Origin of the sequence: Ferrimonas sp. YFM, assembly GCF_030296015.1 — a bacterium.
Lineage (GTDB): Bacteria > Pseudomonadota > Gammaproteobacteria > Enterobacterales > Shewanellaceae > Ferrimonas.
Window position 1 is genome coordinate 1596535 of the sequence record NZ_AP027368.1, and the last position, 456635, is coordinate 2053169.

Annotated in this window: 418 protein-coding genes, 2 tRNA genes, 1 pseudogene and 3 riboswitches (2 of these 424 only partly in view); of the genes and pseudogenes, 254 read left to right on the forward strand and 167 right to left on the reverse strand. The window is 58.1% G+C overall.

Annotated features, from left to right (window positions below; genetic code table 11):
* Both QUE41_RS07475 and QUE41_RS07480 read right to left on the reverse strand, forming a co-directional pair.
* Positions 1 to 289 carry the beginning of an alpha/beta hydrolase gene (locus QUE41_RS07475; RefSeq protein WP_286342248.1) on the reverse strand. It extends 587 nt beyond the left edge of the window, so the window shows 289 of its 876 coding nt (coding positions 1–289); its start codon is at positions 287 to 289; the stop codon falls past the left edge of the window.
* A gap of 66 nt (positions 290 to 355) precedes the next feature.
* On the reverse strand, positions 356 to 895 hold the full coding sequence (locus QUE41_RS07480; RefSeq protein WP_286342249.1) for a 4'-phosphopantetheinyl transferase family protein: 540 nt from the start codon (positions 893 to 895) through the stop codon (positions 356 to 358).
* A 211-nt stretch (positions 896 to 1106) separates the two neighbouring features.
* Here QUE41_RS07480 and QUE41_RS07485 point away from each other — a divergent pair, with 211 nt between their 5' ends.
* The 20 genes from QUE41_RS07485 to QUE41_RS07580 all read left to right on the forward strand — a co-directional run bounded on the left by QUE41_RS07485 (position 1107) and on the right by QUE41_RS07580 (position 19338).
* The gene (locus tag QUE41_RS07485; protein ID WP_286342250.1) at positions 1107 to 1745 is read left to right on the forward strand and encodes a beta-ketoacyl synthase chain length factor; all 639 of its coding nucleotides are present in this window, start codon (positions 1107 to 1109) and stop codon (positions 1743 to 1745) included.
* The gene (locus QUE41_RS07490; protein WP_286342251.1) at positions 1745 to 2560 is read left to right on the forward strand and encodes a lysophospholipid acyltransferase family protein; all 816 of its coding nucleotides are present in this window, start codon (positions 1745 to 1747) and stop codon (positions 2558 to 2560) included. Before QUE41_RS07485 ends, QUE41_RS07490 begins: the two co-directional genes overlap by 1 nt.
* Positions 2505 to 2774 carry a phosphopantetheine-binding protein gene (locus tag QUE41_RS07495; RefSeq protein ID WP_286342252.1) on the forward strand — a complete coding sequence of 90 codons (270 nt, stop codon included), beginning with the start codon at positions 2505 to 2507 and terminating at the stop codon, positions 2772 to 2774. Before QUE41_RS07490 ends, QUE41_RS07495 begins: the two co-directional genes overlap by 56 nt.
* Positions 2774 to 3022 (forward strand): acyl carrier protein, encoded by a 249-nt coding sequence (locus QUE41_RS07500; protein WP_286342253.1) that lies wholly within the window; start codon positions 2774 to 2776, stop codon positions 3020 to 3022. Before QUE41_RS07495 ends, QUE41_RS07500 begins: the two co-directional genes overlap by 1 nt.
* Positions 3022 to 3558, forward strand: a complete 537-nt coding sequence (locus QUE41_RS07505) for a COG4648 family protein (RefSeq protein WP_286342254.1) — start codon at positions 3022 to 3024, stop codon at positions 3556 to 3558. The genes QUE41_RS07500 and QUE41_RS07505 overlap by 1 nt, the downstream gene beginning before the upstream one ends.
* The gene (locus QUE41_RS07510) at positions 3558 to 4865 is read left to right on the forward strand and encodes an AMP-binding protein (protein ID WP_286342255.1); all 1308 of its coding nucleotides are present in this window, start codon (positions 3558 to 3560) and stop codon (positions 4863 to 4865) included. The genes QUE41_RS07505 and QUE41_RS07510 overlap by 1 nt, the downstream gene beginning before the upstream one ends.
* Complete coding sequence (locus QUE41_RS07515; protein WP_286342256.1) at positions 4849 to 5205, forward strand: ApeI family dehydratase; 357 nt, start codon at positions 4849 to 4851, stop codon at positions 5203 to 5205. Before QUE41_RS07510 ends, QUE41_RS07515 begins: the two co-directional genes overlap by 17 nt.
* Positions 5202 to 6866: a glycosyltransferase family 2 protein gene (locus QUE41_RS07520; RefSeq protein ID WP_286342257.1), complete on the forward strand. Its 1665-nt coding sequence runs from the start codon at positions 5202 to 5204 to the stop codon at positions 6864 to 6866. Before QUE41_RS07515 ends, QUE41_RS07520 begins: the two co-directional genes overlap by 4 nt.
* A 2-nt stretch (positions 6867 to 6868) precedes the next feature.
* Positions 6869 to 8422, forward strand: a complete 1554-nt coding sequence (locus tag QUE41_RS07525; RefSeq protein WP_286342258.1) for an HAL/PAL/TAL family ammonia-lyase — start codon at positions 6869 to 6871, stop codon at positions 8420 to 8422.
* Positions 8422 to 8844: an acyl-CoA thioesterase gene (locus QUE41_RS07530; RefSeq protein ID WP_286342259.1), complete on the forward strand. Its 423-nt coding sequence runs from the start codon at positions 8422 to 8424 to the stop codon at positions 8842 to 8844. Before QUE41_RS07525 ends, QUE41_RS07530 begins: the two co-directional genes overlap by 1 nt.
* Positions 8829 to 9392 carry a LolA family protein gene (locus tag QUE41_RS07535; protein ID WP_286342260.1) on the forward strand — a complete coding sequence of 188 codons (564 nt, stop codon included), beginning with the start codon at positions 8829 to 8831 and terminating at the stop codon, positions 9390 to 9392. The genes QUE41_RS07530 and QUE41_RS07535 overlap by 16 nt, the downstream gene beginning before the upstream one ends.
* The gene (locus tag QUE41_RS07540) at positions 9379 to 11691 is read left to right on the forward strand and encodes an MMPL family transporter (RefSeq protein WP_286342261.1); all 2313 of its coding nucleotides are present in this window, start codon (positions 9379 to 9381) and stop codon (positions 11689 to 11691) included. The genes QUE41_RS07535 and QUE41_RS07540 overlap by 14 nt, the downstream gene beginning before the upstream one ends.
* A gap of 2 nt (positions 11692 to 11693) precedes the next feature.
* The gene (locus QUE41_RS07545) at positions 11694 to 12911 is read left to right on the forward strand and encodes an NAD(P)/FAD-dependent oxidoreductase (protein WP_286342262.1); all 1218 of its coding nucleotides are present in this window, start codon (positions 11694 to 11696) and stop codon (positions 12909 to 12911) included.
* Positions 12908 to 13465: a DUF3261 domain-containing protein gene (locus QUE41_RS07550; RefSeq protein ID WP_286342263.1), complete on the forward strand. Its 558-nt coding sequence runs from the start codon at positions 12908 to 12910 to the stop codon at positions 13463 to 13465. Before QUE41_RS07545 ends, QUE41_RS07550 begins: the two co-directional genes overlap by 4 nt.
* On the forward strand, positions 13462 to 14643 hold the full coding sequence (locus QUE41_RS07555) for a beta-ketoacyl-ACP synthase (protein ID WP_286342264.1): 1182 nt from the start codon (positions 13462 to 13464) through the stop codon (positions 14641 to 14643). The genes QUE41_RS07550 and QUE41_RS07555 overlap by 4 nt, the downstream gene beginning before the upstream one ends.
* A gap of 2 nt (positions 14644 to 14645) precedes the next feature.
* Complete coding sequence (locus QUE41_RS07560) at positions 14646 to 15098, forward strand: hotdog family protein (RefSeq protein WP_286342265.1); 453 nt, start codon at positions 14646 to 14648, stop codon at positions 15096 to 15098.
* Entirely contained in the window at positions 15095 to 15820 is a 726-nt protein-coding gene (gene fabG, locus QUE41_RS07565; RefSeq protein ID WP_286342266.1) for a 3-oxoacyl-ACP reductase FabG, read from the forward strand. Before QUE41_RS07560 ends, fabG begins: the two co-directional genes overlap by 4 nt.
* Positions 15817 to 17037 (forward strand): beta-ketoacyl-ACP synthase, encoded by a 1221-nt coding sequence (locus QUE41_RS07570; RefSeq protein ID WP_286342267.1) that lies wholly within the window; start codon positions 15817 to 15819, stop codon positions 17035 to 17037. Before fabG ends, QUE41_RS07570 begins: the two co-directional genes overlap by 4 nt.
* Positions 17038 to 17091: 54 nt before the next feature.
* Complete coding sequence (locus QUE41_RS07575) at positions 17092 to 18441, forward strand: lipid biosynthesis B12-binding/radical SAM protein (RefSeq protein WP_286342268.1); 1350 nt, start codon at positions 17092 to 17094, stop codon at positions 18439 to 18441.
* Positions 18442 to 18594: 153 nt separating this feature from the next.
* Positions 18595 to 19338, forward strand: coding sequence for a hypothetical protein (locus tag QUE41_RS07580; RefSeq protein WP_286342269.1), 744 nt, complete (start codon positions 18595 to 18597; stop codon positions 19336 to 19338).
* A 55-nt stretch (positions 19339 to 19393) separates the two neighbouring features.
* Here the strand turns inward: QUE41_RS07580 and QUE41_RS07585 are convergent, their stop codons facing one another.
* From QUE41_RS07585 to QUE41_RS07595, 3 genes are all read right to left on the reverse strand, one after another.
* On the reverse strand, positions 19394 to 20038 hold the full coding sequence (locus QUE41_RS07585) for a nitroreductase family protein (RefSeq protein ID WP_286342270.1): 645 nt from the start codon (positions 20036 to 20038) through the stop codon (positions 19394 to 19396).
* A 175-nt stretch (positions 20039 to 20213) separates the two neighbouring features.
* The gene (locus QUE41_RS07590; protein ID WP_286342271.1) at positions 20214 to 22361 is read right to left on the reverse strand and encodes a M3 family metallopeptidase; all 2148 of its coding nucleotides are present in this window, start codon (positions 22359 to 22361) and stop codon (positions 20214 to 20216) included.
* Positions 22362 to 22544: 183 nt separating this feature from the next.
* Entirely contained in the window at positions 22545 to 23423 is an 879-nt protein-coding gene (locus QUE41_RS07595; RefSeq protein ID WP_286342272.1) for a LysR substrate-binding domain-containing protein, read from the reverse strand.
* A gap of 104 nt (positions 23424 to 23527) precedes the next feature.
* Here QUE41_RS07595 and QUE41_RS07600 point away from each other — a divergent pair, with 104 nt between their 5' ends.
* The 3 genes from QUE41_RS07600 (at position 23528) to QUE41_RS07610 (ending at position 26118) form a co-directional block, all read left to right on the forward strand.
* Complete coding sequence (locus tag QUE41_RS07600) at positions 23528 to 23827, forward strand: putative quinol monooxygenase (protein ID WP_286342273.1); 300 nt, start codon at positions 23528 to 23530, stop codon at positions 23825 to 23827.
* Between the two features lie 3 nt (positions 23828 to 23830).
* On the forward strand, positions 23831 to 24826 hold the full coding sequence (locus QUE41_RS07605) for a Gfo/Idh/MocA family protein (RefSeq protein ID WP_286342274.1): 996 nt from the start codon (positions 23831 to 23833) through the stop codon (positions 24824 to 24826).
* A gap of 122 nt (positions 24827 to 24948) precedes the next feature.
* The gene (locus tag QUE41_RS07610) at positions 24949 to 26118 is read left to right on the forward strand and encodes an AAA family ATPase (RefSeq protein ID WP_286342275.1); all 1170 of its coding nucleotides are present in this window, start codon (positions 24949 to 24951) and stop codon (positions 26116 to 26118) included.
* Positions 26119 to 26210: 92 nt separating this feature from the next.
* Here QUE41_RS07610 and QUE41_RS07615 read toward each other — a convergent pair whose 3' ends face one another.
* Both QUE41_RS07615 and QUE41_RS07620 read right to left on the reverse strand, forming a co-directional pair.
* The gene (locus tag QUE41_RS07615) at positions 26211 to 26567 is read right to left on the reverse strand and encodes a cupredoxin domain-containing protein (protein ID WP_286342276.1); all 357 of its coding nucleotides are present in this window, start codon (positions 26565 to 26567) and stop codon (positions 26211 to 26213) included.
* Positions 26568 to 26585: 18 nt separating this feature from the next.
* Positions 26586 to 28799 carry a heavy metal translocating P-type ATPase gene (locus QUE41_RS07620; protein WP_286342923.1) on the reverse strand — a complete coding sequence of 738 codons (2214 nt, stop codon included), beginning with the start codon at positions 28797 to 28799 and terminating at the stop codon, positions 26586 to 26588.
* A gap of 455 nt (positions 28800 to 29254) precedes the next feature.
* On the opposite strand from QUE41_RS07620, the gene QUE41_RS07625 reads away from it, so the two are divergent.
* Positions 29255 to 29491 (forward strand): hypothetical protein, encoded by a 237-nt coding sequence (locus QUE41_RS07625; protein ID WP_286342277.1) that lies wholly within the window; start codon positions 29255 to 29257, stop codon positions 29489 to 29491.
* Positions 29492 to 29511: 20 nt separating this feature from the next.
* On the opposite strand, the gene QUE41_RS07630 is transcribed toward QUE41_RS07625, so the two are convergent.
* On the reverse strand, positions 29512 to 30438 hold the full coding sequence (locus QUE41_RS07630; protein ID WP_286342278.1) for a DUF6607 family protein: 927 nt from the start codon (positions 30436 to 30438) through the stop codon (positions 29512 to 29514).
* A 696-nt stretch (positions 30439 to 31134) separates the two neighbouring features.
* Between QUE41_RS07630 and QUE41_RS07635 the strand changes: the two genes are divergently transcribed.
* Positions 31135 to 31473 (forward strand): P-II family nitrogen regulator, encoded by a 339-nt coding sequence (locus QUE41_RS07635; protein ID WP_286342279.1) that lies wholly within the window; start codon positions 31135 to 31137, stop codon positions 31471 to 31473.
* Positions 31474 to 31536: 63 nt separating this feature from the next.
* Positions 31537 to 32760: an ammonium transporter gene (locus QUE41_RS07640; RefSeq protein WP_286342924.1), complete on the forward strand. Its 1224-nt coding sequence runs from the start codon at positions 31537 to 31539 to the stop codon at positions 32758 to 32760.
* 72 nt (positions 32761 to 32832) lie between these two features.
* Here QUE41_RS07640 and asnS read toward each other — a convergent pair whose 3' ends face one another.
* The 7 genes from asnS to QUE41_RS07675 all read right to left on the reverse strand — a co-directional run bounded on the left by asnS (position 32833) and on the right by QUE41_RS07675 (position 39452).
* On the reverse strand, positions 32833 to 34233 hold the full coding sequence (gene asnS / locus QUE41_RS07645) for an asparagine--tRNA ligase (protein ID WP_286342280.1): 1401 nt from the start codon (positions 34231 to 34233) through the stop codon (positions 32833 to 32835).
* A gap of 234 nt (positions 34234 to 34467) precedes the next feature.
* Positions 34468 to 35064, reverse strand: coding sequence for a CoA pyrophosphatase (locus tag QUE41_RS07650; protein ID WP_286342281.1), 597 nt, complete (start codon positions 35062 to 35064; stop codon positions 34468 to 34470).
* A gap of 72 nt (positions 35065 to 35136) precedes the next feature.
* On the reverse strand, positions 35137 to 36519 hold the full coding sequence (pabB, locus tag QUE41_RS07655) for an aminodeoxychorismate synthase component I (protein WP_286342282.1): 1383 nt from the start codon (positions 36517 to 36519) through the stop codon (positions 35137 to 35139).
* A 56-nt stretch (positions 36520 to 36575) separates the two neighbouring features.
* Positions 36576 to 37490, reverse strand: coding sequence for an FAD:protein FMN transferase (locus tag QUE41_RS07660; RefSeq protein ID WP_286342283.1), 915 nt, complete (start codon positions 37488 to 37490; stop codon positions 36576 to 36578).
* Positions 37490 to 38764 (reverse strand): DUF3570 domain-containing protein, encoded by a 1275-nt coding sequence (locus QUE41_RS07665; protein ID WP_286342284.1) that lies wholly within the window; start codon positions 38762 to 38764, stop codon positions 37490 to 37492. Before QUE41_RS07665 ends, QUE41_RS07660 begins: the two co-directional genes overlap by 1 nt.
* Positions 38755 to 38967 carry a DUF4266 domain-containing protein gene (locus QUE41_RS07670; protein ID WP_286342285.1) on the reverse strand — a complete coding sequence of 71 codons (213 nt, stop codon included), beginning with the start codon at positions 38965 to 38967 and terminating at the stop codon, positions 38755 to 38757. The genes QUE41_RS07665 and QUE41_RS07670 overlap by 10 nt, the downstream gene beginning before the upstream one ends.
* Positions 38964 to 39452, reverse strand: a complete 489-nt coding sequence (locus QUE41_RS07675; RefSeq protein ID WP_286342286.1) for a TlpA family protein disulfide reductase — start codon at positions 39450 to 39452, stop codon at positions 38964 to 38966. The genes QUE41_RS07670 and QUE41_RS07675 overlap by 4 nt, the downstream gene beginning before the upstream one ends.
* A gap of 160 nt (positions 39453 to 39612) precedes the next feature.
* Here QUE41_RS07675 and QUE41_RS07680 point away from each other — a divergent pair, with 160 nt between their 5' ends.
* The 11 genes from QUE41_RS07680 to QUE41_RS07730 all read left to right on the forward strand — a co-directional run bounded on the left by QUE41_RS07680 (position 39613) and on the right by QUE41_RS07730 (position 52587).
* Positions 39613 to 40473 (forward strand): sulfurtransferase, encoded by an 861-nt coding sequence (locus tag QUE41_RS07680; protein WP_286342287.1) that lies wholly within the window; start codon positions 39613 to 39615, stop codon positions 40471 to 40473.
* Complete coding sequence (locus tag QUE41_RS07685; protein ID WP_286342288.1) at positions 40470 to 42326, forward strand: ATP-binding protein; 1857 nt, start codon at positions 40470 to 40472, stop codon at positions 42324 to 42326. The genes QUE41_RS07680 and QUE41_RS07685 overlap by 4 nt, the downstream gene beginning before the upstream one ends.
* 168 nt (positions 42327 to 42494) lie before the next feature.
* Positions 42495 to 44021, forward strand: coding sequence for a fumarate hydratase (locus QUE41_RS07690; protein WP_286342289.1), 1527 nt, complete (start codon positions 42495 to 42497; stop codon positions 44019 to 44021).
* A gap of 79 nt (positions 44022 to 44100) precedes the next feature.
* A complete protein-coding gene (locus tag QUE41_RS07695) occupies positions 44101 to 46197 on the forward strand; it encodes a S9 family peptidase (protein ID WP_286342290.1) in 2097 nt (698 codons plus the stop codon).
* A 221-nt stretch (positions 46198 to 46418) separates the two neighbouring features.
* A complete protein-coding gene (locus tag QUE41_RS07700; RefSeq protein ID WP_286342291.1) occupies positions 46419 to 47234 on the forward strand; it encodes a flagellin N-terminal helical domain-containing protein in 816 nt (271 codons plus the stop codon).
* 112 nt (positions 47235 to 47346) lie between these two features.
* The gene (gene fliB, locus QUE41_RS07705) at positions 47347 to 48660 is read left to right on the forward strand and encodes a flagellin lysine-N-methylase (RefSeq protein WP_286342292.1); all 1314 of its coding nucleotides are present in this window, start codon (positions 47347 to 47349) and stop codon (positions 48658 to 48660) included.
* Positions 48661 to 48725: 65 nt separating this feature from the next.
* Positions 48726 to 49748, forward strand: coding sequence for a helix-turn-helix domain-containing protein (locus QUE41_RS07710; RefSeq protein ID WP_286342293.1), 1023 nt, complete (start codon positions 48726 to 48728; stop codon positions 49746 to 49748).
* A 192-nt stretch (positions 49749 to 49940) separates the two neighbouring features.
* On the forward strand, positions 49941 to 50966 hold the full coding sequence (locus QUE41_RS07715) for an AraC family transcriptional regulator (protein ID WP_286342294.1): 1026 nt from the start codon (positions 49941 to 49943) through the stop codon (positions 50964 to 50966).
* Positions 50967 to 51089: 123 nt separating this feature from the next.
* The gene (locus tag QUE41_RS07720) at positions 51090 to 51626 is read left to right on the forward strand and encodes a hypothetical protein (RefSeq protein ID WP_286342295.1); all 537 of its coding nucleotides are present in this window, start codon (positions 51090 to 51092) and stop codon (positions 51624 to 51626) included.
* A 157-nt stretch (positions 51627 to 51783) separates the two neighbouring features.
* On the forward strand, positions 51784 to 52173 hold the full coding sequence (locus QUE41_RS07725) for a hypothetical protein (protein WP_286342296.1): 390 nt from the start codon (positions 51784 to 51786) through the stop codon (positions 52171 to 52173).
* Between the two features lie 21 nt (positions 52174 to 52194).
* Complete coding sequence (locus tag QUE41_RS07730) at positions 52195 to 52587, forward strand: MAPEG family protein (RefSeq protein ID WP_286342297.1); 393 nt, start codon at positions 52195 to 52197, stop codon at positions 52585 to 52587.
* On the opposite strand, the gene QUE41_RS07735 is transcribed toward QUE41_RS07730, so the two are convergent.
* Positions 52579 to 53640, reverse strand: coding sequence for an NUDIX domain-containing protein (locus QUE41_RS07735; RefSeq protein WP_286342298.1), 1062 nt, complete (start codon positions 53638 to 53640; stop codon positions 52579 to 52581). The genes QUE41_RS07730 and QUE41_RS07735 overlap by 9 nt on opposite strands.
* A gap of 20 nt (positions 53641 to 53660) precedes the next feature.
* Positions 53661 to 54131: a GNAT family N-acetyltransferase gene (locus QUE41_RS07740; RefSeq protein WP_286342299.1), complete on the reverse strand. Its 471-nt coding sequence runs from the start codon at positions 54129 to 54131 to the stop codon at positions 53661 to 53663.
* Positions 54132 to 54311: 180 nt separating this feature from the next.
* Here QUE41_RS07740 and QUE41_RS07745 point away from each other — a divergent pair, with 180 nt between their 5' ends.
* Positions 54312 to 54626, forward strand: coding sequence for an MFS transporter (locus tag QUE41_RS07745; protein WP_286342300.1), 315 nt, complete (start codon positions 54312 to 54314; stop codon positions 54624 to 54626).
* Entirely contained in the window at positions 54619 to 55842 is a 1224-nt protein-coding gene (locus tag QUE41_RS07750; protein WP_286342301.1) for an HlyD family secretion protein, read from the forward strand. Before QUE41_RS07745 ends, QUE41_RS07750 begins: the two co-directional genes overlap by 8 nt.
* Before the next feature lie 41 nt (positions 55843 to 55883).
* On the opposite strand, the gene QUE41_RS07755 is transcribed toward QUE41_RS07750, so the two are convergent.
* The 4 genes from QUE41_RS07755 to QUE41_RS07770 form a co-directional block, all read right to left on the reverse strand.
* Complete coding sequence (locus tag QUE41_RS07755) at positions 55884 to 56993, reverse strand: ABC transporter ATP-binding protein (RefSeq protein ID WP_286342302.1); 1110 nt, start codon at positions 56991 to 56993, stop codon at positions 55884 to 55886.
* 1 nt (position 56994) lies between these two features.
* Positions 56995 to 58635 carry an ABC transporter permease gene (locus tag QUE41_RS07760; RefSeq protein WP_286342303.1) on the reverse strand — a complete coding sequence of 547 codons (1641 nt, stop codon included), beginning with the start codon at positions 58633 to 58635 and terminating at the stop codon, positions 56995 to 56997.
* Positions 58636 to 58643: 8 nt separating this feature from the next.
* The gene (locus QUE41_RS07765) at positions 58644 to 59660 is read right to left on the reverse strand and encodes a Fe(3+) ABC transporter substrate-binding protein (protein WP_286342304.1); all 1017 of its coding nucleotides are present in this window, start codon (positions 59658 to 59660) and stop codon (positions 58644 to 58646) included.
* Positions 59661 to 59810: 150 nt separating this feature from the next.
* Entirely contained in the window at positions 59811 to 60236 is a 426-nt protein-coding gene (locus QUE41_RS07770; RefSeq protein ID WP_286342305.1) for a hypothetical protein, read from the reverse strand.
* A gap of 151 nt (positions 60237 to 60387) precedes the next feature.
* Between QUE41_RS07770 and QUE41_RS07775 the strand changes: the two genes are divergently transcribed.
* Positions 60388 to 62262: a putative nucleotidyltransferase substrate binding domain-containing protein gene (locus tag QUE41_RS07775; RefSeq protein ID WP_286342306.1), complete on the forward strand. Its 1875-nt coding sequence runs from the start codon at positions 60388 to 60390 to the stop codon at positions 62260 to 62262.
* A gap of 9 nt (positions 62263 to 62271) precedes the next feature.
* Positions 62272 to 62994, forward strand: coding sequence for a 3'-5' exonuclease (locus tag QUE41_RS07780; protein WP_286342307.1), 723 nt, complete (start codon positions 62272 to 62274; stop codon positions 62992 to 62994).
* Between the two features lie 65 nt (positions 62995 to 63059).
* Here the strand turns inward: QUE41_RS07780 and QUE41_RS07785 are convergent, their stop codons facing one another.
* The gene (locus QUE41_RS07785) at positions 63060 to 64637 is read right to left on the reverse strand and encodes a BCCT family transporter (protein ID WP_286342308.1); all 1578 of its coding nucleotides are present in this window, start codon (positions 64635 to 64637) and stop codon (positions 63060 to 63062) included.
* A 202-nt stretch (positions 64638 to 64839) separates the two neighbouring features.
* On the opposite strand from QUE41_RS07785, the gene QUE41_RS07790 reads away from it, so the two are divergent.
* Positions 64840 to 65448 carry an NAD(P)H-dependent oxidoreductase gene (locus QUE41_RS07790; protein ID WP_286342309.1) on the forward strand — a complete coding sequence of 203 codons (609 nt, stop codon included), beginning with the start codon at positions 64840 to 64842 and terminating at the stop codon, positions 65446 to 65448.
* Complete coding sequence (locus tag QUE41_RS07795) at positions 65445 to 67352, forward strand: monovalent cation:proton antiporter-2 (CPA2) family protein (RefSeq protein WP_286342310.1); 1908 nt, start codon at positions 65445 to 65447, stop codon at positions 67350 to 67352. The genes QUE41_RS07790 and QUE41_RS07795 overlap by 4 nt, the downstream gene beginning before the upstream one ends.
* Before the next feature lie 9 nt (positions 67353 to 67361).
* Here the strand turns inward: QUE41_RS07795 and QUE41_RS07800 are convergent, their stop codons facing one another.
* The 3 genes from QUE41_RS07800 to QUE41_RS07810 all read right to left on the reverse strand — a co-directional run bounded on the left by QUE41_RS07800 (position 67362) and on the right by QUE41_RS07810 (position 70644).
* Positions 67362 to 68309: a LysR substrate-binding domain-containing protein gene (locus QUE41_RS07800; protein WP_286342311.1), complete on the reverse strand. Its 948-nt coding sequence runs from the start codon at positions 68307 to 68309 to the stop codon at positions 67362 to 67364.
* Positions 68310 to 68431: 122 nt separating this feature from the next.
* Positions 68432 to 69610 (reverse strand): hypothetical protein, encoded by a 1179-nt coding sequence (locus QUE41_RS07805; protein ID WP_286342312.1) that lies wholly within the window; start codon positions 69608 to 69610, stop codon positions 68432 to 68434.
* Positions 69611 to 69627: 17 nt separating this feature from the next.
* Positions 69628 to 70644 (reverse strand): FAD:protein FMN transferase, encoded by a 1017-nt coding sequence (locus QUE41_RS07810; protein WP_286342313.1) that lies wholly within the window; start codon positions 70642 to 70644, stop codon positions 69628 to 69630.
* Between the two features lie 389 nt (positions 70645 to 71033).
* On the opposite strand from QUE41_RS07810, the gene QUE41_RS07815 reads away from it, so the two are divergent.
* From QUE41_RS07815 to QUE41_RS07830, 4 genes are all read left to right on the forward strand, one after another.
* Positions 71034 to 71279 carry a hypothetical protein gene (locus QUE41_RS07815; protein ID WP_286342314.1) on the forward strand — a complete coding sequence of 82 codons (246 nt, stop codon included), beginning with the start codon at positions 71034 to 71036 and terminating at the stop codon, positions 71277 to 71279.
* Positions 71266 to 71607 (forward strand): nuclear transport factor 2 family protein, encoded by a 342-nt coding sequence (locus tag QUE41_RS07820; protein WP_286342315.1) that lies wholly within the window; start codon positions 71266 to 71268, stop codon positions 71605 to 71607. Before QUE41_RS07815 ends, QUE41_RS07820 begins: the two co-directional genes overlap by 14 nt.
* Positions 71608 to 71698: 91 nt before the next feature.
* On the forward strand, positions 71699 to 72391 hold the full coding sequence (locus tag QUE41_RS07825; RefSeq protein ID WP_286342316.1) for an SDR family NAD(P)-dependent oxidoreductase: 693 nt from the start codon (positions 71699 to 71701) through the stop codon (positions 72389 to 72391).
* Positions 72392 to 72480: 89 nt separating this feature from the next.
* Positions 72481 to 73662: an iron-containing alcohol dehydrogenase gene (locus QUE41_RS07830; protein WP_286342317.1), complete on the forward strand. Its 1182-nt coding sequence runs from the start codon at positions 72481 to 72483 to the stop codon at positions 73660 to 73662.
* A gap of 43 nt (positions 73663 to 73705) precedes the next feature.
* On the opposite strand, the gene nfsB is transcribed toward QUE41_RS07830, so the two are convergent.
* Positions 73706 to 74362, reverse strand: coding sequence for an oxygen-insensitive NAD(P)H nitroreductase (gene nfsB / locus QUE41_RS07835; RefSeq protein ID WP_286342318.1), 657 nt, complete (start codon positions 74360 to 74362; stop codon positions 73706 to 73708).
* Between the two features lie 99 nt (positions 74363 to 74461).
* Between nfsB and QUE41_RS07840 the strand changes: the two genes are divergently transcribed.
* Positions 74462 to 74842, forward strand: coding sequence for a winged helix-turn-helix transcriptional regulator (locus QUE41_RS07840; RefSeq protein WP_286342319.1), 381 nt, complete (start codon positions 74462 to 74464; stop codon positions 74840 to 74842).
* 57 nt (positions 74843 to 74899) lie between these two features.
* Here QUE41_RS07840 and QUE41_RS07845 read toward each other — a convergent pair whose 3' ends face one another.
* From QUE41_RS07845 to QUE41_RS07880, 8 genes are all read right to left on the reverse strand, one after another.
* Positions 74900 to 77224, reverse strand: coding sequence for an OmcA/MtrC family decaheme c-type cytochrome (locus QUE41_RS07845; RefSeq protein ID WP_286342320.1), 2325 nt, complete (start codon positions 77222 to 77224; stop codon positions 74900 to 74902).
* Between the two features lie 36 nt (positions 77225 to 77260).
* Positions 77261 to 77875, reverse strand: a complete 615-nt coding sequence (locus tag QUE41_RS07850; protein ID WP_286342321.1) for an NAD(P)H-dependent oxidoreductase — start codon at positions 77873 to 77875, stop codon at positions 77261 to 77263.
* A 64-nt stretch (positions 77876 to 77939) separates the two neighbouring features.
* Positions 77940 to 78485 (reverse strand): Crp/Fnr family transcriptional regulator, encoded by a 546-nt coding sequence (locus QUE41_RS07855; RefSeq protein ID WP_286342322.1) that lies wholly within the window; start codon positions 78483 to 78485, stop codon positions 77940 to 77942.
* A gap of 234 nt (positions 78486 to 78719) precedes the next feature.
* On the reverse strand, positions 78720 to 78932 hold the full coding sequence (cspE, locus tag QUE41_RS07860; RefSeq protein WP_286342323.1) for a transcription antiterminator/RNA stability regulator CspE: 213 nt from the start codon (positions 78930 to 78932) through the stop codon (positions 78720 to 78722).
* Positions 78933 to 79328: 396 nt separating this feature from the next.
* Positions 79329 to 80315 (reverse strand): HTH-type transcriptional regulator YidZ, encoded by a 987-nt coding sequence (gene yidZ, locus QUE41_RS07865; RefSeq protein WP_286342324.1) that lies wholly within the window; start codon positions 80313 to 80315, stop codon positions 79329 to 79331.
* Positions 80316 to 81473, reverse strand: coding sequence for an MdtL family multidrug efflux MFS transporter (locus QUE41_RS07870; RefSeq protein WP_286342325.1), 1158 nt, complete (start codon positions 81471 to 81473; stop codon positions 80316 to 80318). It lies immediately after the preceding gene.
* A 176-nt stretch (positions 81474 to 81649) separates the two neighbouring features.
* Positions 81650 to 83932, reverse strand: a complete 2283-nt coding sequence (gene pflB, locus QUE41_RS07875; protein ID WP_286342326.1) for a formate C-acetyltransferase — start codon at positions 83930 to 83932, stop codon at positions 81650 to 81652.
* 743 nt (positions 83933 to 84675) lie between these two features.
* Entirely contained in the window at positions 84676 to 85200 is a 525-nt protein-coding gene (locus QUE41_RS07880) for an oxidoreductase (protein WP_286342327.1), read from the reverse strand.
* 423 nt (positions 85201 to 85623) lie between these two features.
* Between QUE41_RS07880 and QUE41_RS07885 the strand changes: the two genes are divergently transcribed.
* Positions 85624 to 86199 (forward strand): TetR/AcrR family transcriptional regulator, encoded by a 576-nt coding sequence (locus QUE41_RS07885; protein ID WP_286342328.1) that lies wholly within the window; start codon positions 85624 to 85626, stop codon positions 86197 to 86199.
* Between the two features lie 6 nt (positions 86200 to 86205).
* Here QUE41_RS07885 and QUE41_RS07890 read toward each other — a convergent pair whose 3' ends face one another.
* The gene (locus QUE41_RS07890; protein ID WP_286339588.1) at positions 86206 to 87240 is read right to left on the reverse strand and encodes an IS630 family transposase; all 1035 of its coding nucleotides are present in this window, start codon (positions 87238 to 87240) and stop codon (positions 86206 to 86208) included.
* Positions 87241 to 88123: 883 nt separating this feature from the next.
* Here QUE41_RS07890 and QUE41_RS07895 point away from each other — a divergent pair.
* The 24 genes from QUE41_RS07895 to QUE41_RS08005 all read left to right on the forward strand — a co-directional run bounded on the left by QUE41_RS07895 (position 88124) and on the right by QUE41_RS08005 (position 104244).
* Positions 88124 to 88393, forward strand: a complete 270-nt coding sequence (locus QUE41_RS07895; protein ID WP_286342329.1) for a hypothetical protein — start codon at positions 88124 to 88126, stop codon at positions 88391 to 88393.
* Positions 88394 to 88529: 136 nt separating this feature from the next.
* On the forward strand, positions 88530 to 88907 hold the full coding sequence (locus QUE41_RS07900) for a hypothetical protein (protein ID WP_286342330.1): 378 nt from the start codon (positions 88530 to 88532) through the stop codon (positions 88905 to 88907).
* 1497 nt (positions 88908 to 90404) lie between these two features.
* Positions 90405 to 91178 carry a hypothetical protein gene (locus QUE41_RS07905; RefSeq protein ID WP_286342331.1) on the forward strand — a complete coding sequence of 258 codons (774 nt, stop codon included), beginning with the start codon at positions 90405 to 90407 and terminating at the stop codon, positions 91176 to 91178.
* A 533-nt stretch (positions 91179 to 91711) separates the two neighbouring features.
* A complete protein-coding gene (locus tag QUE41_RS07910; RefSeq protein ID WP_286342332.1) occupies positions 91712 to 92050 on the forward strand; it encodes a DUF6694 family lipoprotein in 339 nt (112 codons plus the stop codon).
* A gap of 92 nt (positions 92051 to 92142) precedes the next feature.
* Positions 92143 to 92631, forward strand: coding sequence for a DUF4265 domain-containing protein (locus QUE41_RS07915; protein ID WP_286342333.1), 489 nt, complete (start codon positions 92143 to 92145; stop codon positions 92629 to 92631).
* Positions 92632 to 92723: 92 nt separating this feature from the next.
* Positions 92724 to 93089, forward strand: coding sequence for a VOC family protein (locus QUE41_RS07920; protein WP_286342334.1), 366 nt, complete (start codon positions 92724 to 92726; stop codon positions 93087 to 93089).
* 506 nt (positions 93090 to 93595) lie between these two features.
* The gene (locus QUE41_RS07925; protein ID WP_286342335.1) at positions 93596 to 93886 is read left to right on the forward strand and encodes a hypothetical protein; all 291 of its coding nucleotides are present in this window, start codon (positions 93596 to 93598) and stop codon (positions 93884 to 93886) included.
* A gap of 103 nt (positions 93887 to 93989) precedes the next feature.
* Positions 93990 to 94418 (forward strand): hypothetical protein, encoded by a 429-nt coding sequence (locus tag QUE41_RS07930; RefSeq protein WP_286342336.1) that lies wholly within the window; start codon positions 93990 to 93992, stop codon positions 94416 to 94418.
* Positions 94419 to 95690: 1272 nt separating this feature from the next.
* Positions 95691 to 96068, forward strand: coding sequence for a hypothetical protein (locus tag QUE41_RS07935; RefSeq protein ID WP_286342337.1), 378 nt, complete (start codon positions 95691 to 95693; stop codon positions 96066 to 96068).
* Positions 96069 to 96180: 112 nt separating this feature from the next.
* A complete protein-coding gene (locus QUE41_RS21565; protein ID WP_353506873.1) occupies positions 96181 to 96516 on the forward strand; it encodes a DUF2314 domain-containing protein in 336 nt (111 codons plus the stop codon).
* An 80-nt stretch (positions 96517 to 96596) separates the two neighbouring features.
* Positions 96597 to 97037, forward strand: a complete 441-nt coding sequence (locus tag QUE41_RS07940) for a hypothetical protein (protein WP_286342338.1) — start codon at positions 96597 to 96599, stop codon at positions 97035 to 97037.
* Between the two features lie 103 nt (positions 97038 to 97140).
* On the forward strand, positions 97141 to 97773 hold the full coding sequence (locus QUE41_RS07945; protein WP_286342339.1) for a hypothetical protein: 633 nt from the start codon (positions 97141 to 97143) through the stop codon (positions 97771 to 97773).
* A 6-nt stretch (positions 97774 to 97779) separates the two neighbouring features.
* Positions 97780 to 98106 (forward strand): low molecular weight protein tyrosine phosphatase family protein, encoded by a 327-nt coding sequence (locus QUE41_RS07950; protein WP_286342340.1) that lies wholly within the window; start codon positions 97780 to 97782, stop codon positions 98104 to 98106.
* A gap of 34 nt (positions 98107 to 98140) precedes the next feature.
* A complete protein-coding gene (locus QUE41_RS07955) occupies positions 98141 to 98377 on the forward strand; it encodes a hypothetical protein (RefSeq protein ID WP_286342341.1) in 237 nt (78 codons plus the stop codon).
* Between the two features lie 77 nt (positions 98378 to 98454).
* Positions 98455 to 98823 carry a hypothetical protein gene (locus QUE41_RS07960; RefSeq protein WP_286342342.1) on the forward strand — a complete coding sequence of 123 codons (369 nt, stop codon included), beginning with the start codon at positions 98455 to 98457 and terminating at the stop codon, positions 98821 to 98823.
* A gap of 118 nt (positions 98824 to 98941) precedes the next feature.
* Positions 98942 to 99244 carry a hypothetical protein gene (locus tag QUE41_RS07965; RefSeq protein WP_286342343.1) on the forward strand — a complete coding sequence of 101 codons (303 nt, stop codon included), beginning with the start codon at positions 98942 to 98944 and terminating at the stop codon, positions 99242 to 99244.
* Positions 99245 to 99325: 81 nt separating this feature from the next.
* Positions 99326 to 99778, forward strand: a complete 453-nt coding sequence (locus QUE41_RS07970) for an energy transducer TonB (RefSeq protein WP_286342344.1) — start codon at positions 99326 to 99328, stop codon at positions 99776 to 99778.
* Positions 99779 to 100230: 452 nt separating this feature from the next.
* Positions 100231 to 100614: a hypothetical protein gene (locus QUE41_RS07975; RefSeq protein ID WP_286342345.1), complete on the forward strand. Its 384-nt coding sequence runs from the start codon at positions 100231 to 100233 to the stop codon at positions 100612 to 100614.
* Between the two features lie 34 nt (positions 100615 to 100648).
* Positions 100649 to 101113: a GNAT family N-acetyltransferase gene (locus QUE41_RS07980; RefSeq protein WP_286342346.1), complete on the forward strand. Its 465-nt coding sequence runs from the start codon at positions 100649 to 100651 to the stop codon at positions 101111 to 101113.
* Between the two features lie 26 nt (positions 101114 to 101139).
* Positions 101140 to 101565: a hypothetical protein gene (locus tag QUE41_RS07985; RefSeq protein WP_286342347.1), complete on the forward strand. Its 426-nt coding sequence runs from the start codon at positions 101140 to 101142 to the stop codon at positions 101563 to 101565.
* 166 nt (positions 101566 to 101731) lie between these two features.
* Positions 101732 to 101947, forward strand: coding sequence for a hypothetical protein (locus QUE41_RS07990; protein ID WP_286342348.1), 216 nt, complete (start codon positions 101732 to 101734; stop codon positions 101945 to 101947).
* An 87-nt stretch (positions 101948 to 102034) separates the two neighbouring features.
* On the forward strand, positions 102035 to 102670 hold the full coding sequence (locus QUE41_RS07995; protein WP_286342349.1) for a hypothetical protein: 636 nt from the start codon (positions 102035 to 102037) through the stop codon (positions 102668 to 102670).
* Position 102671: 1 nt separating this feature from the next.
* Positions 102672 to 103724: a serine hydrolase domain-containing protein gene (locus QUE41_RS08000; protein WP_286342350.1), complete on the forward strand. Its 1053-nt coding sequence runs from the start codon at positions 102672 to 102674 to the stop codon at positions 103722 to 103724.
* Positions 103711 to 104244, forward strand: coding sequence for a GrpB family protein (locus QUE41_RS08005; protein WP_286342351.1), 534 nt, complete (start codon positions 103711 to 103713; stop codon positions 104242 to 104244). Before QUE41_RS08000 ends, QUE41_RS08005 begins: the two co-directional genes overlap by 14 nt.
* A gap of 14 nt (positions 104245 to 104258) precedes the next feature.
* Here QUE41_RS08005 and ppk2 read toward each other — a convergent pair whose 3' ends face one another.
* Positions 104259 to 105080: a polyphosphate kinase 2 gene (ppk2, locus tag QUE41_RS08010; protein WP_286342352.1), complete on the reverse strand. Its 822-nt coding sequence runs from the start codon at positions 105078 to 105080 to the stop codon at positions 104259 to 104261.
* 163 nt (positions 105081 to 105243) lie between these two features.
* Here ppk2 and QUE41_RS08015 point away from each other — a divergent pair, with 163 nt between their 5' ends.
* Complete coding sequence (locus QUE41_RS08015) at positions 105244 to 106002, forward strand: TIGR01458 family HAD-type hydrolase (RefSeq protein ID WP_286342353.1); 759 nt, start codon at positions 105244 to 105246, stop codon at positions 106000 to 106002.
* Between the two features lie 52 nt (positions 106003 to 106054).
* Here the strand turns inward: QUE41_RS08015 and QUE41_RS08020 are convergent, their stop codons facing one another.
* On the reverse strand, positions 106055 to 106540 hold the full coding sequence (locus tag QUE41_RS08020; protein ID WP_286342354.1) for a DUF1097 domain-containing protein: 486 nt from the start codon (positions 106538 to 106540) through the stop codon (positions 106055 to 106057).
* Between the two features lie 302 nt (positions 106541 to 106842).
* On the opposite strand from QUE41_RS08020, the gene QUE41_RS08025 reads away from it, so the two are divergent.
* Genes QUE41_RS08025 through QUE41_RS08035 form a run of 3 tightly spaced genes read left to right on the forward strand, consistent with a single transcriptional unit; the run spans position 106843 to position 108677 of the window.
* Positions 106843 to 107862, forward strand: coding sequence for a hypothetical protein (locus tag QUE41_RS08025; RefSeq protein ID WP_286342355.1), 1020 nt, complete (start codon positions 106843 to 106845; stop codon positions 107860 to 107862).
* 16 nt (positions 107863 to 107878) lie between these two features.
* Complete coding sequence (locus tag QUE41_RS08030; RefSeq protein WP_286342356.1) at positions 107879 to 108286, forward strand: hypothetical protein; 408 nt, start codon at positions 107879 to 107881, stop codon at positions 108284 to 108286.
* On the forward strand, positions 108276 to 108677 hold the full coding sequence (locus QUE41_RS08035; protein ID WP_286342357.1) for a hypothetical protein: 402 nt from the start codon (positions 108276 to 108278) through the stop codon (positions 108675 to 108677). The genes QUE41_RS08030 and QUE41_RS08035 overlap by 11 nt, the downstream gene beginning before the upstream one ends.
* On the opposite strand, the gene QUE41_RS08040 is transcribed toward QUE41_RS08035, so the two are convergent.
* Positions 108674 to 109375 (reverse strand): pseudouridine synthase, encoded by a 702-nt coding sequence (locus tag QUE41_RS08040; RefSeq protein WP_286342358.1) that lies wholly within the window; start codon positions 109373 to 109375, stop codon positions 108674 to 108676. The genes QUE41_RS08035 and QUE41_RS08040 overlap by 4 nt on opposite strands.
* Positions 109376 to 109530: 155 nt before the next feature.
* Between QUE41_RS08040 and QUE41_RS08045 the strand changes: the two genes are divergently transcribed.
* A complete protein-coding gene (locus QUE41_RS08045; protein WP_286342359.1) occupies positions 109531 to 111072 on the forward strand; it encodes a hypothetical protein in 1542 nt (513 codons plus the stop codon).
* A gap of 97 nt (positions 111073 to 111169) precedes the next feature.
* Here QUE41_RS08045 and QUE41_RS08050 read toward each other — a convergent pair whose 3' ends face one another.
* The 6 genes from QUE41_RS08050 to QUE41_RS08075 all read right to left on the reverse strand — a co-directional run bounded on the left by QUE41_RS08050 (position 111170) and on the right by QUE41_RS08075 (position 118803).
* Positions 111170 to 111682: a GNAT family N-acetyltransferase gene (locus QUE41_RS08050; RefSeq protein WP_286342360.1), complete on the reverse strand. Its 513-nt coding sequence runs from the start codon at positions 111680 to 111682 to the stop codon at positions 111170 to 111172.
* A gap of 87 nt (positions 111683 to 111769) precedes the next feature.
* Positions 111770 to 112495: a helix-turn-helix transcriptional regulator gene (locus tag QUE41_RS08055; RefSeq protein ID WP_286342361.1), complete on the reverse strand. Its 726-nt coding sequence runs from the start codon at positions 112493 to 112495 to the stop codon at positions 111770 to 111772.
* Between the two features lie 128 nt (positions 112496 to 112623).
* Positions 112624 to 115803: an efflux RND transporter permease subunit gene (locus QUE41_RS08060; protein ID WP_286342362.1), complete on the reverse strand. Its 3180-nt coding sequence runs from the start codon at positions 115801 to 115803 to the stop codon at positions 112624 to 112626.
* Between the two features lie 11 nt (positions 115804 to 115814).
* Positions 115815 to 117053, reverse strand: coding sequence for an efflux RND transporter periplasmic adaptor subunit (locus tag QUE41_RS08065; protein WP_286342363.1), 1239 nt, complete (start codon positions 117051 to 117053; stop codon positions 115815 to 115817).
* Between the two features lie 17 nt (positions 117054 to 117070).
* Positions 117071 to 118294 (reverse strand): TolC family protein, encoded by a 1224-nt coding sequence (locus QUE41_RS08070; protein WP_286342364.1) that lies wholly within the window; start codon positions 118292 to 118294, stop codon positions 117071 to 117073.
* A 170-nt stretch (positions 118295 to 118464) separates the two neighbouring features.
* A complete protein-coding gene (locus QUE41_RS08075) occupies positions 118465 to 118803 on the reverse strand; it encodes a hypothetical protein (RefSeq protein WP_286342365.1) in 339 nt (112 codons plus the stop codon).
* Positions 118804 to 118992: 189 nt separating this feature from the next.
* Here QUE41_RS08075 and QUE41_RS08080 point away from each other — a divergent pair, with 189 nt between their 5' ends.
* The 5 genes from QUE41_RS08080 to QUE41_RS08100 all read left to right on the forward strand — a co-directional run bounded on the left by QUE41_RS08080 (position 118993) and on the right by QUE41_RS08100 (position 129716).
* Positions 118993 to 119763 carry an efflux RND transporter periplasmic adaptor subunit gene (locus QUE41_RS08080; protein WP_286342366.1) on the forward strand — a complete coding sequence of 257 codons (771 nt, stop codon included), beginning with the start codon at positions 118993 to 118995 and terminating at the stop codon, positions 119761 to 119763.
* 8 nt (positions 119764 to 119771) lie between these two features.
* Positions 119772 to 122747, forward strand: a complete 2976-nt coding sequence (locus QUE41_RS08085; RefSeq protein WP_286342367.1) for an efflux RND transporter permease subunit — start codon at positions 119772 to 119774, stop codon at positions 122745 to 122747.
* A 226-nt stretch (positions 122748 to 122973) separates the two neighbouring features.
* Entirely contained in the window at positions 122974 to 123999 is a 1026-nt protein-coding gene (locus QUE41_RS08090; RefSeq protein WP_286342368.1) for a DUF2860 family protein, read from the forward strand.
* Positions 124000 to 124007: 8 nt separating this feature from the next.
* The gene (locus tag QUE41_RS08095) at positions 124008 to 128699 is read left to right on the forward strand and encodes a response regulator (protein ID WP_286342369.1); all 4692 of its coding nucleotides are present in this window, start codon (positions 124008 to 124010) and stop codon (positions 128697 to 128699) included.
* Positions 128700 to 129716 carry a response regulator gene (locus QUE41_RS08100; protein WP_286342370.1) on the forward strand — a complete coding sequence of 339 codons (1017 nt, stop codon included), beginning with the start codon at positions 128700 to 128702 and terminating at the stop codon, positions 129714 to 129716. It begins immediately after the preceding gene.
* Here the strand turns inward: QUE41_RS08100 and QUE41_RS08105 are convergent.
* The gene (locus tag QUE41_RS08105; RefSeq protein WP_286342371.1) at positions 129706 to 130965 is read right to left on the reverse strand and encodes a sensor histidine kinase; all 1260 of its coding nucleotides are present in this window, start codon (positions 130963 to 130965) and stop codon (positions 129706 to 129708) included. The genes QUE41_RS08100 and QUE41_RS08105 overlap by 11 nt on opposite strands.
* Complete coding sequence (locus QUE41_RS08110; protein WP_286342372.1) at positions 130962 to 131654, reverse strand: response regulator transcription factor; 693 nt, start codon at positions 131652 to 131654, stop codon at positions 130962 to 130964. The genes QUE41_RS08105 and QUE41_RS08110 overlap by 4 nt, the downstream gene beginning before the upstream one ends.
* A gap of 149 nt (positions 131655 to 131803) precedes the next feature.
* On the opposite strand from QUE41_RS08110, the gene QUE41_RS08115 reads away from it, so the two are divergent.
* Genes QUE41_RS08115 through QUE41_RS08125 form a run of 3 tightly spaced genes read left to right on the forward strand, consistent with a single transcriptional unit; the run spans position 131804 to position 134584 of the window.
* Positions 131804 to 132808: a glycosyltransferase family 2 protein gene (locus QUE41_RS08115; RefSeq protein WP_286342373.1), complete on the forward strand. Its 1005-nt coding sequence runs from the start codon at positions 131804 to 131806 to the stop codon at positions 132806 to 132808.
* Positions 132805 to 134199 (forward strand): ArnT family glycosyltransferase, encoded by a 1395-nt coding sequence (locus tag QUE41_RS08120; RefSeq protein WP_286342374.1) that lies wholly within the window; start codon positions 132805 to 132807, stop codon positions 134197 to 134199. Before QUE41_RS08115 ends, QUE41_RS08120 begins: the two co-directional genes overlap by 4 nt.
* Positions 134183 to 134584: a GtrA family protein gene (locus QUE41_RS08125; RefSeq protein ID WP_286342375.1), complete on the forward strand. Its 402-nt coding sequence runs from the start codon at positions 134183 to 134185 to the stop codon at positions 134582 to 134584. Before QUE41_RS08120 ends, QUE41_RS08125 begins: the two co-directional genes overlap by 17 nt.
* On the opposite strand, the gene QUE41_RS08130 is transcribed toward QUE41_RS08125, so the two are convergent.
* Positions 134559 to 135065 (reverse strand): GNAT family N-acetyltransferase, encoded by a 507-nt coding sequence (locus QUE41_RS08130; protein WP_286342376.1) that lies wholly within the window; start codon positions 135063 to 135065, stop codon positions 134559 to 134561. The two genes, QUE41_RS08125 and QUE41_RS08130, sit on opposite strands and share 26 nt — an antisense overlap.
* Before the next feature lie 220 nt (positions 135066 to 135285).
* Here QUE41_RS08130 and QUE41_RS08135 point away from each other — a divergent pair, with 220 nt between their 5' ends.
* From QUE41_RS08135 to QUE41_RS08150, 4 genes are all read left to right on the forward strand, one after another.
* Positions 135286 to 135789: a GNAT family N-acetyltransferase gene (locus QUE41_RS08135; RefSeq protein WP_286342377.1), complete on the forward strand. Its 504-nt coding sequence runs from the start codon at positions 135286 to 135288 to the stop codon at positions 135787 to 135789.
* 24 nt (positions 135790 to 135813) lie between these two features.
* Positions 135814 to 137523, forward strand: coding sequence for a gamma-glutamyltransferase (gene ggt / locus QUE41_RS08140; protein WP_286342378.1), 1710 nt, complete (start codon positions 135814 to 135816; stop codon positions 137521 to 137523).
* 480 nt (positions 137524 to 138003) lie between these two features.
* Entirely contained in the window at positions 138004 to 138372 is a 369-nt protein-coding gene (locus QUE41_RS08145; protein WP_286342379.1) for a diacylglycerol kinase, read from the forward strand.
* 25 nt (positions 138373 to 138397) lie between these two features.
* Positions 138398 to 140410 carry an LTA synthase family protein gene (locus QUE41_RS08150; RefSeq protein ID WP_286342380.1) on the forward strand — a complete coding sequence of 671 codons (2013 nt, stop codon included), beginning with the start codon at positions 138398 to 138400 and terminating at the stop codon, positions 140408 to 140410.
* Between the two features lie 43 nt (positions 140411 to 140453).
* Here QUE41_RS08150 and QUE41_RS08155 read toward each other — a convergent pair whose 3' ends face one another.
* Positions 140454 to 141251, reverse strand: a complete 798-nt coding sequence (locus QUE41_RS08155; protein ID WP_286342381.1) for a DUF364 domain-containing protein — start codon at positions 141249 to 141251, stop codon at positions 140454 to 140456.
* A gap of 199 nt (positions 141252 to 141450) precedes the next feature.
* Positions 141451 to 142437, reverse strand: a complete 987-nt coding sequence (locus QUE41_RS08160) for a zinc-dependent alcohol dehydrogenase family protein (protein WP_286342382.1) — start codon at positions 142435 to 142437, stop codon at positions 141451 to 141453.
* Between the two features lie 165 nt (positions 142438 to 142602).
* Between QUE41_RS08160 and QUE41_RS08165 the strand changes: the two genes are divergently transcribed.
* From QUE41_RS08165 to QUE41_RS08180, 4 genes are all read left to right on the forward strand, one after another.
* Positions 142603 to 143496 carry a LysR family transcriptional regulator gene (locus QUE41_RS08165; RefSeq protein WP_286342383.1) on the forward strand — a complete coding sequence of 298 codons (894 nt, stop codon included), beginning with the start codon at positions 142603 to 142605 and terminating at the stop codon, positions 143494 to 143496.
* Positions 143497 to 143664: 168 nt separating this feature from the next.
* The gene (locus QUE41_RS08170) at positions 143665 to 145026 is read left to right on the forward strand and encodes an MATE family efflux transporter (RefSeq protein ID WP_286342384.1); all 1362 of its coding nucleotides are present in this window, start codon (positions 143665 to 143667) and stop codon (positions 145024 to 145026) included.
* A 329-nt stretch (positions 145027 to 145355) separates the two neighbouring features.
* Positions 145356 to 146201, forward strand: coding sequence for an enoyl-CoA hydratase/isomerase family protein (locus tag QUE41_RS08175; protein ID WP_286342385.1), 846 nt, complete (start codon positions 145356 to 145358; stop codon positions 146199 to 146201).
* Positions 146202 to 146390: 189 nt separating this feature from the next.
* Positions 146391 to 146564 carry an HP1242/YdcH family protein gene (locus QUE41_RS08180; RefSeq protein ID WP_353506868.1) on the forward strand — a complete coding sequence of 58 codons (174 nt, stop codon included), beginning with the start codon at positions 146391 to 146393 and terminating at the stop codon, positions 146562 to 146564.
* Positions 146565 to 147045: 481 nt separating this feature from the next.
* On the opposite strand, the gene QUE41_RS08185 is transcribed toward QUE41_RS08180, so the two are convergent.
* The 3 genes from QUE41_RS08185 to QUE41_RS08195 form a co-directional block, all read right to left on the reverse strand.
* A tRNA-Ser gene (locus QUE41_RS08185) sits at positions 147046 to 147133 on the reverse strand.
* Between the two features lie 6 nt (positions 147134 to 147139).
* Positions 147140 to 147227: transfer RNA gene (locus QUE41_RS08190), tRNA-Ser, on the reverse strand.
* 290 nt (positions 147228 to 147517) lie between these two features.
* On the reverse strand, positions 147518 to 147733 hold the full coding sequence (locus QUE41_RS08195) for a TIGR02450 family Trp-rich protein (RefSeq protein ID WP_286342387.1): 216 nt from the start codon (positions 147731 to 147733) through the stop codon (positions 147518 to 147520).
* Between the two features lie 175 nt (positions 147734 to 147908).
* Here QUE41_RS08195 and QUE41_RS08200 point away from each other — a divergent pair, with 175 nt between their 5' ends.
* From QUE41_RS08200 to QUE41_RS08220, 5 genes are all read left to right on the forward strand, one after another.
* Positions 147909 to 148400, forward strand: a complete 492-nt coding sequence (locus QUE41_RS08200) for a putative 4-hydroxy-4-methyl-2-oxoglutarate aldolase (protein WP_286342388.1) — start codon at positions 147909 to 147911, stop codon at positions 148398 to 148400.
* An 84-nt stretch (positions 148401 to 148484) separates the two neighbouring features.
* On the forward strand, positions 148485 to 150332 hold the full coding sequence (locus QUE41_RS08205) for an AsmA family protein (RefSeq protein ID WP_286342389.1): 1848 nt from the start codon (positions 148485 to 148487) through the stop codon (positions 150330 to 150332).
* Between the two features lie 2 nt (positions 150333 to 150334).
* Positions 150335 to 150871 carry a BsuPI-related putative proteinase inhibitor gene (locus tag QUE41_RS08210; protein WP_286342390.1) on the forward strand — a complete coding sequence of 179 codons (537 nt, stop codon included), beginning with the start codon at positions 150335 to 150337 and terminating at the stop codon, positions 150869 to 150871.
* A 119-nt stretch (positions 150872 to 150990) separates the two neighbouring features.
* Positions 150991 to 151806, forward strand: coding sequence for an ABC transporter ATP-binding protein (locus tag QUE41_RS08215; protein ID WP_286342391.1), 816 nt, complete (start codon positions 150991 to 150993; stop codon positions 151804 to 151806).
* The gene (locus QUE41_RS08220) at positions 151806 to 152999 is read left to right on the forward strand and encodes an ABC transporter permease subunit (RefSeq protein ID WP_286342392.1); all 1194 of its coding nucleotides are present in this window, start codon (positions 151806 to 151808) and stop codon (positions 152997 to 152999) included. The genes QUE41_RS08215 and QUE41_RS08220 overlap by 1 nt, the downstream gene beginning before the upstream one ends.
* A 67-nt stretch (positions 153000 to 153066) precedes the next feature.
* Here the strand turns inward: QUE41_RS08220 and QUE41_RS08225 are convergent, their stop codons facing one another.
* Complete coding sequence (locus tag QUE41_RS08225) at positions 153067 to 154647, reverse strand: LysM peptidoglycan-binding domain-containing protein (protein WP_286342393.1); 1581 nt, start codon at positions 154645 to 154647, stop codon at positions 153067 to 153069.
* Between the two features lie 85 nt (positions 154648 to 154732).
* Entirely contained in the window at positions 154733 to 155500 is a 768-nt protein-coding gene (gloB, locus tag QUE41_RS08230; protein ID WP_286342394.1) for a hydroxyacylglutathione hydrolase, read from the reverse strand.
* A gap of 170 nt (positions 155501 to 155670) precedes the next feature.
* Between gloB and QUE41_RS08235 the strand changes: the two genes are divergently transcribed.
* Positions 155671 to 156417: a class I SAM-dependent methyltransferase gene (locus QUE41_RS08235; protein ID WP_286342395.1), complete on the forward strand. Its 747-nt coding sequence runs from the start codon at positions 155671 to 155673 to the stop codon at positions 156415 to 156417.
* Between the two features lie 41 nt (positions 156418 to 156458).
* Here the strand turns inward: QUE41_RS08235 and rnhA are convergent, their stop codons facing one another.
* Complete coding sequence (rnhA, locus tag QUE41_RS08240; RefSeq protein ID WP_286342396.1) at positions 156459 to 156929, reverse strand: ribonuclease HI; 471 nt, start codon at positions 156927 to 156929, stop codon at positions 156459 to 156461.
* Positions 156930 to 156995: 66 nt separating this feature from the next.
* Between rnhA and dnaQ the strand changes: the two genes are divergently transcribed.
* Together dnaQ and QUE41_RS08250 are read left to right on the forward strand one after the other, a co-directional pair.
* Entirely contained in the window at positions 156996 to 157724 is a 729-nt protein-coding gene (gene dnaQ / locus QUE41_RS08245) for a DNA polymerase III subunit epsilon (RefSeq protein ID WP_286342397.1), read from the forward strand.
* 3 nt (positions 157725 to 157727) lie between these two features.
* Positions 157728 to 158987: a TIGR03503 family protein gene (locus QUE41_RS08250; protein ID WP_286342398.1), complete on the forward strand. Its 1260-nt coding sequence runs from the start codon at positions 157728 to 157730 to the stop codon at positions 158985 to 158987.
* Between the two features lie 49 nt (positions 158988 to 159036).
* Here QUE41_RS08250 and QUE41_RS08255 read toward each other — a convergent pair whose 3' ends face one another.
* Both QUE41_RS08255 and QUE41_RS08260 read right to left on the reverse strand, forming a co-directional pair.
* Positions 159037 to 160950, reverse strand: coding sequence for an HD domain-containing phosphohydrolase (locus tag QUE41_RS08255; RefSeq protein ID WP_286342399.1), 1914 nt, complete (start codon positions 160948 to 160950; stop codon positions 159037 to 159039).
* A gap of 288 nt (positions 160951 to 161238) precedes the next feature.
* Positions 161239 to 161535 carry a hypothetical protein gene (locus QUE41_RS08260; RefSeq protein ID WP_286342400.1) on the reverse strand — a complete coding sequence of 99 codons (297 nt, stop codon included), beginning with the start codon at positions 161533 to 161535 and terminating at the stop codon, positions 161239 to 161241.
* Positions 161536 to 162155: 620 nt separating this feature from the next.
* On the opposite strand from QUE41_RS08260, the gene QUE41_RS08265 reads away from it, so the two are divergent.
* A complete protein-coding gene (locus QUE41_RS08265; RefSeq protein ID WP_286342401.1) occupies positions 162156 to 162419 on the forward strand; it encodes a hypothetical protein in 264 nt (87 codons plus the stop codon).
* A gap of 54 nt (positions 162420 to 162473) precedes the next feature.
* On the opposite strand, the gene QUE41_RS08270 is transcribed toward QUE41_RS08265, so the two are convergent.
* Positions 162474 to 163427: a TDT family transporter gene (locus QUE41_RS08270; RefSeq protein WP_286342402.1), complete on the reverse strand. Its 954-nt coding sequence runs from the start codon at positions 163425 to 163427 to the stop codon at positions 162474 to 162476.
* A 95-nt stretch (positions 163428 to 163522) separates the two neighbouring features.
* Here QUE41_RS08270 and QUE41_RS08275 point away from each other — a divergent pair, with 95 nt between their 5' ends.
* Positions 163523 to 164395, forward strand: a complete 873-nt coding sequence (locus tag QUE41_RS08275; protein ID WP_286342403.1) for a LysR substrate-binding domain-containing protein — start codon at positions 163523 to 163525, stop codon at positions 164393 to 164395.
* On the opposite strand, the gene QUE41_RS08280 is transcribed toward QUE41_RS08275, so the two are convergent.
* Complete coding sequence (locus QUE41_RS08280; protein WP_286342404.1) at positions 164356 to 165474, reverse strand: hypothetical protein; 1119 nt, start codon at positions 165472 to 165474, stop codon at positions 164356 to 164358. The two genes, QUE41_RS08275 and QUE41_RS08280, sit on opposite strands and share 40 nt — an antisense overlap.
* A 148-nt stretch (positions 165475 to 165622) precedes the next feature.
* On the opposite strand from QUE41_RS08280, the gene asd reads away from it, so the two are divergent.
* From asd to QUE41_RS08305, 5 genes are all read left to right on the forward strand, one after another.
* Positions 165623 to 166735: an aspartate-semialdehyde dehydrogenase gene (gene asd / locus QUE41_RS08285; protein ID WP_286342405.1), complete on the forward strand. Its 1113-nt coding sequence runs from the start codon at positions 165623 to 165625 to the stop codon at positions 166733 to 166735.
* Between the two features lie 123 nt (positions 166736 to 166858).
* On the forward strand, positions 166859 to 167218 hold the full coding sequence (locus tag QUE41_RS08290; RefSeq protein WP_286342406.1) for a hypothetical protein: 360 nt from the start codon (positions 166859 to 166861) through the stop codon (positions 167216 to 167218).
* A gap of 113 nt (positions 167219 to 167331) precedes the next feature.
* Positions 167332 to 168279: a magnesium/cobalt transporter CorA gene (corA, locus tag QUE41_RS08295; protein WP_286342407.1), complete on the forward strand. Its 948-nt coding sequence runs from the start codon at positions 167332 to 167334 to the stop codon at positions 168277 to 168279.
* 29 nt (positions 168280 to 168308) lie between these two features.
* Positions 168309 to 168608 (forward strand): peptidylprolyl isomerase, encoded by a 300-nt coding sequence (locus QUE41_RS08300; protein WP_286342925.1) that lies wholly within the window; start codon positions 168309 to 168311, stop codon positions 168606 to 168608.
* Between the two features lie 163 nt (positions 168609 to 168771).
* Positions 168772 to 169101 carry a TM2 domain-containing protein gene (locus tag QUE41_RS08305; RefSeq protein WP_286342408.1) on the forward strand — a complete coding sequence of 110 codons (330 nt, stop codon included), beginning with the start codon at positions 168772 to 168774 and terminating at the stop codon, positions 169099 to 169101.
* On the opposite strand, the gene QUE41_RS08310 is transcribed toward QUE41_RS08305, so the two are convergent.
* Positions 169086 to 170168 carry a saccharopine dehydrogenase family protein gene (locus QUE41_RS08310; RefSeq protein WP_286342409.1) on the reverse strand — a complete coding sequence of 361 codons (1083 nt, stop codon included), beginning with the start codon at positions 170166 to 170168 and terminating at the stop codon, positions 169086 to 169088. The genes QUE41_RS08305 and QUE41_RS08310 overlap by 16 nt on opposite strands.
* Positions 170169 to 170945 carry an SDR family NAD(P)-dependent oxidoreductase gene (locus tag QUE41_RS08315; protein ID WP_286342410.1) on the reverse strand — a complete coding sequence of 259 codons (777 nt, stop codon included), beginning with the start codon at positions 170943 to 170945 and terminating at the stop codon, positions 170169 to 170171.
* Between the two features lie 95 nt (positions 170946 to 171040).
* On the opposite strand from QUE41_RS08315, the gene QUE41_RS08320 reads away from it, so the two are divergent.
* The 6 genes and pseudogenes from QUE41_RS08320 to QUE41_RS08345 all read left to right on the forward strand — a co-directional run bounded on the left by QUE41_RS08320 (position 171041) and on the right by QUE41_RS08345 (position 175966).
* Positions 171041 to 171712, forward strand: coding sequence for a histidine phosphatase family protein (locus QUE41_RS08320; RefSeq protein ID WP_286342411.1), 672 nt, complete (start codon positions 171041 to 171043; stop codon positions 171710 to 171712).
* Position 171713: 1 nt separating this feature from the next.
* Entirely contained in the window at positions 171714 to 172904 is a 1191-nt protein-coding gene (locus tag QUE41_RS08325; RefSeq protein WP_286342412.1) for an acyl-CoA dehydrogenase family protein, read from the forward strand.
* Positions 172901 to 173608 carry a TetR/AcrR family transcriptional regulator gene (locus QUE41_RS08330; protein WP_286342413.1) on the forward strand — a complete coding sequence of 236 codons (708 nt, stop codon included), beginning with the start codon at positions 172901 to 172903 and terminating at the stop codon, positions 173606 to 173608. The genes QUE41_RS08325 and QUE41_RS08330 overlap by 4 nt, the downstream gene beginning before the upstream one ends.
* Positions 173586 to 174356, forward strand: a pseudogene (locus QUE41_RS08335) (phosphotransferase family protein); the annotation flags it as partial. The gene QUE41_RS08330 and the pseudogene QUE41_RS08335, both read left to right, overlap by 23 nt.
* Before the next feature lie 288 nt (positions 174357 to 174644).
* Positions 174645 to 175412 carry a glucose 1-dehydrogenase gene (locus QUE41_RS08340; RefSeq protein ID WP_502876021.1) on the forward strand — a complete coding sequence of 256 codons (768 nt, stop codon included), beginning with the start codon at positions 174645 to 174647 and terminating at the stop codon, positions 175410 to 175412.
* A gap of 50 nt (positions 175413 to 175462) precedes the next feature.
* Positions 175463 to 175966 (forward strand): lipocalin family protein, encoded by a 504-nt coding sequence (locus QUE41_RS08345; protein ID WP_286342414.1) that lies wholly within the window; start codon positions 175463 to 175465, stop codon positions 175964 to 175966.
* A 6-nt stretch (positions 175967 to 175972) separates the two neighbouring features.
* Here the strand turns inward: QUE41_RS08345 and QUE41_RS08350 are convergent, their stop codons facing one another.
* The 5 genes from QUE41_RS08350 to QUE41_RS08370 all read right to left on the reverse strand — a co-directional run bounded on the left by QUE41_RS08350 (position 175973) and on the right by QUE41_RS08370 (position 180023).
* Positions 175973 to 176521 (reverse strand): thioredoxin family protein, encoded by a 549-nt coding sequence (locus QUE41_RS08350; protein ID WP_286342415.1) that lies wholly within the window; start codon positions 176519 to 176521, stop codon positions 175973 to 175975.
* A gap of 19 nt (positions 176522 to 176540) precedes the next feature.
* Entirely contained in the window at positions 176541 to 176831 is a 291-nt protein-coding gene (locus tag QUE41_RS08355) for a putative quinol monooxygenase (RefSeq protein ID WP_286342416.1), read from the reverse strand.
* 183 nt (positions 176832 to 177014) lie between these two features.
* On the reverse strand, positions 177015 to 177257 hold the full coding sequence (locus QUE41_RS08360; RefSeq protein ID WP_286342417.1) for a nickel-binding protein: 243 nt from the start codon (positions 177255 to 177257) through the stop codon (positions 177015 to 177017).
* Between the two features lie 166 nt (positions 177258 to 177423).
* Positions 177424 to 178266, reverse strand: coding sequence for an SDR family NAD(P)-dependent oxidoreductase (locus QUE41_RS08365; RefSeq protein ID WP_286342418.1), 843 nt, complete (start codon positions 178264 to 178266; stop codon positions 177424 to 177426).
* Positions 178263 to 180023 carry an N-acyl-D-amino-acid deacylase family protein gene (locus tag QUE41_RS08370; protein ID WP_286342419.1) on the reverse strand — a complete coding sequence of 587 codons (1761 nt, stop codon included), beginning with the start codon at positions 180021 to 180023 and terminating at the stop codon, positions 178263 to 178265. The genes QUE41_RS08365 and QUE41_RS08370 overlap by 4 nt, the downstream gene beginning before the upstream one ends.
* A 117-nt stretch (positions 180024 to 180140) precedes the next feature.
* Between QUE41_RS08370 and QUE41_RS08375 the strand changes: the two genes are divergently transcribed.
* From QUE41_RS08375 to QUE41_RS08395, 5 genes are all read left to right on the forward strand, one after another.
* Positions 180141 to 181163: an AraC family transcriptional regulator gene (locus QUE41_RS08375; RefSeq protein WP_286342420.1), complete on the forward strand. Its 1023-nt coding sequence runs from the start codon at positions 180141 to 180143 to the stop codon at positions 181161 to 181163.
* A gap of 125 nt (positions 181164 to 181288) precedes the next feature.
* Positions 181289 to 183166, forward strand: a complete 1878-nt coding sequence (locus QUE41_RS08380) for a hypothetical protein (RefSeq protein WP_286342421.1) — start codon at positions 181289 to 181291, stop codon at positions 183164 to 183166.
* Positions 183167 to 183277: 111 nt separating this feature from the next.
* Entirely contained in the window at positions 183278 to 184039 is a 762-nt protein-coding gene (locus QUE41_RS08385) for a helix-turn-helix transcriptional regulator (protein ID WP_286342422.1), read from the forward strand.
* An 84-nt stretch (positions 184040 to 184123) separates the two neighbouring features.
* Positions 184124 to 184447 carry a hypothetical protein gene (locus QUE41_RS08390; RefSeq protein WP_286342423.1) on the forward strand — a complete coding sequence of 108 codons (324 nt, stop codon included), beginning with the start codon at positions 184124 to 184126 and terminating at the stop codon, positions 184445 to 184447.
* 60 nt (positions 184448 to 184507) lie between these two features.
* Positions 184508 to 184921, forward strand: a complete 414-nt coding sequence (locus tag QUE41_RS08395) for a GNAT family N-acetyltransferase (protein ID WP_286342424.1) — start codon at positions 184508 to 184510, stop codon at positions 184919 to 184921.
* Positions 184922 to 184985: 64 nt separating this feature from the next.
* Here QUE41_RS08395 and QUE41_RS08400 read toward each other — a convergent pair whose 3' ends face one another.
* The 3 genes from QUE41_RS08400 to QUE41_RS08410 all read right to left on the reverse strand — a co-directional run bounded on the left by QUE41_RS08400 (position 184986) and on the right by QUE41_RS08410 (position 187103).
* Positions 184986 to 185894, reverse strand: a complete 909-nt coding sequence (locus QUE41_RS08400) for a LysR family transcriptional regulator (RefSeq protein WP_286342425.1) — start codon at positions 185892 to 185894, stop codon at positions 184986 to 184988.
* Positions 185895 to 186441: 547 nt separating this feature from the next.
* Positions 186442 to 186714 (reverse strand): GIY-YIG nuclease family protein, encoded by a 273-nt coding sequence (locus QUE41_RS08405; RefSeq protein ID WP_353506869.1) that lies wholly within the window; start codon positions 186712 to 186714, stop codon positions 186442 to 186444.
* Positions 186714 to 187103 carry a hypothetical protein gene (locus QUE41_RS08410; RefSeq protein ID WP_286342426.1) on the reverse strand — a complete coding sequence of 130 codons (390 nt, stop codon included), beginning with the start codon at positions 187101 to 187103 and terminating at the stop codon, positions 186714 to 186716. The genes QUE41_RS08405 and QUE41_RS08410 overlap by 1 nt, the downstream gene beginning before the upstream one ends.
* 177 nt (positions 187104 to 187280) lie before the next feature.
* Here QUE41_RS08410 and QUE41_RS08415 point away from each other — a divergent pair, with 177 nt between their 5' ends.
* From QUE41_RS08415 to QUE41_RS08435, 5 genes are all read left to right on the forward strand, one after another.
* Entirely contained in the window at positions 187281 to 189599 is a 2319-nt protein-coding gene (locus QUE41_RS08415) for a helicase-related protein (RefSeq protein WP_286342427.1), read from the forward strand.
* A gap of 216 nt (positions 189600 to 189815) precedes the next feature.
* The gene (locus QUE41_RS08420) at positions 189816 to 191180 is read left to right on the forward strand and encodes an ammonia-forming cytochrome c nitrite reductase subunit c552 (protein WP_286342428.1); all 1365 of its coding nucleotides are present in this window, start codon (positions 189816 to 189818) and stop codon (positions 191178 to 191180) included.
* Positions 191181 to 191362: 182 nt separating this feature from the next.
* A complete protein-coding gene (locus tag QUE41_RS08425; RefSeq protein WP_286342429.1) occupies positions 191363 to 192733 on the forward strand; it encodes an efflux RND transporter periplasmic adaptor subunit in 1371 nt (456 codons plus the stop codon).
* Positions 192730 to 193407: an ABC transporter ATP-binding protein gene (locus QUE41_RS08430; RefSeq protein ID WP_286342430.1), complete on the forward strand. Its 678-nt coding sequence runs from the start codon at positions 192730 to 192732 to the stop codon at positions 193405 to 193407. Before QUE41_RS08425 ends, QUE41_RS08430 begins: the two co-directional genes overlap by 4 nt.
* On the forward strand, positions 193404 to 194639 hold the full coding sequence (locus QUE41_RS08435; protein WP_286342431.1) for an ABC transporter permease: 1236 nt from the start codon (positions 193404 to 193406) through the stop codon (positions 194637 to 194639). Before QUE41_RS08430 ends, QUE41_RS08435 begins: the two co-directional genes overlap by 4 nt.
* A gap of 128 nt (positions 194640 to 194767) precedes the next feature.
* On the opposite strand, the gene QUE41_RS08440 is transcribed toward QUE41_RS08435, so the two are convergent.
* The 6 genes from QUE41_RS08440 to QUE41_RS08465 are packed head-to-tail and all read right to left on the reverse strand — an operon-like array spanning position 194768 to position 202196.
* The gene (locus tag QUE41_RS08440) at positions 194768 to 195268 is read right to left on the reverse strand and encodes a hypothetical protein (protein ID WP_286342432.1); all 501 of its coding nucleotides are present in this window, start codon (positions 195266 to 195268) and stop codon (positions 194768 to 194770) included.
* Between the two features lie 9 nt (positions 195269 to 195277).
* A complete protein-coding gene (locus QUE41_RS08445) occupies positions 195278 to 195940 on the reverse strand; it encodes a TorD/DmsD family molecular chaperone (RefSeq protein ID WP_286342433.1) in 663 nt (220 codons plus the stop codon).
* 59 nt (positions 195941 to 195999) lie between these two features.
* A complete protein-coding gene (locus QUE41_RS08450; protein WP_286342434.1) occupies positions 196000 to 196665 on the reverse strand; it encodes a DMSO/selenate family reductase complex B subunit in 666 nt (221 codons plus the stop codon).
* Positions 196666 to 196678: 13 nt separating this feature from the next.
* Positions 196679 to 199228: a DMSO/selenate family reductase complex A subunit gene (locus QUE41_RS08455; protein WP_286342435.1), complete on the reverse strand. Its 2550-nt coding sequence runs from the start codon at positions 199226 to 199228 to the stop codon at positions 196679 to 196681.
* Between the two features lie 18 nt (positions 199229 to 199246).
* Positions 199247 to 201232 carry an MtrB/PioB family decaheme-associated outer membrane protein gene (locus QUE41_RS08460; RefSeq protein WP_286342436.1) on the reverse strand — a complete coding sequence of 662 codons (1986 nt, stop codon included), beginning with the start codon at positions 201230 to 201232 and terminating at the stop codon, positions 199247 to 199249.
* Positions 201233 to 201245: 13 nt separating this feature from the next.
* Positions 201246 to 202196, reverse strand: a complete 951-nt coding sequence (locus QUE41_RS08465; protein WP_286342437.1) for a DmsE family decaheme c-type cytochrome — start codon at positions 202194 to 202196, stop codon at positions 201246 to 201248.
* A gap of 611 nt (positions 202197 to 202807) precedes the next feature.
* Between QUE41_RS08465 and QUE41_RS08470 the strand changes: the two genes are divergently transcribed.
* Positions 202808 to 203587: a Crp/Fnr family transcriptional regulator gene (locus QUE41_RS08470; RefSeq protein WP_286342438.1), complete on the forward strand. Its 780-nt coding sequence runs from the start codon at positions 202808 to 202810 to the stop codon at positions 203585 to 203587.
* A 695-nt stretch (positions 203588 to 204282) separates the two neighbouring features.
* The gene (locus QUE41_RS08475; protein ID WP_286342439.1) at positions 204283 to 204450 is read left to right on the forward strand and encodes a hypothetical protein; all 168 of its coding nucleotides are present in this window, start codon (positions 204283 to 204285) and stop codon (positions 204448 to 204450) included.
* A 30-nt stretch (positions 204451 to 204480) separates the two neighbouring features.
* On the opposite strand, the gene QUE41_RS08480 is transcribed toward QUE41_RS08475, so the two are convergent.
* A complete protein-coding gene (locus tag QUE41_RS08480; RefSeq protein WP_286342440.1) occupies positions 204481 to 205080 on the reverse strand; it encodes a response regulator transcription factor in 600 nt (199 codons plus the stop codon).
* Entirely contained in the window at positions 205077 to 206831 is a 1755-nt protein-coding gene (locus QUE41_RS08485) for a sensor histidine kinase (protein WP_286342441.1), read from the reverse strand. The genes QUE41_RS08480 and QUE41_RS08485 overlap by 4 nt, the downstream gene beginning before the upstream one ends.
* 295 nt (positions 206832 to 207126) lie before the next feature.
* Between QUE41_RS08485 and QUE41_RS08490 the strand changes: the two genes are divergently transcribed.
* From QUE41_RS08490 to QUE41_RS08500, 3 genes are all read left to right on the forward strand, one after another.
* Complete coding sequence (locus QUE41_RS08490; protein ID WP_286342442.1) at positions 207127 to 208158, forward strand: porin; 1032 nt, start codon at positions 207127 to 207129, stop codon at positions 208156 to 208158.
* Between the two features lie 189 nt (positions 208159 to 208347).
* Entirely contained in the window at positions 208348 to 208773 is a 426-nt protein-coding gene (locus tag QUE41_RS08495; RefSeq protein WP_286342443.1) for a putative iron-sulfur cluster-binding metallochaperone, read from the forward strand.
* A gap of 19 nt (positions 208774 to 208792) precedes the next feature.
* Positions 208793 to 209419 carry a methyltransferase domain-containing protein gene (locus QUE41_RS08500; RefSeq protein ID WP_286342444.1) on the forward strand — a complete coding sequence of 209 codons (627 nt, stop codon included), beginning with the start codon at positions 208793 to 208795 and terminating at the stop codon, positions 209417 to 209419.
* A gap of 104 nt (positions 209420 to 209523) precedes the next feature.
* Here the strand turns inward: QUE41_RS08500 and QUE41_RS08505 are convergent, their stop codons facing one another.
* The 8 genes from QUE41_RS08505 to QUE41_RS08540 form a co-directional block, all read right to left on the reverse strand.
* Positions 209524 to 210033, reverse strand: a complete 510-nt coding sequence (locus QUE41_RS08505; RefSeq protein WP_286342445.1) for a hypothetical protein — start codon at positions 210031 to 210033, stop codon at positions 209524 to 209526.
* Positions 210034 to 210479: 446 nt separating this feature from the next.
* The gene (locus tag QUE41_RS08510) at positions 210480 to 211544 is read right to left on the reverse strand and encodes a hypothetical protein (protein ID WP_286342446.1); all 1065 of its coding nucleotides are present in this window, start codon (positions 211542 to 211544) and stop codon (positions 210480 to 210482) included.
* Between the two features lie 462 nt (positions 211545 to 212006).
* On the reverse strand, positions 212007 to 212669 hold the full coding sequence (locus QUE41_RS08515; protein WP_286342447.1) for a hypothetical protein: 663 nt from the start codon (positions 212667 to 212669) through the stop codon (positions 212007 to 212009).
* A gap of 448 nt (positions 212670 to 213117) precedes the next feature.
* Positions 213118 to 213981: a hypothetical protein gene (locus tag QUE41_RS08520; RefSeq protein WP_286342448.1), complete on the reverse strand. Its 864-nt coding sequence runs from the start codon at positions 213979 to 213981 to the stop codon at positions 213118 to 213120.
* 370 nt (positions 213982 to 214351) lie between these two features.
* Entirely contained in the window at positions 214352 to 215500 is a 1149-nt protein-coding gene (locus QUE41_RS08525; RefSeq protein WP_286342449.1) for an FAD:protein FMN transferase, read from the reverse strand.
* A gap of 57 nt (positions 215501 to 215557) precedes the next feature.
* Positions 215558 to 216889, reverse strand: coding sequence for an FMN-binding protein (locus QUE41_RS08530; RefSeq protein WP_286342450.1), 1332 nt, complete (start codon positions 216887 to 216889; stop codon positions 215558 to 215560).
* A gap of 164 nt (positions 216890 to 217053) precedes the next feature.
* Positions 217054 to 217905, reverse strand: coding sequence for a M90 family metallopeptidase (locus tag QUE41_RS08535; protein WP_286342451.1), 852 nt, complete (start codon positions 217903 to 217905; stop codon positions 217054 to 217056).
* Positions 217906 to 217993: 88 nt separating this feature from the next.
* On the reverse strand, positions 217994 to 221761 hold the full coding sequence (locus QUE41_RS08540; protein WP_286342452.1) for a hypothetical protein: 3768 nt from the start codon (positions 221759 to 221761) through the stop codon (positions 217994 to 217996).
* Between the two features lie 406 nt (positions 221762 to 222167).
* Positions 222168 to 222252: riboswitch (cyclic di-GMP riboswitch) on the reverse strand.
* A gap of 399 nt (positions 222253 to 222651) precedes the next feature.
* Here QUE41_RS08540 and QUE41_RS08545 point away from each other — a divergent pair.
* The gene (locus tag QUE41_RS08545; RefSeq protein ID WP_286342453.1) at positions 222652 to 224211 is read left to right on the forward strand and encodes an HAD family hydrolase; all 1560 of its coding nucleotides are present in this window, start codon (positions 222652 to 222654) and stop codon (positions 224209 to 224211) included.
* A gap of 40 nt (positions 224212 to 224251) precedes the next feature.
* On the opposite strand, the gene QUE41_RS08550 is transcribed toward QUE41_RS08545, so the two are convergent.
* From QUE41_RS08550 to QUE41_RS08570, 5 genes are read right to left on the reverse strand one after another with little or no spacing between them, the layout of a single operon-like run.
* Positions 224252 to 225451, reverse strand: a complete 1200-nt coding sequence (locus tag QUE41_RS08550) for a glycosyltransferase (RefSeq protein WP_286342454.1) — start codon at positions 225449 to 225451, stop codon at positions 224252 to 224254.
* A complete protein-coding gene (locus QUE41_RS08555; protein WP_286342455.1) occupies positions 225448 to 227277 on the reverse strand; it encodes a WecB/TagA/CpsF family glycosyltransferase in 1830 nt (609 codons plus the stop codon). Before QUE41_RS08555 ends, QUE41_RS08550 begins: the two co-directional genes overlap by 4 nt.
* Positions 227278 to 227285: 8 nt before the next feature.
* Positions 227286 to 228188, reverse strand: coding sequence for a glycosyltransferase family 2 protein (locus QUE41_RS08560; RefSeq protein WP_286342456.1), 903 nt, complete (start codon positions 228186 to 228188; stop codon positions 227286 to 227288).
* The gene (locus tag QUE41_RS08565; protein ID WP_286342457.1) at positions 228185 to 229501 is read right to left on the reverse strand and encodes an O-antigen ligase family protein; all 1317 of its coding nucleotides are present in this window, start codon (positions 229499 to 229501) and stop codon (positions 228185 to 228187) included. The genes QUE41_RS08560 and QUE41_RS08565 overlap by 4 nt, the downstream gene beginning before the upstream one ends.
* Positions 229491 to 230744 (reverse strand): lipopolysaccharide biosynthesis protein, encoded by a 1254-nt coding sequence (locus tag QUE41_RS08570; RefSeq protein WP_286342458.1) that lies wholly within the window; start codon positions 230742 to 230744, stop codon positions 229491 to 229493. Before QUE41_RS08570 ends, QUE41_RS08565 begins: the two co-directional genes overlap by 11 nt.
* Positions 230745 to 230939: 195 nt before the next feature.
* On the opposite strand from QUE41_RS08570, the gene QUE41_RS08575 reads away from it, so the two are divergent.
* The 7 genes from QUE41_RS08575 (at position 230940) to QUE41_RS08605 (ending at position 240027) form a co-directional block, all read left to right on the forward strand.
* Entirely contained in the window at positions 230940 to 232340 is a 1401-nt protein-coding gene (locus tag QUE41_RS08575; RefSeq protein ID WP_286342459.1) for a mannose-1-phosphate guanylyltransferase/mannose-6-phosphate isomerase, read from the forward strand.
* 3 nt (positions 232341 to 232343) lie between these two features.
* On the forward strand, positions 232344 to 233732 hold the full coding sequence (locus QUE41_RS08580; protein ID WP_286342460.1) for a phosphohexomutase domain-containing protein: 1389 nt from the start codon (positions 232344 to 232346) through the stop codon (positions 233730 to 233732).
* A gap of 247 nt (positions 233733 to 233979) precedes the next feature.
* Entirely contained in the window at positions 233980 to 235344 is a 1365-nt protein-coding gene (locus QUE41_RS08585; protein WP_286342461.1) for an undecaprenyl-phosphate glucose phosphotransferase, read from the forward strand.
* 16 nt (positions 235345 to 235360) lie between these two features.
* On the forward strand, positions 235361 to 236554 hold the full coding sequence (locus tag QUE41_RS08590; protein ID WP_286342462.1) for an outer membrane beta-barrel protein: 1194 nt from the start codon (positions 235361 to 235363) through the stop codon (positions 236552 to 236554).
* Positions 236511 to 237059: a polysaccharide biosynthesis/export family protein gene (locus tag QUE41_RS08595; RefSeq protein ID WP_286342463.1), complete on the forward strand. Its 549-nt coding sequence runs from the start codon at positions 236511 to 236513 to the stop codon at positions 237057 to 237059. Before QUE41_RS08590 ends, QUE41_RS08595 begins: the two co-directional genes overlap by 44 nt.
* An 11-nt stretch (positions 237060 to 237070) precedes the next feature.
* Positions 237071 to 239305, forward strand: a complete 2235-nt coding sequence (locus QUE41_RS08600; protein ID WP_286342464.1) for a GumC family protein — start codon at positions 237071 to 237073, stop codon at positions 239303 to 239305.
* On the forward strand, positions 239302 to 240027 hold the full coding sequence (locus QUE41_RS08605; protein ID WP_286342465.1) for a tyrosine-protein phosphatase: 726 nt from the start codon (positions 239302 to 239304) through the stop codon (positions 240025 to 240027). Before QUE41_RS08600 ends, QUE41_RS08605 begins: the two co-directional genes overlap by 4 nt.
* 274 nt (positions 240028 to 240301) lie before the next feature.
* On the opposite strand, the gene QUE41_RS08610 is transcribed toward QUE41_RS08605, so the two are convergent.
* A complete protein-coding gene (locus QUE41_RS08610; protein WP_286342466.1) occupies positions 240302 to 242035 on the reverse strand; it encodes an ABC-F family ATP-binding cassette domain-containing protein in 1734 nt (577 codons plus the stop codon).
* Between the two features lie 462 nt (positions 242036 to 242497).
* Here QUE41_RS08610 and QUE41_RS08615 point away from each other — a divergent pair, with 462 nt between their 5' ends.
* On the forward strand, positions 242498 to 242971 hold the full coding sequence (locus tag QUE41_RS08615; protein WP_286342467.1) for a group I truncated hemoglobin: 474 nt from the start codon (positions 242498 to 242500) through the stop codon (positions 242969 to 242971).
* A gap of 31 nt (positions 242972 to 243002) precedes the next feature.
* On the opposite strand, the gene QUE41_RS08620 is transcribed toward QUE41_RS08615, so the two are convergent.
* Genes QUE41_RS08620 through QUE41_RS08630 form a run of 3 tightly spaced genes read right to left on the reverse strand, consistent with a single transcriptional unit; the run spans position 243003 to position 247124 of the window.
* Positions 243003 to 244061 carry a lipocalin-like domain-containing protein gene (locus QUE41_RS08620; RefSeq protein ID WP_286342468.1) on the reverse strand — a complete coding sequence of 353 codons (1059 nt, stop codon included), beginning with the start codon at positions 244059 to 244061 and terminating at the stop codon, positions 243003 to 243005.
* Entirely contained in the window at positions 244061 to 246475 is a 2415-nt protein-coding gene (locus tag QUE41_RS08625; RefSeq protein ID WP_286342469.1) for an FtsX-like permease family protein, read from the reverse strand. Before QUE41_RS08625 ends, QUE41_RS08620 begins: the two co-directional genes overlap by 1 nt.
* The gene (locus QUE41_RS08630) at positions 246468 to 247124 is read right to left on the reverse strand and encodes an ABC transporter ATP-binding protein (RefSeq protein ID WP_286342470.1); all 657 of its coding nucleotides are present in this window, start codon (positions 247122 to 247124) and stop codon (positions 246468 to 246470) included. The genes QUE41_RS08625 and QUE41_RS08630 overlap by 8 nt, the downstream gene beginning before the upstream one ends.
* Positions 247125 to 247414: 290 nt before the next feature.
* Here QUE41_RS08630 and QUE41_RS08635 point away from each other — a divergent pair, with 290 nt between their 5' ends.
* Together QUE41_RS08635 and QUE41_RS08640 are read left to right on the forward strand one after the other, a co-directional pair.
* Positions 247415 to 247807 carry a VOC family protein gene (locus QUE41_RS08635; protein ID WP_286342471.1) on the forward strand — a complete coding sequence of 131 codons (393 nt, stop codon included), beginning with the start codon at positions 247415 to 247417 and terminating at the stop codon, positions 247805 to 247807.
* A 17-nt stretch (positions 247808 to 247824) separates the two neighbouring features.
* Positions 247825 to 249114 (forward strand): alpha/beta fold hydrolase, encoded by a 1290-nt coding sequence (locus tag QUE41_RS08640; RefSeq protein WP_502876005.1) that lies wholly within the window; start codon positions 247825 to 247827, stop codon positions 249112 to 249114.
* Here QUE41_RS08640 and QUE41_RS08645 read toward each other — a convergent pair.
* Together QUE41_RS08645 and adhE are read right to left on the reverse strand one after the other, a co-directional pair.
* A complete protein-coding gene (locus QUE41_RS08645; protein ID WP_286342472.1) occupies positions 249089 to 250930 on the reverse strand; it encodes a putative bifunctional diguanylate cyclase/phosphodiesterase in 1842 nt (613 codons plus the stop codon). The genes QUE41_RS08640 and QUE41_RS08645 overlap by 26 nt on opposite strands.
* A 208-nt stretch (positions 250931 to 251138) precedes the next feature.
* Positions 251139 to 253745: a bifunctional acetaldehyde-CoA/alcohol dehydrogenase gene (adhE, locus tag QUE41_RS08650; protein ID WP_286342473.1), complete on the reverse strand. Its 2607-nt coding sequence runs from the start codon at positions 253743 to 253745 to the stop codon at positions 251139 to 251141.
* A 297-nt stretch (positions 253746 to 254042) separates the two neighbouring features.
* Here adhE and QUE41_RS08655 point away from each other — a divergent pair, with 297 nt between their 5' ends.
* Positions 254043 to 254675, forward strand: coding sequence for a YchE family NAAT transporter (locus QUE41_RS08655; protein WP_286342474.1), 633 nt, complete (start codon positions 254043 to 254045; stop codon positions 254673 to 254675).
* Between the two features lie 72 nt (positions 254676 to 254747).
* Positions 254748 to 255419, forward strand: coding sequence for an SDR family NAD(P)-dependent oxidoreductase (locus QUE41_RS08660; RefSeq protein WP_286342475.1), 672 nt, complete (start codon positions 254748 to 254750; stop codon positions 255417 to 255419).
* On the opposite strand, the gene QUE41_RS08665 is transcribed toward QUE41_RS08660, so the two are convergent.
* Complete coding sequence (locus tag QUE41_RS08665; protein WP_286342476.1) at positions 255406 to 255630, reverse strand: hypothetical protein; 225 nt, start codon at positions 255628 to 255630, stop codon at positions 255406 to 255408. The two genes, QUE41_RS08660 and QUE41_RS08665, sit on opposite strands and share 14 nt — an antisense overlap.
* Positions 255631 to 255894: 264 nt before the next feature.
* Between QUE41_RS08665 and QUE41_RS08670 the strand changes: the two genes are divergently transcribed.
* Positions 255895 to 256278 (forward strand): hypothetical protein, encoded by a 384-nt coding sequence (locus QUE41_RS08670; RefSeq protein WP_028109021.1) that lies wholly within the window; start codon positions 255895 to 255897, stop codon positions 256276 to 256278.
* Between the two features lie 149 nt (positions 256279 to 256427).
* Here QUE41_RS08670 and QUE41_RS08675 read toward each other — a convergent pair whose 3' ends face one another.
* Positions 256428 to 257924 carry a PH domain-containing protein gene (locus QUE41_RS08675; protein ID WP_286342477.1) on the reverse strand — a complete coding sequence of 499 codons (1497 nt, stop codon included), beginning with the start codon at positions 257922 to 257924 and terminating at the stop codon, positions 256428 to 256430.
* Positions 257914 to 258432, reverse strand: coding sequence for a PH domain-containing protein (locus QUE41_RS08680; protein ID WP_286342478.1), 519 nt, complete (start codon positions 258430 to 258432; stop codon positions 257914 to 257916). The genes QUE41_RS08675 and QUE41_RS08680 overlap by 11 nt, the downstream gene beginning before the upstream one ends.
* Positions 258433 to 258891: 459 nt before the next feature.
* On the opposite strand from QUE41_RS08680, the gene QUE41_RS08685 reads away from it, so the two are divergent.
* Entirely contained in the window at positions 258892 to 260373 is a 1482-nt protein-coding gene (locus QUE41_RS08685) for a wax ester/triacylglycerol synthase family O-acyltransferase (protein WP_286342479.1), read from the forward strand.
* Entirely contained in the window at positions 260373 to 261353 is a 981-nt protein-coding gene (locus tag QUE41_RS08690) for an alpha/beta hydrolase (protein ID WP_286342480.1), read from the forward strand. Before QUE41_RS08685 ends, QUE41_RS08690 begins: the two co-directional genes overlap by 1 nt.
* Here the strand turns inward: QUE41_RS08690 and QUE41_RS08695 are convergent.
* Positions 261289 to 262215 carry a LysR family transcriptional regulator gene (locus QUE41_RS08695; protein WP_286342481.1) on the reverse strand — a complete coding sequence of 309 codons (927 nt, stop codon included), beginning with the start codon at positions 262213 to 262215 and terminating at the stop codon, positions 261289 to 261291. The two genes, QUE41_RS08690 and QUE41_RS08695, sit on opposite strands and share 65 nt — an antisense overlap.
* Before the next feature lie 125 nt (positions 262216 to 262340).
* Between QUE41_RS08695 and QUE41_RS08700 the strand changes: the two genes are divergently transcribed.
* Positions 262341 to 263510 carry an iron-containing alcohol dehydrogenase gene (locus QUE41_RS08700; RefSeq protein WP_286342482.1) on the forward strand — a complete coding sequence of 390 codons (1170 nt, stop codon included), beginning with the start codon at positions 262341 to 262343 and terminating at the stop codon, positions 263508 to 263510.
* A 320-nt stretch (positions 263511 to 263830) separates the two neighbouring features.
* On the forward strand, positions 263831 to 266275 hold the full coding sequence (locus QUE41_RS08705) for an EAL domain-containing protein (RefSeq protein WP_286342483.1): 2445 nt from the start codon (positions 263831 to 263833) through the stop codon (positions 266273 to 266275).
* Between the two features lie 67 nt (positions 266276 to 266342).
* Here the strand turns inward: QUE41_RS08705 and QUE41_RS08710 are convergent, their stop codons facing one another.
* Together QUE41_RS08710 and add are read right to left on the reverse strand one after the other, a co-directional pair.
* Positions 266343 to 267779 (reverse strand): peptide MFS transporter, encoded by a 1437-nt coding sequence (locus QUE41_RS08710; RefSeq protein WP_286342484.1) that lies wholly within the window; start codon positions 267777 to 267779, stop codon positions 266343 to 266345.
* Positions 267780 to 268102: 323 nt separating this feature from the next.
* Complete coding sequence (gene add, locus QUE41_RS08715; RefSeq protein ID WP_286342485.1) at positions 268103 to 269098, reverse strand: adenosine deaminase; 996 nt, start codon at positions 269096 to 269098, stop codon at positions 268103 to 268105.
* A 21-nt stretch (positions 269099 to 269119) separates the two neighbouring features.
* Positions 269120 to 269219, reverse strand: a riboswitch (purine riboswitch).
* Between the two features lie 285 nt (positions 269220 to 269504).
* Here add and QUE41_RS08720 point away from each other — a divergent pair.
* Entirely contained in the window at positions 269505 to 270914 is a 1410-nt protein-coding gene (locus QUE41_RS08720) for an MFS transporter (protein WP_286342486.1), read from the forward strand.
* Positions 270915 to 270980: 66 nt separating this feature from the next.
* Here the strand turns inward: QUE41_RS08720 and QUE41_RS08725 are convergent, their stop codons facing one another.
* On the reverse strand, positions 270981 to 271802 hold the full coding sequence (locus tag QUE41_RS08725) for a putative metalloprotease CJM1_0395 family protein (protein WP_286342487.1): 822 nt from the start codon (positions 271800 to 271802) through the stop codon (positions 270981 to 270983).
* A gap of 150 nt (positions 271803 to 271952) precedes the next feature.
* Between QUE41_RS08725 and QUE41_RS08730 the strand changes: the two genes are divergently transcribed.
* On the forward strand, positions 271953 to 272561 hold the full coding sequence (locus tag QUE41_RS08730) for a LysE/ArgO family amino acid transporter (protein WP_286342488.1): 609 nt from the start codon (positions 271953 to 271955) through the stop codon (positions 272559 to 272561).
* A gap of 247 nt (positions 272562 to 272808) precedes the next feature.
* The gene (locus QUE41_RS08735) at positions 272809 to 275133 is read left to right on the forward strand and encodes a hypothetical protein (RefSeq protein ID WP_286342489.1); all 2325 of its coding nucleotides are present in this window, start codon (positions 272809 to 272811) and stop codon (positions 275131 to 275133) included.
* Between the two features lie 57 nt (positions 275134 to 275190).
* Here the strand turns inward: QUE41_RS08735 and QUE41_RS08740 are convergent, their stop codons facing one another.
* Together QUE41_RS08740 and QUE41_RS08745 are read right to left on the reverse strand one after the other, a co-directional pair.
* Positions 275191 to 275355, reverse strand: a complete 165-nt coding sequence (locus QUE41_RS08740) for a hypothetical protein (RefSeq protein ID WP_286342490.1) — start codon at positions 275353 to 275355, stop codon at positions 275191 to 275193.
* A gap of 140 nt (positions 275356 to 275495) precedes the next feature.
* Positions 275496 to 275948, reverse strand: coding sequence for a GNAT family N-acetyltransferase (locus tag QUE41_RS08745; protein WP_286342491.1), 453 nt, complete (start codon positions 275946 to 275948; stop codon positions 275496 to 275498).
* A 126-nt stretch (positions 275949 to 276074) separates the two neighbouring features.
* Here QUE41_RS08745 and QUE41_RS08750 point away from each other — a divergent pair, with 126 nt between their 5' ends.
* From QUE41_RS08750 to QUE41_RS08770, 5 genes are all read left to right on the forward strand, one after another.
* Positions 276075 to 276542, forward strand: coding sequence for a hypothetical protein (locus QUE41_RS08750; RefSeq protein WP_286342492.1), 468 nt, complete (start codon positions 276075 to 276077; stop codon positions 276540 to 276542).
* 73 nt (positions 276543 to 276615) lie between these two features.
* Entirely contained in the window at positions 276616 to 276978 is a 363-nt protein-coding gene (locus tag QUE41_RS08755; RefSeq protein WP_286342493.1) for a nuclear transport factor 2 family protein, read from the forward strand.
* Between the two features lie 150 nt (positions 276979 to 277128).
* Positions 277129 to 277530, forward strand: a complete 402-nt coding sequence (locus QUE41_RS08760; RefSeq protein ID WP_286342494.1) for a GFA family protein — start codon at positions 277129 to 277131, stop codon at positions 277528 to 277530.
* A gap of 105 nt (positions 277531 to 277635) precedes the next feature.
* On the forward strand, positions 277636 to 278064 hold the full coding sequence (locus tag QUE41_RS08765) for a TonB family protein (RefSeq protein WP_286342495.1): 429 nt from the start codon (positions 277636 to 277638) through the stop codon (positions 278062 to 278064).
* Positions 278065 to 278266: 202 nt separating this feature from the next.
* Positions 278267 to 279907 (forward strand): asparagine synthetase B family protein, encoded by a 1641-nt coding sequence (locus QUE41_RS08770; protein ID WP_286342496.1) that lies wholly within the window; start codon positions 278267 to 278269, stop codon positions 279905 to 279907.
* 11 nt (positions 279908 to 279918) lie between these two features.
* On the opposite strand, the gene QUE41_RS08775 is transcribed toward QUE41_RS08770, so the two are convergent.
* Entirely contained in the window at positions 279919 to 281022 is a 1104-nt protein-coding gene (locus QUE41_RS08775) for a M20/M25/M40 family metallo-hydrolase (RefSeq protein WP_286342497.1), read from the reverse strand.
* A gap of 230 nt (positions 281023 to 281252) precedes the next feature.
* On the opposite strand from QUE41_RS08775, the gene QUE41_RS08780 reads away from it, so the two are divergent.
* From QUE41_RS08780 to QUE41_RS08795, 4 genes are all read left to right on the forward strand, one after another.
* Complete coding sequence (locus tag QUE41_RS08780) at positions 281253 to 282365, forward strand: AI-2E family transporter (RefSeq protein WP_286342498.1); 1113 nt, start codon at positions 281253 to 281255, stop codon at positions 282363 to 282365.
* Positions 282366 to 282459: 94 nt separating this feature from the next.
* On the forward strand, positions 282460 to 283581 hold the full coding sequence (locus QUE41_RS08785; RefSeq protein WP_286342499.1) for an HlyD family secretion protein: 1122 nt from the start codon (positions 282460 to 282462) through the stop codon (positions 283579 to 283581).
* Positions 283582 to 283587: 6 nt separating this feature from the next.
* Complete coding sequence (locus QUE41_RS08790) at positions 283588 to 284610, forward strand: DUF2955 domain-containing protein (RefSeq protein WP_286342500.1); 1023 nt, start codon at positions 283588 to 283590, stop codon at positions 284608 to 284610.
* A 57-nt stretch (positions 284611 to 284667) separates the two neighbouring features.
* Entirely contained in the window at positions 284668 to 285792 is a 1125-nt protein-coding gene (locus QUE41_RS08795) for an AI-2E family transporter (protein WP_286342501.1), read from the forward strand.
* Here QUE41_RS08795 and QUE41_RS08800 read toward each other — a convergent pair.
* On the reverse strand, positions 285789 to 286631 hold the full coding sequence (locus QUE41_RS08800; protein WP_286342502.1) for an oxidoreductase: 843 nt from the start codon (positions 286629 to 286631) through the stop codon (positions 285789 to 285791). The genes QUE41_RS08795 and QUE41_RS08800 overlap by 4 nt on opposite strands.
* 79 nt (positions 286632 to 286710) lie before the next feature.
* Here QUE41_RS08800 and QUE41_RS08805 point away from each other — a divergent pair, with 79 nt between their 5' ends.
* The 3 genes from QUE41_RS08805 (at position 286711) to QUE41_RS08815 (ending at position 290811) form a co-directional block, all read left to right on the forward strand.
* Positions 286711 to 287082 carry a MerR family transcriptional regulator gene (locus QUE41_RS08805; protein WP_286342503.1) on the forward strand — a complete coding sequence of 124 codons (372 nt, stop codon included), beginning with the start codon at positions 286711 to 286713 and terminating at the stop codon, positions 287080 to 287082.
* A 521-nt stretch (positions 287083 to 287603) separates the two neighbouring features.
* Complete coding sequence (locus QUE41_RS08810) at positions 287604 to 288542, forward strand: LysR family transcriptional regulator (protein ID WP_286342504.1); 939 nt, start codon at positions 287604 to 287606, stop codon at positions 288540 to 288542.
* A 244-nt stretch (positions 288543 to 288786) separates the two neighbouring features.
* Positions 288787 to 290811, forward strand: coding sequence for a multiheme c-type cytochrome (locus QUE41_RS08815; RefSeq protein WP_286342505.1), 2025 nt, complete (start codon positions 288787 to 288789; stop codon positions 290809 to 290811).
* Between the two features lie 143 nt (positions 290812 to 290954).
* On the opposite strand, the gene QUE41_RS08820 is transcribed toward QUE41_RS08815, so the two are convergent.
* The 5 genes from QUE41_RS08820 to QUE41_RS08840 form a co-directional block, all read right to left on the reverse strand.
* On the reverse strand, positions 290955 to 292472 hold the full coding sequence (locus QUE41_RS08820; RefSeq protein ID WP_286342506.1) for a PhnE/PtxC family ABC transporter permease: 1518 nt from the start codon (positions 292470 to 292472) through the stop codon (positions 290955 to 290957).
* Positions 292465 to 293151, reverse strand: a complete 687-nt coding sequence (locus QUE41_RS08825; protein WP_286342507.1) for an ATP-binding cassette domain-containing protein — start codon at positions 293149 to 293151, stop codon at positions 292465 to 292467. The genes QUE41_RS08820 and QUE41_RS08825 overlap by 8 nt, the downstream gene beginning before the upstream one ends.
* Before the next feature lie 7 nt (positions 293152 to 293158).
* Complete coding sequence (locus QUE41_RS08830) at positions 293159 to 294007, reverse strand: putative selenate ABC transporter substrate-binding protein (protein ID WP_286342508.1); 849 nt, start codon at positions 294005 to 294007, stop codon at positions 293159 to 293161.
* Between the two features lie 98 nt (positions 294008 to 294105).
* Positions 294106 to 294750: a glutathione S-transferase gene (locus tag QUE41_RS08835; protein WP_286342509.1), complete on the reverse strand. Its 645-nt coding sequence runs from the start codon at positions 294748 to 294750 to the stop codon at positions 294106 to 294108.
* Complete coding sequence (locus QUE41_RS08840) at positions 294747 to 295466, reverse strand: hypothetical protein (RefSeq protein ID WP_286342510.1); 720 nt, start codon at positions 295464 to 295466, stop codon at positions 294747 to 294749. Before QUE41_RS08840 ends, QUE41_RS08835 begins: the two co-directional genes overlap by 4 nt.
* A gap of 228 nt (positions 295467 to 295694) precedes the next feature.
* Here QUE41_RS08840 and recC point away from each other — a divergent pair, with 228 nt between their 5' ends.
* The 4 genes from recC to QUE41_RS08860 are packed head-to-tail and all read left to right on the forward strand — an operon-like array spanning position 295695 to position 305127.
* On the forward strand, positions 295695 to 299099 hold the full coding sequence (recC, locus tag QUE41_RS08845; protein WP_286342511.1) for an exodeoxyribonuclease V subunit gamma: 3405 nt from the start codon (positions 295695 to 295697) through the stop codon (positions 299097 to 299099).
* Entirely contained in the window at positions 299100 to 302693 is a 3594-nt protein-coding gene (gene recB, locus QUE41_RS08850; protein ID WP_286342512.1) for an exodeoxyribonuclease V subunit beta, read from the forward strand.
* A complete protein-coding gene (recD, locus tag QUE41_RS08855; protein ID WP_286342513.1) occupies positions 302690 to 304738 on the forward strand; it encodes an exodeoxyribonuclease V subunit alpha in 2049 nt (682 codons plus the stop codon). The genes recB and recD overlap by 4 nt, the downstream gene beginning before the upstream one ends.
* Positions 304735 to 305127: a VanZ family protein gene (locus QUE41_RS08860; protein WP_286342514.1), complete on the forward strand. Its 393-nt coding sequence runs from the start codon at positions 304735 to 304737 to the stop codon at positions 305125 to 305127. The genes recD and QUE41_RS08860 overlap by 4 nt, the downstream gene beginning before the upstream one ends.
* On the opposite strand, the gene QUE41_RS08865 is transcribed toward QUE41_RS08860, so the two are convergent.
* On the reverse strand, positions 305111 to 307018 hold the full coding sequence (locus QUE41_RS08865; protein ID WP_286342515.1) for a methyl-accepting chemotaxis protein: 1908 nt from the start codon (positions 307016 to 307018) through the stop codon (positions 305111 to 305113). The genes QUE41_RS08860 and QUE41_RS08865 overlap by 17 nt on opposite strands.
* 258 nt (positions 307019 to 307276) lie before the next feature.
* On the opposite strand from QUE41_RS08865, the gene QUE41_RS08870 reads away from it, so the two are divergent.
* Genes QUE41_RS08870 through QUE41_RS08890 form a run of 5 tightly spaced genes read left to right on the forward strand, consistent with a single transcriptional unit; the run spans position 307277 to position 312311 of the window.
* Positions 307277 to 307972: an ABC transporter ATP-binding protein gene (locus QUE41_RS08870; RefSeq protein ID WP_286342516.1), complete on the forward strand. Its 696-nt coding sequence runs from the start codon at positions 307277 to 307279 to the stop codon at positions 307970 to 307972.
* On the forward strand, positions 307962 to 308918 hold the full coding sequence (locus QUE41_RS08875) for an HlyD family secretion protein (protein WP_286342517.1): 957 nt from the start codon (positions 307962 to 307964) through the stop codon (positions 308916 to 308918). The genes QUE41_RS08870 and QUE41_RS08875 overlap by 11 nt, the downstream gene beginning before the upstream one ends.
* Positions 308915 to 309895 (forward strand): HlyD family secretion protein, encoded by a 981-nt coding sequence (locus QUE41_RS08880; protein WP_286342518.1) that lies wholly within the window; start codon positions 308915 to 308917, stop codon positions 309893 to 309895. The genes QUE41_RS08875 and QUE41_RS08880 overlap by 4 nt, the downstream gene beginning before the upstream one ends.
* Entirely contained in the window at positions 309892 to 311079 is a 1188-nt protein-coding gene (locus QUE41_RS08885) for an efflux RND transporter periplasmic adaptor subunit (RefSeq protein WP_286342519.1), read from the forward strand. Before QUE41_RS08880 ends, QUE41_RS08885 begins: the two co-directional genes overlap by 4 nt.
* Positions 311076 to 312311: an ABC transporter permease gene (locus tag QUE41_RS08890; protein WP_286342520.1), complete on the forward strand. Its 1236-nt coding sequence runs from the start codon at positions 311076 to 311078 to the stop codon at positions 312309 to 312311. Before QUE41_RS08885 ends, QUE41_RS08890 begins: the two co-directional genes overlap by 4 nt.
* A gap of 56 nt (positions 312312 to 312367) precedes the next feature.
* Here QUE41_RS08890 and QUE41_RS08895 read toward each other — a convergent pair whose 3' ends face one another.
* Positions 312368 to 312571 (reverse strand): DUF3955 domain-containing protein, encoded by a 204-nt coding sequence (locus QUE41_RS08895; protein WP_286342521.1) that lies wholly within the window; start codon positions 312569 to 312571, stop codon positions 312368 to 312370.
* 255 nt (positions 312572 to 312826) lie between these two features.
* Here QUE41_RS08895 and QUE41_RS08900 point away from each other — a divergent pair, with 255 nt between their 5' ends.
* From QUE41_RS08900 to QUE41_RS08910, 3 genes are all read left to right on the forward strand, one after another.
* Positions 312827 to 313999, forward strand: coding sequence for a hypothetical protein (locus QUE41_RS08900; RefSeq protein ID WP_286342522.1), 1173 nt, complete (start codon positions 312827 to 312829; stop codon positions 313997 to 313999).
* A 228-nt stretch (positions 314000 to 314227) separates the two neighbouring features.
* Positions 314228 to 315463: a Na+/H+ antiporter NhaA gene (nhaA, locus tag QUE41_RS08905; RefSeq protein ID WP_286342523.1), complete on the forward strand. Its 1236-nt coding sequence runs from the start codon at positions 314228 to 314230 to the stop codon at positions 315461 to 315463.
* On the forward strand, positions 315405 to 315782 hold the full coding sequence (locus QUE41_RS08910; RefSeq protein ID WP_286342524.1) for a hypothetical protein: 378 nt from the start codon (positions 315405 to 315407) through the stop codon (positions 315780 to 315782). The genes nhaA and QUE41_RS08910 overlap by 59 nt, the downstream gene beginning before the upstream one ends.
* 58 nt (positions 315783 to 315840) lie before the next feature.
* Here QUE41_RS08910 and QUE41_RS08915 read toward each other — a convergent pair whose 3' ends face one another.
* The 7 genes from QUE41_RS08915 to QUE41_RS08945 form a co-directional block, all read right to left on the reverse strand.
* Positions 315841 to 318654, reverse strand: a complete 2814-nt coding sequence (locus QUE41_RS08915) for an FAD-binding and (Fe-S)-binding domain-containing protein (RefSeq protein ID WP_286342525.1) — start codon at positions 318652 to 318654, stop codon at positions 315841 to 315843.
* Positions 318655 to 318856: 202 nt separating this feature from the next.
* Positions 318857 to 319702 carry a ModD protein gene (gene modD / locus QUE41_RS08920; RefSeq protein WP_286342526.1) on the reverse strand — a complete coding sequence of 282 codons (846 nt, stop codon included), beginning with the start codon at positions 319700 to 319702 and terminating at the stop codon, positions 318857 to 318859.
* Positions 319703 to 319807: 105 nt separating this feature from the next.
* Positions 319808 to 320365 (reverse strand): histidine phosphatase family protein, encoded by a 558-nt coding sequence (locus QUE41_RS08925; protein WP_286342527.1) that lies wholly within the window; start codon positions 320363 to 320365, stop codon positions 319808 to 319810.
* A gap of 119 nt (positions 320366 to 320484) precedes the next feature.
* The gene (locus QUE41_RS08930) at positions 320485 to 321042 is read right to left on the reverse strand and encodes a porin family protein (RefSeq protein ID WP_286342528.1); all 558 of its coding nucleotides are present in this window, start codon (positions 321040 to 321042) and stop codon (positions 320485 to 320487) included.
* Positions 321043 to 321209: 167 nt separating this feature from the next.
* On the reverse strand, positions 321210 to 322757 hold the full coding sequence (locus QUE41_RS08935) for an FGGY-family carbohydrate kinase (protein WP_286342529.1): 1548 nt from the start codon (positions 322755 to 322757) through the stop codon (positions 321210 to 321212).
* Positions 322750 to 324237, reverse strand: a complete 1488-nt coding sequence (locus QUE41_RS08940) for an FAD-dependent oxidoreductase (protein ID WP_286342530.1) — start codon at positions 324235 to 324237, stop codon at positions 322750 to 322752. The genes QUE41_RS08935 and QUE41_RS08940 overlap by 8 nt, the downstream gene beginning before the upstream one ends.
* Positions 324234 to 325829: an FAD-binding oxidoreductase gene (locus QUE41_RS08945; RefSeq protein ID WP_286342531.1), complete on the reverse strand. Its 1596-nt coding sequence runs from the start codon at positions 325827 to 325829 to the stop codon at positions 324234 to 324236. The genes QUE41_RS08940 and QUE41_RS08945 overlap by 4 nt, the downstream gene beginning before the upstream one ends.
* A gap of 458 nt (positions 325830 to 326287) precedes the next feature.
* Between QUE41_RS08945 and efpL the strand changes: the two genes are divergently transcribed.
* The 4 genes from efpL (at position 326288) to QUE41_RS08965 (ending at position 329906) form a co-directional block, all read left to right on the forward strand.
* Entirely contained in the window at positions 326288 to 326863 is a 576-nt protein-coding gene (gene efpL / locus QUE41_RS08950) for an elongation factor P-like protein EfpL (RefSeq protein WP_028108979.1), read from the forward strand.
* Positions 326864 to 327813: 950 nt separating this feature from the next.
* A complete protein-coding gene (locus QUE41_RS08955) occupies positions 327814 to 328107 on the forward strand; it encodes a hypothetical protein (RefSeq protein ID WP_353506870.1) in 294 nt (97 codons plus the stop codon).
* A 72-nt stretch (positions 328108 to 328179) separates the two neighbouring features.
* Positions 328180 to 329354 (forward strand): IS3 family transposase gene (locus tag QUE41_RS08960; RefSeq protein ID WP_286341975.1). Its coding sequence is split into 2 segments (ribosomal slippage): positions 328180 to 328459 and positions 328459 to 329354, totalling 1176 coding nucleotides; the frame shifts between segments, so codons are not numbered across the junction.
* A gap of 90 nt (positions 329355 to 329444) precedes the next feature.
* A complete protein-coding gene (locus QUE41_RS08965) occupies positions 329445 to 329906 on the forward strand; it encodes a hypothetical protein (RefSeq protein ID WP_286342532.1) in 462 nt (153 codons plus the stop codon).
* 327 nt (positions 329907 to 330233) lie between these two features.
* Here QUE41_RS08965 and QUE41_RS08970 read toward each other — a convergent pair whose 3' ends face one another.
* Positions 330234 to 331361, reverse strand: a complete 1128-nt coding sequence (locus QUE41_RS08970) for an IS110 family RNA-guided transposase (RefSeq protein WP_286342533.1) — start codon at positions 331359 to 331361, stop codon at positions 330234 to 330236.
* A 131-nt stretch (positions 331362 to 331492) separates the two neighbouring features.
* On the opposite strand from QUE41_RS08970, the gene QUE41_RS08975 reads away from it, so the two are divergent.
* The 5 genes from QUE41_RS08975 (at position 331493) to QUE41_RS08995 (ending at position 336150) form a co-directional block, all read left to right on the forward strand.
* Positions 331493 to 331948: a hypothetical protein gene (locus QUE41_RS08975; protein WP_286342534.1), complete on the forward strand. Its 456-nt coding sequence runs from the start codon at positions 331493 to 331495 to the stop codon at positions 331946 to 331948.
* 636 nt (positions 331949 to 332584) lie between these two features.
* Positions 332585 to 332938: a hypothetical protein gene (locus QUE41_RS08980; protein WP_286342535.1), complete on the forward strand. Its 354-nt coding sequence runs from the start codon at positions 332585 to 332587 to the stop codon at positions 332936 to 332938.
* Between the two features lie 1514 nt (positions 332939 to 334452).
* A complete protein-coding gene (locus tag QUE41_RS08985) occupies positions 334453 to 334857 on the forward strand; it encodes a PH domain-containing protein (RefSeq protein ID WP_286342536.1) in 405 nt (134 codons plus the stop codon).
* Positions 334858 to 334967: 110 nt separating this feature from the next.
* Positions 334968 to 335717 (forward strand): hypothetical protein, encoded by a 750-nt coding sequence (locus QUE41_RS08990; RefSeq protein WP_286342537.1) that lies wholly within the window; start codon positions 334968 to 334970, stop codon positions 335715 to 335717.
* A 16-nt stretch (positions 335718 to 335733) separates the two neighbouring features.
* Complete coding sequence (locus tag QUE41_RS08995; RefSeq protein ID WP_286342538.1) at positions 335734 to 336150, forward strand: GNAT family N-acetyltransferase; 417 nt, start codon at positions 335734 to 335736, stop codon at positions 336148 to 336150.
* A 66-nt stretch (positions 336151 to 336216) separates the two neighbouring features.
* On the opposite strand, the gene QUE41_RS09000 is transcribed toward QUE41_RS08995, so the two are convergent.
* From QUE41_RS09000 to QUE41_RS09010, 3 genes are read right to left on the reverse strand one after another with little or no spacing between them, the layout of a single operon-like run.
* Positions 336217 to 336909, reverse strand: coding sequence for a M15 family metallopeptidase (locus tag QUE41_RS09000; protein WP_286342539.1), 693 nt, complete (start codon positions 336907 to 336909; stop codon positions 336217 to 336219).
* Entirely contained in the window at positions 336903 to 338045 is a 1143-nt protein-coding gene (gene dapE / locus QUE41_RS09005) for a succinyl-diaminopimelate desuccinylase (RefSeq protein WP_286342540.1), read from the reverse strand. Before dapE ends, QUE41_RS09000 begins: the two co-directional genes overlap by 7 nt.
* Positions 338038 to 338418 (reverse strand): arsenate reductase, encoded by a 381-nt coding sequence (locus QUE41_RS09010; protein ID WP_286342541.1) that lies wholly within the window; start codon positions 338416 to 338418, stop codon positions 338038 to 338040. The genes dapE and QUE41_RS09010 overlap by 8 nt, the downstream gene beginning before the upstream one ends.
* Positions 338419 to 338473: 55 nt before the next feature.
* Between QUE41_RS09010 and QUE41_RS09015 the strand changes: the two genes are divergently transcribed.
* Positions 338474 to 340225, forward strand: coding sequence for a recombinase family protein (locus QUE41_RS09015; RefSeq protein WP_286342542.1), 1752 nt, complete (start codon positions 338474 to 338476; stop codon positions 340223 to 340225).
* Between the two features lie 31 nt (positions 340226 to 340256).
* Here the strand turns inward: QUE41_RS09015 and QUE41_RS09020 are convergent, their stop codons facing one another.
* Entirely contained in the window at positions 340257 to 342866 is a 2610-nt protein-coding gene (locus tag QUE41_RS09020; RefSeq protein ID WP_286342543.1) for a phage/plasmid primase, P4 family, read from the reverse strand.
* 794 nt (positions 342867 to 343660) lie between these two features.
* Here QUE41_RS09020 and QUE41_RS09025 point away from each other — a divergent pair.
* The 7 genes from QUE41_RS09025 to QUE41_RS21570 all read left to right on the forward strand — a co-directional run bounded on the left by QUE41_RS09025 (position 343661) and on the right by QUE41_RS21570 (position 353594).
* Positions 343661 to 344248, forward strand: a complete 588-nt coding sequence (locus QUE41_RS09025) for a DUF6088 family protein (protein ID WP_286342544.1) — start codon at positions 343661 to 343663, stop codon at positions 344246 to 344248.
* 14 nt (positions 344249 to 344262) lie between these two features.
* Entirely contained in the window at positions 344263 to 345333 is a 1071-nt protein-coding gene (locus QUE41_RS09030; protein WP_286342545.1) for a nucleotidyl transferase AbiEii/AbiGii toxin family protein, read from the forward strand.
* Between the two features lie 685 nt (positions 345334 to 346018).
* Complete coding sequence (locus QUE41_RS09035) at positions 346019 to 348010, forward strand: type I restriction-modification system subunit M (protein WP_286342546.1); 1992 nt, start codon at positions 346019 to 346021, stop codon at positions 348008 to 348010.
* The gene (locus QUE41_RS09040; RefSeq protein WP_286342547.1) at positions 348007 to 349296 is read left to right on the forward strand and encodes a restriction endonuclease subunit S; all 1290 of its coding nucleotides are present in this window, start codon (positions 348007 to 348009) and stop codon (positions 349294 to 349296) included. Before QUE41_RS09035 ends, QUE41_RS09040 begins: the two co-directional genes overlap by 4 nt.
* Entirely contained in the window at positions 349293 to 349802 is a 510-nt protein-coding gene (locus QUE41_RS09045; RefSeq protein ID WP_286342548.1) for a DUF1643 domain-containing protein, read from the forward strand. Before QUE41_RS09040 ends, QUE41_RS09045 begins: the two co-directional genes overlap by 4 nt.
* Positions 349795 to 352959, forward strand: a complete 3165-nt coding sequence (locus QUE41_RS09050; RefSeq protein ID WP_286342549.1) for a type I restriction endonuclease subunit R — start codon at positions 349795 to 349797, stop codon at positions 352957 to 352959. Before QUE41_RS09045 ends, QUE41_RS09050 begins: the two co-directional genes overlap by 8 nt.
* A gap of 440 nt (positions 352960 to 353399) precedes the next feature.
* Positions 353400 to 353594 (forward strand): HNH endonuclease, encoded by a 195-nt coding sequence (locus tag QUE41_RS21570; RefSeq protein WP_353506874.1) that lies wholly within the window; start codon positions 353400 to 353402, stop codon positions 353592 to 353594.
* Here QUE41_RS21570 and QUE41_RS09055 read toward each other — a convergent pair.
* Positions 353539 to 353928 (reverse strand): hypothetical protein, encoded by a 390-nt coding sequence (locus QUE41_RS09055; protein ID WP_286342550.1) that lies wholly within the window; start codon positions 353926 to 353928, stop codon positions 353539 to 353541. The two genes, QUE41_RS21570 and QUE41_RS09055, sit on opposite strands and share 56 nt — an antisense overlap.
* Before the next feature lie 297 nt (positions 353929 to 354225).
* Between QUE41_RS09055 and radC the strand changes: the two genes are divergently transcribed.
* The 6 genes from radC (at position 354226) to QUE41_RS09085 (ending at position 358721) form a co-directional block, all read left to right on the forward strand.
* The gene (radC, locus tag QUE41_RS09060) at positions 354226 to 354705 is read left to right on the forward strand and encodes a RadC family protein (RefSeq protein WP_286342551.1); all 480 of its coding nucleotides are present in this window, start codon (positions 354226 to 354228) and stop codon (positions 354703 to 354705) included.
* Positions 354702 to 355139 carry a DUF2787 family protein gene (locus QUE41_RS09065; protein ID WP_286342552.1) on the forward strand — a complete coding sequence of 146 codons (438 nt, stop codon included), beginning with the start codon at positions 354702 to 354704 and terminating at the stop codon, positions 355137 to 355139. Before radC ends, QUE41_RS09065 begins: the two co-directional genes overlap by 4 nt.
* Positions 355140 to 355240: 101 nt before the next feature.
* On the forward strand, positions 355241 to 355402 hold the full coding sequence (locus tag QUE41_RS09070) for a hypothetical protein (protein WP_286342553.1): 162 nt from the start codon (positions 355241 to 355243) through the stop codon (positions 355400 to 355402).
* A 136-nt stretch (positions 355403 to 355538) separates the two neighbouring features.
* Positions 355539 to 356084, forward strand: a complete 546-nt coding sequence (locus QUE41_RS09075) for a recombinase family protein (protein WP_286342554.1) — start codon at positions 355539 to 355541, stop codon at positions 356082 to 356084.
* 868 nt (positions 356085 to 356952) lie between these two features.
* The gene (locus tag QUE41_RS09080; protein ID WP_286342555.1) at positions 356953 to 357642 is read left to right on the forward strand and encodes a PM0109 family protein; all 690 of its coding nucleotides are present in this window, start codon (positions 356953 to 356955) and stop codon (positions 357640 to 357642) included.
* Between the two features lie 89 nt (positions 357643 to 357731).
* Positions 357732 to 358721, forward strand: coding sequence for an AraC family transcriptional regulator (locus tag QUE41_RS09085; protein WP_286342556.1), 990 nt, complete (start codon positions 357732 to 357734; stop codon positions 358719 to 358721).
* Positions 358722 to 358725: 4 nt separating this feature from the next.
* On the opposite strand, the gene QUE41_RS09090 is transcribed toward QUE41_RS09085, so the two are convergent.
* From QUE41_RS09090 to cysK, 10 genes are all read right to left on the reverse strand, one after another.
* Positions 358726 to 359982 (reverse strand): iron-containing alcohol dehydrogenase, encoded by a 1257-nt coding sequence (locus QUE41_RS09090; RefSeq protein WP_286342557.1) that lies wholly within the window; start codon positions 359980 to 359982, stop codon positions 358726 to 358728.
* 279 nt (positions 359983 to 360261) lie between these two features.
* Positions 360262 to 360921, reverse strand: coding sequence for a hypothetical protein (locus tag QUE41_RS09095; RefSeq protein WP_286342558.1), 660 nt, complete (start codon positions 360919 to 360921; stop codon positions 360262 to 360264).
* A gap of 49 nt (positions 360922 to 360970) precedes the next feature.
* Positions 360971 to 362626, reverse strand: coding sequence for an alkaline phosphatase (locus tag QUE41_RS09100; protein ID WP_286342559.1), 1656 nt, complete (start codon positions 362624 to 362626; stop codon positions 360971 to 360973).
* A gap of 12 nt (positions 362627 to 362638) precedes the next feature.
* Positions 362639 to 364216 carry an alkaline phosphatase gene (locus QUE41_RS09105; protein WP_286342560.1) on the reverse strand — a complete coding sequence of 526 codons (1578 nt, stop codon included), beginning with the start codon at positions 364214 to 364216 and terminating at the stop codon, positions 362639 to 362641.
* 146 nt (positions 364217 to 364362) lie between these two features.
* On the reverse strand, positions 364363 to 364869 hold the full coding sequence (gene crr / locus QUE41_RS09110; protein WP_028109830.1) for a PTS glucose transporter subunit IIA: 507 nt from the start codon (positions 364867 to 364869) through the stop codon (positions 364363 to 364365).
* 58 nt (positions 364870 to 364927) lie between these two features.
* On the reverse strand, positions 364928 to 366619 hold the full coding sequence (gene ptsP / locus QUE41_RS09115; RefSeq protein WP_286342561.1) for a phosphoenolpyruvate--protein phosphotransferase: 1692 nt from the start codon (positions 366617 to 366619) through the stop codon (positions 364928 to 364930).
* Between the two features lie 23 nt (positions 366620 to 366642).
* A complete protein-coding gene (locus QUE41_RS09120; RefSeq protein ID WP_286342562.1) occupies positions 366643 to 366900 on the reverse strand; it encodes an HPr family phosphocarrier protein in 258 nt (85 codons plus the stop codon).
* A gap of 117 nt (positions 366901 to 367017) precedes the next feature.
* Complete coding sequence (locus QUE41_RS09125) at positions 367018 to 368556, reverse strand: methyl-accepting chemotaxis protein (RefSeq protein WP_286342563.1); 1539 nt, start codon at positions 368554 to 368556, stop codon at positions 367018 to 367020.
* 225 nt (positions 368557 to 368781) lie between these two features.
* The gene (locus tag QUE41_RS09130; protein ID WP_286342564.1) at positions 368782 to 370284 is read right to left on the reverse strand and encodes a methyl-accepting chemotaxis protein; all 1503 of its coding nucleotides are present in this window, start codon (positions 370282 to 370284) and stop codon (positions 368782 to 368784) included.
* A gap of 160 nt (positions 370285 to 370444) precedes the next feature.
* Positions 370445 to 371416, reverse strand: a complete 972-nt coding sequence (cysK, locus tag QUE41_RS09135) for a cysteine synthase A (protein WP_286342565.1) — start codon at positions 371414 to 371416, stop codon at positions 370445 to 370447.
* A gap of 216 nt (positions 371417 to 371632) precedes the next feature.
* Between cysK and QUE41_RS09140 the strand changes: the two genes are divergently transcribed.
* The 6 genes from QUE41_RS09140 to QUE41_RS09165 all read left to right on the forward strand — a co-directional run bounded on the left by QUE41_RS09140 (position 371633) and on the right by QUE41_RS09165 (position 376563).
* Positions 371633 to 372730: an RDD family protein gene (locus tag QUE41_RS09140; RefSeq protein WP_286342566.1), complete on the forward strand. Its 1098-nt coding sequence runs from the start codon at positions 371633 to 371635 to the stop codon at positions 372728 to 372730.
* Positions 372727 to 373965, forward strand: coding sequence for a GGDEF domain-containing response regulator (locus QUE41_RS09145; protein ID WP_286342567.1), 1239 nt, complete (start codon positions 372727 to 372729; stop codon positions 373963 to 373965). The genes QUE41_RS09140 and QUE41_RS09145 overlap by 4 nt, the downstream gene beginning before the upstream one ends.
* Complete coding sequence (locus QUE41_RS09150; protein WP_286342568.1) at positions 373962 to 374540, forward strand: Crp/Fnr family transcriptional regulator; 579 nt, start codon at positions 373962 to 373964, stop codon at positions 374538 to 374540. The genes QUE41_RS09145 and QUE41_RS09150 overlap by 4 nt, the downstream gene beginning before the upstream one ends.
* Positions 374541 to 374600: 60 nt before the next feature.
* On the forward strand, positions 374601 to 375056 hold the full coding sequence (locus QUE41_RS09155; RefSeq protein WP_286342569.1) for a GNAT family N-acetyltransferase: 456 nt from the start codon (positions 374601 to 374603) through the stop codon (positions 375054 to 375056).
* On the forward strand, positions 375053 to 375919 hold the full coding sequence (locus QUE41_RS09160) for a DMT family transporter (RefSeq protein WP_286342570.1): 867 nt from the start codon (positions 375053 to 375055) through the stop codon (positions 375917 to 375919). Before QUE41_RS09155 ends, QUE41_RS09160 begins: the two co-directional genes overlap by 4 nt.
* Positions 375920 to 375993: 74 nt before the next feature.
* Entirely contained in the window at positions 375994 to 376563 is a 570-nt protein-coding gene (locus tag QUE41_RS09165) for a hypothetical protein (protein WP_286342571.1), read from the forward strand.
* Here the strand turns inward: QUE41_RS09165 and QUE41_RS09170 are convergent.
* Positions 376551 to 377852: a DJ-1/PfpI family protein gene (locus QUE41_RS09170; RefSeq protein ID WP_286342572.1), complete on the reverse strand. Its 1302-nt coding sequence runs from the start codon at positions 377850 to 377852 to the stop codon at positions 376551 to 376553. The genes QUE41_RS09165 and QUE41_RS09170 overlap by 13 nt on opposite strands.
* A gap of 213 nt (positions 377853 to 378065) precedes the next feature.
* Between QUE41_RS09170 and QUE41_RS09175 the strand changes: the two genes are divergently transcribed.
* Complete coding sequence (locus QUE41_RS09175; RefSeq protein WP_286342573.1) at positions 378066 to 378659, forward strand: TetR/AcrR family transcriptional regulator; 594 nt, start codon at positions 378066 to 378068, stop codon at positions 378657 to 378659.
* Between the two features lie 13 nt (positions 378660 to 378672).
* Here QUE41_RS09175 and QUE41_RS09180 read toward each other — a convergent pair whose 3' ends face one another.
* The 3 genes from QUE41_RS09180 to cysZ form a co-directional block, all read right to left on the reverse strand.
* Positions 378673 to 379140 carry a GNAT family N-acetyltransferase gene (locus QUE41_RS09180; protein ID WP_286342574.1) on the reverse strand — a complete coding sequence of 156 codons (468 nt, stop codon included), beginning with the start codon at positions 379138 to 379140 and terminating at the stop codon, positions 378673 to 378675.
* A gap of 149 nt (positions 379141 to 379289) precedes the next feature.
* Positions 379290 to 381539: a carbohydrate binding family 9 domain-containing protein gene (locus tag QUE41_RS09185; RefSeq protein WP_286342575.1), complete on the reverse strand. Its 2250-nt coding sequence runs from the start codon at positions 381537 to 381539 to the stop codon at positions 379290 to 379292.
* A gap of 93 nt (positions 381540 to 381632) precedes the next feature.
* Positions 381633 to 382394, reverse strand: coding sequence for a sulfate transporter CysZ (gene cysZ, locus QUE41_RS09190; RefSeq protein ID WP_286342576.1), 762 nt, complete (start codon positions 382392 to 382394; stop codon positions 381633 to 381635).
* Between the two features lie 160 nt (positions 382395 to 382554).
* On the opposite strand from cysZ, the gene smc reads away from it, so the two are divergent.
* The 6 genes from smc to QUE41_RS09220 all read left to right on the forward strand — a co-directional run bounded on the left by smc (position 382555) and on the right by QUE41_RS09220 (position 391814).
* Positions 382555 to 385989: a chromosome segregation protein SMC gene (smc, locus tag QUE41_RS09195; RefSeq protein ID WP_286342577.1), complete on the forward strand. Its 3435-nt coding sequence runs from the start codon at positions 382555 to 382557 to the stop codon at positions 385987 to 385989.
* Between the two features lie 23 nt (positions 385990 to 386012).
* Entirely contained in the window at positions 386013 to 386990 is a 978-nt protein-coding gene (gene zipA, locus QUE41_RS09200) for a cell division protein ZipA (RefSeq protein ID WP_286342578.1), read from the forward strand.
* Between the two features lie 77 nt (positions 386991 to 387067).
* On the forward strand, positions 387068 to 389092 hold the full coding sequence (ligA, locus tag QUE41_RS09205) for an NAD-dependent DNA ligase LigA (RefSeq protein WP_286342579.1): 2025 nt from the start codon (positions 387068 to 387070) through the stop codon (positions 389090 to 389092).
* Between the two features lie 221 nt (positions 389093 to 389313).
* The gene (locus QUE41_RS09210) at positions 389314 to 389736 is read left to right on the forward strand and encodes an Mpo1 family 2-hydroxy fatty acid dioxygenase (protein ID WP_286342580.1); all 423 of its coding nucleotides are present in this window, start codon (positions 389314 to 389316) and stop codon (positions 389734 to 389736) included.
* Between the two features lie 36 nt (positions 389737 to 389772).
* A complete protein-coding gene (locus QUE41_RS09215) occupies positions 389773 to 391017 on the forward strand; it encodes a cyclic di-GMP phosphodiesterase (protein WP_286342581.1) in 1245 nt (414 codons plus the stop codon).
* Positions 391017 to 391814 carry an NAD(P)H-binding protein gene (locus tag QUE41_RS09220; RefSeq protein ID WP_286342582.1) on the forward strand — a complete coding sequence of 266 codons (798 nt, stop codon included), beginning with the start codon at positions 391017 to 391019 and terminating at the stop codon, positions 391812 to 391814. Before QUE41_RS09215 ends, QUE41_RS09220 begins: the two co-directional genes overlap by 1 nt.
* On the opposite strand, the gene QUE41_RS09225 is transcribed toward QUE41_RS09220, so the two are convergent.
* Positions 391787 to 392410 (reverse strand): helix-turn-helix transcriptional regulator, encoded by a 624-nt coding sequence (locus QUE41_RS09225; RefSeq protein WP_286342583.1) that lies wholly within the window; start codon positions 392408 to 392410, stop codon positions 391787 to 391789. The genes QUE41_RS09220 and QUE41_RS09225 overlap by 28 nt on opposite strands.
* A gap of 83 nt (positions 392411 to 392493) precedes the next feature.
* On the opposite strand from QUE41_RS09225, the gene QUE41_RS09230 reads away from it, so the two are divergent.
* Positions 392494 to 393156, forward strand: a complete 663-nt coding sequence (locus tag QUE41_RS09230) for an SIMPL domain-containing protein (RefSeq protein WP_286342584.1) — start codon at positions 392494 to 392496, stop codon at positions 393154 to 393156.
* On the opposite strand, the gene QUE41_RS09235 is transcribed toward QUE41_RS09230, so the two are convergent.
* Positions 393153 to 393611: a hypothetical protein gene (locus QUE41_RS09235; protein WP_286342585.1), complete on the reverse strand. Its 459-nt coding sequence runs from the start codon at positions 393609 to 393611 to the stop codon at positions 393153 to 393155. The two genes, QUE41_RS09230 and QUE41_RS09235, sit on opposite strands and share 4 nt — an antisense overlap.
* A gap of 217 nt (positions 393612 to 393828) precedes the next feature.
* Here QUE41_RS09235 and QUE41_RS09240 point away from each other — a divergent pair, with 217 nt between their 5' ends.
* The 3 genes from QUE41_RS09240 (at position 393829) to QUE41_RS09250 (ending at position 396769) form a co-directional block, all read left to right on the forward strand.
* Positions 393829 to 394428, forward strand: a complete 600-nt coding sequence (locus QUE41_RS09240; RefSeq protein ID WP_286342586.1) for a thiol:disulfide interchange protein DsbA/DsbL — start codon at positions 393829 to 393831, stop codon at positions 394426 to 394428.
* Between the two features lie 358 nt (positions 394429 to 394786).
* Positions 394787 to 395053, forward strand: coding sequence for a DUF4212 domain-containing protein (locus tag QUE41_RS09245; RefSeq protein ID WP_286342587.1), 267 nt, complete (start codon positions 394787 to 394789; stop codon positions 395051 to 395053).
* A gap of 9 nt (positions 395054 to 395062) precedes the next feature.
* Entirely contained in the window at positions 395063 to 396769 is a 1707-nt protein-coding gene (locus QUE41_RS09250; RefSeq protein ID WP_286342588.1) for a sodium:solute symporter family protein, read from the forward strand.
* A gap of 86 nt (positions 396770 to 396855) precedes the next feature.
* Here the strand turns inward: QUE41_RS09250 and QUE41_RS09255 are convergent, their stop codons facing one another.
* Positions 396856 to 397080, reverse strand: coding sequence for a hypothetical protein (locus QUE41_RS09255; protein ID WP_286342589.1), 225 nt, complete (start codon positions 397078 to 397080; stop codon positions 396856 to 396858).
* Positions 397081 to 397176: 96 nt separating this feature from the next.
* On the opposite strand from QUE41_RS09255, the gene QUE41_RS09260 reads away from it, so the two are divergent.
* Both QUE41_RS09260 and QUE41_RS09265 read left to right on the forward strand, forming a co-directional pair.
* Positions 397177 to 399021 (forward strand): DUF294 nucleotidyltransferase-like domain-containing protein, encoded by a 1845-nt coding sequence (locus QUE41_RS09260; RefSeq protein ID WP_286342590.1) that lies wholly within the window; start codon positions 397177 to 397179, stop codon positions 399019 to 399021.
* The gene (locus QUE41_RS09265; RefSeq protein ID WP_286342591.1) at positions 399018 to 399677 is read left to right on the forward strand and encodes a 3'-5' exonuclease; all 660 of its coding nucleotides are present in this window, start codon (positions 399018 to 399020) and stop codon (positions 399675 to 399677) included. The genes QUE41_RS09260 and QUE41_RS09265 overlap by 4 nt, the downstream gene beginning before the upstream one ends.
* 1 nt (position 399678) lies before the next feature.
* Here QUE41_RS09265 and QUE41_RS09270 read toward each other — a convergent pair whose 3' ends face one another.
* Positions 399679 to 400797 carry a hypothetical protein gene (locus QUE41_RS09270; RefSeq protein WP_286342592.1) on the reverse strand — a complete coding sequence of 373 codons (1119 nt, stop codon included), beginning with the start codon at positions 400795 to 400797 and terminating at the stop codon, positions 399679 to 399681.
* A 236-nt stretch (positions 400798 to 401033) separates the two neighbouring features.
* Here QUE41_RS09270 and QUE41_RS09275 point away from each other — a divergent pair, with 236 nt between their 5' ends.
* A complete protein-coding gene (locus QUE41_RS09275) occupies positions 401034 to 401594 on the forward strand; it encodes a hypothetical protein (protein ID WP_286342593.1) in 561 nt (186 codons plus the stop codon).
* Positions 401595 to 401674: 80 nt separating this feature from the next.
* Here QUE41_RS09275 and QUE41_RS09280 read toward each other — a convergent pair whose 3' ends face one another.
* The 5 genes from QUE41_RS09280 to QUE41_RS09300 form a co-directional block, all read right to left on the reverse strand.
* Positions 401675 to 402766, reverse strand: coding sequence for a ketoacyl-ACP synthase III (locus tag QUE41_RS09280; RefSeq protein ID WP_286342594.1), 1092 nt, complete (start codon positions 402764 to 402766; stop codon positions 401675 to 401677).
* A 134-nt stretch (positions 402767 to 402900) separates the two neighbouring features.
* Positions 402901 to 403581, reverse strand: coding sequence for a GntR family transcriptional regulator (locus QUE41_RS09285; protein WP_286342595.1), 681 nt, complete (start codon positions 403579 to 403581; stop codon positions 402901 to 402903).
* A gap of 96 nt (positions 403582 to 403677) precedes the next feature.
* Positions 403678 to 405234: an aldehyde dehydrogenase (NADP(+)) gene (locus tag QUE41_RS09290; RefSeq protein WP_286342596.1), complete on the reverse strand. Its 1557-nt coding sequence runs from the start codon at positions 405232 to 405234 to the stop codon at positions 403678 to 403680.
* Positions 405235 to 405761: 527 nt separating this feature from the next.
* Positions 405762 to 406763, reverse strand: a complete 1002-nt coding sequence (locus tag QUE41_RS09295) for a 4-hydroxyproline epimerase (RefSeq protein ID WP_286342597.1) — start codon at positions 406761 to 406763, stop codon at positions 405762 to 405764.
* 10 nt (positions 406764 to 406773) lie between these two features.
* Positions 406774 to 407688: a dihydrodipicolinate synthase family protein gene (locus tag QUE41_RS09300; protein ID WP_286342598.1), complete on the reverse strand. Its 915-nt coding sequence runs from the start codon at positions 407686 to 407688 to the stop codon at positions 406774 to 406776.
* Between the two features lie 230 nt (positions 407689 to 407918).
* Here QUE41_RS09300 and QUE41_RS09305 point away from each other — a divergent pair, with 230 nt between their 5' ends.
* From QUE41_RS09305 to QUE41_RS09340, 8 genes are all read left to right on the forward strand, one after another.
* Positions 407919 to 408944, forward strand: coding sequence for a proline racemase family protein (locus tag QUE41_RS09305; protein ID WP_286342599.1), 1026 nt, complete (start codon positions 407919 to 407921; stop codon positions 408942 to 408944).
* Positions 408945 to 408946: 2 nt separating this feature from the next.
* Complete coding sequence (locus tag QUE41_RS09310) at positions 408947 to 410170, forward strand: NAD(P)/FAD-dependent oxidoreductase (RefSeq protein ID WP_286342600.1); 1224 nt, start codon at positions 408947 to 408949, stop codon at positions 410168 to 410170.
* A gap of 336 nt (positions 410171 to 410506) precedes the next feature.
* Positions 410507 to 410779, forward strand: a complete 273-nt coding sequence (locus tag QUE41_RS09315; protein WP_286342601.1) for a hypothetical protein — start codon at positions 410507 to 410509, stop codon at positions 410777 to 410779.
* 141 nt (positions 410780 to 410920) lie between these two features.
* A complete protein-coding gene (locus QUE41_RS09320) occupies positions 410921 to 411481 on the forward strand; it encodes a hypothetical protein (RefSeq protein WP_286342602.1) in 561 nt (186 codons plus the stop codon).
* A 105-nt stretch (positions 411482 to 411586) separates the two neighbouring features.
* On the forward strand, positions 411587 to 412126 hold the full coding sequence (locus QUE41_RS09325) for a carboxymuconolactone decarboxylase family protein (protein WP_286342603.1): 540 nt from the start codon (positions 411587 to 411589) through the stop codon (positions 412124 to 412126).
* Positions 412127 to 412226: 100 nt separating this feature from the next.
* Complete coding sequence (locus tag QUE41_RS09330) at positions 412227 to 413609, forward strand: DEAD/DEAH box helicase (protein ID WP_286342930.1); 1383 nt, start codon at positions 412227 to 412229, stop codon at positions 413607 to 413609.
* Between the two features lie 78 nt (positions 413610 to 413687).
* Positions 413688 to 413870 carry a hypothetical protein gene (locus tag QUE41_RS09335; protein WP_286342604.1) on the forward strand — a complete coding sequence of 61 codons (183 nt, stop codon included), beginning with the start codon at positions 413688 to 413690 and terminating at the stop codon, positions 413868 to 413870.
* A 206-nt stretch (positions 413871 to 414076) separates the two neighbouring features.
* Entirely contained in the window at positions 414077 to 414973 is an 897-nt protein-coding gene (locus QUE41_RS09340) for a LysR family transcriptional regulator (RefSeq protein ID WP_286342605.1), read from the forward strand.
* Positions 414974 to 415022: 49 nt separating this feature from the next.
* Here QUE41_RS09340 and QUE41_RS09345 read toward each other — a convergent pair whose 3' ends face one another.
* Positions 415023 to 415958, reverse strand: coding sequence for a SphA family protein (locus QUE41_RS09345; protein WP_286342606.1), 936 nt, complete (start codon positions 415956 to 415958; stop codon positions 415023 to 415025).
* A gap of 478 nt (positions 415959 to 416436) precedes the next feature.
* Here QUE41_RS09345 and QUE41_RS09350 point away from each other — a divergent pair, with 478 nt between their 5' ends.
* From QUE41_RS09350 to QUE41_RS09370, 5 genes are all read left to right on the forward strand, one after another.
* A complete protein-coding gene (locus tag QUE41_RS09350) occupies positions 416437 to 417885 on the forward strand; it encodes a reductive dehalogenase (RefSeq protein ID WP_286342607.1) in 1449 nt (482 codons plus the stop codon).
* Between the two features lie 12 nt (positions 417886 to 417897).
* Positions 417898 to 418176, forward strand: coding sequence for a VcrB family reductive dehalogenase putative membrane anchor (locus QUE41_RS09355; RefSeq protein WP_286342608.1), 279 nt, complete (start codon positions 417898 to 417900; stop codon positions 418174 to 418176).
* Between the two features lie 53 nt (positions 418177 to 418229).
* The gene (locus QUE41_RS09360) at positions 418230 to 419507 is read left to right on the forward strand and encodes an FMN-binding protein (protein ID WP_286342609.1); all 1278 of its coding nucleotides are present in this window, start codon (positions 418230 to 418232) and stop codon (positions 419505 to 419507) included.
* The gene (locus QUE41_RS09365; RefSeq protein ID WP_286342610.1) at positions 419464 to 419610 is read left to right on the forward strand and encodes a hypothetical protein; all 147 of its coding nucleotides are present in this window, start codon (positions 419464 to 419466) and stop codon (positions 419608 to 419610) included. The genes QUE41_RS09360 and QUE41_RS09365 overlap by 44 nt, the downstream gene beginning before the upstream one ends.
* Before the next feature lie 74 nt (positions 419611 to 419684).
* Positions 419685 to 420269, forward strand: a complete 585-nt coding sequence (locus tag QUE41_RS09370; RefSeq protein ID WP_286342611.1) for a hypothetical protein — start codon at positions 419685 to 419687, stop codon at positions 420267 to 420269.
* 143 nt (positions 420270 to 420412) lie between these two features.
* On the opposite strand, the gene QUE41_RS09375 is transcribed toward QUE41_RS09370, so the two are convergent.
* Genes QUE41_RS09375 through QUE41_RS09395 form a run of 5 tightly spaced genes read right to left on the reverse strand, consistent with a single transcriptional unit; the run spans position 420413 to position 425445 of the window.
* Positions 420413 to 421573, reverse strand: coding sequence for a hypothetical protein (locus QUE41_RS09375; protein ID WP_286342612.1), 1161 nt, complete (start codon positions 421571 to 421573; stop codon positions 420413 to 420415).
* Positions 421570 to 422253, reverse strand: a complete 684-nt coding sequence (locus QUE41_RS09380; RefSeq protein WP_286342613.1) for an ABC transporter ATP-binding protein — start codon at positions 422251 to 422253, stop codon at positions 421570 to 421572. Before QUE41_RS09380 ends, QUE41_RS09375 begins: the two co-directional genes overlap by 4 nt.
* Positions 422254 to 422255: 2 nt before the next feature.
* A complete protein-coding gene (locus tag QUE41_RS09385; RefSeq protein ID WP_286342614.1) occupies positions 422256 to 423488 on the reverse strand; it encodes an ABC transporter permease in 1233 nt (410 codons plus the stop codon).
* Positions 423478 to 424698 (reverse strand): ABC transporter permease, encoded by a 1221-nt coding sequence (locus QUE41_RS09390; RefSeq protein WP_286342615.1) that lies wholly within the window; start codon positions 424696 to 424698, stop codon positions 423478 to 423480. The genes QUE41_RS09385 and QUE41_RS09390 overlap by 11 nt, the downstream gene beginning before the upstream one ends.
* Positions 424699 to 424701: 3 nt before the next feature.
* Positions 424702 to 425445: an outer membrane lipoprotein-sorting protein gene (locus tag QUE41_RS09395; RefSeq protein ID WP_286342616.1), complete on the reverse strand. Its 744-nt coding sequence runs from the start codon at positions 425443 to 425445 to the stop codon at positions 424702 to 424704.
* A 928-nt stretch (positions 425446 to 426373) separates the two neighbouring features.
* Between QUE41_RS09395 and QUE41_RS09400 the strand changes: the two genes are divergently transcribed.
* The 6 genes from QUE41_RS09400 to QUE41_RS09425 all read left to right on the forward strand — a co-directional run bounded on the left by QUE41_RS09400 (position 426374) and on the right by QUE41_RS09425 (position 433751).
* Positions 426374 to 426766 (forward strand): hypothetical protein, encoded by a 393-nt coding sequence (locus tag QUE41_RS09400; RefSeq protein ID WP_286342617.1) that lies wholly within the window; start codon positions 426374 to 426376, stop codon positions 426764 to 426766.
* A gap of 226 nt (positions 426767 to 426992) precedes the next feature.
* Positions 426993 to 428165, forward strand: a complete 1173-nt coding sequence (locus tag QUE41_RS09405) for a hypothetical protein (RefSeq protein WP_286342618.1) — start codon at positions 426993 to 426995, stop codon at positions 428163 to 428165.
* Between the two features lie 69 nt (positions 428166 to 428234).
* Entirely contained in the window at positions 428235 to 429455 is a 1221-nt protein-coding gene (locus QUE41_RS09410) for a M24 family metallopeptidase (protein ID WP_286342931.1), read from the forward strand.
* 84 nt (positions 429456 to 429539) lie between these two features.
* The gene (gene speG, locus QUE41_RS09415) at positions 429540 to 430076 is read left to right on the forward strand and encodes a spermidine N1-acetyltransferase (protein WP_286342619.1); all 537 of its coding nucleotides are present in this window, start codon (positions 429540 to 429542) and stop codon (positions 430074 to 430076) included.
* Positions 430077 to 430251: 175 nt separating this feature from the next.
* Positions 430252 to 432315, forward strand: coding sequence for a M13 family metallopeptidase (locus tag QUE41_RS09420; protein WP_286342620.1), 2064 nt, complete (start codon positions 430252 to 430254; stop codon positions 432313 to 432315).
* Positions 432316 to 432560: 245 nt separating this feature from the next.
* The gene (locus QUE41_RS09425; protein WP_286342621.1) at positions 432561 to 433751 is read left to right on the forward strand and encodes a conjugal transfer protein TraF; all 1191 of its coding nucleotides are present in this window, start codon (positions 432561 to 432563) and stop codon (positions 433749 to 433751) included.
* A gap of 68 nt (positions 433752 to 433819) precedes the next feature.
* On the opposite strand, the gene QUE41_RS09430 is transcribed toward QUE41_RS09425, so the two are convergent.
* Positions 433820 to 434731, reverse strand: a complete 912-nt coding sequence (locus tag QUE41_RS09430) for a DMT family transporter (RefSeq protein WP_286342622.1) — start codon at positions 434729 to 434731, stop codon at positions 433820 to 433822.
* 136 nt (positions 434732 to 434867) lie between these two features.
* On the opposite strand from QUE41_RS09430, the gene QUE41_RS09435 reads away from it, so the two are divergent.
* Both QUE41_RS09435 and pdxH read left to right on the forward strand, forming a co-directional pair.
* On the forward strand, positions 434868 to 435680 hold the full coding sequence (locus QUE41_RS09435; RefSeq protein ID WP_286342623.1) for an AraC family transcriptional regulator: 813 nt from the start codon (positions 434868 to 434870) through the stop codon (positions 435678 to 435680).
* Positions 435681 to 435762: 82 nt separating this feature from the next.
* Entirely contained in the window at positions 435763 to 436401 is a 639-nt protein-coding gene (gene pdxH, locus QUE41_RS09440; protein WP_286342624.1) for a pyridoxamine 5'-phosphate oxidase, read from the forward strand.
* Here pdxH and QUE41_RS09445 read toward each other — a convergent pair.
* Entirely contained in the window at positions 436371 to 436838 is a 468-nt protein-coding gene (locus QUE41_RS09445; protein WP_286342625.1) for a GNAT family N-acetyltransferase, read from the reverse strand. The two genes, pdxH and QUE41_RS09445, sit on opposite strands and share 31 nt — an antisense overlap.
* 153 nt (positions 436839 to 436991) lie before the next feature.
* Between QUE41_RS09445 and can the strand changes: the two genes are divergently transcribed.
* From can to QUE41_RS09460, 3 genes are all read left to right on the forward strand, one after another.
* On the forward strand, positions 436992 to 437639 hold the full coding sequence (can, locus tag QUE41_RS09450; protein ID WP_286342626.1) for a carbonate dehydratase: 648 nt from the start codon (positions 436992 to 436994) through the stop codon (positions 437637 to 437639).
* A 93-nt stretch (positions 437640 to 437732) separates the two neighbouring features.
* On the forward strand, positions 437733 to 438200 hold the full coding sequence (locus QUE41_RS09455) for a hypothetical protein (RefSeq protein ID WP_286342627.1): 468 nt from the start codon (positions 437733 to 437735) through the stop codon (positions 438198 to 438200).
* Positions 438200 to 438694 (forward strand): hypothetical protein, encoded by a 495-nt coding sequence (locus QUE41_RS09460; RefSeq protein WP_286342628.1) that lies wholly within the window; start codon positions 438200 to 438202, stop codon positions 438692 to 438694. Before QUE41_RS09455 ends, QUE41_RS09460 begins: the two co-directional genes overlap by 1 nt.
* A 60-nt stretch (positions 438695 to 438754) precedes the next feature.
* On the opposite strand, the gene QUE41_RS09465 is transcribed toward QUE41_RS09460, so the two are convergent.
* From QUE41_RS09465 to QUE41_RS09480, 4 genes are all read right to left on the reverse strand, one after another.
* Entirely contained in the window at positions 438755 to 438928 is a 174-nt protein-coding gene (locus tag QUE41_RS09465; RefSeq protein ID WP_157509183.1) for a hypothetical protein, read from the reverse strand.
* A gap of 247 nt (positions 438929 to 439175) precedes the next feature.
* Positions 439176 to 439703, reverse strand: coding sequence for a YgjV family protein (locus QUE41_RS09470; RefSeq protein ID WP_286342629.1), 528 nt, complete (start codon positions 439701 to 439703; stop codon positions 439176 to 439178).
* A gap of 59 nt (positions 439704 to 439762) precedes the next feature.
* Entirely contained in the window at positions 439763 to 440326 is a 564-nt protein-coding gene (locus QUE41_RS09475) for a Crp/Fnr family transcriptional regulator (RefSeq protein ID WP_286342630.1), read from the reverse strand.
* Between the two features lie 19 nt (positions 440327 to 440345).
* Positions 440346 to 442106 carry a M61 family metallopeptidase gene (locus tag QUE41_RS09480; protein ID WP_286342631.1) on the reverse strand — a complete coding sequence of 587 codons (1761 nt, stop codon included), beginning with the start codon at positions 442104 to 442106 and terminating at the stop codon, positions 440346 to 440348.
* 183 nt (positions 442107 to 442289) lie between these two features.
* Between QUE41_RS09480 and hinT the strand changes: the two genes are divergently transcribed.
* Positions 442290 to 442640 carry a purine nucleoside phosphoramidase gene (gene hinT / locus QUE41_RS09485; protein ID WP_286342632.1) on the forward strand — a complete coding sequence of 117 codons (351 nt, stop codon included), beginning with the start codon at positions 442290 to 442292 and terminating at the stop codon, positions 442638 to 442640.
* 47 nt (positions 442641 to 442687) lie between these two features.
* Here hinT and QUE41_RS09490 read toward each other — a convergent pair whose 3' ends face one another.
* The 3 genes from QUE41_RS09490 to QUE41_RS09500 all read right to left on the reverse strand — a co-directional run bounded on the left by QUE41_RS09490 (position 442688) and on the right by QUE41_RS09500 (position 445172).
* Positions 442688 to 443269 (reverse strand): lipid-binding SYLF domain-containing protein, encoded by a 582-nt coding sequence (locus QUE41_RS09490; protein WP_286342633.1) that lies wholly within the window; start codon positions 443267 to 443269, stop codon positions 442688 to 442690.
* A gap of 354 nt (positions 443270 to 443623) precedes the next feature.
* Positions 443624 to 444544, reverse strand: coding sequence for a glutathione S-transferase family protein (locus QUE41_RS09495; RefSeq protein WP_286342634.1), 921 nt, complete (start codon positions 444542 to 444544; stop codon positions 443624 to 443626).
* Positions 444545 to 444752: 208 nt separating this feature from the next.
* Positions 444753 to 445172 carry an MAPEG family protein gene (locus QUE41_RS09500; RefSeq protein ID WP_286342635.1) on the reverse strand — a complete coding sequence of 140 codons (420 nt, stop codon included), beginning with the start codon at positions 445170 to 445172 and terminating at the stop codon, positions 444753 to 444755.
* 103 nt (positions 445173 to 445275) lie between these two features.
* On the opposite strand from QUE41_RS09500, the gene ohrR reads away from it, so the two are divergent.
* The 10 genes from ohrR (at position 445276) to QUE41_RS09550 (ending at position 452916) form a co-directional block, all read left to right on the forward strand.
* Positions 445276 to 445716: a transcriptional regulator OhrR gene (gene ohrR / locus QUE41_RS09505; RefSeq protein ID WP_286342636.1), complete on the forward strand. Its 441-nt coding sequence runs from the start codon at positions 445276 to 445278 to the stop codon at positions 445714 to 445716.
* 211 nt (positions 445717 to 445927) lie between these two features.
* Complete coding sequence (locus tag QUE41_RS09510; RefSeq protein ID WP_286342932.1) at positions 445928 to 446431, forward strand: PaaI family thioesterase; 504 nt, start codon at positions 445928 to 445930, stop codon at positions 446429 to 446431.
* Positions 446428 to 446859 carry a PaaI family thioesterase gene (locus QUE41_RS09515; RefSeq protein WP_286342637.1) on the forward strand — a complete coding sequence of 144 codons (432 nt, stop codon included), beginning with the start codon at positions 446428 to 446430 and terminating at the stop codon, positions 446857 to 446859. Before QUE41_RS09510 ends, QUE41_RS09515 begins: the two co-directional genes overlap by 4 nt.
* Positions 446860 to 446870: 11 nt before the next feature.
* The gene (locus QUE41_RS09520; RefSeq protein WP_286342638.1) at positions 446871 to 447263 is read left to right on the forward strand and encodes a YcfL family putative periplasmic lipoprotein; all 393 of its coding nucleotides are present in this window, start codon (positions 446871 to 446873) and stop codon (positions 447261 to 447263) included.
* 143 nt (positions 447264 to 447406) lie between these two features.
* Positions 447407 to 447510, forward strand: a riboswitch (TPP riboswitch).
* Positions 447511 to 447564: 54 nt separating this feature from the next.
* Entirely contained in the window at positions 447565 to 449682 is a 2118-nt protein-coding gene (locus tag QUE41_RS09525) for a TonB-dependent receptor (RefSeq protein WP_286342639.1), read from the forward strand.
* A 9-nt stretch (positions 449683 to 449691) separates the two neighbouring features.
* Positions 449692 to 449952, forward strand: a complete 261-nt coding sequence (locus QUE41_RS09530) for a hypothetical protein (protein WP_286342640.1) — start codon at positions 449692 to 449694, stop codon at positions 449950 to 449952.
* A gap of 34 nt (positions 449953 to 449986) precedes the next feature.
* Positions 449987 to 450562, forward strand: coding sequence for a nicotinamide riboside transporter PnuC (pnuC, locus tag QUE41_RS09535; protein ID WP_286342933.1), 576 nt, complete (start codon positions 449987 to 449989; stop codon positions 450560 to 450562).
* The gene (locus tag QUE41_RS09540) at positions 450543 to 451331 is read left to right on the forward strand and encodes a phosphotransferase (protein WP_286342641.1); all 789 of its coding nucleotides are present in this window, start codon (positions 450543 to 450545) and stop codon (positions 451329 to 451331) included. The genes pnuC and QUE41_RS09540 overlap by 20 nt, the downstream gene beginning before the upstream one ends.
* Positions 451332 to 451414: 83 nt before the next feature.
* Positions 451415 to 452254, forward strand: a complete 840-nt coding sequence (locus tag QUE41_RS09545; protein ID WP_286342642.1) for a DUF6279 family lipoprotein — start codon at positions 451415 to 451417, stop codon at positions 452252 to 452254.
* Positions 452255 to 452322: 68 nt separating this feature from the next.
* Complete coding sequence (locus QUE41_RS09550; protein WP_286342643.1) at positions 452323 to 452916, forward strand: HvfX family Cu-binding RiPP maturation protein; 594 nt, start codon at positions 452323 to 452325, stop codon at positions 452914 to 452916.
* 69 nt (positions 452917 to 452985) lie between these two features.
* On the opposite strand, the gene QUE41_RS09555 is transcribed toward QUE41_RS09550, so the two are convergent.
* On the reverse strand, positions 452986 to 453879 hold the full coding sequence (locus QUE41_RS09555; protein WP_286342644.1) for an NAD-dependent epimerase/dehydratase family protein: 894 nt from the start codon (positions 453877 to 453879) through the stop codon (positions 452986 to 452988).
* A complete protein-coding gene (locus tag QUE41_RS09560; RefSeq protein WP_286342645.1) occupies positions 453879 to 454241 on the reverse strand; it encodes a 5-carboxymethyl-2-hydroxymuconate Delta-isomerase in 363 nt (120 codons plus the stop codon). Before QUE41_RS09560 ends, QUE41_RS09555 begins: the two co-directional genes overlap by 1 nt.
* Before the next feature lie 270 nt (positions 454242 to 454511).
* Here QUE41_RS09560 and QUE41_RS09565 point away from each other — a divergent pair, with 270 nt between their 5' ends.
* Positions 454512 to 456635, forward strand: the 5' portion of a protein-coding gene (locus QUE41_RS09565; protein ID WP_286342646.1) for an HD domain-containing phosphohydrolase. 1062 nt of this gene lie beyond the right edge of the window; only the first 2124 of its 3186 coding nucleotides appear in the window; the start codon lies at positions 454512 to 454514; its stop codon lies beyond the right edge, outside the window.

A 456635-nucleotide genomic window follows, 5' to 3' on the forward strand; every position in this document is an offset into this window, starting at 1 on the left:
AGTAATCAAACAGCAGAACCTGATAGCCCTGGCCCACCAGCCACACCGCCTTTTCTCCGGTTTCGTCAAGATGGCCACTGTTGCCATGAAAGTGAATCACCAGCGCTTTGGCGGCGCCTGAGGGGGTATGCAGCTGAAGGTGTAACTGGTTGCCGGAGAGGGAGTCCAGGAAATAGTTCTCTATGCCTGGGCCTATGCGCATTACATCGGCACTCTTGGGTGAGTAGAAGAACCGATGGCCGCAACCGCAAAGGCTCATCGACAGCAGGGCAAGCAGCATTAATCGCATTCAAGTCTCCTTCAGGAGGCCTAAGGGCAACCTGTGATGGATTCACCTGATAGTGCGGGTTTCTATTTATAAAGGTCTGAATTTCAAGTTAGTACAGATGGAAGGCTTGAGCAAACTGTCGCCGCATACCAGGCTGGCACTCACTCCGGTAACCGGGGACCAGCAAAGGGCCCAGGAATCCAAGCAGAGGAAGGGGTCGGAATTCGAGGGGATATTTATTTCGCCAATTTTCTTGATCAGGTCGGGCGTTATATCTTGCGTTGCCTTAAAGGTCGCTTCGTATAGGCACCAACGAGGAAATAGTTGATCTTTTGGCCATTTAAGGTATTCGGCATACTGGTGGAGTTTATTATTTTTTTCTAATTGAATATCCACCCCTATGGCAGTATTCAGGCACAGGGCGACGGCGACGAACTGGCCGGTGTGGCTGATGGAGATTCGCCAGTCGGAATCCAGGAATCTGGGCTGCCCAGAGGGGGTGTGGCACCAGGTGTCTGGCAGCTCACCATCGCTGTTAAGTTCGCCAAACAGAGCTTTGACCGCATCTCTTTGTTGTTCTTTTAATTTCTTGGTGTTTAACGGCGCTGAAAATTCAGCCAGACCCACTCTAATCTTCTGGCATTTTGTGATTACGGACCTATTTAGAGTTATTGTCATCGCTGGTGACTCTGATTCAGAGGCCTCTTGTTGTAACATATGTAAAAAAAGGCTATGGTAGCGCGCGCTTAGCGGCCTTTCGAATTTAATTTAAATCAAGAAAAACATGAAGCAGATATTCCCTGTTCTGGAGTGGAAAGGGTGGTGTTCTGGGGGTTCCATGGATCTGGAATCACTGCCTGAGTATCCCTGGAAAGATGAAGGTGACGCACCTGTTGTCAGTGTGGTGCCTGCGATGCAGCGCCGCAGGCTCACTCGTCTGTCCAAAATGGCGCTTCATGTTGCTTCCTTCCTGGACGAGTCTCACGACCTGCCTTCGGTGTTCGCCTCTCAGCATGGCGAGGTGGCCCATACGATGACCATGTTAAATGGCATCTTTGCTGGTGAAGCCCCATCACCCACCAAGTTCAGCCAGTCAGTGCACAACTCCGCCTCGGGTGCCTACGGCATCCATTTCTCAAATCAGGCACCTTCCACCTCTATTGCGGCAGGGCGCGACACCCTGTTTTCCGCTCTGGTAGAGGCCCGGGCCATGCTCGAGCCGGGGAGGGATGTGCTGGTCATCTATGTGGATGTGCCTCTGCCGGAGCGATTTCGCGGCACCGAGGAGCCGGCGATCGCCCTGGGCATCAGGCTCTCTCTGAACGGCGTGCGTCAATTGGTGGCCGAAACCACCACAGACGCTCCAGAGCCCTGCGATCAGCCTGCCTGGCAGCTATTAAGTCTGCTGCATAAGGGCGAAGGGGAGTCTGTGGTGACTCAGGAGCGCCAGCGTGTGCGCTGGAGCCTGGAGTCATGATGGCGCAGCTCTATCATCTTTATCGCATTGTGGTGACTGGCCTGAGCTTCACCCTCTTCGGGGTGGGCGGACTGGTGACCGGTCTGCTGTTTTTCCCTCTGCTGGCGATGCTGCCCGGGCAGCCCATGGTAAAGGAGCGCCGGGCCCAGCGGTGCGTGCATCTGATGTTTCGTGGTTTTGTCCGCTTCATGGAGTTGTTGTGGGTGACCCGGGTCCAGGTGGATAAGCCAGAACGTCTGGCTCAGGCCAAGGGGTGCATCATTATTGCCAATCATCCCTGCCTGCTGGATGTGGTGGTAATGATCTCCGTGGTGCCTCACACCAACTGCATCGTCAAACAGTCCCTGCTGCGCAACCCGTTTATGCGCTGGGTGATCAAGGCGGCAGGCTACATTGCCAACGACGACCCTGAATCCGTGGTTCGGGACGCAAAAGAGCGTTTGGAGCGGGGTGACAACCTCATTGTGTTCCCAGAAGGCACCCGCACCACCCCCGACAATCCCGTGAGCATGCAGCGCGGGGCGGCAAGACTGATTTTACGTAACCGAGCGCCGGTGCTGCCGGTTACAATCCGTTGCACACCGACCACTTTGACTAAGGGAACACCTTGGTATCATGTGGCCCCCCGACGATTCATCATCGATCTCAGGGTGGGCGAACAGGTCATCTATGCCCCGGACCCAGAATTACCCGAGTCCCTCCAGGTACGGCAACTGACTCGTCGCCTGGAGGCTGGTTACAACATGGAGCTACACCCGAATGAGCGAATTGAAACTGGAATTGAAACAACTGATCATCGAGTCCTTAGAACTTGAAGAGATCACCCCTGAAGAGATTGAATCTGACGAACCTCTGTTTGTTGAAGGCCTGGGACTGGACTCCATCGACGCCCTGGAGTTGGGCGTAGCCATCAAGAAACGATACGGTGTGAAGCTGGATCCCAACGCCGAGGATACCCGCTCTCACTTCGCCAGTGTCACTGCACTGGCCAACTTTATCGAATCACAGAAGAAACAGGAGTCCCTGTAATGAGCCGCAGAGAGCAACTGCTTGCGGAACTGTCCGCCATCCTGATCGAAGAGTTTGAGATCGACGCCGATGACATTCAGCCGGACGCCAACCTCTACGAAGACCTGGACCTGGACAGCATCGATGCTGTTGACCTGGTCATCAAGCTGCAACAATCCTCAGGCGTAAAGATTCAGCCCGAGGAGTTCAAGGCCGTGAGAACCGTCAATGACGTTCTGGACGCCCTGGAAAAACTGATTCCCGCGTGATGAAACGCCTGTTGGCCGTGGTGGCAACCTTGCTGCTGCTGGCTTACCCCGTCCTGGTGTTCCTGTCGGTGAACCAGGGGGGCGGGATGATACTGGCCGCCCTCCTGTTTCTGGTGTTGGCGGCCAGAGCGATTCTGGCCCCGGCGGGCAGCAGATTGTTGCCGCTGGCCGGGTGTGCCTTGGTGGTGCTCTACGGCGTGACCCGTCAGGACCAGGTGCTGATGTGGTATCCGGTGTTGGTGAACCTGGTGATGCTGGTGACCTTCGCCCTGACGTTGAAACGGGGCCCCAGCATGATTGAACGTTTCGCTCGCTTACGCCACCCCAATCTGCCCGAGGCTGCCCGGCCCTATCTGGAGCGGGTGACCCAGGTCTGGTGCGGGTTTTTCGTGATCAATGGCAGCCTGGCGCTGGCGACCGTAGTGATGGGAAATCTGCAGTGGTGGGCCATCTACAATGGCCTGATCTCTTATGTATTGATGGGGACACTTATGGCCGGTGAATGGCTGGTGCGTCCCAAGCACGAGGCGGTGTAATGAGGTTAAGTATCGGTCAGGCACTGATGCGAGATGACAGTGTCAGCTGTGTGCTCACCGACGAGGGTAGCATTGATCTTGACCAGTTGCGCATCGACATCGCTCGGGTTCAGAGTTCTGTGCCGGCAGGGATAAGCCGGGTCATGCTGCACAGTGAGTGCAGCGGCGTTTTCCTGGTGCGCCTGCTCGCCCTGCTGGGTCTCGGCGTTGAGGTGGTGCTGCCCGCCAATGGTCAACCCGATACCCTGGCCAAACTGGCCACAGAACACCAGCTGCAGATGGACGATGACTGGCAGCCCAATGCTGGCCAGCCTGAGCCCCTTCGCTGGAGCCAGCAGGGCAGGCTGAGGCTGTTCACCTCCGGCAGCAGCGGGGATGCCAAGCCGGTGGAAAAGACCCTGGAGCAGATAGAAGCGGAGCTGGGCGCCCTTGAACAGATGTTTGGCGCTCAGTTGGCCGGCAGCACCCTGATCGCCAGTGTGTCGCACCAGCACATCTATGGCCTGCTGTTTCGTGTACTCTGGCCCTTTGTCAGCGGTCGTCCCTTTCTGGCTCAGACCCTGCTCTACCCTGAGTGCATAGAGGGCGCGCTGTTGCGCCACGCCCCTGCGGTTCTGGTGGCCAGCCCTTCGGTATTGGAGCGCTGGGATCTGGACGGACGCGGTGTGCCGCGCCTGGCCTTCAGCTCAGGGGGCCCCTTGGCCCGTCCGGCTGCCGTTGCCCGAGCCCAGGCCTGGGGACAAGGGGTGGTCGAGATCTATGGCAGCACCGAAACCGGGGGCATCGCCCGGCGTCAGGCTTCCTGCGCTCAACCAGAGCCTGCCTGGCAGCCCTTTCCCGGGGTGGAAACCCGGATTGAGGCCCAGCGGCTACGGCTTCGCTCCGCCTTCATTGATCCCCAGGGCTGGTACCTTACCGATGATCTGGTGGAGCCGACGCCAGAGGGGTTTTGCCTCATCGGCCGGGCAGACCGCACGGTCAAGTTGGCGGAGAAACGGGTCAATCTGGTGGCCATGGAGCGAGCCCTGGAGTCGTCCGTCCTGGTTCGCAAGGCGGCCCTGGTGATGCTGCCTGGTCGCCGTGCCCAGCTGGGGGCGGCGCTGGAGCTGACCGCCGCCGGTCAACAAGCCCTGGCAGACATGGGCCACCGGGGACTGTCAGAGAAACTGAAGCTGGCCCTGATCGGCGAGTTCGAACGGGTCACCCTGCCGAGACGTTGGCGCTATCGGCAACAACTGCCCTACAACAGTCAGGGCAAGTTGCCCAGGACCGCTTTATTGGAGCTTTTTGATGTTAACCAAGGTTGACCCTATCTGGGTGGCCCATGCTCAGGACGGCCCTTTGCACAGCTTCGAGCTGACGATTCCACAAGACCTGGATTACTTTCGCGGTCATTTCAACGGTGCCCCGGTGTTGCCCGGGGTGGTGCAACTGCAGTGGGCGATCCGCAAGGCTCAGCAGACCTTCCAGATGGCGGAGTATTGTGCCCGCCTGGACGTGGTTAAATTCCAGCATCTGCAGTTGCCCGGACAGAGTGTCACTCTGGAGCTGGAACGGCTCGACGACACCCGGGTGCGTTTTGCCTATTTCAGTGGCGATAAACGCTATTCCAGCGGTCGCATCGTGTTTGAAGCGGAGAGTGCATGACGCCCTGCCTGCTGATCCCCCATTACAATCACAGCAAACAGCTGCCACCGGTGCTGGATTCCCTCGAGGGCCATGGCATCGACTGTGTGCTGGTGGACGACGGCTCGACCGAGGAACACCGTCAGGCGTTGGCGGCAATGATCTGCGACCGCCCCTGGGTCAAGCTGGTTCAGCGACCACAGAACGGCGGTAAAGGGGCCGCGGTCAAGACCGGCTTGCACTGGGCGTTCGAGCAGGGGTACAGCCACGCGATTCAGGTGGATGCCGATGGCCAGCACGACCTGGGCGATCTTCCGGAGTTGTTGGCGCTGTGCCAGGCTCATCCCCAGGCGCTGATCACCGGCATTCCCCGTTATGATGATTCAGTGCCTCGCCACCGCTATTGGGCCAGGTATCTGACCCATGTCTGGGTCTGGATCGAGACCCTGAGCCTGGAGCTCAAAGACACCATGTGCGGCTTCAGGGTCTACCCACTGGCTTCTGTGGTCGAGGTGCTGCGCAGCCAGAAGCTGGGGGACCGGATGGATTTCGATCCGGAGATCATGGTGCGCATGCACTGGCAGGGGGTTCCCTTTATTCAGCGCCCCACCAAGGTGATCTACCCGGAGCAGGGGCTGTCTCATTTCCGTGCCCTGCAAGACAACTGGCTGATCAGCAAGATGCATACCCGTCTGGTGTTTGGCATGCTGTGGCGCGCGCCCAAGTTGTTGCTGCGCAAAGGCCGCAGCCGCCACTGGAGCAAGGCCTCTGAGCGTGGCGCCATGTGGGGACTGAAGACTCTGCTGTGGCTCTATCGCCATGGTGGCCGCTGGCTGTGTCAGGGGTTTCTGCCCCTGCTGATTGGCTACTTTTACCTGACCGGGACTCAGGCCAGAAGCGCCTCCAGAGACTTCCTCTACCGCGTGGCCAAGGCCAAGCAGGGACCACAGGCACCCAGGCCGGGCCACTGGCAAAGCTACCGCCATTTCCTGAATTTCGGCCAGGCTGCCCTGGCCAAGCTGGACGCCTGGAGCGGAAGGCTGGATGTGGGGCCTGCTCAGTTCCCCAACCGACATCTGCTGGTGGAGCTGTTTGAGCAGCGCCGGGGAGCGGTGATTCTGACCGCCCATTTCGGCAATATCGAGATATTCCGGGCGGCGGCAGAGAGTCAGTTTAAACCCAGAATCAATGTGCTGGCCCTGACCAGTCATGCGGCCAAGTTCAACGCCATTCTCAAGGAGCTTAATCCGGAATCCCAGGTTGAGCTGCTTCAGGTGGACGATCTTGGTGTGGAGACCGCCATGCTGCTGCAGGAGCGGGTCTCCAACGGTGAGCTGGTGATCATCGCCGGCGATAGAACCTCGGCCAGCAACTTTGGCCGAGTCCACTATGCGCCCTTCCTCGGGGCGCCGGCACCCTTCTCGGTGGGGCCCTATGTGCTCGCGTCCGTGCTGGAGTGCCCGGTCTACCTGATGTTGGGGCTGCCCACCCCCGAGCTTCATATGGAGAAGCTGTCAGATTCGCTCAAGGGACCGAGAAAAGAGCGGCAGGCGCAGATTGGCCGCTGCATAGACGACTATGCCGCCCGACTGGAGCGTGAGGTGCTCAAGCACCCGCTCCACTGGTTCAACTTTTATGATTTCTGGCTGCGGGATGATGCCCTGCAGCTGGATAAGGATTGATCATGGAACAGCAGACGACCTCCACCCTGGAGAGCGGAATCATTACCCTGGGCGAGAGTGCTCTGACCATAGAGCAGGTGAACGCCATTGCCGATGGCGCCAAGGTTCGCCTGAGCGACAGCGAGCAAGTCATTGGTCGCTTGCAGCGCAGCGCCGATCTGCTGGATACCCTGCTGAAGCAGGACGGTGAGATCTACGGCGTGACCACCGGCTACGGCGATTCCTGCACCGTATCCATTCCCGACCATCTGGTGGAGGAGCTGCCCCTTCATCTGACCCGTTTCCACGGCTGTGGCCTGGGGCGTTATCTGGATCTCAGACAGGGCAGGGCGGTGCTGGCGGCGCGTATGGCGTCCCTGGTGATTGGCCGTTCCGGGGTCAGTGTGGCCCTGCTGCAACGCATGGTGGACCTGCTCAACCATGACATCATCCCCCGCATCCCGGAGGAGGGTTCGGTGGGGGCCAGTGGCGATCTGACGCCACTGTCCTACATCGGAGCCGTGCTGGTAGGGGAGCGCGAGGTTTATTACCGCGGCGAGGTGCGGGAAACCCAGGACGTCTACGCCGAACTGGGCTGGCAGCCCCTGGTGCTGCGTCCCAAGGAGGGCCTGGCGTTGATGAACGGCACCGCGGTGATGACCGCCCTGGCCTGTGATGCCTTCGCCCGTGCCGAGTATCTCAGTCGCCTGTGTGCCCGTATGACGGCGCTGTGTTCCATTGCGCTTAAGGGCAACCCCTATCACTTTGACCCCCTGCTGTTTCAGGCCAAGCCTCACCCAGGTCAGGCGGAAGTGGCTCACTGGATCTACCAGGATCTCGGCGGTAATGATGGCAACCCCAACCCGCCACGGTTGCAGGACAGGTATTCCCTGCGCTGTGCTCCCCATGTGATTGGTGTGCTGGCGGACGCCCTGCCGTTTTTGCGGCAGACCATCGAAACCGAGCTCAACAGTGCCAACGACAACCCCATCATCGATGGCGAAGCGGGCCGAATTCTCCACGGTGGCCACTTTTACGGCGGTCACATCGCCTTTGCCATGGACAGCCTGAAGAATGCGGTGGCCAACCTGGCGGATCTGATGGATCGGCAGTTGGCTCATCTGGTGGACACCAAGTTCAATAACGGCCTGCCCCGCAACCTGTCCGCTTCGACCGGCGATAGGGCGGCCATCAATCATGGCTTCAAGGCGGTGCAGATTGGCGCGTCCGCCTGGACCGCCGAAGCGCTGAAGCAGACCATGCCAGCCTCGGTGTTCAGCCGCTCCACCGAGTGCCATAACCAGGACAAGGTCAGTATGGGCACCATCTCGGCCAGGGATGCCCTGAGGGTGCTGACCCTCACCGAGCAGGTGGCCTCGGCGTTGCTGCTGGCCAGCTATCAGGCGGTGTGCCTGCGTCGCCGTCTTGACGGCGACCTGCCTCTGACCTGTGGCGTTACCGCCCTGATGGAGCAACTGGCTCAGGAGTTTGATCTGGTGATTGAGGATCGCCCCCTGGAGCACAGCCTGCGTCAGACGGCCAGCCAGATTCAGCAGCAGTACTGGCGGGTGCCCTGATGAGTGGCTTGCCTTCTGCGATGGTCAGGGTGGAGGTGCCCTTTCACGACTGTGATCCCATGGGGATCACCTGGCACGGCAACTATCTGCGCTATTTCGAGCTGGCTCGCTGCGCCTTGCTGGATTCGTTCCAGTACAACTACCGGCAGATGGAGGAGTCGGGCTACCGCTGGCCCATCATCGATCTCAAGGTGCGCTACCCCCAGCCATCGACCTTCGAGCAGAAGCTTGAGGTCCATGCTGAGCTGGTGGAGTGGGAGCAGCGCCTGAAGATTCGCTACAAGGTTCTGGATGCCGACAGCGGTCGCCGCCTGGTCAAGGGGGAGACGGTGCAGGTGGCGGTGCACAATGAAACCGGTGAGATGTGTCTGGTGTCGCCCCAGGTATTACGAGAGAGGTTGTCTCCATGGCTCGATGGTTGATGCTGTTTCTGTTGCTGGCCCCCTCAGCCAGGGCTCTGGATCTGGGGGCATTGCAACGCCTGCTGGATACCGAGCAGCCGGTTCGGGGTCATTTCCAGCAATCCAAGACTCTGGCTTTTCTCTCCAAACCCATGGTGAGCGAAGGGGCCTACCTGATGGCGCCCGGGTTGGGATTGATCTGGGACCAGGCCACACCCTGGCCTCAGGAGATGATTCTCAGCCAGGGAAAGTTAACCATGGATGGCGAGACGGTAGAGATGCAGGCGGGGCCCTTCGCTCCGGTGATTGCGGCCTTGATGCAGGGGCAGCTGGAGACCCTCAGGGAACACTTTACCCTGGCCGGAGAGGGCAGCCTGGAAAGCTGGCGCCTCCATCTGGTGCCCAGGGCTGAACCAATGATCCAGCTGTTCAGTGCCATTGAGATTCGCGGTGAGCAGCAGCGGGTTCTCGGGCTCACCCTGACCGACACCGCCGCCCAACCCACTGAGATTCGTTTCAGCGACATCCATTTCGGTGAACTGAAGGAGGATGAGCGTGCTCGCTTCTGAGCGAACTCACCTCTCCACAGGCCGGGGCTGGATGCTCTGGCTGGGCTTACTGCTGCTGCTGTTCTCGGCGGCGGCCGTTCGCCTGGAATTCCGCCTCCCCAGGCTGGACACGGAGATCACCGCCCTGTTGCCCAGCGCCGATGACTCCAGCCCGGCCACCCAAGTGCTGGAGCAGATGGCGGCGTCCGGCGCCAATACCCTGTTCCTGATGCTGGAGGGTACCGACACCGCACAAACGCGCCAGGCCCTGGAGACACTGGTTCCGTCATTGGAGCGGGCCGGACTCACTTTGGTGGCCCCGGGCAGTGAGCAGCAGCTTGCCCTGGGAAAGGCACTGTTTCCCTATCGGTTTGGTCTGCTCAGTGACCAGGCCCGCACCAGGCTCAATCAGGACGATCCCCAGCTGTGGCTCAAGCCTCTGCTGCGTGCCCTGGCGACGCCAGGAACCACACCGGCGGCGGGTCTGATCAGTCAGGACCCCCTGCTGTTGTTCCCTGACTACCTCTCCTCGCTGGCGGGATCCCAGGGCAACTGGCATCCGGGCCCCCTGGCCCTGGAGAGGCCCTGGGAGGACAGGCAACTGTTGCTGAGCCAGTGGCAGGTTGAGGGCAGCGCCTTTGACATGGGGCGGCAACAGAGCGTGCTCGACCAACTGGCCCAATTTGAATCGGCGAACCCGCAGATCCGCCTTAGCCGTGTCGGTGTGTTGTTCCACGCCGCCGAGGCGGCCCGCTCGGCCCGTCAAGAGATGACCTGGCTGGGCAGCGCCTCACTACTCATGGTGGTGCTGCTCTCCTGGTTGGCGTTCCGGCGCCTGATGCCTCTGGCCTGGTTGCTGCTGGTGGTGGGCTCGAGCATGTCGGTGGGGGTTCTCGCCTGCCTGTTGCTGCTGGGCGAACTGCATGCCATCACCCTGGTGTTTGGCACCACCTTAGTCGGTGTGGCGGTGGACTATACCCTGCATCTGAGCTGCCACGGTGCCGGTAACAGTCGCCGGGCGGCATCGATGCTGCGCCGTCCCATGGCTCTGGCCCTGATCAGCTCCTGCCTGGCCTACCTGGTGATGCTGTTGCTGCCCTTCCCCGGCCTGAAGCAGATGGCGGTGTTCTCTGTGGCCGGTCTGTGCTGGGCCTTTGTGACGGTTCAGTGGATGCCCGCAATGGGGTTTGATTCCCCCAGCCTGGCACCAGGGCTGGTGCCCAGGGCCGGCGCCCTGGCGCACGCCACCCGCCGCCTGACCGGTTCGACCCTGTTCTGGGCACCCCTGCTGGCGCTGACGTTGACCGGGCTCAGCCGCCTCGGGGTGGACGACGATATTCGTCATCTTCAGCACAGTGATCCCCAGCTGTTGTCTCAGCAGGACAGGGTGCAGACCCTGCTGTCTCAGCCGGACCAGAGTCGCATGTTGCTGGTGGAAGGGGCGACGGCAGAGCAGGTTCTTCAGATTGAAGAGGCACTGAACACCAGGCTGGATACGCTGGTGACCTCCGGGGCTTTGACCGGATACCGGGGGGTGTCCGCGTCCTTGCCCTCCCTGGCCCGGCAGAGGAGTGACCGGCAACTGCTGGCTCGGCGTTATCAGGACCCCGGGTTGGTGGCGATGATGCAGGGGATGGGGTTTGATCCCAAGATGTTGCCCCGGCTGTCTCAGGCCATTGAGCAGGCTCCGCTGCTGACTCCGGAACGCTGGTTGTCTCACGACGCCCTGGCGCCGCTGCAGATGCAGTGGCTGGGGCAGGGTGAGCAGGGCTGGCGGACTGTGGTGCTGCTTGAGGGTGTGCGTGACCTGGATGCCCTGAAGTCGCTGGCAGATGGCCGGGAGGTTCAGTACCTGGACAGGGTGGAGGACCTCAGTCAGTTTATGGCGCACTACCGGCTGGCATTGTCTGTGGTGATGGGGCTGATTCTGTTGGCGGCACTGCTGTTGGTGAGTCGCAGCTATGGCTTGGGAGCCGGGGTGCGCATTGTGGCAGCGCCAACGGTGTCGGCGCTCCTGGTTCTGGCGCTGTGGGGGCTGCTGGGAACCCCTGTCAACCTGTTTCACATGCTGGGTTTGCTGCTGATGTTTGGCATCGCCCTGGATCAATCCCTGTTTCTGGCGACCTGCGGGCCAGGTGAGCTGGGGCGCTGTGCCCTGGCCATCGGCCTGAGCGTGGTGTCCACCGTTGCCGCCTTCGGCATGCTGGGCCTGTCCCAGACGCCCGCCCTGGCGGCCTTCGGCCAAAGCCTGAGCCTTGGGTTACTGGCGGCCCTGGTGCTTTCCACCTTGGCCCTGACAAACGACAAGAAGGACAGTTAACGATGCACACGGAGAAGCGCACCCTGGTGGTGATCGGTGCCGGCCCCTCCGGCGCCCTGGTGAGCGCCCTGATGAAGCAGCAGGGGCGCGATGTGGTGGTGCTGGAGCGGGATCAGTTTCCCCGGTTCTCCATCGGAGAGAGCCTGCTTCCCCAATGCATGGCCTTTATGGAACAGGCGGGCTTACTGGGCGCGGTGGAGCAGGGGGGCTATCAGCATAAGAACGGCGCGGCCTTTGCCTGGGGCGATCGCTACACCGAGTTCGATTTCCGCGAGAAGTTCTCTGCGGGCCCCGGCACCACCTACCAGGTGCCCAGGGCCGACTTCGACAAGCGCCTTGCCGACGCCGCTGAGGCTCAGGGGGTGGAGATTCGTTATGGTCACACCCTGGTGGATGTGACCCTGGAGCAGCAGGGAGCCAGCCTGGTGGTTGAGGCTGATGGCCAGAGGTATCGCATTGAGTGCGATTTCGTTCTGGATGCCAGCGGTTTTGGCCGTGTGCTGCCCAGGCTGCTTGATCTCGAGCGACCCTCAGACTTTCCGTCGCGACGGGCCATCTTCACCCACATCCAGGACAACGCCGACGGCCGCTTTGATCGCAACAAAATTCTGATTACTGTCCACCCCGAGCACCAGGATCTGTGGTTCTGGCTGATCCCCTTCTCCGACGGTCGCGCTTCGGTCGGCGTGGTGGGGGAGGAGCACTTCTTCAAAGAGGGGGTGCCCTGGGAGGAACAACTCAAGGCTTGGGTGGCGGCGACACCCAGCCTGGCCTTGGTACTGGCCGACAGTCAGTTCGACCGTCCGGTTCAGAGCCTCAAGGGCTATTCGGCCGACGTCACCACCCTGGCAGACCGGCGTTTTGCGCTCCTGGGCAACGCCGGTGAGTTCCTCGACCCCGTATTCTCCTCCGGCGTCACCATCGCCATGAAGTCTGCGGTGCTGGCCGCCCAGGTGCTGGGAGAACAACTGGACGGCCGCAGCGTAGACTGGCAACAGCGGTATGCCCGGCCGCTTCAGCAAGGGGTCAACACCTTCAAGACCTACGTCAAAGCCTGGTATCGGGGGGATTTTCAGACGTTGATGTTCCACCCCAACCCCAACCAGGAGATCCGTGATATGGTCAGTGCCATTCTTGCCGGCTACGCCTGGGACCGGGAAAACCCTCTGGTTCGCGAGAGTGAGCGTCGTCTGACGGCCTTGGTGGAGTTGTGTCGATGAAGCAGACTCTGGTGCTGTTGATGGCCCTGCTCCTGAACGGGTGCGCCTTGCTCAAGGGGGAGACCTGCCCCTACCTGGCACCAGGGGTTGGTTATTGTCTGTTGTCGCCCACAGAGGTGGCGAGTCAGAGGCAGATTGAGAAGATCGCCATCGAGATACCGGGCGCGCCGAAAATGACGCTCCACGGTGTACGTGAAAACACCCCGGGAACCATGGTGCTGGCGGCCACCGGAGCCGCTGGCCAGATCAGCTTGTCAGTGAAGTGGGACGGCCAGCAGTTGGCCTCCCAAAGCAGTGGTTTGCCGGACTCCCTAGACCCGGCCTGGTTGCTGGCCCTGGTTCAGCTGAGCGAAGCCCCCCTTGCCGAGGTGGAGACGGCCCTCAGCGGGGCGGGTTTGACCGAAAGCAGCAGCGGCGAGCTGAGGCAGCGTGAGTTATGGCAGGGCAGTGAACGGCTGATGACCCTGAGTCACTCTCACGACTACACCCGGGTAGAGCACCACAGGTATGGACTGACTATGACCATCACTACTTTGAGTCGGGAGGCACTGTGAACAGCTATCGATTGAGTGCTCCGGCTCTCTTTACTTCCCTTGGGCTGGATGTCCAGTCTCTGGTGGACCGGGTGCTTGGCAGCCGCCAGCCCGTCATGACCGCATCGGACAGCTTCAGCGGGGAGCGCAGTTATGTGGTGGGCCAGGCGCCGGCCCTGGAGACGCCCCTTCCGCAGCCACTGGCCCACTGGGATTGCCGGAACAACCGCATGCTGGCGGCCTGTTGCGATCAGATCTCTTCCCAGATAGAGGCGCTGAAGACCCAGTACGGCAATGACGCCATTGCGGTGATTCTGGGCACCTCGACCTCGGGCATCGAGGAGTATGAACTGACCCTTGCCGAGGAGCAGGCCGGTCAGTCGGTGCGCGACTACCACTACCGAAAACAGGAGATGGGCACCGCCGCCCTGTTTGTGGCAGAGCGGTTTGAACTCCAGGGCTGTGCCTACACGGTGTCGACGGCCTGCTCGTCGGCCGCGAAGGCGATGGCTTCTGCCGCCAGGCTGCTGGATGCTGGCCTGGCCGATGCGGTGATCTGTGGCGGAAGTGACAGCCTGTGCAGGCTGACCGTCAATGGTTTTGATGCCCTGGAGTCCTACTCAGACAACCAGTGTTCGCCGTTAACCCAGGGGCGCGATGGCATCAACATCGGCGAAGCCGCGGTGCTGTTTGTGATGACCCGAGAGCCCGGAGGCATTCGCCTGACCGGGACCGGCGAGAGCAGTGATGCCCACCATGTATCGGCTCCCCACCCGGAGGGCCGGGGCGCCGAAGCCGCGATGCGTCAGGCGCTGCAATCAGCCTCCCTGCAGCCTGAGCAGCTGGATTACATCAATCTCCATGGCACCGGCACCCCACTGAATGACAAGATGGAGTGCGCCGCCATCGAGCGTGTGTGTGGCGACAGGGTACCGGTGAGCAGCACCAAGACGCTGACCGGACATACCCTGGGAGTCGCGGGTGCCTTGGAAGCCGCCCTGTGCTGGGGCCTGCTCAGTGACTGTAACCCTGAACGCAAGCTGCCGCCTCAGTTGCTGTTTGGGGAGAAGGATGCCGAATTGGCTCAGGTTCGTCTGGCCGATGAGCAGGACAGGTTGCCTGCAGGCGGCCGCATTTTAAGTAACTCTTTTGCCTTTGGTGGCAGCAACATAGCCCTTATATTGGAGCGAGAAAGCTAATCATGACCCACCCCCTTTCTCAATACCTGCCCCATGATGAGCCGATGATTCTCATCGATGAGCTGGTGTCCCATGAGACCGAGAGCCTGAGCTGTAAGGTGACCCTGAGCGAAGACTCTCCCTTCTATGACCCTGACACCCGACGGGTGCCCGAATGGGTGGGCATGGAGTATATGGCCCAGACCGTGGCCGCCCTCGCCGGTGTGGAAGCCCGGGCAAGAGGGGAGGAGGTGCGCATTGGTTTTCTGCTGGGCACCCGAAAATATCAGGTTCATGAGCGTGCCTTTGCCCTCAACACGCCCTACATCATCCGGGTAGAACGCCTCTATCAGGACGAGGACGGCATGGCCAACTTTCAGTGCGATATTTTCCGGGAGCAAAGCCCGGTGGCCAGCGCCAGAATCAATGTTTTTCAGCCTAATAACGTTAATGAATTTCTAGGAATCCCCTCATGACACGACGCATATTAATCACCGGTGCCAGCCGGGGAATCGGACGTGCCATCGCTCTGAAGCTGGCCGGTCCCGATGTCGAACTGGTGCTTCACTATCACAGCAACAGCGCCGCCGCCGAGGCGGTGGCCCAGGAAGCCGAGCAGCAGGGCAGCCGAGTCACCTTGGTGAGCTTCGATCTGGCCGATGGCGAGGCCTGTCGACACGCACTGGAACAGGACATGGAGCACCATGGTGCCTACTATGGCGTGGTATGCAACGCAGGCATCAGCGACGATGCCGCCTTCCCGGCCATGTCAGAGGAGAGCTGGGATAAGGTGCTGCGCACCAACCTGGACGGTTTCTATCATGTGGTGCACCCGATAGTGATGCCCATGGTCCAGAGCCGCAAAGGTGGTCGTATCGTTACCCTGTCCTCCCTCTCCGGGGTGGCAGGCAATCGCGGTCAGGTCAACTACAGCGCCGCCAAGGCAGGCATCATCGGTGCCACCAAGGCGCTGGCTCTGGAGCTGGCCAAGCGAAAGATCACCGTGAACTGCGTGGCCCCGGGCCTCATCGAAACCGACATGACCGAGGCTCTGGACGAAAAGATGCTCAAGGATCAGATCCCGGCACGTCGCTTCGGAAAACCGGATGAGGTGGCTGCGGCAGTGGCCTTCCTCATGAGCGATGATGCCGCCTACATCACCCGCCAGGTGATCTCGGTGAATGGAGGCATGCTGTGAAGCGGGTTGTCGTCACCGGCATGGCCGGTATCTCCCCCATAGGCCAGGACTGGCCGAGCATTCAGGCGCGCATGGCCGCAGGTCAGAACGCGGTGGTGCGTATGGACGAGTGGGACTGCGCCGAGCAGATGCATACCCGTCTGGCTTGCCCTGTGACCGATTTTGAGAAGCCCGCCCACTACAAACGCAAAGCGGTTCGCTCCATGGGGCGGGTGTCTCTGATGGCTACGGCGGCCACCGAGCGCGCCCTCGACGATGCCGGCCTGCTGGGAGACCCGGTTATCCAAAGTGGCGCCATGGGGGTCGCTTATGGTTCCTCTACCGGCTCTACGGATCCCATCAAGGCGTTTGGCCGCCTGCTCAATGACGGTGATATGACCGGGGTGACGGCCACCAGCTACATTCAGATGATGGCCCACACCACCGCGGTCAATGTCGGGGTATTCTTCGGTCTGAAAGGGCGGGTTCACACCACCTCCAGCGCCTGTACCTCGGGAAGTCAGGCCATAGGTTACGCCTTTGAGGCGATCCGCAGCGGGCGGCAGACCATGATGGTGGCCGGCGGCGCCGAGGAGCTGTGTATCTCTGAGGCGGCGGTGTTCGACACCCTGTTCGCCACCAGCACCCGAAACGATCAGCCGCAGCAGAGCCCGCGCCCCTTCGATAAGGACAGGGATGGCTTGGTGATTGGCGAAGGAGCCTGCACCCTGATTCTGGAGGAGCGGGAGCACGCTTTGGCTCGCGGGGCCACCATCTACGCTGAAGTGCTGGGTTTTGGCACCAACAGTGATGGCCTGCACGTGACTCAGCCTAACCAGGAAACCATGGCGGTGGCCATGCAGCAGGCGTTGGATGACGCCAGCCTGGGGGCAGAGGACATAGGTTACGTCTGTGCCCATGGCACCGCCACCGACCGGGGTGATGTGGCCGAGAGCCAGGCCACCGCGGCTGTACTGGGCCGCAAGCCCATCAGTTCCCTGAAAAGCTACGTCGGTCATACCCTGGGAGCCTGTGGTGCCCTGGAAGCCTGGTGGAGCATCGAGATGATGCGACAAGGCTGGTTTGCCCCCACCATCAATCTGGACGAGGTTGACGAGCTGTGTGGTGACCTGGACTACATCACCGGATCGGGCCGTCAGATGGCGGTAGACAAGGTGATGAGCAATAACTTCGCTTTTGGCGGCATCAATACGTCACTGATTTTTGCTCGCCCGTAACACCGGGTGCCCCGGACTGCCGGGGCACGCCCACTGCTTTTTAGGGATTATGCTGTGCCCCACCTGATCTTGGTATCCGCCAATCGTTTTACTACCCCCTATCCCGTCTACCCTCTGGGATTGAGCTATCTGAAGAGCTACCTCAATCGGGAGTGGCCCGATCTCAGAGTGTCTCTGATTGACATGAACATGATGGAAGAGTCGGAGCTTACTCAGAGGATTCAGGCGTTGGCCCCGGATTATGTCGCCGTCTCTTTGCGCAACATTGATGATGTGGACCAGATTCATAAACGCAGCTTTGTCGAGGGCTACGGCGAGGTGATTCAGGCCATCCGCAGGGGCTCCCAGGCCCCCATTGTCCTCGGTGGTGCCGGCTATTCTCTGTTTCCCGAGCGGTTGCTGGCTGAGCTCCAGGGGGATTACGGCTTGGTGGGGGAGGGGGAGCAGTCCCTGATTGATCTCATTCAAGCCCTGGAGGGTCAAGGAGAGCTGAGCCAGGTCGATGGACTGGTACGCCGGGAGGGCGCCGCTTGCCGGGTGCAGCCCAGATGCAGTTACATCGACAATCCCACCCTGACCTTTGAGCCGGAACTGGTGGCGCATTACTGGCAGCGAAGCGGCATGCTCAACATCCAGACCAAGCGTGGCTGTCCCCATAAATGTGTCTATTGCAGCTACCCGCTGATCGATGGCACCCGGGTGCGCAACCTGCCGGTGGAGCAGATTGTTACCACCTTGAGGGAGGCCTGGGATAACCATGGTATCGACTACGTGTTCTTTACCGATTCGGTGTTTAACCTCAACCCGGACTTCAATGAGTCGCTGGCCCGAGCCCTGATCAAGCAGGGGCTGCCCACCAAGTGGGGCGCTTATTTTGCGCCCCACAGGCTCAGTGCCTCTCAGCTTGCGCTCTATCAGCAGGCTGGGCTGACACACCTGGAGTTTGGTACCGAAGCCCTGTCGGACATCACCCTGGAAAGCTACGGCAAGCCGTTCAGAGTCAAGCATGTACAGAGGACCGCCGAGGTTGCGGCGGATCTTGGGATTCACCAGGCCCACTTTATGATCATGGGGGGCTGGGGGGAAACGACCCAGAGTATCGAAGAGACCTTGGTGAACGCCGACCGTCTGCCGGATACGGTACTGTTTCCCTATTTTGGCATGAGGGTTTACCCCAATACCCTGTTGGCCGGCGCCATGACCCAGGCGGGGTTGCTGGCTGCCGATGAGGATCTGCTGGCGCCGCGTTATTATCAGAGCCCGGCTCTGGATCTCGAGCGTTTCCGAAGCAGATTGAACGGCGTGAAACAGCGCTGGGTGCTGCCCGATGAGGATCTCAGTGGCAATATTGAGATGCTCAGAAAACTGGGCAAGAGGGGACCTCTGTGGGAGTACATCCTGTAGAGGGGAGCGCCGAAGCCTTTCGAGCTGGAAGCTTGACACATACTTAACCGAAATCATTGATTGTAAAACCGTTATCGACTTTAATCGGTGATGGGTTCGAATGGGACGGCAAAGGCCGCTCTGTGTTGGAAATGACAAATAATGGAGAGAGCTGTGACGCTTGTGAGAAAGTACCTGAGCATTGCATTGATGCTGTTCTGCAGCAGCAGTTGGGCTGAAGAGTTTGATCTTAACTATTACCAGAATATTTTTGAGAATGGCTCTCGTGTGGAACAAACCGCCGCGGCCTCCTCTCTGGAGTGGTCCGGGCTGAGTGACGAGGCCCTGTTCGACGTCGTTGCCGCCAATCTGGCCAAAGCCGCTCCTGAAGCGGACAGCAAGGCGAGCATCGATCACGTTGCCTGGCTGCTGAAGGCCCTGGCGTTCTCCGGTAATGAGAAATACCGGGCAGAGATCCAAAAGTACACTCAGGGCGACTTCCACAGGAAGGTTCGTAAGTATGCCAAGAAGTCCCTGAGCTACCTGGATCAGCACAAGGTGTGGAACCCCATCATCAGCGATACCAGTGGCTTTAAAGAGGGCGAATCTCTGAAAGACAATCGCCTGGCCAACATGATTCGCAGTGACGTGCTGGAGCTGAACCGCATTGGCGCCAAGCGGGTGCACTATGAGCACAACTACACGCCCTACCTGCTGGAAACCCTGGCAGCGGAGCTCAAAGCCAAGGCACCCACCATGGCGGACGACAAACTGACCGTCGATGCCTACGCCTGGATGGCCAAAGCCGTAGCAGGCTCAGGTGATGCGAAATATCGCCCCCTGATTGAGCAACTGTCCAAAGAGGCGGGGGCGTCCAAGATGCGCAAGTACGCCAGGAAGTACCTGAACTACTTCTGATATGTATGAAAAGAGAAAAGGGGCGCTCGGCGCCCCTTTTTTTATGCTGGCGTGATTACTTCAGTTCGGTGACGAAGCGTTCGCGGGGTATGCGTACCTTGGCCGCTTTATCCAGGGTGTTGAAGTCCTCGTTGGAGCGCACGCCCACCAGAGCGGTGACCACTGAGGTCAGCCCCTTCTCTTTCAGGCCCATCAGTTTGTCCAGCTCCTCGGGCAGGAAGCCCTCCACCGGACAGGCGTCCAGCTCCAGCAGGCCGCAGGAGAGCAGGAACTGACCGAACAGCAGATACACCTGCTTCTTCAGCCACTCCTGGCGATCCGCCGGGTCCATCCCCTCTACGTAGTTGGTCATCAGGGCGACGCGGTCCTGGTTGATCTCGGTGCCGCGCACCTCGGCCACCAGTTGCTCCAGCTCCATCACCTCATCGGCACCAAACTCGGTCTTGGCGCAGAACACGAACAGATGGGAGGCGTCGCGGAACTTGGGCTGATTGTAATCCCAGGCGGCCTTGGCCAGCCGGGCCTTTTCGTCGGGATTGGAGATAACAAACAGGTGCCAGGGCTGACTGTTGATGGAGGAGGGGGCCAGACGCAGGGTGTCGATGAGCGCCTGAATCTTGGTTTCCTCGGCGCCTTGGGTGGCATCGAACACCTTGGTGGAGTAGCGCTGTTCCAGCACCTGTTGCAGTGTGTTTATCATGGTTTTGCTTCCTGTTCAGACCAGTGTCTCAGTGTGACCAGAGCTTGGGAAAATTCAAGGAGACAGATCATGTTGCGGCACCCTGAGGGCCGGCTGTCGGCCTTACAACGTGTTGAGCTTCAGGCACAAAAAAGCCGGCCACAGGGGCCGGCTGATTCAATCTCTAAAGGGGGATTTAGAGAGAGATACCACGGCGCTCCAGCAGGGCGGTGGTGTCAGGCTTGCTGCCCTTGAAGTCCATGTAGGTCTTCATCAGGTCCTGGCTGTTGCCGCGGGACAGGATGGTGTCGCGGAAGCGCTGGCCCATCTCGCGGGTCAGGCCGCCGTTGTCACGCATGTGAGCGAAGGCATCGGCTGCCAGGATTTCAGACCACATGTAAGCGTAGTAACCGGCGGAGTAACCACCTGCGAAGATGTGGGCGAAGTAGGCGGACTTGTAGCGAGGCGGAATCGCTTCAATGTTTACACCGTGCTTGGCCAGGGCGGCCTTCTCGAAGGCTTCCACGTCGGTGATCTGGGCGGCTTCTTCAGCGCTCAGGGCGTGCCACTCCATGTCCACCAGGGCGGCGGCCAGGTACTCCAGGGTGTCGAAGCCCTGGTTGAAGTTACTGGCAGCCAGTACCTTGTCCAGCAGCTCCTTGGGAATCGGGGCGCCGGTCTTGTAGTTCTTGGCGTAGTTGGCGATCACCTCTGGGTTGGCCGCCCAGTCTTCCTGGAAGGTGGAGGGGAACTCAACGAAGTCGCGAGATACGTTGGTGCCAGCCAGGCTTGGGTAGTACACGTCGGAGAACAGGCCGTGTACGCCGTGACCAAACTCGTGGAACATGGTGGTGACATCATCCCAGCTCACCAGCTGAGGTTCGCCTTCAGGGGCCTTGGGGATGTTCATCACGTTGATGATGGTGGGCTGGGTGCCCTTCATGTTGGACTGGCTGACGAAGGTGTTCATCCAGGCGCCACCACGCTTGCCTTCACGGGCAAAGTAATCGGCGTAGAACAGGCCCATGGAGCTGCCGTCCTTGTCGAAAATCTCATACACCTTCACATCCGGGTGGTACACAGGGATGTCGGTGCGAGGCTTCAGGGTGATGCCAAACAGACGGTTCATGGTGTAGAACACACCATCTTCCAGAACCCGGTTGAACTCGAAGTACTGAGACACTTCCGCAGAGTTGAGGTTGTACTCTTTCTGACGAACCTTCTCGGCGTAGTAGAGCCAGTCCCAGGGCTTCACTTCGAAGTTGGCCTGATCCTTGGACGCCATGGCCTTAATGGCTTTGGCTTCTTTGGCGGCGTTGGCGGCAACCTTAGGAGCCATGGAGCCCAGCAGGTCCAGAACCGCTTCCGGGGTCTTGGCCATGCTGGTCTGCAACTGGTACTCGGCCCAGCTGTTGTAACCGAACAGGGCCGCTTTTTCTGCACGTAGCTTCACCAGCTCCAGCAGCACGGGGCGGTTGTCGTACTCACCGCTGGTGGCGCGGTAAGCAGAGGCGCGCCACAACTTCTCACGCAGCTCGCGGTTGGTCAGGCTGGAGAGGGCGGATTGGCGGGTGGTGTTGGTCAGGGTCAGCAGGTAGCCCTCTTTGCCCGCTTTCTCGGCGGCCAGCTTGGCGGCATTGATTTCGCCCTGGGACAGACCATCGAGCTGTTTTACATCGGTCACCAGCAGGGCGCCGTTCTGGCTGGCGGCCAGGATGTTGTCACCGAACTGGGTGGTCAGGGTGGACAGGCGCTTGTTCAGCTCGCGTACCTTGGTTTTGTCCGCGTCGCTCAGGTTGGCGCCGGCCAGTACGAAGTTCTGGTAGTAGTTCTCCACCAGACGCAGGCCTTCAGGATCCAGGCCCAGCTCGTTACGCTGGTTGTAGATCGCCTCGACACGCTTGAACAGCTTGTCGTTCAGGTAGATGTTGTCGTTGTGCTCGGAGAATCTGGGGCCCATCTCAGCGGCCAGCGCCTGGCGGGCATCGTTGCTGGTGGAGCCAACCAGGTTGTAGAAGACACTGGCGGAGCGGCTCAGCAGCTCACCGGTCTTCTCCATGGCCACCACGGTGTTGTCGAAGGTGGGGGCATCCGGGTTGTTGGCAATCGCCAGCACTTCGGCCAGTTGAGCGGCCATACCCGCTTCCATGGCAGGCTTGAAGTGGCTGTCTTCAATCTTGGTGAAATCCGGGGCACGGTAGAGCAGGGTGCTCTCGTTCTTCAGGGGGTTGCTGTCGGCCAGCTGGGCCACCTGGGCAGTGTCGGTCACGGTGTTGGTATCCACTGAAGTACAGGCAGCAAGCGACAGCATCACCGCTGACGCAAGCAGAGTTTTACGAAGCATCATGTCTTCCTTCTAAAATGGCTTGTCGCATTCGCCCCAAGGACGGGAGCGCCTTTGGCTGCGGGCGTTCTAGTTATGATCCCCAATGTTAGCTACTAGAGGGGGTGGCGATACCTTATCGTAAAGGGGTGGTGAACGAAAATCCCCAACCGCCGGGATCTGTAATCAAGTGTTACAGTTCGCTCAGCTTTTCGGCAAAAGGGTGGTGGTCAGGTAATCGATCAACACTCGCACCCGCTTGGGGGGCTCATTATCGCGATAGAGCAGATGGATGGGAGCCGGCTTCGGTGAGTCCGTTTTCAGCAGTTGCACCAGGCTGCCCTGGGCCAAATCCTCCTCGACCAGCAACCTCGGCTGAAACAACACCCCGGCTCCGGCGCGAGCCGCAGCCAGCAGCGCATCCCCGCTGTTGGCCACCAGTCTAGCCTGCCCCTTATCAAAGGCGGTGGGCGCGCCCCACTGGCTGGCGCGGCGCCGGCCAAAGTCGAAGCCCAGACAGGCGTGGTCCCCCAGGCTGGCCAGCGAATTCGGGATGCCGTGTCGCGCCAGGTAATCCGGGCTGGCGCAATAGATCAGTTCATAGCTGCCCAGGGGGCGGGCGATCAGGGAGGAATCGGCCAGTTCGCCGATGCGCACCACCAGATCCGTGGGGTGATGGAAAGGATCCACCAGGCTGTTCTCCAGGGTCAGCTCCACATTGATTTTGGGGTGGTGCGTCAGAAAATCCGCCAGCAGCGGAGCCAGAACCCGGCTGCCGTAGGTTACGGGGGAGTTGAGCTTCACCGTGCCCATCGGGGTCTGACTGCGCTGCTGCAGAGTCTGCTCGGCGTTATGCAGCTCGTGCAGCAGGCGCTGGCACTCGGCGTAGTAGAGTTGCCCGGATTCCGTGAGCGACTGGCGGCGGGTGGTGCGGTTGATCAATCTGACCTGAAGGTGTTGCTCCAGGGCGCGTATGTGCTTGCCCACCATGGTGGGGGTGATGGCGTGGGTACTGGCGGCAGCGGCGAAGCTGCCCTGTTCGGCGGCGGTGACAAACACCTGCATGCTTTTCAGTCGATCCAATATTGGCAACCAATGGTTTTTAATAAAGTGAACAAATGGTGGTTTATCCTCTGGTGCGAGTCAACTAGAGTGGCGCTTTGCTTTCACTATCCAGGAAAGGTCGTATGGATCAGGGGCTGTTTATCACCGCCGAACTCAGGGTTAAACCCGATGTCTCTCTGGAGCTGGCCAAGCTGGCCATCTTCCGTTTTTGCCGGGACATGGAGTCGGAGCCGGGCTGCTCTTTTGCTCTGCCGCTGCAAGACAAAGAGGATCCTCGCAAGTTTATTTTGTGGGAGCGTTACGATGATGAAGCGGCCCATCAGGCCCACTTCAACGCAGAGCACACCCAGAGATTCATTCAGCAGGGCCTGACCGAACTGGTGCAGGCCTTCCAGTCGCAGCTGTTGATTCCGGAGCAGTAATCGATGAGTACACCACTTCGCTGGGGCATCCTGGGCACCAGTTTTATCTCCGGGGTGATGGCCGATGCCATCGCCGCCGAGGGGCAGACCCGGATTCAGGCCGTGGCCGGTCGTCATCCTGAGCGGCTGGCTCAGTTCGCCGACCAGTATGGCATCGAGCAGCGTTACCAGGACTTTGATGCCTTGATCGCCGACCCAGAGGTCGACATCGTCTATATTGCCTTGCCGAACCACCTGCACCATGACTATGTGGTCAAAGCCGCCGAGGCGGGGAAAGCGATTCTGTGCGAGAAATCCCTGTCTGTGGATATGGCCGGCACCGAGGCCGCCCTTGGCGCCGTGGCCGACGCCGGGGTCTTTTTTGCCGAGGGGTTGATGTACCTGAATCACCCGGTGATCGCCAGGGCGGTGGAGCTGGTCAGAGAGGGCGGCCTGGGTGACCTCAGGGCGATACACGCCAGCTACAGTGCCGCCATCAGTCAGTTTGTGAACCCAGGCAGCAAGGGCACCCTGTACAACCTGGGGTGTTACCCCGCTTCCCTGGCCCATCTGATGTTGCAACAGGTCGGGTTGACCAACCCGTTCGACGGTGCCCAGATTCAGGCCCTGGGCCGCCGGGGAGAGGATGGCAATATCTGCGAGTCCGCCGCCAGCTTGCGTCTGCGCAATGGGGTGGCCATGCAGCTGCACAGCGCCGAAGACTATGGCCTTGATTGGCAGTTCACTCTGGTGGGCAGTGACGCCAGTCTGAAGATGGTGACCAACCCCTGGCTGCCGGGGGCAAACAACACTCTGCAGTTGACCCCTCACGAGCAGCCCGCACAAACCATAGAGGTGGCCGCAGAGGGAGATGCCTTCCTCTACCAGGTGCGGGCCGTGCGCCAGGCTCTGGAGGCGGGTCAGCGGCAGCTGAGCAGACCGGCAGCCATGGTGCAGGACTCCAGAGAGATCATGGCACTGCTGACCCGTTGGGAGGCGGCGACGGCCACGGTCCAGTAACGGAGTCGGGCCCCGCAATCGCGGGGCCTTTTTTCTAGGCGCAGGCTGTGGTGGCAGGCAGCTTCAGCCTTGAGGCCACGAATGCTACTGTAAGGGCATTGGGTTCCTACTCTTCAGAGATTATGCTGACCGCCTTCGCCATCGAAAACTACCGCTCCATTCGCAGCCTGCGTATTCCCTTAGGGCCTTTGACCCTGATCACCGGAGGCAATGGCTGTGGCAAGTCCAATCTTTATCGTGCCCTGAGGCTGCTGGCGGAAACGGCCCAGGGAGGCGTGGTTACCGCCCTGGCCCAGGAGGGGGGATTGCTCTCGACCATGTGGGCCGGCCCCGATGAGATCACCGCTGGCATGCGCCGGGGAGAAGTGGCGGTTCAGGGGACGGGCCGCAACCGCCATTCGCGGCTGAAGCTTGGGTTTACCGGAGAGCCCTTCAGCTATGCCATCAGTCTGGGCATGCCAGAGCCTGTGCCGCGCAGCGTGTTTAACCTGGATCCCGAGGTCAAGCGAGAGTCCATCTGGAGCAGCAGTCGCTGGCGCCCTGCGGCAGAACTGGTGAGCCGTCAGGGGCCCTTGGTGAAATCCCGGGATGGACGCGGTTTTCGGGTGGTCAGCCAGCATCTGCCTGCCTACGACAGCATGTTTGATCAGGTGGCGGACATTCAGGCCACGCCCGAGCTGTTTGCCATCAGAGAGGCGATTCGCCGCTGGCGTTTCTACGATCACTTTCGTACCGACCCGGGGGCGCCGGCGCGCCAGGCTCACATTGGCAGCCGCACCCCGGTGCTGCACCACGATGGCCGGGATCTGGCGGCGGCCCTGCAGACCATCCGTGAAGTGGGCGATGCCCAGGGATTGGATGACGCCATTCACCGGGCCTTTCCCGGCTCACGGCTGAACATCGAGATCAGCACAGACAACCGATTTACTCTGAGCCTGTTGCAGCCGGGGATGCTGCGCCCGCTGACCGCCGCCGAGTTGTCCGACGGCACCTTGCGTTATCTGCTGCTGACGGCTGCCCTGTTGACCCCCAGGCCACCGAACCTGATGGTGCTGAACGAGCCGGAAACCAGCCTGCACCCGGATCTGCTGCCTGCCCTGGGGCAACTGATCATCAATGCCTCGGCTCACAGTCAGGTGTGGGTGATCTCCCATGCTCCCAGGTTGATTGCTGCCCTGGAGAAGAGCTCGGACTGCCACTCCATTCAGTTGCATAAGCCCCACGGTGAGACCGAAGTCCTGGGCCAGTCGATGCTGGATGAACCGCCCTGGAGCTGGCCGGCGGGTTTGTAACCCTCAATGGCCTCTCAGCCACGTTCAGGCCAGGGAGCAGTCGTGTTTACACCAGGTTCAGCCGCCGTGGGCCAATCGAGGCCAGTTGCGCATCAGTCCACGATCAAGGTGCCCCGGTACATCTGCATTTGGCAGTGGAAGTTGTACTCTCCTTTTTGCAGTGGAGGCAGACGGACGTTATAGCTGTTATCCACGGGCAGGCTGATGCTCATTCCAAGGTCCGGAAATTGCACGACCTCGGCACATGGTGATGGGTCTTTTCGAAGAAAGCTCAGGGTAATGGTCTGCCCCGGAGAAATATGTATTCGAGCCGGTTCATAGACCCCATTTTTCACCAGGATCGGGATGGGGTGCTCTCCATCGGCTTCATTCTGCGCGGGTGTGAACAGCCAGAACCACCAGACGATAAAGACAATCATCAGCAGGCCTGCCAGGTTGATCCACAACATATCGTGAATTCTCCCTATCTAAGGTTTTTCTGGAGTAAACCAGCGCAACCTGTTGGCGTTGGTGACCACTGTGACAGAAGAGAGCGCCATGGCTGCGCCAGCGACCACAGGGTTGAGCAACCAGCCAGTTAAGGGGTACAGAACCCCGGCGGCGATGGGCACTCCGGCTGCGTTATAGACAAAGGCACCGAACAGGTTTTGTTTGATGTTCTTCAAAGTGGCTTTACTCACTTCTATGGCGTCCGATAAGCCGTGAAGGGAGCCGCGCATCAGCGTTATGTCAGCACTTTCCATTGCCACATCAGTACCCGTGCCTATGGCAAAGCCGACATCGGCCTGGGCAAGTGCGGGCGCATCATTGATGCCATCTCCCACCATACCCACAATGTGACCGTCGGCTTGCAGCGCCTTCACCTTGAGTGCTTTATCTTCTGGAAGGACTTCGGCAAAGAGGTCATCTATGCCTACGCGCCTTGCCACCGCCATGGCGGTTTCGCGATTGTCACCGCTGAGCATCACAACCTTTATCCCCCTCTCTTTCAGACGGCGTATGGCGCCGGTGGCATCCGGTTTGATGGGGTCGGCTATGGCAATGATTGCGGCCAGTTGGTTTTCAACGGCAAGGTAGATTGGGGTCTTGGCTTCCTTAGCCAATGATTGGGCCTGGTTTTGGTGTTTTTTAACCGCGATACCGCGCTCTGCCATCAATTTCTCATTGCCAAGAAGGATGTTCCTTCCTTCGACTCTCGCTTCGACGCCGTGCCCGGCAATGGCGTTGAATGTCTCCAATGTTCCTGGCTCAATGCCTCGCTTCCTAGCGGATTCCAAGATGGCCATGGCCAGAGGGTGTTCGGACCCGGATTCCAGTGTGGCGGCGAATCTCATCACCTCCGATTCGCTGTTGCGCCCGGTTAAAATTAGATCGGTGATGCTGGGGGAGCCTTGGGTGATGGTGCCGGTTTTGTCCAGTACCATGACCTCTATCTTGGATGCGGTTTGCAGTGCCTCACCATTTCGAATCAGTACCCCGACCTCGGCGGCCTTGCCTATTCCAACGATGATTGAAATCGGGGTAGCCAAGCCAAGAGCACAGGGGCAGGCGATGATCAGTACCGTTGTGGCGGATACCATGGCAAAGGCGATCGCCGGATCCGGACCAAAGTTCATCCAAGCCAGGGCACTGACAACGGCGATGATCATGATGGTGGGTACAAAGTAGGCGGAGATGATATCCGCCAATCTGCCAATAGGAGGTTTGGAGTTTTGTGCCTGCTTCACCATAGAGATGATCTGGGACAGGGCGGTATCTGCACCCACTCTCTCTGCAATAAACAGCAGGCTACCGGTACGATTCAAGGTGCCTGCCGAAATCTGGTCGCCCACCGTTTTCTCAACAGGCATAGGCTCTCCAGTGAGCATGGATTCGTCTACAGAAGAGTGACCCTGGGTTACTGTGCCGTCTACAGGAACCTTCTCGCCAGGCCGAATGCGCAAGCTGTCACCTACCATTACCTGATCAATGGGGAGATCCACCTCCTGACTTTGTCGAACAACCTTCGCCGTTTTCGGTTGCAAGCCAATTAGGCGCTGAATTGCTTCCGAGGTTCGCCCTCGGGCCCTGACCTCAAGTGCCAGCCCCAGATTAACCAGGCCGATGATCATTGCGGTGGCTTCGAAATAGAGGTGCCTGGCCACCAAGGGGAGGATATCCGGCAGCAGTACAACCACCATGGAGTAGAGCCAGGCCGTGCCAGTGCCCAAGGCGATAAGGGTGTCCATGGTGGCGCCGTGGTTCTTGAACGAATGCCAGGCACCTATATAGAAATGTTTGCCGGAGAAGACCATGGCAGAAAGGGTCAGAAGGCCAATCAGTAGCCAGACCAAGCGTTGGCTGTTGGTGGCCACGGTCATCTCCCCCCCCAGTAAGCCATAGAGCATCAATGGAACCCCTAAGCCGAGTGCAATGGCCACTTTTCTCATCAGGCTTTTGTAATGGACCAGATCCGCTTGTTCCCGCTCCTTCATCATCTTACTTTCTGCATCGAATAAGATGGGGCGAGCACTGTAACCAGCATTCTCGATGGCATGAATAAGTGCATCCACAGGAGCAGACCCCTGAATGGTCGCAGTTCGAAGCGCGAAATTCATGGTCACCTGAACCACCCCTGGTACCTGGGTAAGCGTCGTTTCAATCTTTTCCACGCAGCTGGCACAGCTGATGCCATCGACCATTAATTCGGTGACAGTGGCCTGGCTGTCACTGGTGGGCTGGTTTCGGGAGGAAACTGGTTGAGGTTTCGGCGTCATAGTTGAATTCCGTTGTTAGCTGCTTTCTTGGCGGCCGGGAATAAATACCGGTTAAGTCTGGAATGTCAGAACCCTGTCACTAAGCGGAAGCTCATAGCGTAGAGCTTGTTGACTTGACCTATTGGCCACTATAGACCTTCCTGTGGCTGGAGGGTCAAACCTCCCCTGTGTCACCTCGACGAGTGAGCCTGAACTAAGGCCGGTGGTTATCAACTGGGTGCTAGCCATCCTAAATGCCATCTCATTGGATTAGCTCACTGGTACGAGGTGTTGAGGTGAAACGGTGTTCGTGTCCGCCGTCACAAATTGGGTTGAATTTGGGTGGTAGCGTGCCTTATATGGTTTTCAGGATGTAACTCGTACCCAGGGAGAGTGTGGTCATGCAACTCAGGGATTTAAACGAAGAAACCATCGTCTTTTTCGCCGCCATGAGTGGCGATGTCACCCTGGGCTTCAGTACCCGGGATTTTCTGGAGCGGTGCCGCGAAGAGTTGGGGTACAGGCCCTCCATTGAGGAAGCCAACCGGGTACTGAGCCGCTACTTCGATACTCCCAGCAGAGGTCCGGACAGCGAAAACCACGGCTGGTGGGTCAATCCTGGCACCGCTTATTTCTGAGGCCGACAGACCAGCCTGTATCAATACTCCCCTTGCTCGGGAGATTGAGCTGACGCCGCTTCGACGAAACTCAAAATCACACCCTCAGCCAGCTGTCGCCCGGCATCCGGATCATATTCCTCCGATGCTTCAATCTCTGCGGCGTGGCTAAAGTGGTGCTCAAACAGCTTTCTGTCCTCGAACGTCGCCTTGAGCTGGAAGGTGTCGTAGTCCCGATAGACCTCTCTCCAGGTGTCTCTCACCGCTTGCCAGTACCCCTGAGTCTTGTGCCAGTAGGCCTGGGCCGCATCCAGTCTGGGTTCGGTGATGCGCTCATAGCGGTTGACCCCCACCTCCTGAGCCAGGTAATCCTTGGTGGTGCCGAAGGGGGAGGGTTTCATCACTTTGCGATTGAACTGTTCGTGAAGCCAGCCATTGGGTGTCAGGGTGATGCGGTGTTCCCCCTCCAGCAGGTTGTAGTCATCCCTTACCGAGAACTCGCGCCGGGGCAGGGGACGGTGACTGGTTTGGCTCTGCCAGGCAGAGTAGCCCTCGCCATGCTGCCACTTCCCCACCACCTCGTAACGGGGTGAGTCGTCCACCTGATAGACTGCCTGGGTCCATTGGCCGGCCACCTCGGCGGCATCCCGTCGCTCCCGGCTCCAGGTTCGATTGCCCAGGAACACATGAAGCTCGGTATCTTCAAAGGTCCAGTCCTGACGCCAGTGTTTCATCACCATGGGCCCATGAACCTCGCCGGCGTCGGTTTCGAAGAACATCACCAGGGTGTGCTGAAGGCTGATGAAATCCTCCTGTTCAGCCAACACGTGCACGTGCTCGGTGCCCCAGGAGAAGTAGGGGGCGGTGGGCAGGTAGTCGGCCACAAAGCCGGCGGTTTCCACGAACTGAAAGCTGACCCGGAAGTCGCCCGCCATCGCCAGAATGGCTCGGCGGTCTCGCTCTTTCACCGTCAGCCCTGATTCGGACAGGGCGCTCTACAGCGGAGATTCCCCGGCAGCCAGAGTCACTTGGGAGCCTTGACTGCTGCCTCCGCGCGCCAACATGGACTCAGGGGTTTCAAACGGCCAGGCAAAGGGCAGCACCGATTGCTTTGTGGGCTCGGCATCGGGCTCGGGAGCTGTGCTCTGGTGCTGACACCCTCCCACCAAAGTCAGTGAAAACAGTGCGAATAAGGGCGTCAGGCGACAACCGGGGACAGTGTGCATAGTCAAACTCCGCGTCCGAGTCGGGGCCAGGATTGCGACGTCGCAATCCGACCCAACATGGACAAACTGTAGGCGAAAATCGCCGGTGTTGAGCGTCGCAGTGGCGCGGACCACCTAGCTCAGCGGACCGGGCGCTGCACCAAGATGGCATGCCAGGCTCCTGCATTAATCCCGAATTCCCCAATCTCACTGGGTTAGCAACGGATGCCCCAGCTTAGTGATGGCGCACCCCTTTGGCGCACTGGCGAGGGATTTTGCACTGGCTTTGTGCGCTGCGGTGAGCCTTTTGGGGGCGCCATCGAGTTAAGTTCTTGAAACATATAGACCAAGACTCTTGGCGCCAATTTTGCACATTCTGAATTCGTCCCTGCCCGAAAGGAGTCCTGCGAACTTTACCGGGCAGGTGAGTCGTCATGAATCAACGCTAAGGGGGGAGTTGTGAAGCTTGTAACCGCCATCGTTAAGCCATTTAAGGCCGACGAAATTCGACAGGCATTGTCGGATGTCGGGGTACAAGGAATGACCGTGACCGAAGTCGTCGGCTTTGGTCGTCAGAAGGGACACACAGAGCTTTATCGGGGTGCAGAGTACGTCGTGGACTTCCTGCCCAAGGTGAAGCTGGATATTGCCATACCCGCCGAGTTAGAAGACTTGGTTATCGACACCATCATCTCTGTTGCCAGAACCGGAAAAATTGGGGACGGAAAGATCTTCGTTCGACACCTCGAGCGAGTGGTACGCATACGCACCTCGGAAGAGGGCCATGAGGCAATATAGATGAACAAGATACTGACTTTATCAGCACTGATATTGTGCTCCTTTGGTGCGTCTGCTCAAGAGATGAGTGGTGCCAACACCGCCTGGATCCTGACCTCTTCCGCCCTGGTGCTGCTGATGACCCTGCCGGGTCTGGCGCTGTTCTATGGCGGGCTGGTTCGCAGCAAGAACGTCCTCTCCATCTTGATGCAGTGTTTCTCCATCGCGGCCATCGCTTCGGTGCTGTGGCTGGTGGTGGGCTACTCCATCGCCTTCGATGAGGGTAACGGCTTCATGGGCGGCCTGGGCAAGGTGATGCTGGCCGGTGTCAGCAAGGCGTCGTTGTCCGGTGACATCCCTGAAGTGCTGTTTATGCTGTTTCAGATGACTTTCGCCGTGATTACCCCGGCGTTGATCATCGGTGGATTCGCCGAGCGGATGAAGTTCTCTGCGGTGCTGATCTTCAGCGCTCTGTGGTTGCTGGTCGTGTATGCGCCCATCACCCACTGGGTCTGGGGCGGCGGCTGGCTCGCCGAGATGGGGCTGTATGACTTTGCCGGCGGCACCGTGGTGCACATTACCGCCGGGGTGGCGGCCCTGGTGGCAGCGCTGGTGTTAGGCCCTCGAAAGGGCTACCTGCAAACCGCCATCCTACCGCACAACATGACCATGACGGTGACCGGAGCAGGCCTGCTCTGGGTAGGCTGGTTCGGGTTCAATGGCGGCAGCGCCCTGGGGGCCAATGGCGATGCCGCCATGGCTATTCTGGTGACTCACATCTCCGCCTCCATGGGAGCCATGACCTGGGCCGCCATCGAGTGGAAGAAGTTTGGCAAGCCCAGTGCCCTCGGGGTGGTAACCGGCATGGTGGCGGGCCTTGGCTCCATTACTCCTGCCTCGGGCTTTGTCGGCCCGGGTGGCGCCCTGGTCATCGGTCTGGCCGGGGGCTTTATCTGCTTCTATGCCACGGTTTACATCAAGCAGAAGCTGAAGATCGATGACTCCCTGGACGTGTTTCCTGTGCACGGTGTGGGCGGCATCCTGGGGACCTTGCTGGCCGGAGTGTTCAGTTCGACGGAACTTGGGGTGTTCAGTGGTTATGGCTTTGCCGAGGGCATCACCACCATGTCCGGTCAGTTGTGGGTGCAGTTTGTCGGTGTGGTCGCCACCTTTGGCTATACCGCCGTGGTCAGCTATGTTCTGCTGAAGCTGGTGGCCTTCCTGGTCAACGGGCTCAGGGTCGGCGAAGAGCAGGAGGTGTCCGGCCTGGATATCCATGAGCATGAGGAGACGGGCTACAACCTGTAACCCTCTCTGGAGAGTGCCCCAGACATAAAAAAACCAGCCGCGAGGCTGGTTTTTGTCGTTCCAGGGCAGGCCTTAGAAGTTGGCGCTGCGCGGGGCACGAGGGAAGGGGATCACGTCACGGATGTTGGACACACCGGTCACGTAGCTCACCAGTCGCTCGAAGCCCAGGCCGAAGCCGGAGTGAGGTACGGTGCCGTAGCGACGCAGGTCGCGGTACCAGTACATCTCGTCCTTGGGCAGGCCCATCTCGTCCATGCGCTTGTCCAGCATCTCCAGACGCTCTTCACGCTGGGAGCCACCGATGATCTCACCGATGCCCGGGGCCAGAACGTCCATGGCGGCAACGGTCTTGCCGTCTTCGTTCATGCGCATGTAGAAGGCCTTGATGTCCTTCGGGTAGTTCTTCACAACCACAGGGGCCTTGAAATGCTCTTCCGCCAGGAAGCGCTCGTGTTCGGAGGCCAGGTCGATGCCCCACTCAACGGGGAACTCGAAGGTCTTGCCGCAGTTCTTCAGGATCTCCACCGCGTCGGTGTAATCCACCTGGGCGAAGTCCGCTTTAACGAAGTCCTGCAGGCGAGTGATCACCTCTTTGTTGACCCGCTGCTCGAAGAACTTCAGGTCGTCCATGCGCTCGGCCAGTACCGCGTCGAAGCAGTACTTGAGCATGTCTTCCGCCAGGGAAGCCACGTCGTCCAGCTCGGCGAAGGCCACTTCAGGCTCGACCATCCAGAACTCGGCCAGGTGACGGCTGGTGTTGGAGTTTTCGGCACGGAAAGTCGGGCCGAAGGTGTACACCTTGGACATGGCACAGGCGTAGGTCTCGGCGTTGAGCTGACCGGATACGGTCAGGAAGGTCTCTTTGCCGAAGAAGTCCTGGTCGTAGTCCACGTCGCCCTTGTCGGTGCGAGGCAGGTTGTTCATGTCCAGGGTGGAGACGCGGAACATCTCACCGGCGCCTTCACAGTCGGAGGCGGTCAGGACTGGAGTCGCGGCCCAGATAAAGCCACGCTCGTGGTAGAAGCGATGAATCGCCTGGGACAGACAGTTGCGCACACGCATGACCGCGCCAATCAGGTTGGTGCGGGGACGCAGGTGAGCCACTTCGCGCAGGTACTCGATGGAGTGGCGCTTGGCCGCCATGGGGTAGGTGTCTGGGTCTTCCACCAGGCCCACCACCTCAACGGCGGTCACCGCCATCTCGAACTGCTGGCCCTTTCCGGGGGATTCCACCACTTCACCGGTCATCTTCACGGAGCAACCGGCGGTCAGGCGCAGCACATCTTCCTGGTAATTATTCAGATTACTGGGTACTACGCCCTGAATAGGATCAAAACAGGAGCCGTCGTACACGGCCAGGAAGGAAATACCGGCTTTGGAGTCACGGCGGGTACGAACCCAACCCTGTACCGTCACTTCGCTGCCTACTGCGTAAACGCCCTTCAGGACGTCAGCGATAGTTGCCACACTCATTCTCGGTTGTCTCTCCAGCGAGATTAAAATCAATACGTTGTCAGTCGACCACTGATTGTGGCCTGACTAGGGCAGCTAACCACACTCTGTGGACAGCTGCAAACCGTTAATCTTACCTTGCTGACCCTGATTCTCAAGACAATTTGGGGCAATTCGGTGGGGAGAGTGGGGCGAGGCGATTATTCGTGGCCTCGTTTGCGCAATTCTTCGCCTGAATCGGCTTGGTCAGTGGTGCTACAACGGTGCCCGGGGGAAGCCCAGGTGGCGCACCAGCTGTTCGATCACCGCGGCGGTGGCACCCCAGATCTGATGATGCTGCCAGAACATGAAGTAGACCCTGTGATCGGCGCCACGGCGTTTCAAGTCCACGGCTCTGCGATTGGCGGGTTCACACAGGTGGGCCAGGGGCACAAAGAAGCACTCACTGACCTCGTCCTGACTCAGAACCGGGGCGAAGTCGCCATCGAAGAAGGCCAGTTGCGGCATCATCCGAAAGCGGGAGATGGTGTGAAACTCAGGCAGCTCGCCGACCCGGGTCAGACGCTCCGGCTCCAGACCCACCTCTTCCCAGGCTTCGCGGGTGGCAGCATGCCAGGCAGAGTTGTCGGTGTCGTCCACCTTGCCTCCGGGAAAGCTCACCTGGTTGGCGTGGTGGCGCAGATGGCTGGCGCGCCGGGTCAGCAGCAGTTGCAGTTCGCCCTGGCGCTCGGTCAGGGCAAGCAGTACCGACGCCGGCTTGAACTTGGGGGCCAGGGGGTGCGCCGCAATGGGGTCCTCCACCCCGGAGATGGGGCTTAGGGCAAACTGGGCGAGAAACTGCTGACGATTCAACTTGAGACCATCCTCCGTAGTCGATAGTCCCAAGATAACAGAGGCGGCCTCGGGGGGGAATCCGCCTTTTGGTTAGGTTTCCCTTGCCTGACTGAGTACCGGCAGGATTCGCGCCAGCTTATCGAAGCACTCCTGATACTCCGCTTCACCGTGGGAGTCGGCCACAATGCCGCCACCGGCCCAGCAGTAGATCTGGCCCGATTTGGCTACCAGGGAGCGGATGGTAATGCTGGTGTCCATGCGACCGTGGCAACTGAGGTAGCCGATGCTGCCGCAGTAGAGGCTGCGCCGCCAGGGTTCCAGCTCTTCGATGATCTCCATGGCCCGGATCTTGGGCGCGCCGGTGATGGAGCCGCCGGGGAAGGCACCGCGCAGCAGGTCGCAGGGGGTGACCCCGGGGGCCAGGATAGAGGTCACCGTACTCACCAGGTGGTGGACGGCGGGAAAGCTCTCGATGGCAAACAGCGAAGGCACCTGAACGCTGCCCGGGGCGCTGACCCGGCCGATGTCGTTGCGCAGCAGGTCCACAATCATCAGGTTCTCCGCCCTGTCCTTCTCGGAGTGGGCCAGCTCCAGGGCGGACTGGTTGTCCAGGGCCGGGTCCGGATGGCGGGGGCGGGTGCCCTTGATGGGCTTGGTTTGCACCTGGTCACCCTCCACCAGCAGGAAACGCTCCGGGGACACCGACAACAGGGCGGCATCCGGCAGCCTGATGAAGGCGGAGAAGGGGGCCAGGTTGTGACGACGCAGAATCTGGTAGGCCTGCCATTCACTGCCCTGGTAGGGGGCATGAAACCTCTGGGTCAGGTTTATCTGGTAGCAGTCGCCGCTTTTCAGATACTCCTGAACCTGATCGAACGCCTTGAGGTAGTCGCCGTGGCTGGTGTCGTGGTGCCAGGGACCGGTCAGGGAGAAGGCCAGTGGTGTCTGGCTGCATTGATCCACCAGCCACTGAAGCCTTGACTGCCAGGCCTGCTCATCGCCCAGGACCACCAGCTCCACCTGATCCCGTTCATGACTCAGAATCAGCGCCCAGTTATACAGGCCGACGGCCATCTCCGGCAACTGGATGTCATCCCGGGTCTGGTCGGGGAGGCGCTCGAAGCGGCGGCCCAGATCGTAGCTGAAGTGACCCAGGGCGCCGCCGCAGAAGGGCAGATCCTGATGGCCGCTTAGGCTGGGCAGGTGGGCTGTGAGCTGTTGCTCCAACAGGGTGAGGGGGTCTTCGTCACTGGTTTGTTCCGAGTCCGGCCCCTGTATCTGAGTCTGCTGGCCCCGGGTGGTCAGGGTGGCCACGGGATCGGCCACGATGATGTCAAAGCGTGCATCCGGGTGAGGCGTGGCGGCATTGGTGGCGGAGTCCAGCAGCATGGCCCAGGGCAGATGTTGCAGCGGCGCAAACAGCGCCGTGGCATCGCAGGCCCACTCCAGCGGGCGGCGAGTCAGGTGTGGCATAAGGTTCTTCGGTTATTGTCCTTTGCGGCGATCATACCAGCTCCATCGAGCCTCGCCTATGGTGGGCCAGTGAGCCGCTGTACCCAGAATGGCAGCCCCTGGGCCTTGAGAAAATGCTCTGCCTGCGCTCCCTGCAACATAGCCAGGGTGGCGATCAGGCCGGCATCGGTGCAGCGTTCGGCCTGAACGGTGACGCTGGAGGGGGCGTCAGTCACCGGGTGACCGGTTTTGGGATTGAGGATATGGCTGATTCGCTTGCCGTCCCTCATCAGAAAACGCTCGGCATCGCCACTGGTGGCGATGGCGCCCCGGCTCAGTGTCAGGGTGACCGGAGCCGCGTTACTGTTCACCGGGCTGATGCCAATGCGCCAGGGCAACTGGGTGGGGGAGGCGGCGATGTCGCCGCCAAAGTTCACCAGCAGCTCCAACTGGGGCCAGTGATGCCGAATCAGGGCAAGTACCCTATCGACGGCGTACTCCTTGCCCAGGCCACCGAAGTCCAGTGCTGTGCCTGGGGCCAGGGTGACATTTTGTTGCTTCAAAACCACCTTGTCCCAGCCGATCAGCGGCAGCAGGGCGGCGACCTGTTCAGGGCAGGGCAGTCGGTCGCTACCATCGAAGCGCCATACCCTGCCCAGCACGCCGCTGGTGATGTCAAACAGGCCATCGGAGAGGCGCCAGGCGGTCTCGGCCAGGGACAGCAGCTGATGGGTTTCCCGGTCTATGGAAGCCGGCCTACCCTGACTGTGGTTGAGACGATGGCAGACGCCGTCAGTGCGATAGCGGCTGAACTTGTGCTCGATGCGCAGGGTCTCTTGGGCAGCCAGCCCCAGCGCTTGCTGGGCCAGGGCGTGATCGCCGGTTCGAATCAGCAGTTCACAGCGGCAGGCCATGGCCTGGAAGTGGCCCCGATAGACACCAGGTTCAAGCTGAGTCAGGGTCAGGGCGGTTTTTTCGGCCAGGGTGGTCATCAGAAGTGGTAGCTGGTTTGCAGCATTAGGGTGTTGAGGCTGGGGTAGAGATCCAGGTCTTTTAGCTGACCTGGCTCGGCCTTGCCGATGGATTGCGGCGCCTGATGGTACCACTGAAGGCGGATGGCCATGCGGTGGCCAGTGGTCATACGGTAGCCATATTTCAGTCCGAGGGTGTAGGTGTCCAGCTCTCCCAAACGGTAATCGGCACTGGCGTATTTGGGGGATTCTCCCTCCAGCAGGAAAGGCTGGTAGAACTCGGTGGCGCTCTGGGTGTAGTAACGCAGGTTGGGCTCCAGGCTGTGGGGGCCGAACTCAAACAGCAGCCGGGCATTGAGGGTGTGGGAGTCCACCTCCCAGTCGTCGCTCATGAAGCGGTAGCTGAGGTCGAGGATGGGACCAAAATGGTATTTGGCCTGACCGAAGAATCCCCATTTGTTGCGGCGATCCGGTCTGGACTCATAGAGGTAGTGCTGAGCTTCTCCCAGGTCGTTGACCACAGACAGCACCTTGATGAAGTCGTTCTGATACCCCTCCACCTGGGCATAGGTCAGGGTGCCCTGAACTATCAGTTGCCGGTTAATCACCTGGCTGAGGCTGGCGCGCAGATCCCAGGTGGTCTTGGTGTCGTCGCTGTCGCCGCGGGTGGCGTCAAACGCCTGCTGGAACGCCTCTTCGCTGGGGAAATCCTTGCGGATGGCCATGGTGCTCAGGGGAACCGGCACCCGTCCTTCAGGCTCAACGGTGTCATAGAAGAGCGAGCCTCCCAGGGCAAGCTGGGTGTTCTTCTGATTGAAGTCCCGGGTGAGACCGCCATTGATCCCCAGAGACAGATAGTCGTACTCCTTGGAGAGGTGCAGCCCAGTGGTGTAGCCCATGGCCTGGTTCAGGGGGCTGGTCCACTGCAGGTTGACCTGGGCGCGGGTGTCTTTGAAGGTGTCGTCCAGGGGCGTCTCTCCCGGGGCGACCTGATACTCCCCTTTGCCTGAGGGCCGGGTAAAGGTCTGGGGGGTGAGTTGCGGCGCCGCGCCGTTGGGCGAGGCGCCGGTCAGCACATCCAAGGTGCCGGTGAGCACCAGAATCTGGTCATCGGCGTTGGTGCGGGTCGCCTGCAGCACCCCTTCATAGGCATCGACTCGGTCGTCTCCTTCGCTGTAGTAGAGGAAGGCGGCGTCAAAGTTCCACTCCGGCTCAAACAGGGGCTCCTGAGCCTGCACCTGGCTCAGAGGCAGAGTGGCGGCGGCCAGGGCGGCGGTGATGTTGCCTAGTTGCACCCGCAGCCTCCACCCGCACTGCCACTGCCGCCATTGGTGGCTTCCTTACTGAAATAGACATGGTCGTCGAAGGACTTGTCCAGGGCATCGGCTTCAAGGGCCATGGCCGGATGAGCCAGCAGGTCGCGCTCCCAGGGTTTGACACCCATGGAGCTGCATCCGGTGAGGGCGAGCAGCAGCATCAGGGTTAAGGCCTGTCTCACTGGGCTTCTCCACTGCCTTGGTTGATCAGATTGTCCAGGGTGGCTCTGGTGGCGTCGGCATCCTTGGGGCGAAAGCCCACATGGGTCTGGATGATGATGCCGTCCTGGATCAGGTAGCTGCTGGGCATGCCTCCGACCCCATAGGCGTCCGCCAGGGCAAACTCAGGGTCATAGACGATGGGGAAATCGGCGGGGAACTGTTGCAGAAATTTGGCGGCGTCCGCTTTGTCCACGTCCAGGTTGATTGCCACCACGGTCACGCCTTTGGGGCCAAAATCCTTGAGGAGCTGATTCATAAAGGGAAAGGAACGGCGACAGGGGCCACACCAGGATGCCCAGAAGTCCACGTAGACTGGCCCCTCCTTGCTCAGCTCCACCATGGAGCGGCTCTGACCGGCCACCTCTATCTGAAAATCCGGTGCCGGGCGGGCAGCGAGCTGCGCGCAGGGCAACAGCAGCAATAGGGTGAGAAAAATAGTGCGCATCGTCAGTCCTTGGTATTCGCAGTCTGATTCCATCATGGCACATCTGCACTGGGGGTAAAGGGGAAAACGTGGCTTGGGCTAGAGTGAAGCAAGGGGAAGTGTCTATACTGAAACAGCAAGATAAACAGTCACCTTGACAAAAATCGCAGGGAGCGAGTCTATGGTCTGGTATCGATTTTCTCACCGGCTGCTGGTCAGCCTGATGCTGGTATGGGTTACTTGTTCAGTGGAAGCGGCCACCGCACTGGATCCTCAGACCCTGTCACTCTGGCAGCGCCAGGGAATCCCGGTTCAACTGCTCGATGCCCGGCCTCACCAGGCCTACCTGCAGGGACATCGTCAGGGGGCCATCAGTTTCGACGTTGAGGAAACCTACCGACAGGATCAGGGCGTGTGGCTGGCCAAGTCCATCTCTGCCATGACTCAGGAGATCCGCCAGCGCGGACTGGCTCTGGGTCAAACCATAGTGGTGTATGACGACGGCTTGCTGATGGATGCGGCTCGGCTGGCCTGGGTGCTGGAGCTTTACGGTTTAACCCAGGTCCACATTTTGGTGGACTCTCTGGAGAGCGCCAAACTCAACAAGGAGCCGGTGACCCCAAGGCCGTCGAGTTATGTGCCTGCCCTGAACCCGGATGTGCTGATCAACGCCAGAATGACTTTGCTGGCGGGACATAACCCCAGTTTTGGCATTGTCGATATACGGGGCGAGGATCACTATTTGGGAAAGGCCTCGGAAACCAAAAAATTTGGCCACATCCCCGGCGCCATCAACATCCCCATGGACAACTTCTTTTATCGTGATGACAACAACACGCCGCAGCTGCGCAGTTGGGGAGAGCTGATGTCGCTGTTTCAGGGGCTGGACCCCGGCAAGCGCTACATCACCTATTGCTACAAGGGAAAGGCGTCCACTTTGGGTTATTTCCTGATGCAACAGGCCGGACTTCAGGTGACCCACTATGACGGTTCCTGGCTGGACTGGTCACAGCGGGATATGCCGGTGGAGAGGCCGGAATGATTCGCCAGTCCCTGACCCAGAGACTCAACCTGGCCATCTTTGCGGTGATGGTTCTGTTGGCGTTTGTCATCAGTGCCTGGAGCTACAAGGTGGATCTGCAGACCATGCGGGCACATTACTCAGGAGTGGCAGGCAGTCTGGCACCTACCATGATTGAGCTGGTGGTGCTGGATCAGCCGGAGACGGTGACCGAATTCAATCGTCAGCTGCGTAACTTTCCCCAGCTTAGGGGCCTGACCCTGATGACTCTGGAGGGGGAGGTGCGTTACGAGTATCGCCGTCAGGATACTGCCTCGGCTTGCCCTCAGGAGATAAGCTGGCTGGCGCCCTTGATGGACGGTTGCATGGTGATTCGCCAGCAGCTGGAGTTTGAGTCGGCCCAGTGGCTGGATTACGCCATGGAAGTGGACACCCGTGAGTTGCAAGCACAGATCTTCCAGCAGGCCCTGATGGTGGTGATGGGCACCCTGTTCTGTTTTGGGCTTATCTATCGCAGCATTCGTCGCTGGGTGAAAAAGCCGGTGGACGAATTGGTGGCCGGCTTGCCGCTGATGGGCACAGGCCAGGTCGATTTCCCCTATGCCGGCGTGCATCGCAGTGAGCTGGCCATGCTGGCGCGCACCCTGGAGCAGAGTGACCGGCAACTTTTCGAACGTCAGCAGCAGGCCACCGAGCTCAATAGCCGGCTTGAAGCCTCTCTCCAGGCCAAGAGCGACTTCCTGGCCAATGCCAGCCATGAAATTCGCACGCCGCTGAATGCGGTCACCGGTTTTATCGAGTGCCTGGAGGCCCAGCGTACCCGCCTGACCCCAGAAGGGCAGGAGCAACTGCAGCTGTTGCAGGGGGCCTCGCAGAGTTTGCTGCACATCGTTAACGATGTGCTGGACTTTTCCCGCCTGGAGGCGGGAGAACTGAAACTGGATCCTCAGCCGGGCTGTCCCTCCGACTTTCTGCAGCGGGTCCATGCCCACTATCAGGGGATGGCGCGATTGCATAAGGTGGCGTTTGGTCTCTGTCTGGCCCCCGAATTGCCCCCCAGGTTGGTGATGGACGAAGGTCGACTGGAGCAGATCCTCGGCAACCTGCTCACCAATGCCATCAAGTTCTCCCCGGGCGGCCAGGTTGAGCTTAAGGCCAGGGTCCAGTCCCGGGATGAATGCAGTTGTAAGCTGGCGATCTCCGTCGAGGATACCGGCATCGGCATCGAGCCTCACAAGCTGGCGGGGATCTTCGACGCCTATACCCAGGCGGACGGCTCTGTGACCCGCCGCTTCGGTGGCACCGGCCTGGGGTTGGCCATCTGCAAACGCCTGTCGCTGCTGATGCAGGCGAACCTTGAAGTGGAGTCTGAGCCCGGGCAGGGCAGCCGATTCACCCTGACTCTGTCTTTGCCGCTGAGCGAAACAGGCACCAGAAGTCAGGCAGATGACGCCATCGGGCGGGATGAGCGTCCCCTGCAGGGGGCCAGGGTGCTGTTGGCAGAAGACAACATCAGCAACCAGAAGCTGATGCAGATTATGCTCAAGCGGCTGGGCTGTGATGCTCTCACTGTGGCCTCCAATGGCCAGCAGGCGGTGGATGCCTGCCAGAGGGAGAGTTTTGATCTGGTGCTGATGGATTGCCAGATGCCGGTAATGGATGGCTATCGGGCCACCCGGCAAATTCGCCTGGGGCCCTCGGCTGACACCCTGATTCTGGCGCTGACCGCCAATGCCACCGAGGATGACAGGCAGAAGTGTCTGGACAGTGGCATGGACGATTTTCTGGCCAAGCCCGTGACCCTGACAACATTGGGAGAGGGGATTGCTGCCGCCCGGCTGCGCCATGGCCGTTCAGCGGCGCGCATCTCCTAACCTGTTCAGCAGGAATAACCTCTTGTCCTGAGCTCAATTATTATGCCAGCCGCCCCTAGACCTTCCGCCACTGGTCAGGTGGGGCTGGCTCAGGGTATTATGGGTCGGATTCACAACCACACAGGCATAGTGAGAAGAGGCTGGAAGCCTCCGTGGAGTAAAAATAAAATGGCCGTGATCAGTAAAGAGGACTTCATCAGCTCAGTGGCTGATGCCCTACAGTACATCTCTTATTACCACCCCAAAGATTTCGTCGACGCAATGAACGCTGCCTATGAGCGGGAAGCCAACCCGGCAGCCAAGGACGCCATTGCCCAGATTCTGATCAACTCCCGCATGTCCGCCGAGGGGCACCGCCCCCTGTGTCAGGACACCGGGATCGTCACCTGCTTCGTGAAGATCGGCATGCAGGTGCAGTGGGACTCTGACCAGACGGTTCAGCAGATGGTGGATGAGGGCGTACGCCGCGCCTACAACGATGAAAGCAACCCGCTGCGGGCCTCCATTGTGGCCGACCCCGCCGGTGCCCGAAAGAACACCAGAGACAACGCCCCCGCCGTGGTGCACATCGATATGGTGGCCGGTGATCAGGTCGAGGTGTTCTTGGCCGCCAAGGGCGGTGGCTCTGAAAACAAATCCAAGATGGTGATGCTTAACCCCTCCGACGATATTGCCGCCTGGGTCGAGAAGACCCTGCCCACCATGGGCGCGGGCTGGTGTCCTCCTGGGGTGCTGGGCATCGGCATTGGCGGCACCGCCGAGAAGGCGGCGGTGATGGCCAAAGAGTCTCTGATGGAGCACATCGACATCCACGAGCTCAAGGCGCGCGGCGCCGAGACCACCGAAGAGAAATTGCGCCTGGAGATCTTCGAGCGCGCCAACAAACTGGGTATTGGTGCCCAGGGTCTGGGCGGCCTCACCACGGTGCTGGACGTCAAGATCAAGAGCGCGCCGACCCACGCGGCCTCCAAGCCTGTGGTGATGATCCCCAACTGTGCGGCCACCCGCCATGTACACTTCACCCTGGATGGCTCCGGCGCTGCCCAGTTGCCAACCCCCAAGCTGGAGGATTGGCCGGAGGTGACCTGGGAGGTGGGAGACAACGTCAAGCGAGTGGATCTCAACACCATCACCAAGGAGGAGACCACCAGCTGGAAAGCGGGGGATACCCTGCTGCTCAATGGTAAAATTCTCACCGGTCGTGATGCGGCCCACAAGCGCATCAAGGATCTGCTGGATTCCGGCGAAGGCCTGCCTGAAGGCGTGGACTTCAGTGGCCGCTTTATCTACTACGTCGGCCCCGTGGATGCCGTGGGCGATGAAGTGGTGGGTCCTGCCGGTCCGACAACCGCTACCCGCATGGACAAGTTCACCGACATGATGCTGGAGAAGACTGGCCTGATGGGGATGATCGGCAAAGCCGAGCGTGGCCCTGCTACCGTCGACAGCATCGCCAACCACAAGGCCACCTATCTGATGGCCGTGGGCGGTGCCGCTTACCTGGTGGCCAAGGCCATTAAACAGGCGCGTGTGGTGGCCTTCGAAGAGCTGGGCATGGAAGCGATCTACGAGTTCGAAGTGCAAGACATGCCGGTGACCGTTGCGGTGGACTCCACCGGCAGCAACGTGCACCAGACTGGCCCTGCTATCTGGCAGGCCAAGATTGAGGAGCTCGATGCCGAGCTCAGCAAATAACAACACAGGTGCCCCTGGAGGGCACCAAAATGATCTTGGCGGCCTGTGGCCGCCTTTCGCATTCAAGGGAATAGCAACGATGAAAAACAGCCTACTGCTGGGCGCCGCCCTGACGCTTTGTGCGTCGGCCATCGCCAAGCCGGTGACTGCACCTTTCGATGTGAACCAGCTCAACACCCTGAGCAAGCTGCACTCTACCGTGGTTTTGCCCGGTGGTGACGCGGTGGTTTATGGCGTGAAGAAAAAGACCGACAAGGGTTACCGCTCCGATCTCTACCTGCAGAAACTGGGCGGCGAAGCCCGTCAGCTGACCAACCACAAGGGCACCGAGCATAACCTGGTGGCTTCCAAAGATGGCAAGACCCTCTACTTCCTTAGTGGTCGTAGCGGCTCCAGCCAGATCTGGGCCTTGCCTTTAGATGGCGGTGAAGCGGTTCAGGTTTCTGATCTGCCTCTGGGCATCGATGGCTTCAAACTGTCCAATGACAACGGCCAGGTGGTGATGCAGCTGCGGGTCAACGTCGACTGTGACAACCTGAAATGCAGCGCCGACAAGCAGAAAGCCAAGAAAGAGAACAAGCAGAAGGGTCGTCACTACGACCAACTGATGGTGCGTCACTGGGACACCTGGAATGACGGCCTGCGCAACCACCTGTTTGTGGCCAAGCTCGAGGGCAACACCCTGTCCGAGCCTGTGGACGTGACCGCGGGTCTGGACACCGAGGTGCCCTCCCTGCCGTTTTCCGGCATGGAGGAGGTTTCCTTTACGCCGGATGGCAAGCATGTGGTTTACAGTGCCAAGGCTCCCAGCCGCGACCAGGCCTGGCAGACCAACTACGACCTGTGGCAGGTACCGGTCACCGGCGGCGAGGCCGTTAACCTGACCGCCGACAACCTGGCCTGGGACAGCCACCCGGTCTTCTCCGACGATGGCCGTTACATGGCCTACGCCGCGATGAAGCGTCCCGGTTTCGAGGCGGATCGTTTCGCCGTGATGCTCAAGGATCTGCAGACCGGCGAAACCCGCGAAGTGGCCCCCTTGTGGGACCGCAGTGCCCGCGGCATCGCCTTTGCGGAAGAGAGCCATACCCTGTACGTGAGCGCCCAGGATCTGGGTCAGGTGGCCATCTACGCCATGGACGTCCGCTTCGGTGACAAGCGCACCCTGGTGGCCGAGGGCAGCAACGCCATGGTGAAAGTGACCAACGGCAAGCTGTTCTACACCCACAACGACCTGTCCGGTCCCAACGACCTCTATGTGATGGGCCTGGACGGCAGTGGCAAGCAGCGCCTGACCGACCTCAACAAGGATCTGCTCAACAAGCAGGGCCTGGGCGAGTTCCAGCAGTTCTCCTTCAAGGGCTGGAACAACGAGACCGTATACGGTTACTGGATCAAGCCAGCAGGCTTTGAGCAGGGCAAGAAGTACCCTGTGGCCTTCCTGGTGCACGGTGGTCCTCAGGGCAGCTTCGGCAACCGCTGGCATGGCCGCTGGAACGCCCAGCTGTGGGCGGCTGCCGGCTTTGGTGTGGTGATGATCGACTTCCACGGCTCCACCGGCTATGGCCAGGCGTTCACCGACTCCATCTCCCTGGACTGGGGTGGCAAGCCACTGGTTGACCTGCAGAAGGGCCTGGCCGCAGTGGGCCAGCAGCAGCCCTGGCTGGACACCAAGAACGCCTGTGCCGCAGGTGGCTCTTACGGTGGCTACATGATGAACTGGATTGCCGGCAACTGGAACGATGGCTTCAAGTGCCTGGTGAACCACGCCGGTCTGTTCGACATGCGCAGCTTCTACAACGTCACCGAGGAGCTGTGGTTCCCTGAGCACGAGTTTGGTGGCAGCTACTGGGAAGCCACCGAGACCTACGAGAAATTCAATCCGGTAAACCACATCGACAAGTGGCAGACCCCCATGCTGGTGGTTCACGGTGCCAAGGACTATCGTGTACCCCTGGAGCAGGGCCTGGCAGCCTTTACCGTACTGCAGCGCAAGGGGATCGATTCCGAGTTGCTGGTGTTCGATGAGGAAAACCATTGGATCATCAATCCGGACAACCTGGTGCAGTGGTACGACGTAGTGCTGGGCTGGATGAAGCGCCACACCGGCCAGGAGCAGGCGTTGGACGCCAATGAAGCCCTGCGTCAGGAGATGCTGAGCACTCAGGCGGAGTAATCTGACTCAATTCTGATGAGGCCACCTAAGGGTGGCCTTTTTTGATCCTTTCAGTGCTATGGGCACAGTCGCCAGGGGATTCTCTTTCTGTAAATTTATGCTTAAAAACAACGCTTTAATTGCGAGCTCAATTTTGATCGATAAATTTCTTTAAGTTTTTCAAAGGATGGGGCGCCTATCTCTCTGTGACAGTACACAACGCATCTCACGGAGATAAACCAATGCTTTCAGTACACACTAACTTCACTTCCATGGTTGCCCAGAACTCTGTTGGCAACAGCAACAACTCCCTGAACAGCGCCATGGAGCGTCTGTCCACTGGTCTGCGCATCAACTCCGCTGCTGACGATGCTGCTGGTCTGCAGATTGCCAACCGTCTGAACGCCAACGTTACCGGCATGAACACCGCACAGCGTAACATCGGCGATGCCACTTCCATGCTGCAGACCGCTGACGGCGCTCTGGACGAGGTGAACAACATTGCCATGCGCATGAAAGAGCTGGCGACTCAGGCCTCCAATGGCGTGAACTCTGCCGATGATCTGTCTGCTCTGAACGCAGAATTCGGCGAGCTGAAGAAAGAGATTACCCGTATTCAGGACAGCACCGAGTACGCTGGCAACAAGCTGTTTACCACTCTGAACACTGGCGTTAAGTTCCAGATTGGTGCCTCCGCTTCCGAAGAGCTGGAAGTGAAACTGGATACCGGTACCACCAAAGTTAAAGATGCGGTTACCAAAGACCTGGATACTCAGGCCAATGCCAAGCTGGCTATGGCTGAAATTGATACTCTGGTTAAGAACGTGGGTACTCTGCGATCCAACCTGGGTGCCAACATCAACCGTCTGGAGCACACCAACAACAACCTGGCTAACGTGTCTCAGAACACCCAAGCTGCGGCTGGCCGCATCATGGATGCAGACTTCGCTACAGAGAGTGCCAACATGACTAAGAACCAATTGCTGGTTCAGTCTGGCACCAACATCCTGGCTCGTGCCAACCAGAACACCAACCTGGTTATGGGCTTGCTGGGCTAACTGCCATTCCTTAGTTCGAAGCCGGGCAAGAGCCCGGCTTTTTTATGCTTAGAACTTTGTGGCAAGTAATTTGCTTCAGATAGGGAAACCACTGTCATTGAATGAGTTGACAATGTCTGCAGAAAACGCCTCCCAGATTTTTGAACCCCTTTTTGTACGTAACTTCCGTTGTATTGGCGATCAATGCCCCTCCAACTGTTGCCACTCCTGGACCATTACCCTTGATAAAAAGAAATACAAGGAAGCAAGAAAGTCCCCGGATAATGTCATCAAGGTTTTGGCGAAGGAACACTTTAAGCGCTTGCCGTCTGAGAGCCTCTCCGACAGCTCTTATGGCTATATCCGCCTGGATAACCGTGGTCTGTGCCCCATGCTGGATGATAAAGGATGGTGCGAGGTCCATAAGCGACTGGGCGAAAAGGCGTTGTCTCTGACCTGTCAGCAATACCCTAGAATGCCCCAGTATTTTGGGGAGCGACTGGAGCTCAGTCTGACGCTCTCCTGCCCGGCAGTTGCCGACGCGGTGCTTTTTGATCCTGATGCAATGGTGATGAACCAGGTAGAAACCAGTGATTCTCTGAAGAGTCATTTTAAACGAGGAGGCAGTCCATCATCCGCTCTCCCTCTTTGGGCTGGTATCCTCAGGGATTTCAGTTTTCATGTTTTGTTGAATCAGAATCTGACGTTACCCGAGCGCCTGTTTGTTCTGGGACTGACTTATCATCAAGTTGATCCTCATTTGGAAAATCCATTAAAGGTTGAAGCTATTCTGCATCAGAACCTGAGGCTTACTGAAGATGGATCGTTGAGGAACGCCTTTGCCTCATTACCGGAACTGAAAGGGCATAAGTGGAATATCTTTTCCCACCAGGTAGGACATATCACCGACGGCATTCGACGAGAGAAAGAGGCTTATTCTGGTCTGACGCCTTCAGAGCGGCGCTTCATGAGATTGCAGATGCCCCTGGTCAGGCAGATGGCCAAGTTGATGGGTGAAGACATTGAAGGGATGACTGAGTTGAGTGATGCCTGGAAGAGCGGTCAGCATGCACCGGAATCGACTCAGGCGTTTGAGCAGTTGCTTCAGGATGCCAGGCCGATACTGGCACCATTTTTCGCTCAGAATCCGCAGCTTCTGCTCAATTTTTTGCTGTACCAAATCTACCATCACCAGTTTCTGCTGTACATTAAGCGCAAACCGATTCAGTTCTTTCAGGTGCTAATGGTGGATCTGCTGCTTATCGAGGGCTATATGGCAGGCATTGCTGTGGAGTGTGGCGAGATAAACAAGGATATTGCCGTCGCCCTGTTCTCTGCCTACTCCAAGAAACGACAGCATAACGCAGCGTTTGTCGACAGGCTGGATAAATGCCTCGAAGAGTCTGCTTCCGACAAGCTTGCCGCGGTCTTCGCGTTGCTGAAGTAACGAGACATTATCACCTGCCCAGTTCTGCTGTGATAGTCTAAAACCTCCAGTCTAAGGAGGGAAAGATGGCTCAGGGAGTGAGTGAACGTCTCCAGTCTGCGGCGATCATCGACGCCACGCTGGTGATGGCGGCTCTGGAAGGCGCCGTGGCCAAAGGGGTGGAGGTGGACACCTTGCTGACGGTGGTGGGCAGCAGCCAGCGGCGACTGCTGATGGGGGAGGGGCTCTCCCCCGAGCGTTTCAGTGTTCTGCTGCGCAGCTTGTGGGACCATCTGGATGATGAGTCCTCAGGTTTTGCCTCCCGCCCCTTGAGAGATGGCTGCTTCAGGATGATGTGCCACGCCACCATAGGGTGCCTGAACCTGCGCCGTGCCCTGATTCGGGTCGGGGACTTCTTTCGCCTGCTGTCCGATGAGTACCAGTGGACCCTGGAGGAGGAGGGCGAGCAGGCCTGCTTCGTTTTGGGGGGGGAGCAGGGGAGTGACCGGGCCTTCCTGCTGCTGAGCCTGTGCGTCATCCTGCACCGCTGGAGCGCCTGGATGATTGACGCGCCTATTCCTCTGCTCCGGGTTGATCTGCCTTTTGCCGATGATCGATTCGACTTGTCTCTGGCGCCCTTGCTTCAGGCACCCATCGAGTTTGAAGCGCCCGTTACCCGGTTGGTGTTTCCCAGAGCACTGTTGCAAAAGCCCATCAAGCAGTCCAGCGACACCCTGAGTGCCTTCCTGGCCAACTCCCCCGAACGTTTGCTCACACTGTTTCGCCCAGATGATTCACTGGCCCTTCAGGTAAAGCGCTATTTGGAGGAGTCTTCGCAGTTGGAAAGCCTGTCTCAGGAGCAGGTGGCGGCGCAGTTCAATATCAGTGTGGCCACGCTCGGCAGACGCCTTAAGGGGGAGGGGCATCAGTTTCATAAGCTCAAAGACAGGGTGCGCCGGGCCCGGGCGGTCAAATTGCTGCTGGGCAGTGAGCTGTCCATCTCGGAAGTGGCGCTGACGCTGGGATACTCCGAACCCTCGGTGTTTTACCGAAGCTTCCGGCGCTGGGTCGGAGTGACTCCGGCCGAGTTCAGGGAGCGCCATCTCTAAAGTGGTATGACCTCTGACAACGATTCACGAAATCATAAGATATAACATGCAGTTATAAAATTAGGTTGTCGGTGAAATTCTGTAAGCCTTTACTCGGTCTCTTGCACCAGAGAAATGAACTCGGCAAGTTAACAGCAAACCGGCGACGGGAACTGCTGGCTGCGGCGCTGGGCGCCATATCAAGGATGAGAGATGAGAACACAAGGAACACTGCTGGCCGCATGGATTCGGCCTCTGCTTAACTACCTGCACTCCGCCGGCCATGACCCGGATCCTATTCTCAAGAAAGTGGGTATAGTGGCTGAGCCTTTGGGGCTCCCCGGAGCCCGCCTGTGTGTCGATCAGGTGAGGGCACTGTGGGTCGAGGCCTCCAAGCTGACCGGTAACCCCTATATGGGGCTGATGCTGTCCCGCTGGGGCGACCAGCTCAGGGGCGACACCATGTTGACGGCGATGATCACCAGCCGGGATATGGAGGAAGCGTGCCGGCGTATGTGTCGCATCAGCCATCTGGTGTGCGATGCGGTGGACCTGACCCTGGAGGAGGACAGCCGGGATCTTCGTCTGGTTTATGAGCTGACCGAGGAGGAGGGGATGGGGTTCTCCGATGCCGGGCTGAATCTGGCGCTGCTGCCGGTGCTGACCATGATGGAGCAGGGGGTGGTAGACAGGAAGAGCATTCGCCGCATCGAGCTCAACCGTGCCCATCCGGGGCAGGAGGGGGCCCAGTACCTGGCCTCTTTGTTGCCCTGTAACATCATTTATGGCTGTGCCCGGGACAGTGTGGTGTTTGACCGGCTGGCCACCAAGCAGCAGAACCCCTTCTGGAACCCTGCACTGGCCCAGGCCAGTGAGTCACTGGCTCTGGATGAGCTGGCGCAACTGGGCAAGCAGAGCATCGTCAATCGAGTCACCGGGCTTATCACCAAACACCTGTCCGGGGGCGAGCCTCATCAGCAGTTGGTGGCCCAAGAACTCGCCATTACCCCCAGGCACCTCCAGCGGCGCCTGAAGCAGCAGGGTTACAGCTTCAGCCAGCTACTGGAGCAGGTACGCCGTGAGCTGGCGTGTCACCATCTGTGCCGTCATGACCTGTCTCTGGCTGAGATCGCCCGCCAACTGGGTTTTCAGGATCAGAGTAATTTCTGTAAGGCCTTCAAGCGCTGGCAAGGGGAGACTCCCAGCCAGTATCGCCGCCGTCAGACCCCTCTGCATTAGATTTGTGGACTATTGAGTGTCAGTCACTTTTCGTTTGTTTGGATAAAACTAGGGGAAATTTGCTAGACCACACTTGGCTTTGTAGAATCGCTAATATTAGTAGTTTCTTTATGGGCTGGGTGCGTGAAGAGAAAGCTGGGTCAGACGTTGTTGGGGGCATCCGTGATTGCCTTGGGGATGATTGGCGTCTATCAGACCTTTGACTCAACTCAGGGTGAGGTCAGTCAGAGTGCTCAGGTGATGGAGACGCTCATCCTGGGTGATGAGGCCACACCCCAGCTGAGTCTTAACCTGGAGATCTACAGCGGTGAGTGCCGCTGGATCTATGGCATGTATCACAGCGCCCTGGGCCATAAGGGCAGTCAGCGTCAAATGGCCCTGATTGAGGTGGTTGAGGCGGCCCTGGAGGCCGATGATTTCAATATGGCGCTGCTGGCGGCGCAGCAGATTGAGTCTGAGCGGATGCGCAGCCAACTGCTCAGACAGGTGGTGGAGCGGGCAATTGAGGTGGCCAGGCACATGGAGTACGCTGCCCTGGCGGTCACCATGATACCCACGCCTTCGCTTCAGGAAGCTGCGATGACCCGCTTGGTGGACGCCTATGTAGAGGTGCTATACCGAAGCGGTGGCAAGCGCCCAGGTGAGAAGGTTGAGCTGTAGTTCACTCTGCATGAACTCACACAACTTATTAAATTTTATTAAATATTTTGAAATAACTATTGCCTTGACGCAGGCTCGCGCCTATCTTCGTTGAATGAATATGCACAACTGACAGACATGACAAGGAGGTTCTATGTCAGTCCGTGAGCAGGAATCAATGGACGATTTGCTGCCCTTCCCTCAGCGCAATGATATGGCACGCCTTGATGCCCAGATCTGCTATCTGTTGATGTGCGCTGCCCTGGTGATCTCCCTGGTCGGGGTTCTGCACAGCTGGTTTTTCTTCTTCTCTCTCATTCTGTGGCTTTGTGGCGGCGGCTGGGGGGTGCTGAAGAAGCGGGAAGCGTCGCAAACCTTGTGGGAAGACCACTTCGACAACATCATCTTTGTGCTGATGCTCAGTGCCTTTGCGGTGCCTGCCGGTGCCGGCCTGGTGTGGTATTTCGAGTCCTGGTGGCCCATGGCCATGCTGTGGCTGTGGGGAGCACTGAGAATGACCTTGGCGTTTTACCGTCTGGTGGATCACCGCCAGTTCCATGAGCGTTAACCCGATTCTCCGGAGGACGTCATGTCTGTAGAGATCACTGCCCTGTACTTGTCTTTGACTGCTGTATTGGCTCTGGTGTTGGCCTTTCGGGTGGTGCGGCTGCGGCGCAGCAGAAAGATTGGCGTGGGCACAGGGCAGGATAAAGAGCTGACAATCTGCGTGCGCTGTCACGGCAACATGCTGGAGTATGCTCCCCTGGTGCTGCTGATGCTGGCCACAGCAGAGCTCAACGGCGCGAATTCAACCCTGCTGCACCTGTGCGGTGTGTCCTGGATCATTGCCAGAGTGCTCCACCCCTGGGGGCTGACCCAGGGGGGCGGCGGCTATCATAAAGGGCGTTTCCTCGGCACCCTGATCACCTGGCTGGCCACCCTGACCCTGGCCGGCCTCAACCTGTGGCTGGTATTAACCTAGTGCGTGCCATCCGCTGAGCACCTGATGGTGCATCTGCGCCAGTTTGCTGGCGCACTGGTGACCATCGCCTATCAGCAGCAGCTCTATGCCCAGAGCGTCCGCCACCTCCAGATCATGATCCGTATCGCCCACCAGTATGGTGTTCTTGGCCAGAATGCCTGTGGCCGCCAGCAGCTCCCGTCCCCGGTCGATTTTACACCTTGCCTGGTTGTCCGGCAGGCCGTAGATGTGGTCGAACAGAGAGGCGATGCCATGGTGGTTGAGGCACTGCTCCAATACCGTTTGAGAGCTGGCGGAGAGCAGAGACTGGGTCGATTGACCGGCTAGGCCTCCCAGCAGAAACCGGCTGCCCGGGTGCAGCTGCAGGCGCTCTCTGGCGGCGCTGTAGTGTCGGCCAAATTCGTTGCACAGCTGGTCGAAGGGCAGGCGCTCAAAGTCAAAGCCCAGGTTGCGGTAGTAATCGATGACCGGGTGACAAAAGTCCCGACGGTAGCTGGCCAGATCCGTGCTCCCCAAACTCTGGGTGGTCATCAACTGGTTGACGATCTCCACCGCCAACGGCGCGTCATTAACCAGGGTGCCATTCCAGTCCCAGACCACATGCTGGTAGCCTCCGAGTTTGCTCAGCAGTGACAGGCGGCCGGTGACATGGCGAAACAGCACCGGCTGAATCTCGGCCCAGGTCAGATCCTCAGGCAGGGTGTCCATGGGGGCCACTTCGGCGATCTCCGACAGGGGGGAGAGTGGCTCGAGAGTGTCCACTTCGGCAAAGCAGAGCAGGCCCTCACCGCTGAGCCCGGGTTGCGTCACCCGATAGCCCTCTACGGCGTGCAATCGGTATTTCTGTGCGCCGGTTTCCTCCCTGAGCTCTCGGTGGGCGGCCTCCAGAGGGCTTTCTCCCGGCTCAATCTTGCCCCCTGGCAACTCCCAGCTGCTGCGTTGATGGTGGCGGACCAGCAACCAGCGGCCCTGATGACGGGTAACGATCACCACGTAGGCCATGGCGTGAGGGGTACTGGGGGTCCAGTTGAAAAAACTGATGTCAGTGGACATGGAAACTCGGACTGCAAAAATCAGGAGGGAGAGAGTAAAAGTTTCTCCATGGGGATGCAATCCAGGGTGAAGCCTCTTGGGCTCTGATAGTGAGCGATCCGCTCGCCCTGGTACCCCTGACTGCGGTAGAAGGGGGCGGCATTGAGGGTGGACTCCAGGGTCAGCCTGGTCAGGCCCTGTTGCCTGGCCACCGCCTCTAAATGTTTCAGCATCCGCTTACCCAGTCCACAACCGGCGTGTTGGGGAGAGACAAACAGCCCCTCTACCTGGCCGTCTATGATGGCACCGCAGACCAGGGGGCGGCCATGGTGTTCCAACAGGTAGAAGGCGTTACTGACCTGGTCGGCGAACGCCTGGGTGCACTGGCCCTCGGTCCACCTGTCCATGGCGTCATCGCTGTAATGGCCCCGGCACTGGCCATTGATGGCGTCGATGCGCAGTTGCCACAGCCCCTTTGCGTCGTCCGCATTTGCCTTTCGTATCCCGGTCATATCCTCTTCCTGGCATCGCCTCATTGAGTTGTTATAACACGTATCCCTTCTGGTTTAGCCCTTGTTCAGGAAGCGGTCGTTCAGTTAAGAGCGGGTTCAGAAACAAAATGTAACATGTGTTTCCGAAATCGGATTCGTCCTCTAGCCGGGCGGCAACAGATCAGTGAGGTGAGTAAAAAAATGAGTTTAATCAGTACCCCCTTTGTCGGCACCGGCGCAGACACCGCGCTGCATGTGGTGGCGGCCGTGGTGATGGTCGGAACGGTGGCCGCGGCCCTGTATGGGTTTTGGAAGCTGCATGAACTGCCCATCAGCCAGGCCCACAATCGCAAGCATCATCAGTTGGGGCTGATTACCGTCCTCACCTGGATAGGCTTCGTCTGGCACTGGGTCTGGGTGTTGGCGGTGATCCTCGCCTTTGTGGACGGGGAGGCGGCACTGAGGCGCATCCGTGATATCTGGCGTGAACCCGCCCAGGGAGGTGATCATGCTTGAGGGATTGGCGGTATGGGCCCTGTTTATCTACCTGCTCAGGCTGGTGGGCATGCCCTGGAACACTTACACCAAGGGCTTCTCTTATCTGGGCGGGGCCGGTTGGTTGCTGTTTGTCTGGGTGGGGCTGCTGAACTACACCCCCATGGATCTGTCCGGTGGCTCTTTGGTGCAATCGCCCCACGTTCAGCTTCGTCCCGGCAATACCCAGATCAAGGGCAAGGTAAAGGCGCTGCACGTGGAGCCCAACCAGTACGTTACCGAGGGGCAGCTGATCTATGAGCTGGACGATGAGCCCTATCGCATCGCCCTGGCCAGCTCAGAGGCCAGCCTCAAGGCCAAGCAGGCGTCTCTGGCCGTGGCCAAAGAGGGCGTCGCCATTGCCGAAGCGGAGTTCCGTGAGGCTCAGAAGGACATTGAGATCAGCCAGAACGATCTGGTGGCCGCCGAAGAGGATCTCAGCTGGAAGCGCTCGCAATTGACCCGCTTTAACGAGCAGAACCGGGTGGTGCCCCAGTCGGTGACCGAGAGCTTGCTGGATGAGCAGAAGAACAAGGTAGAGAGTGCCAGGGCCAAGGTGGTGGCCCTGGAGGCGGCCATCGAGCGTAACCAGGCCAGCGCCGACAAGAAGCGTCTGAGCGTCGACAAGCAGCGTCTGTCGGTGCAATCCACCGCTGCCGAGGTGGAGGTGGCTCGCCAGAAGGTGTCCCAGGACAGCTGGAACCTGGAGTCCACCAAGGTGTATGCCCCGGCGGACGGCTTCATGACCAACTTCATCCTGCGCCCCGGGCAATACATCGGCGCGGTGGCCAGAATCAACATGTTCACCAGCGAGAAGTACGTGCTGATGCGGGTTAATCATCAGGCGATGCGTAATCTCAAGGTGGGTCAGAGCGCCGAGTTTGCGTCCGCCATCTACCCGGGCACCATCTTTCGCGCCGAGGTGACCGGCATCGTCAAGGCCACCGGGGAATCCCAGGGGAACCTGATTGGCCGGGAGGAGTCAGTGAGGCAGACCACGGGCGCCAATGTGCAGAACAAGCACCACTTTGTCAGGTTGAAGATTCACGAGCCGGAAGGGACCAACATCCCGGTGGGGTCTGTGGGACTGGCTTGGGTCAGCGGTGAAAAGCCCATCGCTTTCCTCAACTTCCTGGATGTAATCCGCGGGATCATCATCCGCATGAAGTCGCAGATCTACTATTTCTACTCCATGTAACCAAACGGCTCCCTCGGGAGCCGTTTTCGTATGAGTTGCCCCTAGTCGGCCACAGCTTCAAACAGGGCCGCGTCCTTCATCTGCAGCGTCAGCCCCACGAACTGGCCCACCTGATGTTCCATGGAAGCACTGGTGCACAGTACCCGCTCGCCACTGGCCAGCTCCACCTCATACAGAGACCCGGCGCCGCGAAACTGCCTGGCGGTGATCCTGGCCTTGAGTTCGCCCTCGTCGTCGATGCGCAGGTCCGTTGGGCGAATCAGCATCTCCAGCGGGGTGTGTGGCGCGAAATTGTGCTGCTGATTCCAGGGGGCGGAACTCAGCGCCGTCTGCACTCTGTGGTTGGCCAGGGCCTGGGCTTTTATCAGTCTCCCCTGACCGACAAAACTGGCCACAAAGCGGGTGGCGGGTTTGTGGTAGATGGCGTAAGGGGTGTCCCACTGTTCGATATGACCCTGATGCACCACTGCCACCCGGTCGGCGATGGAGAATGCTTCCTGCTGGTCGTGGGTGACCAGCAGGGCGGTGATCCCCTCCTGACTCAGGATGCGCCGAACTTCGGGCACCAGCTCCTCCTTGAGGTGAGCGTCGAGCCCGGAGAAGGGCTCATCCAACAGCAGCAGATCCGGCTTGGGGGCCAGGGCCCTTGCCAGGGCCACCCGCTGTTGCTGTCCGCCGGAGAGCTCGTGGGGGTAGCGATCGCCGTGCCCCTCCAGGCGAATCAGGCTGAGCAGTTCGTCGATCCTCGGCCGTTGTTCTGCCTTGGGCTGGCGATGGAGCCCATAGGCGATGTTCTGGGCCACGGTCAGATGGGGGAACAGGGCGATGTCCTGAAACACCATGCCGATGTTGCGCTGCTCCGGTGGCAGTTGTTCCCGGGTGGAGGAGAGCAGCCGCTGCTCCATCCATAGTTCCCCGGCCATTAGGGGCTGGAAGCCGGCGATCGCTTTGAGCAGAGTGGATTTGCCACAACCACTGGGACCCAGCAGGCAGGCGATCTCTCCCTTGAACAGCTCCAGATTGACCTGATGAATCACCGGGGTGCCGCTGTAGCCGGCGCTGACCCCTGTGGCCCTGAGCTGAACCACTTTGGGGGGCGAGGAGGGCGCCTGGAGGCCGGTCAGGGCGGTACGTTTGGTGTGAGCCAGCATATCAGTGGGCCTCCGTAATGGATTTGTTCAGTAGGATCACCGGGATGATCCCCACGGCGACGATCATCAGTGACGCGGGCGCCGCATCGATGAGGCGCTCGTCAGAGGCAAGCTCGAAGGCTCGCACCGCCAGGGTGTTGAAGTTGAAGGGCCTGAGCATCAAAGTCGCAGGCAGCTCCTTGAGCACATCCACAAACACTATCAACAGGGCGGTCAGGGCACTGCGTCGCAGCAGCGGCAGATGAATTTTCCACAGGACCTGCCCCGGGCTGCTGCCCAAAGATCTGGCGCTGTGGTCCAGGCTGGGCTGTATGCTCTGCAGGCCGCTGTGTACCGCGCCAATGGAGACTGCCATAAAACGCACCGCATAGGCGAACAGCAGTGCGGCCAGTGATCCGGAGAACAGCAGTCCCAGATCCACCGTCCATCCCATGCGGGCCAGGGCGGTTTCCACTCCGGCCACCAGATGATGATCCACCCAGGTCAGGGCGCTGAGCACGCCGATGGCGACTATGGTGCCGGGAAGGGCGTAACCCAAAGACGCCAGCCTGACAGAGAGCCGGGTTAACCTGCGGTGTTGGGCTCTCAGGGCATAGGCCAGGATCAGCGCCAGAGTCAGAGAGAGCAGGGCGGCCATGGCGGCCAGGGAGAAGGAGTTCCAGGCCAGTGTCCAAAACTGGCTGGTGGCGGCCTCATCGCTGACAAGGCTCCAGCGCAGCAGCAGGGCTGCGGGTAACAGGAAGCCAAGGGACGGTGGCACCAGACACACCAGAGCGGCCAGCCAGCCAGGGTAACCGGAGATCGTCTTGCGGCGAACCTGGCCCTGGGGATCGCCATTGGCAAAGTACTTCACCCTTCGGCGGGAGTGGGTTTCCAGAGTCAGTAATATCAGCACAAACCCCAGCAGCAGCAGCGACAACTGGGCGGCGGCGTTGCCATCGCCAAAGCCGTAGTAGGTGCGGAATATGCCGGTGGTGAAGGTAGGGACACCGAAATACTCCACGGTGCCGTAATCCGCCAGGGTTTCCATCAGCGCCAGAGCCACACCCACCACGATGGCGGGACGGGCCAGGGGCAGAATCACCCGGCGCATCTCTCCCAGGGAGGAGACCCCAAGGCTGCGGCTGGTGTCTATCATCCGATCGGACAGGGAGAGAAAGGCGGCCCGGCTCATCAGATAGACATAGGGGTAGAGCACCAGTGACAGCATGGCGATGGCGCCGCCCAGGGAACGGATCTCAAAAAACCAGTACTGGCCATAGCCCAGGCCGGTGAGGTCGCGGATCCACTGCTGCACCGGTCCGGCATAATCCAGCAATCCCGTGTAGGTGTAGGCGATGATGTAGGCGGGCATCGCCATCGGCATCAGCAGCAGCAGGCTCAGGAGGCGGCGGCCGGGGAAGTTGCAGCGGGCGGTAAGCCAGGCAGTAGGCACTCCGATAAGGGTGACCAGCAGGGCCACACCGATCGCCAACAGTGCAGAGTTGACCGTGTACTCTCCCAGCACCGTCTGCCACAGGTGCCGCCACACCTCAAGAGAGCCCGCCAGGCTCTGGCCGGTGACGGTCATCAGGGGCACCATCAGCACCAGTGCGATGGTGATGGCGCCCACAAGCAGCGGATTGACGCGGGAGAGGGTCATGGACGGACCTACTTCCAGCCTGCCCGGTCCATGATCTCAACCGCCTGACGATTGAGGGTGCCCAGACGATTCAGGCTGATGTCGTCGGCCTTGAACTCGCCCCAGCTGGCCAGCACTTTCGACGCTGACACACCGGGCAGGACCGGGTATTCGTTGTTGACCTGGGCGTACCAGTTTTGCGCCTCCTCGGTGAGCATAAAATCGATGAGTTTGGCGGCGGCTTCCTGGTTTTTGGCGGAGCGGGTGATGCCAATGCCACTGACGTTCACATGGGTGCCGCGATCGGCCTGGTTCGGCCAGAATAGCCCCAGTTGTTGCACCACTTTCTGGTTGCTGGCGTCGTCGCTGTTGGCCAGGCGGCCGTAGTAGTAGGTGTTGGCGATGGCGATGTCGCACACACCGGCCGCGGCGGCGCGCAGCTGGTCGGTGTCGCCCCCGGCCGGCGGCCTTGCCATATTCGTCACCAGTCCGGTGGCGAAGGCCTGGGCCTTGTCGGCACCGTCCGCATCAATCAGGGACGCCATCAACGATTGGTTGTAGATGTTGCTCGAGGATCGGATGCAGATTCTGCCCTGCCATTTTGCGTCGGTCAGCGCCTCATAGGTGGAGAGTTCGTCAGGGGAGACCTTGCCTTTGACGTAGAAGATGGGACGGGCACGCATGGTCAGCCCCACCCATTGATTGTCCTGGTCTTTGAGGTTAGCGGGGACTTGCTTCAGGGCATCGCTGTTGGTCATAGGCTGCAACAGCTCACCGGCTTTGGCACGATGCAGGCGTCCGGCATCGGCGGTGATCAGTATGTCTGCAGGAGAGCGGTTGCCCTCTCTTTTCAGTCGGGTGATAAGGGCGTCATCTTTGCCGGTCACCAGGTTGACCTTGATGCCACTCTGCTCGGAAAACTTGTCCAGCAGAGGTTTGATCAGCGCTTCCTTGCGTGAGGAGTAGATGTTCAGTTCCTCCGCCTGCAGCAGCGACGGCGTCAGAGCCAGGGGCATCAGCAGGGAGAGGGCCAGGAGCTTTTGCATGTCGTTGTTTCCTTCAGGGCGAATAGATTGACTGGCAATGACAAGGGTAATGAGAGTGATTGCCATTAACGAGAATAGGTTAGCACTTACCAACTCTCAAGGGTATGGCTTACCCAAAATGTGGAGATGGACTGCGATGGACTTTGGCAGTCAGGTCATCTGGTTAACTTTGACTCTGGGGTGGCGGGATCGGTAGAAGGCAAACAGGAACACCAGCATAAACAGGGCGTCATTGGCACCGTAGATGGTAAAGAACACCCCGGTCAGCCAGTCCTGTTCGAAGATGGATGATAACTGCTGACCGTGTTTCGACATCCACAGAGTCCAGGCACCGACATAAAGCGCCTTTTCTGCGGCAAAGATCAGTGACAGCCAGGGCAGTTGCAGGTGACGCTGACTGGCGGCGATGTAGGCGCCGCCCCAGAGCATAATCAGCACCAGGCCAAAGGGGGTAAAGAGTACAGGATCCCAGTGCCACAGCAGCTCATTGGTGAAGCCCTTGGAAAACAGCAGTACCCCGGCAATGTTGACGATGCCGGAGGCAATAAAAGCCCTGCTTATCCATACGTTGCTCATGATCCCTTCCTTTGGAACTGTTTTGTCTTAACTTGCCTGATTGGGCGCCAGCCTACAAGTCGCTGCAGCTTTGGCCATTCGCTTGCTCTTCCCTTGGAGAATCCTGGTCGTGACGGTTAGGATTAGGGGATAGTCCCCTATGAGCATGCCTATGAACGCTGAACTGTTGGAGATTCAGGGATTTCTGTCCCAGTATCCCCCCTTTGATGACCTGCCTGAGGAGATCCTCAGCGAGGTGGTCACCCAGGTCGAGATCGCCTATGTGCGCGAGTCTCAGGCGATCCTGGCGGTGGGGCAGGAGATTCACGATCTCTATGTGGTGCGCAGCGGCGCCGTGGAGCTGTATCGTCGCAATGGCGACCTCTACAACCGCCTGGATGAGGGCGGGGTGTTTGGTCAATTGGGTCTGCTGACCCACAACAAGGTGCGCTTTCCCGCCACCGCCATCGAAGACACTCTGCTCTACTGCATCCCCGAGGAGGTGTTTCATCGTCTCAACGACGAGTACGATTCCTTCGCGGACTTTGTGGAGGTGGAGAACTCGGTACGGCTCAGGCAAGCGGTCTCCAGTGGCTTCGATACCAATGACATGACCACCTCCAAGGTGGTGACCCTGCTCAGCGGCGATCCGGTGTGGGTGGAGAGCAAATGCAGTATTCACGCGGCGGCGGCCAAGATGGCGGAAGAGAACCTGTCGTCGCTGCTGGTGTGGAACGACAGTGTTGAGGATGAGGGGGAGCAGCTTCAGGGGATCATTACCGAGAAGGATCTCTGCAGCAAGGTGGTGGCCCACGGGCTGGACATCACCCTGCCCATCTCAGAGGTGATGAGCACCGAGGTGATTACCCTGGACAACAACGCCTATGTGTATGAAGCGATGCTCTACATGCTCAGGCACAACGTCCATCACCTGCCTGTGGTTAAGGGCAGCAAGCCTCTGGGGATCATCTCCCTGACCGACATCGTTCGCTACGAGTCTCAGAACAGCCTGCTGCTGGTGAGTTCCATCTTTAAGCAGCAGAGCCTGGAGGAGCTGGAGCAGCTTTCCCATCAGGTGAAAGACTGCTTTGTGCGCCTGGTCAACGAGGATGCCAATGCCCATATGGTGGGCAGTGCCATGGCGGTGATTGGCCGCAGCTTTAAGCAGCGCATCCTGGAGCTGGCCGAGGAGCTGATGGGCCCTCCGCCTGTGCCTTACTGTTTCCTGGCGCTGGGCTCCATGGCCCGGGACGAGCAGCTGATCGTCACCGATCAGGACAACGCCATCATACTGGACGACGAGTATCGCCAGGAGCTGCACGGTGATTATTTCACCTCGCTGTCCGAGTGGGTGTGTGATGCCCTGGACAGGTGTGGCTACCCCAGGTGTACCGGCGGCATCATGGCCACCAACCCAATGTGGCGCATGACCCGCCAGGAGTGGGAGAGCTGCTTCGCCGACTGGATTGACGACCCCAACCCCAAGGCGCTGCTCAACTCCTCCATCTTCTTCGATCTGGAGGGGGTGCATGGCCGGGTGAAGTGGGCCGAGCAGCTCAATGGCTTTATCGTGCGCCGGGCTCGTAAGAACAACCGCTTCCTCGCCTGCCTGGCACGCAACGCCCTGAACCGCACGCCGCCTCTGGGCTTCTTCAAGGAGTTTGTGATGGAGAAGGATGGTCGCCACAACAACTCCATCAACCTCAAACGCCGGGGCACGGCGCCGTTGGCGGATCTGATTCGGGTCCATGCCCTGGCGGTGGGCTCCCGGGCGCAAAACTCCTTCGAGCGCCTGGATGACATCATCGACGCGGGTATCCTGCCCAAGGGCAAAGCTGAGGACATCCGTGACGCCATGGAGTTTATCTCCATGGTGCGCATCCGCCACCAGGCACGGGATGTGGAACTGGGCCAGGAGCCGGACAACAACATCGAGCCGGAAAACATGTCGGACTTTGAGCGGCGTAACCTCAAGGACGCCTTCCAGGTGCTGAGCAATGCTCAGAACTTTCTAAAATACCGCTACCAGGCCAGCAGTTTCGCTTAAGGAGCACCAATGTTTGATTGGTGGAAACGCCGAAAACGCCACAACGACTGGGTGGCTCTGTTTGACCAGGCCAGCGGCCAGGCCCGGGATCCCAGGCTGAAGCGCTTCTATGACAAGGGGTTGGTGGCGCCGGAGACGCCCCTGTCACAGGTGCCCTTTGTGGCTCTGGACTTTGAGACCACGGGGCTGAATCCCGAGCGTGACGCCATCGTTTCTGCGGGGTGGGTGCCCTTTGATCTGAACCGGGTCTACTGCCGCCAGGCGGGCCAGTTCCTGGTGCAGCCGGAGCGCCCCCTTAACGACGAGTCGGTGGTGATCCACGGCATCACTCACAGCGACGTGGATGAGGCCCCGGACTTTACCAAGATGATAGCCCCTCTGCTGGAGGCCCTGGGAGGCGCCATTCCCGTGGTGCACTTCAAGCAGATTGAGCGTCCTTTTCTCGATCAGGCACTGAAAACCCGATTGGGGGAGGGGGTGCAGTTTCCTCTGGTGGACACCATGGAGCTGGAGCAGACCATATTGCAGCATCAGATGGGCAGTCGCTGGAATCGCCTGGTGGGCAAGAAGGCACCTTCGGTGCGCCTCGGTGCCTGCCGCCAGCGCTATGGCCTGCCGGTGTACCAGCCTCACCACGCGCTCACCGATGCTATCGCCACTGCTGAGCTGTTTCAGGCCCAGGTGGCTTATCATCTCTCTCCCCAGACGCCCATCTCAGAGATCTGGGATTGATGCCGATGGCGGAAATGAAAAGAGGCGCATGATGCGCCTCTTGTGTTTCTGCTTGTCGTCAGGTGTTAGCGGAAGCGCGATTCGGTGCGCATCCCCATCACCAAGCTGACGCACATCATCAGCAGGATCACCGTGAAGGGCAGGGCGGTGGAGATGGCGCCCGCCTGCAGTGCCTGGATGGACTCGGTGCCGCCAATCCACAGCAGGGCTGCGGCGATGGCCCCTTCGATGAAGGCCCAGAAGATGCGCTGAACCACAGGGGCATCCACCTTGCCGCCGGCGGTGATGCTGTCGATCACCAGGGAGCCGGAATCGGAGGAGGTGATGAAGAACACCATTACCAGGATGATCGCCACCACGGAGAGCAGGTCGCTCATTGGCAGGCTCTCAAACATCTCGAACATCGCCAGGGGCACTTCACGCAGGCCGTTGGTACCCAGGACGCCGACCTGATTGACCACCTGATCCAGGGCCAGGCCGCCAAACACAGACATCCAGATCAGAGTCACCAGAGTCGGCACGATCAGCACCGCTACGATGAACTCGCGCACGGTACGGCCTTTGGAGACCCGGGCGATAAACATGCCGACGAAAGGCGACCAGGAGATCCACCAGGCCCAGTAGAACACGGTCCAGCCGTGCATCCAGGCTTCGTCGGGGCGGCCATGGGGGTTACTCAGGGGCACCAGGTTTTCCAGGTAAGCCATCAGGGTGGTGGGAATGGCACCCAGCACTACGCCGAAGCCCAGCAGGGCGACGACCACCACCAGCAGCAGGGCCAGCAGCATGTTGATGTTGGACAGCAGCTTAACGCCGCCTTCGATGCCCCGGTAGACGGACACCACCGCCAACATGGTGACTACGGCGATCACCAGGATCTGCAGTCCCATGCCGCCGTCGATGCCGAAGACATGGTTGATGCCGCTGGCGGCCTGTTGGGCGCCCAGGCCCAGGGAGGTGGCCAGACCGAACAGGGTGGCCACCACCGCCAGGATGTCGACGATGTGACCGGGCCAGCCCCAGGTGCGGTCCCCCAGCAGTGGGTAGAAGATGGCCCGCATGGAGAGGGGCAGTCCCTTGTTGTAGGTGAAGAACGCCAGAGACAGGGCGACCACGCCATAGATGGCCCAGGGGTGCAGACCCCAGTGGAACATGGTGGCACCCAGGGCCAGTCTGGCCGCTTCCGGGGTGTTGGGTTCTACACCCAGTGGGGTTTCATACCAGCCGGTGAAGTAGGCCACCGGCTCTGCCACGCTCCAGAACATCAGGCCGATGCCCATCCCGGCGGCGAAGAGCATGGCCAGCCAGGAGAGGAAAGAGAAGTCCGCTTCCGCATTGTCACCGCCCAGGCGAATCTTGCCGAAGGGGGAGACAACCAGAGCCAAACAGAAGATCACGAAGATGTTACCGGACCAGATAAAGAGTCCGTCGAAGTTGTTGATGATCTTCCATTTGATTCCGTCGAGTGCGGCTTTTGCGGTGGCGGCGTCGGTAACGAGAGTACCGATGAGAAAGAGGATGATCAGGCCGGCGCTGATGCCGAAAACCGGATTGTGGACGTCGATGCCCCACTTTTGAACGTTATCCTGACCTATTGTGTAGTCAGTGCTGTCGATGCTGTATTTATCTATGCCTTTGGTCAAACCTTCCTCCCTAGTTGGGTTGCGATCTCTCCTGAGGTTACTTTTGGAAAATCGCTAACGGCGGTTAAAACGCGACAGTGTAACAGTAGGAGCCGTCCTCTTACACCGCCAGGATCACAAAACTATTTCAGTCATTTCTGGCTGGGATTATGGTGCGATCTGTGGGAAGTTATCTGAAAAAACACAAGGAGCTATAGGCGTTATGAGTGATAAGCCTTCTGTGTTGGTGCTGTTTGCCCACCCCTCTGTACACCGTTCTGAGATCAACGCAAAGATGCTGCGGGCGACCCGTCAGGTGGAAGGGGTGACCACGGTAGACCTCTATCATGAGTACCCGGACATGAGAATCGATGTGGACCGAGAGCAAAAGCGGCTGCTGGATCATGACGTGTTGGTGTTCATGTTTCCGGTGTATTGGTACTCCACCCCGTCGATCCTCAAGGAGTGGCAGGACCTGGTGCTCGAGCACGGCTTTGCCTATGGTGAAGGCGGCACCGCCCTGCAGGGTAAGGGCTTTGTCTGTGCCGCCAGTGCCGGCGGCCCGCAGCATGCCTACCGGGAGCAGGGCTACAACCATTTCACTATCCGCGAGTTGTTTCGTCCTCTGGAGCAAACGGCGCTGCTGACCGGCATGCGCTATCTGCCGCCCTTCATGTTGTTCGGTGCCCGCACTGCCGTGGATGAAGATCGCCTGCCGAGTCACCTGGAGGGGTGGCAGCAGATGCTCAGGCAACTGGTGGCCAAAGAGATCGATTGGGATCACGATGAGGCCACCCACACCAGTAACCACCTGGTGGAGGCGGCGTCATGACTCTCTATTTCCTGCAAGCCTTTATCTATCTGCTGGCGGCGGTGATCGCCGTTCCTCTGGCCAAGCGCCTGGGTCTGGGCTCAGTGCTGGGTTATCTGATCGCCGGTGTGGTGATTGGTCCCATCACCGGTTTGGTGGGTGAAGAGACCATGACCATTCAGCACTTCGCCGAGTTCGGGGTGGTGATGATGCTGTTCCTGGTGGGGTTGGAGTTGCAACCCAAGATGTTGTGGGAGATGCGCAACCGGCTGATCGGCCTGGGGGGACTTCAGGTGGTGCTGAGTACTGCCCTGGGCTGGGGTCTGGCTCAGTATGCCGGCCTGCCCTGGCAGAGCGCCCTGACCATAGGGATGATCTTCTCCCTCTCCTCCACCGCCATTGTGCTGCAGACCTTCAGCGAAAAGCACCTGGGCAATACCGATGGCGGCCGCAGTGCCTTCTCGGTGCTGCTGCTGCAGGACATCGCGGTGATCCCCATGTTGGCCTTTATTCCCCTGTTGGCGCTGCCTGAGCTGATCTCCGGCGCGAGTCAGGGGGATCATGGTCATGACATCAGCCTGGTGGCCGGGTTGCCTGGCTGGGGTTATGCCCTGGTGGTGATCACCACCATCGGCCTGCTGATTGCTGCCGGTCACTTCTTCAGTCGGCCCCTGTTCCGTTATGTGGCCTCTTCGGGCTTACGGGAGATCTTTACTGCCACGGCGCTGCTGTTGGTGATCGGCATCGCCGCCTTGATGGGGCTGGTGGGGCTCTCTCCCGCTCTGGGCACCTTCCTGGCCGGCGTGGTGCTGGCCAACTCCGAATTCCGTCATGAGCTGGAGTCCAACATTGAGCCGTTTAAGGGATTGCTGCTTGGACTGTTCTTCATCACCGTGGGCGCCGGCGTTAATTTCGGCGTGCTCTGGGAACAGTTGGGGCTGGTTTTGGCGCTGACCGCGGCAGTGATGCTGGGCAAACTGGTGATCCTCTATCTGCTGGGTTGGGTCTTCAAGGTGCGGGGCAGCGACCGCTGGCTGTTTGCCCTCAGTCTGGCCCAGGCCGGTGAGTTTGGTTTCGTGCTGTTGGGCTACTCTCAGCAGAACCAGGTGCTGTCCCAGGATCTGGTGCAGATGCTGTCCCTGGTGGTGGCCCTGTCCATGTTCCTGACACCGGCACTGTTTATCCTGTTTGAACGGGTGATCCTGCCCCGTTATGAGCAGCGCAGCAATGAGCGGGAAGCGGACACCATAGATGAGAAGGGCACGGTGATCATCGCCGGGGTAGGGCGTTTCGGTCAGATCATCAACCGCATGTTGACGGTCAATGGCATTCCTACCGTGGTGCTGGACCATGAGGCGGACCAGGTGGAGAACCTGAGAAGCATCAGGGTGAAGAGCTATTTTGGTGACGCCACCCGTCCGGACATGTTGCACACTGCCGGCATCGAGCAGGCCAAGGCCCTGGTAGTCGCCATCGACGAGCGGGAAGCGGCGGTGGAGCTGGTTCACTACGTGAAACAGACCTACCCCAAGGTGAAGGTACTGGCACGGGCCTACGACCGAGGGCACCTCTATGCCTTGCGCAGTGCCGGGGCGGACGTGGTGATCAAAGAGACCCTGCACTCGGCCCTGGCCCTGGGCAGCGAAACCTTGGTGGCCCTGGGCAATCACCCTTTCAGAGCCAGGCAGCGCAGGCTGGCGTTTGAAGAGGTGGAGCGCGAACACGACAAACTGCTGTATGACAGCTGGCTTCAGGGAGACGAAGGCGACAGATTCGGCACCCACTACCGGGATCTCTTCATGCAGCTTGAAGAGCTTCTCGGGGAAGCGATGCGGGGTCAGGACTCCGAGCGCCATTCCAGGGCGGAGCGCAGCTGGACCCCGCCGCCGAAGAACTACCTGGATCACTGGAAGAAACAGGGCTAGCCCTCTTGCTCAGTGGTTGAGTCTGGCGATGCGATTTCTCAGGTGTGTCACCAGGGTTTCAGTGAACGCCGGTGAACCGCCGTGGCCCGCCTGCAGGTAGAGCTGGTAGGTGGGGCGGTTCTGGTTGGGTTTGACGTGGCTGCCGAAGAAGGTGGAGATGTCCAGCGCCTGCAGGGTCTTTCTGGCGGCGATGGGCTGCTGAATCAGCACCGAGGCCAGATACCCCACGCTGTCGCTGGCCTCAAGATGGTCCAGCAGCAGGCTCAGGTTGGTGGTCTTCATGGAGACCTTCAGTGGTGCCCCAATCTTTTCGGCAAACGCCTCCATTCTGTGGGTTCTGATGCCGCTCATGGAGTAGTTGAGCAGGGCCACAGGGTGGTCGAAGGCCCGGTCCAGGGTCAGATCCTGCTGGAAGATGGGGTGATCGCGCCGGGCCACCAGGTAGAACTGCTTGATCTCGCCGATGGGGTGCAGGGTCACCCGGTTGCTGGGACTGGGGTTGATGGAGATGCAGTAATCCAGCTGTGACTGGTTCAGCTGTTTCTGTACCTCGGTGGACCAGGGATGAAGATTGAAAGTGAGCTTCAGGTCCAGCTCCTCCCGGCTCAGATGCAGACACTCCAGCAGCAGAGGGCACATGTGCTCCTGAGCCGCCACATTCAGCTCTTCCAGGCGGCTTCGATGGCGAGCCAGAGTGTCGGACAGGGGCTGGTAACTGTCGATGACGGCCTTGGCCATGGGGTAGAGGGTCTCAGCCAGACCATTGGGCTCCATACCGTACTGTTGCCGGATAAACAGTTCATCATCGAACACCTCCCGCAGTGTGGTCAGCGCCCGGCTGACCTTGGGTTGGGTGCTCTGCAGTCGGGCGGCGGTGACTGTGGCACTGCGCTGCTCATACAGCTCGACCAATACGCTTAGGGTGAAAAAATCCAGTTTGTTGAGTTCTTTTGGCATAGAGAGTCTGGGTCTGGAGGGGTAGGGTCAGTCTAGGTGTTCTGGTCGGATCTGTCCCGGCACCAGGTCACATAAGCCGGAGTCAAAAAAGGGGCCCGAAGGCCCCTGTTGCTTATTGGGTATCAGCCCAGAGGGATGATGCTTTCCACCTTCAGGGTCAGGTTACAGGCACCCACCTGGCTCCAGTCGAGATCTTCCGGTTTGAATTCTTCGCCAATGCCGGCGCCGGGAACCGGAGTGGCCCAGTCAGGACCGAACAGGCCGGTGCGGGTGTAGTCTGTGGTTACCAGGATACGGGCACCGCGGTTGCGGCTGTCCTCTTCCAGTCCGGTCTTGGTGAACTGGGCGGGGTCGTACTCATAGTAGGAGAGGCGGGCTTCACCGTTCATGATCATGTTGTAGCAGGTGTTGTTCTTGCCGATAAACATGCTGGCGTAGTAATCGCCCTCAATCTCTTTGAGGCCAAAGCCGAAGGTGGCGATGTTGGGGGTTTCCACATCGACCCCCTCCTCCTGGAAGCGGTTGACCGTGGCCACCAGCTTGGCGCCGATGGCGTTGTCTTTCTGTTCGATGACGTAGGCTTTGCCGTCATCGGGGAACATCTCGGTCATGTGCTGGCGGTTGTCCATGGCACAGGCGGCCGCCAGGGCAGTGGCTCCGGTTTCCCCTTCAGCCGCTTCCTTCCAGCGGAAGTTGTGCACCTGGGCATCCAGCTGCGCCTGCAGCCATTGGGCGTTCAGGTAGGAGCCGCTGCCATAGTAAGAGCTGCCGGAGGCGCCGGTCTTGCCATCTACCGCACCGAAGGCAAAGGCTGGTTGCTCGAAGGTGGGATCCGTCGGCTCGCCACTTGGGCCGCCAGGCTCAGTACCGCCGTCGTGGCCTTCGTGACAGGTGGCGCAGTCGCCGTAATCGCCATGAGGCGGCGTGACACCGGTGTCACCACTGCCATCGTAGGTGTGGCAGGAGAGGCAGTCGTCGTTGGCGGCGGCTGCGTGAGAGACCGTGGTTTTCACTTCGGCGTCGCCGCCGTTGGGGTCCACATAGTCGAAGTGGACACCGGCCGCGGCGCACTGGGTCACGAAGTCATAAGGCTTGATGGGAGGGTTGTCCTTAAGGTCGTTCAGTTCCTGCTCCAGCGCCTGATTGGCGTCGGTCAGCTGGCTGTTCTCCTTTTCCAGGGCGGCAAGCTGAGCCTGGGTTTCCGGGTCGGGTTTGTAGATCACCTTGTCATCGTCATCACAGCCAGTGAGAGCCACTACGGAGGCGCAGATAAGGGACAGCGCAAATTTACGTTTCATCATCATTATTTCCCTGCGGGTTATAGCTCGGGCACTGAGGCCCGGTTGGTCTCGGCCTCGGGCCGAAGAAGTTGATTAAAGGCCTGGCTGCGGTGAACCCGGATCTGGCCAAAGTGATCTTCGATGAGCATCACCGCCAGTTGCTGCCGCTCCGCCAGGGCCAGGGTGTCCTTGACGCCCATTACCATGGCCGCAGTAGCCAGGCCATCAGCCGTGGTGCAGCTGGGGGCAATGACGGTGGCGGACACCACCTGGGTTTGCACCGCCCTGCCGGTTTTGGGATCGATAATGTGGGAGAAGCGGGTGCCCTGGCTTTCGAAATAGCGCCGATAGTCTCCAGAGGTGGCCACAGCCTGGTTATTCAGGGCGATGCGGGTGGTATCGCTATAGCTGGCAGGCCTGGGGTTATCCACGCCCACAGTCCAGGGCCGCCCATCTGCCCTTGTGCCCCTGGCCATCACTTCGCCGCCTATCTCCACCAGAAAGTGGTGGATGCCGCTCTCCTGAAGCAACTGACCCATGGCATCAACCCCATAGCCCTTGGCGATGGCCGACAGATCCAGCCTGGTGCGCTCCCGGGTTTTGGTGAGTTCGTCTTGGTCGAGGGTGATGCTGTCGAGGCCGGTGTGAGCTCGCACTTCGGCGATCTCTTCATGGGTGGGCACTCGTCCGGGAAGCCCATAGGGGCCAAACCCCCACAGGTCGATAAGCGGGGCTATGGTGATGTCCAGGGCGCCGCCGGTAAGGCGCCCCAGGCGCATCGCTTCGCGGATGACCTGATGCAGCTCAGCGGAGAGCTTCAAGGGGTGGCGGGCTGAAGCTTCATTGACCGCATTGATTTCGGAGTCGCTGCGCCAGGTCGACATGCTGGCATTGATCTTCTCCAGCCTGGCTTCCACCTTCAGGTGCAGTTGGTAGACCTCTTTGGCGCTAGTGGGGGCTGCCGACCAGGAGATGGCGTACTTGTTGCCCATGGTTTGCCCATAGAGGTGATAAACCTTGTGTTGCTGTTCCGCCACAGACCCATAAGAGGTCATTAGGAAGCTAATAAACATCAGAGATAAATAAAGCTGTCGGCGCATTTTTTCTTTTGGCTTAAATAACCGTGTTTAAAAAGTTAACGCCGAGAAACTTTGTATGAAACTGGCGTTTTTACATTGTGTGACATTGCACCTTACCCCTGATGTTTAACTCATTGTTGGGTAAACATATACGTAAGATTGATAATGGATATGCCAATTCCGCCTATCTGACCCAGTGCACTTTTTGGGGCCGATTTGAGGCCTGAGCAGAGGGCAAGCTGTTTGCTGTGGCCTAACGGACACTGTGGCATTGGTCATCTATTAGCGAACGAAATCGACGGATATAGTAGGACAGCGTTGAAAGACCCGGCCGAAATTCAAACCCAATTTTCAGGAGAAACAGGATGAAGCGATTGACCTCCAAAACCATTCTGCTGCCACTGCTGTCCGCATTGATGGCCACCCCGGCGGTGGCCGGCGCCGAGCTCATCAATCCGGATGCCAGCGCCGACGCCAGGGAGATCAACCGGCCGGCCTTATGGCCGAAACCTACCAATCCAGTGGCGCCAGGATCTGAAAACAGCGAGGCACTTCAGGTGGTTCAGGGGTTTTTTCTCTGCCTACGGCAGGGGCGATATGGAAGCGCTTAAGCACTACGTGGCCGAGGATGTGGAGTGGCACATTCCGGGACGACATCCGCTGGCGGGCACCAAGCGAGGCATTGAAGCGTTTATGCAGTTCTTCCATGAACTGGGTAAGGCCGGCTTTGCCGCCGAAGTGATGATACTGGCGGCCAACGATACCTATGTGATTGATGCCCACCGAGGCTGGAGCAGTCAAGCGCAAGAGAACATCGATATTAACTGGGTACTGTTATATCAGATTGAAGACGGCAAGATCCGCCGGGTGCAGAACTTTTCTGGGGACCTATATTCCTCCGATCAGTTTTTTAATCGCTTCGTTCAGTCGGAGAAGTAATCGAGTTGAATTCACCTGATACTTTCATCTATGGGGGAGTATTAATGATTTCTCGGATTTGTTATCGAATAAAATAATCTTGGTAAAAAGTATGCGACGCGAAAAACAGAAGGTTGCCCTGGTCACCGGGGGCAACCGGGGCATAGGTTTGGCCACAGTCCATGGATTGGCTCAGCGGGGAATCAAGGTGTTGTTGGGGTGTCGTGACCTGGCGTCTGGCGCACAAGCGGCAGAGGGCCTGGAAGGGGACGTGAATGTGGTGGCCCTTAACCTCTCAGATTCGGCAGAGCTGCAGCGACAGGTGGCGACCATCGAGGCCGAGTATCCACAGATAGACATACTGGTGAATAACGCCGCGGTGTTGGAGGAGGGCGATTTTGCGTCGGTGGAGTTCCAACACCTGATGAGCTCCATGCAGGTGAATGCTATGGCGGCGATGCAATTGACTCAGCACTTTGGCAATGCCATGGCCCGGCGAGGCTATGGGCGTATCGTCAATCTGTCTTCGGGCTGGGGGGCGTTTTCCGATGGTTTGACCGGACCCGCCGCCTACTCCATCAGTAAGGCTGCCCTGAACGCCGTCACCAAGGTGGCAGCCAACAGCTATCCCACTAACGTCAAAGTCAACGCGCTCTGCCCAGGCTGGGTTCGCACTCGTATGGGCGGAGAGATGGCGACCCGTTCCGCAGAGCAGGGGGCGCAGACGGCCATCTGGTTGGCGCTGCTGGACGATGATGGGCCCTCCGGCCAGTTCTTTCGGGATAAAGAGGTTATCGACTGGTAGGGACTTCGCTCAGGCGGCACATGACCACATCAAGAGATTCAGTGCCCAGTCGTTTGGTGATGAATGGGCGGGAACACTAAGAGGTATCTATGGACAACTTTATCTATTCCATCCCCACCCGGGCTTACTTTGGCCGGGGGCAGGTGGCTAATCTGGGCAGTGCCGTTAGAGAGTTCGGCGGCAGCAAGGTGTTGCTGGCCTACGGCGGCGGTTCCATCAAGCGCAATGGCATCTTAGACGAAGTGCTGGCCGAGTTTGACAAGGAGGGGATCGCCCATGTCGAGCTGTCTGGCATCAAGCCCAATCCCAGAATCGAGAGTGTCGAGGAGGGCATCTCTCTGTATCGTCAGCATGGCTGTGACTTCATCCTGGCCGTGGGGGGCGGCTCGACTCTGGATGCTGCCAAGGCGATCGCCGCGGGGGTCAGTTACTCGGGGCCGGTTCTGGATCTGTTGACCGGAGTCGCTGCGATCAACAGCCCTGCGCCTCTGGGCACCATACTCACCATGGCGGGTACCGGTTCGGAGATGGACGCCGGAGGCGTCATCACTGCCGGAGAGGACAACAAGAAGCTGGTGATCATGCACCCTGAGCTCAACCCCAGGTTCTCCATTCTGGACCCCGCATACACCTTCACCGTGCCGGCGCTTCACTCCATGGCCGGTTGCGCCGACATCCTCTGCCATTTGATGGAGCAGTATTTCACCCCAGAGTCCGGCGCCGATGTGCAGGACAGGATGAATGAGGGACTGATGAAGGTGGTGCTGGAGCACGGGCCCCGTATTCTGGCCAATCCGGAAGATTATGACGCCAGGGCCAACATCATGTGGGCCAGTTCCATGGCGCTGTCCGGTTTTCAGCTGCTGCTGGGTAAGCCGGGATTCAAGTTTCCCATTCACTATCTGGGCCATGAGCTGTCCAGCCTCTACGACATGACCCATGGGGTAACCCTGGCGTTGCTGACACCGGCCTGGATGCGTCATACGGTTGAGGCCAATCCCGATGCCCTGGCGGTGTTTGCCCGTTTTGCCCGTAACGTGTTCGATGTTAAGCAAAAGGATGAGCGGGCGGCGTTCGAGGCCGGCATCGATGCCTTGATTCAGTACTACCGGACCATTGGCATGCCGGTCAGCCTGGAGGCGGCCGGTGTCGAGGAGGAGAGATTGGAATATCTGGCGGAGAAGGCCACGGAAAATGGTGAGCTGGGGATTCTCTCCAGCATAGGTAAAGCCCAGGCGTTGGCGATCTATCAGACTGCCTATCGCCAGTAGTGGACATAAAGGGGGCCATCAGGCCCCCTTCGCATCTCTTGCTTCAGCTTAGCTGAGTAAAGATCTCGGTCTCCGGCAGGCGGGACTTGGGCAGGGCGGCGTTAAAGTCGCCCTCTTTGCGGTAACCCAGGGCCACCATGGCGACGGCGGTGTAGCCCTTCTCCAGCAGACCAAACTCCTCGTTCAGCACCTTGGTATCCAGACCTTCAATAGGCAGGGCATCGATGCCCAGCGCTGCGGCGCCCAACAATACGGTGCCCATATTCAGATAGAGCTGCTTCTCCATCCAGTGCTGGGCATCTTTCAGATCGAAGCGGTGAATGTTCACGAAGGCGGAGCGGCCCATGTGCACCATCTCTTTATGCTCTGGTTCGGCAAAACGGCCATCGCGCTCTTCGGTGTTCAGCAGGTGCTGGGTGTAGTCATCGTCGATTCCGGTTTTGGCACAGAACACGATGACGTGGGAGGCGTTCAGTACCTTGGCCTCGTTGAAGGCGAAGAAGCCCTGGGTGCCCTTGGCGATGCGGTGACGACCCTCTTCGGAGTCGGCAATCACAAAGTGCCAGGGTTGGGAGTTGACGCTGGATGGGCTGAAGCGCAGCAGCGCCTTTACCTGGTCAAACAGCTCGGCGGGGATGGTTTGACTGCCATCAAACTCCTTGGTGGAGTAGCGGGACTGGACAATCTCTTTCAGATTCATGGAAAGCTCCTAACAGCATCATAGGTTGGCGTATGCTGTGTATAATAGGGATACATTCCTTTTAAACAAGTACGCACAGAAATGTGCTATAGGCACAAAATGGATACTGTAAAACGCACAAGATACTCCTCCTATCAGGGCAAGGGTTGTCCGGTGGAAGCGACTCTGGAGCTGTTCAGTGGCAAGGGGAAAGGGATGATCCTTTATCATCTGCTGGATGGGACCTTGAGGTTCAATGAGCTCAAACGCCGGGTGGGGTGCATTACCCAGAGAATGCTGACCAAGCAGCTGCGTGAGCTGGAATCCTACGGCCTGGTGCATCGTAAGGTTTACCCTGAAGTGCCCCCCAAGGTGGAATACAGCCTCACTGAAACCGGTCGCAGCCTGGAGCCGATTCTGCTCTCTCTGAAACATTGGGGAGAGCAGCACGCCATGCCTATTCTGCTAGAGCGTCAGCAGCAGGAGGCGCTCGCCGACTAATGGTTGGATGGCAATAAAAAAGCGCCCGCAAGGGCGCTTTTGGGGTTGGGGCGGAAGTCAGTGATGAGCTTGCAGAACATCCCGGGTGCCATGAACCGCCTTGATGTCCTGAGCCTTACCGTCGCCATGACAGACGGCGCAGGATTCGGCGCCACTGAGCGGCGCGGTGTTGAGATCGCCGGTGATGACTGCGCCATTGGACTGGAAGTGCGCCAGGGCGGCCTCGGTGTTGTGGGTGTGACAACCGCGACAGGATTCCGCCACCGGCGAGATGTGGTAGTGGTTTCCCGAGAAAGCAGGATACTCGATCTCCATGGACTCCTTGCCCGAGGTCAGCTGGCCATTGGGCTGGAAGAAACCGCTCTCCGCCTTGTGACAGGCGCTGCAGCGCTGCTGAGACTCGGGGTATCCCTGGAGTTTGCCCTCCTTGAGGAACAGCCCTTCTCCATCCATCGAGGAGCCGGCGCCTGAGTGGACACGGTGGACCACGGTCACCAGATCGCGGTTGTGGTATTGAGCCGGGGTTTCCACCGCCTTGAGAGAGCCATCGGCCTGAGTGACATAATCCATCACTGAACCGTGGTAAGAACCGGCGGCGCTGGCATTGTGACACTGAGAACACTGGGCCAGATCGGTCAGGCCATAGGGCATCTTCGGCAGTGACAGCTCATCATGACAGGCGTTGCACTTGGCGGTGTCCACCGTCATCTGTTCGGCGTTGGCGCTCTGCAGTGTGTTGGCCTGCTGGCCCGGCGCACCGCCAATCAGTACTACGTCCACCGCCATTTGCATGGGGGAGATGGTGGCGCCGTCTGGGCAGATGGGGGTGTAGTACCCCCTGGCGTTGGCCAGTTTGTCCATGTCGTGCTTCACCAGCTTGTCACCGTCGGTGCACAGGGCGAAGTGAGGGGCGATGAGGGCGGTTTTGCCTCGCCAGTCGCCGGCGTTGGCCACAGTCAGCACCAGCTTTTGCTCGGCATTGACCAGAACGCCGTCGGTAGCCACACCAAGATGACTGTGCAGATCGGCCAGTCCATCGCTTTTCACTTCGGTCAGAGTCAGTTCGGCGCCGTGGTGGGCGCCCAGTTTCTTCACCGCATAGTAGTCGCCAAGGTCCAGGCCGGGGAACAGTCCCTGGGTCTGATAGGTGAGGGTCAGGGTGTTTACATCGTCCAGCACAACGCTGTCCAGGGTCAGGGCAACCGCCTGTTTACCGGCATCAATGTCGCCTACCTTGTGGACTGACTTGATGGCGCCGTCGTTATGGCATTGGTCGCACATCAGGTCATCGTTGAGGCCACTGTGGTCGAAACTCAGGGCAGTGTCCTGCTTGAAGCCAGGGTGACAGGCTTCGCAGGCGGAGACCGTTGGGGTCAGCCAGCTGTCGCCATTGTCATGACAGGTTTGGCACTCTGCCACTTTCTGGGGATAGCCGATGCGGCCGAAGTTTTGCGCCGCTTCACCGGTCAGGTTCTGCGCCCAGTGCAGCCTGTGCACCATGGCGGGCCAGTCCGGGTTCCAGCCTTTCACCTTGCCATCCTTGTCCCCTTTGAGGTTGATGGCATCGGTCTGGGCGATGCTGAAGTTGTGGCAGAGCACGCAGTTCTCGACGTTCTGGTAATTCTCATGGGCCTTGAGGCCATTGATGATGCCATCGTCCTCACCGTGACACTGCTGGCAGGCGGCACTGGAGACGCTGTCCTTGAGGGAGTGGGCGGCATCACCGCTGGCGGGTACAAAGTCGAAGGTCTGGGAGAGAACCTTGTCGGTCAGGGGTTCGCCTTGGGCATTGACCACATTGAAGGCGCGCAGCAGCACCCGCTGCAGGGCATTCGGGTCCCACTGGTCGCTGATGATGGGGGCCGTGCCCTGGTGTTCCCAGGTCCCCAGGTAGCTGCCGGGCTGATCGTCATCTTCGGTCAGGGTGCAGGCATCGAACTCCCGCCCCATATAGTGGAATGTGCCGGTTTCAGAGCACATCAGATAGTAACCTTTACCTTCGGCGATCATCGGGTTTCGCCAGAGCAGGTCGGGCCCAATGTCGTCGGGGTTGTCTATCTGGCTGGCGGTGTAGACCGCCAGGCTGTCCAGCCCGGAGAAGGGCACGTTGTCTCCCTTGAGGTTTTTCCCGGTGACCCTGAATTTCAGGGAGAATGGCGCTCCGGGTTTCATCTGCAGATCGGCGGCTTCCAGCTGAAACTGGATGTGGTTATGGGCCTCGGCTGTGGTGGTGTAGCTGTTGGCATCCAAGCCAGGTTTTCCATTGTTGCCGTCTTTGCCATCCTGGCCATTTTGGCCATCATCGCCGTCGCTGCAGCCCCCCAGTGCCATCGCCATCATCAGGGCCACGGTCAGGGTTGTTCTACTGTATTGGTTCATCATCATTTGTCCTGAATATTATTGATCTTGTTTTTGGTGTTATTTCAGATTTTTGAATTTATCCTCCAAATTATTTAGCCACTTAAGCCGTTTACTCTCTTTGGAGAATTTCACCATGGCGAGATTCATCCAGTGTCTGTTTTTGATGCCTATCTTCCAAAACGTGCCCATCAATAGCGCTTTTTTTATGGCGTTACCAAAAAGAAGGCGATAAGCGATGGAGGGGGTGTTCATGGTGGTGATCATGGTGACCCCTTTCAAACCGGGTAAACGAGACACCATGCCATTTCCCGATGAAATATAGTCATAGGCAATGCCGGGAAATATCACCTTGTCGATGAACCCCTTGGTGAGTGCCGGCATTAACTCCCACCAGATGGGGAAGATAAATACCAGATGCTCGGCCTGTTCCAGCCGGGACTTATAATCCAGTACCTGTTCGTCCAGCAGCGAGTAAGCGGCGTTGAGATCTTTTGATGCGGTGATAAAGGCTTTGAGATCCTTCTCCCTAAGGACGGGATCGAAGCCGTCTTTATCCAGGTTGATCAGGTCAACCTGATGGCCGCCGCGGGTGAGCCCCTGGGTGACCGATGAGAGAATGGCGTGACAGAAACTGCCTTGGTATGGGTGGTTGTAGACGACCAGAACACGCATGGCCCACTCCGTTTTGACTGGAATGGCGCCATGTTAGGTCATGAGTCTTTGAGGCGACGATAACCTATGTTAATTGCGACTGTTGCCGGGATCGAATTCTGCTAAGAGAGACGGGTGTGATGCCCAGATAGGAGGCCAGATGCTTCTGTGGCACCAGTTTCAGCAGTTCCGGGGCGTCCGATATCAGCGCCAGATAGCGCTGCTCCGGGGTGTCTTTGATGCGGGAGAGAAACAGGTGTTGATAGTGCCTGAGCCGGTCGCAGGTGAGCTTGAACATCGCCTCTTTGAGTTCGGGCCTGGATGCCATCATAGCATGAAGGTCTTGCTTGCTGACCCTGTGCACCGTGGCGCTGGTGACGCTCTCCAGGGTATAGGGACTGGGACTGTCATAGATAAGGCTTTCGAATGAGGAGACAAACTGATTGGGCAGGAAGAATTGAAAAGAGACATCTTTGCCGTTGTGATTAAACCAGGATCTCAGGCAGCCTTTCTCAATGAAGTAGAGGTATTTTGCCTGCTCGCCCTCTTTTATTAATGGAGTCGATTTTTCCAAGTCGAGATGGATGGACTTGGGCTTAAGGGCGTTCCAAATAACCTGGACTGAGTCCATATGAGGATTCCGGAGCTGTAGGCGAATATTTTCGAATCCTAGAGTCGTCGTAGGATTAAGTCAAGCTGACCTGCCTAAGACTAAGGGTGGCAGATTTTATAAGGGTTTTAAAGACGAGGGTAATAGGTTTAGTGGGGCGCGGTATATAAAGTGAGGGTGCGGGTTTGGTGAGGGAGGTAGACTGAAAGGGAAGAATGGGCGCAGATGAGATACTCACCTGCGCCACAATCGATATTAGAGCACTACTACGTTAGCAGCTTGAGGGCCCTTTTGGCCTTGCTCTACATCGAAGGAAACCTTCTGGCCTTCGGACAGGCTCTTGAAGCCGTCGGAAGCGATGGAGCGGAAGTGTACAAACACGTCGGAGCCACCGTTGTCAGGAGCGATGAAGCCAAAGCCTTTCTCGTCGTTGAACCACTTTACCTGACCAGTTGTTTTGTTAGACATAATGTGTCCCTCTTAAATTGGATAAAAACTTTACAATTTCAATTCACTGACTTGAATTACTAAAGATGACTATGAAGTTAAGGGAAACACTTAGGACCAAAACAACAATGAAGGTGTTCTGAAGGCTTGTCTTTTACTCGAGCTGTCATTAATAACTCTGATAGTCAGAGAGGCGCAAAGTATGAGGTCTAATACCCGGGAAGTAAAGCTTTTTCGAAGGCGGCACTCCTCAATAGCTTAACCTTATGAAAAGTAATACTAAAACGACGTTCGTTTGTGACTTGAGCTGGTTGCAGGGCGGGGCCGAATCCGCAGCCCCTGATCCTGTGGAAGGGGGTGTCATGCTTTAGCTAATTCTTTGAAAATAAAGCAATAAGTTGTTTGGCATCAGGCCGGTTATTTCCCATCAAATCTCTGGGAGCAGTCGGTGTACCACAGTTGCACCAGCTGACAGACCTGCTGCCTGAGCCAGAGCAGCTTGGGGTTATGGTTGTTTCTCTTATGCCAGATCAGGGTCAGAGGAACGCTCAACTCGCTTAGTGGTTCCTGAGGCAAGGGAATGGGACGCCAGGTGAGTTCCGGATGGAACCGGCTGGCGTAGGCGCGGCAGTAGGCGGGCGCCGTGGCCATCAATTGCGTGGAGCCTTCGGCCATCAGCAGAGACTGGGTGAACTGAGACAGCCACAGGGAGATGTTTCGACTCAGCCCCATCTCGGCCAGTTTGTCATCCAGGGCCCATAGGTCCCGCCCCTCCCAGGTGACGTTGATGTGGGGAAAGGAGAGAAAGGTCTCCAGATCCCAATTCTGTTTGAGGGCCGGATGGTCCTGGTGCAGGAACACCAGAGGGGGCTCATCGAACAGCACCTGATGGTCCACATAGTAGGGCAGGGTGTTGATGGACTCCTTGGAGCGGATATACACCTCACGCCCGGAGAGGCCCAGGTCCACTTCGCCACTGACGATCGCCTCCAGTGAGTCTGAGTTCCAGTCAAGCAGCTTGGCACTGGAGTCCGGGTAGGACTCCAATATCTGACTGGGCAGCTGCTGCAACGCCAGGGTGCTCAGGGGCGACTCAATCATCAGCCGAAACTGCATCCCCTTTGGGGTTTCATCGCTGCGCCGCTCTGCCAGCTGGCTGGTGAGGGCCATCCAGTTTACCAGCTCCTCCTCCATCGCCATGGCCAGGGGGGTAGGGCATAGGCCCGAGGGCCCATTGGTGAACAGAGGATCATCGAACCAGTCGCGAAGTTTATTGAGGGACTTACTGACCGCCGACGGGGTGACTGACAATCGCTTGGCTGCCTTGCTGACGCTGCGCTCCTGTAGCAGCAGTTTCAGGGTGATCAGCAGGTTGAGGTCCAGTCGGTTCAGGGGCGGAGTCATCTAGGCAGTGTCCCGGGAGAGTTCAAGGTGTGTCGCTGAGCGGGTGCGATGGATCAGTATAAGGTTTATGACGCCGGCGACAAACAGGATGGCCAGCAGGTTGACCATGGGCGGAGTGCCAATAAGGCCCATGACCCAGATGTAACAGGCTGAGCCCGCGACCTGGCTTACGCCCAGGACCGAAGAAGCCAGCCCGGCGCTTTCCCTGCAGGGAGAGAGCGCCTGACTGGTGGCGATGCCAAAGCCCATGGAGAAGCCGCTGCAGATGGCCGCGAACCCCAGATAGAGAGAAAGGGCGTTGTGAGGGGCTGCCAGCAGCACCCCGGCCACCAGGAACATCCCCTGTGCCAGGCTCAGCACCCGGCTCTCACCCCAGAGTCTCAGCAGCTTTGGAGTCATAAAAGCCGAGGTCATGCTGATAAGGGCGGTGGAGGACATCACCAGGGAGTACTCCCCTTTACTTATGCCAAGTTCGGTGATCAGGATTAGGGGAGAGTTTTCCACGAAACTGAGGATCACTGCGGTGGCCAGGGTGCCAATGATCAGGCGGCTGACAAACAGCGGATGGCCGAACAGCTGCCTGGGCGAACTGGGAGTGATCTGCTGGCCGGGGCGGGTTTCCGGGAGCCGTTTCAGGCAGAGCAGGAAGATGGTGGTGGCCAGAGTCGCCATCAGCAGAAACAGCACGCGCCAGGGATGGTGCAGCAAGATGAAATGCCCCAGTACCGGGGCGGTGACCGGTAGGATGCAGATGATGCCGTTGATCATGCTCATTATCCTGGTGCGTTTGCCGTCGTCCAGGGTGTCACGCATGACGGCAAAACAGGTGACGTAGGCAAAACCGGCGCCAACCCCCTGACCGAAACGGGCGAGCAGGAATTGTAAGGTGGTGTCGCTCATCATCGCCAGTAGTGAGGCGATAAGGAACAGGGCGGCGCCCCACAGGGCCACGGGGCGTCGACCCAGGCGGTCAGCCAGAATGCCACCGAGGATCATGGTGGAGGCCATTCCAGCCAGGTAGAGAGAGAAGGCGTAGTGTAACTGAGCGCTGGAGGCACCCAGATCGGCGCTGATGTCGGGAACCGCAATAAGGTAGAGGTCGACCCCCAGAGGGTAGAGCAGGACCAGGGCGAAGCAGCAGAGCAGCATGGGGTTCATGGGGCATTCCAGTCGTAGAGAGTGACCACAATCTAACTGGCGGCATCGGCGTGAGCCCAGCGACCCTTAGGACATTAGTGTTGTCCTAAATGGAAAAGGGTGTGTCTGGCGAGGAAAAGAAAAGGGCGGCCCTGAGGCCGCCCTTGCTGTCACTGGAGTGAACTACCCAGGGGTAATTACATGGACTCAGTGAAGGTACGGGTGATGACGTCCTGCTGCTGCTCTTTGGTCAGAGCGTTGAAGCGTACGGCGTAACCGGAAACGCGGATGGTCAGCTGAGGGTACTTCTCAGGGTTCTCAACGGCATCCAGCAGCATCTCGCGGTTCATCACGTTGACGTTCAGGTGCTGGCCGCCTTCGCGAGCCTGGGTGTTTTTGAAGTAGCCATCCATCAGGGCAGCCAGGTTGCCGCGGCGACCGTCTTCATCCTTACCCAGGGCGCCGGGTACGATGGAGAAGGTGTAGGAGATACCGTCTTTCGCGTGGGCGAAGGGCAGCTTGGCCACGGAGGTCAGGGACGCGACCGCACCGGACTCATCACGGCCGTGCATGGGGTTGGCACCGGGGGCGAAAGGCTGACCGGCACGACGGCCGTCAGGGGTGTTACCCGTCTTCTTGCCGTACACCACGTTGGAGGTGATGGTTAGGATGGACTGAGTCGGGGTGGAGTTACGGTAGGTCTTCAGAGAACGGATCTTCTGCATGAAGCTCTCAACCAGTTCGCAGGCGATCTCGTCCACGCGCTTGTCGTTGTTACCGAACTTAGGATAGTCACCCTCGATGGCGAAGTCGGTGGCGATGCCGTCTTCGTCGCGTACAGGTTTCACCTGGGCGTACTTGATGGCCGCCAGGGAATCCGCTGCGATGGACAGGCCGGCGATACCGCAAGCCATGGTGCGCTCAACGTCGCGATCCATCAGAGCCAGCAGAGACGCCTCATAGGAGTACTTGTCGTGCATGTAGTGGATGCAGTTCAGGGCGGTGACGTACTGCTTGGCCAGCCAGTCCATCAGGGTGTCCAGGTTGGCGTAAACGGTGTCGTAGTCCAGAACGTCGTCGGTGATGGCGTCCATCTTGGGGCCGACCTGAGCCTTGGAGATCTCGTCCACGCCGCCGTTGATTGCATACAGCAGGGTCTTGGCCAGGTTGGCACGGGCGCCGAAGAACTGCATGTGCTTACCCAGAACCTGTGGGGATACACAGCAGGCGATGGCGTAGTCGTCAGACTCGAAGTCCTTACGCATCAGGTCATCGTTTTCGTACTGGATGGAGGAAGTATCGATGGATACTTTGGCGCAGTACTTCTTGAAGCCTTCTGGCAGGTGCTCAGACCACAGAACGGTGATGTTCGGCTCTGGGCTTGGGCCCATGGTGTACAGGGTGTTCAGGTAGCGGAAGCTGCTCTTGGTAACCAGAGTACGGCCGTCCAGGCTCATACCGGCCATGGACTCGGTGGCCCAGATTGGGTCGCCGGAGAACAGTTGATCGTAATCAGGAGTACGCAGGAAGCGAACCATACGCAGCTTCATGATGAAGTGGTCTACCATCTCCTGAGCTTGGGACTCGGTGATCAGGCCCGCTTTCAGGTCACGCTCAACGTAGATGTCCAGGAAGGTGGAGGTACGGCCCAGAGACATGGCAGCGCCGTTCTGAGACTTGATGGCCGCCAGGTAACCGAAGTAGGTGGCTTGAATCGCCTCCTGAGCGGTTTCGGCAGGCTTGGAGATGTCACAGCCGTATTTGGCCGCCATCTCTTTGATTTGGCCCAGGGCGCGGTGCTGCTCGGCGATCTCTTCGCGCAGACGCAGAGTGTCTTCCAGCTTGCCACCTTGCTCCAGCTCCTGCTGCAGGCTGTGGAACTGGTTCAGCTTGTCCTGCATCAGGAAGTCGATGCCGTACAGGGCAACACGACGGTAGTCACCGATGATACGGCCACGGCCGTAGGCATCTGGCAGACCGGTGATCACACCGGACTTACGGCAACGCAGGATGTCTGGAGTGTAAACATCGAAAACGCCGGCGTTGTGAGTCTTACGGTAGTCGGTGTAGATCGCCTTGGTCACAGGATCCAGCTCGCGGCCGTAGGCCTTGCAGGAGCCCTCAACCATGCGGATACCGCCGTTGGGGATGATGGCACGCTTCAGAGGCGCTTCGGTTTGCAGACCAACGATCTTTTCCAGATCCTTGTTGATGTAACCGGCGTCGTGAGAGGTGATGGTGGAAACTTTGGAGGTGTCGAAATCTACGGGGGCGTGGGTGGCGTTCTCTTGACGAACACCTTCCATTACCTTGGCCCACAGCTCGTCAGTCGCTGGGGTGGAGCCCGCCAGGAAGGACTCATCGCCTTCATAGGGGGTGTAGTTCTTCTGGATGAAGTCACGTACGTTAACTTCGGATTTCCAGTCACCTGCAACAAAGCCTTCCCAGGCCTTTGCAAATTGGGCGGTATTTTCACTCATAGACGTTAGCCTTAGATAGAATGTGAATAAAAGCCTCGCCAAACACGACAGGAATAGGGGCCGCTCTATGGCGAAGTTAGTATCCAGGCACCTGCCTTTGTTAGAAGGCATGTACCTGGTTTTGCAAAATTGACACTGAATTCACCGCAGGACAGACATCCATTGGCTTATTAACCAGAGTCTTGGCTGGTTTCAGATTTTCGGAATCGGAAAGCTCAAATTTCACACCTTGGGTAAAGGTGGTTGGTAGCTAGTCGAACCTTTCGCATGGCGGCTTGGCGGCTCGAAGGGCAATTGGTCTTACCATTGCTTTGGGGCAGAGTTCGCCATCCGTCATTGATGAAATACTTTTGATCATTCATGACTCTTAGTCAATAAAGAAACGAGAAATTACCATAGTTTTTTATTAACAGTGACCTGTTTTTGGTTTGTTAGGGATTTGTATTGCGTCGGGTGCATAAAGAGTATTTCTCTATTGCATTCAAACTTTGCTTGAATAGGGCTTTATTTTGCTGTGATGATAAATAAGTTGGCGCAATGTTAAATGGGGGCTTATTTGAACGCATCAAATTAATTCATGCTTGGATTAATTCATGAACTTTAAAGTCTTTGCCTGGCCTGTATTCACGACCTGCTTCTTTTTATTGAATTGAGAACCGGTTTTTGCAAGGACGACACAGCCCGCACTGGGCGGGCTGTGAATGCTGAGGATTAAACGGGGGAGAGGCTGCTGGCCGAAGGCCTCAGATCAGCGTGTCCAGCATGTCGGCGCTGTAACTGGTCAGAGATTGGTTGCTGCGCACCTTCTCAATGCAATCCGGATTGGCGAAAAGTGGTCGGACGATGGCAATCAGGTCGGCGTCTCCTTGTTGCAGGACCTGGCGTCCGCTGTCGGTATCGTAGCCACCACAGGCGATCACTGTACCGTCATAAAGGCGGCGAATGTACTGGGTGACGGTGCCGCCCAGGTGAGGGTATGGGGTGTCCTCCAACATGCCGGTGTGAACATAGGCGAAGGGATAATGATTAAGCTTCGGTAACAGATAATCGAAGACCGCCCTGCCTCGCTCGTCGTGTTCCAGATGAAGGTAGCCCACGGGAGACAGCCTCAAGCCCACCTGAGTGACCGCATCCAGCACCTCCAAGAGAATGTGCGCCATGTTTTCTTCTGACCCGCCCCACTGGTCTTTGTGACCTTTGGTGTCCCAGAGAAGGAACTGATCCAGCAGGTAGCCATTAGCGGCGACTTGAGTGAAACCCTGAACCATCTGATGGAGCCAACGTAACAGTCATCTTATTCCTCTGAAGCATCCAAGCTTCCCCTAATGGCTCAGCAACTGGGCTCAGCGATTCTTTGTGTTAGTGACTGAGTTGTGCTCGAGGTTGAGATTGTAAGTTCGGTATTCTCCTGCCTATGTTTCGCTGTAATACAGTCAGGCAGTTCGGACAACCTGTTTTGTCGAGTACTCATAACAGGCACTGGTATCTGTGGGTAGTACTTTGGGCGGCTCCGTGAAGAATGGCTCGGACGTTGGACCGTTTCTGCCGGCGACCGCTGGGCTTAGGGATGGAGAGCCTTGACCCTGTGTAGCATTAAAGCGATTTGACAAACTAGGTCGTGCGCCCTAGCATTGTTCAAAACTAGGTCGTGCGCCCTAGAGCCGGGCGACGAAGACCAATGGAGATGAAACATGAAACATGGGGTGACCAGACAGCAGATCGTAGCAGCGGCAGATGACCTGTTTTATCGACAAGGTTTTGAATGTACTTCCTTTGCTGATATCACCGCGGCAGTAAATATCTCCCGTGGCAATCTCTATCATCACTTCAAAGTTAAGGACGATATTCTCGATGCCGTGATTGAGGCACGTCTGTGCAAAACCCAGGACACATTGGGGCAGTGGGAGGCGGATGGGGCAACACCCATGGAGCGCATTGAGCTCTATGTTAAAAGCCTTCTGTGTAATTGGCCCTTGATCAAGGAGCATGGTTGTCCAGTAGGGACTTTGTGCACTGAACTTGCCAAACTGGATCATGACGCGAGAGAGGATTCGGTGAAGATTCTCGCTCTGTTTAGACAGTGGCTAAAGAATCAGTTTTTGGCACTGAACTCGGTAGAGGATCCGGATGTGTTGGCAATGCAGGTATTGTCTTGGAGTCAGGGTGTGGCCTCAATGGGGAATGCGTTTAAAGATCTTCAGTACGTTAAACGAGAAGTGCAGAAAATGTGTGACTGGCTTCAGGCAGTGCCGCTTAACCCTAAATAGCTGATCCTAATTGTGCTCCACTTTCAACAGTCCATGGTCTCCACCGGGATAAGGTGATGCATTGTCCATGAAGTACCGGACTCGTTTCAGCAACTGCCACATGGCTTTGCACTGATGATTGCGGGTGACTGTCTCATGGAGCGCATGCCAGAGCTTTTCGATCTTGTTGACCCATGGTGAGTAAACCGGCTGAAACAGCAAAATGAACTTCGGGTTTCTGGCCAACCAGCGCAGTGTTTTCTTGCTCTTGTGGATGATGTAATTGTCCACGATAAGCGTGATGGTTTTGGCCCTTCGATATTGGCGTTTTAGCCGTTGCAGCATCGATAGGAACAGGTTTGAGTCTTTGCTGGTGCTGGCGACATAGGACACTCGACCTGTTTTCGCATGCAGTGCGCCAGCCAGATAGTGTTTAGCATTTTGCCCTGGCGTTGCCACCTTCTTCTGCTTACCTCGTGGCATCCAGTCTGACCCCAACTTGGGGTTCAAATGGATGTCCACTTCGTCCTCGTAGAACACCGGATGATCTGTACAGCATCTTTCCAGCGCCTGCTTTATACGGGCCAACTTGGCGTCCCTATCGGGGTCTCTGATATGCAGTGTTGGCGCTACTCTGCGCCAGACAATGCCCATCCTGGGCAACCAACGACGAATGGTAGACGCATGCACGTTTAAGCCCATAATCCGGTTAATCTCAATAGCCATCAGCTCTGTGCTCCAACGTGACCGCTGGTAACCGATATCTTGGGGAGAGATTTGAATCAACGCCTCTAAAACAACCTTGATTTGCTGGTATGGCTGTGTGGCAACCCGGCCCCGGTTCATCGACTCAAGGCCCTCAAGACCACACTGGGTATACCACTGAATCCAACGGTTGATAGAGGAACGACCAGCCGCCATCATCCGCGAGACTTCGGTGACGTTGTAGCCGTTAGCCAGGAGCAGGATGGCATTGAGCCTGCGACAGTGATCTCTGTCGTTGGTTTTATGCATTTTTTGGATGATACGGCGTCGCTCTGCGCGGTCTGGAAGTGTTAGCATTGCGGGACTCGGTTCGTTTTGGTGGCTGTTTGGTTTGGCGATTGATCAGATCGCCAAAACGCAACCGAGTTCCCTTCCTACTCTACATCCCAGTGATCTACATTTCGGAACAGTTATTTAGAGGACATTTAACAAGTTGCTCAAATCGTTCGTAAACTCACTGGGACAATTACCTGTTGGCTCGCCGCTTCGCGGCGTATAGCCAACAGGTAATTGTCCCTTAGCAAAGCGTTATGTTTTCTCTAGGCCAATCAGGAAAAATCAAATATGTTGTTGAAATTTGGTTTTAACAAATGCCTGCCTATATGGGCGTTATTCTTTTCGTCGATATTATTGTTGGCGGTTGATTCTGTGTTGCTTAAAGAAACTTATGAAGTAGATATTGTAAGCGCTAAGATGGTTAGGCATTCTAAAGGTGAGGCATGTCATTTGACGCTCAGATTTAAAGGTCGTTTTCAGGCTCGTGAGACTTCGAAAAGCATATGCCGAAAATTTATAACTCCTGGGCCAGCCTCATTGACTCAATCAAAGTTTCTAGGGCGGTGGCTAAGTTTAGAAACTCCTAAATTAAGGAGAGTCGAACAACCTTTCGATATATACCATACGATGGATTGGCTATGTTTCCTGATGTTAATTATTTGGCCACTCATGTCACGCTTTGATTTAAAGTGTGACTTAAAGTATGTCTACTATATCGGACTCGTATTTTTGTTTTATTACTCACTTAGTTCATGGTTTTTGGTGATTAAAACATAACAAGGCACTGTAGGCGGATTTCAGACAGTCCGGCTGCGCTCGTGCCTCGCGGAGTATAGCCGGAAGTCTGCTCCCGCTAAGTGGATCGTTATATTTTGAATCAAATTGGGTATGGGATTAAGATTCAGTGGAAGAAAATTTAATAGTTTGTGAGTGTCATGGTAAATCCGTCCCAGCAATAGTTTGTGGTCATTTAGCCAAAAACAATGGCGAATCCGTTGGCTTTATTGAAAATTCAGATAACCCACAAGACTTGCAAGCTTGGTGTAATGCTTGTGAAGATTTATTCAGTGTCGAACAAGAGCTAACCGAAAAGTTTAGGGAATTTAATAACATGTCTGTCGTTTGCGGTAAGTGCTATCAAGAGATAAAAGAAAAGCATTCAATTTCAATATAACAAGCACATTAAATATGGGACGGTTAACGCTCGGCTCGGCTCGGCTCGGCTCGGCTCGGCTCGGATCCGCTTCGCTTCACATTATAGCCAAACATTATCAGCCTCTTATGTGGGCGTTATATCTAAGTCGTAAATCATGCTGCAGAACTTCGACAAACTACCTTCAGTATTGGATCACGAACAAGTTTCCATGCAGTTTCGGAAGGTTATGGATATAGCCGAAACAAACTCGAATGTATCAATTAACGACATCACCGACACTCTCTTTGATGGGATATCAGCATTAGGCTACGCGCCAGGCGAAAGTTTTGATGATCTCGTCGAACACAGAATATTCAGCTGGATTAAAACAAAGTGGAATCTTGGCGATGAAGACTTCATCGATGGCGCAACCGCCATATTGTGCAATCTAAGTCATCCAGGTATTCCTCAATTCCTTCAATCCAAAGTAGAATCAGATCCCAGAGAGTATGCACGTACCTATGCATCAGAGGCTTTGCGCGATAGGAGCTAAAGATATAACAATCCAATGAATCCGACCCAGTAAGCGCCGCTGGGTCGGCACGAGGCCGCCACAGTGTAGCGGCGCTCACTGGGCGGTTTATTGGGGCGCAAGTCGCCTCTGAGGGTCATGCGGTGAGTTGTCGAACGAAAGCTGGTTCACCTGAGTACATACTTCTTTTTTGCTCCCTAGTGGCACTTATCTGCTGCATGGTTTCGGCATGTGGAACACTTTGGCTTTTTGGGGAGGGATTTTTTGCGTATGAGGGAGGTTACTTTCTGGCTTTAGGTGTTTATGTGTATGTGTTTCTCTTGCCTATAGCCGTTTATTACTTTGTGTGGCCAAAGCCGAGGATCAATAGAAAGCTATATTTATATTGCCTATTTCCTTATCTTATGATGATTCCTTTTGCCATTTTCTTTGCTGTATATTATTGATTAAGATTGGTATCTAGCAAGCGCATTAAAAAAAGGAATGAAGTTGACACTGCGAAGTGGATCCTTGTGCTTTTATAGGAGAGTGAGCTATCGTTAAGTTAGCAATAACAATCAGGTGCTTTGGGTTTCTTATCGGAACTTTCTTTATAGGTTCCTCGATAGCGGAAATATTTGGACTTGTACCTCATTCCTATGAGGTTCCTTCTTTAGGAGCAAGGCTAGCATCTGCGTTAGTTCCGATTATTGTTTCAATTGCTCTTTTAGTGCCGATGAGGTTGATAAAGTATAAGAGCATATTTTATTTTTTATCTTTGACATTGTGGGTGGGGTTAGCCCGATGTGGTTGGCTAATGTTGTCTGGGTTATTAGAGTATTTAGAAGGCTCAAAGCATTATGCAATCATTCCTGTTAGTTGCTTAATAATGGTCGTGTACGCTTCAAATATCTATATACTTAAGTCAAAAAGAGCATAATGAGTTCCTGAGTGAACGCACGCAAATCTTTTGGCTTGCGCTCGTGCCTCGCAGATGTTTGCAAAGCTTTATTTTAGCTTGCTTAGGCGGGGTGTTATGCGGAGGCTTTTAAATTAGGTATGTGCTAATGAAGAAGATGGTAATCACAGTGTTCACAATGTTCTTAGGACTGGCTGCATACACAGTGATGTTTACAGTTTTCTACGATTCTTGGTTTCCATATTATTATGAAGACTACATTTCATACTTCTTTGTAGCTGGTGTAATTCTGTTATTGTTCATGCCTGTAGTCATAGTGATGTATAAATTGCGATCAATATCAGAAAATAGTAGTTTCAGCCATTTCGAGTACTATTGTCAGTCTGTGATATTTGTAAATGCTGTAACTTTGTTTCTGTGTTTTCTCACAGTTATATATATGCTAAATCACGGTAGCTTTATTGGTGGGCCTGGGCAAGGTAGCTACGAGATCGTTCCGGTAGAAAGATAGGCGTAATAAGCGTCTGCAATCTGACCTCTAGTCACTGTTACTTTTTGTGAAAAACCACGCCCAAAAAGTGCCAGTAGCCTCCGGTAATTGATAGTCTTAAAGGAAGAATATGAACAATCTAAAAGTCACTTTTTGTTTGCTGATAACTTTAGTCGCTTCAATTGCTCATGCGGACTTATCTGATAATGTGCTTGTACCAAAGGAAGAAATGAATTTTGCTAAAAACTATCTTGGTGAAATTAGAGAGAGAAACTTTGAATATGTCTTAAGCTATATTGGTCCAGAGTTATTGAATCAACTGTCTGAAGAAAAGCTCGAAGAATTTGCTGCGTATTTTCCATCTGGCCAATTGCTATCAACTGCACTAATTGGTTCACAAGTGAAAACTATTAATGAAACATGGCAGGGAAAATTTTCTTTCGAATACGAATTTGAGTCAGGCTGGGCGGTAGCTAGCGTTGTTATGAAGCGTACAGACAATAAAATCTCTGTAATTGGTTTTAATGTGTATAGAACGGAAGCTTCACAGAAAGAACTAAACAAGTTCGAGTTATCAGGTAAATCAGCGCTTCACTATCTTGTTCTGGTATTGGCATGTATTGTTCCAATATTCATTCTCGTTTCTCTTTTTTACTGCATTAAAACGTCAATCCCAAAAAGGAAGTGGTTATGGGCGTTGTTTATTTTAGGTGGTATAGGAACTATAAGCATTAATTGGAGCACTGGTGCATATACGTTGAAGGTACTTGAGTATCAATTGTTTGGCGCAGGGGCAATTGCTGCTAGCGAATATGCTCCATGGGTAGTTACAGTAGGCTTCCCCCTAGGGGCAGTTATCTTTTGGATTAAGCGAAAGTCGTTAATCGAGCAAGGTAAGTGTTAGAAATTGAGGTTAAGCATGGACAAACAGTCGAGAATGGAGTAACGAAGAAAGGCTGGGTATAGAGAACTGCCGAAACCTCAAGTGAAGTATCAAGGACCAGAGTATTCAATGTCTTTTGCTTGTTGTGAGTGTAGAACGTCAAATATGCGCCAATTCAATCTTGCTCCATGTGATTAGCCAAAAGTGATTGAGTGTCCAATCTGTAAGGGTGTAGCAGTGAACTTGGGTCGCCACTTTAAGCCACCTAAAAAGTTGGATGTGGCTCAATGGAAAAAATTATATATTTAATTGAGCATGGCTTCGTATTTCAAAAGATTAGAACGAATAAAAATAGCTGTGAAAGCGTCCCTTATCCTGAAACTCTATCTCAAGCAAAAGGGTTTGTATTGAAGTATCAACGATATGCAGTGAAATCGCCTTATAGCAAGCTTTAAAGTTTGATTGGTATCAGTTGGCTAAATTACGCTTCATTAAATATTTGTCTCAACTGTTATTCATTCCTTAAGGTGGTGTTGTATTTTATGGGAATATTGATGAAAAATTTGATTGTAGTAACTTTAATAACATTATGTGTTGGATGCTCAAGTATCAAAGATGATTTTGTTTTTGACGGGAGTACCGAAGCATCAACTCAGGCTGGTATAGTCAAAGTTATGAAAAGATTGAGGCCCAAGGATCGATTAGAGTTTATGACAGCGCTTATGGCCATTCAGTTCTATGATGTTAAGAGTGCCAGTGAGGTTGTTGACGATCCAACGATGGTTAATGAAATGAATTATTTTATAATTGGCAAAAAAATCGATGGCTTGAATTATCAACAGGTGATTGAACTGGCTAAGACATCACCCACAAAGGTAGAGGTAATCAAGTAAATAATAAAGGCGCAGTAGGTGTCTGCTCGTGCCTCGGAGAGTCTAGGCGGGATGCCTGCTCCTGCGAAGTAAAGTGTGAAGCATCATTACCAATGAATACCAAACAACTTAAGAAAGTACATATAGATCTTCCGAATCACTGGGCAACTGGCGGTGAGTCTCTTTGGGCCACGCCGTTAGGAAATGACTTATATCGGATCGAGAACATTCCATTTTATGCGTATGGTCTCAACTTTCGTGACGTTGTGCTTGCTACCGCTGATACGGACGAACTAAAGCCTGAGGTCAGAAAGGTTTTAAATCCCAGCGGGAATAAGACTTACAGAGTGATTTTCACGAATGGTCTTTCGCGAGAAAAGCAAGTTGAACTTTTGAAAGCCCTTGAGAAATACAAAGCTTCTTATGAGCGCGCAGACGGTATCAATGTAGCAATCGATATCGAGCCGACGGGAGATCACTTAGCTGTTTATGATCAGCTAGAGGTCTATGAGAAAAGTGGAATTCTGTCGTTTGAAACATGTGAAGCACGAGCTGAAGGCAGTTTTGATGACTTACCCGAAGATGCTAGTGAGCCTTCGTAGGTGGATTGCGACCATACTGGATGCGTTTGTTTCTTATGGAGCATAGCTAGACAGCTTGCTCCTACTTGAACAGTTCAGCTTAAGGAGAAAGTATGTTTGATCACGTTGTCTTTGGGGTTCGTGATTACGAGAAGGCCAAAGAGTTCTACCTAAAGGTTTTGGAGCCAATTGGTGTAGTTGTCATTTCGGAGAATGAACTTGGTATTGAGCTTAGCTCAGATGGTAAATCATCTCTGTGTATTCGCCGTAATCCCGAAGCGAATCCAGCCCATCTTCATCTAGCTTTTGTGGCTCAAAACCGAGAACAGGTTCAAGATTTTCATCGAATTGCACTGGAAATCGGTGCTCAGGACAACGGTGGCCCTGGTTTGCGCCCAAACTATAGCGATCAATATTACGCGGCGTACGTGCTCGATCCGGATGGTCACAACATAGAGATGGTTTACCATCAGTGTTAAGAAAGCATCTATATGTGATTTCATTCCGCGACTTAACTGGAGGTTACACGTCTATTGGTTATGAGCACTCAAACGATGAACGTAGAGCCTGTGAATCTGCACGAAGGTTACTTGAAGGGCAAGGTAGTTATCTGGACGAAGTCCTGGAGTTGTCTCGAGTGGGAGTAATCATGTACGGCCAATGCTGGGACACTGAGTTTCATGTGTTCGCACTGATAGCCTCCGATACGGATCATCTGCCTCTGGAGCATGTACGGCCGCGCTGTAGTGCAGAGTTCCTTGCCAAGGCTGATCTCGAGATTGAGCAAGTCAGGGCCTACTATGCAGAGAAGGTGAGGGAAGCTTGTCTGGCAGTTCTTTCGAAGCATCGATGCCTATAACAAGCTGTTCTGGCGAGGTGCAGTGCCTGGCTGGTTTCTTTCACCAACCGGAAAGAATTATCCGCTGTTGGCGCTGCTGAGCGCAGCGTTCAATCACTTATACAGACTCAGAGCAAAGGAGTTGTTATGAGCAAAGTCTTAACCACATTGATGTCCTCCATCTTCCTGTCTGGGTGTGTGGCCGTTCCCATTGAAGACTATGGCTACCTAGACAAGTGTGAGACTTCCTCGAAGAGAAAAGAGCTGGCGGTTGTAGATGTGGTGGAAGGAACTAATTCGTATTTTAGTGTCAGTGGTTTCTTGTTGTCTCCATTAACTGTATCAGTTAGTGCTTTGCTCTCAGGATCCTATGTGGTGGTAAACAATACCTACCATTACGGAGAAGAGGTGCTGGTTTGTGAGACAGACAATATTTAGAGAGACATTGTCGGCAACTTGGAGCATACGTCTAATGACGCTATTGTTTGTTTAGAATCTAAGAGACTCATCTTGGGTGGTGTTCTACTTAGGTTGCAGGAATATGGCAGCTTTTATGACCACGAAATTCAAACATGTTGAATCCACACACAAAATAGACACCGCGATGTTGTCATTCGGATCTTATGAACTTGAAGGACAAGCCGTGAAAGGCTATGAGCTCTATTGTGCTGGTTCCGGAGCGCACCATGTAGCGAAAGTCATGCCTTTTAATAGTGAAGCCACACATCATCTGATGCTGAGTCTTGGACAACTTGAATCTAAGGAGTTCAAAGGGAAAATCAAGATCAAGTGTGGATGGGTTAATGCGGTTTTTAAGTTCGGCGGCCTTGATGAAAAGCGAGGAGTCAAGGTTAAAACCTATCTGTCCGGATGGCTTTTCTTCAGCATGGGATTAGGCAGTTCCTACATTTCTGTAAGCGAGTTGAACACAATACTAAGCAAGTTAAGAGGCTATAAAGCCACGTCATAACAATCCACTTCAACGGGACGCAGTTCGTGCTCGGTCGTAGATGGTGGCTAAGTACGGTTGGTTGCCCTGAGGTGTTTAACGGTGCATTGGTTATGAAAGAACAAAGGACTATATTGTATGGATAACTTTAGACTTTTCTTGTTAAAGGCCGAGATGCTTTGTTGGATATTGCCTATATTCATCTCTGGCTACTTTACTTTTAAAACGATGTATATCTTGTTTGTTCAGTTTGGTGCAATTAACTTTGATTATGTTGCGACATTCTTAGGATTGGCTTTACTCTCGGCATTGTTACCCATCTCTTTGAAGGTTTTGAGATCTTCGATCCCGTAGAAGTCATTGATATAGATAAATTGCATAGTGGAAAATCAGCCAACTGGTTATTTACAAGTGGCTGTGAAACATGTCTGATGAGATGGGTCTTCGCTTTAGTTTGCTTTTGGTTAAGAATATGAACAAGTATAAGTTTAGGTTGATTGTTATATTACTCGTTCAAGTGGCAATTACTATAATCAACAATAATATTGCTGGTGCTTTTAATGAGTCAAACTTTTACTACCCATCAAATTGGTCGTATTGGCTTGGAATGACAGGGAGCATTTTCCTTATTTTGTATGTGTTTAGTCTGGGTTGCCCCAATTGTGGAGCGAATCAGGTGATGCGTGGCTTCTTGTTTACTTCTTGGCGCTGGCCTGAAGACAATTGTCATAAGTGCGGCTCAAAAATAGAGTAGTTTGTTGAGTACAAATTGTCTCGATGCTTAGTTTCTGTGGACATTCAGTGGAAAAATTCAAGAAATATTACTTTTACTACCCAAGGTATATTTTCCTGATGTACTTGGTGTATCAATTGGTGCAGGTATATCACTCTCCGGAGTACGATCTTAACCTCGGAGGGGTGTTTTTGGCTCTAACATTCCCAATGGTACCGGCTTGGTACTCATTTAAATTTTCTAGGAAAATGTCGAATGATATCCAGGGGTCATACTTAAATATCATTAACTACCTGGCTCCGGTTATCGTTGTCTCTGGTGAGGTATATGCATTTCACTATATAGACAACTTGGGTCTTGCGTTTGTTGGTGCTTTTTTTGTTGGAGGATTGTTATTCCCTACTGTCCTATGCATAAACCTGACAATTGCACTGTTTGCAAAGGACACACAAACGGACGGTTAGTGAACAATAGCAAGGCGCCAACTCAAGGTTATATAGCCTGTAGCAAGGTGGTTTGTAAATGGAGCAAAGATTTATGGTGTTCAAGGAGTATCTTTTATGTTGGTGATTCTCAGTATTCTGGCAATAATTTTGGCCTATTTTGTTGCTTGCAACAGGTTGGAAAAGGTTGAGGCAGACCCGGCATCCACTGAAAATACTTATCTATGGTGTCCTTGGTTTGGTTATATAGTACGAATTCAGGGTGCACTGACGGTCGCGTTTGCTGCATATGAACTCTTTGTGTTGGGTTACGATTTAGAGCAAGCTGTTACCTTGGTGATTGGTCTCGGGCTGGTCATCCTATCGGTTCCTGTATTAAACAAGAGTAAGGTTGGCTGGTTTGTGGCGACGGCCATTACTTTTAACCCCTTGTACTGGGTCTTCAACACTATATATTTCTTCAAGAACAAAGAGTGCTTTGCTAAGCCTGCGTAGTAAAAGATTGGACAGCGCCCTAGGCCTTTAGCAATTCTACGGCAAGTTGGCACAGCCTTGGTTATGTCGTTCACCTCTTAAAAAACAAAGGTAACTGGTTGACGTCGAAATGATGAATCTTCCTACGTACGAAAACGATCACTATATCCTGAATAATGCTGAAGAGCGGCATGAGGAGTCTCCGGAGTCGTTTTGGATTCCCAGCAGAGAGATCAGAGAGTCATTGGTGCCCGGGACTCTGGTTAAGCTGATTTTCAGCATGGAAGTGGAGGTTGGCTCGGACGAAGTCTCGGTAGAGAGAATGTGGGTCGAAGTTACCCAGACCGGCAGTGGTCACTATGTAGGTCGGTTGGAAAACGACCCCTATGGATCAAGCTGTGTTCAGTGCGACCAGACTGTTAACTTCATGGCTTGTCATGTCATCGATGTTTACGAGGAAGAGGTTTAGACAGTTCATCGTCATAAAGAAGTCGCTCAGGTGGTGATTGACCATCATCTGCTGTTTGTTGTTTGGAAAATGGAGTTCCCATGAGATATCTGCTAACCGGCCTGGTCGCTCTGTTGTTGGCTGGCTGTAACCTGGGCGACGAAGCTCAGACCATAAAATCCTTTGCAGACGGTGAAAAGGTCTGGGTGTTTGCTCAGTTTAATGTGCGTGAGGAGACCGACGATCTGGAGTCGTACTACTACTATGCGCAGATCTCTAAATCCCTGTATGAAGCGATGGCCAACAATGAGATAAACAGCGGGTTTATCTATCTCGAGAATGTCCGTTACTGGGGCGAGGATGACATTGTTCATGAGTACCGAGACAGCCAGAATTCCGGTGAGATCATCTTTCGCATTGAGAATACGGTAAAGGTCGACCTGGTGGCGGCTGAGCCCATCGTTGGTCAGGGGTTGGAGCAGTTTGATGAGCCGGCATCCAAGAGCGAGCAACAAGCAGAGCTCGAGGGGATTAAGGTTTGACGAGCCATTGGCCGTCTCCCTGCACCAATCTTAATTTTGTCTGTGTCGTTAGTCAGAGAATGGACTCTGAACTGGTGCGACCGTAGTAGTCATTAGTTGTTCTATGAAGATGTTAGCCGCTGTTTGTCTGGCGCTTTGGCTTGTGCCTTTTGTTGGCAGGCAAATGATGCCTCAGGTGTTCTGTGCCTGGTATGTGTTTTGGCCGCTGTTCTGCGCCCTTTGTATTCTGCTGCCCTATGGATTTGCCAAAAGCCTGAGTCCTCAAGCGAACAGGGTATATTCCTGCCTGTTTTTGGCGGTTTTCCTGACGGTGGTTTTCGCCAATGCCATGGTGGTTGTGGGTGCCAGCGGGGTAGGGCGATTCGTGTCCACGCCCACTCAAGGGCTGCCTGAGGAACTTTCTGTCGAGGCGGTGCGCAACGACAGCGCCAAGGTTCGTCGTATGGTCGCCCAGTCTGTGTATGTTGAGTACGGTCAGCCAATCACCTACCTGGATGGAGACAACACTCTGACGTTGTACGTTCCTAGTGAAGATGACAAGGAGCGCTTTCAGGAAAAGAGAGTTGTTAGGGCGCAGGCAGCCGAGGTCATTGGAGGCGTCGATAGCAGAGGTCGGCAATCGGTTTTTGCTTTGGGCTTTGCCTGTGCTTCCTTTTTTGTGGTGTTTTTTTGGGCCTTTAACCTGGAAAGGCGGCGTTGTCGCAAGCCCATTAAGAGCCACATGCTCAATTCGTGAGGTGGAATGAATTTACTGTTCGTTTGCAGTGAGAATCGCTTGAGAAGCCCAACCGGTGAGGAGGTGTTCTGTGCCTACGACGGTGTAGATGCCATTGGCGCTGGAACCAACTCTGATGCTGATACGGTCGTCAGCGGCGATTTGATTGAGTGGGCCGACATCGTCTTCGTAATGGAGCGGGCTCATAAGAGCAAGGTCGCCAAGAAGTTCAAGGCGCTGCTCAAAGGGAAAAAGCTTGTGTGTCTGGAAATACCCGATAACTACCAACGAATGGACCCTGAATTGATCCGGTTGTTGAAGGTCAAGGTGTCTCAACACGTGCAGTTGGATTAAAAGCCTGGTCGGCGACTATGAATCAAGGGAGTTTATGGAAGAGCTGTCAGAAGGCGCAGTAAAAGGGCTTTTACGCTTTGTTCGCGCGGTCATCCTTGAAGGTGTTTGTGAGCGCTTGTGTTTCTGGGTTGGCCTCGGGTCACTGCGCTTAATTACCTTGGGCACTTATCCTAAGGGGAAAAATATTGAAGATCACCAAACGTTTATCGTGGTCTTTGGTCTAGTTGTTGCCATGGGTTTGGTTATTGGAACTGGTGTCTATCTAAGCTGATTGGTACCAGGTGAAATGATAACAACGCGGTTTTTGAAAACCGGCAAAAAGTCACTGCTGGAGCAGCATTTAAAGCTATGCGTAGGGAAGCTAAGCAGACCCTTGATAGGGAGATGGCCATCATCCGATGGCAAAAGTATGGCGCGGTGCTGGTGGTGGCTTTGGTGCTCTGTATGGGGGGATGGTCGGTACTTGGTACACAGCCTCAAGACGCAGAGCCTCTGATTGGGGTGGTCGAAGGCCATCATGTGCTGTTGCACGACGAAGGCCACACACGCTTTCTGCTGGTCAGGGTGCCGGACAGAGAGAGATTGATTCGGGTGGTTCTGCCGCAGCGCTCGCCATTCCTGGCTGGCGCCAAGGTGGAGGTTTATCGCAACCGCGTGGCGGACTCGTCAAGAGAGCGCTACCTGTTCAAACGTTATCTGACTCAGCCCGGCGAATAGTTTCTGGGAGATTGATAACTGCACTAGCGAAGTCGGTTTATGTTTTTTGGGGTGTTTATGGTTCATTCAGGACGCCCGTTTATCTGTGAATTACAGTCATTCTTTTAAGGAGTATTGAATGAGAAAAGAGTTTAACTTCAAGGTGAAGGGCCACGATATCCGGGTGACCAACGCCTGGTTTCGGGGGGCCAAACTCTACGTGGATGGAGACCTTCGTGACTTTGACAAGAGCTTAATTGCAACCGGCAAGTCAGCCCTGATGTCCGCCGACCTGGGGGAGGAAGGAGTTCTGGAGATCTTTCCACTTTCTGGAATGTTCTCCGTGGAATTGGACGCCTACCTGGTGAAGCATGAGGCCAGGCAACAGGTGTACAGTTCCCATGAGCGCCTTAGCCTGACCGAAAAGCGGCTGGCCCAATAGCCAGTTAAACGAATAATTGAAAAGCAGTTTGATCCTGAAATACGCCAGTGGCTGTTTGGCCGTTGGCTGGGAGTTTTTAACATGGAGATGTTGATGAAACTATTAGCGGTTGCCTTGGCGGCAGTGATGAGCTTCGGCGTGAGTGCGGCAAAGAACAAGCTGTTTTTAGAGGTGCAGGTGTCTGATCTGGCCCCAGAGCAGGGTGCCAAGTGGGTGCGGAACCCAGATGAAGAAGTGTTGTTTCCCATTGAGTTGGCCCGCCTGAAAGGGCGGGGCTGTACAGTGCTCTCCTTTGATATTTCCAAAGAGGGTAAGGCGAAAAACGTTGAGGTTGTCGAGTCGATTCCACAGCGGGAACTGGGCGTTTATGGCAAGAAGATGGTGCGCAAGTGGGATTGGCTTCCTGTTTCCGCAACCGAACAAACCGCGGAAACCAAGCGGCTGGTCAGGCTGGATTTCTGTATGGGCGATGAGTCAGCGGAGCAGATTGAGCAGTACTGCAAGCAGCAAGCTAAGCTTGGCTGCAGCCTGTAAGTCACAGCAAAGACCGCTTACGAGCCGCTTGTAAGCGGCTCGTGAGCGGATCACGCGGCGTCATTGTCCAATACTGTTTGGCGCCTTTGTCTCAGCCGCTGCAATAGGGCTGGTAGTCAGTCTGTGGTTTACATTGGTTCTGTCGTCTAACCGAGGTGTTATGTGGAATAAAACCATTCCCAAACGAGCGCTCAGAATTTCCTGTCTGTTCACCGTGCTTGTTTCATTAATTGCATTGACCCGAGTGGTCATGGGCCCATCTTGGGAGCCGACCACTGAGCTTATCACCCGATTTGCCGTGCTGGTGCCTTCGTTGTTTCTGATATTCTGGGCCTTCTTTTGTATCTATCTCTACTTGAGTCCCGACGCCGATGGCTTTTTGAATCGGCGTGGCCATCATTAGCCCGCTGAGGTGGCGAGGGCCAAGGGGTGTTGCGTGGGGAGGAAGCGGTATGGTCACACTCTACTCCTACTATTTTGAAACCCTGCTGTTTAAGTTCTCCTTTGGGCCCGAGCAGGGGGCGGACAGTCCCGCCTGGGCAGAGGAGGCGCCGTTTCCGCCTTTGTCCCCCAGGGAGGCGATAGCGGCTTCTGCCGAGTCGCTGGCTCAGATGCTTGCGGATTTCCCCTGCGCCGAGCCAAGTTTCAGTGGCTGCGCCCTGAAGCGCTCCGGTCCCAATGGCTGGTGGTATTACGACGTCAGCTGGATGGTGTGGCCCCCAGAGTGCGATGGCGGGGATCGTAGCGAAATCAACCTCCCTGTGATGCTCAATGGTCAGGTGCCGCCCTATCAGGTGTTTGATTTTGAAAACCGGTTTGAAGCATGGTCAGATTGATACTCTGCCTGTTCTCACCGAGGTGTAGTTTGATATGAGTAAAATGGATCTGCAGTTCAGACCTGCCGAGCGAGGTGACCTGGAATCTCTGGTCGGCTTGCTTGCAGATGATGCCCTGGGCCAGCAGCGTGAGCACAATGTTCGCCCCCTCCCCGATAGTTATCACAAGGCCTTTGAGGCCATAGAAGCTGACGATAATAATCTGCTTCTGCTGGCCACCCACCAGGGACAGTTGGTCGGAATGCTGCAACTTACCTTTATCCCCTACCTGACCCATCAGGGCAGTTGGCGCTGTCTGGTGGAAGGGGTGCGCATCGCCTCGCAGTACCGGGGGAAAGGCTGCGGAGAGCAGATGTTTGAATACGCCATTGAACTGGCGCGAGAGAGAGGCTGCGCCATGGTGCAGTTAACCAGCGACAAACAGCGCCCGGATGCCATACGTTTCTACGAGAAGCTGGGTTTTACGGCCAGTCACGAGGGCTTCAAACTCTCTGTCTGACGTCGTTTTCAGGGATGAATCTGGCTATGAGTCATAAAGTGAAAGAGGGTGGTTCCCTCAGGATCTATCACTGGGTCTACATGGCCCTGTTGCTGCTTTTGGCATTGGGAAGGCTGTTTCAGAAGGTGTCCACCGACACCGGCGGGCCGGCAAGCCGTTACCTGCCCTTGATGGTTGCAGTGCTGTTGGCTTTGGGGGTGATGGGCTATGTGCGTCAACGGCCCATCTTCAGGCGTCATTGGTGGCGCGCTCTGTTCTGGCTGCTCTCGGTTGGCTGGTTGTCACTGGCCTGTTTAACCCTCTATCTGCTGTTTGCCCTGCCCGGCGGGGCCGTGGCGGGTGCGGGTGTGTCTGCCCTGGTCCTGCTGGCGATCTCCCCGGGGACCTGGGCCATATATCAGTACGCTTACTGTTGTCCCAAACTATGGCCTGAGGCCGGTCCAGATGGCTGAATTTCTGTTTAACCACAATGCGGACACAACTCTGGTGCTGGTTCTCAGCGGGGCACTGCTGTTGATGGGGTGATCATTGGCGTTACCGCGAATGCTTGGCTAAAGTCGCTGATATGAGAGATTGCAGTGCTGTCTTTTTGCAACCAATTGAATTCAGGATGAATCAATGAAATATCTGCTAGTTGTTTCCATCCTATTGCTGGGAGGGTGCTCCTCTCAGCCGTTCGAGCAGCAAGCCCAGGACAGGTTGTTGGAGAAGGTGACCGGCAAGTCATATTCTCGTAACGCGGGCAGCTGCCAGATCATCAAACAGGAGTGTGGTGAGGGCAACTACACCGAGTGGGTGCAGGACAATGGTCAATTGGCCTGTGCCTGTAACTGAATCGCGCTCTGTCATTTGAGAACGGGCAGCGTGTGCCGTCACAATGACAGGGGTTTCATGGTGATATCCAAGGAACAGGAGGCAACAGTGAAGACAATCATTACTTACAGCTCCCTTAAGGAAGCCCTGGCGGATCTGGATAACGGTGGCCGTTTTTACAACATTCTCACCGAAGCCGATGATGGGGTGGTGGAGCAGGCTGAGCTGGCCAAGGTGGCCGGTGTGTTCAGCGATACCCAGACCATGTTCCTCTATCTTGATATGGCGCTTTCCGAGTTGTCGCCAGAGGAGTCTATGGCGGTGCGAAGCAGTCTCAGCGAGGATCTGCAGCAGGAGTACCAGACACATAAGCCAAGCCGGTATACGCCGGTGCAGGCCAAGCTGGAAGGTCAGGCGGGCGAGCCGGTCATCATCGGCGGTGTGCCGCGGCTGGTGAAGTCCATGGAGAATTTCGGTGGTATGATTCTGGTGCCCATTACCGCTGGGACGGTAACGACGTTTACCATGATTCCCATCGTCGACCAGTACGACGTGTATCAGGTCCGGGACTCTCAGAGTGAGCGGGAGTTTGTGGTGGCCCACGCTCACAGCGACGAGAAATTGCCAGAGACCTACACCCTGTTTGGAGGCATCCTCAAAGAGATGCACAACGAACAGGGCAACAGCGACTCGCTGTTCCTTGAAGCAGTCTATTTTGCCAATCATCAAACCCTGAGTGCCTGATGTGTTAACCGTTCGACTCCGTTATCTGGCCAGGCGCCTGTCCTGGCTCTTGCTGCTGGTGACCGCCGGCAGCCATGCCTCCTCCTGGCTGAGCAGCCAGCCCTTCCATACCCTCATGCTTTCGCAGACAGAGCGCCCCTTCCCGGGGGATGTGCTGATAAGCCCCGAAGGCGCGACAGAGCTGGTGTTTGCCTCTTCCGACAACGCCGGCCAGCAGTTTGTCATCGGTTCACTGAGCAAGCAGATCACCGCCGCACTGCTGCTGCGATTGGTGGAGCAGGGCAGGGTGAACCTGACCGATCGCCCGGAGCAGTACCTGCCTGACCTGCCCGAACAGTGGCAGGGGCGCATCACCCTGGGACAGATGCTCAATCACACCAGTGGCATCATCGCCCTGAACAGGCCTTTGGCCGAGCAGCCCGGGCAGTTCCGCTACTCCAACCTGGGTTACGATCTGCTGGGGCAGATCATCGAGAAAGTTGGCCAGCGTCCCTATGCCGAGCAGGCGAAAGCGTTGTTTTATCTGTGTGATATGCGCCACAGCTTTGCGCCCAGCCAGCGCCACCCGGTGAGTGCAGCAGCCAGGCTGGCGCCCGGTGAGAGAGAGCGCCAGGATGGCAAACGGGTGGCGGTAGAACGGCCGTTGCCACAGGCGTCTGTGCCCAGTGGCGGCATCGTATCCAGTACGTCAGATCTGGCGGCCTGGAATCGTTGTCTGTATCAGTCGGATAAGGTGCTGGCAGACACTGGCAGTATGCTCAATCCGACCTCCCAGCGGCCTCATCGTTGGGGCAAACTGGGCTATGCCTCTGGTCTGCAGGTGGCCGAGACCGATGCGGGCATCGAGTACAGCCACAGTGGCTACGTGCCGGGCTACATCTCCACCATGACCTACTATCCAGAGCACAAGGTGACCCTGGTGATTTTGGAAAATGTCTCCTGGTATCCGGGGGACATGCCTCGGGTATTCGGCATTCATGACCGCATTCGCAATGAGCTGATACGGCAGTTGGCCAGCAAACCCATCTCAAAGGATTTCCATGGCCAGCCGTGAGATCACCGTCGAGCCCTATAGCCTGGACTGGCCGGAAAGGTTTCAGCAAGAAGCCGGCAAGATAAGCGACCTGCTGCGACTGGAAGGCGCCAGGTTGCATCATATCGGCAGTACAGCGGTCCCCGGGCTGGCGGCCAAGCCGGTGATCGACATGCTGATGCAGGTGCCCTCTCTTGCCGAGCTGGATGCGGTCAGCCCCAGGCTGGAGGCGCTGGGTTATCTGGCCAAGGGGGAGTTTGGCATCGGCGGGCGGCGTTACTTTCAAAAGGGCGGGGCACAGCGCACCCATCACCTGCACTGCTATCAAGCAGGTAGTCTGGAGATTCGCCGTCACCTGGCGTTTCGGGATTACCTGCGGGCTCACCCGGATGTGGCCAGAGCCTATGGCGACATCAAGCTGGAGGGAGCGGCGCTGTGTCAACACGACATCCAGCGCTACATGGCCCATAAGAACGACTTTATCCAATGCCATGAAGCCCTGGCGCTCACCTGGTATGACTCGGTCGGCTCACGGGATTAGCCTGGTTTTGGCTGTCAGAACCGCTCCTTGATAAAGGGGTAATCGGCGATGGACGCCCTGTCGTCGTACTCCCCGTTGAGCAGGCGTTTACCCAGTTTCACCTTGTCTCTGTCCACCTCTTCATAGGGGAATTGGCTGAGGAAGTGGGAGATGCAGTTGAGCCGGGCACGCTTCTTGTCGTCGGAGCGGACGATGTGCCAGGGGGCGTGCTTGTTGTGGGTGGCGGCGAACATGGCGTCGCGGGCCCGGGAGTATTCGTACCAGCGGTGGTAGGACTCCAGGTCCATGGGGCTCAGCTTCCAGGTTTTTCTGGGGTCTTTGATGCGGGCCTTAAAGCGGCGCTCCTGCTCCTCCATGCTGATCTCAAACCAGTACTTGATGAGGATGATCCCCGAGTCGGCGATGGCGCGCTCGAAGATGGGGGTGTACTTCAGGAAGGTTTCGTACTGCTCCTGGGTGCAGAACTCCATGACCCGTTCCACCCCGGCGCGGTTGTACCAGCTGCGGTCAAACAGCACTACTTCGCCGGCGGCGGGGAAGTGGGGAACGTAGCGCTGGGCAAACCATTCGCTCTTTTCCCGCTCGGTGGGGGCGGGCAGGGCCACCACCCTGAATACCCTGGGGCTGACCCGGTCGGTGAAGCGCTTGATGGCACCCCCTTTGCCTGCGGCGTCGCGCCCCTCGAACACCACCACCACTTTGAGCCCCTTCTCCTTGATCCAGTACTGAAGCTTCACCAGCTCGGCGTGCAGCAGATACAACTCCTCTTCGTACTCCTCCTGGTTCATCTTGGGTTTGCTGTCCCGGGCTCTGCCGGTCTCTTTCTCCGTGGCCATGATGGTTGTCCTTATCCTGTCTGGGTATCTGCAGCGCTTTCCTACGCCAACCTATTGAGATTAAACCTTAACCTGCTCGTTTTTCCACCCCTGTCCGGCCTTGCCTGTGGCCGGTGCATATACTCATAGGACTGTTTGCCGAGGTGGCTCCGGGGAGGCGTTTATGGTCAAGGGACTGTTTTTCGACATCAGCGGCGTGCTGTATGACGGCCATCAAGCCATCGACGGTGCCGTGGAGGCGGTGGCCAGGGCTCAGGCCAGTCATTTGCAGGTACGCTTTCTCACCAACACTTCGCGCAAGACTCGGATCAAGGTGTTTGACGATCTGATCAAGCTGGGTTTTGAGTTGCAGCTGGAGCAGATCATCACCGCCCCTTCAGCCGCCAAGGCGATGATTCAGGAAAAGGGCTGGCGGCCTTTCTGCCTGGTTCACAGTCAAGTGATGGATGAGTTCAAAGATTTGCCACAGGATGACCCCAACGCGGTGTTGCTGGCAGATGCGGCAGAGGGCTTTAGCTATCAGGCCCTGAACCGGGCGTTCCGCCTCTGTCTGGAAGGGGCGCCTCTGCTGGGCATTGGCATGAACCGTTACTTTAAGCTCGACGGCCAGATGCACCTGGATGCGGGTCCCTTTATTCGAGCCCTGGAATACGCGGCGGGCACCCAGGCACTGATCGTCGGCAAACCGGCTCCTGCCTTCTTCCTTCAAGGGGTCACAGAGACCAAGCTATTGCCCGGTGAGGTGATGATGGTGGGCGACGATGTTCAGGGGGATGTGGAGGGCGCCATGGGAGCAGGCCTGCAGGGGTGCCTGGTTCAGACAGGCAAATACCGAAACGGCGATGAGACTGGCTCTGACATGACCTTCCCCTGCGTTCCCTCTGTGACCGAGGCGGTGGAGCTGGCGCTGAAGCCAACATAAAAAAAGAGGCCGCACTGGGCGGCCTGAAGATGAGAGTCAGGAGAGTTTATAGTTATTTGGATTCTGCTGTTTCGAGTTCAGCACGGCTCTGGTTCACTTTCTGGTGCAACCAGAGGCCAGTAGATTTCATCAGGAAGCCGAACAGGCCACCGACCAGCAGGGCGGGCACCACGGCCATCCAGTCGCCGCTGGCGGCAAAAGTGGCGCAGCAGCCGACAAAGGTGCCGGGAATGTAACCCAGCCAGCTCTGCTTGGCTTGAACACACATCAGGGTGGCGACCACACCAGTTATCACATAACCCACCACTTCGATTCCGGCGATTGTGGAGAGCTGGATGATCACCATGGCCCAGAACACACCACTCATATTGGTGATCATGCTGGTTGCCAGCCCTTTGACGCCATCCTGGGGGGAGGCGAAGTAGCTGGTACAGCCAAGAAAGCCGGCCCAGGTCAGCAGACCCAGGGTCACGGACACCCAGCCCCACAGGGCGGACAGGATCCCGGTTGTGATTGCGATGGCCACCAATACAGACATGAAAGTTCACTACCTTTATCTAGGAAAGGTAACGCAGTGTAGCGAACCGGGTTCCATTTGCTAGTGATCGCGATCACATTAACTCCCCTTTGTAGCGTTTTTTTGATCCAAGTATTGGTGCTTGTGTGACTTTGGTGAAAAAAAATTACATAGGTCGCAGAGGCTTATGACCTGCGCCCTCCTTGCTGACTCACGAGCCCTTTGGGCCTGTGAAGAACACCGATGTGTGAACCTGGATCGGAAACAAAATCCCCGTCGATGTTAAAATGCTGTTAGTTAATCAATGGGTTAAAGGGGAATCTATGAGGCTACATTTGGCACTGCTGTTGTCTCTGTCGGTCAGCAGCTTGGCTGGAATTGCGTCGGCAGCCGATGATGGCATCGCACCCTTGGAGAAGCCGACGACCCAAGTATTCAACAATAAGCGCGACTTCAATCAAGAGCAGGTCGTGTATAAAAACAAATTCTGGCGCTGCAGTCGTTATCGTTCTGATGGAAGTTGCGTGTCGGTGGAGGAGGTGCCCGAGGATGAGGTGACCCTCTTCGATGAATCTAAGAAGGCCAGCAAGACGTCCAAAAGGGGCAACTACAAGATTGAGAACCCGGATGACACCCCTTGTGCCTGTGTGTTCAACAACAAGCGGATGTGGAACCCTGAGAAGATCATCTGGAATGACCAATATTGGCGTTGTGTCCACTATCGCGACGACGGCACCTGCAGTGGCGTGGAAGTGATTCCTCCGAAGGAACTGGAGTTGATGAAGCAGGCGGAGGAGGCTAAGAAAGCCAAGGAGCTGGCCAGCCAGGATAAACCCATCCCTGCGGTGTTCCATAAGAAGAACCGTATGTGGACGCCCGAGAAGGTACGCTTTAAAGAAAAGGAGTGGCAGTGCGCCTCCTACAGCGACGACGGGCTCTGCCTGGCTGTGGAGGAGGTGGTTGAACAGCCCGACCCTCTGGAGTTTGGCGGCGTTACCTTTGCCGGTCTGGACCGTCTCTACAGCTGCGAAGCCTTCGGCGATAAACAGCTACGCAACAAGCTGACCCTGGCTGAGTTTAATCGTTTCCTGGCTTTGGCTAAGGAGCGGAAGATGTGGAATGACACCGACATCAAGGCGATTCAGACCGGGGAGATCTTGGTGGGAATGAGCTCCTGTGGTGCGGTGTCCCTGATGGGCTATGCCAAAAATGGCGGCGGTTACATCAACGATGAAGGTGAACAGGAGGGCTGGGCCGAGTACGAATACCGCAGCGCCATGATCATGGTGGATTATCACAATCACATCATTACCAATTTCCAAGTTCTGGGAGAGATGCAGTGAAGCAAGGGGCCTTTTTGTGAGCCATAGAGTAGTGGCCAAGGCTCTGGTGCCTTGCGATTGTAACAATGAGGGAATGATCCGGGTGGATCTGCTGGAACACGGTGTCACCCTGGATTGTTATTATCTGGGCAGCGAAGAGCAGATAGGCCAGGCATTTCCCCTGGAGCAGGAGCGCCGAGCCCGCCTGACTCTGTGGCACGGGGAAGTGGTTCCCACCGAGGCGCGGGAGCGCTCCCTCGACAAGGCCATTACCGGGGTCTATTTGGGTGCCAGGCTCAACAGTGACGGTGATGTGGAGTACCTCATCGATTCTCTGATACCGGTTAAAACTGACAATGAGCTGGGTGATTTTCAGATCCCCGCCGCGGAAGGGGACTGGGTTCAGTGTCGGGGTCAGTGGGTGATCGATCTCTGTGACTATTGATCTGTTAAGACCCGTGGTGTTTGGCCTGGCCCTGCTGGGCTCGCCTGCAGTGCTGGCGGACTGGTCCTGCACCAATGATTTTGAGTCCGGCTGCAGCGGTGACGGATGTGTCCTGCTCCAGGGGGAGGACTTTACCCCGTTAAGCATTAGCGTATCGGACGCTGGCACCCTGAGCGTGTGCGCCTACAGTGGCTGCTGGGAAGGAGAGGGCAGGGTGTTGGCACGCTCGCCTTTTCTGGTGGTGTTGGGGGAGCAGCTCAAGTGGAACCATCCCGGTCAGGATAATCCGGTGGATCTGCTGCTCAGCATCAACCTTGCTAAGAGCACGGGGGCGCTGAGCTCTCCCCATTTCGATCAGCCCCTGTACTGCTCCGGGGGCTCCCGCCCCTAGATTCCCTCGATCTCCTGCCGGGACAGGGGCCGGCACTGGCCCTCGGCCAGCTCTGAATCCAGGACAAGGTTGCCCATCCGCTCCCGGTGCAGAGCCACCACAGGGTTGTGATACAGCGCAAACATCCTTTTTACCTGATGATGCATCCCCTCATAGATGGTCAGCCTGGCTCGGGTATCCGACAGCAGCTGCATTTGGGCCGGCGCCGTGGTCACGCCCTCCTTGTCAAACCATACGCCTTGAGCAAAGCGTTCAACCGCTTCCGGCGGGATGGGGTGCTCCGTGGTCACCAGGTAGGTTTTGGGGATCTTCTGCTCGGGACGGGTCAACGCCTTGGACCAGGCGCCGTCGTTGGTCAGCAGCAGCAGGCCGGTGGTGGCCCGGTCCAGGCGCCCCGCCAGGTGAAGGTCACTGCTATCCAGATGGGGGTACTGGGCCTCAATCAATTCGATGACGGTGGTGTGCTCCCTGTCCTTGGTGGCACTGAGCACCCCGGCCGGTTTGTGCATCAGCAGGTAGAGCGGGGTGTCGTGGGCCAGCGGCCTGCCTTCCACCTGGATGCGGCTGAAGCGGTTGACCAGGGTTTCCCCCTGTTTGCAGGGGGCGTCATCCAGGGTTATCTGATCACACTCCAGCCACTGCTTCACCTGCTTGTTGCTCACTCTCAGGGTTTTACTGAGGTATCTGTCCAGTCGCATCGTTGACTCCAATTAGGGGCGGACAATGGTACACCCAAGGGAAAAAACGCCCAAATGGATTGATCCGGATCAGGGTTGATTGACCTATCCCCCGGACGGGGGATGAACCTGTTTTTCCTTCTGAGTATCAATGGGGTGACTAGCAGGAGGTAAGTATGAAAACACAACATGGATTCAACCAATTTCTGATACTGGCCGCCGCCGCAGCCCTGATGGGCGGATGTGGCAGCGATTCCGATTCCGACCCCAAGCCCCCAATTGAGCCCGATGTGCTGACCGGGGTGTTTGTGGACAGCCCCGTAGGCGGACTGACTTTCACCACAGACACCCAGAACGGCACCACCAATGCCGCCGGCGAGTTCCAATATGTCTCCGGGGAGCAGGTGCAGTTCAGCCTGGGGGGCACCCAGTTCCCGGCGGTGGCCGGTGGCGAGCAGGTGACCCCGCTCGACCTGTTTGATACGGACGACCCCACCACCCAGGCGGTGGTGAACACCTTGAGGTTGCTGCAATCTCTGGATGAAGACGGCAACCCGGACAACGGCATCAGCATTCCCGCAGCAGTGGTCACCGCACTGGGTGAGGTGACCATAGACGTGACCGGTGAGCAGTTTGAGACTCAGATGACCGGCGCCATGGAGACCGCGGGCCTGGATGTCGAAGATCTGGTCAGCGAGGAGGAAGCCCTCGACCACTTCGATGAAACCGTCAACCCGGGCTTCAGCGACATGGACCTGAACGGCAAGTGGGTCTCCATGGAGTGGCTGACGCCCAGATACGGCTTCTATAACGCCGACTACATGGATTACCGCCTGGCCAACTGGGCCATCGCCGACGCCACCCTGACCGTGGATGAGTTCACCTTGAGCGGTGAGAAGTACGATCAGGAGAGCTACGCCGTCGCCATCGATGCCAAGGGTAAGATTCAGTTTGAAGACGATGAAGAGCTTGCGCAGATGGACACCGGCGAGCAGATGCTGCTTTGGTATGCCGGCGAAGAGGAGCGTCAGCGCATCGCCGTGGCCCTGAAGCGGGCCGAGTCCTATGAGCTGGCCGACCTTCAGGGCGAATGGTTCATCGGCAGCCTGTATACCCCGGCTCACAAGGTCGGAGACCCTGCCCAGTACGGTTTCGGTGTCTATCACCTGGATATCGATGACCAGGGCGCAGTGGACTTCCGCGACCTGGGCGGCACAGATAACGACGCCACCGACCAGTTCACCTTCGGGCTGGATGCCACCGGCCGGGTACTGGATGAGGAGGAAGGCTACATCCAACTGTCCGCCAATAAGGACGTCATCATGCAGGTGGCGGTATGGGATGAGGTTGAACAGGAACTGATGCTGGGTGTGAAGCAGCCTGAACAGCTGATTCTGGCGGGCCTGGAAGGCCGCTGGTACAGCGTCACCATCAATGTACCTGCGTCCGAGAACAACGCCTACGCCTTCAACTACAGCCTGGATGAGGTGGTGTTTGACGCCGAGGGCAACAGCAGCTGGTATCAGAAGGCCACAGACGACCCACAAGCGGACCTGGAGATTGTCGATACCATGAAACTGACCCTGGCCGACGGCATGATCAAGGATGAGTACAACGGCTACTGGCTGGTGAACGCCTCCTACGACGTGGCCATCAACCTCTATCCCGAGGAGGACGGTGCCTATGTGTATGCCATGCTGGTGCGTATGGAGAAATAGTTGCGTAGTCTGCTAGTACCAAAGGGCGTCGGGCTTCGTGCTCCTCGCCCTTTTTTTATCTCTGACAGTGGTGAATCAGCCTGAGAGACTGAACTTGTTACCGCTTAACGTCCGGGGCAAAAAGCTCGTACTTGACCCAGTTGACTCCCTCCTCGGCAAACGCGCCGCAGCGGGTCATGCCCAGTTTGTTGATCACCGCGTGAGAGGCCTGGTTGTCCTCCATGGCGCGGGCAACGATCCTGTCCAGTTGGTATCGCCCGAAACCAAGCTGCAGCGCTGCGATGGCGGACTCCAGTGCGTAGCCCTGGCGCCAGTGCCTGCGCATTATTCGAAAGCCGATGTCCACCTCTGCGCCTGGCTCTGCCCTTCGAAGGCCACAAAACCCCAGGTACTCTCCCGTCTCTTTCAGATACAGCGACCAGCGGCCAAAGCCGTTAAGCTGATACTGGGCGTAGTCGCTGATGAACGCCGCAACCTGGTCTTTGTTGTCAAAGGGCTTATCACCGGTGTATTTCAGTACCACCGGGTCGTTGTTCAGCTCAAAAAAGCCATCCACATCCTCCAATGAGAATCGCTGAAGGCGCAGCCTCTCTGTTTCCAACTCAGTCATCACTATCTTCCCTGTCAGCTCTTGCCCCAAAGACACCACTAAAGCGCAACTGGTGGGCGGATTCAAGGTGAAGGGGGAGGGGCGAGTTCAGGCGAAGCTGGTTTCCCGCAATTGGCTGAGGAGGTGGTTTTGGTGACGGCTGCCGGTTTTGTGCAGCAGGGACTTAATCTGGCTCTTCACCGTCTCCTTGCTGACTCGCCGGTGGCGGGCAATTTCGCTGCCGTCCATCCCCTGAGCCAGCAGTTGCAGCACCTGGCATTCGGCGTGGGTGAGCCCCTCCGGCAGAGCCGCAAAGCTCAGCTGAGGATTGAGCCTGGGGGCCAGCCTCAGTTGTGCCCAGGGCAGCAGGGCGGCGCCCACACACTGCAGGGTGTGCTCAATCCCCTTGGGAAACGGCGTGCGCCGGCGATGACAGGAGAGGCCCAGCTGACGACCATTGACCAGGGGCAGCAGCAGACCCATGGAGTAACGGTAATCGAAATGAGGGGCGAAGCGTTCCAGGAAGCCACCCTCTTCGGCCTTGGGGCGGGGCAGCAGATCCTGCAGGCAGACCGCATGGCCAAATTGGTTCTGCTCGATGTAGGTGTGCAGGTAGCGGTCCTCCTGGCTGTGGCTGGCCATAAAGGCCAACGAGCGCTGGGAGAGACCGGCGGCAAAGCTTCGCGGCTGCCCGGTCTGGGGATCCACCAGAAACAGCAGGCTACTGTCCGCTTGCAGAAGCTGAGTCAGCCTGTTCAGGGCATGACACAGGGCCTCATCGCTGTCCGCCTGGCACAGTTCGTTGATCCAGTAGTAGAGGGGCTGCCAATCCATAGATTCTCCTTGTCACTTAAAGTGTAAAGGACGGAAACTGCTCGGATTTTGACCTGGGTCAGGGTGTTAATCAATTGTTGCGGGGAGGTGGGCACCTCCCGAAGGAGGCGCCTGAATGGGTGAGTCGCTTAGGACTGTTTAGGGGCGAACCTCTGGTAGAGGGTGGGCAGCACCAGCAGGGTCAGGGCGGTGGAGCTGACCAGGCCGCCGATGATCACCATGGCCAGGGGGCGCTGGACCTCGGATCCGATGCCGGTGGAGAGGATCACCGGCAGCAGTCCCAGGGCCGAGGTCAGGGCGGTCATCAGCACCGGCCGCAGCCGGCTGATGGCCCCTTCGAAGGCGGCCTGAGCCACGCTCTCGCCACTGGCTACCCTCTGATTGATGGCGTCCACCAGCACCACCCCGTTGAGCACCGCCACCCCAAACAGGGTGATGAAGCCGATGGAGCTGGGCACCGACAGGTAGGTGCCGCTGAGATAGAGCGCCAGCACCCCGCCAATCAGCGCCAGGGGCACATTGGCCATGATCAGCAGTGCCTGGCTGATGGAGCCGAAGCTGAAGTAGAGCAGCAGAGCGATCAGCGCCACCGACAGGGGCACCACGATGGCCAGCCGCTGTTGGGCCCGCTGCTGGCTTTCATACTGGCCCCCCACCTTGACCCCGTAACCGGCGGGCAGCTCGGCGTTGTCGGCCACGGTCTGGTAGATGTCGGCCACCACCGAGCCCATGTCCCGGCCGGAGACGTTGGCCTGAATCACCACCCGTCGCTGTACATCATCACGGCGGATGTTGGGTGGGGCACTCTCCATACCAATCTCCGCCACATCCCCCAGGCGCACCTGGCTGCCATCCGGGGCGTAGAGCAGCAGATCCGCCAGTTTCTCCGGGCTGCTGCGGAACTGCTCGGCGAAGCGCAACTGGATGTCGTAACGGGCGTTGCCGTCGATCACCTGACCCGCCTCTCGGCCGCCGATGCCGTCGGACACCAGCTGCAGCACGCTGTCGACGCTGATGCCGTAACGGGCCAGTTTGGCCCGGTCAGGGCGCACCACCAGCTGCAGTTCACCCTGGATCTGCTCCATGGCCACACCTACGGCACCGTCTACCTGTTTCACCAGCTCCTCAATCTCCTTACCCTTGCTGGCCAGCACCTCCAGATCCGGGCCAAACAGCTTGATGGCCAGTTGGGCGCGGACACCGGAGAGCAGCTCATCCACCCGGGTGGCGATGGGCTGGCTGAAGGTAAACAGCAGCCCGGGGAACTGGGACAGTTTCTCCTCCATCTTCTGTTGCAGTTCGAAGCGATCGCTGGCGGAGGTCCACTGGTCGATGGGCTTCAGGCCCACGTAGATCTCGATGTTGCTGATGGGCTCGGGATCGCCGCCGAGCTCGGCGGCGCCCACCCGGCTCAGGGCATACTCCACCTCGGGAAAGCTCATCAGGATCTGCTCCAGTTTGGGGGCCACCCCCAGGCTGGTCTCCAGGTTGGCGGTGGGGGCCAGGGTCACCCGAATATTGATGGTGCCCTCCTCAAGCTCGGGCACGAACTCGGTGCCCAATTGAGGCACCAGGCTGAGGGTGGCCACAAAGGCCAGCAGGGCGGCGATGATCACCGTCTTGGGACGATGGATGATCTTGCCCAGCAGAGTGCGGTAGCCCTTTTCCAGCGGGGTCACCAGGGGGCTGGGGCGGAAGCTGACGCCCCGCTTGAAGGCCATGGTCGCCAGGGCGGGCACCACCAGCAGCGCCACCACCAGGGCGGCCAGCATCGCCAGGATGATGCTTACCGCCATGGGCTGGAACATCTTGCCCTCCACCCCTTGCAGGGTGAACAGCGGGGCAAACACCACGATGATGATGCTGGTGGCGAAAAACACCGGGCTGGCCACCTCTTGGGCGGCGGCCTTGATGCGCATGGCGATGCCCTGGTTGTCGTCACCCGCATGGTGGGGGTCGGCTTCATTGCTGCGGGCCCGGGCTTGGTCCAGGTGGCGGCGATCCGGCTGACTCAGGTGTTTGAAGATGTTCTCCACCATCACCACCGAGCCGTCCACCAGCATGCCGATGGCCACTGCCAGGCCGCCCAGGGACATCAGGTTGGCCGACATATTGAAATAGGCCATGACCATCAGGGCGATGCCGATGGCCACCGGAATGGAGAGCAGCACCAGCACGGTGGCGCGCAGATTCAGCAGGAACAGCGCCAGGATGACGATGATCAGCGCAAAGGCGATCAGCAGGGCATCGGTTACCGTTTTCACCGCCTTGGCCACCAGATCGGCGTTGTCGTAATAGGGCTCGAAGGTCACGCCCTCGGGCAGGGCTTGCTGGATCAGGGGCACTTTCAGTTTGATGTCGTCGATGGTGGCCTTGGTGTTGGCCCCCATCCGCTTGAGCACCACCCCGGAGACCACCTCGCCCAGGGGCTGGGGCTTTCCCTGGTCATCCCGGCGGGTCATGGAGACCGCGCCGACGCGGATCTCCGAGCCATAGTCGACCTTGGCGATGTCGCCTATGGTTACCGGGGTGCCCTCGATGGCTTTGAGTGGCAGCAGCCGAATCGCCTGAAGCCCTGCATCCCCGGCGGGGATAAAGCCGTAGCCACGGACCACGAACTGCTCCTGGCCCCTGGGCATAAACCAGCCGCCTGTGTTGCGGTTGTTGGCCTCCAGAGTCTGCTGGACGTCGTCCAGGGTCAGTTCAAAGGACTGCATCTTGTTGGGGTCCAACTGCACCTGGTATTGACGCACTTCGCCGCCGAAGGAGAGCACCGAGGTGACCCCGTCCACCGGCATCAGCATCAGCTTCACCAGGTAGTCGTTGAGGCCACGCAGCGCCATGGCATCGAAGCCGCTGCCGGGCTCGGCGCGCAGCAGGTACTGATATACCTGGCCTAGGCCGGAGGTGTTGGGGCCCATCTCCGGCGTGCCGACGCCCTGGGGAATGTTCTCCTGGGCCGCCTGCAGCTGCTCAAACACCTGCTGGCGGGCGAAGTAGATGTCGGTGCCCTCCTCAAACACCACGGTCACTATGGACAGGCCGGTGCGCGACAGGGAGCGCACTTGTGTGACGCCGGGCAGGGAGTACATCGAGGCTTCGATGGGGTAGGTGATCAGCTGTTCCACCTCCTCCGACGCCAGTCCCTCCGCCTGGGTGTTCACCGTGACCTGGACGTTGGTGACGTCCGGAAAGGCATCCAGGTTGAGCCTGGGCAGCATAAAGGCCGCCGCCACCAGGGTGGTCAGCAGCAGTATCAAAACAATCAGCCGGTTACGAACCGCTGATGCGATCAATGAGTTCAGCATACGCGGTCCTGTTAGTGGTTGTGGATCTCAAAGCCAGACTTGGCCTGCTCAGAGGCCAGGAAGAAGGCGCCCTGCACCGCCACCTGGCTACCGGGCTGGATACCGCTGACCAGATTCATCCCCTCCTGGCTGCTGAGCACCTGCACCTCGGTGGCGCTGTAACGGCCGTCGTCATAGAGGTAGACCATCCAGTCACCATCCGGGCTGCGGGCCAGGGCGGAGTCCGGCAGCACGATGCCGCGGCGCTGGCTCTGGCTGATATAGGCGGTGGCAAACTGACCCGCATGGAGGCGGTGATCCGGGTTGGTTAGTTCCAGCCGAACCGCTTCGGTGCGGGTACGGGGGTCCAGTTGATGGTCGCGGCCGATCACCGTGGCTTGCACCAAGTCCTCGCCCACGCGGACGGTCAGCTTCTGGCCGATGCGGATCAGAGTGGCCTGGGAGGCGGAGACCTGGGCGTTGGCCCATAGGATGTGCTCATCGGCCAACACCATCAGGGTGCTCAGCGCCGGTTGGTTCTGCTGCATCACCGAGTTGTCCTGCTGCACCGTACCGGCGTGGGGGGCGAGCAGGGTGAACTGGCCGAGACGGCTCTCCTGTTGGTCCAGGCTATCTATTTGGGACTGGGTCATCCCCAGGGCCAAGAGATCCTGCAGGCTGGTTTCCAGATCGATTCGGGCCTGCTGATAGCGGCTGGCGGAGACCGCCTGTTTGCCCAGAGACTTGACCCGGCGCCATTCGGCCAGGGCCAGCAGATGCCTGCCCTGGGTGTCGGCGATGGCGCTGGAGGCCAGGGTCAGCAGCTTGGCACCGGGTTCAACCTCCTGCCCCGGCGTTACATGGCGGGCGATCACCCGGGCGTCCACCGGCAGAGACAGGGCGCTGGTCAGGTTGGGGTTGGTCAGCAGCTGGGTGGGAACTGGGTGACGGAAGTCGAGGCTGGTCTCGGTCACTGTTGCTACTTCGATGCCGGCGAGGGCGCTCTGGGCAGGGCTGAGTCGCAGCCCCTCCTCATGCTCCTCGCCTTCGTCGTGGCCATGGTCTCCGGACTCATGGCCGTGCTCCGGCCCTTCTGAGCTGTGGTCATGGCCCTCTTCGGCAACGCCATGCTCATGGTCATCCAGATCCAGCGTGATGAGTGACAGGTCGGTGTTGGCCTGATGGTCATGATCGTCACCGGCCAGGGCAGGCGCCTGGGTAAAGGCCAGCAGCAGGGCGGTCATCAGGGGAGTCAGTGTTTTGCGTTTCATGGTGCTGTTCCTCGAATTCATTGGGCCTGGGCCTGGTCAGTCAGCCAGGCTTCCAGTTCGCCGCGCTGGGCCATCATCTCGATCCACAGGGTGCTTTGTTCGGCCGCCAGTTCGGCGCCAACGGCCCGGGTGTCGGCCAGTTGCTGCTGGGATTGCAGGTACTGACTGGTGGGCATCTCCCCCCCTTGCCACAGGGTCTGCATCAGCTTCTGGCTGCTTTGCAGTGAGTCCCGGGTCAACTGTTGCCAGCTCACGTAGTTGTCACTAACCGCCTGGTAGCGTTCGGACAGTGATTCCAGGGTGATCTCCAGGGTACGGGCATCACTGAGGAACTGGCTTTCGGCCACCAGAATGGCTTGATTGGCCTGGGCGATCTCCCCTTGATAGCGGTTGCGAACATTGAGGGGCACGGAGACCCCCAGCTGCAGGCTGCTGTCGTCGCCATCGGTCTTGGCACCTATGGAGAGGGTGGGGTCCGCCTTGCCCTGGGTTCGGGCCAGATCTAGTGCGGCGCGGGCCGCCAACACCTTCTGATAGTTGCCCTTAAGGGCGGGCAGCTGTGGCGTGACCTCGGTGGAGGGCAGGGAAATACTGGCTGACCAGGCGGGCAGCGCCAGTTGTGGGTTGCCCCCTGCAAGCCTGACCTGGGCCTTGGCCTGAGCCAGGGCTTGCAGGGCATCGGCGTGGTCACTGCCAACACGGGCCAGCTCCAGGGTGATCAGCTGTCTGTCCAGGGGAGCCAGTTCACCCACCTGAACCATGCGTTCGGCCAGAGTCAGCATCTCCAGGGTGCGCTGTTTCTGCTCGCTGGCGTAGCCCGCCAGGGTCTGGGCCTGGCTGAGGCTGACCCAACCGCTGAGCAGCCTGGCCAGCGCCAGGTTGCGACTTTGACGATATTGAGCCTGAGCCTGGAGGGCGGCGAGTTGAGCCACCCGGGTGCGGTAGCCCCGTTTATCGGACCAGTCGATGCTCTGGGACAGGCCCAGGGTGACCTCCTCTTTGGCGCTGGAGGCGCCAAGGTTCTCCACGTCCAGGGAGAGACCCGGGTTGTAGAGAGCCTGGTTGGCGGTGTCTACCGCCAGATTGGAGAGTGCCAGTTCGGCTTGTTGGGCCTGAATCTCGGGCAGAGCCTCCAGGCTGGTCAGTGCCTGTTGGGCAAACTCGGACCAGGGGGTGGCCTGTACGCCTTGAGCGGCGCACAAGCCCACTGCCATCAGGGCAGTGCGGACAATAGTGTGCATAGGGATAAGATCCTGCGACAAATTGACGTTCAAATTGACTAAATGACCAGTCGCAGCGGGGCTCGCAAGGGACGCCTGTGGCATACCACCATGGGGCCAAAGACAGGGGAGTCAGTGACACGGAATGGCAAATTGGGTCTTGTGAGCAGCCTGCGCTGGTGAAGGCAGGATCAGGCGATGGGGGGTCTGAGCAGCTCGCTGGGTTGAGGATCCGGATAGCCCCTCAGGTAGACATAGTGCTGTGTCAGGCGCCCTGTCGCTGGCGCCGTCTCGGTGACGGCGATGGCCAGGTGGCCCGCATGGCAGTGGTGATGCAGACAGGTCTCCCCGTCTGAGTGTTGGTGCTCCTGGGTCTCATCGTGATGGCCATCATGGTGATGATTGCCACTGTCGAAGTGAATCTCGATACTCTGCAGGTCCGCACCGATATGCACATGGCTCCCTTCCAATACCGCGCTGGCGGTCTGGCTCAGTAAGGTCAGCACTATCAGCAATACCAGTCGTTTCATTTTCAGAGCAGAGGTTCCACTTTCAGTCAGGCGGTTGGAATCCTATCAGCAAAATTGGTTCCCGTAACCAAAAAAATCCTGTTGCTCCCAGGAGCTGGGTCACAAAATCCGTGTCGCTAGAGAGTTGACGTTTTTTCAACACCCCCTGAGAGAGACTGACCCTGTGAACTCATAACAGGGGACAGCAAGATGCGTAATCCTAGGGGCGCCATAGGGGCCGTCCTTTTATCCCTGGCGGCTTTTACCAGCCAGGGCGCCGACTATCTGGTGGGAGAGGTGAAAGCCTTGAAAAGGGTCACAGTCAGTGCTCAGAGCAGCGGTGTGGTGGCCGATTACCTTGTCCAGATAGGTGACAGGGTCCAGTCGGGCAGTGCGTTGCTGCAACTTGACAAGCGAGATGCCCGTTTGGCGGTGGAGTTGGCCCAAGCCCAGGTCGATTTGAGTGCCGCGGAGTATCAGAGTCAGCACAAACAGCTGACCCGGCTCAAGGAGCTGGCAGGGCGCCGCTCTCTATCCGAAAGCGAGCTGGATGAACAGAGCCGCATCACCCAGGTGAGCAAGGCCAAACTGGAGTTGGATCGCCGTGCCCTGGCCCAGGCTCGAAGAGAGTTGGAGAAAACGCAGCTGCTTGCACCGTTTGACGGCTGGGTGGCGGCCCGCCACGCCGAGCTGGGGCAGTGGGTGAATCTGGGTGACCCTCTCTATGAGTTGGTGCAATTGGACCGGGTTAAGGTACAGCTGCTGCTGATTGAGGAGGATAAGGTGGCACTGTCCATCGGTCAGCCACTGACGGTTCGCCTTCCGGCGCTGGACGCCAGTGTCACCGGGCGGGTGGCCAGAATTGCTCCGGCTATGGAAGCGGGCAGCCATGGATATCTGGCCGAGCTGGAGCTGACCAATGATAAGTTGACGATTCTGCCTGGCTTCAGAGCCGAGGTACTGCTGGAGGTGGGCCAGTGAGGGGGCTATTGGACTGGTTCTGCCAGCGCCGCATGGCGGCCAACCTGCTGAGCCTGACTGTGGTGGTGCTTGGGGTCATGGCGGTTTACCGTCTGCCTTTGGCTGAGAAACCGCGCATCGATCTGGGTAGGGTCTCCATCTCCACTCAGTATCCCGGAGCCTCCGCCGAGGACGTGGAGGCCAACGTTACCGGCAAGCTGGAGAAGGAGCTGTTATCGCTGGCGGGAATTCGCAAGTTCACCTCCCGATCTGCGTCAGGTTCCTCCTCCATCTCGGTTGAACTGGAACCCTCGGTCAAGGATGTGGCCGGGGTGTACCAGGACATTCGTGATGCGGTCAACCGGGTGACCGACCTGCCTGCCGGGGTGACCGATGCGCCTCTGGTGCGGGTGATGAAGTCCTCCAATCTGGATTTTATGGTGGTAGGGATCAGCGCCGACGTTCCCTATTCCGAGCTGAGAGAGCAGGCGAGGATTCTGGAACTGAAGCTCAGGCGTATCCAGGGTGTCAGCGAGGTGCAGCTGATTGACCTGAGGGAGAGGGAGTTCTGGATTGAGTTGGAGCCGGAGCAGCTCAAGCGCTATGACCTGACCCTGACCGATGTGGCCGATGCCATCGCCGGGAGAAACGTGCTGATCACCGGGGGGACCATCGAGACCAACAACGGGGACCTGGAGCTCATCACTTCGGCACAGATGCTGGAGCCCCAAGCCCTGGAGAGCTTGAAGCTGCGCAGCGGGCCTGACGTGACCCTGAAGGACATCAGCGGCGGGATTCGGGAGGGGTTCGAGCGCCGCAGCAGCCTGGCGACCATCAATGGCCGGGCCGCGATTGGTTTCGACCTACGCGCGTCGGAGGAGGCGGACGTACTCACCACCTCTGCTAAGGTCAGGCAGTTGCTTGAGGAGGAGTCCCGTCGTCTGGGGCCCACCTTCGCCCTGGATGTGGGTTTTGATCTGGCCGGGGAGATCCGCGCCCGTTTTGACATCGTTAAGTGGAACGGCCTCAGCGGCCTGGCACTGGTGCTGTTGGTGCTGTCTCTCTGCCTGAATCGCCGCATTGCGCCCTGGGTGGCGTTTTCCATCCCCTTCTGCCTGCTGGGTACCCTGACGGTGCTGTTGCTCAGCGGTCAGATCCTCGACAGCTATACCATGGCGGCCCTGATTTTGATCATCGGCATCATCGTCGATGACGCGGTGGTGGTGAGTGAGCGCATCGCCGCCCGCCGGGAGGCGGGGGAGGGCGTGTTAGAGGCGCTTCGCGGTGGGGTCGCCGACGTCTTTCCCGCCATTTTGGTGAGCATCCTGACGACGGTACTGGCGTTTCTTCCTCTGCTGTTCCTGCCCGGGCAGATGGGTAAGATGCTCTACGTCTTGCCCCTGACCATCGGGGTGGCCCTGGCGTTCTCCTTTATCGATGCCCTGGTGATCATTCCTGCGCATATGCGCAGCGTTCTGACCCGCCCCCTCGGGGACAGTGCCGGGCCATCTGGGCAGCGCTGGTCTGGGCCTATCCTCTGGGCACTGCGGCATGGCCGGGGCTTGATCGCCACCCTGTTGCTGGGGTCGGTAGCCCTGAGCTGGGGCGTAATGCAACTGCTGCCCAAGGAGTTCTTTCCCTCTGATGGGGCCTATCTGGTGGAGATCTCAGCCCAGATGAAGGGCAACCAGAGCATGGAGCAGAGCTGGCAGTATGCCCAGGCGGTAGACCGGATGCTGGCACAGACTCCGGAGGTGGTCCGTTGGTATGGGGAGGTCAGCGAAAGTGAAGCCAGTTGGGAGGTGACCCTGAGTCCGGCGGGACACCGGGAGATCACCGCCACTGAAGTGGTGCATCGATGGCAGTCTCAGACCCAGTCCCTGCCTGGTATCCTGGAGGTGGAGTATGACGTGGACAGCGGAGGATCCCCGCTGGGGCGACCGGTGGATCTGCAGGTCGCCGGCGGCAGTGATCAGGCTCGTCAGGCGAAGGCCGATGCCATAGTCCACTGGCTGGCGCAGCAGCCTGGGGTGATTGCCCCCCACCAGTCCAGGGCCGATGAGGTCGCCCAGCTCCGCGCAGACCCTGTTTATCCCTGGATGGTGCGTTACGGGGTGGATGCTCAGACCCTGGGGCGGACCTTGCGCCTGGCCATCGAAGGGGAGCGGGTCTCCAGGGTGTTCAAAGAGGATGAGGAACAGTTCTACCGGGTGGTCCTGGAGCCCAATGACCGCGAGGTCAATGAGCTGAGGCACCTGTTGGTGCGAGGCCAGGGGGGCGACCTGGTTTCCCTGGACCGGCTGGTCAGGTGGCACAGTGCCAGCAGAGAAGAGGTGATCAATCATTACAACGGTGAGCGTGCGCTGAGGGTGTCGGCCAGCCTGGACAGCAGTGTCACCGACCCGATATCAGTGGAGGCTGAATTGATGAAGGCCATGGCGGGCGAGGGGGATCCCGCAGTGTCCATTCACAGTGCCGGCCAGGCCAGGGAGACCCGGGAGTCGATGACCGGCCTGGCCGTGGCGATGGCCCTGGCGCTGCTGGCCATCGCCATGTTGATGGCATTGTTGTTTGACAGGCTGGGCGAGGTCCTGGTTGGACTGGCGGTGGTGCCAACGGCGGTAGCGGCGGCATTGCTGGTGCTCTGGCTCCATGGCAAGCCATTGAGTTTCTTTGCCGTAGTGGGGATCATCGGCATGACCGGGGTGGTGGTCAATAACGCCCTGGTGTTGCTCTATCACTACCATGGTCTGCAGTTTAGCGATGACAAACATACCCGGCGCAGACAGTTGGTGGAGGGGGCCGTGACTCGGGTCAGACCGATGCTGGTAACCACATTGACCACGGTGGCGGGACTGTTGCCCCTGGCTTACGGGTTGGGTGGCTACGACAACCTGATCTCACCCATCGCCCTGGTGATTGGCTGGGGGGTATTGCTGTCGGCGCCTCTGGTGTTGCTGCTGGTGCCTGCGGGCTACAAGCTGCTGCTTGAGCGCCGAGACTAGGGCGTTTTGCTCACTCTAGATACCCATTTATTTTGGGCACAATGTCGACACATCGAGGCCTTAGCGGCCGGATGTTGGCGCAAAAATACTCAGCAAAGGTTAACACGCCCTTGTAGAAGACGCGGCCTTGGGGCCGCGTCATTTTTTCAATCTGAAGCAATGGCTTCCTGTGTGCTGGCTATACTCAAACCAGGGTCAATTCTCACTTCATCCTGGAGCCTTTGCCATGCCCGCTCGCCTCACTCTGCTCTCTGGTCTTCTCCTTGCCTTTCCTGTGTGCGCCGCAGACCCGCTTACCTTGCCAGACATGCCCGGCTGGAGTGGCTACCTGGGTGCCGGGGTGGTCTATTACGACGTCAGCTCCAATTTTATTACCGGCAACCGCTTTGTCGACTTGAACAACGAACAGAGCCAGGGCCTGGATAGGGCGCCTCGCTCCGATTCGGTCACCTCACCGGATATTCTGCTGGATCTGCGCTACACCTTCGAGGGACTGAAAACCCAGTTCTTCGTGGGGAACCTGGTGCAGGATATGGTTCGGCTGGACCTGACTCATCAGATTGGGATACGTCACAGCCTGGATGACTGGGGCATCCTCTCCGCCGGTTATGTGATCTCTGCTCTGCCCACTGAAGTGTGGGAGGACCCCTTTCTCGATGAGGGCAAACGCACCAGAACGGATCGGGACTCGCAGGGCGTCCGGCTGGGGTGGAGTGCCATCGCCGGGTCCACCCTGGGGCTGAGCTACACCTACCGCCGCATCGATGTCGACAACGACCGGGCCGGCGAAGAGCTGCGCATCAACGGCGAACTGACCATGGAGGAGCAGGCTCAGCTGCGCCGCGACGGCGATCATCATCGGCTGGAGTTCAATGCCCTGTGGCAGCTCAGTGATAACCAGAGCCTGATCCCCGCCCTGCTGTTCACCCAGCGCAGCATCGATGGCCAGGCCAATGAGGGGCAGACTAAGGGGATGCAACTGACCTATCTGTATGAAGGCGCCAACTACAGTGCCGCGGTGACTGGCTACTACGGCGACCGGGATTACGACGCGGTCAATCCGGTGTTCGATGAGCCGCCGGATGCCGATGAGTATGGTGTGGGAGCCAACCTGTTCTGGCATAAGCCTATGGGGTTGAATCATTGGGATATTAGATTGGGATTGCTCTATTTTGAATCCGATGCGAGAGTAGAGTTCTACGACTCTGATCTTTTCGGTACCAGTCTGACACTCTTGTACCGATTCCGCTGAGGGCCGGCATGGAAGTAATGGTACGACTCTGTCTGATGATTCTCTGTGTCTGGCTGCCGTCCGCGTATGCGGTGCCAGAAACCAATGGCCGGGTGGCCCTGACCATGGCCGAACGTGCCTGGTTGGCGCAAAACCCCGTGGTGACCGTGGCGGTGGAGGACTGGCCTCCCATCGCCTTTGAACAATCCAATGGCCAGGCTGGCGGGCTGTCCGCCGGCTTTCTCGACCTCATCGCCAAGCGAACCGGGTTGAGGTTTCGTTATGAAGCCCGGCCCTGGCTGGCGATCCTCCAGGGGGTGAAAGATGAGGAGCTGGACATCATTCCGGCGCTGTTTCACCTGCCTGAACGCGAGACCTACGGCATCTTCACCCAGTCCTACTTTTCGGTGAAGGAGTTCCTCTATGTGAAGTCCAGTAACACCGGAATCAGCAGCTTCGAGGATCTCCGAGGCAAGCGCCTGGCCCTGGTCCGGGGCTACACCAGCTGGAATCGGGTGGCCGCGGCTTATCCCGACATCGAACTGGTGCCTGCGGAGACTCTGCTGGATGCGATAAACCTGGTGCTCAATGGCGATGCCGACGCCACCTTCGAGGCTCAGGTGGCGGTGGAGCACACCTTGAATGCCTCTTTAATGGGTGGCCTCAAAGGGATGCCCCAGAACGCTTTCGACGACATTCCGCTGCGGATGATGGTTCGAAAGAGCGCGCCTGAACTGGCCTCCATACTGCAAAAGGGGCTGGACTCGGTCAGTGCGGAGGAGAAGCGGGCGATCATGGGGCGCTGGCTGCACACCGCCACCGATGACGTGGAGCCGGAGTTTGCCACCTACGAAAGCCTGCGTTGGCTGACCGCCCTGCTGGTGGTGATCATCACCGCCCTGTTTGTCATGGGCAAACTGATGCAGCGCTTTGCCCAGTCGGAGCGGGCCGAACTGCAGTTTGGCAGCCCCAGATTCAGCTATCTGGTGGTGACCGGTCTGGCGGTGTTCGTCACCTTCGTCATCGCCATGAGTCTGATGATGATGGACTACAACAGGCGGGTGCTCGAGGAGCGCAACCAGATCTCCATGGAGGTGATCGCCACCTCTGTGGTTGAGAGCCTGGAATCCATGGTGGAGGGGCGCCAGCAGGCGCTCTCCCTGGTGGCACAGAAACCGGACTTTATCGCGCTGGTGGAGAGCCTGCTAACCATCCCCCGTCATCCTCAGTTGCTGATCAACTCCGAAGAGCAGCAAGAGCTGCGCAGTGAGCTGGCTTCACTCAACTCCATCCTCGGCGACCTGGGCTTTTTCGTCATCGCCCCGGACGGTACCACCCTGGCCTCGGCCAGGGACATGGCCGTAGGCGAGCGCAACCTGATTGCCGCCGCCCGTCCGGGGGAGTTCATTCAGTTGCTGGCGGGACAGAGCCTGTTCATCCCGCCTCTGCCCTCTGACATCGCCGACACCGGCTTTACCATGTTTGTGGCCATTCCCATCTTCAACCGCTACGGCAAGGTGATCGCCGTGTTGGCGGAGCGGCTGGACCCCCATAAGGATTTTAACGCCATCATCGGCGCCGGCAGGGTCGGTGAAACCGGGGAAACTTATGCCCTGGATCGCAAAGGCCTGTTGCTCTCCAGCAGCCGCTTCGAAGAGATGCTGGTGAAGACCGGACAGATCCCCGCCGGGGTCCCGAGTATCCGCGCACTCGAGGTTCGCGATCCCGGCGGAGATCTGACTCAGGGCTTTGTGCCTGAGTCGGGCAAGCGGCCGCTGACCAAGATGGCCCAGTCCATCTCCCTGGTTCAGAGTGGCTCCTCCCTGGAGCCATACCGGGACTACCGAGGTGTGCCCGTGGTCGGCGTATGGAAATGGAGTGAGGTGCTGGGGATCGGCGTGGCCACCGAGATGGATGAGACCGAGGCGATGCTCTCCTACACCACCCTCAAGTCCACTCTCTCCCTGGTGCTTGGGGTGACCCTGTTTTTTGCCGTGGTGGCCATTCTCTTCACCCTGAGCCTGGGCAAGAACGCCAACCGGCGTCTGTCCCGGGCCAAGGCGTCCCTCGACAAGCGGGTGCGCCAGCGCACCTTGGAGCTCTCCCTCTCGGAAGAGAAGGTTCGGCTGCTGCTGGGATCCGTGGGGCAGGGGATAGTCGGCACCGATGTGGAGGGGCGGATCAACTTCGTCAATCCGGCGGCACTGGCGATGCTGGGGTACCAGGAGGAGGCGATGGTGGGCCGGGCCCTGGAACCGCTGCTGATGCTGGAGCCTGCCCAAGAGGGCCCCCCAAGGCCCAGTCCTCTTGGCTTGACCCTGAGCCGGGGGTCAAAAGAGCATCTGGATGATGTGTTGCTGAAAAGGCGCAGCGGCCAAAGTTTCTCCGCCGAGTACGCCACTCATCCTGTGGTCAAGGAGGAGGAGATCGTCGGCGCCGTGGTGGTGTTCAGTGACATCACCCAGCGTAAGACCATGGCCCGGGATCTGGCTCAGGCCAAGCAGGAGGCGGAGCTGGCGTCCGAAGCCAAGAGTGAGTTCCTGGCCAACATGAGCCATGAGATCCGCACTCCGATGAATGCCATCATCGGCATGTCCTACCTGGCCCTGGAGACCAACCTGGACCGCAAGCAGCGCTCCTTCATCGACAAGGTTCACCGTTCGGCAGAAGCGCTGCTGGGAATCATCAACGACATCCTCGATTTCTCCAAGATTGAGGCCGGCAAGATGACCCTGGAGCAGACCCCCTTCTACCTGGACGATGTGCTGAGCAATCTGAGTAACCTCATCGCCCTTAAGGCAGAGGAGAAGGGGTTGGAGCTGCTGTTCAATGTGGAGTCTGATGTGCCCCAGGCCCTGATTGGCGACCCCCTGCGTCTGGGGCAGATTCTCACCAACCTGGGCAACAACGCCATCAAGTTTACCGAGAAGGGGGAGATCGTCATCTCCATCCGCCTCCAGGAGCGCCACAACAACAGGGCACAGCTGCTGTTTACCGTGCGTGACACCGGCATCGGCATGAACCGGGAGCAGCGCCAGCGACTGTTCCGCGCCTTCAGCCAGGCGGACAGCTCCACCACCCGAAAATACGGCGGTACCGGCCTGGGTCTGACCATCAGCAAAACCCTGACTGAGCTGATGGGCGGGGAGATCTGGGTGGAGAGCAAGCCCGGAGAGGGCAGCGCTTTCAATTTCACCGCTTGGGTGGAGATGCAGGAGAACGCCGAGCCCCGCACCCAGTTTGATGCGGAGCAGCTGTCTCAGTTGACGGCCCTGGTGGTGGATGACAACCCCTCTGCGCGCACCATTTTAGTGAGCATGCTGGAGAACTTTGGCATCCACACCGACAGTGCCGAAGGGGGAGAACGTGGCCTGACCATGTTGCCTGCGGGCCGTTACGACCTGCTGTTTATCGATTGGAAAATGCCGGACCTCGATGGGTTTGGCTGCCTTCGCGCCATGCGTAACTTCCAGCTCGAAAAGGAGCCCAAGGTGATCATGGTGACCGCCTATGGCCGTGAGGAGGCGATGCAGGAGGGGATGGATAACGGCCAGCTGCTCCATGGGGTGCTGAGCAAGCCCATCACTCCATCGACCCTGCTCGACGCCATCGGAGAGGCCAGGGGGGAGGCGGTGGTTAGAGCCAACCGCAAGCTGGACAAGCGCAGCATGATGAAACGCTCCCTGAGTCAGCTGCAAGGGGCGCACCTGCTGTTGGTGGAGGACAACGAGTTTAATCAGGACCTGGCCAGGGAACTGCTGGAGCAAAATGGCCTGACCGTCGAGGTGGCCGGCGATGGTCAGCAGGCGGTGGATCGCATCAACCGGGGCCAGGAGTATGACGCGGTGCTGATGGATGTGCAGATGCCGGTGATGGATGGCTATCAGGCCACCCGGGCGATTCGGGCCATTCCCGGTATGGGGGCCCTGCCGATTATCGCCATGACCGCCAACGTCATGAGCCGGGACATCGACCGGGCCAAAGAGGTGGGCATGAACGACCACGTTGGCAAGCCCATCGATGTGGAGGAGATGTTCGCCACCCTGGCCCGCTGGGTCCATAAGGGGCAGTCTGAGGTGAGTCTCAAGGAGGAGGAGCCCCAACCTAAGCTGGATGCCCTGGCTCCGCACATAGAGATTGACCACCTGATGGCGGTGACCCAGGGTAACCTCGGATTGATCGACAAGCTGCTGCGTCATTTCGCCGCAGACCACCTGGCGTTCGCCGAAAGCTTTGCCCTGCGACTGAAATCCGGCAATCAGGATGCCACCCGGTTGGCGCACACCCTCAAAGGGGTGGCAGGCAACCTGGGGGCCAGCGAGGTGTATCAGGCGGCCGAAGCCCTGGAGAGCGCCTGTCAGGTCCCCAGAAGTGACGCAGAGCTGATGGTGATGGCCGAGGAGGTGGAGAAACTGCTGCAGCCGGTGCGTCTGGCCATTGCCGCCTATTTGGGCCCACAGGGTCAGGGGCCGACTACAATGAAGGAGTGCGATCCCCAAGCCCGTCTGCAACAGTTGGAGTCTTTGCGACAGTTGCTGCTGGATGACGATACCGAAGCGGTTGAATTAATTGATGAGCTTCTGGCCAATGCGCGGGAACCCGGGATTCGCCGACGCCTGGGGAAAATTGCCCAGGCGGTAGAACAGTTTGATTTTCAGCAGGCGCTCACCCTGCTCGACCAACTGGTGGAAACACAGGGGTGGACCCTGAAGGAGGGCTAGGTGCAAAACGCGGCAATCTTGGTGGTGGACGATAACCCGGAAAACATCAACTTGCTGAGCAGCGTGTTGCGCCACGACTACAAGGTGAAGGCCGCCACCTCAGGTGCCAGGGCCTTGGAGATCGCCTCCAGACAGCCACGCCCGGACATGATCCTGCTGGATGTGATGATGCCGGAGATGGATGGCTATGAGGTGTGTGAGCGCCTCAAGTCGGACCCCACCACCGCCTACATACCGGTGATCTTCGTGACCGCCAAGATTGCCGTAGAGGATGAGACCCGGGGCCTGAACATCGGCGCCGTGGATTACATCACCAAACCCATCAACCCCACCCTGGTCAAAGCCAGGGTTAAGACCCACCTTGCCCTGTCCGATCAGAACCGCGAACTGGCCCGCCAGGTGGCTCAGAAGACCGAGGAGCTGGCCCATACCCGCCTCAAGGTGATTCAGACCCTGGGGCGGGCGGCGGAATATAAGGACAATGAGACCGGCATGCACGTTATCCGCATGAGCTACTACTCCAAATTGATTGCTCAGCAACTGGATGTGAGCGAGGAGTGGATTGACCTGCTGTTTAACGCCTCCCCCATGCATGACATTGGCAAAATTGGCATCGTCGACGCCATCCTGAAGAAACCGGGCCGGCTGGAGGGGGAGGAGTGGGTGGAGATGAAGCGCCACTCAGAGTACGGTGCCGACATCCTCAGTGGCCACGATTCTGAGCTGCTGAACATGGCCAGGGACATTGCCCTGGCCCATCACGAGAAGTGGGATGGCACCGGTTACCCCAAGGGGCTCAAGGGCGACGAGATCCCCCTGTCGGCGCGCATTGTGGCCATCGCCGACGTGTTCGATGCCCTGACCTCGGAGCGTCCCTACAAACCGGCCTGGAGCGTGGAGGACGCGGTCGCCTTCATCGACCAGCACGCCAACATCCATTTCGATCCAGCCCTGGTGGACATCTTCCACCAGTGCCTGCCGCAGATCCTGGAGGTCAGGGATCAGTTCAGTGGCTGAACCTGATGCGGGCCACGCACCCCTGGGTGTCCCGGTTCTTTAGTTCAAACAGCCATCGGTAGCGCTGACACAGATCCTCGACAATCAGCAGGCCCAGGCCGTGGCCACCGCATTCGATGCCATCCAGCCCCGGGCCTTGGTCCAATATGGTGAGGCTGTGGTCATCCATGCTGATCCGCACCTCGCCTTTTCCGGTGGCGGCGATGGCGTTGCGCAGCAGATTGCCGATGATCATCTTCACCACCGCCGGCTCGGCCTCTATCTGAGGTGTGCCGGTGACCGCCAGGGTCAGCCCCACCTCCTTGTTGTCGGCGCCGCTCTGCTCGAGATCGACAATGCCCTGCAGCTCATCGGTGCTCAAGGGCCGTGGCTCAACGGATTGCTCACTCTTTTCGTAGCGCACCAGGGAGAGCAGGGCGTCCACCATGGTCTGCATCTCCTCGGTGGCGCCCAGGATCCGCTGTCTCTGGCGGTCGACAAACTCGGGCTTGGTGGACTGCCCCAGCAGGTTGGCGGCACCCCGGACTATGGTCAGTGGCGTGCGAAGTTCATGGCTGGCGTAGCGGGCAAAGGCCTGTTCGCGGCGGATCAGGGTGTCCAGCTCCTCTCTGTGCTGGTTGAAGGCGTTGGTGAGCTGGACGAACTCCTGAGCGGCGGAGTCCGCCATGTACAGAGGGGTGCGGGTGTCGTTTTTCAGATTGGCCAGCTGATCCCCCAGCTCCTTCACCGGCTGAATCAGCCGGACCGACAGCAGGTAGACCACTATGCCGACGATCATCATGATGCCGATGGCTGCACTGACCACCATCAGGTTCAGCAGCACGGTTTCCCTGTCGGTTACCTCCACCGATTCGGTCTCGGCCACCAGCACCAGGGGCTGGCTTTCACCATGCTTTTGAAACTCGGTCACCAGAACGTAGACCGAGCCCAGCTCCAGGTGCAGCTCTTCGATGATGAAGCGCTGCGACAGCAGGCGTTTCGGCACAAAGTCCGGCACATCCGCCAGGTTGTCGAAGGCGTAGGTGATGCGGTCAATCTCTATGGGGCCGGAGGCGCCGGTGAGGTAGCGGGCCACCGCCACCTCCTTGGAGAGCATCAGGGATCGCTCGTTAACCGCGTCCTCGCCCCAGTGCAGGGCGGTGTTGAACAGGGACACCATGGCCAGGCCAACGGCGATGGCCAGGGCGCCAAACACCAGCAGCAGCCGGGCGGTCATGGTGCGGACATTGGAGAAGCGGTGGCGAATCACGGGTTGAGCTCCAGCCTGAAGCCCACCTTGGGCACGGTCACCAGCATCGGCTGGGCGAAGGGCTTATCCAGCTGGTTGCGCAACTGATACACATGGCTGCGCAGCACATCGTTACTGGGGGGCTGATCGCCCCAAATGGCGTCGGTCAACTGATCCCGGCTGACCACATCCGGCGCGGCCTGTGCCAGTACCGACAGAATCTTGAAGGTGGTGGGGTTCAGGGACAGCTTCTGTCCCTGGCGCCAGGCCTGGCGGGTTTTGGTGTCGATCTCCAGCTCACCCACCTGCACCTTGCCGGTGGCCATGGTGCCGCGATAGCGGCTGATCAGCGCCAGCAGCCGAGCTTCGAGGATCTCCAGGTCGAAGGGCTTGGTCAGGTAGTCGTCGGCGCCCTCCTTAAATCCGTGCAGGGTATCCTGGCGGTTGTCCAGGGCGGTAAGCATCAGCACCGGGGTGTCCTTGCCCTGAGAGCGCAGGGCCTGACACACCTCGAAACCGTCCATGCGCGGCAGCATCAGGTCCAGGATTATGGCGTCGAAGCTCTCCTCCAGGGCCAGCTTGAGTCCCAGCTCACCGTTGTCGGCGTAGTCCAGCTCCACCTCTTTGGCCTCGAAGAAATCAAAGAGGATGCCGGCGATCTCGCGATTGTCCTCAATCAGCAGCAGTTTGGTGTTTTTCAGGCTGTCCATCAGTTACCCGGATCTCAATCAGTATGACCAGTATGATGCCCCTCTTGTGAAGAAAATGTCGATGACAAGATTTTCACGGCCTGTATTGAATACTGCGCTCCATCGGCGGGCCGACGCCCGTGCACAGTGTTCTATTTGGAAGGTGACCCATGCTGAAAACCAACCCTCAGCCCCATCGCAGAGAGCGCCCCATTACCCTGTCAGTCATCGTGCCCGTCTACAACGAGGGCGAGGGGCTGGCATTGACCCATCAGAGGGTCACCCGGGTGCTGGATGCCTTGCCGGACCGCTGCGAGATCATCTACGTCGACGACGGCAGCAAAGATGACAGCTGGTCCCTGGTGCAGAGCCTTCCCGGATCCTCCAGTGATCATGTGGGCCTGAGTCTCAGCCGTAACTTTGGCAAGGAGGCGGCCATGAGCGCCGGCTTGTCCCATGTGCGCGGACAGGCGGTGATCCTGCTGGACGCCGACCTGCAGGATCCCCCCGAGCTGATTCCTCAGATGCTGGACGCCTGGCGGGACGGCGCGGACGTGGTCAACATGAAGCGGCGGTCACGCCTGGGAGAGAGCTGGTTCAAGAAGCTGACGGCCGGGGCCTTCTACAAGGTGATGAACTGGGCCTCAGATGTCCCCATTCCGGAGAACGTCGGAGACTTTCGACTGATGAGCCGTCAGGTGGTGGACCACATCAATCAGTTGCCCGAGCGCAATCGTTACATGAAGGGGCTGTTTGCCTGGCCCGGCTTCAAGCAGATCACCCTGGAGTTTGACCGGGACCCCAGAGCCGTCGGCGTGACCAAGTGGAACTATGGCAAGCTGTTCGGCTTCGCCATGGACGGCATCGCCTCCTTCAGCATCCGGCCACTGCGACTGGCCACCTGGTGTGGCTTGCTGACCGCCTTCAGCGCCTTTGTCTACGGCATGGTGGTGGTGGTCAAAACCCTGGTGTTTGGCGAAGTGGTCAGCGGTTATCCCTCGATGATGGTGGTGCAACTGCTGCTCGGCGGCATCCAACTGCTGGCACTGGGGCTGATTGGTGAGTATCTGGGGCGGGTGGTGATGGAGGTGAAACAGCGTCCCCAGTACCTGATTCGCGAAGCGTCCCACAATGACGGCGTGGATACCCTGGTCGCCCTGGAGGCCCGCCGATGATCGCTCGCGTTATTCGCTCGCCCCTTGGGTGGGTGTTGTTCCTTGCCCTGGCCGTTCGTCTGCTCTCTCTCGGTGCCTATCCGCTGATGGACACCACCGAAGCCCGCTACGGCAACATGGCCAGGCTGATGGTGGAAACCGGCAACTGGCTGACGCCACAATTCGATCTGGGGGTGCCGTTTTGGGGTAAGCCGCCGCTGCACACCTGGATGAGTGCCGGCTCTGCTGCCGCTCTGGGGATGAATGAGTTTGCCTTAAGGTTGCCCCACTGGCTGGCGGGCGTGGCCGTGTTGGCTCTGATGGCGCTGTTCGCCAGACGACAGGGGCTCAGTGGTCTGGTGTGTGCCATGGTGCTGGCCACCTGCGTGATCTTTGCCATTGCCGCCGGCGCGGTGATGACCGACATCGCCCTGACCCTGGGGATGACCCTGGCCATGGTGGGTTTCTACCTTGGCTGGCAGGGGCACTATCGGGCTGGTTACCTGGGCTTTGTCGGCCTGGCCGTGGGACTGCTGGCCAAGGGGCCTCTGGTGATCGTGCTGGTGGGGCTGGCGGTGGTGCCATTTCTTATCTGGCAGCATCGCCTGAGCTTTCTCAAGGCGTTGTGGCAGCGTATTCCCCTGGTGGGGGGCACTGTGGCCATGATGATCATCGCCGCGCCCTGGTATCTGGCGGCCGAGCAGGCCACCCCAGGCTTTTTGAACTACTTCCTGGTGGGCGAGCACTTCCTTCGATTTGTGGAGAGTGGTTGGCAGGGCGATCTCTACGGCAGTGCCCATGACCAGCCCAGAGGCACCATCTGGGTGTTCTGGCTGATGTCGGCTCTGCCCTGGTCCCTGGTACTGCCGGGGCTGTGGTGGCGCAAGGGCCGCCGGGGGCTGAGCCCGCTGCAGGGGTTTGCCCTGTGCTGGATGGTGTCGCCCATGGTGCTCTTTACCTTTGCCGGCAACATCCTGCCCGCCTATGTGTTGCCCGGGGTGCCGGCTCTGGCGCTGCTGGTGGCCAGCATGGTTGAAGAGAAGGATAAGCGCTGGTTGTCTGTAACCGGACTGGTGCTGCCGCTGCTGCTGAGCGCCGCCACCCTGGTTTTGCACTTCAAGGTGGGTGAGGAGCGCAGCGACAAGGCGCTGCTGGCCCAGGCACCGGGGTGGAACCAGCCCCTCTACTATCTGGGTAAACGCAGCTTCTCCGGGCAATACTACTCAGGTGGCCGGGCCGAACTGGTGGCCGATGCCGATGAGCTGGCCCTCAAAACCGGCGACTACTTCCTGGTGTTGCCGTCCGGGCGCAACTGGCGGGATCTGGGGCTGGAGAGTCGTCACTGCGTTCAGTTGGCTTCGGCCAGAAAGCGCAGCATGCTGGAGTGCCGGGCCGATGTCGCACTGGATTAAGTTTGCCCTGGTGGGGAGCATGGGGTTTGGGGTGGACATGACAGTGTTCACCTCGCTGCACCTGGCCGGGCTGGCCCCCATGGAGGCCAGAGGCCTGGCGTTTCTGGCGGCGGCGTCGACCACCTGGGCAGGCAACCGCTGTTTTACCTTCAGCGATCGCAGCCAGGGCAGGGCGGGGGGGCAGTGGTTCCGGGCTTTGACGGCCGCTTTGATGTCGGCCCTGCCCAACTTTGCCCTGTTCTGGCTCATCCTGAGACTGGTTGGGGAGGACTGGCCGGGGCCTCAGTTGGCCCTGGTGGCCGGCATTGCCGCGGGTACGGTGTCCAACTACCTGCTCAGCAGCCGCTGGGTATTCGCCGCTACTGCGTCTCCCGATAAAGCATGACCTGTTCTCCGGCATTCAGCTCCACGGTACCGTCTGCCTCCAGACCCAGTTTCTGAAGCACTCGCCGAGACGCCAGATTGTGCTCTGAGACTATGCCCACCACCGTGGGCAGGACCAGAGTCTCTCTGGCATGGCGCATCACCGCCTGACAGGCTTCGGTGGCCAGACCCAGGCCAAAGTAGGCTTCGCTGATGGCGTAGCCGATGTCCGGATAGGGCAGCTCATCCCGCTTCACCAAGCCAGCGATGCCCACGTCCGCGCCACTCTGGGTCAGGCTCAGGTGATACATGCCATAGCCATGTTGACGATAACTGGCGATGGGCCCGGTCTCCAGGTGATGGCGTGCCTGCTCCAGTGTCCTGACGCCCTTGTCGTGAATCCCCTCAATAAAAGCCTGCTCGTTCAGGAGCTTCAGGTAGAAAGGCGCATCATCCATGGTCAGTTCGCGTATGGTGAGTCGGTCTGTGGTCAGCGGTTTCATTTACTCTCCTGGAGATAGGCGACGTGGTGCCCATGCGCTGAGGGTGATCCCTGTGGGTTCACTCCGCATGAGTCTGCCTGGAGCACGGCGTTGCTTCCGGCAAACAGTCAGGGTAGCCATCCAGTTGCCACTTTGGCAAGGGGGGAAAAACGTCTGTTATTCTGGTGTGAATTCGATACTATGAGCGATCCCACTTCGGGAGAGCAAAGGGAGAGCGGTGATGATAGAGACGGAACGTGTAGTGCTCAGGCCCTTTGAATGTGAGGACGCCGAAGCAGTGTTTGCCATAAGCGCAGACCCCAGGGTGACCCGCTATACCGGCGACGGTGACCGTGTGAAGACCCTGGAGGATGCCAGTGAGATCATCGCCAAGGTGTTTTTCCAGGATTACGCCACCTATGGTTATGGCCGCTGGGCTGTGGTCTGGAAGGAGACCGGTCAGGTGATCGGCTTCTGTGGACTGAAGTATCTGCCTGAGATGAAGCAGACCGACTTTGGTTACCGCTTCATTCCGGAATTCTGGGGCAAGGGCATTGCCACAGAGTGTGGCCGGGCCATGCTCGACTACGCCAGCCAACATTGGGACACCGGCCCCGTGGTGGCCATGACCGACCCTGAAAATGATGCCTCCCATAGGGTGCTGCTGAAGCTGGGCTTCGAGCAGGACGGCATGGTGGAGTATTGGGGCGAGCAAGTCAGATTTTACAAGCAAGGAAACTCTTAAGTGACAACCACTGGAAAACCTTTGATGGCGGCGCTGGTTGCGCTGTCGCTGTTCATCGGTGCCTCCCCAGTTGAGGCCAATCAACCCTCCATCTACAGCCATATGGACACCACTCACCCGGTCTGGGCTGAGCATGGCATGGTGGCCAGTCAGGAGCGGCTGGCCAGTGAGGTGGGGGTGGAGATCCTTCGCCAGGGGGGCAATGCGGTGGACGCTGCCGTGGCCGTTGGCTTTGCCCTGGCGGTCACTCTGCCCAGAGCCGGCAACCTTGGGGGCGGCGGGTTCATGGTGGTGCACCTGGCCGAGTCCGGCAAGGACATCGCCATCGATTACCGTGAGATGGCCCCTGGCCTGGCTCACAGGGACATGTTCCTCAACGAGGAGGGGGACGCGGTCTCCGACCTCTCCCGCTTCCATGGGCTGGCAGTCGGGGTGCCCGGCACTGTTCGCGGCCTGGAGCTGGCCCTGTCCAAGTACGGCACCATGAGTCTGAAACAGGTGGTGGCCCCGGCCATCGCACTGGCACAGAAGGGGATTCAGGTGACTCCGGATCTGGCCAACAGCCTCAAAGGCCTGCAAAAGCGCCTGGGCCGCTGGGAAAGCACTCAGAAGGTGTTCTATAAGGCCGGCGGTGGCCTCTATGCCCCGGGCGAGTTGCTGGTGCAGCAAGATTTGGCAGACTCTCTCAAGCGCATTGCCGATAAGGGCAGTGACGGTTTCTACAAAGGGGAAACCGCCCGCCTTATCGCCAAAGCGGTGCAGCAGGCCGGTGGGGTCATGAGCGAGGCCGACCTGGCCAACTACCGGGCTGTGGAACGCCAGCCAGTGCGGGGTGAGTATCGCGGCTATGAGGTGATCTCCATGCCGCCGCCCTCTTCAGGGGGCGTGCACATCATTCAGATGCTCAACATGCTGGAACATAAGCCCATCGGCGAGATGGGGGCAGGCAGCGCTCAGAGCATCCACTGGATGGCAGAGACCATGCGTCGTGCCTACGCCGATCGCAGCGAATACCTGGGGGATCCGGACTTCACCAAGGTGCCTGTGGCCGGCCTGACCGATCCCGACTATGCCGCCCAGCTGCTCAAGGGCATTGACCCAAACAAGGCCACGCCTTCCAGCACCATCAAGCCGGGCAACCCCATCCCCTATGAGAGCGACCAGACCACCCACTACTCTGTGGTGGACAAGTGGGGCAATGCGGTGTCCAACACCTATACCCTGAATTTCAGCTATGGCTCCGGTCTGGTGGCTGAGGGCACGGGTATCCTGCTCAACAACGAGATGGACGATTTCTCCGCCAAGCCCGGCACCCCCAACGGTTATGGTCTGATTGGTGGCGAAGCCAATGAGGTTCAGCCCGGAAAGCGTCCTCTTAGTTCCATGAGCCCCACCATAGTGATGAAGGAGGGCAAGCCCTTCCTGGTGACCGGCAGCCCTGGTGGCTCCCGCATCATCACCACCACCTTGCAGGTGATCATGAATGTGGTGGATCACGGCATGAACGTGGCTGAGGCCACCGCCGCGCCCAGGGTGCACCATCAGTGGTACCCGGACGAGATTCGCGCCGAGAAGAGCATCAACCCGGACACCAAACGGATTCTGGAGTCCATGGGGCACAAGGTGAAGGTGAAGTCTTCCATGGGCAGCACCCAGTCCATTATGGTCACCGATGAGGGGCTGATGGGCGCCTCCGACCCCAGACGCATGGGCGCCGCCACCTTAGGTTATTAAAGGGAATGTAACAGCTCACGAATCAGTAAAAAGGCCTCCAAAGGAGGCCTTTTTGGTGTCGGGCTTGCCCGTTGACTCATCTGATTCAGATGATTTCAGCGTTTTGTCCTCTCTGAGCTGTAAATGGTTGTAATCAGATTCAGAACTTTGCTTACGGCCTGAAGGGAACTTTGGCCAAAGATCTCACTCTTTGGCAGGATGTGAACTTATACACGCTTCTGGTTGCTAATTGGTTGTTTTTCTGGAACAGAACAATCGGGGCGTGCAGACTCTGCCGTCGCAAGGATTGCACCACCACGCGACTTTAGCTCGCGAACAAGATATTTCACGCAGCAGAAGGCTTCCTACCATAGGAAGCCTTTTGTATTTTGGCCCGCTGTGTGTTCCTTTCTGCCACCGCTTGGTGACAGCCATTTACAAATTTTCTCTGCCGCCTTTGTTACAACTTCGCCCCGAGACAACGCAATCTAGGGCAGCAGTGTGAAATCCAATCAGACCGGTTTTTTAAGACTTATCCATGCAACTCGATACTCCTGGCTCGGCCTTAAAGCCGCCTGGAGGTGTGAGGCGGCGTTCCGTCAGGAGCTGGTGGGTTTTCTGGTACTGGCGCCCCTGGCTCTGTGGTTGCCTGTCAGCGGACTCGAGACGCTGTTGCTGATCGGTTCAGTGGTGGCGCTGATCATCGTCGAGTTGCTCAACTCCGCCGTCGAGGCAGTGGTTGATCGCATCGGAGACGAGTTCCATCCCCTTTCAGGTCAGGCTAAAGACATGGGATCGGCGGCGGTGCTGTTGACCCTGCTGATGGCTGCTGCCACCTGGGCCTACGTGTTGTTCTCCAACTTCTTATAAAAAACAACAACCTTTGGATGACAATATGTTTGATAATCTGCGCCGGCGGATGGGGTTACTCTACCCCATTGTGTCCGCATTGGGGGTGGCGCTGCTGGTGATGACCCTGTCGCGGGCCGGCTTGGCTTTGTGGCAATGGGATCGGGTAACCGCAGCCGAGGGGTGGGGCACCCTGTTTCTGAGCGGCTTAAGGGTGGATCTGTCCGCCTTGAGCTACCTGTTTATCCTTCCTGCACTCCTTTGCGTCCTCCTTGCCGGCAGCGGCACATTAGGCCGAGGCTTCCTCAAGGGTTTGCGCCTGTTTCTGGTGGTGGCGCTGTGGTTTGTGGTGTTTATGGAGCTGGCGACCCCCAGTTTCATCCTGGAGTATGACGTTCGGCCCAACCGTCTCTTCTACGAATACCTCAAATACCCCCAGGAGGTGTTTGGCATGCTCTGGAGTGGCTATAAGCCGGAGCTGTTTATCGGCTTTGTGGTCAGCAGCCTGACCTTGCGGTTGGCCTGGGGCTGGAGTGGCAACTGGATCAGCGACCTCAGCGCGCCCCGCTGGTATTGGCGGCCGGTATTGGCCTTGTTGGTGGTGATCATTGGGGTTGGGGGGGCGCGCTCCTCTCTGGGGCACCGGCCCCTCAATCCGGCTTTGGTGGCTTACTCCACGGATCCACTGATGAACGATCTGGTGCTGAACTCCGCCTACTCCATGGTGTTTGCCTTGAAACAGGCGGAATCGGAAGACAGCGCCTTCGATTATTACCCTGAGATGGACCGTCAGGAGATCGTCCAACGGGTTCGCGCGGCCACCAGCCTGAGTGCTTCCGACTTCGTCTCCGGCGCCTTTCCCACCCTGGCCGAACACCCCGCCAGCTTTCAGGGCAAACCCAAAAATCTGGTGATCCTGCTTCAGGAAAGCCTGGGCGCTCGCTACGTGGGTGGGCTGGGCGGCCTGCCGCTGACCCCAAACCTGGATAAGTTGATAGAACAGGGGTGGAACTTCAACCGGATGTACGCCACCGGCACCCGCTCGGTACGCGGCATCGAAGCGGTGACCACAGGGTTTTCTCCGACGCCAGCCCGGGCGGTGGTCAAGCTCAATGACAGCCAGCGTAACTTCTTCTCCATCGCCGATCTGCTGCGAAGCCATGGTTACCACACCCAGTTCATCTACGGTGGAGAGAGCCATTTCGACAACATGAAGAGCTTCTTCCTGGGCAACGGCTTCGTCGATATGCAGGACTTTCCCACTTTCGAGACCCTGAACTTCGAAGGGGCCTGGGGGGCCTCCGATGAGGACCTCTACATCAAGGCACACCAGCAGTTCACCAAACTGCACGGGCAGGGCAAGCCCTTCTTCAGCCTGGTGTTCACCTCCTCCAACCACAGCCCCTTCGACTACCCCAAAGGGCGCATCGAACCCTACAACCAGCCGGATCAGACCCGGGAGAACGCAGCCAAGTATTCAGACTGGGCGCTGGGGCAGTTTATGGCGAAAGCCCGGACGTCCGAGTACTGGAAAGACACCCTGTTTTTGGTGGTGGCGGATCACGACTCACGCACCTATGGGGACAAGCTGGTGCCCATCAACCATTTCCGCATTCCGGCGGTGATTGTTGGGGACGGGGTCGAGCCCAGGCAGGATAACCGTCTGGCCAGCCAGGTCGATCTGGCGCCGACCCTTTTGTCCCTGATGGGCATCAGTGATCAACACCCGATGATAGGCCATGATCTGACCCGCGAGGTGCCCAGAGAGAAGCTCAGGGCGATGATGCAGTACTACAAGAACTTCGCCTGGATGAACGATGACAATGAGGTGGTGATCTATACGCCGGAACAGGCGGCCCAGGGTTTCCTGTATGACCCAGTGGCCAGCAGCCTTACGCCCAAGGCACAGCCTGAGGAGATGGAACGAACCGCCCTGGCCAATGCCCTGTGGGGCTCATTGGCTTATTACCAAGGTTTGTACCCTGGTGTGGAGAAGCAGGTCAGGGTAGCCAGAGAGGAGTCCGGCGCCAATTTGGCACAGGGGGTGGGAGCCCCCTAGTATCACACAAAGGCAAAAGGGGCGCCGATGGCACCCCTTCTTGTCACTGGTATTGGCTGTTATGCAGAGAGTAGCGAAGCGCGGAGCTCTTCCACTTCTCTCCCCCTTGCCAGCGTTTCAAGAAGGTCTCGCCGTCCAGTATCACCCGACCGCCCACGGAGGTGACCCCCAGTTCGAACAACACCTCTGGCAGCAATCCGACCGAGGGGCCAATCAGCGCCACTTCGTCGGCGTCCTTGACCAGGGGCAGCAGGGTGTTGAGGGTGTGGTTGATGACTGTGGTGCCGGTGATCAGGATCTTGTTGCAGTAGGTCAGGGCCTGAGGGTCGGTGGTGACCAGCAGGTTCTCCTCCGCCCGCGCCAGCTCGGCTTTGAGTTCAATCACGGTGACCGGAATGCCCTGCTCCTTGAGCGAGTCGATAAGGGGAGGAAAGAAGCCCACCATGCCTACCCGGTCTCCAGCAGTGAGTTTCAGCAGGGCCAGGGTGTCCTCGGCCTTGCTGTACTCAAACCCTCTCTCCCTGAGCAGCTTCTGACTGATGGCATTCAGTGCACCTGAGCCCAGCACCTGTTGCCAGGGGGCTGGTTCAAGATACAGCTTGGCCAGTTCCGTGACCGGCTGACCAAGGAACTGCTGATAGAGGCTGTCATCCTGAAGTACCTTCAGGGCGCCGCCCAGCTTGGTGTAGGTCAGGCCTATGGTGCCGTCGTCCAGCTCAATGGCGCCGAACTTGGCGTTGGGGTTGCTGTCCAGGCCCTCTTTCATGATGTGAATGGCCCGAACCTTGGGAATCGCGTTGGTTTGCAGTGCGCCAATGATGCGCTGATAGACAGAGTTCATGGTGTCAGTCAGTGGTGAGTTTGCCCCAGTATACTCCGGGTAATCAGGGGGAAATGAGAGCTAAGACAGGTTTAACCCAGTGAAGTGCTCGGATAATCAGGGTGATCCGCAGCGGCAGACGGCCACTGGGGACTGGTGGCAGTGACTGTTAATGAACTCAGAGGGGAATTAAGGGGCCGGGACGGCGGCCCCTGGAGGGTTAGATTTCGATGACTACCTTGCCTTTGGACTGGCCGCTGGCCAGTCGGGCATGGGCCTGACCGGCCTGGGCCAGGGTAAAGCTGGGCTCATCCACGATGGGGGTCAGTTTGCCTGCTTCGGCGACCTCGGTCAGCTTGGCCAGGATCTGGCCGTGAGTCTCACGCTGGACGTCATGGAGCATGGGGATCAGCATGAAGACCACGTGCAGAGACAACCCTTTGAAATGGGCGGTGGAGAGGTCCATCTCCACCAGGCTGACGGTGGACGCCACCTGGCCATTGAGCTTGGACGCCTGGAAGGAGTTCTCCATGTTGGCGCCGCCGACAGAGTCGAACACCACGTCGAAACCCACCCCATCGGTATGCTTGGCCACGTAGTCGGCCACAGGCTCCTGGATGTAATCGATGGGGGTGGCACCCAGTTGCTCAACCAGCGCCAGCTTGTCGCTGCCTGTGGCAGTGGAGAACACCTCGGCGCCCAGGTCGTTGGCCAGTTGCAAGGCGATGTGGCCCACGCCGCCGGCGCCGCCATGAACCAGCACTTTCTGACCGGCCTGGGTACCGGCGCGTTGCAGACCCTCGAAGGCGGTGATGCCCACCAGAGGAATGGCGGCCGCTTCTTTCATGGAGAGGTTTTTCGGCTTGCGGGCGATAAGCCTGGCATCCGCCAGCATGTATTCGGCTAGGGTGCCCTGCAGATCAGCCAAACCACCGGCACAGCCATAGACCTCGTCGCCGACGGCAAAATCGGTGACGCCCTCGCCGACCGCGTCAATGGTACCGGCAAAGTCCATGCCCAGTACTGCGGGCAGGGAGGGTGACAGTGGCAGCGCTTCCCCCATCTGACGAATCATGGTGTCCACGGTATTGACGCTGGTGGCGGCGACCCGCACCAGCACGTGTCCCGGCTTCAGCTCCGGCTTGGCGATCTCCGCCAGTTCAAATACGTCAACGTCGCCGTAGCTCTTGATAATGGATGCTTTCATCTTAGTGGTCCTTGATAAGCCTGAATCGGCTGTGGTCGATTGATGACATCGATGATATTTACCTTGCTTGATATTGATAATTGCCAGCCGCAGCGAATCAGTTTTTAGTTTTTGATGAAAATATTCCGGGTATAGTGTGGGTACTGGAGAGCAGGGTGGATAACAATGAACATTGAATACCTTAGGTTGTTTGTGCGGGTGGCTTCGACGCATAACATCAGTCAGGCGGGCAGCGAGTTGGGCTTGTCCCCAGCGGTGGCCAGCGCTCACATTAATAAGCTGGAAGCCAGCCTCGGCGTGCGTCTGGTGCACCGCACCACCCGAAAAGTGTCGCTGACCGAGGAGGGGGAGGCCTTTTTGCCGCACGCCGAAGAGGTGCTTTCCACCGTGGATGCCGCCAGGGCGTCGGTGGGGGCCGGTAAGGCGTCCCCATCCGGGACCTTGAGAATCACCGCCCCTGCCTCCTTTGGGCGAATGCACATGATGCCGGCGCTCAAGGGGTTTATGGCTCAATACCCCGAATTGTCCATTGATCTGCGGCTGACCGACTCCATTGTGGATCTGGTGGAGGGGGGCTTCGACATCGCCATTCGCAATGCCCTGCTTAAGGATTCCAGCCTGATCGCCCGCCAGCTGGCTCCGGACAGAAGGATTCTCTGCGCGTCGCCACAGTACCTGGAACAGCATGGGGAGCCCGGTCATCCGGAGGAGCTACGTAATCACAACTGCGTCCACCTCACGGGGCTGGAGAACTGGGTGTTTGATGCCCCTGAGGGGCAGGTGAGCATCAAGGCCAAAGGCAATCTGAGGAGCGATCACGGCGAGGCAGTGCGAGATGCCTGCGCCAACGGCATGGGCATCGCCCTGTGTGCCACCTGGATAGCCTATGAGCATCTGAAACGGGGAGAACTGGTGGAGATCCTCAAGGATTACCCTCTGGTGTCGGACACCGCCATCTGGGCCGTCTATCCAAGCTCTCGGCTGCTGGCCCCCAAGGTTCGCGCCTTTATCGACTACTTTGCCCAGTACTACGGCATGCCGCCCTACTGGGATGCCTAGGCCAGGATGGCCTCAACCGATGACAATCAATGGGTTGGGGCTGCCGTTTACTTTTGGTTGAAAAAGTTTCAAGGGCTGGCTGATGTAAGTCGGTTGGCCGGGCCTTTACCATGTCGCTCTTCAAGGGCGCCCTCCTTGCCGTTTCCAACTACACAGAGGTAATCCAGCTTGCTCAGTCCTCTCAGCCGCTCATTGGCCAGCCAGCTGTTCCGCATGACCCTGCCGATGATTGTCGGGGTTTTGTCGATCATGAGCTATCAGCTGGTGGACAGTGTGTTCATCGGCCGCCTCGGTGTTCAGCCTCTGGCTGCCCTGGGTTTCACCATTCCGGTGTACCAGCTGATCATCGGCATCCAGGTGGGCGTGGGCATCGCCACCACTGCGGTGATCTCCCGTGTGTTGGGAGAAGGCAATGACGCGCGGGCCAGAGAGATTGCCACCCTAGTGCTGGCGTTGGGGGCCCTGACCATACTGGCGCTGTGTCTCGCCATCTGGGTCGGCCAGGAGGCCATGTATGGTTTGCTGGGGGCTCAGCCTGAGCTGTTTCCTGTGCTCAAGGCTTACTGGTTGCCATGGCTGGCGAGTGCCTGGTTCGGCGCCATGCTCTACTTTGGTTACAGCCTCTACCGCTCCCACGGCCAGACAAAACGGCCAGGGGCGGTGATGGTGCTGACCAGTGTGCTGAACCTGGTGCTGGATCCTCTGTTTATCTTCACCCTGGATATGGGGATTGCCGGTGCCGCCTGGGCAACCATCTGTGCCCTGGGCGCAGGTTGCATCATCATCTTCAGGGGAGTCATCGCCAACGGCTGGCTGAACATCAGGCTCAGCCTGGGCGACAGCCTGGCCAATGCATCTCAGCTGACCCGTGTGATGTTGCCGGCGACCACCAGCCAGTTCATTCCGCCGGTGGCGGCCATGGCGGCCACGGCGCTGGTGGCGGGGTTTGGAGAAAATGTGGTGGCGGCCTGGGGGCTGGGGTCACGAATCGAGCTGTTCTCCATTGTGGTGGTGCTGGCCCTAACCATGGCGCTGCCTCCCATGGTGGGCAGGCTCAGGGGACAGGGGGAGTTCGACAAAATTCGCTTGCTGGTCAACCTGTCCATGGCCTTTGTTGTGCTCTGGCAGCTGCTGGTGGCCCTGTCAGGCGTGATGTTCTCCTCTTCCATCAGCCTGCTGATGGCCAATGATCCTCAGGTGGCGGTGATCCTGGCCAGCTATCTGAACTGGGTGCCGCTGAGCTTTGGCGCGCTGGGGATCTGCATGGTGCTGGTGTCCGTGGCCAATGCCCTGGGCAAACCGGCCCGGGCACTGCTGATCTCTGCGCTGAGGCTGCTGGGGTGCTATCTGCCTTGCCTGTGGCTGGGAACCGAGCTGGGAGGCGAACAGGGCCTGTTTATTGGGGCCATGGTTGGCAACTTTGCCGCTGGCATCATGAGCTGGGTGCTGTATCGGGGCTGCTTTGAGCAGATGCAGAGTGCATCCCGGCTTGCTGTGGCCAATGCAGGGCGATGCTCTGAGTCGGCCTGAGATTAGCCAGCACCAGTACTCATAGGGCAGCGCCAGTTGCGTATCGTCGGGGCCTCATTGCCGATTATTGCACTCACTGGGTGAGCTGATTGACCAGGAAAATACAGCTTGCCGGTTTGGAGTGGCAGGGTTTATTAAACCTAAACTGTGCCGACATCCATTCAGCTGTCTTTCTAACGCCTGAATTCCAATGTAACTATATACATCTTATTTAAACTCTTTCCAACATCAGCTCAATTATCGGACTGACAAAGCCTTGCTAACCTTTTAAACACGCTTGGAAGACTTTTCAGGTCACCATTTATTTTGTGTTTAGTTGGAGAGACATAATGGCTTATCAAGGATATACCACATTCAGTGCCGAACAAGATGGCGGCGTATTAACTGTCACTTTTGATTTTGGTCCGGTGAATGTACAGGGTCAGGAGATGCTCGAAGACCTGATGGGTCTGGCCATGCGTCTGGAACGAGATCGCAGCGTCAAGGTGGTGGTGTTTCAGTCGGCTAACCCGGAAATCTGGGTGTGCCATTACGACACCAATCTGCTGAAGGATATGTCCACAGACGCCGTCTCGCGTTCAGAGGCTAAACTGCTGGATCTGCAGGTGGTACTGGAGAGAATCAGCAAGCTGCCTCAGGCGACCATTGCCAAGCTTGAAGGGGTGGCCCGCGGCGGCGGTCATGAGTTTGCTCTGGCGTGCGACATGCGGTTTGCGGCCCGAGGCAAATTTAAGTTTATGCAGATGGAAGTGGGGATGGGGATTCTTCCCTGCGGCGGCGGAGCGTCCAGGATGGCCCGTCAAACCGGCCTGGGCCGGGCTTTGGAGATCATTCTCAGCGCTCGTGACTTCACCGCCGATGAAGCACAAGCCTATGGAACCATCAACAAGGCGTTGGATCCGGAAGAGATTGGCGAGTACGTAGACAGCTTGGCCAAACGTATCGCCGCGTTCCCGGCAGAGTCCATCAATGCGTGTAAGCAAGCCGTGTATGAATCCATCGACAAGCCCATTGATGAGGCGTTGAAAGCCGAAGCGTACTGGCTCTACCAAGCGACCAGTAAAACACCGGCCATCAAACGGTTTCAAATAGCGGATGAAAAGGGGCTGGAATATGACCTGGATAATCAGCGCAATTGGAATGACTTGGTGATGAAGGTACAGGAGATCAATTGATCGCCTCTGTATCTTGTTAGTTGTGGTTTAACCCTTATTTGAAGCCATATAGTTAAACCTACAGCCGCTTGTTTCAAGCTGACTGGTTATTTGCAAGATGTTTTACAAAGATTCGGAGGTATTATGCTCGGAGAGAGCCATGCATTATTGGTTGAGTTTCAAGAGTACAGGGCGAAGTTAGAATCGATAATGTTATCTGATGCGTCTTTTAAAGCGGATGCCAACAGGTATCATGCACTGGATGAGGAGATTCGCCAACTGGAGCTGAGAAACGCCCCCATAGATGACGCCTCCATGCATCAGCTTAAACATGACAGGGCTCAGTTAAAAGACGTTCTCTACCGGCGTTTGCAACAGGCATAAGTGCCAAACCTCGGGCCATCTCCTGCTTAAGAAAGGTGATGGCTGGCCTAAAAGGGCAGGGCAGAGACTTGGGGATTTGAAACTGCGTTGTGCGATCAAACTAGGGAGAGATGTTCGCCTTCGGCGTTACTCCGCTCATTCTTCGCTCCGTTGCGAACTGGAGAGTTTGAACCAAGTCCTCCACAAATCGCAGATAAAGAAAAACCCCGGTCGCAAGCGACAGGGGTTTCTCTTTATATGGCGGTTAGGGAGAGATTCGAACTCTCGATACGTTGCCGTATACACACTTTCCAGGTATGCATGGCAGCCCATCGGCCTCAGTTGCTGTATTGGCATCGGAGTTTTATGGGGGCTGAGTGGGATAGTGGCTTGGGCTGCGCACGCATAGGCGTGCATGTTTTTCCGCTTCGCGGGGCAGCCACTCGGACACCTAACCAAACGAAAAAAGGCCCAATCTTTCGATTGAGCCTTCTTTCTAATATGGCGGTTAGGGAGAGATTCGAACTCTCGATACGTTGCCGTATACACACTTTCCAGGCGTGCTCCTTCAGCCACTCGGACACCTAACCTAAATATGGCGGTGAGGGAGAGATTCGAACTCTCGATACGTTGCCGTATACACACTTTCCAGGCGTGCTCCTTCAGCCACTCGGACACCTCACCATATTTTGGATTTGTTGTTTTACGAGCTCAAATCATGCTCAGTGGTGTGGTGGCTGAGGACCCCGCCTGGGGCGTGGTTAAGCTGCGCTGCTGCAGCCACTCGGACACCTCACCATATTGTCTGTCTTTGCTGGCCTTGGCCAACAGGACGGGGCGTACTTTACGGATCACAGGTGTATGGGTCAAGCGGCTTAGGGCCGAAATGAGTTCGGTTGCGCTGCTTTTAGCCGTATTGGTTGAAAAATGGAGATTTACTGGCAAAAGTTGCGGCAGATGCCTGGACTATGGATTCAGACCCAGCCCATATGCCATCGGTCAGAGTCTTTAAGATCTTCCGTGGACATCTCAACAGGGGCTCGGTTATTCACTCCCTGGAGTCCGACGCGGGTGACATGCCCGTGGGCGTCTGTGTAGGTGTAGGTCACCAGAAAATGGGTGTCATTGTTGATGGAGGTGGTCGCGGTCCACTTGCTCAGCGGCAGGTACTTTTCGGAAAACAGGTTCATAACTACTCCCCCTCAAGCCTCAGTGAGTACGATGGCCGTCTTTTGGCTCCTGATCCTAGTGTAGAACGCCATGCAGACCCCGCAAGGGCATTAAGCCCTGTGGAGTTAAGCCTTGTCATCCTTACGGTGATTGGTCAGGATGGGATCACTGACCAACCTCAAAGGAGTGAGAACAGTGTTGGACCTTCTTCCGGATCTCTGTGATGACTATCTGTCTGAATTGACAGTCCTTCCCCCTATCTTTCGCCAATTTGGCGGCCAATCCATCTTTTACGGCTCAGTGGTGACCATCCGCTGTCCGGAGGACAACTCTCTGGTTCGCCACTGGGTGTCCCAGCCCGGTGAGGGGCGGGTGCTGCTGGTGGACGGGGGAGGCGGCGACCGTCGCGCCCTGCTCGGGGACAACCTGGCCAAACTGGCCGTGGACAATGGTTGGTCGGGCATAGTGGTTTATGGCTATGTCCGTGATGCCGCCACGCTGGCCACCCTGCCTCTGGGCATTCAGGCCCTCGGGGCGATGCCGGTGAAAACCGAAAAGCGGGGCCTGGGTGAAGAGGAGGTGGTGGTTGAGATCCAGGGGCGCACCATCAGGCCGGGGCAGTACCTCTATGCCGATGACAATGGTGTGGTGGTCTCCGATCGGCAACTGCCGATTTCTTTGTCATAACCGACTGAGATATTTGAGTTAAAATAGAAGAACTCCCACCGCCTTTTGGTGGTCTCAACTTGAAACAGATTCAATGGATGCACAATGAAAGCGATCAAATGGTTCCTTATCGTCATTGCGACCCTGGTGTTACTGCTGGCGGTCTACATCGGCGTTTTCCTTGATCCCAATGCCTTTAAGCCTCAACTGAGTGCCAAGGTCCAGGAGGCCACCGGCCGTACCCTCAACATCGACGGAGATATTGGCTGGAGCCTGTTCCCCAAGGTGGGCCTTGAGATTGGTGGCCTGACTCTTGGAAACCTGCCTGGCGAGTCTCTGCCTCCTCTGCTGTCGGTGGAGCAGGCTGTGGTGGGCGTGAACCTGATGCCTCTGCTTACCCGGGAGGTGGAGATAGAAGAGGTGGCACTGACCGGTGTGGATCTCAACCTGGTGACCCTCAAAGATGGCCGCACCAGCCTCGATGGCCTGGGAGGTGAGGGCAGCGCTGCCGAGGATTCTCAAACACAGGCGCCAACTGACCAGCAGGGGCAGATGACGCCCGCGGGCTGGAAGTTGGGCAGTCTCTCCCTGACGAAGCTGAATTTCAGCAGTGACAACCGGCAGACCGGCGTCAGTCGTACCCTGGCGGTTGAGTCCCTGACCCTGAAAGAGTTTGAACCTGGCCGCGCCGCACCCTTTGAGATGGTGGTGAAGGCGGTGGATCCCCAGATGACCCTGAACACCTCAGCGTCTGCGCTGCTGACCGTCGCCAAGGACTTCTCCCGCATTCAACTGGATAAGTGGAGTCAGAGCATCTCCATTGTCGGTGACCAGATCCCCAATGGTGGCAAGCTGGATGCGAAAGTGGGTTTTGATGCTGACGTGAACCTGGCGAGTCAGCAGTTTGCCCTGACCAACCTGGACCTTATCCAGGGTGAGTTCCGGCTGAAAGGCGCGGGCAGTGTGGATTTGACCCAGAAGCGCCCTGTGCTCAACATGGAGTTGTCGGGTAACGACCTGGTGCTTGACCCCTGGATGCCTGAATCCACCCAAGCCACCAGCGAGAAAAAGGAAACCGCGCCTTCTGCCCCTGCGGAGGGGGAGCCGGACCTGTCGGTTCTGCGACAGTTTGATCTCTATGCGCGGATGGGACTGGATTCCATCAAGGCGAAACAGTGGCTGGTGACCAAACCCAGCCTGGATCTCAGCCTGGTGGACGGCCTGTTTACCCTGAAGCAGATGAAAGCCACCGCCTTTGAGGGCACCCTGGTCGCCAAGGCCACACTGGACAGCCGTGTTGAGCCCGTTGCCTATGATTTTGATGCCAATCTGGATGGTCTCTCCATCCAGCCCCTGCTGGAGACCGCGGTCAATCAAGGGGTCCTGGCTGGCCGCGGGCAACTTTCCGTGAAAGGGAATGGCGCTAGTCTGGCACCGGATGCGGTGCTGAAGAATCTGGTCGCCAATGGTCGCCTGGCTCTGGATGATGGCGCCCTTTACGGCATCAACGTTGCCCAGAAGATTCGTGAAGTGGAAGCCAAGCTCTCTGGCGAGAGTATTGATCAGGCAGCTGAAGTGCAAAAGACCGACTTCTCCAGCTTTGTCACTGAGTTCGCCATGAACAAAGGCGTGGTCACCACCCCGGCACTGAATCTGGCGTCGCCCCTGCTGCGCGTTCAAGGCCAGGGGCAGGCCAACCTGGTTGAGCAGGAGATGGATTACGCCATGGAGGTTTCCATTGTGGGCTCTCTCGAAGGCCAGGGCGGCGAGTCTCTGGACAAGCTCAAAGGGCTGACCATTCCTCTGGCTATCGGTGGTAGCTTCACTGAGCCGAGCTTCAACGTCGATATGGATCAGTTGCTGAAGAACAAGCTGGATCAGGAAGAGGACAAACTGAAGAAGAAATTGGAAGACAAGCTTAAGGATAAGCTGTTTAAAGGCTTTGGAGGCTAACTATGTTACGAGTCGCTACCCTATGTGCGGCCATTGCCCTGGCGGGCTGCAATCAGCAGGAAGAGCCGGCGCAGACTCAGGAGCAGGCGCCTGCGCCCAAACAGGTCAAGGTAGAGGCCCAGCCTCTCAAGGAGCAGGAGTCTGTCATGAAGCAACTGGACCCGGAGGTGCGGGTGATTCAGCCCACTCTCTCCCTGATGCTGTCCGACAGCCATTGGCCGCGGGATACCCCACTGGATGTGGCCGCCAAGGTCGAGAACACCACCGACCATACTATGGAATTGACCCTGCTGTCGGGCATGACCGCGGACTTGATTCTGTCCCAGGGCAAGCAACCGGTGTGGCAGTTTAGCCATGAGCGCATGTTCACCCAGGCTCTGCGACCCTGGCCCCTGGAAGCGGGGGCGGAAAAGGCACTGACCTTTACCATCAGCAGTGAGGTCCTGTCGGCCCTGGAGCCTGGCGATTACAACCTTCAGGTGGAGCTCAACACCATAGACAAACCCCGCAGTGCCAGGGTGGAGATCACCCTGAAATAGTCTCTGAGCGCCCCGGTTTTTACCGGGGCGTTTTCTTTTCCTCTCCCGCTCACGATTCGCAGCTATCTAATTTGCTTGAACTATAGTTAAGGTTCAGGTGTGTTTTGGGGGGCGTTGCGATGATCATTGTCGAGGGGTTGGCCAAGCGTTTCGCAATACCCAAGTCCGGGGAGATGACCCAGTGTAAGCGCCTGGATCCCAGGCTTCAGGATGGTTTCTTCAACTCGGTACAATCGGTCAGTTTTCGCGCCCGCCCTGGCGAGGTGTTGGGGTTGCTCGGCCCCAACGGTGCAGGCAAGACCACGGTACTGAGAATGCTCTCAGGGGTGCTGACCCCGGATAGGGGCAGCATAGAGATCAACGGCCATCAGTGGCACAAGCAGCCTGAGCGGATGAGGCGCCAAATTGGGTTTCTGTCTGCCTCTACCTCCCTCTATGAACGCCTCAGTGTCGAGGAAAATCTTGTTTACTTCGGCCAACTCTATGGCCTCTCTCCCGCACAGATCGCCAACCGGATCGATACCTTGTCCAGCCAACTGGAGCTGGCGCCATTTCTGCAACGCAAGGTGGTGGAGTTGTCGCTGGGGATGAAGCAGAGGGCGGGCATCGCCAGGGCGGTCATTCACCAACCCGAAGTCATAGTTCTCGATGAACCTACGACCGGACTGGATATCATGTCCGCCCAAGCGGTGCTTGACTTTATTCATAGTCAAAAACAACAGAATAGGCCAGTTATTTTTTCGACTCACCGACTCGAGGAGGTGAGTCTGCTGTGCGATCGCATTGCCGTGGTGATGCAGGGATTATGTGTATTTGAAGGCTCTCTTATCGAATTCGCCGGCAGTCGCGACCCCAATGCACTGCGCGAGGCCTTTGTCGGATGCCAGCAGAGGCTGAGTCAGCCCCCTCAGGGGCAAACCCGGGGAGTGGCCTGATGGTAGGAAAAGTGTGGCTCAAGGAGCTGAAGGAGGTGCTGCGGGATCGAAAAACCATGACCTTCGTGGTGCTGTTCCCCACCGTGGTGTTGCCTGCACTCATCCTGGTGGTCGGAGTGCTGGGTTACCAGATGCTGATGAGCAAGCAGCAGGAGGCGATCCACTTTGCCGTTGTGGGGGAGTCGCCCTGGCGTGAACAGGTGGTCGACGCGCTAAAGGAGGTGCCCCACCTGGAATTGGCGCAGTCTGACAGCGCCACGCCTCTGCCTGAGCAGATCAACAGCGGCAAGCTGCAGCTGGTGGTGTCACTGCTGCCGGGGTTTGATCCGGTGATCTCCAGCCAGAACCGCTGGCAGCTTCTCTACGACCAGACACAGAACCACGGTCAGTTTCGCCCGGTTGAGCAGCGGCTGGAGGTTCTGAGTACCCAATGGCTGGGGCGATTTATGGCCTACCACGGGGTGTCGGAGGAGGTGCAGGGCAGGCTGCATACGCCACTGGCGCTGGAGCACGTGGGGACCGCTCAGGCCAGACAGGATATCGGTGAAAGGGTAGGCAGTGTCCTGCCCTACATTCTGCTGTTCCTGTGCATGATGGGGGCGATGCTGCCGGCCCTGGACATTGGGGCCGGAGAGAAGGAGCGGGGAACCCTGGAAACACTGCTGATGGTGCCCCAGCCTCGTACTACCCTGGTTCTGGGGAAGTTTCTGGTGATTGTCACCACCTCAATGACCCTGACCCTGCTTACTATTGTCAGTGCCCTGGTGTGGCTGACCGCTGTCGGTACCTTGCTCGACCTTGGCGTGTTTGTCACCCTGGCGAAGATGGTGAATCCCGTTGACCTGCTGCTGCTTCTCGCCCTGTTGCTGCCCATCTCCGGGGTGTTTTCGGCGATCCTGCTGGCGGTCTCCATCTTTGCCACCAGTTTCAAGGAGGGGCAGAACTACATGGGCGGGTTGCAGGTGGCGGTGCTGGTTCCGGCGATGGTGGCCACCATGCCCGGGGCGGAGCTGACCTCCTCCAATGCCTGGTACCCCATCTTCAACATCTCCCTGGCCATCAAGGATCTGCTGAAGGGCACCTTTGCCTATCATGATCTGGCTGCGGTGTTTGCCTCCAACCTGATTCTCTCGACTCTGCTGCTCTGGTGCTGTGTTCAGTGGTTCAGCCGTGAATCCGTGCTGTTTCGCTAGGGGGGCAAACAAGGCGATCAAAAAAGGGCCGCACTGACGCGGCCCTTTTGCACTCTTGGCTGCTTTGTTAGCTGCTGATCTTGGTGACATCCACATACAGGGTCATCTTCTGGCCCGGCTGCAGGTACTTCTTGGCATCCAACTGGTTCCAGCGCACCAGATCGGTCACGGTGACGTTGAACTTCTTGGCGATTCGGGCCAGGGAGTCGCCACTGCGAACCTTGTAGCTGATCTGACGCATCACCGAGGTCTTGTCCTCGTTCTTGCTGATGCGGTTAACCCAGATCACCAGTTTCTGGCCAGGACGAATGGTGTCCTTGGGGGCCAGGGAGTTCCAGGAAGCCAGCTGAGACACCTTGACCTTGTTGGCCCGGGCAATGGTCCAGAGAGAGTCCCCGGATTTGACCGTATGCTCAATCTTGTAGTTGGCTCGCTTCTTGGACTGCTTTCTGGCCAGGCGCTGCTCGGCACTGAAGGGGTAGAGCTCGGGATCCTTGGCTGCCACCGGGATCAGCAGGTGCTGGCCAGCGCGGATCATATTGCCTTCGATGCCATTGACCGACTGAATGATGCCGATGCGAGTGTGGTATTTCTTGGCAATCACGCCCAGGGAATCACCGGGCTTAATCTTGTAGCGCAGCCAGTTCACCCTTTCGGTGGAGGCGGTGTCCGACAGGGCGGTGATAAAGCCGTCTGCCTTATCCAGGGGAAGCAACAGGGTGTGGGGGCCGTCCGGAGCGGTCGCCCAACGGTTGTACCCCGGGTTCAGCTTGTGCAGATCGGCCACCGACATGTCGGCCATATCCGCCGCCAGGGCGAGGTCGATCTGGCTGCCGGCGTCGATCTCCTTCAGGCGAGGGGCGTTGGGCACAGGCTTAAGGTCGAGGCCGTACTCTTCAGCGTTTCGAATGACGTCGGCGACTGCCAGAAGCTGAGGCACGTAGCGCTCCGTCTCGCTGGGCAGATCCAGAGACCAGAAGTCGGTGGGCTTGCCCTTGGCCTTGTTACGTTTGATGGCCCGGAACACTCGCCCTTCGCCGGTGTTGTAGGCGGCCAGGGCGTAAAGCCAGTTGTGATCCAGCTTATTGTAGAGGTACTCCATCATATCCATGGCGGCCCGGGTGGAGGCGGCCACGTCCCGGCGGCCGTCATACCACCAGTTCTGCTGAAGTCCGAAATGCTTGCCCATGGGGCTGGTGAACTGCCACAGGCCTGCGGCAGCGCCGTGGCTGTAGGCGAAGGCATCAAAGGAGCTCTCCACCACCGGCAGCAGAGCCAGTTCGATGGGCAGGCCCCGCTTCTCCACCTCTTCAACGATCAGGTAGAGGTAGGGATCGGCACGTTCGGAGATGATCTCAATGTGGCGGGGGTTGGCTTTGTACCACTTGCGAAACTTATTGACGCGCTGGTTATCCGGCACCTCCAGAGTCATCTGGCGCGCGATCCGCTCCCACACATCTTTGGCGGGGGCGGGGACCACTTCCTGAGCTTCCTGCTCGTCGTTGTCGTTGCCCTGGTCGACAGGCTCTGCGGTCAGGGGCGCTTCGGCGTTGGTTACTGGGTTGTCCTGCTCTGGCTCACCGCCGCCGAGGGATTGACATCCCGCCAGCAGCAAAGCCAGGGACAAAGCAGAAAGGCTCTTTTTCATCAATTATTTACCATTATCGGCCTGGATTGCGGCGCAAGAATCAGCTTACGCCAGGCAATAGTGGTTCGGGATTGTACCCTCTTTATCAGAATTTGTCTTTCCAGGCTCTCAGCTGTGCAAAGCAGGCCACACTGTCGGCGCAGGGTTGACCACTGTGCTGTTCGGCAGCCGCCTGAACCTGAGGCAGGTGGCTGCGAAGGAAGGGATTGATGGTCAGTTCATTGGCCATACTGGTAGGCAGCGTGGGGATCTTGTCCTGACGCAGCTTGCTACAGCGGTGTTGATACGCCTGCAGTTGCTGGTTATCCGGCTCTACCGCCAGGGCAAAGGCCAGGTTGGCCAGAGTGTACTCGTGGGCGGGGTAGAGCAGGGTGGAGGCCCCCAGGTGTCGCAACTTATGCAGGGAGTCGTACATCTGCTCGGCGCTGCCTTCGAACAGTCGGCCGCATCCGCCGCTGAACAGGGTGTCGCCGCAGAACAGGTGGTGGCCCACCTGGTAGGCACAGTGATCCAGGGTGTGACCAGGACACAGGGTGACCTTGGCGATCTGATTCAGCCCCTCCAGCAGAATCTGGCTGCCTTCATTGGCAAACTGGCTGCCCCCGTCAAACGGAGAGCCGGCTGGAACCACCACCTCCATTTCAGGCCAGTGGCCCCGCAGAGTGGCAACGCCGCCCACATGGTCGTGATGGTGGTGAGTGATCAGTATGCCGTTAAGCTCCAGGCCCTGCTCCAACAGATAGGCCGCCGCCGCATTGCCGTCGCCGGGGTCCACCACCCAGGCGTGGTCGCCCGTATGCAGGCACCAGATGTAGTTATCGTCGAACGCGGGGATGGGGGTAATGCTCAGCATGGCGGAACTTCCACAGGGAGTGAGTCACCAGTGTAAGAGGGAACGGGGTGGCGGGGAAGTAAAACTTGATGCCGTCGGATTACGGGAGTGAAGCCGGGTCTAAGGTACTGGCGCTCAATGCCTATTGTCAGTTATCTTTACTGCGTAATGTACCCGGAAAATGGTGATTAATGCGTCCAGCCTACAGCTTCGACTCCATCGCACCTCCGGCCAACTGGTCCCAACTTCCCTGGGGCGACTGGCTGCAGCAGCAGGTGTCTGCCGGGTTGGACAACTGGTGGCCCAGGCTGTTTGGCTATCACCTGATCAAACTGGGCCCTCTTGCCACGGATCTCAACTCCCGTCTCTGCTCCATCCGCCATCAGGTAGCCATCCATGCCGAGGGGGGCGATGCCTGGGGCGAGGTCGATGATCTGCCCCTGCGTTGTCGCAGTGTTGATGCCTGCATCATGCCCATGGTGTTGGACTTTCATCAGGACCCCCACGGAGTGATTCGTGAGGCCGACCGGGTGCTGGTGGAGGGGGGGCATCTGGTGATCATCGGCTTTAACCCTCTGAGTCCTGCCGGCCTGGGGTTGCTCTCCCCCAGCCTGCGCAAGCGCTACCCCTGGAAGGGAAGAATGTTTACCCCGAACCGGGTCAGAGACTGGCTGGGGGTGTTGGGCTATCAGCTGGTGGCTCAGGAGCCGCTGGCGTTCAGTTCTCTGTTGTGGTCGCCGGATCGTTTCGTCTGGCCGCAGCAGTGGATGGCGCAGCAAACTCCGTCTTTGGCGTCGGTGTATATGCTGGTGGCCAGAAAGGTGGCGGTGCCCATGACCCCAGTCCGGCCCAGGTGGCGTCCCAGAAAGCGCCTGATCACCTCGCCGGCGGCTGTCGGTCGAACAGCTGCCGAGAGCCGTCAAACCCTCGAACGCTAGAGCTGAATAGCAAGAGAGGGCCGCGGGCCCTCTTGGTTGTGTTAAGGCTGGTAGCCGGTGTCCTCTTTCAGGTCGCTGCCAGAGGCGGCCTCTCTGGCCAGGTCGTCCACCCGTTCGTTCTCCGGCTGACCTGAGTGCCCCTTGACCCAGTGCCACTCAATCTGGTGCTTCTGGGTGACTTCGTCGAGCCGCTTCCAAAGGTCGACATTTTTCACCGGTTGCTTGCTGGCGGTTTTCCACCCCTTGCGCTTCCAGCCGTGGATCCACTGGGTAATGCCCTGGCGCAGATACTGGCTGTCCGTATGCAGGTCCACCACGCAGCGCTCTTTCAGACTTTCCAGTCCGACGATGGCTGCCAGCATCTCCATGCGGTTGTTGGTGGTCAGGCGGTAGCCTTCGCTCATCTCTCTGGTGTGCTGACGATAACGCAGCAACACCCCGTAGCCGCCAGGACCCGGGTTGCCCAGGCAGGAGCCATCGGTGTAGAGAGTGACAGATTTTAGTTGAGTCATTTAAATTGTTACCATAGCCGGAGCCTAAGCGGTGCAGTATACCGCAACTTGTTGCAAATCAGGATTATGACAGACATCAATACCCCAGTACGTCAGATCGTATTCGATACGGAAACCACAGGTATGAACCAGGACGGGGGCCCTCACTACGAGGGGCACCGCCTGATTGAGATCGGCTGTGTGGAGATGGTCAATCGCAAATTGACCGGCCGTACCTTTCACGTTTACATCAAGCCGGATCGTCCGGTGGATGAGGAGGCGATTCAGGTACACGGCATCACCGATGAGTTCCTGGCGGACAAGCCGCTGTTCCATGAGGTGGTGGACGGCTTCATGGAGTTCGTCCGTGGCGCCGAACTGATTGCACACAACGCCCAGTTCGATATCGGCTTCATCGATTACGAATTCCAGATGCTGGGCCGGTACGGCAAGCTGCAGGACCATTGCACCGTGGTCGACACTTTGCAGGTGGCCAGGGAGAAGAAGAGCAAAGGTGAGATTCAGGGCAACCTGAACCTGGATGCCCTGTGCCGCTTCTATGGCATCGACAACAGCCATCGAACCCTCCACGGCGCACTGCTCGATTCCGAGATTCTGGCGGATGTGTACCTGTTTATGACCGGTGGCCAGAAGGCCCTGGAGCTGGCTTCCGGTGCCGATGGTGAAGGCGGCGGCATCGTTCGCCTGAAAAGTGACCGCCAACCCCTTAAAGTGATCGCCTGCTCGGCCGATGATATCAGTAGACACGAGGAGCGACTTGGATTGGTCAGCGAACCGATCTGGCTGAGAGGGTAGAGGATGAGTCGATGGAAGGCGGTGTTTCTGCTGTTCCTGCTGCTGGCGGGGACACGCGCCTGGGCGCTATCGCCGCAGGCGTTGAAACTGCTGGATAACCGCTTTCGGGTGGATTATGGCATTGAAGCCATCACCATGCTGGTCCAGCGTAAGGAGCACAGCTCGCCGGTCATTGTGGTGCTGCCCGACGGCAGCAAGTGGTACTCCCACCGCCATCCGAAGAACGTCAGTTGGAGCGAGGGCCCCGGCGGCGACATGATCCGGGTCGCCAACCCCACTCCAGGCCCCTGGCAACTCATTGGCCAGGTCAGCGAAAACAGTAAAATCCTCCTTATCAGCGACATACAGCTGAAGCTGGACCCTCTGCCGAAGAAGGTGTTTCGCGGGGAGCGCATCAAGCTCCACGCCAGCATCGAGGGCGACAACAACACCCTCTCCATCCGGGACTTCCACAAGATGCTCAAGTGGAAGGTGAACCTGGTCAGTGCCAACCGCCGCGGCGATGAAAACTACGCCGCTGGCGTGAAGAAAATTGGCGGCTTCGAGGATGATGGCACCAAGCTGGACGAGCGCCCCAGTGATGGCCACTTCACCTCCTCCCTGGATTTTGACCAGCCCTCTGGCCTCTATGGTTTGCGGCTTGAAGTGGGCAACGAAGTGTTTAACCGCACCGTCGACCAGGACCTGGAGATCATCCCTCAGCCCTTCAGGCTGTCGGTACCGCAGAAGCCCGGGACCGACCCCGATGAGTACCGGGTGCAGGTCAATGTGGACCAGCAGGATCTGATGCCGGGAGAGCTGCATCTGGTGATCCAGGTTCGTGCGCCATCGGGCATGATGGGGGAGCTGACGGTGACCCCCCAGGAGGAGGTGCAAAGCTATCCTCTGCCGATGGTGATGGAGATGGGCAGCTATCTGATCAAAGGCACCGCCGTGGGCACCACGGCGTCAGGAGAGGAGTTTTTCCTGAACCTGCCTGAGCTCAATTTCTATGTGGCGCCGCCACCGCCGCCAAGCCTCAGTCCCTCCGAGCGGGCCGCCCTGGTTCAGGAGCAGATGCAGGAGAAAGAGGATGCGGCGCGTTTTCGGGTCATCAGCATCGTGGTTGGGGCCAATGCCGTGCTGCTGCTGTTTGGTCTGGGCGTTTTGCTGTTCTGGCGCAAGAGGATGCGCCTGATGGAGCAGCTTGAAGCTGTCCCTCTGGTGGAGGAGCCGGAGATTGAGCCGGATAAGATCGACTTGACCACAGACAGTGACAGATAAAACAAAGCCGGGAATTTCCCGGCTTTTTCTTGTCTGTGGCTGAGTGAAATCAGGCGGTTGGCGAAGTCGTCGGCGTGAGACCCTGGTTGTTGGCCAGCTTGTCTTGCAGAGCCTGGGCCAGAGGAGGCCAGGTCAGTATGCCCACAGGGTTACCATTAACCCCGGTCACCAGCAGGAAGTGTTCGTGTGAGGCCTGCAGCTGGGTGGAGGCGTTCTCCAGGGAGGCGCAGCGCTCGATGCTGGGCACTTCATGTTTCATCACCTGATGCAGCTTGCGGTGCTGCAGCTCCCGGTCCAGGGTGCGCTCCGCCGCGGTATCCAGCAGAGGGCTGTGCCAGAAGGTGAGCATGGCGCTGGTGATGTAGCCGCGCACCGTATGGCCATCCTCATCCATCACCAGGGCCACACTGAGGTCGGCCCGGTTCATCTTCTCCTCTGCCTGAGCCAGGGTGGCGTCCAGGTCCAGTGTCAGCACCTTGCCCAGTGGGATGGCGTCGATGCAATCCACAGACTGGGTGCGCTCTTCACAGAGAAACTCCAGGCAGATGTCCACCGCTTCGCTGTTGAACTCTGTGCCTCGCCCCTGCATCAGCACCTCTTTGAGTTTGTCAAAACCCAGGGCCGGCCGGTAGGGGCGATGGGAGAGGATGGAATCGGACACGTCGGCTACCGCCAGAATCTGGGACTCGATGAGTATCTGCGATTCCTTCAGGCCATAGGGGTAGCCGGATCCATCCAGTCGCTCATGATGCTGCAGGATCATGTCGCGAATGGGCCAGGGAAACTCCACATCCTTGATGATTTCCGCGCCCCGTTCCGAATGAGTTTTGATGAGGTCAAACTCCTCGTCTGTCAGGCGTGAAGGCTTGGTCAGCAACTGAGTGGGGATGGCCAGTTTGCCGATATCGTGGATCAGGCCACCCAGCTTCAGGCCCTCCAGTTGGTGGTGGGTCAGCCCCATTCTGCGTCCAATGCGGTGTGCCAGCTTGGCGACAGAACGCTGATGGCCAGCGGTGTAGGGATCATTGACTTCGAGGGCATCGGCAATGGCGCCCACCAGTTGAACCAGAGAATGGTTCAGCTGTTGTTTCTGCTGCCGAATGACGCGGGATTGCTCAGCCACCACCTTAAGGGTCTTAGGCAACTGGATGGCGTGCCAGATGATGGTGCCGTACACCATCAGGCTTTTGGCATCCACCTCGGTATAGGGCTTGTCCCGGTTAAACACCCCCACCACCCCGACGATGGCTCCGCGATAGGTCACAGGTACGCTCAAATGATTGCGGACACTCTGCCCGGTCAAAAAGGGCAGGGGCTCGCTGTCGAGATCGTTGCAGATGTAGGCACTGGACTCATCGACACAGATGGCCAGGGAGGGGCAGGTGTCGATGGAAAACGGCTCTGATTCCAGGTTGCGTATTCGGTGTCTTGCGGTCAGGCTCAGCGCTCGCTTGCCTGAGTTGTAGTGCATCAGATATCCGTCCTGAGACTGGGTGATGTGCACCGCCCGGCTGACCAGCTGATTGAGGGTTTCCTCCGGGGCGCTTTTGATCACCGTTTCCAGGTGAGCTATCCACTGATCGCTGGAGTAGAGCGCGTGGTTGTAATTGGGGTGGAGCTCCATCAGCCAGCGGTTGTCCAGGTCAAACGCCATCAGTGACAGACAGATGGGCAGGTGAGCATTGCCCGTTGGTGCGGCGATGCAGTGCAGCCCCTTACCTTGGACAGAGACGCATTGGAACTGGGTCCTTTGCTGCAGATAACGCAGGCTCATCTGCTGATCCGCATTGAGGGTGGGCAGCAATTGGTGCAGGGGTAGGGGCAAGTCCTGGTTTGCGGCGAAGTTGGCAAGGAACTCCGCGCTGGCCTGATGCACCTTGAGGTCGGCATCGAGCAGTGCCCATTGCAGGCCACTGATCCCCAGTACATCAACCTTGATTGGCGCAGTGCTTGTGCTGGTCATGGCGGTTGGCTCCGGTTCTTCGCCGAATCGGCGTCCATCTTGGTTAACTCAGGGTTCGCCCAATTCCAATTTAGCGGTAAATGTTAGAAGTTCCAATAGCTAAGCGTATGAATAGGAGGCAAAACTGAATTAATGCCGGTGTAACGGGGGGCTAGCTCAGAAGGGGCAAAAAAGGACCGGTCGCGGCGAGAGGTAGCGCAGGTTGGGATCCGCGACCGTCCAAAATAAAAGAGGCAGGGCTGCAGTGAGAGGTAGTGACTGTCGAGGACTGCAGCCCGCCAAAAACGGTTAAGAGGCCATGGCTCTTTCGGCGTCTATGTAGTTGAGGGCACTGATCACCCCGTGATGCCAGTCGACGGCCAATTTCAGCTTGCGACTTTCGGTGTTCATTACATAGCGCTCAAAATCCTTGCCCAACTCTTTACGTAGCGACTTGGAGTGATGAATGCTGCGCAGGGCCAACACTTCATGGAGAGGAATTTTCCAGAACACCAGTTTACCATCCGGCTCTTGAGTGACGGCCGTAGAGTCGTAAACCCAACCAACTTGGTGTACCAGATCGATCAGTTTTACTTTTTGGTCCATTATTGACTCCCTTATATTTTTTTTCGTCAATCTGTGAACATAAAATTAATGGCGCTAATTATGCCAAGGGTGCTCCCCGCACTAATATTCACTCTGAATATTGGATGGTGTTAATTAGCGCCTTTCCTGAGCCATTAGAATAATTTAATACTCTACAACTCATGTTGTTTCGATTAAGGCCATCAGCCGATGCTGCGTTGCTCCCAGGTCCTGGGGCTGCGGGGCCAGCGACGGTCCCTGTTCTGCTCCCAGGCAATAACGATAGGGTTTCGGCTGCCGCGCTCCTTTCGATAAAGTCCGGAAACAAAGACCAATGCTGCGACCACCAGAGAGGCAAGATAAAACAACGCCATCCCAGTAAGACACAAACATGCGAATAACACTAGACAGCTGCCTACGAGTTCTAATACTTCCATATTAACCTCTGCTATTTGTGTGGCCTTAATCTTGAAATTTATATAAACACAGAAATCCTTTACTGACCCATAACTTAAGAAAATAAGTGTTAAGTGGATCTCCTATTGGCATTACATTGATAAGTAGATTCAACTTGCCTGATGAACCGGGGTAGCGTGAATCACTCACCCCTGGGGTGGATAGCAGAGGAATAAGGAATATTGATGGAGGTGATTCTTCTTGGTCACTCTGTCCCAATGAAAGATATTGTGTTTCTGCAGGATCGTTTGATCTATAAATGGCTGCAAAATGCCCGTTTGGCAGCAGGATATAATCCTGCATATCTGGGGTGGGGTGGGCAAAAATCGATGGGAAATCGCCAAAGTCCGAGAGTTTCTGCGCTCTGTTACCGAAAAGTAGCGCTGGGGGAAGGTGACCTGGCTCACGCTGGTGTTATTTTGGGCAGTGAGCCAGGTGCGCTTTTTTGAGGGTTTGGACTTCCGGACTGCCGAGCTCGTGGGCGCTGTGGTGAAGGAGAGCGGTTATTGTCCCGGCTGGCGGCTGGGCCAGAAGTGGACCGCGTAGCGCAGCGCCACATAGCCCACCATCAGGCTGGCCAGCAACAGCTCAAGGTCGGCCAGTGGTCTTAGCACCGCAGTCAGCTCTGACGCGCCCATGGCGGCTTTGTCCAAACATTGATAGAGGGCAGTGGCGGAGATCACCAGCGGAAAGGTGAACGCCGCATACCCTGGGCTGAAAGGCAGACGCAGCAGCCGGAACATGGCCAGGTACACCAGGGTGGTCATCAGCAGTGCCAGAGGCAGCAGGGTGTTGATGATCAGGGTGTCAGGTTGATGCACTACCGCCAGGTAACCGGTCAGTGCCAGGCTGGCCGGGGCCGCCATAATCGCAAAGGTGGGGTAGCCTTTGGGGTCGTCCCAGCGGTGGCAGGTCAACCGGTAGATCATCAGCGGCAGCAATAAGGCGTAGTTGGCCAGTCCCAGCCACATCAGGCCCTTTGCCAATGGGTAGACGGCGTCATTGGGGTAGGAGAGGGCAGCCACAATGATCCCAACCGGGGGCACAAACCAACTGGGTAACATGGTGGTGAGCCTGGGCTCTTTCAGCCTGTGGTAGAGGAACAGGGTCATCAGAATCAGGTGCATGACCACGGCACCGCTCCACAACAGGGTGGCAGCCCCGGGTTGATACAGCCCCAGGGTCTTGGAGAGGATCATGGCGCCCATGGCGTAAGTGGGGATTACGCTGCCCACCAGCGGACAGGCGATCTCCTTTCGCAATAAAGAGGGGTGCAGCAGGAACTTTACTGTCAGCATCAGCCAGAGCGCTGCCGCGACGGTGGCCAGGGTCAGCTGAATCCACAATCCCGCATCCAATCTTTGCTCCAGGCACAGTCCCAGGCTGGCGATGCCCAGTGCCAGACCGGCCATGGGAGTGGGGAGGTGTTGGGACTTTTGATGGAGGAGAGTGCTCATGGAAAAACCTCAGGTTCTGCTTGATGTGGCCATTGTCCCTCGATACGCTGTTTATTAATATCGAATATGTCGCAATAACTGTTTAGAAACTCTATATGGTAGACCTTTCTCTCAAGCAGCTTCGGCTGTTCTGCTTCGTTGCGCAGACCGGTAACCTCGGCGTCACCGCGGAGCGACTGTTTCTGACTCGCGGCGCCGTCAGCCAGGGGATCAAAGCGCTGGAGTCCCAGCTGGGGGTATCTCTGTTTGAACGACAGGCGCAGAGGTTGCACCTCAATGCCCGTGGTCACCTGCTGTTGCCCCTGGCCGAGCAGATGCTGAACCGTCAGGCCAGCATCCTGGCCCTGTTTGAACCCGGCGACTCCCAGGTGCCCCTGCGTCTTGGCGCCAGCCTGACCATAGGCAACTATCTGCTGCCGACTCTGCTGGGGGAGGCACTGCAACAGATTCGGCTTTGCGGGGAAGTTCGGCTGGCCAACAGTGCCGAGATACAACAGGCTCTGGTGGCCCATCAATTGGATCTCGGTTTGATTGAGAGCGAGACCCTGGAGCCTGAACTGGAACGCTGCCACTGGCGGGATGATGAGATGGTGTTGATTGCCCGCGCCGGACACCCTCTGTCAGGGCAAGTGGCGGATTGGGGGCTGCTGTCTGAAGAGACCTGGGTGCTCAGAGAGCGCCACTCCGGCAGTCGTGAGCAGTTTGATCATCACCTGCGGCCCAGGTTGAAGCCAGAGATTCGGATACTTGAGCTGGGCAGCCTGGAGGCGGTGGTGCGCTCGGTACAGTCCGGGCTGGGGTGTGCCCTGGTGTCCCGGCTGGCCTGCGATGAGGCCTTGGACAGGGAGGTGATCAGTCGGATTCATCTGCCAGAGCCCATCTTACGGCGGCTCTACATCGTGTGGGGGCAGGGTAACCGCGCCCTGCCTCAGGTGGCGTCGGCGCTGAAGCTGCTGTCGATGCGCTGACCCTGCGGCGGAACCACTGGCAGGAAGGGAGGCTCATCCCCCAGCAGGTCATCCAACAGGTGAATGGGCGGCAGGACCACGTCGTGGCCGCCTGGGTGGTGAGGGTGTGCCCCTGGGGGCAGCGGCGGTGGGTGAGGACCATTGGCCAGATCTGACGGGATGGGCAGCATGATTTCCACCGGGTTGCCCTCTCTGTCGTAGAGTGGGTGCCTTGGACGGCCATCTGCACCGAATTCTGGAATGGCGGGGCGGCCATTGGCGTCAAACAGGGCAACGGCGGTTTCCGGGTCCAGATAGCTGACCACCAGATTGCCCTCCCAACTTATGGGGTCCACCAGCAGCCCTGGGTTGGCTCGACGGAATGCATCGACGAAGGCCTCGGCCTGAGCTGTGGTCTCGTAGCTGCCACGGAATATGCAGCCAGCCTGCCTGCAGAAGTGGTAGACAGGGTCAACACCCTGACCCGGTGCCAGTCCCCAGTTTTCACTCCAGGGGCCCATCATCTTGTCCGCCATGAACATGGCCAACTGGCCATCGACGAATCTTTCCGGGTGCTCATAGATAAACTGCGCTTCAGCCAGGCTGTACTCGGAGAAGAGCAGTTCGCCGTTCACCATTTGTGGAATCAGCAGCATGTCACCGACCACCAGGCTGGCCTTGCCGGGCTCAAGCATCGCCACCAGCTTATCGTAATCGGGCGCACCAGGCTGGATCAGCCTGGCATAGCTTGGTGTGTTTGGGGCGCTGATGTCGGCGGGAACCGCTGCGGTGCGTGAGGAGCGAAACAGTCCGAAGTGAGGATGAGCCGGGTTGGCCTCTGAGTCCTCGGAGAGGGCCTCGGCCTGTTGTGAGCTTGCGGCCACCGGGGGCGGCGCGGTCATGGTAGAAACAGCGGCTTGATCGGCAGAGTCAGCCTGGAAAGCAAGCGCTTGATCCTGCTCCTGTTGGGCCTTGGCGTCCGGGGAAGAGGTCAGGCTGAGCAACCTCATCAGGCGATCTGAAGGCATGGCGCTGCCCTGGTGAAAACACCAGAAGCCGGCCACAACTGCCATCAATGCCCAGATAGGTTTCGCTTTCATTCGCTGCCCTGACTCATAACCTTTGGCCATTCTATCAGAAAAAACTCTTAGGTAACCCGGTGAGCCGGAGAATCGCGTGTAGACGTTTAGCCGTCCAAATGCTAACGTCGACCACAGTCTATTTTGTGGTCTGTTGAGGGAGAGCGGTATGAAAGTCGGAATAGTAGGTTGGCGAGGCATGGTGGGCTCGGTGCTGGTGGAGCGTATGCATCAGCAGCAGGATTTTGACACCATTAAAGCCACCTTCTTCACCACCTCCCAGGCGGGTCAAGCTGCGCCGAAAGGGGCCAGTGAGCCTGTTCTGGTGGATGCCTTTGACCTGGCACGCCTGGAGCAGATGGAGGCGATCGTCTCCTGTCAGGGATCGGACTACACCAAGGAGATCTATCCCAGGCTGCGCCAGTCAGGCTGGCAAGGCTACTGGATAGACGCCGCTTCCAACCTGAGAATGGACGATGACGCCACGATCGTGCTGGACCCGGTAAATCGCGATGTCATCGACCGGGCACTGGATGAGGGCAAGACCACCTTCGTCGGCGGTAACTGCACCGTCTCTCTGATGTTGATGGCCATAGGCGGCCTGCTGGAAGCGGACCTGGTGGAGTGGGTCAGCCCCATGACCTATCAGGCGGCCTCCGGTGGCGGCGCCCGTCACATGAAGGAGTTGCTGACGCAGATGGGAGAGCTGCACAACGAGGTGGCTGACCAGTTGACTGATCCCGCTTCGGCCATTCTGGAGATTGAGCGGGCGGTGACCGCCAAGATGGGTTCGGGCACCCTGGACGCCTCTCAGTTTGGGGTACCCCTGGCGGGCAGCCTCATCCCCTGGATAGATTCACCTCTGGAATCCGGCCAGAGCCGCGAGGAGTGGAAGGCCCAGGTTGAGGCCAACAAGATTTTGGGCAGCGAGCAGCAGCCCATTGCCATCGACGGGCTCTGTGTTCGGGTGGGGGCGCTGCGCTGCCACAGCCAGGCGCTGACCATCAAGCTTAAGCGCGACCTGCCCCTGGAGCAGATTGAGCAGCTGATTGCCCAGCACAATGACTGGGTGCAGTTGGTGCCCAATACGCCGGAGGCCAGCCGTGAACAGCTGACTCCCACCGCCGTCACCGGCACCCTGTCGGTGCCAGTGGGCAGGGTGCGCAAGTTGGCCATGGGACCGGAATACCTGTCGGCGTTCACCGTTGGCGATCAGTTGTTGTGGGGAGCGGCAGAGCCACTGCGTCGTATGTTGACCATTCTGGTGGCCAGACAGGCCTGATCCAGCGCATATTTTCCCGGATTGCGGTCGCGGCGCACCGGTTGGCCGGGCTATACTGCCCGGCATTGATTATGGGGCCGACCTTCAATCCTGGGTGGGCCCTTTTGCTGGAGTAGAGTATCGATGCTGACCAAGATTCTGGTCACCCTGCTGGTGATTACCGTGGTGCTGATGGGCACCAAGAGGCGCGCCCCCGCACGTAAGCAGGAAGCCGAGCTCCCCTCCATGGCATCGAGCTGGTTGCGTTTTCTGGCACCCGCCATTGCCGGGGTGGTAATGCTGGTGGCAGCGGCCTTCTCCGGCTGGCAGTGGTACCAGGGGCAGCAGGTTCTGCAGGTGCGGGTCATCGACGCCGAGTATCAGAGTGAAACCCTCTACGAAGTGTATCGCAAGGACCTGGATGGAAGGCAGTTCACCACCCGCGATGGCCTCTATGTGGAGCTGGGCAGCACCGAGCGCATGGAAATTTCTCCAATAGAATAATGACTAAGATTTAAACTTACGGGGCAACGGTTATCGTTGCCCCGTTTTATTTTGGCAACAAGTCTGTATTATCTTCGCCAAAGAACAAAAACGATCTCCAAGGAGAGCTCCCAATGATCACCGCCTACATTCTGCGTAACGATGTATGGGAAACCCGGGAACTCGGTGTCGAGGATGGCATCCCTGAACATACCCTGTGGATCGATCTGTTTCGCCCCGACGATGACGAGCGTCAGTGGCTGTCTCGTTATCTGTATGAAGAGGCGCCCGACGAGGAGGACATCAACGAGATTGAGGCCTCCGCGCGTTTCTACCTGGATAACGATGGGCTGCACATCAACTCCCTGTTCCCACAGCGGGTGGGCCACGAGGTCCGCGCCATCAACGTCTTCTTCCTGGTTCAGCCCAGTCGCCTGTTCACCATCCGTGAAGAGGATGTGGGGCTTATCCGTCTGATGCGCAACTACCTGCGCCTGGGCAGGGTGGAGGCGGACCGACCGGAAGCCCTGCTGGTGGAGCTGTTCAACCTCAAGGTGGATTACCTGTCTGATCAGCTGGAGGATGTCTACACCGTACTGGATGAGTTGTCCGAAGAGGTGTTCGACAACGACAAGCTGGACGAGGTGTTCAAGCAGATCACCCTGCAGGAGGATGGAAACGGTAAGATCCGCCTGGCGCTGCTGGATACCCAGCGGGGTTTGCGCTTCATGCAGCGCTACTATCGTCGCCACCTGCACGAAGAGGAGATCAAGGACGTCAAGGAGATGCTCTCTGACATCGAGTCCTTGCTGCCCCATACCCAGTTCCTGTTTGATAAGATCAACTTCCTGCTGGATGCGGCCATGGGCTTCACCAGTTTGCAGCAGAACAAGATCATCAAGATCTTCTCGGTTGCCGCCGTGGTGTTCCTGCCACCGACCCTGATCGCCTCCATCTATGGAATGAACTTTATCTCCATGCCTGAGCTGCGTTGGGAGGTGGGGTACCCCCTGGCCCTGGGACTGATGCTCTCCAGCGCCGTGGGCACCTACTGGTTCTTTAAGCGCAAGGGCTGGCTGTAGTTGCGGGGCTGGGCTACAATGCCGCCCAAATTTTTCAGACGGAGCGCATCATGGCCAGAGCCTCGGCACGACATATCCTGGTAAAGACAGAACAGGAAGCCCTGAAACTGAAGCAGATGATCGCCAAGGGCGCGGACTTCGGCCAGCTGGCGAAGAAGCACTCCCTGTGCCCCTCCAAACGCCGCCAGGGAGACCTGGGTGAGTTTGGCCCGGGTCAGATGGTGAAGGCGTTCGATAACGTGGTGTTCAAGAAGCCGGTGCTGGAAGTGCACGGCCCGGTTAAGACCAAGTTTGGTTATCACCTGATTCAGACCCTCTACCGCAGCTGAGCCTGTGGCAGAAGAGAAAGCCCGCCTATTGGCGGGCTTTGTTGTTTTTGTTGCCCATTCACCGACGAACAAAGATCAGAAGTGTGATCCTAAACCTGGATCTCAGCGAACACATGTACGCATAATGCTGGCCTCATCAAAGCGGTGGCTAGGGGATAGCAAGATGAAATTAAGTTGTGGTCAATGCGGTCAGAGAGTACAGCTGTCCGACATTGTGTGTGGCGAATGTGGCGCCGGTCAGCATATGGAGGCCTTCGGTGGGGTGGACCCTCTGGCCCGGCCCAAGAGTCGTCGCCTGACCGCCTGGCTCAGCCTGTTGTTGGGCGGTCTGGGTGCCCACAAGTTCTACCTGGGACAGCACATCAAGGGCACCCTGTATCTGGCGTTCTGCTGGACCCTGGTGCCCACCGCCCTGAGCCTGATGGAAGCGGTGCGCACCTTCAGGATGAACACCCAGCAGTTCCAGTTTCGTCTGCGTCAGGCTGCCGGCTGACGCGCCTCGTCCCTGGGGCAGAGCTCAATGCTGCCGCTGCCGGGCAGCTGCTCCACCAGGGCCCAGCCCATCAGGGTTGAGGGCGTGTGGTAACCGCTGGCGTCAGGCTGGGACAGAAGATGCTCAGTGACCGCCAGGGCGCCGCTGACGGTGACATCATAGCCGTTGGCGGTGTGCACCCGTCCTTCAACATACTCCCCCTTGGCGTTGCGCACTTCGCCCCACACCCAGGTGGTATGGCGCTGCCTCTGGTCGTCGCTGGGGCCCTTGAGTTCCCGCTCGATGCGACCCTTGATCAATCGCTGTACCCATGACCAACCCAGTACGCCTCTGAACAGATTCATCCGTTTTAACTGGGCGATCTTCCTCGGTGACATGGGAATGTACACCTCTATGTTGTCGATGCCGGTGCTGTGCCAGGCGGTGGACACGTCCCCCCAGGGGATCGCCACCGCCATCTTGGGCTCCTGGCCAAAGGCGATGGTGCGGGTGTAGGCCGCCAGTGGCGTCGGCTTCAGTTTTCCATCGCGGCGCACCAGACTGCCTTGAGGCAGGGCTTCAACCGAGGTCTTGGCCGTTCCTGGCGAGAAACCGGAGCGGCTGTCGAACCCCAGGGCCAGGTGATTGGCGTCGGGCAGGGCATGTTTGAGCCGTGCCGCCAGACAATCGGTGGGGATCACGTCAAACCCCACTCCGGGGATCAGCACGATTCCCGCAGTTCGCGCCCGGTCATTCAGGGCGGCGGCCCGTTCAAACACCGCAACTTCCCCAGTAATGTCCAGGTAGTGACAGCCATACCTGAGGCACGCCTGCATCATGGGTTCGGCGGTGGCGGAGAAGGGACCGGCACAGTGCAACACCAGGCCGACATCGCCCAGAGCGTCTGCCTTGATCTGGTCCAGAGAGAAACTGCGGCACTCCAGACCGAGCTCATTGGCCAGGGGCCGGATCTTCTCGATGCTGCGCCCTGCCAGTATCGGGGTCAGCCCCCGCTTGACCGCTTCCCGGGCAATCAGCTCCCCGGTGTAGCCATTTGCTCCATATATCATCCATTGAGTGCTGCTCATCTAGGCTCCCTGCGCCTGGCGCAAAATCAGATTGAAGAAATGTTCCGGCAACCAACGCTTCATCCACCAGGCCTGGCGGGACTTGCGATGGGGCAGAATCAGAAACTCCCCTTTGCGGGCCCGCTGCACAACGTAGTTGGCCACATCGGCGGCGCTCAGCTCAGAGCGTGCCATCAGTTTGCCCGCCACCTTGGCCATGTTGACGCCCTGGGGGTTGAGGGACTCCAGCAGGGGGCTGGGGAAGAAGGCAGGGCACACTACGTGGACACCCACATTGCGACTGTGCCACTCCAGCCTGAGGGTTTCACTCAGGCTGACCAGGGCGGCCTTGGAGACGTTATAGGTGGCCATGGAGGGGGCGTTGGCCAGGGCGGCCATGGAGGCGATGTTGACCAGATGACTGCCTGGCACCATGGCGCCACTGACGGTGCGACACAAACGGACTGCCGCCATCAAGTTGATGTCCAGGCAGCGCTGCCATTCGCTGTCCGGCAGGGACTCGAAGCGTCCCCCTGAGGCGATGCCGGCGTTGTTGAACACCCAGTCGAAGCCGGGCTGATGCTCCTCCATCATCGACTGCAAGGCATGAAAATAGTCTGTGTCTGTCAGGTCGCCGGCCAGAGTCAGGTGGTGTTCCCCCAGCTCCTCCTTCAGAGCAGCCAGCGCCTCGGCGTCCCGGTCCAGCAGCCACAGCCTGGCCCCCTGGTCCTGCCCCAGTCTGGCCAATTCGCGCCCCAATCCCCCGGTGGCTCCGGTGATTAACCACTCCTTGTTCATCAGATACCTCCTGGTAAAAACGAACGTTCGTTCGTTATTGACGATAAACTAAACAGCTTGTAGGGTGAAAACAAGTCTCATCTCGGAAACTTCTTATGGATCTCTATCTGCTCCGTCACGGTCAGGCGATGTTCGGCAGTCCGGATTACGACCAACTGAGCGACCTGGGTCAGCGGCAGGCGCTCTGTCTGGGTGAGGAGCTGGCGGATTGGAACCTGTCCGATGCCACCCTGGTCAGCGGCAGCCTGAAACGTCAGCGCCAGACCCTGGAAGGGTTGTGCCGGGGCGGAGGCTTTACCCCCACCGACCGGCAGGACCCGGGGTTCAACGAGCTGGAGATCATGGAGCTGATCCCCCTCTACTGGCCGGCGGCGTGCGAGCGGCTGGGGTTGTCCCTGACCCCCAAGGAAGCCAGTCAGGATATGCGCTATTTCCTGCCTCTGATGAGCGAAGCCCTCAGGGTCTGGATTGCGGACCATGGTCAGCGTGAAGGGGAGAGCTTCAGTCAGTTCAGACATCGGGTCCTCGAGGCCATTGCCGAGCACCATCAGGGGAACAAGCCCACTCTGGCGGTGACCAGCGGTGGTGTCATCAGCCTGGTCGCAGGCGAAGCCCTGGGGGCACAAGCCTCTCATATGGCTGAACTTATTCACCAGGTTAATAACTGTAGTATAACCCACCTGCGCTATGCCCGCGGACAGTGGCAGTTGCAGGCGTTCAACATCAATGGCCACTTGCGCCGACAGGATATGCTGACATGGAGGTAATATGGATTTTTCCCTCTCACCCGGCCTGAAAACCGCCTGCGACGAGGCGTCCTCTCTGGTTCGGGAGCAACTGATTCCCCTCGAACCTCTGCTGCTCAGTCACGACTACGCCACCCTGATGGGCGAGCTGGAGGAGGTGCGCCAGAGCGTTCGCGAGCTTGGGCTGTGGGCGCCGCACTTGCCCACCGAACTGGGCGGTATGGGCCTGTCGCTCCTCGAGTTTGCTCAATTGGCCGAGGTTCTGGGTTACTCGCCCCTGGGGCACTTTGCCTTTGGCTGTCAGGCCCCGGATGCGGGCAATGCCGAACTGCTGCTTCACTGCGGCACCGCCGAGCAGCGCAGTCGCTACCTGGAGCCCCTGGCAAAAGGGGAGATTCGCAGCTGCTTTGCCATGACAGAGCGTCAGCTGGCCGGATCCAACCCGCTGATGATGAACAGTGAGGCGGAGTTCGATGGTGACTGTTGGCACCTGAATGCCCACAAGTGGTTTACCACCGCGGCCGAGGGCGCTGAGTTTGCCATAGTGATGGCCAAGACCCACCCGGAAGCGCCTCCTCATCAGCAGGCCTCCATGCTGCTGGTGCCCATGGATGCCCCTGGTGTCACTCGCATCCGTAACATCTCGGTGATGGGCGGCGAGGGACACGGCCCCTTCAGCCATGCCGAGATGCTGTTCGACGACGTCAAACTGCCGGCGGATGCCCTGGTGGGCAAGGCGGGGCAGGGGTTTGCCCTGGCTCAGGCCAGGTTGGGACCAGGGCGGATACACCACTGCATGCGCTGGCTGGGGCTGGCGCAACGGGCGCTGGATGAGACCACAGGCTACCTGAATCAGCGGGCGATCACCGCTCAGAAGACCCTGGGAGAGCAACCCCTGGCCCAGGGGATGCTGGCGGAAGCCGCAGCGGCACACCGGGCCGCACGCTGGTTTGTCCTGCACACCGCCTGGCAGGTGGACAAGGAGGACTTTGCCACGGTGCGGGCGGAGATCGCCATGATCAAGTTTCATACCGCCCGCATGCTGCAGCAGGTGGTGGATACAGCGGTTCAGCTTCACGGCGGCCTTGGCGTCACCGACGACACCATATTGGCCTTCCTCTATCGGGAGGAGCGTGCCGCTCGTATCTACGATGGCCCTGACGAGGTGCATAAACTGTCGGCAGCCAAACACCTGCTCAGGGCACATCGATGAGTGAGATTGCCTGCTCTTTGGAGCAGTTTCAGCGGCAACTGCGTTGGCAGCCAGACCGTTTGTGGCAGAGCTTTCGGGAACACTGTCTGCCTCAGCTGAAGCAGAAGAACCCCAAGCGCACCGACGCCAGGCTGGCGGCCATCATCAATGCCACCTTTGAGCTGGCAAACCTCAAGGGGTTCCATGCCATGACCCTGCGTCAGCTCAGTGAGGCCAGTGGCCTCAGCCTCGGGGGGCTCTACGGCTACTTCGACAGTAAGGAGGCGCTGGCCGCCTCCATTCACCGGTTTATCCGGGTTCAGTTCGAGCAGGTTCTGCTGCCGATGATTCGGGCTCTGCCCAAAGAGCGGCAACTTCAGGCGATTTGCCGCTATCACCTCTACCTGAGTGAGCTGATGCAGCCCTGGTTTTACTTCACCTACATGGAGGCCCGCCACCAGAGCGACGCCCTTCGCCGGGAGGCGCTGGCCCTGAGTGAGCAGGTGGATGATGAACTGCTTCGCAGCCTGACGCAGCTGGGGCGGGTGGAGCAGCCGGTGATCGCCGTCGGCTTGCTCAAGCATCTGCTCCAGGGCTGGTACCTGCGGCGCAGCCATTTTCGCAAAGCCGGTGTCAGTGTGGACGCTTACACCGACTACCTGCTCAACCGAGTTCAACTACTGTGTCATGGAGAGACCAGCAATGACCCAATCCCTCAACCTTGAAGCCCTGCGCGCCTATCTGGCGCAGCACCTCCCCCAGTTGGGGGAACTGGCGTCGGTGACCCCCTTCGAAGGGGGCGCCTCCAACCTGAGTTTCAAGCTGGAGTGCTCTGAACGCACCATAGTGCTGCGCATGCCCCCCCCGGGCACCAAGGCGGCCACCGCCCATGACATGGGCCGGGAGGCGAGGATGCTTTCTGCGGTGGCAGACCGCTTTTCCCAGGTGCCTCAGGTGCTCCACAGCTGTCAGGATGATCAGGTGCTGGGTTACCCCTTCTTCCTGATGAGCTATGAACCGGGAATCATCTTAAGGCGCTCTCTGCCGGGGAATCTGGGGCTGGCCAAAAGCCAGGCGTCTGCCTTGTGCCAGACCATGATGGATACCCTGGTGACACTCCACAGTCTGCCCATTGACGGCACACCTCTGGCGGATCTGGGCAAGCCTCAGGGTTATGTGGAGCGCCAGGTGACCGGCTGGAGCAAGCGCTATCGCAACGCCCTGACCCCGGGCGCCCGAGGCGGAGAGCGGGTGATGAGGTGGCTGGCAGACAACCGCCCGCCGGAGTCCGGCCAGGCGGTGATCCACAACGACTTCAAGTTCGACAACCTGGTGCTGAGCCCGGAGGACCCTACACAGATCCGTGCGGTTCTGGACTGGGAGATGGCCACTGTGGGCGACCCCCTGATGGACCTGGGATGTTCCATGGCCTACTGGGTGGAGGCGGGGGACCCGCCAGAGATGAAGATGCTCAGGCAGATGCCGACCCATCTGCCGGGCATGTGGAGCCGGCGCCAGCTGGTGGCCTACTACGGTGAGCAGACCGGCCTGGATGTCAGTGGTTTTGCCTATTACTACATCTTTGGCCTGTTCCGCCTGGCGGCCATTGTCCAGCAGATCTGGTATCGCTATGTGGAGGGCAGCCGTAAACACCCCGCTTTCGCCCGTTTTGGCGAGATGGCTGCGGTATTGATGGACAGGGCAGCGGCAGAGATTGATGAGCTGGAGCAGGTGGCCGGGCGCCCGGCGCTGTTGCAAAAGATTGAAGGCTCAGGCCTGCTCTCTCTTGAGGGTAAGGTGGCCCTGGTTACCGGCGCCAGTCGGGGCATCGGCGAGGCGGTGGCCCGCTTGTACGCCGCCCATGGTGCCAAGGTGATCCTCTCCAGCCGTGATCAGGACGCCCTGGACCTTGTGGCCGCGGACATACGCGAGAGTGGCGGAGATGCCAGGGCGATTGCCTGTCATGGCGGCGACAGCGCCCAGATGCAGCAGTTGTTTGAGCGCATCGACGCCGACTATGGCCGATTGGACATCTTGGTAAACAACGCCGCAGCCAACCCCTATTTTGGCCACATTCTGGATACCCCCAGAGAGGCGATGGCGAAAACCATCGAAGTGAATCTGGCCGGATACTTCCAATTTGCCCAGCTGGCGGGACAGAGAATGCGAGAGCAGGGGGGCGGGGTGATCATCAACACCGCTTCGGTCAATGGCCGCGTTCCGGCACCCGGACAGGGGATCTACTCCATCACCAAGGCAGCAGTAAACAGCATGACCGCCGCTTTTGCCAAGGAGTGCGCCCGCTACAACATTCGGGTGAACGCGGTCCTGCCGGGGTTGACGGAGACCAAGTTTGCGTCGGCGTTAACCGACAACCCGGCTCTGCTCAGGCAGATCCTGGGACTGATTCCCCAGGGCAGGGCGGCGCAGCCCGGCGAAATTGCGCCTGCCTTCCTGTTCCTGGCGTCCGATGCGGCGGCCTATATCACCGGCATCGAACTGCCGGTGGATGGTGGGTATCTGGCCTGATCCTCAGGCTGGAGTTGTACGTAAATCAATGGGCTGAATAGGAGAGAGTGATGAAGCGGTTGTTCTTTGTTTTTGCCCTGTTGCTGGCTGGCTGTTCGTCGGCTCCTGAGGGGATCGAGCCGGTGCGCCCCTTTGAGCTGGAGCGTTACCTGGGCACCTGGCATGAGGTGGCCAGGCTGGATCACAGCTTTGAGCGTGGACTGACGAATGTGACTGCCGAATACTCCATGCGAGAGGATGGGGGCATCCACGTGGTGAACCGCGGCATTCGCCAAGAGACCGGTGAGGTGAGCGAAGCCATAGGCCGGGCTTATCCTGTGGGTCAGCCCGATGTGGCTCACCTCAAGGTCTCCTTCTTTGGCCCCTTCTTCGGCGCCTATGTGGTGTTCGAGTTGGATCCTGAGTATCAATACGCCTTTGTCAGCGGGCCCAACCGGGACTACCTGTGGTTGCTGGCGCGTACGCCCAAGGTGTCTGAGGCGGTGATGACCCGTTTCAGGTCGCGGGCCGTGGAATTGGGGTTTGATCTGCAGCCGCTGATCGTCAACCCCTAATGCCTGTCAGTCTCGCCACTTGATGGAGCACCCCATGCTGGGGTGCTGCTCTTGTGGGCCGGCGCCGGTTTCAGCAATCATTCGCATGGCGTTGAGCAGTTCGGGGGTTCGGTTTGTGTCATCGCCCATTTTGGCGTCGTCCAGCCGCCCCCGGTACTGCAGCTCCCCACGGGCGTTGAAGCCGAAGAAATCTGGCGTACAGACGGCATCAAACGCCTTACCCACAGCCTGATCCTCATCCACCAGGTAGAGGAAGGGAAAGTCGTGTTTTCTGGCAAACTCCACCATATTTTGCGGCGCATCCTCCGGGTAATCCCGGTAATCGTTGGACATCACCGCCACCACGTTAATCCCTTCTTTCATCAGCTGCCTGGTGTCTGCGGCAAGCCGATGGGCGATCCGTTTTACATAGGGGCAGTGGTTGCAGATAAAGATCACCAACAATCCCTTGCTGCCCAGGTGGTCACTCAGGGTAAAGGGGATGCCGTGAGGGTCGCTCAGGGTGAAATCCGGGGCCTTCCAACCAAAATTGCAGACAGGGGTGTCCATTAGCATATCAAGCTCCTGTGGGCTGTTAGCCAATCTGAGTCATCTCATGAACGGTGAAGCTTTCGACGGCGCCTTCGACCGCGGCCAGGTATGCCTTAAGGTGATCGTTGGCCATATGGTCCTGCCACGCCTCCCGCGATGCCCAGTTTTCGAAAAACAGGAAGTGCGCCGGGTTGTCATTGTCCTGATGCAGGTCGTAGTTGATGCAGCCGGCTTCGGCGCGGGTGGTGGCGATAAGCTTAAGCAATTCGGATTTTACCAGTTCAATTTTGTCGGCATTGGCTTTGATGTGGGCGACTATGGTCAGCTTGGTCATGATTGTTGTCCTTGGCACTGTGTAGGACCTCAAGCGTAGCACCTTGTCCGCTGGGTTAAAGTGGCCGGGGGTTGAAGCACTATTAAAAGAATCTAAAGAATACAGTGCGGTTCCGCAGCTTGCTGAACGCCTGGTGGAATTTAAATGGCCGGGGCTATGGAGGCTCCGGCCGGTGGGCGTAAATCACTTCGAACGGGTGGATTCCACTTCACGAATCCAGTCACAGGAGATGCCAGCCTTGGCGTGGTGTTTGTGAATGGCTTCGGCGTTGGGCGCCTCCAGCACGCAGTAAATCAGGTTGTCCTTCTTGCTGAACAGGATGTCGTGGTGAGTGACACCGAATTCGTCTGCCGGTGCATTCTGCAGATCTCTCAGTTGCTGCTCGGTAAAGGGCTCCATAGGGTGAGTGTCGATGAACTTGGGCATACGTTGTCTCCTTCGTTCTTCTTGGATGAGAGGCCACCGACTTTGGCTTCAGCGGAAGCGCCTTAGTGGCCACCTTGGCTCACGATTGCGGAACGGGAATCAACCTATCAAAGGATAGGACAGATAGCCGATACCGTCGGCATTGGCCTGTGCCCTAACGCCCCTTTTATCCTGCTTTGTGCTGCCGACTCTGTCGCTCCCTGGCCCAGTCCACAACGTGTTGCATCGCCCAGCCAAACAGGCCGGGGCACAACCGGGCAAAGTGATAGGTCAGTTTGGCCTGAAAACCGGGGATGATCAGAAACTGCCGCCTCTCGAGCCCGCTGAGGGTCGCCCTGGTGACCGCATCCACCTGCAATGTGCCGCCAAGATCTTTCAGTAGCCTGGCGACCGGGCTGATGTAGGTGCGCTCCTGGGCCACCATAGGGGTGTCCACCTCGGGGGGACACAGCACCGAGATATCGATGCCTAAGGCGTGTACCTCCTGTTTCAGCGCCCCGGCCATCCCCAGCAGGGCAAACTTGCTGGCACTGTAGCCGGAGTAGCCATAGGGGGCGATAAAGCCGGCCAGGGAGCTGACAAAGCAGATCTGGCCGCGACCACGCGCCACCATCTGCGCCAGCCAGGCCTTGGCCAGGCGCCGGCACCCCAGAAGGTTGGTCTCCAGGATGGCGTCAAACTCCTCATCACTCTGCTCCATGAAGGGGATGCTCTGGACGATGCCGGCACTGAGGATCAGCAGATCCGGTACCCCCTGGCGGTCCTCGACCTGCTGCCGATGGCCGTAGGCTGACGCTGCGTCGGCAACGTCGACTTCGTAGCTTTCAAAGCTCTGATTGCTATCGATGGCCAGACGGCGGCACTCCTTCTGGGCACTCTCCAGCCTCTTGGGGTTTCGGGCCAGCAGGGCAATGCTCCAGCCCCTGGCGGCATAGGCCTTGGCCAGATCCAGCCCGATGCCGCTGGAGGCGCCGGTGATCAGCACCAGTTGTGGCTTTGCATCACTCATGCTTGGCCTCCTTGAACTTGGTCGGCGGGGATAAAGCGCCCAAACCCTGGGGTCTTACCCAGATCGGGCTGCACCACTTCCCCGTCCACAGCCAGCTTGCCATTGATGAACACCTGCTGGACGATGCCGGGGTTGCGGTTGACCAGCCTCTGAAGGCCGAAGTTCTCCATCTCGCCCCAACTGACCGACTCCAGATCCTGACCCAGCCCTTGCGGGTCCAGCACCACCAGGTCGGCCCTGTCTCCCTCTTTGATGGAGCCGGCGTCTACCCCCAGCCACTGGGCCTGTTCACCGGTGAGGCGCCATACCGCCTGCTCCAGAGTCATCACAGGCTGCTCCTGGTCGATGGCTTCTTTCACCAGTTTGAGCATGCGGAGGGGCAGGTTATAGAAGGCCATATTGCGGATGTGGGCGCCGGCATCGCTGAAGCTGATGATGGCGTGAGGATCGCTGACCAGTTTCTTCAGCACCCGGGGCCTGTGGTTGGCCACCGTGGTGTACCAACGCAGCTTGTTGCCATACTCCACCACCAGGTCGAGGAAGAGATCCACCACATGGATGCCGCGGTCTGTGGCGACCTGTTGAAAGTTGCGACCCACCAGAGCATTGTCCGGGCAATCGATGATGGTGGCGTCCCCCAGATCCCGCTGCCACACCCTGGGGCTGAGCTTTTCACCGTAGAACTTGCGAAAATCCCGCCGGTAAGCCTCATCCTTGAGCAGGGCGTTGCGCTCCACCTGGTCCTTGAGGTCCAGGGCCATCTCTCCGGCGCCGAACTCCTCGAAGAACACCACATCGATGCCGTCGGCGTAGACGGTGAAGGGGGTGGGCAGCACCTGCCAGCGAAAGTCTCCCTTGAGCAGGTTGGTGAAGCGGGAGGTCAGCTTGGTGAGGTTGGTCAGGTAACGGCTGCCCTTGAGATCCATCTGACTGATGAGGGTGGTCTTAAGGGGTTTGCGCCACCAGCCGAGACTCTCTTTGACGTAATCGAAGATACGCAGTGGCGTGGCCGCGTTGGGCGCTCCCTGGTGTACCCGGCCATAGCGGCGCACCAGTTGGTTCAGGCGAGCGATCTCCCGCCATTTGGCATAGGTGCTGGGCAGGCTGCGGGACCAGGCGCGGTCGCCGTCTATCTTGTCCCACTTCAGGCGCATGGTGGACAGTCCAAGAAAGCCTGCCTGCAGCGCCTCTTCCAGCAAGGCCTCCATCGCCTGCATCTCACTCTCGGTCGGGGTGATGCCATGGTCGGTGGCGCGCTCCAGGCCCATGACGCTGGCTCGCAGGTCGCTGTGGCCGAGGAAGCTGATGAGGTTGGGCCCCAGGGGCAGGGCATCGATGTGTGCCAGCCACTGTTTCGGTGTCTTCCAGCACTTCTTCTCCCTGAGGATCGGCAGCACCTTCTCCCGGGGCACCGTCTCTACCCGGGTAAAGATGTCGGATGCGTCCTCGTAGTCGCTGCAGATCATGCTCAGGGAGCAGCTGCCCACCAGAGCCGTGGTTACGCCATGGCGCACCGATTCGGACAGGCTGGGGCTGACCAGGAGTTCGGCGTCGTAGTGGGTGTGGGTATCGATAAAGCCGGGCGTGATCCACTTGCCTTCTGCGTCGAACACCCTGGCGGCCGACTCTGGGGCCAACGGGTCGGCGCTGACTCTGGCAATGCGCCCGTCAGTGATGGCGACATCGGCGATGAAGGAGGGGCTGCCGCTGCCGTCAAAGTAGCGCCCCTGTCGAATCAGAAAATCGTACTCAGCCATGGTTGCCTGTTCCTTAAGCAGTATCCCTATAGAAATGCATCCTACTCCCATTCTCACTTTGTCGCTTGTCATTTGGTGACAAGGGTTGGATGATGATTGCTCACAGGGAGAAAAGGCATGACAGACGGGTTTCGCATTAGAGTCAGCGCCCTGGTGGGTCTCGATCGCCTGATTGAGGGGCTGGGGGGGCGTGCTCAAGGATTGCTGGCGGATTTCGGACTAACCGCAGAGCAGCTTCACAGCGAGCAGACCATGGACATTGAGGAGCTGGCCAGGTTGTTGGAACACTGCGCCGCTCAGCTCTGTTGTCCTGAGTTGGGACTCAGGCTGGGTGCCCGCCAGGACCTGACCATGTTGGGTGAATTGGGCATAGTGCTTCGTCGGTGTGACACCCCGGAGCAGGCCCTCAAGGCGGTGCGCAGCCTGATGGCGTTTCATAACCAGTCAGAGTACTGGGACCACCGCCTGCACGGTCAGTTGCTGGCCATCCACCGGTTCGACAACTTTCTCGGCGATACCGATTCCCGCCAGTACAAGGAGTTGGCCATCAGTGCCTGCTACCGGCTGTGCCAGGACCTGATTGGACCGGATTTTCGTGCCGCCCGGGTCGATTTTGCCCATGCACCACTCTCGCCACGGCCACACTACCGTGACCACTTTGGCTGCGAAGTGATGTTCAACCAACCCCAGGACACCCTGTGGATTCCCGGGGCTTTCCTGCGACGCAACTTACACGGTTCGCCGGTCGGGGAGCGTCAGCTGATGGCCCGACAACTGAGCCAGCGACTGGCTGAGAACGGGCAGGGGAGGGTGGCCCAGGTCGGTGGTCTGATACAGCAGACCCTGGGCAGTGGCCAGGCCAACATTGATCATGTCGCCGGTCTGTTGGGGCTCAATCGCCGCACTCTGCAGAGGCAGTTGAAGGCCCAGGGGACGGAGTTTCGGACCCTGCTCAGCGAGCTGCGTATGCAGTCTGCCTGTTGGCACCTGCGTTACAGCAATATGGAAGTGACCCTGCTGGCGGAGATCCTTGGCTATCACGATCTCAGCGCCTTCTCCCGTGCCTTTAAGAGGCGGATGGGAGCGTCGCCCCAGGTGTGGCGTTCCGCCAATCGGCGTGAATCACCTCATTCAATCTGAACTACATCACAGAGGTGGTGCCCGTGGAAAAACACTGGCAGATCCCTTAGTAGCCCCATAGACGTGCTCGCCTACTCTCGTTTACGCCCCCATCGGGCTAATAATGGAAAACGAGAGATATGATGATGAGCAGAACCCCCCTTTCTGCGCTGCTGCTGGCTGCCCTGCTGGGCGGCTGCGGCAGTGACGATGGCGATGTTGAGGTGCCACAGCCGGAGCCGCAACCACCTCAATCCCCCTATTTGACGGTGGATGTAACCCCTCAGGCCGTGTTCGAGGGGCAGTTTCAGGTGTTCCTGGGACGCTATCCGGACTTGCTGAAGGATTGGCTTCAGAGCGATGCGGCGCGGGATCTCAATGGCGATGGCCATATCGATGAACGCGACGCCCACTTAGACGGTGTCTACAACCCCGACGAGACCCCCATCATTGTCCAGGCGGCAGAGATGGACAGGGTGCTGCGCACCAATCCCGACGGTCTCGGCGCCGGCAGTGCCCGTCCCGATATCTTTGTCGACGGCCACTACTCGGTGTTCGACGCCCTGCGTTACCTGGCGGCCACCCGCGCCGACCTCAAACTGGAGCAGGTGCAGGGGCCGGCTCAGACGGGCCGTGATACCCATGATTTTGTGGTCTCCTGGGATCGTAACGGTGACGGTGTGTTCGATGAGAACGACGACGACATCTACGCCAACTTCCAGGGCGCCCATTGGTACAGCCGGTTGAAATACGACGGTGGTGAGCTGATCAAGCTCAATGGTACCCTCACCGGTCTGGGACCTCAGGGGGAGGCGCACTATGAGCGCCTGGACCAGATCTGGGTGCAGCCTCAGATGACCATCCGCTTCCAGCCCTTCTCTCCGGAGATGACCGCACGACGCTACTGGGTGCAGCAGCAGGAGATGGCGCGTCTGAGCGCCGGCGGCGGCAAGGTGGTGCTGCCTCAGCTACAGATCATGAAACCGGGGGAGCCCAAGCCAGTGGTGATCCCCAATCTGGAGGTGACTGCCCACAACATGCGTCCGGACATCTTCCAGCCCGGGGTGATCACCAAGATGGACATCTTCCTCTCCGCCGCCGATGCCGGCCTGGATGTGGCGTTCAACTACTGGCCGTCGCTGTCCACCGGTGCCAGGGTGGAGCACTTTGCCCTGTTCCGGGTCGACGGCATCGCCTCACAGGTGGGGCGCGGCTGGGCCACCGTCTACGGTGATATGGCGGTGCACGGCGACTTCTCCCCCACCTCCCAGTGTAACTTCTCCTCGCCTCAGACCGGCGGCATGGATTTGCTGGTGGACCCGGAGCATTGCCGTCTGGACTGGAACGCCAACTTCGGCGGCAACATCATGCACATGATGTCGGACACCTGGGTGATGAACCAGCCGGTGCAATTCACCATGCTGGTGTACAAGAGTCACTACGAACTCTTCGGCATGGAGGAGTACAACGGCAAAACCAGTGCCCAACGTGACTTCAGCGAGGCACAGGACGGCTCTGACATCATGACACTGCAGACGTTCAGTTTGCCCGGGGATGGCCCGCTGCTCACCGACAGCCACTTCGGCTGGGGCATCGCCGACTGCACCGAGTGTCATAATGAGCAGAAGCAGCCCATGGGGCACGGCGGTCACAGCTGGCCGGTGAACAGCGCCGATGGTTTTGATCAGACTCAGCCCTACTACTGTGCCACCTGCCACGGCAGTAACGGTGCGCCGATGGGCCATGAAGAGACCGCCCGCTGTTTCTGGTGCCACGCCGGGGAGAGCAATACCCCCAAGCATCACGGCGAAGCCTCCACGCGCAGGTTGTATCAAGGGGAGCAGATCAAGAGTAACGACAAGATTTACAACGATCCTAACGAGCTCAATGCCCTGCCTAGGGATAAAGATGGCAACTACCAGCCCTATGAGAAGGTATGGAGCTCGGTGAACTCCGATTGGGATATGAGCCGGGTGTTCCCCGATCCCTACTCCTGCATGACCTGTCATCCAAACGAGGACTAACCCCTGGGCCCGCGGCGAGTTGTCGCGGGCCACTATGAGATCTGCCAGTATTGTCAGGGAAGGGTCGGTATATAATGCCTCGCACGCGGCATAAGAGAGAGTTCCCACACTATGAGCAGCACCCTAAGTCAGTCCTGTGACATCGATCCCGAGGTGGTGCAACAGGCGCGCAACTATCTGGCCCGCTTTGGTATCACCGAGTTTTTTTACGGCATTACCACCAAGGTGATGATCCCCAGCCTGCACCAATTCAAAAAGCTGCGCCGGCGGATTCCTCAGGAGATGATCAAGGCCAAGTGCGGCGTCTACTCCAGTGAGGCGATTTTGCGGTTTCGTCATCAGTACCTGCAGCATTTTGCCAGCAGCGATGAAGCCTACTTCAATAAGCACCCCATGGGGGTGAGTGTCTGGCAGGACCCGGATCTCAGCGGCGCCAAAGGGGAGCAGTTCGGCCGGTTGCTGGCCGAGTACGGCATCCGCAGCCGCGGCGTCTGGCATCTGCCGGTGCGCTACCATCCGGATTGGCTGGCGGCCTTTGTCTACTTCTCGGATCTGCCAAGGGAGCAGTTGCTGGCAAACCTGAAAGAGCATGAGGCTGAAATAGAGCATCAGCTGACCCTGTACGCCAGTTACTTCAATGAGCAGTGCATCGCCAGCATCAACCCCATCGCCAACTTCAACTGCCTGTCTGAACGGGCGCTGCAGATCCTCCGGCTGACCGCCGAAGGCTTCTCCAGTGAGGAGGTTGCCGAGCAGTTGTCACTCACCGAGAGTGGGGTCAACTATCACCTGGACCGACTCAAGGAGCTGCTCAATGCCCGCAACCGGGCGCAATTGATCAGCATGGCCCATACCCTGGGGCTGATTGATTGACTTTATTGAGAGTCTCGGCGATTTTTGATTTGAGATTCAACAGGGTTTGCAAGGAGTGCGACCATGGCTCAAATGTGGTGCCGCGTGTTTTTTCTGATAATGGTGTTGGCCGGGTGCACCTCCGCCCTGCACGGTACCTTTGTGCCCCACAGTTATAAAGGTGACTCAGAGAAGGCCTCTGCCCTGGGGCCGGTTGAGGGGCGCAGCTGCCAGGTCCAAGGCTTGTACATCCTGCCCATGGATGAGCCGCCCTCCACCCAACAGGCTTTGGAAGCCGCCAGGCTGGTGATTCCCGGCACTCTGTATCTGGCTGACATCAGTATCGATGATGAGACCCTGTGGCACTTTGGCTATGCCAGGCAATGTATCGTGGTGCAGGCAACCGCCTGGGGGAAACCGACCCCCTGATTCCCTTTTCTTTTCATTTCTGTTCCACTGAGCCCCTGAGTTGTGAGTCAGGGAAGCGCCATGAAACTGGAAGTTATTCAATCGCCCACAGAGAAGCTGGTGGAGTCGCTGCGCTCGCGCATCCGGGCGCTCAACCGGGCCAACTGGCCCGAAGTGGAGCGTCAACCTCTGGCGGTGGCGCTGCACGATGAGCGGGGCGAACTGCTGGCAGGGGCCAGTGGCAGCAGCTTCGGTCATTGGCTGCACCTGGACTGGCTCTGGGTGGATGAGGCTCTGCGAGGGAAAGGCTGGGGCAAGCAGATTCTCGAAGAGTTTGAACGCCAGGGAAAGCAGAGAGGGTGCCGGTGGTGCTTGCTCGACACCCTGGAGTTTCAGGCCAGGCCCTTTTACGAAGAACATGGCTATCAGGCGGTGTGGGAGCAGCAACAGTACCCCCTGACCGGTTGCCGCGCCTATATGACTAAGAGCCTCTGACTCACCAAAGCAAGCCTATGAGCAGGTTGTTCAGGGCGAGAGTGCAGCTCACCCGCAATGGGAGTTAGGAGCCGTTCCCCAACTGCTCAAGCACATAGTCGATGAACACCCGGGACTTGGCAGGAAGCTGCTTACGGCTGGGGTAGTAGATCATCATAGCCGGCAACTGGTTTTGGTAGTCGGTCAGTATTGGCACCAGTTTCCCTTGTGCAATCAGCTCTTTGGCGTAAAACAGTGGCCCGGGTGAGATACCTATGCCTTCGACGGCCATCTCCAGGCCGAGCTCCGGATTGGTGACTGAGATATTGGACTTCAGATTGTCTTTGACGATCCTCTCGCCTTGCGGCGTGCAGAACTGCCAGGGCTTGCGTCTAAGGGTGGTTGGCGAACGATAGACGATGCAATTGTAGTGCTCGAGATCGTCCGGATGTTGCGGGGTACCATGCTTCTTCAGGAAACAGGGAGAGGCTAAATAAACCAGATTGATCTCGGTAATGGGCCGGGCCACGATACTGGCATCCTGGTTGATCTGATTACCGATGGCCAGATCGATCCCCTCCTCGAAGAGATCCACGATCCGATCTTCAAACCTCATATCCAGCTCAATATGCGGATAGCGCTCAAGAAAGCCCTTCAACAGGGGCACGACATATTGTCGGCCGTATTGGTAGGCCAGGCTGATTCTGAGCTTGCCCGCCGGGGTACCACTCTCATCCCGGGTGGTGCCCAACACCTCTCGAAGCTCATCGACGACGGGACAGATGCGTTTGTGGAAGGCCGCACCCTCGTCGGTCAGGGACAGGGCGTGGGTTGAGCGGTGAAACAGCCGGACGCCGAGGCCCTGTTCCAGGGTTCGGATGTTTTTACTGATGGCTGCAGGGGTGACGCCCAACTGACGGGCGGCCGCTGAAAAGTTGTGTGTCTGTGCGGCGGCGATGAAGGCGGGCAGGTGACGACTCAGTTCAATGTCCATGCTTTAAACTTTTTGTTGAAGCAGTTTCTACTGGTTTGATACTACAGGTTTCCGACGATCACAGTAAACTTTGTTTCTACTTTTTTGGAATTCTGTCGTAGAGGTCGTGTGAGTAATCTTTTGTCTCGTTGGATGGAGCGTCTTAGCGATCACCTGGTTCATCTGTTTGCCCCCACCCTCGCGCCCTGTTCCGAGGAGTGCTGCGACGAGTAATCGCTTTCATCAACCTTTGTAGGCAGGATGCCACCTATACAGATTATTGTTCGGATATCCCCCCTTTACCCGCGGCGGTGCTATGGAAAGCGCCGCTTTTTTATGGGCGATCGTTAGGGGTTAGTTTGAAGATGGCAGTGACAGTTCTCATATCCCAACATTGCTACCCGCGGCGGTGCTATGGAAAGCGCCGCTTTTTTATGGGCGATCGATAGGGGGCTAGTTTGAAGATGGCAGTGACTGTTCGCATATCCCACCATTGCTACCCGCGGCGGTGCTATGGAAAGCGCCGCTTTTTTATGGGCGTCTGACAGAGGTACGTTTTTGCGGGGCTCTACAGGGCATCCAGGCAGTGTTCAGGCAGGGCCTGTTGACTGAGAAGGCCCTCCTTTTGGCGGCGGGTTAGCTGCTTGACCCGGTACTCCACTTTTGAAGCCTGGGAACGGTCGCCGATGGGGGTATGAAACTCCAGCGTCAGCGGCCCCTTTCCCTTGAGCGCCTTGGCGCCTCTTCCGCTGTTGTGTTCCTTGAAACGACGCTCGACGTCTGTGGTGATGCCGGTATAGAGACGGTCACAGGCGGTGCGCACCAGATACAGAGACCACATCAGAAATGCACCACATGGTCCTGTTTCTGCCACAGGTGGGGACTGCAGAAGGCGTATTGATAGGGGGGGTGCATCAGCACCAAAATGGCGGCAAAGATCAGGACAAACTCCACAAGGTGCAACAGGTCCGGGTGTTGATAGACCATGATGACGCTCATCAGCAGGATAAAGGCGAAGCAGAGGATCACCAGTCCGGCATTCAGCCGTGCCAGCCACAGGCTGCCGATGGGCACCTGATAGGCGTAACCGAAACTGGGGTGGATCAACAACACGGTCAGACTGAGCAGGGTCCACAGGGCGAAACTGGGGGCCGGAATAAGAATGACCGCCATCATGGCGCCGATGGCGACCGCCAGGTCAATCCAGAACAACCACTGCCAGCGTGACATCTTCCTCTTCCCCTCATTCTGCTTGGGATATCACTAGGATAAGCAGTTCTTTCAATGGTGTAAATTGATGAACGGCTGGCTGGGGGAGATCTCGGCAATCGCAGCGTGACATCTGGTTGCCGATGGCGCTGTGGGGTAGACTGGGCGGTTATTGCCTTGCTGAAAACCGCCTGGATTATGTCAGTCACTCTGCCCATCGACCCCCTAAAACCCCGCTTCCTGGAATTGCTGGAGTCACACCATATGGTGGTGGAGTCTCAGACCGGCTCGGGAAAATCGACCCGGCTGCCACTGTGGGCGTCGGAAAAGGGCAGGGTGCTGGTGGTGGAACCCCGGCGGGTGGCCTGCCTGGCCCTGTCTGATTTTCTCTCCTCCGGGCAGGGGCCTAGGGTGGGCCATGCCATACGTTTCGAATCCACGGTCGACGAGCAGACCCAGGTGGCCTTTGTCACCCCGGGGGTGGCCCTGCGCTGGCTCAGCGAAGATGGCCTGTCGGGCTTTAATACGGTGATCATCGATGAGTTTCATGAGCGCCGCTGGGATACGGACCTGCTTCTGGCTCTGCTCAAACGGCGCAACCGACATCGCCTGGTGCTTACCTCGGCCACCATTGACGGCGAGAGGCTGGCTAGCTATCTGGAGGGGGAGCGTCTTATCGGCGAGGGGCGTCAGTTCGACGTCAGTCTTTACCATCTGGCTAAGGAGAGCCGCCAGTTGCCCGATGAACGGGGGCTGGAGGGCCGGGTCAGAGACGCTGTGCTCAGGGGGCTTGAAGAGAGTCCCGGGGACATTCTGGTGTTTCTGCCCGGTAAGCGGGAGATCAGTCAATGTGCCGCCCAACTCAAAGATGTTGATGTGCAAACCGTGCCCCTGCATGGCGGGGCCAGCAATGCCGAACAGCGTGCGGCTCTGCGCAGCGGCGAGCGCCGGCGGGTAATTCTGGCCACCAATGTGGCGGAAACCTCGTTGACCATTCCCGGTATCACCTGTGTGGTGGACTCGGGGCTGGAGCGTCGTACCCACCAGAGAAATGGCCGCACTGTGCTGGGGCTGCACCGCATCTCCCTGGCCAGCGCCGCCCAGCGAGCCGGCCGGGCAGGGCGGGTGCAGGCCGGGATCTGCTATCGGCTCTGGGGGCAGCACGCCCCCATGGAGGCGCTGACGCCGCCGGAGCTCAAGCGTGAGGAGTTGGTGGAGCCGATGCTGGCTGCGGCCTGCGCCGGAGAGCGCCTGCAGGATCTGGAGTTTGTGGACACTCTGCCGGAGAAATCCTTAGGGATAGCCCGGGACAAACTGGAGCAGATGCAGGCCATCGATGCTCAGGGCAAGGCCACCGACCACGGCCGGCGCCTCTATCCTCTGCCCATCGATACCCTGTTTGCCCACCTGATCACCGCCATGGAGGACAAGGCCTGTCGCGAGGCGATGGTGGACCTGTCCGCAGCCCTGAGTCTGGGGGCCAGGTTGTGGCAGCCGCCGACCAGTGAGGATGGCCTCAAAGCACTCAAGGCCTGGCAACCCCTGGAGTGCGATGCCATGACATTGCTCTCCCTGCTCAGGGATAAGCTGCCCGAAGCGCTCAGTTGCGACAAACAGATGCTGGCCGAGGCCAGGATGCTGGCCAATCAGATCCGTGACGCCCTGGCATTGCCGCAGCTCTCTGTGGCCACACCGGTCAGCCGCAATGCCTGGCTGGCGTCGGTGATGCGGGCCCAGCCGGATCTGGTCTATGTGCGCCGTCTTAAACGTTCCCAGGCGCTGGGCAACGGTTTCAGCGAGGTGCAGCAGGGGCGGGACAGCCGTGTCCCGGAAGAGGCTGCCGGGGCCGTGGTGTTCGATCAGTTCTCCCTGCCCGGGCGCGGCGTGAAGCAAACCCTGAACCTGGCCACCTGCATGGCCCCGGTGACCTTCAAGCAGATGCTTGAGGCGGGATTGGGTGAGCTTCAGACCGGCGTGTTGCAGGAGGATGGCCACACCCTGGTGTCCAAGGTGGTCTATGCCGGCCGGGAGCTGGGGGAGGTGACTCACCAGGGCAGCAGTGACCAGGTGGTGGCTACCCTGGTGAGGGAGATATTGGCGCAGCAGCGCCTGCCAGGTGTCGCCGAGCGCCTCAGGTCGGATCTGGCCGCCTGGGCCCTGTGGTGTGCCCTGGGTGAGGGGCAAGGTGAGACCCCGGAACCTGAGTCATGGCTCATCCAACAACTGACGGATCTGGGGGTAGAGAGCTTCGACGATATGGAGCTCATCGGCGAGGAGGAACTGACCTTCGATGGTATTCCCGACTGGCAACGGGCAGAGTTTGATGAGCGCTTTCCCCAGCGTCTGACCCTGGCGGAACTCAAGGTGACCGTGGAGTACGACATCCGCAAAAAAAGCATCGATGTGGTGTACCACTCAGGGACCCGAAAGGCCGGTCCCAAGCGCTGGGAATTGCCCCGCTGGACGGGGTGGCGGGTGTTCTATCGCAAGGCCAGTAAGCGGGTCGCTTTGAGCTAACTCATTGATTTATATGGCGTACCCATTTGTGGGTAGTTCTTGATCTAAGTTTTTGATAAACACTGGTAAAAATTTTCGGAGATCCGTCAAAATATGGCCAAAAAGTTGATCTGAAATAACTTTCCCGAGGAATACCCCCAAAGGGATATCCCTAGCCTTTCATCACTTCTCTATGATTTGCCTTGAGAGATAAAAATAAGCCTCGGAGAGGATGAGATGAAACAATTGAATAAACTGGCTATTGCTGTTGCTATCGCGGCTATCAGTGGTTCTGCGTTCGCTAAGAACAGCCCTGAAGACGCCAACAACATCACTTGGAAAGAAAAGTATCCCGATCAGTACGCCTCCTGGGCGAGCACTGAAGAGTCCAACGCTCTGGATGACATCCTGGCTGAAGACCCAATGGTTGTTCTGATGTTTGGCGGCTACAGCTTTGCCAAAGACTACAACAAGCCTCGTGGTCACCAGTTCGCTGTTATCGACAACATCCGCAGCCTGCGTACCGGCGGCCCAATGACCGACTCTGAAGGTCCTATGGCGGCTTCCTGCTGGGGCTGTAAGACTCCTGACCTGAAGCGTATGTACGACCAGGTTGGTGAAGGCAACTTCTCCGAGAAGAAGTGGGGCGCCTGGGGTCACGAGATGGCCAACTCCATCGGCTGTGCTGACTGTCACGACGCCGAAACCGGCAAGCCTACTCCTGCCCGTCCTTTCGCTATGCGCGCTTTCGCCGCCAGCGGTCAGAAGTTCGAAGAGCAGGAATCCAACATTCAGGCTGCCATGACCTGTGGCCAGTGCCACGTTGAATACTACTTCGACGGTACCGACCACAAGAACGTGAAGTTCCCATGGGACGGCGGCATGAGCGCCGACGCCATCCTGGCTTACTACGATGCCCTGGGCTTCAAAGACTGGACTCACAAGATCTCCAAAGCGCCTATGCTGAAAGCCCAGCACCCTGAGTGGGAAACCTGGAAGCCTTCCGTACACGCTGAGATGGACGTGACCTGTATCGATTGTCACATGCCTAAGCAAGAAAACGCTGCTGGCAAAGAGTTCTCCAAGCACAACGTAGCTAACGCCATCGACAACTTCGAGCAGACCTGCTCCAACTGTCACGACACCAAGGCTGAGCTGGTTGACGCCCTGGCATCTGCCAAGAAAGAAGTACACAAAGCTCAGATCGCAGCCGAGAAAGTTATCGTGAAAGCGCACTTCGACGCTGGCGCAGCTTGGGAAGCCGGTGCTACCGAAGCTGAAATGAAAGACGCTCTGAAGCTCATCCGTCACGCTCAGTGGCGTTGGGACTACGCGATTGCTTCTCACGGTATCTACGCCCACAACCCTGAACTGGGTCTGGAGCAACTGGCTCAAGCCAAAGAGATCGGTATCGAAGCTCGCGCTGCCCTGAAGAAGATTCTGGCCAAGCACGGCGTAGATAAGGTGACCTACCCTGACTACTCCACCAAGGCCAAAGCGCAAGCCATCGTAGGTCTGGACAAGACCAAGATGGACGCCCAGAAGAAGAAATTCCTGGAAGAGCGCGTACAGAAAGAGTGGCCTACCAAGGTACAGTTCTAATCTCGACCTCTCACACGCACGAGATTGACTGAAACCAGGTCCGAAACGCCCCCGCAAGGGGGCGTTTTTTTATGTCTGTCTGTTACAGATTGCCCGTCTAGGTAAATCTGTTCAAAGGTGCTTTGTCGGCTCCCCTTATGTCCATACCCTTTTCCTCAGAGAATTCAGAAAAAGGTTGACCCATGAAACGATGGTTATTGGTTTTGGTGCCCGTGGCGATGGCAGCAGGGGCCTGGGGCCTGACGGACAAAGCGCCGAAAAATCGCTATCAGTATGACACCCAGCTGGCGGACCGCGGCGTGATTCGCAAACAGGTGGCCGCCACCGGCGCCCTGGCGGCGGTGGACGATCTGGTGGTGGGCGCCCAGCTCTCTGGCCAGATCACCGACATTCTGGCGGACTTCAACGACCAGGTGAGTCAGGGACAACTGCTGGCCAAGATAGACGATCGCAGCTTTGCCGCCCGCGTCGCCCAGTACCGGGCTCAGCTGGCACGGCTGGAGTCTGAGCTGACTCAGCAACAACTGGCCATCGGCATTGCCGAGGTCAACCTGGACAAGGCCCGACAGGATCTGGTGCGCGGCGAGGGGCTGGTCAGGGGCAACAACATCTCCGAGGAGGAGCTCAGTCAGCTGCGCACTGACCTCAGCCTGCGGGAACTGGAACTGGGTCAGGCCAGGGGCAAGGTGGCCTTGCTGGAGGCGGACAGCGCCGCCACCAACGCCCTGCTGGAGCAGGCGCTCATCGAACTGGCCCGCACCGAGATCCGCTCGCCCATAGATGGCGTGGTGATCAACCGCACCGTGGAAGCGGGCCAGACCGTGGCCTCCAGCTACAACACCCCTGAGCTGTTCGTCATTGCCAAAGATCTGACCCAGATGGAGATTGAGGCCTATGTGGATGAGTCGGACATCGGCCTGATTCAGGACGGTCAGAAGGTCAGCTTCAAGGTGGACGCCTACCCGGACAACCAGTTCCATGGCAAGGTGCGCCAGATTCGCCAGTCGCCGACGGTGGAGTCCGGGGTGGTGACCTACCGGGTGATCATCGCCGTTCCCAACCCCAATGGACGCCTTCTGCCTGGGATGACTGCCGACCTCACCATAGAGATTGCCACCGCCCGCGACGTGGTGCGGGTGCCCAACTCCGCCCTGCGCATCGGCGCCAGAGAGGCGGCCAAGCAATCGAGCGGCGTCAGCAAAGGCCGCCAGGGCGAACTGTTGAGTCAGCTGAATCTGACTGAGCAGCAGCGTGAGCAATTGGCCCAGATGCGCGACGAGATGAAGGGGGACCCGGCCGGGCGCAACCGCGAAGCGATGCGCCAGCGCATGGCCCGGGCCCTGGAGCAGATCCTCACCCCGGAACAGCAGCAGCGGATGAAGGCACTGCAATCGGGCAACCTCAGGCTGGGCCACCTGCTGCTCAGTCGCAATGGCGAAACCGAGTTGGTGGGGGTGGAGCTTGGGATCAGCGACGAGGGCCATACCCAGGTCTTGGGGCGGGACCTGGCGGGCAGTGAGGTGGTGACCCAGGTGCGGGAGGTCAGCCTATGACCGCCGCCATAGTGTGCCGCAACCTGAGCCACAGCTTCCCCATGGGGGAGGAGGAGTTTCAGGTACTCAAGGACGTGGATCTGACCATAGAGCAGGGGGAGATGGTGGCCATCATGGGGCCGTCAGGCTCGGGCAAGTCCACCCTGATGAACCTCATCGGTTGCCTGATGACCCCCAAGCAGGGGCAATTGACCCTGCTGGGGGAGGAGACCGGCGGCCTGGCCAAGGAGCGCCTGGCGACACTGCGTTCCCGCCACATCGGCTTCGTGTTTCAGCAGTTCAACCTGTTGCCCCGCACCAGTGCCCTGGACAACGTCAAGATGCCGCTGATGTACAACCCGGACCCGACACGTGACGACGACGCCCGTGCCCGGGAGTGCCTGCAACTGGTGGGATTGGGAGAGCGGATGCTGCATACCCCGGGCCAGCTCTCCGGCGGTCAGCAGCAGCGGGTGGCCATCGCCCGTGCCCTGGTGAACCGTCCCCAGCTGATCCTGGCGGATGAGCCCACCGGTGCCCTGGACACCCGCACCGGCGAGGAGATCATGGGGCTGTTTCGCCAGCTTAACGAGCAGGGGATCACCATAGTGCTGGTGACCCATGAGCCGGAAGTGGCCGCCTGGGCCAGTCGCACCATAGTGGTTCGTGACGGCGAACTGGAGGCGGCGTCATGAAACCCCTGCAACTGACCCTGACCGCCATCACCTCCCTGAGGCGCAATCTGCTGCGCAGTGTGCTTACCACCCTGGGCATCGTCATCGGCATCAGTGCGGTGATCATCATGTTTGCCCTGGGGGAGGGCGCCCAACGGGAGGTGGATGCCCAGATTGCCGCCCTGGGCACCAACCTGTTGATGGTAAGGAGCCAGTCGGTCTCCAGCGGTGGCGCCGCCGGCAGCGCCGGGGCGGTGGAGACCCTGACCATGCGCGATGTGGACGCCATTCGCGATCAGATCCCCCAGGTGGTGGCGTCGGGCACCTCCATCTCCTCCCTGGCCCAGGTGGTGTGGGGTAACGCCAACTGGAACACCCGGGTGGAGGGGATGAACCTGGACATGCTCAGCGCCATGAACTGGCACATCAGTGAGGGCAGGGCTTTTACCGAGCAGGAGGTGAACAGCGCCGCCAGAGTGGCCCTGATTGGCGAAACCGTGGCCAAGGAGCTGTTCGGCGTACCGGAGATGGCCCTGGGAGAGTCGGTGCGCATCAACCGCACCACGGTCACCATCATCGGCCTGCTCAAGGCCAAGGGGGAGGATATGCGCGGCAACGACACCGATGACACCCTGTTGGTGCCCATCTCCACCGCCCAGCGGCGCATCCTCGGCGGCAACACCGCCTTCCAGGACAGGGTCAAACGGATCATGGTGCAGGTGGACCAAGTGCAGAACATGGACTGGGTCAGTGACGAGATTGACAGCTTGCTCAGGCAGCGTCACCGGGTGAAGAGCGAGGCCACCCAGCCCTTCGTCATCCGCAATCTGTCACAGATGATGGAGACCCGGGCCAACGCCTCCAAGGTGTTCTCCTCCCTGCTGGCCGGGGTGGCGGCAGTCTCGCTTCTGGTGGGCGGCATTGGGGTGATGAACATCATGCTGGTGACCGTGACCGAGCGGACCCGGGAGATTGGCCTGAGGATGGCGGTGGGGGCCAAACCGGCGGACATTCGCAACCAGTTTCTGATTGAGAGTGTCATCCTCTGTCTGCTGGGGGCGATGCTGGGGCTGATGCTGTCTCTGGTGTTGCTGGCAGTGGCCGAACCCCTGTTTGGCTGGACCATGGTACTGCCGCTTTCAATCGTGGTGCTGTCCGTGGCTGCCACCGCCCTGATTGGGGTGGGCTTTGGCTACTACCCGGCCAGCAAGGCGGCGTCACTGGATCCCATCGATGCCCTGAGGTTTGAGTAGCCAGGATTGGCAAGGGTGAGTGGGCAGGCAACAGCTGTCGCCCCAGGGCCCTTATCCGGGCCCGACTGATTGGGGTGTTCATTCGCAATGAATCTGGGGAGCCATCAAACAGCTTGATTCGGAAGGCCTTAACACGCCGAGGCCGGTTGCCAGTCGAGGGTGTTACGCATCACCATATTCAGTCGTTTTCTTCTCGATTGCTGCCTGAGTATTCGGGTTTGTTGGGAAATGCGCTGCAGCAGCTGGCAAAGGCTGATGTGCTCGTTGGTCAATTCCGGCTGTTGCAGCATCTTATATGCCCACTGCTCTGCCAGGGTCATCACCAATTGCTCAGATTGCTTGAGCTCTCCGCCTTCAACCTCGCGGATGAACAGCAGCCGGGCGCTGTCGAACAGGCAGTAGAGAACGATGTCGTCGTCCAGCGGGGTTTCAGCAGGCTTAACCTCGGGTAACCACTTGGGTTGCCCCTCTGCAAACACCAGAGCTGCGATCACATGAGTGACCTCGGTCAATCGGCAATTGCCGGTGAAGTACTGCCTGAGCTGAGCTGAGGGCGCAATGCTGAGTCTGAGCTGGTGGGCCAGACTGGCCTTCTGCCATTGATGACCGACTGCGCGAACGAATGACATAATCCCCCCTTACAAATAGAGTGATACAGGTTTGGCTTCGGCGTGAACAGCGCCACTCAAGTAGAGCAGATAGATCTCACACAGCAGGCTGACCGAGCGGTAAAAGTCGGTTTTGGCATGCTCTGCAGCCAGTTCGGTGAATCGACCGGACCAGGGCAACAGGTGCGTCTCCAGCAGTTCAGTGAGTATCTTATGGGTGGTGTCGGACGAGCCGGGTTGCGCCAGGCTCTCCAGCAGGTAGGAGATGACTGCCAGGATGGTGGCGATGTGGTCCAGCGGCTCGTTGCTCTGCTGATGCACCTCTATGCCGTGCTGCCGCAAAAAGGCGCTTAATTCGAGGGTGGATTGGTCGTTGAGCAGTTGCGATGGTCCTGTGTAAACCGAGCCCCAGGGTGGCGCCTTGGGGGTATGAGGCCCATAGAAAAGCTCGCCAAAATCCAGTTTGAGCTCAATGAGCTGCTGTTCTGTTCCGCGCCAGTTGTCCAGGAAGTGATGCAGGGCATCCAATGCTTGCTGTTCCTTGGCGGAGTGGTCCAGCTTGGGCCAGCACAGGGCCAGCTCGTTGGCTTTGAATTCATCAATCGACGCCTTCTCCGGATAGATAGACAGCAGCGAATGCAGCAGATTGGCCAAGGCCATTAGATCGGGCAGTCTGTGTTTATCAAGCGTCATCTTGCTTTCCTTTCCATTGGGCAGGGGGAGGCGGGATGCCTCCCCACAGCCGTTACTGGTTAAACTTCACGAACGTTGAGGATTCGACCGGTGGACCGGATCTTTCTCGGTGTCTTCAAGATCAGGTTGGGTGAAGTCACCGAGCTTGATGGCAGTGGCGCTATGTGGGCGTCACCCTCACCATACTTGGCAATCAGATTCTCCATGGTGTCGAAATCCAGGGCGCGCAGTGGGCAGCCCTCGACGCACATGGGGACCTTGCCCGCTTCCAGTCGGTCCAGGCAGCCGTCGCACTTGGTCATCACCTTGCGCGCTTCGTCCAGCTGGGGTGCATCATAGGGGCAGGCGCGGGAACAGGCGCCACAGCCAATGCAGATGTCCTCCTCAACCAACACCAGGCCATCTTTCTGGCGCTTGTGCATGGCGCCTGTGGGACAGGCTTTTACGCACACAGGCTCAGAGCAGTGGTTGCAGCCGATGGACATGTAGTAGGCAAATACATCCTGCTCATAGCTGCCATCGGCATTCTGCAGCCAGTCACCGCCGCCGTACTCGTACACGCGGCGCCATAAGATGCCGGGCAGGGCAGCGACACCGCCGTTCACCACATCGTCACCGCCGCGGATGTTGCCCACCAGACGGTCTTTGCAGGACACATGACATGTTTTGCAACCGGTGCATTTGCTGCTGTCGAAGTAGAATCCGTATTGTGTTTCTTGAGTCATTGTCATTTCCCCCTTATGCCTTTACCAGCTGCACACGGTTGGTATGTTGTGGGTTGCCCTTACTGATGGGTGAAGGGTGATATTTGGTTAGGGTGTTGATGCAGCCGCCGGCGTCAATCACGTGACCGGAGGGTCCAACTTGCCCATCTTTGTGCGGAGCGTACCAGGCGCCCTGACCCAGAGAGATAACCCCAGGGGTGACTCGTGGTGTGATCTTGGCGGGAAGCTCGATGGTGCCCCGTTCGCTGTAGATTTGCACCAGATCGCCGTCGTTGATGTTGCGGGCGGTGGCGTCGATGGGGTTAACCCATACTGCATCTTCTACGGCTTCTCTGAGCCAGGGTACGTTGTGGTAACTGGAGTGGGTGCGGCCCTTGGTGTGGTAGCCACACAGCTGCAGGGGATAGCCGGCATCGATGGCCGCCTGGTCTTCATACCCTTCCCAGGTGATGACGTATTGAGGCAGAGGCGTGATGCGATCTCCGGGACGAAGTGTCCAGGTGGCGGCTTTGCGGGCCAGCGACAGGGAGAAGATCTCGAACTTGCCTGAAATGGTGGGCATGGGGTTGCTCACCGGATCATTGATGAAGCTCTGGTAGGCGATGACGGAGCTCGGCATATATTTGCGGAACACCCCCTCTTTCTGAGCCTCTTCGTAGCTGTCTGGCATGGTGAGATCAGGGTGCATCGCCTTGGTTTCCTGATAGAGCTTCTCACACCACTCTTTGCCTGTGCGGCCTTCGGTGTAGAGGTCTCCCTTGCCCATCGCTTTGGCAATCCCGGCACAGATGTCGTACATGGACTGGGATTCGCCCAGAGGCGTCAAGGCGCTGCTCATAAAGGTGGCGTAGGCCATCTGGCCAGAGGCGTAGCTGTCGTTGGCGTAGTCGTCGGACTCCAGCCAGGTGCTGTCAGGCAGCAGGTAGTCGGCAAACTTGGCAGAGGGCGTCATCCAGCAATCGCTGACCACAATCAGTTCACACTGAGTGTCATCCGCCAGGATCTCAGCGGTGCCGTTGCTGTCGGAGTGCTGGTTCACCAGTGCATTACCGGCACAGTTGATGATCGCCTTGAGGTTGGTCGAGAGCTTCGCAGGATTATTGTCGACTCGCTCGTAGGCGCCGGATGCTTTGAACCTCACCCCGTCGCTGGTGCCGGTGAACTCTTCACCACGGACCACGGCGTCAGACCAGGTGTACACAGGAATGGTAATGTCTACCGGGTTGGTGCCGGTAGGCATGCCGGAGATGGCGAAGCTGAAGCTGGTGGGCATGGCGCCGCTGTTGACGCCGGGCTGGCCAATTTTGCCGGTCATGATCGCCAGGGTGTAGATGGCCCGGGTGGCCTGATCTCCATTGGCATGGCGGTTGACACCGGCCCCTGCGCTGATGTAGGGCGCTTTGGCCGACATGATGGCGTTGGCCAGGGCGACGATGCGCGCTTCTGGAATGCCACAAATGGCGGCCGCCCAGGCGGGGGTTCTGGCGCCCTGGCTGGCATAGGCGCCTACTCCCATGATGTAGTCGTGGTAGTTTTGGTCCGGATCCACGTGCTGGGCGTGGGAAGCGATGTAGGGGTCGCTGTCGGCGGCGACCTGGGTTTTCGTTGCTTCCAGAGAGGCGCGATCGTAGCCTACCGCGTACTTGTCCAGAAACGCCTTGGCGTTGGCATCCACCCAACCCGAGCTGATCATCTGATGAATTACCGCCTCCACCAGCGCCGCGTCGGTGCCTGGACGAATGGGCAGCCAGTGGTCTTCATTGCCGCGCATGGAGTCGGTGTATCTGGGTTCAACCATCCAGACCTTGATGTCCTTTTTGTTGGCTTCCAGGGCCTTAACAAAGTCGTAGCCCTCACCACTGCCGCTCATGCGGATTTCGTTGGGGTTAAAGCCAAAGCCAACAAACAGATCGGAGTTTTCAATTTCGCTCAGAGAGGAGCCACCGATGCTGTCCCACTGATAGCCGTAGGTGGCCATACAGGCGGCGTACACCCCGGCCCAGGAGTAGTCCCAGTGATGGTCCAGGAAGCCGCCGTTGAGGTTCAGCAGTCGACCCCAGGTGGCGACGTTGGAGGAGAAGCCGTAGTAGGCCCCGGTGCCGTAGTGCATGTAGATGGACTCGGCGCCATGGGTTTGCTGAATGTCTTGCAGCTTGGCGGCAATCTCGCTGTAGGCCTGCTCCCAGGAGATGCGGACAAATTTCCCTTCGCCGCGCTTTCCGACGCGCTTCATGGGTGAACGCAGACGGTCGGTGGCGTAGGTGCGCTGGCGCAGAGCGCGGCCTCGGGGGCAGGCGCGGGCGTGGTGGTTCACCCCATATTGATCCGTGGTTTTGTTGTCGGTCTCGATGCGGGTGATCACCCCATCTTTACTGAATACCTGAATCGGGCAGTTTGAGCCGCAGTTCACCAGACAGGCCGACCAGTTGACCTGCTCAGCACTGGGGGCCGGCGTGTTGTCATCTGGGCGAGATTCAATATCGTCCGCACTGCTCTGACATCCAGTGATTGTCGCTGCGGCACCAGCCGCTGCACTTATTTTCAAGAAATTCCTACGTTCCATAATCATAACCTCTGTTTTCTAAGGCAGTTTATAGCTGGCGCTGAGCATCAGCAGGTGTGCGTTATAGTTATGTTCCAAAGTGCCAAGAGTCACGACGCCATTGATGGCTTCAGGCTCAACGGCGGTGTTGTCGGTATCGAAGTAGCGCTCGTAGCTGTATTTGAGAGACAGGGCCAGGCGGTTGTTGACCTGGTAGTCGGTGTAACAATCCACGCTGTGACTGAAGGCGTAGTCATCACCGTAACCACTGCCATCAACACGGGTGTCGCTGTCCGAGTTGCTGAAGCGGTAGTCGATGCCGAAGGAGAGTCGCCCATCCATCAGTCCGCCATACCCCATACCGGCGGCCAGGGTGATGAATTCATCCTGGATTTCGGTGTTCCACAAGGGGCTGCCGGCGCTGCTCGCCCCAGCCAGATCCGAGTCGATCCACTGCTGAGAGCCGCTGCCATAGAGATGCAGTTGTGGAGAGAGGGAGACAGACGCCCTGGCTTCAAACCCATAGTCGTCGGAGCCGGTTAACCCCAGAACGGTGTCGCTGTAATCATCATTGGCAAAGTGACCGCTGAGATTCAGCAGCAGCCAGTCCGTCGGCTGATGAGCCAGAGTCAGCTGGCCATACAGGCGCTCCCGGTCTGCGAGGTGGTATTTGCGCAGCAGTGGATTGGTGTCCGGTGAGGTCCAGCGGCCGCTCTGATAAGCAGAACCGTCGCGTTCTTCATAGCGGCTCAGCAGCTCGAGCGTCAGTGAAGGCACCAGCCTGGCTTTGAGCTTTGCCCACACCTTGCTTTCGTCGGTGGTTTCTCTTTCGGAGAAATTACGATCCGTGGTGCGGAACTCAACGCCGCCGCTCAGCCGGTAACTGGCATTGATTCGGTAACTGGTGCTAAGCTTCGCGGTCTGCTTGTTGATGTCCAGAGGACGGTTCTGGCGCAGTGCGCCGGAGACCTCGTTGACCTCAAGCTGGGTCCAGTTTGCCGATGTTCCCCTGTTGTCGCGATCCTGATAATCCCACTGACCGGTCAGCCGCCATTTCGGGGTCAGTACGCTGGTGAACCCCAGTTGAGCATTGAGGGTGTCCACTTCGCCATCCCAGTTGAGCAGTGTGTTGCCAATGCTGGTTGCCAACTGATCATCCTGAATCATCCGTCCGGCAGCGATGTGGCCGCGAATGGCGGTTTGATTCAGGCGATATTGCCCTTTGAGTTGAACCTGATGGGCATCATTGTCCGGCGTGGCCGCGTACACATCGGGGAACGCGGGCAGAGACAGGTGATCGATCTGATTGCGGTAAAAGCTGCCGTGGTAGCTCAGTTCACTGAACCAGTGTTCTCCGGAGAGCCTCAACCCTGCATCAATGCTCTGGGTATCACTGTCCACTGGCAGGGCAAAGTTGGTCACGCCATTGGTCAGCAGGCTGGCTGATTGCTGCCCCTGCTTCTCCTCATACTGGTAGTCCGCAAAGGCAGACAGACTCTTGGCCAGATTGGCTTCAAGCCCCAGGCCCAGTTGCTGGCGCTGACGGTACAGTTTCAGCTCCCGGGTTTGATCCGAGGGAAGCAACTGATCATCACTGAACCAGAGGTTGCTTTGAGCTTCGGACTCATACTGAGTCATCCGCCGGTAACGGCCCGTGGCAGCGTAATCATCCCCATGGGAGAGCCTGACGGAGGCTGAGCCATTGTCGAGCCCCAGATCTGAGGCCCGGGCCTGGGTAAGCAGGGCGTTGTCACCGCGGTAGGCCAGGTCGGCGTTTACACTCGCCAGAGCACCTTCGTCATCTCTGCCAAAGCGGTTGCCTGCATGGATGTCGTCGGCGTCTGTCCAGCCGATGCCGACGCCGGCCTCACCTTGAAGACCTGTGTGCTGTGCACAGCGTTTGCACTGGTAGTTCTCGAACGCCACCTGCTGGGTGTTGGCACCCTGCACCGAAAAGTCCGCCGCGAGCACTGAGCCACCCATCGACATCAGTGTTAGGGTGATCAGGTTTAACTTAAATCTCATGACTGTCTCCTGGTTAGCGGCTGAAGTTGCTGCCGGCGGGGTGGTTGGAGCCGTGAATCTGGCTGTGGCAGTTCAAACAGCTGCGGCCTGCGCCAAAGGCGTCGGCTCCGGGCTGACGGACCACCTTGCTGGCGTGGCCATCATCCAGGTGACACTGCTGACAGAGCTGAGGGGCATCCTGCTTCAGCAGGGCTTTATTGACGCTGCCGTGAGGGTCATGGCAGATGCTGCAATCCTCGGTAACCGGTGCATGCTCCCATAGCACTGGGCCCCGTTTTTCGGCATGACAGCTGTAGCAGTTGTCATTGACCGAAAGCTCATTGAGGGCAAATTCACTGCTGCCTCCGTGAGGGTTATGACAGCTGATGCAACTCATCTGGCCCCAGGCCAGGGGATGGCTCGAACGCTTGTGTTTGTCGGCGGATTGCTGAGCGTGGCAACTGCTGCATTGGGCGTTGATGTCAGAAACCGTGGATAGGTGGTTGTCCGCCTGGTGAACGGAGTGACAGGAGGTGCAGCTTAACTCCTCCATCTGGTGGGTGCTGCCATGCCAGTCATGGGACTGAGAGTCGCTGTGACAACCCAGACAGACACTGTTCTGGCTCTGTGCACTGAGCTGGCTGTCCGAACCGAAGGTGATCATCGGTTCTTTGCCGCCCCGGTTGTGTTTTCCCAGTGGGCCGTGGCAGGTCTCGCATTGTAGCTCGGCCATGGGAGAGCCGGGTGAGAAGGTGTCACCATGGGCACTGGAGAAGATCGCCATGACCTGATCACTCTTGCGGTGACATGTCAGGCAGGTATCTGCCCCCTTCTTGGAGTATTGCCCCTGTTCGAATTTCTTAACAAGCAACTCTTCCAGTTGGGCAGAGCTCAGGTCTTGCCAAGGTGCAGCCTGTGCGGACACAGGCCCTAAGGTTACACCCGCCAAGCTGAGATAAATCAATATTTTTGGCCAGCCATGCATACGAATTATTGCTCCCGATATGGACTCAACAGGTCCTTCTTTCGTAAAAGTGCTCTCAATTTCCGCGGGTAAATGGTTTCAATAGGACCCAATGTTCCGGGCCAACTCAAACCCTGACTCAGTTGCCTTTAGGGCAATCTTCCTCGGTTAAGTGACAGCTCCCCCAGGTAGCCTTTTCACTAAGCGTTCTGGTTAGGTTCATTGAAACAAAGTCAGATGTTGAAAACCTTTATATGGATATAAAAGAGCAATGAACAAAACGTGATCCGGCCAACATAAATGTGAATCTCTTTAACGATATTGAGACCGTTTATCAGTAAAGACTGCCCGGCCACATCGCTGGCGCATATTAGTCTGAATCTCTATGCGCGCAGGACATTATGGCTCGCAAAGCCAGGTGTGGCCTTAATGTGTGGCAGCTCAAAAGTGAAGAAATTAGCTCAAAAACTTTTTGTTTCATGGCCGGTTGGCGTGTTAGCGTGAATTTGAGTTGTGGGCAATGGTCAACCATTGAAACCTGGCCTGGCTGTTAAGCCATGCCCATGCAAGACTTTGAATAATCTAAAAAATTGGTGGTTAAGATGGTCCAGGCCCTGTCACTAGATAACACGATGAAGCGAAGCACCAGCTTGTTTTTTCCTCGCTGTGTTAGTGAGGAACTGGAGAGGTTTATATTAGACAATGGAGAACTTCGAACGCTGTCAAAGGGCTCCGGTGTCTCTAAGCAAACTCTTCTGAATAATTTTATCTATGTGAAGAACGGTCTGGTGTTTTATAAAAAACGAACTAATAACTACACCAAGCCAAAGTTTTCAACCATTATCCCCTCTGGCCGACTCACTGATTATCATCTCATCCTGGAAAATAGCTGCACTTGTTGTAAAGGTATTGAATCTGCCCGTGACAGTGATGTATTGATCATCAATAAGGCCGTTATAAAAAACCTGATGAAAACTGATGTAAATCTTTTCTCTCAATTTATGATGGATGCCGTGTATCACACGGAAAGACAGACGGCATTAGCAGTGTTTCTGTTGACGGCATCACCAAAAGAGAAGTTGGTTAAGTTTCTATTTGATGCGTTAACAACATTTGGCAACCAGTTTAATTCCGCCTGGATGGAGGTGGACATCAAACTGACGCGAGAGGAGATCGCCAACGCCCTTCACGTGAGTGTGATTAAGCTGGACCTTATGCTGGGTGAGTTGAAGAAGGAGCAAAAGTTAAAGCGGGTCAATAACAAGCTTTGCATTCACCACTCGGTGTTTGAAGATCTGTCCCCCTGTCCTTTGGGGCGAGAGGATGCAACCGGGTGTCAGTCTAACAACCTGCTTAAGTACAAGCAGAAGAACATGATCTCTGCCATCAACAGTGTCTCATTTGATGAGTGACCGCCTGAACATTTGTTGCATGTTAACCGCATGATTTTAATGGGAACGATGAGCAGGGAGGCAGGCTATCCAGCTCCCGAGGCATTGAGCCGGTAAGGGGGCTGTTGGGGATTGCTGTTTAGCACCCGTCAAAGTCAGGCTGAGGCCGGGTGATTTTGACGGCGATACGCTGAGTCGTAAGAACGGCTTTGGGTCAAAGTGGCCTTGCAGGGCGCAGCCACCTTTATGACTAGTCCCATTCACTCGAAACGTCGCCAATTTTGTGGCGTTTCATTCGTCTTTGCTCTTTCTGTTTATGAAAACGTGGCAAGTGTTCTTCGTCGTCCCTCTTTCGGTTTTGGCGTTTCTGGCTTGGAGGGTCAAGCCACTCCTTCGGTAGCGGTTTCATGAGTATCTCAACTTGGAGTCATTTCGCCGTTATTGTGGCTGCTCAAGTCTAAAAAACAAACAAAGTTATTTTTGTCGACAGAACAAAATCTGTTTGTCTTAATTGAGATCTGCAGCCGCTGTGGTATGTCCCGTCACTTTATGACCCGGGTTTGCGGTTCGCCGGGTTTATGAAACAACCCGGGCTAGCCACAAGAGATCGGTGCACCGCGCAACTCAGTCATGAGTGTATGGCAGATGTGAAGAAAGAGGATTTATCCATAACATGGTAAATTCGTCTGTTTAGTTGATTGTTATAGGAAAACTCTATGCTGCTTTCTCCCCTTTCCCTGGCTAATGGCGGTGTGGCAGTGATGGTCACCTTGATTGCCAATATCGTCATTCACATTCTGTTTGCTGCGGGAGTGTATCGTTTTGCCCAGAAAGGAGAGGTGGAGGGCCGTCGCACCTGGTTTGTCGGCCCTCAATCAGCCTAGGCGATGGGATAGGCCCAAAGAGCCTGGACCCTATTTGCGGTTTCGTCCCACCAGAAACGCCAGTTCGGCGGCATTTTTAACACCCATCTTCTTCAGCAGGTTGGCGCGGTGGATCTCTACGGTGCGCTGGGCGATAAACAGCTTGTCGCAGATCTCCTTGTTGGTTTTGCCCTCCACCACCAGTTGCATCAGCTGGTTTTCCCGCTCGGTCAGCTGGGCCACCCTGGTCTCCCAGTCACCGGCTAGGCTGTCCTCCTGCTGACGCTCCCGGGAAGCTTTGAGGCCGCGCTCGATCAGCGGCAGCAGTCGCTCTCCCTCAACCGGCTTTTCCAGAAAATCCAGTGCGCCGGCCTTGAGGGCGGCGACGGCCCGAGGCACGTTGGCGTGACCGGTGAGAATGATCACCGACAGCAGGCTGCCACGGCGGTTAAGCTCCTGCTGCAGGGCCAGGCCATCCAGGCCCGGCATCTCAATGTCCAGGATGGCCACGCCCACCTGGTCCGGATCCATGGCGTTGAGAAAGGCGTCGGCGCAGTCGAAGCCCTCGGCCTGCATCCCTTTGGCCTCCAGCATCCATTGCAGGGATTCTCTGACGTCCCTGTCATCATCAACCAGAAAGATGGCGCTCATGGTGTACTCCTAAGGGGGAAATGGCAGATAAGGGCCAGGCCGGGCTGTTGTCGCTGGGCTTCGATGCGACCATGGTGTTCCTCGACGATGCGTTTGCAGATGGTCATGCCCAGCCCCAGGCCTTCCGGCTTGTCGCTTTCAAAGGGCAGGAACAGCCGGGCCAGCTTGTCGTCGCTGAGTCCGGGCCCGCGGTCACGCACCGACAGACACAGTTCATCGCCTGAGTGGGTGAGGGCGATCTCAAGCTGCCGCTGCTCCTGTGGCAGGCTCAGCATCGCCTCCATGCCGTTACGCATCAGGTTGACCAGCACCTGCTGCAGCAGGGTGGGGTCGCCGGTAATTACTCCGGCTGAAACGGGCTCCCTGAGCTCAATCTGGCAGCGGTTATGGCGGCAGTCCGGCGCCATCAGCGCCAGGGTTTCGTTCACCAGAATGGATAGATCAACCGGTTCCTGGCGGCTGGAACGGGCGCAGAACTCCCGCAGTTTGCGGATGATCTCCCGGGCGCGATCGGTCTGATCGGCGATGCGCTCCAGCCCCTGGTTAAGGGCGCTCTTATCCAGAGGATCCGAGTCCAGCCGGTATTGGCAGCCCTGGGTGAGGTAACGGATGCTGGCCAGGGGCTGGTTCAGTTCGTGGGCGATGCCGGAGGCCATCTCGCCGGTCAGCAGCACCCTTTGAGCCTTATAGAACCCGCGCTGTTGTTGCTCAAGCTCCTCCTGGGTTTGGCGGTGGTCGGCCATCTCCTGTCGAAGCTGCGCCGTTCTGCGGGTCACCATGGCCCGCACCCGCAGGTGGTGAACATAGCCGAGCATCAGCAGCGCCGCCAACCCCAGCAGGTAAGGGGTGACCTGGGGCCAGAACTCTCGCCAGTCGGCGTCGAATGGCCACAGGCGAATCTCTTTAAGCAGGGCATAGACATGGCTGTCGTCCACCGGCACCGTCCATCCCTCGTAGCGGCCGGCAATGGCGGCTGGGTTGGTGGGGTAGAGATCCAGTAACAGCCGGGTGACCTGGGCCGCCAGGCGATTGCTGGTGTGCCCCATCTTGGACAGAGAGGAGTAGGGGTAGAGCTGAGTGCTGCTGGCGCAGGGACCGTCGGTATCCCGGGCCAGCGCGACCGTGAGTTCTCCCCTGGGCAACTGGCCGCTGTTTTCCATATGTTCCAGCAGGCAGGTGGGCACGATGGCCGCATCGGCACTGCCGCTGAGTACCTGATGCAACAGCTTGGACTGGGGAAAACCGACGAACTTGAGGTAGGGGAAGTCGCTCAGTGGTGCCAGACCCTGTTGGTCCAGCTCCCGCCAGAAGGCGATAAAGCCGCCAAACGCCTGTTGGCTCACCGACACCAGTTGTTTGGATCGCAGGGCCTGTAGGCTGCCTATTTGCTGACTCTTGCGGGTGACGATGGCCGAACCCACCGCAAACGCAGGGTCGCGCCCGCCAAGGGGTTTCAAGCTCAGCAACTGACTGGAGCCATGGCGCTGCTTGAGCTGCAACGATTTGACCGCGTTACCGATAAAGAAGTCGAAGGACTGATGCTGTACCAGCCGGTCCACCTGGTGGGGACGCAGGGCCAGCAACACCAGTTTGTGCTCCTCCAGATGGGCATTGAGGTAGTCCACCGTGGGCTGCCATCTTTGACGCACCTTATCGGGGGCGTCGAATGCCAGTACCGCCAGGCGCACCTGCTCTCGGGCCAGGACCTGGGGCGCAGTCAGTAACAGGGCAAAACAAACAAGGGTTATCAATCGGCTAATCACGGTATCTCGCTGCAGTATTTCGACAGGCACAGTGTAGTTGCAGCCAAGGGAGGGGAGTGTGAGTTGGCTCACCTAAACGGGCGACATACGGAAAACCACTATATCGACTCCGGGAGGCCTTTGTTGAACTGTTAACAGGCCCAGGGCGCCGCTTCCAGATTCGAACTCCGGGAGGGTGGCCGCTCCAGGTAGGGACGCCAGGAAGCCGTTTTTTTACAGTCAAATTGCAAACAGATAATTAAATGACCCAAGCCCGGGCCTGGCGGCCCGCTGAGGAAGAGTGATGAAACTAACACCCGTTGTACTAGGTATGCTGGCCGGTCTGGCCAGCGTTGGCGTTCAGGCGAGCGAGATGCAGTTTTACGGTCGTATCGACTACTCTGTGACCAACAGTGATTCCGGTTCCGCCACCCATGATGGCAAGTCCGGCACCATCCTGGAGAACAACTTCACCCGTGTGGGGATTCGTGGCGAAGTGCCCGTCAACGATGCACTGGCGTTCTTCTATCGGATAGAGCTGGGCGTCAATGGTGATGACCAGGATGGCAAGACCGTTTCTTCCCGTCCTACTTACGCCGGTTTGAAGCACAGCACCTTCGGCTCCCTGGCGTTCGGCCGCATCGACCCGGTATTCAAGATGTCCAAGGGCTTTGCCGACGCTTTTGACAACTACAGCCTGAAGCACGACCGTCTGTTTGCCGGTGACAAGCGTCACGGCGACTCCCTGGAGTACCGCACCGCCAAGTTCAGCGGTCTGCAGTTTGGCCTGAGCTACCTGCTGGAAGATGACTACTACAGCGACGACGATCCCCGTAAAGACAACGGTAACTACCAGCTGGCGCTGACCTACGGCGACAAGAAGTTCAAGCACGGTAACCTCTACCTGGCCGCGGCCTACAGCGACGGCATCGAAGACATCGAAGCGACCCGTGTTGTGGCTCACTACAAGATGAACGACTGGACTTTCGGCACCATCATGCAGCAGTCCGAACTGGTGAACCCCAATGCCGCCGGTTACGGTGACCGCGAGGGTTTCGGCTACATCGTCAGCACCACCTATCAGATGGGGGGCTGGAAACTGAAAGCCCAGTACGGTGAGGATGACTCCGGTACCGGTAAGATCGCCGGCCGTGTCTACGGCAAGCTGGGCGGCCAGGCCGACGTGGTACCCACCGTCAGCCAGTGGGCCGTGGGAGCGGAGTACCGCTTCACCAAGCAGCTGAGACTGCACACCGAACTGGGTCAGTTCAGCGTAGATGAATACAGCGAGTTCGACGACACCATCACCAGCGTCGGCCTGCGTTACGACTTCTAACTCCCTATAGTTTCAACTCTGAAGGTCCTCGCCGACTCCTGCGACGGGGCCTTTTATTATTTGCCAATGCCACTAGCCCATCATCAGTTGGCCAGGTGAACGAATTCATTACCTGTACTCCAACCTACTCATGGATGGTCATCGCTTGTATGATGAAATCTGATACTCAACCACGTTGAGGGAGAGGTTATGTCAGGCTGCTGTTCGTCACCGCGCCAGGAAATTTCTTATCCGAAAAAGCATGTTTGTCCAAAGAACGGACAAGCATACGGTCAGGTATCAGCAACTACCATTAAGCACCATATCAAGGCGCCATGGGAGTGGCAGGCTAAGGAGCAGGGCTACTACTTCTGCTCTGATCCTGCCTGCGATGTGGTGTATTTCGGCCAGGATGATTCATTCATTGAAGCATCAGCGGTTCGCACGAAAGTGGGCGTTAAAGATCCATCAGGAGATGCCCTGATTTGCTACTGCTATGGCGTGACCAGAGAAGAGGCTGAGAACAACCCTCAGGTTCGGGACTTTGTGTTAGAGGAAACGAAGCAGAAGCGCTGTTCCTGCACGACCAAGAATCCTGCCGGCAATTGCTGTTTGGCCAATTTTCCAAAGAACTAAGGGGTTGCAGGGCATCTCTATGACAGGAAAAGAGAGTGGCACTGACCAGGCTATGGCCCAAGAGGATAACCCGGCGTCACCGAAGTTTTGGGATGTGCGATTTCGAAACAGGCGCACGCCCTGGGACGCGGCATCGACGCCATTGGCTTTGGAGCAATTCTTACAAAGTACTCAGCAGAGAGGGCGGGTTCTTATCCCGGGATGTGGCGCAGCCTATGAGGTTCGCAGCTTTATTGATTCAGGATTCAGTGTCACTGCCATCGATTACAGTGAAGCCGCTGTAGAGCGCGCCCAAAGCGTATTGGGCGAGTTGAGCAGCGCTGTTGTCTACGGCGATTTCTTTTTGCATGAATACCCTGATCCTGTGTTCGACATCATCTATGAAAGAGCATTTCTTGCCTCTTTACCCCGTAGCCTTTGGCGGCAATATGCTGAGCGTGTCGCAGACCTGCTTCGTCCAGGCGGTTTGCTGCTTGGCTTCTTTATCCACGGCGATCAGCCTGGAGGCCCTCCGTTTTGCCTTCGCAACGAGGAACTGAACAGTCTTTTGGGCCAATGGTTTGAGCAGGTGGAAAACACCAAGATGCACTCTTCAGTCCCGGTTTTTCAGGGAAAAGAGCTCTGGGAGGTGTGGCGTCGCCGTTGAGGGATAAAACTGATTCAGCGACTTCTAACGCCACATTCCGGTCATTAGTCTCCCCCCGGAAACGGGTCAACTTCGGTCCGCCCTTTAAGGGCTTTATTAAGTTACTAATATTCTAAGCAATATACTCCTGATTCACTAGCCCACTTTTTGATTTCAGCTATGATGCTATCGTCTTGAATGTAAAAAACATTCGTGTAATCCCAACTCTCAAAATAGACAGCATTAAATTCAGGTATAACCACTTTGCAGAATTTCTCTGATGAATCATTATCCCCTGCTGGCTGCAAGTAATCGAACATAGCTTCTTGAGAATTAAACTTCCTAAAACACGGGTAGCACCTTTCCCACTTGCCTTTGAATTTAAAGTTAAGCACTTCCGTCTTTGAGGCCATGATTTTCGCGAAATTGTGTAAAGATTTATTTCTCCGCAAATGCTCTTCTTTTGAAGGAGAGTCATTTTGAAACTCTTCACGAGTGAGCCAGTGATCAAAAACCGATATTGCCACTTTTTTATAGTGAGATGAATCTTCGATGCAGTAAATTTTAAATAATTCAGGAAATTTGGAGGTAAGCTCCTTTTGCCTATCTTTGCTTAGATTTATAAATTTACGCATATACTATCCTAGTAATTTAACAGCTATTTTTATGCGGCAAATCGCCGCCTTTCACTCGGAACACTCTTGCCGCATATCTGAAAGCCATAGCCGTGAATTGGTGAGAGCACTTTAGAAATGTATCAGTAGATTCGGTCATGCTCAACGCCCTTAGGTGGTTGTTCATCAGCACAAAAGGCGGATCTGATCGGCAAAAAAGGCGGCAAAACCTTGTGTGGTAGAATTCACTGACCGGTACTGGCGCCGAAACGAGCACAGCGCTGCAGGCACGCTTAGCGGACTTGGCCTCAGGGACTCCTGCCGCCACAAAGGGGTCATTCAGAGTTGAGAGGTAACGCCTTGCTAAGGTGCGGCTAACACCACGAAACCCCAGCAAAGCCACCGTAAACACTAAAACCAATCGAACTAAAAATGCCAAAGGTTAGCAGTCACTCTTAAGCAATCTGTTAGGCAAAATATTTAACACCGTACTTTTCACTGTTTTTTTGCATGCTTTCAAGCGTTGAAATCTCTGAGTAATACTTATGTCCATTGCCCATTTCAATTTCCTGACAAATAATCAAACGTTCGTATGGCTCACCACTTGGTTCTGAAAAATGACAAAAAACATGTGGAAAATAGTCATATTCGTCGCCATCGAAATTAATTGTGACTATGTTAGAGAATGGTATTTCTCCTATAAGGAAAACCCTCTCGTCACCCTTTTCACCTTTTGAGTGGTCACGGAATCTATAAGTCCCATCCTCACAAAGAGAAATTGCACCGGCTCTTAAAAAGACTTGAACCCCTTTGTGGTACAGTTGGGCTAGCTCTACTTTAAACCAAGGTGAAGTCCCCTCATCTTCGCCCACTTCGGGATAAGATTCGATACGATCAACATCTCGAATAATCACCCTACGTCGCAACCCTTCATTATTTATGTTTTGTATGTAATCACCCAGTTTCTTTCTGAACTCTTCTTGATGCTTTATCTTTTCAACATTACTTCCAAAACTTGGCTTTGTGATCTTGCGTTGTTTTGCAAAAGGCTTAATAGCCTGAACAAGCGCTGCAACAAGATCCCGTTTAACTTGAGATTTTTCGGATATATTGTCAGAGTTTAGGTTATATGTGATAGGCCAACGCTTATGCGCCAAATCAAATGGGATATTGCCCTCAGGCTGACCGAAAGCAGTATTCATAATATTAATAACTCTAACGCTACCAAGTGCATGCATGGCATAACCTAATTCAATTAATACGTTGGGATTTGAAAGGGCTCTTTTACGCTCAGAATGACAAACGAAAGTAATGTCTGCCAGAAACACTTCGCAATTTTCAATTTTGCTAAGAATCGTAGACGCTATATCTGGAGAACCAGTAACTCCCTTAGTATCATGATCTTCTCGAAGTGGTTCGTTTAATTCAAGTTCACGGTTAATTTGTTTAACAGCAGCCTTAAGACAATCAAGCTGAAAATGACGATTGAACTTTGCTTCTGTATCACTTTGCCATGAATAAAAAATTTTCATACTACTTTTCGTTATCCTATTTTGCCTTACAGTGTATTAGTGCGAATTCGAACTAAGCCCGAAATCCACCCCTTAGCAATTGATTTACCCTACTCTATTTTCTCACATACAAACAATAGGTTAGCAAAGAGTTGCCGATATTTTCAACTGGCAATTAGTGTGGAAAGTGCGCATGAATACAAAGTGGGGTCTACATAAACACAGTTAGCTAGGAATTTTTCTTCCTTAATCATATTGATACCAGGTGGCTGTAGGTAAAAGTGAGAATTTTTACCGGTAAAAGTGCGCATTCGTAGTTACTGACGTTTTGGGTATGGAGCCAACGACCGGTACTGGCGCCGGACTGAGCGTTCGCTGAACGCCTCAACCAACGGACAGTACCATCACCAGGTGACGGGCTACGAGCGCCACGAAGCGGTCGTTCGCGACTAAATCCGATCCGCCCTAACTCCTATGGTCGATTCAGGCTGGTATCTTGAAATCCGCTAGGACTTTGCTGAAGTCTCTCACCCGAGTTGCCCTTTCCATCTCTCGGGTTTTTTCTTTGCTGTTTAGCGCTATCCCTTTGGTACTGCCTATTGTCTGCCTGTTGTAACCATCTGCTCTTGGGAGTGTCGATCTGTAGAACTGGCCCAGTTCCTTGTCTTCTGTCTCTTCGATACGACCAACAACCTCCATGATTATAGAATGAACATTTTCACCGAAGGCCAGCGCTTCTTTTACGGTAGGGATGTAGCCTTTATGGATAACCTTATTCCGAAAAGAGGCCTTCTGGTTATTAAGTAATGCCGGTGGCTCGCCGTACTTCGTAAAATATCCGTTGATATAGGCCCCAAGCTGTCGCTCAGACTGGTTCGCCATTGATTTCCAAACGGCTTCAAAGTGCGATGCTTCGAGGCCCTGGCAATAATGTGTGAATCTAATAAAAAACTCGTAGAATCGCTCTAGTGAGGAGGCAAACGAGGAAACTGCCTCGCGCGGGTATCCATCTCGAATGGCATACATAGCGATGTCGAAAAGAACCTCAAATTTCGCAGAGCTAACCACTACTGCGCTCTCATGGCCTTGGCTGCAAGTTACGGGATGGATTCCGTTATCGCGTATGAGCACTGTCTCTTCCGCCATAACTACTGGTTGTCCATTGCTTTGAGTTAAGGCATCTCTGAGACATTGATTGCAATGTACTCGAACTTTCATGTTGCTCCCAAGCCGACTAAGTACGTCGGCGATGACAAATCCGAAAATTGTAAATCGATTACCAAGGCTTCCGATGAGTGGATAGCTTAAGGCTGCCAACGCTCTTTCTCAACACAAACACAAGTAAGTTACCGACGGGTGGCTCTTAAGGGTAGTAGAGCACTTAAAACTCCGGATGACCATAACTGGAGCCACATCTCATTAAAGTTGAGCTTGCTGTTCATCGACTACTCAATGGCTCCTGTCACTCCTAGCTCTACGATAGGGTGTTGCGCTCACCGATTGAATCCACACCAAATAGCTGTCATTCAGGGGCTTGAGGTGTAACGCCCGCGTATTGGGCGCGAGCTTGCGAGCGTCCTAATTGACGCGTTTGTTATCTGATACACAAGCCAACTCCATCTACGTCGATATATGTTAAAAAATCATCTGCATCGTAGCCTGAGCGAAGGTCATTTATCTCCTCCCATATACCTTCGACTATCGACTTATGAAGCAATAGGTACAACGAGCCCGTCGGAAATAGAAAGGGAATGCGATAGGCTACAAAGCTTTGCGGAAAGTCTTCAACCTGATTGGAAGGTTGCAAACCTAACTGCTCTACAGAGTCTAGAATTGAGCGATAGTAAATCGCTATTAATTTTCGATTGATATCTTCAGAGTATTCAATGTCATCACCTACCGGATCGTGAAACTTAACAGTTGGGGACTCATATAAGTTGTAAGCAACGCTAGCCACCGAAAAATGGACTGGTATTGGTCCTTGTCTTGACTGCGATTTATGGTCAAGCATCTTGTTAGCTGACACCGATGAAACCTTATAGCCCTTTGCTTCAACGGCAAATTGTTTTGTCCTCGTGTCACAGTATAGATCTGGTCTCTTACCCTTTATAGGATGACCATGTTGAACCATAGCATCCTCATAATTATGAGTGTATTTCGCACCATAGATTTTTTTTGCTAGAAAATCTGCAAGCCCTTTTCCAATTCTATTGGATATCTGACCAAGTTCAGTCGGGTCATGAAAAATGACATCTGGCACCGAAAAATAGTCAGCGCCATACCTCCAGTATTGAACGAACTCAAGCATAAACCCGGAGAACCTAAACAAATTGTATAGGGACCGATTAACTCCCATACCTGCAAAAGCTAAGTGCTTCGTAAACTGAAGATACGACAAATCAAATTCTAGATCTGTAAAATTTCCTTTGTCATCTAAATGCTGAACCTTTAGCTTCATGGTGTTCCTTTCAGATAGCAGCTGCTTTTATGCGGCAAGTCGCCGCCTTTCACTCTGGACACCCTTGCCGCATATCTACACACAGCAGAAGTAAACCAACGAGAGAATTTTTCCAATATATCAGTAGATTACCGCAAGCTCAACGCCCTTAGATGCTTACACTTCAGCACGAAAGGTGGCTCTGTTCTGCAAAAAGGCGGCAACGTCGCGCATGGTAGAGTCCAATGACCGCTACTGGCGCCAAAGCGGGCATTCGACCTGCATGTTTTGGTGACCTAAGTCCTCTTTGGCAAAGCGCTTGAAGTAAAAAACTCCCCAGTGGCGAACACTGGGGAGGTGGAGAGGGGACGATCAACTAAGCCGCCGTCGGCTAGTGATGATTGAAGCGCTCAAACCCCGAGCTGTAGACTCGCCTGCCATCTTCATCCAGGAGCCAGACGCCCTCCAGGTAATTGAGCTTTTCGGCCAGGGCCTTTGCCCGGTCCAGCGGCATCAGGAACAGGGTGGTGGAGAGCACATCGGCATAGATGTGGTTGTTTGAGAGCACCACAGAGGTGGCCACGCCGCCCTGTTTGGGATAGAGGGTGGTGGGGTCGATGATGTGGTGGTACTCCTTGCCACCCACTTCAAAGTATTTGAGGTAGTTGCCGCTGGTGACCACGGTAAGGTTTTCGCCGGTTACCACCTCGGTGTAGCGCCTTTCCACCTGGTCACAGCCGGGAAGTTGGAAGTCGTGTTTGCGGCACACCGGGTCCTCGATGGCGGTGACGAAGGGTCGACCCTCTGGGTGACGGCCGTAGTGACGGATGTTGCCGCCGGCGTTGATCACCACAGCGCGCATCCCCTGTGCTTTGAGGTGGTCCAGCACCTTTTCCACCATCCAGCCTTTGGCGATTCCGCCGAGATCCAGGCTCATCCCCTCGGTCATGGTGACGCTGTGGTCAGCGGGGTCCAGCTGGATGTTGGCGATGCGGGTGTGTTCGGCGGCGGCGCGCAGTTCGGCATCGGTGGGCAGGCTGCACTCCCTCTCGTTGCTGGCACCGGTCGTGCAGCGAAAGCGGTGCTGTCGCCACAACTGCACCACGGGGCCGATGGCGATGTTGAAGTAGCCTTCGGAGAGGCGGTGCCACTCCACTCCGGTCTGAATCAGCTCGAACAGCTCGGGGTCGATCCTATGGGTGGCAGTGGGATCCAGGTTGATGGATTTGATGTTCACCAGGCCCGGATAGGTGTCGTAGTCCGAAGCCAGTTGGTGGTAGTGCTCGATGAGTTTGAGCGACTGGCACAGGGCGGTTTTCGCATCTTCGCCGCCATCATCCAGGATCTCGATGCTGATGGAGGTGCCGAAGTAGTCCAGGGTGTAGAGCACGCTGCGGTTCGGTTCAGACTGGATCAGCCCATGTTGCTGGCAAAAGCCATTGCTGGGGTCGGCATCCGATGCGTCGGCCCAGACGAAGGGAGCCAGCAGCAGGTGGGCAAAGATAAACAGCTGGGCGAGGCGGTCGATAGGGGAGTACATGGTGAGCCTCTCTGGAGAAAGAGCAGCCGAAGCCCGTGCAGGGCTTCGGCTATGGGGTTAGTTGTGGGTGCGCACCACCTGGTCAGCACGCATCTCCTTGTAGAGAAGGTCGGCCTGCTTCAGGTAAGTGTCCCAGGAAGCGGAACGCTTGGTGAAGCCGGTCTGGGCGTAGCTGCCGGTGTCGCCAGTGGCGGGCAGGTCGTTGATGTCGAAGATGGAGCCACCGTTTTTCACATGCTCATTCAGGGCATCAAACATGACGTTGAAGCCGATGCGGGCGGGCTCGACGTAGTACACCGAGTCGTACTTGGACTGGCGGTAGTGCTTCTTCAGCGAAGCGTCGCGGATCTCCTGCTTGGAATCGGCGAAGATCTCGTCGTAGTACACGTTGACAATCTCTTTGCTGTTGGTGTCCACCACGAAGCGCAGCAGTGAGGTAACGCCGGTCCAGCGGCCCTTGGCGTCGATCAGGCGCTCGGCGTTCTGGTACATCTTCAGCTGGGTGCCTTCGCCCTGGATGCGGTCATGGATCTTGGCGGTCAGGGGAACCATCGACTGCTGGATGGAGTTAGAGGCGCCGGCCACGATATCCAGTCCCTGGTACTTGAGACGGTTGGGCTGCTTCAGCTTGTTGGCCAGCTTGGGATCGTAATCCGGGTTGGGCTCGAAGGTCAGTTTGTCCTTCTCCACCATCAGTTTTTCCATGGTCAGGGCGGATTGCACCCAGGCGGTGCCCTTCTTCTTGCCCATGGAGAAGTTGTACTCGGACATCCGCTTGGGTACGTCCTGGTAGATGCGGGTGTAGTAGTTGGGACGGCCACTCTCGTTGAACTCCGCCAGGATGACGTCGCTGGTGTTGGCGCTGTCCAGCACGATGATCATGCTGCCCATGTGCCCCTGACGGAAGCGGGCTTCCTCGTAGTAGTAGTCGCCCTTGAGCAGGCCCAGCTTGGGCTGAATGGACCACTTCAGTTTAAAGTCCTCGCCCTTGTCCTCGGTGGAGCCCACGGGTTGGTATTCAGGCGCTGACCCGTCGGTGCGCGGCAGGCTGTTGATCGCCTGCAGGATGCCGTTGGAGGAGAAGGTGGAGCCGGAGACGGCATCGATGCCTTCGTGGCCATTGTTGCTGACAATCTTGGGGAACAGGCGCTCGGCGTTGAGGTAGAGGGACTCGGTTTCCTTGTGGGACTGGGTGGTGATCTGCTGAATCTTGCCCTGTTCAACCTGCACCTGCAGGGTGATGTTGCTCTTCTTTCCCTTACCGGAAACCTCGTGGGTGCCGTCTACGTATTTGCCCTGGGGCGCCTGGCTGGCGCAGCCTGAAAAGGCCAGGGCAACCAGGGTTGCGGCGGGTAGTGCGTAGCGGCGTGTCTTGTTATGTGCTGCCATCGATGGCTCCTAACTCGTTTGTAACTCGTTGACCGGGTCGGAGTTGACCTTTGACTAGCAGACTAATTAAACGCCGTGAGGGGCAATATAGTGGTTTTCCGTAGCGCGGGAAGAAGGGTGACCGGCTTCACACTGGGTTGAGTGGCCTGGAGTTTGGTCGTAAATCAGTTCTGGCAGAGATGGGGCAGGGGCTGCCATTGGGGCGCCCGCTCTATGGGGTGTTGCCCCAGGAACTCGCTGAGCAGTTGGAAGAGCGGCGGGTAGGCCAGGTTCAGGGCGATGGGGTCGGTGAAGAACGCCTCCACACAGACCGCAAAGAACTCCGCTTCGTTCTCGGCGCCATAGGGGTCTATCCACAGTCGGTCCCAGGCCAGGTTCGCCTGGGCCGAACCCTCGGGCAGAGACTCGGCAATTTCAACCTGACGGCAGTGATTAACAAAGGCTGCGCGGAATGCTTTTAGCCACCGCTTTTGCAGGGCCGTAGGCAGAGCTGGCAGGCCGTCGGCGATGCCACCGTTGGCCATATCCAGCTTGTGGGCCAGTTCGTGGATCACCAGGTTAAACCCGCTCCACTGCCTGCTGTAGCCCAGCTCTGACAGGGACAGGATCACCGGCCCCTGTTCCCACGCCTCGCCCGACAGCTCCTCCACGCTCTGATGTTCGACGCCGTTGTCGTCCAGGTAGTGGCGATCGCTGACAAACTCCTCAGGATAGATCAGCAGCTCATGGAACACTCCATAGGCCTCCAGCCCCAGATTGAGCACGGGCAGGGCGGCCATCAGGGCGATGTCGATGCAGTGATCATCGGTGAGCTTGGCCCCCATCACCGGGGTAAAGCGTTTGTCGTGAAGAAAGCACCAGCCCAGCTCCATCAGGCGGGTCTGCTCGCCTGCGGTGAGACCATGGAGAATGGCCAGGGCATCCAGGTTCTGCTGCCAGCGGGCCCGGCGCTCAGGGTCGAATCGAGCCAGCAGTCTCTGCCGCCGCCAGTTGGAGAAAAAGTCAAACATGGCCATAGCTTAGCTGCAGAAGCCAGGGAAGGGAATGGTTGGGAAAATGACATTAAAAAAAGGCGACCCGAAGGCCGCCTTTGCGTGTGGGGGATTACTTGTTCTGCCAGTGCAGCATCTGGGCCCAGGCCAGGTAGGGGCGGTACCAGGTGACCTGACCATACTGACGCAGCACGTGCTTGTTGATCTCGGTAACACGGGCGTCCCAAGGGGCCAGCTCAGACCAGTCGTAACCGGTGGCGATCTGGTCCCAACGCTTGCTGATGCCGCCGCCGGCGACGTCGTAATGCAGCATGCCAGGCGCCATGAACACCTTGTCGGTCAGGGTCTTGGTCAGACACTTCAGGTCGCTGTCATCGGAGGCATAGCCTTCGTTGTAGGCGGTCACCATGAAGCCTACGTCCAGGTGGGCGTGGTTTACGTCTTCCAGCTTGTTGTCACCGCTGCTGTTGAAGGCGTAATCCCAGGTGCAGGTGCCATCACTGTTGTAGCGCATATGGTCTTTGAAGAAGCCGTGGATCTCCCGGACCCGCTGCTCCATCACTGGCTCGCCGCCATCCAGCCACTTGTTCACGTAGATCATGGCGATGCCCATGGTCATGTCGTGGTTGTAGGGCATGGGGTTGGAGAACAGCCCAGAGTCGCCATAGTCACTGTTTTTGTAGTTAACGTAGAAGTAGGACCCCTGAATCGCACTGTTTTTGGTGGTGCTGTAGGAGGAGTCGTGGCTGCGGATGATCCGCGCCGCTTCCGCCAGGTACTGGTCCGCCTTGGCGGTGTACTGGGTCTTGTTCTCAGACTTGATGTAGTCCGCAACCCGGGTGATGGCATTCAGGATCTGGCCATCACTCAGTACCTCAATACGCCAGCCGTTGTAGGGGCGACGCCATCCTGGAGCAGGTTTGCCAGGGTTGTTGAGGAAGTACTTGGGAGCCAGGTCGTAGGGCTGGCTACCCAGGTTCAGCTCGCCACGGGCAACGCGCTTCTCGTCGGTGTAGTTGAACATGTGGTCAATCAGTTCAACGGCGTAGTCCAGGTACTTGTCGTCGTTGAAGGTCTTGGCCATGGTCAGGTAGGAACGCAGCCAGTAGTGGCCTTCCCAGGCAAACTTCTTCTGATCGTTACCATTGGTGGTGTTCAGCAGGGGACGGCCATTGCCATACACCTTGTTGAACTGAGCGTCCCACTCTGCCTGTGTGGCCAGCAGAGGACGGGGAGCAACCACGTTCTGGCTGATGGTCAGGAAGTCGCCGGAGCCGACACCGGACAGATAGCTGGCGTCGGTGCTGTTGCTCTTGGTTTCGATCACGCCCTGACTGGCGTTGAAGGTGTAGCCGCGAACGTTGTCGTCGTTGCTGTAGTCAATCAGAGCCAGAGCCTGCAGGGCACCGGTGCTGTAGTTGCTGCCGTTACGGAAAGCGGCATCGTAAGTGGCGTTGGTGGACACCGCACCGTTGTTGGTGGAGACCGTGGTTTGGCCGTCGGAGGCGGTCAAACGTCCGGACTTGACGTTGATCTCCACGTAACGGGTCTGGTCGAAGGCGAACTGACCCTCGATGCGCACGGTGGAGCTGCCAAACTTGGCTTCCACACTGTCGTGGCTGAAGGCCAGGTAGTTGCCATTGCCACTCACCAGATAGGTCAGAGCCGCGGCGTTGCTGTCCAGCTGATCCAGCCAGCCAACCACTCGGTACTCACCGCCAGGCTGCCAGGTTTGCAGGTCCAGGTAGGCACCGTTGCCGTTGAACTGCACTGCCTTGGCGTCGGCAGGCAACAGCAGGTCAGCATCTGGGTTGGTCACCGGAGGATCGGTGGGATCCGTCGGTTCGGTGGGATCCGTCGGCTCGGTTGGATCCGTCGGCTCGGTCGGGTCCGTTGGTTCGGTTGGGTCAGTCGGATCGGTAGGATCCGTTGGCTCAGTCGGTTCCGTAAGCTCGTTGCTGTCACCGGCAGGGTAGAGCGCATCCCACTGAGTCTGGTCAAAGTGAGTGGGCTCAGGATTGGATACAGTCAGGTTGCCCTGGAAGTAATCAGAGCTGCTGGTGTTGTGCACAGTACCGTTGTTGCCGCCCAGCTCCACCATGCCTTGCTCGGCATCGAAGGCGTAGGTGCGAGAATTGGCGGGATCGGCGTAATCGATCAGGCTGATGGCCTGCAGAGCACCCTTGGAGTAGGTGCCGTTGCGGCGGTAGAGCCAGTCGAAGGAGACCGCGGTTGGATCAAAAGCCGTGCTGCTGGCAGAGGCGGTGGTGACACCGTCGCTGGCGGTCAGCTTACCGTAGTCGATGGTCACATCGATGTAGCGCTGACCGGCGAAGTCAAACTTGCCCCAGATTCCGGGGAAGTCACTGCCGTACTTCACCTGCACATCTTTGTGGGTGAAGCCGATGAACTCTGAAGTGCCGGAGTTGCTCAGCAGGTAGGTGCGGGCGCCGCTGTCGCTGTCCAGCTCGGTCAGCCAGGCCACAACCCGGAATTTACCCTTGGGCTGCCAGGAAGCGATCTCACCGAAGTTGTTGACGCCGTCGAAGCGTACCGCCTGACCTGTGGTTGCAGGAGGCGTGGGCTCAACGGGGTCGGTGGGCTCAACCGGATCAGTCGGTTCAACCGGATCAGTGGGTTCAACCGGGTCGGTCGGCTCAACGGGATCCGTAGGTTCTACCGGATCAGTGGTGTCAGAACCACCGAATACGGCTTGCCACTCGGCGTCGCTGAACACACTGGTGTCGGGGTTGGTTACCTGGTGAGTACCCACGGAGTAGTCACCGGTCTGTACGCCGGCGAGGGTGTTTACCCCACTGCTGCCGCCAACCTCTGCCAGACCCTGGCCATTCTCAAAGCCATAGGCACGGGAGTTTTGCGGGTTGACCAGGTCCATCAGGATGATCGCCTGAACGCCAGCCAGGGAGAAGTCTTTGCTGCCACGACGCATCAGCCAGTTGTAGCTGACGCTGGTGGGATCGATGGCGCTGTTGCTGATGCTGTGTGTCACCTGGCCGTCGGTGGCGGTCAGTTTGCCGAAATCGACGGTCAGATCCAGGTACTTGGTGGCGTTGAAGCTGAATTTGTTCCAGATACCGGGATACTGGCCGTTCCACTGCCCCTGAACACTGCCGTGGTTCAGGCCGATGAACTCCTTGGACTTGGAGTCACTGATCAGGACGGTGCGCTGGTCGGCAACGGGGTCCAGTTCGCTCAGGTAGGCGATGACACGGAACTTACCGGTGGGCTGCCAGGTGGCGATCTCACCGTAGGCGTTGTCACCGTTAAAGCGGGCAGCGGCAGACTCGCCGGAAGGAGCGGGCTCTACAGGGTCGGTGGGCTCAACAGGATCGGTCGGCTCCACGGGATCAGTGGGCTCAACGGGATCGGTTGGCTCCACGGGATCAGTGGGCTCAACGGGATCGGTTGGCTCCACGGGGTCAACACCGCCGTTGCCAAATGCGGCATTCCATTGGCCATCGTCAAAATGGTCAGGGGCGGGATTGCTGATGGTGTGAGGGCCGGTGCGCCAGTCGCTTGTGCCAATGTTCACCAGAGGATCAAAAGACGCGCTGCCGCCTACCTCGACCAGGCCTTTGCCTTGTTGAAAGGCGTAGGCTCGGGAGTTGGCAGCATTGCCAAGATCGATCAGGGCCAGGCCCTGAATCGCACCTTGGGAAAAATCGCTGTAACCGCGGCGATAAAGCCAGTCAAACGCGACGGCGTCAGGCTGGATGCTCTTATTGCGCACGCTTCTGGTGGTGCTGCCGTCAGACGCGGTCAGCTTGCCGTAGTCCACCTGGATCTCCAGGTAGCGAGAAGTGGCAAAGTCCAGCTTGTTCCAAACGCCTGGATAGTCGCTGCCCCACTTACCCTGCACGCTGCTGTGGGTAAATGACAGGAAATCGGTGGTTGAGGAGGAACTCAGAAGAATCGTCCTGTTACTGGACGTTGGGTGTAGTTCGGCCAGCCAGGCGACAACCTTGTAGGGGCCGCTGGGTTGCCAGGCATCAATCTGGGAATACGCGTCATTGCCATTAAAATGAACGGCGTTGGAAGCGTTTACGGTCGTAGGAAAAAAAATAGATAGAAAGAAAACAAAAACAAGGGCATGCGATAGCGCACCACCTTGTCCAAGTGGTCTCCCCCAAAAAAACTGCCGAGCCATAATGACAAGCCTCAATTTAGCTGGGCAGACAAAATGGCGACGTCAGTGAGGGACTGCGACTACAAGACACAACCTCCATTTTTATAAGGAGTTGTGTGTCCACAGTACACCATCGACATGAGGTAATCCCGCTATCATGGACCGAAGTCTTTAGACCGGAGATATTGCGTCCTCAGCTTTCGCTGAGTTTGCCTTTGTCTGCTGTCGTGGTTACAACTGCCGGGCGCAACATGGATGTAACATTCCTTATGGGTTGCAAACGGCGCGTATGCCCGAAGGCGAAGGTAGAATGCCTAATCGATGATCGGAAAACAACCTAATGTTTGGATTATTGGGTTAAAAATGGCGCAAAGTGATGTTTATATGACCTTAAAACAGACACTTCCATGAGTGGTAAAAATTTTGTTATTTACTATGCGCAAAAGGTTCTTTGTCAGTAGGGAAAATTTATTTTAGGTGGCGCTTGTGTGTGGAGTGAGTCCCAAATGTGAGCCCTCTGTGAACGAAGGCCGTGCCGGACGAGCGATTTTCTCCGCAAGGTGGAGGGACCCGCACACCCTGCCTAAACTTAGAGCTGTTAAAAGAAACAGGGAGTTGACTTCGTGGGCGAGACAAAGGTGCTAGTCAACGATGGTGAGCAAAAGAGCGAAACGGTTCCCTTTCTGGTGCCGCCTGACGAGCTTGTCGACAGTTTGAGGGCCTGTCCGGAAGGGACGCCGCTTTTTATTGATGTCGACGATACCCTGTGGCTCAGTAACTCTACCGAGCAGTTCATTGCCTCGGTGCAGCCCTCTTTGTTGGTGGCTCTGTTTCTGCAATTGATGGATTTGCTGCAACCCTGGCGCTGGTTCAGCGGCGCCGAGCACCGTCACTACCGGGATCTGTATCGGGTCAAGGCGTTGCTCATGTTGTTTCCCTGGTCCAGAAAAATGTGGGCCAGCCGAGTCAGGCAGTTGGGGCCCGAATATCTCAATCACAAACTGATGGCGCCGCTGCAGCGCCACAAGGGGCCCATCTATCTGGTGAGTTATGGCTTTGACTTTATACTCAAACCCCTGCTGGATGCCGCGAAGGTTCCCTGGCCCTTGCTGGTGAGTTCAACCCTGCACAACGCCGTCTATTTTCGTCAACAGGGCAAGGCGCAGTGGGTCAGACAGTCTCTGGGTGAGGAGGCGTTTGAGGGGGCCTGGAGTGTCACTGACAGCATGCTGGACAGGGATCTTCTCGAAGCCAGCACCAGGGGCCTTCTGTGTCGCTGGCCCGATAGCAGGCCGGTGAGGGCGGGTATCGACCCCATGCTGCCTTTTGTTTACACCAAGAAGGTGAAGCGCCCCACCGAAAGTTACTTTACCCGGGCGGTCATCGGTCATGACTACCTGACCATGGTGTTGGTGTTTGGTTTATCCAGTCCTGAGCCGCTGCTCGCCTGTGCCAGTCTGTTCCTGTTTCTGCTCTCCTATTTCAGTGCCTACGAGATTGGCTATGCGGAAAACGACAGATTGGGTTTGCTGTATGAGGCCAAGCCCAAGGTCAGTGAGGCGTTTCTGAGGCTGGGCAGTGCCTTTCGCCCCTGGTTTGCCTGGATGAGTGCCATGATTCTGGCACTTCCCGCTGCCTGGCTGGCGAAAGAGTTAAGCTGGGTACCTCAGGTGTCGGGTCTGCAAGGTATGGAAGCTGCGCTCGCCGTCTGGGCCAGCTTCATGGTGTTGCTTTTGGGGGTCAGAGCCACCTTCTATTGGTTCAACCGGATCAGGGAGAGGGGGCGTTCGGTGCCGATGCTGTTGCTGCAACTGGCCAGGACGGCGGGGTATTTCGTCGTGTTCAGCTCCTCCCTGGTTGGGGCACTCTTCTGCTTTACCCACGGCCTGTCCAAGTGGATTCCCTATGTCACCTACCGGTTTGGCGGTGAACGTAAAGGGATGCCGCTGCACCTGTTCAATGGGTTGATGCTGTTTTTGGTGCTGGCGATCTGCTGGGCTGCCGGTGCGGTGACCTGGGCGCAGTTGTCCCAGTGGCACACCCTGGTCATTCTGCTCTATGTTGTCGCCAGGGCGGCCAAGGATGTGTGGGGGTTCCGACAGGCGATGGCGCCTCTTAAACCTGCAGGCAGGGAAGCGTCTGGGGTGCTATCGTCCGGCATCAAGGAGGACGAGCGAGCCTGATAGTGAGCCCGGGCAAGTGGTGCTCTCTGGGCAACTTGGGTCAGGTTGGCAGTTTGGTCAATGGCAGCAGCTGAAAGTCGCGATTGTAGCCATCAATGTGCTGCTTCCTGCTGAACTTCTCGGCCAACAACTCCTGATGGGCCAGCAGCCAGTCACGGTAATCCCGCTGGTTTAGCAGCAGCTGCTCCATCGCATCGGCCACCGAGTCATCGCTGTAGGGGTCGGCGACCACCCGGGCGGGCACATCGTCAAGAAAGCCATCTATGCCGGTCTCTTCGGAGTGCAGTATGGGAACGCCACTGAGCAGGGCTTCGACGTACACCATACCAAAAGTTTCATCGACGCTGGGCAGCACCATGCCGCCATACTGAGGCAGGGCAGACAGCAGACTGATGTTGTCCATCTCCCCCTTGAGGATCACCCTGTCTTCCATGCCAGCGGCTTCGATCATCTGCTTGGCCTCGTTGAAGGCTTGTTCGGTCCCGCCTCCGATGATCTCCAGTACCAGGTCGGGATAACGGGGTGCCAGTCGGGCCACCACTCTAACCAGGCGGGCCAGCCCCTTCTTCTTGAGCACGTTGAGATCCATGATGGAGGCCAGCCTGTTGGCCTGAAAATCCGGGGTGGTGTTCCAGTGGCGCTCGGCGACGAAGTTGGGCAGGAGTTTTTGCTTCTCCGGTGGAAGGTCAAACCTGGCGTTGAGCAGGGGTTTGAACCAGGCGGACACATAGTAGATTCGCGAGGCGTCTTTCAGCTGGCGTTTGAAAAACAGGTCATAGTGAGGCTTATACTTCAGTATCTTGGCCTCTGCTTCTCCCCTTACCGACAGCGCCAGGGGGATGTTTAGCCAGCGCGCCAGCCACCAGCCCGCGATCCCTTCGAAGGCAAATTTGTGGGCATGGACCAGGTCGTAGCTGAGCCCCTCCTGGCGCAAGATGCGGCGGATGCGCCAGGCAAGCAGGGTCATGCTGAAGAACAGCAACAGGCCGTAGGGCAACCCCCAGTACTTCATTGAGGTGACATGTGGGTCTCCCTGGTCGTCTCCTTCAAGGGCGTTGACGGCGAAGGGGTTGGCGGTGCGTCTCAGGGCGAAGACCCGATAGTCCACCTGTGGGTTGGCGCGAATGAAGTGCCTGACCGCCGGTGTGTTGGTGTCCCGGTTCAGGGAGGGGTACTCCACCGCCAGATGAAGCACTCTCTTGCGTCGATCACCCCCTTGGGGGGCGGGTGTGCCAGTCATGACTGATCCCCCCAGGCGTTAAACAGGAAGCTCAGGTTGCCCAGCAGATAGCGGCGCCACATGCGTCCGGGCTCCTGCAGTAAACGGTAGACCCATTCGGCTCTGAGGGTACGGATCCAGTTCGGCGCCCGGTGGACCTTGCCGGCGGTAAAGTCGAACAGAGCCCCCACGCCGATGGCCAGGGACGCGCCCGTCTGGGGGAGGTATTGTTCTATCCAGCGCTCCTGCCTGGGGTTGCCCATGGCCACGATCACCAGGTCGGCCTCACTGCGCCTTATGGTGTCACAAATCCCGGGCTGGGCCTCTTCAGGTGCAAAGCCATGGTGATAGCCCACCCAGTGGTGCTGGGGATAGCGGTCACGCCAGATGGAGAAACAGCGCGACACACTGGCCTCATCGGCACCGAGGAGGAAGACCTTCAGTTGATGGCGACTCTGGGCCAGGTACCTGGGGGTGAAGTCGGTGCCGTTGAGGTTCTCATTGAAGCCGCGACCATACTTCCAGCGACTGGCGATCTCCACGCCCACGCCATCGTTGACCACCAGAAAACGGTTCAACAGGGATTGATACTCGGGATCCCGCCGTGCCAGGTTGATGGTGTGGGCATTGGCGTAGGCCATCTTCAGCGGGGCGTGGTGTTCGACGGCGTTATCCAGCAACTGAATCACCTCTTCGCCGCAGCGGGCATCCATCTGCACCCCCTGAATGACTCTGGGTGATTCGAGCTCCTCTCGGTAGGCACGAATAAACTGGCGGGTGACGCCAGGCCAGGCGTAGCGCTCCGCAGCCTGAATCGCCTGGGTGCGCCGGCTGGTGTAGTCCTCCCGGCACTCCTCCATATAGCGGTGGATAGCCATCGCCGCTTCGCCGGGATCGTCAAAGTCCACCACCCGTCCCACCTGGGCTCTGTCTATGATGCGGCGAAAGCTGGGAATGGGGGAGGCCAGGGGAATGAGGCCCGCAGACATACCCTCCACCAGGGTGAGGCCGAATCCCTCATACTCCGAGGCGCTGACGATAAAGCTGGAATCGCAGACGTGTCGGCGGATCTGTTCATCGGTAAGATCCGTTTCTATGGTCACGTTGTGCTCCAGAGACAGCTGGGTGATCAACTGACTGAGGCGCTCAAGGTTGTTGTCCCAGTCTCGTCCGACAATTCGCAGCCTGGCCTGGGGCTGGAGTTTGCGCATCTGCTCCATGGCAAACAGCAGTTTGTCGATGCGCTTGTTGTCGGAAAAGCGTCCCAGGCACAACAGCTGGGGGCGCAGATCATGGCTGCCCAGGTCGGCAAATTTGCCAATCTCCACACCGTTTTCCACCAGTTCCAGTCGGTCCTGGGTCAGAGGCTGAAACAGCTCGGCATCGTTGATGCTGCAGGCAAACACCCGGCTGTAGGCGGTCAGGGTACGCTTGGTGACCGTATGAAAGTACGCTTGCTTAAAGGCCCGGGCGTAGTTGGTGTGGAAGAAGCCGCCGTGCGTGGAGAGAAACATCGGTTTCTTGTGGCGCCGGCGAGTCAGAGCCAGATAATCGGCAAAGAAATCGACGCCGTGCACGTGAATCAGGTCGAAGCTTGGCAGATGTTTCAACACAGAGGGGGCAAAGGGGTACTTGTAACTGCCCCGGTAGGGGATGCGGATGACCGGAATCCCCTCCACCAGTTCCTGGTCCGGCAGGGGTTCATCCTGTTGATGAAACACCCGGTCTAACGTCAGCACCCGGGCGTCCAGCCCCTGGCGGCGCTGTTCGGTGACCAGACATTTGACGAAGTTCTCCAGGCCGCCAATGGCGGGGGCGAACTGGCGGACGACGTGGAGTATGCGCATCCTGGCTCCTACTTGTAGATCTGGACCGGAGGGGTGTTAAAGAAGAATCGCACCTTGCCCCAGTTGGCGCGCATCTTCATCAGGTAACGAAAACTGCGTTTGCTGCTCAAGGGGCCGCAGGCCAGGGCCAGGGCGCCTGCAACACCGGCCTGCGCCGCGGCCCGGCTGCAGTGCCAGACGCGGGCGGGCAGGGGCAGGGCGGAGAAGAAGATCACCGCGTAGGTTTCACCGATGCGGGTCGCCTTCCTCATCAGGTAGTCCTTATTGAGCCGGTTCTCTTCGACGGTTTCCGACACCAGGGCTTCCCGGCAACTGACAATGCGGGCCCCCCTTCGGTGCATGCGGTTAAAGAACTCGGTGTCGCCGCCACCGGTGATGCCAAAGCGGGGATCGAAAGGGGTTTCCGGGTGCGGCAGCACCTTGCGGCTGACCAGGGCGTTGCAGGTGGAGCCGACGCTCATTTCGGTCCCCGTAGGCGGGGTGTATTTTCTGAAGAAGTCGCCCTCGAGAATCCATTTGGGGGTTTGAGGGGGGTAATCGATGTGCACCGCCCCCAGCACCACGTCGGCGTTGTGGTCCCGTGCGCATTGGAGCAGGGAGGCCAGCCAGTTGGGCTCGGCAATCTCATCGTCATCGATGAAAGCCAGCCAATCGCCTTTGGCGTTTTTCACCGTGGTATTTCTGGCACAACAGATGTTCTTCTCCGGCTGAATCTCATAATGGACCCGGAAGGTGGTGCTGCGACGAAATGCATCCACCACCGCCTTGCCGGACCCGTCGGCATCGTTATCGGCGACAGAGATCTCCATGGCCACACCCGGCGGCAGTTTCTGCTCCTGGAGGCTGCTTAACGTCTCCATCAACTGGGGGCGTTTGTAGGTGCACAAGCAGACACTGATGGTCTCTGTCATCGGGTTCTCTCCTTGTCCATATAGAGCCGGGCTACAAGAGCCAGCATTAGAAGCTGTATCACCCAAAGGGAGTGGCTTCCCCTGAGAAGGCTGCTTTCGGTAATGTTATGCAGCAGGGTTAATAGTAGTAGGATCCAGCTGAGGATGAAGAGTCCCGGGTGCTGATCTTTTATGGCACCGGACTGGCGAGCAAACTGAACGATTACCAATAGATAGACCGACAAACCTACGACGCCCAGCTTGGCCATCAGGTCCAGGTAGCCGTTGTGTCCCTGGTTGAGCAGGGTCAGGAACCCTCGGCCGTGGACGATGTTGGGTGAGCTCAGCCCTATGCCCCAGAATGAGCCATAGCCGTGCCCCAGCAACCAGCGTTTATCGATCTGCTCCAGCAGGAATGCCCAGATATAGTCCCGCCCGGTGAACCCGGTGTCGGACATGAACAGTGCCAGGAACTGCTTGATGTGCCAGTCGTTCCAGGCCAGGAGCACGAACACGGTGAGCACACTCAGGGTGCTGATCACCAACATCAGCAGTCCCAGGTTGAGCTTGAAGGTGCGGGCCAGGGACTGAGCGCCGAACACCATGCCCGGAACCAGGAAAAACAGGCCAATGGAGGTCTTGGAGACAGACAGCAGCAGTAAACCAAACCAGAGCAGCAGGTAGAGGTTGTTGTAGAAGCGGCTGATGCTCTCCTTATTGAAAAAACGCACGGCGATGCCAATAAACAGCGCCTTGAGTGCGACTGCCCCCATGACGTTTTTATGGCCGTGAATGCCGTAGAAGTAGCCCTCGATGTCGAAGCTGCCTAGGCCGACGGCCACCAGGTTCAGGCCCAGGGCCAGAGTGCCCATGCGATAGACAACCAGGGGCAGCAGATAGGGACTCCTGAGATAGCTGACACCGACAAAAATGGTGGTCATCACGAAGATCAGCAGCACAGTGCGGCGAAAGGCGATGCCGGGAGCCAGGGCCCAGAGCACGCTGAACATCGCCAGAGCGGCGATGACAACCAGGGGCCACTGAGAATAGAGCATCCGTTGGAAACGCTGTGGCTGACGGGCGATGACGTAGACGGAAACGCCCATCAGGGCGATCCAGAACAGCTGATTGAACCGGTTTCCCGTCGACGTGCTGGCCGAGTGTGCCCCCACCTCAAGGTCTTCGAGCTCCACCGCCGCAGTCAGTTGGGGGGTGAGCACATCGAAGGAGAGGGCGGTCACCAGGGCGATGATCATCACCGCCAGGAGGTTATTCTGGGTGAAGACCCGGCTGTCCCGACCCACAAACCAGCTTATCAGCCCTCTAGTTATCATTGGTCACTCCTTGGGCGATGGGCTGTTGTGCCGGCCTTTGCAGCAGCCTTAGAACATAGCCAAAGGCCACCGCCTCACCGATGTTCACCGACACCACCACCCAGGCACCGCCGCCGGTCAGCCCGATCAATGCCAATGAAGAGAGCGCAAACAGGGCGCCCCAGAGCGTCGCCTTAGCCAGGGGTTTAAACCGGTTCTGGGCCTGAATGGCGGCACTGCCGGTGGCGCGCAGATGGAACAGCAGGGTGACGATGGCCCATTGCATGGTGACCCAGCCAACATTCTGGTAGTCGTCAGAGAACAGGTGAGCCTCCAGCAGTGGCCAAAACAGGAACAGCGCCAGGCTGAACAGCAGGTTGAACAGCAAAAAACCAATCAGTCCCTGACGCACCAGCTTCTGAAAGGCATCCTGCTTGCCTTCCGCATTCAGCCGGGCCAGGGTGGGCTTGGCGACCCGGGTCCAGGCGGAGGTGATGATGTTCAGCGGGCCGAAAAACACCCGGCCCGCCTGGATAAAACCCACCATGGTGGAGCCAAACAGCAACCCCACCACGAAGATGTAACCGCGGTTTTGAATCTCAGTGGTGGTCACCCCCACCAGTGACCAGCGTGACTGTTGCCAGACGGGCGCATAGTGAGAAGCCAGTTGCCGCCAGTTCATGGGTTGAAGCAGGGGCACCTCTTTGACGAGCATGTAGCCCAGGCTCAGCAACTGGCTGATGCAGAGTAGCCACAGCAGCTGATCGAGAGACACATTGGCCCAGCCCAGTTGCCACCAGAGCAGGCCTGCGCCCAGGGTAAAGAGACTGACAAAGGCCAGGTCGGCCCAAAGGACCGGCATCAGCTCCAGCTCGGCGGACCAGCGACAGCGGAAGTACTCCCGCAAGAGCCGGATCACAAAGAACAGGGTGACCAGGGCGGAGGAGGCGTAGGGCTGGCTCAGTCCAGGCACCATCTGCAACAGGGTACACAACACCGCCAGGGCGATGAGGAAGAGGATGTTACTCCAGGAGAGGGTGCGCCGCAGTGGATCAGGGTTTTCTCTGGCCGGAATCAAGACCGAGTAGGGGGTGTTGATCAGGGCATTCTGAAAGCTGATAAACACAAAACTCAGGGTAAACAGAATGGAGTAGACGCCAAACAGAGCCGGAGTCCAGAACTTAATCAGAGCCAGGTTGAGTCCGAAATTGAAGGCGCTCAACAACCCTTGGTCTATGGCCGACACCACCACCTTGGTTTTCACCCTGCCTCCAGTTGCATTCCCACCCGTCCTAATCAGCCTGTGCAAGCGTCTGATTTTCAGCTTAGACCCAGATTCAATTTCCTGCGCTCTTTCTGCTACTTGCCGGGCGCCTTGGCGAACCACTGCTATCCTTTAGCCCATGGAGCTACGGCGCCTGTATGTGTTGGCGCACAAATCAGCAATGGAGCAGGCACTATGGCGACTCTTCTTCCCGTGGTACTGGCCGGTGGCGCCGGGACCCGACTCTGGCCCCTTTCCCGGACTCTGTTTCCCAAACAATTTCTTCCTCTGGCCGGCGAGCACTCTATGTTGCAGGAGACCTTGTTGCGGCTCTCCGACGTAAAAGTGTCGCCGCCGACGGTGATCTGCAACGAGGAGCACAGGTTTATCGTTGCCGAGCAGCTGAGAGGCATCGACCTTCTGGGCCGGATACTGCTGGAGCCTGTGGGACGAAATACAGCCCCGGCCCTGACCCTGGCGGCCCTGGTCCATCAACAGGAGGACCCCTTGTTGCTGGTGCTGGCGGCGGATCACGTCATCAAGGATCAGGAGGCATTCACCGAAGCGGTGGAGGCGGCCATTCCCCTGGCGGAGGAGGGCAATCTGGTGACCTTCGGCGTGGTGCCGGACTCCCCGCACACCGGCTATGGCTACATTCGGCGGGGAGACGCCCGAGGTCAGGGATTCGCCGTCAGCGAATTTGTGGAAAAGCCGGATACCGCCCGGGCCGAGGCCTACCTGAAAAGCGGTGAATACTTCTGGAACAGCGGCATGTTCCTGTTTCGGGCCAGTCGCTTCCTGAAGGAGCTGGGGCGTCACCGGCCGGCCATTCTCGACGCCTGTCGTCAGGCCACTCAGGAGCTGAGCCAGGATCTGGATTTCATCCGGGTGGCGTCGGAACCCTTCGAGGCCTGCCCGGACGACTCCATCGATTATGCGGTGATGGAGCACACCGAGGACGCAGTAATGGTGCCACTGGATGCGGGGTGGAACGATGTGGGGGCCTGGTCGGCCATCTGGGATGTGCGCCCGCACGATGAGCAGGGCAACTCCCTGAGAGGGGATGTGTTGACCCACGATTGCGAGAACTGCCTGATTCAGGGCCAGGATCGCCTGGTGGCGGCGGTTGGCATCGAGGATCTGGTGGTGGTGGATACCCAGGATGTGGTGTTGGTGGCCCATCGTGACCGGGCCCAGGAGGTCAAACACCTGGTGGAGGAGCTCAAGGCTCGGGAGCGCCAGGAGGTGGTTTGCCATCGCAAGGTGTTCCGCCCCTGGGGCAACTACGACTCCATCGATCATGGTCAGCGCTACCAGGTGAAGCACATCACGGTGAAGCCGGGGGCCAAGCTGAGCGTGCAGATGCATCACCACAGGGCGGAGCACTGGGTGGTGGTCAGAGGCACCGCCAAGGTGACCAACGGTGAGCGCACCTTCCTGGTGACCGAGAACGAGTCGACCTACATCCCCGTTGGGGTGGTCCATGCCCTGGAGAATCCGGGCAAGGTGCCCCTGGAGTTGATTGAGGTCCAGTCGGGGGCGTACCTGGGCGAAGACGACATAGTGAGATTTGAGGACAACTACGGACGGACCTGACTTATGGACAAGTTAACCTGCTTTAAAGCCTACGACATCCGCGGCCGGCTGGGCGAGGAGCTCAATGAAACCATCGCCTGGCGCATCGGCCGGGCCTTTGCCCGCTATCTGAACGCCCAGACCGTGGTGGTGGGCGCCGACATGCGTCTGAGCAGCGACGGTCTGAAGCAGGCACTGGCCAGGGGACTGATGGAGGAGGGGTGTGACGTGGTGGACATCGGCATGGTGGGCACCGAAGAGGTGTACTTTGCCACCCGATACCTGGAGGCCGATGGCGGCATCGAGGTGACCGCGTCCCACAACCCCATGGACTACAACGGCATGAAGCTGGTGCGGGAGCTGAGCAAGCCCATCTCCGGTGATACCGGCCTCAATGAAGTGAGGCGACTGGCGGAAACCGGTGACTTTCCCGAGGTCGAGCCGGCGCGCATGGGGCGCCTGAGGCACTGCAACCCCCTGGATGAGTACGTCGATCACCTGCTCAGCTACATCGACATCACCACCCTTGAGCCCATGACCCTGGTGATGAATGCGGGCAATGGCGCGGCCGGTCATGTGGTGGACGCCATCGAAGAGGTGTTTGAGCGGGGAGGGATTCCGGTGACCTTCGTCAAGGTGCATCACGACCCCGATGGCCACTTCCCCAATGGCATCCCGAACCCGCTGTTGCCGGAAAACCGTGCCGCCACCAGCGAGGCGGTGCTCAAGCATGGTGCACAGATGGGCATCGCCTGGGACGGCGATTTCGACCGCTGCTTCCTGTTCGATGAGCAGGGACGTTTCATCGAGGGTTATTACATCGTTGGCCTCCTGGCCCAGGCCTTCCTGTCTCACCACCCCGGTGCCCGCATCATTCACGATCCCAGACTCATCTGGAATACCCAGCAGGTTGTCCAGCAAAGTGGCGGAACGCCGGTGCAGACCAAGACAGGGCACGCCTTTATCAAGGAGCGGATGCGGGCCGAGGATGCGGTCTATGGCGGAGAGATGAGCGCCCATCATTACTTCCGTGATTTTGGTTACTGCGACAGCGGCATGATCCCCTGGTTGTTGGTGTGTGAGCTGATGAGCCGCAGCGGTCAGGGGCTGTCTGAGATGGTGGATGAGCAGATCCGCGCCTATCCCTCATCCGGAGAGATCAACTTTAAGCTGGCCTCTCCGGCCCGGTCCATCAACCGGGTGGTGCAGTTCTACCGGGAGGGGGCCCAGGAGCTGGATGAAACCGATGGCATCAGCATGAGCTTCCAGCTGCCGGAGGGGGAGTGGCGATTCAACCTGCGCAGCTCCAACACCGAGCCCGTGGTCAGGCTGAATGTGGAGTCTCGGGGCAATGCCGAGCTGATGAGGCGCAAGACAAAAGAGATTTCAGCCCTGCTGAACGACAGGTCCTGAAGCCCCCAATTGTTGGGCCTGGGGTCGGCTTCGCCGGATATAAGGCTTGAGATGGACCTGTAATCTCTTGGTTTCTACTGAAAATATTCGTCTACGCTTTAAAGGGTAACAAGAGTCGTACCTCAAGGATGAGCTGAAGCGATGGGCGTCTAGCCTGCGGGATAACTTTGAAGCGGAATTCGGGGATATGCATTCAGCATCACCGCAACACAAGAGTCTTAGCTTTTCTCGCTTCCACGGGTTCGCCGTGCTCTTTCGGCTGGTCGATATCGGCATAGTGCCTTTCTCCCTGCTTCTGGCTCAGCAGCTCGTGGGCCGTCAGCTCAGCGATCCTTTGATGACCTCCATCCTGGCCATCCTTGGATTTTCCTTCTTTGCGGAGTCGCTGGCTCTTTATCGCTCTTGGCGGTCCACCCGGCTTATTGAGCTGTTGATGACCAACTGGTCGGCCTGGTTGCTGGCGGGGCTATTTGTTCTCGGGTGCTGTTATCTGATGCCCGCCAGGCTGTCCATGGACCTTCCCATTCTGATGGCCTGGGCAGTGATAGGGATGCTGGTGTTTGGCGCGTTCCGAATTTTGTGCCGCCAGATGATCTTCTCCCTGAGACGGCGCGGCTTCAATACCCAGACCGCGGCCATCATCGGGCTGACCCGCTCCGGCATGGCCATGGCCAAAAGCCTGGAGGACAACCCTCAGCTGGGGATCCGGATGATCGGCTTTTTCGATGACCGGGACCCGGAACGCATCGATGGTCAGGAGGAGAGCGAGCGGCCCCCCATACTGCTAGGCAATGTGGATCAGGCGATAAAACTGGCGCGCAGCAATGCGGTGGACGTGCTCTATATCGCCATGCCCATGAGGGCGGAGGAGAGGATCACCGAGATCCTGATGATGTGTGGCGACAGCACCGCGGCGGTGCACATTATCCCGGATTTCTTCGTGTACAACTTGCTCCATGCCCGCTGGTATGAGGTGGGGGATGTGCAGTCCCTGAGCGTGTATGACTCGCCCCTGGACGATCTGGCCAGCTGGGTGAAGCGGGTGGAGGACATCATTCTCTCCACGGTGATCCTGGCCATAGTGGCCCTGCCGATGGTGCTCATCGCCGCCGCCATCAAGCTGACGTCGCCAGGGCCTGTGCTGTTTAAGCAGCACAGGTATGGCCTGGATGGTCGCAAGATCAGGGTGTGGAAGTTTCGCTCCATGACCACCATGGACAATGGCGCCGAGGTGAAGCAGGCCACCAAGAACGATCCCAGGGTTACGCGGTTGGGGGGCTTTCTCCGGCGCACCTCTCTGGATGAACTGCCCCAGTTCTTCAATGTACTCAGCGGGCAGATGTCGGTGGTGGGCCCCAGGCCTCATGCCGTGGCCCATAATGAGCAGTACCGGGCCCTGATCAATGGCTACATGCTGCGCCATCACATGAAGCCGGGGATCACCGGCTGGGCCCAGGTCAATGGCTGGCGCGGGGAAACGGACACACTGGAAAAGATGCAGAAAAGGCTGGAGTTCGATCTGGCCTACATACGCGATTGGTCGGTCTGGCTGGACATCAAGATAGTCATACGGACCGTGTTTCAGGGTTTTACCGGCTCTAATGCTTACTAAGGAAAGGAAAACGATTATGACAACGCTCAGGCCTATGCTGGTTGCTGTTGCGGCGGTTCTGCCCTTCAGCGCTTTGGGGAACGACTATCAACCCGCCGATATGGAGATGGGGGGAGGCTGGAACTTCATGCCTCAGGTCGGAATCGGGCTGGGATACGACGACAACACCACCCACTCCAACACAGGTGCCATCGACAGCTGGTTCTGGGAGTTGAGCCCTGAGTTCCTGATTCATGCGGGTAATGATGTGAGGAGCTATCAGATCAGCTACCTGCTCACCGACGCCAATTATGAAGACAGCAGTGAAGATGACTACACCGACCACAGGTTCAAGATTGATGTTCACCATGAGTTTACCCGCCGCCACAGGCTGGACTTCAACTATGCCTATTACCGCAATCATGAGGCCAGGGGCCTGGGCATCACCGAAGGCTTTGGCCAGAACTTCAACGAAGTGGCGGAGTTCGACGTTCATGACGTCGGGGTGATTTACGGATTTGGTGTGCCATCGGCCAAGTTCAATATGGACCTGGAGCTGGGTTACTACGACAAGGATTACACCAATCTGGAAACCATCTCCCAGTTCCGTGATTACGACAGTGTCATGGGTCGGGCCACGGTCTACTGGCGCCTGAGCCAGAGAACGTCACTGCTGGCGGAATGGGTGGGTGAGGACAAGACCTACGACCGCAACGCCATTGGCGAGGCCTCCAGAGACAGTTTCGATCAGAAGTATCTGGCGGGTTTGCGCTGGGATGCCACCAGCAAGACATCGGGCACCATCAAACTGGGTTTCGAAGACCGCAGCTTTGATTCCAGCAGCCGGGAGGACTTTGACGGCTTTGCCTGGAGTGCCGCCCTGGACTGGAAGCCCAGAACCTACTCCACCTTTACCCTGGAAGGGGGCAGCCGTGCCAAAGACCCGGATACCCTGGGTGACTACGTAGAGGAGAACAGCCTGGCTGTGCGCTGGAAACATGAATGGCGCAGCCGTCTGTCGACTCTGGCGTCCATCCGCTATCTGGATGAGAGCTTCACCGGCATCAACCGAGATGATGAGCTGTGGGAAGCCACGCTAGGGGCCACTTTGGTATGGAAGCGCTGGATCTCCACCGAGTTCGAATACCGCTATGCGGATCAGAGCTCCAACATCGATAGGCTCAACTATGACAAGAATCTGTTCCTGGCAACTGTGCGCCTGTCTCTGTAGCGCGCTGTTTGCGCTGATGCTCAGCCTGCCGGTGGCGGCCGCCGCTGGCGACTACCAGCTGAGTTCTGGCGACACCATCTCCATCCATGTGTATGGAGAGGATGACCTGACCCTGCAGACCCGCCTGGGGGAGTCCGGGGTGATCAACTACCCCTACCTAGGCGTTATCAAGGTCAAGGGGATGACAGTCGCTCAACTGGAGAGCCGCATCGTCGGCGGCCTCAAGGGGGACTACCTGATCAACCCCAGTGTCCACGTTAGCATTCTGGAGTACCGACCGTTCTACATCTACGGTGAAGTCAAAGCCCCGGGCGGCTACCCCTATCAGCCTGGCCTGACCGTGGAGCGTGCGGTGGCCCTGGCCGGTGGGTTGACCGAGCGGGCGTCCACCAAGGATATGACCATCAATCGAGTGGTGGGAGGCAGCGAGAGGAGCATCAAAGTCTCCATGTCCACCTCGGTCTATCCCGATGATTCCGTTCTCATCAAAGACAGCTTCTTTTGAAGGGAGAGCCGATGTCCAACATGGCCATTCAGATGGAAAAGGACAACTTCGCCGCAGAGCGGGATGTTGACCTGACTCAGTACTTTAGGGTGTTGTGGCGCTTCAAGGGCCGCATCATCCTGTTTTCAATGCTGGTCACCGCCATCGCCGTTGCCGTGCTGCTGAATGTCGAGCCCATGTACAAGGCCAAGTCCAGGCTGCTCATTGAGTCTGAGCAGGCCAAGGCGGTATCCATCGAAGATGTGTATGGCCTGGACTCCTCCCGGCAGGAGTATCTGCAGACCCAGTTTGAGATCATCAAGAGCCGGCAACTGGCAGAGCGGGTGATGGATCGTCTGGAACTGGTGCGCCATCCGGAGTTCATCGTTCCGGAGCGGCCCGCCTGGCAGGAGAAGATTCTCAGTTATGTGCCCACCGCCCCCAACCAGGACCCCATGGAGGTGGTGCGCGGCTGGTTCGCCTGGTTGCCCATAGATCTCACCCCGGACCCGGTTGATGAAGCCAAGAAACTGGCGACCCGAAAAGTGCTGCTGCTCAATGAGTTTTCCCAGCGTCTGTCGGTCTCCCCGGTGCCCCAGACCCAGCTGGTCGACATCGGCTTTTTCGCTCACAGCCCCCAACTGGCGGCGCTGGTCTCCAATACCATGGGCGAGGTCTACATCGAAAATCACCTGGAGGCCAAGCTGGCGGTAACCCGCAAGGCTTCTGAGTGGCTCAGTGCCCGCTTGGATGAGCTGCTGGTGGGGTTGCGAAACTCCGAGGAGAAGCTTCAGGCATTCCGGGAAAGAGAGGGACTACTGGAGCTGGATGGAGCCGTGGGCACCGCTTCCAAGGAGATCAATGAGCTGACGGAGCAACTGGCCATCGCCCGCCAGAAACGGGAAGAGGCACGCTCGCTGCTCAACCTGGTGCGCCAGAAAGGGGTGAATGACATCGACAGCCTGGAGGGGCTGGCTGAGATCAGTGGCCATCCCCTTATCGAGCAGGTGAAGCAGGCCGAGGTGACCGCCGCCGCCAATGTGGCCGAACTTTCCCGTCGCTATGGTCCCAAACACAACAAGATGATCGCCGCCAAGGCGCAGCTGACCGAAGTGCGTTCCAACATGCGTACCCAGGTGCGGCAACTGGTGCGAGGGATTGAACAGGAGTTTCAAGCCTTGGCCTCGGCCGCCGCGGCGTTGGAACGTCAGCTCGGTGGCATCAAGACCCAGTATCAGGAACAGAGCCGGGTGGAGGTGGAGTACCGCGAGTTGCAGCGTGAAGTGGAGTCCAATCGCAGAATCTATGAAACCTTCCTCAACCGGATGAAGGAGACCGGCGCCGTGGCCGATTTTGACGCTGCCCACGCCAGATTTACCGATAGGGCGGAGCCGCCTCTCTACCCCTCCAAGCCGAAGAAGAAGATGATAGTGGTGATGGCGGCCTTTATGTCCGGCCTGTTCGCCTGCGCCTTTGCCCTTATCTACAACACCCTGACTGACACCATCACCGCGGGCGATCAGGTGGAGAGCAAGCTTTCTTCCAAACTTCTGGGGGTGATTCCGGAGCAGAAGACTCGTAAGCGACTGAAGGCGGATCACTTCTTCTCCAAGGATGCCCACAGCTTCTCCGAGGCATGGCGAACGGTTCGAACCGGTTACTTGCTGACCCACGTGGAAGATGGGGCCAAGACCCTTTGCGTGACCTCGACGGTCCCCGGGGAGGGGAAAACCACCAGCTCCTACAATTTGTCTCTGGCCCTGTCTCAGCTGGAGCGGGTCTTGCTGATTGAAGCGGACCTGAGAAAGCCGGTGGTGGGGGAGATGCTGAAGCTGCCCAACTACCAGCCCGGGCTCTCCAACCTGCTCAGCGGCACCCATAAGCTCAATGATTGCATCTATACGGTGCCGGATACCCAGTTGGATGTGATGGTCGCCGGCACCCGGGTGTCGACGCCTCTGGAGCTTATCGCCTCGCAGGGGTTCAACAATCTGCTGGAGCGTCTCAAAGGGCACTATGACCGGATTCTGGTGGACACCGCACCTGTAGATGTGGTCAGTGATGCTCTGGTGATCTCGCGGCGGGTCGATTCCGTGGTGTATGTGGTGAAATGCGGTAAGGCGCGCCGGGAGCTGATCTCCAAGTCCCTCGGCAGGCTGTTTGCCGCCCACGCCAGGGTGGATGGCGTGGTGCTCAACGGGGTGCCCAAGGACCTGGCCACCTATAAGCGCTATCAGAGCTACTACGGAACGGGCACCGCGTCATGATTGACCTTCATTGCCATCTGCTGCCCGGTGTTGATGATGGCGCCCGGGACATGGACGAGGCCCTGGCCCTGGCCAAGCTGGCGGTGGAGCAGGGCATTACCCATTCGGTGCTGACGCCGCACATCCATCTGCGCCACTACCCCAATACCCTGGAGTCGTTGACACCCCACTACCAGAACTTTAAGCGCACCCTCAGGGAACGGGGTATCCCTCTCAACATCGCCCTGGGGGCGGAGGTGCGCATGGCGCCGGAACTGCTGCTGGGAAACGCCTGGAAGGCATTGCCGAAGTTGGGGACAACGCCCAATGGCAAGCCTGTGCTGCTGCTGGAGATGCCCTACAGTCATGTGCCTGCTGGCACAGAGCAACTGCTGCGATGGCTAATTGGGCAGGGTGTTCAGCCTGTGGTGGCCCACCCCGAGCGCAATCGGGATGTTATCGCCCACCCCACTTTGGCAATGACCCTTAAGGGCACCGGCGCCTGGTTGCAGGGCACTCTCAGCGCCCTGGGCGGCAGCTTCGGCGAGGACATTAAGCGCGTTGCCTGGGAACTGCTGAGGAAAGACGCGTTCTATTATCTGGCCAGCGATGCCCACCGCATCGATAAACGCTCTACCCGGGTGGAGCACGTCCTTAGTTTGCTTACCGAAGAGGTGGGCGGCGAGTTGACGACCGCTTTGACTCATGACCGCCCTTGGTCATTGGTGGCGTCGAGATTCTAGCACCTTGAATGATTGTTCATCAGGCGCTCGAGTGGTGGTTGCTAGGGTGTCAGTATTTCGGTGAAGTGTAGCTCTGGAGAGTGACGCAGGGCCAGTGATACCAGCATTAGTTTAAGACCGGGGGCCCAGCATTGAAGTTAAGCCCCCAGTGGTGTACCAACAGCGTGTGGCATCAGGCACTGACTCTGTCGATAGAACTCTTTGGCTTGAGGTCCTCCTTATCCGATGCGGTCGCCAGGTTCACTATCACAAAGACACTCCTAGTCTGTGTTGATTACCCAAGCCCCAGCTGCTCAGTCAGCTGGCGGATCTGGCTTTGCCATTGCTGCTGTTTTGACGGCTTCTGATGCTTGGCCTTACGGGCAAGATCGTCAGCCAGCAGTTGCTCCAGCTGACACAGTCTTTGCAGCAAAGCCTCGTCATCCAATGCTGGTTTTGGTTCGCTGCTATCAGCAGGCGATGGTGTACTAGCAGAACTCTCCCTTTGCGAGACTGACTGCAGCCGCTGGTAGGCCTGTTCGGGATCGTTTATCTCGATAAGCTCCTGACCGTCGATAAGCCAGAAGCGGTTGCAGCAGCTTTCGATAAAGTCCCGATCGTGGCTGACCATGACGATGGCCCCTTGGTTGTGACTCAGCACGGTTGCAAGCTGAGCTTTGCCATCCAGGTCCAGGTGGTTGGTGGGCTCATCGAGCAGCAACAGTGGATGGTGCCCCAGGTTTAGGCCAGCCAGCAGCAGGCGAGCGCGTTCGCCGCCACTGAGTCTGGCCACCGTCTTCGAGTGACTGCCGTAATCAAAACCTGCCCTGATCAGGGCCATCTTCAGGGGCTCGCTCGGCAAATCGACATTGCGACCGATGGCGGTCAGCAAGGTATCGTCATCATCAAGCTGCCGTTGCTCTTGGTCATAAAAGCCGATGACGCAGCGGGGGTGAATGGTCAGCGCTGGGCTGTCGATGCCCAACTGGTGTTGGCGCCACAGCTGTTGCAGCAAAGTGGTCTTGCCACAGCCATTGGCGCCAACGATGGCGATGCGATCGCCGCTTTTCACCCTCAGGTTGTCGACCTGATACAAAAGCGTTTCCGTAGTCGGTATCACCACGTTGAACTCGGTCAGTTCAATCAGTCGGTCAGCCGCCAACGGCTGGGTTTGCAGCTCAATGGACCAGGGCGCTGTCTGCGGTTTATCGGTTAACTCCTGTTTAATGCGCTCGGCGCGTCTAAACATGTGCTTTGCCTTGCGGGCAAAGTCCTCATTGTCGTACACCTTGCCCCACTGAGCTTTCTGAGTGGCACTGGCTTCAATCCGCGCGATCTCGCGCTCTTGGCTGAGGCGAGTCTTCTCGGCGGCAACCGCCTGCTGCTTAAACTCGCTCAGAGCTTCAGTGCAGGGCAACTGGAACTGGTGCAATTGCCTGTCCTGCATGATCCAACTGCAATTGGTGACAGAGTCCAGTAATCGCCGGTCGTGGGAAACCAACACGAAGCTGCCTTTCCAGTTCTGTAAGAACTGCTCCAGCCAAAGGGTGGTAGGCAGATCCAGGTGATTGCTGGGCTCATCCAACAGCATGAGATCGGGTTCTTGCATCAATGCGCGCGCCAGCATCAGGCGAGTGTGTTCACCGCCGCTTAGGCTGCTGACGTACTGTTGGTACTGCGAGGCATTGAACCCAACACTGGCCAGGTGACTTTCGGCCAGCCACAGGTGTTCTTCACGTTGACTCTGCGGCAACTGATCAAGCAGAACTTCAGTCAGTGGCATCTCATTGAACCTGCATGGCAATCGCTGCTCGACGTAGGCAATGACGCAGCCATTGGCTTGGGTGACGATACCGGCTGCCGGTTGGTTGTGGGTGGCTAAAACGGACAACAGGGAACTTTTGCCGCAGCCGTTAAAGCCAATAAGGCCGATGCGGTCGCCCTGCTTTAGGGTGATGTTGGCCGCATCCAGCAAGCTATGGTTGTCTGGGCGAAGCGTAAGAGAGTGAGTGGTTAAAAGAGTGGTCATTACTAGTTCTCGATTTGCAGACACTTCTGTGCCTGTCGTCAAACACAATGCTGACAACAACCGAACTAGCTAGAGGGAAATGCTCTATTGGTGGTTTATCTGGATTTCGCTCAAGCTCGGTTATCGCAGCGCGATAAAACGGTCTTGAGCGTTTGGATTACCAAAGAAATAGGCAAAAGCGATTTCGCCGTTTTTCATCTTGGGGCTCCTTTGTTGGTGAATGGAACGTTCAGTCTATCGGCAAGCGGCGATTCGGGCAATCCGCTTACCTAGTAGTGGGGCACTGCTTTATGCGAAGAGTTAACCTGCGGCGGTGGACCTGTCGCCGAGTAGTAGCAGGCACAACCGATGCTCTTCATATCAACTTACAATGTCTTTGTCCCCTTTGGTGGCAGTATAGGGCTGGCACGCTAAGCTTTTATGCCGACCCTGTTCGCAGTGTTTACTGAAGAGGACTGCATTATGGTCGAGACACTGAACCAACTTAAACTCCTGGCCAGAGTAATGGCTGCGTTTCTGCTGTTAAGCCTCAGCTCAGTGACCGCCCGGGCTGAAGCTCCCTCTCTGTATGACCGCCTGGGTGGTCTGGCCCCCATCTCGGTGGTGGTCAGCGACTTTATCGACGCCTTGATGCCCGACCCGATACTGAACAGCAACCCGGCCATCGACGCGGCCCGCACCGCTGTCCCTGCTTCTTATCTTAAGTATCATGTCACCGCCATGATGTGTCAGGCGACCGGTGGCCCCTGTCAGTACCATGGCCGAGATATGTATCAGGCTCATGCACATCTGAGTATTCAGGAGGCGGAGTGGCAGAGGATGATTGAGGTGTTCGATCAGATTCTGGCAAAACACCAGGTGCCCCAGCAGGAGGTCGATGAGCTAATGGCTATTATGGACTCCACCAAGGCCGACATAGTCGCCTCAGCGAAGTAATGGTTCTGGGGGGAGGGCCTTCTTCCCCCTTTCAATACCCCGTCATCTCAATAAAGCCCTCTCCCTGAATGTTGCCTTCGGCAGCCACCGGTCCCTCCCAGTAGGGGATGGACAACTGGTTGCGCTGGTCCCGGCTCAGGGTCTGAATGCTGCCGGACAGGCCGTGGTTGGGGATGTCCAGTTGCCAGGCCACGGGGTAGGTGGCCCCATCCAGGGTGACCTTGTCCAGCTCGCGCCACTGAATCTCTCCGTTTTGAATCGGGGTGACCAGACCTTCGGCGTCGATGATGCTGCCGGAGAAGTAGTGGTTGTTGTGCCGGCTGCGCATGCGGAACAGCATCAGGGCGCGGCCGTCATCCAGGTGCAGAGACAGCCAGTCCCACCCCAGATACTCCTTGTCCATTAACTCACTGGACCACTCTCTGTCCATCCAGGCCAATCCACTGAGCTGACGGGGTGTCTTCCCCTCCTGAGTCAGGGTGCCTGAGGCTTTCAGGTGAGGCAGGCTGTAGTAGAAAGACGCGTGCTCAGGATCCGGTGTTTTCTGGCTGAATCCGTTGATCCCATGTTTGATGATGGGGCTGTCACTCAGCGTCAGAGACAGCTCGCCCAGTTCGCTGTCTGCGCTCAGGGTCAGGGGGAGAAACCCCTGCTGGGTGCCGGTCAGTTGCCATTGGTCTATCCAGGCATTGAAGGGGTGGGCGATCACCCCAGCCTGACCGCTGCCGCCTCTGGCCCAGCGCTCCAAGGCATGGTGCTCGCCGTCTGCCTCGATGGCCAGGTGCGCAAACCACAGCTGGCCATCATCCCAGGGGTTGTCCCTGTGCTTGCCGATGCGGCTGCGAAACAGCGTCCACTGCAGGGCTACCGGCTCTCCCTGGTCATCTTCAAGGTTGGCGGTGAGATACCACCACTCCAGTCCATATTCCGGGTGGGCCCCATGATCCTTTGGAAATTCTATGGGGGTTCCCTGGGTCACCTTGGCGGCGCCTTCGGCAACGTTTTGCTGCCAGGTGACCCCCTGAGTCTTTTTTGGTGCAGGGCCGGGAGTGCAGGCACAGAGCAGCAACAGCAGTGGCATCCAACGCATTAATCTCCCTCCTTCATCAACTGGCTGACCGGCGCCTTAGACAGTCGCCAAAGAGGCCAGAGGGCTGAGAGCAGCAGGGCAAGCAACAGGCTTCCCAGTAACGATGGCCAGTCCTCCATCAGGTAGTACACCGGCATGGTCCAGCCAAAGGCGACCCGGTTCACCAGATCCAGCAACAGATGGCCTAGGGCCATGCCCAGAGGCAGTGCCAGGATCAGCGCAAACAGGGCGATGACACCCAACTGTGCCAGCTGTGCCAGTAGCAGTTGTTTGCGGGTGATCCCCAGTGCCAGCAGAGTGGCCAGTTGGCTGAGCCTGTGATGCTCCACCGAAGAGAGTGAGGCAAACAGCCCAACGGCGGCCACCAACAGGGTGAGAATGTTCAGGGCGGTGGTGACCGCAAAGGTTTGATGGAACATGGTGGTGGCCAGGTTGCGGATCCGTTCTCTTTGGATGATCTGTGCCGGTGACAGCCACTCAAGCAGTGACTGGTAGACCTGCTGACGGGTCGCCTCAGAAACCTCCAGGCTGTAGCCTGCCAAGGGCACTTCGCCGAGTTTTTCCTGCATCAGTTCAGGGCTGATGAAGGCCTGGGCCTTGAGGTTACCGTAATCGTAGTAGACGCCCACCAGGGTACAGTTGAACTCCGTCTGTCCTGTGTCCCCAATGGAGATGCGTTGCCCCAGTGTCAGGTCGGCCATCAGTTGGGTGCGCTCGTTGACCAGGCAGCCGTCGTCGAATAATTTGTTGCTCCAATCTTCTGCAGCCACCTTAATCGGCAGGTGACGGTAGTGCTTGGCACTGTCGCCCAGACTGGCGATGCTGCCAGGCTCACCACCGATGTCGGCGCGCTGGTGTCGAAACGGAGTAATGGTCTCGATGCCGGGCAGAGACGCGAGGCGGGATTGCCACAGGGCATGGTCATCACCGCCGGTTCGAACGTAGAGGTCGGCGCTGATCCTCTGTTTAAGGTAACCCTCCAGGGCCAGTTCGAAGCTGCCCACCACCATCCTCATGCCCACGGCGGCGGCCAGGGCCAACATCACCGCGATCATCGCCACCCTGGTGGTACGCTGCTGTTCATCCAGATCGGTCAGGGCCCATTGACCCAGGGCCGATTTCAGCCTGAATCCACCAATGGCGCGACAGCACAGTTGCAACCACTGCGGCGTGATGGCAGCACCGGCCAGCAGCAGCAGGCCACATAGGGCCAGTGCCATGCCGGTGGTGGCGACCTGTGTGGCACCAAAGGCGACCAGCAACAGCAGTATCAGTCCCAACGCCAGAAGTCCCAGGCTTTGAGTCTGCTGCCGCTGCTGGCGTGAACGGAAGCCCAGGGACAGCGCTACTCTGGGATCCAACAATAATGAGCCCAGCACCATGGCGATGGCTCCCAGGATCACCAGAGTGGCCAGGCCCAGGGGAAGCAGCAAGCTTTGAACGCTCAGCAGGCCGTTAAAACCATAGAGGGAGGAGAGGGTCATCTGCACCTGAGGCATCCAGGCCCGGGCGAACTGGCTGCCGGCCAGGGCACTGATGGGGATGGCGACGATACCCACCAACACCAGTTCGGTTATCACCGCTTTGATCAGCGCCGGCTGGCCTATGCCCAGACTGCGAAGCTGGGCCATCAGGCCGCTCCTCTGGGTCAGGCTGAACCTCAGCGCATTGAAGGCCAGGAACAGAGAAACCGCCAGGGCCATCAGCGCCAGAGCGGTGAGGTTAAGGTGAAAGGAGGCGGAGAGTTGGCCAAACTGGGTCGATTCCCCCTGGGACATCAGTCTTGCCTGTGCTGGCAGAGACTGGCGAATGGCGTCGAGTTGGGTCTCGCTCAGCGCAGGCAGGTTCAGATAACTGAGGCGAGTATCGCTCTGGGTCAGCTCCGACAGGGTGGCAATGTCGGTGTGGATCCAGGGCCCAAGATCATCGATAAGCTGAAGTGGGCCCAGGGCATGGCCCTCTTTGAAGACCAGGCTGTCGCCATTTTGCCATCCGAAGGAGGCGGCCACACGGGTGTCGACCCAGGCGCGAGCTTCGGTACTGCCGCTAGGGCGTCCCAGTTGGCTTACGTAAGCCAGGGGATCCACCCCTCTGACCAGCAGTGGCCGGTCCTGGGCATCTACCATGCGCATGTCCAGAATCGGGGTGGCGTCGATGCCGGCGCGGCGCAACTCAACCCACAGCGTTTGGTCGAGAAACCCTTCTCGCTGATGGGGCTGAATTTGCCAGCCTTCCCCCTGCGATGCCTGGGCTTCACTGGCGGCGTAACGGGCCCTGGCTTCCTGATTGATGGTTTCCACCCCAACCAGCAAGCTGGCGCCCAGCACCATACCCAGCAGCAGAAACAGCAGTTGCCAGGGGTGTCGCCGGTAGTGGGCCAACAGGGTGACGACCGCCAAACGCCACTCAATCATGAAGCTGCCCCTGTCTGAGATGGAGCGTCTGACCAAGCACCGCGGCCACCCTGGGGCTGTGTGTCACCAGGATCAGTGTCTGGTTCAGGGATTTGGACAGGCGGGTAAAGATCTCCATCACCTCGTCGCCGGTGGCTTCGTCCAGGTTGCCCGTGGGTTCATCGGCCAGAATCAGTGGCGGGTGGTGCGCCAGAGCCCGGGCGATGGCGACCCGTTGTTGCTCCCCCCCGGAGAGCTGGTCGGGGTAGAGTTTCCACAACGAGGAGAGGCCCAGAGGCTCCACCAGGGTATCCATCACCTCTTCGGGGTTGGTGAGCCGATTCAGCCGATGCTGAAACAGGATATTGTCGCCCACCGTCAGGGTCGGAAGCAGATTGAACTGCTGAAACACCAAGCCGATGCGGCGGCGATAAAGGGGGAGCTGGTCCGGACCCAACTGGTCCACACGATGGCCATTGACCTGAATGCTGCCGCCGTCCGGCCGTTCCAGTCCGGCAATCAGGTGCAGCAGGGTGGACTTGCCTGCACCCGACTCGCCCATGATGGCCAGTTGTTGGCCCGCTTCCAGTTCGAGGTTGCAGTGGCGCAGAATCTGCCGTTTGGCCCGTCCCTGAGTTCTGAATAGATCCACATCCTTGACGCTAATCATCGGGCCTCCTGTACAGCTAGTGAATAAAATATAGCAAAGAATCAGTAGGTTCGAATAAGTAGTACGCATCAGATGTCACTTTGGATCCTCCCTATTCTCCCAATTTTCCACTCACCGAACGCCAGCCAAGGAAGGGGAGGCAAGCCGTGGATATGGCCACAAGTCAATGAAAGCGATGATATTTTGTGGCGTTTGAGGGCATGAATATGGAAAGATACATATGTTTATCAGGTTGATAGGGTGTCTCTGCTGCGAAGGGCGCAAGCGGCGGATTCAAAGGGAGAGGTGAGATGACGGATTTCAATACCAACTACAACAGGGCGGTCTGGTTCGATATTCCCGTGGCGGATCTCGACAGGGCGGTGGCCTTCTACGCCAGGGTGCTGGACATCAAGGTGCAGGTCGAGGAGTACGAAGGGGTACGCTTCGGCGTACTGGATCATGAGCTTGGCAACGGCGGCTGTCTGGTGGTGGATGAGATCAAAGTGACCAGTCAGCAGGGCATTTTGGTCTACCTCAATGTGGATGGTCGTATCGATGAGGCGGTTGAGCTGGTGACCGACATGGGCGGCACCGTTCTGCAAGGGGTGCATAATATCGGCCCCCATGGGTTTCGGGCGCTGATCCTCGACAGCGAAGGTAATCGCCTGGCTCTGCACGCAGAGCGCCGCAGCCAAGAGTGACAGGGAAAGAGACAATGATGATGAGCCCCCCTTACCTGGCCGGCGTTGCGACGGCCGAACACAGGTTCTCTCTGCCTCTGGATTATGCCGATCCAGAGGGGACGCACATCGAGGTGTTTGCCCGGGAGCTGTGGGCCTCCGACAAGATGCGCGAGTCCCTGCCCATGCTGGTGTTCTTCCAGGGCGGCCCAGGGTTTGGCGCGCTGAGGCCATCTGGTCGCAGCGGTTGGCTGGACAGGGCTCTGCAGGAGTTTCGGGTGTTGCTACTGGACCAGAGAGGCACCGGCCTGTCGTCACCCATTCACAGCCGGGCTCTGTCGGCCCTGAATTCAGAGCAGCAGCTGCACTACCTGACACAACACCGGGCAGACAACATAGTGCGCGATGCCGAGGCGATTCGTCATCAGCTTCTGGGGGAGCGCCCCTGGAGCATCCTGGGGCAGAGCTTCGGCGGATTTTGCGTCTTACGCTATCTGAGTGTTGCCCACCAGGGGGTGGCAGAGGCCTACATTACCGGGGGGATCCCCTCCCTGAGTCGCCAGGCGGAAGAGGTCTACCGGGCCACCTATCCGCGGGTGGCGGAGAAAAACCGTGCCTTCTTCGACCGATTCCCCAGGGCCCAGGCACTGGCGGACGAGATTGCCGCTTATCTGTGTGCCAATGACGTCAGGTTACCCGATGGTGCCAGGCTGACGGTGGAGCGATTCCAGCTGCTTGGCATTCATCTCGGGGTGGAGGAGGGGGCCGAAGCACTCTACTACCTGTTGGAGCAAGCCCTGTTGCCTTCGCCTTCGGGATCTCAGTTAAACCCAGGTTTCCTCCATGGGGTGATGCAGATGCTCGACTATGACACCAACCCTCTGTACACCCTGCTGCACGAACCGATCTACAACCAGGGGCATGCCTCCCGCTGGGCGGCACACAGGGTTCGTAGCGAGTTCCCGGAGTTTGACTATCGTCCGGACAGACCGCTGCGGTTCACCGGTGAGATGGTCTACCCCTGGATGACCGAGCAGTTTCAGGAGCTCAAGCCTCTGGCCACCCTGGCCGAGGCCCTGGCGAACAAGAGTGACTGGCCGCCCCTGTACGACGCCGCACAGTTGGCGAAGAACCCGGTTCCTGTGGCGGCGGCGGTCTATACCCAGGATATGTTCGTGGAACACGCTTTCTCGGAAGAGACCATAGATCAGGTGGCCAACCTGGTGGCCTGGCGAACCTCTGAGTATGAACACAATGGCATCAGGATGGACGGTTATCGCATCCTGGATCGTTTGATCTCGCTTAATCGAAAGCAGGCACTGAGGTAATGGCCGGCGAGCCTGCCATCTGACGGCGGCGGGCTGCCAGCAGGGCTTCGAGGCTTTGGGGCGGGCTGTACAGGTAGCCCTGGAACTGGTGGCAGCCCCGCTTGATCAGGTACTCCTCCTGCTCCCGGGTTTCCACCCCTTCGGCGGTCACCGGGATCTCATAGATGGCCGCCACTCTCAGGATCACGTCCACCAGGGAGCGGGTCTGTTCTGCCCCCTCCCTTTCCAGCTGGCTGACGAAACTGCGATCGATCTTCAGCCGGTCGATGGGGTAGTGCTGCAGCTGGGTAAAGGCGGTGTAGCCGGTACCAAAGTCATCCAACACCACCTTGACGCCGTTGCGCCTGAGTTCAGTGAGCATCTTCAGGCCCTCTGAAGTGTGGCTGACCATGGCGGTCTCGGTCAGCTCCAGATCCAGCCGGTTGAGGTCAATCTCGTAACTGGAGGCCAAGCTCAGTAACTGTGAAGCCAGCTTAGGGTTGTTCAGTTGCATGGAGGAGATGTTCAGTGCCAGGCGCAGATCCCGCACCTCCTCCCTGTGGCTGTGGGAGAGGGACTGAATCTCGGAAAAGCAGCGCTGAATGATCCACAGATCCAGGTCGTAGATCAGGCCATACTTCTCGGCCACGGGAATGAACTTGTCCGGGCCAACCCCATCAAGCTCGGGCAGGGTGCAGCGCACCAACACTTCGGCACTGGTGCACCAGGGGGTAGCCAGTCCGTGGATCGGCATGTATTTGAGCTCAAAGGCGCCAATGTCCATGGCACGCTTCAGGCCCTGGAGTATCGAGGCTTCCAATTGCATCTCTTTGGCCATTGCCTCACTGAACTCGTAGCAGAGTCCGGGCTGGGTCGCCTTGCCCTGAGTGGTGGCCAGGTTTGCTTGCTGCAGCTTGTCCGACGGCGTGGTCAGGTTGCACCTGGAGTAGCCCAGGGTCATGGTGAGCATCAGCTGGTGCTCGAACACCTGATAGGCCCCGGTCAGCCGGTGCCGAATGGCTTCGGCCACCCGGCCACTGTGTTGTTTGCGGCTGATGGGCAGACCAAGGACGAACTCATCTCCTGAGGTCCTCGCCAGCAGCCGTTTGCCGCCGCCAATTAGGCCGTCGGCAAAGAGTTGGTCAGGCAGCATTTGCAGGCGGTGGGCCAGTTGCTGCAACAGGGCATCGCCGGTGGCGCGGCCATATCTCTGGTTGACCGATTTAAACTGGTGGATGTTCAGCTGAAACAGACACAGAGAGTGAGGATCCCCCTGATAGTGGGACAGCCACTTGTCCATGGAGCGGCGGTTGGCCAGCCCGGTCAGGGGGTCGGTCAGGTAGGAGCGATTGAGTCGTGACAGACTCTGTTTCTGCCCCATCACCAGGAACCAGATAAAGCAGTAGGTGATCACCACGGACACACCGAAACGCAGCAGCATGTCGGCGCCGACTGTGTGGGAGCCCAGGGCAAACAGCACCAGGGTAAAGGTGGCCCCAAGCAGCCCCGCCGCGGCGACGGGCATCAGATAGAACAGGCCAGCCACCACAGGGAAGACGAAGGCCAGGCCGCGAAAGCCGTTGTCGTAGGTAAAGACGGCGATGGCAGTCATCATCAGCAGGGTGAACACCAGCAGTGCCCGGCGGCTGAGATTTCCGGTGCGGCGGGTGCGCACTAATGAAAAGATGAGAAAGGGGGAGGCGATAAGCTCCAGGCAGCCCACCAGATAGTTGAAGCCAAACAACAGGTGGAATACACCAAACCCCAGGGCGCCAGCGAGGCTGACCCAGTGAAGACCCTGGACAACGGTTGATGAATAAGGCTGATAAAGGTGCATCGAGACGGGCGTGGAGACGAAAATTTTTCGCAATACTAACAGCTCACTGTGGTTAAGTCAGTCCTACAAACAAATGTTTGTATCATTTGTGTGCGCCATATAACTTGCGGATTAATAGCACCTTATTGAAAGTGTGAATCCGTCCACAGACAGAGAATGGCAACAAAAAGAGCCGCCCGAGGGCGGCTCTTTGTCATTGTGTTGTCACTTACTCGTGGCTGTCCTTGTAGGGGCGGCCGTAGTAGCTGTCCAGCAGAACCTGCTTCAGTTCGCTGATCAACGGGTAGCGAGGGTTGGCGCCGGTGCACTGGTCATCGAACGCTTCCTCGGCCACTTCGTCCAGCTTGGCCAGGAACAGTTTCTCGTCCACGCCGGCGGCCTGGATGGAGGCAGGAATGTCCAACACCTCTTTCAGTTGCTCAACCTTGGCGATCAGCAGTTCCAGTTTTTCCTGGTCGCTGTTACCGCCCAGACGCAGATGATCGGCGATGGAGGCGTAGCGGCACAGGGCCTGAGGCCGGTCATACTGGCTGAAGGCGGTCTGCTTGGTGGGCAGGTCGGTGCCGTTGAAGCGCATGACGTTGGTGATCAGCAGGGCATTGGCCAGGCCGTGGGGCAGGTGGAACTCGGCACCAATCTTGTGGGCCATGGAGTGACAAATGCCCAGGAAGGCGTTAGCAAAGGCGATGCCGGCGATGGTGGCAGCGTTGTGCACCTTCTCCTTGGCCTTGGGCGCATTGGCGCCACCGATGTAGCTATCAGGCAGGTGCTTGAACAGCAGATCCAGGGCCTGCAACGCCTGACCGTCGGAGTACTCGTTGGCCATCACGGAGACATAGGCTTCCAGGGCGTGGGTCACCGCATCGATACCACCGAAGGCGGTCAGTGACTTGGGCATGTTCATCACCAGGTTGGCATCAACGATGGCCATGTTGGGTGTCAGCTCATAGTCGGCGATGGGGTATTTGGTGCCGGTACGCTCGTCGGTCACCACGGCGAAAGGCGTGACCTCAGATCCGGTGCCGGAAGTGGTGGGGATCGCCACCATCTGCGCCTTCTTACCCATTTTGGGGAAGCGGTAGATACGCTTACGGATGTCCATGAAGCGCAGGGCCAGATCGGCGAAGTCCACCTCAGGGTGCTCGTACATCACCCACATGATCTTGGCTGCATCCATGGGGGAGCCGCCGCCCAGGGCAACGATGACGTCGGGCTTGAAGCTGTGCAGCATATCGGCACCCTTTTTCACCACTTCCAGGGTGGGATCGGCTTCCACTTCATAGAACACCTCAACCTCCAGACCCTGGCCTTTGAGGATCCGAATGGTTTCATCGCAGTAGCCGTTGTTGAACAGGAAGCGGTCGGTCACGATGCAGGCACGCTTGTGTTCGCTCAGCTCTTCCAGGGCCACCGGCAGGGCGCCGCGGCGGAAGTAGATGGACTTAGGCAGTTTGTGCCACAACATATTCTCGGCTCGCTTGGCTACGGTTTTCTTGTTGATCAGGTGCTGGGGGCCCACGTTCTCGGAGATGGAGTTACCGCCCCAGGAACCACAACCCAGGGTCAGGGAGGGCGCCAGCTTGAAGTTGTACAGATCGCCGATGCCGCCTTGAGAAGCGGGGGTGTTGATCAGGATACGGGCGGTCTTCATCCGCTGGCCAAACACACGGATGCGCTCCGCCTGGAGATCCTGGTCGGTATACAGCGCCGAGGTGTGGCCGATGCCGCCCAGGGCCACCAGTTCCTCGGCCTTGGTTACCGCGTCTTCGAAATCGGTGGCACGGTACATGGCCAGGGTGGGGGAGAGCTTCTCGTGGGCAAAGGCTTCATCGATGGTGGTCTTGGAGACCTCACCCACCAGAACCTTGGTCCAGGAAGGCACCTTGATGCCGGCCATTTCGGCGATCTTGGTGGCAGGCTGGCCGACGATGTCGGCGTTGAGGTTGCCGTTGACCAGCAGGACCTTGCGCACCTTGGTGGTTTCGCTCTTGTTCAGCAGGTAGCCACCGTGGCTGGCGAAGCGCTCGCGCACTTCGTCATAGATGCTGTCGACGACGATGACGGATTGCTCGGAGGCGCAGACCACGCCGTTGTCGAAGGTCTTGGACATCAGGATGGAGCTGACCGCACGCTTGATGTCGGCGGTTTCGTCCACCACCACAGGGGTGTTGCCGGCGCCTACGCCGATGGCGGGCTTGCCGGAGCTGTACGCGGCTTTCACCATGCCCGGGCCACCGGTGGCCAGGATCAGGTTGATGTCTTCATGGGTCATCAGGTGGTTGGACAGGGCCACGGATGGGGTGTCAATCCAGCCAACGATATCCTCTGGGGCACCGGCGGCGACGGCGGCATCCAGCACCAGCTTGGCGGCGGCGTTGGTGGCGTTCTTGGCCCGCGGGTGGGGGGAGAAGATGATGCCGTTACGGGTCTTCAGGGCGATCAGCGCCTTAAACACCGCGGTGGAGGTGGGGTTGGTGGTGGGCACAATGCCACAGATCAGGCCCACAGGTTCGGCGATGGTGATGGTGCCACCGGTCTCATCCTCTTCCAGGATGCCGCAGGTCTTGTCATCTTTGTACTTGTTGTAGATGTACTCGGAGGCAAAGTGATTCTTGATCACCTTATCCTCCAGCACACCCATGCCGGTTTCCTCTACAGCCTGTCGGGCCAGGGGAATACGGGCATCGGCGGCGGCCAGGGCCGCAGCTCGGAAGATCGCGTCCACCTGTTCCTGGCTGTAACTGGCAAATTTTTGCTGTGCCGCTTTTACCCGGGCAACCAGGGCATTCAGTTCGGCAATGGACTTGTCAGTCATCTAAACTGTCCTCAAATTTAAAAACACTTTCCTCTGAACCAAGTCAGTATAGGCTTCGGAACCATGTTCAGGAAAAGTGCTCTTCGCTGATGTAATTAAATTACACCAATCTCAGTCACAAACCGTTAACTGCTTCACGTTTGGGCGAATTTGGATGTAGCTAACTTACATTCACCATTAGAAAATATAATGATTTGATGGGGTGAAACGAGGAAAAATTCACTTTTCCCAAGGGACGGATTTCTCTAGAGTATCCTCCTTCGTTTTTGGCTCCTGTTATTGAGGCGTATACCCTAAGTGGACTTCTATCTGCTGTTGCAATTCTTCCTTGGCCTGGTGGCGATCATCAATCCCATCGGTCTGCTGCCTGTGTTTGTTTCCCTGACCAGTCACCAGACTGAACAGGAGCGACTGGCGACCGCCAAGGTGGCGAACTTCTCTGTGGTGATCATCCTGCTGGTGACCCTGGTGGCGGGTCAGTTGATCCTCAACCTGTTCAGCATCTCCATTCCGGCGTTTCGCATTGCCGGGGGCGTGCTGATCACCTTTATTGCCATGTCGATGTTGCAGGGTAAGCTGGGTGAAGTGAAACACAACAAAGAAGAGGGCCGGGAAGCCGCAGCGATGGATGCGGTTGCTGTGGTGCCACTGGCTTTGCCGCTGATGGCCGGCCCGGGTGCCATCAGTTCGGTGATCGTATTCGCCTCTCAGCACAGAGACCCCCAATCGATGCTGGGCATGGCGGCATGCATCGTCGTTTTTGGACTGCTGAGCTGGATAGTGTTTCGCACGGCGCCGGTGATCTTTAAGGTGCTGGGTCAGACCGGCATTAACGTGATCACCCGTATTATGGGTCTGCTGATGATGTCCATCGGTATTGAGGTGATTGCGGCAGGCATGAAGACGCTGTTCCCTGCGTTAGCCTCCTAAAACCCCGGCAAACCGATAGCCTTGCAGCGTCCTGCTCGTCGTGACGCTGCAACACCAAGTTGGAGAAGCATTATGATCTTGATTACCGGAGCAGGCAGCGGCCTGGGAGCCGCTTTGGCCAAAGTCTACAGCCAGCAGGGAGAGTCCCTGGTGCTGGTGGGCCGCAGTCTGGCCAAACTGGAGTCGGTGGCCGCTTCTCTCTCCGCCGACGTGGTGTGCCATGTGGCGGACCTGACGTGTGAAACCCAGGTGGCGGGGCTGTTCGAGGCGCTGCCCCAGGTGCCCGCCCGAATCATTCACTGCGCCGGCAGCGGCGATTTCGGCCCCTTGTCGCAGTTTGATGAGGCCAGAGTTCGCCGGCTGATGGACAACAACCTGTTGACTGCGGCCTTGGTGGCCAAAGAGGCGGTGGCCAGATTCCGGCAGCATCAGGTGCAGTTGGTGATGGTGGCGTCGACGGCGGCTCAAAAGGGCAAGGCCAATGAGGCGGTCTACTGTGCGGTGAAGTGGGGCGTCAAAGGCCTGGTGGAATCCCTGAGGGCAGAACTCAAAGGGGCGGCCATGACCTTGGTGGGCGTGTATCCCGGAGGGATGGATACGCCGTTTTGGCAGCAGCAGGGCTGCGACGGTCATGTGGATGCCAGTGGTTTCATGAGCGCCGACGAGGCGGCCACCATGATGGTGAATGGACTCATCGCATCTGAGAACGGCTACATCTCAGAGCTGACCCTTATCCGCCGCTGAGCATCGCCTGGCGCGCCAACGGCGCCAGCAACATGATCAGTATGATGGCTACGGTGGAGAACTGCAGCCAGTGATCCTGCAGGCTCTCCATTTCAGCCACCCGCTGTGGGTCACTCCGGTTGTTTTGGCGAGTGGCCTGGTAGTAGCGCAGGGCCCAGTAGCCGTTGCCGATGATCAGCACCGCCAGCGCGGTGAGTAAACGCCATTCCATATGCGCGCTCCTCAAAGGATCTTCCTACTCCTATTTATACCTAAAAAGGAGCATTTCTGGGAATAATCCCCCAAAGTTTTTGCGGGATTAGCCTGTGATCCAGTCGAAAAATTCCTCAATCGGTACTGATTCTTGTTCGTTGACCTGCAAAAGGGTGAAGGGGGTCACGTCTTTGGCGCGGCGCTTGGTCTATTTTTTCAACGGCTTTAAAAATTCAACCCTGTGCTGAGAAACGGAGATCCAGCCGGGCCGATGGAGGTTTCGATGTTGCATACCGAAATGGCCCAGTTTGGCCTATTTGCGAGACAGCTGATTAAGCAGGCGGCAGCGGTGGTGTCCACCCTGCCCAAACAGAGTGAGCGCCTCAAGTGGCACTCTCGCCTGCAGGCCTGTCTCTATCAAAGTGAAAACCGAGCCATGGAGTTGGTGATGTCCAAAGACTACCGCACCCTGAGCCTGTTGGGTGAGTCGGTGGCCGACAGCGTATCGCTGATTGGCGTATTTTCCGACCACCCTGGCCTGTCCGATGCGGATCAACACGGTTTGGACATTGCCCTGGCCAACGTCGCCCTGATTCATTCCCGCGCCAAGCGCTTGATGAAACAGGCCGACAATGTGGTGCCCTTCCCAGTAGCAGCTAGCGCCTGAGCTGCGCGCCACACTGACGCCCGGCCTTTGGCCGGGCGTTTTCTTTTCTGCGTGGCGAACTTTTGGGGGGCGCAATTTCCCGGTTCTATTGACCGACTGGCCCTGACTCGAAACCTGGGTCACCGACCCGTCCCCCGTTGGAGCGCACTCTAAATCCAGTTGTCCGTATCCTGTCGAATGCGATTGAGAACGCAGCCGGCCAATTGCTGAGCCTGGTCCAGGGGGATGGCGGGCAGGGTTTGTTTGCCACTGGCGAGGAACAGGGTGAGGTTGACCAGCTTCCGTCTTCGCAGGCCCGGAGTCTGGGTCAGGGTAATGGACTGGCATTTTTGCAGGGGCAGGTAATGCCATTGCTGACCGAGCATCCCCTGCCTTAGCCAGAGGCCATCGGTCTGAACCTGGAATCCATGATGGCGGTACTTAAGCTCGATAACCGCCATAAACACCAGGCCCACCAGCAGGGGGACAGCCCAGGCGTGTTCTGTCCCGATAGGGAAAATGGCCACCAGCAGGGACAGGGAAAGAGACAAACCCAGCAACCAGGCCAGCCTCAGATTGCGCCAAAAGGCCGAGATGGGACTCCACCGCTCAGGCAGGGGCACGCTCCCCATCGATTCCTGTACCAGAGCATGGCGCTCCTCCACTTTGACCGAGGGGATGGTCAGTGAACTTCGAGCGCTTTCTCCGGATCCACTGCCACTTACTTGCTTCAGGGTGATGGCCCACAGGCCAACCAGCCTTGCCAGGGGCGATTGGCTCAGGGTCAGGGACTGGATGCGCCGTTTGAGTAGCAGGTCCTGCATCCGGTGCAGGGTGCCGCCACTGAACTGCAGCCGCTCCGGTTCCAGAGACAGCCGGTAGGGGTGGAACTTCAGCAGGCTGACCACGCCAGAAAGCAGGCTGAGAAGCAGATACAGCAATACCAGCAACAGGGTGGCCCCGAGCAGCAGCATCGCCGGGCTCAGGCCGGCGGCAAGAGTCGTCCATTGCCCGGTGACAGGGTGCGCTTCCAGCCATTCCCACCAGGGGTACTGGTCCAGCTGACCATACAGAGGGCCCAGAAACAGCATCAGCCAAGCCAGCTGGTTGAAGCAGAAACCGTGGAGAAACAGCTGCAAAGGGGAGCGGGACAGCTGATCTATTGGGCTGTGCTCGGCTGAGGTTTCCTCCTCCTCAGCGGATTCGGTGGCGGGGATCAGCCTTGCCTTGAGCCGGGTTGCGGCTTTGGGATCCACGGCGCACAACACCGCTTCCTTTTCACCACTGCCTGCGGTTTCCACTACCAGATTGACCTTGCCGATGAGCCTCATGGGCAGAGGCTGTTCCAATCTGACGTTTTGAATTCGCGCCAGGGGCAGCTCCTGCTTCTTGCGGAACAGGGCACCGCTGCGGATACGAAATCGTTGTTGCTGTTCATCAAACTGAAAACGAAACCTCAGCCATTGCAGGGCAGAGGAGAGGAGGATGTGCAGGGACATCAGGGTGATGGCCAGCGGCAGCCAGAAGTCAGGCAGTTTGGCCAGCGCTCCGGTGAAGGCCACCGGCAGCACGTAGATGCCCAGTTTGGCGGCATCCAGCAGGCCATTGGCACTGAAGGCCGCCACAGCCCAGGGGGACAGCCTGTGCCACTGGGTATCAGGGTTCATGGCGGAACCCGGCCTTGGCCATCAGGTGTTGCCTGAGTTGTTCGGCCTGATCTGAGGGGAGTCCGGGTAGGGTGATCTCCGCATGAGGGGAGCCGGCGGTAAATCCCCGCAGAGTCGATAAGCCGTAGAATCGGTCCAGGGGGCCCTGACTGAGCGTGACATGCTGTAAACGGCTCAGGGGCAAACAGGTGTGACGCTGCCAGAAGATGCCGCGGCGCACCACCATATCCTGCTCTCTGACCATATAGCCAAGGCGCCTGGCGCCCAGGTGTCTCAGGTAAACCCATAGGGCAAGAAGCAGGGTCAGCAACAATCCTCCGGTGAGAAGCCAGGGCAGGGCCAGAGCCATGACCAGCATCATCATCGCCAGCGCGATGCTCACCGGGATCAGCCCCAACAGCAGAGTGGTCAGGGCAACCAGCTTGAGATATTCGGCGGCCACCGGAGTGTAGAGGGTGTGCTGTGTCGGTATCCACTGCTCTTGTGGAATGGGGTCGTTCAGGCTCATGAATCCTGCCAATTGTTGCCGTTATGCTTCAAAAAATTAAAGGATTCGTCACCGTGACTCAAGGGGCAGGACCGTTTTCACCCTTCAGCTTATCGCCTGTTTTGTTAGCAAATGTCTTAGTGTCCCTTCGGGATTGTTCTGGCTTGGGAAAGGGCAGCAAAAAAAGAGCAGGGGAGTCGCCTAAGTCTCCTTTGGAGCCTCGGTGTTTTATGCTGACAAAGTGTAAAAGAGGCATCCTATTGTAATCTTTCTGAAAAGATCACTGATGTAGAGTAACAACGCTATTGATGAAATTTATCGAATCCTATTCTGCTCCTTATGTGGTGTGATGCACGTTGCAATTTCATAGTCGTCTCAATTGCTTAGGTCACATCCCTCTGCTAGCTTCAATGGTGATGGAATTTCAAGCAGCTTGATTAGGCAGCGACCAGGGGTCGCTTGGCTCAGGGAGGTGATGCCATGCCGAAGATGAACCTGATGGATTCGCTGTTTTTCCTGGTGGAGTCCAATCAGACCCCCATGCATGTGACACCTATGATGGTGCTGCAGCCGGACGAAACACATCGTCCGGACTTTGCGCTGCGCCTCTATCAAACCCTTCTGGGAAAGCAACCGGTGGAAGCGCCCTTTAACTGGCGTCCCAAGCTCTCCCTAACCGGCAATCATCGTTGGGAAGCGGTGCCGGTGGAGTTGGATTACCATGTGCGTCGCAGTGCGGTGCCCGCCCCTGGGCGCCGTGCTCAGCTCAATGAACTGCTTTGCCGGCTTCAGTCTCAGCCGCTGGATCGGTCCCGACCGCTGTGGGAGCTGTACGTCATCGACGGCATGAGCGACGGCAGCGTGGTGGTGTTTATGAAGCTGCACCATGCCCTGTTCGATGGGGTGGGCCTCAACCGTTACGCCAAAACCATGCTGACCCGCACGCCTGACCATCAGGACTGGACGCCCATCTGGCAATATCCCGCCAAGACCCGGGAGCCCATGGAGGCCCCGGGCTTCGTTAAGACCGCGGTGGCGGCCCTCAGTGGCGCGGCCGGCCAGAGCAAGTTGCTGCCAGAGGCGATGCGCCTAGGCGCGCGGCTGTGTGGCCGGGCCCTGGGTGTGCGCCAAGGGGTCACCAAGGTGCCCTTCACCGCCCCCCTGTCTCTGTTCAACCGTACCCCGGCTTCCGGTCGCAGCTTTGCGTCGTTGACGGTGCCGCTCAAGCGCATCAAGGAGATCAGCGGACGAGGAGGGGCCAGCTTCAATGACGTGATCCTGACCGCCTGCGACATGGCGCTGAATCGTTATCTGGATGAGCGCAGAATCAAGCTGGACCGACCGCTGGTGGTGATGATGCCCATGAGCGTTCGGGACTCGGGACAACTCAATGCCAACAACCAGTTTGTATTTGGCCTGGTGGAGTTGAGTAAAGGGCAGCTGATGCCGCTGCAGCGACTCAATCGCATTCGTCAGGCGGCGATGACCACCAAGAATGAGATCCGTCACTTTTCCGCCGAGTTGTATCAGAAGTATGGGGTGGCCATTCAGGGCCTCTCTCTGGTGGCCGGGCGCATCGGTCTGGAGCGCAAGGTGCCGGCGTCCAGCAACCTGGTCATTTCCACCGTTCCCGGCCCTCAGGAGCCCAGATTCGTGATGGGGGGCAGGGTCACCGAGGTATCGCCCATGTCCGCCTTGCCTCCCGGTCAGAGCCTGAACATCACCACCTACAGTTTCGACGGCAAGGTGTGCTTCGGCTTCCTTGGGTGTCGCAAGGTCATTCCTGATATCGGCATGCTGGCAGCCTACCTGGACAGGGCGTTGGATGAACTGGAGCTGTCGGTGCTGACCCAGCCCATCAGCTTGTTTGATCTCTACCGCCCCGATCTCAAAGGGGAGCCCCTGGCTCAGGATGCCGAGGTGATATTGCCCGAGAAACGGATGAGCGGTGAGGCCGGCTGATGCACAGAGAGCTTCCTCCACTGGAGACGGTGAATCAGGTGCCCAGCTGGCAGGCCCGGGTCTACAACCGCATTCTGAAGATAGGCTTCAAACGGCCCATTCAGAAAAGGAGTCAGATCGCCGAGGTGCGTAAGGTGGCGGCGACCATGGACAGACTGGCAGTGATGCCTGAGGGGACCCATTGTCAGGGTTACCTGATAGATGGCCTCTCCTGTCACTGGTATCGGGTGCCGGAAAGCTGCAGCGGCAAGGTGATTCTCTACCTCCACGGCGGCGGCTTCGTCATCAAGACTCCCCAGACCCATGGCGCCATGCTGGCTCGTCTGTGCGCTCATGCCGGAGCCACCGGGGTGATGGTGGATTACCCACTGGCACCGGAACACCGGGTTGAGAGGGCGTACGACGATGCCCTGACGGCCTATGAGCGGGTGCTGGGGTCCGGGGTGAACCCTCAGCAGGTGGTGATCGCCGGCGACTCAGCCGGAGGAAACCTGACCCTGTCGACTCTTATCGCCATTCGCGACAAGGGGCTGTCAGCCCCGGCCGGTGCCATTCTGTTGTCGCCCTGTACTGACCTGACTCTCTCCGGGGACTCTGTCCTGGGCAACCTTGACCGGGACCCCATGCTCAGCGCCTCCTTCCTGGCCCTGGTGCGCGATTCGGTCGAGGGAAGTGCCGGCATGGAGACCAATCCCCGCTACTCCCCCTATCACGCCGACCTGTCCGGGTTGCCACCGGTGCTGGTGGTGGTGGGGACCGAGGAGCTGCTGCTGGACGACGCCAGGGCGGTCGCCGCCAAGCTGAAACAGAGTGGCAATCGCGGTGAACTGAGGGTGTGGCAGGGGATGCCCCATGTGTTTCAACTGATGCACAGAGTGCCCGAGGCCGCCCGTTGCCTGGGAGAGTGCGGCGAGTTTATCCGCCAGTGCTTTGCCCGATCTCCTGGGTTAACTGATGCGTCTCGAACCACCGCTGAATAAACTCCAGAAACAGCCTGAGTTTGCGGGTCATCAACTGGCGGTCTACGTAGACGGCGTAGAGTTCCATGGTGCCGAAATGATGATCCGTCATCAGCCTGGTCAACTGGCCTGAGGCCAGCTCCTCGCGCACATCCACCTCGGCAATTCGCGCCATTCCCAGGCCATCGAGAATGAACTGGCGTCTGGCCTGGGAGTTGTCGGTGATCACGTCGCCATGAACCTCAACCTCCTCAATTTTTCCCTTGTAGCCCACGTTGGTCCGGTTTGGATGGCGGGAGAAACGGTGAATGATCCAGTTGTGATCCTTAAGATCCTCTATACGGGTCGGGGCGCCGTACCGCTCAAGATACTCTGGACTGGCGCACAGCAGGTAGGGGCACTTGAGTACGGGTCTGGCCACCAGCTGACTGGGCAGCAGGGGCCCAAACCGAAAGGCCACGTCGATGTTTTCCGCCACCAGCTCCTGTATCTGGTCGTTCATAATCAGCTCGATGCCAATGGCAGGGTAGAGGCGCTTAAATTCGATGATGGCCGGCACGATGTGGCGGGTACCAAAGTTGGCGGTGCAGGTGACCTTGAGCCTGCCCTTGGGTTCCCCCTGCAGCTCCGCCAGTCGCTCCTCGGCAGCCTGAATTTCCGAATGAACCCGCAGGCAGCTGTGGTAGTAGTCCTGGCCCGCTTCGGTCAGGCTGAGCTTGCGGGTGGAACGGTTCAGCAGTTTGACCCCGAGCCTGGACTCCAGCTGCTTCACCTGCTGGCTCACCGCCGCCTTGGAGAGTGACAGGGTTTTGGCGGCCTGGGTAAAGCTGCCTTCGGTCACCACGGCGGCAAAGATCTGCATCGCTTCTGAAGTGCTGCGCATGGCCTCTCCAATTGTTCAGGTTTAATTGACAGTGTTCTCGCAAAACCGAATATTTACATACAATCGTGGAGAGCTACAATGCCTGACATCAAGAAACCCCGGTGACATTGCACAAGGAGTCAGCCGTGAACAACTTCGATTACCAAAACCCGACCCGCATCCTGTTTGGACAGGGCGAGATTGCCAATATCGGTAACTGCATCCCTAAGGGCAGCAAGGTACTGGTGCTTTACGGCGGTGGCAGCATCAAGGCCAATGGTGTGTACCAGCAGGTGGCGGATGCCCTGGCTGATTACCAGTGGTTTGAGCACGGCGGCATCTCTCCGAACCCCAAATATGAAGAGCTGATGGGCGCCGTAGACAAGGTCAAGGCGGAAGGGATCGACTTCCTGCTGGCGGTCGGAGGTGGCTCCGTCGCCGATGGCACCAAGTTTGTGGCCGCAGCGGCCCTGTTCGAAGGGGACGATCCCTGGGATATCCTGGCCAAGCAGGCGCCGGTGACCCAGGCGCTGCCACTGGGCACCATCCTGACTCTGCCGGCGACCGGCTCCGAAGCCAACGGCAACTCTGTGGTGACCCGGGGCGAGGACAAACTGGCGTTCAGCTCTCCTCTGGTGTTCCCCCAATTCTCCGTTCTGGACCCGACCACCACCTACACCCTGCCGGCGCGTCAGGTAGCCAACGGAGTGGTGGATGCCTTCGTTCACGTGATGGAGCAGTATCTGACCTACCCGGTCAATGCCCCCATTCAGGACAGGTTTGCCGAGTCTTTGCTGCTGACCCTGATTGAGGAGGGCCCCAAGGCCCTGGCCGATGTGGGCAAGACCGCCGAGGAGCAGAACTACGACGTACGCGCCAACATCATGTGGGCCGCTACCCTGGCTCTGAACACCCTGATTGGCAAAGGGGTGCCTCAGGACTGGGCCACCCACATGATTGGCCATGAACTGACCGCCGCCCTGGGATTGGATCACGCCCAGACCCTGGCCATTGTACTGCCCAACCTGATGCAGGCCCAGCGTGCCACCAAGGGCGCCAAGATGGTGCAGTACGCCGAGCGCGTCTGGGGCATCACCGAGGGTGACGACCAAGCCCGCATCGACGCCGCCATTGCCAAGACCCGCGCCTTCTTCGAGCAGATGCAGGTGAAGACCCGCATCAGTGACTACGGTCATGGCGCCGATGTGGTGGATACCCTGGTGGCTCAGTTGGAGCGCCATGGCATGGTGAAGCTGGGTGAGCATGGTGACATCGACCTGGCCCGCAGCCGCGCCATTCTGGAAGCCGCCGTATAAGACCCTCTGGGTGCAAGAATCGAAACCGCCTCCTTGTGAGGCGGTTTTTTTATGACAGAGTGTTTTGTGTGAGTGGCGGAAAGTATTTCCAATAGAAAGATATTTAGAGAAGAACAGCGGGCCTTGATTGGGGAGGTCAGAAAACTCTCTACAAGGTGATCACTGTCAACCTATTGGCACGGTTTATATTAGTACAATGATTTTTGCCAATCCTTTGTTGAAATTAAGAATTGGTAATTGTCTTACTCGGTCAGGTATGGAAATCGCTGGGCTGATGTGCTCAGGGTAAAAAGGGTCAGGGCTACACTAGGGAAAGTTTCATGAGTTCCATTCACATAAGGGCATTGAAGGTAGCGCTTTTCCCACTGCTGATTTGGACTGCACTGATATTGTTCTCTTATCTGTGGAATGCCAAGTCCATCAGTGCGCAGATTATGGGTCAGGCTTATGCAGAAGCGCGCACCAACCTGAATAAAGACATCACTTTCCGGCGCTGGGGGACTGAGCATGGTGGGGTTTATGTGCCCATCACCGACACCCAGAAATCGGTACCCTGGCTGGATCATATTCCCGACCGCGACGTCACCACCACCGGCGGTCTCGAGCTCACCCTGTTGAACCCTGCCACCATGCTGCATCAGATGATGGATGCCTACGCGGAAGAGTATGGGGTGAGGGAGCGGATTACCGGCTTGAAGCAACTGAATCCTCATAATAAACCGGACGAGTGGGAAACTGAGCAGCTACATGCCTTTGAGCGGGGCGAAAGCAGGGAGGTCTGGGCAGAGGTGGAGATCGAAGGGGTGCCCTACCTGCGTTATTTACGCGCCATGTATATGGAGCCCGGTTGTGACAAGTGCCATGGAATATTGGGCTATAAAACGGGAGATTTACGGGGAGCCATTGGTTTAAATCTTCCTCTTTCAGCCTATTTCGACATGATCGATGAATCTGAAAAGAATTTATTGCTGACATATTTGTCAATCTGGTTTTTAATTGGGATGCTAATGATCACCTTTGGGTATCTTACAATTATCCAAAGGTCAGAAAAGGCCCGCCGTGAACGCGAGAGATTAACTTCTCAGAAAGCACTCAGGATTTATGGCAATGCATTTGAAAGTAGCGGTGATGCCATTCTTATTGCAGATATTGAAAATAGAATCTTTGATGTAAACCCCGCTTTCGAAGAACTGACAGGCTACACCCTGCAAGAAGTAAAAGGCCAGATGACCTCCATCTTGTCCAGTGGAGAAACCAAGGCGAATGTGTATACCGAGATGTGGCATCGCCTTACTGAATTTGGCTTCTGGAGCGGTGAGCTTTGGAATCGGAGAAAGAACGGCGAGATGTATCCTGTCTGGACGTCGATTACCCTGGTCACAGACAGAGAGGAGTCCGAGTCTTTCTACATCGCCAATTACCGGGACATCAGTGAACAGAAAGCTATTCAAGCCCAAATATCTCACCTGGCCCACCACGACATCCTTACCGGACTGAGCAACAGATACAGCCTCGAAGAGCGCTTGGAGCAGGCGATGTTCAGCTGCACCCGAGCACAAAAGGCATTGGCGGTATTGTTCATCGACCTGGATCGCTTTAAAAACATCAACGACTCACTCGGGCATCAGTCAGGGGATAGGTTTCTCATCAAAGTGGCCGACCGCATCAGAGCCTGCGTTCGAGAAGAGGACATTGTGGCGCGCATTGGTGGCGACGAGTTTGTCATAGTGATCACCGGGCTTAAGGATCAGCTCAAGGTGTCTTATGTGGCCGACAAGCTGATGAGAGTGATACAGCAACCGTACCAGTTGAACAATCGCAAGTTGGAAACCACAGCCAGTATTGGCATCTGCCTCTACCCTAATGATGCTCAGACGGTAGCAGACCTGCTCAAGAACGCCGATGTTGCCATGTACCAGGCGAAAGCCCGGGGAGGCAATAATTATCAGTACTTCTCTCCCGTCATGTCCATTGCCGCCAACGAGCGACTGGAGCTGGAACACGACATGCGATCGGCGTTAAGGCTGGGGCGATTTGAGCTGTACTTTCAGCCTCAACTGGACTCGGCCGATCGCACTCTCTTTGGGGTTGAGGCTCTGCTGCGCTGGAATGACCCTGTGAGGGGCATGGTGCCACCGGATAAGTTCATTCCCATTGCCGAGGAGACCGGATTCATTATTCCTCTGGGGGACTGGGTGTTAGAGCAAGCGTGCAAAAAACTCTCCGAGTTAAAACGCACTCAGGACAAACCCATTAAAGTGGCGGTCAATATTTCGGCGAAACAGTTGCAGTCGGACGCCCTGGTGAGCACGGTAGCCGGGCTCATTGATCAGTATTCAATCGAGAAAAATGAGCTGCAGATTGAGATCACCGAATCGGCCGCCATGCAGGAGCCGGAGTTTGCCGCTCATCAGTTGTCTCTGCTCAGTAACCTGGGGGTGTTGCTGGCCATTGATGACTTCGGCACAGGCCACTCCTCTATGGTGTATCTGAAGCGGTTGCCGATTCATACTCTTAAGCTGGATCGCACCTTTGTCGGTGACATTGGTGCGGATGAGGGCGATGAGGAGATCTGCATCGCCACCATCTCTCTGGCTCACAGCCTGGGATTGAGAGTGGTCGCCGAAGGGGTGGAAACCCGGCAGCAGCTGACGTTTCTGGTGTCTCACCGCTGTGATTATTTGCAGGGCTTCCTGTTCAGCAAGCCTCTTTCTGCTGCCGACCTGGACCGATTTATGATGAGAGAGCGTCAGTTCTATTGGTGACCTCTGGGTCTGTCGGCCAGATAAAAAAATCCCCGCAACTGCGGGGATTTTTCTTAGTTGGATTCGCTTAGCTCTCTGCCTGTTGCAGTTCGCCGGCCGGTTCCAGCTCCTCTTTGCCCAGCATCTTCTTAATCAGCTGAGAGGCACTGAAGGCCACCGCCACCATCACAACCGCCATCAGGGTCAACATACCGAAGTAGTCGCCATAGAGGTTCTGGACGATGGACTGGGTGATCTCCTGGCCCTTCTCCACGGCGATGGAGGTGGAGAACACCGCACTGACCACGCCGGAGAGGGCGATGGACACCGAGAACAGGCTGACGGAGAACGCCTCGATATGCTTGGGGGTCACCTGCAGGATGAAGGCCACCACCATGGAGCCAACAATCACCTCGGCCAGGGCCTGGAAGAAGTGGATCACCAGGAACACCTCGGGGCGAATCACCACATCGGTGCCCACGGTCATCACCGCCAGGGTCAGGGTGCCGAACGCCATGGCGGTCAGGATAAAGGCGAAGCCGACCTTGGTGGCGGTGGTGAAGTGGATGCCACGCTTCTCCAGGGAGGAGAACACCAGGGCGATCAGCGGGCCGCCAACCATGCACCACATTGGGTTCATGGCCATGGAAGCTTCAGGCGCCAGCGGGATGAAGCCGAACAGGTCACCGCGCATGGTGTTGATGCTCACCAGGGTCATGGAGGTCATCATCTGGCCGTAGTAGACGAAGAAGGCGATGGAGAGCATCACCATGATCAGGATGGTGCCCATGCGCATCGCTTCGGGCTTCTTCGCCTTGAACATCAGCACCACCAGGTAGCCGATGGCACCCAGACCGATGGCGTACACGATGTTTTTACCGATCTCCATGTTGGAGAACATGAAGAACACCAGGGCGATCATGGCGATGGAGATGGCGACAAACAGTGCCCAGTTGGTCATGCTCACTGGTTTGCGGTCGATCTCAGGGCTGATCTCCAGCAGAGGCTTACGGTTGATCACCATCAGCACGAACGCCAGTATCGCCATGGCGGAGGAGAGGGCGAAGCTGCCGTTGAAGCCAATCACCAGGATGATCATCGGGAAGGCGTATTGGCTGATGAAGGCGCCGATGTTGTTGATGGAGTAGTTCACCGCATAGCCGTTCTCGAAGTCCTCTTCAGTCTTGAAGGTGCGCTTGAACAGAGGCGAGTAGGCGGGGAACATCAGGCCACGGGCGTAACTGGCCAGGGCGATGCCCGCCAGGCTCATGGGTACGTTGGCCATGGAGGCACCCAGTACCAGCAGGGCGTAACCGCCACCGAAGCAGGTAAAGGAGAGGGACAGGGAGCGGTAGGCACCCAGGAAGCGGTCGGCGATGAAGCCGCCTGCGATGGCAAACAGGGGGCCGATGGCCGAGAAGGCACCCACCACCATCATGGTGTCGGCTTCGGAGTATCCCAGGTCTTCCAGGAAGAAGCGGGTCAGTACCGCCATTACGCCATAGAAGGACATGCCAAACATCATCTGGCACACCATCATGGACCTATTCAATCGGTTCCACATAACTACTTCTCTTTGTAGGAACTTTTCGCTCTCGATGGTGAAAAAGAGAACAAATTCAATGATTACAACAGGTTGCGGATTTTACCATCGCCCAGCCCAATCCCCTACGCACGACCTCGCAAAGCGGAATATTGTTCTGCGCCAATCCGGGGCGATTTTGTAAATATTCCTTTACGCGAATGAGATTGGGCTGTGTTTCTCAGTCGGAGGTGACTGAATGGAGTTTGGGGAGAGTCCTAAAGGAAAAGCCCCGCATTGCAGGGCTTTTCTGTGTGGCACAGCCCTTAGGGCAGGTAGGTCAGCAACCTGGCTTTCACTTCGTCGGAAGCAAAGGCGTTCTCCACACTGACCCGGTAGATCTCGAAATACTCCTCGAGAGTCAGATCGAACTCCGTCACCACCTTACGCACCTCGTCGGTCATGGTGGTGTTGGAGACGGTGCGGTTGTCGGTGTTGATGGTGATCAGCACCCCGTCTTTGTGGAACGCCTTGACCGGGTGAGTCGCCAGTGACTCCACCGCCTTGGTCTGGACGTTGCTGCTGGGGCAGGTCTCCAGGGCCACCGACTGGTCTTTCACCAGTTGATAGGCATCAGGATGCCCCTTGATGTGGATGCCGTGACCGATGCGTTCGGCCCCCAGCAGTGCCACGGCGTCGTGCACATTCTGTCCATCCCCTTGCTCACCGGCATGGATGGTCACCCTGAACCCCTTGTCACGGGCGTACTGGGCATAGGGGATGAACTCATGGCAGAAGCCGGAACGTTCACTGCCTGCCAGATCGAAGGCCACGACCCCTTTGCCCAGGAACTGGGCGCCGGCGTCGATGACGTCATTGATTCTGTCTTTGGGCATGGTGCGCAATATGGAGAGGATGTAGTTTCCCCGAATGTCATACTGCTGTTCGGCGCGCTGCATCCCCCTGATGGCACTGCCCATGATCTGATCAAGCTCCAGCCCTTTCTGCATATGCAGCAGCGGGCCGAAACGCACCTCCAGGTACTTCACGTTCTCCAGCGCGGCGTCTTCAAACAGCTCGAAGGAGATACGCTCGATGGCCTCTTCGGTCTGCATCACAGACAGGGGCAGGTCGAAGCGGGAGAGGTATTGATCCAGATTGGGGCAAGTCTCAGGGGCGATCATCAGCGACTTGATATGATCGACATCTTCACTGGGCAGAGACAACTGTTGGCGACGGGCCAGGTCAATGATGGTCTGGGGGCGTACGCTGCCGTCCAGGTGGCAATGAAGATCGATCTTAGGCAAGTCAAAGTGATTCATGAGTCTCTACCTTTCTATAAGGAAAAAAGCTAAAGACTTCATAATCAAGAATTTGCGGCTCTTGGTAGAAACTCCCGAACCATATTATCGGGATTATATGAAGCAAGGTTCGCGGCGAGTCTATCACAGCCTCAATCAGGTTGCCAAGCGGGGTGGAATGGGTATTTTTCGCTGCCTCATTGTTACACTTTGGTGACCTGTGCCTCTATGTCCTCCTATGGCAGTCACACCTCTCTCAACGTGATCCAGGCCCCGTAGAGGGGCTCTCGCCCTTGGAGGTGCGTCGCGACCTCTGGGTAAATAGGGTACACTGGCCGCCAGATTTGGACCGGTGCCGTCTTCAGGACAAGGTTGGACCTGGGTTGCTGGTCTGTGAAAGTCACCATGTAAATGGAACACAACTATAATGAATTCAACAAAAACAGAGACTCTCTTCAGGGGTTACCCGAAGAACTTCTGGGTCGCAAACGGCGTTGAACTGCTGGAGCGAGCCGCCTATTACGGTGTGTTCATCGTAATCACCCTCTATCTCTCCCGAATCCTGGGTTTTAGCGACGTTGAAGCGGCGTGGATCTCCGGCTCCTTCTCCGCCGGCCTCTACTTCCTGCCCACTTTCTCCGGCGCCATTGCCGATCGCATCGGATTCAGAAACTCTCTGATGCTGGCCTTTGGTTTGCTGACCATAGGTTACGCCAGTCTGGCATTCCTGCCGGTCGCCCTGGAGGCTCAGGGCCTGGTGGAGTATGGCCGCCAGGTGGTGTATCACGGCCTGCGTGAAGCGGACGTTCGTTGGGCCATTGTTCCGGTGATGATTGTCATCATGATTGGTGGCTCCTTCATCAAGGCGGTGATCACCGCCACCGTAGCCAAGTCCACCACCGCTGAAACCCGAGCCAAGGGCTTCTCCATCTTCTACATGATGGTGAACATTGGCGCCTTTTCCGGTAAGACCGTGGTGAAACCTCTGCGTGAGTCCATGGGTGACCTGGGCCTGGTGAACCTGAACTACTTTGCCGCAGCGATGACCGCCATCGCCTTTGTCAGCATCTTCCTGTTCTTCAAGACCACCGAGACTGCCGACGAAAAACGCTCCATGGCCGACACCTGGGCGGCGCTGATCAAGGTACTGACCAATGGCCGCCTGATCACCCTGACTCTGATCATCACCGGCTTCTGGATGGTGCAGCACCAGCTGTACGCCACCATGCCCAAGTACGTGCTGCGTATGGCCGGTGAGGGCGCCTCTCCCTCCTGGTACGCCAACGTGAACCCCTTCGTGGTGGTGATGACCGTAGGCGTGGTGACCTCCATGATGCGTGGCCGCACCGCGCTGCAATCCATGACCGTGGGTATGTTCATCATGCCTCTGTCGGCGCTGGCCATGGCTTCCGGCAACATGCTGGATGGCAATGTGGACCTGGGCTTTATGCAGATGCACCCGGTGGCCTTCATGATGATCATGGGCATCGTGCTGCAGGGTCTGGCGGAGTCCTTCATCTCCCCCCGTTTCCTGGAGTATTTCTCCCTGCAGGCACCTAAGGGTGAAGAGGGCCTCTACCTGGGCTTCTCCCACCTGCACTCCTTCATCAGTTCGCTGCTGGGCTTTGGTCTCTCCGGCTACCTGCTGGAAGCCTACTGCCCGGATCCGCGCCTGTTCGCCTCCCAGGCTGAGTGGGCCGCTGCCGCCGCGAACGCGCACTACATCTGGTACTTCTTCGCCGGTATCGCCGCGGTGTCTGCCGTGTCGCTGATCATCTACGGTAAGGTGATTGGTCGCATGGATCGCAAGCTTGAGGCTCAGACGGCCACCGCCTGATAGCACTCATCCAGACACAAAAAAGGGTCCGAAACGGACCCTTTTTTATGGCGGCATCGCCGTAGATTACAGGCGGTCGTCGATGACGGTGCCCGGCGGGAAGGCCTGCAGAAAGGCGCCGCTTTTGAGCATATTCTGTTCCAGGCGGTTCTGGGCGTCGCGGTTGGTTTGTTGTGAGTCGCTGGTGTCCGACAGGCTGGCCGCCTCAGCGGGGGCCGTTTCTGTGCTGTCACCGGATGGTGCGGTATTGACCGCAGTGGCTGAGTTACTCCCGCTGGTGGTGCTGGATGTCTGTGACTCAGTGTCCACTTCCTGCTCCATTTCAGCCAATTCCAGGGTGGCCTGATTCATGATGATGGAGGCCTGGGCGGCGACCCGCCGGTCCTGGTTGGAGGGCTGCATGGGGGCATTGGCGGCTCGGATCACCGTTTCCATCTTTTCGATGGTGGCCTGGGGGTCGCCGTCAACCTTGCTGGTGTCGATGCTGACTTCGCCATTTTGAGCGTACATGCGGCCATCGCTGCCCCGAACAAACTCATACTCTGGCGAACCGGCGTGTTTGCCACCGACCCTGGTGTGTGCCTGTTCGTGAGTGCGCACTTCCTGATCCCGAGCTTTTAGCTGGTCCAGTTGTTGCTCGACCAGTTTGCTTTCAGGATCCTGACTCGCGGCCTTGGGGGCATCCTCACCCTGAGCACCGCTGCTGACCTCTATGCGGTTGTCTCGCCGCTCCTGCTGGCCCTGAGGGTCGCTTTTCTGGCCTTCCCGGGCGGCAGTGGCTGCATCGGCATTGACCGGTACGCTGCCCTGAGGGTTGGCCGGGGCAGGCTGAGTGGCGGGGGCCACGGTCGCCGGGGCGATGTAGGGAGCGGTGTGGTTCAATTGCATGGCGTGAACGGCTCAAGGTGGATTCATGGCCGCTATTATTGCATAAAAACAGGGTGGTTACAGAACCAACGCCAGAGGCTGGCCTGGTTGCAGGTCGGGTGCTAAGGTGGACCGCTGTTTTACCTTTCTATGCATTGGACCCGACCGTTTATGCTTCACTCCGCCCTTGCCGGGTTCAGCCTTGGCCTCTCTCTGATCCTCCCCATTGGCGCGCAGAATGCGTTCGTATTGCGCCAAGGGGTGGCCAGGCAACACGTGTTCCTGATCTGCAGCATCTGTGCGTTTTCCGACGCGCTGCTGATCAGTGCCGGCGTGTTTGGTTTTGGCGAGCTGTTGTTGCTTCACCCTCAGGTTGCCGAGTGGGCACGATGGGGTGGGGCGGTGTTCTTGTGTCTGTATGGCTTGATGAGCCTGAGATCCGCCTGGAAGGCCCGTCACGCCATCAGTGGCCTCGGGGGCGGGGAACAAACCGCGGTGCGGGCGGCGATGACCTGTCTGGCCATCACCTGGCTCAACCCCCATGTCTACCTGGATACCATCGTGCTGCTGGGCTCGGTGTCCACCGGCTACGACGCCAAGGGAGCGTTCGCCTTCGGGGCCATCACCGGCTCCTTCCTGTTCTTCTACTCAGTTGGGTTTGGCGCCAGGCTGTTGTCTCCCCTGTTCAGTCGGGCACGTGCCTGGCAGTGGCTGGAAGCCAGCGTCGGTGTGGTGATGCTGCTGCTTGCCTATAACCTGATTCACACCAACCTGGGCTGAGCCGCGAGGCGCGCCTCGTCAAAGCACCATCTCGGGTTTGCGCCAGAGGTGAGCAGGGCGCAATTGGTGGCAAATTGACGCAATTAGGTCCCTTTTTTCCTTTTTTTATACCAGATGGTAGAAGTTTTCCCACAGGATTCACTGGTCACAATTCCTTGGTTGAGGTCATTCTAATTGAGCCCAAGACACGGTTGCCAACCATCAGAGCAACCGAAATGGCGTCTTTTAGATTGAAAAGGAGTTTCCAATGCGCACCAGGCTTTTGCTTTCTTCCCTGATGTTGGCAATGAGCACTGCACTTGTCGGCTGCGGCAGCGACAGTGACCCGGCCCCACAGACTGAAGACCCGGGCAATCCCGGCCCGAGCGATCCACCCGCCCCACAATTAACCACTTTTAATGTCAGCCTCAGTGCCCCCGATGCGCTGGTGGCGATGCAACGCACCAAGCGCCTGGCTCCCGGCTTTGCCGATGCACTGCTGTCCAAAGCCTGGGCCGTGGACGCGTCAGACATTCCCGCCGAGGGGATTGCCCTGGTGGTGGTGGACTCCAACGGGGTGGTTCTGGAAAGGGTGACGCTCACCGAAGAGAACCTCAGCTACAACGAAGATAACGGCACCTGGGAGATCAGTATCGATGGTGATCCGCGTCTGGACTGCATCGTGCTGTTTGATCTGGATGGAGAGATCACCGTGGAGGTGGGGCAACCGGTGCCCGACGATACTTTGTACGCCCCCACCACGTCGCTGGACGTGGACGTGGATCTGGCATCCACCGCGGCCTATCAGCAACTGCTGAGCAGCATCGCCGAGGATCTCAGCTTTGAGGATGTGGGCATTGACCCCACGGACCCCGATGCCGTGGCCGAGCTGGAACAGGTGATCAATGAGCTTCAGGAGCAGTTTGATGAGCTTGTCACCGAGGGCAACATCAACCTGGATGGCTACAGCGATGTGGCCGAACTGCTCGCCGCCGTGGAGACCATAGTTGAAGAGGTGGTGGAGTCTGGTCTGGCCGACCTGGCGGGAGAGTCCGCAGCCACCTTGGCGGCGGAGTTTGCCGAAGGGGGCACTGGGGTCACCTGGTTCGAATCTTGGAGCTGGGAGGATGGCTATGGCTACGAGCTGGAGATGGAGTATGGCCGGTTGACCCCGGTTACCGATGCTTTTTATGAGCTGGACGCCGAGTCCATGGCCTGGAGCGAGGCGATGAGCTACGACTCCAGCGCCGATGCCGATGGCAACCTGGTGCTGACCGATACTGGCTGGCAGCAGATGGCCGACTACTGGGCCTTTGTCGGCGTGAACGATGACGGCTCCCTGGGCTTCAGTGATGCCAAGGAGAGTGTTGGCTACAGGCTGTTCGCCGACATCAGCGTCACTCTTGCAGGAAGAGATCTGAAGGAGTTCCTCTCGGTGCGCTCTGAAACCGCGATCCTGAGCGCACTGCTCAAGGAGGGGGTCAGCTTTGCGGACGGAGACCTGGCGTTTAAGGTTTCCGATGAGCGCCTGGCCTACGGTTACGAACTCTTTACCTATGACGATGGCTTGGCCACCGCTTGGCGGTACGGCGAGCAGGGTGCCCTGAGTGCTGTCCCAAGCCTGTCAGATATTCCTGCGGCCACCGCCGGGGAGGGACCAGAGGGAGGCCTGTGGCTCAACACCGATTATGGCAGCAAGTGGGGCAATCACTTCGTGGCCAAGCTGGTGGATGATGAAGCCAAGACGGTGAACTTCTACCTTATCGATCAGCAGGCCGGCACCACCACCATGGCGGGCAGTGGCAGCTGGAGTTATCAGACTCATGCCGGTTTGGGGGAGGGGGGCCAGTTGATTCAGTTTGCCATACCCCAGGCGGTCAGCGACCAGCTAACCGAGTCTCCCGAGTATGCAACTGTAATCGTGGCTAACTATCAGGACGGTGACAGTGCCGGTGCCTTTATGGGGGCCATGATGGACGCCGGCAGCGGCGATGAGGACACCTGGGTGTTCAACCACAGCGCCGGTCAGAAGATTGTCGACGCCGTCGAGTTTGCCTATCTGGATCAGTTCAGCTTTGGCTCGGCCAACGCCTGTGAGCTGGAGTCGGATTATTCCGATGACGCCTACGATGGCCTTGGCGGTCCGGTGGAGCTGCCCTACACCGACAGAGCCTTCTATCGGATGGTGAGCCTGTGTCAGAAACGCTCTGACACCGATAAGCCCTTTACCACCGAGCTGATCTCCGGCAAGAGCGCCACCCTGTTTGAAGATGAATCCGTCACCTTCAATGCGGACGGCACCACCTTGTGGGAGGGCGAGGATGAAAGCGTCACAGGAGCCTGGGAGATCACCGACGAGGGTCATTTGAAGATGACCATAGGCCCCATTGAGATCGCAGGAAACTCAGGTGAGACCTACACCCTGACCGATGAAGAGATTCTGGTCATTGTCGCCAGCGAGGGGAACAGCCTGGATGTGCGCGGCTTCTATCGCAACTCCCTCTGGGCAGAGATGGGCCCTGACGGTGAGGGGGAAGGCTTGCAATCCTTCCAAGGTGAAATTTACCGTGCTGTGTTGACCATTGAAGAGTAGGCACCGCTGCCGTCTATAACAAAGGGCCTCTTCTGAGGCCTTTCTCTTATCTGATGGTTATCCCTGTGGCTGTTGGTCGCCGGCATTTCTGAGGGGTTTTAGTGGGGCGAAAAAGTCACAGGCTTCGCGCACGGCACTGGTTGGCTGTTCCCAGGCGCCGCATAGATCGCGCTGGTTTTCCGGTTTGCGGATAAACTGGCGGCACTGTCCACATCGCTTCATGGCTGACTCCTTCTCTGCTCTTTTTCGCTGCTGGATTTTCGACCTTAGCACGGCGCCAGTGACTGAAAATTCACCTTAAGCGACTGGCTAATCAAATTGAGAGCCGGATCCCGCAATCGTCCCTAAAAGGGGTCAGAGTTTCACTCGGCCAGATCCAGGCTGAGCCATAACCTGTCCCTGTGTTGGATCCCCTGTTCGAACAGAGGCTCAGCGTAGTGAGTCAGAAAGTAATCCCGCTGGACCTGGGTCACCCGAAACCCCAGCCGCTGATAAAAGGTAAGCTGGGGGCCAAAACTGCCGGTACCCAGTTCGACCCGATGTATCCCCTTGGCGGACAATTGCTCCAGGGTCCAGCGCAGCAGTGCGGTGCCTATGCCTTGCCCCTGCTTTGAGGGTATGACGGCCAGATTAAGGATCTCAGCAGCGTCGTTTCTATCGGGCAGCACCAGACAGGCGCCAAGATAGACTCCGTCCTGTGTGGCGGCGAAGCCCAAACAGCTGTTGATGTAGCCGCGAATCTTCTCCTCGCAGGGGTCTGCCTCAAGCAGCAGAGGCATGGGCAGTTGCGACGGTGAGATTTCCACCAGTTCCATTGTTAATTCTGCTTTGTTGGTCAGCGATGCTCCAATCATATTACAGATTTGGGCTTGATCTCAGCTAATGCCGAGGCGGGCGGATATGGGCATACTGAGTGTCGTTTTTCCTATTAGGACAGCGAGATGAGACGTCTAATTCTATTTGGGTTGTGGGTGGCGGTAACGGCACTGGGGGCACAGGCAAAACAGCTTCAGCCTCATGTGGCGTACGGTTGGGATGACAAAATAGACAACCAGAAGGATCACCCCGAGTACAGTGCCGCCATACTGGCACCGGCCATCTTCACTAACCCCAGAGCCGAGACCTACAAGGTGCATCAGGGGCGCTTCTGGCAGTGTGCGACCCGGGATGAGAATGGTCAGTGTATTCAGGTTAAGTTTGTCGGTTATACCGCGGAGGCACAGCAGACAATGGCGAGTAATGAGATCCCCATGAGCCGAGAAGAGTACCGCCGTACCAAAGAGCTTATCGAGCAGATGATGATGGAGCTCAGGTTTCGCGGCATGGAGGACAACCACCCTATGATTCAGCAGGCATTGAAGCAGGGCAGGGCGATGCATATGCAGCTGCTGACCCAGGAGCAGGAGTAGCAAGTTGCCCTACACTTAGGGGTTGTCTCTGTCGATTGACAGAGGCCATCTCACTCATAAACGGGAGGCAGCTATGGGCTCATTGGCAAGCATTGTCGAGCGGGGCTGGCAGGCGGTTGGCGCCGGCGAGTTTGATCAACTGGTTGAGGATTATGTCGATGAGATGTCCTTCATCATGCCCGGACAAACAGACTGTCTCAAAGGCCGCGGAGCCTTTCGTCAGGCCTTGAATGGCCTGGGGGAGATTTTACCGCCGGGATTTGAGATCACCGCCATGCGCCATTTGCAAGGGGAGCAGGAGGTGGTCTCCATTATTGAGTGGCGCTCAGATAAAGTTGATGCGTCACAGCTCACCGTGCTGTTCAAGTTCACCGATGACAAGATCCATGAAGAGAGATGGTTCATCGACACCCAGCAGTGGAAAAGTGCCTTCTAGGGCGGCAGTGATGCAGCTCGAATGCTGGCCGTTGTGCCCATAGTGCATCGGTCCGGGCTCTCACCATCGCATTTGATGTATCAGCGACTTAACACTGGTGATGATATTTGCTAGTGTATTGAAATTAATGATAAAAATTTGAGGCAAAGGATGGCGTCTGGACAATGTAATTGTGGTGCGGTGGCGTTTGAGATCACCGCCCCCATCTCCCAGGTCTATGTGTGCCACTGCTCCATCTGCCGTAAGGCTACGGGGACCAATGGCATTGCCGTGGTGGTGGTGAGCAACGATGCATTTCGCTGGGTGCGTGGCCAGGAGAAGATTGCCACCTGGTCAAAGCCCGATGCGGATTGGCAAAAGTGGTTCTGTACCACCTGTGGTTCGCCCCTGCCTGGCGCAAACGATGCGGAAAGTACGTTCGTCCCCGCAGGCCTGCTGACCGGGGGAGACGAGCAGCTCAAGGTGGCCCATCATATCTGGGTCGACTCCAAGGCGCACTGGGATGAGATTGGCGACAGCGGCAAGCTTCATCCCGAAGCCTTTGGTGGTTAGCCTTTAACAATATTGCCCGGTAAACATGCCGGGCGATCTATTTCGCCCACCTCAGAATGTAGGCGAAACAACAATATAAAAGCAGTAATCAACAAAGGAAGTAGTATGAAGAACTTGGTTTTGGCCGCCTCGCTGGCCTTAGCTCTGGTCGGCTGTGCCTCAACGCCGGTGCTGAATGGATCTCCCATTGAAGTGACTCAGGGAGACACCAAGAATTACTGGGTGTTGAAACAGAGTCAGTTCACGACCAGTACGCCCCATAAAAGGATTCCCAGTCAGGGTGCAGTCGTAGAAGTACGGTATTTGATTGATTCAAATGGCCAGACTCATGAGGCTGAAGTAATTAAAGCCGAGCCGATTAAAGGTTGGAATCGTTCGGCACTAAATGCAGTTAAAAAAATGGAATATGTGGCGGTACCAGGTAATCCTGATAAAACGCCGGTTTATACCGTTACCGAGTTCACCTTTAAGGTAGAAGATTCGGCGCAGTCCAAGCCCAAACCTCCTGTGGAGTGGCCGCAAAACTACCTCTAAGAGTGTGAACCGGAGAATCAACCTTGATTCTTAGGCTCAGGGCAATTATGCCAAAACGCAAATAGCCCCCTCCGGAGTGCTTGCATTCTGCAGCACTCCAGAAACCTTCTTCTACATAATCCAGTTAATTCAAATGGATAGATGATATTTCAGCTTGTGCACGCTTCTTGCTGTACCGGGGAAGGTAACCGAGGAGTGCATCATGAGTCTGATAATGGGTTTCTATACGCCACAGTGGCAGGCGCAGCACCACGATATTGCTCACACCCTGGGCGAGCGCTACCCCTTTGCCCGCTGCATTAAGGACGATCGCTGTGTGTTGCTCTGCGAGAGTGAAGACAACTGGGGAAGCGGGGACTGGCACCAGCGCGGTGAGGTGGTGATGTGCTGTTTTGGTCACCCGTTGCTCAGTGGCGATCGTCACCGAGATCTGATTCGCCTGACTCACGAAGAGTTCGATCCACTTCGTCTTCACGATGCCCAGGGCAGTTATCTGCTGGTGCATTACAACAGGCTCAAACAAAAGCTGACCCTGTGTGCCGACCCTCTCTCAATTCGCCCCTTCTACACCATGGAACTGGGGGGCTTCATCCTGTTTTCAAACCGGATGAAGCCCCTGGTGGAAATGGCAGGAGTGGTTGACAGGAACCGGGCGGCCCAGCTGGAGTTCGCCCTGCTTGGCTACACTCTGGGCAGTCACACGCCCTACGCGGGCATCCGCGCCAGCCGCCCGGGCGAGGTTTTGTCCATCGATAATGGGGGGCTGCAAAGGCGGCGCCATCATTGTTGGCACTACGGTTTCCCCCTGGACAAGGAGCAAGGGGTGCTGGCCCTGGATTGGGCCTTCAAGCAGGCTGTAGGCCGCTACTGTGGCGGGGATTCTGGCTTCGTGTCGACCTTAAGTGGCGGAATGGACTCCCGGGTCATCGCCACCGAGTTGCTCAGGCGGCGGGCCAACCTTCACTGTCTCAATTTCTCCCGACACCAGAGTCAGGACCTATGGTGTGCTCAAACTTTCGCCCAGCATCATGACCTGCCGCTGACCGTGGTGGAGGTGGAGGATACCCAGGCGTTCAGCTGCGAACAGCGGCTGGGCCAGCACTGGACCCCTCAAGCCTTCGATCACTATCACGATGTAGAGCGGCCGCGACTGGTATGGTCCGGCAACGGCGGCAGCGTCTGTGTGGGACAGATCTACACCTCGAAGCCTCTGCTCAAAGCGGTAGCCGAGGGCGACCCGGAGGCGGTCATCGACGCCTACATTGAGCAGCAACAGGCCTATGTGCCCCAGGCGCTGGTCAGCGATGGCAACAATGAGCAGTTGAGATTCAAAGAACGGCTGATGACAGCCCTGGGTGAATACGGCCACCTGCCCATGGGTAAGGCCTGGCAGCTGTTCTTATGGGAGAACGACCAGCATCAGCATGTGGCCGTGCCTTTTGAGGAGATGGACCAGTTCAACCTGGATTTCTATCTGCCGTTTTACGCCAAAGGAGTGCTGGAGGCGATGTTTGCCATGCCCATGGAGGCGGCCGCCCGCCACGGGGTGTATATGAGCTGGGTCAACCGCTGCTACCCGCAGATGCTGACTACCCCCTGGCAAACTTATCCTGGTCATATTCCCTGCCCATTGGAGCTTCCTGAGTCTTTGCAGCACCAGTGGCAGTTTCGTTTGCCCAGAGGCACTCGCCATCATCTGCAAAGAAAGGGCTGGAAGGCGGTCCTTCGCGGTCAGGGAACCTTAAACAAGGGGGCCATTGCCGCGCGCTGCCTGGCGGATCTCTTGGGGATCAGAGACACCAGCGCTCATCTTAAGTTTGTGGCTCAGTATGAGCGCTGGTAGGGGGACAGCGATTAGCGGGACAGGTAGGCCACCAGGAACTGACTGATGGCGACCAGGTCCGCCACCGCAATCTCCTCTTCGGTGGTGTGCACCTTGGCCATGCCGGTGGACAGATTGACCGTGGTCAGCCCCTTCTCATTGAAGATGTTGGCGTCGCTGCCACCGCCGGTGGGGCGGGTCTGCGGGCTCACTCCGATGGCTTCGAAGCCCTGCTTGATGCCGGTGATCAGAGGGTGATCATCGGCGATGCGGTAGGCGTTGTAGGCGCGCTTGGTCTCAATGGCGACCTTGGCGCCGTGCTCCGCGGCCACAGACTCCAGGGTTTCTACCATGTGCTGGGTTTGTGCGGCCAGCTTGCCATCGTCCAGGGAGCGGGCTTCCGCCTCCAGGTAGAGTTCAGGCATCACAATGTTGGTGGCGTTGCCGCCTTTGACCACGCCAATGTTGGCGGTGGTTTCCTCGTCAATGCGTGACAGCTTCATCTTGGTGATGGCGTCGGCTGCCACGGTCAGGGCGTTGATGCCGGTCTCCGGGGCCAGGCCGGCGTGGGCCGGTTTGCCGGTGATGGTTGCCTTGATGTTCTGCTGACCCGGGGCCACGGTGATGATGGTGCCAATGGGGCCGCCAGAGTCCAGCACGATGGCTTGTTTGGACTGGATGGGGCTCATGTCGAAGTTCTTGGAGCCGTGCAGGCCCCCCTCTTCGAAGACGGTGAAGGCCAGTTCGATGGTGGGGTGGGGCAGGCCCTGCTCTTTGAGGATGCGCACCGCTTCCATGATGGCGGCGATGCCGGACTTGTCGTCGCCACCCAAAATGGTGTCGCCGGCGGAGCGGATGATGCCCTGTTCGATGACCGGCTCGATGCCGTTGCCCGGAGTCACCGTGTCCATATGACAGCTCAGCAGGATCTGCTCTTCGGTCCCCTCCAGGCGGGCATAGAGGTTAAAGCCGTTGGACAGCTCCTCGGCCACCGGCAGACGCTGTACGTCAAAGCCGAGTTCACCCAGTTGCTCAGCCAGGGTGGAGGCGATCGCCTTTTCATTGCCGGACTCGCTGTCGATGCGCACCAGATCCAAGAAGTGCTGCACCAAACGCTGTTCGTTGATGGTGGTCATATGGGGCTCCCTAAAATGTTGACCCGGCACTCTAGCCAAGATCCCACGGAAAAACCCTGAGCCAGACCATCAAATCGGCTTTTGACGGCCCCGGCGCCTCATTGAATGGTGATTTTTTGCCCCCTTTACACTCAATTCATTGGAATCTCGACGAATCCTTGCGGTGCGCATTCGGTTGTGGCACAAGTCATACTCAAAGCTGGGCAGTCCTGACCAGCACGGGAGCCGTTATGAACGACCACGAAAAATCCACGCGCCGAGTGTTCACTGACGCTGCTGTCGAAGCAGCCCTGAAGATTGGTGCCATCTTCATTCTTCTGAGTTGGTGTTTCCAGATCGTGCGGCCCTTCCTGGTGCTGATTCTCTGGGGCGGCATCATTGCCGTCGCCCTGTTTCCCATGGTGCGTTGGCTCTCCGGTCGCTTCGGGTTGAAAATCAGCCTGGCCAGCAGCCTGGTGACCATCCTGGTACTCGCCGTGCTGTTGGTGCCCACCTATCTCTTTTCCGGGGCGCTGTTCTCCGGTACCCAGAGTCTGCTTACCGAGTTCAAAGAGGGGAGCCTGGTGATTCCGCCGGTGTCCGATGCCATCGCTCAATTGCCCTGGGTGGGGGAGGAGCTGCACGATCTGTGGCAAAAGTTTTCGGTGAACCTGGGGGCCGCTCTCGAGGGCTTTGGCCCCGAGATCAAGGAGGCACTCTCCCAGGTGGCGGCCATGGCCGGAAGCCTGGGGCTGGGGCTGTTGCAGTTTGTGGCGTCGGTGATCATCGCCGGGGTGCTGATGACCAATGCGGATTCCATTCGCGCCCTGTTCTACAACCTCTCCATGCGCATGGCCGGCGAGCAGGGGCGCAGCTTTAACGCCCTGGCGGTGGCGACCATCCGCAGTGTGATGCAGGGGGTGATTGGCGTCGCCCTGATTCAGTCCCTGCTGTCCGGCATTGGCATGGGCCTGGCCGGGGTGCCGGGCACCGGCTTGTGGATGCTGCTGGTACTCATTGTTGCCATACTCCAGTTGCCGCCACTGTTGGTGCTGATCCCTGTGATGATCTACCTCTTCTCCCTGGACAACACCACGGTGGCAGTGGCCTTTATGATTTGGGGACTGCTGGTAGGCGGCAGCGATGCGGTGCTCAAGCCTTTGCTGATGGGCCGTGGCGTGGACATTCCCATGTTGATCATCCTGATGGGGGCCATCGGCGGCCTGCTGCTCTCCGGCATCATTGGTCTGTTCGTCGGCGCCGTGGTGTTGGCCCTGGGCTTTAAGCTGTTTACCGCCTGGCTGGGCCAGGAAGCCTTGCCGGAACCCAGAGCGGCGCAGACTCGCATGGGCCTGAAAAGCTAACCGGTATCCTTATCGTCCAATCCCTGGCGGCGTTTTGAACACCTTGTTCTACATTGAATAGGTGTTCGACAACGTGCTGCAGCCAGGGGTGGGCATGAGTGACGCGGAGAAAACGGCCCCAGAGCCATCGCCTCAGGAGGGCGAAGGGGCCAAAGAACAAAGCAAAATAAGGCGCATCACCAACCTGATTCTGGGTGTGGTCGTCGTCCTGTTCCTGTTTCATCTGATTGCGGACCGGCTGATCCCCTCGACGGATCTGGGCCGGGTCCGTGCCTTCGTCGTGCCCATCACTCCCCAGGTGTCCGGAGAACTGCAGGCGATCAAGATTGAGCCCAACACCCCGCTGAAACAGGGTGAGGTGCTGGCGGTGATCAACCCCAAGGATTACGAGATTGCCTTGCAACAGGCGGAACAGAACCTCAAGCAGGCGGGACAGAGCCTGGGGGTGCAGACCGCCAATGTCTCCGCGGCTCAGGCCAAGGTCACCAATGCCGAGGCCAACCTGCAAAATGCCCGGGTGCAGTCCCGCCGGGTGTTTGCCATGGTCGAGCGGGGGGTGATGTCCCAGGCGGATGCGGATAACGCCAGGGCGGCGCTGACCAGCGCCGAGGCCACCCTGGCCAGTGCCAAGGCAGATCTGGCCAAGGCCCGGGAGCGTCTGGGGATGGAGGGGGAGAACAACACCCAGGTGCGCAGTGCCCTGCTGGCACTGGAGCAGGCTCAGCTGAATTTGTCTCGCACTCAGATTGTCGCCCCGTCCGATGGGGTGGCCTCTAACTTCCGCCTTAAGGAGGGGGTCTACGCCAATGCCGGCCAGCCGCTGATGACCTTCATCTCGTCCGATGAAGTGTGGATAGAGGCCTACTTCAGAGAGAACAGCCTGGGGAACATGAAGCCGGGGGATCGGGTGGAGTTCACCCTGGATTATGCGCCGGGCAGGGTGTTTCAGGGTAGGCTGGGCTCCATCGATCTTGGGGTGGACTGGGGCCAAAACGAGCAGGTAGGTCGCCTGGCCCAGGTCTCCAGCGACACAGGTTGGTTGCGGCAAAGCCAGAGGTTTCCCGTGACCATAGTGCTGGAGCCCAGCGAGGCCTATGGCTACCGTCGCGTGGGCGGGCAGGCGGATGTGATCGTCTATACCGGTGACGGCATGCTGCTCAATGGTTTGGGCTGGCTGTGGATTCGCCTGGCCAGTTGGGCCTCCTATGTGCGATAAATCCCGATGATGGCAGCGAGCCTCAAAAGCCGTGACAGGCGGGCCCTCAGGCTGACCCTGGGAGTCGGACTCGCCGTGGCGCTGTCGGCGTCCATCGCCTGGTCGCTGGCGTTCGTGGCGCCGGTGTTTGCGGCCAAGTTCCTGGTGGAGCGGGTCGAGCCCACCTGGGGAACCGCTCGCGAGCTGCTGTTTGGCGTTCTGGCTACCGTTGCCATCGCCTTCGCCGTCAGCTTCGGCCCCATTCATTACCCTCTGGTGTTCCTGCCACTGCTGGCACTGGTGATGCTTTGGGCCTACTTCCTGTTCAGCGACCCCCGTTGGAACTTCTTCGCCTCCATGCTGATCATCGCTGCCCTGTTGCTGCCCTACCTGGGTTTACTCCACCCCGGCATCGCGCTGGAGCTGGGCATCGGCCTGGCGTTCTCCGGCGCGGTAGCGGTGCTGGTGTTTACCCTGATGCACCTGCTGATCCCCGAAGCGAAGGCCCAGAGCGGCTCGACTGCGGACGCCGAGGAGCTGCCAGACGCGGATGTGCGCACCGATGAGGCGGTTCGTGCCCTGGTAATCGCCTTTCCTGTGGTGGGCTTTTTCTTTCTGGCGCAGGTGAGTGACGCCCTGCTGACTATGATCTTCATTGCGGTGCTGTCGCTGCAGGCCTCGGGCGCCAAGAGCGTCAAGGTGAGCCTGTTCCTTCTGGTGACCAATGGTGTGGGGGGCGTGGTGGCGGTGCTGTTCTATCAACTGCTGGTGGTGATGCCCTACCTGGGTTTTTATGTGGCGCTGGCGATGCTGGTCACCATAGTGCTGGCCAGCTATCTCTACGCCGATCCCGACAAGGCGCCGCTTTACGCCGGCATCCTGTCCACGGTGCTGGTGCTGGTGGGGTCCACCGCGTCATCCATGGACAAGGAGGTGGTGAGCAACTTCTACCTCAGGTTACTGCAGATCGCCATGGTTGGGGCGTACATGGTGTTTATCTCCTACTTTTTGGAAAGCCGATCCAGGCCGGGAATCTCTCTCAGGCCCTAGATCTCATTTGCTACCGGTCGTCCCTGGCTTAAGCCTGTCGACCAACAAGGAGCCCCCATGAATCATCAAGTGAAAGAACAGCATCAGCTTTTGACCGGTGCGGCGGTTGAGGCCGCGGTCAAGATCGGTGCCCTGTTTATCCTGATCAGCTGGTGTTTCCAGATAGTGCGCCCTTTCCTGGTGCTGATCATGTGGGGTGGCATCATCGCCGTCGCCCTGTTCCCCGTGGTTAAGGGGCTGGCGGACAGGATGGGCTGGAAACTGGGGCATGCCAGTACATTGATGACCCTGTTGGTGTTGGCGCTGTTGCTGGTGCCCAGCATTCTGTTTTCCGGCGCCCTGATCACCGAGACCCATGAACTGGTGACGGAACTCAAGGATGGCAGCCTGGTGATCCCGCCGCCGTCAGAGGCTGTGGCCAGATTGCCCCTGGTTGGGGATGACCTGCATCAGCTGTGGCAGAAGTTTGCCACCAACCTGGAGGGGGCGCTGGTCAGCTATGGCCCACAGCTCAAGGATGCCCTGGCAAGCCTGGCCTCCTCGTTGGGTGGCGTGGGGGTTGGCATTTTGCAGTTCGTGGTGTCGGTGATCATTGCAGGAGTGTTCATGAGTAACGCCGAGTCCGCAGGCCGGCTGTTCCACGGCATCGCCCTGAGAATGGCAGGCCCTCAGGGGGAGAGCTTCACTTCGCTGTCTGTGGCCACCATCCGCAGCGTGACTCAGGGGGTGATTGGGGTTGCCCTGATCCAATCCCTGCTGTCGGGCATAGGCATGGGGCTGGCCGGTGTGCCGGCCACAGGCTTGTGGATGCTGCTGGTGCTTATAGTCGCCATAGTGCAGCTGCCGCCCATACTGGTGTTGGCGCCGGTGATGATCTATCTGTTCTCGGTGCAAACCACCACGGTGGCGGTGGTCTTCATGGTGTGGGGGATTCTGGTGAGCGCCAGCGATGCGGTACTCAAGCCGATGCTGATGGGACGTGGGGTGGACATCCCCATGTTGGTGATCCTCATCGGCGCCATCGGCGGAATGCTGCTCTCGGGAATTATCGGGCTGTTCGTCGGTGCCGTAGCGCTGGCCCTGGGGTACAAGCTGTTTTCCGCCTGGCTGGCCAGGGAAGGGCTGGCGGAGCAGGGCGCTGCTCAGCCTCAGCCCGAGCCTCAGCCGGAGTCAGAAAACTAACCTATATCAATTTTGTGGGGGACGCCCATATAGCGACCAAACAGGCGGTCGAGCAGGGCGTCGCTCATAAAACGGCGGCAGAACAGGGCGACACTGGCTACCTTAGGGGCGGCGTAGCGGGCCTTGGGACGCTTCACCGTGGCGGCTTTGACGATGACGTCCGCCACCAGCTGAGGGTCGCATTCCATCGACTTGTTGTTTTCAAAGAAGTTGGCCGCCGCCTCGGCAATGGGGCGGTAGGGCCCCTGGCCGGATGTCTGCCTGATACTGTCGATAGCAATACTGCTCCACTCGGTGCGAATCGCTCCGGGCTGGATCAGCACCACATCGATGCCGAAGGGGCGCAGTTCATTGCGGGAGCAGTCGGCAAACCCCTCCAGGGCAAACTTGGTGGCCTGATACCAGCCTCCCAGAATGGACCAGAACTTGCCGCCCATGGAGCCCACGTGGACGATGCGCCCCTGACGCCGTTGTCGCATTGTGGGCAGAACCGCGTTGGTGATTGCCGCCAGGCCAAACAGGTTCACCTCGAACTGCTTGCGCGCCTCTTCCATGGGCATATCTTCCACCGCCCCATAGGCGCCATATCCTGCATTGTTAACCAGCAGATCGATGCGGGTTTCTTTATCGAGAATGTGGGCCACAAAGGCGTCGATGCTGTGGGCATCGGTCAGATCCAGGTAATGAACCTTGCCTCCGTCCTCGGCCAGGTCGGCCATCTGCTCGACTCGGCGGGCACCGCAGTAGACGCGGTATCCCTGTTGGATCAGGCTGCGAACCGTGGCTTTGCCGATGCCGGAAGAGGCGCCGGTTACTATGGCAACTGGGGTGGACTTCATGGGTGCTCCTAAGGCGTTTCATTAAACTCTGCAGAGGATGCTAACCTAGGGGGTACACCCCACAGTCAACAGGAAAATGATGCTGATAGGCGAATTGGCCAGGGCCGCTGGCGTCACCAAGGACACCGTACGCCACTACGACGAGATGCAGTTGCTGGAAACCGGCAGTCGTCAGGCTGGCAGCCGCACCTACCGTGAGTACCCAGCGTCCAACATCGAGCGAATCAAGATGATTCAGAGCGCCAGGGCCATGGGGTTTACCCTGGGGCAACTGCAGGGGCTTATTGGTCGCTATGATGCAGGGAAGATGCCACAGAGTGAGGCGATAGCCCTGTTGGAACAGCATCTGGAGATGGTACGCGGGAAGATCCGGCAACTGCAGCAGACCGAATCCATGATTCTGGCTAAGCTTTCTGGCTACGAGGTGTCCAGGGGAGAAAAAGTGTCCTAGTCCAGCTATGCCAGACGGTTACTCTAGAGAGCTGTGGATAGAGATCCAGAGGACTCGGTACTGTAGACATGGTTGTGATTGGATATTTCAACTTCTGCAGTGAATGAATCACAGACGAAACTCATAAAGCAGTTAATGCTGCTGAGCCAGTGGAATCATGAAACTTATGAATTAGTTACATGTAAATTGCCAGCAGAGTCACAGCCGAATCGGTTATTAATGTTTGTCGTTGTCCATTTACCTATCTTGAGTGTGGTAGTGAATACCTGCGCAGGCGATTAAAAAGGTCCCTCTTTGTTTTTCTCGCTTGTGCGTAATTATGATTGGCGCATGTGGATTTTGGCGTATTGCTTACCCTATTAGTGATTATTCCTTTGTAAAACAATTGATTGAGGTATAGTAAACTTGCGTAAATATTGTAGGGATGGATTGACTTCATACTGTTGGGATGATGACTTTTATTCGCTGTTACTGATGTGGTTCACTATTTTTAAGACAGATAACCGGGGGTGATGGGAATAATGAGCGAGCTGGCCAACATCGACTTTTTTAGCCTACAGGTATTCAAAAGTGTCTATGAAACCCGAAATGCTAAAATGACCGCTCAAAATCTGGGAGTCTCGGCCCCCAAGATCAGTCGTTGTCTGGCGGCGTTGCGTATCCAGTTTGATGATGAATTGTTTTATCGGCGCCAGAGTGGCCTGATGCCTACTCCGAAGGCGGAGCGGATCTACCAGGCGGTAGTGAGGTTAGCGAAAGGGTACCAAGAGTTGCAGGAGATCAATGCGGCCGATATACACGTTACTCCTCCGTTGATACTCGCTACCCTGGCCAAGTTCTTGCCGGTGTTTGCCACCAAACTGCATAAGCCGGAGCATGCCCAATTGGCCTCCAGGCTACAACTTGTGTGCTGGAATGTGGAGTCTATGGGGGCGTTACATAGAGGTGAACTGGATATTGGCTTATCGACTGAGTTGCCGATAGATGAGCTCACCTCCAGTTTATTAAAGCCAAAGCCGGGAGTGTTTCTTGCGGCGCACGAGCGCCACCCAATATGGCGACGGGAGGAGCAATTTAGTCTGGAAATGATGGCCGAATACCCCTTTGTCTATAATGTGGTTCCTGGTTTTAATGACCACATTGATCCGTTGGAAACGTTTTTTCGCAATCATGATATTACTTTCGCGAGTATTGAAGGAATCGCCGATAAGGACAATTGGTATGCCAGGTTGGTGTCAACGCCGTCACTCACGTTCTGTGGGCCAGCCAGTTTTGCTGAGAGCGTAGCCAGTTTACCTGGGATGAGGGTGTGGCAGTTACCAAGGGCAGAACAGAGTCGTCTACATGAGAAGCAAAGAATGCCACAGTACCGCTTGATCGAGCGTTCGGAGAAGTATCGTCGCTACGATGACAACACTCGCACCCGCATATTGGCGCTGTTAAAAGACGTACTGAATTAGTCTGCGTTTGAGTCATTATAGAGGAGGGGCCTGGCCCCCTTTTTTTATCCAAAATAGTTAGAGCTGGGCATCAAATTTCCCGGGCTGAAATTGCCAAATACAAATATTGAAATTACCTTTTGGCGGTCTCTATGCGTGACCCACAGAGTTGAAAGGCTAATTGCAGTTTTCATTTCATTCATTTCTTCGGTCTCTTATCGTCAAAGCGACTGCAAATGCAGGGAATTGTAATAGGAATATGATGATGAAAACTTTTGATAAGTCACTACTTGCTGTAGCGCTAAGCAGCGTTTTGCTGCTGACTGCCTGCAGTGATGGCTCAGATGGAGCTGATGGCCAAGATGGTGCGCCGGGTCAGGATGGGACTCCGGGTCAAGATTATGTGCCGGTAGTCACCAGCTCCGAGGTAACCAACCTGGAGTATATCGCCCACACTATTTCTGATGGTCAGCTAACCGTTGAGTTCATGGCAACCGATGCCGACGAAACCCTAATCAATGGATTGACCAGCGCTTCCATTTATGTTGCTGAAAACGTTGAAGGTGTTGGTATTCAGCGGCACCCTGACGGCAGCGTTGGCGGAACGGCTGTTGTTGGGAGTGACGAGCCAACCGAGGGCGCCAGCATTACCGCACTGGATAACGGTCATTATGAAATCGTTGCACCAATTGCGAGCCTAGCGTCGGATACCGATGCGATAATTCGTCTGCAGATCGGCAGCTATGATGATGCCATTGCCGCTTCTTCATATGTCATCATAGATAAGCCAGAGAATTTTGGTTCGACCACCACAGAGGCCTGTTATTCCTGCCACGTTGATTATGCGGCGTCGGATATCAAGCATTCGAAGTACGTTGCTTACGATATTGAAGGCAACGTCGATTTTGTGGCCGGCTGCATGGTGTGTCACAACAACGTAGCTGGCACCAGAGACGATGACAATAACAAAGTGGGTCCGGGCTATGCGTCAAACACTATGCAGAAGCTGGGACACATCAATCACCAGAGCTTTGAGATGGACTTCGCAGTGACCAACTGCGAGACCTGTCACGCAGAGCCGGTGTTAAACACCAGCATTTCCGGAAATGGTTGCAGTGATTGCCACGGCGACTCTAACTCTGCAGTGGCTGGTATCGTGGCTTCCACTGACTCTGAGTTTGATGTTCGTAAGATGCACGCGGATGCATCAGCATTGACCGAGCGCAAGGAGCTGCGTGAAAACTACTACTCCGAAATCAGTGCTCCCTACTTTGATGATGCTCTGAACTGGACTTACACCGACGACGATGGTGTAGAGCAGACCATGGCTGAAGGCTATTGTGTAGACGTTAAGCTGTTCGACAATACTGGCGAGGCGCCTGTTCAGGTAAATATCGCCGAAGAGTATCACGGCTACGACGGTCACTTTGTTGCCTATGCCGGTGCTTACATCAATGCTTATGACAATGAAACCGACTCCATTGTTGCTCGTGTCATTTCCCACGGATCCGAGGTTTACGTTGAACGTGACGACGGAACTCGCTCAGTATGTTATGCAGAGTTGCCTGGCTTGGAGAATTACCCGAATGCCATGCTGACTGCCAGCTCCCGCGTGACGCTGATGGATAGTGGTTGGGAAGACTCGGATAATGAATACGGTGTTTCCTTTACCCTGTATTCCGAAGTTGTCGATCAGAGTTTCGCTGCCTTGGGCAAAGAGTTTGGTCGTCGTCAGATCATCGATGAGACAGCCTGTACGACCTGTCATAACAACGAAACCAACTACCATAAGAGCGGTAGCTACCAAAATGGCGGCTGGGACTGCGTAGCCTGTCATAACAACGGTCAGGATCGTCGTGCGGCATATTCTGGGCCAGCCTTTGGTCCGATGATTCACAGCATGCACTGGGGTATTGGTAACGAACTGTCCGGCAATAAGGTTGATGAAGAGGGCAACAAGGTTCAGAACGCCGCTGCCAGCCTTAACGCTGACAACTGCGTATCTTGTCACTCTGAAGGCGTTAACCTGGACACCGTACCAAATCGCTACATGCTGTCTAAGTCCTGGAATGGTGGCACCAGTGGTGTGATGTCCTCACCGATTCTGGCTAACTGCCACGCCTGTCACGATAGCGACGCGGCTCTGAACCACATGGTGCAAAATGGCGGCGAGAAGAATGCCGTTACCACCACAGGTTGGTATGACGTACCAACTGCTGAATCCTGTGCCACCTGTCATGCAGAAGGTAAATCCTTCGGCATCGACAAGTATCACGTATTCGAGCGATAACACGTCACCCATCATTTTTCCCTCACTCAAAGAGCCTAACCTCGGTTGGGCTCTTTTTTGGTTGCTACGCAGACAATCGGTTCGAAGTGCCGCACTCGAATGTTGAGGAGAAAAGGAACTCGGTGCTGCTGGAATGACGCAACTTACGCATCCCTATTGGCTAAGCGCTCGCCTCGCTGCAGCCTAGCCCGCAGGGCGCGGGCGGTGGCATCCACCGCCACGTTCAGCAGCGCCGCGGCGCCAATCAGCACCATGGCCCGGTCAAAGCGGAATTCCTCGAACGCCGAATCGATGTAGAAGCCCAATGTGGTGATCCCCAGTACTCCCAGAATGGCAGTTTCCCGCTGAATGATCTCCCAGCGATAGAGCAGCCAGGTGATCAATTGGGGGTAGACCCTGGGCAGCACCTGATAGAAGTAGAGCCCAACCCGGCTGTAGCCTGTGGGGGCATCGTCTGGCCTGAGTTTTAGCTCCTGAGTGTAGCCGCCCACAAGGTGGCCGATGATGGCGCCATTGTGAATCCCCAGGGCCAGCAGGGCAGGCAGTAGACTGGGTCCCAGAATCAGCAGGCCGACGAACGCCAGCACGAACTCCGGAGTGGAGCGGGTGACAATCAGAAACCCCTGGCCCAGGGCGCGCAGGGGGCGGCCAAAGAACCAGCGGCTGCGCAGGGGGAACCATATTAGGGTCAGCAGGGCGGTCAGCAACAGGGCCATCTGGCTCAGGAGCAGGGTATCGGTCAGTCCGGGGAAGATCTGTTCCTGCCACAGGCGCAGGAACCAGGGCCACAGTTCGCCACCGTTTTTCAGTGGCGCAGGCACGATGTCCTGGGTGAGGAACTGCAGGATCAGCTCACCGTTGATGGAGGCTACCGGCGGCAGGTACCACAGCGCCAGCCCCAGGTAGAGGGGCAGCAGGGGCGCCCGGCACCACCACTTCATGGTGGCGATGATCAGGTAGAACAGATAGAGCAGGGCGGCGGCTTCGCTGTAGAGGCCCTGACGAAAGGCGGTCTCCAGGTGGTAGCCCAGGGTTGGCAGGCCCACAAAGCCAAGCACCACTGAGGAGCGCAATCCGCACTCCAGCCGATATTTGGTGTAGTGGCGAATGTGGGGCCAGGCCAGGGGCAGCCTGGCATAAACGAGCCGGCTGATGGCGTTGGCCACTTCACCACTTCTTGGCAGCGCCTGCTCCGCCGCAGGGTCGACCTCTTCAAGGATCTCTCCAAACACCTTGGTAAAGATGCCGGTGTAGGGGATCCACAGGGCCAGCACACCGGTGAGGGAGCTCAGGCCAAACACCTGCAGGAACATCAGCGCCCAGAACAGCTCATGAACCGAGCGCAGCAGGGCGGCGGTCACCCGCACTACAGGGTATCGGTAAAACAGGGCAAGCAGCAGGCCGCACAGGGCGGCCAGGGCGATCCCCTGCAGGGCGAAGGCGAGGGTGGTGGCAATTGCCTCCAGCAGGTATTCGGTGGCGAAGAAGTCCGGGCTCAGGGCGCCAGCCAGAAGACGTGCCAGCTCGGCACCTGGGGATACCTGAGTAATCTCCAGATCTGCCCAGGGCAGACAGAACAGCGCCGCCAGGGCCAACAGCAGGGTGATGCGGCGAAACTCCGCGGCCCGGTTATTCGATGGGCTGGGCAGGGACTCAGCCATGCTGATGACTGGGGTAGAGGGTGAGCAGGGTGGCGGCATCCAGCTGGTGAGCCGGCTTATCCAGTACCACCTCGCCCTGACTCATGCCGATGATGCGGTCGGCACAGGCCAGTGCCAGGTCCACATCGTGCAGGGCCAGTACCGTGGTCTGGTGATGGGCCTTGATGCGCTCGATGATGCGCCTGGCCTGAGCTTCATCCACCGCGGACACCGGCTCATCCCCCAGAAAGATGGCGCGCTGCTGGAACAGGGCCCGGGAGATGTTGATCCTCTGCTGCTCGCCTCCGGAGAAGCGCTCGGCAGACTGACTCAGCCGCTTGTCGCCACTGCCGTTCAGCAGCCCCAGCTCATCGGCCAGTTGCTGAATGGCTTGCCACTGGGCCGGGTCGGGCCGGACCAGATTGGTCAGGTTCTGCCACAGGCCGAACTCATGGAGCCGGCCCATGTAGACATTGAGGTAGAGGCTGAGCATGGGCACCAGGGCCGGGTGCTGGGGGCACCAGGCAACCTTGTCCTCGTGGGCGCGGCGCAGCAGCTCCAACAGGGAGGATTTGCCGGCACCGCTTTCCCCCACCAGGGCCACGGTCTGGCCGGCGTCGATGGTCAGGGACAGGGGTTTGACGATCCATTGGTCGCCAATCTTCAGTGAGGCCCCTTGCAGGGCCAGCTCAGCACTCATGCTCGCCTTAGTCCATCAGGCCGATGGATTTGGCGGTGTCCTTGATGGGGGCGTAGTCGGCGTTGGTGGCCGGTACAAAGCTGGAGCGTGGGAAGGCGTTCAGCAGTTTCTCATCCTTCATCTCCAGCAGCGCCTTGGTCACCTTGGCTTTGAAGCCTTCACCGTACTGGGCGTCCACATCACCACGAATGGTCCACTGGTAGTCGGGGTAGGTGGGGGTCTCCCAGATCACCTTCACCTTGCTGGTGTCCACTTTGCCGGCGGCCAGCTCAGATTCCCACACCTTGTAGTTCACCGCGCCAACCTGGTAGCTTCCAGCCTGAACCAGGGCGATGGTGCGGCTGTGGTCGCCACTGAAGCCCACTTTACGGAAGCTCTTGTTGGGGGCTTCCTGGAAAGCTTCGCGCAGGTAGAACTCGGGCATCAGACGACCTGAGGTGGAGCCCTTGGAACCGAAGGTGAAGGTCATCCCTTTCATCGCCTGCTGCAGGGAGGCGGCGGCATCCAGACCGGTGCTGGTGTGAGCAATGATGTAGGACTTGAAGAACTGATCTTCGTAGCCCTGGGCGATCGCTTCGCTGCCGGGCACCCGGGCACGGGCCTGTACGCCGGAGAGGCCACCGAACCAGGCCAGCTGTACCTGGTTATTGCGGAACGCAGTGATGGAGGCGGCGTAGGACTTCACCGGGATGTACTTCACCTCGACACCCAGCTCGCCGGTCAGGTAGTCGGCAACCTGGTCGAAACGGCTGCGCAGCTTGGACTCATCCTGATCCGGGATGGCGGTAAAGGTAAAGGTTTGAGCGGAAACCAGGGGGGCAACCGCCAGGGTCAGCAGGGCAATCAGTCGACGCATGGCTCTATGATTCCTAAAGTGGATTGTGGCCAGGAGGCCGGAATTCGGTTCAAGGGGGCAATATGTTACGCCGAATTTATGGCATTGATAAGTCGAGTTTAGTTACTTGGCCACAGAGTAGGCGGATCGCCGGGTTGCCAGGGGGAAAACTTGCCCATGATGCGTCCATAGAGCTCCCCCTCCATCCACCAAGTCAGCCATCGGCTTAAACCCGGGTAGTGTGCGTCAAACCAGGGGCGGTCTACCATGGCGTACTGGCGGATAAAGGGCAGCAGCGCCGCATCCGCCAGGGTCAGCCTGCTGCCTAGTAGCCACGGCGTGTCGGTCAGCATGGATTCCAGCCGGTCGAGCCAGGGCTGGGATTTTTGCCGGTACCACTGCTGAGGGTGGGGGTGGCGGTCGGCGTATTTGTATCTGTCCAGCCAGTGCTTGAATTCGCCGTCGTTTCTCTGGATAAGCTCCAGGGTCAGTCGTTGCTGTTCGGGGGACTCTGGCCACCACTGTTTCGGGTCCGCCTGACCCAGCGCCCACAGCATGATCTCCAGGCTGTGCTCCAGTACCCGGCCATCGGCCAGTTGCAGTACCGGCACTGTGCCCTTGGGCGACAGGGCCAACAGTTCCCTGGGCTTGTCTTTCAGCACCACCTCCCTGAGGTCCATGGGTTGTCCCAGGTAGGCCAGGGCCAGCCGCGCCCTCATGGCATAGGGGCAGCGGCGGAAGCTGTACAGGATTGGTTGCGTCATCCGCGGGCTCTTTTATGCTTGGTCAGTCGCCGTCCCAGGCTCTGACGCAGGCCGCCAACGGCCAGAACACAGCCGGAGAGGGCGAACAGCAGGGCACTGACCGAGAAGATCATCAGCAAAGGATTGTTGAAATCCTCCCCCTCACCATAGTCCATGATGTGCAGCTTCCACAGCAGGTCAAACCCAACCCAGGCGTCGTTTCTCACCGTCACCAGGGTGCCATAGGCATCAAAATAGAGGCGGGTGCCGGGGCCGTCGTTGGCCTCGACCAGCCACAGATCGGTTCGTCCACCCACCTCATCCACCAGCCCAGCCACCTTGGGCGCCACGGTGTCGAGGAACTTTGGCGAGTTCAGGGATCCCGGACCGGTGTAGAGGGTTTGGGCGAAACGGGCGATGGCGTCCTTGTCGATGGGAAGGGCCTCATGACCGGTGTGGACGGAGAACACGCTCTGGCCGGTCTTGAGCAGAGGGCCCTGTGCCGATGGGCTCATGGTCAGCGACTCCAGGGGCTCGTCCATGTAGCGAATGGTTTCGGACACCGCCAGGGGATCGGCGGTGATGGCCGGGGGCTGATAGTAGTCCTGGCTCTTTACCAGAGGCTTGAAGGGGACCAGGGCGAAGTAGGCGCCCCCGGCAATCCACAGGGTGACCTGAATAAAGACAAAGTAGCTTAGGATTTTGTGCAGCTTCCTGGCTGGTTTTAACAGCGACATGAGGGCTGTGACACTCCCTGAATTATTATTTGGGCACAACATAAAGGATCCCGTGGCTGTCCGTCAAAATCCAGCGTCGGTCCAACAAGCTCCGACGGGGTTATGAACAGTGCTTTGGGCTCTGCTGATGGATTTGTCACCCCTTGGTTGCCTGAGTGTCGCAAGCCATAGAGCCAGGCCCGAATTCTCGTTATGATTGGCAGACTTAGCTTAGCAATGGATGCGTCGATGTCGGCTCAACTTCAACCCGGTCTCTCCATCATTCACGCCAACCAGATGGAGGACCTGCGCGATCTGCTGGTGCAGTGGGTCCGCCACCACCCGCTGGCCCCTCTGGAGCGGGAACTGTTCCTGGTGCAGAGTAACGGCATGGCCCAGTGGCTGAAGCTGGCCTTCGCATCGGACCCACAGCTGAAGATCGCCGCCGCCCAGGAGATGCAGCTGCCCTCCCGCTTCCTGTGGGAAAGCTACCGCACCGTATTGGGTGCCGAGGCGGTACCCAAGGATTCCCCCTTTGACAAACCCAGGCTTCGCTGGCGCATCCTCAAGCTGTTGCCGCAACTGCTCAGTCAGGAAGCCTTTGCGCCGCTGCGCCGTTTCCTGGAGCAGGATGACGATCTGCGCAAGCGGGATCAGCTGGCGGAGCAGCTGGCGGATCTGTTCGACCAATATCAGGTATACCGGGCGGACTGGCTCGATGCCTGGGCGGTCGGCCGGGACGAGATAGTCGATGGTGAGGGACGCAGCCAGCCTCTGGAGGAGGAGCTGTGCTGGCAGCCCAGGTTGTGGCGCGCCTTGATTGCCGACATGGCGCCTCACTGGCGGGGCAGCAGCCGGGCTTCCCTGCATCAGCATTTTATTCAGGCGCTGGAGAGTGCCGAGTCCCGTCCCCCTGGCTTGCCCAGGCGGCTGTTGGTGTTTGGCATCAGCGCCTTGCCTCAGCAGGCGGTGGAAGCCCTCAAGGCGCTGGCTAAGCACTGTCAGATCCTGCTTTGTGTGCAGAACCCCTGTCAGCACTTCTGGGCGGACATCGTCGAGGACCGGGAGCTGTTGCGGCGCGAGCTGGCTCGGGCCAGGCACAACCCCAAGCCCGGCACTCCGGAACTGCTCTCCCTGGAACAGATGCATCAGCACGCCAACCCCTTGCTGGCGGCCTGGGGCAAGCAGGGTAGGGACTACATCGGCATGCTCTATGGCATCGACGAGCCGGATCAGTACCGCAGCCATTTTCAGAGCATCGATCTCTGGTCCTCTCCCATGGACCTGGGGCCGGCGACCATGTTGAGGCGGATGCAGCAGGGGATCTTCGATCTGGATCCTATGCCGGAGACCCCCTGGCCGGCAGCCAGCGAGGATCACAGCCTGGCGTTCCACCTGGCCCACAGCCGTCAGCGTGAAGTGGAGATCCTGCACGATCAACTGCTGCAGCGCTTCCAGGAGGAGCCGGATCTGAGCCCCTCCGAGGTGATCGTCATGATGCCGGATGTGGATCTCTACGCCCCCCACATTGAGGCGGTGTTTGGCCACCTGGAGCGGGACGACAACCGTTACATCCCCTATACCATCGCCGATCGACCGGAGCGCGGCCATCAGGTGGTGGTGCTGGCCCTGGAGAAGCTGCTGCATCTGCCCCGATCCCGCTTTGCGGTGTCCGAACTGATGGAGCTGCTGTCGGTGCCGGCCCTGCGTGCCCGTTTTGGCATCGACGAGACCGAACTGGCCCTGCTGGGACGCTGGGTCGAGCAGGCGGGCATCCGCTGGGGCCTGGATGGCGAGCAGCGTCATGCCCTGGAGCTGCCCGCGCAGCTGGAGCAGAATACCTGGCGCTTCGGCCTCAAGCGGATGCTGCTGGGTTACGCCGTCGGTGACGGCGAAGCCTGGTGCGGCATCGAGCCCCTGGACGAGGTGGGCGGCCTGGATGCGGCCCTGGTGGGTAAACTCAGCCTGCTCATCGACCGGTTGGGTGAGTTGTGGCAGCAGCTGGGTCAGAGTCACACACCGGCCAAGTGGCACCAGCTGCTGCGGGAAACCGCAGAGTCGCTGTTCGAGCCCCAGGATGAGCAGGAGACCCTGCTCCTGACCCGGCTGCAGGATGCCATGGCCCACTGGCTGGAGGCCTGCGACGAGGCTCAGCTGGAGGAGGCGCTGCCCATTACCGTGGTGCGGGAGGTGGCCCTGGCCCCCTTCGGCGAGGAGGGGGTGTCCCAGCGCTTCCTGGCCGGTAAGGTCAACTTCTGTACCCTGATGCCCATGAGGGCGATCCCCTTCAAGCAGGTGTGCTTGCTGGGGATGAATGACGGCGACTACCCCAGGAGCCGTCCGCCCCTGGACTTCGACCTGATGGCGCTGCGTGGTCAGTACCGCCCCGGGGATCGTTCCCGCCGCGAAGATGATCGCTACCTGTTTCTCGAGGCGCTGCTGGCGGCCCGCAGCCAACTCTACATCAGCTATGTGGGGCGCAATGTCCGCGACAACACCGAGCGCACCCCTTCGGTGCTGGTGGGCCAACTCAGGGATTACCTGGCCAGTGCCTTCGAAGGTGGCGAGGCCCTGATAGAGCGCCTCACCTGCGTTCATCCGCTGCAACCCTTCTCCAGCAGCTATTTTGATGCCCGGTCAGGGGAACTCTTCTCCTATGGCCGGGAGTGGTGCCAGGTGCATACGCCGCCGGACACCCAGGTGCAATCGCAGATGGAGAGCTGGCAGGGGGAGGAGCCCATCGAACTGCGCGCCCTAGTGGGGCTGCTCAAGGATCCGGTGGGCTGCTTTATGAATAAGCGTCTCGGGGTGTGGTTCAATCTGGAGGTGGCGGCCAGCGAGGACTTAGAGCCTTTCGCCCTGGATAACCTGCAGCGTTACCTGCTCAGAGAGGAGCTGCTGGGTGAGCTCTATCTGGGCGAGCCGGACGGGGCCGAGGGCGCCGTGGACCATACCCTGTCCCGACTCACCGGCCGGGGGCAGCTGCCGATGAAGGGGTTCGCCGCGCTGGCGGGGGATGACCTGACCCGCCCGGCGGTGGAGGCGTTCGAGTCTCTGCGCCGCTACACCGCCAACCTGGAACTGGTGGAAACCTCCCTGGAGCTTCGGGCCGAGGTGCCCGGCCTGGCCCTGGAGGATTGGCTAAGTCGCCTCTATCGCAGTAGTGATGGCCACTGGCACCAGGTGGAGGTGCGCCCGGCGGTGCTGGCCACCGACAAGGGGCTGAAGAACCCGCTGCATCTGGCCAGGCTTTATCTCGGCCACCTGGCAGGCTGCGCCTGCGGCCATCCGATGACCTCGGTGCTCATCGGCGCCGACAGCAGTTGGAGCTTGCCGCCCATGGAAGCTGAATCGGCTCAGCAGCAGCTGCAAACCCTGTTGACCCGCTACCTGGAAGGGATGCAGGCGCCTCTGCCCGTGGCCCCTCGAGCGGCCCTGGCCTATCTGGCTGGCGACGGTGACGATGAGGAGCGTCTTCAAAAAGCGCGCACGGCTTATGAGCCGGGCTTCTTCGGCGGCGGCGACCTGGGTTACAGCCCCTACCTGACTCGTCAGTTCCCCGACTTTTCCCAACTGGATCCTCAGCGCTTTGCGAGCCTGGCCGAGGATCTCTACCAGCCGCTGCTGGTGCTGCCCACCCGGCTGGAGGCCTAGATGACGCAACGACTCGACCCGATCCGCTTCCCTCTCCAGGGAACCAGGCTGATTGAGGCCAGTGCCGGCACCGGCAAGACCTACACCATCGCCGCCCTCTATCTGAGGTTGGTGTTGGGCCATGGCGATGAGCAGGCCCACCCCCAAGGCCCCCTGCTGCCACCGGAGATCCTGGTGGTGACCTTCACCAATGCGGCCACCGAAGAGCTCAGGGATCGTATCCGCCTGAGACTGGTGGAGGGCGCCAAGGCGTTTCGCGGTCAGTTGGACCAGCTGGATCCCATTCTGACTCAGCTGCTGAAGGAATACCCCGCCGAGCAACACCCGGGCTGCGCCCTGAAGCTGGAGCTGGCGGCGCAGATGATGGACCTGGCCGCCATTCACACCATCCACGCTTGGTGTCAGCGAATGCTCAGGGAACACGCCTTCGATTCCGGCTCCCTGTTCAACCTGCAACTGGAGACCGATCTCAGCGGTCTGCGTCAGGAAGCGGTGAGGGATTACTGGCGACTGCACTTCTACCCCTTGGATACCGGGTCGCTCAGGCCCATCCACCGCCTCTATGCCACTCCGGCGGATCTGGAGAAGGCGCTGATGCCTCTGTTGGGGCGCAAGCTCGAGGGGCAAAACCCGGCGGATATCGCCGCCCAGCAGATGGAGGCGGTTCGCCGGGCCAAGTCGGTATGGCGCAGCGAGCTGGTGGCGGTCAGCGAGCTGGTGCATCAGGCCCTGTCCAACAAGCTGGTGTCCAAGGCCAAGATCAAGCTGGCGCTGCTGGAGGAGGTTCAGGCCTGGCTCGACGATGAGGGGCAGCTGCTGCCCATGAGCGGCAATAAGCGCTCCAAGGCCTGCGACCATTTCACCACAGAGGGGATTCAGGCGGCCTGCAACAAGGGCAAACAGGTGGATGCCAATCCCGCCTTCGACGCCATGCAGACCCTGGTGGATGCCCTGGATAGACTGGATCTCAAGCGCAACCTGCTGTGCCACGCGGCCAGTTGGGTCGGCGAGCGGATGGAGTCGGAGAAGCAGCGCCAGGCGGTGCTGGGCTTCGACGACCTGATGCGCCGGCTGGACACGGCCCTGGAGTCTGAGGGTGGTGAGGCCCTGGCCCAGACCATACGCGCTCAGTTCCCGGTGGCGCTCATCGATGAGTTCCAGGACACCGACCCGGTCCAGTACCGGCTGTTCCAGCGGCTCTACAAAGAGAGCCCGGAGCAGGCCCTGCTGATGATCGGCGATCCCAAGCAGGCGATCTACGCCTTTCGCGGCGCCGACATCCACACCTACCTGCAGGCGCGCAGCGATACCGCACCCAACCACTACACCCTGGGAACCAACTATCGCTCCACCCTGGCCATGGTGGCCTCGGTGAACCAGGTGTTCCGCCTGGCGGACGGTTACCCCCTGGGGGCCTTCCTGTTCGGCGAGCAGATCCCCTTCGAGTCGGTGGCCGCCAATGGCCGAAAAGCACACCTGGAGATTGAGGATGAAGCGACGCCGGCACTGAACCTGTGGCTGGACCCGGACGAGGGGCCCATCAACAAGGGTAGCTACCTGGAGCGTCAGGCGCACTCCGCCGCCTCGGAGATCTGTCGCTACCTCAACCTGGCCAGAGAGGGGCGGGCCGGTTTCCGCTCTGATGACGGGCTCACGCCACTGCGCGCCGCCGACATGGCGATCCTGGTCAGGGACTTTACCGAGGCCAAGGCGATTCGCCAGGCGCTGGACAGCCGCGGGGTGCGCAGCGTCTACCTGTCCGACAAAGACTCGGTCTACGCCAGCGCCGAAGCCCAGGATCTGTTGCTGATCCTCCAGGCGGTGGCGGCTCCGGAGCGCGAGGCCGGCGTTCGTGCCGCCCTGGCCTGCGCCACTTTGGGCATGGAGTGGGCCGAGCTGGATGCCCTCAACCGGGACGAGCGGGCCTGGGATGAGATGGTCGACAGCTTCCGCGAGCTGCTGGCGCACTGGCAGAGCAAAGGGGTGCTGTCGATGATTCGCGCCCTGATGGCCAAATTTGGTGTGGCCAGCAGACTGATGCATCAGGGAGGCGGAGAGCGCAGTCTCACCAATCTGTTGCACCTGGCCGAGTTGCTTCAGGGGGCTTCGGCCACTCTGGACGGCGAGCTGGCGCTGCTGCGTCTGCTGGCGGAGCAGATCGACTCCGGCCAGGGGGATGACGATCAGATCCTGCGCCTGGAGAGCGACGCCGAACTGGTTCAGGTGGTGACCATCCACAAATCCAAGGGACTGGAGTACCCCCTGGTGTTCCTGCCCTTCATCCTGGGCTTCCGTCAGGCCACCGCCAAAGATGGCCTGCTGACCTACCGCAGCGCCGAGGGCAGTCAGGTGGCCTTCAACCCTGAAGTTGAGGCCCTGGAGCAGGCGGAGCATGAGCGCCTGGCGGAAGACTTGCGCCTGCTTTATGTGGCACTGACCCGTCCGGTCTACGCCTGCTTCCTGGGGCTGGCCCCGGTCAAGCTGGGGCGCACCGGCAAGCGTGACATGAGCGATCTGCACCTGGGCGCCCTGGGTTACCTGCTCGGCGGCGGTCAGGCCATGAGCTACGGCGAACTGCAGCATGCCCTGCGCACCCTGGCTGGCGAGCAGGGGGTGGCACTGTCCAGCCTTCCTGAGGTGAGAGACAACCACTATCTGGCCGAGGTGACCGATCCGGCCCATCTCACCGCCCGGGAAGCGATGCGGGCGGTGCCGTCCGGCTGGCGGGTGGGCTCCTACTCTGGCCTGCTGACCGGCATGAGCCATCACCTGGATGAGAGCGACACCAGCACCAGCGGCGCCCTCACCCGGATGGAGGAGCTGATGGGCGAGGCGCAGATGCCAGTAGAGCAGGAGCCCGAGCCTGGCACCATTCATGCCTTCCCGCGAGGCGCAGCCCCGGGAACCTTCCTGCACGATCTGCTGGAGTGGATCGCCGATGAGGGCTTTGGCTCCGTGGACCCGCAGGCCCTCTCCGATGAGGTGGCCCGCCGCTGCGAACACAAGGGGCTGGACGAGTGGCAGCCGATGCTGGAGCAGTGGCTGGCGCAGATGCTGAATCAGCCCATGGCGCTGATGGACAGCCAGGCGGCCCTGAGCGATCTCTCCACCGTGGTGGCCGAGATGGAGTTCTGGTTTGCGGCTCATCAGCTGGATGTGCAGCACCTGGACAGCCTGGTGCGCCAACATATCTGGCCCGGGGAGCCCAGGCCGCAGCTGCGGCCCCAGCACCTGGATGGCATGCTCAAGGGCTTTATCGATCTGACCTTTGAGCATCAGGGCCGTTACTACGTGGCGGACTACAAATCCAACTACCTGGGCGCCGAGGCCGAGGCTTACGAGCCCCAGGCTATGAAGGCGGGGATGTTGTCACATAGATACGACCTGCAGCTGGCCCTCTACACCCTGGCCCTGCACCGACTATTGAAAAGCCGCATGACTGATTACGACTATGACCGCCATATGGGCGGCGGGCTCTACCTGTTCCTGCGAGGCATGGGCGACAACCGGGCGGACAAAGGGGTACTTGGGCTCTGCCCGGACCGGGCCCTGATTGAAGCGATGGACCTGGCTTTTGAGGGGGGACAGGCATGACCTTGAATGAACTGATGCAGCAGCTCGACGCCTATCTGGCCGAGGGCTGGCTCCGCCCCCTGGATCTGGCCCTGGCCAATCTGCTGCTGGAACAGCAGCCGGATACTCCGGCCCAGGTGGTGCTGGCCGCCATCTGGACCAGCCACCAGCTGAGGCGGGGCCATCTGTGCCTGGAGCTGTCGCAACTGCTGGCCCGTCCCGGCGAGGTGCTGGCTCTGCCCCCGGAGGGGCGCAAACCGGCCGAGCTGCCCCATCCCTCAGAGCTGATGGCTCACTGGAGTGAAGCCGCACTGGTGGAGGCCCTGTCCGCCTCGCCGCTGGTGTCGGTGTCCGAAGGGGAGGGCAGTGAGCCCCTGGTGCTGAGCCAGGGGCGGCTCTACCTGAGGCGCTACTACCGCTATGAGTGTCAGGTGGCCCGGCAGATTCAGGAGCGCCTGGCTCCGCTGGAGGTGGACGTCGACTCTACCCGGGCGGAGCTGGCTCAGCTGTTTGCTCCGCTGAAATCGGCGGATGAGGCCAGTGGCGAGTCGGTGCACTGGCAGAGTGTGGCGGCGGCCCTGGCCTGTCGCAGCCGCTTTACGGTGATCTCCGGTGGCCCGGGAACCGGCAAAACCACTACCGTGGTGCGGCTGCTGGCGGCGCTGCAGGGCCCGAAGATGGCCCAGGGCGAGCCTCTGCGAATCCGCCTGGCGGCGCCGACGGGTAAGGCGGCAGCCAGGTTGTCTGAGTCTCTTTCCGGCGCCTTGAGCGGCCTGCCGGACGCGGTGCAGCAGGGCATTCCCACTCAGGTGACCACCTTGCACCGCCTGCTGGGCTCTCGTCCGGACAGCCGTCACTTTCGTCATCACCGGGGAAACCCTCTGCACCTGGATCTCTTGGTGGTGGATGAGGCCTCCATGGTGGATCTGGAGATGATGGCCGCCCTGCTGGAGGCGATGCCGGAGCACGCCTCCCTGATTCTGCTGGGGGATAAGGATCAGCTGGCCTCGGTGGAAGCCGGCGCCGTATTGGGGGACCTCTGTCGCCGGGCCGATGGTGCCAACTATGCTCCCGCCACCCTGGCGTATTTATCACAAGCCAGCGGTTATGATCTGACTCCCTGGCTCGGTGAGGGCACCGCCCTGGACCAGCAGATTGCCCTGCTCAGAAAGAGCCATCGCTTCGATGCCAACAGTGGCATCGGCCGTCTGGCGACCGCCGTCAACCTGGGGGACAGCCGCGAAGCATCCAGACTGTTCGGCGAGCCCTGGCCGGATCTGCTCAGCGCCTCTCTCGGCGGCGAGCAGGACCGCGCCCTGGAGCGCCTCTGCATCGAGGGGGACGCCAGTGACGCCAGAGCCATTAAGGGCGCCCAGCCATTGGGGTATCGGAACTACCTGGAGCAGATGCAGCAGGGCTTATCTGAGCTGGAGCAGAGGGCGGCCCAATGCAGCAGTGAGCAGGAGTGGGCCGAACTGGTGGAGGCGCAGAGTCAGTGGGCCCTGGAACTTCACCGGGCCTTCGGCGCCTTCCAGCTATTGTGCGCGGTGCGTGACGGGGAGTTCGGGGTCAGTGGCCTCAACCGCCGCATCGCCCAGGCCCTGAAAGGGGCGGGGCTCATCGAGCGGGATCAGGGCTGGTACCCGGGGCGGCCGGTGATCCTCACTCGAAACGATTACAGCCTCAAGCTGATGAACGGCGACATTGGCCTGTGCCTGCCACTGTACGATGAACAGGGCGTGCGCCGATTGCGGGTGGCATTTCCCACGGCGGAGGGCGGGCTGAAATCGGTGCAGCCAAGTCGCCTGGCCGATGCCGACACCGTGTTTGCCATGACGGTGCACAAATCTCAGGGATCGGAGTTTGCCCACACCGCCATGGTGCTGCCGGCAGCGGACAGCCCCATCCTGACCCGGGAGCTGCTCTACACAGGCATCACCCGGGCCCGCACCTGGTTCAGCCTGCTACTGCCCCGGCCCCAACTGGTGGCCAGTGCCATAGGTCGGCGCACCGTCCGGGCCTCCGGCCTGGCTCAGCGACTGGCCAGCCTGGAGGAGAGAGGATGAGCAGCAAGGTCAAATCGCTCATCTGGCTGGCCACCCTGGCGCTGATGGGGCTGATAGCCTGGGTCATCTACCTGGCGGACACCGGCCAGTCCAGCATCTTCTTCAGCCTGGTTCGGCAACTGCCCTACGGCGATAAGCTGGGCCACTTCGCTCTGTTCGGCTTGCTCACCCTGGGGCTGAACCTGGTGACCGGCGGCCGCAGCTGGTGCTGCGGCCCCCTCAATCTCTATTGGGGCGCCACTCTGGTGTTTGTGGTGGCGGCCCTGGAGGAGCTCAGTCAGGCCTGGTTTCCCAACCGCACTCTGGACATCACCGATCTGATGGCCGATGTGGTGGGGATCCTGGTGTTCTCCTGGCTGAGCCGGGCCCTGCTCAGGCGTGTAGGCTGAACTGCCCGCAGTTGTGCGAGAGGGTCTGGGACAGGCCTTTGAGCTCCTGACTCTGCTGAGACACGGTTTCTGTGACTCTTGATGCCGACTGGCCTGCTTCCTCTATCTGGTGCAGGCCCCGGCTCACTTCATGGGTGGCCAGGGATTGCTCCTTGCAGGCCGCGGCGATGTGGGCCATCGCCTCGGTAGAGCTGCTCATATGAGCCACCAGCTCCGTCAATGCCTGCTGGGTGCTTTGCGCCATCCGATTGCCCATCTCCATCTGGCTGCGACTGTGCTGAACCAGCTCGCGACTGCGCTCTGCGGCGTCAGCGCTCCTGGCCGCCAGGTTGCGAACCTCTTCGGCCACCACGGAGAAACCCCGGCCATGCTCGCCGGCCCGGGCCGCTTCGATGGCCGCATTCAGGGCGATGAGATTGGTTTGTTCACTGATGGCGGTGATCTCCCCCATGATGCCGGCCACCTTCTCGCCTGAGTCGATGATCTCCTTCATCGCGTCGGTAAGACCGGCCATCTGGTCACTCCCCTGATGGGCTTTGTGCATCCCTTCGCTGGCGCTCTGTGCCAGGGTGCTGCCCTGATCGGCGGTGAGGGTGATCTGGCTGTCGATCTGTTGCAGGGCCGTGCCTACCTCGGCCAGGGAATTAAACTGCTCTGTGGTGCTCTGGGCCAGCAGCTGGGCGTCTCTCTCGAGGGAGTCTGTGGTGCTCTGCACCTCCAGGGCGCTGCGTTTAAGCTCGGCCACCAGTTGCTTCAATTGGGTCTGCATATGGGTCAGCGATTGACCCAGACTGTCGTGCTCTCCGGCACAGGTCACTGACTGGCCCAGATCCCCCTTGGCCACCGCATCGGCGCACTGGGCAAGCCGTCGTTGGTGAGCCACCAGGCGGTCGATGGCACCGGCCATGCCGCCAAGCTCATCCTGACGATGTTGAACCCGGCCCCAGGAGGCCCTGTTCAGAGAGGAGAGCTCGATGTCTCCTTCGGCGAGGGCGTCGATGGCCAGCACCATGGTCCCCAGGCCCCGGGTAATGCTGCGCACCAACAGCAGGATCAGGCCAAGGCAGATGAGCAAAACAACGCCCGACACCCAGAATGACAAGCTCATCATCTGCTGTTGGCTGTGCTTGAGATCTTCGAGACTGTGGGCGCTGAGCAGCAGCCAACCGGTTACCGGATCCGGGTGGGCCCAGCCCAGGTAGGCAACCTCATTGAGCTCGAAATGCACCAGCCCCTGCTGCTGACAGAGATTGGTCAGGTCAGGCAGGCCAAGCTTATCGTCAAAGGCGACCGGGTCGCAGCTCCCTGAGAGGATCAGCGCGTAATCGGCAGGGTCATCGGATTGGACCTGAGATTCGTAGATCCGTTTGACCGAGAGACTGAGAAACAGTACCTGACCCGACGCCAGACGCTGGGCAAAGCTCACCAGCTGGGCGCCATCCACCCGGCTGGCCCTGGGCTCAGAGATCACCAGCTGTTGTTGCGACAGAGCTTGTTTCACGTAGGAGAGAGAGCCGTAGTCCTTGCCAATTCGATCCTCATTTGCCGAGGCCTGAGCCACCCCGTTTGGGGAGAGCAGGGCGATGTTTCTCAGGCCATAGGCGTGCTTCAAAGTTGCCATGTGCTCTGACAGAGCGTCGAAGCCATACCGGTCTGCTGAGCGAAGAAGAGGGCTATGGGCCAGGCTGGTGAGCAGTTGTTTCTGGTTGGCGACCCAGTCGGCAACACCTTGGTTCATCTCTTGTGCCCGGCTTTCAACAAGGTTTTTGTTGGAGTTTTCCAGCTTGTTGATTGCGGTACGGGTGATGAGGCCACTGGTCAGTATCAGGCCCAGCATCACCAGAGGAATCAGGGTTATCAGAAAGCGTCGTCCCAGACTGGCAGTATTCATTGCTCTACCTTTGTGTAATATTAGGTTGAAACTATTTGAATGTTACACCCTAAATGGAAAGGAAAACCTGAGCTGGCTCAAACATCATCGGCCTGGGGTGGGGACCTGCATCACAGGAACTTCGCTTTACTCTGAAAATCAAAGCAGTAAGTTACATTTTGTTGGTTATTAACTGTGGTTAAACACAGTGTTTGCTGGTAGGTTCGAGGCCCTGATTGGCAACAAGCCCAGCCCAGCGCACGTTCGAAGCAGGTCGCTATGATCACCATTGAAAGCCTAACCAAACATTATCAGATGGGGGAGAGCCAGGTGGCCGCCCTCAAAGGGGTCAGTCTGACCATCCAGGCCGGCGAGTTCGTGGCCATCATGGGGCCATCGGGATCCGGTAAATCCACCCTGATGAACCTCATCGGCTGTCTGGACAGGCCCAGCAGCGGCCACTATCACCTCGACGGTCAGTTCGTGGATGAACTGGACGATGACACCCTCTCCCGGGTGCGTAATGAGCGCATAGGTTTTGTGTTCCAGAGCTTCCATCTGCTTCCTCGCCTCTCTGCATTGCAGAACGTGCTGCTTCCCCTGCGTTACCGCCGTGAGCAGGGCGACCCCCAACAGGATAAGGCGCGAGCCACCGAGTTGCTGAGCCGGGTCGGTCTGGAGGGGCGGATGGGGCACAGGCCCAATCAGCTCTCCGGAGGCCAGCGCCAGCGGGTGGCCATCGCCCGATCCCTGATCAATCAGCCGGCGATTCTGCTGGCGGACGAGCCCACCGGCGCCCTGGACAGCAAGACCTCGGTGGAGATCATGACTCTGTTCAAGGAGCTCAATGCCCGGGGGCAGACCATCATCCTGGTGACCCACGAAGAGGAGGTGGCCCGTAATGCCAGGCGGATCCTGTGGATGCGCGACGGTGCCATTGAGCGCATCGAGGAGGGCACTCACTATGCGGCTTAGTGTCATTGTGATGGTGTTCGTGGGGCTGTTTGTCCCTCGCCTGGAGGCGGCGCCACTGCTGCTGACTGGCGAGGTGGCCTCGGCGCAGGCGCAAAGCCTGACTGTGCCCAGGGCCGGCCGCTCCTGGCGTTACCAGATCCAGTGGATGGCCCCCGAAGGCAGCATGGTCAAGGCGGGGGAGACTGTGGTGGTGTTCGATAAGTCCACCGTCAGCGCCGAGTTGGATCAGCTGGAGGCCAGACTGATCCAGGTGGAGGCCTCCAGGCAGGCGAAACGGGTGGAGGTGGAACAGAGCAACCTCAAGGCGGAGTTTGATCTCAAGGAGAAGCGGCTTCAGCTGGAAAAGGCTGAACTGGATGCCGAGGTCCCGCCGGACTTCCAGAGCCCCAAGGAGTACGCAGATAAGCAGTTTGAGCTTCTCAAGGCCCAGTCTGAACTGGAAAAAGCCCAGGAAGCGCTGGAGCAGGCCCGGCTCACCGCCCGGCGAGAGCAGGCCAAACTGGACCTGGACAAAGCCAAGGTGGAGATGGAGCTGAGCAATGCCCAGGCGCTCATCTCCGGCCTGGAGCTCAAGGCCACCCACAATGGCCCGATGATCTACGCCCGTGGTCGCTGGAATGGGGTGAAGACCGAGATTGGCGATACGGTTCAGGTGGGCACCCAGGTTGCCACCATCCCCAGGTTTGATGCCCTCCAGGTGTGGGCATGGGCAAACGAAGTGGATGTGGACAGGGTTACGCCCGGAACTGGCGTGTCGTTGAAGCTGGATGCCAACCCGGATATCGACCTTCAGGGCCGGGTGACTTCCGTGGCCCTCAACGGTGAGCGTCGCCATGGCTGGGGCGAGAGCAACTGGTTTCAGATAGAGATCGCACTGGTGGACGGTGATGCCGTAGAGCTGACGCCGGGCATGAGTGTGCAGGTTCGGCTGGAGGATCAGCGATGAGGTTAGTTTGGATGATGTTGGCGTCTTTGGTGCTCGCCGCATGTACCTCAGAGGCGCCCACTGAGAAGCAGGGAGAACCTCAGGCGCAGAGCCGGCTGCAACTCAGTGGTGAGCTGGCGTCGGCGGATTCTCTGGGGCTGTCGCCGCCGCCGGTTCGGCGCCAGTGGCAGTATCAGGTGAAGTATCTGGCCCCGGAAGGGGTCGAGGTCGACAAAGGTGAGGTGCTGGTCAGGCTGGACACCTCGGATCTGCGCCAGCGGCTGCAGCTGCGCCAGGCGGACCTGGCGGCGGTTGAGCAGGATATCCATACCTCGGGCATGCGCAACGAGAAGAAGCTTGAGGAGCTGAAGCTGAATCTGGCCGAGGCCCGGATGAATCTGGAGAAAGCCAGGCGCAAGTATGAGATTCAGGATGATTCGGTGGCCAGGCTGGAGCGGGAGAAGTACGCCCGGGATGCGGAGATCGCCGAAGCCCGGGTGGCCCTGATCGACAAGGAGATCGAGCTGGAGCGCGAGGGTGCGGCCCAGCGCCTGGTGATGCTGGAAGGGGATCGTCAGCGCTGGCAGGCCAGGGTCAAACAGCTTAAAGCCGACATAGGCAAGATGACCATCACCGCGCCCCGCAGTGGCATGGTGGTGATTGGCACCACCTTTGATGGCAACAAGATTAAGGAGGGGGCATCGGTCTTCGCCGGGGATGACCTGATTCGTTTGCCGGACCTGTCCAAGATGGAGGTGAGGTTGGCCATTCCCGAAGTGGAGGCGGGCAGGGTTGCCCTGGGCCAATCGGTGCTGATTCGCCTGGACGCAGCGCCTGAGAGAGAGTTTCACGGCAGTTTGACCGAGATAAGCCCGGTGTTTCGCCGCAAGAATCAGGAGGTGCCCGTTGTGGTCTTCGATGCGGTGGCCACCATAGAACAGGCGGACGCCGAACTGATGCGCCCCGGGATGACCGCCAAGGTGGAGGTGGTGTTATGAACCGCTCGTTAGTACTGCTGCTGTTTCTCGTCGGGTGCGGTCAGGCCCCTCAGCAGCAGGTGTTGACCCTCGACGTCGACCCCCAGGCCTTTACCCACGTCATCGACGCCCATGGTCAGTTGGAGCCTGCTAAGGCCAAGACGGTGTCGGTGCCCGGTGGATTGCGTGGCCCTCAGAGTCTCTCCTGGGTGGCGGAGAACTTTACCCCGGTCACCAAGGGGCAGGTGGTGGCCAGGCTCGATGGTCAGCGTCAGCAACTGGACGCTTCTCTGGCTCAGTTTGAGATCGACAAGCTGGCCCTCGACGGCCAGTTGCAACAGGGCAGGGATCAGGTGCAGCTCAATGAGATCCTCTCCGGACGACAGGTGACCGGTGAGGAGAGGGAGCTGGCGGAGCGTTTTCACAGCGACGACCCCAGGGTCTACTCCCGCATCGAGATCATCGACAACATGAGAAACCGGGATTACCTGGATGCCAAACTGGGCTACCTGGACTGGGACGAGGGTGAGCAGCGCAACCGCTCCCAGGCGGAGCAGCAGCTGATTGAACTCAAGCAGCAGGGGCACCGCTCCAAGGTGCAGACTGCCACCCAGAATCTGAAACAGATGGAGGTGGTGGCACCGGCCGATGGCCTGTTTGTGCTGGTGAACGGCTTCCAGGGTCGTCCGGCCATCAGCGGAGACATGGTGTGGTCGGGCATGGCCATAGGTAAGATCCCCGATGTCAGCAAGATGGAAGCCAGGCTCTGGGTGCTGGAGTCGGAAGCGGCAGGACTGAAGGTTGGTCTGCCGGTGGAGCTGCATCTCGACGCCTATCCGGACCGGCCGATCAAAGGAAAGGTCAGCCGGGTCGAGGCCCTGGCCAAGCCTAAGGACAACAACTCACCGGTCAACTACTTTGCCTTCAACGTGGAGCTGGAGTCGACCGATACCCAGGTGATGTTCCCCGGCAGGGAGGTGACTGCCCGGGTCCTGGTGGGCCACCAGGAGCAGGTGGTGTCCATCCCCAATCAGGCGCTGTTCCAGGAGGAGGGGCAGGCCTGGGTGTATCTGCAGCAGAGAGAGGGTTTTGTGAAGCAATCGGTAACGCCCGGGGATCGGAGTCTGAACCGCACCGTGATCCTGTCCGGCCTCGAGGCGGGCGACACCATCGCCCTGGCCAAGCCAGATGAGGTGGCCCTATGAATCAGCTGAATGAGATCCGTCAGGCCCTGGGTGAAATGGCTCATCACAAGCTGCGCACCGGCCTGACTCTGCTGGGGATGATCTTCGGCGTGGGCGCGGTGATCGCCATGCTCTCCATTGGCGAAGGCGCCGAGCGGGAGGCACTGTCGATGATCGAGTCCATGGGGCTGCGCAACGTGGTGGTGGAATCCCGCCCCAGTGAAGGTGAAGCCCTGAAGACGGTGCGCGAGCACAGCGTTGGTCTCAGCCTGGGGGATGTGCACAGCGCCATGGAGACCCTGCCCTTCATTCAGGGGTGGAGTGCCAGCAAGGAGGTACGGGTACACAACCTGTTCAGCCCTTTGGGCCGAAGCGACGCCAAGGTGGTGGGCGTGACCCCCAGCCATTTCGACCTGAGCAACATCCGCCTGGCCCAAGGGCGACTGTTTGATCGTCAGGATAACCGTTTCTACCGTCAGGTGGCGGTGCTGGGCAGTGAGGCGGCCGTTTCCCTGTTTCCCGGTCGGTCGCCACTGGGACAGAGCATCAAGGTAAATCACCAGTGGTTTGAGGTGGTCGGTGTTTTGGCCCAGGGCGAGCAAACCAAGTCGAAGATCGAGGGGGTCAAACTGGGCGGTGAACGAAACCAGGTGTTTGTTCCCCTGAACACCGCCCTGAAGAAGCTGGCGTTCAAACCCCTGGAGGACCAGCTGGACAGCATCAAACTGCAACTGGTGGACGGGGTAGAGCCTCCGTTGGCGGCCTCCTCCATAGACCACCTGTTCGGTCGTCGTCACGGGGGCGAGTTTGATTATCAGGTGGTGGTGCCGGCGGACCTGCTGGCCCAGTATCAGCAAACCCAGCGCATCTTCAATATCGTCATGGCCTGTGTGGCCGGGATCTCCCTGCTGGTTGGCGGCATCGGCATCATGAACATCATGCTGGCCACCGTCATGGAGCGCACCGGCGAGATTGGATTGCTGCGGGCTCTGGGGGCCACCAAGCGAGACATTGCCCGGCAGTTCATTACCGAGTCTCTGGTGATTGCCGCCTGCGGTGGTCTTATTGGCATCCTGGCGGGCATATTGCTGTCCCTGGTAATTGGCGCCTATGCCGACTGGCAGGTGGCCTGGTCCCCCATGTCACTGCTGCTGTCCGTGGGGGTGTGCATGGTGGTTGGGGTGGCCTTTGGCTGGTACCCGGCGCGTAAGGCGGCGGAGCTGGACCCCATCATCGCCCTGCAGAGGGACTGAGCCAAAACCGGCGAGCCCCCGATGTCGGGGGCTCGCTGTGTGCAGATAAGAGGCGATCACCCCAGGGCATTGGCCCGTTTCAGCCGGAACCATTGCACCACCAGGCTCACCAGGCTGAGTAGCAGCAACATCCACCCCAGGGGAATCAGTGCGAAGGGTTCAATCAGTACCCCTGCCTCATCGATAGTGCCGCCGATGAGGTGGTAGCCAAACATGCACAACAAACTCAGGCCCAACAGGAGCAGGGGCATTCTCAACATCTTCAGACTCAACTTCTACCTCTCCCCAATATCACGTCCACTTCCTCTGCTTTATGGGGTCGAAATCAGCGGTTTTCAATCTCTGTGGCAAACAACCCGATAAGATTCGGCGTCATTACCCGGCCATTTCCGATGAAAGTTTTTCATTCGGTACTGAATGAAAGCCTCTGATCGCCTGTAACTTTTCTTATAGGGAATTACGCTAAGTGATAAAACACCGTCTAAGCTTGCCTTAAACCCAAACGGAGTGTCCCCATGGCATGGATGGAGCGCTGCTCAATCAAAACCAAGTTTGCGTTGCTGGTGTGGCTGCCCTTTGGCCTGGTGCTGTTGCTGGCCGGGTCTCTGCTGGGAGCGCAGGGAGGCAAGCTGTGGCAAGACCGGCTGTTGCCAGAGCGCGCACAGCTTATGGCAGAGGGGCGACGCCTGGTGTTGACCCTGCAGCGGGAGAGAGTGGGATTGATCCCTGGCCGCACCCCGGGGGAAAACAGCAGCAGTTTGTCCATCGCCACGGATCTGGCGGTCAACAATTTCCTGGCCGCCCAGGGGCAGTGGTTATCGGAGCAGGAGGCCAAGACGCCGGAGCTGGTGGGCGTTAACGCGGTTCTGGGCCGTCTGGGCTGGATGCGTAACACCTGGCTTGACCAGGAGTTGTCCCTGACCCAGTGGAGCAGCTACCTCAGCCAGAGTGTTGCGGCGGTAAACCGCTGGGAGAAACAGTTTTTGGCAACCCTGCCTCATGGGGAGTTGGCTTCAAGGGCTCAGGCTTTGGCCGAGGTGGCTCAGGCTCAGGAGAGTCTGTTGCTGTTGCCCTTTGCTTCATCCGAAGTGTCACGACAACGGCTGGTTCAAGAGACCAACCTCCATCTGAGCCAATATCGCGACAGCCTGAACGCCAAGTCCGCGGGTCAGGGCGGCAGCCGTCCGCCCCTGGCCCTGGCACAGGTTTTGGGGGATCAGGGGGCGCCGGCGCAGGAGCGGGCCCAGGCGCTGACCTCTCATATGAAGCTGCAAAGTCAGTTTCTGTTCGATGAGATGCAGTCCCAGTGGCGCGGCAGTGTGGTGGGCCTGGGGTGGCTGCTCAGCATTCTGACGCCTGTGGTGTTACTGGCCTGGGGAGGCTGCCGCGGGCTGGCCTTGAGTCTGCAGCGGCGGATCATCGGCTTGTCTCTGGCTATCCGGGCATTGGATCAGCAGCGAAACTACCATGTGAAACTGACTGCTGGCGACCAAGATGAACTTGATACCATGATTCATCATCTCAACAATGTGATAGATGATGCCTGCAAAATGAGGTCGGAACTGCAACTCGCCCGGCAGCAATTGGACAGGGCGGTGCACAGCCAATCGTCATTCACTGACCCTAAGGTGACCCCCATACGCCCTGTCGAGGGGGCGCAATCTGAACCTTCTCTGAACCAAACTTAATCCTGTCCGCCTCGGTAATTTGTTGTTAAGTTAATCACTTGAGTGGTTTGCTTCCGGTAGGCCCTCTCTCGATTCGCGCCAAACAGCACAGTGGAGGGCAGTATGGTGGAGTTCGGACACCATCCTTTTTCAATGCTCGGGAAATTCGAGTTAAAAGCCCAAAAGAATCGATTATATGGAAGTGTGTGTAGCGTCTACACTTCTCCTACCTGTTTTTGGAGCTAATAAATGAAGACCGTCATTAAGAACTTTTTTAACCAGGAGTCATCCGGGGGCATCATCCTTATGGTGATGGTGGCCTTGGCCATGTTGATGGCCAATACCCCGCTGGATCGCTTCTATGATGCCTTTTTGAACACCCCCGTACAGATTCGGGTGGGGGCATTGGATCTGCACAAACCTATGCTGCTGTGGATCAACGATTTGCTGATGGCCTTCTTCTTCCTGTTGATTGGACTCGAGGTGAAGCGAGAGCTGCTCCACGGCACCCTCTCCAGCCTGAGCCAAGCGTCGCTGCCCAGCTTTGCTGCCATCGGCGGCATGGTGGCCCCCGCAGCTGTGTTCCTGATGTTTAACCACCAGGATCCCCTGGCCGCCAGCGGCTGGGCCATTCCTGCTGCGACCGACATCGCCTTTGCCCTGGGCATTCTGGCCCTGCTGGGCAGCCGGGTACCCCTGGCCCTGAAGGTGTTCCTGTTGGCTCTGGCGATCATCGATGACCTTCTGGCCATCATCATCATTGCGCTGTTCTACAGTGGCGATCTCTCCAGCACCAGCCTGGTGATAGCGGCAGCGGCAGTCGCGGCGTTGGTGGTGATCAATCGTCTTGGGGTGCGCAGCCTGGTGCCCTATATGTTGCTGGGTACAGTGCTGTGGATTGCGGTACTGAAATCTGGTGTGCACGCGACCCTGGCGGGCGTAGTGCTGGCATTCACCATCCCTCTGACCAAGGATGAGGATGGCGATTGCCCCAGTGAGTTCCTGGAGCACAAGTTGCACCCCTGGAGCACCTACATGATTCTGCCGGTCTTTGCTTTCGCCAACGCCGGGGTGAGCTTCGAGGGGATGTCCATCACCGATCTGGTGTCGCCTCTGCCCATGGGGATTGCGCTGGGACTGCTGCTGGGTAAACCGCTGGGGATCCTGGGTATGAGTTACCTGGCGGTGAAGCTCAAGCTGGCCAAACTGCCTGAGGGGATCCGCTGGGCCCAACTGCTGGGAGTGTCGCTGCTGTGTGGTATCGGCTTTACCATGGCGATGTTTGTAGCTTCTCTGGCGTTTGAAGCCGGTGTGATGAATTACGGGGATATGTCCAGGTTGGGGATTCTGCTGGGATCCGCTCTGTCTGCCATAGGTGGTTACCTGGTCCTTAAGAGTACGTTAACTGAGAATAAGAGAGGTACCCATGAGAAGGATGGTGGCGATAGCAGCACTGATGGTCAGCCCGGCACTGTGGGCCAATGACATCAACCTGGCTCAGTGTCAGGAGGCGCCAAAAAGTGATGCGTGCCTTAACTACCTCCAGGGAGCCGTAGACGGCGCCCTGGCCCTGAGGTCGGGTAGCAATGTCACCGGTTTGCCGACGGATACCCTGAGCGAACGGGCTCTGAAGTATCGCGGTGGCAAGCGCTTCAAGCAGGCCAACGAAGCCCTGTGTCGGCAAAACATGCCGCAGCGGGACCAGATGGTGCTGGCGCTGGATGAGTTGGCCGCCCAGGGGATGATCAGCTCTCAGGCGGAGCTGTCCCAGGCGCTGGCGGAGCTGATGACCTGTCCTAAATAATCGGTATTCTGAAAAAAAGAGAGGGCTCATATGAGCCCTCTCTCTGTTTATGGCGCCGCTATCGGGTGCACTCCTCCACCAGATAGGCCAGGTGACGGTAGGAGATGCCACTCTGCCGGGTCAGGCCCATTTCGCACATGCGGTTGGCGTAGTAGCCCTCGCTGATCTCTGAGGGCAGACGCTCCTTGAGGTGACGCAGCGCCGAGGCGTTGATCTCTGGCTTGTACAGGCCTTTCTCGCCAGCGAAGCCACAGCAGATGATCCCCTCAGGGCGCACAATCTCGTCGGCGTAGCGGTTGACGATCGCCTCCATCTTGGCGCCAGCGCCCATATGGGTGGCGGAGCAGCCCACGTGCAGAGCCACTGACCCCTTCTTGTGAGAGGGGGGCAGCCGGTCCATCAACTCGTCGTGGATAAAGTCCACGGCGTCGAGCATCTTGAAGTCGATGTCGCTGTCCTGCATGGTTCGCTTGGTGCAGGAGAGGGCGTCGATGATCACCGGAATCCGGCCATTATCGGTCATCTCCTTCAGAGCCTGAACCATCTCATTGCGCTTGAAGTCGGCGTTTTTGTAGTCGCCCTTGGACTCCCACATCTGGCCGCAGCACAGGTGGCGGGTGTTGCCCGGCACCAGGACATTGTATCCGGCGCGCTCGAGCAGGGTGACCATCACATCCGGCAGGGTGGTGTCATCCGGGTCTTCCGGAGTCGCGCCAAAGGTGCGGCCACCACAGGCGGGGAAGTAGACCACCTGGGGCTTGTCGGCGCCATTGCTGGGTTGCGGACTGGGCAGGTTACTGCCTTTGGGGAAGCTCGGATCCCAATAGGGGACCTCCTTGGAGACCTTACGGCCCAGGTCCATGATCTTGCCGGTAACCGTGCTGCCGGTCAGCTTGTGGATGCCATGGAGCATATTGAATCCGGTGGAGAGCACCCCGTTGACCGCGCCGAAGTTCTTGGCCTGGAAGTCCAGCACCTTCTGGGCGGTGGAGTCGATAAGGTCGGTGCGCAGCTGACGCACCAGCATGCCCATGTTGTTGTCCACCGGACAGGAGATGGTACACAGCTGGCAGGCGGCGCAGGTGTCGATGACGTCGTACTGAGAGTCTGCCTTAAGCTTGGCGGCGGCCTGCTGCTCCCCCTCCTGCTCCAGACGGGCGATCTCACGCAGGGTGGTGATCCGCTGGCGGGGCGACATGTTCAGCTCTGAGGTGGGACAGGTCTTCTCACAGAATCCACACTCGATGCAGCGGTCCACCCAGTCGTCCACCACGGCGGCCTGTTTGATCGCCTTGACGTGGATCTCCTTGTCGTCGTTCAGCACCACCCCCGGGTTGAGAATGCCCTGGGGGTCGAAGGCGGCCTTGAGCTTCTTCATCATCTCATAGGCCTGGACTCCCCATTCCATCTCTACGAAGGGAGCCACCGCACGGCCGGTGCCGTGTTCCGCCTTCATGGAGCCGTCGTACTTGTCGATCACCAGCTTGGCCACATCCTGCATGAAGCGGTCGAATTGGTCGATATCCTGCTGACGCTTGAAGTGAGGGGTAATGATGAAGTGGAAGTTGCCGTCCAGGGCGTGACCGTAGATCACCCCCTCAGGGTATCCGTGCTTGTGGAACAGATCGGTGAGATCCGCCGCCGCCGCCGCCAAATCTTCCACCCGGAAGGCCACGTCCTCGATGATCACCGAGGTGCCCTTGGGACGCTCTCCGCCGATGATGGGGAACAGGCCCGAGCGCATGGCCCAGTACTTGCCGTACACAGAGGGATCAGTACTGAACTCGATGGGGCGCTCGGTTTCGATGTGCTTGATGGCATCGATGGTCTGTTGGGTGTAATCCTCCAGGGTATCCTGGTCGTTGGCTCGGCACTCGATCAGCAAGATGGCGGAGCCTTCCGGCAGATCGGAGAGCCAGTCCGGCATGCCGGGTTTGCCGGTCACCGACTTGATGGAGGCCCAGTCCAGCAGCTCGCCGGCGGAAACCGCATCCATCTGCAGCGGCGGAATGGCCGAGGCGGCGTCCACCATGTTGTAGAACACCGCCATGGCAGAGGCTTTGAATTTGGCTTCCACTACGGTGTGGTAGGTGACCTCTTCCACGAAGGCGAAGGTGCCTTCTGAACCCACAATCAGGTGGTTGATGATGTCGAAGGGGTCGGAGAAGTCCACCAGGGCATTGAGGCTATAGCCTGTGGTGTTTTTAATGGCGAACTTGTGATTGATGCGATTACTCAGGACTTCGTTGTTGCGTGTCTCTTCTGCCAGTTCGGTCAGAGACTTGAGCAGCTCGGGACGCTTATCGGCGAAGGCCTTCTTGGAGGCTTCATCCCCGGTATCCAGGTAAGTGCCGTCCGCAAACAGCAACTTGGCGCTGGCGATGGTCTTATAGCTGTTTTCTGTGGTGCCACAGCACATGCCGGAGGCGTTGTTGGCCACGATGCCGCCCACCATGCAAGAGGCCAGGGTGGCGGGATCCGGTCCTATCTTTTTGTCGAAGGGCTTGAGCTTGGCGTTGGCGTCGGCGCCGATTACCGCGGCGCCCAGGGTGACGTGGTGGTGATCTTCACTGATGTCGATTTTTCGAAATCCGTCGTAACCCAGTCTCAGCAGAATGCCTTCACCCACCGCCTGGCCGGACAGGCTGGTACCCGCGGCCCTGAAGGTCACCGGCGCGTTGTGCTGTCGGGCGACGGCCAGGGTTTCTTCAACCTCTTTCAGGGAGTTTGCGGTCACAACCAGCTCTGGCACGATGCGGAAATAACTGCCATCGGTGGACCAGGCGAAGCGTCGTACGGGATCGTCGGTGACCGCTTTGGGCCCCAGTCGGGAAAGAAGCTCTCTGTGGACCTGAGAATAATCGATGCTCATTGCGTACCCTCCGGCGCGGGCCCGCAGGAAGGGGCCCGGATTTTCTGTTGTTATTGATGCTTGCTCTGACTGCTATAAAGCTTAGTCGCTTATTTTTTATAGCGAATAATATTGTGCTACCTGCAGCAGAAAGAGTGACTTGCATCACGCCGGAAGTGTGACTTAGGTTGCAGAAATTGTGCTCAAAGTGTGATGGTTGGCGTCAGTTGGGTGTGATAACCACCTTGATGTCCTGAGGCGGAGCGTAATAGGGGGCGGAGGTAATAAACAGCTTGGCACCGGCCTTGGCATAGTCGGCGATGGTGTTCGGGTTGATGCCGCCGGCAACGGACAGTTCACAACGGGCCCCAAGCTGCCGCTTCAGGGCGAAGGCATCGGCCACCTGGGCCGGGGAAAACTTGTCCAGCTGGATGATGTCCGGGCCTGCGCTCAGCAACGCGGGTAACTGCTCGGGGGTGTCTGCTTCGATGGCCAGTTTATGCTCAGGAGAATGGCGTCGTGCCTGGTCCACCATCTGCTGATAATCCTCCGGGCGCTGCAGCAGATTTCTGTGGTTGGTAAAGATCAGCAGAGAATCGCTCAGGCCACTTCGGTGGATGGTGCCGCCTCCGGCAATCACCGCCGCGGTCGCCAGTTTGCGGGTGCCGGGTATGCTTTTGCGCGTGCAGGCCACCTGGGCGTGGGGCTGATGGAGGCGGGCGGTGTCCACCATGGTGCGGGTGCACTGGGCCACGCCACCGCACCACTCCAGGACCACCTGCACCAGCTTCCAGGCACTGTGCAGCTGATCGGCCCGCCCCTGAGCACTGAGCAGCAGTGCCATTTCGTCGACCCACTCTCCCTCGGCGGCGTGCACCCTGGCAGTCAGGCCCAGCTTGGTCATCATCTTCACCGCCACATTCAGGCCAGCGATTGGGCCGGCATTTTTGCGACGAAACTCTATGGTGGCGGCTTGGTTGGACAGGTTCAGGGTTCGGCTGGTGAGGTCACCCCGGGGAATATCCTCAAGAATAAGGGCATCCAGCTCTTGGTCGGAGAAGTACAGCATCATCCACTCCAATTGGATAAAAAGGCATTAAGATCAAAGGAGTGGATTGTAGGTCAGGGGTACCCCGGGAAAACCCGGAGCAGATCCCATTTTTGGTTCGGAGTGTTAGCCCAGTGGCCAGTCCAGGGTGATAAATGAGGCGTTGGCCTGAAGTGGGGTGTTGTCTGACCAGGCCGGGTGGCCTGCGTGGGCGTTGCCGACGCTGCGCAGCCACTCTCCGTGGCTGACGACGGCTACCCGGCCCTGGGGATGGGCCAGATGAATGCGCTGCAGGGCATCCAGGGCACGGGACTGCAACTCATCAGCCGGCTCGAAACCCGGGACATCGACACTGTTCTGGCTAAAGCGCAGAGACAGGGCTTGCCACAGTTCCACCTGCTCCTCCCGCTGGCACCCTTCCAGTGCCCCAAAGGCTCGCTCCTTCAGGCCGTCATCCAGCAGCAGCGGCAGGGCATGGGGCTGATTGATGATCTCCGCGGTGATGCGGGCGCGTTCCAGTGGGCTGGCGTAGATGGCATCGAATGTGAGGTCGGCCAGTTCTCGGGAGAGGGCTTCGGCCTGGGCCAGTCCCGCCTCGGTGAGAGGGCTGTTCTGGCTGCCCTGAAGGCGACGCTGGCGGTTCCACAGGGTTTCCCCGTGGCGAATCAAGTAAAACTGGGTCACGGCAGGTGTGGTATGAGTGACGAAACGGGCGGGCAGTATATCACCAATGGATATAAAAAGGGCGCGGCCCTGGGGGAGGGTACCGCGCCAAAAGCTCAGGCGTTGACTCTCAGCTTCGCTTAAAAACGGTAGTCGATGGACAGGTACAGCTGCTGGGTATCGTCCAGGGAGAAGTTCTGGCCGATGCTTGGGCCATCGTTTTCATAATCCTGGTCCAGGTAGCGGTAGCCGATCTCGGTGCTCCAGTTCTGGGTCAGGCGGTATTCGGCGCCGACCTGGCCACCCCAGACGAAGTCACTCTGTGAATCGCTGGCAATCTTGTTGTCAGCCACACCGGCAGAGAGGCCGGCAAACAGGTTGAACTTGCCTGTGTTGCCTACGGGGAACAGGTAGTCGTAGGAGGCGAGGAACAGGTGCTGTTCCTGCTTGATGGAGTTACCCACCACATTGAACTTGTCCTCTTTGTAGCTGTAGGTGCCGGCAAAGCGGTGGTGGTCGTTCAGGATGGCACCGCCGCGCAGCTGCCAGGCCACATCATCGCTGTCTTTGTGGGCGTCGCCCTTGATGGTGTCTTGCTGCCAGCCAGCACCGGCACCGGCGAACCACTGGACATCAGCGGCCAGGGCAGAAGTGGAGATAAGGGCGGTGGCGATAAGAGTTGCGGTCAGTTTTTTCATGGTAATGCTCCAATGACGTTGTGTCTGTCGATGGGTCCTACCATACGCGCCCTAATTGAACCCACTCTGAACCAGAGGGGCCCAAACTTAACCCTTGCTTAATCCGGCACTTAAAAAATATAAACGCCCGTTTAGAGCGGGCGTTTTATGGTTGAAAGGGGATTGGATCAGCGCCGGCTTAGCTGAGCCAGCCTGTGATACAGGGGTTGCAACCGGCCGTAGAGGTTGAGGTACACCTCTTTATACAGGGTGCGATACCTTTGGTGGTGCAGTGGGTTGGGCTCGAATCGTTTGCCAACCCGAACCATCCCCTGTGTAGCCTGAGTCACGTCCGGGTACCAGTTAAGATGCAGGGCCGCGCACAGGGCGGCGCCCAGGCCCGAGGTCTCGGTGGTGTGGGCGCGCTCCACAGGCACGCCAAACAGATCTGCAGTCAACTGCAGTATGGCGTCACTCTGAGCGCCACCGCCTGAGACTCGCAGTAGCTGGGTGTGCGCGCCGGTGCGTTTCTCGACCCGCTCCAGCCCTTCTTTGAGCCCATACCCCAGCCCCTCGATGATGGCGCGATAGAGGTGGGCCCGGGTGTGATGATCGCTAAAGCCGATGATGGAGCCCCTGGCTTCAGGTCCGGGCTGGCGTACGCCTGCGCCCCAGTAGGGCTGAAGGATAAGCCCTTCGCTGCCCGGCTCCACCGCATTGATAAGCTCATCCAGCAGCTTTTCTGCCACCGTGTTCTGCTCCTCGGCCAGCAACTGCTCCAACTGGCCAAACTGCTCCTTGAACCAGCTGACCATCCAGAAGCCGCGAAACAGCATCACCTCACACAGATACTCGCCGGCGACCGCGGCCGGGTAGGCGGGCATCAGTGGCACTATCTCGCGGTAGCGCGGGCTGACCACATTGACCGTAGCTGTGGTGCCAAAGCTCAGGCTGGCCACCCCCTCCTGATGGCCACCGCTGCCGAGGATTTCGCAGGCCTTGTCGCCGCCGGCGGCCACCACAGGCAGGCCTGAAGGCAGGCCTAACTGCTCGGCGACCTCGGGGCGAAGATCTCCCAGGGTGTCTCCCGGGGCCACCAGCTCAGGCATCTGCTCAGGCACCAGGCTCAACGCTTGCCAGCGCCAGTTGTTGGGGGTGGCCCACTGCTGCTTCTTGTAATCGAAGGGCAGATACCCCACCTGACCTGCGGTGCTGTCCCGGTAGTGGCCGGTCAGGCGCTGGGTGAGGAAGCCGCCCACCTGTACCACCTTGGTACAGCGTTGCCACAGCATGGGCTCGTAGCTGGCCAGGGTGTTGCTGAAGGCGCGGCGGCGCAGGGTGTTAAAGCTGTGTCCGATCACCGGCAACCAGGCAAGAGGTTTGAGGTACCAGGGCAGGGGCGGCAGTTCACGGCACTGGCGCTGATCCGTCCAGAGCACCGCCGGGCGAAGGGACTGGCCCTCCTTGTCCAGAAACACCAGGGAGGTGCGCTGGGCGGTGAGGGTGACGGCCTTGACCTGACTCAGGTCATTGCCTTGCTCGCGAAGCTGGCTGACGGAGTCTACCAGAGCCTGCCAGTACACCTCTGGGTCCATCTCCGCCGCTCCGGGTTGCGGGGTGTGATAGGGCGGAGAGAAGTGGATCTGGGTCTTGTCCAGCAGGGTGCCCTGGCGGTCAAACAGCAGGGCTCTCAGGCTTTGGGTGCCATTGTCGATGGCGAGAATGGCGTCAGTCATCGTTGCACCTGAATGGCTGTGGGCTGTAATAGCGCTCCCACAGGCGCCAGTATCTGTCCCACTCATCCTGGCACTGCGCTTCGTTCCAGCCCAGGTGCTGCTGGCAGAGTAAACTGATGCGCGTCTGATGATGGTGCACACCACGACCCAGCAGCAGCCCCAATCGGGTGCGGCGCAGCAGCAGATCATCCAGGTGAGCAATGGCCTGGTGCTCTATGGCGTGCTCCAGCTGGTTCCAGCATACGGTGGCGGCGCCTATGGGCTCTCCAACACTGTGTCCCTCAGGCACGGGCGGCAGTTCTGGCTCCCTCAACGGGGCATCGAGCATGGCCGCGGCCTGTTCCAGCACCTGTTGGCCTGTCTCCAGGAAGGTGGTGAGCTTGCCGCCGGTCAGATTCACCAGTCCGGGTTCTTGCCAGATCAGATGCTCGCGGCTGGCGTCCGAAGGCGCCGAGTGCTCCGAGGCGGAGCAGACCACCGGCCGGACTCCGCTCCAGCTGGCGAGGACATCCTCCTCCTGGGCGGTGGGATCCAGGGCATGCATCGCCTGCCATAGGTAATCGAACTCCTCCCGGCTCATGGCCACGTCCTGATTGAGTGGCGCCTCATGATCCAGATCCGTGGTGCCCATGATGGAGGTACCCAGCCAGGGATAGAGGTAGACCGGCCGGCCATCTTCCGGATGGGCAAAGGTCAGTGCCGCCGGAGCAGGGTAGCGCCAGGCGGGCAGAACCAGATGGCTGCCTCGCAGGGGACGAATCACCTGGTTTCCCGGCAGCGGCGTCAATCGATCGCACCAGGCGCCGGCGCAGTTGATGACGCAGCCTGAGGTGATCGGCATGGAGTGGGCATCAATCTGGGCCTGCACTCCGGTGCAACGACCATGTTTCTCCAGCAGGTTGTCCACCGGGCTGTAATGGCTGAGATCCAGCCCTTCTCGCACCGCTTCTTCAAGCAGCCAGGTGATGAGGCCGCAATCGTCGCTGATGGCATCGAAATAGCTGCTGGCGCCCTCTATCTCATGCAGAGGGTAGGGCAGAGCGTCCTGCAGCTGATGTTGCGACAGCCAGCCTGGACGGCAGCCGGGCGCGAAGGCGCGGTAGATCTGCAGCGCCACCTGCATCATCCAGGGCTTGGGGTGACCGCCGGGGGGATGCATAAACCAAAAGGGCAGGGGCTGCACCAAAGAGGGGTGGTGTGCCATCAACGCATCCCGGGCGCGGGCGGCTTCCCGGGTCAGGCGCCAGTCGCCCTTGGCCAGGTAGCGCAGTCCGCCGTGCACCATCTTGGAGGAGCGGCTGGAGGTGCCTGAGCTGAAATCCTCGGCCTCCAGCAGCAGGGTCTTCAGGCCGTTGTGACAGGCCAGCCAGGCCACGGCGGCGCCGTTGATCCCTCCGCCAACCACAATGACATCGTAGTGGCGCTCGCCCGCGTCGAGTCTGGCGCGGGTGTCCGCAACTCTGGCGGTGAGGCTCATCATGGCGTCTCCAGCAGCTTACCCGGATTCATTTGACCCTGAGGGTCGTAGTGGTCAAACAGGGCCTGGATGCCGGATCGGGTCAGCTCATCCTTCTCCACGTGCAGATAGGGGCGGTGGTCCTCGCCGACACCGTGCTGATGGCTGATGGTGCCGCCTCCTTCCACGACGGCACGGCTGGCGGCGTCCTTGAACTTGCGCCACTGTTCCAGGCTGGCGTCGAAGTGCTCCTTCGCGGGGAAGACATAGGTGGTGTAGAGGCTGCACCCCTGCTTATACACATGGCTAAGATGGGTGTAGCAGAGCAGGGGCGTGTCACCGGCCACCGCCTTGAGGCTAAGCTCCATCTGCTGTTGCAGCGTTTCGATGCGGTCCCAATTGGCGGCGGTTTCGAAGGTGTCCACCAGATAGCCGTGCTCCCACAGGCTTTGCCTCAGGTAGGGGGCGCTGTAGCGGTTCTCTTTCCAGTGGCGGCCAAGGCCCTTGAGTGCCAGCCTGCCACCGTATTCGTGCAGGATGCGGCGTATGGCCCGGGTGCTGTGGCGTACCTGTGGCCTGTCACCGGTGACGCCCCAGGTGAGCATGGCGGGCTTGTCGCCCACCTTGAGCAGCCGGAACAGCTTCATCAGGCGGCGGTGTTTCTCTGGAGAGAGCGCCAGCTGCAACTGGGTGTCGGTTTCGGTTGGATGGCTCAGTCGCATCATGCTGGCGGGGATGCTGGCCTGGGCGATGTCGCGTACCGCGTCCAGACCCCTTTCCCAGTTTGGGAAGAAGGAGACATAGAACTGCTCCTTCTGAGGCAGAGGTTGTACCCGCATATCTGCTTCACTGATGACGCCGATGCGCCCTTCGGAGCCCAGAATGACCTCTCGCCAATCCGGCCCTGCGGAACTGGCGGGTATGGTGGGCAGCTTGATGTCGCCCTTGGGGGTATGGACCAGGCCGCCGGCGAACAGCTGCTCGATGCGGCCATAGCGCAGGGACTGCTGGCCGGAACTGCGGCTGGCTATCCAGCCACCCAGGGTGGAGCATTCAAAGGACTGAGGGAAGTGGCCCAGGGTGAAGCCGCGGGCATTGAGCTGAGCTTCAAGGTCCGGACCGCGCACGCCGGCTTCGAAGCGGGCCAACTGGCTGACGGAGTCGATGTGCAGCAGCCGGGTCATCCTCTCCATGGACAGGGTAATGACCGGGCGGTCTCCCTGCCTGGGGTTGATGTGACCGGCAACACTGGTGCCACCGCCATAGGGGATCACCACCCAGTTGTTCTCCATCGCCAAGGTCAGCAATGCTTGCAGATCGTCCCGGCTTTCGGGAAAGGCGACCGCATCGGGCGCGCAGCCCAGCTTACCCTGCTTGAACGCCAGCCAGTCGGCCAGGCTCTGGCCGCGGGAGTAACGGGCCCGGGTCTGGGCGTCGATGGAGTAGAGATCGTGAGCGGGGAGACGGCTGGCAGGCAGTGCCTGCGCTGTTTCTTCGAGAGTGGCTTCGCCCAGTGGGTTACCAGGACCAAGAAGTGAAGTGAGCACCGCTTTGGCGACGGCGGGTAAGGGGCGCTGTTTGTTTAAGTCTCCCCAACCATTCCATACCTTTTCCATGAGACATCCTGTTCATGTTGTTAATTTTTTGTTTATCTCCTAAGAGTTACGGATTTTTGGGTTTTATACAAGTGTTTGAAATGCATTGATGAATGAACAGGAAGGTATGCTGGTCTACAGCGGTTTTCTCAGGGCAAAAAAAGGCCGGTGGGCAAGCCACCGGCAGGGATCACTGAGTTGCTGCCCGGCCTCAAACGGAGTGGCGACAGCAAACCCCTGGGGGTTGTTGAAGGAGGCCGGTAACAACACTAGCCACACTAGCAAGCTGGACAGATGTCTGTCGTCATCAAAATTGGTGATTTTTTGTTCTTGGCTTGGTGGGAACTGTTGAGGTTACAAGGTGATGCAAAAACTGCCGCTAAAACTGGCTGACGCCGGGTGTCGAGAGCGCAAAGCTTGCCTAATATTCCCTAGATGGTAATTTGCATCCAAAGCACGTTAACTGAGACTGAGTAACAATGCCAAAGGCTAGTGAAATCAAAAAGAACGCCGTTGTTGAGCACAACGGTAAAGTGTACTCCGTGAAGGACATCGCCAAGCTGACCCCCAGCGGTCGCGCGGGCAGCAGCCTGTACCGCATGCGCATGTACGATGTGGCCACCGGCGCTAAGCTGGACGAGAGCTTCAAAGCCGATGAGATCCTGAGCCTGGCGGATTTCAGCCGTCATCAGGTGAGCTTCTCCTACATCGACGGTGATGAGTACGTCTTCATGGACAATGAGGACTACACCCCCTTCAATTTCCGCAAGGAAAGCATTGAAGAGGAACTGCTGTACTTCACCGAGGACACTCAGGGCATTCAGGTACTGGCGGTAGAGGGCAACCCGGTAGCACTTGAGTTGCCTACCAGCGTTGACCTGGAAATCGTGGAAACTGACCCGTCCATTAAAGGCGCGTCCGCGACCTCTCGCACCAAGCCCGCCACCCTGACCACAGGTTTGGTTGTTCAGGTGCCTGAATACATCAGCACTGGCGACAAGATCAAAGTGAACACCGCTGAAGGCAAGTTCATGAGCCGTGCAGACGGAAAGTAAGCATCTTGCGGAATCTAAGCCCGGCCGAGTGCCGGGCTTTTTTGTATCTCTGCCAAGTTAGTTAGACGGTCTAACCGACTCTGCCACACCAATGTGACTTATCCACTTCTCTTCCGGGGCAATTCTCGCTAACTTAGTTCACTCTATAAATCAGCAAGATAAGCATCTTTCGGAGCACTTTAGTGTGCCGCCGATGGCGGAGCCTTGCTCCCTGCCAATGCACCTCGATTTAAATGTGTTTTAAATCAGTTGCATAGGTGTAAACGGTCGCTCACCATTCGAGCGGTATTTTAAAGTGAAGGTGACTGTGTGTATATACAGTGTTGCGAGCAATCCGCCTTTCTACAAGCAAGATCCGCCTTTTACGCAAAATAGGCGGTGCGAACTAAGCGCGAAAAGACAGAATTACGTAGAAGTGATAGAAACTTGCCGAATTCGCACTGAACTGGTGCATGCATGATAGGCGGCAAGATTTTAATGAGTGATAGGCGGCGAGTCGCCGCATAATAAGCTTTTATGCTTTAAGTCAGGATTGTTCGTGTATGCCAAAAAAATTGAAAGATCATGTTGTGGAAGGCAACAATCTAGAACTTAAAAAAAGCATTGATAAGATCATAAAAAAGTCCCGGTTTATCTGTAGATGGATAAACAAAAATTCACCTCGAACTGAAAGAACAGTGTTGCTTGTAAATATTTTGAATTCGGTGTGTGACTACCTTGAAGTAACAAAGCTATCGATAAATCAGCATATTTCAGTGCTGGCATTATCGACTCGTAGTATTTACGAGCTTAATGTTCGATTAAGAACCCTTACAAATGAAGATTAACAAAAAAAATGGGCGTCTGAAGCTGTTACAGACAAGGTTCAAACCTTAGAGGGAATACTGTCACTTGGTTCCGAAAGTGAGAATATACAACAGCGCAGTATTTTAGAGGCAGAAATAGCAAGGTTGAAGCAGCTGGTTACGAAGTATAATTTACCAAGCATTAAGCAGCCGGCTAGTACTGGTAACTTAGCAAAGACTGTAGATCTAGAATCTGAGCATAAAGGCTTGTTTAAACTTTATTCTAAACTCGTCCACCCCAGCTCATATTTAGTTAATGATTATGCGAATTCAGCGGCAGTTGAAAATCAAAAAATACTGCAGATACATGCCCAACTATATGCACACGATAGCGTTTCTCGAATTTGCGAAGAGCTAAATATTCCTTATGAAGTAAGTAAGCCCTATGGAAAAGCCTAACAAGTCAATCAACTACGCGCTGAAGTTGACCCGTTTTAGTGGACACCAAAATCGTTAGATTGAGGTGTCACAATGCCTGCCTACAAGACAGGAAAACGAACCCAGCAGTACAGTGTAGAGTTCAAGGTAAAAGCGGTGACTTGGTCACACCTTCCTCATCGTTCAGTAAAGGAAGTAGCCCAAGCTCTGGACATTCATCCGTTCATGTTGTCTCGTTGGCGCAAAGAGTATCGAGACGGCAAATGGGGCATGACAAAAAAGACTAAAAAGCAGCCAGATCAGCTTTCCAAAAGTGATGAAATCAGCCAACTCAAGCGGCGTCTTGCTGAGTTAGAGCTGGAGAATGATCTGCTAAAAAAGTGGCAACGGTTTCAAGCCGAGGAACAGAGGAATCGTTCCGATTCGTAGCGCGCTATCAGGGTAAAATCCGACTATCGAGATTATGCCAGTTTGTCGGCGTTTCACGGTCAGGTTTCTATGCCTGGAAGAAGCGTCAGCCCAGCCAACGCGCCCAAACTGATAGTGTCCTGAGCAGAGAGATTCAGCGGCTTTTCCGTTTGTCCAAAGAGCGCTACGGCAGCCCTCGAATTCATGCCCAGTTGAAGCAGAAAGGCATTAGCGTGGCTCGAAAGCGAGTGGCTAGGCTAATGCGTGAACTTGGCCTTAGGGCGCGTTCTGTGAGGGTTTACCGTCAAATGAATAAGCGGCGGCAAACTTTGAAGGCAACAGAAAACCTGAGGCTGACTAGTGACGCCCCAACTGCTGTCAATCAGCAATGGTCCGGCGACGTTACCTACTTAAAGCACGGACGGAAATGGTACTACCTGGCAGTGATTATCGACCTGTACTCCAGAAAGGTTGTTGGTTGGTCATTCAGCGATAACCGGACGTCAAAATTGACCGAAGGTGCCTTGGTGAAAGCGCTACGTACGCGGCGCCCGAAAGAGGGCTTACTGTTCCATTCTGACCGAGGTATTGAGTACCTGAATGAAAACCTACAGGGTTACTACAAGCGTCATGGAATCAGACACAGCTTGAACCGAGCTGGTTGCTGTACTGACAACGCCGAGGTGGAGTCATTTTTCCATACATTGAAAGGCGAAATGTTCCAGGGAGCACGGTTCCGAGATCATTGGAAGTTGAGAGACGAACTGGCTAACTATATTGACCAGTTCTATAACCGTCGACGTTTACACTCGAGCTTGGGCTACCAAAGTCCACACCAGTTCGAGAGACTCGCGGCATAACAAACCAGTGTCCACTTTATCGGGTCAGGATCACGCCTACGGCGCCGGACGCAGCAAAGCTGCGCCGGTTATTGAGGCGTTAAGTGACCCATGAAAATTAGAATCGAAGAGTTTTTAAAATCCGGTAGATTTGGCCCATTAGAGTTGGGTACATCAAAAGATTTGGCTATTGCCTCTCTCGGTGAACCAGATTGTGATGCTGACTTAGGGAAAACCGGTAGCATCCTTTTATATGGATGGTATGAGCTTTTTTTCAATCGTGAGAATCAGCTGCACTCTATACAGAATGACAACTATGATCCATCTCGTAAAGAATCTTACTTATTTAAGAATGAGAAGATTGAGATAGATCCTTGGTTTCTGAATGAGGCCTTGAACCAGTGTATAGGCGACATATCAAGAGCTCTGGAAGAAAAAGGTATGGAATATGAAGTGATTGACTACTATGGTCGCGATGCGATCAAGCTAAAAAGTGGTGTAGTGATTGACTTTGATGAAGAGGAAAATGATTGTGGCATTAAGGCCCTTACAGGCATCGTGTTATGGCCATAAATCCATACTTAACAATCACAGGCAAGCGACGCCAAAAAGCGGCGCGCCTGTTGTAAGCGTTGATATGATTCCCCCTGTCAATAGGCACAGACTTGTCCATGCCGGGCCCCAAAAGGCCGGCTTGGACACCCTGGTGAGAGACCTTTGGCAAGTCAATGTTCGGCGGTTGACCTTGCTGATATTCGCGGGTTTGGTTATCCGCATTACTTGTTTGCGCCGCTGGAGCCTTGCCTCATTCTATGTGCGCGCATGTAAACGCCTAACGCCGTCGAGGGTTGCTCTCACCGCTGCCGCCGGTCTGCATCACCAGGATGGTTTTCCAGATTATCAGCCTATGTGGACACGTCGCTCCGGTTCAAAACGCTGAGCGATGTCCCACAGGTAGCCCGTGAGCTCTCTGGCCACGGCGGTGACCACTTTGTTGTACTCCTTGCCTCGTGCTTGCAACCGCCGGAAGCGGGCACACAAGCGCAGTTGTACCTCCCAGGAGCGTTGTTGCAGCTTGTGTGAGTGGTACTGCTGACGTATCTGCATTTCTCGGGAGACTTTGGGGCTAAAGCGATAGGCCCAGGCGGCTTCAATGAGGATGCGCCGAGCGTGGGTATTGCCACATTTGGTGATGTTCCCGCGCCTTTCCCTAGAACCACTTGAACGTTCACTGGGGGTTAGCCCTACGAAGTTCATGAGCTGCCTGGGGTTGGTGAAACGCCGCAGGTCGCCAAGTTCCGCCATCAGGGTGATGGCCGACAGGAAGCGGATGCCTCGCAGCGCCGTGAGTTGCTGTACCAAGGGGTACCAGCGCCAGGATTCGGCCAGGGTCTCCATTTCGAGTTCGAGGCGTTGCAGGCGCTCGTAACGCTCGGTGACGGTGTGAATATAGTCCTGAAAGGTTATCTTCTGTGCTGGTTCGGAGAAGTGGATGTCAGCCAAGTGGCGCTTATAGGCGTCGGTCCAGTTTTGTCGACCACTGCAAGGGTGGCCATTGCGCAGTAGAAACGATTTGAGCCGCTGACGAGCCTGGCGGAGGTCAAGCATGGCATCCTCGCGACAGCGAATGAGATCGCGAATGGCCTCGTCTCTGGCGTCGGGTATGTATATGGGGGCAATGTCTCCCGAACGAGCCAGGCGTGCCAAGGTGCACGCGTCGCGTTTGTCGGTCTTCACTTTATCGCCAGGAGCTCTTGGGATGAGAGCAGGTGCAATGACCCAGCAGTCGATATCGCGCTTATTGAGATGGCGGTAGAGCCAGAAGCCGCAAGGGCCGGCTTCATAGACAACACAGAGTTTATTGGCCTTGGTCGCCTGCTGTTTCAGCAGCTTGTCGAAGGCCCTAATGTTGGTGGGAACGGTGCCGTAGTAGCGAACGGTGTCACCCATCGAATCGTAAATCAAAGCGACATCAGTGGTTTCCTTGTGCACATCCAGTCCGACGAAAAGTGTGTTAGCTTTAATCATGTCGACCTCCTGTTGTGTTTGATTGCGTGATACAACAAACAGTGTGGCTCTGGTTTTACTAACCCACGATAAAACGCAGGAGGTCGACCTTTGCACAGGGAATCATGATGTCTAGGTGCATGGAGGTAGCATTGAATAAATTTATAACACTCGTATTTATACTCTTAATTCAAGGTTGTGTGCAAAAAAGTGATACTGAATTATCTCAGTTGATTGTTGGCACATGGTCATATAACTATGATTCTGGCTCTTATGGTTTCATTGAGTACACCGATAACGGCGATAAGTGCGAGATGAATTTTTCTTTTGGTGAAAGCGGCAATTTGTCAATAAACTTGTATTGGAATAAATGGCAAGTTGAAGATTCCATAATTAAGTCTAAAGTGCATGCTAGTACTGTATCCGTCATGGAAAAAGGTTATGTGATTCACGACAAAGTTATAGAGATCAACAGTAATGTACTTACCGTAGACATGATTGTTCCTGAGGGTAATTTCAAAACAGAGTATCACCAAAAAAGTAAATATTCTGAAAGCGGAAAAGTATGTTCAATCGTTAAAATGCACCTAAAAAGAGCTTTGAGGTAGGATTGAAGTTGGCCCGCTTTAGTGGACGCCGATATCGTTAGGTTGAGATCATAAGTTTCCTGTTTGTAGTACATTGGATATAAGGTGTTTGGCTTAGAATGAAGCAAAGAACTATCATATGTTTTAGTCAGTTCATTAGTCTTTCAAGGGGATATGATGAAACAATCAACATTTTATAGGCTAATGATTCTGGTATTCTGTTCTACCAGTTTCTATCTAAACTATATGACCGGTGACGTGATTTACAGGAGTGACTTAGTCAGTGCAATGGGTTGGCACGGATATGACTCACAAATTCCACATTGGCTAAAGCTGTCAGTGGTAGGTCCTTTACAAATATCCGCTATGTTTATGCTCATATTTAATGTGGTCGCTAAGTATCTATTCTCACTGCTAAGTGCTGCCTTGCTGATGATTACTATTTTTGATGGGGTAGCCTCTTATACTGCAGTGGAAGTTTTCATTGTGCAATTGAATTATCTATCAATGGGCGTTGTTTTAACGTTATCATTTACATCGTTGAGTCAGTATTTTAAGTTAAAGTTATGGTGATAAACGACTAATATTTCAGGTGAGTTAATTCGTTCTAAAAAGAAATTTGCCTCAAATGTGTTTTCTTATCTTCGTGGTGCGAAAATGAAGAAGGTGCTTCGATTAATAATTGCAGTAATGTTTGTTTTGTTTGCTGCCTACAAATTGAATTTTTTCATTCTTCCAAGTGTTACAGTTATCAATGGCTCTGAAGTGATTATCAAACAAGCGACGGTCACTCTGCCAAGCAGCAACTTGAACTTTGGACTAATCGATGGCGCAATGGAAAATACCATACATTATTCACTCGAACAGTCCGATGGCGTTTACCGGTACCAATTCGACTTATTGAATGATGAACGAATCGCCGGTGAGTGTGGTTATGTGACCAGCAATGAAGTGCACAAACGTGTAAGGATTGAACTTCACGCTGACCACAGGGTGCGTTGTACGCGATAATCCATAACGTGTGTTTGCAGTGGAGTTCCAATTCTAATACTGCTGGCCTGTCACATTCTATTTCTCTTAATATAGCTTTAATTAACACACAGAACGACAAATAGAGGTGTGTATGTCGTTTTTGTTTCGAACCGTCATGGCTGCCTGGAATCGTACTAAGGTGGAAGGCGAGTACTTTGATCCTATTTGTAAGAGATGTGGCTATAAGATCTCGTATAGCAAGGGGGATGTTGAGTGCATGAGGTGTACAGGAAAGTCAAATGAAGAGGTGTTGCTTCTTCAGGCTCAAAGGCAGAATGAAAAGGCAGATTTGAAATCGCTAGGTAAGATCATGATAGTTATGTGTTTTATTATAGTGATATCATTGGCCTTGCTCGGGTTGTGAGAGGATCTCGAAGGGCTACTTAGATATGTCAGACTTTATAATTTTTATCGCTGTGTCGATTGTATCCTTCGTTGTAGCCATCGACGTGATGTGCAGGATACAGACCGCTCTCCTTAAATCGGCTAAAACAAAAGCTAAGGTAATCGTGTTTTATGGGATGCCGGTTGTTATTTGCATTGCTCTGGGAATCTGGGTAATGAGCCTGCAAAGATTTACCGCTGAACTAAGTGTGTCTGGTTTCTACGAATTTTTGCTAATGTCGGTATCGGCTTTCTCTGTCGTCGCATCTATGTTCTATACGAGTGATCGACGTTATCCGGGCCTGTCGACCCAAGCAAACACCTGGACAGAAGACAATGGTCACTGAGTATTGATTCAGATGATAAAGGTAAATATCAACAAGTTGGTAAAATGCTCTTTACTGTTTGGGGTGACTTTAACGTTATTGGTGGGGTGCGCCGAGCAATTTGTCCTGAAAGAAGGGGAGCTCCCGGGTTTCTTTACCGGTCTAACTCAGGGATTTTTCATTGTTATCGCTTTTATAGCTAGTTTGTTTTCCGACATCCAGATCTACACATACCCCAATGAGGGTGGCTGGTACGACTTTGGCTATGTCATCGGAGTAATTACTGTGGTCGCCGCGGGAACGTCCAAGTCTTGATAGCATTAAGACGGCGTACAACATGAGCAAGACTCATTATAAAAATAGAGGTGTAGATTGGAACAAGTATTGGAAACCCTTAGAGCTCGTGAATACGACGCTGAGGAGAAGGATGGAAAAGTCTTGGTTAAACTTGGTTTTCCGTGCATCCGTGTGAGTGTTTCATATGATTATGCTTTTGCCGGTTTTGTGGTAAGCCCTAAGCCGGCGAGGGGAGTGATAGCCGGAATAATGTTTGTGGCTTTAGGGCTTTAGGGCTTTGGGCGCTCTCTACGAGCTCAGTTTCCTTGGGAGTTCTTCAGGTGTGTAATGGGTTATTACTTCTCATGTCAGTTGTTCTCACCGAAGTAAAATCGATAGAAGTCAGGCGACTGGTGACTGACATTAATTTGGCAAGAAGACAAGCGCAGAACAAGCCCTAGTGGGAGCTTGAAAGGGCGATGTCAGTAAGTAAAAGGGAGAAGTCATATGGATATGACGTTTCGTTCGAAAATCGATACCTGGCTGCTGGTGGTTTTGCTAGTTGCCATAGCGGGCAGCCTGTATGGTGCTGCTGAGGCGGTTCGGATTGACTCCGGTTGGGTGATTGCCGGTGTGTTGATCATCACTGCAGGGTTGCTTGTCTGGTTGTTGGTATCAACCAAGTATGTGGTGAGCGATGAAATGCTCCGAGTTCAGGCTGGACCGTTTTCCTGGCAGATTAACATCGAGTCGATTCGCTCGGTTCGCGAGACTCGTAATCCGCTGTCCAGCCCGGCATTGTCCTTGGACAGATTGGAGATCAGCTATGGCGCAGGTCAAACGATCATGGTGTCCCCGACAGATAAAGAACGCTTTTTGAAGGCCATAGGTCAGAGCGGGGGCACGGGCTGAACTTGTCTAAAACACAAGAGATCGAACTGGGTTCGCTTTGAGTGAGTCAATCTATGGCATGCAATCCGCAGGACTGACTTAAATTTAACCCCAACCATTGGAGCAAAGGAATGAAGGGAATGGTGTTGGCCGGGCTTATGTTGCCCGGTATCTGTTGTGCGGAGATCGTGATTCAAGGGCAGGTGACCGATAAGTTAGGTGAGCCGGTCAGTAAATGTGATGTCTATTTCAATAAGAGCCGCTGGATTAGTGATGACTCCATCCACGTGCGTTGTGACGAAAAGGGGCGTTATGAAGCGCGCATTCCTGCAGGGTTGTACAACTCCATGTACGTCTGTGATGAGGACAAGTACGGCAAGATTGCGCTGGAGTTCTGGGGCTGGAACCTGAATCTCATGGAATCTCAGGAAATCGATGCTGCGTTCGATACCCTAGAGGTGTTCAGCCTGTCGGCTTGGTCCTCCAATGGTGGCTCAAACTCGATGTTTGCGTCGTTCAGGCCCATGAGTTTGGTGAAGCCCGGGTTCAGCATGAAAGAGATAAACGGTGAACAGGCTGCCGTTATCGACATTGCACCTGAACTCGACAGCAGTTCCATTCGAGGCTTTGTGGACGGTAAACCAGTCGAACTGCTGAGTTACAATTGGGCCTATGAGAAGCTGAACAACTGCAAGGGCTTCCCCGAGAAGATGGATACGCCCAACGGTTGTTACATGCCTATGGTGATCGCACAGTTTAAAAAGCCAAAACTCGGTGAAGGGCAGCACTTGCTGAAGGTGAGGCTGGTCGATGCTAAAACCCAGAACCTGGGCGAGGGCATTACCCACTTCTCCTCCAACAGTGCTGGCTTTGGCTTTTAGGAGACAGAGAAGCGTAATGAAGATTGAAGTGACCAGTGACCACAATGCCGAGCTGTTTGATGCCCTGGTGGATGGCGTGCGCCAGTTCAATGCCCAACATATGGGAGACGAGACCTCCAAGCCGCTGATGGTCTGTGCCAAAGACAAACAGGGTAGGGTGGTCGGCGGTGTGGCCGGGCGTACCATCTATCGCCAGTTTCTTATCGAGGTGCTGTGGGTATCTGAGTCGTGTCGCGGTACTGGACTGGGCCGCACCCTGATGGTTCAAGCGGAAGAGGAAGCGAGGCGTAGGGGCTGTATTGCTGCCCAGGTGGATACGCTTCAGTTTCAGGCTCCGGACTTTTACCAGAAGCTGGGGTTTGAGGTCATCGGTCAGGTGACCGATGTGCCGCCCAGTCCCGACCGGGTCTTTCTGTTTAAGCGCTACGTTTAGCTGCGGGCTAGAAACATTCTCTAGAGATACAAACAAAAAGGGCTGCCATTGGGCAGCCCTTTGTCGTTACTGGTTCAGCAGCGTTGCCGCTGGCGCCGGTGTGACCCGGTAGAAGTAACGTCTGAGCAACTCGGGCAGGCGCTCAAGAATGTGGGATTTCAGTGCCAGCTTGCTCTGCTTCAGATGCTCGGCCAGGGCGCGCTCATCGAAGGCGGCCAGGGCGGGCAGGGCCACAGGTGCAAAACTCAGGTGCCAGGGTTCAGGCTGCACGCCGCCCAGGTTCTTAGTGTAGGGGCGGAAGAAGCCAAAACGGGTCATGTGCTCATCCAGCCAGCGGTTCAGTTTGCCGTTGGGGGCTCGGCCACGATACTCCGCTGGCTCCAGCTTAAGCTCATCACGGGAGATGGCGCTGGCGTCGTAGAAGTCGAAGTCGGTGCCCCAGTGGTGGCGTGAGCTGCCGGGCAGGGCAGACCAGGCCAGGATGGCGCGAATCAGTTCGTTGTCATTGAGGTTGGCGGGGTTCAGGGGTCGGCCCTCTTCATCCACCAGGGGGCGCTTGCCCATCACCTTGCCGTTGAAGATGCTCAGTTGGCGGTCGAAGCTGCGCCAGCCGGAGGCACACTGAAGATCAAAGCCTGCTTCACGGGCTGCGTCCTGCATCTGCCTGAAGGCCACCGCGGTGCGGCACTCCAGCAGTTGGTCTTCCACTTCCATCAGGTGGTTCTGTTCTAGTCCCATGAGTTGGGGTTGGGTCAGCACAATAGCTTCTCCATAATCGCTTCGTAGCAGTCTGCCAGAATCTCCAGATCGCGAATGCTGACGCACTCGTTCACCTTGTGGATGGTGGCGTTGATTGGGCCCAGTTCCAGCACCTCTGCACCGGTGGGGGCAATAAAGCGTCCATCGGAGGTGCCGCCACTGGTTTGAGGATCGGTGTCGTAACCGGTGACCTCGCGTATCGCCTCACAGGTCGCTTCCAGCAGTTTACCGTGATCCGTCAGGAAGGGGGAACCATTGTGTACCCAGTCGATGCGGTAATCCAGGCCGTACTTGTCGAACAGGTTGTGCACCCGGTTCTTCAGATCGGCGGCGTGGGTCTCGGTGCAGTAGCGGAAGTTGAACTGCACATGCAGTTCGCCGGGAATCACGTTGGGGGCACCGGTGCCTGCATCGATGTTGGCGATCTGGAAGCTGGTGGGGGGAAAGAACTCGTTGCCATCGTCCCATTTCACCGAGGCAAGCTCCGCCAGGGCCGGTGCGGTCTTGTGGACCGGGTTGTCCGCCAGTTGCGGGTAGGCGACGTGCCCCTGAATGCCCTTAACGTAGAGATCGCCGGTCAGGCTGCCACGGCGGCCATTTTTGATGACGTCGCCCAGCTTGGCCGAGCTTGAGGGTTCACCGACGATGCACCACTTAATCTTCTCATTACGGGCTTCCAGAGTGTCGATCACCCGGGTGGTGCCGTTGATGAAAGGGCCCTCTTCATCGGAGGTGATGAGGTAGGCGATGGAGCCTTTGTGCTCTGGGTGCTTGGTGACAAAGCGCTTGGTGGCCACCAGCATGGCGGCCAGGCTGCCCTTCATGTCGGCGGCGCCACGGGCGTGGAGAATGCCGTCGATGATGGTGGGGGTGAAGGGCGGGGTGTGCCAGTCGTCCAGCTTGCCGGCAGGCACCACATCGGTGTGGCCCGCAAAGCAGAACAGAGGCCCTTCACTGTTGCGTCTGGCCCACATGTTGGTGGTGTCTTCGAAAATCATCGGCTCGATGTCGAAACCCAGCTTGGCCAGGTATTCCGCCATCATCGGCTGACAGCCGGCGTCTTCTGGGGTGACCGATTCTCTCGACAGCAGGTCGATGGCCAGTTGCAGTACTTCCGATTGTTGAGTCTCAGCCATTGGCAGTCACCAGGGCGTCGTAGTCGGCAGACTTATAGCCTACCTGAACTGTGTCGCCGTTGACCAATACCGGCCGCTTGACCAGGGTGGGGTTGTCCAACATCAGCGCCTTGGCCTTGTCTCTGTCCACATCGATTTTCTGCTCATCACTCAGCTGGCGCCAGCTGGTGGAGCGGGTGTTCAGCAGAGTTTTCCACTCTACCTTCTCGAGCCAGGCTTCCAGGGTGGCGTCATCCAGACCGGCTTCACGAAAGTCGTGAAACTGGTAGGGGGTGTTGCTGTTGTCCAGATGTTTGCGTGCCTTCTTTACGGTGTCGCATTTATTGGGAGAAATACCGTACATTATTAGGGTTGGCTTGTTTGAGGTGTTCATCACTATCAGCCTAGTTCTATCTTAGTTGGTCCCAAGCATACCAGAGGATGCCAGGATGAGCAGTAATACCAAGATTATACAGGCATATTCCTACCTGAGGTTCAGTACTCCCCGGCAGATGAGGGGGGATAGCTACCGTCGGCAGATCGGATTGGCTCAGGAGTATGCTGAGCGCCATGGGTTGGAATTACAGGAGTCAGCTGTTGCTGACTTGGGTGTAAGTGCTTTCAGGGGCGCTAACCGGGTTGGAGCACTTGGTCAATTCCTCGATATGGTGAAATCGGGAGCGGTTCCGCAGGGCTCTTATCTACTCGTAGAGTCTCACGATCGTTTGAGTCGGGAGCAGGTAGAGCGAGCATTGGCACAGTTTCTAGAGATCGTGAATCAGGGTGTAGTCATTGTGACCTTATCGGATGAGCAGGTTTACCGGGCAGGTGAACTCGACATGCTGAAGTTGATGACCACCTTGGTGTACATGAGCCGGGCCAACGAAGAGTCGGAAATGAAGAGTCGACGGGCGACGGCTGCATGGGAGTCTCAGCGGCTAAAAGCAGTAGCGGGGGCTAAGATAAAGAACTCAGCGCTACCAGGTTGGCTTAAGTGGCAGGGCAATGACATTGTACCTAAGGAGCGGGAAACTGCCGTGATTCGTCAGATGTTCGACTTAGCACTAGCAGGGGCAGGGTACGAGCAGATTGCTGCGTTTCTAAATAGTAATGGCATACCCACCTTTCGAAAGCAGAGCAAATGGCGGCCAGCAGGAGTAAGTGCTCTGTTAAAAAGCCGTGCTCTAATCGGTGAGTATCAACCTCACCAGAGGATGGATGGGGTTCGCAAGCCTATCGGGGAGCCTATACATGATTACTATCCTTCAGTGATCGACCTAGCCGATTTTCTTGAAGTCCAGAGGCTCATCGCCACCCGCAATAAGCACAGTGGGTCATATCGAAAGGGGCTGTTTAAGTACCTGTTTTCCGGAATTATCCGCTGCCAATGCGGCCAACTGCTGCGCCATCATAATAAGGGCAGTAAGGAGTCCCCCAGGCACTATCTGGTCTGTCCGATGAAGACTGCCGGGCAGTGTGATATGCCATTCCTCAGATACGATCATTTTGAGCCTCAGGTGTTAGTGACCATCAGTCACCTCCCCAGATTGTTTCAGCGACAAAATGGTAATCAAGAAGCCGTCAGGCGTGTCGTACACGAACTTGTAGAAACTCAGGAGCAGTATAAGCAACTGAGTCAAAAAGAAGTGAATGCGACGCGGTTGCTTATCGACTACCCAGATGACAAAGAGTTACGTCGGCAGTTTACTCAGATCAAGGAGGATATCGCTGCTTGTAAGCGGTCTATTGACGAGCTTGAGGCGGAGCGAGACCGATTGTTACAGTCGGAGCGAACGATAACTTTGCTAACCAACGATAATCTCAGCACTACCGAGTCGAGGCAGAAGTTCAACTCACGGCTGAAGCAGACGCTATCATCCATAAAGTTAATCATGGAGAACGGTACCATCGCCCTGAGTTTTTACGCCTCCAACCACATCTTGCTGTGTGAGCAGGTGTTCAATACAGAGTGGAAGCCAAGGCGGGGCGTTGAACTACGCGGGAGTCATGTAATGGAACTCGATGGAACAACAGTCTGCCGTACGACTCGGGAGCCACCATATATCGATGATGCCTGGGCTGAAGAGACCCCGTTCGGGGAACTTCCATCATACCCGGAGATTGAGGAGGAGGGCGTATTCAACTGGGAAACCGGGGAAGGTAGGGTTAGCCCAGCCTCCGGGGGATCAGACAAACATTAAAGGGGCCGATGGGCCCCTTTCTCCTCCGTTCCTACACCGAGTACCCGCCAGCAGGCTCTGGTGGTGTTTCTATGGTGCTGCCAGCATCACCATAGGGTGAGAGCAGTCGCAACCCTAAGATCGCGGCCTTATTATTTTTGCGGCCCTTCTTGAAGCCCCGCTCCACCAGCTTTTTGGTCATGATACTGCGGGTCATCGACCACTCCCCATCTCGGGTCGCCCATTCCTTGAACGCATCATACAGTTCATCAGTGTGAATCCACTGGCCTTCTTCGCTGGCGGCACGTTCAGTCAAGAACTGTCCCAGAAGGTCCGATTCATCCTGGTAGGAACGGATGAGCTGGGCAATACGGGGGGGAATGCTGCTCTTGATGCCCTTGCTCCTCCACTCGCTGGTGCCTCTGATGGCCCAGTTCAGGATACCTGGCAGTTCAGCTTCCAGCTTGACCGTCAACTGCGGGTCGAGTTGGCTCTTGTTGAATGAGGCTTCGAAGGGCAGGAGCAGCATCCTACGCCACATGCCATGGCTGTTATCGCGAATCACCGCTTTGTGGTTACCAACGATGACTAGAGAGAAGGTTGAACGATACTCCATCTCCGTCTTGGCATAGGGGGCCCTGGCCACAATCACATCACCGCCGGTCATGGTCTTGATTTCATTCTCATTCATCCGTGACCCTTCGGGCAGTTCGTTGGCCACAACCAGGCGGGAACCTACCAGTTTCGTTAAGGCCGCATTAGGTCCAGATGTTGGTCCGAACCTGTTCTGAAGTAGAACATCCGAGTTGATTTGGTGGGCATAGGTGCCCAGCAGATGCTGAATGACCGACATGAAGGTGCTCTTACCGTTGCAGCCATGGCCGTATAGGTAGAAGAGCAACTGTTCGTCGGTGCGACCGGTGATCCAGTAGCCAACACAACGCTGTATGAACTCCGCCAGCTGATGGTCACCACAGCAGATCTCGTTGATGAACTGCTCCCACCGTGAGCAGGTAGCATTGGCATCGTAGGCGACGGGACTGTAGCGAGTAATCAAGTGCTCACGTCGGGCAGACTCATGTTGTCCAGTACGCAGATTGACGACTCCGTTTGCAACGCCCAGCAGCATAGGGTCGGCGTTGAGTTCATCGGCACTCACAGTCAGGGAAGCCTGGGCAACATCCAGCATCGAGCTCATGCGGCTTCGGTTAAGGCATTCGTTACCGAATCGGACTACGCTCCGGGCGAATTTCTCGCGGGCATCACTCTCAGACTCTTGGGCGGAGCGGAGCTGGCGGCCACCAATGTCAACGATGCTTTCACCCACCTTGCGGGCATACTTCATCGCCTGGTTGGACTTGTCCGCTTCCCAGTGATGGCCATTGTAGATGAGGTAGCTATCCATTTCGGCGACATACCTCAGGTCATGACCGACGAGGGCTACCAGCCTGTCCGCATTGCGGCTGTCGTTGAAGTCCGTGGGCTCGAAGGTCCTGATAGGGGTGACGACAGGGTTATCCTCTATAGCCAACCCTGGCTTCACTTCCTGAACCTCCGCCTTCGTCTCTTCTGTGATAGTGAATCGGTCCACAATCTCGGTTAGCGTCAAGGGCGAATCAGAGTGCAGGTACTCATCGATGTCCTTGTGTTCCTGGGGTAGCTTCACCTGTATGAGGTCCTTCAACCCCAGAGCCGTAACGGCCTCACGGTATCCATCACCCGCATCATCGGTATCGAAGAAGGTCACCACCTCACGCTCAGCTAGGTTCTGTGTCATCCAAGTTTTTTGGTCTCGGGACAGTGTGCCGATGGTGGCGAGTACTGGACCACCCCAGTCGGCATCGACGAGACTCACCAAGTCATGCTCTCCTTCGACCACTGCCACCGGACCTTGGATCTCCAGGCTGTCTTCGCCATAGAAGCAGACACCGTTGAGCCAGGACTCCCGAGCGAGCTGCCACAGCTTCTCCTTCTTGGGGTCCTTAAAGGTGAAGCGGGAGACCTCTTCATTCCTGTCGAAGTGTGGGAAGACATAGACTCCATAGGGGAAGAGGTCCCGATAGGCGTTACCCCGTTTCTTCACCAGCCCTGAGGCCAGTATTTCATCTTCGCTGTAGCCCTGTTGGAATAGGAATCCATGCAGGTTGCCTGTGGCAAAGCCGATGCTAAGGCCCAAGATGACACTCGCAGAGTGCTGGCGGGCATCCTGTAAGGCTTTTAGCTTAGGCAAGTTACCTTCCAATTGGCTTTGGTAATACTTGGCGGTATCTGCAAACAGCATTTGGATTCGCTCAGGAGCGGCGTTGTACTGCATCCGCGGCTTCGGGGAGCACTCGGGTAGCTTTACCGGCTCAATCGTCCCCAGCTCGCCTCTGAGGAGCTTATTGGCTGCATCATACGGTGTGGAAGCGGCTCCCATAGCCACTAACAAATCGTAGACATCCCCTGAAGAACCACAGGAAGCTGAGAAGCATTCATATCGCTGGCTTTCAGGATAGAGAGTGAAACTTCCGCTATGCCCGCAGATGGGACAGCTCTCGTCTTCGAGGCGACAGTAATTACCGCCAGCCGCTTTGATTTCCAGGTCAGTCAGCAGTTGGGTGACTGCCAGGATGTCGAACCGCTCCTTTACTGCGGAGAGCCCGATCTGCTCTAGCTCCAAGTGGTTAAAGCCGGAGTGGTGCCCGTGTACGTCAGTTGTGCCCTCCTTAGTGGGCGAAGTGTTTGTGCATGTATTCATGATGAATACCCTTATGTCAGTGCTACTGACTGAGCTAAAATATAATTGAAAGTCAAGCTCTTAGTAGCAATCAGATGGGGGAGTCCAAGCTCCCCCTAGCCTCAAGGCTCTTTGCCTATCGGTTTACTGTCTTTATCCAATAGAGAGTCGGTCCAGACGCCCCGCACTCCGCCTTCTGGGCTTCGTATCCAAGCCATCCAGCCCGAACCAAAAGGTTTAGATGACGCCTTGCCGTCCTCACCGAGTAATCACACCGAGTCGCCAGCAGTTTAGCGACGCTTCGAGTGCCGCCAGCCAGGTAACCCTGCTCGTTCACCATGCGGGTGATTTCGTAGCAGGTCCGCTGTAGGTTGTGTGGTAAAGCCGTCAAAGGTACGTACATCTTTTTTCTCCCTATTGGCACCTAGGGGGATCATCTGATGACCACCCTATGTGCTTCATCCTTATCTTAAGTGGCTGGAGAGGACCGAGACCGAAAAAAATCGAAAAAATAATGGCCTACCATGAAAAGAGCCGTCATCACGGGAGAATCTGCGAGAAAATTTTTTAATGATGAAGCTGAAGTGATACTTCATGACCTCAAAAAACATCATCACGCCATCTGTTCTACTTTGTTGGTGGTCAGGGCAGGTCAGGCTTGCTGACATCAATTATCTTGAAAGTCTTGCTATGCTTGGTTAGGATGTTGTCAACCTTCTTACAAGTTGTCAGTAACGATGAGCATTCAAGTTCGGGTAGAGTCCCGCATCAAGCGTCTTCAGAAAGGCCAGCCTTTTGCTATTCAGAGTTTCTATGCTCTGGGTACAAATGCGGCTGTTCAAAAAGCCTTCAGCCGGTTGGTTGCTCAGGGTGAATTGGCTCGTGTTGGGCGTGGGATCTATTGCCGTCCCAAGCCACTTCAGGCGATGCCAAGTGTGAAAACCACAACGACTGCGGAGAAGCTGGCTCGTTACTGGGTACGTTTGCACGGTTACAAGATGGTGCCTCAAGGCGTTGAGGAGGCGTATCGCTTAGGATTACAAACTCAGGCTCCTATGCGAACCATCTACTGGACCAATGGGCCGAGTAAGGTCTTTACCATTGGCAACCAGAAGGTCGAGGTACGCCATGTCGCCAATGAGCTTATTCGAGGTGGTATGAGTGCTCCTGCCAGGCTTCGTAGAGGCTTGGCGGTGATGAAGTCATACAAGCTGGAAAGCACCAGTCTGGCGGTGGCACAGAGCCGTCTTAATATGAGTCGCGAGAGCTTCCAGAGAGCTCTGGGTGAGTACCAGCCTCATCGTCACGCTCTGTCTTCCCGTTAACCGGATTTCTTTCAATGTCGATACTTGACCTGTACCGCTCTGAAGAGGGGCGGACTCAGCTTGGTGAGCTGCTTGTCTTTGCTGAGCAGAATCACCCCGACGGCTTAACAGCTCCATTCCTTGAGAAAGACCTCTGGGTGACCGAACTGCTCAACATCCTATTCGGTCCTGAAGGACTGCTGGGAGGCACCAGAGTGGCATTTAAGGGGGGAACTGCTCTTTCCAAGCGTTGGCGAGCCATCGAACGATTCTCGGAAGATATCGACCTGTCCGTGCACTGGTTTGAATTGTGCCCTGATGACGTCGAAGAAGAGGTAGCCTGGGAAGCAACAACCAAGTCAAAGTCTCAAATCAGAAAGTTTAGGGATGAGCAGAAGCCTCGACTGGAGGAATGGTCTGCAGAGCTGGTTGAACGTCTGTCTGAGCGACTGGCTGGGTATGGCATTGCAGATCTCAGAGCGGAACTGCTCCCAGACAGTGGCGGTGAGAAGGTTCAAGTGCACTTTCCCGCCGTAGCTGCCCTCGAAGGCCAGTATCAGCTGGATTATGTGTTGCTGGAGTTTGGGGCTCGTAACCGAGGGGAGCCTACCTCTCCCAGCCAACTGAACACCTACATGTCTGAAGTGGAAGCACTGGCAGCGGAAATGGTGTTCCCAGTAGCAGATGGTGTGAAGGTGTTTGATGAAGGTTACATCATCTGGGAAAAGCTCACCGCCCTGCATCAGTTTTGCACCCAGGAGAAAATACCTGATGCTGCCCGATTGGCTCGTCACTGGTACGACGTTGACTGCCTCATACAGAAAGGCATCGTTGACCCAATAGAGCACCCTAAAGCCATGAACGATGTGATCGAGATGAAGTCCTGTCGTTGGGCTGCGAGAGGGGTGGACTATACGCTTGCCTCTAAAGGGGAGATTCGGCTTGTTCCCCAAGGAGATCTCCTTGACAGTCTACGTCAAGACCAAGCCGAAATGGTAGGTTCCGGTATGTATACCAACGTCCCGGATGACTTCGATAAGATTATGGAGCGGGTTGCTGCCCTTCAGGAGCGGATAAACCAGGCTCTTACCCCAACACAAGACTAGGGCGAACGATTTACCCCCTCTGCCGGTTTTCACCAGAACCGGCAGCGGTGATCGCCCCGTCATCACAACCAAAATGGCTGTTGGAGCCTGTCTCCCTGCCGATTTTCCGGCATATATAAAAACTTTTTTCTACGATGAGATCTCTGACGTAAAGATTTCTATATAAAGGAGATTATCGGCAGAGGACGGAGGTTGAATCGGGGAATCGCCCCAGCTTTTGCGGGTATCGGCCCTGCCGGTTTTCAGCAGAAATCGGCAGAACCAGTAGAGGGTGTGGTGGGGGTATAGGGTGGTGGAGAGGAGAGGCGAGTCGTTCCTATCCGTTCCTGGTTCACACCCTCCTATTCCGGCCACACCATATACACCGCTACCGCCGTCATCAGTATCAGGGGCAGTGCTTTCACCAGCAGGATGAGCAGCAGGTCCATCGTACGTACTCCTTCCGAAGCGTCCTGCTTCAGTTATACCTCAGCGGTTTCAATCCATTGACCACCTCAGGATAATGCTAGCAAGGCGACACCGATGTTACCAGCGGTTAACATATTGCCACCGTTGATATTTTAATGGGGAACTGTGAGCTTTCAGCCATTGCACGGGGTAGCCCAGCTGGTACACTGCGGGGATTCGGTTTTTACCCCCATCTTCCGGCAGGGACGCCAGTATGTTGTTAGAGAACACACCCCATATGAATGCTAATACCTCCTCCTTGGCGGGCCTTATCTGGTCCGTAGCCGACTTGCTCCGTGGTGACTTCAAGCAGTCCCAGTATGGCCGCATCATCCTGCCCTTCACGGTACTTCGCCGCCTGGAGTGCGTTCTCGCACCTACCAAGGATAAGGTTCTGGGTATGGTTGACACCACCAAGTCGATGCCGGAGGAGGCCGCCAACAAGCTGTTGCTGAATGCCGCCAGCCAGTCCTTCTACAACACCTCCAAGTTGGACCTGTCCAAGCTGGGGGAGACCCAGATCTGGGATAACCTGGACGCCTATGTCCGGGCCTTCTCCCCGGACGCACGGGAGATTTTCGAGCACTTCGCCTTCGAGAAGTTCATCACCGAGTTGGACAAGGCCGACCTGCTCTACAAGGTGGTGCAGAAGTTCGCTCACTTCGACCTCTCCCCTGAGGCAGTGGACAACTACCACATGGGCCTGGTGTTCGAGGATCTGATCCGCCGCTTCGCCGAGAGCTCCAACGAGACCGCCGGTGAACACTTTACCCCCCGAGACATCGTCCGCCTGACCACCTCCCTGGTGTTTGCTACTGACGACGATGCCCTGACCAAGCCTGGGGTGATCCGCTCCATCTATGACCCCACAGCGGGTACGGGCGGCTTCCTCTCCTGTGGCATGGAGTACCTGCACGAGCTGAACGACAAGGCGGTGCTGAAGACCTTCGGCCAGGAACTCAACCCCGAGTCCTACGCCATCTGTAAGGCGGACATGCTGATCAAGGGCCAGGAGATCTCCAACATCAAGCTGGGCAATACCCTCTCTAACGACCAGCTGCCGGGCAACCGCTTCGACTACTGCCTCTCCAACCCGCCCTTCGGTGTGGACTGGAAGAAGGTGGAGAAGACCATCAAGGATGAGCACACCCTGAGGGGCTACGATGGCCGCTTCGGCCCTGGTCTGCCACGGGTCTCCGATGGCTCCCTGCTGTTCCTGATGCACCTTATCAGCAAGATGCAGCAGCCCACAGTGGAGATCCCCGGTTCCCGTATCGGCATCATCCTCAACGGCTCCCCTCTGTTTACCGGCGGAGCGGGCAGCGGAGAGAGCGAGATCCGTCGTTACATCCTGGAGCAGGACCTGCTGGACGCCATCATCGCCCTGCCCACGGACATGTTCTACAACACCGGAATCGCCACCTATATCTGGGTGCTGTCCAACCACAAACCGGCACAGCGCAAGAACAAGGTACTGCTGGTGAACGCAGCCGACCTGCACTCCCCGATGCGGAAGTCCCTGGGCTCCAAGCGTAAGTACCTCAATGACGATGTGCTGGAGCAGTTGGTGAGTCTCTATAGTCGCTACGACGAAGCCGAGATCGAGCAGAGCGGCATCGCCAAGTTGTTCAGCACCCGAGACTTCGGCTATCGCCGCATCACCGTGGAACGCCCACTGAAGCTTGCCTTCTACCCTCACGACGCTGATCGCATCGAGGCGATGAAAGCGGACAAGCCCTGGGCCAAGCTGGACGGCACCCTGCAGTCCGCTGTTCTTACCGCCTTGGGTCGATTCACTGCAGAGAAGCTGCTCTCTCGCGATCAGTTCAAGAAGGCGTTGGTCGCTCAGATGGATGGCATCAAGTTGCCTGCTCCGGCCTTTAAGCTGATCTGCAAGCATATCGGCGAGCAGGATGACGCCGCCGAAGTGTGCAAGACCAAGGGCCAACCGGAACCCAACCCGGACCTGCGGGACAATGAGAACGTGCCGCTGTCAGAAAACATCGACGACTACTTTGCCCGTGAGGTACTGCCCCACGTGCCGGACGCCTGGATCGACACCGGCAAGACCGACGAACTGGACGGCCAGGTGGGCATCGTAGGCTACGAGATCCCCTTTAACCGACACTTCTACCAGTACCAGCCACCTCGTTCACTCGAGGTCATTGACGCCGATCTGGATGCAGTCTCCAAGGAGATTATGGCCATGCTGGCGGAGGTGCACTCGTGACAGGAAGTTATTCATCGTATCCGGAGCAACGGGGTTCCGATATCGAATGGGTTGGAGCCATTCCTGCTCATTGGCTTGTAAAACCGGCTTTTGCAGTAGTCTCAGAGGAGTGCATCAAGAACTCTGGCGGAGTTGAAAATAATGTTCTGTCTCTAAGCTATGGCGGTATCAAAAAACGCGATGTAGAAACAAACTTTGGCCTCCTACCAGAGTCTTTTAACACCTATCAGATCGTTGAGGAAGGTGACATCATCTTGCGGTTGACGGATCTGCAAAACGATAAGAGAAGCCTGCGTGTTGGTCGATCGGGTCAAAGAGGGATCATCACTTCGGCCTACCTCAAACTGGTTTGTAAGCCAGAGCTTGATGACAGGTATGCCTATCGACTTCTACATTCTTACGATACAACAAAGGTGTTCTATGGGATGGGTGGTGGCTTGCGGCAGTCCATGAAGTTCGAAGACTTTAGAAGACTGCCTCTTGTTGTACCCCCACTGGAGGAACAACGCACCATCGCCGCCTTCCTCGATTACGAGACCGCTCGCATTGATGCCCTGATCGCCAAGCAGCAGCGTCTGATTGAGCTGCTGAAGGAGAAGCGTCAGGCGGTGATCTCCCATGCCGTTACCGTTCGCGAAGGTGAAAAGTCTGCCAAGCTGTCCTATTTTGTCGATTTGTTACCAGGCTATGCATTTCCCAGTTCAGGTTTTCTGACGGAAGCCGAGGGAAATGTTCCTCTATTGAGGGGGGTAAACGTCGGGGTTGGTAACCTGAAATGGGGGGAAACCGTCTATTGGCCGACGAGTGATTGCAAAAAGCTTAAGGCCTTCGAGTTACATGAAGGCGATATTGTCTTTGGTATGGATAGACCGTGGATTTCCGCAGGTGCCCGAGTAGCTGAAGTTACGCCGGATGATCTACCTTGCCTACTTCTTCAGCGAGTAGCACGTATTCGGTCCCATAAATGCACATATCAACCATTCGTGAAGTTGTGCTTGTCCAGTCATGAATTCAAATCATTCATCGAGTCAGATCTCACGGGTGTGAGTGTACCTCACATAAGTCCGGAGCAGATTAAGAGCTTCCCAGTGCGTGCAATCAGCTACGAGCAACAGAAAGCAGAGACAGAAGTAGCTTTGCTCAAGTGTCAAGAGTTGGAAGTTGTGGAGGTAAAGGCCAGAGAAGCCATCGAGCTAATGCAAGAACGTCGCACTGCACTGATCTCCGCCGCCGTTACCGGCAAGATTGATCTTCGTGAATGGACTCACCCCGAGGAGGCACAATGAGTACTTCTATCCAGTTTAACTATGGGGAGAAGGCGTCAGATGCGGTCATCTCCGCCTGTCAGGCTTACCGCTATGCATTAACCCGGGTGTGGGATGCCGATAAGCCTTACGTGATGTTTGTCGGCCTGAATCCGTCTACCGCAGATGCCGTGGATGATGACCCAACTATTCGACGCTGTATAGGCTTTGCTCAGAGCTGGGGATACGGTGGTTTAGTAATGGCGAACCTGTTTGCTTACCGGGCAACCGAGCCTCATGTGATGATGTCAGCTGGCGACCCGGTTGGCCCTGATAACGATGACTGGCTGACTCGCCTTGGCGAGAAGGCTGGGGTTGTTGTCGCCGCTTGGGGAAATGATGGCGCTTTCCTAAACAGGTCATCTCAAGTACATGAGCTCTTGCCTAATCTGCACTACCTGAAGATGAATAAGTCCGGTGAACCCGCCCACCCCCTGTATCTGAAGGCTACCCTAACTCCCACTGCATGGGAGGCCGAGCATGCATAACGATGCCAAAGCCCTGGAGCTGACCTTCCAGAACCACATTATCGACGCCCTTAAGGCTCAGGGTTGGCTAGTAGGCCAATCCGGGGGCTACGACCGTGACCGAGCACTCTACCCGGATGACCTTGTGGCCTACGTGCAGGAGACCCAGCCGGAAACCTGGGAGAAGTTCTGCACTGTCTATGGCTGCGAGCCGGAGCGGCATCTGCTGAACGCAGCAGTCCGCCAGCTAGAGCGAAAGGGCACCCTGTGGCTGCTGCGAAACCAGATAGAGGACCGGGGACTGCGGATCAAGGCTGCCACCTTTAAGCCGGACAACGAGCTGAATCCGGAGCTGAACATCCGCTACAGCAAGAACATCCTGCGGGTGGTGCCGGAGCTGGTATACAGCCCAAACGGCTATGAGGGTCGCATCGACCTCACCCTGTTCTTAAACGGTATCCCGGTATCCACTCTGGAGCTCAAGTCCTGCTTCAAGCAGAGCCTGGAGAACGCCAAGCGCCAGTATCGGTACGACCGGCCTCCGAAGACAGGTAACAAAGATGAGCCTCTGCTCAAGTTCCGCCGGGGAGCCCTGGTGCACTTCGCCCTCAACCAGTTTGAAGTGGCGATGACCACCAAGCTGGTGGGCAAGGAGACCTTCTTCCTGCCCTTTAACCGGGGTACAGAAGCCGGTGGTGCCGGTAATGACCATCCTGCCGAGGGCTATGCCACCGAATACCTGTGGAACGAGGTACTACAGCCGGACAATTGGCTGCGGATCTTGCAGCGGTTCATGCACTTGGAGGTGAAGGAGAGCTACGATGAGCTCGGAGCTCTGAGGCGGAAGGAGACGATGATCTTCCCCCGCTACCACCAGTGGAAGGTGGTCAACCGGTTGCTGCAGACAGTACGGGCGGAGGGAACCGGCAGGAAGTACCTGATTCAGCACTCCGCAGGCTCCGGGAAATCTAATTCCATTGCCTGGTTGGCTCATCAGGCATCGTCGTTGACCGACGCCAAGGGCGATAAGATCTTTAACTCGGTGATCGTCATTACCGACCGCACCGTGCTGGACAGCCAGCTCCAGGAAACCATTAGCCAGTTCGAACACGCCGACGGTGTGGTAGGCCGGATCAACCGTGACGAAGGCACTGGCAGCAAGTCCAGCCAGCTTACCGATGCCCTGGCGACAGGAACGCCTATTATCATCGTCACCATTCAGACCTTCCCCCATGTCCTTAAGGCGATTCAGGAGTCTACTGGCCTGAAGGATCGCACTTTCGCGGTGATCGCCGATGAAGCCCACTCCAGCCAGACTGGCAGCACCGCCCGTCAGTTGCGGGAAGTGTTGATGGCGGAGCAACTGGAGGATGGCCAGGAGCTCTCTGCCGAGGATGTGATGAACGCCACTCTGGCGGCCCGTGGTGGCTCCAACCAGATCAGCTACTTCGCCTTCACGGCGACCCCCAAGGCCAAGACCCTGGAGCTGTTCGGGCGTCCCGAAGATGACACCCTGCCTCCCTCCAAGAAGAACCCGCCCAGGGCTTTCGACGTTTACTCCATGCGTCAGGCCATCGAGGAGGGATTCATCCTGGATGTGCTGAAGAACTACACCAACTACAAGATGGCTTACCGACTGGCAATGAAAGGCCAGGAGGCGGACGAAGAGGTGGACAGCAAGAAGGCCAAGACCAAGCTCGCCAGGTGGGTTCGACTGCACCCCCACAACATCGCCCAGAAGGCCCAGGTGATTGTGGAGCACTTCAGGGAGACGGTGATGCCTTTGCTGGCGGGAGAGGCCAAGGCGATGGTGGTCACCTCCAGCCGAATAGAAGCGGTGCACTACAAGCTGGCTTTCGACAAGTACGTGGCCGAGCAGGGCTATGACCGCATTCAGGCGATGGTGGCTTTCTCCGGTGAGGTGAACGACCCCGAGACCCGGCCAGAGCCCTTTACCGAGCTCAACATGAACCCCGGCCTTAAGGGACGGGATATGCGTAAAGCCTTCGATACCGACGAGTATCAGGTGATGCTGGTGGCCAACAAGTTCCAGACCGGCTTCGATCAGCCTAAGCTGTGTGCCATGTACGTGGACAAGAAGCTGACCGGCGTGGATTGCATCCAGACGCTGTCCCGGCTTAACCGTACCTATCCCGGTAAGGACACCACCTACGTGCTGGACTTCGTCAATGAGCCGGAAGAGATTCTGGAGCAGTTCCAGCAGTACTTTGAGACGGCGGAGATTGAGCAGCCCTCTGATCCCAACTTGGTGTATGACATGCAGCACAAGCTGCTTGAGAACACCATCATTAACCGCTCCGAGGTCACCGCCTTCGCCGATGCCTACTTCGATCCCAAACGAGGGGCCGAGGCGTTGACCGGCTACATCAAGCCAGCGGTGGACAGGTACAGCAAACGCTACCGGCATGCCAACGAGACCTTGAGGGAGGCCAGGAAGCAGCTTAAACGGCTTGGGCTGGAGGGCACCGATACCGACAGGGCTAACGCCGAGCGTAGCGTTAAGATGGCCGAAGAGGCCCGCAGCGAACTGGACATCTTCAAGAAGGATGTGAACAGCTTCATCCGCTTCTATGAGTTCGTCTCCCAGATCGCTCCCTTCCAGGATGTGGAGCTGGAGCAATTGAACGTCTACTGCCGACACCTGCTGCCGCTGCTGAAGCAGGAGGTGATCGAGGAGGAGGATATCGACCTCTCTGCGGTGGTGCTAAGCCACTACAACCTGAAACACAAGCGGACCCAGGACTTGAAGCTCAAAGAGGGTGAAGGGGAAGGTCTGACAGGCATCACCGGCCTGGGCAGTGCCGCTCCCAAGGAGCAGAAGAAGGACATGCTGTCGGAGATCCTGGAGAAGATGAACGAGCTGTTTGGGGTAGAGACCACCGACGGTGACAAGCTAACCTTGCTTCAGGGGGCGGTCTCCAAGATCAGCGAGAACGACGCCGTGATGGATCAGGTGAAGAACAACAGCTCCGAAGCCCAGATCATGATGGGCGACTTCCCCAAGGCGATGGAGAGCGCCATGATTGAGGCGATGGGCTCCTACACCCAATTAACCACCGACTACCTATCCAAGCCGGAGGTAGCCAAGGAGTTCAACAAGCTGGTGTTGGGGATGTTGATGAAGGGCCTGGTAGCCGGGGCATCTGCCGGGTCATAGTGATGGAGATGGATAACATGGACGTTAAGTACTGCCTTCGGGAGCCTATCCCGGAGATCTTCGACGCAGCTCGTTACCTGGATGCAGCGGTCTCTGCTCACTTGAGCGGTCACCAGGAGCTCGCAGAGGAGCTCCTGAGACTTTCTGATATGGACGTGTTGCGTGAGTGGACGGAATCGCTCTGGGGAGCGGATAGCCCCTATGTTCAGCGTCGGGAGATACCAGGAGCTCCTGCTCATCTCCCTAAAGAGCTTAGGGTGCCGGTAAGGATGCCGAACGCTGCAGAGCGTGATGCATTGCATAAGCGTGATGGCTTTCACTGTCGGTTCTGCGGTACACCTCTAATACGCAAGGAGGTGAGGCAGGTACTGAATAGGTGCTATCCAGAGGCTTCTCGGTGGGGAACCCGCAACATCGAACAGCATGCTGCACTCCAACTGATGTGGCTGCAGTACGATCACTTGGTACCTCATGCCCGGGGTGGCAACAACGACCTCTCCAACCTGGTTCTGACCTGTGCACCCTGCAATTACGGCAGGTTAGACAGCCTGGTTGAGGAGGTCGGCTTGGTGTCTCCCTTCAGCAGGAAGCCGAACCCTGCTGACTGGGACGGGCTAGAGAGGCTACTTCGCTAGCGGTATAGCGACGGTAAGCACTGTCGCCAGAGGTCAGCAGATTGAAGGTTCTTACTGCAAGTGCTTCTGCGACCTCCGGTGAGACCCCCGAAAGCGTAAAGCCATCTTGGCCTGTATGGCACCACTCGTCTTTTTCAAGTTCATCACAGAGAAGCTTCTTTAGGCGTTCTACAACATCATAGTCCACAGAGGGGTATTCCCCTTGGAGGTCAACCTTGCCTTTGGGTTGTTTGATGATGCGGATTGCGGGTAGGCCCTTGGTCATCATGTCATCGTGGTGTTCGTTCCAGCGTTTGTTATCCTCCTGCTGGCCAGAGATTATGAATATCTTCATGAGATATCTCCTATGTTTACGACTCTCACCGAGCCGCCTTTAAGAGAATTCTGCTGAAAAGGTAGTATCAAGTCCAAGTGGAACTGGTTGAATGATGAGCTAATTCTGAGCGGAAACCCTAGGTTTTATCTGACTGTCTCTCGGGTTCTGGAATATGGCTTAGATCTAGGCTGAATCCTGCAGAATAAATCACTTCCCGCATTAGACATGTTCACTTCTCTTATACCCCGGAATCAACATCAGTTCCCTCGTTTGGCATAAGAATCCTGAGAACCACATTCATACTCAGGAGGGCTTATGTCTGAATCTACTTCCAATCACATCTACCCCGGTCATCGTCCTGGTGACCACATCATCCACAAGGCATTGACCATTCTGGAGAGCCGCCAGCAACAGCCTGGAGATTCCCTGACCTCTGCGTTGGATGCAAAGAACTACCTGCGTCTGAAGTTGGCGGAACAGCAGCGGGAAGTATTCGCCGTTCTGATGCTCGACAGCCAGCACCGCGTCATCGAGTATCAAGAGCTTTTCCTCGGCACCATCGACGTAGCCAACGTCTATCCCCGCGAGGTCGTTAAGGCAGTGCTGGGATGTAACGCAGCGGCGGTGATCTTGTCCCACAACCATCCGTCAGGGCATGCGGAGCCTAGTCAGGCTGATCGCCAGGTCACTAGCAAGTTGCAGCGAGCACTAACCGTGATCGATGTGCCAGTGTTGGACCACCTGATCATAGGTAACCCCGGTGTGACCTCCTTCGCCGAGCGGGGGTGGTTATGACACAGATTGCCCATATCGACACCATAGGATTGCCGTTCCGCTTGAAGCTTTCTCTGCTTCGGCAGTTGGAGTTTCGCCTCTCGGAGGTGCTGAAGATACAGCCTGGTGCCTCAAGCCTGATACTCAACTTCCGAGACCCGAGCTACAGTCCTCAGACCGGTGGTTATCACCCGGTCGAAATCAGGTTAGAGCGGTGTGTGGGGGAGAGCAGCTGGCGGCTGTGCTACATCACCGACTTCGCCTACTTTGGTGACGGCCCCTATGTGGAGCTCGCCAAGGAGTTGGATTTCGACTTCACCAGCGGCGTGGGTTACCAGGCGTATGCTGGTGAGCACCCGATCCGGCGATGCCTTCAGTTGTTCCGCCTCTGGGAAACCAACTTCCTTCACTACCTCAGTAATGGGGTTTACCAGGTGCAGCCTTCCGTAGGCTGACACGTTCACAGCTAAACCAACCGTTAAACCGCAGCCGAATGGTACCGCATCCACCTTAGTGGGCGTGGAGCTTCGTGCTGCCCAACCATAGGAGAGTCTCCATGCAAGACGATGATGAAGAAGAGCCGTTTCCGAAGCAGTTGCTACAAGAAACGCTACGGGCAGTCCTGTCGGCTGCCATCCCGGTCATTATGAGTGCACTGATGTCCCGATACCTACCGGAGGAATCGGACAATGACCACCATAACGATGACCGGTTCTAAGTGGCTACTCCGGTAACCAATAGACCATGCCCTAGTGGGAGACGTAGGCGAACCTGCCTGTGCCTCTCACTAGGGTCCATTCTGGCCTTTTGGGAGACACGTCCCACAGGGTCTTTAACCCTAAAAGGAGACCATCATGGCCATAGTCGGATATGCACGGGTATCGACGACGGGGCAATCCATCGACCAGCAGCTACGTACCCTGGAGGGCTGCGACAAAGTATTCCAGGAGAAGATCAGCGGTAGTCGTACCGACCGCCCGCAGCTTGAGGCCCTGCTCGATTACGTGAGGGCTGGGGACATTCTAAAGGTAACGAAGCTGGACCGTCTGGCAAGAAACACCCGTCACCTTCTGGAGCTGGTCGAACTGCTGGACCGCAAAGGGGTAGCCCTACAGGTCGTCAACCTGGGGATCGATACTTCCACCCCGACGGGGAAGCTGATGCTTACCATGATCGGTGCCATCGCGACCTTCGAGAGGGAGATCATGCTGGAACGTCAGGCGGAGGGCATCGTCCTGGCCAAGCAAAGAGGGGTTTACAAGGGCCGCAAGCCTACCGCACAGGCCAAGAAGGCGGAGCTGATGGAACTGCTCAGCCAGGGTGTACCCAAGCGCCAGGCCGCAGCAGAGCTCGGAATTAGTGAATCCAGCCTGTACCGCATGCTAAGTGGTCAGAGGTAGCCGTCAGGCGCCTCTTTTAGTACTCCGTCGTAGTATATCTAGGAGACTTTTGGCGAGATGAAATACATAACGTTGCTGGGTAGGGGTTAGTGGTTCGCCCCCGTTCTTGGCAACTTCGAGAGCTGTAAGTCCAACTAGATACGTTTGCAGTTGAGCGATCACGCTCCCTGCACCACAAAGCAAACCAAAAGCCCACGCAGACCCACTTCCCCAAGCGAGCCCTTTGGCTACCTCAATGAATAATGCTCTGCCGAATAGGTTAGTGGTAGCGGCAATACTGAAGGAGGACACAATGCTTGTCCAACTGAGTGGAACCCCATACTTCCTGGAGATGTGAGAGATCATTACTGCATTGTTAACGACGATTGCCGATGACGATGCTGGAACCGGTATCCCACCTTTGATTCCTGCGGCGGTGGCGTAATCACTGATAATAGAGATACATTCATCTTCCAAGTCACGGTGATGTGCTCTGTCCACACTAACCTCAATACGATGTTCGGTACTGAACTTATGTTAGTAGATCATTTTTGACCTCTTACGGCATTTCCTATAAAAATAGCTCGCAATTTTTGATGCCAAACAGGATCATCCATGGCTCTCCAATATCAAAATGGTCTGACATTGTGACACTGGCCTCACAGGCGGGCAAGGCAGATTCTCGCTTGCCTTCCATAAAGCTCTGTGATGGGTGGGTTTTAGCCCAGGTTAAGGGCTGTTAGTGTTGGTTTCATAATGGACAATCAGTCACGGATCCCGCCGTTCGGGGGTGAGTTTGATTCCTCTTTGATCCACAATATCTAGCCTGTTGCACTCTAACGTCAATTCAGTCACATTGAGTGCGGGTTTATGCGGTGATGGACCAGCAATGCCAGAGACAAATGAAATCGAATCTTCAGTAGAAGACCTGGGCGAGGAAGCCGGTCTGCAAGATGCGTTGAGCGATGTGCGTAAGGCGCAGCGTCTGCTGGTGGCGTATCACCAGCGGGTGATGCCGATCATCGAGACTCTGGCTCAGCGCCTGGGGTGCAGGTTTCATTACTGGCAGCCCACCCACCACAATGCCCCCTCCCACGGCGCCATTGAGCCCTTTGCCCAGTGGGCCTGGGATTTCTCCCCTCTAAACGATGCCAGTTTCCTGTTTCTCACCGATGAGGCGGAAGAGGGTCAATTCAACGGCCCCGAAGCCTGGATGCTGGTGATTCGCCTGGTGACCGACAGCGGGTTCGATCGCTGCATTCGTCAGGACAGGACCCATTGGGATGCGATGCAGATTGAACCACAGCCCCACCAAAGCGACACGCGGCTGGATCTGCACGCCTATCGCATGACCAAGCCAGTCCCCGAAGACGAGGGGATCGTTTGGTGGCAGCTGTTCAACGATGAGCCGCTGCCGCAAAGCTGGGATCAGGGCCATAAGATGAAGTCCGGCGCCCTGTGCATCAGCCAGACGGTGCCTCTCTCCATGCTTGGCCAACAGGGCGGCATGCGGCGGGCCCTGGACAGCTTCCAGAACCTGCTCCTGGCCCACGGCTTCTCCACCACCATGGATTGCTAGACCCCTTTCGCAATTCAGTTGTCATCATCTGCCAATGCCTTTTGCTGAAGTCCGCGTAGAATTGGGCTGATGGTCATGGGGAGAAACAGATGAAACAGGCAACAAAATTTGCGGTTCACCGAGGCTGGCAACTGCTGCTGACCGACATGGGGATGGATGCGGCCGAGGTGCTCAGGCTGGCCGGACTGCCCGGGGATCTGTTCAGTCGCAACGATGCCCATATGACCACCAGCGAATACTACCGCCTGTGGGACGCTCTGGAACAGCTGGCAGGAGCGCGTCAGCTGCCGCTGATGCTGGCCAACGCCATCTCTGCCGAGGCCTTTGACGCCCCTATCTTTGCGGCCCTGTGCAGCGATAACCTCAACCATGGCTTCTCTCGCCTGAGCCAGTTTAAGCGTCTTATCGGCCCTCTGACCCTTAAGGTGGAAATTGGTGAACACCGCACCCGTGCTATTGCTGGGTGTTATGGCTATCCAGGTCAGTTGCCCAGGGCACTGGCGCTCACCGAAATGGTGTTTCTGTGTCAACTGGTCAGGCTGGCCACCCGCCATCGCGTCGAGCCATTGGCGGTGACTGTACCGTCGCTGCCACAGGACCTGGCCGCCTATCAGGCCTATTTCGGTGTGGCGCCGAAGCTTGGGAAGGAGGCCAGGATTGAGTTCAGTGCCGAGGATGCCCAAAGGCCGTTTCTGACCCGAAACGAAGCGATGTGGGCCCAGTTTGAGCCTGGGCTGCGCCAGTCTCTGGCTTCTCTGGACGCCAATGCCTCGACGGTAGAGCGGCTGCGAAGCCTGCTGCTGGAGATGCTTCCCGCGGGCCAGAGCGGCGCCGAGCAGGCGGCGTCTCGTCTGGCCATGAGCAAGCGCACCTTGCAGCGCAGGCTGTCGTCAGAGCAGAGCAATTTTCAACAGGTGCTGGATGATACCCGGCTGGAACTGGCCCACCACTACCTGGGCAGACAGCAGAGCGCCGCCGAGGTGGCGTTCCTGCTGGGCTATCAGGACACCACCTCCTTCTACCGGGCGTTTCAGGCCTGGACAGGCACCACGCCGGAGCGCTACCGCCAGGCCCATTAAGGGGCTAGCGTGCCACCATCATGCCGCGGATAAAGGCTTCCAGCTCGCCATAGGAGCTGAAGTAGCCGGGCACCGGATAGGGGCTGCGGTAGGCTTCGTCGATGACATTGCGGGTGATCTGCTCGATGTCTTCCTCTTTGACCATGCTCAGCAGCGGCTGAATCTCCAATTGACCGCAGAGGTTGTGCACCGCGTCCACCAGGGCCAGGGCAAGGTCGGCATCGGTATCGCCCTTCAAGCCGAGGTGGCGCGCCATTTCGGCCATGCGGGTTTCCGCGAAGGGCAGGTAGAAGGCCAGCACATGGGGCAGCACCATGGCATTGGCCAGGCCATGAGGCACACCATAGAAGGCGCCCAGCTGATGGGCGATGGCGTGTACCCAGCCGACACTGGTGCGGGTAAAGGCGACACCGGCATTGTGGGAGGCGATGGCCATCTGCCGCCTGGCCTCCTCGTCGTTGGCGCCGTCGTGGAAGGCCCGGGGCAGGTGATCGAAGATCCGCGCCATGCTCTCCAGGTTGAGGGCGTCTGTCTTGGCGGTGGCGTAGCGGCTCAGGTAGGACTCCATGGCGTGGGTGAGGGCGTCCATGCCGGTGGCAGCGGTGATCCCCGGAGGCAGGCCCATCATCAGAGAGGGGTCCAGTACCGCCAGTTCCGGCACCACGGTGAGGCTGATCACCACCTTTTTCTGATGAGTCTGCTCGTCGGTGATCACCGCGGCGGCGGTGGCTTCGGAGCCGGTGCCCGCGGTGGTGGGAATGGCCATGAAGTAGTGACCTCGTTTGCGCAGCTTCAGCATGCCGGGCACCGAGCGGGGATCGATGTTGTGACGGGCACAGGGGTTGATCACCTTGGTGGCGTCGATGGAGGAGCCACCGCCGATGGCGATGACACCATCGAACTCATGATTGCGGCAGTGCTCGATGCCGCGCTCGATGACGGAGAAGTCCGGGTCCGGGACTATGTCACTGAATACCGAGTAGTCCAACTTGGCCTCATTCATGGCGTCCAGCAACCGCTGGAACACAGGCAAACCCACGAAGGCGGTGTCGGTGATCACCACAGGGCGCTTGATCCCCTGTTTGGTCAATTCGGCAATCCCCTCGGCCAGGGCCTGACTGCCGCTGAATACCTCCGGGCTGGCAATGGGCAAGATCCGGTAGACCGGCTTGGCCAAGGCGGCCCATCCCCTGTACAGGGTCTGACGCAGGGCAAATCCTGGCTCGGGTGAATGGTGATTTGCCTGAAGCGATTGATTCATGCTGCCCTCCCTCTCGGCTGCTGCCGGTAACTCCTGCCGGCCCATGAATGTTTGTTACCGACTAGTCGGTCGGTTGTCAGACTAGGCGATGGCGCTGTTCCCTGTCAACTGGCGGTCAAAGTTCACACAATTGGACTGTTTATGAGCAAGATAACAGAGGGTGTGCGTCAGGTGTGAAGGATTTGTGCGCCAGTTGATTTGGCACAAGTGTGGTGGACTGAAGATTCAGGCTAAAACAGGGAAGGGGGCCGCCGGCTGCGGCCCCCAGAGTCTGGGAGATCAGTGGTCGTGGTGGTGATGGCCGTGGTTTTTGGCCGGGCCATTGCGAAAGCCCTGGTTGATCATCTTTGACAGCAGAGGGTCCTGCTCATTGTCGCCGATGTCGGCATAGTCGGTCAGCTGATAGCTGTCCCAGTTGGCCATCCAGTGGCTGACCGCCTCGTCGCCGGTTTGTACCGACACCAGGCTGAGCTGCTGATGGGGCGCGGCGAGGGTTTCGATGAGGCCTTGGCCTTCAAGCCACACCAGTTCGGTGTCGCCCTTGGCGCGGTAGTCATGGGCCTGGCAGCCTTCCCCCTCCTGCTTGACCAAAGGCAGTGCTTCCAGGGCGGCTTGGGTGATCAGTTGATACTTGAGTTGCCACAGGCGATCGCCGGAGCGAGCGCTGATCTCGTCGGGCTGATATTCAATTCCCCTCTGATACTGTTCAAACAGGCGCTCAAGTTGAAGCAAGCCGTTGCTGGTGCGGGTCCAGCGCTCGGTGATCCCCTTGGCTGGCCAGTGCAGGGCGACCCGGTTGCCCTGACGAATCAAGGTGAGCTCCTGGGCGGGCTGGGCTGCAGGCTGCAGGCGGTAATGAGCCACCAGGGTATCGCGGTCGCACTGGGCCAGGGCGGGTCCGGCTGTCAGGGCGAGGGAGAGTAGGGCTGTCTTATACATGGGTTACTCCAAAGGGAGCGCCAAAGCGCTCCCTTGTCTGGTCTAACAGTTACTTCAGGGCTTGTTCGGCGCGGCCGCTGAGGTCGGCGGCGTGCTCCATCACGTGGAACAGGTAGCTCTGCTCATTGGTGCCGGTCACCAGTTGGGCGCCGGGGCCGCGGGCGTAGACACCCACATCTTCGGCGGCGTGGGTTTCCGAGCTGCGGGGCACTAGGGCTTCCTGGTGATAACCGGGGGCGGTGGTGTCCACATCGGTCAGGTCGTGACGACCGGCATTGATGGCCTGATCATAGCTTGCGTCGGCGTTGGTCTCTTCGCCCAGATCCTGGAAGCCGCGGCCGTTGGTGTAGCCCAGGGTGGTGTAGGGCAGGCCGTCGGAGGCGGTGGCCTGCTCGCCATCCACACCGACTACCTTGCCCAGGATGGGGTTGCCCCGCTTGGGGTAGCCGGCGATGGTGAACACGTGGCTGTGATCGGCGGTGACCAGGATCAGGGTGTCACTGTCAGAGGTCATCTCGGCCGCTTTGGCCACGGCTTCAGACATCTCGATGGTGTCGGTCAGGGCGCCGTAGGCGGAGCCGGCGTGGTGGCCGTGATCGATTCGACCCGCTTCAACCACCAGGAAGTAGCCCTTGTCGTTGTTGTCGAGGATGTCGATCGCCTTGGCGGTCATCTCCGCCAGGGAGGGTTCACCGGCGATGTCGTTACCCCGGTCCGCTTCATACTGCATGTGGGACTCGTTGAACAGGCCGAACACCTTGGTGGCGGTGGCGGCATCGATGGCGTCGAAGCCGCTCTTGTCCATCACATAGGTGCCCTGAGGGTACTTGGCCTGCCATTCGCTCACCAGGTTGCGGTCGTCGGTGCGATCTCCCTCGACAGAGGAGCGGGCATCGGCGCTGTTGGCGGAGGCATCCTTGGGCAGGAAGTGACGGCGGCCACCGCCCATGACCACGTCCAGGCCGTCCACATCCAGACCACTGATGCGGCTCTCCAGGTAGTGTTCAAACTTCACCAGCTGATCGGCGATGTCGGGGAAGCCGGCGTCCACGGCGTCCTGAGGCATGTCGGACACATCTTCCCAGTTACGGTCGGCTGACTTGGCGTAGGTGGCGGCGGGGGTGGCGTGGGTGATGCGGGCGGTGGATACCACACCGGTGGACATGCCGGCGATCTCCGCCATCTCGACGGCGCTCATCAGCTCATTACCGGCTACGGTGGCGTAGTCGCCGCGGATGATGTCCTCATCGACGCCAATCACGCCGACGTCGGTTTTCACGCCGCTGATCAGCGCGGTCATGGTGCCGGCGGAATCCGGGGTCTGGGCGTCGACGTTGTAGGTCTTAACCAAGCCGGAGTAGGGGAAGCTGTCGAAGCTCAGGTTGTTCTCCTCGCCCAGGCCACCTTTCATCTGACCGTCCAGGATGCGGGCGGCGGTGACGGTGGAGATGCCCATACCATCGCCGACGAACAGGATGACGTTCTTGGCGGCGCCGCGGTGGTTGTCGGCAGTGCGCGCCTTGGCGGCGGCGACGTTGGACTCGCCGGCCTGGTAGTAGGGGTTGCTGGTATTGGTGGCGATGTCCGCCTTGGCAACGCGGAACGGCTCGGGGGTGACGGTGTCACTGTCGTTGTCGCTGGAGTTACAGCCGGCCAGGGCGGCAGTGATGGCCAGGGCCAGCAGGGATTGAGTGGTCAGTTTCATTGCATTACTTCCTTATTTGGCAACCAGGTTCAGGGCGTCGTCGATCAGGTGGAACACCTGGCTCTGTTCAATGACTCCTTGAACATACTGAGCACCGGGGCCGGTGGCGTGCAGGCTGATGTCCTCGCCGGCGTGGGTTTCCGAGCTCTTGGGAATCACCGCTTCCTGGTGGTAACCGGAGGTGGTAGTGTCTACCAGGGTCAGATCGTGGCGCCCGGCGGCGATCTCTTCGCCATAGCTGGCGTCGCCATCGGTCTCTGTGCCGAGATCCTGGAAGCCCCGGCCATTGGTGTAGCCCAAAGTGGTGTAGGGCAGGCCGTCGGAGGCCATGGCCACCTGGCCATCGACGCCAACCACCTTGCCGAGGATGGGGTTGCCGCGGCGCGGGTAGCCGGCAATGGTGAACACGTGGCTGTGGTCGGCGGTCACCAGAATCAGGGTGTCGTCGCCGGCGGCGGCCTGGGCCATCTCGACCGCCTTGGCCAGTTCGATGGTGTCGGTGAGGGCGGTGGAGGCGGAGCCTGCGTGGTGGCCGTGGTCGATGCGGCCGGATTCCACCACCAGCAGGTAGCCGTCCTCATCCTGTTTCAGGATCTCAATGGCCTTGGTGGTCATCTCGCTCAGGGAGGGCTCGCCGGCAATGTCGTTGTGGCGGTCCGCCTCATACTGCATGTGAGACTCGTTAAACAGCCCCAGTACCCGGTGGGTGCTGGCTGGGTCGATGGCGTCGAAGCCAGCCTGGTCCATCACATAGACGCCGTCGCTGTACTTCTGCTGCCATTCGGCGGTCAGGTCACGGCCATCGGTACGGTCACCCTCAACGGCGGAGCGGGCGTCGCTGCTGTTGAAGGCTTCCTCTTTGGGCAGGAAATGGCGGCGGCCGCCGCCCATGACCACATCCAGGCCATCGATTTGTGCGTCCGGGAAGCGAGCTTGCAGGTTCTCCTTAAAGTTCACCAGCTGATCGGCGATGTCTTTACACCCGGCGGCCACCGCCTCTTCAGGCATATCGGAAATATCTTCCCAGTTGCGGTCGGCAGATTTGGCGTAGGTGGCGGCCGGGGTGGCGTGGGTGATTCGGGCGGTGGAGATGACCCCGGTGGCCAGGCCTTTGATCTCCGCCAGTTCGATGGCGGTAGTCAGTTCATTGCCTGACACCGTGCTGCACTGGCCCCGTTCGATGTCCTCATCGACGCTGAGTACGCCGGCATCGGTTTTCACCCCGGCGATCATGGCGGTCATGGTGCCGGCGGAGTCCGGAGTCTGGGCATCGGTGTTGTAGGTTTTTACCAGGGCGGAGTAGCCAAACTTCTCGAAGCTCAGGGCGTGCTCTTCACCCAGCATGCCCTGCTGCTGGCCCTCAAGGATGCGGGCCGCGGTCAGGGTGGAGATCCCCATGCCATCGCCGACAAATAGGATGACGTTCTTCGCTTGGGTGCCGCTGTCGGCGGTCAGCTTGGTGTGCAGATCCTGTTGGGCCTGCTGGTACCAGGGGTTGCTGATTTGATAGTTGGGCAGGACCTGGGCCCCGGCGGTGTGGGAGAGCGACAGGGCCACGGCGGTGGCGAGAGAGCTCCATAAAAGTTTCATAACTGCTTCCTGTAGTTGTGATGCTTGGATACGTAAGCGGAAGCAGGTTATCTGTGGTTTATGTCGGTGAGGTTAAAGCTCTATGTCACTAATATGAATGAAAAAAGACCGCGGTGCGGTCTTTTTTATCTAAGGGATGTCGGCTGTTACAGGAACACTTGCAGGGCTGGGGTCTGGCCGCCAACCGCTTCGCCATCGGCTTTGGAGAGCTCTTTGACGTCCTCCATGTTGGCGATGACCAGGGGAGTCAGGACGCTCTTGGCGTGCTCTTTGAGGTAGTCCAGGTCAAACTTCAGGATGGGATCGCCGGCTTTGACCTTCTGACCCTCCTGAGCGATCCGCTCAAAGCCATTGCCCCTGAGTTCCACTGTGTCGATGCCAAAGTGCACGAACAGCTCCAACCCCAGGTTGGATTCGATACTGAAGGCGTGGTTGGACTCGAAAATCTTGCCAATGGTGCCGTCAATGGGGGCATAAACGGTGTCGCCGCTGGGGTCGATGGCGATGCCGTCACCGATGATCTTCCGAGAGAACACCACGTCCGGCACCTTTTCAATCTCCACCACCTCTCCGGAGACCGGAGCCACCACGGTGATTCCGCCGGTGGGGGGAGTATTTTTCATCATACGTTGCATGCGGCTGAAAAATCCCATGCGCACCTCTTTTCCTTTATCCCTGTTATTGTTGATCTTATCTAATTTTTGCTATGAATCACAGCGAGTTAAGTATAGATGTTAATTCCCTTGTGGTCTGACTTCTCAGCGCCCGTTCCAACACCTTTTGACAGCGGCTGACACTGAGGGCAGACAGCGCGCCCTTGATGGCCGGCCTCTGGGTGGGGACCATGGAGAGACCGTCAATTCCCAAGGCGACCAGAAGAGGTAACGCCTTAATATCTGAGGCCATTTCTCCACATAGGGTGATTTTCATTCCGTGAGCCTGTGCCCGTGAGCACACCCAGGCCAGGGCTCGGATCATCGCCGGCGACACCGGGGTATAGAGCTTGGACATGGTGGGGTCGTTGCGATCCGCCGCGTACAGATACTGGGTCAGATCGTTGGTGCCGATGGAGATAAAGTCCAGTCGGCTGGCCAGGGCGTCAATGTTCATTACCGACGCCGGGGTCTCAATCATCACCCCCAGCTCGGGCTTTTTCTGTTTCTGTTCTGCCGGCAGGTCGGCGGTGGCCTGGTCATAGAGACCGGCGAGCATCTCCAGCTCCTCCACCTGATTGACCATGGGCACCAGCATGCGCACCTGATGACTCTGGCTCAGCCGGGCGATGGCCCGAAGCTGAGGCAGCAGCAGGTGGGGCCGCTCCAGTCCCAGGCGCACTCCGCGATGCCCCAGTGCCGGGTTGGCTTCCTCCAGGTTCTCCTCCTCCATCACCTTGTCGGCGCCGAAGTCGAACAGGCGGATGGTGACCGGATGGGGGGAGATGGCGTCGGCAATGGTGCGGTAGGCCAGGTATTGCTCATCGGCGTTGGGCAGGCTCAGCCTGTCCATAAACAGCAGTTCGGTCCGCAGCAGGCCAATCTCCTGGCAGCCATAGCGTTCCACCTGGGGCAGCTCAGCCAGGGTGGCGACGTTGGCGGCGATGGTGATCTCGTGACCGTCTGCGGTCAGGGCCGGAGACTGGGCATCGTGTTCAATCTGCTGCAGCCGCTCCAGGTAGTTGGCCATCCGGGCGTCGAAGGCTTCGGACTGAACTCTGGAGGGGGTGACGGTGACGGTGGCCTGTTCGCCGTCCAGCAGGATGTCGGCGCCGTGGGGCAGGGGGGCCAGCTCCTCGGGGGAGAGCACCAGCAGGGGAACCTGCATGCCCCGGGCCAGGATCGCCAGATGATCCTGATAGGTGGCCTGACTGACCACCAGACCACTGATGTCGGGATAACGCAAAAACTCGGCAGGGGAGAGGTAGTCCACCACCAGAATGTGTTTGGGAGAGAGGCTCTTCGGCAGAGGGCATCTGTGGCCCAGGGCGTGCTGGGTCAGGCGCTGCTTCAACTGCTGCAGCTCGGCAGCGCGTTTCTGCAGGTTGGGATCTTCTATGCCGGAGATCTCATCCACCATGGGGGTGAGCACCCGCTCGAAGGCGCTGGCGGCACTGCAATGGTGCAGGGTGACGTGCTGGTGGAGGTCCCGCTTGAGCTCTTCATCCTGGAGCATCAGTCTGTCCGCTTCAACCAGCTCACGCTCGGTTTCGGACAGGGCCTGGGTCTGCAGGGCGTTGAGGGCGTCGAGCTCGGCACCCAGTGCCTGGTCGATGTGGCTCAGCTCTGCGGGGATCTGCTGGTAGCCGATCTTGGAGTGGTCCACCGGGTTGATGCGGCGGTGGCAGCGATACAGCGCGCCTCGAACCAGTCCTGCGGAGAGGACCTGGGCGACAAAGGTGTGTGACACTCCGTGTCCTCCCTCTCTATTCTCTAGTCCATGTTGGCGATAAATCGGCATAGGCTGTCGACGGCCTGTTCTGCCTGGTCACCACTGGCGCTGACTTCGATTTCGGTACCGTGGGCCAGACTCAGGGTCTGGAGTCGGTAGAGGCTCTTGGCACTGGCCTGCTTTCCATTGCAATACACGATGATGTCACAGGGATACTGTTTTGCCTGCTGAACCAGCAGGGCGGCGGGACGGGTGTGAATGCCTTGTTTGGCGGCAATGGTTACAGACTGACGATACATGATCTGCCTTGAAGCTGGTGAGACGGCCTCAGCATACTGGTCTGGGGGGCAGGAATCAACAAATCCACTAGTGAAGTGAGAGGGCGCAAGATCGCCCTCTGGTGGATTTCAGACCGGTCACACTTTGAACTGATTCAGTTGGTGTGACAGCTCGTCGGTGACCCCCTGCACCGAGCGACTGGCGTTGGCGTTGCTCTCGTTGGCTTTGACTGATGCCTGGGCCAGCTCGGCAATGTTGTTGATGTTTTGATTGATTTCGCCGGTTACCTGACTCTGCTGGCGGGTGGCGGAGGCGATTTGCATGTTCATGTCGACTATGGTGGCGATTCGGTCCAGCACCTGGTTCAGGGTCTCGCCGGCGTCGTTGGTCTGGCTTGCCAGGTGACTGAATTGGGTTTGGGCAGAGTTTGCTGAATTTGTGACCTGGGCCACGCCGGACTGGATGCTGTCTATGATGGCTGCAATCTCATCGGTGGAGCTTTGGGTGCGACTGGCCAGGGCCCGCACCTCATCGGCCACCACCGCAAAGCCTCGTCCCTGATCGCCGGCTCGGGCAGCCTCAATGGCGGCGTTCAGGGCCAGCAGGTTGGTCTGCTCGGCGATGTCGCGGATGGTGTCGAGGATGCCGCCAATCTGGGCGGAGTCTTTGGCCAGACTGTCGGCGGTGTTACCGGTTTGGCCTATGCCCTGTGAGACCTGCTGAAGCAGGCTGCGGTTTTGCGCCATGGCATCCCGGCACACCCCAACCTGCTGCTGGGTCTGGGAGGCGGTTTCCGACGCCAGGGCGGTATTGCTGGCGATCTCTTCGGTGGCGGACAGCATTTGGGTGACGGCAGAGGCCACCGATTGCGCCTCATTGTTCATGGCGCCCGCGGTCTGATTGGATTGGGTTACTGTGGCATCCAACTGAGCGGAGCTGGCGGTCAGCCCCTGAATGTCGCGTCCTACGATGCGAATCAGGGTGCTGATCTTGTCGGTAAATTCATTAAACCCCCTGGAGAACAGCGACACCTCATCCTGGCCGCCGTCATCCAGCCTCAGGGTCAGGTCTCCGTCGCCGCGAGCGATCTCCTCCATGGTGGTGGTGGCGTTCTTGAGGGGACGGGTAATGGACAGGTTTATCATCACAAACATGATCAGCAGAGGCAGTGACAGCAGGGTCAGAAACCCGGCATAGCTGATCATCACCTGGGTCATGTGTCCCATTACCTGATGGGCATCGCTGATCAGCACAAAGGTGACCTCCTCCCTTTTAAAGCCGTACAGCCAGAACGCCATGCCCTTGACCTCTACCTCGAGACTGCCCTGTTGCCTGGACAATGCGCGAAATGCCTGTTGGCCTTGCGGGGAGCGGGCCAACCGGGTCAGGTCATCGTCCACGGTGCGCTGATAGATAAGCTTGCCGTTGGCATCCAGTTTGATCAGATTGACGTTGTCTCCCAGCTCTAGATCCTCGATGAGGGTCTGGCTGTCCCGCAGTTTCAAAGAGGCGATGGCCTGCCCCAGGTGGTGGGTACTGATCTGTGCATCCATCAGCAGCTGGTTATGCTGTTGGTTCAGGCTGAACAGGGTATACAGCAGGGTGGCCAGGGCGGTGAGGCAGAGTAGCAGCAATAAGCGCAGGGATACCGAGAGGCGTCGCAGCAGTGAAAGCATGTATATCTTCCTGATTATTAATTATTTTACCTTCTAGTAGCTTGTATACATTGGGGGAGGACGCCCGGTCATCTGACCAGGCGAGGCAATTTTCGGCTTTGTGCTGGGCACGGCAAAATTAAGAAGATGCTAAATTACATCTTTCGAATGTTCCTCGTGGGGCGGAACCGGTTTTGATGAGATTTGTGGAGAGAGAAGGGCGGGTCGAGTGACCCGCCCTGAGGCTCACACTTTGAACTGGCGCAGCTGGTGGGACAGTTCGTCGGTGACGCCCTGTACCGACTGACTGGCACTGGCATTGCTTTCGTTGGCTTTGACCGACGCCTCGGCCAGTTCGGCAATGTTATTGATGTTTTGATTGATCTCGCTGGTCACCTGACTCTGCTGGCGGGTGGCGGCGGCAATCTGCATGTTCATGTCACCTATGGTGGCGATGCGGTCGAGCACCTGGTTGAGGGTGTCACCTGCCGCATCCGTCTGGCTGGCCAGGTGTTGGAACTGCTCCTGAGCGGAGCTGGCCGAATCGGTGACCTGGGCGACGCCGGACTGGATGCTGGTGATGATGGCGGCAATCTCATCGGTGGAGCTCTGGGTACGGCTGGCCAGGGCCCGCACCTCATCGGCCACCACCGCAAAGCCCCGGCCATGTTCACCGGCCCGGGCGGCTTCGATGGCGGCATTCAGCGCCAGCAGGTTGGTTTGCTCGGCGATGCCACGGATGGTGTCGAGGATGCCGCCAATCTGGGCGGAGTCTTTGGCCAGGGTGTCGGCGGTATTGCCGGTTTGGCCAATGCCGTCGGAGACTTCCTGGAGCAGGGTGCGGTTCTGCTGCATGGCATCCCGGCATACCCCGACCTGCTGCTGGGTCTGGGCGGCGGTGTCCGAGGCCTGAGCGGTGTTGCCGGCCACCTCTTCGGTGGCGGCCAGCATTTCGGTGACCGCCGAGGCCACCGAGTGGGCTTCCTGGTTCATCGCCCCGGCGGTCTGGTTGGACTGAGCCACAGTGGTGTCCAGCTGCTGGGCGCTGGCACTGAGGTCGGCCACATCCTTATTGACCACCTTGATGAGACCGGCAATCTTGGCGGTGAACTCATTGAAGCTGGTGGAGAAGCGGGCAACCTCATCCCGGCCTCTGTCGTCCAGCCTCTGGGTCAGGTCACCGTCACCCCGGGCGATCTCCTCCATGGTGAGGATCGCTTGCGTCAAAGGCGCAGTAATGGACTGATTCAGCAACAGGAAGATTCCCATGACCGGGCCGGCCAGCAGCACCAGGAAGATGGCGTAATCCCACATCACCTCAGTCATCTGGGCATCGACGCGGCGGGAGTCGCCCACCAACAGCCATTGATTGTCTATGGGAAAGAGCCACAGGGTCACCTCTGAACGCTCCATGGTCTGCAAAGTGCCGCGGGGAATCTGGCTCAGGGTGCCGGGCGCGGGCAGCAATCGGCTGAGTTCACCGTCGCTGCGCTTGAGGCTGCCACTGTCTAAGGCAACCAGGTTGAGTTCCTGAGGCAGGGCGAGAGCGTCGCTCCAGTCGCTCTGACCGCTGGCCAGAGAGCTCAATGCCTGGCCCATATGCTCGGTGGACAGTTCGGCGGCATGGTGGAGTTCGCTCTTTTGCTGAGAGAGGCTGAACCAGGTGTAGGCCAGGGTGGCACTGCCGGCCATGGCGAGCAGCAGCAACAGGCGCAGTGAGATGGAGAGGCGGCGAAGAGTGTGTAACATAGCTTACTTCCAGAAGCCTAAAGCGTTGTTTCTAAAGCCATGGGAGTGCCACGGCCATCCTTGTCCGTAAGTTGCAAAAATGGGGTTCATCGCAACGTGGCGCTAACAATAACAAAAAAAGGCGGCCCGGGGGCCGCCTTTTTGAATTGTGATCGAAACTTTATTGCTGGGTTTCGGCTTCTGTGAACACACCCGCAAAAAGGGCGGAGGAGAGGTAGCGTTCGGCAGAGGAGGGCAGGATAACCACAATGGTTTTCTCTTTCAGCTCAGGCTGTTCCTCCAGCAGTTTGTTGACGGCCACCACGGCGGCTCCGGAGCTGATGCCGGCGAGGATGCCCTCTTCTTCCATCAGGCGGCGGGCCATGGCGATGGCGTCGTCGTTGGACACGCTGATCACCTTATCCACCATCTCCAGGTCCAGGTTGCCGGGGATGAAGCCGGCACCGATGCCCTGAATCTTGTGAGGACCAGGCTTGAGCTCTTCGCCTGCCTTGGCCTGGGCAATTACCGGAGAATCCTCAGGCTCAACGGCCACGCTCAGCACCTGCTTACCCTTGTTCAGCTTCAGGTAGCGGCTGGTGCCGGTGATGGTGCCGCCGGTGCCCACGCCAGCAACGAACACGTCTACTTCGCCGTCGGTGTCTTCCCAGATCTCGGGGCCGGTGGTCTGCTCGTGGATCGCCGGGTTGGCGGGGTTGTCGAACTGTTGCAGCAGCACGTAACGCTCAGGATCGCTGTCGCGAATCTCTTCCGCCTTGGCAACGGCGCCCTTCATGCCCTTGGCACCCTCGGTCAGCACCACATTGGCACCCAGGGCCTTGAGCAGCTTACGGCGCTCCAGGCTCATGGTGTCGGGCATGGTCAGGGTCAGTTTGTAACCGCGGGAGGCGGCAACGAACGCCAGGGCGATGCCTGTGTTACCGGAAGTCGGCTCGATGATCTCGCTGTCCTTGGTGAGCACGCCGCGCTTTTCGGCGTCCCAGATCATGCTGGAGCCGATACGGCACTTTACGCTGAAGCTGGGGTTGCGGGCCTCGATCTTGGCCAGAACATTCCCGTCGGTGACCCGGTTCAGGCGAACCAGAGGGGTTTGACCGATGGAGAGAGAGTTGTCGTCAAAAATTTTAGCCATCCTGTGATGCTCCGTGCTTGCTCGCAATATTGCTGGGGTAGCAGTAATAGTAGCCAGCATATCGGGGTTTTGCGTTGGTGGAAGGTACGGTTCGTTATCCTATATTCCTGAATGGAATAACGGTTGCCCTATTTGTGTATATGAGATGGAAATGGATGATTTCCATCAAATTGTGATAACGTCACGCCATAGGAATTCAGGTAGATAAGGATTGTTGTGAGTCAGCACGCCGACCCCCGCACCATCATTACTCCCTACGCCTTCAATATTGCCCCCAAACTGCTCAACCGGCCCCTGGCTTCACCCTGGCGACGTGGCCTGGCCATCGCCATCGATCTTTTGATGGTGGCCATATTGGCGGAGTTGCCGGGCGATCTGCTGCTGGCCATTGTCCTGGCGGTGGGGTGGATACGTCTTCGGGGTTACCGCATCAAGGGTAAATTGCAGACCGGCATCTTCATCGGTTTCGGTCTCTGGCTGTTGTTTGCCATGATCAACGCCACCATCCAGGGCTGGCCGGAAGACACCCCGTCGGTGGCCGAACCCAGGGTCGAGGTGGAGCAGTCCGTCGAGCTCGATGGCATCTGCGCCGAAGGGGATGTGGGCTGTGTGCTCAGGGTGATTGGTGATGTCACCGCCAAGGTGGTGGGGGAGGAGTTCACCACAGAACAGCAGATGAGCGACTACCTGATGGAGCGCTACGGCCTGACCGAGGCCCAGGCTCAGCAGGTGGCCGCAGACATCATGAGTGGCGACGATGAGCCCGCCGATACCCCGGCCAGGGAAACCTCGAGCCCAGAGGTGGCGGTCGATGACGCCACCCAGACATTGGAGCACGCCCCGCCCCAGACGGATGAGGTGGTGGATGCCCTGGGCACCGCGCTGGAGAAACAGGCCGAGGCCGAAGACTTCGAGGCGGATCAGGAGCCGGAGCGGTTCAGCATCATTGGCGTGGTTAAGGGGATCATCGAAGATCTTGGGCTTGGCCTGGGTTGGGCGTCCGTGTACTTCACCGTGTTTACCGCCTGGTTTCATGGCCAGACCCTGGGCAAGAAGCTGCTGGCGATTCGGGTGATACAGCTGGACAACACCCCTTTGAGCCTGTGGGAGGCCTTTGGTCGCTATGGCGGCTACGGCGCCGGCCTGACCACTGGGCTGATGGGCTTTTTGCAGATATTCTGGGATCCCAACCGACAGGGGATCCACGACAAGATCTCTTCCACCGTGGTGGTTGACCTGCGTGCCAAGGCGAGAAAACGAGCCCGGGCGGAACGCAATAAAATAATGGCAAATCAAAAGGAACTGAATGAATGAGAGTGCTGGTCGTTGAAGACAGCGCCACTGTGGCCAAGGTCTTATTGCACCTGTTTCAACAGGAGCCGGGGATTGAAGTGGACCTGGCAAAGGATTTTGCCACTGCCAGGGAGTTGATGGAGCACAACCAATACTTTGCGGCCCTGTGTGACCGTTGCCTGCCGGACGCCCCCAATGGGGAGGTGATCGAGTGGTCCCTGGCCAAGGGGCTGCCCACCATAGTGTTGACCGCCCAGATGGACGAAGGGGAGCGTAACCGCCTTCAAGGGCTCGGGGTGGTGGATTACGTCATCAAGGAGAACCGTTTCTCCTATCAGTACGCGGTGAATCTGGTCAGCCGCCTGAATCGCAACCAGGCCTACCGGGTATTGGTGGTGGACGACTCTCAGGTGGCTCGCAAGCAGGTTAAGGATCTGCTGGCGCGTCACCTGTTTCAGGTGGTCGAGGCGGACAGTGCCGACTCTGCCCTGATGCTGCTGGCCACCAACGAATTCAAGCTGATGATCACCGACTACGAGATGCCGGTGATGAATGGCGTCGAACTGGTGTGCCGGGTTCGCGAGCGCCCGGGGGGCGATCAGCTCTCCATCGTCGGCCTGTCCGGCCAGGAGGAGGTGTCCGCTAAGTTCATCAAATATGGCGCCAATGATTTCTTGCGTAAGCCCTTCTTTGCCGAAGAGTTCTATTGCCGAATCAACAACCTGATTAAGGCCTGGGAGCTCAATCAGCAGCTGTGGCAACGGGCCAACCTGGATTACCTTACCGGCGTGGCCAACCGGCGTTATCTGATGTCCCAGTTGGAGGACGCTCGTACCCAGGCGGGGCAGAACAACCAGAACCTGAGTCTGGCCCTGCTGGATGTGGACAGATTCAAGGCGATCAATGACCAGCATGGTCACCAGATGGGGGATCGGGTGCTGCAAGTTCTGGCTCGCGAGCTGAGTCAGAGCCTGGAGCGCTTTGTCATCGGCCGGGTGGGCGGCGAAGAGTTTGCGGTGGTGATGCCGGGGCTCAATGGCGACCAGGCCTGGCGGTTGATTGAGGCGGTGCGCCGCAAGCTGACCTCGACCCCCCTGGATCTGGGGGATCAAAAGCTGGCGGTCAGCTTCAGTGCCGGCCTGTGCCAGGCGGCGCCGGAGGATCACACCGATGAGCTGCTGCGACGGGCCGATGAGGTGCTGTATCAGGCCAAGGAAGCGGGGCGTAACCTGGTGCTGCTCGAGGAGGATCAGTGACCCCAGAGGTCTGCGCCACCCTGGAGCTGGCCCTGGGCCAGCTCGGTCTGACTGCCCATGAGGTCAATCAGCTCGCCCAAGCCGGCAAGCTGCGTCGGCTTCGGCCAGGGGAGACCCTGTCGGAGCAGGGCAGGGTGCCTGGCCAGTTTCATCTGCTGGTGGAGGGGCTGTGTCATGGGGTATATCACACCGAATCTGGCCGTCACTACAGCAAGGAGTTTTACTGGGAGGGAGACTGGGTCATAGGTTATGAGAGCCTGCTCGATGGCATACCGCTGCCCTTCGAGTTTCAGGCCATTACAGACTCGACCCTGATGGCCCTGCCTCTCGACCAATTGTCTCAGTGGCGTAATCAGAGACACCTGGCCTATCTGACCCTGCTGGAGACCCAACTGCTGTTCAAGGAGCGCAAAGAACGCCTGCTGCTGCTCAGCACCCCAGAGCAGCGCTATCGTCACTTCTGTGAGCACTATCCCCAGCTGCTTCAGCGGCTGGCGGACTACCAGATTGCCGCCTATCTGGGGATCACCCCCATCAGCCTCAGCCGGATAAAGAGCCGACTTAACAAAGGTTAATTACCTTGGGGCTGAAACTCAGTAAAGTAGCCGCCATTAGAGATTTACCGAGGCTCCTTCATGCTCACCTGGCAGTTACTTACCTTCGACCAACTTTCCAACAACGCCCTCTACGATCTGATTAAGCTCAGGATCGACATCTTCGTGGTGGAGCAGAATTGCCCCTACCCGGAGCTGGACAACAAGGATCGCCTTCCCGGGGTGTACCACCTGCTGGGCTATGAGGACGACACCCTGGTGGCCTGTGCCCGCCTGTTGCCGGCGGGGGTCAGTTTCGACGCAGTCAGCATCGGCCGGGTGGCGATGGCCATGAGCCAGCGTGGCAGCGGAGCTGGCCACAGGCTGATGGACGAGGCGCTGACTCAGTGCCAGCGACTCTGGCCAGGTGAAGCCATAGAGATTGGCGCCCAGGAGCATCTGCAAGGTTTCTATGGCCAACATGGGTTCAAGGCATTTTCCGAGGTGTACCTGGAAGATGGCATTCCCCATGTGGATATGCGCCGGGTCGCCCGGTGATCTCCAGTAATCGTGCCCTGTGGTTGCTGATAGGCGGTAACCTGGCGGCGGCGTTGTCCGATGTGGCGGTCAAATGCCTGAACGGCGAGGTGCCTCCTTTTCAGTACCTGTTTATTCGCCAACTGATCGCCACCCTGGTGTTGTTGCCACTGTGGCTGAAACTGACGCCGGCCGGCCGCCAACCCGGCCCCTGGGGCATCGCCCTGTTGCGCTCTCACCTGATTCTGGTGGGGGCCGCCTGCATGGTGGTGGCGGTGACCCATCTGCCCCTGGCCACCGCCAACGCGGTATTCTACGCCGCGCCGCTGCTGATGCTGCCCCTGTCGGTGTGGATCCTGGGGGAGCGGCCCTCAATGAATCGGGTGCTGGCCACGCTGCTGGGGTTTGCCGGCGTCCTGCTGGTGCTGCGCCCCTCCCAGTTTCACTGGGCGGCCGTGTTTGCCTGTGGCACCGCCATCACTCTGGCGCTGTTTAACCTGTTGGTGCGTAAGTTGCCCAAGGGCCAGTCGCCGGTGGCCACGGTGTTCTGGACCAATCTGCTCTGTCTGCCCCTGGCCGGGCTGCTGGCGGCGCTGAACTGGGCGCCGCTGGATGCGATGCAGGTGCAGTGGATTATCGCCAGTGCCCTGGGGGTGCTGACCTACAACGCCATGGCGGTGGCCGCTTATCGCCTGGCTCAGGCATCGGATGTGGCCCTGGCGGAATACTCCGGGCTGCTGTTCGTCGCCCTGTTTGGAGTGCTCTGGTTTGCCGAGGTGCCAGATGGCATCACGGCCCTGGGCATCGCCCTGATCGTGTTGCCCATTGCCCTGGTGTCCCTGGGCAAGCGTGGCTGGCAACGGCTGAGGCGCAGGGCCGTCTGAACAACCGACTGTCACTGCCGGCCCACATGGGGTAGATTACGGATTCTCTTGTGAATCTATTTGAAGTGAACGCGATGAGTATCAATCCTCCTACTGGCAGCGACATTCGCCTGACCACCCATAATGGCCATCAGTTGGTGGTCATGCCCCAGGAGAGCCGGGGGCCCGCCAGGCTGTTTGTCCCGCTGTTTCTCAGTGTGTGGATGGTGGGTTGGGCGTTCGGCTGGGTCAACGCCGCCAGAGAGGTGCTGGCGGGCGAAGGAGGGCTGTTCCTGATGGTCTGGCTGGCAGGCTGGACCCTGGGCGGCGCCGTTGCCGGTTATATCCTGCTCAGAAGCTTTAAGAAACCCGCCCCCGAGCAGTGGCTGCTGGCCAAACCCTCACTGCACATCGATACCGGCCTGCCGCCCATGCGCCATGTGGGCCGTCATGGCGGCCGAGCCAGCTGGAAGGAGATGTTTCCCCAGCGCAAGCGCTTCGAGCTGACCCCATCGGAGATGGCCACCCTGGCCCTCAGAGAGACCGACAGCGGTAACCGCTTGACCGTGGACCAGGGCGCCGAGCGCATCGAACTGGCCCAGACCGCCACCGAAATTGAGCGGGAGTGGCTCTATGAGCTGCTCAGGCTCAACTACCGGCTCTGAGCCTGCTGTCTCTGGCTGAATTGTCGGCCACGTCGGGCAAACCAGAGATAGAAGGGGTTCAGTGGCTTCATCAGGGAGGCGGCGAACCTCAGCGACAGGCTGGCCTTCTCCGGTGACCCCACGCCGAACAGCGGCTTGGGCCGATACTCCAGCACCCGGGTTTCAAGGGCCGCGGCCACCTCTGCGCCGTACAGCTGCTCTATGGCCATCAGTGCCGCTTCATAGCTGCCGACAGCGGGCGCCGAGGTGATCACCTTGTCCTCTCTCACCACCGGATCTTCCTCAGGCTTTGCCCCCAGTTTTGCCAGCAGGGGGATCATGGTGAAGTTGGTGGTGGCGCTTTTCTGCTCCAGCAGGCCGGCACTGGCCAGAAACAGGGCGCCGGCGCAGGTGCCAATAAAGACCTGGGCGCTAGAGTGCTGGCGCTGGATGAATCTGAGTGCGTTTTCGTTGGCGCTGACCCAGGGCAGCATGGCGCCGACCACAACCACATCTACCTCGGGGCACAGGTCAAAGCTCAGGGTGCTTCGAGACCGGTGGCCAAAGATAGAGCGTGAGGCACCCGGCTGCTCCCAGACATAGTGAAACTCTGCATTAGGCAGGGCACTGAATACGTCCACGGCACCGATGATGTCCGGTGAGTAGAGCCAGGGCGGGGAGATGACCGCGACCTTGAGCGGCTGGCTGGGCAGAGGAGGGGACGGTTGGTCGGCTGGAGCGTCATAGCGGCGGCGAGGCTCATACTCCAGAACCAGTTCGGCCAACCGGGCCAGCCAGCGGCCTCGCAGTGCTGCCAGGGCCAGATAGGCCGCTTCCAGGGCGCCGGTGGAGGGGCCGGCGGTAATGAATTTTCCCCACTGGACGGGTCCCTGACCTCTAACCGACTCGACATCGGCATCGGTTAAGGCGGACAGCGTGGTCTCATCCGAGGTGACTCGGGCGCCGGCCATCAGGCCGGCATTGACCAGGGAGATGAGGCCCGAGCCTATGGCGATAACCAGTTTGGCGCCCTTCACCTGCCGCTGCAGAAACCGCCGGACCTCCTCGCGTTGGCCAAAGCCGGGGTCGAGATCGGGAATCACCAGCAGATCCAGGTCGGGGGCGTCGTCAAAGGAGTGCTCCGCCTCAATGGCATAACCGCCCTGGTCGGTGACAAACCCGGCTTGCGAAGAGATGTGGACGGTTTTATTCCCGGGGTGCAGGCCCAGGACAGACTGGGGGCCAGCGACGTGCGCCGGCCGCAGGCCCGGGCCGATGATAAAGCCGATGCGGCAGGTGGTGAACAGCACTGGGGGCTCTCCTTCATGAATCGGCACCGGTATGGCGCCGCTGGCGGCCAGTATCTGTCGCCCGGGTTCGCCACGCCATGACCGCTGGGGGGCGAATGTTCAAGGCGGTACAGTTGAGGAGAAATGTTCCACTTTGTCCCGCCGAAGTGGAGCCTGGACGCGGCAATCAGTATGATTTTCGCTATCCCCACAGAGACAACTTTGGAACGGACATTGGCTGAATCAAGAGGCAAGCGGCAATCGGAGCGCTCGGTCAGCGCCATACTCACCGCCTTCAGCGAGCTGTTAAGCGAGAGGCAGTACCACGAGATCTCCATCGCTCAGATCGTCGAGCGGGCAAACCTGGGCAGGACCACCTTCTATCGCCACTTTCAAGCCAAAGTCGACGCCCTGGTGGCGGTCCATCATCCCAGGGTCAATCGCCTGTTGGTGGGCTTGGAGGACCAAGCCACCTGGCTGGCCGATGAGGCGCCGGCGGGCATGATAGAGACCCTGGAGGCCTTCCAGTCCAAGCCTGGAATGAGGCTGAGCCTGATGCACACCTTCGGCCGCGATGGCGATCAGTTGCTGCGCCGCATGAGCGAGCAGTTGACCTCGGGGATAAAGCAGAGGCTGACTCTGGCGTTTTCCCAGCGCCAGTGGGCGATCCCCAGCGAGATGCTGGCCGCAGCCCTGGTGGCCAACTTTGAGGCGCAAATACGGGTGTGGATCGCCGTCAGGCACCGGCTCAGTGCTAAGGAGTTTGCCGACCAACTGCATCAACTGAACCGTGGCTTGGTGTTGGCGGCCCTGGGGCAGCAGGCGTAGTGGTGTCGAAGATTTAGATGAGGGACTTTTCCATGGCCATCGCTGCCATGACCACCTCGTCGGTCAGTGCTTGGTGGCTGGCGCCGTGGCTGAGGTACCCCATTCTCGTGTAGAAGGGGTGAGCGTTGAGAGAGGCGTTCAGGCTGAGCCTGGTGAGCCCAACCTGGCTGGCCCGCTGCTCCAGCCGGTTTAACAGGCGGCGACCGATGCCTTGGCCACTGGCGCTCGGATGAATGTAGAGCGCCTGCAGCCGGCTCTGGCCCAAAAGCACTATGCCAAAGCCCATCACGCCGCGCTCTGAACACTCAGCCACCTCCACCAGGGTGTTGTCACTGGCGATGATGCTGTGAAGCCAGTCGCTGCGGTGTTGGCTCGGCGGCGGTGACCAGGCCCTGAGGAGCGCTTCAGGGTAGTGGCTGCGGGCGCTCTGGTGGACCGATTCGTAGTGAATGGTCACCAGGGTGGCAGCGTCTTGGGCCACAGCGGCCCTCAGGTGGCACTCCATTGCAGGCCTCGTCCTCTTCGCGGGAATCACTAATCATTCCAACAAGATAACAGCTTTATTTCTGGCCTTCACTCGCGCGCCAAGTGGGAGGGAATGCCGGGCCATGACGGCCCGGCAAAAAGGCGTTACAGCAACCAGGCGTAGCTGAACTTGGCAAAAACGCTGCGTTCCAGCTGTTCCAGGCCATTGTCGAACCCATCATTGAAACGGCCATCGGCGTAGCCGGCGTAGAACACCGTCTGTGGGTTGACCTTGTAGGCGTACAACAGCTCGGTAGAGAGCGCCCGGGTGGTGGGGTCCACCTCGTGGGACTCATACAGGCTGGGATCCCGGTCGATGTCGCGGAAGATGGCGGACAGCCTCAGGAAGCTGCGCACACTGAACTGCCAGTTCAGTCGCAGATCCGTCAGGTTGGCGGTAAACAGGGTCCCGCCGTCGACCTTGAGTTCACGCCACAGGTGGTCCACCTCCAGCACGATGTGGGACAGGGGCTGCCACTTGAGGTAGGAGCTCAGCTGCTTGCGGGTGGCGGGCTGGTTGTTGGCAAAGTCGATGTCATCGCCGTAGAGCGGATGAAACTCCAGCTCCAGGTTGCTCAGGGGCTTAAATTCGATGTTGAGGCCACCGAAGGTCTCGTCAAACATTGGCGCGTTGCCATCCAGCACCAGATCCTCCGGGCGCTCCCGGCGGCCACGACGCTCACGGGTAACGCCCCACAGGGCAAGGTAGCTCTGGTAGCCGCCCTCGGCGCCGAAGCGGAACTCCGCTTCCCGCTCCAGCCGTTCCCCGTCGTTGTTCTTGGTTTCATCCACGTCACCATTGAGGCGCACCTTGGTAAAGAAACTGTCGGTGGGGTACCAGTTGTAGCCTCCTCCAAGAATCGCCTTGGCGGAGTCGACGCTTTCGATGAAGCCCAGGTCGGCCCGGAACTCCTCGTCGGTGTAGCGGTAGATGGCGTAGGCATCCCAGTTGCGTGTCTCATGCTTGAGTTCACCCAGGAAGTGGGTGCCGCTCTGCTCCAGCTGGCGGGTTCGGGCCGCCTGTTCGCCGTCGGTCTGGTCGGCCAGATCCTCCGGGTACTGGGTGTCGGAGCCCACCACCAGCCACTCCACATAGGTCTGGCTGCTGAAATCGAAGCGTCCATCCAGGCCATAGGTGTAGTTGTGGTATTCGTCTGCCTCCCGGCCTGTGGCGATGGCGCCCAGGGAGAGGCGGTCACTGTGGTTGTAGCGATAGCGCAGGGCGACGTTGTCGCTGGCCCGGCCCAGGCTGGCGATGTCGGAACTGAGGTTGCCGGGCAGCAGGAAGTTGGTTTTTTCGTCCCGGGTCTGCAGCAGGCCGAAACTGTGATCGCCCCGGGCCCCGGTAAGCTTGGCGCCATATTCCGGTTCGGCCAGGTTCCGGGTGTGCACCAGGTTGGAGTAGGTTTCGAACTGATCGGCGTTGTCCAGGTAGAAGGGGCGCTTCTCTGGGAAGAACAGGGCAAAGGTGGTGTTCACATCCAGCTGACCGGCGTCCGCCTCCACCTGGGAGAAGTCCGGGTTGACCGTCAGGTTCAACAGGGTGTCCGGGGTCAGGTTCCAGCGCAGATCGCCGCCAAAGTCCATGTTGTCGCTGGACTCCCAGGGGCTGGACTCGCTGCTGCGCTCTTCACTCTGGCGCAGGGTCAGTGACGGGGTGATCTGCAGCTGGCGGCTGGTCTTGGCGTTGTTCAGGCCGGTGAGTTCGCTCATCTGACACAGGGTACAGGCGACGTTGCGATCCAGAGGGGTGTTGGAGAGACGATAGGTCTTGTCTCTGGGCCAGAACCTCACCAGCTCCACGCCCCAGGTCTGCATATCCAGGCTGTCATCGAAGTTGAACAGCCGCAGGGGCAGGGCGATCTCCACGATGTAGCCGTCGTCGGTGAGGCGTCCGGCGCTGTGCCAGATGCCGTCCCAGGCGTCGCTCTCCTGACCGGTCAGTTCGTTCTCGATGGAGTCTTCCTGGACGCCGAGGGGGTTGATGAAAAACTGGTAAGCCAGGCGGCCCTGATGCCAGGTGTCCAGTTTGATCCCCACCAGATCGTCGCCCCAGGCCCGGTCACGATCACTGAGGTTGGCACGGATCTGCTCCGGGTTGGGGTCTTTGGCGTGGAAGGCCACGTAGAGGGTGTCGTCGTCGGCGATGAGCCAGGCGGTGGTGGCCACCGGGGCCGGGGTGTTTTCCCCTGGCCGGGTTTCTATGGTGAGCTCCACCTGGGTGGCCTGCTTCCACGGGGCGTCATCCAGGTTGGCGTCGATGGTAATGCTGCCTGAGGTGGTGGGCAGGGTGATGGCATGGGCGAACTGGGTGCAGCTTATAAGAGTTGTCAGTGCTGCCAGGCGCTTGAGCATGGTCTTGTTTCCGATATAAAAAAACGCCGCCCAATGGTGACATAGGGCGGCGCTTCGTTCGAGGGGTTGTGGTAAGAAAATGTTACTTCACAGTTACCTGTTTGCCAGCACCGGGTTGCGGTACTGGTCCACCCACAAGGCGGTGGCGCCACAGATGGCCACCGGCATCACCACCAGGTTGACCACGGGGATCATGGCAAAGGCGGCAACCGCGGCGCCAAAGGTGAAGGCGGGCCCTTTGCGTTCGCCCAGGGCGGTGCGCATCACCCCGAAGTGAATCTTGTGGTTGTCGAAGGGGTAGTCCAGGTACTGAATAGCCATCATCCAGGCGCTGAACATAAACCAAATTATCGGGGCGAAAGTCTGGCCGATGCCGGGAATGACAAAGAGGATCAGCAGCAGCAGTGCCCTTGGAAGGTAGTACTTCAGCTTCTGCCACTCCCGGCCCAGAACCCTGGGCAGGTCCTTGAGCACGTCGGTGAAGCTGTCGTCGTTGACCGTTTTGCCGGTGAGGCGCCGTTCCACCTGCTCGGCCAGCAAACCGTTGAAGGGGGCGGCTATCCAGTTCATCACCGAACTGAAGATAAAGGAGAACACCACCAATACGGTGACCACCGCCAGGGGCCACAGGGCCCAGTCCAGCCAACTCAGCCAGTCGGGCAGAGAGGCCATCAGTTGATCGATCCACAGGGTCAGTTGCTGGAACAGCCAGTAGAAGGCCAGGGAGAAGAGCACCAGGTTGACGGACAGGGGCAGCAAAACAAAGCGGCGAAGCCCCTTGGTGCGGATCAGTTCAAAGCCCTTGATGAAGTAGGTGGCGCCGCTGGCGCCCGCTGGCAATATAGGTCGGTTCATAAACTCTGCATAAAAACTCGCTAGTTAGCCCCATTTTGATGGCTGACTGTGGAAAAGGTCAACAATGGGGTTGTTGCTGGCTGTTACAAAAGCCCCGGGGTTTTGATAGAGTGGACCATCAAAAAAATCCCGTTGAAATTGTTGAGAAATTAATCGTCCGATGCGGCTGAAACAGATAAAACTGGCCGGATTTAAGTCCTTTGCGGATCCCACCAAGGTGCCCTTTCCTGCGCAGATGACCGCCATTGTCGGCCCGAACGGCTGTGGCAAGTCCAATGTGATCGATGCAGTGCGCTGGGTGCTGGGAGAGAGCAGTGCCAAAAATCTGCGCGGCGATGCCATGACGGACGTGATTTTTAATGGCTCCGGCAGTCGCCAGCCCAGCTCTGTGGCCAGCGTGGAGCTGGTGTTCGACAACAGCTCGGGCCGGGTAGGCGGTCAATTTGCCAATTTCGCCGAGGTTTCCATCAAGCGTCAGGTGAACCGCGACGCCCAGTCCAGCTACTTTCTCAACGGCAACAAATGCCGTCGACGGGACATCACCGACATCTTTATGGGCACCGGATTGGGGCCCAGAAGCTACGCCATTATCGAGCAGGGGATGATCTCCCGCCTCATCGAATCACGCCCTCAGGAGCTAAGGGTGTTCATCGAGGAAGCCGCCGGCATCTCCAAGTACAAGGAGCGTCGCCGGGAGACGGAGAACCGCATCAAGCACACCAGGGAAAACCTGGAGCGACTGGCAGACGTGCGCAGCGAACTGGGCTCCCAGCTTGAGCGCCTGCAGCGCCAGGCCGACGCCGCCCGTCGTTATCGTACTCACAAAGCCAATGAACGCACCCTGCAAAATCAGCTGTTTGCCTTGCGCTGGCGGGAGCTCAGTGACCGCATGACCGAGTTGGAAACCCAGCTTGGCCAGAAAGAGACCGAGCACCAGCAGTGTCAGTCGGCCCAGCAGGGGGACATCAGCGCCATCCTGACCCTTGAGCAGTCCCAAAGCGACATCAAGGCACAGCTGACCCAGCAGCAGCAGGGGCTTTACCTGGCCACCAGTGAAGTGACCAAGCTGGAGCAGCAAATTCTTCACGGCCGTCAGCGTCATCAGCAACTGGAAGAGGAGCTCAGGCGCACTCAGGCCCAGTTAGATGGGGATGAGGGGCGCCGCCAGGCGCTGCATGAGGAGCGCGAGGAGCTGGCCGAACAGCTGGAGATGCTGGAGCCGGAAGTGGAGATGGCCGCCGAGTCCCTGATGATGCTGGAGGAGGAGCTGGAGCAGCTTCTGGAGTCCGGCAGCGATCAGCAGGGTCAGCTGCAGCAGGCGCAGCACCAGGTCAGCGACCTGACCCGCCAGCGGGACGTCTGCCGCACCCAGCAGGCGGCGGTGGCCAGGGAACAAGAGCAGCTGATTCAGCGTCAGGCACGCATTCAGGGCCAACAATTGCCTGAGGCACAGGAGAGCCAGCAGCAGTTGGAGCAGGCACAAGCCCGTAAAGAGGCCCTCAGCGACGAGGTGCAGCTGCGCCAGGAGGAGCTGGCAGAACACAAGCAGCTGGCGGCAGAGTGCGCCGACCGTCGGCGCGACACCGAAGCCGGCCTGCAGCAGGAGCGGGAACAGCTGGGGTCGACCCGGGCCGAACTGACCGCCACCCGAACCCTGATTGACGGCCTGCAGCAGCGACTGCCGGCCCCCTATGATGAGCTGCCGCGGGTGTGGCAGCAGATCCAGATTGACAGCCGTTGGCAGGTTGCCCTCGAGCAGGTGCTGGGGGAGTGGCTGCAGGCGGTGATCTCCGATGACACTCAGTTGCCCCAGGGGCTGATGGCCCTCTCCCAGGCTGACTGCGGCCCGGCCCATGGCCACTCCCTGCTGGCCAAGGTGGACTCCCCCCTGAACCTGGCCCCCTGGCTGGGTCAGGTACTCTGTGTGGACAGCCTGGAGACGGCGCTCCGTCGTCTGCCTCAGCTGGAGCCTCAGCAGTCACTGGTGACCCCAAAGGGAGAGTGGCTCGGTCAGGGGTTTATGCGAATGCCAGGAGGCAGTCAGCGTTCGGTGCTGGCACTCACCGACGATGAATCACGACTGATGGCCCAGGAGCAGGCCCAGGAAGAGGCGCTGGCTCATAAGGCTCAGGCGCTGGAACAGGTGAATGGGCAATTTGCCCAGTGCGAGGCCCGGGTACAGGAGGGCGAGCGGCTGTGCAATCAGCAGCGCAGTGCCCTGATGCAAGCGGAGCTGGAGCTGCAGAAGCTGACGCAGCAGCTGGAGCATCAGGCCCAACAGCGTCAGCAGGCCCTGGAGCAGCTGGAAGAGCTGGCACTGCAGATTGAGCAGGCCGCAGAGCAGTCCATGGAGCTTGAAGAGCAGCAGGAGCAGATTCAGGAGACTCTGGAGCGTCACCAGCAGCGCCTGACCCAGTTGCAGGATGCCCATCACAACCAGAAGGGGCAGAGTGATGCCCTGCGTGCCCGGGTGAGTCAACAGCAATCTACCGTGCAACAGATGACCCTGCAGCGCCAGACCCTCAGTACCCGCCTGCAGGGGATTGAGGCCCAGCTCGGTCAACAGCAGGGCAGTGCCGAGCAGTGGCGCGCCAGGCTGGAGGAGACCCGCGAGCAGCAACAGGGCCTGCTGGAGCCACTTGCCGAGTGGCAGATGGAGCTGGAGCTGGCCCTGGACAGACGGGCGGAGCAGGAGCAGACCATCGCAGGGCTCAATGAGCAGATGGCCGATGTGGAAGCCCAACTGGCGCGAATTCACGAAGCCAACCGCGGCCAGATTGACCGGCTCAACGCACTTACCCAAGTGATCACCGAACTGAAGATGGAGCACGAGGGGCTCCGGGTGCAGGCCCAGGGACAGCTGGATCTGCTGGCCGAATCCGAGGTCTCCCTGAAGCTGGTGCTTGACCAACTGCCCGCCGATGCGGCCGTGGCCAAGTGGCAGGAGGAGCTCACCAAGGTTCGGGAACGTATCAAGCGTCTGGGGGCCATCAACCTGGCCGCCATCGAGGAGTTCGAGCAGCAGTCCGAGCGCAAGCGCTATCTGGATGAGCAGAATGACGACCTGACCGAGGCTCTGGACACTCTGGAATCGGCCATTCGCAAGATTGACCGGGAGACCCGGCAGAGATTCAAGGCCACCTTTGATGAGGTTAACGACGGCCTCGGCGAGCTGTTTCCCAAGGTGTTTGGCGGGGGCAGTGCCTATCTGGCACTTACCGACGACGACCTGCTGGAGACCGGTGTCACCATCATGGCCCGGCCACCCGGCAAGAAGAACGCCACCATCCACCTGCTCTCCGGTGGTGAAAAGGCGCTGACCGCTTTATCATTGGTGTTTGCCATTTTCAGGCTGAATCCGGCACCCTTCTGTATGTTGGATGAGGTGGATGCACCGCTGGATGACGCCAACGTCGGCCGATTCTGCCGTCTGGTAAAAGAGATGTCGGAAACGGTACAGTTTATTTATATTAGTCACAACAAGGTCAGCATGGAGATGGCTGACCAGTTGACCGGTGTGACCATGCATGAGCCGGGGGCATCACGCATTGTGGCGGTCAACGTCGAAGAAGCCGCAGCTATGGCTCAACTGTAATAACAACAAGGTTCCTCACCGCTATGGATGATTTTCGCATTATTTTGATTGTCGTTGGTTTGCTGTCTATCGTGGGCCTGCTTGCCCATGGTCTGTGGTCCATTCGCAGGCAGCAACCGCGCAAGATGAAGGCGCGCCCCCTGCAGCCCCTGGATAACGATGCCAGTCGTGACTCACAGGGGTTTGATCCCGATGGAGTGGGGCAGGTGAGGACCATCAGCACCAAGGAGCCTGAGCTGGAGCTCCCAAAAGAGCCGATGATGTCGACCGAGCCAGCCTTGTCGGCAGAGCCCGAACCCAAGATGTTCGCTGAGCCGACGCCGGAGAAAGAGGAGCCTGCCCAGCGTCAGGAACCTGCCCTCTCGTCTGAGCCTGAGCCCAAGGAACCCGAGATTCAAGAGCCCACACTGTCTGAGGCACCATTGGCGGAGGTGAAGCCGCTGGAAGAGCCTCAAGCGCCAAAAGCCGAGAAGGTGGAGCCTCAGCTGAAACCTGAGCCCAAGGCAGTGGACCCATTGCTCAGCCCCGAAGAGGTGGTAGCGCCAGAGCCCCAGGAGCCGGAAGGTGGCCTGGTGACCTCCCCCGAGGACGTGCTGGTGATGCACGTGGTGGCCAAAGAGGGCGAAAGCCTTCAAGGGGCAGAGCTGCTGCACAACTTCCTCACTTTGGGAATGAAGTTCGGCGAGATGAACATCTTCCACCGTCATCAGGACAGCGCCGGCCGCGGCCCTGTGATGTACTCCCTGGCCAATATGATGAATCCGGGCACCTTTGACCCGGACACCATGGAGCAGTTTGAGACCCAAGGGGTGTCGCTGTTTATGACCCTGCCCAATCAGTGTGACGAGACTGTGGGCTTCTCCATGATGATGGGCGCTGCCCAGGCCCTGGCCGACATGCACGGCGCCATTGTGCTCAACGACTCCCACAAAGAGTGGGACGATTTCAGCAAAGATCGCTACATGGCCCGTATTCAAAAGTTTGAAAATCAGCCAATCTGATACCAACTTCACCACCCCCGCTTGGGGGTGCCCTGTTACCCAAGAGTGAAAGGCCGCCCCAGGCGGCCTGTTTATTTATGACCGAGAACGCCAAACAACGCATCGACGCGCTCAGCAAAGAGATTGAGCAGCACAACCACGCCTACTACGTCATGGACAACCCCAGCATCACCGACGCCGAATACGACCGGATGATGCGTGAGCTGCAGGCGTTGGAGCAGGCACACCCAGAACTGAAGCTGCCCAACTCCCCCTCCAGCCGGGTCGGCGGTGTGGCCCTGGATAAGTTCACTCCCGTGGTGCACCGGGTGCCCATGCTGTCACTGGATAACGCCATGAATGAGGAGGAGTTCCTTGCCTTCTATGAGCGGGTCAGTGGCCTGGTGGGCGAACAGAGCATCGAGCTGTGCTGCGAGCCCAAGCTCGATGGCCTGGCGGTGAGCCTGATCTATGAGCAGGGGCAGTTGGTGAGCGCTGCCACCCGGGGTGACGGCACCACGGGTGAGGGGATTATTGAGAACGCGCGCACTATCAAGGCGATCCCCCTGGTGCTGAAGGGCGACGACTATCCTGAGGTGCTGGAGGTGCGCGGCGAGGTGTTTATGCCTACCGCAGGTTTCGACGCTTTCAATGAGCGGGCGCGGGCCAAGGGTGAGAAGACCTTCGTCAATCCCCGTAATGCGGCGGCAGGCAGCTTGCGTCAGCTGGACTCCAAGATCACCGCCTCCCGCCCATTGAGTTTCTACGCCTACAGTCTGGGGGTGGTGGAGGGAGAGCGCACCCCACTGCCGAGCACCCACTTCGGCCAGCTCGAAGCGGTGAAGGCCTGGGGCCTGCCGGTGAGCGATCAGGTGAAGGTGGTCAGCGGCGCCGAACAGGCGCTGGAATATTACCGGGATATCCTGGCTCGCCGGGAGCAGCTGCCCTATGAGATCGATGGCGTGGTTAACAAGGTCAATGGCATCGCCCTGCAGCAGCAACTGGGTTTTGTCGCCCGGGCCCCTCGTTGGGCCATCGCCGGCAAGTTCCCCGCCCAGGAGGAGATCACCGTCCTGGAGGAGGTGGAGTTTCAGGTGGGGCGCACCGGCGCCATTACCCCGGTGGCCAGGCTCAAGCCTGTGTTTGTGGGTGGGGTGACCGTCTCCAACGCCACCTTGCACAACGCCGATGAGATCGCTCGGCTGGGTGTCATGGTGGGAGACAGCGTCATCATCCGCCGTGCTGGCGACGTGATTCCGCAGATCGTCTCCGTGGTCACCGAGCGTCGCCCCGAGGATGCCAAGGCCATTGAGTTTCCCGACAGCTGCCCGGTGTGCGACTCCGCCGTCGAGCGCCTGGAGGGGGAAGCGGTGGCCCGCTGTGCCGGCGGCCTCTATTGCCGGGCCCAGCGTAAAGAGGCAATCAAACACTTCGCCTCCCGCAAGGCGCTGGATGTGGACGGCCTGGGAGACAAGATTGTGGAGCAGCTGGTGGACAAGGAGCTGGTGGAAACCCCGGCGGATCTGTTCAAGCTCAGCGCCTCCACCCTGACCATGCTGGAGCGCATGGGCTCCAAATCGGCCCAGAACCTGGTGGGTGCCCTGCAGGCCGCCAGGGAGACCACCCTGCCCAAGTTCCTCTACTCTCTGGGGATTCGTGAGGTGGGGGAGGCCACGGCCGCCAACCTGGCCCGCCACTTCCGCAGCCTGGAGGCGGTGGCCGCCGCCGAAGTGGAGGAGCTTGTGGAAGTGGACGATGTGGGCGAAATTGTTGCCCGTCATGTGCACCAGTTCTTCCGTCAGCCCCACAACCAGGAGGTGATTGCCGCCCTGGTGGATCCGGAACGTGGCGGGGTGCATTGGCCAGAGATTGCCCAGGTGGATGAGTCGGCACAGCCTCTGAAGGGCCAGACCTGGGTGCTCACCGGTACCCTCAGCCAGATGAGCCGCTCTGAAGCCAAAGCAGGCCTGGAGGCCTTGGGGGCCAAAGTCAGCGGCAGCGTCTCCAAGAACACCCACTGTGTGGTGGCCGGTGAGAAGGCGGGCAGCAAACTGACCAAGGCCCAGCAACTGGGTGTCGAAGTAATGGACGAACAGGGCCTGATCGAGCTGCTCGGCGGTTGACTTAGGCCGGGGGACTCAGTGTAATAGCCTTTGTAAAACAGTTGGTTGTTTAGATGGTTAACCACCAGTCCCCCACCTCTCCACCTCAAGGGATGAGTTGGGTTATGATGAAGCTGTAGTCAAAATGCAACGACGCCCGGGGGTTAGGCCGCCGGGAAGGCTTAAGGTAGCGGTATTTCCTCTAGCCTGAGAACTGTCTCATGAGATCAGGGAGAACTCAGATGAAATCCGTAGAGCAATGGTTTGCGGAGTATGGCGAGAGCCACCGCAACCCCACCAACAAGACCATTCACTGGATCTGCGTGCCGCTGATCACCTTCAGCGTCCTCGGCATGTTGTGGTCCCTGTCACCCTGGGCCGCCCTGGCCGCCGTGGTGTTCTCGCTTCTGTTTTACCTGCGACTGTCCCGCCCGCTGGCGGTGGCCATGGCCGCGATTGCCGCCCTGATGTTGTGGGTGATCAGCAATCTGGCCCAGATTCTGATGCTCAGTGTGCTGATCTTCGTCCTGGCCTGGATTGGTCAGTTCTATGGTCATCACGTTGAAGGGAAGAAACCCAGTTTCTTTAAAGATGTGCAGTTCCTGCTGATCGGCCCCATCTGGCTGCTCGGATTTATCTTCCGCAAACAGGGGTGGCAGTATTGATGGGTCGGACACAGACCGGCGGGTTTGAGAGGGGTTATGGCGGTTTCTGAAGTACGGGTACCAGTGAACAAGCTGGAGGTGGGCCAGTCCATTCGGCTGCCCCTCTCCTGGAAGGAGCACCCGTTTCTGTTCAGCCGCTTTACCATTAAGGACTCTCAGCAGATAGCCATCATCGCCAAGCTGGGCCTTAAGTATGTCTACTTGCAGGCGGACCCGGCCTCGGCTGAGCTGATGCAGCAATCTTTGCAAGCCGAACCCCAGGTGGCCCCGTCACCGGAGCCGGCACAGCCCAGCGAAGAGGAGCTGGCCTTGCTTCGGGCTCAGGAGCAGGAACGCCAGGAAACCATCGACTACCACCGTCAGGTGCGCCGCTGTGAGCAGGCGTACAACAAAGCCCTGGAGCAGCTTAAGGCGGCCTATGGCTATCTTGCCGCGTCCCCTGACCGGGCGTTTGCCGAAGCCAGCTCGGTGATCGCCACTGTCCAGGAGCAGTTAGAGGCCCATGGCGAACAGGTGTTGCTGCTGCAGGTGTCCGCCAACCAGGACGGAAAGGGGCTGCACTATCACGGGCTCAATGTCTGCGTGCTGGCGATGATCCTGGGCAGAACCTGCGATTTTGAACCTGCGGACATTCGCCTGGTGGCGATGGCGGCGCTGTTTCACGACGTGGGTAAGCTGCGCATTCCTCACAGCATTTTGAACAAGCGTATTCCCCTGACCAAGCCGGAGCAGGCCTATGTGGATGCCCATCCCAAGATGGCCCTGGAGATGCTCAAGGGCGCGGCTCTGGGGCATAAACGCATCAAGCAGATGGTGGCCAACCACCATGAGATGCTCGATGGCAGTGGCTATCCGCAGGGGCTAAAAGGGGAGGCGATTTGCACCCTGACTCAGCTGCTCAGTGTGGCCAATGAGTACGATCATCTGATCAACGGCTCCCACAAACGTCTGTCTCCCCACCTGGCACTGGCTTACCTGTTCAAGTTCCGAAGGGGTCAGTTGAATCCGGAGTTTATGCAGAACCTGGTCAAGGTGCTGGGTCTGTATCCGACCGGGTCTCTGGTCAGGCTCAGCAACGACGCCGTGGCCAAGGTGGTGGGCGTGGATGAGCAGGACCAGAAATCCCCCAGGGTGATCATCTATGATCCCAAGGTGCCGCGCCGTGAAGCGAGGGTGGTGAGTCTGGTGGGCTTGGGTCTTAAAGTTCAGGAGCCTCTGGTGGAAGCTGAGCTGCCATCCTCCATTCGCGATTATTTAAGCCTTAACCTCGGAGGGGCCTGATGTCCCATATTCTTGTTGTCGGAGCCGGTTGGCTCGGACTGCCCCTGTCTGCCGCCCTGACTCAGGCCGGCCATAGGGTGACCGCCACCCGACGCAGCAGCGATGGCTTGCAGGCGATTGCCGACGTTGGCGCCACCCCTTTGCAGCTGGATCTGCAGCAACCCATTCCTGCGCTGCCTCAGTGCGATCTCATGGTGCTCTGCCTGCCACCCGGTCGTCAGCCGGATGCGGCGCCGTTTCATGAGCGGCTGACACCGCTGTTTGATGCCGCCGCGGAAGCGGGCGTCACTAAGGTTCTCTTCACCAGTGCCACCAGTGTCTATGGCAGTGTTCAGGGCAGGGTGGATGAGCGCGCCGAGCTGGACAGCGGAGAGCGGGCAGCGCGCATGCTCAAGGTTGAGCAGGAGATTCGGGCGCGTTTTGACCAGGTGACGGTACTGCGTCTGGCGGGCCTGGTGGGCGGTGAGCGTCATCCAGGCCGATTCCTGGCTGGTAAAAGCGGCCTGTTGGGGGCGCAGGATCCGGTGAATCTGGTGCACCGGGATGATGTGATCTCCGCCATTCTGGCGCTGATCGGCGCAGACCTTTGGGGCGAGACCTTTAACCTGGCCTCCCCCCACCATCCGGGGCGCAAGGCGTATTACCTTCACTGCGCCAGGTGCCTAGGTCTGGCAGCGCCCAGCTTCGATTCAGAGCACCATCAGCCCAGGTGGGTGGTGGGAGATAAGATTGCCCAGGCCCTGGGCTGGCGCTATCGCCACACCAACCTCTATGCCTTGCCGGAGCTGACCCGGTAACAGCAACGGTGAGCGCCTGCCAGGATGTGTTGTTCGCGCTCCACCTGGGCAGGCGCCAGCAGTTGCCGGAACAGGGCCAGTTCATTGCGGCAGAAGCCCTGACAGGCTGCCGCCGCGCTGCAGATGGGGCAGTGGTCCTCAATCAGCAGCCACTGTTCACCCTCTTGCTCAACCCGTGCCAGGTAGCCCTCCTGAGTGCGCAGCTCCGCCAGCAGAGCCAACCTGGCTGGCAAATCGTCAGTACCTGACAGCTTCTCACTGTATTCAGCCAATTGCTGCTCGGCCCTATGGGCCAGAACCTGGTCGACGGCATCCTTGCCCTGCAGGGAAACGATGCTGTTAATCATCTGAATTGCCACATCATTGTGTCGGTCTCCGAAACTTTGATGCCCCTGACGGGTCAAATGCCAGTGTCGGCTGGGACGGCCCTTGCCCTGCCTCTTGTCGAAGTGGCCCACCAGTTGTTGCTGCTCCAGTTTTTCCAGGTGCTGCCTGGCGCCCATGGTGGTCATCTCAAGCTCGGATGCCAGAGGAGCAACCGGGCTGGGGCCCAGACGCTTGAGCAGGGACAACAGCTGTTGTTGGGTTGAGGACATAGAGTTTATCTCTTTGATGGTTCAGATCATCCTAGCGCGAACCATGATTATATCAAACTATTGCTTTATTTAAGGAGGCCGGAATGAAGGCTTGGTTGATGGCGATACTAATAGCGGTACCACTGGGTGCCATGGCCGAGGGTCGCTGGGTGGAGGTCTCCGGTCAGGCTCAGGGGCAGTTGCCGGTGGATAAGGTGCAACTTCAGTCCCGCATCGAACTGGTGGCCAAGGATCCGGTCAGTGCCAAGGAGCAGGTGGATGCTCAGGTCGCCAGGTTGTTGGCGCTGTTTCGTGAGCACAATATCCCCAAGCAGAGTGTGGATGCCGGTTCGCTGAGGGTTTCCGCCGAATACCACTACGAAGATCGCACTCGGGAGCTGGTGGGCTATCGTGCCAGCCGCAGTATCGGCCTGAACCTGGATGCGGCAGAGTCTGGCAAATGGCTGGCACTGCTGCTGGAAAATGGCGTCAATCAGGTGGATGAGCCCAGATACTGGTCCAGTGAAGGGGATAAGTTTGAAAAGCAGTTGATGGAAACCGCCTTCAACGATGCCCTGGACAAAGCCAAGCGGCTGGCCAAGGTCAGCGGCAACAAGCTGGGTGAGGTGCTGATGATTCAGGAGTCTCGGGGCAGCATGCCCAGACCCATGATGGCCATGAGCCGGATGGAGGCGGATGTGGCCTATCAACCCGGTGGCCAGGAAGTGACGGCCACCGTGCTGATCCGGGTTGCGCTGGCGGATTAAATCAGCGCAGAGCGGGCCTGGTTGAGCATACCCAGCAGGTCTCCGCCATTGAGTCCCTGGGGATTGTCCAGAAGCTGCTGCTGACGGGCCCCCAGGGTATCCTGCACCCCTTTAATGGTGTCTACGGCCTCAGTCAGATCCGCGGCGTCGCCGCCGAGCACCTGACTCAGGGTACCGCCCCCCTGTGCCTTCAACAGTCCCTGGGCCTCCTTGATGAAGGCCTGACTTTTGGCCTGGTTGGCCTCCATCAGTTTGGCCAGTTCGCCATCGAACTCCTGAGCGTGAACCTGAACCTTGTCTTTGGTGGCCTCGACCTTGTCTTTGGCCTGACTTATCTTGGTCTGGGCGGGCTCCTGATCCATCTGGGCCTTACGGTCCTTGGCCGCCTGTTGGATACGATCCAGGCCGGGCTGGGGTCCCTGGGTCAGCAGGGCATGGCTGTTGCTGATGTTCATAATTGTCCTCTTTGGTTGTGGCTGTTTGAGCAGCCGTCCTCTTTGTGGATGGAGATTGCAAAGGGTGTGCCAGAGGGAAATACCTTTACTTTGTAACCATTTGGGATTGACCCGCCCCTGGGTTAACATGTGTCAAGAACGTCAGCCTGAATAGGCTCTGGCGGCAATAAGGGGGGCAAGGCGTTGCCACCCCGGAAATTTTTGAGAGGATAACGTTGTGATTGCGAGACTGTTCGCGTTAGCGCTGATGGCTGTGGCCTTTGTGGCCCCTGCCCAGGAGTTCAAGGAGGGGGTTCACTACAAGGTGGTGGATGGCCTGTCCGAGTCCAAGACCCCGGTGATCAGGGAGTTTTTCTCCTACTACTGCGGGCATTGCTACCGTTTCGACCCGGCGTTCAAGCAGATCACCCTGGCCCTGGGTGACAAGATCCATGTGGAAAAGACCCATGTGAGCTTCAATCGTGACAGCTGGAAGCTGGCGGCAAAGGGCTTCTACATCAGTGAGATTCTCGGGGTCAGCGAGCAGACCCATAAGGCGTTTTTCGAGCGCATTCAGCGTGATGGCAAGCCGATTAATACCGATGCCGAATTGAAGCAGTTTTTTGTTTCTCATGGCGTCAGTGCAGCGGATTACCGCAAGGCCGCCGGCAGCGCCGATCTTAAGCTGAAACTGGCAGACGGTGACAGCCGCACCATGCTGGCTCAGATCACCGGCGTACCCTCGGTGGTGGTGAACGGCAAGTACCTGATCGTTAATCCCGGGCGCACTCTGGCTGATTACCTGGCCCTGGTTGAGTACCTGATGACCAACCCCTGATCCCTTCGGCCGGGCCTGTGCCCGGCCAGCTTTCCCCTCCCCAGTTCGACCAAAGTCTAGCGGCCGCTATTTCCTGCCATTTACCAATGTAAGCAACTGATATTAAAGTCATTTGTTGTAATGCCTTGTCTGGTGTTGCGCAACCTTAGACTAAGGTCTACGAGGCGTGGGCCACTCCCCTTGCTAGGTTAGAACCGACGAGATGCCGATCACACTTTGCATCCGGCCTGGCGTTGCTACCTGTGTCAAATCACATCTATCCAACGTCAGAAGTTGTGTTTCAAGAAGCAGTTGCACAGGCCAGATGCGCATTGGATGGGCGATCACTACTACAAGAATGGAAACATGGGGAGCGATTATGGCATTCGAAAGCACCGAATCCGCCAAAGCGTATTGGAAGGAAAATCTCAGGCTGCTGTTGTCACTGCTGGTGATCTGGTTTGTGGTCTCCTTTGGTTTAGGCATCTTGCTGGTGGAGCCCTTGAACAGCATCAAGCTATTTGGCTTTAAGCTCGGGTTCTGGTTTGCCCAACAGGGGGCGATCTACGTCTTTGTGGCGTTGATTTTTGTCTATGTGGCCAAGATGAACGCCCTGGACAAGAAGTACAAAGTTCAGGAAGACTAGGAGAGCAACATGGATCTGCAAACACTCACCTTTATTGTCGTCGGTTTGACCTTTGCGCTGTACATAGGTATTGCGATCTGGGCCAAGGCCGGCTCCACCAACGAGTTCTACGTGGCCGGCGGCGGCGTGCCTCCTGTGGCCAACGGCATGGCCACGGCCGCCGACTGGATGTCAGCCGCCTCCTTCATCTCCATGGCGGGCCTGATCTCTTTCATGGGTTACGATGGCGGGGTATACCTGATGGGCTGGACCGGCGGTTATGTACTGCTGGCTCTGTGTCTGGCGCCTTACCTGCGTAAGTTCGGTAAGTTTACCGTGCCGGACTTCATCGGTGACCGTTACTACTCCCAGGTGGCCCGAATTGTGGCGGTCGTCTGTGCCATCTTCGTCTGCTTCACCTATGTTGCCGGCCAGATGCGTGGCGTGGGCGTGGTGTTCAGCCGCTTCCTGGAAGTGGACATTGTCACCGGTGTGGTCATAGGTATGGCCATCGTGTTCTTCTACGCGGTACTGGGCGGCATGAAGGGGATCACCTACACCCAGGTTGCGCAGTTCTGCGTGCTGATCACCGCCTATCTGGTGCCTGCCGTCTTCATCTCCATCATGATGACCAACAACCCTCTGCCACAGCTGGGCTTCGGTTCGACGCTCAATGACGGGTCGGGGATGTATCTATTGGATAAATTGGACGGGCTATCGACGGAGTTAGGGTTCAACCAGTATACGGACGGATCGAAGAGTACCATTGACGTGTTCTTCATTACCGCCGCCCTGATGGTGGGTACCGCCGGTCTGCCCCACGTGATTGTGCGCTTCTTTACCGTACCCAAGGTGAGTGACGCCCGTCTGTCGGCCGGTTGGGCCCTGGTGTTCATCGCCATGCTGTACACCACCGCGCCTGCGGTAGCCTCCTTTGCCCGTGTAAACATGATCAACACCATTAACGGTGAAGACGGTCGCGGCATCGTCGGCGAGCAAGCCCCATCCTGGGTGAAGAACTGGAGCGATACCGGCCTCATCAGCTGGGAAGACAAGAACGGCGACGGTCGCATGTTCTACTCCGGTGACGAACGCAACGAGATGAAGATTGACCGTGACATCATGGTACTGGCCAACCCAGAGATCGCCGAACTGCCCAACTGGGTGATCGCCCTGGTGGCGGCCGGTGGTGTGGCAGCGGCCCTGTCCACCTCTGCAGGTCTGTTGCTGGTGATCTCCACCTCGGTGTCCCACGACTTGTTGAAACGGTCGCTGATGCCGAACATCACTGACAGACAGGAGTTGACCTACGCCCGAGTGGCTGCGGCCGTCGCCATTGTGGTGGCGGGGTATCTGGGAATCAATCCGCCGGGCTTTGTGGCTCAGGTGGTGGCGTTTGCCTTCGGCCTGGCAGCGTCGTCCTTCTTCCCGGCCATTATCATGGGCATCTTCTCTAAGAAGATGAACAAAGAGGGTGCCATTGCCGGCATGATCTCCGGCATCACCTTCACCGCGGCGTACATCATCTACTTCAAGTTCATTAACCCAACGGGCAATGTTCCTGAAAACTGGTGGTTCGGCATCTCCCCAGAGGGTATTGGTACCCTGGGTATGATGGTGAACTTCATCGTGGCCTTCGCGGTGAGCAAGGTGACCGCCGCCGTGCCTCAGGATGTGCAGGATCTGGTCGAACAGATTCGCTTCCCGAAAGGCTCTGGTAAGGCGCAGGCCCACTAAACCAGATCAGCAAAGCAAAAGGGGCGGTATCACCGCCCCTTTCTTTATTCGAGATTCCATCGCCAAACAAGATTGGCAAAACCGGTTCAGATCATGGTGAGGTTGACGATCCGCAGGATGATGCCGATGAACAGAAACAACACGCCCATGCGATAGAAGCGAAATTCGCGGATGGTGAAGTCTTTAAGTTTGCCCACCCACACTTGCCAGAAACCATGCAGATGCTTCTGACGCATGCTGTAGAGGGTCAGGGAGGTCAGCACCAAAAGGGCACCGCCGAGTAAGAAGAACGGCTCAATTATTGTTAACATGATGGGGCTCCTTGCCAGTTATGCTCTGAGACTATCAAAGTCGGATCACTGGCACGAGCCGATTACGACTAAAGGATAAAGCCTTAGGAGACCGAAATGGATCATGGTCTTACCCCCCTGGTGCAGTTCCTGTCTGACACTGTGCCTTTTGATACCCTGCCCGAAGAGGCGAGAGAGCGCTGCGCCGCCAGTATCGAGGTTGCCTACGCCAGCCGGCGCGACCGGATGATCGAGTTTGATCCCAATAACCCCAGCCTCTACCTCATAGCCAGTGGTGTGTTTGAGCTGCGCAGCAAGGAGGGGGAGTTGCTGTCCCGGCTGGACAGCCACCAGAGCTTTGGCTTTCGGGCTCTGCTCACCGGTGAACCCACCGCCGCAGACATCCACATCATCGAGGATGGTCTGCTCTACCTCATTCCCCAGGCGATGTTCGATGAGCTCCGCTATCACCACAAGGAGTTCGAGCGCTTTTTCAACCGTCAGCACGGCCAGCGCATCCGTTTGGGGGAGCGCTACGACAGCCACAGGCACACCAACTCCATGAAGCTGTCCAAGGTGATGAGCGCCAATGTGGTCAGCGGTGACGGCCAGATGAGCATCGCCGACGCCGCGGCCAAGATGAGTGAGCACCGCATCTCCTGTCTGCCCATCACCCATGAGGGGCGGATTGTGGGCATCCTCACCGACCGGGACCTGAGAAACCGGGTGCTGGCCAAGGGCGTGGCGGTGACCTCCTGCGTCAGCGAAGTGATGACCGCCGATCCCCTGTGCGCCGAACCTCAGGCCACCTGGTTTGATGCCCAGTTGATGATGACCCGCTACAACATTCACCATCTGCCAGTGGCAGAGAGTGGCAAGCTGGTGGGACTGGTGACCAGTAACGACCTGATGCGCCAGTTGGACTCCGACCCGGCGCTGATCATCAAGCAACTGAACCGCTGCAAGGATCTGGATGCCCTGGTGCGGGTGATGGAGGGGGTACCGAACCTGGTCAAGGCCCAGGTGGCGGCGGATGTCTCCGCCGAACAGGTGGGGCGTCTACTCACCGCCATCTCAGATCGCCTCACCGAGAGGCTGATCAACCTGGCGAAGGAGGAGCTGGGGCCGGCACCCATCAACTGGTGCTGGCTGGCATTTGGCTCCCAGGCGCGCATGGACCAGGTGGTGGGGTCGGATCAGGACAACGGCCTGCTGCTCTCCAAGGAGCCCAATGAGGAGGAGCGCGGCTACTTCCTCAAGCTGGCGGAGTTTGTCTGCCTCGGGCTGGATCGCTGCGGCCAGACCCTGTGCAAGGGCGAGGTGATGGCGATGAACCCCAAATGGTGTCAGTCCATGGAGGGGTGGAAGCAGCAGTTCGACCGCTGGATCCTCGAGCCCGAGCCCATGGCGGTGATGCACAGTTCCATCTTTTTTGATATCCGCGGCATCGCCGGCGACCTGGCGCTGGCCAAGCAGCTTCAACACTATGTGGTGCAGCAGGCCAGTCAATCGGATTTCTTCCTCACCTATCTGGCGCGCAACAGCGTCAGCCGCCGTCCGCCCCTGGGCTTCTTCCGCCAATGGGTATTGGACAAGGATGGCGAACAAAAGGAGGGGGTGGATCTCAAGCACCGGGGACTGGCCATCGTCAACGACATAGGCCGGCTGTACGCACTGGCGTGCGGAAGTGATGAGGTTGAGACTCCCAGGCGCCTCAAGGCGGCCATGGAAGCGGGCCTGTTGACCCGAAAGGATGCCCTCAACATCGCCGATGCCCTGGAGTTCATTCGTCAGCAGCGGCTGGACAATCATGAGCGCCAGTGGCAGGCGGGGGAGAGCGCCAGCAACTATCTGGAGCCGCGTTCCCTGTCGCAACTGGTGCGCCACCAGCTCAAGGATGCCTTCGTGGTGGTCGGCCAAGCGCAGGACGGGGTGAAGCTCAAATATGGGAAGCAGCTGTGAGTTTGCTCAGCAGCAAACTGTGGCGCTGGCGTTGGCAGGCCTGGCGCAGCGGAGAGTCGGTGCCCGCCACCGAGCATGTCGGCTCGAGCTTTGACCAGTTACCCTTGCTGGCCCTGGATCTGGAGCTCACCGGCCTCAATCCCAAGGAGGATGAGATTGTCAGCATCGGCGCCGTTCCCATAGAGGGGGGACGCATCCGCTGTGGCACTGCTTTCTATCAGTTGGTGAAAGCCAATGGCAGCGTCGGCCACTCGGCCACCATTCATGGCATCGTCGATGGTCAACTGGAGCAGGCGCTGGATCTCACCGCTGCCCTGAAGCGGCTTTGGCCGCTGCTGGAAGGTAAGATTCTGGTGTGTCATAACGCCGAGCTGGATCTGGCTTTCCTGCGCCGGGCTCTGAAAGAGTGCGGGGTGTCGCAAGCGCCGCTGCTGGCGGTAGATACCCTGGAGCTGGAGCAGCGCCGGTTGGTGCGACAGGGAAAGCCGCTGGCGGCGGGCGATCTTACCCTGGCCGCCTGCCGGGAGCGTCACGGCTTGCCCTATTACCAGGGCCATGATGCCCTGGTGGATGCCCTGGCCTGCGGTGAGCTGCTGCTGGCTCAGGCTGCCGCCATGGGCGGCAACCCTAACTTGGGTGAGCTCTTGGGGCCCTGAATCAGGAGGAGGAGGCCGTACTCGCTTCCTCTTCTGCCACAGTGGCTTCGGACTCGGGGTCTGCTTCTGTTTCCTGAGAAGGAGCCGCGGGCTTGGTGGAGGCTTTTGCCTGAACGGCCTTTGCTGCTTCGGCTTCGGCAATGGCCAGGCGCTGTGCGTCCATGGCCTGCTTCAGGGCAGCGATGGTTTTGGTGACGGACTCGGCCTGATCATCCTGTGCCAGGTTGCGTCTGTCGATACCATCCAGGGCCTGGGCAATCTTATGCAACCTGCCTTCGGCTCTGAGTACAAAGGCCTCGAAGTCATCACTGTCCATGGCGCGCAGATGGGTCACCTGCTGGGCGATGTGACGGCTGTGGTCCAGTTCAAACTCTGCCTTGGTGACCGCCTGGTCGATGGCAAGGGTATTTCTGGGGTCGGCGGCGATCACCGCTTTGGCCATCTCCAGGCTGGCAACGGCGCCCTGGAAGCTGATGGGCACCACCTTGGCCAGACGATTTCGCTTCATCTGATCCAACTGTTTGGCCAGGCTGCTCAGCTCCCGCTTCTCAACGGTTTTCACCTCCAGGGCCTGCAGCAACAGCAGCAGTTCGGCCTGCTCCTCCCGAGCATCCTCCAGATCGCCGTCGGACACGTCTTCCAGCATCTCTTCCAGCGTCGACTCTGCTCGTTTCATCTCCCTGGCGTAGTATGAGGCGGCCTCCAGTTTGCCCAGGATCTGCATCATCTCCAGGGTGGGCGCCAGCTCCTTCTCCGCAGTCTGGCGAATCAGGTTGGCGCTGTTCAGGGCGGTGTTGGCCTGGTTGACGGCCAGCAGAATATCTTCAACGTCCCCTTCATCCGCTTCGGCGGGAGTGTAGCGAATGTCGTCAAACTCTTCCTGGGCTTCCTCCAATGCCTCTTTGGCCTCTTTCACCTGGTCTGGTGCAAAGCGGCTGAGCTCCTGGGCATTGAGCTCGGAAAACCTGGACTCAAGCTGTTCAAGGTGTGACTGGGCATTGAGGTAGTGTTCGGTCGCCTGGGCTTGGGCCTGTTGCTCTTCCACCAGTTTCGGGGTGCTTTGGCAACCGGTAAGCAACAGGGAGAGGATGAGGGCGCTCTTAGACAGAGGGTGTTTCATGGGAGCCGAGTTCCTTTTGGGGCATTTTGCTAGCCCTCCTTGTCGACCGAGTCGAGGCAAAACTTGAGTCTCGAGCGAGTGATATTTGTTCGAACGATCTCGGCCGGTGCAAGGATTGTGACACAGTGAACATCTTCGTCACCCTGGGGCGGAATAAATCCAGTAACAGTTTCCTGCTCTGGCGAGAAGAGGGTTCGTTGCTAGGATATAGAGAAGTCAGCGGTTTGGAGGTGTCTATGGCGTTACCCTGGATTCTGGCGGCTCTGGCTGGCGGCCTGGTGGCGGCGGATTATAAGCGTGGACGGGAGCAGGCGCGCCAGCGACGTTACCATGAGCGCAGCCGATCACCCCAGCTAAAGCTGCGTCCCAGTGAATGGGATGAGGGCAAGGCGAGGGTGGATCCTCAGCCGGGTTCACTGGTTGCCTGTCATGTGTATGGTGCGGTGGAGCATGTTGGGGTGTGGGTGGCCCGCGACCAGATTGTGGAGCTCCACGGCAGTGGCCTGGTACGGGTGGTGTCTCCCCGTCGTTTCATTCAAGGGCGCACCGGGCGCAAGCTGTTTGTCTGCGTGGACCGGCATCACCGGCCCCTGGTGGTGCCTGGTTCAGTGGAGAGAGCGGCGGCGGCCCTGTATCAGTGCCGGGAGTATGACCTGCTCAGGGACAACTGCTACCGCTTCGTCTGGTATTGCCTGACCGGCGAGCAGCGCAGTTTCGATACCTTCGGCGGCTTGAATCGGGCACTGGCCAAGCTTCATCACAGCGACCTCTACTGGGATGCAGCCAGGACCGACTGACCCTTGATGGCGGCTCATCCTGCAGAGTCGATATTCCATAAAAAAACGGCGCCTATCGGCGCCGTTTCTGTTTCTGCTCGTTACTGCTTTTCAGCCAGTTGGGCCTTGGCGGCCGCTACCGCGGGAGCGATCAGCTCCAGACCGGTCTGCTCGCAAGGCGGCAGCTCGGCATCACAGGTGTTGACCGGCGTGACCCGGTCACCCCATTTGATCACTGCGGCGGCGGAGGTGAGGCCGGCACCAAAGGCGCAGGAGAGCAGGGTGTCTCCTGGCTTGATTCGACCCTGCTCCAGGGCGTCACACAGGGCGATGGGCACGGTGGCCGCCGAGGTGTTGCCGTAGTTCTCGATATTGATGAACGCCTTCTCGGCAGGCAGTCCCATCTTACCAATAAGGGTATCGATGATGCGCACATTGGCCTGGTGGGGCACCACTAGGTCGACCGCGTCCAGTGGGGTATTGCTCTCGGTGAGCACCTTTTTGCCCAGGGAGGACATGCCGGCGATGGCGCGCTTGAAGATCTCCCGGCCCTCGAACTGGAACTGGAAGTCGGTGGCGTCTTCGCTCCAGCGGTCCATGTCGCTGCCGAAGGCGTCGACCTTGAGGATATCCCGGGCCTGGGGATCGTTGTTCATGGCGTAGCTCAGGACGCCGGTTGGCTCCTCGCTCTCAACCGCTTCCAGAATCACCGCACCGGCCCCGTCTCCGAAGAGGACGGCGGTATCCCGCTGCAGCCAGTTGAGCAGGAAGGTGAGGCGCTCGGCGCCGATCACCAGTACCTTGCGGCACTGACCGCTGCGGATCTGGGCCGTTGCCAGTCCCAGCGCATAGAGGAAGCCGGAGCAGGCGGCGTTGATGTCAAAAGCGGCACACTGGGCGCCGACTTCCGCCTGCACTGTGGCGGCGATGTTGGGCACCAGGGTGTCCGGGGTGGCGCTGCCAAGGATGATCATATCCAGATCGCTGCCTTCGAGGCCGGCGGCGGCCAGGGCGTGTTTGGCGGCGACGGTGGCCATGGCTGAGGTGCTGACGTGGCTGATGTGGCGCTGGCCGATGCCGGTGCGGCTGCGGATCCACTCATCTGAGGTATCCATAAAGGTGGCCAGGTCGTCGTTGGTCAGGGTTGCTGGGGGCAAACACTTGCCCCAGCCGGTAATCTGGGCATGTAGCATGAACGCTCTCCAAAAAGCATGGGGTGTGGTCAACTGGTCACACCACCACTCGGAATTGCAGCATCATACCAGCGGTGAAGGAGGATGTCCCCCCCGGGGTGAGATACTGCAACGGGGCCCTCAGGCCCCGTCCATTATTGTTGATTATTGACGTGCTCCTGCACCAGGCGTTCAACGCCGGATTTGGCATGCAGGATGTGGTTGGTAAGAAGGGTAGCCGCTTCCTGAACCTTGCCCTGCCGGCACAGCTCAAGCAGCTCACGGTGCTCGTTTTCCGCCCTGGGGATGCCGCCGGTCAGCAGCAACTGCAGACGGATGTAGCGATCGGAGTTGGTGTTGAGGCTCTTCACCACCTCCATCGCCTGGGGACGATTGGCGCCCAGGTACAGGGCCGAGTGGAATTGAGTATTGAGCTCACTCCACATATTGATGCCGTTCTCTTCCCGAAAGGCGGACTCCAGCTGAGCCAATACCGCTTCGGCGGCATCCAGTTGGTCCTGGGTCAGATTGGGGATGGACTTGGCCAGCAGGTCGGGCTCGATGAGGGCGCGCAGTTCAAACAATTCGCTGGCCTGCTCGACGGAGAGCTCGGTGGCGGTGGCGCCCTTGTGGGCTTCGAACTTCACCAGGCCTTCGGCTTCCAGCTGCACCAGGGCTTCTCGAACCGGGATGCGGCTGACGTTCAGCTCTTCGGCCAGTGCACTCTGCCTCAGTGGCTCTCCGGCTTTGATGTCGCCGGAGAGGATCTTTTCACGCAAAACCTCCACCACAAGTTGGGTTCGGGTCTTGTGAACAATGGGAGTGGCCTGACTCATAGTTGCTTACTTATTGATTACACAGACTATAGGGTAACTACTTTAACTGAGATTGCAAAGCCGCAGGCCCGTTGCCGGGCCTGGGTGTGAGCCTGGTCAGTAACGCAGCTGAGGCGTGCTGCTCTGGTCACAAAGATGCTCGGGCAACAGGCTTTGGGGCAGGTTCTGCCAGGCCAAGGGACGGGTGAAGCGTTTTATCGCCTCGGCGCCCACAGAGGTGGATTGGCTGTGGGTGGAAGCGGGCCAGGGGCCACCATGTTGCATGGCGTGGCACACTTCAACGCCGGTGGGCATCTGATTGGCGATAAGGCGACCGACCCGATAGGCCAGCTCCAACATCAGAGTCTGCTCACTCAGCATCTCCTGCTCGGTGCCATGGACAGAGGCGGTGAGCTGACCAGGCAGGGCACGTATCGCCTCCAGCAGTTGCTGGGGACTGTCGAAGGTCACCACCAGGGTGCAGGGGCCAAATACTTCTTCCAACAGATCTGGGTTGGCCGCCAGGGTGTCGCCGCTGCAATTGGCCACCAGGGCCTGACTCTGGTTGACGTGGGCACAGGTTTGACCCTGGGCCACAAGGCTGACTCCCTCTGATGACACCAGCGCGTCGGCGGTCTCGGCATAGGCCCTGGCGATGCCCGGGGTGAGCATGGTGCCTGGCGCCTGCTGCTCCACCAGACGGGCGAGTGTCGTCAAATAGCGGTCACTGCCTTCCCCCTTGAGCATCAGCACCAGTCCGGGGCTGGTGCAGAACTGCCCCTGGCCCATCATCATCGAGCCATGTTGTTGCTCGGCCAGTACCTCGGCACTCTCTGCCAGCATCCGGGGCAGCAACAGCTGAGGATTGATGCTGCCAAGTTCACCGAAGAAGGGGATGGGCTGGGGGCGCTCGGCGGCGATTTGGCTGAGCAGCTGGCCCACCCTGAAGGAGCCGGTAAAGCCCACAGCCTGAATCTCGGCAGCCCGGACCAGATCCTGAGACAGCTTCGGCGAACTGCTCTGAAGCAGGTTAAATACTCCTCTGGGGGCGTCCACTTTCTCTATGGCCGACAGAACGGCCTGGGCCACTAGCTCTGAGGTGGCCGGATGGGCCGGATGGCCCTTGATTACCACAGGGCATCCGGCGGCCAGGGCCGAGGCGGTATCGCCGCCGGCGGCAGAGAAGGCCAGGGGGAAGTTGGACGCGCCAAAGACGGCCACCGGTCCTAAAGGCAGCTGATCCAGCCGGATATCCGGCTTGGGCAGAGGCTGTCGGTCCGGCTGAGCCAGGTCGATGATGGCCGGCTGTTTCGGCTGGCGCAGCAGTTGGGCAAACAGTCGCAACTGGCCACAGGTGCGGCCCCGCTCGCCGTTGAGGCGGGCCTCGGGCAGGGCGGTTTCCTGCGCCGCAACCTGGGTCAGTCTCTCCCCCAGAGCGTCGATGGCGTCGGCCATGGCCTCCAGCAGCTGGGCCCGGCGCTCTGCTGACCAGAGACGATAGTCCATGAAGGCCGAGTCGGCTGCGGCCACGGCAGCCTCAAGTTGCTCTGTATTGGCTTCGCTGAACTGCCAGGGAAGGGGCTCATTGCGCTCGGGATCAAAGCTCGAGAATCCTGCCTCGGGCTCCCCGGTCCACTGGCCGTTGATTAAGTGCTGTCCTGATATCTGGTTCATTGTCCTTAAATCTCCCATAGGGCGTGTTTATCTTTGGTGATAAGAATTTGGTCGAGCATGACGGCAATCAATCAAGAAGTTCGATTGTAGGCTAGGTACCAACCCAACGCGGTAGCTGTGTTGCTCAGAAGTTGCCTTGAGTGATGAATCAAGGCGTGGCTCTGAAGGAATGGTTATTGCCCTTCTAAAGAGTCACTACACAGAGTCAGCGCTCAAGGCGACTTCCCTACGGGTTGATTAAAACGGACTTCATGCTGCGTTTGCCAATCTTGCTTTAGGACCCTAGAGCTTTGATTGGCCGCCTTGCCTGAAGCCCGTTTTATTTCAACTGAGCTCGCAGATATCACGTTGTGTTGGTACGACTCTACGTCAAAATCGAACGACGCTGAGTGGTTGCCGTCAGGCCGGCCCCGAAGGGCGCAGCAATAGTTCTTATATTTCAACGGTATGTTGATTAAGCTGTTTGCGCTTTAGTGACATGTTTTTTTGACACTAGCGCAAAAATGCTCAGCAAAGGTCAACACGCCCTACGTAACCTGAAAGCCGAAGGCGTAGGGGTCTTCGTCGTCCACGGTAATGGTGTTGTGGCCGGTTACCCTGGCCCAGCCTTGAATGGAGGGCAGGATGGCGGGGTAGGGGCCCACTTCGGTGGTGGCTTCCACCCGTCCGATAAACTGACTGCCGATGATGGACTCATGCACATATTGCTCCCCGGTGGCCAGCAGTCCTTTGGCGTGGCGCTGGGCCATACGGGCGCTGGTGCCTGTGCCACAGGGCGAGCGGTCGATGGCCTTGTCACCATAGAACACCGCATTGGCGCCGTCGGAGTCTGTATCGAGTGGGTCCCCGGTCCACAGCACATGGGAGATCCCCTGCACCGTCGGGTCCAGCGGGTGGATGCACTCCAGTGTGTCCCGGGCGGCCTGACGCACCAGGGGACTCCAACGCAGGATCTCATCGGCGCGCCAGTGACGCAGCCCGGGAAACCGGCTCTGGGGCTCGACGATGACATAGTAGTTGCCGCCGTAGGCCACATCCACCGTGAGGGTGCCCAGTCCCGGCACCGTCAGTTCGATATCCCTGTGGGCCAGGTAGCTGGGAACATTGGTCAGCCGGACCCAGTCCACCTTGCCGCCGCTTTGTTGGTAGGCCACCTGTAGCTGCCCGGCAGGCACGTCCAGTATCAGTTGCCCCGGGATTTTGGGCGTGATCAGCCCCGCCTCCAGGGCGGCGGTCACCGTGCCTATGGTGCCGTGACCGCACATGGGCAGGCAGCCAGAGGTTTCGATAAAGAGGATGGCGGCATCGGCCTGGTCGGAGCAGGGCGGATAGAGGAAGGCACCGGACATCATGTCGTGCCCCCTGGGCTCGAACATCAGTGCTCGGCGAATCCAGTCATGGTGCGCCAGGAAATCCTGGCGCTTCTCGCTCATGGTGCTGCCCTTGAGATTCGGATGGCCGCTGGTCACCAGGCGCACCGGATTGCCACAGGTGTGGGCATCGATGCAGGCAAAGGTTCCCTTTAACATGACGCCCTCCTCAGTCCAGATTGAATTGACTCAGATCAGGCCGGGTGGCGATGGCGTCTTCATACACCTTGGTCACCCGTTGCCGCTCGGCGCCGGAGAGGGGCAGCCTGGGGGCCCGTACGTTCTCGCTGCCTCTTCCCGCCAACTGCTCGGCAAATTTGATGCATTGGACCAGGTGGGGCACGGTGTCCAGCCGTAACAGGGGCAGGAACCAGCGCCAGATCTCCCTGGCCTGGTCATAGCGACCGGCTCGTGCCAGTTTCATGATGGCCACAGATTCTCTGGGAAAGACGTTGGTCAAGCCGGAGATCCAGCCGGTGGCGCCCAGCATCAGGCTCTCCAGGGCGATGTCGTCGACGCCGCAGAACACAATGAAGCGATCGTCAAACTGGTTATGAAGCTCGGTGATGCGGCGGGTGTCTGTGGTGGACTCCTTGATGGCGACGATGTTGTCCTCCTGGGCCAGTATCTGGGTCATCTCCAGGTCCACATCCACACCATAGGTCACCGGGTTGTTGTAGATCATGATGGGCAGGGTGGTGGCCCGGGACACCTGCTGATAGTGATACAGGGTCTCCTCACGGTTGGCACGATACACCATGCCGGGCAGCAGCATGATGCCGTCCACCCCAAGCTTTTCCGCATCTTTGACGAAGCTCTTGGCAAACTCCGTGGTGGTTTCGGCGCAGCCGCTGATCACCGGTATGCGGCCGGCGGCCACTGCCACCGTGTGCTTGAGAAAGGCCCGTTTCTCCTCTGGGCTCAGGGAGCAGTTCTCGCCGACCGTGCCCAGGGCGATGATGCCGTCGATGCCATCGTCAATCAGTTGGTTGAGCATGCGGGCATTGGACTCAAAGTTGATGCTGCCATCGTCGTGAAACTGGGTGGAGATCGCCGGATAAACGCCGTTCCAGGTTACCTTCATGGGGAATCCTTCCTTATTGTTTTCCATACACAGGGCCGGTTATCAGCCTGGAAATCATCATGACCGATATGTATATTGTATGCAATATCAAAATTTATGTTACTTTAAGGTTAACGAATCGGCAGGGATCGTGGAAGATAGCTGATGAAGCTAATCATGGAGGGCTGCTTCTTTGCGCCGGAGTCGACGCCGGCAAGCGCAGCCTTTGATAAGGAGATGGAGGCAAGGGAATGAAGTTTGACGTGCCTAAGGAGCTGGCCCTGGAGGGGATCACCACCCTGGATGCTCATACCGAGGGTGAGCCCCTGAGAATCATAACCGGTGGCTACCCACCTGTATTTGGCCGGACCCTGTTGGAGAAGCGCCGCTATCTGACCGAGCATCTGGACCAGTATCGCACCCTGCTGATGCATGAGCCCAGGGGCCATGCGGACATGTACGGTTGCCTGATCACCGAGCCTGTGACCCCGGGGGCGGATTTTGGCGTGCTGTTTCTCCATAACGAAGGCTACTCCAGCATGTGTGGTCACGCCATCCTGGCGGTGACCCAGGTGGCGGCAAAGTGTGGCGTCATCAAGGCCAGCCCAACCCCCAGGGAGATCAGAATCGATGCCCCGGCCGGCCTGATCCGTGCCAGGATCTGGCAGGAGCAGGGGGAGATCAAATCCGATTTCCTCAATGTCCCCTCCTGGGCTGAGTCCCTTAACGGCTGTGTGGACGTGGCCGGGTTGGGGCCGGTGGAGTACGACATCGGCTTTGGCGGCGCGTACTACGCCTATGTGGATGCCGACGCCTTGGGTATCGACTGCAGCTCAGACAATGTCGCCGCCCTGATTCGTCACGGCAGGGCCATCAAGCAGGCGGTGATGGCGGCCCACAGCCTTACCCATCCGCTGGAGGAGGATCTCGGTTTTCTGTACGGCACCATCTTCACCTCATCCGAGTGTGCCCCCGGCCACCACAGCAAACATGTGTGCGTTTTTGCCGACGGCGAGGTGGACCGCAGCCCCACAGGTACCGGGGTGGCGGGGCGCATTGCCCTGCTGCATGCCAAGGGTGAGGTGGAACTGGGCCAAAGCCTGACCATTGAGAGCATCGTTGGTGGGCGGATGACGGTCACTGCCACCGAATCGATGGCATTCCATGGCAAGCAGTCGGTGCTGCCCAGAGTGAGTGGCAGGGCCTGGATCACCGGCTCCCACCGGTTCGTGCTGGAGCCCTCCGATCCCTTCAGCCAGGGATTTTTCCTGAGGTGAACATGAGTGAGTCGATTCTGGTTATCGGAGGGGGTGTCATCGGACTGAGCCTGGCTTGGGAGCTGCAGAGCCAGGGAGCGGATGTCACCGTGCTGGAGCGGGATGAGCCTGGCCGGGGCGCCTCCTTTGGCAACGCCGGTCACTTTGCCACCGAGCAGGTGTTTCCTTTGGCCGATCCTGCGCTGTTGCCGCAAATTCCCAAAATGCTGCTCGATCCCCTGGGACCGTTTCGAATCCGGTTAAGGTACCTGCCCAAAGCGCTGCCCTGGATGCTGAGGTTTTTGGTCAACATGACGCCCGGTCGTCGTCGCCGCAATCAGCATGCTTTGAGTGCCATCAACGAGCGGGCGGTGGCGGACTGGCGCACCCTGCTGGCCTCCATCGGCGCACAGTCGCTGATGAGTGAGCGTGGCAGCCTGCTGGTGTTTGAGTCTACCGGACTGGCAGAGCAGCAGCAGATGGCCGCCGGTTTTCGTCAGGCGGGGGTTCGGGTAGAGAGATTGGATGCCAAGCAGCTTCAGGCGCTGGAGCCGGCGTTATCCTCCTCACTGACCGGTGGGCTGCTGTTCCCGGACACCGGCCACAGCGTCGACCCCTTCGCCATCTGTCAGGCGCTGGTGGCCGCCCTTAAGCAGAGCGAGGTGAACTTTGTCCAGGGGGAGGCCCAGTCCCTCGATGCCAGTGGCGTGGTCACTCTTAAGGGGGGAGGGCGGTTGCAGGCGGACAAGGTGGTGGTCTGTGCCGGTGCCTGGTCCCGGCCCCTGGCCGCTCAGCTTGGCCATTCCGTGCCCCTGGATACCGAGCGGGGCTACCACCTGATGGTTCAGGCCGACAGTGGGCTCACTCGCCCGGTTTCCAGTGCCGAACGAAAATTCATCGTCACTCCCATGGCCCAGGGAACCCGGCTGGCGGGCACCGTGGAGTTCGCCGGGCTCCAGGCCCCCATGAATCCGAAGCGTGCCCAGATATTGCTGCCCCACGCCAAGGCACTGTTGCCCGAGATGAACGGGCAACCGGGAGAGCCCTGGATGGGATTTCGCCCCTCTTTACCGGATTCCTTGCCGGTGCTTTCCGCCTCCTGTTCTCCCAGAGTGTATTTCAGCTTTGGTCATCAGCACCTGGGGCTGACCCAGGCGGCCACCAGTGCCCGTTTGATGGCGTCATTGATGTCAGGCCGCCCTCCAGACGTGGATCTCGCTCCCTACCGCATCGACCGCTTCTGCTGATGGGAGCCAAGTACCAGGTCCGCCTGATTGCGGGCCTTTTCATTGTTGGTGGACGACCCGCCGTCATTCCCGTCATGGCGATATTTTGGGGACACCCGTTTTATCCAGTTCGCTTCCGGGGCAGCGTCAGATCCCGAATCCACTTTCTCTTGCTCAAATTCCCTAATTAATTCTACTTAACCTCGGGCGTTAGCATGAACAGGGTGCTATCCTCACAAGTGAGTTCTGATTGGACAAGGAGCGTCTCGTGTCAGAAGCCTGTATCGCTGCCATGCCTGGGCAAGTTTGCCTTTCTTACTCTGTCTGCTTCGGTTTCTTTAGAGATTGGGGCCGGTCATGAATCTTTTAGCTCCCCCCGATATTGATCAGTTGCTCTGCCTGGGACAGGAACGCCTTTGTATCGCCGGTGGTCCCTGGCTTTGTACCGGAGTGCTCAGCCCGGATGAGATGGCGCCTGTTCTGAAAGAGCAGTGCGACTCGGAGGGCATTTGTACCCAGGCCCTGCGAGGATATCGCTTCGTTGGTGCCGATGGTCATGCGGTATTTCTCTGGACCGATTGCCCCCGGGAGAAGATTCAGGTGGGGGGAGGATCAGCTGACGACTGCTAGCGCCTCTAATCGCTGGCACTGAAGTCTTCTATTACAACTTTCCGTGGTCACTTTTGCCTCTGTGACCTAGTCTCACTTGTTGCGGTACACCTACTTTCCTTGTCGGTCCTTATCTGGACTCGCAACTCAAGGAGCAAATCCATGAAACATTCTCTCTATGCGGTTGTTGCTGCGTTGCTCGGTATGGCGACGTTGCCGGCTCTGGCCAAAGATCAGGGCGCCGGCAACCATCTGGTGCTGAACCTGGTGGGGTCCGGTGATATGTATCAGAGTACGGTTCCGGATATTGACGGTGATGGCATGGAAGATGACGCCATCTGCTTTGATGTGCAGCTAATGGATGCCCACAACCGTCGTCACATCGGCACTGCAACAGATTGTCTGTCGCATGTGACTCCGGTGGGAACCGGGGTGGCCCTGGTGGGAACCACCTACTTTCATCTTCCTCAAGGTACCCTGGTTACACGGGGCAATACCTCGGTTCAGCCTGTCCTTCATCCGACCATGACACCCTCCGGGCAGGCGATCACTCACGTTACAGGAGCGGCAGGAACCGGGAATGCCATCCTTTGGGGCAGTGGCCGCTTTGCCGGGGCCATGGGAACCGTCAGGTTGTCAGGCATGGTGGATATGACCAGTTTCGCAGGAGAGCCAGGCGATCCCATCGCGTTTGACTGCCTCTTTGTTATCGACCTTTACTGACTCAGCCAGGGTGGCCGCTCTGGGGAGGGGTTGACCCTTCCCGACAAGGGAGCGGCCACCCCAATGAATTCTCATTGGTGCTCCGACACCTGTATGGGAGGTGCGATGCTCAATTTTACTCTTTACTCCGATAGCGATGCCCCCAGCAAGAGCAAACCGCTGCTGGCGGACTCTCGCAGGGACTTTGGCATGATTCCCAATTTGCATGGGGTGATGGCGGAGTCACCGCAGCTGTTGCAGGCCTATAAGATGACACACCAGCTGTTCTGTGAGTCCAGTTTCAATGATGTGGAGCGCACCATTGTCTGGCAGACCATCAACGGCTTCCATGAGTGCCACTACTGCTTGCCGGCCCACACCGCCATTGCGCATGGGATGGGGGTAGACGCGGGGCTGATCGATGCTTTGAAGGTCGGTGCGCCACTGGATGATCCCAGACTGCAGCTGCTCAGGGACACCACCCTGGCCCTGGTCCGGGAGCGAGGCCGGCTCAGCGATGCTCAGCTTCAGGCTTTTCTCAGTGCCGGGTTTAGCAAGGCGAATCTGTTGGATATGGTGCTGGCCATCGGCCAGAAAGTGATGAGCAACTACACCAACCACTTGGCCCGCACGCCCCTGGATGAGGCATTTAAACCCTACAGTTAGCCATGCGCAGCATGAAAAAAGGGTGGCGACCCAACCGCTTTCAGGTACACTGCGCACCCCGGCCACCACAGGGGTGAGCCGACTCATACAGAAGATGCCGATGCAGTTTACCGATCTGGGCCTCTCCCAGCCCCTCCTGGACGCCATTGAAGACCTTGGCTACGAGACTCCTTCTCCCATTCAAGCTCAGGCGATCCCCGCCGTGCTCGAGGGCCAGGATGTGATGGCCGCCGCCCAGACCGGAACCGGTAAGACTGCCGGCTTTACCCTGCCCATTCTGGAACGCCTGCTTGGCGGCCAGAGAGTGCGCGGCAACAAGTGCCGAGCCCTGGTGCTGACCCCCACCCGTGAGCTGGCGGCCCAGGTGCAGGAGAGCGTCGACAATTACGGAAAGAATACCCCTTTGCGCTCCACCGTGGTTTTTGGTGGTGTGTCCATCAATCCCCAGATGAAGGCACTGAGCCGCGGCGTCGATATGCTGGTGGCGACTCCGGGTCGCTTGCTGGACCTCTATCAGCAGAATGCGGTGCGTTTTGATCAGCTGGAGGTGCTGGTTCTGGATGAAGCGGACCGCATGCTGGACATGGGCTTTATCAGAGACATCAAGAAGATTCTGGCCTTGTTGCCCGCCAAGCGCCAGAACCTGCTGTTCTCCGCCACCTTCTCTGATGAGATTCGTGACCTGGCCAAAGGCCTGGTGCACAACCCGGTGGAGATTTCGGTCACCCCACGCAACGCCGCCGCCAAAACCGTGGAGCAGGTGGTGCACCCGGTGGACAAGAAGCGCAAGCCTCTGGCCCTGGCCGAGCTGATTGGCAAGGGCAACTGGCAACAGGTGCTGGTGTTTACCCGCACCAAGCACGGCGCCAATCGCCTGACCCGTTACCTGGAAGAGTTTAAGATCAGCGCCGCGGCCATCCATGGCAACAAGAGCCAGGGAGCGCGCACCCGGGCACTGGCGGACTTCAAATCCGGCGCCATCCGGGTACTGGTGGCCACCGACATCGCCGCTCGCGGCCTGGACATCGATCAGTTGCCTCAGGTGGTGAACTTCGATCTGCCCCAGGTGGCGGAGGATTACGTACACCGCATCGGCCGTACCGGCCGTGCCGGCGCCAGCGGTCATGCCATCTCTCTGGTTTGTCAGGATGAGCATGAGCAACTGGTGGCCATTGAACAGCTGATTCAGCGCCACCTGGACCGGGAAGTGTTGGAGGGGCATGAACCCCACAATGCGCTGGCGGACTCCAAGCCCATCCGTCCGCCCAAGAAGAAAAAGCCCAAGAAACCGAAGAAGCCCCAGCCGATGTCCGAGGGTGACGAAACTCGCCAGGAAGGGGAAGCCAAGCCGGAGGCTAAGCGCGCACCACGTCGCAAGCCCCAGGGTGGTCGTCCAGGTGGTCAACGCCCTCAGGGTGGGGACGGTGCCAAGGCGGCGCCCAAGCCACGCCGTCGTCGTCGCAAGCCGCAGGGTAACGCCTGATAGGACCCGGGTTCGCCATGTCAGCCCCCTCTTTGGACTACCCTTAAAGGTAGGCTTCGAAGATGACGAGGGGCGAACATGGCGGACTTTGTGGAGTGCATGAGGCTCAGGGCCAAGGCGGCGGAGGACATCTACTTCGCCGAGCAGAATCGAAAGCTGATTGAAGCCCTGCATGAGAAGTGGGACCGGGAGGCAGGCACAGAGTCTGAACCACACCCGGGCACCCACAGCAACAAAGATATCCTCAAATCTGAGCGTTGACCGCCCGAAAGGCGGTCGATTGCCGACCTCTCAACACTCTTAGATTGAACCGAAGAAACTGTGATATCTGCGAGTCATTTCTGCAGTTGGGATCTTTGATACCCCAGCCCGGTTTGAGGTGGCGCCAGTGCCGATCAAATTAGGGCGTGGATCACTGACTCTGCCCACTGAATGGATCATCATCTGCCTGCTATCAGGGGGAAACCATGAAGATTGATGATCTCGAGTTATTCAATACGGTCGTAGAGTATGGCAGCCAGAGTGAGGCTGCCCGGGTATTGGGCATTCCTCCCTCCAAGATCAGCAGGCGCCTTGCCATCATCGAACAGCAGCTCAATACCAAGCTGTTCGAGCGTTCCGCCAAGGGGTTTGAACTGACCGAAGCCGGAGAACAGGTGTTGCACAGTTGCAAGCGGGTGCTGTCGGAGATGGAGGAGCTCAAGCTCGGAGTGGGCAAATTGCAGGGAAACCCCGAGGGCGCCATCGTGGTGGCTGCCCCCCTGGATTTCATCAATCGTGTCTGCCGTCCGGCGATGAAGCAGTTCCACGAGCAATTTCCTGGCCTGCAGCTGAAGTTCATCTCCTATCAGAGCCGGCAGAACCCTATGGAGGTGCAGGCGGATCTGGTGTTCTTTGTTGGTCACCATACACCGCCGGATTGCGCCATGGTCGCTCAGAAGCTGGCGGTGATTCAGCGAAACTTTGTGGCCAGCCCAGGGTGGATTGCCGAACACCCCGAACTGGTTCACCCAAGACAGCTAGTGCATTATCCTTGCCTGCTCAGTGCCAAAGGGGCGCAACCCGCAACCCGTTGGCTTTGGAGCGAACAGGGCAGGATACACAGCCTTGATGTCGACGGTCCTCTCGACTCAGAGATCAACGAGTTGTGTATCTCCGCCGCCGTCGATGGCCTGGGTGTTGCCTGGGTTGCACCCTGTATGTGCCAGGAAGAATTAGAAGCCGGGAAGCTTCAGGTATTATTTGACGGACAATATGGCACGCCAATCACCACTTGGGGGTTATATTCCAACCGGCACTATATGCCTCAGAGGGTAAGGATTGTCTTGGAGTTTTTTAAAGAGGGTATGAAAGACATCGTTTGATATTGAGGCTGACAGTGGCGTCTTGATGACGCCACAGAGATTTAATATTTTAGAAGGACTTGGTGAGAGTGAATACCAGGCTTTCGCCTTTTGGCGTATTTTTGGCTTCAAACTCGTTTACGTACCTTAAGTTGGCCTGAAGCTTCCAAGGCAGATAGAAGACATTCAGTTCGGCCCCCAAGCCCAATGTGCGTTTTTTATGATTTGCGACGACGCCGGGTCCATCTTTGCTGTCGTCACTCAGTTGCCAATAGGCGCAATAACTAATTCCAGGTTGAACCAGCCAGGTATGATTAACGTTGAATTCTTTGCCTATTCCCCCTTCCAGAATAAACTCTTCGCCAGGTTCAATATCGGTTTCATCCTGCTCTGAATTAACTAGGGTGCGGCTCAATGCGCTGACAGACCAGGAGCGTTGTTTATCCAGATAATAGGTGCCCCCCAGACTCAGCATGCCTGACCAGTAACCCAGTCCAGGTGAGGCCGCCTTATGGGCATCGTAGTCTCCGGTAGGGGCAATAACCGCCAAAGCGGCGGCCGCATCATAGCGCTCGCCATGCCAAAACAGGGCAAAGGGCTCCAGCACCACGTCTCCCAGTGCGAAAGATTGACTGTCTTGGATGCCGGCAGGCTGAATGGAGATGGAGGTGTCTTTCATTGGCACCAGCACATTGAACGCCCAGTCCGCACCGAGAATCTTGTAATCACTGACATAGATAAAGCGGTGAACCTGGGCGTACACGTCCAGATCGAACTTAGCACCTGAGTCATTGCCTTGATTGTCGTTGAGGGTATCGGCCTGATACCAGGTGTTGTATAAGCGGTAGTGAATGCCCGGAGGCGGCGCCGAGGCGGCTTTGACTCCCTCTCCCCCGAGAGGGTAGTGCGAACCTGAGGTTGCGGCGTATGAGGAGGCAGAAATAACCAACCCGAGTACTAGAGTTGTTGCTTGAATCTGTTTTTGGGTAGTCATATTAAGATCCATTATTTATTAATTCCGGCTGAGGGAATTAATCGGTTTCATCAACGGTCGTTTTCATTGTGGCTAACTGTTTTTTACTAAGGCTTATTTAGGTTAACCATATAATTGGCACCACCTTGCCTAATTTGTATCGGCAGATGAGTGGTGAAGACGACTATAAATAACTTTTGGACAGGGTCAATGACGAGTGCTTGTGGCATAAACTTAGTTCTTAAAAACTAAGGTGATGTCACCATGAATGCGATCAAATTATTTGGGCGCCTTAGGTGAGTGTATTGTTCGAAGCGAGGTCAAAAGTGTGATCTCTGTGGTCAATTGGCAAAATTTGTGAAGGGGCAAATTGAATTTCATTTCGTGGTTGCGATTTTTGCAAACCCATATTCTATTCGTTGGTATATCTTATTCCGCGGCTCAAATTTAGAATTTATTTAAATAAGCGGCTTTATCTGCTTCAGGAAACTCTGAGAAAGAAGGTAAAACTATGAGTCAGAAAGATAACCAAAGTGTTGAACAATCAGATGAGGTTACGCAGGGCGTCGACGCACGTCGCCGCCAACTGCTGAAGCTCAGTGCCGGTACCGTGGCCGGTGTTGGTGTGGTGGCGGGCGCCGGGGCCTGGGTGAAAAACCGCATGGATGGCATCGTCCATCAGGAGTTCCCCAATGAGATTAGCGCCGATTTTAAACCCATGGACCAGCGTAACGTCAACCAGACCTATGCACTGAGCAAGAAGTTGCAGGCGGAGCACCCGGAGCGAAACCTCAATTTTGGCATTGAGAGCCTGGGGCCGGTACAACCTGGCGAGAAGCCCATGCACATGGGCGAAGCGTTCATGACCTTCCTGCATGGCGCCGAGCGTTATGACAACGACAAGGTGGGTTACACCCAGCTGGACTTCGCCCTGGAGGAAGCGTGCTGGCATGGCTCCATGTCTCTGGCGCCCCTGGTACAGGCCGGTGTGCCGGGCCAGGGTGTCCTGACCTGGGACCAGTCGGACGTCCATGAGCACCAGTACCCCTTTAAGGATTCGGTGGAGAAGATCTCCGCCATCAAGACCGCCGCCAGAACCTTTGGTGCCGCTAGGGTGGGGATCTGTCGCCGTGATCGTCGCTGGGACTACAACCCTCTCTACCACGCCTTGACCGAGAAGACCCTGACCTGGGAGGAGGACTTCCCGTTCGAGCCCAAGAGCGTGATTGTGATGATTGTGCCCATGGATTACGAAGCGGTGTCCACGGCGCCGGCCATTCCCCAGTCCGCTACCGCTGCGCAGGGGTACAGCAACATCGCCATGCTGGCCGGTCAGATGGCCAAATTCATTCGTCGTCTGGGCTTTCAGGCGGTCGGCGCCACCAACGATTTGGGCAATTCGGTGGCCTACGGCATCGCCGCCGGTCTGGGGGAGGGCTCTCGCAATGGCGCCATGGTGGCACCCAACCTGGGGCCGAGAATTCGCATCTGTAAGGTGTACACCGATCTGGAGCTGGATGAGCCGGCCTACGACAAGCCGCGCACCTACGGCATTCAGGAGTTCTGTGAGAACTGCAAGCGTTGCGGCGAAGCCTGCCCCTCCGGCGCCATCTGCATGGATGATAAACCCTCCATGGCACCGACCTACCCGGGCAGTGAAGATCCTCTCTACACCTGGGACGTCAATACCGGCGTACGCAAGTTCTACAGCGATCCGAAGAAGTGCCTGAAGTTCTGGGCCGACAACGGCGGCGACTGTGGTGCCTGCATCGCCGCCTGTCCTTGGAACAAACCCGACTTCTGGCACCACAGGTTGATTGACGCCTCCAACACCTTTACCGGCGGCACCGTCCATGGACTGATGACCAAGGCGGACATCCTGTTCGGCTACGGCAACGTCAACGACGAAGAGGCGGTGCGTAAGTTCTGGAAGAGTGGTTTTAGTGGCGATTTTGTTTAAGGAGACGAACCTATGATGGGATTAATGTGGTACCTGATGGGCATGGCCACCACCGGAGCGATCTGGGGTTACGCAGCCCTGCGTCGTCGCTACCGTCTGGGCAGCGGTGCCAACCTGGCCCTGTTTTGCACCTTTGTCCTGGCCTGGCTGTGTGTGGGCTGGTCCTGGGGCTCCTTCGCCGAGGGTGAACCCCAGTCCGGCGCCATGGGACTGATCTGTTTCGGCCTCTCTACTCTGGTGGCTGCCGCCCTGAGCTGGCGCCATCTGATTCAACCCGGCAAACGTTCCTGAGCCGCCTGAGTTTCAGTGTCCCCGCCCGGCGGGGACCTTCTCTGAGGAGTTCCATGTCAAGATCCAAATCCAATCCATCCGCCCGGGGACGCACGGGGGCAATGCTCTGGCTGCGCCTTGTCGCCTGGACCTCTCTGGCGGCGGCCTTTGTTGTTGGGCTTATCTGGCAGCAGCCGGATTACACCTCCTTGCTGCAGGCCGCTTATCCCAAAGGGGTGATTTCCACCCAAGAACAGACGCCAAACCAGTACCAGATGTTGCTCAAAGGTGAGCACTTTCTGGTGAGCATCAATGAGTCCCAGGGCTATGGTGGTCCTATGCTGGTGGCAAGCCGCATCAATGAACAGGGGCGGGTGGTCGAAGCGAAACTGCTGCAGCATAAAGAGACCCCGGGTTATGTGGCCCGTTTTGATGAAAGTCAGTACTACCGACAGTTTGCCGGAAAGAGGGTCAATGATGACTTCCTGCTGGGGCAGGACATCGATGCCTTAAGTGGGGCCACTCTGACCTCCAGAGGGTTGACCACAGCGGTGCGAGACGGCACCCATGGGGCCACCGATCAATTTAATTTGCCTGCCGACTGGCAAGAGCCACAACTGGTGCTGGGCGTTAAAGAGCTGGCGGCGTTTCTGTTGTTTGCGGCGGCCTTTATGCACAAACGGGTACCAAGGCAGCATCAGGCCAGATTCAATCAGGTGCTGGGTGTGGCGTCAGTGGTGCTCATCGGCTACTGGCTCAACTCGGCCCTCTCCATGGCGCTGGTGGGCTCACTGTTGCTCGGTTACATCCCGTCGCCTCAGCAGCATTTGCTGTGGTACATCATGCTAACCGGTGCCCTGGGGGCGATCCTGTTTATGGGGCGCAACCTCTACTGCAGTCAATTGTGTCCCTTCCATCAGATACAGCGCTGGCTGCACCGCTTGAGTGGACTCAATCTGCAGCTGCACCCCTGGCTGAAGTCTCGGCTCAAGCAGGTGACCAACACCCTGCTGTGGGCATCCTTGATGCTGATTTTTCTGTCCAGGACGCCGGCTATTGGCTCTTACGAACCCTTCTCCATGCTGTTCTCCTTAGATGGCCTTGGGGTGCAGTGGTACATACTGCCGCTGAGTTTGTTCGGCGCCTTTCTGGTCAGCGACTTCTGGTGCCGGCTGCTGTGTCCCCTGGGACGTTTTCTCAACTACAGCCTGGAAGCCCGCGCCAGAGCACTGGCCCGATTCAAAAAGGGCGGTCGTATCCCGGCAACCGATCTGTCTCAACCTCGACCCATTCACAGGAGGCCCGGCCATGGCAACCCCATCACCGCGGAAAAACGCCACCCCAAGGCGTGAGCAACCGGCCCGTCCGGCGGAGCAGTGGGGCACCACCGCGATGTTTGTACTGACCCTGGTGGTGATCCTGCTGTCATTCTGGCAGCAAGCGTCACGCCTCTGATTTGCTGTTTCATCCAGCCCGGTAGATTGGCCGGCGGCTCCAGGGAGGGAGCCTAACTGTAGGAAGATAAATCCATGCCTCGAAATGATCTTGCGTTGGAGCTGCGCGCCCTGCTGAAACGAGCCTGTACGGACCTGGGCGTGGCCGAACTCTGCTTCTGCTACGACATCTGCTCCCCTGAGCAGTGGCGCGCCCGGTTGAAAGGGCGGCAGGCGCATCTGAAGAGTTTCGCCAAGCGCCGGCAGCTCTATGCATCCAGCGATCAGGCCATGTCGTTGTGGCTCAGAAAGTCCAACTGCCTGGCCGCCGACGGTCAGGGCTTGTTTGGTCTGTTTCAGCAGAGGGTCTATGTATGGCCGGAGAGTCTGTTACCGGCCGCGGTTCAGCGGCAGATGAAGAAAAACGGGCTGGCTGCACTGGTGACGCTCTCTTTTCCTTGTCGCGATGCGGAGCAGTTGTGTGGCCGCTTCACCCTGATGGTCGAGCAGCAGGCACAGGTGGAGATGCTGCAATCGCGCCAGGCGTGGATCGAAGCCAGGCTGGAGCAGGTATTTGAAGATATTGAGGATGCCTACGCCAGCAGGCTCAACCCTCTGGTCGATTACAACATCGTCAACCCGGTTTCTGCGCTGATCCTCAAGGGGCTCGCCCTGGGGTAGGGGCGGGCCCAGCTGTCTGATCAGCTGAACCTGACGCCCAGAGGCATCGATTACCACGTCGGGCAACTCAAGCTGGTGCTCAATGCCACCACCATTGCCCAGATGATGGTCCATGCATCCCGGTGTCGACTGGTTTAGTCAGCCTAGAAACTCCAGCGCAGCTGGGCGTACCATAGGGTGGCTGGCGACTGGCCGAACAGGCTGTCGCCGCCGCCGTCGAAACGTTGAATCACGCCCAGCAGGTTCCAGTCGTCGGCCAGGGAGTGGTTCAGGCTCGCGCCATAGAACAGGGACTCATCGTCGTAATAACTGGTGGAGAGCACCAGCCGGGTGAGGGCGGAGAGGTCCCATCCCAGTTCGCCATAAGCGGTGAATTCGGTAAAGCTCAGGGTGCGGGCGGACAGGGGCAGCCTGAGATACTCCGCCGCCGAGGCAGTGGGCAGGGGCGCACTGATGTGCAGCAGCGCCAGCCGGGCCAGCAGGTTGCGCGGCCCGGTAAAGCTGTAATCGCTCTCCAGGCTGGTGACCCAGCTCGATGTCATCGCAGGCAACTGGGGATCCTGCTGCTGAGGGTCAAAATAGCTGACCTCCGCTCTCACTCCTGCCCCCTTGATGTCTGTGGCAAAACCCAGCCCGGCGACATGGTCCAATCCGGACTTTCCGGCCAGCAACTGGCCATCCCAACCGCGAATATTGAACAGGTAGCGCAGGGCGTAGCTGTGGCGATCCGGGTCGTCATCGGGGCTGAACACCAGGTTGACTTCACTGGCAAACCCCAACTGACGGCTGACCATCAGGGCATCGCTACCAGGGCGTTCTTCGTAGTCGAAATCGTAGATGGAGTAGACGTTAAACAGGTCATTGGGGTTCCATACCGTGGTCATGCCCCAGTTGATGCGAAAGCGTCCGCCTCTAAGTTGCCACTGTTCCCCCTGCCAGGTGGCGTAGAGGCGATCCAGGCTGGAGGTGCCCTGCAGGGTATCCCGCTCCAGCCAGTTGGCGGAGAGATCCCAATAGCCGGGATCGGCGCCGATCAGGTCACCGTAGCCCGGCTGGGACAGGTTATCACTGTAGAGCAGTCGATTGCGCATCCCCAGGTTGAACTGCCACTGTGCCAATCCCCGAAATTCAATGTCGAACCTTTGATGCAGCAGGTGCTCAGTCAGGCTGGGGGCCCCCTTGGGCTGGGTGACCGTGGTCATCCCCTTGAGGTAGCCAGAGACCTCCCAGGGAGACTGGGGCGTCAGCCCGGGGATCTGTGCCCGGGCCAGGGTAGGCAGAAGCAGCAGGGCCCAGGCCTTCACTGGCGTCTGTCCTCAGTGATGCGGCCATCCTCCATCACTACCACCCGCCGCGCCCGGGTGATCACCCTGGGGTCGTGGGTAGAGAAGATGAAGGTGGTGCCCTCCTGTTGATTGAGCCGCTGCATGATGTCCAGCAGTTCAGAGGTGCTGCGCGCGTCCAGGTTGGCGGTGGGCTCGTCGGCCATCACGAATCTTGGGGTGGGGGCCAGGGCCCGGGCGACGGCCACCCGCTGTTGCTGACCGCCGGAGAGTTTGGCCGGGCGTTTATGCATGTGGGCCTGCAAGCCGACTCGTTCAAGCAGAGATTCCGCTCTTTGCCGGCATTCGTCGGTGCTGTGGCCCTGCAGCTGCATCACAAACTCGACGTTCTCCAGTGCGGTGAGTACCGGCAGCAGGCTGTAATCCTGAAAGATAAAGCCCACCTGATCCCGGCGAAAGGCGATCAGCTCATCATGGGTCAGGCTGTCGATGCGTCGCCCGTCGATGGTGACCTGGCCCTCAGTGGGCTTGTCCAGCCCGCCGAGCAGATTCAGCAGGGTGGTTTTGCCGGACCCTGAGGGGCCCATCACGGCCACGAACTCCCCCTGCTCTATGGTCAGGTCCACATGATCCACCGCCTTGACCGGAAAGTCGGTCTCGGGGTTGTAGGTCTTACACAGCTGGTCAATCACTATGGTCATGGTCAGTGTTTCTCCGACATGGCGTCTACCGGTTGTTTGCGCAGTATCTGGCGGGCAGGGTAGAGGGCGGCGATCATGGCCGTCGCGGCGACGGTGACGAACACCATCAGGTATTCGGTTAACTCCACTCTGGGGTAGAGCAGGGTATCGACACCGAAGGCGGCCAGCCCTTCGGCCATCATCTGCAGGTTGATGCCGGTGTGCGCCAGTACCTTCATCAGCAGGGCGCTCAGGACTACGCCCAGAAGGCCGCCGGCGCAGCCCAGCAGGGTGGTTTCCAGCAGGATAAGAACAAACACCTGGCCCTTGGGCATGCCGATGGCCATCAGCATGCCAAACTCCCGGGTGCGCTCGAACACCGACATCAGCATGATGTTGATGATCCCCAGCCCCATGGCGGTGACATAGACCCCGAGGATGATGCCATTGCTGACGCCACTCTGAGACAAGATGGACGCCAGCATCGGCTGGATTTCGCCCCAGGCGTCGATGCGATTCTCCGCTGTGCTGACAGGCTCAAGCGAGCGGCGAACGGCGTCCAGATCTTGCGAGTCTCTGAAGTTGGACTCCGTGAGGCGCACCGCAATCTCATGCACCCCCTCGAGCCCAGCCAGGGCTTGAAGATCGCCGTGGCGGACATAGAGGTTGCTGTCGTCGAACTGGCTGGAGGGGGTCTGAAACAATCCCCGTACCCGGAATGCGGCACCGGTGACCTCCCCGGAATGGTCGGAGAAGGTGATCACCACCTTGGAGCCCAGCCTCAGTTTCAACCTTTCGGCGGTTCGATGGGAGACCACCACGGGATTGCGGCCATGCTCATCCAGCCACTGTCCCTCAATCAGGTGACTGGCCACCGGGGTCACCAGGGCCTCTGCGACAGGGTCCACACCCCGAATCAATACGCCCCGGGTGCTGCGCGCCGAGGCGACCATACCCTGGGTCAGGAAGCGTGGCGAGACGGCGGCCACACGCGGATGTCGCTCAAGCGCGGCCAGAATGGGGGTGGGTGACACAATAATCCGGTCCAGTTCCGGGTTGTCCCGATAGCCTGCCCGCTGCACCTGCAGGTGGCTGGTCTGCCAGGCGATGGCGTTATCGATCATGTTGGCGTACATGCCGGTGAGAAACCCCATCAGGGTGATGACGCCGGTCAGGCCAAACACCATGGTGGCCAGCAAAATGCCGGTACGAAGTGGGTTACGCCACAGGTTGCGCCAGGCCAGTTTAATCAGCATCATCGCCCCCTTTGAGGGCATTCACCAGCTTGAGCCGGACAATGCGAATGATGGGGTAAACAAGACAAATCAGCAGCAAAGCCATGACGATGGCTATCTGGTCGGCCACCAGCTGGACCGACAACACCATGGGCATCACCGGCTCCCAGCCCAGTTCCAGCATCATCCTGGCCGCGTCTCCGCTCAGCCTGATGGGGTGTCGGGTAAACCAGGCGATCAGCGGCAGTGCCACGGCCAGTCCCATGACTATGCCGAGAGCGCCGATAAACAGAGACTCGGTCATCACCAGCTTGACCAGTTTCAGCCGGGTCATGCCGGTGGCCATCATGACCGCAAATTCGCGGCGGCGCTCCAGGGTCATCATCATCAGGGTGGCAAACAGACCAAACCCCACCACACCATAGAGCAGGAAAATCATAAATTGACCGCCGGCCCTGTCCATCTGGATCTGTTGAGACATCTCCGGGGCGAGGGTTTCCCAGTCCAGCACCCGCTGCTCAGGGTAGAGCTCCCCCAGTGTGGTCGTCACAGGAGACAATGCCTCAAGTCCCGTGGGCTGAATCAGCCAGCTGCTGATCTGACCGTCAGTGCCGAAAAGGTGCTGAGCACTCTCTATTGGCAGATAGGCGAGAGCCGAATCAAACCCGGGCATGGCGAACCGTACTATGCCGCCCACCGCATAGAGTCCGGCGGCAGTCTGGCCACGATAGCCCTGGCCATAGAGCGCCATCTCATCCCCTACTGACAACCCCAGATGTCGCGCCAACCCTTCGCCCACAAGGATTTGGCCGGGTTTCAGGTAGTCCCCCTCGATGACTCGAGCGGCCAATCCTGAGTAGTGGTTCTCCTGCTCCGGTGGTACGCCCATCACCACTATGCCCTTGGAGGAGTGCTCGCCTGCGGCCAGGGCGCAGGCTTCCAGTCTCGGCAACGCCATGCTTACCTGAGTCAGGGACAGGGCAGGGGCGATAAATGGGGCGCTGCCGGGAATCAGGTGATCGATGCTGTGACTTTGACGAAACTCGGGGTGTTGAATCTGAATAAGCCCGGTGGAGAGGCGGGCGGCATTGTCGATGTTGCTGTCGTAGGTACCCTCCTGCAGGCTGCGGGTCAACAGTGACAGCAGCAGGGCCAGCGCCAGGGCGGAAGCGGTCAGTAGCGTTCGCCGCTTCTGCCGCCAAAGGTTGCGCCATGCCAGGCTGAGCAACATGGGTCAGTCCCTCAGCTGCTTCATCTGGGATTGGGAGAAGAACTCGTCTCCAATGGCGAAATCGAACTCGGCCTGATGGGTCTCAATCTGGGTAAGTTGCCCTGGCTTGTCGGCGGGGGCCATCTTCATCAGGGTGGCAATCTGACGCCCTCCCAGGATTTTGACCTCTGAGGTGGTCAGGGTGTTGACCAGTTCGTCAAATTCGTCGTAGAACTCGACCCGGCGCTGCAGGAAGCTTTCCTTTGCTATCCACAACTTGACTCTGGACCAGACGACCGGTGCGTCCTCCCGGGCGATGGCGTCGATAACCCAGCAAGACTGGCCGTCGACCAGGGCGTCACCCAGCAACTGATGACGGTAGTCCACCACGATGGAGGACTGGTTGATCAGATCGTCATTGGTGAAATCTGAACCCATCCAGGATTGACCCAGCATGGAGGGAGCTATCTTGATGATCCTCTGGATGCCCGGTACCCAGTTCCACATCTCCCGGTACCGTCGTAATGAGGCACTGCCTTTCTCCTTGGCCGGAGCGGTGATCAGCACCAGCGAGAGATCCTGGCCTTTGGTCCAGCTCTTCATGGTCATGGTGCGCGTCCACTCAGGCCTGACTATGGTCATGGTCATCTCTGAATAGCTGGAGTCCCCCCGCATCTGTTGATCGGACTGGCGAACGATCTCCAAGGCATCATCGGCCAGGGATGGCAGGGAACAGCTCAAGACCATGATGAGGAGAAACTTATGCATGAGACCTCCTGGGATGAGGGCAGTGGGATCTGCTCCTGTCTGCCGTCGAGGGGGACGGTCGAGTCCACACCTGGGCGGGCAAAGATTCACCAGTCTGTTAGGACCAATATACTGATATACAGTCACTTTGGTCCATAAGCTCAGTGTGAAAAAGCACCAAGTTAAGAGTGGCTGAAAACGCACTTAATCACATTGTCTTTGTCAGTTACTGTGGTTACACTGAAAAGCTTCGGTCAATTCGATCATATAATTCAAGCGTAAGTGAATGGGGAAGCTGTGTTTAGCTTCACCAGAGTGAGAGTGCTCAGCTGATATTTTTTGCAGCAATCTGTATTGTTGCGACAAAGTCGGGTCGCCGACAGCCAGTTTTGGTTTGATGCTGTAATTATTTGCTCGTCCTAAATTAGCTGATTTTAATTTAGGCTTAATGCCAATAATCTTATGCTGGTTGTTATTTTATGAGTTCCTAATGCAAGTTTAATGCATTATCACTGGTGGTATTTTTCCGCCAATAAGGTGGTTTTTGCATGAACTGCATAGGAAACATGCAATTGATAAATGCCTAACATACTGTTTAAGCAGATTATTATCTGTTTTCTCAGCCTTTTGGCATGGTTAGCCGATCAAAAAGAATAAATATTCTTTATGTCAGCTGCTAATTTAATTGATGAGCAGGGGTCAGACATTAAGGAATAAGAGCACCAGCTCAATATAAAATGACGAGTGGATATTTCTGCCGGTCAACCTGACGTTTCCAGATATAAGGACTATGAAAATGGTACCTATGGGTTATATGGCCAAGCGTATAATCGCTAAGCCAGATTGGTTAAAGAATGCGAATGTAAAAAGACTTTTCTCGGTCAGTGGTTGTAACTCCCATAACCTTATCTGTGCCGAGCAAGATGAGTCTCTGCTTAACGGACACTGGATGCTTAACCGCCGCGCCGAAGCGGACCGGGCCCTTGTGGTCGAGGCAGACGATGATGCGCAGCCTCAGACCTTCTATTACGAGCTCTACCCCGAGCAGTGGAATGACTGCCTTGGTGAGTGGGAGGCTTTCTCCGTGGACAGCAAGCGCGCGGTGACCATTGAGGTGCCTCAGTCCCCAACCCTCGAGGGCTTCGACATCGTCAGCTTTGCTTTCGGCAGTCAGCCCGAGTGCTCTCTGCTCTCCTGCAGCCATCTGGCGGAAAGGGTATGCGTCAATGAGCAGTGTCTGCTGCCTACGCTGGAGGAGGCCAAGACTCTGTTGGCGTCCGGTGAGTTTCACGGCTGCGAACCTGGCCCCTACCGTATCCTGGCTGTCTACTCTCTCAACTGATCCCTCTGAGGCAGCCATTATGGTCGATTACCACATGAGGTAATCGGCCGGCCCACAACCTCCTTGACACTATCTTTCTGAATCGCCAATCTTTTCCGCTTAATGCCGGCCTGCGGGCGAGAGGCGAGAATCGCTGTCCTTACATCCCGGACGGCTAGCGAGTTCCCAGTATTGGGCCCATGCTCACAGGACGTGAGAGCCAGGCCAGATAATCACAAGGACGATCATGAAGTATCAGACACTACTCCTTTGCGCCGGTCTAATGGTGGGCTGCGCCAGCACGGAACCCGTTCCGGACAGCGCCCGGATCACGCCCGCCCCGACGGTCTTCGAACTGATAGACTCCAGCCAGTTCGGTCCCAGGCCGGCCATCAGGGAGGAGTCTGAGTTGTTCCAGCTGCCCCAATCGGAGCGAGACAGCTTTCTGAGTTTCTACACCGCCCAGGACAATCTGTCGGTGCCGGGCCACCGGCGGCTGTACCACTACCTTGAGAACAGCATGGACAACTTCACCTACTATGGTGCGACCTACACGGCATCAGAGGTGGTGGAGAAGGGCGCCGGCAACTGCCTTTCCCTGGCGATTCTGACCACGGCCTACGCCAATCTGGCGGGGATAGAGGTGGAGTACCTGGGGGTGACCACCAACCCTGTCTATCTGAAGAGGGAGAAGTTTGGCCTGATCTCCAACCATGTGCGCACTCGACTCTACGATCCTGAGTTCCAGCCAGAGGAGGGGGTGGTCTACGCCAGGCGTCCCAATGTGGTGGTGGACTATTTCCCAACCGCCAACAACTGGCAGAAGGGCTCGGTCAGCCACGCCGCCTTTATGGGGATGTATTACCGCAACTTGGCGGCGGAAGCCTTGACCACGAACCAACTGGGGCAGGCAGGCTGGCTGGTCACCCAGGCCTTGGAGTGGGACCCCAACAGTGGTGACAACATCAACTTACTGGCAGTGATCTACCGCAACATGGGCCTGATCGAGCTCTCGGAGAAGATCTACCTGTTTGGTTTGAAGGCCAATCCGGATCATCTGGATCTGTTGTCCAACTACCGTTTACTGCTTCGCCGGCAGGGCAGGGGAGAGGAAGCGCAACAACTGACGCAAAGGATTGAGCAATCCACAGACCCCAGTCCGTTTCGCTGGCTCGCCCTGGGCGACCAGAGTTTCCAGTCCGGAGACTACCGTCAGGCTCTGCGCTACTACCAAACCGCCATCGAGCGGGCGCCCTATCTGCATCATGGTTACGCCGGTAAGGGAAAGACGCCGTTTAAGCTGGGGCGAAAGGGGGAAGCCAAACAGGCGTTGGCCATGGCGCTGCAGCACACCCATGAGGATGAGCAGGAGGAGTTGTATCGAGCAAAACTGGCAATACTCACCGACCCTGAGAGTTAAATCGTGTTGAGGAGACTCCGCCTCTTGCTCTAATATTGCATACAATATTCAAATGAGGTGAAAGTCGATATGACCATAGGTGTGGGTGGGTCTGATCCCGAACATGAACTGCAGCAGTTGGAGACAATGACCCAAGGGCTGCAACCCATAGGTGCACAAGAGTACCGTCAGCGGCAGGTGGCGGCTACCACAGCCATGAAGGCACAGGGAGTACGTGCCCTGTTCATCAATGCCGGGGTCAATCTGAACTACTTTACCGGCCTTAAGTGGTCCCCCAGCGAGCGCATGGTCGGGGCGCTGCTGATGGACAGTGGTGATCTTGTCTACATCGCCCCCCATTTCGAGTGGGATACCTTAAAAGAGTTTATGCAGGTGTCGGCGCCCATCGCCGGTTGGCATGAGCACGAGTCTCCCTATGAATTGGTGACCGGTCTTCTGAATGACCATGGCATCGCCGCCGGCAAGGTGGCGGTTGACCCATCGGTTCCCCTGTTTCTCTACGACGGGCTGAAGCTGGCAGGTGCCAAACTGGACTGGATTAATGGCGCAGCCCTGTTTCAGTCTCTGCGTGCCCGCAAGAGTGACTCTGAACTGGCTCTCATGCAGTGTGCCAAGAGCATGACCCTGGAGGTGCACAAGGCGGCAGCCAGAATTCTTCGTCCCGGCATCACCACCACCGAAGTGGTGGCGTTTATCGATAAGGCGCACCGCAAAGTCGGTGCCCCAGGTGGCTCCAGTTTCTGCATCGTCCTCTTTGGTCTGGCCACCAGTTTCCCCCATGGCGTTAAGGAGCCTCAGGTGTTGCAAGAGGGGGACTGGGTGCTGATCGACACCGGCTGCATTGTTGAGGGGTACCATTCGGACATCACCCGCAGCTACTGCTTTGGCGAACCCAATGAGCGCCAGCGCCTGGCCTGGGAGGCGGAAAAGGCCGCCCAGTTGGCCGCCTTTGATGCCGCCCAGCCGGGTCGTCCCTGTGAGTCGGCGGATTATGCCGCCCGAGAAGTGTTGTGCTCCTATGGTTTTGGACCCGACTACCGCCTTCCAGGCCTGCCTCATCGCACCGGCCATGGTTGCGGCATGGAGATCCACGAGGGGCCCTATCTGGTGAGGGGGGAAACCCAGCCACTGGCTCCCGGCATGGTGTTCTCCAATGAGCCCATGCTGGTCCTGCCCGGGGAGTTTGGTGTCAGGTTGGAGGACCACTTCTACCTTACCGAGGCTGGCCCGCGCTGGTTCACCGAACCGGCTTACAGCATCGATGACCCCTTCGGTTACCGCAGGGGATGATGGCCCCCTGGGGCGGCGAAAAGTCGTCGCCCCGACCGGTGACATGGAGTAACTTGGTAGTCAGGCTTCACACGGAATCTGTGTATGAGTTACATCAAACTGGCGCTTCGGGCTCTGGAGCGCAACGATCTCAAGTTCGTCCACCACCTCAATAACAACCGCAACATCATGGCCTACTGGTTCGAAGAGCCCTATGAATCTTTCGATGAGCTGGAGCAGTTGTACAACAAGCATGTCCACGACAACGCCGAACGCCGGTTTGTGGTGGAGGACGTGGATGGGGAACTCATCGGCCTGGTGGAGTTGATTGAGATCAACTACATCCATCGCAGCGCCGAGTTCCAGATCATCATTGCCCCTGAGCATCAGGGCAAAGGGCTGGCCAGGCAGATGATCAACAAGGCTTTGGATTACTCCTTTACCATCCTTAACCTGCACAAGGTCTATCTGCTGGTGGCCCTGGAGAATGAGCGGGCCCTGCACCTTTATCGGGAGTGCGGTTTCCTGGAGGAGGGCCATCTGGTTCAGGAGTATTTCATCAACGGTCGCTATTGTGACGTAAAACGGATGTACATTCTGCAGCATCAGTACCTTGCGCTGCACTCAGGCTCACCGGAGTAGGGCAGAGGATCGCGATGGTGACCAGGATCACGATCGCGCCTCTTTACTCTCATGACCGAATTATCATCAGCTTGGAATAAGGTTGTAACAAAGTGGGTTTTGACCTGCGATCCTTTGAAGGCTAGTATCGTGGGGTTTTGAATCTATTAGCTCCATATATCATAAGGATATGCTGATGAAACGCGTCATTATTGGTGGCCTGTGTGCCTCCGCCCTGCTGGTAGCAGGCTGTGCCCAAAATGAAACTTCCCAGCCTACTGCTGTTGCTCAAGCCGTTCAGAAGCAGCTGAGTTCTGGCATCGAGTTCCAGAACTTCGACACCACCGTCCGCCCTCAGGACGATTTCTACTCTTACGTGAACGGTACCTGGATGAAGACCACCGAGGTACCAGCGGATCGCACCAGCTCCGGTGCCTTCTATGACCTGCGTGAGAAGGCCCGCGATGACGTTAAGGTGATCATCGAAGAGCTGGCCGGCATGCCTGGCCTGAAAGCGGGCAGCGACGAGCAGAAAGTGGGCGATCTGTATCGCTCCTTCATGGATACCGACACCATCGAAGCGCTGGGCCTGAGCCCGCTCAAGTCTGAGATGAGCAAGATTGCTGCCATCGACAGCCGCGACGACGTAGTGGCCTACTTTGCCCACAGCCAGATGATTGGCGCCGGTACCCCCATGGCCTTCTACGTAAACGTGGATGCCAAGAACTCCGAGCGTTACGCCACCCACATTTGGCAGGCGGGTCTGTCTCTGCCGGATCGCGACTACTACTTCAACGAAGGCGAGCGCTTCGTCAAGATCCGTGAAGGCTTCCTGGCCCACATGGAGAAGATGTTCACCATGGCTGGTGTGGCCAACCCCGCCGATGCCGCCAAGACCGTCCTGGCCATCGAAACCGCCCTGGCCAAAGGCCACTGGACCCGTGTTGAGAGCCGCGACAGCGCCAAGCGTTACAACAAGTATCAGGTGGCGGACTTGTCCAAGCTGTCTGCCAACATCGACTGGAACGGCTACCTGAAGGTGATCGGCGGCGACAAGCAGCCCGACATCATCATCAACCAGCCCAGCTACATCGAGACCCTGGGTCAGGTTCTGGCTGACAACTCCGTTGAGAACTGGAAGACCTACCTGAACTGGCACCTGCTGACCTCCTACGCCAGCTTGCTGCCCAAGCAGTTTGACGACGAGAACTTCGACTTCTTCGCCCGTCAGCTGAACGGCCAGGAAGTGCAGAAGGAGCGTTGGAAGCGCGCCGTATCTCTGGTGAGCGGTAACCTGGGTGAAGTTGTGGGCAAGGTGTACGTAGAGAAGCACTTCCCGCCAGAGGCCAAGGCCCGCATGAGCGAGCTGGTAGAGAACCTGCGTAAGGCCTACGGCGCCAGCATCGATGAGCTGGACTGGATGAGCCCGGAAACCAAGGTGAAGGCCAAAGAGAAGCTGGCTGCCTTCACGCCTAAGATCGGTTACCCAGACAAGTGGGAAGATTACTCCGCCCTTGAAATCAAGGCAGACGATCTGGTTGGCAACTCCATCCGCTCCTCCCTGGTGTCCCACGACAAGGATCTGGAGAAGCTGGGCGGCCCAATCCGCCGTTATGAGTGGCACATGACTCCACAGACTGTAAACGCCTACTACAGCCCTGTGATGAACGAGATCGTGTTCCCGGCCGCCATCCTGCAGCCTCCGTTCTTCAACATGAACGCCGATGATGCGGTGAACTACGGCGGTATCGGTGCGGTGATCGGCCACGAGATGGGTCACGGCTTCGATGACCAGGGTTCCCGTTACGACAAGGACGGCAACCTGAAGAACTGGTGGACCGAGTCCGACCTGAAGGCGTTCAAGGAGCGCGGCAGCGCCCTGGTCGCCCAGTACGACGGTTACCAGGTGTTCCCCGACCTGAACGTGAACGGCAAGCTGACCCTGGGTGAGAACATCGGCGATCTGTCCGGTGCCACCATCGCCTACAAGGCCTACAAGATGTCTCTGGAAGGCAAGGAGGCTCCGGTAATGGATGGCCTGACCGGCGACCAGCGTTTCTTCATCGGCTGGGGTCAGATCTGGCGTGGCAAGTACAAGGAGCAGGCGCTGCGTAACCGTGTAGCCACTGACCCGCACTCTCCTTCTCAGTTCCGTGCTAACGGTCCTCTGTCCAACATGGACGAGTTCTACACCCAGTTTGAGGTGAAGGAAGGCGATGCCATGTATCTGCCACCCGAGAAGCGCGTAAAGATTTGGTAAATTAAATCTTGCTACAATTCAACACCCTGCCTCGGCGGGGTGTTTTTGTATTAACACTTTGGCCGGGAAGGCCGATACAGGAGGAACAGCCTGGTCCCGACGCTGTGGCTTAAATTTGTAAGCCGATTTAAGGGAGTGGTCCAGGCTGTCGCTGTAGTACCTGGGATCGTTTGTCGTGATAACCGGCCGGTCCTACATCGCTGCACCAGGCAGCACAATAAATACCACGCAGATAGGTAGAGATGATGAAGTTATCCGTAGTGAGTCTGGCCCTGATGGCCATCGCCGCGCCCGCCAGTGCCGTAGTAGGCATGGACGCCAAGAGTGCCGGTGCCGGCTACACAGGTATCGCCAGCGGCGATTTCACCCGCGCCCCTCTGAACCCCGCCCTGTTAACCCGTTTTCAAGAGAGCGATGACCTCTATATCCGCTTGGGTGTTAATGCCCTGGCCAAGGAGTATGAGGATGCTCTGGATCAGGTGGATGATACTCAGGACGCCATTGAGCGCTTCGAGGATAAGATCAACGCCATGGATCCCAATGATCCACCCACTCAGGCCGATGCCGACGCCCTGTTGCGCGAACTGGAAGCCCTGGATAACACCCGCCTGGTTGGCGAAGCCAACCTGGACCTGGGAATTTTTGCTCCCTCCAAGAAGCTGGCCTGGGGCCTGACCATTGGCGGCTATGTGGTGGGCAACGGTGATTTCGATTACGACGATAACGACCGGGTCCTGGTTGAACAGGCACTGGTGACCGGCGTTTTCGACCCTGACCAGCTGCAGTCCGAGGGGGTGGCCCATGCCGTGGTGGTGTCCGAAGTGGCACTGAACCTGGCCCGTGAGTTTAAACTGCCCAGCATCGGTGAGTTCAGTGTCGGTGTGTCGCCCAAGTACCAGCGACTGGACACCTATCTCTATCGCGCCAACATCAATAACTACGACAACGATGACTACTTCGAGGATGAGTACCTGAGCGATGACTCCGGTTTCAACCTGGATTTGGGCTTCTACAAGAGCTACGGCAACTGGCGCTTCGGTCTGGTGGGCTACAACCTGATCAAACACTCCATCGACAATGTGGAGGGCAACACCATCAGCCTGGAGCCCACTTACGCTGCGGCGGTGGCTTGGCAGAAGGGGATCTTCGGTGCCACGGTGGAGGCGGACCTGGTTGAAGACGAGTCTTTCGTGGTGGATAGCAACGCCCCTCAACTGCTGCAGCCTCGCCAGATGGTGCGCACCGGCCTGGAGTTGACCTGGACCCATATTCAGCTGCGTGGCGGCTATGTTACGGACCTGTCTGACAACTACGAGGACCTGCTGACCGTGGGCCTGGGGATCACCCCCTGGGACAGCTTCAGCCTGGATCTGGCGGCTCAGTTCGGCGATGACGAAGAGCGCGGCGCCGCACTGCAGTTGGGCTGGAAGTTCTAAGCCCGGCTGCCGTCAGCAAAGAGACAAAAAGGCCAGCCCCCCGGGGCTGGCCTTTTTTATTGGGCCGGTTAGCTCTCAGGCAGCGGCTGGCGTTTGCGCCGCAGTCTGGCCGGAGACTTGAGCCTTTGGGTCAGAAACACCCCCAACAGGGTGAGACCGCCGCCAAGATAATGCGCCTGGGACAGGCTTTCGCCCAGCAGCCAGACCGCCAGGCCGGTGCCAATCAGCGGGTTCAGGTTCATAAAGGCGGTACAGCGGTTGGCGCCCAGGGCCTGAATGCCCCGCAGCCAGCTGTAGGTGGCGAACAGGGAGGCCACCAGAGCGGCGAACAGCACCATGGGCCAGGCTTCCATGGACACGCTCTTGTCAGCTTGGGTCAGGTAGACCGGCAGCAGCCACAGGGCGCCCATACTCATCTGCAAAAACAGAGAGGGCCAGGTGGAGAAGGGCAGTTTCCACTTGCGCAGCAACACCCCGTAAAGGCCGTAACAGACCGCACCGAGAAGCAACAGCACGTCACCCTGGTTCAGACTTTGGTTAAGCAGGTCCAGGGGGTGCCCCTGAGTCAGCAGCACAGACAGACCCAGGAAGGAGATCAGCGAGCCGGCGACCATGCCCTGGGTGGGCGCCTCCCGGTTCAGCACCACGCCCCAGGCCATGGTCATCATGGGAACCACGGAGCCGATGAGCGCGATGTTGGTGGCAGAGGTGGTCTGTGCGGAGACATAGGTCAGGGTCTGCAGCACCACCATGCCCAGGGCACCGAGGACACTGAGCTTAAAAAAGTGCTTGCGAATGGCCCGGCGTTGGCGCCACAGGGTGGGCGCCACAAAGGGAAGCAGCACTAGGGCGGCCAGCAACCAGCGATAGAAGGCAATGGTTCCGGGGCTGACCACGTCCACGGACATCTTGCTGACAATACCGTTTCCCGCCCAGGCGATCACGGTTGCCAGGGGGAAGAGGTAGGCGGATTTGCTCACAGGCAACGACTCCACACGAAAAGGGTTATCTACTACGGGAGCGCATTGTAAATGTGACAGCAAAAATAGATATAACGATTTTCTGACAAGGTGTTATGCTCTCAGGACAGTTTTTTGTGATCGGTACAGAACAGTTATGGATCAGGAGCTTGCCAGCGAAGTTTTGGAGCGATATCCGCTGCCATTTGAAACTTCCGCCAGTGATATCTATCTCCACCGGGAAGATATCGCTGCCGACACCACCTTCCTGCCTCACAGCCACGCCTGGGGTCAGTTGAACGTGGTGGAGCAGGGGGTGATCGAAATTACCGTAGATGGCCGCCCCTTCCTGTCTCCGCCTCAGTACGCCATCTGGATCCCACCCCTGGTGGAGCACACCAGTTACAGCCGGCAGAAGGTCAGTTACCGGGCCCTCTATCTGCGTCCTGAACTCTCGGCCAGGCTGCCGGGCAAGGCCTGCATGATCCGCCTCTCCGGGGTGTTCCGGGCGGTGATGGAGGATTTCGCCGATCGCAAGCAACAGTATGCCAGCACGCCGGAAGACCATCGTCTGGCCATGGTACTGGTGGATCAACTGCTCCGAGAGGAGCCCATGGCGGCCTATTTGCCCCACAGTGACGATCCGCTGCTCAAACCCATTCTGGCCGCCCTGCAGCAGGATCCCTCGGACAAGCGCACCCTGGCCCAGTGGGCGGAGCGGGTGTACAGCACCGAACGCACCCTGACTCGCCATTTCCATCGTCACCTGGGGATGAGCTTCAGCGACTGGCGACAGCGGCTGCGATTCCTCGAAGCCCTGGGAATGCTGCGCCGAGGCATGAAGGTCAACCAGGTGGCGTTGGAGCTGGGCTACTCCAGCCCTTCGGCTTTTATCACCATGTTCAGCCGGCTGGCCGGGACCACCCCGGAGCAGTACCGGCGTCAGAGAAATCGTCAGAGTGGTGCTTAGCAAAAGGTCAACAGAGCAGTAGAATGATGGAAGAGCGGCGTCAGTGCCGACAAGAATAATTTGTAGATCAAGGAAGTAGAGAGTGGCCGATTACACCAATGTTCGCCGTGAGTACCTAAAGGGCGGCTTGCGCCGCAAGGATCTCCCTGAGGAGCCCATGGCACTGTTTGAAATCTGGATGCACCAGGCCAGTGAAGCAGGATTGTCGGACCCCACCGCCATGAGCCTGGCTACCGTCGACAGCCAGGGCCAGCCCTTTCAACGCATCGTGTTGCTGAAGAAGTTTGATCGGGATGGCCTGGTGTTCTTCACCAACCTGGGCAGCCGTAAGTCAGAGCACATGGCCCACAACCCTAAGGTCAGTTTGCTGATGCCCTGGCATGAGCTGGAACGTCAGGTGCATTTCACTGGAGAAGCCGAGCCTCTGACCAAGAGGGAGGTTCTGGCCTACTTTGTCACCCGTCCCAAGGACAGCCAGATCGGTGCCTGGGTCTCTCAGCAGAGCAGTCGCATCTCTGCCAGGCAAGTGCTTGAGTCCAAATTTCTAGAGCTGAAGCAGAAATTTGCCAAGGGTGAGGTGCCTTTGCCGGATTTCTGGGGAGGGTATCGGGTGAAGCCGGACTCGGTGGAGTTCTGGCAGGGCGGGGATCGTCGTCTGCACGACAGGTTCCTCTATACCTCTGATGGTGCTCACTGGCAGGTGGAGCGGTTGGCGCCCTGAAGGGTGTGATTGCGGCGAAAGGTCAGCCTGACCTCGCCGTTGCATTTGGTCCCGGCTTCTTGCCAGCCAAGGTGCAGGTAGAAGCCATGGGCCCGGGTACGGGCGTCGGTGGAGAGGCGGATCTCCTTCACCCCTTGTGCAAACAGCCAGTCACAGGCGGCGTCCAGCAACTGTCGACCCAATCCCTGGCCCTCCCATTCCGGCAGCAGGAACAGGGCCCAGATGCTGGCATCGGCGGCGTCAGCAATGGAGAAGCCAACGATGCGGTCGCCCACTTCACAGACCCAGCCCCGGCCTCGTTCTTTCAGGTAGCTGGCCACATCGGCATCCTTGATGCTGCCGGGGACCGACAGGCGGTTTTCGCGCACGGCATTGCGCACCACCTGGATGGCGGGAATGTCTTCCCAGTTGGCCGGCCGCAGTTGAATTTGGCTCATCCAAGGGTCCAAAAATTGTTCAAATCTGGTTTAATGATAATTAACCAACTGAAAAACGCCAGAATTTCCGAACTTTGTTTTAAGGTGTTTCGACCAGTTACTGAATAAAAATCTATATAATGCATCGCAGTATTTACACAACGGGGTATGAAGATGGCAGATCTTGATCATCTGTTTGAGCGCAATAAGCAGTGGGCCGAGCGCGTCGAGAAAGAGAATCCAGAGTTTTTTAGCCAGCTGGTAGAGCAACAGTCTCCTGAATACCTGTGGATCGGCTGCTCCGATAGCCGGGTGCCGGCAAACCAGATCATCGATCTGGCGCCAGGGGAGATCTTCGTTCACCGCAATATCGCCAACGTGGTGGTTCACAGCGACATGAACTGCCTGTCGGTCATTGAGTACGCCGTTGATGTTCTTAAAGTGAAACACATCATCGTTTGTGGTCACTATGGCTGTGGTGGTGTCAACGCCTCCATGCAGGGGGATTACCTGGGCCTGGCCAGCAATTGGTTGCGTCACGTTCGTGACACCTACGAGGACCACAAGCTGCTGCTGGACGAGATGAGCACCGAGGACCGTGGCAATCGCCTGTGCGAGCTCAATGCCATCGAGCAGGCCGCCAATGTCTGCCAGACCACCATTTGTAAGGCTGCCTGGGACAGGGGCCAGGATCTCAGTGTTCACGCCTGGATCTACGACCTGAAAGGGGGCCTGATCACCGACCTGGGGCTGACCGTCAACGGACGTGGCCAGGTGTGGGAAGCTCGCAAAGCCGCCATTGAGGCGATAAACAGCCAATAGCCTCCCGGTCATTTCTTGCTATAGTCTCCTTAGGAGCGAAGGTAAACGGCGAAAAAAGTTGCTCTTTTTTCGCCATTTTCCATGGAGTGCAAGATGATCGTCCGTCCCCGCCAGTCAAAGCAGTATCGCGGCGAGATCCGCAGCAGTCACAGCGCATCAGAGGTGTTTCCTTTGATGTGTCCGGTGCGTGAGCGCGAATGGGTACCAGGATGGGATCCTCTCATGGTGTGGAGTAACAGTGGCCGAGTCGAGTCAGACTGTGTCTTCACTACCCAGGAGCCCGCCGGGCCAGCCACCTGGTATGTCCTGGAGTCAGATCCAGAAAAGGGCCAACTGGAACTGCTTAAAACCCTTCCTGAACAATTGCTTACCCGTATCCGTATCGGCGTCTGCCCAGCACCCCAGGGGTGTGTCATCCAGCTCAACTACCTGTATACCGCCATAGGCCCCAGGGGCGACAAGCAGCTGGAACGCCTGGATGACGGGTTTTGGGAAGAGTTTGTTCAGCGTTGGGATAAGGCGTTAACCCGCTATTTTGAAAATCAAAAAAGGACAGCATGATGGCCAGATGGATAGCCCTGATTTTCCTGTTGTTGGCTCAGCCCGCCTGGGGCTGGGACCTGGATCCCAAGCTGGAGCCCCTGCGCCCTTTCCTGGGTAAAGTGTGGCGTGGTGAGTTTTCCGATTCGACTCCGGAGAAGCCGGTGATCGATGTGTCCCAGTGGCAACCAGCCCTGCAGGGCAAGGCGGTGCGCATTACCCACTCCCTCAACAAGGGGCAGTATGAGGGGGAGACCATGATGGTGTGGGATGAGCAGGCGAAAAGCCTGGTGTTCTACTACTTCACCACCGCAGGCTTCTACACCAAGGGTACCGCGTACGCCAAAGATGGCGTGTTCTATTTTCATGAGCAGGTCGCCGGCGCAGGAGAGGGGATCAAAGAGGTCCGCTCCGAGGTGCGTCTTGTGGACGGTGAGATGCACCAGCAGGCCTACTATCTGAAAAACGGCGACTGGGTGAAAGGGCACAGCGCCATCTATCAGGCGGTGCACTGATTCGAACACCCCACCAACAAAAAACGCCTCGCGATTGCGAGGCGTTTTGGGTTCTGGTGCTCAGGATACCTTCTTGTGTTCCTCTTCGGGAGCAACAAACTGCGCCAGTTCATCGGCGAACACCTGATGCAGCTCCTCTTCGATATCACGCAGACGCTCTCGCAGCTCCGAGATGGTTTGGGCGTCTTTAAAGCGCCTGTGTAACAGGGTATTGAGTTCAGTTCTGGACTGCATCAGTAACCTCCTTAACCTACTGAACTCAAGTATGGGCGCCCCTAGGGAAATTGCCAGTCGACCTTAGTTCAGCGTTGTGGCTTCAGAACCTGTTCTCTGATTTGTACCAAAATCAGCCGAGGATCGCCATGGAATTGAACAACACTATTTTCGAACACTGCATTCGGTGAACCAGTTTAGATAAGGGGCGCGTGTCAGCGCGAAGAAAAGCGGCTGATGCCTCAGCCGTGGGTAACCAGGGGTGGGCTCAGCTCTTGGCGTGCACACCCTGTTTGCTCCCAAACCCGGGCAGGCCGTAGTGGCGCTGATACCCAACCAGGTTGGACAGGATAAACAGCGACTCCAACGCGATGGCCATGGGAGAGCCTATCACTATGTTGTGGGCCAGCCAGAAACTGATGCCCACCAGCATGGTGAGCCTGAGCTGGCGATCGCAGCGACGAAATGCGGCCAGGGTCTGGATGGTGCTGCCAATCCCGCTCAGCAAGCTGGGCAGGCCCGCCCAGGTCAACAGGGTGACCCCAACGCCTGCAACCACAAACACCCCTTGCCAGCCCTTGGCGGTACTGAAGAGGCTGACGGCGAAGCGGGCGCTGGCCAGCAGCATCAGTCCGGCGCCGGTCCACTGCTCCAGCAGCCCGAAGTGCACCGAGGTCAGCAGGGTGGACAGGCACAGACACTGGAGAATGCGGCGGCGTTGGCGAAACTGGAAAGAGCTCAGATCCAGCAGTATGGCGACGGCCACCAGGGCCTGGGAGATGAGAAAGGGAGACATGGGCAATCCGGGTACAGCTTAGGTTGGCGTCAGTCTCGCTCTATTTGCGTTTCCCGGCATTAACCTTGGTTAATGCGCCGGCGAATCCGTGACAGGCTGATGGGGCTGATGCCAATGTAGCGGGCCAACTGGGCCTGGCTGATGCAGTCCAGCCATTCGGGCCAGCGCTTGAGCAGAGCCAGATAACGTTCCTGGGGCGTATTGAGCAGGAAAAACGCCTCCTTCTCCTCCTTGTACAGCAGTTGCTGTTTCATCAGTGCCAGGACCAGCCTCTGGCACTGGGGCAGTGCCAGCAGGGAGAGGGGGACTTTGAGGACCTCTACGCGGGAGAGGGCTTCCAGCTGGTAGTCGGCGGGGCGCCCATCTAGCCAGCTGGCGTAGAGGAAACAGAGCTCATTGGGAAAATAAAACTCTTTGCAATGCTCCTGGCCGTCATCGGAGTAGTGACAGGCGCGCAGCACGCCGCTGCCCAGAAAAAAACCATGGGTTTGCTGGGCCCCTTGGGGCAGGAGCACCGAGCCTTTGGACAGCGTCTGAGCCTGACAGCTGGCCAGTGGGGGCAGGGGAGCGCCCTGGGCACCCCCCAGCTCAGCAAGAAAGGCGTTGAACTGTTCAGTGATCACAGTGCAATCACAGTGTTGCTCAGAGCCACCTGGCCGCCTTTTCCTCGTCGGTTACTGCCAGCACACTGGTGGATTGGGCGGCGGCGGTTAACTCCAGCTCGCCACTCATCAGCTCATCCCGGCGGAACCAGTGACACTGCAGGCGGGCGCCCACGCCGTAGCGGTTCAGGCGCTTGTCCAGATCGCCGCTGACCTGCAGGCCATCGACGGCCACCAGAATATCGCCGGCTGCCAGACCCAGCTTGTGAGCACTGCCACCTTCGGCAACGTTGACAATTTTGACGCCCAGGCCAGCGACACTGTACTTGGCGCCAAGCTCAGTGGTCAGGCCTTCGCCTTGAGTGCCCCCTTTGTCAGTGTTGGCAGTGGCAGTGCGCAGACTCAGCTCAATGCCGAACTCTTCAAGCAGGGGCGCCAGCGGCAGGTCCTCGGTGGAGTGCAACCAGGCGAACAGGTCCGAGGCATCCCGGCCGATGAGCTCGCTGACGATCTGCTGATGGGTGTCGTCTTCGGTGCCTATGCCCTGGCTGCCATAGTCTGCCCACAGCCGCTGCATCAGGTGATCGATGTTGGCCTTGCCGTCGGTCTCCTTACGGATAGACAGGTCCAGGAACAGGGCAAACATTGCGCCCTTGGTGTAGTAGCTGACGATGGCGTTCTGAGCGTTTTCATCCTGTTTGTAGAACTTGGTCCAGGCATTGAAGGAGCTGTCGGCCAGGCTCTGCTTGAAACGGCCAGAGCCTCGGGTGACCCGGGTCATCAGCTCTCCGAGCATGGTCAGGTAGGTGTCACGGTCGACGCAGCCCGCACGGTAGGTGAGCCAGTCGTCATAGTAGGAGGTGATCCCCTCATAGGCCCACAGTTGGCTGGTGTAGCTCTCCTGCTCCAGATCATAGGGCACAAAGCGGGCGGGCTTGATCCGCTTGACGTTCCAGTTGTGGAAATACTCGTGGGAGCAGAGGGACAGGAAGGTGCGGTAGCCCTCGGTCATGTCGGGCTCGCCTTTGGCGGGCAGATCGCCGCGACCACACACCAGGGCGGTGGAGGCGCGGTGTTCCAGGCCACCAAAGCCTTCCCCCAGGACCATGGTCATGAACAGGTAGTAATCGTAGGGAGCCTGACCGCCAAAGAGATCGATTTCGGTTTCGCAGATCTTTTTCAGGTCGGCGCAGATACGGTCGGTGTCGGCCCAATGGCGGCCGGTGAGCACCAGGTCATGCTGCACGCCCCGGGCCTGGAAGCTGGCCAGGGTAAAGGTGCCCATCTCCACGGGATGATCAATCAACTCATCGTAGTTGGCGGCCTGGTAGCGGCCGAAGGCGTAGCGTTCGGTGTTGTCTGCCAGCGGCATGGCGGTGGCCACTCGCCAGGCGCCATATTGGGTACCGGGTGGTGGCAGGATCTCCAGCTGAACCGATTCCGCGTCACGGCCTTCAACTTTCAAGAAAACACTGGTGCCATTGAAGAAGCCATGGGTCTGATCCAGGTGGGCGCTGCGTACGGACAGATCCCAGGCGTACACCCGGTAGCTCAGGGTCAGGGCATCGCAGTCCTCCTCCAGCTGCCATCGCTGCTTATCCAGCTGGGTCAGCTTGATCTGGCGGTCGCCGTCAAAGCCCTTTACTTCAATCAGGTTGCGGGCGAAGTCGCGCACCATATAGCTGCCGGGAATCCAGCTGGGCAGGGAGAAGCGCTGACCCGGGTGGCAACTGCCGACCTCCAGGGTGACTTCAAACAGGTGGGCGTGAGGGTCGATGGGACAGATGCGGTAGAGCAACATGGTCTTGATATCCTTTGGCTGGGTCCGGGGTGGTTCATGGACGCGGTCCTTGAGGGTAAACCTTTGTACTCCCGTGGGAGTGGAGCGGATCGGGGCCGATTCCTGTTGTGGCGGTTTCCCTAACTTTGATTTGCCAAGTATACTGAGATTCTTGGACAAAACCGACTAGCGGGAGCCTGTAAAATGGCCGAAGAAACCATCTTTTCCAAAATTATCCGTCGAGAGATCCCGGCAGAGATCCTCTACCAGGACGATTTGGTCACCGCCTTCAAGGACATCAGCCCCAGGGCGCCACAGCATGTGCTGATCGTCCCCAACATCCTGATCCCCACCCTGAATGATGTAAAGGCGGCGGATGAGCCGGCCCTGGGTCGAATGGTGACCGTGGCTGCCAAACTGGCTAAGGAAGCCGGTATCGATGACGATGGCTATCGCCTGATCATCAACTGCAACCAGCACGGTGGTCAGGAGGTATTCCACATCCACATGCACCTGCTCGGGGGTAAGCCTCTCGGGCCCATGCTGGCGGTGTAATGACCCAATAAAAAAGCAGCCAACTGGCTGCTTTTTTTTGTGCCTGCCTATCCGGCGTTTTGCACGAAATCTTCGGTGAAGTCCGTCTGCCAGAACTTGAATCCCTGCACCGTGGCCTGGGCGGCGGCGCCCATCAGGTTCACCTGATAGGTGATGATCCCCTCCACATCCACAGATTGATTGGCAGAGGCCTGGCTGTCGGTGTCTTCCAGCTTGGCACTGGCTTCCGCACGAGCCTGGCCATCGAAGCCCGCATCCTTGAAGCGGGTCACTGCCTCCTGGTTGAGGAAAATCTGCACATAGGCCACCTTCTTCCAGCCAATGCCGGCTCCTGCACCGGCAGAGGCGAACCGCCAGTAGGAGAGCTTGCCGCCCTCGTTCAGTTCGCAGATGCCACCGCCGCTGGACAGGGCAAACAGATAGCTGTCGCTGCCGGTGCAGATGAGGTGGGCCACGCCCTTATTCAGGTCGGTTTCTGCTTCTGGGTGCTCGGCCACGATCTTGGACAGGGCAGATTGCGCCTCCTTATGGGCATTGGCCTTCTTGGCCTCCGGGGTGTTGCCTGTGGCACAGCCAAACATCAGGACTGAGGCGCCTATTAACGCCAGGGTCTTGGTAAAGCGGATCATCTCATGCTCCTGTTGAACGCCGGTAAGGGTCAAAAAACGGGCAGCAAAGGCTATAACCCATCCACTGAATCCAGACTGAATCATCCAATAGAAGGGGGTAGGGTGTGTTGACCTTTACCGACAATTTGGCGTCAGAATCCAGCCATTATGACCTCGATGGGTCGACACCGGGCCCGAAATGAATGGGTATCCAGACTGAGCAAATCGCCCTTCGGGGCCGACTGACAACCACCATTCAGTCATCGTCATTCTCGGCCAAATGCTGAACACCAAAGATAAACATGCCTCAGGTCAGAGCTTTAACTTTGCTGCATTAGGGTATAGACCCAAGCTGCGCAGTTGTCTATGACGGCCTTAGCCCTTGCTGCTTATCCGGTAGCCTTTGCGGGGGAAGTGGACATGAACCGTTCCGAATCGGCCTGTTTCGCGCCTGAGTATCCAGCGTTGTTCGCTGACACCGGCCAGCTGGCCTCGGGTCCCCACCTTGGCGTAGTCCGTGGGCGAGATGATCACCTCCTGGCCAACGTCAGGGTGGTCGCGAAACTCCGGCAGTACTCCCCGGGGCTGTGACGCCGCCGCCACCGCAAGGGCGTCTCTGGCACTGATGCGGCTGTGCTGGCCATGACCAAACTCGCTCATGCGGCTGTACCAGGCATTAAGTCGGGTGACTTTAGGGGAGAGGGGCACAGCACCGACTTGACTCAGGAACCACAAGGGATGGTACAGGGCAAAATCGGCGTGACTGGGTTGTTCGCCGAACAGGAACTCCCCTTGCAGACGTTCATCCACATCCGCCAGTGCCTTGCGAAAGCGCTTCGCCCCATCGGTCATGGACAGGTTTCCCCGGGTCTCCCGGGCGATTCCCAGGCGGTCCCAGATAAAGCGGGCGGTATCAAACAGCGACAGGTGGCGCCTGAGCTCGCTCAGCGCCTGCTTGGGCGGCACCAAGGATGCGGCACCGAAGAACAGGGTGGACTCGGCAAAGGTGGCGAACTCTCGGGCCTCCTGGCTGGAACTGGATGGAGCCAGATACGCCTTGTCGCTCATCTGGCTGATCTCCTCGGCAATCAACTGGCTGTCACACACCAGATCGGCGCCAAACTGGGCGACGGGGATGCGGCGGTAGCCTCCGGTAAGGGGATCGGTTGCGGGCCGCGGGGGCAGGGGGGACACCAACAGAGATTTCCAGGAGAGATCTGCGGCTCCCAGCATCAGGCGTATCTTCTCGGAAAAGGGAGAAAGCTGGTAGTGATGCAGTATCAGGGAGCTGCCCATAATGTGACTCCAGTTCAATCAAAAAGCCTAAAAATTAATCTATTAGAGCGACTTTAGATCGCCTCTGATGAAATGGAAAGGCCAGAGAGTCGGTGTCCCCCGCCTAAGGCTGGCCGGCGTCCACCTGTCGCGACCCAGCCACCCCGGCCTCCTCTGTCGCCACTGACACTCTGAGGGCGGGGAAACACCGGGAGGCATAAGGTGCTGCCTAGCTCATCAGGTCCAGTGCAATCAGAACCAGCAGTACGAGATTGCTGACCAGGCCGATCAGGAAGAAATAGCTGCGCGGGCTGGGATTGCTCTCGGTGGCGATGGCGTAATAGAGGGCCATATGAAGGATGCGCGCCAGGGCAAATACCCAGGCGATGATGCCCAGGGTAAGGGGCTCCAGACCCACAGCCATGGCAGCCAGCAGGCTCAGTGCCATCAGGGGCACGTTTTCCAGTGAGTTCTGATAGGTGCGGTGGCTGCGAAACACGAAGGAGTCGTGACTCAGGGCATCATCCACTATACCCGGCACGTAATGGCTCTGTTTACGGTGGGCCAGGGTAGCGACCAGGGTTTGTACCATCATGGTCGCCAGCATCAGCAGCAGGGCAGCAAGGGAGAGGCTGTAGTGGTCAATCATGGAGACTCCATTCAAATAGTTGGCAATTAGGTTGTGCGCAATGCTAATTGAGCTCCTGAGATAAATCAACTATATTGTGCGCAATTATATTGTGGAGTCATTTATGAGTCAGGACACGAGTTGCCCGGAGCTGATGTTTGAAAATCAGATCTGCTTTCCTCTCTACAGCGCGGCCAATGCAGTGGTCAGGGCCTATCGTCCCCTGTTGGACAAGCTGGATCTCACCTATCTTCAGTACATGGTGATGATGCTGCTTTGGCAGCACCAGAGTATGAGCGTGAAGGACCTGGGGGAGAAACTGAATCTGGACTCCGGAACCCTGACGCCGCTGTTGAAGCGACTCGAAGGCAAGGAGCTGGTGGTTCGCGGCCGCAGTCAGCAGGATGAGCGGGTCAGGGTGATCACCCTGACCGATGAGGGCAAAGCGCTCAAGGAGCAGGCAAAAGAGGTGCCCCAGGCGATGGCTTGTCGTGCGGGGATGTCCCCCCAGGACGCTGCCCAGCTCAAAGCCCTGTGTCAGTCACTGCTGGCTCAATTGGCATAGGTAAGGGGCCCGGATGCATCCTGTGTCATATTCGCTTGTCGGGGTGGAGCGATAGATTTCCACCCGAAAACTGGGGGTAATGGCCGCCAAATAGCGGTAAACGAGCTTCAGTGATATCCTTTATTGCTGTCTTGAACTCTGTTTTTTAGGCAGAAAAGCACACTGATGTTGCTTAGATAAAGCCCCAAGATAAGGAATTCCAAGCATTGTGATGCAACCTGTTAACCCTGAATTTTTCCCTTTGACCGATCTGGCGGGTCGGTTCGTCAATGAGCTGGCGCAGTGTCGCAAGCTGAACATTGATTGCCTGGAGGCCAGCGAGCACCACGTTCTGCTGCGCCTTCCCTACGAGCCCGAGCTGGTGGGCTACCCGGAGTCCAAGGTCCTCCACGGCGGGGTGATCACCACCCTGATGGATACCGCCTCAGGTGCGGCGGTGATCTGCGCCATCTACGCCCGCGAAGAGCAGCTGGAGTTGTGTCCTACCCTGGATCTGCGGGTGGATTACATGAAGGCCGCCAAGCCGGATCAGCCTGTTTACGCCATGGTGGAGTGTTTCAAGCTGACCTCTTCCGTCGCCTTTACCCGTGGCATCGCCTATCAGGAGTCCATCGATGACCCCATCGCCCAGGTGGTCTGCTCCTTTATGCGCATTGGACCGGAGCTGGTGACCGAAGCGTTTCGTGATGCCCTGCTTGGGGAGGACAAGGCATGAACATTAAACCCGTTGTCCAGCAAGCGGTTGCCGACAGAGATTATACCGAGCTGTTGGCACTGATCCCCTATGCCCAACACCTGGGAATGAACTGCGAACAGCTGGGAGAGGAGCTGGTGTTTCGCCTGCCCAACAACCCGGACAACATGGGCAATCCCATGCTGCCGGCACTCCATGGTGGGGTGATCGCCGGTTTCATGGAGATGTCTGCCATGGTGCAGCTGATGGTGATCTTGCATACTGCCCGGGTGCCGAAGATCGTGGACTTCTCCATCGATTATCTGCGCGCCGGCTACGCACGAGAGACCTTTGCCGAATGCCGCATCACCCGCCAGGGTCGCCGAGTGGCTAACGTTTCGGTAAGCTGTTGGCAAACGAACCGGAAACAGCCCATAGCTACAGCCAGGGCACACTTCCTTATCGACTAGGAGAGTCAGTTATGCGTCATTGGATATCGATTTTGTTTCTCGGCTTGGTGCTCGGCGGTTGCACGACCACCACCTCCGGCCTGGTGGCCCGTTCAGACGCCGAGAAGCTGAAGGTGGATAACGCCGCCCTCGCCAGGGACCTGTCGGTGACGCAACTGAATAAGTCGATTCTGGCCGGTCGCCTGCAGGGGCGGGCGGAACTGACCTCCAAATCCTCCGGCGACCTCTACCTGCAATACCGCTTCGTCTTCTTCGATGACACCGGTAAGGAGATGGAATCGGCCAATCGTGGCTGGCGGGCCATCAACCTGGCCGGAGGAGAGCGCCGTCAGGTCAGTGCTGTGGCCCTGAGCCCGGGCGCGGTGGAGTTTGAGCTCAGCGTCCGCCGGGTGGTCGATGAATAACTGACAGCCAGAGAATCTTTTAAAGCCACTAATTTTAGTGGCTTTTTTCTTTTTTAAAGCCATGTGGGCGCGGCATCATTGAGCAAAAATGCGGCGCCGGCACCATTCAGCGTGGATTCAGGGAGCGGGGGCGGGGTATACTGCACTCTGCCTCGGGGTGTGTCTGCAAAGATACTGAGATTCCAGTTGGAAAACCCGCGAACCTGATCCGGATAATACCGGCGTAGGAAAGGCCCAGCCTTGAAGTCCCTGCCCCAAATCCGGTCGTATTCCCTTTTAGTAATAGAGAAGTCTAAAGGACATGCGCACCAAGCTTTCCATTGTTGCCCTTGCGGTCTCCTGCTCCATCCAGGCCCAAGAGATTGAAACCATTACCGTCAATGCAGATTTTCGTGATGCCGACATCGCTCGTCTGCCCACCAGTGTCACCGTGGTCGACACCGCCCGCATGCAGGAGCAGGGGGGCGAGCACTTCGAAGATGTGCTGAAGAACATCCCCAACCTGAGTTGGGCTGGAGCTTCCTCGCGACCGCGCTACTTCCAGATCCGCGGCGTGGGTGAGCAGGAGGAGTATCAGGGAGCGCCCAACGCCTCTGTGGGCTTCATTGTCGATGACATCGACCTGTCCGGCATCGGCATGGCGGCCAGCCTGTTCGACCTGGATCAGGTGGAGGTGCTGCGTGGTCCTCAGGGTACCCGTTACGGTGCCAACGCCCTGGCGGGCCTTATCTATGTGAAGAGCAACGACCCGACCGAGAACTTCGAAGCGGGCACCGAAGTGACTCTGGGCGAAGATGACCTGATGGCCCTGGGCGCTTATGCCAGCGGCAGTGCCAGCGATACCTTGCTCTATCGCGCGTCTTTGCAGCAGACTCAGCAGAACGGCTTCCGCGACAACCTCTACCTGGGCCGCGATGACACCAACGAGCGTGATGAGCTGACCGGCCGTTTGAAACTGCGCTGGCTGGCCAGCGACAGCCTGACTGCGGATCTGACGGTGCTCCATGCGGACCTGGACAATGGCTATGACGCCTGGACCCTGGACAACAACGGCTTCGATACCCTGACCGACCAGCCCGGTGAAGACAGCCAGACCACCACTGGCGCGTCCTTGAAACTCAGCTGGGCGGCCAGCAGCGCCGTGTCTCTGGTGTCTGTGACCAGCTTTGCCGATACCGAGGCGCGTCATGCCTACGACGGCGACTGGGCCAACCCGGATTACTGGAGCAACCTGCAGTGCGAAGACTGGGAAACCGGTGATGCGGTGCCTTGCCAGTACGACTACTGGTGGGATAAGCAGCAGGAGCGCACCACCTACAGCCAGGAACTGCGTTTGGTCTCCGGGGAAGAGGGCCGCATCTTTGGTGGCACCACCGACTGGCTGGTGGGCGTATACGCCATGAAGCTGGATGAGTCCAACGATCTGCAGAGCTTCTACAACGGCTGGGAGGATGTGTTCCTCAAGTCCGACTACGAGGCCACCAACAGCGCCATCTTCGCTCAGCTGGACAGCGAATTGGGCGAGTGGATTCTCTCCGCCGGCCTGCGTGTCGAGCACCGCAGCAGCGATTACAGTGATGACAGTGGTGAGGCCTTTTCTCCCAGCGAGACCATGTGGGGCGGACACCTGTCTGCCAGTCGCTACCTTGCTGACAACCACCTGGGCTATGTGCGCATTGCCCGTGGCTACAAGGCCGGCGGCTTCAACATGGATGTGCCTGCGAACCTGCCAGGCGCCAAGGAGTTCGACAACGAGACCCTGTATAACTACGAAGTTGGGGTGAAGAGCGGCTGGCTTGATGGCGCTCTGTCCACCAATCTGGCTCTGTTCTACATGGATCGTCAGGACCAGCAGGTTGAGGCTTCCACCCAGGATCCTAACAATCCGCAGCGCTTCTTCCTGTACACCACCAACGCCACCGGCTCCACCAGCTATGGTCTGGAAGCGGATTTCAGCTGGGCGCTGACCGCCAACCTGGAGTTGTACGGCAGCCTGGGCTTGCTGGACGCCTCCTACGACGATTATATCTACAACGATAAGTACGGCACGCCGGTAGACCTCAGTGGTCGTGAACTGGCCCACTCGCCAAGCTACCAGTTCAACCTGGGGGCCACCTATCGCCATGATTTGGGGTGGTTTGCTAACTTGGTGGCCAACGGTCAGGACAGCTACTACTACTCAGATTCCGCCACCAGCAACGCCGAGTCTGACTCCTATGTGCTGTGGAACACCAAGATCGGTTATGAAGCGGAGCGCTGGGCTCTCTATCTGTGGGGCCGCAACCTCACCGATGAGAAATACGGCGTGCGCGGCTTTACCTTTGGCAATGAACCTAACGATGGCTGGCAGGAGCACCTGTACGTGCGCTATGGCGATCCCCGCCAGTTTGGCCTGACTTTCCGTTACGACTACTTCTAAGGAGACACCATGCAACTTGCTGTGGAGATCAGCCTTTACCCGTTAAAGGATCAGTACCTGCTGCCCATCAAGTGGTTTATCGAGCGTCTGGATGCCTACCCGGATATTCAGCGCAAGACCAACGGCATGAGCACTCAGCTGTGTGGCGACTATGACGTCATCATGGCGCTGCTGGCCACCGAGATGAAGGCGGCCCATCAGGAGTGGGGCAAAGGGGTGTTTGTCTGCAAGTTTATTCCCGGTGGCGTGAACCTTGACCACAGTGAGTAATTTCATCACCGAGGCGCTGGCCCAGGCCGGCGCCATGACCGCCTGGGAAGGGGTTGCCGTGGTGCTGGCCCTGGCCTACCTGCTGCTGGCGATGCGCGGCAACATCTGGTGTTGGCCGGCGGCTTTCTTCAGCACCCTTATCTACGTGGTGCTGTTCTGGAAGGTCTCCCTGCTGATGGAGTCGGTATTGAACGGCTACTACCTGCTGATGGCCCTCTATGGCTTCTGGCAGTGGCGCTACGGCGGCCGGGGAGAGGGGCTGAGTTACCAGACCTGGAGTCTGTCCAGCCATGTCCGCCTCATCGGCATCACCGCCCTGGTGGCCCTTGGGCTGGGCTACGTGATGGACAACTACACCCACGCCGACCTGGCCTATCTGGATTCTGCCACCACCTGTTTTGCGGTGGTGGGCACGGTGATGACCGCCCGCAAGGTGGTGGAGAACTGGCTCTACTGGGTGGTGATCGACATCGTTTCCATCTACCTCTACATGAGCAAGCAGATGATGCTGACCAGTGGTTTGTTCGTCCTCTATGTGGGCCTGGCCCTGGCCAGCTATTTCACCTGGCGCAACGCCTATCGGAGTCAGGGTGAGCCTGCCTTCGCCTGATACTCTGCTCAGTGAGGTGCCGGAATACGCCGGTGCTTCACTGCGTCCTTTTGGCACCGGCAGCGCCAATGCCCTCTACCTGATTCAGCCCAGTGACCCAGAGGCCCTGCTGCGGGTGCACGACAGTGGCGCCCGCATGAGTGCCGATCGCCGCCTAGAACAGACTATCTGGCGTCAGGCTGCGGACGCCGGCCTTTCACCTGCGCTGTATTATTGGGATCCCGCCCATCGATTCGCCGTCACTCAGCGCTGGGGGGCCCGAGCGGACACCCTCACCCCTGATGCTGCGGCGCGCACCCTGCTGGCCTTCCACCGGCTTCCCATCGATGTCGGCGTCGTGGATTATGCCTCCGCCCTGGATACCGACGCTCTGGTTTGGCAACAGCAGATGCTGAGCAGCCGGCTTGCACCGGGCATGACCCATCATGATCCCAGCCTGGGCAACTGGCTCAGCCAGGGACAGCAACTGAGGCTTATCGACTTTGAATACGCCGGTTTCGGTCATCCCCTGTGGGATCTGGCCTGTTTGATGCTGGAGTGGCCGGCAATGGCCGAAGCGGGCAGGTGTTACTATTTTGCCCAAGGGGTGGAGCCCGACTCCACCGAGGCGAAGGCTTTGCACGCCGCCGGCTATCTCTACCTGAGAACGTCACTGAACTGGTGTGAGCTGGCGCTGCAGCAAGGTGGCGAGCAGACGTTGCTGCTTAACTGGGCTCAGCGGTACCGTCATTTGCTGAACACCGGCCTGGAATCCTTGCTGACACTCTGACCTTGTTCGCCGGAACTTAATACCCAGAGTCCAACTCTAACAATGAGTTAACATGGCAGTAAGGCGCAATCGAGGAGAGGAATTTGAAGGGACGTTGGCTGATTGTCACCCTGGTGGCACTGGTACTGACAGGATGCAGTACCAAGTTTGTCTATAACTGGCTGGACTGGATCATCGAGTGGGAGGTGGCTGATTATGTGGAGCTCTCCCGCACTCAGGAAAGGCAGTTTGAAGCCATGGTGGATGAGATGCTGCAATGGCATCGTCGGGAAGAGCTGCCCAAATACCGCGACCAGCTGGTCACCCTCCGACATCAGGTTAATCATCAGCTCACTTCAGAGGACGCCTTAGGACACATCCGCAGCCTGGAGCAGCATTGGCTGAGGATCTTCGATCACCTGATGCCCAGACTGGTGCCCATGATGCAGACCCTGACCGACGAACAGGTGGAGCAACTGTTGTCCAAGTTGGCCAAGGAGAATCAGAAGGACATCGACCGTTACCTGAAGAAGGAGTTTGATGAACGGGTCAGCCGGTCGAACAAACGCACCGCTAAGAGCCTCAAGCGCTGGGTCGGTAAGCTGACGCCATTGCAGAAAGAGGCGGTCAACAAGTTCAACTATGAACGCCATCAATCCATGGACCTCTGGGTGGCCTATCGTCAGGCCTGGCAGGAGCGCTTCGGGGAAGCACTGCGCAATCGCAGCGACGGTGCCCTGCTCAAGAGTGAATTAAGGCTGCTGCTGGTGACCCCGGATAAGATTCGGCCTGCCGGTTACAAGGAGCAGCTCAGCATGAATCAGCACAATTTTGCCGACGCTCTGGAGTCCATCAATGCTAGCCTCACCGGAAAGCAGCGCAAGAAGCTGAATCGTGAGCTAGGCTCTTTGATAGATGATCTGGCTGATTTATCGAAAAATTAACTTTGATGAAAGCAAGGAGCGTCCACGCCGGTCATCTTAGTCAGTAGTAACTTAAAAGGAATATGGTTATGCAGGCTCTGATCAATTTGTGGCAAAGCTTCTTTCGCGCGACCCAGTCTCTGGAAGGCCTGGCGCCTTTGGCACTTCGCCTCTATCTGGCTCCGGTTTTCATTCAAGCCGGCTACAACAAGCTGAGCCATTTTGAGGACACCGCCGCCTGGTTTGGGAATCCGGATTGGGGGTTGGGATTGCCGTTTCCCGAAGTGATGGCTGCCCTGGCGGCCGGTACTGAATTTTTCGGCGGCATTTTGCTGATTGTGGGCCTGTTTACCCGGCTGATCAGCATTCCATTGATGGTGACCATGCTGGTGGCCGCCTTTGCGGTGCACTGGGAGAATGGTTGGCTGGCCATTGCCGATGCCTCCAGCTGGTTGGCCAATGAGCAGGTGATGGCGGCCCCAGAGAAGCTGGAGCGTGCCAAGGCCATTTTGCAGGAGCACGGTAATTACGACTGGCTCACCTCATCCGGCAAGTTTGTGGTGCTGAACAACGGCATCGAGTTTGCTATTACCTACTTTGTGATGCTGCTGGCGCTCTACTTTATGGGCGGCGGCAAGTTTACCAGCCTGGATTATTTCTTCGGGCCTAAAGACAAGGCCTAATACTTAAAGCTCACAGCAACAAAAAGCCCGACTCGTTCAGAGTCGGGCTTTGTTGTTTTTGAGCGCTGCCTACCTGGCCGCTTGCCACCCTGGGGGAAGCACTTCGGCCAAACCCTGGTCGTAGAGGGCCAGAACTGACTCAAAGCCATGCTTGGGTTGCCAGCCAAGAGCTCGGGTGGCAGCGCCGGCGTCGTACACCCTGTCCAGAGAGTGGGGAAGGCTCCAGCCTCTTCGGTCAAACTCAACGGCCAGTTCTGGCAATGTTTGGCGAATCAGAGAAGCGGCATCCTCATAAAGGGCCTGGGTATCTTGCGGGGTGAAGGGGGAAGCTGCGGAGAGGTTAAACAGGTTGAAGCCGGGCAGGGACCGGCGCAGGGCCAACTCATGTCCGCACGCCACATCCCGGGCATCGATGCCGCGGTTGAGGCGGTACACCGCCATTATGTCAACCGCCTCGGGGAAGCAGCGGGACATCCTTAGCACCGTCACAGGCAGACCGGTTTGCTCACTGAAGCGTCTTAGCCAGCTTTCCGCTTCCAGCTTGGTTGTGTGGTAGACGGTTCTGGGCTGGGGGACTGCCTGTTCGTCCACCCAGGCCGCTCGGCCCCGAGTGGGTTCAGAGCTGTGGCCATAGAGGGCGGTGGTGCTGGTGAACACCACCTGTTTCAGCCCTTGACGGACACCCTCTTCGACCAGCTGCTGAGTCAGGGTTACGTTGATCTGTTGGAACCGCTGTTGTGGCGCCAGACCTACATGAGGCGCATGCAGGGCTGCGGTGTGCACCAAGGCAGTGATGCCTTCCAGTGCCTGCCGACGCACCTCGTCGTCACAGAGATCTCCCACCAGATCGGCGGTAGAGCAGGGTGTCAGGTCAACGCCTCGAACCTGGTATCCCAGGTTGGCCAGATGGATGTAGATGGCTCGGCCAATGCGCCCGGCGCTGCCGGTCACCAGCACCGTCATCAGTGACTTTCGCCATGTTCCAGCATCTGCCGGCTGACGTAATCGCCCTTGTCCATCTCATAGACATTGGCGGCGATCTTCGACAGATCCGGGAACAGGCGGGAAAGCTCTGCCACCACCAGCCGGGACAGCGCCGCCTTCTGCTCCTGGGTCCGCCCCGTCAGAATGTGGGCGAACAGATGAATAAAGGGTTCGCGTTTGCCGCCGGCCAGATAGGTAGCATAAGGGTTGATGCGTACCTTGATGGCAGCTTCGTTGAACAGTCCGGAGCTGACCGCTGCCTGGTGAATGGTGCTTAAAATCACCTCTTCAGACTGGTTCTCCAGTACCTCCTGGGCGCAGTCGATAACAAAATGGGGCATGGTGGCTCCTGATGAAAGTTGGCAAGACGGCCCAGTCTACTATGGCCAAGGTCACGGCTCAGCCACAAATCACAAAATATTGATACTTTGTGGCTTTCTATTTCGACTCATTAGCGGTAGCGTAATTATTGAGCAGGGAAGGGCTTCTGTCTGCGTACGGCTTTTTGGCCGCAGATGCACGGCGATCCATCAGGGATCGCGTATTTTGCGTGATCTTTTTTGATTGTGCCTGACTTGGATTTGTCGAACTCAGGGATTGAGGTGACCACTATGTCGCGTTTTGGAATTAAGGGTATTTCCATCAGGGTTACCGTGGTGTTTGTGTTTATTATTGGCACCCTGATCACCGCCGCCACCGCCATTACCCTCCAGTACCTCTTCTCGTCCAAAATTGCCACCGAGGCGGTGACCGCTCAGGCGGAGATTTTGGCGAAAAACACCCAGGACAAAGTCGAGGGCCTGCATACCAAGGCGGCCCATTCAGTGGAGATCCTGGCCCGCAATGCAGCCCTGGTCGACGGCAGCCAGGTGGATGAGTACGCAACCGACCGGTTGTTTGCCAATCTGCTGCAGAACAACAATGAGTTCTACGCCGTTTACCTGGGTCTGGCCAATGGCGACTTTTATGAGCTGATCAACCTGGAAGCCAGCCCGCAGATCAGAGAGCAGTTGGGGGCATCCCTGACGGATAGGTTTGCCAAGGTGCTCATTCATCAGGAGGAGGGACAGCGGGTCAAGCGCACCCTGTTTCTCAATGAAGCGTTTCAGGTGAGTCACCAACTGGTGGAGCCCAGTGACTATGACGCAACAACCCGCCCTTGGTTTCAGATAGCCGATACCATCAACGCCAGCCGCACAAAGCCCTACCTGTTTCAGCATCTTCAGGCCCCAGGCCAGACTTTCTCAATGATGATGGAGGAGAGCGGGGCAGTGATTGCCGTGGATATTGCCCTGTCCACCATGTCCCAGTTCCTCTCCAGGCAACTGGCCACAGGCACGCCCATAGAGCACAGTGAGGTGTTTCTCTATGACCTGAGTGGCAAGCTGGTGGCCTCCAGCAACGCTGCCACCGAGATGCCCCGAAGAGAGTTGCTGCCGCTCACTCTGAGTGAGCAGGAACGGAACTACCTCAACAGCCTCGGCACCGTGCGCATCGCCAACGAAATGGACTGGGCACCACTGGACTACTCCATCGCCGGACAGCCCAGAGGGTACACGGTGGAGCTGATTCAGATGCTGGCTCAAAGCCTGGGATTGTCTGTGGAGTTCATCAATGGGGTGTCCTGGGATTCCCTGGTGCAGCACTTCCAACAAGGCGACCTGGAGATCCTGACGCCGGTGTATCGAACCGGCAGCAACACTCATTGGGGCCAGTTCTCTTCCCCCATGGTGGAGATGCCTATGGCGTTGGCGACTCGGATGGATGGTCAGCGCTACACCAGCTTGGCGGCGCTTGATGGCGCCGTGCTGGCGATACCAGCCGCTTGGTCGATCATTCCCGAAATTCAACGTGCTTACCCACAAATCCGCATTCTTGAAACGGCCAGCGTGGCCGACGCTCTGATGGCGGTAACCAATGGCGAAGCGGACGCCACCATAGAAACCCGCATCATCCTCGATTACACCAAGCGCGTTTATTTTCTGGAAGGCGTTCATATTGAGCCCAACCTGGATATCGGTGCGGTGAACTTCGATGCGGGCTTAAGAGCGGTATTCAAGCCCGAGTTGGAGCCTTTGGCCGAGTTGTTTGATCGGGCATTAGCTCAGGTGGGGCCCCAGGACAGGCTCTACCTGTCCCAGCGTTGGTTGGGGGACATGACCGAGATCCGTCAGCAGGACTCTCTCACCGTTCCCTACAAGGCGTTGATCACCACGGCACAGGAGCGTCTGTTACAGGGGAAGCTGAACCGTCTGCCGTTGGAGGGGCGTGACAGCTTTTTGTACATCGAACCGTTGCGGGTGGGTGAGGACCACTTCTTTGCGCTGGCCCTGGACGTGGATACTGTATTGGAAGCGAGTCGCAGAGAGGTGCTGGTGTCCGCGACGGCCACCGCCATCTGTATTCTGGCTTTGCTGCCGTTCTGTTACCTGTTGGCCAACCCCATAGTAAACCCCATTCGTCAGTTGGCCAGAGAAAATGAGAAGGTGATGCGCCGTCAGTACCACCAAGTGCAGAGGCAACCCTCCATCATCAAAGAAGTGGATGAACTCTCCCGGTCGATGGTAGAGATGTCCGCGGCCATTGCCGAACATGAGGCCCAGCAGCAGAGGCTGATGGACTCCTTTATCGAGGTGATCGCCCAGACCATTGATGACAAGTCACCCTACACCGGTGGCCACTGCTACCGGGTGCCAGAGCTGGGCTTGATGCTGGCCCGTGAAGCCAGCATCAGC

What these genes read in the sequence shown, in the direction of transcription:
- QUE41_RS07485 (WP_286342250.1), top strand. Translation starts at nt 1,107, where the DNA reads ATGGATCTGGAATCACTGCCTGAGTATCCCTGGAAAGATGAAGGTGAC.
- QUE41_RS07490 (WP_286342251.1), top strand. Translation starts at nt 1,745, where the DNA reads ATGGCGCAGCTCTATCATCTTTATCGCATTGTGGTGACTGGCCTGAGC.
- QUE41_RS07495 (WP_286342252.1), top strand. Translation starts at nt 2,505, where the DNA reads ATGAGCGAATTGAAACTGGAATTGAAACAACTGATCATCGAGTCCTTA.
- QUE41_RS07500 (WP_286342253.1), top strand. Translation starts at nt 2,774, where the DNA reads ATGAGCCGCAGAGAGCAACTGCTTGCGGAACTGTCCGCCATCCTGATC.
- QUE41_RS07505 (WP_286342254.1), top strand. Translation starts at nt 3,022, where the DNA reads ATGAAACGCCTGTTGGCCGTGGTGGCAACCTTGCTGCTGCTGGCTTAC.
- QUE41_RS07510 (WP_286342255.1), top strand. Translation starts at nt 3,558, where the DNA reads ATGAGGTTAAGTATCGGTCAGGCACTGATGCGAGATGACAGTGTCAGC.
- QUE41_RS07515 (WP_286342256.1), top strand. Translation starts at nt 4,849, where the DNA reads ATGTTAACCAAGGTTGACCCTATCTGGGTGGCCCATGCTCAGGACGGC.
- QUE41_RS07520 (WP_286342257.1), top strand. Translation starts at nt 5,202, where the DNA reads ATGACGCCCTGCCTGCTGATCCCCCATTACAATCACAGCAAACAGCTG.
- QUE41_RS07525 (WP_286342258.1), top strand. Translation starts at nt 6,869, where the DNA reads ATGGAACAGCAGACGACCTCCACCCTGGAGAGCGGAATCATTACCCTG.
- QUE41_RS07530 (WP_286342259.1), top strand. Translation starts at nt 8,422, where the DNA reads ATGAGTGGCTTGCCTTCTGCGATGGTCAGGGTGGAGGTGCCCTTTCAC.
- QUE41_RS07535 (WP_286342260.1), top strand. Translation starts at nt 8,829, where the DNA reads ATGGCTCGATGGTTGATGCTGTTTCTGTTGCTGGCCCCCTCAGCCAGG.
- QUE41_RS07545 (WP_286342262.1), top strand. Translation starts at nt 11,694, where the DNA reads ATGCACACGGAGAAGCGCACCCTGGTGGTGATCGGTGCCGGCCCCTCC.
- QUE41_RS07550 (WP_286342263.1), top strand. Translation starts at nt 12,908, where the DNA reads ATGAAGCAGACTCTGGTGCTGTTGATGGCCCTGCTCCTGAACGGGTGC.
- QUE41_RS07560 (WP_286342265.1), top strand. Translation starts at nt 14,646, where the DNA reads ATGACCCACCCCCTTTCTCAATACCTGCCCCATGATGAGCCGATGATT.
- fabG (WP_286342266.1), top strand. Translation starts at nt 15,095, where the DNA reads ATGACACGACGCATATTAATCACCGGTGCCAGCCGGGGAATCGGACGT.
- QUE41_RS07585 (WP_286342270.1), bottom strand. Translation starts at nt 20,038, where the DNA reads ATGATAAACACACTGCAACAGGTGCTGGAACAGCGCTACTCCACCAAG.
- QUE41_RS07590 (WP_286342271.1), bottom strand. Translation starts at nt 22,361, where the DNA reads ATGCTTCGTAAAACTCTGCTTGCGTCAGCGGTGATGCTGTCGCTTGCT.
- QUE41_RS07600 (WP_286342273.1), top strand. Translation starts at nt 23,528, where the DNA reads ATGGATCAGGGGCTGTTTATCACCGCCGAACTCAGGGTTAAACCCGAT.
- QUE41_RS07605 (WP_286342274.1), top strand. Translation starts at nt 23,831, where the DNA reads ATGAGTACACCACTTCGCTGGGGCATCCTGGGCACCAGTTTTATCTCC.
- QUE41_RS07610 (WP_286342275.1), top strand. Translation starts at nt 24,949, where the DNA reads ATGCTGACCGCCTTCGCCATCGAAAACTACCGCTCCATTCGCAGCCTG.
- QUE41_RS07615 (WP_286342276.1), bottom strand. Translation starts at nt 26,567, where the DNA reads ATGTTGTGGATCAACCTGGCAGGCCTGCTGATGATTGTCTTTATCGTC.
- QUE41_RS07620 (WP_286342923.1), bottom strand. Translation starts at nt 28,799, where the DNA reads ATGGTCGATGGCATCAGCTGTGCCAGCTGCGTGGAAAAGATTGAAACG.
- QUE41_RS07625 (WP_286342277.1), top strand. Translation starts at nt 29,255, where the DNA reads ATGCAACTCAGGGATTTAAACGAAGAAACCATCGTCTTTTTCGCCGCC.
- QUE41_RS07640 (WP_286342924.1), top strand. Translation starts at nt 31,537, where the DNA reads ATGAGTGGTGCCAACACCGCCTGGATCCTGACCTCTTCCGCCCTGGTG.
- asnS (WP_286342280.1), bottom strand. Translation starts at nt 34,233, where the DNA reads ATGAGTGTGGCAACTATCGCTGACGTCCTGAAGGGCGTTTACGCAGTA.
- pabB (WP_286342282.1), bottom strand. Translation starts at nt 36,519, where the DNA reads ATGCCACACCTGACTCGCCGCCCGCTGGAGTGGGCCTGCGATGCCACG.
- QUE41_RS07660 (WP_286342283.1), bottom strand. Translation starts at nt 37,490, where the DNA reads ATGACCACCCTGGCCGAAAAAACCGCCCTGACCCTGACTCAGCTTGAA.
- QUE41_RS07675 (WP_286342286.1), bottom strand. Translation starts at nt 39,452, where the DNA reads ATGCGCACTATTTTTCTCACCCTATTGCTGCTGTTGCCCTGCGCGCAG.
- QUE41_RS07680 (WP_286342287.1), top strand. Translation starts at nt 39,613, where the DNA reads ATGGTCTGGTATCGATTTTCTCACCGGCTGCTGGTCAGCCTGATGCTG.
- QUE41_RS07685 (WP_286342288.1), top strand. Translation starts at nt 40,470, where the DNA reads ATGATTCGCCAGTCCCTGACCCAGAGACTCAACCTGGCCATCTTTGCG.
- QUE41_RS07690 (WP_286342289.1), top strand. Translation starts at nt 42,495, where the DNA reads ATGGCCGTGATCAGTAAAGAGGACTTCATCAGCTCAGTGGCTGATGCC.
- QUE41_RS07695 (WP_286342290.1), top strand. Translation starts at nt 44,101, where the DNA reads ATGAAAAACAGCCTACTGCTGGGCGCCGCCCTGACGCTTTGTGCGTCG.
- QUE41_RS07700 (WP_286342291.1), top strand. Translation starts at nt 46,419, where the DNA reads ATGCTTTCAGTACACACTAACTTCACTTCCATGGTTGCCCAGAACTCT.
- fliB (WP_286342292.1), top strand. Translation starts at nt 47,347, where the DNA reads ATGTCTGCAGAAAACGCCTCCCAGATTTTTGAACCCCTTTTTGTACGT.
- QUE41_RS07710 (WP_286342293.1), top strand. Translation starts at nt 48,726, where the DNA reads ATGGCTCAGGGAGTGAGTGAACGTCTCCAGTCTGCGGCGATCATCGAC.
- QUE41_RS07715 (WP_286342294.1), top strand. Translation starts at nt 49,941, where the DNA reads ATGAGAACACAAGGAACACTGCTGGCCGCATGGATTCGGCCTCTGCTT.
- QUE41_RS07725 (WP_286342296.1), top strand. Translation starts at nt 51,784, where the DNA reads ATGGACGATTTGCTGCCCTTCCCTCAGCGCAATGATATGGCACGCCTT.
- QUE41_RS07730 (WP_286342297.1), top strand. Translation starts at nt 52,195, where the DNA reads ATGTCTGTAGAGATCACTGCCCTGTACTTGTCTTTGACTGCTGTATTG.
- QUE41_RS07735 (WP_286342298.1), bottom strand. Translation starts at nt 53,640, where the DNA reads ATGTCCACTGACATCAGTTTTTTCAACTGGACCCCCAGTACCCCTCAC.
- QUE41_RS07740 (WP_286342299.1), bottom strand. Translation starts at nt 54,131, where the DNA reads ATGACCGGGATACGAAAGGCAAATGCGGACGACGCAAAGGGGCTGTGG.
- QUE41_RS07745 (WP_286342300.1), top strand. Translation starts at nt 54,312, where the DNA reads ATGAGTTTAATCAGTACCCCCTTTGTCGGCACCGGCGCAGACACCGCG.
- QUE41_RS07750 (WP_286342301.1), top strand. Translation starts at nt 54,619, where the DNA reads ATGCTTGAGGGATTGGCGGTATGGGCCCTGTTTATCTACCTGCTCAGG.
- QUE41_RS07755 (WP_286342302.1), bottom strand. Translation starts at nt 56,993, where the DNA reads ATGCTGGCTCACACCAAACGTACCGCCCTGACCGGCCTCCAGGCGCCC.
- QUE41_RS07760 (WP_286342303.1), bottom strand. Translation starts at nt 58,635, where the DNA reads ATGACCCTCTCCCGCGTCAATCCGCTGCTTGTGGGCGCCATCACCATC.
- QUE41_RS07765 (WP_286342304.1), bottom strand. Translation starts at nt 59,660, where the DNA reads ATGCAAAAGCTCCTGGCCCTCTCCCTGCTGATGCCCCTGGCTCTGACG.
- QUE41_RS07770 (WP_286342305.1), bottom strand. Translation starts at nt 60,236, where the DNA reads ATGAGCAACGTATGGATAAGCAGGGCTTTTATTGCCTCCGGCATCGTC.
- QUE41_RS07775 (WP_286342306.1), top strand. Translation starts at nt 60,388, where the DNA reads ATGAACGCTGAACTGTTGGAGATTCAGGGATTTCTGTCCCAGTATCCC.
- QUE41_RS07780 (WP_286342307.1), top strand. Translation starts at nt 62,272, where the DNA reads ATGTTTGATTGGTGGAAACGCCGAAAACGCCACAACGACTGGGTGGCT.
- QUE41_RS07790 (WP_286342309.1), top strand. Translation starts at nt 64,840, where the DNA reads ATGAGTGATAAGCCTTCTGTGTTGGTGCTGTTTGCCCACCCCTCTGTA.
- QUE41_RS07795 (WP_286342310.1), top strand. Translation starts at nt 65,445, where the DNA reads ATGACTCTCTATTTCCTGCAAGCCTTTATCTATCTGCTGGCGGCGGTG.
- QUE41_RS07800 (WP_286342311.1), bottom strand. Translation starts at nt 68,309, where the DNA reads ATGCCAAAAGAACTCAACAAACTGGATTTTTTCACCCTAAGCGTATTG.
- QUE41_RS07805 (WP_286342312.1), bottom strand. Translation starts at nt 69,610, where the DNA reads ATGATGAAACGTAAATTTGCGCTGTCCCTTATCTGCGCCTCCGTAGTG.
- QUE41_RS07810 (WP_286342313.1), bottom strand. Translation starts at nt 70,644, where the DNA reads ATGACCTCTTATGGGTCTGTGGCGGAACAGCAACACAAGGTTTATCAC.
- QUE41_RS07815 (WP_286342314.1), top strand. Translation starts at nt 71,034, where the DNA reads ATGAAGCGATTGACCTCCAAAACCATTCTGCTGCCACTGCTGTCCGCA.
- QUE41_RS07820 (WP_286342315.1), top strand. Translation starts at nt 71,266, where the DNA reads ATGGAAGCGCTTAAGCACTACGTGGCCGAGGATGTGGAGTGGCACATT.
- QUE41_RS07825 (WP_286342316.1), top strand. Translation starts at nt 71,699, where the DNA reads ATGCGACGCGAAAAACAGAAGGTTGCCCTGGTCACCGGGGGCAACCGG.
- QUE41_RS07830 (WP_286342317.1), top strand. Translation starts at nt 72,481, where the DNA reads ATGGACAACTTTATCTATTCCATCCCCACCCGGGCTTACTTTGGCCGG.
- nfsB (WP_286342318.1), bottom strand. Translation starts at nt 74,362, where the DNA reads ATGAATCTGAAAGAGATTGTCCAGTCCCGCTACTCCACCAAGGAGTTT.
- QUE41_RS07840 (WP_286342319.1), top strand. Translation starts at nt 74,462, where the DNA reads ATGGATACTGTAAAACGCACAAGATACTCCTCCTATCAGGGCAAGGGT.
- QUE41_RS07845 (WP_286342320.1), bottom strand. Translation starts at nt 77,224, where the DNA reads ATGATGAACCAATACAGTAGAACAACCCTGACCGTGGCCCTGATGATG.
- QUE41_RS07850 (WP_286342321.1), bottom strand. Translation starts at nt 77,875, where the DNA reads ATGCGTGTTCTGGTCGTCTACAACCACCCATACCAAGGCAGTTTCTGT.
- QUE41_RS07855 (WP_286342322.1), bottom strand. Translation starts at nt 78,485, where the DNA reads ATGGACTCAGTCCAGGTTATTTGGAACGCCCTTAAGCCCAAGTCCATC.
- cspE (WP_286342323.1), bottom strand. Translation starts at nt 78,932, where the DNA reads ATGTCTAACAAAACAACTGGTCAGGTAAAGTGGTTCAACGACGAGAAA.
- yidZ (WP_286342324.1), bottom strand. Translation starts at nt 80,315, where the DNA reads ATGACTCCGCCCCTGAACCGACTGGACCTCAACCTGCTGATCACCCTG.
- QUE41_RS07870 (WP_286342325.1), bottom strand. Translation starts at nt 81,473, where the DNA reads ATGAACCCCATGCTGCTCTGCTGCTTCGCCCTGGTCCTGCTCTACCCT.
- pflB (WP_286342326.1), bottom strand. Translation starts at nt 83,932, where the DNA reads ATGAGTGAAAATACCGCCCAATTTGCAAAGGCCTGGGAAGGCTTTGTT.
- QUE41_RS07880 (WP_286342327.1), bottom strand. Translation starts at nt 85,200, where the DNA reads ATGGTTCAGGGTTTCACTCAAGTCGCCGCTAATGGCTACCTGCTGGAT.
- QUE41_RS07885 (WP_286342328.1), top strand. Translation starts at nt 85,624, where the DNA reads ATGAAACATGGGGTGACCAGACAGCAGATCGTAGCAGCGGCAGATGAC.
- QUE41_RS07890 (WP_286339588.1), bottom strand. Translation starts at nt 87,240, where the DNA reads ATGCTAACACTTCCAGACCGCGCAGAGCGACGCCGTATCATCCAAAAA.
- QUE41_RS07900 (WP_286342330.1), top strand. Translation starts at nt 88,530, where the DNA reads ATGCTGCAGAACTTCGACAAACTACCTTCAGTATTGGATCACGAACAA.
- QUE41_RS07905 (WP_286342331.1), top strand. Translation starts at nt 90,405, where the DNA reads ATGAACAATCTAAAAGTCACTTTTTGTTTGCTGATAACTTTAGTCGCT.
- QUE41_RS07910 (WP_286342332.1), top strand. Translation starts at nt 91,712, where the DNA reads ATGAAAAATTTGATTGTAGTAACTTTAATAACATTATGTGTTGGATGC.
- QUE41_RS07915 (WP_286342333.1), top strand. Translation starts at nt 92,143, where the DNA reads ATGAATACCAAACAACTTAAGAAAGTACATATAGATCTTCCGAATCAC.
- QUE41_RS07920 (WP_286342334.1), top strand. Translation starts at nt 92,724, where the DNA reads ATGTTTGATCACGTTGTCTTTGGGGTTCGTGATTACGAGAAGGCCAAA.
- QUE41_RS07925 (WP_286342335.1), top strand. Translation starts at nt 93,596, where the DNA reads ATGAGCAAAGTCTTAACCACATTGATGTCCTCCATCTTCCTGTCTGGG.
- QUE41_RS07930 (WP_286342336.1), top strand. Translation starts at nt 93,990, where the DNA reads ATGGCAGCTTTTATGACCACGAAATTCAAACATGTTGAATCCACACAC.
- QUE41_RS07935 (WP_286342337.1), top strand. Translation starts at nt 95,691, where the DNA reads ATGTTGGTGATTCTCAGTATTCTGGCAATAATTTTGGCCTATTTTGTT.
- QUE41_RS21565 (WP_353506873.1), top strand. Translation starts at nt 96,181, where the DNA reads ATGAATCTTCCTACGTACGAAAACGATCACTATATCCTGAATAATGCT.
- QUE41_RS07940 (WP_286342338.1), top strand. Translation starts at nt 96,597, where the DNA reads ATGAGATATCTGCTAACCGGCCTGGTCGCTCTGTTGTTGGCTGGCTGT.
- QUE41_RS07945 (WP_286342339.1), top strand. Translation starts at nt 97,141, where the DNA reads ATGAAGATGTTAGCCGCTGTTTGTCTGGCGCTTTGGCTTGTGCCTTTT.
- QUE41_RS07950 (WP_286342340.1), top strand. Translation starts at nt 97,780, where the DNA reads ATGAATTTACTGTTCGTTTGCAGTGAGAATCGCTTGAGAAGCCCAACC.
- QUE41_RS07955 (WP_286342341.1), top strand. Translation starts at nt 98,141, where the DNA reads ATGGAAGAGCTGTCAGAAGGCGCAGTAAAAGGGCTTTTACGCTTTGTT.
- QUE41_RS07960 (WP_286342342.1), top strand. Translation starts at nt 98,455, where the DNA reads ATGCGTAGGGAAGCTAAGCAGACCCTTGATAGGGAGATGGCCATCATC.
- QUE41_RS07965 (WP_286342343.1), top strand. Translation starts at nt 98,942, where the DNA reads ATGAGAAAAGAGTTTAACTTCAAGGTGAAGGGCCACGATATCCGGGTG.
- QUE41_RS07970 (WP_286342344.1), top strand. Translation starts at nt 99,326, where the DNA reads ATGGAGATGTTGATGAAACTATTAGCGGTTGCCTTGGCGGCAGTGATG.
- QUE41_RS07975 (WP_286342345.1), top strand. Translation starts at nt 100,231, where the DNA reads ATGGTCACACTCTACTCCTACTATTTTGAAACCCTGCTGTTTAAGTTC.
- QUE41_RS07980 (WP_286342346.1), top strand. Translation starts at nt 100,649, where the DNA reads ATGAGTAAAATGGATCTGCAGTTCAGACCTGCCGAGCGAGGTGACCTG.
- QUE41_RS07985 (WP_286342347.1), top strand. Translation starts at nt 101,140, where the DNA reads ATGAGTCATAAAGTGAAAGAGGGTGGTTCCCTCAGGATCTATCACTGG.
- QUE41_RS07990 (WP_286342348.1), top strand. Translation starts at nt 101,732, where the DNA reads ATGAAATATCTGCTAGTTGTTTCCATCCTATTGCTGGGAGGGTGCTCC.
- QUE41_RS08005 (WP_286342351.1), top strand. Translation starts at nt 103,711, where the DNA reads ATGGCCAGCCGTGAGATCACCGTCGAGCCCTATAGCCTGGACTGGCCG.
- ppk2 (WP_286342352.1), bottom strand. Translation starts at nt 105,080, where the DNA reads ATGGCCACGGAGAAAGAGACCGGCAGAGCCCGGGACAGCAAACCCAAG.
- QUE41_RS08015 (WP_286342353.1), top strand. Translation starts at nt 105,244, where the DNA reads ATGGTCAAGGGACTGTTTTTCGACATCAGCGGCGTGCTGTATGACGGC.
- QUE41_RS08020 (WP_286342354.1), bottom strand. Translation starts at nt 106,540, where the DNA reads ATGTCTGTATTGGTGGCCATCGCAATCACAACCGGGATCCTGTCCGCC.
- QUE41_RS08025 (WP_286342355.1), top strand. Translation starts at nt 106,843, where the DNA reads ATGAGGCTACATTTGGCACTGCTGTTGTCTCTGTCGGTCAGCAGCTTG.
- QUE41_RS08040 (WP_286342358.1), bottom strand. Translation starts at nt 109,375, where the DNA reads ATGCGACTGGACAGATACCTCAGTAAAACCCTGAGAGTGAGCAACAAG.
- QUE41_RS08045 (WP_286342359.1), top strand. Translation starts at nt 109,531, where the DNA reads ATGAAAACACAACATGGATTCAACCAATTTCTGATACTGGCCGCCGCC.
- QUE41_RS08050 (WP_286342360.1), bottom strand. Translation starts at nt 111,682, where the DNA reads ATGACTGAGTTGGAAACAGAGAGGCTGCGCCTTCAGCGATTCTCATTG.
- QUE41_RS08055 (WP_286342361.1), bottom strand. Translation starts at nt 112,495, where the DNA reads ATGGATTGGCAGCCCCTCTACTACTGGATCAACGAACTGTGCCAGGCG.
- QUE41_RS08060 (WP_286342362.1), bottom strand. Translation starts at nt 115,803, where the DNA reads ATGCTGAACTCATTGATCGCATCAGCGGTTCGTAACCGGCTGATTGTT.
- QUE41_RS08065 (WP_286342363.1), bottom strand. Translation starts at nt 117,053, where the DNA reads ATGAAACGCAAAACACTGACTCCCCTGATGACCGCCCTGCTGCTGGCC.
- QUE41_RS08070 (WP_286342364.1), bottom strand. Translation starts at nt 118,294, where the DNA reads ATGCACACTATTGTCCGCACTGCCCTGATGGCAGTGGGCTTGTGCGCC.
- QUE41_RS08075 (WP_286342365.1), bottom strand. Translation starts at nt 118,803, where the DNA reads ATGAAACGACTGGTATTGCTGATAGTGCTGACCTTACTGAGCCAGACC.
- QUE41_RS08080 (WP_286342366.1), top strand. Translation starts at nt 118,993, where the DNA reads ATGCGTAATCCTAGGGGCGCCATAGGGGCCGTCCTTTTATCCCTGGCG.
- QUE41_RS08090 (WP_286342368.1), top strand. Translation starts at nt 122,974, where the DNA reads ATGCCCGCTCGCCTCACTCTGCTCTCTGGTCTTCTCCTTGCCTTTCCT.
- QUE41_RS08095 (WP_286342369.1), top strand. Translation starts at nt 124,008, where the DNA reads ATGGAAGTAATGGTACGACTCTGTCTGATGATTCTCTGTGTCTGGCTG.
- QUE41_RS08110 (WP_286342372.1), bottom strand. Translation starts at nt 131,654, where the DNA reads ATGGACAGCCTGAAAAACACCAAACTGCTGCTGATTGAGGACAATCGC.
- QUE41_RS08115 (WP_286342373.1), top strand. Translation starts at nt 131,804, where the DNA reads ATGCTGAAAACCAACCCTCAGCCCCATCGCAGAGAGCGCCCCATTACC.
- QUE41_RS08120 (WP_286342374.1), top strand. Translation starts at nt 132,805, where the DNA reads ATGATCGCTCGCGTTATTCGCTCGCCCCTTGGGTGGGTGTTGTTCCTT.
- QUE41_RS08125 (WP_286342375.1), top strand. Translation starts at nt 134,183, where the DNA reads ATGTCGCACTGGATTAAGTTTGCCCTGGTGGGGAGCATGGGGTTTGGG.
- QUE41_RS08130 (WP_286342376.1), bottom strand. Translation starts at nt 135,065, where the DNA reads ATGAAACCGCTGACCACAGACCGACTCACCATACGCGAACTGACCATG.
- QUE41_RS08135 (WP_286342377.1), top strand. Translation starts at nt 135,286, where the DNA reads ATGATAGAGACGGAACGTGTAGTGCTCAGGCCCTTTGAATGTGAGGAC.
- ggt (WP_286342378.1), top strand. Translation starts at nt 135,814, where the DNA reads ATGGCGGCGCTGGTTGCGCTGTCGCTGTTCATCGGTGCCTCCCCAGTT.
- QUE41_RS08150 (WP_286342380.1), top strand. Translation starts at nt 138,398, where the DNA reads ATGTTTGATAATCTGCGCCGGCGGATGGGGTTACTCTACCCCATTGTG.
- QUE41_RS08155 (WP_286342381.1), bottom strand. Translation starts at nt 141,251, where the DNA reads ATGAACTCTGTCTATCAGCGCATCATTGGCGCACTGCAAACCAACGCG.
- QUE41_RS08160 (WP_286342382.1), bottom strand. Translation starts at nt 142,437, where the DNA reads ATGAAAGCATCCATTATCAAGAGCTACGGCGACGTTGACGTATTTGAA.
- QUE41_RS08165 (WP_286342383.1), top strand. Translation starts at nt 142,603, where the DNA reads ATGAACATTGAATACCTTAGGTTGTTTGTGCGGGTGGCTTCGACGCAT.
- QUE41_RS08175 (WP_286342385.1), top strand. Translation starts at nt 145,356, where the DNA reads ATGGCTTATCAAGGATATACCACATTCAGTGCCGAACAAGATGGCGGC.
- QUE41_RS08180 (WP_353506868.1), top strand. Translation starts at nt 146,391, where the DNA reads ATGTTATCTGATGCGTCTTTTAAAGCGGATGCCAACAGGTATCATGCA.
- QUE41_RS08195 (WP_286342387.1), bottom strand. Translation starts at nt 147,733, where the DNA reads ATGAACCTGTTTTCCGAAAAGTACCTGCCGCTGAGCAAGTGGACCGCG.
- QUE41_RS08205 (WP_286342389.1), top strand. Translation starts at nt 148,485, where the DNA reads ATGAAAGCGATCAAATGGTTCCTTATCGTCATTGCGACCCTGGTGTTA.
- QUE41_RS08210 (WP_286342390.1), top strand. Translation starts at nt 150,335, where the DNA reads ATGTTACGAGTCGCTACCCTATGTGCGGCCATTGCCCTGGCGGGCTGC.
- QUE41_RS08215 (WP_286342391.1), top strand. Translation starts at nt 150,991, where the DNA reads ATGATCATTGTCGAGGGGTTGGCCAAGCGTTTCGCAATACCCAAGTCC.
- QUE41_RS08220 (WP_286342392.1), top strand. Translation starts at nt 151,806, where the DNA reads ATGGTAGGAAAAGTGTGGCTCAAGGAGCTGAAGGAGGTGCTGCGGGAT.
- QUE41_RS08225 (WP_286342393.1), bottom strand. Translation starts at nt 154,647, where the DNA reads ATGAAAAAGAGCCTTTCTGCTTTGTCCCTGGCTTTGCTGCTGGCGGGA.
- gloB (WP_286342394.1), bottom strand. Translation starts at nt 155,500, where the DNA reads ATGCTGAGCATTACCCCCATCCCCGCGTTCGACGATAACTACATCTGG.
- QUE41_RS08235 (WP_286342395.1), top strand. Translation starts at nt 155,671, where the DNA reads ATGCGTCCAGCCTACAGCTTCGACTCCATCGCACCTCCGGCCAACTGG.
- rnhA (WP_286342396.1), bottom strand. Translation starts at nt 156,929, where the DNA reads ATGACTCAACTAAAATCTGTCACTCTCTACACCGATGGCTCCTGCCTG.
- dnaQ (WP_286342397.1), top strand. Translation starts at nt 156,996, where the DNA reads ATGACAGACATCAATACCCCAGTACGTCAGATCGTATTCGATACGGAA.
- QUE41_RS08250 (WP_286342398.1), top strand. Translation starts at nt 157,728, where the DNA reads ATGAGTCGATGGAAGGCGGTGTTTCTGCTGTTCCTGCTGCTGGCGGGG.
- QUE41_RS08255 (WP_286342399.1), bottom strand. Translation starts at nt 160,950, where the DNA reads ATGACCAGCACAAGCACTGCGCCAATCAAGGTTGATGTACTGGGGATC.
- QUE41_RS08260 (WP_286342400.1), bottom strand. Translation starts at nt 161,535, where the DNA reads ATGGACCAAAAAGTAAAACTGATCGATCTGGTACACCAAGTTGGTTGG.
- QUE41_RS08265 (WP_286342401.1), top strand. Translation starts at nt 162,156, where the DNA reads ATGGAGGTGATTCTTCTTGGTCACTCTGTCCCAATGAAAGATATTGTG.
- QUE41_RS08270 (WP_286342402.1), bottom strand. Translation starts at nt 163,427, where the DNA reads ATGAGCACTCTCCTCCATCAAAAGTCCCAACACCTCCCCACTCCCATG.
- QUE41_RS08275 (WP_286342403.1), top strand. Translation starts at nt 163,523, where the DNA reads ATGGTAGACCTTTCTCTCAAGCAGCTTCGGCTGTTCTGCTTCGTTGCG.
- QUE41_RS08280 (WP_286342404.1), bottom strand. Translation starts at nt 165,474, where the DNA reads ATGAAAGCGAAACCTATCTGGGCATTGATGGCAGTTGTGGCCGGCTTC.
- asd (WP_286342405.1), top strand. Translation starts at nt 165,623, where the DNA reads ATGAAAGTCGGAATAGTAGGTTGGCGAGGCATGGTGGGCTCGGTGCTG.
- QUE41_RS08290 (WP_286342406.1), top strand. Translation starts at nt 166,859, where the DNA reads ATGCTGACCAAGATTCTGGTCACCCTGCTGGTGATTACCGTGGTGCTG.
- corA (WP_286342407.1), top strand. Translation starts at nt 167,332, where the DNA reads ATGATCACCGCCTACATTCTGCGTAACGATGTATGGGAAACCCGGGAA.
- QUE41_RS08305 (WP_286342408.1), top strand. Translation starts at nt 168,772, where the DNA reads ATGAAATTAAGTTGTGGTCAATGCGGTCAGAGAGTACAGCTGTCCGAC.
- QUE41_RS08310 (WP_286342409.1), bottom strand. Translation starts at nt 170,168, where the DNA reads ATGAGCAGCACTCAATGGATGATATATGGAGCAAATGGCTACACCGGG.
- QUE41_RS08315 (WP_286342410.1), bottom strand. Translation starts at nt 170,945, where the DNA reads ATGAACAAGGAGTGGTTAATCACCGGAGCCACCGGGGGATTGGGGCGC.
- QUE41_RS08320 (WP_286342411.1), top strand. Translation starts at nt 171,041, where the DNA reads ATGGATCTCTATCTGCTCCGTCACGGTCAGGCGATGTTCGGCAGTCCG.
- QUE41_RS08325 (WP_286342412.1), top strand. Translation starts at nt 171,714, where the DNA reads ATGGATTTTTCCCTCTCACCCGGCCTGAAAACCGCCTGCGACGAGGCG.
- QUE41_RS08330 (WP_286342413.1), top strand. Translation starts at nt 172,901, where the DNA reads ATGAGTGAGATTGCCTGCTCTTTGGAGCAGTTTCAGCGGCAACTGCGT.
- QUE41_RS08345 (WP_286342414.1), top strand. Translation starts at nt 175,463, where the DNA reads ATGAAGCGGTTGTTCTTTGTTTTTGCCCTGTTGCTGGCTGGCTGTTCG.
- QUE41_RS08350 (WP_286342415.1), bottom strand. Translation starts at nt 176,521, where the DNA reads ATGCTAATGGACACCCCTGTCTGCAATTTTGGTTGGAAGGCCCCGGAT.
- QUE41_RS08355 (WP_286342416.1), bottom strand. Translation starts at nt 176,831, where the DNA reads ATGACCAAGCTGACCATAGTCGCCCACATCAAAGCCAATGCCGACAAA.
- QUE41_RS08360 (WP_286342417.1), bottom strand. Translation starts at nt 177,257, where the DNA reads ATGCCCAAGTTCATCGACACTCACCCTATGGAGCCCTTTACCGAGCAG.
- QUE41_RS08365 (WP_286342418.1), bottom strand. Translation starts at nt 178,266, where the DNA reads ATGAGTGATGCAAAGCCACAACTGGTGCTGATCACCGGCGCCTCCAGC.
- QUE41_RS08370 (WP_286342419.1), bottom strand. Translation starts at nt 180,023, where the DNA reads ATGGCTGAGTACGATTTTCTGATTCGACAGGGGCGCTACTTTGACGGC.
- QUE41_RS08375 (WP_286342420.1), top strand. Translation starts at nt 180,141, where the DNA reads ATGACAGACGGGTTTCGCATTAGAGTCAGCGCCCTGGTGGGTCTCGAT.
- QUE41_RS08380 (WP_286342421.1), top strand. Translation starts at nt 181,289, where the DNA reads ATGAGCAGAACCCCCCTTTCTGCGCTGCTGCTGGCTGCCCTGCTGGGC.
- QUE41_RS08385 (WP_286342422.1), top strand. Translation starts at nt 183,278, where the DNA reads ATGAGCAGCACCCTAAGTCAGTCCTGTGACATCGATCCCGAGGTGGTG.
- QUE41_RS08395 (WP_286342424.1), top strand. Translation starts at nt 184,508, where the DNA reads ATGAAACTGGAAGTTATTCAATCGCCCACAGAGAAGCTGGTGGAGTCG.
- QUE41_RS08400 (WP_286342425.1), bottom strand. Translation starts at nt 185,894, where the DNA reads ATGGACATTGAACTGAGTCGTCACCTGCCCGCCTTCATCGCCGCCGCA.
- QUE41_RS08405 (WP_353506869.1), bottom strand. Translation starts at nt 186,714, where the DNA reads ATGTGGTCTCTGTATCTGGTGCGCACCGCCTGTGACCGTCTCTATACC.
- QUE41_RS08410 (WP_286342426.1), bottom strand. Translation starts at nt 187,103, where the DNA reads ATGTCACGCTGGCAGTGGTTGTTCTGGATTGACCTGGCGGTCGCCATC.
- QUE41_RS08415 (WP_286342427.1), top strand. Translation starts at nt 187,281, where the DNA reads ATGTCAGTCACTCTGCCCATCGACCCCCTAAAACCCCGCTTCCTGGAA.
- QUE41_RS08420 (WP_286342428.1), top strand. Translation starts at nt 189,816, where the DNA reads ATGAAACAATTGAATAAACTGGCTATTGCTGTTGCTATCGCGGCTATC.
- QUE41_RS08425 (WP_286342429.1), top strand. Translation starts at nt 191,363, where the DNA reads ATGAAACGATGGTTATTGGTTTTGGTGCCCGTGGCGATGGCAGCAGGG.
- QUE41_RS08430 (WP_286342430.1), top strand. Translation starts at nt 192,730, where the DNA reads ATGACCGCCGCCATAGTGTGCCGCAACCTGAGCCACAGCTTCCCCATG.
- QUE41_RS08435 (WP_286342431.1), top strand. Translation starts at nt 193,404, where the DNA reads ATGAAACCCCTGCAACTGACCCTGACCGCCATCACCTCCCTGAGGCGC.
- QUE41_RS08440 (WP_286342432.1), bottom strand. Translation starts at nt 195,268, where the DNA reads ATGTCATTCGTTCGCGCAGTCGGTCATCAATGGCAGAAGGCCAGTCTG.
- QUE41_RS08445 (WP_286342433.1), bottom strand. Translation starts at nt 195,940, where the DNA reads ATGACGCTTGATAAACACAGACTGCCCGATCTAATGGCCTTGGCCAAT.
- QUE41_RS08450 (WP_286342434.1), bottom strand. Translation starts at nt 196,665, where the DNA reads ATGACTCAAGAAACACAATACGGATTCTACTTCGACAGCAGCAAATGC.
- QUE41_RS08455 (WP_286342435.1), bottom strand. Translation starts at nt 199,228, where the DNA reads ATGGAACGTAGGAATTTCTTGAAAATAAGTGCAGCGGCTGGTGCCGCA.
- QUE41_RS08460 (WP_286342436.1), bottom strand. Translation starts at nt 201,232, where the DNA reads ATGAGATTTAAGTTAAACCTGATCACCCTAACACTGATGTCGATGGGT.
- QUE41_RS08465 (WP_286342437.1), bottom strand. Translation starts at nt 202,196, where the DNA reads ATGCATGGCTGGCCAAAAATATTGATTTATCTCAGCTTGGCGGGTGTA.
- QUE41_RS08470 (WP_286342438.1), top strand. Translation starts at nt 202,808, where the DNA reads ATGAAGCGAAGCACCAGCTTGTTTTTTCCTCGCTGTGTTAGTGAGGAA.
- QUE41_RS08475 (WP_286342439.1), top strand. Translation starts at nt 204,283, where the DNA reads ATGCTGCTTTCTCCCCTTTCCCTGGCTAATGGCGGTGTGGCAGTGATG.
- QUE41_RS08480 (WP_286342440.1), bottom strand. Translation starts at nt 205,080, where the DNA reads ATGAGCGCCATCTTTCTGGTTGATGATGACAGGGACGTCAGAGAATCC.
- QUE41_RS08490 (WP_286342442.1), top strand. Translation starts at nt 207,127, where the DNA reads ATGAAACTAACACCCGTTGTACTAGGTATGCTGGCCGGTCTGGCCAGC.
- QUE41_RS08495 (WP_286342443.1), top strand. Translation starts at nt 208,348, where the DNA reads ATGTCAGGCTGCTGTTCGTCACCGCGCCAGGAAATTTCTTATCCGAAA.
- QUE41_RS08500 (WP_286342444.1), top strand. Translation starts at nt 208,793, where the DNA reads ATGACAGGAAAAGAGAGTGGCACTGACCAGGCTATGGCCCAAGAGGAT.
- QUE41_RS08505 (WP_286342445.1), bottom strand. Translation starts at nt 210,033, where the DNA reads ATGCGTAAATTTATAAATCTAAGCAAAGATAGGCAAAAGGAGCTTACC.
- QUE41_RS08510 (WP_286342446.1), bottom strand. Translation starts at nt 211,544, where the DNA reads ATGAAAATTTTTTATTCATGGCAAAGTGATACAGAAGCAAAGTTCAAT.
- QUE41_RS08515 (WP_286342447.1), bottom strand. Translation starts at nt 212,669, where the DNA reads ATGGCGGAAGAGACAGTGCTCATACGCGATAACGGAATCCATCCCGTA.
- QUE41_RS08520 (WP_286342448.1), bottom strand. Translation starts at nt 213,981, where the DNA reads ATGAAGCTAAAGGTTCAGCATTTAGATGACAAAGGAAATTTTACAGAT.
- QUE41_RS08525 (WP_286342449.1), bottom strand. Translation starts at nt 215,500, where the DNA reads ATGTACTCCCCTATCGACCGCCTCGCCCAGCTGTTTATCTTTGCCCAC.
- QUE41_RS08530 (WP_286342450.1), bottom strand. Translation starts at nt 216,889, where the DNA reads ATGGCAGCACATAACAAGACACGCCGCTACGCACTACCCGCCGCAACC.
- QUE41_RS08535 (WP_286342451.1), bottom strand. Translation starts at nt 217,905, where the DNA reads ATGGCCATGTTTGACTTTTTCTCCAACTGGCGGCGGCAGAGACTGCTG.
- QUE41_RS08550 (WP_286342454.1), bottom strand. Translation starts at nt 225,451, where the DNA reads ATGACTGGCACACCCGCCCCCCAAGGGGGTGATCGACGCAAGAGAGTG.
- QUE41_RS08555 (WP_286342455.1), bottom strand. Translation starts at nt 227,277, where the DNA reads ATGCGCATACTCCACGTCGTCCGCCAGTTCGCCCCCGCCATTGGCGGC.
- QUE41_RS08560 (WP_286342456.1), bottom strand. Translation starts at nt 228,188, where the DNA reads ATGACAGAGACCATCAGTGTCTGCTTGTGCACCTACAAACGCCCCCAG.
- QUE41_RS08565 (WP_286342457.1), bottom strand. Translation starts at nt 229,501, where the DNA reads ATGATAACTAGAGGGCTGATAAGCTGGTTTGTGGGTCGGGACAGCCGG.
- QUE41_RS08575 (WP_286342459.1), top strand. Translation starts at nt 230,940, where the DNA reads ATGGCGACTCTTCTTCCCGTGGTACTGGCCGGTGGCGCCGGGACCCGA.
- QUE41_RS08580 (WP_286342460.1), top strand. Translation starts at nt 232,344, where the DNA reads ATGGACAAGTTAACCTGCTTTAAAGCCTACGACATCCGCGGCCGGCTG.
- QUE41_RS08590 (WP_286342462.1), top strand. Translation starts at nt 235,361, where the DNA reads ATGACAACGCTCAGGCCTATGCTGGTTGCTGTTGCGGCGGTTCTGCCC.
- QUE41_RS08595 (WP_286342463.1), top strand. Translation starts at nt 236,511, where the DNA reads ATGACAAGAATCTGTTCCTGGCAACTGTGCGCCTGTCTCTGTAGCGCG.
- QUE41_RS08600 (WP_286342464.1), top strand. Translation starts at nt 237,071, where the DNA reads ATGTCCAACATGGCCATTCAGATGGAAAAGGACAACTTCGCCGCAGAG.
- QUE41_RS08605 (WP_286342465.1), top strand. Translation starts at nt 239,302, where the DNA reads ATGATTGACCTTCATTGCCATCTGCTGCCCGGTGTTGATGATGGCGCC.
- QUE41_RS08610 (WP_286342466.1), bottom strand. Translation starts at nt 242,035, where the DNA reads ATGACCACTCTTTTAACCACTCACTCTCTTACGCTTCGCCCAGACAAC.
- QUE41_RS08615 (WP_286342467.1), top strand. Translation starts at nt 242,498, where the DNA reads ATGGTCGAGACACTGAACCAACTTAAACTCCTGGCCAGAGTAATGGCT.
- QUE41_RS08620 (WP_286342468.1), bottom strand. Translation starts at nt 244,061, where the DNA reads ATGCGTTGGATGCCACTGCTGTTGCTGCTCTGTGCCTGCACTCCCGGC.
- QUE41_RS08625 (WP_286342469.1), bottom strand. Translation starts at nt 246,475, where the DNA reads ATGATTGAGTGGCGTTTGGCGGTCGTCACCCTGTTGGCCCACTACCGG.
- QUE41_RS08630 (WP_286342470.1), bottom strand. Translation starts at nt 247,124, where the DNA reads ATGATTAGCGTCAAGGATGTGGATCTATTCAGAACTCAGGGACGGGCC.
- QUE41_RS08635 (WP_286342471.1), top strand. Translation starts at nt 247,415, where the DNA reads ATGACGGATTTCAATACCAACTACAACAGGGCGGTCTGGTTCGATATT.
- QUE41_RS08640 (WP_502876005.1), top strand. Translation starts at nt 247,825, where the DNA reads ATGATGAGCCCCCCTTACCTGGCCGGCGTTGCGACGGCCGAACACAGG.
- QUE41_RS08645 (WP_286342472.1), bottom strand. Translation starts at nt 250,930, where the DNA reads ATGCACCTTTATCAGCCTTATTCATCAACCGTTGTCCAGGGTCTTCAC.
- adhE (WP_286342473.1), bottom strand. Translation starts at nt 253,745, where the DNA reads ATGACTGACAAGTCCATTGCCGAACTGAATGCCCTGGTTGCCCGGGTA.
- QUE41_RS08660 (WP_286342475.1), top strand. Translation starts at nt 254,748, where the DNA reads ATGATCTTGATTACCGGAGCAGGCAGCGGCCTGGGAGCCGCTTTGGCC.
- QUE41_RS08665 (WP_286342476.1), bottom strand. Translation starts at nt 255,630, where the DNA reads ATGGAATGGCGTTTACTCACCGCGCTGGCGGTGCTGATCATCGGCAAC.
- QUE41_RS08670 (WP_028109021.1), top strand. Translation starts at nt 255,895, where the DNA reads ATGTTGCATACCGAAATGGCCCAGTTTGGCCTATTTGCGAGACAGCTG.
- QUE41_RS08675 (WP_286342477.1), bottom strand. Translation starts at nt 257,924, where the DNA reads ATGAACCCTGATACCCAGTGGCACAGGCTGTCCCCCTGGGCTGTGGCG.
- QUE41_RS08680 (WP_286342478.1), bottom strand. Translation starts at nt 258,432, where the DNA reads ATGAGCCTGAACGACCCCATTCCACAAGAGCAGTGGATACCGACACAG.
- QUE41_RS08685 (WP_286342479.1), top strand. Translation starts at nt 258,892, where the DNA reads ATGCCGAAGATGAACCTGATGGATTCGCTGTTTTTCCTGGTGGAGTCC.
- QUE41_RS08690 (WP_286342480.1), top strand. Translation starts at nt 260,373, where the DNA reads ATGCACAGAGAGCTTCCTCCACTGGAGACGGTGAATCAGGTGCCCAGC.
- QUE41_RS08695 (WP_286342481.1), bottom strand. Translation starts at nt 262,215, where the DNA reads ATGCGCAGCACTTCAGAAGCGATGCAGATCTTTGCCGCCGTGGTGACC.
- QUE41_RS08705 (WP_286342483.1), top strand. Translation starts at nt 263,831, where the DNA reads ATGAGTTCCATTCACATAAGGGCATTGAAGGTAGCGCTTTTCCCACTG.
- QUE41_RS08710 (WP_286342484.1), bottom strand. Translation starts at nt 267,779, where the DNA reads ATGATGTTTGGCATGTCCTTCTATGGCGTAATGGCGGTACTGACCCGC.
- add (WP_286342485.1), bottom strand. Translation starts at nt 269,098, where the DNA reads ATGAATCACTTTGACTTGCCTAAGATCGATCTTCATTGCCACCTGGAC.
- QUE41_RS08720 (WP_286342486.1), top strand. Translation starts at nt 269,505, where the DNA reads ATGAATTCAACAAAAACAGAGACTCTCTTCAGGGGTTACCCGAAGAAC.
- QUE41_RS08725 (WP_286342487.1), bottom strand. Translation starts at nt 271,802, where the DNA reads ATGCAATTGAACCACACCGCTCCCTACATCGCCCCGGCGACCGTGGCC.
- QUE41_RS08730 (WP_286342488.1), top strand. Translation starts at nt 271,953, where the DNA reads ATGCTTCACTCCGCCCTTGCCGGGTTCAGCCTTGGCCTCTCTCTGATC.
- QUE41_RS08735 (WP_286342489.1), top strand. Translation starts at nt 272,809, where the DNA reads ATGCGCACCAGGCTTTTGCTTTCTTCCCTGATGTTGGCAATGAGCACT.
- QUE41_RS08740 (WP_286342490.1), bottom strand. Translation starts at nt 275,355, where the DNA reads ATGAAGCGATGTGGACAGTGCCGCCAGTTTATCCGCAAACCGGAAAAC.
- QUE41_RS08745 (WP_286342491.1), bottom strand. Translation starts at nt 275,948, where the DNA reads ATGGAACTGGTGGAAATCTCACCGTCGCAACTGCCCATGCCTCTGCTG.
- QUE41_RS08750 (WP_286342492.1), top strand. Translation starts at nt 276,075, where the DNA reads ATGAGACGTCTAATTCTATTTGGGTTGTGGGTGGCGGTAACGGCACTG.
- QUE41_RS08755 (WP_286342493.1), top strand. Translation starts at nt 276,616, where the DNA reads ATGGGCTCATTGGCAAGCATTGTCGAGCGGGGCTGGCAGGCGGTTGGC.
- QUE41_RS08760 (WP_286342494.1), top strand. Translation starts at nt 277,129, where the DNA reads ATGGCGTCTGGACAATGTAATTGTGGTGCGGTGGCGTTTGAGATCACC.
- QUE41_RS08765 (WP_286342495.1), top strand. Translation starts at nt 277,636, where the DNA reads ATGAAGAACTTGGTTTTGGCCGCCTCGCTGGCCTTAGCTCTGGTCGGC.
- QUE41_RS08770 (WP_286342496.1), top strand. Translation starts at nt 278,267, where the DNA reads ATGAGTCTGATAATGGGTTTCTATACGCCACAGTGGCAGGCGCAGCAC.
- QUE41_RS08775 (WP_286342497.1), bottom strand. Translation starts at nt 281,022, where the DNA reads ATGACCACCATCAACGAACAGCGTTTGGTGCAGCACTTCTTGGATCTG.
- QUE41_RS08780 (WP_286342498.1), top strand. Translation starts at nt 281,253, where the DNA reads ATGAACGACCACGAAAAATCCACGCGCCGAGTGTTCACTGACGCTGCT.
- QUE41_RS08785 (WP_286342499.1), top strand. Translation starts at nt 282,460, where the DNA reads ATGAGTGACGCGGAGAAAACGGCCCCAGAGCCATCGCCTCAGGAGGGC.
- QUE41_RS08790 (WP_286342500.1), top strand. Translation starts at nt 283,588, where the DNA reads ATGATGGCAGCGAGCCTCAAAAGCCGTGACAGGCGGGCCCTCAGGCTG.
- QUE41_RS08795 (WP_286342501.1), top strand. Translation starts at nt 284,668, where the DNA reads ATGAATCATCAAGTGAAAGAACAGCATCAGCTTTTGACCGGTGCGGCG.
- QUE41_RS08800 (WP_286342502.1), bottom strand. Translation starts at nt 286,631, where the DNA reads ATGAAGTCCACCCCAGTTGCCATAGTAACCGGCGCCTCTTCCGGCATC.
- QUE41_RS08805 (WP_286342503.1), top strand. Translation starts at nt 286,711, where the DNA reads ATGCTGATAGGCGAATTGGCCAGGGCCGCTGGCGTCACCAAGGACACC.
- QUE41_RS08810 (WP_286342504.1), top strand. Translation starts at nt 287,604, where the DNA reads ATGAGCGAGCTGGCCAACATCGACTTTTTTAGCCTACAGGTATTCAAA.
- QUE41_RS08815 (WP_286342505.1), top strand. Translation starts at nt 288,787, where the DNA reads ATGAAAACTTTTGATAAGTCACTACTTGCTGTAGCGCTAAGCAGCGTT.
- QUE41_RS08820 (WP_286342506.1), bottom strand. Translation starts at nt 292,472, where the DNA reads ATGGCTGAGTCCCTGCCCAGCCCATCGAATAACCGGGCCGCGGAGTTT.
- QUE41_RS08825 (WP_286342507.1), bottom strand. Translation starts at nt 293,151, where the DNA reads ATGAGTGCTGAGCTGGCCCTGCAAGGGGCCTCACTGAAGATTGGCGAC.
- QUE41_RS08830 (WP_286342508.1), bottom strand. Translation starts at nt 294,007, where the DNA reads ATGCGTCGACTGATTGCCCTGCTGACCCTGGCGGTTGCCCCCCTGGTT.
- QUE41_RS08835 (WP_286342509.1), bottom strand. Translation starts at nt 294,750, where the DNA reads ATGACGCAACCAATCCTGTACAGCTTCCGCCGCTGCCCCTATGCCATG.
- QUE41_RS08840 (WP_286342510.1), bottom strand. Translation starts at nt 295,466, where the DNA reads ATGTCGCTGTTAAAACCAGCCAGGAAGCTGCACAAAATCCTAAGCTAC.
- recC (WP_286342511.1), top strand. Translation starts at nt 295,695, where the DNA reads ATGTCGGCTCAACTTCAACCCGGTCTCTCCATCATTCACGCCAACCAG.
- recB (WP_286342512.1), top strand. Translation starts at nt 299,100, where the DNA reads ATGACGCAACGACTCGACCCGATCCGCTTCCCTCTCCAGGGAACCAGG.
- recD (WP_286342513.1), top strand. Translation starts at nt 302,690, where the DNA reads ATGACCTTGAATGAACTGATGCAGCAGCTCGACGCCTATCTGGCCGAG.
- QUE41_RS08860 (WP_286342514.1), top strand. Translation starts at nt 304,735, where the DNA reads ATGAGCAGCAAGGTCAAATCGCTCATCTGGCTGGCCACCCTGGCGCTG.
- QUE41_RS08865 (WP_286342515.1), bottom strand. Translation starts at nt 307,018, where the DNA reads ATGAATACTGCCAGTCTGGGACGACGCTTTCTGATAACCCTGATTCCT.
- QUE41_RS08870 (WP_286342516.1), top strand. Translation starts at nt 307,277, where the DNA reads ATGATCACCATTGAAAGCCTAACCAAACATTATCAGATGGGGGAGAGC.
- QUE41_RS08875 (WP_286342517.1), top strand. Translation starts at nt 307,962, where the DNA reads ATGCGGCTTAGTGTCATTGTGATGGTGTTCGTGGGGCTGTTTGTCCCT.
- QUE41_RS08880 (WP_286342518.1), top strand. Translation starts at nt 308,915, where the DNA reads ATGAGGTTAGTTTGGATGATGTTGGCGTCTTTGGTGCTCGCCGCATGT.
- QUE41_RS08885 (WP_286342519.1), top strand. Translation starts at nt 309,892, where the DNA reads ATGAACCGCTCGTTAGTACTGCTGCTGTTTCTCGTCGGGTGCGGTCAG.
- QUE41_RS08890 (WP_286342520.1), top strand. Translation starts at nt 311,076, where the DNA reads ATGAATCAGCTGAATGAGATCCGTCAGGCCCTGGGTGAAATGGCTCAT.
- QUE41_RS08895 (WP_286342521.1), bottom strand. Translation starts at nt 312,571, where the DNA reads ATGTTGAGAATGCCCCTGCTCCTGTTGGGCCTGAGTTTGTTGTGCATG.
- QUE41_RS08900 (WP_286342522.1), top strand. Translation starts at nt 312,827, where the DNA reads ATGGCATGGATGGAGCGCTGCTCAATCAAAACCAAGTTTGCGTTGCTG.
- nhaA (WP_286342523.1), top strand. Translation starts at nt 314,228, where the DNA reads ATGAAGACCGTCATTAAGAACTTTTTTAACCAGGAGTCATCCGGGGGC.
- QUE41_RS08910 (WP_286342524.1), top strand. Translation starts at nt 315,405, where the DNA reads ATGAGAAGGATGGTGGCGATAGCAGCACTGATGGTCAGCCCGGCACTG.
- QUE41_RS08915 (WP_286342525.1), bottom strand. Translation starts at nt 318,654, where the DNA reads ATGAGCATCGATTATTCTCAGGTCCACAGAGAGCTTCTTTCCCGACTG.
- modD (WP_286342526.1), bottom strand. Translation starts at nt 319,702, where the DNA reads ATGCTGTACTTCTCCGACCAAGAGCTGGATGCCCTTATTCTTGAGGAT.
- QUE41_RS08930 (WP_286342528.1), bottom strand. Translation starts at nt 321,042, where the DNA reads ATGAAAAAACTGACCGCAACTCTTATCGCCACCGCCCTTATCTCCACT.
- QUE41_RS08935 (WP_286342529.1), bottom strand. Translation starts at nt 322,757, where the DNA reads ATGACTGACGCCATTCTCGCCATCGACAATGGCACCCAAAGCCTGAGA.
- QUE41_RS08940 (WP_286342530.1), bottom strand. Translation starts at nt 324,237, where the DNA reads ATGATGAGCCTCACCGCCAGAGTTGCGGACACCCGCGCCAGACTCGAC.
- QUE41_RS08945 (WP_286342531.1), bottom strand. Translation starts at nt 325,829, where the DNA reads ATGGAAAAGGTATGGAATGGTTGGGGAGACTTAAACAAACAGCGCCCC.
- efpL (WP_028108979.1), top strand. Translation starts at nt 326,288, where the DNA reads ATGCCAAAGGCTAGTGAAATCAAAAAGAACGCCGTTGTTGAGCACAAC.
- QUE41_RS08965 (WP_286342532.1), top strand. Translation starts at nt 329,445, where the DNA reads ATGAAAATTAGAATCGAAGAGTTTTTAAAATCCGGTAGATTTGGCCCA.
- QUE41_RS08970 (WP_286342533.1), bottom strand. Translation starts at nt 331,361, where the DNA reads ATGATTAAAGCTAACACACTTTTCGTCGGACTGGATGTGCACAAGGAA.
- QUE41_RS08980 (WP_286342535.1), top strand. Translation starts at nt 332,585, where the DNA reads ATGAAGAAGGTGCTTCGATTAATAATTGCAGTAATGTTTGTTTTGTTT.
- QUE41_RS08985 (WP_286342536.1), top strand. Translation starts at nt 334,453, where the DNA reads ATGGATATGACGTTTCGTTCGAAAATCGATACCTGGCTGCTGGTGGTT.
- QUE41_RS08990 (WP_286342537.1), top strand. Translation starts at nt 334,968, where the DNA reads ATGAAGGGAATGGTGTTGGCCGGGCTTATGTTGCCCGGTATCTGTTGT.
- QUE41_RS08995 (WP_286342538.1), top strand. Translation starts at nt 335,734, where the DNA reads ATGAAGATTGAAGTGACCAGTGACCACAATGCCGAGCTGTTTGATGCC.
- dapE (WP_286342540.1), bottom strand. Translation starts at nt 338,045, where the DNA reads ATGGCTGAGACTCAACAATCGGAAGTACTGCAACTGGCCATCGACCTG.
- QUE41_RS09010 (WP_286342541.1), bottom strand. Translation starts at nt 338,418, where the DNA reads ATGAACACCTCAAACAAGCCAACCCTAATAATGTACGGTATTTCTCCC.
- QUE41_RS09015 (WP_286342542.1), top strand. Translation starts at nt 338,474, where the DNA reads ATGAGCAGTAATACCAAGATTATACAGGCATATTCCTACCTGAGGTTC.
- QUE41_RS09025 (WP_286342544.1), top strand. Translation starts at nt 343,661, where the DNA reads ATGAGCATTCAAGTTCGGGTAGAGTCCCGCATCAAGCGTCTTCAGAAA.
- QUE41_RS09030 (WP_286342545.1), top strand. Translation starts at nt 344,263, where the DNA reads ATGTCGATACTTGACCTGTACCGCTCTGAAGAGGGGCGGACTCAGCTT.
- QUE41_RS09035 (WP_286342546.1), top strand. Translation starts at nt 346,019, where the DNA reads ATGAATGCTAATACCTCCTCCTTGGCGGGCCTTATCTGGTCCGTAGCC.
- QUE41_RS09045 (WP_286342548.1), top strand. Translation starts at nt 349,293, where the DNA reads ATGAGTACTTCTATCCAGTTTAACTATGGGGAGAAGGCGTCAGATGCG.
- QUE41_RS09050 (WP_286342549.1), top strand. Translation starts at nt 349,795, where the DNA reads ATGCATAACGATGCCAAAGCCCTGGAGCTGACCTTCCAGAACCACATT.
- QUE41_RS21570 (WP_353506874.1), top strand. Translation starts at nt 353,400, where the DNA reads ATGTGGCTGCAGTACGATCACTTGGTACCTCATGCCCGGGGTGGCAAC.
- QUE41_RS09055 (WP_286342550.1), bottom strand. Translation starts at nt 353,928, where the DNA reads ATGAAGATATTCATAATCTCTGGCCAGCAGGAGGATAACAAACGCTGG.
- radC (WP_286342551.1), top strand. Translation starts at nt 354,226, where the DNA reads ATGTCTGAATCTACTTCCAATCACATCTACCCCGGTCATCGTCCTGGT.
- QUE41_RS09065 (WP_286342552.1), top strand. Translation starts at nt 354,702, where the DNA reads ATGACACAGATTGCCCATATCGACACCATAGGATTGCCGTTCCGCTTG.
- QUE41_RS09070 (WP_286342553.1), top strand. Translation starts at nt 355,241, where the DNA reads ATGCAAGACGATGATGAAGAAGAGCCGTTTCCGAAGCAGTTGCTACAA.
- QUE41_RS09075 (WP_286342554.1), top strand. Translation starts at nt 355,539, where the DNA reads ATGGCCATAGTCGGATATGCACGGGTATCGACGACGGGGCAATCCATC.
- QUE41_RS09080 (WP_286342555.1), top strand. Translation starts at nt 356,953, where the DNA reads ATGCCAGAGACAAATGAAATCGAATCTTCAGTAGAAGACCTGGGCGAG.
- QUE41_RS09085 (WP_286342556.1), top strand. Translation starts at nt 357,732, where the DNA reads ATGAAACAGGCAACAAAATTTGCGGTTCACCGAGGCTGGCAACTGCTG.
- QUE41_RS09090 (WP_286342557.1), bottom strand. Translation starts at nt 359,982, where the DNA reads ATGAATCAATCGCTTCAGGCAAATCACCATTCACCCGAGCCAGGATTT.
- QUE41_RS09095 (WP_286342558.1), bottom strand. Translation starts at nt 360,921, where the DNA reads ATGTATAAGACAGCCCTACTCTCCCTCGCCCTGACAGCCGGACCCGCC.
- QUE41_RS09100 (WP_286342559.1), bottom strand. Translation starts at nt 362,626, where the DNA reads ATGAAACTGACCACTCAATCCCTGCTGGCCCTGGCCATCACTGCCGCC.
- QUE41_RS09105 (WP_286342560.1), bottom strand. Translation starts at nt 364,216, where the DNA reads ATGAAACTTTTATGGAGCTCTCTCGCCACCGCCGTGGCCCTGTCGCTC.
- crr (WP_028109830.1), bottom strand. Translation starts at nt 364,869, where the DNA reads ATGGGATTTTTCAGCCGCATGCAACGTATGATGAAAAATACTCCCCCC.
- QUE41_RS09120 (WP_286342562.1), bottom strand. Translation starts at nt 366,900, where the DNA reads ATGTATCGTCAGTCTGTAACCATTGCCGCCAAACAAGGCATTCACACC.
- QUE41_RS09125 (WP_286342563.1), bottom strand. Translation starts at nt 368,556, where the DNA reads ATGCTTTCACTGCTGCGACGCCTCTCGGTATCCCTGCGCTTATTGCTG.
- QUE41_RS09130 (WP_286342564.1), bottom strand. Translation starts at nt 370,284, where the DNA reads ATGTTACACACTCTTCGCCGCCTCTCCATCTCACTGCGCCTGTTGCTG.
- cysK (WP_286342565.1), bottom strand. Translation starts at nt 371,416, where the DNA reads ATGGCTAAAATTTTTGACGACAACTCTCTCTCCATCGGTCAAACCCCT.
- QUE41_RS09145 (WP_286342567.1), top strand. Translation starts at nt 372,727, where the DNA reads ATGAGAGTGCTGGTCGTTGAAGACAGCGCCACTGTGGCCAAGGTCTTA.
- QUE41_RS09155 (WP_286342569.1), top strand. Translation starts at nt 374,601, where the DNA reads ATGCTCACCTGGCAGTTACTTACCTTCGACCAACTTTCCAACAACGCC.
- QUE41_RS09165 (WP_286342571.1), top strand. Translation starts at nt 375,994, where the DNA reads ATGAGTATCAATCCTCCTACTGGCAGCGACATTCGCCTGACCACCCAT.
- QUE41_RS09185 (WP_286342575.1), bottom strand. Translation starts at nt 381,539, where the DNA reads ATGCTCAAGCGCCTGGCAGCACTGACAACTCTTATAAGCTGCACCCAG.
- cysZ (WP_286342576.1), bottom strand. Translation starts at nt 382,394, where the DNA reads ATGAACCGACCTATATTGCCAGCGGGCGCCAGCGGCGCCACCTACTTC.
- smc (WP_286342577.1), top strand. Translation starts at nt 382,555, where the DNA reads ATGCGGCTGAAACAGATAAAACTGGCCGGATTTAAGTCCTTTGCGGAT.
- zipA (WP_286342578.1), top strand. Translation starts at nt 386,013, where the DNA reads ATGGATGATTTTCGCATTATTTTGATTGTCGTTGGTTTGCTGTCTATC.
- ligA (WP_286342579.1), top strand. Translation starts at nt 387,068, where the DNA reads ATGACCGAGAACGCCAAACAACGCATCGACGCGCTCAGCAAAGAGATT.
- QUE41_RS09210 (WP_286342580.1), top strand. Translation starts at nt 389,314, where the DNA reads ATGAAATCCGTAGAGCAATGGTTTGCGGAGTATGGCGAGAGCCACCGC.
- QUE41_RS09215 (WP_286342581.1), top strand. Translation starts at nt 389,773, where the DNA reads ATGGCGGTTTCTGAAGTACGGGTACCAGTGAACAAGCTGGAGGTGGGC.
- QUE41_RS09220 (WP_286342582.1), top strand. Translation starts at nt 391,017, where the DNA reads ATGTCCCATATTCTTGTTGTCGGAGCCGGTTGGCTCGGACTGCCCCTG.
- QUE41_RS09225 (WP_286342583.1), bottom strand. Translation starts at nt 392,410, where the DNA reads ATGTCCTCAACCCAACAACAGCTGTTGTCCCTGCTCAAGCGTCTGGGC.
- QUE41_RS09230 (WP_286342584.1), top strand. Translation starts at nt 392,494, where the DNA reads ATGAAGGCTTGGTTGATGGCGATACTAATAGCGGTACCACTGGGTGCC.
- QUE41_RS09235 (WP_286342585.1), bottom strand. Translation starts at nt 393,611, where the DNA reads ATGAACATCAGCAACAGCCATGCCCTGCTGACCCAGGGACCCCAGCCC.
- QUE41_RS09245 (WP_286342587.1), top strand. Translation starts at nt 394,787, where the DNA reads ATGGCATTCGAAAGCACCGAATCCGCCAAAGCGTATTGGAAGGAAAAT.
- QUE41_RS09250 (WP_286342588.1), top strand. Translation starts at nt 395,063, where the DNA reads ATGGATCTGCAAACACTCACCTTTATTGTCGTCGGTTTGACCTTTGCG.
- QUE41_RS09255 (WP_286342589.1), bottom strand. Translation starts at nt 397,080, where the DNA reads ATGTTAACAATAATTGAGCCGTTCTTCTTACTCGGCGGTGCCCTTTTG.
- QUE41_RS09260 (WP_286342590.1), top strand. Translation starts at nt 397,177, where the DNA reads ATGGATCATGGTCTTACCCCCCTGGTGCAGTTCCTGTCTGACACTGTG.
- QUE41_RS09270 (WP_286342592.1), bottom strand. Translation starts at nt 400,797, where the DNA reads ATGAAACACCCTCTGTCTAAGAGCGCCCTCATCCTCTCCCTGTTGCTT.
- QUE41_RS09275 (WP_286342593.1), top strand. Translation starts at nt 401,034, where the DNA reads ATGGCGTTACCCTGGATTCTGGCGGCTCTGGCTGGCGGCCTGGTGGCG.
- QUE41_RS09280 (WP_286342594.1), bottom strand. Translation starts at nt 402,766, where the DNA reads ATGCTACATGCCCAGATTACCGGCTGGGGCAAGTGTTTGCCCCCAGCA.
- QUE41_RS09285 (WP_286342595.1), bottom strand. Translation starts at nt 403,581, where the DNA reads ATGAGTCAGGCCACTCCCATTGTTCACAAGACCCGAACCCAACTTGTG.
- QUE41_RS09290 (WP_286342596.1), bottom strand. Translation starts at nt 405,234, where the DNA reads ATGAACCAGATATCAGGACAGCACTTAATCAACGGCCAGTGGACCGGG.
- QUE41_RS09295 (WP_286342597.1), bottom strand. Translation starts at nt 406,763, where the DNA reads ATGTTAAAGGGAACCTTTGCCTGCATCGATGCCCACACCTGTGGCAAT.
- QUE41_RS09300 (WP_286342598.1), bottom strand. Translation starts at nt 407,688, where the DNA reads ATGAAGGTAACCTGGAACGGCGTTTATCCGGCGATCTCCACCCAGTTT.
- QUE41_RS09305 (WP_286342599.1), top strand. Translation starts at nt 407,919, where the DNA reads ATGAAGTTTGACGTGCCTAAGGAGCTGGCCCTGGAGGGGATCACCACC.
- QUE41_RS09310 (WP_286342600.1), top strand. Translation starts at nt 408,947, where the DNA reads ATGAGTGAGTCGATTCTGGTTATCGGAGGGGGTGTCATCGGACTGAGC.
- QUE41_RS09315 (WP_286342601.1), top strand. Translation starts at nt 410,507, where the DNA reads ATGAATCTTTTAGCTCCCCCCGATATTGATCAGTTGCTCTGCCTGGGA.
- QUE41_RS09320 (WP_286342602.1), top strand. Translation starts at nt 410,921, where the DNA reads ATGAAACATTCTCTCTATGCGGTTGTTGCTGCGTTGCTCGGTATGGCG.
- QUE41_RS09325 (WP_286342603.1), top strand. Translation starts at nt 411,587, where the DNA reads ATGCTCAATTTTACTCTTTACTCCGATAGCGATGCCCCCAGCAAGAGC.
- QUE41_RS09330 (WP_286342930.1), top strand. Translation starts at nt 412,227, where the DNA reads ATGCAGTTTACCGATCTGGGCCTCTCCCAGCCCCTCCTGGACGCCATT.
- QUE41_RS09335 (WP_286342604.1), top strand. Translation starts at nt 413,688, where the DNA reads ATGGCGGACTTTGTGGAGTGCATGAGGCTCAGGGCCAAGGCGGCGGAG.
- QUE41_RS09340 (WP_286342605.1), top strand. Translation starts at nt 414,077, where the DNA reads ATGAAGATTGATGATCTCGAGTTATTCAATACGGTCGTAGAGTATGGC.
- QUE41_RS09345 (WP_286342606.1), bottom strand. Translation starts at nt 415,958, where the DNA reads ATGGATCTTAATATGACTACCCAAAAACAGATTCAAGCAACAACTCTA.
- QUE41_RS09350 (WP_286342607.1), top strand. Translation starts at nt 416,437, where the DNA reads ATGAGTCAGAAAGATAACCAAAGTGTTGAACAATCAGATGAGGTTACG.
- QUE41_RS09355 (WP_286342608.1), top strand. Translation starts at nt 417,898, where the DNA reads ATGATGGGATTAATGTGGTACCTGATGGGCATGGCCACCACCGGAGCG.
- QUE41_RS09360 (WP_286342609.1), top strand. Translation starts at nt 418,230, where the DNA reads ATGTCAAGATCCAAATCCAATCCATCCGCCCGGGGACGCACGGGGGCA.
- QUE41_RS09365 (WP_286342610.1), top strand. Translation starts at nt 419,464, where the DNA reads ATGGCAACCCCATCACCGCGGAAAAACGCCACCCCAAGGCGTGAGCAA.
- QUE41_RS09370 (WP_286342611.1), top strand. Translation starts at nt 419,685, where the DNA reads ATGCCTCGAAATGATCTTGCGTTGGAGCTGCGCGCCCTGCTGAAACGA.
- QUE41_RS09380 (WP_286342613.1), bottom strand. Translation starts at nt 422,253, where the DNA reads ATGACCATAGTGATTGACCAGCTGTGTAAGACCTACAACCCCGAGACC.
- QUE41_RS09385 (WP_286342614.1), bottom strand. Translation starts at nt 423,488, where the DNA reads ATGCTGATTAAACTGGCCTGGCGCAACCTGTGGCGTAACCCACTTCGT.
- QUE41_RS09390 (WP_286342615.1), bottom strand. Translation starts at nt 424,698, where the DNA reads ATGTTGCTCAGCCTGGCATGGCGCAACCTTTGGCGGCAGAAGCGGCGA.
- QUE41_RS09395 (WP_286342616.1), bottom strand. Translation starts at nt 425,445, where the DNA reads ATGCATAAGTTTCTCCTCATCATGGTCTTGAGCTGTTCCCTGCCATCC.
- QUE41_RS09400 (WP_286342617.1), top strand. Translation starts at nt 426,374, where the DNA reads ATGCTTAACCGCCGCGCCGAAGCGGACCGGGCCCTTGTGGTCGAGGCA.
- QUE41_RS09405 (WP_286342618.1), top strand. Translation starts at nt 426,993, where the DNA reads ATGAAGTATCAGACACTACTCCTTTGCGCCGGTCTAATGGTGGGCTGC.
- QUE41_RS09410 (WP_286342931.1), top strand. Translation starts at nt 428,235, where the DNA reads ATGACCATAGGTGTGGGTGGGTCTGATCCCGAACATGAACTGCAGCAG.
- speG (WP_286342619.1), top strand. Translation starts at nt 429,540, where the DNA reads ATGAGTTACATCAAACTGGCGCTTCGGGCTCTGGAGCGCAACGATCTC.
- QUE41_RS09420 (WP_286342620.1), top strand. Translation starts at nt 430,252, where the DNA reads ATGAAACGCGTCATTATTGGTGGCCTGTGTGCCTCCGCCCTGCTGGTA.
- QUE41_RS09425 (WP_286342621.1), top strand. Translation starts at nt 432,561, where the DNA reads ATGAAGTTATCCGTAGTGAGTCTGGCCCTGATGGCCATCGCCGCGCCC.
- QUE41_RS09435 (WP_286342623.1), top strand. Translation starts at nt 434,868, where the DNA reads ATGGATCAGGAGCTTGCCAGCGAAGTTTTGGAGCGATATCCGCTGCCA.
- QUE41_RS09445 (WP_286342625.1), bottom strand. Translation starts at nt 436,838, where the DNA reads ATGAGCCAAATTCAACTGCGGCCGGCCAACTGGGAAGACATTCCCGCC.
- can (WP_286342626.1), top strand. Translation starts at nt 436,992, where the DNA reads ATGGCAGATCTTGATCATCTGTTTGAGCGCAATAAGCAGTGGGCCGAG.
- QUE41_RS09455 (WP_286342627.1), top strand. Translation starts at nt 437,733, where the DNA reads ATGATCGTCCGTCCCCGCCAGTCAAAGCAGTATCGCGGCGAGATCCGC.
- QUE41_RS09460 (WP_286342628.1), top strand. Translation starts at nt 438,200, where the DNA reads ATGGCCAGATGGATAGCCCTGATTTTCCTGTTGTTGGCTCAGCCCGCC.
- QUE41_RS09465 (WP_157509183.1), bottom strand. Translation starts at nt 438,928, where the DNA reads ATGCAGTCCAGAACTGAACTCAATACCCTGTTACACAGGCGCTTTAAA.
- QUE41_RS09470 (WP_286342629.1), bottom strand. Translation starts at nt 439,703, where the DNA reads ATGTCTCCCTTTCTCATCTCCCAGGCCCTGGTGGCCGTCGCCATACTG.
- QUE41_RS09480 (WP_286342631.1), bottom strand. Translation starts at nt 442,106, where the DNA reads ATGTTGCTCTACCGCATCTGTCCCATCGACCCTCACGCCCACCTGTTT.
- hinT (WP_286342632.1), top strand. Translation starts at nt 442,290, where the DNA reads ATGGCCGAAGAAACCATCTTTTCCAAAATTATCCGTCGAGAGATCCCG.
- QUE41_RS09490 (WP_286342633.1), bottom strand. Translation starts at nt 443,269, where the DNA reads ATGATCCGCTTTACCAAGACCCTGGCGTTAATAGGCGCCTCAGTCCTG.
- QUE41_RS09495 (WP_286342634.1), bottom strand. Translation starts at nt 444,544, where the DNA reads ATGGGCAGCTCCCTGATACTGCATCACTACCAGCTTTCTCCCTTTTCC.
- QUE41_RS09500 (WP_286342635.1), bottom strand. Translation starts at nt 445,172, where the DNA reads ATGATTGACCACTACAGCCTCTCCCTTGCTGCCCTGCTGCTGATGCTG.
- ohrR (WP_286342636.1), top strand. Translation starts at nt 445,276, where the DNA reads ATGAGTCAGGACACGAGTTGCCCGGAGCTGATGTTTGAAAATCAGATC.
- QUE41_RS09510 (WP_286342932.1), top strand. Translation starts at nt 445,928, where the DNA reads ATGCAACCTGTTAACCCTGAATTTTTCCCTTTGACCGATCTGGCGGGT.
- QUE41_RS09515 (WP_286342637.1), top strand. Translation starts at nt 446,428, where the DNA reads ATGAACATTAAACCCGTTGTCCAGCAAGCGGTTGCCGACAGAGATTAT.
- QUE41_RS09520 (WP_286342638.1), top strand. Translation starts at nt 446,871, where the DNA reads ATGCGTCATTGGATATCGATTTTGTTTCTCGGCTTGGTGCTCGGCGGT.
- QUE41_RS09525 (WP_286342639.1), top strand. Translation starts at nt 447,565, where the DNA reads ATGCGCACCAAGCTTTCCATTGTTGCCCTTGCGGTCTCCTGCTCCATC.
- QUE41_RS09530 (WP_286342640.1), top strand. Translation starts at nt 449,692, where the DNA reads ATGCAACTTGCTGTGGAGATCAGCCTTTACCCGTTAAAGGATCAGTAC.
- pnuC (WP_286342933.1), top strand. Translation starts at nt 449,987, where the DNA reads ATGACCGCCTGGGAAGGGGTTGCCGTGGTGCTGGCCCTGGCCTACCTG.
- QUE41_RS09550 (WP_286342643.1), top strand. Translation starts at nt 452,323, where the DNA reads ATGCAGGCTCTGATCAATTTGTGGCAAAGCTTCTTTCGCGCGACCCAG.
- QUE41_RS09555 (WP_286342644.1), bottom strand. Translation starts at nt 453,879, where the DNA reads ATGACGGTGCTGGTGACCGGCAGCGCCGGGCGCATTGGCCGAGCCATC.
- QUE41_RS09560 (WP_286342645.1), bottom strand. Translation starts at nt 454,241, where the DNA reads ATGCCCCATTTTGTTATCGACTGCGCCCAGGAGGTACTGGAGAACCAG.